At 40.5% G+C, this 461,373-nt stretch carries 382 protein-coding genes, 13 tRNA genes, 1 rRNA gene, 7 pseudogenes, 1 riboswitch and 1 other annotated feature (1 of these 405 only partly in view); of the genes and pseudogenes, 86 read left to right on the top strand and 317 right to left on the bottom strand.

Annotation, left to right across the window (positions count from 1 at the left end; all coding sequences use genetic code 11):
- From O0550_RS02010 to O0550_RS02000, 3 genes are all read right to left on the bottom strand, one after another.
- Positions 1-1,097: the 5' portion of a nucleotide sugar dehydrogenase gene (locus O0550_RS02010; protein ID WP_258425543.1), read on the bottom strand. It extends 202 nt beyond the left edge of the window; 1,097 of the gene's 1,299 nt are visible here — the first part of the coding sequence; it begins with the start codon at positions 1,095-1,097; its stop codon lies beyond the left edge, outside the window.
- Positions 1,098-1,392: 295 nt separating this feature from the next.
- Positions 1,393-1,803, bottom strand: coding sequence for a DUF350 domain-containing protein (locus O0550_RS02005; protein ID WP_003335008.1), 411 nt, complete (start codon positions 1,801-1,803; stop codon positions 1,393-1,395).
- Between the two features lie 18 nt (positions 1,804-1,821).
- Positions 1,822-4,179: an endonuclease MutS2 gene (locus O0550_RS02000; protein ID WP_258425542.1), complete on the bottom strand. Its 2,358-nt coding sequence runs from the start codon at positions 4,177-4,179 to the stop codon at positions 1,822-1,824.
- A gap of 203 nt (positions 4,180-4,382) precedes the next feature.
- On the opposite strand from O0550_RS02000, the gene O0550_RS01995 reads away from it, so the two are divergent.
- Positions 4,383-4,736 carry a phage holin family protein gene (locus O0550_RS01995; protein WP_003335011.1) on the top strand — a complete coding sequence of 118 codons (354 nt, stop codon included), beginning with the start codon at positions 4,383-4,385 and terminating at the stop codon, positions 4,734-4,736.
- 167 nt (positions 4,737-4,903) lie between these two features.
- Here the strand turns inward: O0550_RS01995 and zapA are convergent, their stop codons facing one another.
- The 5 genes from zapA to O0550_RS01970 all read right to left on the bottom strand — a co-directional run bounded on the left by zapA (position 4,904) and on the right by O0550_RS01970 (position 10,722).
- Positions 4,904-5,194 (bottom strand): cell division protein ZapA, encoded by a 291-nt coding sequence (gene zapA, locus O0550_RS01990; RefSeq protein WP_003335012.1) that lies wholly within the window; start codon positions 5,192-5,194, stop codon positions 4,904-4,906.
- 95 nt (positions 5,195-5,289) lie between these two features.
- Positions 5,290-7,731: a phenylalanine--tRNA ligase subunit beta gene (gene pheT / locus O0550_RS01985; protein WP_101667606.1), complete on the bottom strand. Its 2,442-nt coding sequence runs from the start codon at positions 7,729-7,731 to the stop codon at positions 5,290-5,292.
- 33 nt (positions 7,732-7,764) lie between these two features.
- Entirely contained in the window at positions 7,765-8,799 is a 1,035-nt protein-coding gene (gene pheS / locus O0550_RS01980) for a phenylalanine--tRNA ligase subunit alpha (protein WP_003335014.1), read from the bottom strand.
- 437 nt (positions 8,800-9,236) lie between these two features.
- Positions 9,237-10,064, bottom strand: a complete 828-nt coding sequence (locus O0550_RS01975) for a TrmH family RNA methyltransferase (protein WP_096886534.1) — start codon at positions 10,062-10,064, stop codon at positions 9,237-9,239.
- A gap of 4 nt (positions 10,065-10,068) precedes the next feature.
- Positions 10,069-10,722, bottom strand: a complete 654-nt coding sequence (locus tag O0550_RS01970; RefSeq protein ID WP_003335016.1) for a potassium channel family protein — start codon at positions 10,720-10,722, stop codon at positions 10,069-10,071.
- Positions 10,723-10,858: 136 nt separating this feature from the next.
- Between O0550_RS01970 and sspI the strand changes: the two genes are divergently transcribed.
- Positions 10,859-11,095 (top strand): small acid-soluble spore protein SspI, encoded by a 237-nt coding sequence (gene sspI, locus O0550_RS01965; RefSeq protein WP_003335017.1) that lies wholly within the window; start codon positions 10,859-10,861, stop codon positions 11,093-11,095.
- Between the two features lie 136 nt (positions 11,096-11,231).
- Here the strand turns inward: sspI and O0550_RS01960 are convergent, their stop codons facing one another.
- From O0550_RS01960 to O0550_RS01935, 6 genes are all read right to left on the bottom strand, one after another.
- Positions 11,232-12,314: a M42 family metallopeptidase gene (locus O0550_RS01960; RefSeq protein WP_096886535.1), complete on the bottom strand. Its 1,083-nt coding sequence runs from the start codon at positions 12,312-12,314 to the stop codon at positions 11,232-11,234.
- A gap of 32 nt (positions 12,315-12,346) precedes the next feature.
- Positions 12,347-12,727, bottom strand: a complete 381-nt coding sequence (locus O0550_RS01955; protein ID WP_258425541.1) for a DUF1294 domain-containing protein — start codon at positions 12,725-12,727, stop codon at positions 12,347-12,349.
- Positions 12,724-13,350, bottom strand: coding sequence for a DedA family protein (locus tag O0550_RS01950; RefSeq protein WP_003335021.1), 627 nt, complete (start codon positions 13,348-13,350; stop codon positions 12,724-12,726). Before O0550_RS01950 ends, O0550_RS01955 begins: the two co-directional genes overlap by 4 nt.
- Before the next feature lie 230 nt (positions 13,351-13,580).
- Positions 13,581-15,356 (bottom strand): B12-binding domain-containing radical SAM protein, encoded by a 1,776-nt coding sequence (locus tag O0550_RS01945; protein WP_258425540.1) that lies wholly within the window; start codon positions 15,354-15,356, stop codon positions 13,581-13,583.
- Positions 15,357-15,389: 33 nt separating this feature from the next.
- A complete protein-coding gene (locus O0550_RS01940) occupies positions 15,390-15,902 on the bottom strand; it encodes a MogA/MoaB family molybdenum cofactor biosynthesis protein (RefSeq protein WP_003338945.1) in 513 nt (170 codons plus the stop codon).
- A gap of 241 nt (positions 15,903-16,143) precedes the next feature.
- A complete protein-coding gene (locus O0550_RS01935; protein ID WP_258425539.1) occupies positions 16,144-16,845 on the bottom strand; it encodes a pirin family protein in 702 nt (233 codons plus the stop codon).
- Between the two features lie 263 nt (positions 16,846-17,108).
- On the opposite strand from O0550_RS01935, the gene O0550_RS01930 reads away from it, so the two are divergent.
- Positions 17,109-17,480, top strand: a complete 372-nt coding sequence (locus O0550_RS01930; protein ID WP_003338947.1) for a hypothetical protein — start codon at positions 17,109-17,111, stop codon at positions 17,478-17,480.
- Positions 17,481-17,762: 282 nt separating this feature from the next.
- Positions 17,763-19,109, top strand: coding sequence for a TrkH family potassium uptake protein (locus tag O0550_RS01925; RefSeq protein WP_003338948.1), 1,347 nt, complete (start codon positions 17,763-17,765; stop codon positions 19,107-19,109).
- Positions 19,110-19,171: 62 nt separating this feature from the next.
- Here the strand turns inward: O0550_RS01925 and leuB are convergent, their stop codons facing one another.
- From leuB to O0550_RS01890, 7 genes are all read right to left on the bottom strand, one after another.
- Positions 19,172-20,269 (bottom strand): 3-isopropylmalate dehydrogenase, encoded by a 1,098-nt coding sequence (gene leuB / locus O0550_RS01920; RefSeq protein WP_258425538.1) that lies wholly within the window; start codon positions 20,267-20,269, stop codon positions 19,172-19,174.
- A 110-nt stretch (positions 20,270-20,379) separates the two neighbouring features.
- Entirely contained in the window at positions 20,380-21,915 is a 1,536-nt protein-coding gene (locus O0550_RS01915) for a 2-isopropylmalate synthase (RefSeq protein WP_022584106.1), read from the bottom strand.
- 79 nt (positions 21,916-21,994) lie between these two features.
- Positions 21,995-23,017 carry a ketol-acid reductoisomerase gene (gene ilvC / locus O0550_RS01910; RefSeq protein ID WP_258425537.1) on the bottom strand — a complete coding sequence of 341 codons (1,023 nt, stop codon included), beginning with the start codon at positions 23,015-23,017 and terminating at the stop codon, positions 21,995-21,997.
- A gap of 75 nt (positions 23,018-23,092) precedes the next feature.
- Positions 23,093-23,593 (bottom strand): acetolactate synthase small subunit, encoded by a 501-nt coding sequence (gene ilvN / locus O0550_RS01905; protein ID WP_003335032.1) that lies wholly within the window; start codon positions 23,591-23,593, stop codon positions 23,093-23,095.
- Position 23,594: 1 nt separating this feature from the next.
- Positions 23,595-25,319: a biosynthetic-type acetolactate synthase large subunit gene (ilvB, locus tag O0550_RS01900; protein WP_258425536.1), complete on the bottom strand. Its 1,725-nt coding sequence runs from the start codon at positions 25,317-25,319 to the stop codon at positions 23,595-23,597.
- An 853-nt stretch (positions 25,320-26,172) separates the two neighbouring features.
- On the bottom strand, positions 26,173-27,345 hold the full coding sequence (gene sat, locus O0550_RS01895) for a sulfate adenylyltransferase (protein WP_242401294.1): 1,173 nt from the start codon (positions 27,343-27,345) through the stop codon (positions 26,173-26,175).
- A gap of 54 nt (positions 27,346-27,399) precedes the next feature.
- A complete protein-coding gene (locus O0550_RS01890) occupies positions 27,400-28,092 on the bottom strand; it encodes a phosphoadenylyl-sulfate reductase (RefSeq protein WP_258425535.1) in 693 nt (230 codons plus the stop codon).
- Between the two features lie 297 nt (positions 28,093-28,389).
- Between O0550_RS01890 and O0550_RS01885 the strand changes: the two genes are divergently transcribed.
- A complete protein-coding gene (locus O0550_RS01885) occupies positions 28,390-30,015 on the top strand; it encodes a nitrite/sulfite reductase (protein WP_258425534.1) in 1,626 nt (541 codons plus the stop codon).
- A gap of 91 nt (positions 30,016-30,106) precedes the next feature.
- Positions 30,107-30,313: a DUF3906 family protein gene (locus O0550_RS01880; protein ID WP_003335037.1), complete on the top strand. Its 207-nt coding sequence runs from the start codon at positions 30,107-30,109 to the stop codon at positions 30,311-30,313.
- Positions 30,314-30,472: 159 nt separating this feature from the next.
- Here O0550_RS01880 and O0550_RS01875 read toward each other — a convergent pair whose 3' ends face one another.
- The 8 genes from O0550_RS01875 to O0550_RS01840 form a co-directional block, all read right to left on the bottom strand.
- A complete protein-coding gene (locus tag O0550_RS01875) occupies positions 30,473-31,639 on the bottom strand; it encodes an aminotransferase class I/II-fold pyridoxal phosphate-dependent enzyme (RefSeq protein WP_003338959.1) in 1,167 nt (388 codons plus the stop codon).
- Positions 31,636-32,799: a PLP-dependent transferase gene (locus O0550_RS01870; protein WP_003335039.1), complete on the bottom strand. Its 1,164-nt coding sequence runs from the start codon at positions 32,797-32,799 to the stop codon at positions 31,636-31,638. The genes O0550_RS01875 and O0550_RS01870 overlap by 4 nt, the downstream gene beginning before the upstream one ends.
- A gap of 97 nt (positions 32,800-32,896) precedes the next feature.
- A riboswitch (SAM riboswitch) is annotated at positions 32,897-33,005 on the bottom strand.
- A gap of 129 nt (positions 33,006-33,134) precedes the next feature.
- Positions 33,135-33,494 (bottom strand): 50S ribosomal protein L20, encoded by a 360-nt coding sequence (gene rplT / locus O0550_RS01865; RefSeq protein ID WP_003335040.1) that lies wholly within the window; start codon positions 33,492-33,494, stop codon positions 33,135-33,137.
- 101 nt (positions 33,495-33,595) lie between these two features.
- Positions 33,596-33,793, bottom strand: a complete 198-nt coding sequence (gene rpmI, locus O0550_RS01860) for a 50S ribosomal protein L35 (protein WP_003335042.1) — start codon at positions 33,791-33,793, stop codon at positions 33,596-33,598.
- Between the two features lie 24 nt (positions 33,794-33,817).
- Positions 33,818-34,327, bottom strand: a complete 510-nt coding sequence (gene infC / locus O0550_RS01855; RefSeq protein WP_003335043.1) for a translation initiation factor IF-3 — start codon at positions 34,325-34,327, stop codon at positions 33,818-33,820.
- Positions 34,328-34,672: 345 nt separating this feature from the next.
- Positions 34,673-36,586 (bottom strand): threonine--tRNA ligase, encoded by a 1,914-nt coding sequence (thrS, locus tag O0550_RS01850; protein ID WP_022584098.1) that lies wholly within the window; start codon positions 36,584-36,586, stop codon positions 34,673-34,675.
- A 79-nt stretch (positions 36,587-36,665) separates the two neighbouring features.
- Positions 36,666-36,909, bottom strand: a binding site (T-box leader).
- 10 nt (positions 36,910-36,919) lie between these two features.
- Positions 36,920-37,837, bottom strand: a complete 918-nt coding sequence (gene ytxC, locus O0550_RS01845; RefSeq protein ID WP_096886547.1) for a putative sporulation protein YtxC — start codon at positions 37,835-37,837, stop codon at positions 36,920-36,922.
- 183 nt (positions 37,838-38,020) lie between these two features.
- The gene (locus O0550_RS01840) at positions 38,021-39,073 is read right to left on the bottom strand and encodes an FAD:protein FMN transferase (RefSeq protein WP_258425533.1); all 1,053 of its coding nucleotides are present in this window, start codon (positions 39,071-39,073) and stop codon (positions 38,021-38,023) included.
- Between the two features lie 254 nt (positions 39,074-39,327).
- On the opposite strand from O0550_RS01840, the gene O0550_RS01835 reads away from it, so the two are divergent.
- From O0550_RS01835 to O0550_RS01770, 14 genes and pseudogenes are all read left to right on the top strand, one after another.
- Positions 39,328-39,714, top strand: a complete 387-nt coding sequence (locus O0550_RS01835; RefSeq protein WP_003335047.1) for a NusG domain II-containing protein — start codon at positions 39,328-39,330, stop codon at positions 39,712-39,714.
- Positions 39,698-40,264 (top strand): Gx transporter family protein, encoded by a 567-nt coding sequence (locus tag O0550_RS01830; protein ID WP_003338964.1) that lies wholly within the window; start codon positions 39,698-39,700, stop codon positions 40,262-40,264. The genes O0550_RS01835 and O0550_RS01830 overlap by 17 nt, the downstream gene beginning before the upstream one ends.
- Positions 40,265-40,286: 22 nt before the next feature.
- Positions 40,287-41,132 carry an ATP-binding cassette domain-containing protein gene (locus tag O0550_RS01825; protein ID WP_258425532.1) on the top strand — a complete coding sequence of 282 codons (846 nt, stop codon included), beginning with the start codon at positions 40,287-40,289 and terminating at the stop codon, positions 41,130-41,132.
- Positions 41,108-42,007: an ATP-binding cassette domain-containing protein gene (locus tag O0550_RS01820; protein WP_258425531.1), complete on the top strand. Its 900-nt coding sequence runs from the start codon at positions 41,108-41,110 to the stop codon at positions 42,005-42,007. The genes O0550_RS01825 and O0550_RS01820 overlap by 25 nt, the downstream gene beginning before the upstream one ends.
- The gene (locus O0550_RS01815) at positions 42,001-42,831 is read left to right on the top strand and encodes an energy-coupling factor transporter transmembrane component T family protein (RefSeq protein ID WP_163246582.1); all 831 of its coding nucleotides are present in this window, start codon (positions 42,001-42,003) and stop codon (positions 42,829-42,831) included. Before O0550_RS01820 ends, O0550_RS01815 begins: the two co-directional genes overlap by 7 nt.
- Positions 42,815-44,749, top strand: a complete 1,935-nt coding sequence (locus O0550_RS01810; protein WP_258425530.1) for a peptidase U32 family protein — start codon at positions 42,815-42,817, stop codon at positions 44,747-44,749. Before O0550_RS01815 ends, O0550_RS01810 begins: the two co-directional genes overlap by 17 nt.
- A 27-nt stretch (positions 44,750-44,776) precedes the next feature.
- Positions 44,777-46,054, top strand: coding sequence for an aspartate aminotransferase family protein (locus O0550_RS01805; RefSeq protein WP_258425529.1), 1,278 nt, complete (start codon positions 44,777-44,779; stop codon positions 46,052-46,054).
- Positions 46,055-46,081: 27 nt separating this feature from the next.
- Positions 46,082-47,536 carry a menaquinone biosynthesis decarboxylase gene (locus O0550_RS01800; protein ID WP_258425528.1) on the top strand — a complete coding sequence of 485 codons (1,455 nt, stop codon included), beginning with the start codon at positions 46,082-46,084 and terminating at the stop codon, positions 47,534-47,536.
- Positions 47,511-48,383 (top strand): UbiA-like polyprenyltransferase, encoded by an 873-nt coding sequence (locus tag O0550_RS01795; protein ID WP_003335056.1) that lies wholly within the window; start codon positions 47,511-47,513, stop codon positions 48,381-48,383. The genes O0550_RS01800 and O0550_RS01795 overlap by 26 nt, the downstream gene beginning before the upstream one ends.
- 519 nt (positions 48,384-48,902) lie before the next feature.
- On the top strand, positions 48,903-50,177 hold the full coding sequence (locus O0550_RS01790; RefSeq protein ID WP_258425527.1) for a helix-turn-helix domain-containing protein: 1,275 nt from the start codon (positions 48,903-48,905) through the stop codon (positions 50,175-50,177).
- Between the two features lie 19 nt (positions 50,178-50,196).
- Positions 50,197-50,334 carry a hypothetical protein gene (locus tag O0550_RS01785; protein WP_163246577.1) on the top strand — a complete coding sequence of 46 codons (138 nt, stop codon included), beginning with the start codon at positions 50,197-50,199 and terminating at the stop codon, positions 50,332-50,334.
- A gap of 300 nt (positions 50,335-50,634) precedes the next feature.
- Positions 50,635-50,802, top strand: coding sequence for an aspartyl-phosphate phosphatase Spo0E family protein (locus tag O0550_RS01780; protein ID WP_064016137.1), 168 nt, complete (start codon positions 50,635-50,637; stop codon positions 50,800-50,802).
- Positions 50,803-51,075: 273 nt separating this feature from the next.
- A complete protein-coding gene (locus O0550_RS01775; protein ID WP_163246576.1) occupies positions 51,076-51,888 on the top strand; it encodes a hypothetical protein in 813 nt (270 codons plus the stop codon).
- A gap of 542 nt (positions 51,889-52,430) precedes the next feature.
- Positions 52,431-52,697: pseudogene (locus O0550_RS01770) on the top strand (transposase); the annotation flags it as partial.
- A gap of 529 nt (positions 52,698-53,226) precedes the next feature.
- Here O0550_RS01770 and O0550_RS01765 read toward each other — a convergent pair.
- From O0550_RS01765 to O0550_RS01740, 6 genes are all read right to left on the bottom strand, one after another.
- Positions 53,227-54,207, bottom strand: a complete 981-nt coding sequence (locus O0550_RS01765; protein WP_258425526.1) for a polyprenyl synthetase family protein — start codon at positions 54,205-54,207, stop codon at positions 53,227-53,229.
- Entirely contained in the window at positions 54,194-54,631 is a 438-nt protein-coding gene (locus O0550_RS01760) for a hypothetical protein (protein ID WP_258425525.1), read from the bottom strand. Before O0550_RS01760 ends, O0550_RS01765 begins: the two co-directional genes overlap by 14 nt.
- 131 nt (positions 54,632-54,762) lie before the next feature.
- Positions 54,763-56,643, bottom strand: a complete 1,881-nt coding sequence (locus O0550_RS01755) for an FAD-dependent oxidoreductase (RefSeq protein WP_181747179.1) — start codon at positions 56,641-56,643, stop codon at positions 54,763-54,765.
- Between the two features lie 80 nt (positions 56,644-56,723).
- Positions 56,724-57,596 carry an FMN-binding protein gene (locus O0550_RS01750; protein WP_003335066.1) on the bottom strand — a complete coding sequence of 291 codons (873 nt, stop codon included), beginning with the start codon at positions 57,594-57,596 and terminating at the stop codon, positions 56,724-56,726.
- 363 nt (positions 57,597-57,959) lie between these two features.
- Positions 57,960-59,066 (bottom strand): cyclic dehypoxanthinyl futalosine synthase, encoded by a 1,107-nt coding sequence (gene mqnC / locus O0550_RS01745; RefSeq protein WP_003338978.1) that lies wholly within the window; start codon positions 59,064-59,066, stop codon positions 57,960-57,962.
- Positions 59,067-59,148: 82 nt separating this feature from the next.
- Positions 59,149-59,367: a hypothetical protein gene (locus O0550_RS01740; RefSeq protein ID WP_003335068.1), complete on the bottom strand. Its 219-nt coding sequence runs from the start codon at positions 59,365-59,367 to the stop codon at positions 59,149-59,151.
- 252 nt (positions 59,368-59,619) lie between these two features.
- Here O0550_RS01740 and O0550_RS01735 point away from each other — a divergent pair, with 252 nt between their 5' ends.
- Entirely contained in the window at positions 59,620-60,195 is a 576-nt protein-coding gene (locus O0550_RS01735) for a YqaA family protein (protein ID WP_003335069.1), read from the top strand.
- Between the two features lie 185 nt (positions 60,196-60,380).
- Here O0550_RS01735 and ald read toward each other — a convergent pair whose 3' ends face one another.
- Positions 60,381-61,505, bottom strand: coding sequence for an alanine dehydrogenase (gene ald, locus O0550_RS01730; RefSeq protein ID WP_003335070.1), 1,125 nt, complete (start codon positions 61,503-61,505; stop codon positions 60,381-60,383).
- A 258-nt stretch (positions 61,506-61,763) separates the two neighbouring features.
- The gene (locus O0550_RS01725) at positions 61,764-63,173 is read right to left on the bottom strand and encodes an amino acid permease (RefSeq protein ID WP_258425524.1); all 1,410 of its coding nucleotides are present in this window, start codon (positions 63,171-63,173) and stop codon (positions 61,764-61,766) included.
- 185 nt (positions 63,174-63,358) lie between these two features.
- Here O0550_RS01725 and O0550_RS01720 point away from each other — a divergent pair, with 185 nt between their 5' ends.
- The gene (locus O0550_RS01720) at positions 63,359-63,781 is read left to right on the top strand and encodes a cell wall hydrolase (RefSeq protein ID WP_003335073.1); all 423 of its coding nucleotides are present in this window, start codon (positions 63,359-63,361) and stop codon (positions 63,779-63,781) included.
- 18 nt (positions 63,782-63,799) lie between these two features.
- Positions 63,800-64,282 (top strand): spore coat protein GerQ, encoded by a 483-nt coding sequence (gerQ, locus tag O0550_RS01715; protein ID WP_003335074.1) that lies wholly within the window; start codon positions 63,800-63,802, stop codon positions 64,280-64,282.
- Positions 64,283-64,441: 159 nt separating this feature from the next.
- Here the strand turns inward: gerQ and O0550_RS01710 are convergent, their stop codons facing one another.
- From O0550_RS01710 to O0550_RS01585, 26 genes are all read right to left on the bottom strand, one after another.
- Complete coding sequence (locus O0550_RS01710) at positions 64,442-64,900, bottom strand: DUF420 domain-containing protein (RefSeq protein WP_003335075.1); 459 nt, start codon at positions 64,898-64,900, stop codon at positions 64,442-64,444.
- A 31-nt stretch (positions 64,901-64,931) separates the two neighbouring features.
- Positions 64,932-65,837 carry a cytochrome c oxidase assembly protein gene (locus tag O0550_RS01705; RefSeq protein ID WP_003338981.1) on the bottom strand — a complete coding sequence of 302 codons (906 nt, stop codon included), beginning with the start codon at positions 65,835-65,837 and terminating at the stop codon, positions 64,932-64,934.
- Positions 65,838-66,155: 318 nt separating this feature from the next.
- Entirely contained in the window at positions 66,156-66,470 is a 315-nt protein-coding gene (locus O0550_RS01700) for a cytochrome C oxidase subunit IV family protein (RefSeq protein WP_003338982.1), read from the bottom strand.
- 1 nt (position 66,471) lies between these two features.
- Positions 66,472-67,098: a cytochrome (ubi)quinol oxidase subunit III gene (locus tag O0550_RS01695; protein WP_003335079.1), complete on the bottom strand. Its 627-nt coding sequence runs from the start codon at positions 67,096-67,098 to the stop codon at positions 66,472-66,474.
- Positions 67,098-68,945 carry a cytochrome c oxidase subunit I gene (gene ctaD / locus O0550_RS01690; protein ID WP_003335080.1) on the bottom strand — a complete coding sequence of 616 codons (1,848 nt, stop codon included), beginning with the start codon at positions 68,943-68,945 and terminating at the stop codon, positions 67,098-67,100. Before ctaD ends, O0550_RS01695 begins: the two co-directional genes overlap by 1 nt.
- A 36-nt stretch (positions 68,946-68,981) precedes the next feature.
- Positions 68,982-70,001: a cytochrome c oxidase subunit II gene (coxB, locus tag O0550_RS01685; RefSeq protein WP_003335081.1), complete on the bottom strand. Its 1,020-nt coding sequence runs from the start codon at positions 69,999-70,001 to the stop codon at positions 68,982-68,984.
- Between the two features lie 561 nt (positions 70,002-70,562).
- The gene (locus O0550_RS01680; RefSeq protein ID WP_258425523.1) at positions 70,563-71,090 is read right to left on the bottom strand and encodes an ACT domain-containing protein; all 528 of its coding nucleotides are present in this window, start codon (positions 71,088-71,090) and stop codon (positions 70,563-70,565) included.
- Positions 71,091-71,182: 92 nt separating this feature from the next.
- Positions 71,183-71,512: a hypothetical protein gene (locus O0550_RS01675; protein ID WP_258418972.1), complete on the bottom strand. Its 330-nt coding sequence runs from the start codon at positions 71,510-71,512 to the stop codon at positions 71,183-71,185.
- 166 nt (positions 71,513-71,678) lie between these two features.
- Positions 71,679-72,143: a DUF1284 domain-containing protein gene (locus O0550_RS01670; RefSeq protein ID WP_258425522.1), complete on the bottom strand. Its 465-nt coding sequence runs from the start codon at positions 72,141-72,143 to the stop codon at positions 71,679-71,681.
- Between the two features lie 271 nt (positions 72,144-72,414).
- Positions 72,415-73,839 carry an aldehyde dehydrogenase family protein gene (locus O0550_RS01665; protein ID WP_163246566.1) on the bottom strand — a complete coding sequence of 475 codons (1,425 nt, stop codon included), beginning with the start codon at positions 73,837-73,839 and terminating at the stop codon, positions 72,415-72,417.
- Between the two features lies 1 nt (position 73,840).
- On the bottom strand, positions 73,841-75,205 hold the full coding sequence (gene gabT, locus O0550_RS01660; RefSeq protein ID WP_258425521.1) for a 4-aminobutyrate--2-oxoglutarate transaminase: 1,365 nt from the start codon (positions 75,203-75,205) through the stop codon (positions 73,841-73,843).
- Between the two features lie 171 nt (positions 75,206-75,376).
- Positions 75,377-76,792, bottom strand: a complete 1,416-nt coding sequence (locus O0550_RS01655) for a sigma-54 interaction domain-containing protein (RefSeq protein WP_258425520.1) — start codon at positions 76,790-76,792, stop codon at positions 75,377-75,379.
- 42 nt (positions 76,793-76,834) lie between these two features.
- Positions 76,835-78,313, bottom strand: coding sequence for an aminoacyl-histidine dipeptidase (locus O0550_RS01650; RefSeq protein WP_258425519.1), 1,479 nt, complete (start codon positions 78,311-78,313; stop codon positions 76,835-76,837).
- A gap of 116 nt (positions 78,314-78,429) precedes the next feature.
- Positions 78,430-80,229 carry a M3 family oligoendopeptidase gene (locus O0550_RS01645; RefSeq protein ID WP_258425518.1) on the bottom strand — a complete coding sequence of 600 codons (1,800 nt, stop codon included), beginning with the start codon at positions 80,227-80,229 and terminating at the stop codon, positions 78,430-78,432.
- A 235-nt stretch (positions 80,230-80,464) separates the two neighbouring features.
- Positions 80,465-81,709, bottom strand: coding sequence for an MFS transporter (locus O0550_RS01640; protein WP_096886566.1), 1,245 nt, complete (start codon positions 81,707-81,709; stop codon positions 80,465-80,467).
- Positions 81,710-81,720: 11 nt separating this feature from the next.
- Positions 81,721-83,085 carry an ATP-grasp domain-containing protein gene (locus tag O0550_RS01635; protein WP_121473565.1) on the bottom strand — a complete coding sequence of 455 codons (1,365 nt, stop codon included), beginning with the start codon at positions 83,083-83,085 and terminating at the stop codon, positions 81,721-81,723.
- Positions 83,082-84,218: a KamA family radical SAM protein gene (locus O0550_RS01630; RefSeq protein ID WP_258425517.1), complete on the bottom strand. Its 1,137-nt coding sequence runs from the start codon at positions 84,216-84,218 to the stop codon at positions 83,082-83,084. The genes O0550_RS01635 and O0550_RS01630 overlap by 4 nt, the downstream gene beginning before the upstream one ends.
- Positions 84,219-84,355: 137 nt before the next feature.
- Entirely contained in the window at positions 84,356-85,504 is a 1,149-nt protein-coding gene (locus O0550_RS01625; protein ID WP_258425516.1) for a mannitol-1-phosphate 5-dehydrogenase, read from the bottom strand.
- Between the two features lies 1 nt (position 85,505).
- Positions 85,506-85,928 carry a PTS mannitol transporter subunit IIA gene (locus tag O0550_RS01620; RefSeq protein ID WP_003335097.1) on the bottom strand — a complete coding sequence of 141 codons (423 nt, stop codon included), beginning with the start codon at positions 85,926-85,928 and terminating at the stop codon, positions 85,506-85,508.
- Positions 85,925-88,093 (bottom strand): BglG family transcription antiterminator, encoded by a 2,169-nt coding sequence (locus O0550_RS01615; protein ID WP_258425515.1) that lies wholly within the window; start codon positions 88,091-88,093, stop codon positions 85,925-85,927. The genes O0550_RS01620 and O0550_RS01615 overlap by 4 nt, the downstream gene beginning before the upstream one ends.
- Before the next feature lie 34 nt (positions 88,094-88,127).
- Complete coding sequence (locus O0550_RS01610; RefSeq protein ID WP_003335099.1) at positions 88,128-89,597, bottom strand: PTS mannitol transporter subunit IIBC; 1,470 nt, start codon at positions 89,595-89,597, stop codon at positions 88,128-88,130.
- Positions 89,598-90,075: 478 nt separating this feature from the next.
- Entirely contained in the window at positions 90,076-90,816 is a 741-nt protein-coding gene (gene pflA, locus O0550_RS01605) for a pyruvate formate-lyase-activating protein (RefSeq protein ID WP_003335101.1), read from the bottom strand.
- Between the two features lie 141 nt (positions 90,817-90,957).
- The gene (gene pflB / locus O0550_RS01600; RefSeq protein WP_003339000.1) at positions 90,958-93,222 is read right to left on the bottom strand and encodes a formate C-acetyltransferase; all 2,265 of its coding nucleotides are present in this window, start codon (positions 93,220-93,222) and stop codon (positions 90,958-90,960) included.
- 362 nt (positions 93,223-93,584) lie between these two features.
- A complete protein-coding gene (nirD, locus tag O0550_RS01595) occupies positions 93,585-93,911 on the bottom strand; it encodes a nitrite reductase small subunit NirD (RefSeq protein ID WP_096886568.1) in 327 nt (108 codons plus the stop codon).
- Positions 93,912-93,959: 48 nt separating this feature from the next.
- Positions 93,960-96,395, bottom strand: a complete 2,436-nt coding sequence (gene nirB / locus O0550_RS01590) for a nitrite reductase large subunit NirB (RefSeq protein ID WP_258425514.1) — start codon at positions 96,393-96,395, stop codon at positions 93,960-93,962.
- Between the two features lie 268 nt (positions 96,396-96,663).
- Positions 96,664-97,446, bottom strand: coding sequence for a Cof-type HAD-IIB family hydrolase (locus O0550_RS01585; protein ID WP_003339003.1), 783 nt, complete (start codon positions 97,444-97,446; stop codon positions 96,664-96,666).
- Positions 97,447-97,589: 143 nt separating this feature from the next.
- Between O0550_RS01585 and yunB the strand changes: the two genes are divergently transcribed.
- Entirely contained in the window at positions 97,590-98,294 is a 705-nt protein-coding gene (gene yunB, locus O0550_RS01580) for a sporulation protein YunB (protein ID WP_003335106.1), read from the top strand.
- Positions 98,295-98,312: 18 nt separating this feature from the next.
- Here yunB and O0550_RS01575 read toward each other — a convergent pair whose 3' ends face one another.
- Positions 98,313-98,876: a DUF402 domain-containing protein gene (locus tag O0550_RS01575; RefSeq protein WP_101667572.1), complete on the bottom strand. Its 564-nt coding sequence runs from the start codon at positions 98,874-98,876 to the stop codon at positions 98,313-98,315.
- Between the two features lie 359 nt (positions 98,877-99,235).
- Here O0550_RS01575 and O0550_RS01570 point away from each other — a divergent pair, with 359 nt between their 5' ends.
- The 7 genes from O0550_RS01570 (at position 99,236) to O0550_RS01540 (ending at position 109,064) form a co-directional block, all read left to right on the top strand.
- Entirely contained in the window at positions 99,236-101,017 is a 1,782-nt protein-coding gene (locus O0550_RS01570; RefSeq protein WP_258425513.1) for a flavocytochrome c, read from the top strand.
- A 501-nt stretch (positions 101,018-101,518) separates the two neighbouring features.
- Positions 101,519-102,529: a FecCD family ABC transporter permease gene (locus O0550_RS01565; protein ID WP_258425512.1), complete on the top strand. Its 1,011-nt coding sequence runs from the start codon at positions 101,519-101,521 to the stop codon at positions 102,527-102,529.
- Positions 102,522-103,580 carry a FecCD family ABC transporter permease gene (locus tag O0550_RS01560; protein ID WP_003335111.1) on the top strand — a complete coding sequence of 353 codons (1,059 nt, stop codon included), beginning with the start codon at positions 102,522-102,524 and terminating at the stop codon, positions 103,578-103,580. Before O0550_RS01565 ends, O0550_RS01560 begins: the two co-directional genes overlap by 8 nt.
- A 129-nt stretch (positions 103,581-103,709) precedes the next feature.
- Complete coding sequence (locus tag O0550_RS01555) at positions 103,710-104,696, top strand: ABC transporter substrate-binding protein (protein WP_003339009.1); 987 nt, start codon at positions 103,710-103,712, stop codon at positions 104,694-104,696.
- Positions 104,697-105,061: 365 nt separating this feature from the next.
- On the top strand, positions 105,062-106,654 hold the full coding sequence (locus tag O0550_RS01550) for a spore germination protein (protein ID WP_258425511.1): 1,593 nt from the start codon (positions 105,062-105,064) through the stop codon (positions 106,652-106,654).
- Positions 106,655-106,675: 21 nt separating this feature from the next.
- Entirely contained in the window at positions 106,676-107,788 is a 1,113-nt protein-coding gene (locus tag O0550_RS01545) for a GerAB/ArcD/ProY family transporter (protein ID WP_258425510.1), read from the top strand.
- Positions 107,763-109,064, top strand: coding sequence for a Ger(x)C family spore germination protein (locus O0550_RS01540; protein WP_258425509.1), 1,302 nt, complete (start codon positions 107,763-107,765; stop codon positions 109,062-109,064). Before O0550_RS01545 ends, O0550_RS01540 begins: the two co-directional genes overlap by 26 nt.
- Before the next feature lie 88 nt (positions 109,065-109,152).
- Here O0550_RS01540 and O0550_RS01535 read toward each other — a convergent pair.
- The 4 genes and pseudogenes from O0550_RS01535 to O0550_RS01520 form a co-directional block, all read right to left on the bottom strand.
- Positions 109,153-110,022, bottom strand: a pseudogene (locus O0550_RS01535) (IS3 family transposase); the annotation flags it as partial.
- 710 nt (positions 110,023-110,732) lie between these two features.
- Positions 110,733-111,554: an arylamine N-acetyltransferase family protein gene (locus O0550_RS01530; protein ID WP_003339015.1), complete on the bottom strand. Its 822-nt coding sequence runs from the start codon at positions 111,552-111,554 to the stop codon at positions 110,733-110,735.
- Positions 111,555-112,017: 463 nt separating this feature from the next.
- Positions 112,018-112,383 (bottom strand): hypothetical protein, encoded by a 366-nt coding sequence (locus O0550_RS01525; RefSeq protein ID WP_096886578.1) that lies wholly within the window; start codon positions 112,381-112,383, stop codon positions 112,018-112,020.
- Between the two features lie 834 nt (positions 112,384-113,217).
- Positions 113,218-113,670 (bottom strand): hypothetical protein, encoded by a 453-nt coding sequence (locus O0550_RS01520; RefSeq protein WP_003339017.1) that lies wholly within the window; start codon positions 113,668-113,670, stop codon positions 113,218-113,220.
- A gap of 128 nt (positions 113,671-113,798) precedes the next feature.
- On the opposite strand from O0550_RS01520, the pseudogene O0550_RS24620 reads away from it, so the two are divergent.
- A pseudogene (locus O0550_RS24620) lies at positions 113,799-114,610 on the top strand (DUF4158 domain-containing protein); the annotation flags it as partial.
- Positions 114,611-114,762: 152 nt separating this feature from the next.
- Here O0550_RS24620 and O0550_RS01510 read toward each other — a convergent pair.
- The 4 genes from O0550_RS01510 to O0550_RS01495 form a co-directional block, all read right to left on the bottom strand.
- Positions 114,763-115,257 carry a hypothetical protein gene (locus O0550_RS01510; protein WP_258425508.1) on the bottom strand — a complete coding sequence of 165 codons (495 nt, stop codon included), beginning with the start codon at positions 115,255-115,257 and terminating at the stop codon, positions 114,763-114,765.
- Between the two features lie 135 nt (positions 115,258-115,392).
- Entirely contained in the window at positions 115,393-115,548 is a 156-nt protein-coding gene (locus tag O0550_RS01505) for a hypothetical protein (protein WP_258425507.1), read from the bottom strand.
- 173 nt (positions 115,549-115,721) lie between these two features.
- Positions 115,722-115,883 carry a hypothetical protein gene (locus O0550_RS01500; protein WP_258425506.1) on the bottom strand — a complete coding sequence of 54 codons (162 nt, stop codon included), beginning with the start codon at positions 115,881-115,883 and terminating at the stop codon, positions 115,722-115,724.
- Positions 115,884-116,562: 679 nt separating this feature from the next.
- On the bottom strand, positions 116,563-116,745 hold the full coding sequence (locus tag O0550_RS01495; RefSeq protein WP_258425505.1) for a hypothetical protein: 183 nt from the start codon (positions 116,743-116,745) through the stop codon (positions 116,563-116,565).
- A gap of 1,462 nt (positions 116,746-118,207) precedes the next feature.
- Here O0550_RS01495 and O0550_RS01490 point away from each other — a divergent pair.
- Positions 118,208-118,738, top strand: a complete 531-nt coding sequence (locus tag O0550_RS01490; protein ID WP_258425504.1) for a glucosaminidase domain-containing protein — start codon at positions 118,208-118,210, stop codon at positions 118,736-118,738.
- Positions 118,739-118,793: 55 nt separating this feature from the next.
- On the opposite strand, the gene O0550_RS01485 is transcribed toward O0550_RS01490, so the two are convergent.
- Positions 118,794-120,218, bottom strand: coding sequence for an IS1182 family transposase (locus O0550_RS01485; protein ID WP_258425503.1), 1,425 nt, complete (start codon positions 120,216-120,218; stop codon positions 118,794-118,796).
- A 114-nt stretch (positions 120,219-120,332) separates the two neighbouring features.
- Positions 120,333-120,884, bottom strand: a complete 552-nt coding sequence (locus O0550_RS01480; RefSeq protein ID WP_258425502.1) for a hypothetical protein — start codon at positions 120,882-120,884, stop codon at positions 120,333-120,335.
- Between the two features lie 476 nt (positions 120,885-121,360).
- Here O0550_RS01480 and O0550_RS01475 point away from each other — a divergent pair, with 476 nt between their 5' ends.
- Entirely contained in the window at positions 121,361-122,203 is an 843-nt protein-coding gene (locus tag O0550_RS01475; protein ID WP_003339033.1) for a leucine-rich repeat domain-containing protein, read from the top strand.
- A 33-nt stretch (positions 122,204-122,236) separates the two neighbouring features.
- Here the strand turns inward: O0550_RS01475 and O0550_RS01470 are convergent, their stop codons facing one another.
- The 7 genes from O0550_RS01470 to O0550_RS01440 form a co-directional block, all read right to left on the bottom strand.
- Positions 122,237-122,773, bottom strand: a complete 537-nt coding sequence (locus O0550_RS01470; protein WP_163246541.1) for a C39 family peptidase — start codon at positions 122,771-122,773, stop codon at positions 122,237-122,239.
- Between the two features lie 340 nt (positions 122,774-123,113).
- Positions 123,114-123,284, bottom strand: coding sequence for a hypothetical protein (locus tag O0550_RS01465; RefSeq protein ID WP_003339036.1), 171 nt, complete (start codon positions 123,282-123,284; stop codon positions 123,114-123,116).
- Between the two features lies 1 nt (position 123,285).
- Positions 123,286-123,522, bottom strand: coding sequence for a helix-turn-helix domain-containing protein (locus tag O0550_RS01460; RefSeq protein WP_050816460.1), 237 nt, complete (start codon positions 123,520-123,522; stop codon positions 123,286-123,288).
- Positions 123,468-123,815, bottom strand: a complete 348-nt coding sequence (locus O0550_RS01455; protein WP_258425501.1) for an RNA polymerase sigma factor — start codon at positions 123,813-123,815, stop codon at positions 123,468-123,470. The genes O0550_RS01460 and O0550_RS01455 overlap by 55 nt, the downstream gene beginning before the upstream one ends.
- An 866-nt stretch (positions 123,816-124,681) precedes the next feature.
- Entirely contained in the window at positions 124,682-125,647 is a 966-nt protein-coding gene (locus O0550_RS01450; protein ID WP_258425500.1) for an ABC transporter substrate-binding protein, read from the bottom strand.
- Position 125,648: 1 nt separating this feature from the next.
- The gene (locus O0550_RS01445; protein ID WP_003339040.1) at positions 125,649-125,783 is read right to left on the bottom strand and encodes a hypothetical protein; all 135 of its coding nucleotides are present in this window, start codon (positions 125,781-125,783) and stop codon (positions 125,649-125,651) included.
- A 490-nt stretch (positions 125,784-126,273) separates the two neighbouring features.
- Positions 126,274-126,612 carry a hypothetical protein gene (locus O0550_RS01440; RefSeq protein ID WP_258425499.1) on the bottom strand — a complete coding sequence of 113 codons (339 nt, stop codon included), beginning with the start codon at positions 126,610-126,612 and terminating at the stop codon, positions 126,274-126,276.
- A 258-nt stretch (positions 126,613-126,870) separates the two neighbouring features.
- Here O0550_RS01440 and O0550_RS01435 point away from each other — a divergent pair, with 258 nt between their 5' ends.
- On the top strand, positions 126,871-127,731 hold the full coding sequence (locus O0550_RS01435; protein WP_258425498.1) for a DUF2087 domain-containing protein: 861 nt from the start codon (positions 126,871-126,873) through the stop codon (positions 127,729-127,731).
- 84 nt (positions 127,732-127,815) lie between these two features.
- Here O0550_RS01435 and O0550_RS01430 read toward each other — a convergent pair whose 3' ends face one another.
- On the bottom strand, positions 127,816-128,763 hold the full coding sequence (locus tag O0550_RS01430) for a nucleoside hydrolase (RefSeq protein ID WP_258425497.1): 948 nt from the start codon (positions 128,761-128,763) through the stop codon (positions 127,816-127,818).
- 3 nt (positions 128,764-128,766) lie between these two features.
- A complete protein-coding gene (locus O0550_RS01425; protein WP_258425496.1) occupies positions 128,767-129,738 on the bottom strand; it encodes a nucleoside hydrolase in 972 nt (323 codons plus the stop codon).
- A gap of 240 nt (positions 129,739-129,978) precedes the next feature.
- Between O0550_RS01425 and O0550_RS01420 the strand changes: the two genes are divergently transcribed.
- Together O0550_RS01420 and O0550_RS01415 are read left to right on the top strand one after the other, a co-directional pair.
- Positions 129,979-130,560 (top strand): biotin transporter BioY, encoded by a 582-nt coding sequence (locus tag O0550_RS01420; RefSeq protein ID WP_003335137.1) that lies wholly within the window; start codon positions 129,979-129,981, stop codon positions 130,558-130,560.
- A gap of 544 nt (positions 130,561-131,104) precedes the next feature.
- The gene (locus O0550_RS01415) at positions 131,105-131,752 is read left to right on the top strand and encodes a tetratricopeptide repeat protein (RefSeq protein ID WP_258425495.1); all 648 of its coding nucleotides are present in this window, start codon (positions 131,105-131,107) and stop codon (positions 131,750-131,752) included.
- A 158-nt stretch (positions 131,753-131,910) separates the two neighbouring features.
- Here the strand turns inward: O0550_RS01415 and O0550_RS01410 are convergent, their stop codons facing one another.
- Positions 131,911-134,205 carry a thiamine pyrophosphate-dependent enzyme gene (locus O0550_RS01410; protein WP_181747217.1) on the bottom strand — a complete coding sequence of 765 codons (2,295 nt, stop codon included), beginning with the start codon at positions 134,203-134,205 and terminating at the stop codon, positions 131,911-131,913.
- Between the two features lie 17 nt (positions 134,206-134,222).
- On the bottom strand, positions 134,223-135,242 hold the full coding sequence (locus tag O0550_RS01405) for a 2-oxoacid:acceptor oxidoreductase family protein (RefSeq protein ID WP_258425494.1): 1,020 nt from the start codon (positions 135,240-135,242) through the stop codon (positions 134,223-134,225).
- A gap of 312 nt (positions 135,243-135,554) precedes the next feature.
- Between O0550_RS01405 and O0550_RS01400 the strand changes: the two genes are divergently transcribed.
- Positions 135,555-136,664, top strand: a complete 1,110-nt coding sequence (locus O0550_RS01400; protein WP_258425493.1) for an acyltransferase — start codon at positions 135,555-135,557, stop codon at positions 136,662-136,664.
- An 86-nt stretch (positions 136,665-136,750) separates the two neighbouring features.
- Here the strand turns inward: O0550_RS01400 and O0550_RS01395 are convergent, their stop codons facing one another.
- From O0550_RS01395 to O0550_RS01385, 3 genes are all read right to left on the bottom strand, one after another.
- Positions 136,751-137,287: a hypothetical protein gene (locus O0550_RS01395; protein WP_003335141.1), complete on the bottom strand. Its 537-nt coding sequence runs from the start codon at positions 137,285-137,287 to the stop codon at positions 136,751-136,753.
- 105 nt (positions 137,288-137,392) lie between these two features.
- Positions 137,393-138,838 carry a cardiolipin synthase gene (cls, locus tag O0550_RS01390; protein ID WP_003339051.1) on the bottom strand — a complete coding sequence of 482 codons (1,446 nt, stop codon included), beginning with the start codon at positions 138,836-138,838 and terminating at the stop codon, positions 137,393-137,395.
- Positions 138,839-139,716: 878 nt separating this feature from the next.
- On the bottom strand, positions 139,717-140,583 hold the full coding sequence (locus tag O0550_RS01385; protein ID WP_003339052.1) for a LysR family transcriptional regulator: 867 nt from the start codon (positions 140,581-140,583) through the stop codon (positions 139,717-139,719).
- Between the two features lie 143 nt (positions 140,584-140,726).
- Here O0550_RS01385 and O0550_RS01380 point away from each other — a divergent pair, with 143 nt between their 5' ends.
- Positions 140,727-141,683 (top strand): DMT family transporter, encoded by a 957-nt coding sequence (locus tag O0550_RS01380; RefSeq protein ID WP_258425492.1) that lies wholly within the window; start codon positions 140,727-140,729, stop codon positions 141,681-141,683.
- Between the two features lie 94 nt (positions 141,684-141,777).
- Here the strand turns inward: O0550_RS01380 and O0550_RS01375 are convergent, their stop codons facing one another.
- On the bottom strand, positions 141,778-142,719 hold the full coding sequence (locus O0550_RS01375; RefSeq protein ID WP_258425491.1) for an alpha/beta fold hydrolase: 942 nt from the start codon (positions 142,717-142,719) through the stop codon (positions 141,778-141,780).
- Positions 142,720-142,874: 155 nt separating this feature from the next.
- Here O0550_RS01375 and O0550_RS01370 point away from each other — a divergent pair, with 155 nt between their 5' ends.
- Positions 142,875-143,258, top strand: a complete 384-nt coding sequence (locus O0550_RS01370) for a hypothetical protein (RefSeq protein WP_003339056.1) — start codon at positions 142,875-142,877, stop codon at positions 143,256-143,258.
- A gap of 53 nt (positions 143,259-143,311) precedes the next feature.
- Here O0550_RS01370 and O0550_RS01365 read toward each other — a convergent pair whose 3' ends face one another.
- The 4 genes from O0550_RS01365 to O0550_RS01350 form a co-directional block, all read right to left on the bottom strand.
- Positions 143,312-144,073: a hypothetical protein gene (locus tag O0550_RS01365; protein WP_022584519.1), complete on the bottom strand. Its 762-nt coding sequence runs from the start codon at positions 144,071-144,073 to the stop codon at positions 143,312-143,314.
- A gap of 132 nt (positions 144,074-144,205) precedes the next feature.
- Positions 144,206-144,409, bottom strand: a complete 204-nt coding sequence (locus tag O0550_RS01360; RefSeq protein ID WP_003339057.1) for an aspartyl-phosphate phosphatase Spo0E family protein — start codon at positions 144,407-144,409, stop codon at positions 144,206-144,208.
- Positions 144,410-144,586: 177 nt separating this feature from the next.
- Positions 144,587-144,808 carry a hypothetical protein gene (locus O0550_RS01355; RefSeq protein WP_003335151.1) on the bottom strand — a complete coding sequence of 74 codons (222 nt, stop codon included), beginning with the start codon at positions 144,806-144,808 and terminating at the stop codon, positions 144,587-144,589.
- The gene (locus O0550_RS01350) at positions 144,805-146,124 is read right to left on the bottom strand and encodes a helix-turn-helix domain-containing protein (RefSeq protein ID WP_003335152.1); all 1,320 of its coding nucleotides are present in this window, start codon (positions 146,122-146,124) and stop codon (positions 144,805-144,807) included. Before O0550_RS01350 ends, O0550_RS01355 begins: the two co-directional genes overlap by 4 nt.
- Before the next feature lie 215 nt (positions 146,125-146,339).
- On the opposite strand from O0550_RS01350, the gene O0550_RS01345 reads away from it, so the two are divergent.
- Positions 146,340-146,594: a YciI family protein gene (locus tag O0550_RS01345; protein ID WP_003335153.1), complete on the top strand. Its 255-nt coding sequence runs from the start codon at positions 146,340-146,342 to the stop codon at positions 146,592-146,594.
- A 186-nt stretch (positions 146,595-146,780) separates the two neighbouring features.
- On the opposite strand, the gene O0550_RS01340 is transcribed toward O0550_RS01345, so the two are convergent.
- Positions 146,781-147,260, bottom strand: a complete 480-nt coding sequence (locus O0550_RS01340) for a MarR family winged helix-turn-helix transcriptional regulator (protein ID WP_003335155.1) — start codon at positions 147,258-147,260, stop codon at positions 146,781-146,783.
- Positions 147,261-147,463: 203 nt separating this feature from the next.
- Here O0550_RS01340 and O0550_RS01335 point away from each other — a divergent pair, with 203 nt between their 5' ends.
- A complete protein-coding gene (locus tag O0550_RS01335; RefSeq protein WP_276564883.1) occupies positions 147,464-148,918 on the top strand; it encodes an NADP-dependent glyceraldehyde-3-phosphate dehydrogenase in 1,455 nt (484 codons plus the stop codon).
- Positions 148,919-149,033: 115 nt separating this feature from the next.
- Here O0550_RS01335 and O0550_RS01330 read toward each other — a convergent pair whose 3' ends face one another.
- From O0550_RS01330 to O0550_RS01285, 10 genes are all read right to left on the bottom strand, one after another.
- On the bottom strand, positions 149,034-149,864 hold the full coding sequence (locus tag O0550_RS01330; RefSeq protein ID WP_003339060.1) for an aldo/keto reductase: 831 nt from the start codon (positions 149,862-149,864) through the stop codon (positions 149,034-149,036).
- A gap of 214 nt (positions 149,865-150,078) precedes the next feature.
- Positions 150,079-150,675: a hypothetical protein gene (locus tag O0550_RS01325; RefSeq protein ID WP_003335158.1), complete on the bottom strand. Its 597-nt coding sequence runs from the start codon at positions 150,673-150,675 to the stop codon at positions 150,079-150,081.
- A 588-nt stretch (positions 150,676-151,263) separates the two neighbouring features.
- On the bottom strand, positions 151,264-151,503 hold the full coding sequence (locus tag O0550_RS01320; protein WP_003339062.1) for a hypothetical protein: 240 nt from the start codon (positions 151,501-151,503) through the stop codon (positions 151,264-151,266).
- A 258-nt stretch (positions 151,504-151,761) separates the two neighbouring features.
- The gene (locus O0550_RS01315; RefSeq protein ID WP_003339064.1) at positions 151,762-152,361 is read right to left on the bottom strand and encodes an undecaprenyl-diphosphatase; all 600 of its coding nucleotides are present in this window, start codon (positions 152,359-152,361) and stop codon (positions 151,762-151,764) included.
- A 56-nt stretch (positions 152,362-152,417) separates the two neighbouring features.
- Positions 152,418-153,152: an ABC transporter permease gene (locus O0550_RS01310; protein ID WP_003335162.1), complete on the bottom strand. Its 735-nt coding sequence runs from the start codon at positions 153,150-153,152 to the stop codon at positions 152,418-152,420.
- Positions 153,145-154,065 carry an ABC transporter ATP-binding protein gene (locus O0550_RS01305; protein WP_258425490.1) on the bottom strand — a complete coding sequence of 307 codons (921 nt, stop codon included), beginning with the start codon at positions 154,063-154,065 and terminating at the stop codon, positions 153,145-153,147. The genes O0550_RS01310 and O0550_RS01305 overlap by 8 nt, the downstream gene beginning before the upstream one ends.
- An 89-nt stretch (positions 154,066-154,154) precedes the next feature.
- Positions 154,155-155,195 carry a sensor histidine kinase gene (locus tag O0550_RS01300; RefSeq protein WP_258425489.1) on the bottom strand — a complete coding sequence of 347 codons (1,041 nt, stop codon included), beginning with the start codon at positions 155,193-155,195 and terminating at the stop codon, positions 154,155-154,157.
- The gene (locus tag O0550_RS01295) at positions 155,185-155,898 is read right to left on the bottom strand and encodes a response regulator transcription factor (RefSeq protein WP_101667551.1); all 714 of its coding nucleotides are present in this window, start codon (positions 155,896-155,898) and stop codon (positions 155,185-155,187) included. Before O0550_RS01295 ends, O0550_RS01300 begins: the two co-directional genes overlap by 11 nt.
- Positions 155,899-156,057: 159 nt before the next feature.
- Entirely contained in the window at positions 156,058-156,195 is a 138-nt protein-coding gene (locus O0550_RS01290; protein ID WP_003339069.1) for a hypothetical protein, read from the bottom strand.
- A gap of 18 nt (positions 156,196-156,213) precedes the next feature.
- Positions 156,214-157,494, bottom strand: coding sequence for a helix-turn-helix domain-containing protein (locus O0550_RS01285; protein ID WP_258425488.1), 1,281 nt, complete (start codon positions 157,492-157,494; stop codon positions 156,214-156,216).
- Positions 157,495-158,138: 644 nt separating this feature from the next.
- Here O0550_RS01285 and O0550_RS01280 point away from each other — a divergent pair.
- Complete coding sequence (locus O0550_RS01280) at positions 158,139-158,348, top strand: sigma factor (protein ID WP_258425487.1); 210 nt, start codon at positions 158,139-158,141, stop codon at positions 158,346-158,348.
- Between the two features lie 125 nt (positions 158,349-158,473).
- On the opposite strand, the gene O0550_RS01275 is transcribed toward O0550_RS01280, so the two are convergent.
- From O0550_RS01275 to O0550_RS01260, 4 genes are all read right to left on the bottom strand, one after another.
- A complete protein-coding gene (locus tag O0550_RS01275) occupies positions 158,474-159,646 on the bottom strand; it encodes a hypothetical protein (RefSeq protein WP_258425486.1) in 1,173 nt (390 codons plus the stop codon).
- Between the two features lie 224 nt (positions 159,647-159,870).
- Positions 159,871-160,896 (bottom strand): acyltransferase family protein, encoded by a 1,026-nt coding sequence (locus O0550_RS01270; protein WP_396125598.1) that lies wholly within the window; start codon positions 160,894-160,896, stop codon positions 159,871-159,873.
- A gap of 187 nt (positions 160,897-161,083) precedes the next feature.
- Complete coding sequence (locus O0550_RS01265) at positions 161,084-162,313, bottom strand: cation:proton antiporter (protein WP_003339076.1); 1,230 nt, start codon at positions 162,311-162,313, stop codon at positions 161,084-161,086.
- A gap of 7 nt (positions 162,314-162,320) precedes the next feature.
- On the bottom strand, positions 162,321-162,818 hold the full coding sequence (locus O0550_RS01260; protein ID WP_003335176.1) for a cation:proton antiporter regulatory subunit: 498 nt from the start codon (positions 162,816-162,818) through the stop codon (positions 162,321-162,323).
- A 315-nt stretch (positions 162,819-163,133) separates the two neighbouring features.
- On the opposite strand from O0550_RS01260, the gene O0550_RS01255 reads away from it, so the two are divergent.
- Positions 163,134-165,152, top strand: a complete 2,019-nt coding sequence (locus O0550_RS01255; protein ID WP_242401297.1) for a methyl-accepting chemotaxis protein — start codon at positions 163,134-163,136, stop codon at positions 165,150-165,152.
- Between the two features lie 209 nt (positions 165,153-165,361).
- Positions 165,362-165,700, top strand: coding sequence for a TM2 domain-containing protein (locus O0550_RS01250; RefSeq protein WP_035317854.1), 339 nt, complete (start codon positions 165,362-165,364; stop codon positions 165,698-165,700).
- 140 nt (positions 165,701-165,840) lie between these two features.
- Here O0550_RS01250 and O0550_RS01245 read toward each other — a convergent pair whose 3' ends face one another.
- The gene (locus O0550_RS01245; protein ID WP_258425485.1) at positions 165,841-167,190 is read right to left on the bottom strand and encodes a methyl-accepting chemotaxis protein; all 1,350 of its coding nucleotides are present in this window, start codon (positions 167,188-167,190) and stop codon (positions 165,841-165,843) included.
- A 297-nt stretch (positions 167,191-167,487) separates the two neighbouring features.
- On the opposite strand from O0550_RS01245, the gene O0550_RS01240 reads away from it, so the two are divergent.
- Positions 167,488-167,563 (top strand) — tRNA-Ala (locus tag O0550_RS01240).
- 406 nt (positions 167,564-167,969) lie between these two features.
- On the opposite strand, the gene O0550_RS01235 is transcribed toward O0550_RS01240, so the two are convergent.
- A complete protein-coding gene (locus O0550_RS01235) occupies positions 167,970-168,626 on the bottom strand; it encodes a DJ-1/PfpI family protein (protein WP_258425484.1) in 657 nt (218 codons plus the stop codon).
- Positions 168,627-168,980: 354 nt separating this feature from the next.
- On the opposite strand from O0550_RS01235, the gene O0550_RS01230 reads away from it, so the two are divergent.
- Positions 168,981-169,703: a copper amine oxidase N-terminal domain-containing protein gene (locus tag O0550_RS01230; RefSeq protein WP_003339082.1), complete on the top strand. Its 723-nt coding sequence runs from the start codon at positions 168,981-168,983 to the stop codon at positions 169,701-169,703.
- 177 nt (positions 169,704-169,880) lie between these two features.
- On the opposite strand, the gene O0550_RS01225 is transcribed toward O0550_RS01230, so the two are convergent.
- Complete coding sequence (locus tag O0550_RS01225; protein WP_101667542.1) at positions 169,881-170,432, bottom strand: GNAT family N-acetyltransferase; 552 nt, start codon at positions 170,430-170,432, stop codon at positions 169,881-169,883.
- Positions 170,433-170,739: 307 nt separating this feature from the next.
- On the bottom strand, positions 170,740-172,758 hold the full coding sequence (locus O0550_RS01220; RefSeq protein ID WP_258425483.1) for a serine hydrolase domain-containing protein: 2,019 nt from the start codon (positions 172,756-172,758) through the stop codon (positions 170,740-170,742).
- A gap of 820 nt (positions 172,759-173,578) precedes the next feature.
- Here O0550_RS01220 and O0550_RS01215 point away from each other — a divergent pair.
- Positions 173,579-173,929 (top strand): BLB8/JUQZ-1 family protein, encoded by a 351-nt coding sequence (locus O0550_RS01215; protein ID WP_258425482.1) that lies wholly within the window; start codon positions 173,579-173,581, stop codon positions 173,927-173,929.
- Positions 173,930-174,081: 152 nt separating this feature from the next.
- Here the strand turns inward: O0550_RS01215 and O0550_RS01210 are convergent, their stop codons facing one another.
- From O0550_RS01210 to O0550_RS01195, 4 genes are all read right to left on the bottom strand, one after another.
- On the bottom strand, positions 174,082-174,477 hold the full coding sequence (locus tag O0550_RS01210; protein WP_181747248.1) for a hypothetical protein: 396 nt from the start codon (positions 174,475-174,477) through the stop codon (positions 174,082-174,084).
- 41 nt (positions 174,478-174,518) lie between these two features.
- Entirely contained in the window at positions 174,519-174,713 is a 195-nt protein-coding gene (locus O0550_RS01205; RefSeq protein WP_003339088.1) for a helix-turn-helix transcriptional regulator, read from the bottom strand.
- 258 nt (positions 174,714-174,971) lie between these two features.
- The gene (locus O0550_RS01200) at positions 174,972-176,009 is read right to left on the bottom strand and encodes a methyltransferase (RefSeq protein WP_258425481.1); all 1,038 of its coding nucleotides are present in this window, start codon (positions 176,007-176,009) and stop codon (positions 174,972-174,974) included.
- 207 nt (positions 176,010-176,216) lie between these two features.
- Complete coding sequence (locus O0550_RS01195) at positions 176,217-177,239, bottom strand: aminoglycoside adenylyltransferase domain-containing protein (RefSeq protein WP_138976919.1); 1,023 nt, start codon at positions 177,237-177,239, stop codon at positions 176,217-176,219.
- Between the two features lie 42 nt (positions 177,240-177,281).
- Here O0550_RS01195 and O0550_RS01190 point away from each other — a divergent pair, with 42 nt between their 5' ends.
- Entirely contained in the window at positions 177,282-177,908 is a 627-nt protein-coding gene (locus O0550_RS01190) for a YdcF family protein (protein ID WP_236867730.1), read from the top strand.
- 490 nt (positions 177,909-178,398) lie between these two features.
- Positions 178,399-179,118, top strand: coding sequence for a thioesterase II family protein (locus O0550_RS01185; RefSeq protein WP_003339093.1), 720 nt, complete (start codon positions 178,399-178,401; stop codon positions 179,116-179,118).
- A gap of 116 nt (positions 179,119-179,234) precedes the next feature.
- Here O0550_RS01185 and O0550_RS01180 read toward each other — a convergent pair whose 3' ends face one another.
- From O0550_RS01180 to treP, 13 genes are all read right to left on the bottom strand, one after another.
- Positions 179,235-184,478, bottom strand: coding sequence for an SDR family NAD(P)-dependent oxidoreductase (locus tag O0550_RS01180; protein ID WP_258425480.1), 5,244 nt, complete (start codon positions 184,476-184,478; stop codon positions 179,235-179,237).
- Between the two features lie 87 nt (positions 184,479-184,565).
- Complete coding sequence (locus O0550_RS01175) at positions 184,566-185,579, bottom strand: aldo/keto reductase (RefSeq protein WP_096886609.1); 1,014 nt, start codon at positions 185,577-185,579, stop codon at positions 184,566-184,568.
- Positions 185,580-185,713: 134 nt separating this feature from the next.
- Entirely contained in the window at positions 185,714-187,195 is a 1,482-nt protein-coding gene (locus tag O0550_RS01170; RefSeq protein ID WP_258425479.1) for a hypothetical protein, read from the bottom strand.
- A 19-nt stretch (positions 187,196-187,214) separates the two neighbouring features.
- On the bottom strand, positions 187,215-187,937 hold the full coding sequence (locus O0550_RS01165; protein WP_003335199.1) for an ABC transporter ATP-binding protein: 723 nt from the start codon (positions 187,935-187,937) through the stop codon (positions 187,215-187,217).
- Positions 187,938-187,997: 60 nt separating this feature from the next.
- Positions 187,998-195,473, bottom strand: a complete 7,476-nt coding sequence (locus tag O0550_RS01160; protein ID WP_258425478.1) for a non-ribosomal peptide synthetase — start codon at positions 195,471-195,473, stop codon at positions 187,998-188,000.
- A 27-nt stretch (positions 195,474-195,500) separates the two neighbouring features.
- Positions 195,501-203,081, bottom strand: coding sequence for a non-ribosomal peptide synthetase (locus tag O0550_RS01155; RefSeq protein WP_258425477.1), 7,581 nt, complete (start codon positions 203,079-203,081; stop codon positions 195,501-195,503).
- A 29-nt stretch (positions 203,082-203,110) separates the two neighbouring features.
- Positions 203,111-210,745, bottom strand: coding sequence for a non-ribosomal peptide synthetase (locus tag O0550_RS01150; protein WP_258425476.1), 7,635 nt, complete (start codon positions 210,743-210,745; stop codon positions 203,111-203,113).
- A gap of 29 nt (positions 210,746-210,774) precedes the next feature.
- Complete coding sequence (locus O0550_RS01145) at positions 210,775-224,628, bottom strand: non-ribosomal peptide synthetase (RefSeq protein WP_258425475.1); 13,854 nt, start codon at positions 224,626-224,628, stop codon at positions 210,775-210,777.
- A 28-nt stretch (positions 224,629-224,656) separates the two neighbouring features.
- Complete coding sequence (locus tag O0550_RS01140; protein WP_258425474.1) at positions 224,657-232,249, bottom strand: non-ribosomal peptide synthetase; 7,593 nt, start codon at positions 232,247-232,249, stop codon at positions 224,657-224,659.
- 2 nt (positions 232,250-232,251) lie between these two features.
- Positions 232,252-234,177, bottom strand: a complete 1,926-nt coding sequence (locus O0550_RS01135; RefSeq protein ID WP_258425473.1) for a non-ribosomal peptide synthetase — start codon at positions 234,175-234,177, stop codon at positions 232,252-232,254.
- Between the two features lie 688 nt (positions 234,178-234,865).
- Positions 234,866-237,064, bottom strand: a complete 2,199-nt coding sequence (locus O0550_RS01130) for a DNA topoisomerase III (protein ID WP_258425472.1) — start codon at positions 237,062-237,064, stop codon at positions 234,866-234,868.
- A gap of 175 nt (positions 237,065-237,239) precedes the next feature.
- Positions 237,240-238,919 (bottom strand): alpha,alpha-phosphotrehalase, encoded by a 1,680-nt coding sequence (gene treC, locus O0550_RS01125; protein WP_258425471.1) that lies wholly within the window; start codon positions 238,917-238,919, stop codon positions 237,240-237,242.
- A gap of 75 nt (positions 238,920-238,994) precedes the next feature.
- Positions 238,995-240,437, bottom strand: a complete 1,443-nt coding sequence (treP, locus tag O0550_RS01120) for a PTS system trehalose-specific EIIBC component (protein ID WP_258425470.1) — start codon at positions 240,435-240,437, stop codon at positions 238,995-238,997.
- 414 nt (positions 240,438-240,851) lie between these two features.
- Between treP and O0550_RS01115 the strand changes: the two are divergent.
- Positions 240,852-241,266: pseudogene (locus O0550_RS01115) on the top strand (bleomycin resistance protein).
- 85 nt (positions 241,267-241,351) lie between these two features.
- Here O0550_RS01115 and treR read toward each other — a convergent pair.
- The 10 genes and pseudogenes from treR to nrdR all read right to left on the bottom strand — a co-directional run bounded on the left by treR (position 241,352) and on the right by nrdR (position 254,437).
- Positions 241,352-242,062: a trehalose operon repressor gene (gene treR / locus O0550_RS01110; protein WP_003335211.1), complete on the bottom strand. Its 711-nt coding sequence runs from the start codon at positions 242,060-242,062 to the stop codon at positions 241,352-241,354.
- A gap of 400 nt (positions 242,063-242,462) precedes the next feature.
- On the bottom strand, positions 242,463-243,932 hold the full coding sequence (locus tag O0550_RS01105; protein WP_035317857.1) for a lytic polysaccharide monooxygenase: 1,470 nt from the start codon (positions 243,930-243,932) through the stop codon (positions 242,463-242,465).
- Between the two features lie 357 nt (positions 243,933-244,289).
- A pseudogene (locus O0550_RS01100) lies at positions 244,290-244,979 on the bottom strand (lytic polysaccharide monooxygenase); the annotation flags it as partial.
- Positions 244,980-245,591: 612 nt separating this feature from the next.
- Complete coding sequence (locus tag O0550_RS01095; protein WP_258425469.1) at positions 245,592-247,205, bottom strand: helix-turn-helix domain-containing protein; 1,614 nt, start codon at positions 247,203-247,205, stop codon at positions 245,592-245,594.
- A 105-nt stretch (positions 247,206-247,310) separates the two neighbouring features.
- Positions 247,311-248,330 carry an ABC transporter substrate-binding protein gene (locus O0550_RS01090; protein WP_258425468.1) on the bottom strand — a complete coding sequence of 340 codons (1,020 nt, stop codon included), beginning with the start codon at positions 248,328-248,330 and terminating at the stop codon, positions 247,311-247,313.
- A 309-nt stretch (positions 248,331-248,639) separates the two neighbouring features.
- Positions 248,640-249,593: an L-threonine 3-dehydrogenase gene (locus O0550_RS01085; RefSeq protein ID WP_101667523.1), complete on the bottom strand. Its 954-nt coding sequence runs from the start codon at positions 249,591-249,593 to the stop codon at positions 248,640-248,642.
- A gap of 45 nt (positions 249,594-249,638) precedes the next feature.
- Complete coding sequence (locus tag O0550_RS01080) at positions 249,639-250,829, bottom strand: glycine C-acetyltransferase (protein ID WP_258425467.1); 1,191 nt, start codon at positions 250,827-250,829, stop codon at positions 249,639-249,641.
- A 571-nt stretch (positions 250,830-251,400) separates the two neighbouring features.
- The gene (gene dnaI / locus O0550_RS01075; protein WP_003339117.1) at positions 251,401-252,342 is read right to left on the bottom strand and encodes a primosomal protein DnaI; all 942 of its coding nucleotides are present in this window, start codon (positions 252,340-252,342) and stop codon (positions 251,401-251,403) included.
- Positions 252,343-253,848, bottom strand: coding sequence for a DnaD domain protein (locus O0550_RS01070; protein WP_258425466.1), 1,506 nt, complete (start codon positions 253,846-253,848; stop codon positions 252,343-252,345). It lies immediately after the preceding gene.
- Positions 253,849-253,948: 100 nt separating this feature from the next.
- Positions 253,949-254,437, bottom strand: a complete 489-nt coding sequence (gene nrdR, locus O0550_RS01065; RefSeq protein WP_003335222.1) for a transcriptional regulator NrdR — start codon at positions 254,435-254,437, stop codon at positions 253,949-253,951.
- A 219-nt stretch (positions 254,438-254,656) separates the two neighbouring features.
- Between nrdR and O0550_RS01060 the strand changes: the two genes are divergently transcribed.
- Positions 254,657-255,790, top strand: coding sequence for an HD-GYP domain-containing protein (locus O0550_RS01060; protein WP_003335223.1), 1,134 nt, complete (start codon positions 254,657-254,659; stop codon positions 255,788-255,790).
- Positions 255,791-255,868: 78 nt separating this feature from the next.
- Here O0550_RS01060 and O0550_RS01055 read toward each other — a convergent pair whose 3' ends face one another.
- Together O0550_RS01055 and O0550_RS01050 are read right to left on the bottom strand one after the other, a co-directional pair.
- Positions 255,869-258,115, bottom strand: a complete 2,247-nt coding sequence (locus O0550_RS01055; RefSeq protein WP_258425465.1) for a YcdB/YcdC domain-containing protein — start codon at positions 258,113-258,115, stop codon at positions 255,869-255,871.
- A gap of 226 nt (positions 258,116-258,341) precedes the next feature.
- The gene (locus O0550_RS01050; protein ID WP_003335225.1) at positions 258,342-259,385 is read right to left on the bottom strand and encodes a glyceraldehyde-3-phosphate dehydrogenase; all 1,044 of its coding nucleotides are present in this window, start codon (positions 259,383-259,385) and stop codon (positions 258,342-258,344) included.
- Positions 259,386-259,655: 270 nt separating this feature from the next.
- Here O0550_RS01050 and O0550_RS01045 point away from each other — a divergent pair, with 270 nt between their 5' ends.
- Together O0550_RS01045 and O0550_RS01040 are read left to right on the top strand one after the other, a co-directional pair.
- On the top strand, positions 259,656-260,351 hold the full coding sequence (locus O0550_RS01045; protein ID WP_258425464.1) for a helix-turn-helix domain-containing protein: 696 nt from the start codon (positions 259,656-259,658) through the stop codon (positions 260,349-260,351).
- 3 nt (positions 260,352-260,354) lie between these two features.
- Complete coding sequence (locus O0550_RS01040; RefSeq protein ID WP_258425463.1) at positions 260,355-260,546, top strand: hypothetical protein; 192 nt, start codon at positions 260,355-260,357, stop codon at positions 260,544-260,546.
- A gap of 87 nt (positions 260,547-260,633) precedes the next feature.
- On the opposite strand, the gene O0550_RS01035 is transcribed toward O0550_RS01040, so the two are convergent.
- From O0550_RS01035 to polA, 4 genes are read right to left on the bottom strand one after another with little or no spacing between them, the layout of a single operon-like run.
- Positions 260,634-261,209, bottom strand: coding sequence for a lytic transglycosylase domain-containing protein (locus O0550_RS01035; protein WP_003339122.1), 576 nt, complete (start codon positions 261,207-261,209; stop codon positions 260,634-260,636).
- The gene (gene coaE, locus O0550_RS01030; RefSeq protein ID WP_003335228.1) at positions 261,206-261,808 is read right to left on the bottom strand and encodes a dephospho-CoA kinase; all 603 of its coding nucleotides are present in this window, start codon (positions 261,806-261,808) and stop codon (positions 261,206-261,208) included. Before coaE ends, O0550_RS01035 begins: the two co-directional genes overlap by 4 nt.
- Positions 261,809-261,835: 27 nt before the next feature.
- Positions 261,836-262,660 (bottom strand): DNA-formamidopyrimidine glycosylase, encoded by an 825-nt coding sequence (mutM, locus tag O0550_RS01025; protein WP_096886629.1) that lies wholly within the window; start codon positions 262,658-262,660, stop codon positions 261,836-261,838.
- A 12-nt stretch (positions 262,661-262,672) separates the two neighbouring features.
- Positions 262,673-265,366 carry a DNA polymerase I gene (gene polA, locus O0550_RS01020; protein WP_258425462.1) on the bottom strand — a complete coding sequence of 898 codons (2,694 nt, stop codon included), beginning with the start codon at positions 265,364-265,366 and terminating at the stop codon, positions 262,673-262,675.
- 251 nt (positions 265,367-265,617) lie between these two features.
- On the opposite strand from polA, the gene O0550_RS01015 reads away from it, so the two are divergent.
- Positions 265,618-266,526: a DMT family transporter gene (locus O0550_RS01015; protein ID WP_003339125.1), complete on the top strand. Its 909-nt coding sequence runs from the start codon at positions 265,618-265,620 to the stop codon at positions 266,524-266,526.
- Positions 266,513-266,638, top strand: coding sequence for a hypothetical protein (locus O0550_RS01010; protein ID WP_003339126.1), 126 nt, complete (start codon positions 266,513-266,515; stop codon positions 266,636-266,638). The genes O0550_RS01015 and O0550_RS01010 overlap by 14 nt, the downstream gene beginning before the upstream one ends.
- A 48-nt stretch (positions 266,639-266,686) precedes the next feature.
- Here the strand turns inward: O0550_RS01010 and O0550_RS01005 are convergent, their stop codons facing one another.
- From O0550_RS01005 to citZ, 7 genes are all read right to left on the bottom strand, one after another.
- On the bottom strand, positions 266,687-267,553 hold the full coding sequence (locus O0550_RS01005) for a YitT family protein (RefSeq protein ID WP_003339127.1): 867 nt from the start codon (positions 267,551-267,553) through the stop codon (positions 266,687-266,689).
- 151 nt (positions 267,554-267,704) lie between these two features.
- Positions 267,705-268,649 (bottom strand): VanW family protein, encoded by a 945-nt coding sequence (locus O0550_RS01000; RefSeq protein ID WP_003339129.1) that lies wholly within the window; start codon positions 268,647-268,649, stop codon positions 267,705-267,707.
- Between the two features lie 157 nt (positions 268,650-268,806).
- Positions 268,807-270,585 carry a two-component system histidine kinase PnpS gene (pnpS, locus tag O0550_RS00995; protein ID WP_181747294.1) on the bottom strand — a complete coding sequence of 593 codons (1,779 nt, stop codon included), beginning with the start codon at positions 270,583-270,585 and terminating at the stop codon, positions 268,807-268,809.
- Between the two features lie 15 nt (positions 270,586-270,600).
- Positions 270,601-271,299 carry a response regulator transcription factor gene (locus O0550_RS00990; RefSeq protein WP_003339131.1) on the bottom strand — a complete coding sequence of 233 codons (699 nt, stop codon included), beginning with the start codon at positions 271,297-271,299 and terminating at the stop codon, positions 270,601-270,603.
- Between the two features lie 239 nt (positions 271,300-271,538).
- Complete coding sequence (gene mdh, locus O0550_RS00985) at positions 271,539-272,477, bottom strand: malate dehydrogenase (RefSeq protein WP_003335236.1); 939 nt, start codon at positions 272,475-272,477, stop codon at positions 271,539-271,541.
- Positions 272,478-272,505: 28 nt separating this feature from the next.
- Positions 272,506-273,789 carry an NADP-dependent isocitrate dehydrogenase gene (gene icd, locus O0550_RS00980; RefSeq protein ID WP_003335237.1) on the bottom strand — a complete coding sequence of 428 codons (1,284 nt, stop codon included), beginning with the start codon at positions 273,787-273,789 and terminating at the stop codon, positions 272,506-272,508.
- A gap of 126 nt (positions 273,790-273,915) precedes the next feature.
- Positions 273,916-275,028 (bottom strand): citrate synthase, encoded by a 1,113-nt coding sequence (citZ, locus tag O0550_RS00975; RefSeq protein ID WP_003335238.1) that lies wholly within the window; start codon positions 275,026-275,028, stop codon positions 273,916-273,918.
- A 336-nt stretch (positions 275,029-275,364) separates the two neighbouring features.
- On the opposite strand from citZ, the gene ytvI reads away from it, so the two are divergent.
- Positions 275,365-276,519 (top strand): sporulation integral membrane protein YtvI, encoded by a 1,155-nt coding sequence (ytvI, locus tag O0550_RS00970; RefSeq protein WP_003335239.1) that lies wholly within the window; start codon positions 275,365-275,367, stop codon positions 276,517-276,519.
- Between the two features lie 206 nt (positions 276,520-276,725).
- On the opposite strand, the gene O0550_RS00965 is transcribed toward ytvI, so the two are convergent.
- The 10 genes from O0550_RS00965 to O0550_RS00920 form a co-directional block, all read right to left on the bottom strand.
- A complete protein-coding gene (locus O0550_RS00965) occupies positions 276,726-277,130 on the bottom strand; it encodes an FxsA family protein (RefSeq protein ID WP_258425461.1) in 405 nt (134 codons plus the stop codon).
- A 40-nt stretch (positions 277,131-277,170) separates the two neighbouring features.
- Positions 277,171-277,611, bottom strand: coding sequence for an acyl-CoA thioesterase (locus O0550_RS00960; protein WP_035317867.1), 441 nt, complete (start codon positions 277,609-277,611; stop codon positions 277,171-277,173).
- A 105-nt stretch (positions 277,612-277,716) separates the two neighbouring features.
- On the bottom strand, positions 277,717-279,471 hold the full coding sequence (pyk, locus tag O0550_RS00955) for a pyruvate kinase (protein ID WP_003335242.1): 1,755 nt from the start codon (positions 279,469-279,471) through the stop codon (positions 277,717-277,719).
- A 113-nt stretch (positions 279,472-279,584) separates the two neighbouring features.
- Complete coding sequence (gene pfkA, locus O0550_RS00950) at positions 279,585-280,544, bottom strand: 6-phosphofructokinase (RefSeq protein ID WP_003335243.1); 960 nt, start codon at positions 280,542-280,544, stop codon at positions 279,585-279,587.
- Positions 280,545-280,935: 391 nt separating this feature from the next.
- Entirely contained in the window at positions 280,936-281,895 is a 960-nt protein-coding gene (accA, locus tag O0550_RS00945) for an acetyl-CoA carboxylase carboxyl transferase subunit alpha (protein ID WP_003339135.1), read from the bottom strand.
- The gene (accD, locus tag O0550_RS00940; protein ID WP_003335245.1) at positions 281,895-282,779 is read right to left on the bottom strand and encodes an acetyl-CoA carboxylase, carboxyltransferase subunit beta; all 885 of its coding nucleotides are present in this window, start codon (positions 282,777-282,779) and stop codon (positions 281,895-281,897) included. The genes accA and accD overlap by 1 nt, the downstream gene beginning before the upstream one ends.
- A 20-nt stretch (positions 282,780-282,799) precedes the next feature.
- Entirely contained in the window at positions 282,800-282,982 is a 183-nt protein-coding gene (locus O0550_RS00935) for a hypothetical protein (RefSeq protein ID WP_003335246.1), read from the bottom strand.
- Between the two features lie 73 nt (positions 282,983-283,055).
- Positions 283,056-283,727 (bottom strand): FadR/GntR family transcriptional regulator, encoded by a 672-nt coding sequence (locus O0550_RS00930; RefSeq protein WP_003335247.1) that lies wholly within the window; start codon positions 283,725-283,727, stop codon positions 283,056-283,058.
- Between the two features lie 73 nt (positions 283,728-283,800).
- Positions 283,801-285,039 (bottom strand): NADP-dependent malic enzyme, encoded by a 1,239-nt coding sequence (ystJ, locus tag O0550_RS00925; protein WP_035317871.1) that lies wholly within the window; start codon positions 285,037-285,039, stop codon positions 283,801-283,803.
- 147 nt (positions 285,040-285,186) lie between these two features.
- Positions 285,187-288,651 (bottom strand): DNA polymerase III subunit alpha, encoded by a 3,465-nt coding sequence (locus tag O0550_RS00920; protein ID WP_258425460.1) that lies wholly within the window; start codon positions 288,649-288,651, stop codon positions 285,187-285,189.
- Between the two features lie 185 nt (positions 288,652-288,836).
- Between O0550_RS00920 and O0550_RS00915 the strand changes: the two genes are divergently transcribed.
- Together O0550_RS00915 and O0550_RS00910 are read left to right on the top strand one after the other, a co-directional pair.
- Complete coding sequence (locus O0550_RS00915) at positions 288,837-289,148, top strand: YtpI family protein (protein ID WP_035317946.1); 312 nt, start codon at positions 288,837-288,839, stop codon at positions 289,146-289,148.
- Positions 289,149-289,457: 309 nt separating this feature from the next.
- Positions 289,458-289,832: a helix-turn-helix domain-containing protein gene (locus O0550_RS00910; protein WP_003339140.1), complete on the top strand. Its 375-nt coding sequence runs from the start codon at positions 289,458-289,460 to the stop codon at positions 289,830-289,832.
- Between the two features lie 144 nt (positions 289,833-289,976).
- Here O0550_RS00910 and O0550_RS00905 read toward each other — a convergent pair whose 3' ends face one another.
- From O0550_RS00905 to mscL, 3 genes are all read right to left on the bottom strand, one after another.
- Entirely contained in the window at positions 289,977-291,287 is a 1,311-nt protein-coding gene (locus tag O0550_RS00905) for a DRTGG domain-containing protein (protein WP_003335253.1), read from the bottom strand.
- A gap of 286 nt (positions 291,288-291,573) precedes the next feature.
- Entirely contained in the window at positions 291,574-291,915 is a 342-nt protein-coding gene (locus tag O0550_RS00900) for a YlbF/YmcA family competence regulator (protein ID WP_003339141.1), read from the bottom strand.
- Between the two features lie 98 nt (positions 291,916-292,013).
- Positions 292,014-292,475, bottom strand: coding sequence for a large conductance mechanosensitive channel protein MscL (gene mscL / locus O0550_RS00895; protein WP_003335255.1), 462 nt, complete (start codon positions 292,473-292,475; stop codon positions 292,014-292,016).
- Between the two features lie 548 nt (positions 292,476-293,023).
- Between mscL and nhaC the strand changes: the two genes are divergently transcribed.
- On the top strand, positions 293,024-294,439 hold the full coding sequence (gene nhaC, locus O0550_RS00890; protein ID WP_003335257.1) for a Na+/H+ antiporter NhaC: 1,416 nt from the start codon (positions 293,024-293,026) through the stop codon (positions 294,437-294,439).
- Between the two features lie 294 nt (positions 294,440-294,733).
- Here the strand turns inward: nhaC and O0550_RS00885 are convergent, their stop codons facing one another.
- Positions 294,734-295,891, bottom strand: coding sequence for a DUF445 domain-containing protein (locus tag O0550_RS00885; RefSeq protein ID WP_258425459.1), 1,158 nt, complete (start codon positions 295,889-295,891; stop codon positions 294,734-294,736).
- Positions 295,892-295,971: 80 nt separating this feature from the next.
- Here O0550_RS00885 and O0550_RS00880 point away from each other — a divergent pair, with 80 nt between their 5' ends.
- The 7 genes from O0550_RS00880 to O0550_RS00850 all read left to right on the top strand — a co-directional run bounded on the left by O0550_RS00880 (position 295,972) and on the right by O0550_RS00850 (position 304,828).
- Positions 295,972-297,393 carry a YheC/YheD family endospore coat-associated protein gene (locus O0550_RS00880; RefSeq protein WP_258425458.1) on the top strand — a complete coding sequence of 474 codons (1,422 nt, stop codon included), beginning with the start codon at positions 295,972-295,974 and terminating at the stop codon, positions 297,391-297,393.
- A 19-nt stretch (positions 297,394-297,412) separates the two neighbouring features.
- The gene (locus O0550_RS00875) at positions 297,413-298,513 is read left to right on the top strand and encodes a YheC/YheD family endospore coat-associated protein (protein WP_003339146.1); all 1,101 of its coding nucleotides are present in this window, start codon (positions 297,413-297,415) and stop codon (positions 298,511-298,513) included.
- A gap of 6 nt (positions 298,514-298,519) precedes the next feature.
- The gene (locus tag O0550_RS00870; RefSeq protein WP_003339147.1) at positions 298,520-299,893 is read left to right on the top strand and encodes a YheC/YheD family endospore coat-associated protein; all 1,374 of its coding nucleotides are present in this window, start codon (positions 298,520-298,522) and stop codon (positions 299,891-299,893) included.
- A 28-nt stretch (positions 299,894-299,921) separates the two neighbouring features.
- Positions 299,922-301,205 (top strand): YheC/YheD family endospore coat-associated protein, encoded by a 1,284-nt coding sequence (locus O0550_RS00865; RefSeq protein WP_003339148.1) that lies wholly within the window; start codon positions 299,922-299,924, stop codon positions 301,203-301,205.
- Between the two features lie 336 nt (positions 301,206-301,541).
- A complete protein-coding gene (locus O0550_RS00860) occupies positions 301,542-303,056 on the top strand; it encodes a potassium/proton antiporter (RefSeq protein ID WP_258425457.1) in 1,515 nt (504 codons plus the stop codon).
- Positions 303,057-303,261: 205 nt separating this feature from the next.
- On the top strand, positions 303,262-304,287 hold the full coding sequence (locus O0550_RS00855; RefSeq protein WP_258425456.1) for a hypothetical protein: 1,026 nt from the start codon (positions 303,262-303,264) through the stop codon (positions 304,285-304,287).
- 79 nt (positions 304,288-304,366) lie between these two features.
- On the top strand, positions 304,367-304,828 hold the full coding sequence (locus O0550_RS00850) for a hypothetical protein (protein WP_003335267.1): 462 nt from the start codon (positions 304,367-304,369) through the stop codon (positions 304,826-304,828).
- A gap of 26 nt (positions 304,829-304,854) precedes the next feature.
- Here O0550_RS00850 and O0550_RS00845 read toward each other — a convergent pair whose 3' ends face one another.
- The 10 genes from O0550_RS00845 to trhA all read right to left on the bottom strand — a co-directional run bounded on the left by O0550_RS00845 (position 304,855) and on the right by trhA (position 314,548).
- The gene (locus O0550_RS00845; protein ID WP_068792742.1) at positions 304,855-305,226 is read right to left on the bottom strand and encodes a hypothetical protein; all 372 of its coding nucleotides are present in this window, start codon (positions 305,224-305,226) and stop codon (positions 304,855-304,857) included.
- Positions 305,223-305,777: a hypothetical protein gene (locus O0550_RS00840; RefSeq protein WP_003335269.1), complete on the bottom strand. Its 555-nt coding sequence runs from the start codon at positions 305,775-305,777 to the stop codon at positions 305,223-305,225. Before O0550_RS00840 ends, O0550_RS00845 begins: the two co-directional genes overlap by 4 nt.
- Before the next feature lie 12 nt (positions 305,778-305,789).
- Positions 305,790-306,116 (bottom strand): hypothetical protein, encoded by a 327-nt coding sequence (locus O0550_RS00835; RefSeq protein WP_003339154.1) that lies wholly within the window; start codon positions 306,114-306,116, stop codon positions 305,790-305,792.
- 136 nt (positions 306,117-306,252) lie between these two features.
- The gene (locus tag O0550_RS00830) at positions 306,253-307,305 is read right to left on the bottom strand and encodes a YeiH family protein (RefSeq protein ID WP_003339155.1); all 1,053 of its coding nucleotides are present in this window, start codon (positions 307,303-307,305) and stop codon (positions 306,253-306,255) included.
- A gap of 199 nt (positions 307,306-307,504) precedes the next feature.
- Positions 307,505-308,998, bottom strand: coding sequence for a sensor histidine kinase (locus O0550_RS00825; RefSeq protein ID WP_181747312.1), 1,494 nt, complete (start codon positions 308,996-308,998; stop codon positions 307,505-307,507).
- Positions 308,979-309,683: a response regulator transcription factor gene (locus O0550_RS00820; protein ID WP_003335274.1), complete on the bottom strand. Its 705-nt coding sequence runs from the start codon at positions 309,681-309,683 to the stop codon at positions 308,979-308,981. The genes O0550_RS00825 and O0550_RS00820 overlap by 20 nt, the downstream gene beginning before the upstream one ends.
- A 66-nt stretch (positions 309,684-309,749) precedes the next feature.
- Complete coding sequence (locus O0550_RS00815; RefSeq protein ID WP_003339157.1) at positions 309,750-310,355, bottom strand: class I SAM-dependent methyltransferase; 606 nt, start codon at positions 310,353-310,355, stop codon at positions 309,750-309,752.
- A 108-nt stretch (positions 310,356-310,463) separates the two neighbouring features.
- Positions 310,464-311,615, bottom strand: coding sequence for a TolC family protein (locus O0550_RS00810; protein ID WP_258425455.1), 1,152 nt, complete (start codon positions 311,613-311,615; stop codon positions 310,464-310,466).
- 366 nt (positions 311,616-311,981) lie between these two features.
- Positions 311,982-313,502, bottom strand: coding sequence for a degradosome RNA helicase CshA (gene cshA / locus O0550_RS00805; protein WP_003339161.1), 1,521 nt, complete (start codon positions 313,500-313,502; stop codon positions 311,982-311,984).
- A 395-nt stretch (positions 313,503-313,897) separates the two neighbouring features.
- Positions 313,898-314,548: a PAQR family membrane homeostasis protein TrhA gene (gene trhA, locus O0550_RS00800; protein WP_003335279.1), complete on the bottom strand. Its 651-nt coding sequence runs from the start codon at positions 314,546-314,548 to the stop codon at positions 313,898-313,900.
- Between the two features lie 218 nt (positions 314,549-314,766).
- On the opposite strand from trhA, the gene O0550_RS00795 reads away from it, so the two are divergent.
- On the top strand, positions 314,767-315,144 hold the full coding sequence (locus O0550_RS00795) for a DUF423 domain-containing protein (protein ID WP_035317873.1): 378 nt from the start codon (positions 314,767-314,769) through the stop codon (positions 315,142-315,144).
- Between the two features lie 58 nt (positions 315,145-315,202).
- A complete protein-coding gene (locus O0550_RS00790; protein WP_003339164.1) occupies positions 315,203-315,490 on the top strand; it encodes an ArsR/SmtB family transcription factor in 288 nt (95 codons plus the stop codon).
- A 128-nt stretch (positions 315,491-315,618) separates the two neighbouring features.
- Here O0550_RS00790 and O0550_RS00785 read toward each other — a convergent pair whose 3' ends face one another.
- The 15 genes from O0550_RS00785 to O0550_RS00715 form a co-directional block, all read right to left on the bottom strand.
- The gene (locus tag O0550_RS00785) at positions 315,619-318,399 is read right to left on the bottom strand and encodes an S-layer homology domain-containing protein (protein ID WP_258425454.1); all 2,781 of its coding nucleotides are present in this window, start codon (positions 318,397-318,399) and stop codon (positions 315,619-315,621) included.
- Between the two features lie 202 nt (positions 318,400-318,601).
- Positions 318,602-319,450, bottom strand: coding sequence for a sugar phosphate isomerase/epimerase family protein (locus tag O0550_RS00780; protein WP_096886649.1), 849 nt, complete (start codon positions 319,448-319,450; stop codon positions 318,602-318,604).
- A 5-nt stretch (positions 319,451-319,455) separates the two neighbouring features.
- Positions 319,456-320,439: a DUF6005 family protein gene (locus O0550_RS00775; protein WP_258425453.1), complete on the bottom strand. Its 984-nt coding sequence runs from the start codon at positions 320,437-320,439 to the stop codon at positions 319,456-319,458.
- Positions 320,440-320,484: 45 nt separating this feature from the next.
- Entirely contained in the window at positions 320,485-320,769 is a 285-nt protein-coding gene (gene asbD / locus O0550_RS00770) for a petrobactin biosynthesis protein AsbD (RefSeq protein WP_101667503.1), read from the bottom strand.
- Complete coding sequence (locus tag O0550_RS00765) at positions 320,759-322,009, bottom strand: AMP-binding protein (protein ID WP_258425452.1); 1,251 nt, start codon at positions 322,007-322,009, stop codon at positions 320,759-320,761. Before O0550_RS00765 ends, asbD begins: the two co-directional genes overlap by 11 nt.
- Positions 322,003-323,862 carry an IucA/IucC family protein gene (locus O0550_RS00760; RefSeq protein WP_258425451.1) on the bottom strand — a complete coding sequence of 620 codons (1,860 nt, stop codon included), beginning with the start codon at positions 323,860-323,862 and terminating at the stop codon, positions 322,003-322,005. Before O0550_RS00760 ends, O0550_RS00765 begins: the two co-directional genes overlap by 7 nt.
- Positions 323,863-323,902: 40 nt before the next feature.
- Positions 323,903-325,702 (bottom strand): IucA/IucC family protein, encoded by a 1,800-nt coding sequence (locus O0550_RS00755; RefSeq protein WP_258425450.1) that lies wholly within the window; start codon positions 325,700-325,702, stop codon positions 323,903-323,905.
- 238 nt (positions 325,703-325,940) lie between these two features.
- Positions 325,941-327,668, bottom strand: coding sequence for a phosphoenolpyruvate--protein phosphotransferase (gene ptsP / locus O0550_RS00750; protein WP_068792732.1), 1,728 nt, complete (start codon positions 327,666-327,668; stop codon positions 325,941-325,943).
- Positions 327,669-327,685: 17 nt separating this feature from the next.
- Positions 327,686-327,946 carry an HPr family phosphocarrier protein gene (locus O0550_RS00745; protein WP_003335290.1) on the bottom strand — a complete coding sequence of 87 codons (261 nt, stop codon included), beginning with the start codon at positions 327,944-327,946 and terminating at the stop codon, positions 327,686-327,688.
- A 31-nt stretch (positions 327,947-327,977) separates the two neighbouring features.
- Complete coding sequence (locus O0550_RS00740; protein ID WP_258425449.1) at positions 327,978-329,858, bottom strand: PTS fructose transporter subunit IIABC; 1,881 nt, start codon at positions 329,856-329,858, stop codon at positions 327,978-327,980.
- 17 nt (positions 329,859-329,875) lie between these two features.
- A complete protein-coding gene (gene pfkB / locus O0550_RS00735) occupies positions 329,876-330,787 on the bottom strand; it encodes a 1-phosphofructokinase (RefSeq protein ID WP_258425448.1) in 912 nt (303 codons plus the stop codon).
- Positions 330,784-331,539, bottom strand: coding sequence for a DeoR/GlpR family DNA-binding transcription regulator (locus O0550_RS00730; RefSeq protein ID WP_003339174.1), 756 nt, complete (start codon positions 331,537-331,539; stop codon positions 330,784-330,786). Before O0550_RS00730 ends, pfkB begins: the two co-directional genes overlap by 4 nt.
- 514 nt (positions 331,540-332,053) lie before the next feature.
- A complete protein-coding gene (ulaA, locus tag O0550_RS00725; RefSeq protein ID WP_035317887.1) occupies positions 332,054-333,316 on the bottom strand; it encodes a PTS ascorbate transporter subunit IIC in 1,263 nt (420 codons plus the stop codon).
- Between the two features lie 62 nt (positions 333,317-333,378).
- Entirely contained in the window at positions 333,379-333,645 is a 267-nt protein-coding gene (locus tag O0550_RS00720) for a PTS sugar transporter subunit IIB (RefSeq protein WP_003339177.1), read from the bottom strand.
- A gap of 44 nt (positions 333,646-333,689) precedes the next feature.
- Positions 333,690-334,130 carry a PTS sugar transporter subunit IIA gene (locus O0550_RS00715; RefSeq protein ID WP_003335298.1) on the bottom strand — a complete coding sequence of 147 codons (441 nt, stop codon included), beginning with the start codon at positions 334,128-334,130 and terminating at the stop codon, positions 333,690-333,692.
- 402 nt (positions 334,131-334,532) lie between these two features.
- Here O0550_RS00715 and O0550_RS00710 point away from each other — a divergent pair, with 402 nt between their 5' ends.
- On the top strand, positions 334,533-337,106 hold the full coding sequence (locus tag O0550_RS00710) for a glycosyl hydrolase family 18 protein (RefSeq protein ID WP_258425447.1): 2,574 nt from the start codon (positions 334,533-334,535) through the stop codon (positions 337,104-337,106).
- 389 nt (positions 337,107-337,495) lie between these two features.
- Here the strand turns inward: O0550_RS00710 and O0550_RS00705 are convergent, their stop codons facing one another.
- Both O0550_RS00705 and O0550_RS00700 read right to left on the bottom strand, forming a co-directional pair.
- On the bottom strand, positions 337,496-338,554 hold the full coding sequence (locus O0550_RS00705; protein ID WP_035317891.1) for a hypothetical protein: 1,059 nt from the start codon (positions 338,552-338,554) through the stop codon (positions 337,496-337,498).
- A 423-nt stretch (positions 338,555-338,977) separates the two neighbouring features.
- The gene (locus tag O0550_RS00700) at positions 338,978-339,637 is read right to left on the bottom strand and encodes a DJ-1/PfpI family protein (RefSeq protein WP_068792727.1); all 660 of its coding nucleotides are present in this window, start codon (positions 339,635-339,637) and stop codon (positions 338,978-338,980) included.
- Positions 339,638-339,786: 149 nt separating this feature from the next.
- On the opposite strand from O0550_RS00700, the gene O0550_RS00695 reads away from it, so the two are divergent.
- Entirely contained in the window at positions 339,787-340,683 is an 897-nt protein-coding gene (locus O0550_RS00695) for a LysR family transcriptional regulator (RefSeq protein ID WP_258425446.1), read from the top strand.
- Positions 340,684-340,823: 140 nt separating this feature from the next.
- Here O0550_RS00695 and O0550_RS00690 read toward each other — a convergent pair whose 3' ends face one another.
- The 13 genes from O0550_RS00690 to O0550_RS00630 form a co-directional block, all read right to left on the bottom strand.
- The gene (locus tag O0550_RS00690) at positions 340,824-341,369 is read right to left on the bottom strand and encodes a GNAT family N-acetyltransferase (RefSeq protein WP_258425445.1); all 546 of its coding nucleotides are present in this window, start codon (positions 341,367-341,369) and stop codon (positions 340,824-340,826) included.
- A gap of 142 nt (positions 341,370-341,511) precedes the next feature.
- The gene (locus tag O0550_RS00685) at positions 341,512-341,991 is read right to left on the bottom strand and encodes a DMT family transporter (protein WP_035317893.1); all 480 of its coding nucleotides are present in this window, start codon (positions 341,989-341,991) and stop codon (positions 341,512-341,514) included.
- Positions 341,992-342,028: 37 nt separating this feature from the next.
- Positions 342,029-342,727: a Crp/Fnr family transcriptional regulator gene (locus tag O0550_RS00680; protein WP_258425444.1), complete on the bottom strand. Its 699-nt coding sequence runs from the start codon at positions 342,725-342,727 to the stop codon at positions 342,029-342,031.
- Positions 342,728-342,780: 53 nt separating this feature from the next.
- A complete protein-coding gene (locus O0550_RS00675) occupies positions 342,781-343,206 on the bottom strand; it encodes a DMT family transporter (protein WP_003339187.1) in 426 nt (141 codons plus the stop codon).
- 257 nt (positions 343,207-343,463) lie between these two features.
- Positions 343,464-344,825 carry an FAD-binding oxidoreductase gene (locus O0550_RS00670; RefSeq protein WP_035317896.1) on the bottom strand — a complete coding sequence of 454 codons (1,362 nt, stop codon included), beginning with the start codon at positions 344,823-344,825 and terminating at the stop codon, positions 343,464-343,466.
- 149 nt (positions 344,826-344,974) lie between these two features.
- A complete protein-coding gene (locus tag O0550_RS00665; RefSeq protein WP_035317899.1) occupies positions 344,975-346,030 on the bottom strand; it encodes an HD-GYP domain-containing protein in 1,056 nt (351 codons plus the stop codon).
- A 303-nt stretch (positions 346,031-346,333) separates the two neighbouring features.
- Positions 346,334-347,782: a BglG family transcription antiterminator gene (locus tag O0550_RS00660; protein WP_258425443.1), complete on the bottom strand. Its 1,449-nt coding sequence runs from the start codon at positions 347,780-347,782 to the stop codon at positions 346,334-346,336.
- A 282-nt stretch (positions 347,783-348,064) separates the two neighbouring features.
- Positions 348,065-349,276: an ABC transporter permease gene (locus O0550_RS00655; RefSeq protein WP_068792719.1), complete on the bottom strand. Its 1,212-nt coding sequence runs from the start codon at positions 349,274-349,276 to the stop codon at positions 348,065-348,067.
- A complete protein-coding gene (locus tag O0550_RS00650) occupies positions 349,273-350,037 on the bottom strand; it encodes an ABC transporter ATP-binding protein (protein WP_258425442.1) in 765 nt (254 codons plus the stop codon). Before O0550_RS00650 ends, O0550_RS00655 begins: the two co-directional genes overlap by 4 nt.
- Entirely contained in the window at positions 349,997-351,526 is a 1,530-nt protein-coding gene (locus O0550_RS00645) for an efflux RND transporter periplasmic adaptor subunit (protein ID WP_258425441.1), read from the bottom strand. Before O0550_RS00645 ends, O0550_RS00650 begins: the two co-directional genes overlap by 41 nt.
- A 320-nt stretch (positions 351,527-351,846) precedes the next feature.
- Complete coding sequence (locus tag O0550_RS00640) at positions 351,847-353,253, bottom strand: HAMP domain-containing sensor histidine kinase (RefSeq protein ID WP_258425594.1); 1,407 nt, start codon at positions 353,251-353,253, stop codon at positions 351,847-351,849.
- Complete coding sequence (locus O0550_RS00635) at positions 353,243-353,929, bottom strand: response regulator transcription factor (RefSeq protein ID WP_003335315.1); 687 nt, start codon at positions 353,927-353,929, stop codon at positions 353,243-353,245. The genes O0550_RS00640 and O0550_RS00635 overlap by 11 nt, the downstream gene beginning before the upstream one ends.
- A 333-nt stretch (positions 353,930-354,262) precedes the next feature.
- On the bottom strand, positions 354,263-355,342 hold the full coding sequence (locus tag O0550_RS00630) for a hypothetical protein (protein ID WP_258425440.1): 1,080 nt from the start codon (positions 355,340-355,342) through the stop codon (positions 354,263-354,265).
- Positions 355,343-355,660: 318 nt separating this feature from the next.
- Between O0550_RS00630 and O0550_RS00625 the strand changes: the two genes are divergently transcribed.
- Positions 355,661-356,008, top strand: a complete 348-nt coding sequence (locus O0550_RS00625) for a YxeA family protein (protein ID WP_242401299.1) — start codon at positions 355,661-355,663, stop codon at positions 356,006-356,008.
- A gap of 88 nt (positions 356,009-356,096) precedes the next feature.
- Here O0550_RS00625 and O0550_RS00620 read toward each other — a convergent pair whose 3' ends face one another.
- The 9 genes from O0550_RS00620 to O0550_RS00580 all read right to left on the bottom strand — a co-directional run bounded on the left by O0550_RS00620 (position 356,097) and on the right by O0550_RS00580 (position 366,399).
- Entirely contained in the window at positions 356,097-357,098 is a 1,002-nt protein-coding gene (locus O0550_RS00620; protein WP_003335318.1) for a 2-hydroxyacid dehydrogenase, read from the bottom strand.
- Between the two features lie 62 nt (positions 357,099-357,160).
- A complete protein-coding gene (locus tag O0550_RS00615) occupies positions 357,161-358,216 on the bottom strand; it encodes an AEC family transporter (RefSeq protein WP_003339198.1) in 1,056 nt (351 codons plus the stop codon).
- Between the two features lie 248 nt (positions 358,217-358,464).
- Positions 358,465-359,178 (bottom strand): response regulator, encoded by a 714-nt coding sequence (locus O0550_RS00610; protein WP_003339199.1) that lies wholly within the window; start codon positions 359,176-359,178, stop codon positions 358,465-358,467.
- Entirely contained in the window at positions 359,171-360,787 is a 1,617-nt protein-coding gene (gene dcuS / locus O0550_RS00605; RefSeq protein WP_003335321.1) for a DcuS/MalK family sensor histidine kinase, read from the bottom strand. Before dcuS ends, O0550_RS00610 begins: the two co-directional genes overlap by 8 nt.
- A 309-nt stretch (positions 360,788-361,096) precedes the next feature.
- Complete coding sequence (locus O0550_RS00600) at positions 361,097-362,521, bottom strand: SpoVR family protein (protein WP_258425439.1); 1,425 nt, start codon at positions 362,519-362,521, stop codon at positions 361,097-361,099.
- 170 nt (positions 362,522-362,691) lie between these two features.
- The gene (gene sbnB / locus O0550_RS00595) at positions 362,692-363,711 is read right to left on the bottom strand and encodes a 2,3-diaminopropionate biosynthesis protein SbnB (RefSeq protein ID WP_163246890.1); all 1,020 of its coding nucleotides are present in this window, start codon (positions 363,709-363,711) and stop codon (positions 362,692-362,694) included.
- A gap of 27 nt (positions 363,712-363,738) precedes the next feature.
- Positions 363,739-364,725 carry a 2,3-diaminopropionate biosynthesis protein SbnA gene (gene sbnA / locus O0550_RS00590; protein WP_258425438.1) on the bottom strand — a complete coding sequence of 329 codons (987 nt, stop codon included), beginning with the start codon at positions 364,723-364,725 and terminating at the stop codon, positions 363,739-363,741.
- On the bottom strand, positions 364,722-365,603 hold the full coding sequence (locus tag O0550_RS00585) for a formyltransferase family protein (RefSeq protein ID WP_258425437.1): 882 nt from the start codon (positions 365,601-365,603) through the stop codon (positions 364,722-364,724). The genes sbnA and O0550_RS00585 overlap by 4 nt, the downstream gene beginning before the upstream one ends.
- A gap of 34 nt (positions 365,604-365,637) precedes the next feature.
- Positions 365,638-366,399 carry a ParB N-terminal domain-containing protein gene (locus tag O0550_RS00580; protein WP_022583749.1) on the bottom strand — a complete coding sequence of 254 codons (762 nt, stop codon included), beginning with the start codon at positions 366,397-366,399 and terminating at the stop codon, positions 365,638-365,640.
- A 202-nt stretch (positions 366,400-366,601) separates the two neighbouring features.
- Between O0550_RS00580 and O0550_RS00575 the strand changes: the two genes are divergently transcribed.
- Positions 366,602-367,534, top strand: coding sequence for a DMT family transporter (locus O0550_RS00575; RefSeq protein WP_258425593.1), 933 nt, complete (start codon positions 366,602-366,604; stop codon positions 367,532-367,534).
- Between the two features lie 196 nt (positions 367,535-367,730).
- Here O0550_RS00575 and O0550_RS00570 read toward each other — a convergent pair whose 3' ends face one another.
- Positions 367,731-367,859 (bottom strand): hypothetical protein, encoded by a 129-nt coding sequence (locus tag O0550_RS00570; protein WP_003335328.1) that lies wholly within the window; start codon positions 367,857-367,859, stop codon positions 367,731-367,733.
- Between the two features lie 190 nt (positions 367,860-368,049).
- Here O0550_RS00570 and O0550_RS00565 point away from each other — a divergent pair, with 190 nt between their 5' ends.
- Positions 368,050-368,571 (top strand): type 1 glutamine amidotransferase domain-containing protein, encoded by a 522-nt coding sequence (locus O0550_RS00565; RefSeq protein WP_003335329.1) that lies wholly within the window; start codon positions 368,050-368,052, stop codon positions 368,569-368,571.
- 178 nt (positions 368,572-368,749) lie between these two features.
- Here the strand turns inward: O0550_RS00565 and O0550_RS00560 are convergent, their stop codons facing one another.
- The 11 genes from O0550_RS00560 to O0550_RS00510 form a co-directional block, all read right to left on the bottom strand.
- Positions 368,750-370,384 carry a putative polysaccharide biosynthesis protein gene (locus O0550_RS00560; RefSeq protein ID WP_258425436.1) on the bottom strand — a complete coding sequence of 545 codons (1,635 nt, stop codon included), beginning with the start codon at positions 370,382-370,384 and terminating at the stop codon, positions 368,750-368,752.
- Between the two features lie 114 nt (positions 370,385-370,498).
- Positions 370,499-371,869, bottom strand: a complete 1,371-nt coding sequence (locus tag O0550_RS00555) for a YjiH family protein (protein WP_163246365.1) — start codon at positions 371,867-371,869, stop codon at positions 370,499-370,501.
- A 100-nt stretch (positions 371,870-371,969) separates the two neighbouring features.
- Complete coding sequence (locus O0550_RS00550) at positions 371,970-372,779, bottom strand: alpha/beta fold hydrolase (protein WP_003335332.1); 810 nt, start codon at positions 372,777-372,779, stop codon at positions 371,970-371,972.
- 181 nt (positions 372,780-372,960) lie between these two features.
- On the bottom strand, positions 372,961-374,655 hold the full coding sequence (locus tag O0550_RS00545) for a M4 family metallopeptidase (RefSeq protein ID WP_258425435.1): 1,695 nt from the start codon (positions 374,653-374,655) through the stop codon (positions 372,961-372,963).
- Positions 374,656-374,950: 295 nt separating this feature from the next.
- The gene (locus O0550_RS00540; RefSeq protein ID WP_258425434.1) at positions 374,951-376,804 is read right to left on the bottom strand and encodes a bifunctional metallophosphatase/5'-nucleotidase; all 1,854 of its coding nucleotides are present in this window, start codon (positions 376,802-376,804) and stop codon (positions 374,951-374,953) included.
- A 108-nt stretch (positions 376,805-376,912) separates the two neighbouring features.
- On the bottom strand, positions 376,913-377,272 hold the full coding sequence (locus O0550_RS00535) for a YhjD family protein (RefSeq protein WP_003335335.1): 360 nt from the start codon (positions 377,270-377,272) through the stop codon (positions 376,913-376,915).
- A gap of 191 nt (positions 377,273-377,463) precedes the next feature.
- A complete protein-coding gene (locus tag O0550_RS00530) occupies positions 377,464-378,159 on the bottom strand; it encodes a hypothetical protein (protein WP_003339210.1) in 696 nt (231 codons plus the stop codon).
- 253 nt (positions 378,160-378,412) lie between these two features.
- Complete coding sequence (locus tag O0550_RS00525) at positions 378,413-380,245, bottom strand: putative bifunctional diguanylate cyclase/phosphodiesterase (RefSeq protein WP_003339211.1); 1,833 nt, start codon at positions 380,243-380,245, stop codon at positions 378,413-378,415.
- A gap of 214 nt (positions 380,246-380,459) precedes the next feature.
- A complete protein-coding gene (locus O0550_RS00520) occupies positions 380,460-381,167 on the bottom strand; it encodes a hypothetical protein (protein WP_258425433.1) in 708 nt (235 codons plus the stop codon).
- 108 nt (positions 381,168-381,275) lie between these two features.
- Entirely contained in the window at positions 381,276-381,893 is a 618-nt protein-coding gene (locus O0550_RS00515; RefSeq protein ID WP_258425432.1) for a TolB-like translocation protein, read from the bottom strand.
- A 253-nt stretch (positions 381,894-382,146) separates the two neighbouring features.
- Positions 382,147-385,743 (bottom strand): CheR family methyltransferase, encoded by a 3,597-nt coding sequence (locus O0550_RS00510; protein WP_258425431.1) that lies wholly within the window; start codon positions 385,741-385,743, stop codon positions 382,147-382,149.
- Between the two features lie 575 nt (positions 385,744-386,318).
- Between O0550_RS00510 and O0550_RS00505 the strand changes: the two genes are divergently transcribed.
- Both O0550_RS00505 and O0550_RS00500 read left to right on the top strand, forming a co-directional pair.
- Positions 386,319-387,806, top strand: coding sequence for a hypothetical protein (locus O0550_RS00505; RefSeq protein WP_258425430.1), 1,488 nt, complete (start codon positions 386,319-386,321; stop codon positions 387,804-387,806).
- A 239-nt stretch (positions 387,807-388,045) separates the two neighbouring features.
- Positions 388,046-390,055 carry a serine hydrolase domain-containing protein gene (locus O0550_RS00500; RefSeq protein ID WP_258425429.1) on the top strand — a complete coding sequence of 670 codons (2,010 nt, stop codon included), beginning with the start codon at positions 388,046-388,048 and terminating at the stop codon, positions 390,053-390,055.
- Between the two features lie 123 nt (positions 390,056-390,178).
- Here the strand turns inward: O0550_RS00500 and O0550_RS00495 are convergent, their stop codons facing one another.
- Positions 390,179-391,030 (bottom strand): alpha/beta fold hydrolase, encoded by an 852-nt coding sequence (locus tag O0550_RS00495; RefSeq protein WP_258425428.1) that lies wholly within the window; start codon positions 391,028-391,030, stop codon positions 390,179-390,181.
- Positions 391,031-391,511: 481 nt separating this feature from the next.
- Complete coding sequence (locus O0550_RS00490) at positions 391,512-391,871, bottom strand: DUF1036 domain-containing protein (RefSeq protein WP_050816465.1); 360 nt, start codon at positions 391,869-391,871, stop codon at positions 391,512-391,514.
- A 477-nt stretch (positions 391,872-392,348) separates the two neighbouring features.
- Between O0550_RS00490 and O0550_RS00485 the strand changes: the two genes are divergently transcribed.
- Complete coding sequence (locus O0550_RS00485; protein WP_003335347.1) at positions 392,349-392,735, top strand: YmaF family protein; 387 nt, start codon at positions 392,349-392,351, stop codon at positions 392,733-392,735.
- Positions 392,736-392,844: 109 nt separating this feature from the next.
- Here the strand turns inward: O0550_RS00485 and O0550_RS00480 are convergent, their stop codons facing one another.
- Positions 392,845-393,678: a DUF2935 domain-containing protein gene (locus O0550_RS00480; protein WP_258425427.1), complete on the bottom strand. Its 834-nt coding sequence runs from the start codon at positions 393,676-393,678 to the stop codon at positions 392,845-392,847.
- Positions 393,679-394,502: 824 nt separating this feature from the next.
- On the opposite strand from O0550_RS00480, the gene O0550_RS00475 reads away from it, so the two are divergent.
- Positions 394,503-394,916: a hypothetical protein gene (locus O0550_RS00475; protein WP_003339220.1), complete on the top strand. Its 414-nt coding sequence runs from the start codon at positions 394,503-394,505 to the stop codon at positions 394,914-394,916.
- A gap of 299 nt (positions 394,917-395,215) precedes the next feature.
- Here the strand turns inward: O0550_RS00475 and yhbH are convergent, their stop codons facing one another.
- From yhbH to O0550_RS00460, 3 genes and pseudogenes are all read right to left on the bottom strand, one after another.
- Positions 395,216-396,376, bottom strand: a complete 1,161-nt coding sequence (yhbH, locus tag O0550_RS00470) for a sporulation protein YhbH (protein WP_003335350.1) — start codon at positions 396,374-396,376, stop codon at positions 395,216-395,218.
- 11 nt (positions 396,377-396,387) lie between these two features.
- A pseudogene (locus O0550_RS00465) lies at positions 396,388-397,872 on the bottom strand (PrkA family serine protein kinase); the annotation flags it as partial.
- A gap of 159 nt (positions 397,873-398,031) precedes the next feature.
- Positions 398,032-398,370: a YolD-like family protein gene (locus O0550_RS00460; protein WP_258425425.1), complete on the bottom strand. Its 339-nt coding sequence runs from the start codon at positions 398,368-398,370 to the stop codon at positions 398,032-398,034.
- Positions 398,371-398,569: 199 nt separating this feature from the next.
- On the opposite strand from O0550_RS00460, the gene O0550_RS00455 reads away from it, so the two are divergent.
- Positions 398,570-398,965 carry a hypothetical protein gene (locus tag O0550_RS00455; protein WP_258425424.1) on the top strand — a complete coding sequence of 132 codons (396 nt, stop codon included), beginning with the start codon at positions 398,570-398,572 and terminating at the stop codon, positions 398,963-398,965.
- A 230-nt stretch (positions 398,966-399,195) separates the two neighbouring features.
- Here O0550_RS00455 and O0550_RS00450 read toward each other — a convergent pair whose 3' ends face one another.
- The 36 genes from O0550_RS00450 to O0550_RS00275 all read right to left on the bottom strand — a co-directional run bounded on the left by O0550_RS00450 (position 399,196) and on the right by O0550_RS00275 (position 426,983).
- Entirely contained in the window at positions 399,196-399,825 is a 630-nt protein-coding gene (locus O0550_RS00450; protein WP_258425423.1) for a glycoside hydrolase family 73 protein, read from the bottom strand.
- Positions 399,822-400,064: a hypothetical protein gene (locus O0550_RS00445; RefSeq protein WP_258417681.1), complete on the bottom strand. Its 243-nt coding sequence runs from the start codon at positions 400,062-400,064 to the stop codon at positions 399,822-399,824. The genes O0550_RS00450 and O0550_RS00445 overlap by 4 nt, the downstream gene beginning before the upstream one ends.
- A gap of 3 nt (positions 400,065-400,067) precedes the next feature.
- Positions 400,068-400,334, bottom strand: a complete 267-nt coding sequence (locus O0550_RS00440) for a BhlA/UviB family holin-like peptide (RefSeq protein ID WP_258425422.1) — start codon at positions 400,332-400,334, stop codon at positions 400,068-400,070.
- Between the two features lie 97 nt (positions 400,335-400,431).
- Positions 400,432-400,563, bottom strand: coding sequence for a CD1375 family protein (locus tag O0550_RS00435; RefSeq protein WP_258425421.1), 132 nt, complete (start codon positions 400,561-400,563; stop codon positions 400,432-400,434).
- A 55-nt stretch (positions 400,564-400,618) separates the two neighbouring features.
- The gene (locus O0550_RS00430; RefSeq protein ID WP_258425420.1) at positions 400,619-401,374 is read right to left on the bottom strand and encodes a hypothetical protein; all 756 of its coding nucleotides are present in this window, start codon (positions 401,372-401,374) and stop codon (positions 400,619-400,621) included.
- 14 nt (positions 401,375-401,388) lie between these two features.
- Complete coding sequence (locus O0550_RS00425; RefSeq protein WP_258425419.1) at positions 401,389-401,907, bottom strand: hypothetical protein; 519 nt, start codon at positions 401,905-401,907, stop codon at positions 401,389-401,391.
- Positions 401,908-401,918: 11 nt separating this feature from the next.
- Complete coding sequence (locus tag O0550_RS00420; protein ID WP_258425418.1) at positions 401,919-402,752, bottom strand: hypothetical protein; 834 nt, start codon at positions 402,750-402,752, stop codon at positions 401,919-401,921.
- A gap of 15 nt (positions 402,753-402,767) precedes the next feature.
- The gene (locus O0550_RS00415) at positions 402,768-403,430 is read right to left on the bottom strand and encodes a DUF2612 domain-containing protein (RefSeq protein WP_258425417.1); all 663 of its coding nucleotides are present in this window, start codon (positions 403,428-403,430) and stop codon (positions 402,768-402,770) included.
- A 14-nt stretch (positions 403,431-403,444) separates the two neighbouring features.
- On the bottom strand, positions 403,445-404,635 hold the full coding sequence (locus tag O0550_RS00410) for a baseplate J/gp47 family protein (RefSeq protein WP_268900742.1): 1,191 nt from the start codon (positions 404,633-404,635) through the stop codon (positions 403,445-403,447).
- Between the two features lie 8 nt (positions 404,636-404,643).
- Complete coding sequence (locus tag O0550_RS00405; RefSeq protein WP_258425415.1) at positions 404,644-404,997, bottom strand: contractile injection system sheath initiator; 354 nt, start codon at positions 404,995-404,997, stop codon at positions 404,644-404,646.
- Positions 404,994-405,593, bottom strand: coding sequence for a Gp138 family membrane-puncturing spike protein (locus tag O0550_RS00400; protein ID WP_258425414.1), 600 nt, complete (start codon positions 405,591-405,593; stop codon positions 404,994-404,996). The genes O0550_RS00405 and O0550_RS00400 overlap by 4 nt, the downstream gene beginning before the upstream one ends.
- A gap of 4 nt (positions 405,594-405,597) precedes the next feature.
- On the bottom strand, positions 405,598-407,076 hold the full coding sequence (locus O0550_RS00395) for a phage protein (protein ID WP_258425413.1): 1,479 nt from the start codon (positions 407,074-407,076) through the stop codon (positions 405,598-405,600).
- Between the two features lie 74 nt (positions 407,077-407,150).
- Positions 407,151-407,825, bottom strand: a complete 675-nt coding sequence (locus O0550_RS00390; RefSeq protein ID WP_258425412.1) for a hypothetical protein — start codon at positions 407,823-407,825, stop codon at positions 407,151-407,153.
- Between the two features lie 157 nt (positions 407,826-407,982).
- Positions 407,983-408,324: a phage baseplate plug family protein gene (locus O0550_RS24615; RefSeq protein WP_258425411.1), complete on the bottom strand. Its 342-nt coding sequence runs from the start codon at positions 408,322-408,324 to the stop codon at positions 407,983-407,985.
- Between the two features lie 4 nt (positions 408,325-408,328).
- Positions 408,329-408,901: a phage baseplate protein gene (locus tag O0550_RS00380; RefSeq protein WP_258425410.1), complete on the bottom strand. Its 573-nt coding sequence runs from the start codon at positions 408,899-408,901 to the stop codon at positions 408,329-408,331.
- Between the two features lie 11 nt (positions 408,902-408,912).
- Positions 408,913-410,775, bottom strand: a complete 1,863-nt coding sequence (locus O0550_RS00375) for a hypothetical protein (RefSeq protein ID WP_258425409.1) — start codon at positions 410,773-410,775, stop codon at positions 408,913-408,915.
- Complete coding sequence (locus tag O0550_RS00370) at positions 410,772-410,951, bottom strand: hypothetical protein (protein ID WP_258425408.1); 180 nt, start codon at positions 410,949-410,951, stop codon at positions 410,772-410,774. The genes O0550_RS00375 and O0550_RS00370 overlap by 4 nt, the downstream gene beginning before the upstream one ends.
- 5 nt (positions 410,952-410,956) lie before the next feature.
- On the bottom strand, positions 410,957-411,433 hold the full coding sequence (locus tag O0550_RS00365; protein ID WP_258425407.1) for a phage tail assembly chaperone: 477 nt from the start codon (positions 411,431-411,433) through the stop codon (positions 410,957-410,959).
- 63 nt (positions 411,434-411,496) lie between these two features.
- On the bottom strand, positions 411,497-411,934 hold the full coding sequence (locus tag O0550_RS00360; RefSeq protein WP_258425406.1) for a tail tube family protein: 438 nt from the start codon (positions 411,932-411,934) through the stop codon (positions 411,497-411,499).
- 17 nt (positions 411,935-411,951) lie between these two features.
- Positions 411,952-413,052, bottom strand: coding sequence for a DUF3383 domain-containing protein (locus O0550_RS00355; protein WP_258425405.1), 1,101 nt, complete (start codon positions 413,050-413,052; stop codon positions 411,952-411,954).
- 18 nt (positions 413,053-413,070) lie between these two features.
- Positions 413,071-413,610 (bottom strand): pyridoxamine 5'-phosphate oxidase family protein, encoded by a 540-nt coding sequence (locus O0550_RS00350; RefSeq protein ID WP_258425404.1) that lies wholly within the window; start codon positions 413,608-413,610, stop codon positions 413,071-413,073.
- Positions 413,611-413,961, bottom strand: coding sequence for a hypothetical protein (locus O0550_RS00345; RefSeq protein WP_258425403.1), 351 nt, complete (start codon positions 413,959-413,961; stop codon positions 413,611-413,613).
- 7 nt (positions 413,962-413,968) lie between these two features.
- Entirely contained in the window at positions 413,969-414,547 is a 579-nt protein-coding gene (locus tag O0550_RS00340) for a phage virion morphogenesis protein (RefSeq protein ID WP_258425402.1), read from the bottom strand.
- A gap of 14 nt (positions 414,548-414,561) precedes the next feature.
- Complete coding sequence (locus O0550_RS00335) at positions 414,562-415,059, bottom strand: DUF4054 domain-containing protein (RefSeq protein WP_258425401.1); 498 nt, start codon at positions 415,057-415,059, stop codon at positions 414,562-414,564.
- A gap of 15 nt (positions 415,060-415,074) precedes the next feature.
- Complete coding sequence (locus O0550_RS00330; RefSeq protein WP_258425400.1) at positions 415,075-415,335, bottom strand: hypothetical protein; 261 nt, start codon at positions 415,333-415,335, stop codon at positions 415,075-415,077.
- A gap of 13 nt (positions 415,336-415,348) precedes the next feature.
- Positions 415,349-416,365 carry a DUF2184 domain-containing protein gene (locus O0550_RS00325; RefSeq protein WP_258425399.1) on the bottom strand — a complete coding sequence of 339 codons (1,017 nt, stop codon included), beginning with the start codon at positions 416,363-416,365 and terminating at the stop codon, positions 415,349-415,351.
- A 20-nt stretch (positions 416,366-416,385) separates the two neighbouring features.
- Positions 416,386-416,901 carry a structural cement protein Gp24 gene (locus O0550_RS00320; protein WP_258425398.1) on the bottom strand — a complete coding sequence of 172 codons (516 nt, stop codon included), beginning with the start codon at positions 416,899-416,901 and terminating at the stop codon, positions 416,386-416,388.
- A 28-nt stretch (positions 416,902-416,929) separates the two neighbouring features.
- Positions 416,930-418,222, bottom strand: coding sequence for a DUF2213 domain-containing protein (locus tag O0550_RS00315; RefSeq protein ID WP_258425397.1), 1,293 nt, complete (start codon positions 418,220-418,222; stop codon positions 416,930-416,932).
- 44 nt (positions 418,223-418,266) lie between these two features.
- On the bottom strand, positions 418,267-419,007 hold the full coding sequence (locus O0550_RS00310) for a phage head morphogenesis protein (protein ID WP_258425396.1): 741 nt from the start codon (positions 419,005-419,007) through the stop codon (positions 418,267-418,269).
- On the bottom strand, positions 418,973-420,535 hold the full coding sequence (locus O0550_RS00305; protein WP_258425395.1) for a phage portal protein: 1,563 nt from the start codon (positions 420,533-420,535) through the stop codon (positions 418,973-418,975). The genes O0550_RS00310 and O0550_RS00305 overlap by 35 nt, the downstream gene beginning before the upstream one ends.
- 16 nt (positions 420,536-420,551) lie before the next feature.
- On the bottom strand, positions 420,552-421,820 hold the full coding sequence (locus O0550_RS00300; protein WP_258425394.1) for a PBSX family phage terminase large subunit: 1,269 nt from the start codon (positions 421,818-421,820) through the stop codon (positions 420,552-420,554).
- Positions 421,820-422,632 carry a phage terminase small subunit-related protein gene (locus O0550_RS00295; protein WP_258425393.1) on the bottom strand — a complete coding sequence of 271 codons (813 nt, stop codon included), beginning with the start codon at positions 422,630-422,632 and terminating at the stop codon, positions 421,820-421,822. The genes O0550_RS00300 and O0550_RS00295 overlap by 1 nt, the downstream gene beginning before the upstream one ends.
- A 235-nt stretch (positions 422,633-422,867) precedes the next feature.
- Complete coding sequence (locus tag O0550_RS00290) at positions 422,868-424,205, bottom strand: hypothetical protein (protein WP_258425392.1); 1,338 nt, start codon at positions 424,203-424,205, stop codon at positions 422,868-422,870.
- 347 nt (positions 424,206-424,552) lie between these two features.
- Complete coding sequence (locus O0550_RS00285; protein ID WP_258425391.1) at positions 424,553-425,206, bottom strand: hypothetical protein; 654 nt, start codon at positions 425,204-425,206, stop codon at positions 424,553-424,555.
- Positions 425,207-425,353: 147 nt separating this feature from the next.
- Positions 425,354-425,965, bottom strand: coding sequence for a hypothetical protein (locus O0550_RS00280; RefSeq protein ID WP_258425390.1), 612 nt, complete (start codon positions 425,963-425,965; stop codon positions 425,354-425,356).
- 205 nt (positions 425,966-426,170) lie between these two features.
- Positions 426,171-426,983: an HNH endonuclease gene (locus O0550_RS00275; protein ID WP_258425389.1), complete on the bottom strand. Its 813-nt coding sequence runs from the start codon at positions 426,981-426,983 to the stop codon at positions 426,171-426,173.
- Between the two features lie 172 nt (positions 426,984-427,155).
- Here O0550_RS00275 and O0550_RS00270 point away from each other — a divergent pair, with 172 nt between their 5' ends.
- Positions 427,156-427,752 carry a hypothetical protein gene (locus tag O0550_RS00270; RefSeq protein ID WP_258425388.1) on the top strand — a complete coding sequence of 199 codons (597 nt, stop codon included), beginning with the start codon at positions 427,156-427,158 and terminating at the stop codon, positions 427,750-427,752.
- 31 nt (positions 427,753-427,783) lie between these two features.
- Here the strand turns inward: O0550_RS00270 and O0550_RS00265 are convergent, their stop codons facing one another.
- The 20 genes from O0550_RS00265 to O0550_RS00170 all read right to left on the bottom strand — a co-directional run bounded on the left by O0550_RS00265 (position 427,784) and on the right by O0550_RS00170 (position 439,565).
- Positions 427,784-428,509, bottom strand: a complete 726-nt coding sequence (locus O0550_RS00265; protein WP_258425387.1) for a hypothetical protein — start codon at positions 428,507-428,509, stop codon at positions 427,784-427,786.
- Between the two features lie 474 nt (positions 428,510-428,983).
- On the bottom strand, positions 428,984-429,373 hold the full coding sequence (locus O0550_RS00260; RefSeq protein WP_258425386.1) for an ArpU family phage packaging/lysis transcriptional regulator: 390 nt from the start codon (positions 429,371-429,373) through the stop codon (positions 428,984-428,986).
- A gap of 87 nt (positions 429,374-429,460) precedes the next feature.
- Positions 429,461-429,652 (bottom strand): hypothetical protein, encoded by a 192-nt coding sequence (locus tag O0550_RS00255; RefSeq protein ID WP_258425385.1) that lies wholly within the window; start codon positions 429,650-429,652, stop codon positions 429,461-429,463.
- 1,083 nt (positions 429,653-430,735) lie between these two features.
- Entirely contained in the window at positions 430,736-431,041 is a 306-nt protein-coding gene (locus O0550_RS00250) for a hypothetical protein (RefSeq protein WP_258425384.1), read from the bottom strand.
- Positions 431,042-431,711: 670 nt separating this feature from the next.
- The gene (locus tag O0550_RS00245; protein ID WP_258425383.1) at positions 431,712-431,921 is read right to left on the bottom strand and encodes a hypothetical protein; all 210 of its coding nucleotides are present in this window, start codon (positions 431,919-431,921) and stop codon (positions 431,712-431,714) included.
- Positions 431,922-431,930: 9 nt separating this feature from the next.
- The gene (locus O0550_RS00240; protein WP_258425382.1) at positions 431,931-432,842 is read right to left on the bottom strand and encodes a phosphoadenosine phosphosulfate reductase domain-containing protein; all 912 of its coding nucleotides are present in this window, start codon (positions 432,840-432,842) and stop codon (positions 431,931-431,933) included.
- A gap of 79 nt (positions 432,843-432,921) precedes the next feature.
- Positions 432,922-433,446, bottom strand: a complete 525-nt coding sequence (locus tag O0550_RS00235; protein WP_258425381.1) for a dUTP diphosphatase — start codon at positions 433,444-433,446, stop codon at positions 432,922-432,924.
- Positions 433,447-433,594: 148 nt separating this feature from the next.
- Positions 433,595-434,296: a Rha family transcriptional regulator gene (locus O0550_RS00230; RefSeq protein WP_258425380.1), complete on the bottom strand. Its 702-nt coding sequence runs from the start codon at positions 434,294-434,296 to the stop codon at positions 433,595-433,597.
- On the bottom strand, positions 434,293-435,315 hold the full coding sequence (locus tag O0550_RS24470; RefSeq protein WP_258425379.1) for a DnaD domain protein: 1,023 nt from the start codon (positions 435,313-435,315) through the stop codon (positions 434,293-434,295). Before O0550_RS24470 ends, O0550_RS00230 begins: the two co-directional genes overlap by 4 nt.
- 14 nt (positions 435,316-435,329) lie before the next feature.
- The gene (locus O0550_RS00220) at positions 435,330-435,680 is read right to left on the bottom strand and encodes an HNH endonuclease (RefSeq protein ID WP_258425378.1); all 351 of its coding nucleotides are present in this window, start codon (positions 435,678-435,680) and stop codon (positions 435,330-435,332) included.
- Between the two features lie 13 nt (positions 435,681-435,693).
- A complete protein-coding gene (locus tag O0550_RS00215) occupies positions 435,694-436,101 on the bottom strand; it encodes a single-stranded DNA-binding protein (RefSeq protein ID WP_258425377.1) in 408 nt (135 codons plus the stop codon).
- Positions 436,094-436,744, bottom strand: coding sequence for an ERF family protein (locus O0550_RS00210; protein WP_258425376.1), 651 nt, complete (start codon positions 436,742-436,744; stop codon positions 436,094-436,096). Before O0550_RS00210 ends, O0550_RS00215 begins: the two co-directional genes overlap by 8 nt.
- Positions 436,741-437,319 (bottom strand): host-nuclease inhibitor Gam family protein, encoded by a 579-nt coding sequence (locus O0550_RS00205; protein ID WP_258425375.1) that lies wholly within the window; start codon positions 437,317-437,319, stop codon positions 436,741-436,743. Before O0550_RS00205 ends, O0550_RS00210 begins: the two co-directional genes overlap by 4 nt.
- A gap of 51 nt (positions 437,320-437,370) precedes the next feature.
- Complete coding sequence (locus O0550_RS00200) at positions 437,371-437,589, bottom strand: hypothetical protein (RefSeq protein ID WP_258425374.1); 219 nt, start codon at positions 437,587-437,589, stop codon at positions 437,371-437,373.
- 21 nt (positions 437,590-437,610) lie between these two features.
- Positions 437,611-437,892, bottom strand: a complete 282-nt coding sequence (locus O0550_RS00195; RefSeq protein WP_258425373.1) for a hypothetical protein — start codon at positions 437,890-437,892, stop codon at positions 437,611-437,613.
- A 47-nt stretch (positions 437,893-437,939) separates the two neighbouring features.
- Positions 437,940-438,113 carry a hypothetical protein gene (locus tag O0550_RS00190; protein WP_163246390.1) on the bottom strand — a complete coding sequence of 58 codons (174 nt, stop codon included), beginning with the start codon at positions 438,111-438,113 and terminating at the stop codon, positions 437,940-437,942.
- Complete coding sequence (locus tag O0550_RS00185) at positions 438,103-438,315, bottom strand: hypothetical protein (RefSeq protein ID WP_396125577.1); 213 nt, start codon at positions 438,313-438,315, stop codon at positions 438,103-438,105. The genes O0550_RS00190 and O0550_RS00185 overlap by 11 nt, the downstream gene beginning before the upstream one ends.
- A gap of 13 nt (positions 438,316-438,328) precedes the next feature.
- On the bottom strand, positions 438,329-438,928 hold the full coding sequence (locus O0550_RS00180; RefSeq protein WP_258425372.1) for a helix-turn-helix domain-containing protein: 600 nt from the start codon (positions 438,926-438,928) through the stop codon (positions 438,329-438,331).
- 123 nt (positions 438,929-439,051) lie between these two features.
- A complete protein-coding gene (locus O0550_RS00175) occupies positions 439,052-439,207 on the bottom strand; it encodes a hypothetical protein (RefSeq protein WP_197245840.1) in 156 nt (51 codons plus the stop codon).
- Positions 439,208-439,343: 136 nt separating this feature from the next.
- Positions 439,344-439,565, bottom strand: coding sequence for a helix-turn-helix transcriptional regulator (locus O0550_RS00170; RefSeq protein WP_197245839.1), 222 nt, complete (start codon positions 439,563-439,565; stop codon positions 439,344-439,346).
- 165 nt (positions 439,566-439,730) lie between these two features.
- Between O0550_RS00170 and O0550_RS00165 the strand changes: the two genes are divergently transcribed.
- Complete coding sequence (locus tag O0550_RS00165; protein ID WP_197245838.1) at positions 439,731-440,105, top strand: helix-turn-helix domain-containing protein; 375 nt, start codon at positions 439,731-439,733, stop codon at positions 440,103-440,105.
- A 370-nt stretch (positions 440,106-440,475) separates the two neighbouring features.
- On the opposite strand, the gene lmuB is transcribed toward O0550_RS00165, so the two are convergent.
- The 4 genes from lmuB to O0550_RS00150 form a co-directional block, all read right to left on the bottom strand.
- On the bottom strand, positions 440,476-442,170 hold the full coding sequence (gene lmuB, locus O0550_RS00160; protein WP_197245837.1) for a Lamassu anti-phage system protein LmuB: 1,695 nt from the start codon (positions 442,168-442,170) through the stop codon (positions 440,476-440,478).
- 4 nt (positions 442,171-442,174) lie between these two features.
- The gene (locus tag O0550_RS00155; protein ID WP_258425371.1) at positions 442,175-443,245 is read right to left on the bottom strand and encodes a DUF4297 domain-containing protein; all 1,071 of its coding nucleotides are present in this window, start codon (positions 443,243-443,245) and stop codon (positions 442,175-442,177) included.
- Positions 443,246-443,560: 315 nt separating this feature from the next.
- Positions 443,561-443,926, bottom strand: coding sequence for a LytTR family transcriptional regulator DNA-binding domain-containing protein (locus O0550_RS24610; RefSeq protein ID WP_396125576.1), 366 nt, complete (start codon positions 443,924-443,926; stop codon positions 443,561-443,563).
- A 135-nt stretch (positions 443,927-444,061) separates the two neighbouring features.
- Positions 444,062-444,577: an accessory gene regulator B family protein gene (locus tag O0550_RS00150; RefSeq protein WP_258425370.1), complete on the bottom strand. Its 516-nt coding sequence runs from the start codon at positions 444,575-444,577 to the stop codon at positions 444,062-444,064.
- Between the two features lie 1,106 nt (positions 444,578-445,683).
- On the opposite strand from O0550_RS00150, the gene O0550_RS00145 reads away from it, so the two are divergent.
- Together O0550_RS00145 and O0550_RS00140 are read left to right on the top strand one after the other, a co-directional pair.
- The gene (locus O0550_RS00145; protein WP_258425369.1) at positions 445,684-446,130 is read left to right on the top strand and encodes a DUF6978 family protein; all 447 of its coding nucleotides are present in this window, start codon (positions 445,684-445,686) and stop codon (positions 446,128-446,130) included.
- Positions 446,127-446,897 (top strand): DUF1829 domain-containing protein, encoded by a 771-nt coding sequence (locus O0550_RS00140; protein WP_258425368.1) that lies wholly within the window; start codon positions 446,127-446,129, stop codon positions 446,895-446,897. The genes O0550_RS00145 and O0550_RS00140 overlap by 4 nt, the downstream gene beginning before the upstream one ends.
- A gap of 322 nt (positions 446,898-447,219) precedes the next feature.
- Here the strand turns inward: O0550_RS00140 and O0550_RS00135 are convergent, their stop codons facing one another.
- A complete protein-coding gene (locus O0550_RS00135; protein WP_373408753.1) occupies positions 447,220-447,303 on the bottom strand; it encodes a putative holin-like toxin in 84 nt (27 codons plus the stop codon).
- Positions 447,304-447,709: 406 nt separating this feature from the next.
- Here O0550_RS00135 and O0550_RS00130 point away from each other — a divergent pair, with 406 nt between their 5' ends.
- Positions 447,710-448,171 (top strand): VanZ family protein, encoded by a 462-nt coding sequence (locus O0550_RS00130; protein ID WP_258425367.1) that lies wholly within the window; start codon positions 447,710-447,712, stop codon positions 448,169-448,171.
- Between the two features lie 21 nt (positions 448,172-448,192).
- On the opposite strand, the gene O0550_RS00125 is transcribed toward O0550_RS00130, so the two are convergent.
- Together O0550_RS00125 and O0550_RS00120 are read right to left on the bottom strand one after the other, a co-directional pair.
- On the bottom strand, positions 448,193-448,786 hold the full coding sequence (locus O0550_RS00125; RefSeq protein WP_157452809.1) for a hypothetical protein: 594 nt from the start codon (positions 448,784-448,786) through the stop codon (positions 448,193-448,195).
- 523 nt (positions 448,787-449,309) lie between these two features.
- Complete coding sequence (locus O0550_RS00120; RefSeq protein ID WP_161555160.1) at positions 449,310-449,402, bottom strand: putative holin-like toxin; 93 nt, start codon at positions 449,400-449,402, stop codon at positions 449,310-449,312.
- Positions 449,403-449,557: 155 nt separating this feature from the next.
- Between O0550_RS00120 and O0550_RS00115 the strand changes: the two genes are divergently transcribed.
- Positions 449,558-451,018, top strand: a complete 1,461-nt coding sequence (locus O0550_RS00115) for a recombinase family protein (RefSeq protein WP_309304364.1) — start codon at positions 449,558-449,560, stop codon at positions 451,016-451,018.
- Between the two features lie 23 nt (positions 451,019-451,041).
- Here the strand turns inward: O0550_RS00115 and O0550_RS00110 are convergent.
- From O0550_RS00110 to rnhA, 7 genes and pseudogenes are all read right to left on the bottom strand, one after another.
- Positions 451,042-451,479: pseudogene (locus tag O0550_RS00110) on the bottom strand (protein prkA); the annotation flags it as partial.
- 1,100 nt (positions 451,480-452,579) lie between these two features.
- Positions 452,580-453,311, bottom strand: coding sequence for an HAD family hydrolase (locus tag O0550_RS00105; RefSeq protein WP_258425365.1), 732 nt, complete (start codon positions 453,309-453,311; stop codon positions 452,580-452,582).
- Positions 453,312-453,370: 59 nt separating this feature from the next.
- Positions 453,371-453,844, bottom strand: coding sequence for a tRNA (cytidine(34)-2'-O)-methyltransferase (locus O0550_RS00100; protein WP_003335381.1), 474 nt, complete (start codon positions 453,842-453,844; stop codon positions 453,371-453,373).
- Between the two features lie 252 nt (positions 453,845-454,096).
- Positions 454,097-455,128 (bottom strand): amidase domain-containing protein, encoded by a 1,032-nt coding sequence (locus tag O0550_RS00095; protein ID WP_003335382.1) that lies wholly within the window; start codon positions 455,126-455,128, stop codon positions 454,097-454,099.
- Positions 455,129-455,302: 174 nt separating this feature from the next.
- The gene (locus tag O0550_RS00090; protein WP_003335383.1) at positions 455,303-455,824 is read right to left on the bottom strand and encodes a methylated-DNA--[protein]-cysteine S-methyltransferase; all 522 of its coding nucleotides are present in this window, start codon (positions 455,822-455,824) and stop codon (positions 455,303-455,305) included.
- 59 nt (positions 455,825-455,883) lie between these two features.
- Positions 455,884-457,065 carry a tRNA epoxyqueuosine(34) reductase QueG gene (queG, locus tag O0550_RS00085; RefSeq protein WP_258425364.1) on the bottom strand — a complete coding sequence of 394 codons (1,182 nt, stop codon included), beginning with the start codon at positions 457,063-457,065 and terminating at the stop codon, positions 455,884-455,886.
- Complete coding sequence (gene rnhA, locus O0550_RS00080) at positions 457,062-457,496, bottom strand: ribonuclease HI (protein ID WP_258425363.1); 435 nt, start codon at positions 457,494-457,496, stop codon at positions 457,062-457,064. Before rnhA ends, queG begins: the two co-directional genes overlap by 4 nt.
- A gap of 289 nt (positions 457,497-457,785) precedes the next feature.
- On the opposite strand from rnhA, the gene O0550_RS00075 reads away from it, so the two are divergent.
- Positions 457,786-458,460 (top strand): B3/B4 domain-containing protein, encoded by a 675-nt coding sequence (locus O0550_RS00075; RefSeq protein WP_258425362.1) that lies wholly within the window; start codon positions 457,786-457,788, stop codon positions 458,458-458,460.
- A gap of 19 nt (positions 458,461-458,479) precedes the next feature.
- Here O0550_RS00075 and O0550_RS00070 read toward each other — a convergent pair whose 3' ends face one another.
- The 14 genes from O0550_RS00070 to O0550_RS00005 form a co-directional block, all read right to left on the bottom strand.
- Positions 458,480-459,817: a purine/pyrimidine permease gene (locus tag O0550_RS00070; protein WP_163246349.1), complete on the bottom strand. Its 1,338-nt coding sequence runs from the start codon at positions 459,815-459,817 to the stop codon at positions 458,480-458,482.
- Positions 459,818-459,958: 141 nt separating this feature from the next.
- Positions 459,959-460,041: transfer RNA gene (locus O0550_RS00065), tRNA-Leu, on the bottom strand.
- 114 nt (positions 460,042-460,155) lie between these two features.
- Positions 460,156-460,229, bottom strand: a tRNA-Cys gene (locus O0550_RS00060).
- 5 nt (positions 460,230-460,234) lie between these two features.
- Positions 460,235-460,310 (bottom strand) — tRNA-Gly (locus O0550_RS00055).
- A gap of 8 nt (positions 460,311-460,318) precedes the next feature.
- Positions 460,319-460,394: transfer RNA gene (locus tag O0550_RS00050), tRNA-His, on the bottom strand.
- Positions 460,395-460,410: 16 nt separating this feature from the next.
- Positions 460,411-460,484: transfer RNA gene (locus O0550_RS00045), tRNA-Trp, on the bottom strand.
- A gap of 12 nt (positions 460,485-460,496) precedes the next feature.
- A tRNA-Phe gene (locus tag O0550_RS00040) sits at positions 460,497-460,569 on the bottom strand.
- 30 nt (positions 460,570-460,599) lie between these two features.
- Positions 460,600-460,676: transfer RNA gene (locus O0550_RS00035), tRNA-Asp, on the bottom strand.
- Between the two features lie 6 nt (positions 460,677-460,682).
- Positions 460,683-460,759: transfer RNA gene (locus O0550_RS00030), tRNA-Met, on the bottom strand.
- Between the two features lie 17 nt (positions 460,760-460,776).
- Positions 460,777-460,852, bottom strand: a tRNA-Val gene (locus O0550_RS00025).
- 7 nt (positions 460,853-460,859) lie between these two features.
- Positions 460,860-460,936, bottom strand: a tRNA-Glu gene (locus O0550_RS00020).
- Positions 460,937-460,942: 6 nt separating this feature from the next.
- A tRNA-Ser gene (locus tag O0550_RS00015) sits at positions 460,943-461,035 on the bottom strand.
- A 3-nt stretch (positions 461,036-461,038) separates the two neighbouring features.
- Positions 461,039-461,113 (bottom strand) — tRNA-Asn (locus O0550_RS00010).
- A 57-nt stretch (positions 461,114-461,170) separates the two neighbouring features.
- Positions 461,171-461,373: ribosomal RNA gene (locus tag O0550_RS00005) — 23S ribosomal RNA — on the bottom strand; the annotation flags it as partial.

The following is a 461,373-nucleotide window of genomic DNA, read 5'->3' as shown; positions in this document are numbered from 1 at the left end:
GTATGGACAGCAGGATCGTAAGAGGTAACCTCTACCCCTTTCGCTAGCAATAGCTCAATAAAATCATGCACAGGACTAATGCGATCATCATTGGAAAAATCCTTCATAGCTAAGCCAAACACAGCTACCTTACTGTCAGCCAAACGTTTACCAACAGATTGTAGTGATTGCTCCAGCATGTCAACCAGCACAGACGGAATGCCATCGTTAATTTTACGTGCAGTAGTCAAAAGCGGTAGGTCAACATGCAGCTCCTTTGCTTTTGGAGCCAAATAATAAAGGGCATTCGGCAAACAGTAACCACCTACACCAGGACCTGGCGTTAATAAATTGACGCGAGTATGGGTATTAGCAACCTTAATTAATTCAAAAACATCAATATCTGCTGCTTCCGCAAATCTTGCAAACTCTTGAACCATCGCAATATTAACGTCACGCTGAATGTTCTCAATAACCTTGGAGGCTTCTACTACACGAATATCTGTAACAGTAATCTCTGTCTCACTAATAAAGGAAAGCAATTCTTTACCTTTGGCAGCACTCGCTTCATTAATACCGCCTAATGCTAGAGGCATATGGATAAACTCCTCAAAAGCCCGTCCTTCTGCAATACGTTCGGAGCAATAGCTAAGATAGAACTCCTCGCCTGCCTTCATGCCGCTTGCTTCTTCAAGTATTGGCTTCACCACTTCTTCCGTTGTTCCAGGAATCACAGTACTGCGAATCATGACATGATCGCCCTTTTTGAGTTGGCTTCCTAATGTTTGAGCAGCACTTTTTAAATATTGCAACTCAGGATCGCCATTTTTAACCGGGATACCTACTGTTACGATATAGTGGTCAACCTGTTGTTGTGCTTCCTCATAGGAAGTGGTGGCATGAAAACGACCTGCCTCCACCTGTTCTTGTAAAATTTCTGGCAATGTCTTGCCTTTATATGCTTCCAGATGGTGAGATTTTCCTTCGTTTGTTTCCTTTACAAGCTGTTTGGAAACATCGATTCCGACTACCTTTGCACCTTTCATCGCGTAGGTTAGCGCAAGTGGCAAACCTACAAAACCAAGGCCTACAACCGCGACACGAATAGGATGTGTCATAATAATCTCCTCTTTCCTTTGTTTCTCCACGTATATATGCTACGTATGTAGTAACTACGATAGATAGTAAATTCCTAACCCCAGAAAAACAAGGCCGCAAATAAACAACACTTTGTACAGTTTATCCAAATTGCTGCCCCCTCACTATGAGAGATTCTTTCTACCCTTCTCAAAGCCATATTATACCCTGCCTAACGTAAAAAGGACAGCCATTCACAAAAATTGCCGTCCTGATCACGCTTTGAATTAATTTCATGAATTCTTACATGTAAAGTCTTACCAGCAAGAATTATACCTACACCACCAAGCTAGCTCCGATGATGTATGAAAAACCGATGGATAGAAACATGGAAATCAGCCCGATTGCGCGGTTATCTCGCTCGATTTCATGATCGATTTTTAGACTTGGCGTCATGAATTCAAAGATAAAGTAGGCAAGTAACATCAATAAAAATCCGTAGCTAGCATGTAAAAGGGATGCCCCTAGCTTCTCATGCTGCTGAATAGAAAACCGGAAAATATTAGCAATCCCAAATATCTTCCCACCTGTTGCCATAGCTACAGCAAGATTTCCCTTTTTTAATTCGATCCAGACCCGATACTTTGTAACCAATTCAAAAATAGAGATAAACAGGATCATTGCAAGACCTGTCACAGCAAAATAGGTAGCTGTGGCCAGATACGTATTTTGAAATAAGATCGCCATAAAAGGCTCTCCTCCCCGCTATTTCAATTCTACAATGGTAGCGCCCACGCCGCCTTCACCTTGGCCACCTAAGCGGAACGATTTCACACTGCGATGACGGCGCAAAAATTCATGAACACCTTTGCGCAAAACTCCTGTACCATTCCCATGAATAATGGATACCTTGTGGAAACCTGATAATACCGCATCATCCAGATAACGATCTATTTCTTGAATACTATCCTCTACATTGTAACCGCGTAGATCCAGATCTAATTTAACGCTATTAGCTTCTCTCTTAATGGTCGTGTACTGTACCGGTTTCTTCGGCTGTACTGATTCCTTCACCACATGCATATCGTCTTTTTTGACTTTCATTTTAATGATGCCAAGCTGAACTAAATATTCAGTGCTAGATACCTTATCCAAAACGGTTCCCTTTTGTCCAAAGCTATCTACCATCACCTCGTCACCAATCTTGATTTGAGTGGCGCGAACTGCTTTGGCTGGTTTTTTCACCTTTTCTTTTTCCAGCTCCAGCACTGCATTTCCTAACCGCTTTTTAGCATCAATGAGACGGTGTTCTTTAAAATCAACGCCTTCTTTGCGCATCTGACGCAACTCACGAATAATTACTTCCGCTTCCTCACTGGCTAGTTGCACGGCGACACGCGCTTCTTCCTCCGCTTTTTCTAGCAAGCGATTTTTTGCCTCAGCGAATTGACGACGCTCCTCTTCTAATTGCTGACGTAACTCTTCTGCTTGCTTGCGAATATTTTCAGCGTCTTCACGTTCTTTTTCTGCCGTTTTCTTATTGGATTCCAGAGAGGCAATCATTTTCTCAACCTGATTTTCCTCTTTAGACACAGAGCGGCGAGCTTTATCGATGATTTGCTCATTTAGACCAAGACGTGATGCAATCGCAAATGCATTCGAACGCCCAGGAACCCCAACCAGTAATCGGTAGGTTGGACGTAGCGTCTGTACATCGAACTCTACACTGGCATTCACTACCTCTGGAGTATCATATGCATAGGCTTTTAACTCACTATAATGCGTTGTAGCTACTAGCCTAGCCCCTTTGGCTAACACATGATCCAAAATGGACATTGCAAGCGCTGCGCCCTCTGTAGGGTCTGTTCCTGCTCCTAATTCGTCAAACAGCACAAGGCTTTTTTCATCCATTTGATCTAATATGCGGATGATGTTAGTTAAATGACTAGAAAATGTAGATAAACTCTGCTCAATGGACTGCTCATCGCCTATGTCTGCAAAAATAGATGAGAAGACTGCCATCTCGGTTTCTTCTTGTGCTGGTATATGAAGACCTGCCATTGTCATTAAGGACAATAAGCCCAATGTTTTGATGGATACAGTCTTACCCCCAGTATTGGGACCTGTGACTACAATACCTGTATACCCTTTACCCAATTCTACATCTAGAGGAACGACTACCTTTGGATCAATCAGCGGATGACGTCCCTTTTTAAGCAAAATATAGCCTTCTTCATTTAAATTTGGACTAATGGCTTTCATGCTGTATGCTAACTGCGCCTTTGCAAAAATAAAATCAAGCTCAGCTAACACGGAAAGATTCTCCAATAACATCTCCACATGATCTGCTACTAGTACGGTTAACGTATAAAGAATGCGTTCCACTTCATGTTCTTCTTTTAATCTAGCCTCGCGCAGCTTGTTGTTCATCGACACAATCACTTCAGGTTCAATGAATAATGTAGCCCCTGATGCAGATTGATCGTGTACAATACCGCCAAAATGTGAACGATACTCCTGTTTAACTGGAATAACAAAACGATCTCCGCGTATGGTTACAATATTTTCCATCAGCATTTTTTGTGTAGATGAGGAACGAGTCATTTGGTCAAGTTTTTCGCGAATCCGTGCTTCAGAGCTTCTAATCTCCTGACGAATCTGACGCAATTCAAGACTGGCGCTATCGACTACTTCACCGTTATCATCAATACAGCGTTTTATTTCCGTTTCTAGGTCCCGAAGGCCCTCAATTCTATCTACCAGGCTTTGCAAAATGGATAGCTCATGCTCCTCGGAAATATCAGTAATAAACTGTTTAAGACGACGTCCCGCATGCAAAGTAGTAGCAATATCAAGAAGTTCCAGAGGTGCTAAGATCGAGTTCAACCGAGCACGCTGGATTGGCCCACGGATATTGCGAATACCACCCAAAGGCACGCTTCCTTTAACACGTAATACCGTGCTTGCTTCCTCTGTTTGTCTTTGTGCATGACGAACAGCATCTATATGATTAAAAGGCTCAAGTGACTCAGCCAGTTCTCGTCCGAGCTCTGATGTGGTTTTCTCCATCAGCATGGCGATGATTTTGTTAAATTCCAGCGTTCGTAAAATCCTTCGCTCCACGTATGCTGCCCCCTTCTTATCTAATCATTTTATTATACCATGTCGTGCTATTAAATTTACAAAAAACCATTTCATGAAAAATCCAATTCTATTTGGATAGGTTGCCCATTGAAATAATTACATGCTATTTGTTGTACATACTTTATTTCCTAGTAAGCCAAAATGAAAACGTACACCTATCCTACTACAAGGAGGACTCGTTAATGAGTTTTATGCGTCACGTTATTCGCTTTATCGTTGCTGCAATTGTTCTGATGTTCGTCGGCTTCCTGGTACCGGGCTTTGCCGTAAACGGTTTCTGGACTGCCTTGCTTGCAGCAGTTGTTATTGCCCTTATTGGTTGGGGTGTCGAAAGCATTTTTGGTGATAAAATCTCTCCCTATAATCGTGGGATTGTCGGTTTCATCGTAAGTGCTATCGTCATTTACCTAACACAATTTTTGGTACCGGGTTTCCGCGTTACTGTGCTTGGCGCCTTGCTTGCTGCTTTAGTCATCGGTATTATTGACTTGTTTATCCCAATTAAAAATAAGATGGATATGCGCAACGGTGACTAATGAAGCCTACTGTAAAGCAATGCCTGCTTGGAAAACAACACATACTCGCATGTTTAGCAAAAGAGACTGCCCATGGCGGTCTTTTTGCATGCTGATGCTCATCTCGCCTGCGGTATATGAAAGGGCTGTTGAGAAATTATCTCAACAGCCCTGTAACTTCATACGGTCTATGTTGTATGTTTATCATTTGAAGGCATTTTACTGGCATCTTCCTGGAGCAGTCTGAGCAACTCCTCATACTCCTGTCGCAACCGGAAATATTCGTCAGCAATGTTTACTGAGCTTAATACAGCAATTTTAGCCGTATCTAGCCGAAAGTTCCCCTGTGCGATTTCTTTCATTTTATCGTCAACATATCTGGCTACCATCCGCATGTGGCTACTACTAGCCTTCCCGCTCAGGCGATACTGCTGACCATAGATTTCGACTGATAAACGATTTTTCCCATCTTCCTGCACGGAGTCTTCCTCCTTGAATAGCCCGACTATACGCTCATTACTACTAGGTTACTGAAAATGACTGTATTCGTCAAGGAATTTGATGGAGGTATTTACTAGGAACGTAATTCTGCTCCTACCTTGGTCAATGCTTCAATCACTTTTCCGGTGATCTCTTGCACTTCTTCATCCTGCAAGGTTCTCTCTGAATGGCGATACACAATAGAGTAAGCTACACTCTTTTTGTCAGAAGCGATACGCTCTCCTGTATAAATATCAAACAAGGTAACTGACTCAAGCAATTCCCCTGACTCTTCACGAATGATTGCTTCTAATTGTGCTACCGGCAAGCTACGTTCTACCACTAACGCTAAATCACGAGTAATAGCAGGGAATTTCGGAAGTGGTTTGTAATCAGTAAGATCTGCCGCGAAGCTGAACAGTTTTTGTAAATCAAATTGGAATACATAAGTTTCATCCAAATCATGATCCTTCTCTGTCTTAGGATGAAGCTGTCCCATATAACCGATCACTTCACCTTCAACGATGACATCGGCTGTACGTCCAGGATGCATTCCTTTGCGATTTTTATTCGCGGAATATGTTACAGCAAGAGGTTTTACTCCTAAACGGCTAAACAAGGATTCAACCAGCCCTTTCACCGTGTAAAAATCAACAGGAGCTTTTACACCCATCCAATTTACTGGCATCCACTGACCTGTTACAAGGCCACCCAGATACAAACGTTGCTCAGGTTGTTCTGTTAATTGTTCTTGTTCGGATAAGAAGACATGGCCTAATTCAAAGAAAGCTAAATCTTGGTTTTGTCTATTCTTGTTATACGTAGCCGTTTCTACAAGGCTTGCTAGCAAATTGGTACGTAATACGCTATGCTCTTCACTAATTGGCATAGCTAGTGGCACAGGGTGTAGATTACGTTCGTCTTGCAATCCGCTAAATTGTGCCAGTTTATCAGGATGCAATAATGCATAAGAAATTGTCTCAGACAGTCCAGCACCAATTAAGTGATGACGTGTAATGCGACGTAATTGCTGTTCTTTGGTTAACCCGCCTTGGATTGATTCTCCAGTTGGCAATGTTACCGGAATTTGATCATATCCATAAAGGCGTGCAACTTCTTCAATTAAGTCCTCAGGTAGCGTAATGTCGCCACGGCGAGTAGGAACCGTTACAGTGAATAATGTTTCCTCTGCTTGCTCTGTCTGGTCAAATGTAAACTGTAAACGAGTAAAGATTTCTGCCACTTGTTCTTTTGCAATACTTGTACCTAGATGTTGATTAATTTTTGCAAGGGAGACAGAAACCACAGCAGGTTGGTTTACCGTGATGGTTTGTTTAGCTACCCCTTTCGATACCTTGGCATGGGCTAGCTTTTGAATTAAGTGTGCAGCGCGATCGGATGCAACAGAAACACGTGATTGATCCACGCCCTTCTCCCAACGAACACAGCCTTCTGTACGCAGATTCAGCATTTTAGATGTACGGCGGATAGAAGCTGGCGTGTAGTAAGCTGATTCCAAAATAATCTCCTTCGTATTGTCGACGATCTCGGAGTTCGCTCCTCCCATTACGCCGGCGATACTCAAGCCTTTTTCTTTGTCAGCAATAACTAATGCTTCTGGATCAAGAGTACGTTTTTGATCATCTAGCGTGGTTAGCTTTTCATTTTCTTGTGCCAAGCGAACAATAATTTGTTGATCGGATACTTCTTTGGCATCGAACGCATGCAATGGCTGTCCGTATTCTAATAATACGTAGTTGGTAATATCCACTACATTATTGATTGGACGAGTCCCTGCTGCCATCAGACGATTCTTCATCCATTGTGGTGCGCTTGTAATCACTGCGTCAGTGAAGTGTCTACCTACAAATTCATAGCATTGCTCGCTAGCTTCAATTGCAACCGTAACAGGATTTGCTTCTCCATCCTCTGTTACTGATGTATCTGGCAATATAACCTCACGTCCATAAAGCGCTGCTACCTCGTAAGCAACTCCTAGCATGCTTAAACAGTCAGAGCGATTCGGGGTCAAGCCCAATTCCAACACGTAATCATTCAATCCTAAATACTCAATCGCATCTGCACCCAGCTCAGCATCTTCTGGTAAAACGAGAATACCTTCCTGTTGGTCCTTCGGAAGCAATTTATCGTTTAATCCTAGTTCTTTTGCTGAGCAAATCATCCCTTGGGATTCCACACCGCGAAGCTTAGATTTTTTAATTTTAAAGTTCTCAGGTAACACTGCACCGATCATCGCTACTGGAACTTTTTGTCCTTGTGCCACATTTTGTGCCCCACAGACAATTTGTAATAGCTCCTCTTGACCTACATCTACCTTTAGAACGCTTAGACGGTCTGCATCAGGATGCTTTTCACGTTCCTGAACATAACCGATAACAACACCTGTTACACCTTTATTAAGGGATTCAACACCCTCAACCTCAATTCCACTGCGAGTCATTTTTTCCGCTAATTCCTGCGGTGTTATATCTGTTAGATCGACATATTCTTTTAACCATTGATATGATACTTTCATTGCTTACATAATCCCCTTTCTTTGGCGAACCGACTAGGAACGGTTAAATTGACGTAGGAAACGCACATCATTTGTATAGAAATTACGAATATCCTCAATACCATACTTCAGCATTGCAATGCGCTCTACTCCCATACCAAATGCAAAACCGCTAACTTCCTGCGGATTATAGCCTGCCATTTCAAGAACGCGAGGATGAACCATTCCAGCACCCAAAATCTCAATCCATCCCGTTTGTTTACAAATACGGCAACCCTCTCCATGACAGATTACGCACTGAATATCTACCTCAACGCTTGGCTCTGTGAATGGGAAAAAGCTAGGACGAAGACGAATTTGCTGGTCTTCTCCAAACATTTGCTTAGCAAATGTGAGCAAGGTTCCTTTCAAATCACTCATGCTGATGTCTTTTCCAACCACAAGTCCCTCAATTTGAGTAAATTGGTGGGAATGTGTCGCGTCATCATCATCGCGGCGATACACTTTTCCAGGGCAAATGATTTTAAGTGGCGTTTTTCCTTCTTTTTTTAGCATGGTACGAGCCTGTACAGGCGAAGTATGCGTACGCAATAACAGCTCTTCTGTGATGTAGAAGGAATCCTGCATATCGCGTGCTGGATGTCCTTTTGGCAAATTGAGCATTTCAAAGTTGAAATGATCCAGCTCCACTTCAGGTCCCTCTGCTACTTCATAGCCTAGTCCAATAAAGATGTCTTCCAATTCTTCAATAATACGGGACAAAGGATGCATAGTTCCTGTCGGTACAGGACGACCTGGCAGTGTCACATCAATGGTTTGCTTATTTAGCTTCGCTTCCAGTACACGTGCTTCAAATTCCTGCTGTTTGGAAAGAATCGCTTCTTCAATCACTTGACGAACTTCATTCACTAGCTGGCCAATTTTTGGTCGCTCTTCAGCAGACAATCCACCCATACCACGTAAGATTTCTGTTAATTCGCCTTTTTTACCTAAGTATTTAACACGAAGATCCTGAAGCTCCTGTCCCTCGCCCACTTGCTTCAATAAAGCAAGTGCATTTTCTTTTAACTGTTGTAAACGCGTTTGCACAACAATCTCTCCTTTGTTTACAAATAAAAATACAACAAAAAAACTTCCTCCCTAAAAAAAGGGACGAAGTTTAATTTCCGCGGTACCACCCTAGTTAGACATCTCATTATGTCTCACCTTCGAATCCGTAACGTGGATAAACCGGTTCCTCCTACTTGAAAATTCGATTGTTACTTTGATCGTAGCCAGTTAAACCACAAGCATTTGATCACAGTTTTTCAATCTTGAGTTCAGAGGTCTGCTCATGAGGGAATTCCATAGAGATCACGTAAAAGTGCTTCCAGTCGCTTTTATACGGCACCTTTTCCCTGAACACGTCATCTGTTCTATGTACTAGTCTCAATCCTAGCATTTATGACAATTATTTTAGAATTTGCGATTAATTATACCTCACAATGGGGGTCACTTGCAAAAGAAAACCAGATAATACCCAAAAATTAGTCGCAACCACAATCTGCTTTACGTTGACGTACCGCCTCATATAACATTACACCGGTGGCAACAGCGGCATTTAACGATTCTGTACGTCCATAGATTGGAATGTGAATCAGCTCGTCTGCTTGGGAAAGCACGGAATCAGACACGCCTCGTGCTTCATTCCCAATCACTATGGCAACTTTTCCGCTATATACCGGCTCGTCATACTCTCGGCTTTGTTGTCCAAGAGCTGTTACGAGTATACGTCCGCCTGCCATTTTTATTTCCTCCGATACAGCTTTTACATCACAAGTGAATACAGGCATACGGAAGAACGAGCCCATCGTTGAACGCAATACCTTACCATTATAAAGGTCGACACTGCCTCGTCCCATTAAAACAGCATCTACACCAGCCGCCTCTGCTGTCCGCATAATCGTGCCAACGTTACCAGGGTCTTGTAATTCATCAAGAATAAGTATGAGAAAATCATATTTTCCTATTTTTTTCCATTCTGTATCCCAATCATTAGACCGCATTTTCACTTCTGCTACGATTCCTTGCGGTGTCTTCGTTTCAGATAATTTACTCAACACGACATCCGTTGTAGATATGCATTTGACAGGGTCAGAGAATGCTTCAAGCGCTCTCATCACTGTAGCAGGCAAACCTTTGCCCTCGTCAAATAAGAGCGTCACCACTTCCATATTTGACAATAGAGCTTCCTCCACCAAATGCTCTCCTTCTATGAGGAAACGCCCTGCCGCTTCTCGACCTTTTTTAGTTTGCAATTCCTTCAATCGCTTTACGAAAGGATTTTGCAAGGATTGTATATGTTCTACTTTCATGTATTTATGCCTTCTCCTCGAATTCTTTCAAATCCATATTATGACCAATAACCACCAATACATCGTCATGCTGCAAAACAATGTCTGGACCCGGGGAAATGTTAAACGATTGATTACTCTTAATAGCAATAACGTTTACCCCATACTTGGCACGAACGTCAATGTCGCGTAGAGACTGTCCAACCATCGAATGAGATACGACGACCTCAGCCACGCTATAATCTTCAGCAAGCTCGATAAAATCCAGTACATTAGCTGATATTAAATTATGAGCCACACGTATTCCCATATCACGCTCAGGGAAAACCACTCGATCAGCTCCGACCTTATATAGAACCTGCCCATGACGCTCGTTTTGGGCTTTTGCTACAATTTTTTTAACGCCCATTTCTTTTAGAATCAGTACAGTCAAGATACTGGCTTGAATATCAGCGCCAATGGATACAACGACAACGTCAAAGTTACGAATCCCAATTTCTCGCAATGCCATTTCATCAGTAGAATCGGCAGCAACCGAATGTGTTACATTTTGGATATTTTCATTAATACGCTCTTCGTCTTCATCGATTCCCATCACTTCATAACCCATTTCGTATAAAGCATGAGCCACACTGGAACCAAAGCGTCCCATTCCGATAACGGCAAATTGTTTTGACATGATTCAACCTCCCATTTGTCCTACTAGATTATAACATAGCGCTGAAACAGTACAAAAGGAATGTAAATGTAGCGTTCAACGAATACTAATAAAAGAGATCATCTATATTTTTGATGTAAAAAGGAGTGTTATACAGGTGAATATTAATGCGTTAAATCTTCGTCAAGCTATCATGTATAAAATGCAAGGTTCCAGCCCTGCATCCGTAGAAGAAACAATCAATGATGCGATTCAAAGTCGTATGGAAAAAACCTTACCAGGACTTGGCGTATTATTTGAGGTGCTATGGCAAAACAGCGGTTCCGATCTGCAACAACAAATGGTCACTACCATTTCCGAGCATATTCCAGCGAATACAGACTCTCCTGTATAAAGTAAGAACTTAACGCTACTTTGCTACTTCTTTTTTACCAAAAGACAATGGGGACTTGCAAGTTAAGTTACCGTTGTCTTTTTTGCATAGAAAAAAGTGAGCCTTGGTTTACAACCAAAGCCCACCTTGTTTTTACTTATTCAAAAGAAGTCAATTCGGCTACTTTTTCTTTATCTAAGCGCTTCACCAAAGCAACCAATAATTTTACCAGATTCTCATAATCATCATAATGAAGCACAGAAGCATGACTATGGATGTAACGCGTTGCTACAGAAAGCGCAATGGATGGTACCCCACTACCCGTAAGAGTAAACGCCGCCGCGTCTGTAGCCCCACCTGGAATAGAAGTTAATTGATACGGTATATTTTCCATTTCAGCCGTCTCAATAACAAAATCACGTAATTTTTGCGGTGCAATCATGCGAGCGTCATATAGCCCAATTTCAACCCCGGCACCTGCTTTGGATGGTGCATCATTTTTGCTGACGCCTGGCGTATCACCAGCGATCCCCACATCTACTGCAATACCAATATCCGGTTTTACCAAATTAGCTACGGTGAAAGCTCCGCGAGTACCAACTTCCTCCATTACAGTTCCTGCTGCATACAAGGTATTAGGGTGTTCCACACCTTGAAGCCCCTTCATTAAGTCAATAGCAGCAGCACAACCCATGCGATTATCCCATGCTTTCGCCATTAGCATTTTTGGATTTTTTAATACGGTAAATGGACACACCGGAATAATCGGATCACCCAAACGAACCCCGAATTCCTCTGCTTCTTTTATACTGGAAGCTCCAATATCCACAAACATATCTTTGATTTCAACCATTTTACGGCGCTTTTCCATTGGCATAACATGAGGCGGAATAGAGCCAATTACTCCATCTAGGAAGCCATCCTTGGTTTGAATATGTACGCGCTGTGCCAGCATAACTTGCGGCCACCATCCACCCAGCGGTTGAAATTTCAGAAAACCTTCATCTGTAATCCGCGTTACCATAAAGCCAACTTCGTCCAAATGTCCCGCGATTAGCACTTTAGGCCCGTTAGCATCGCCTGTTTTTTTAGCGATTAGGCTCCCTAAATTATCATAAGTAATTTCATCTGCGTACGGTTCTATGTATGATTTCATAACCTGACGAGCTTCTTGTTCAAAACCGGGTACACCATGAGCCTCTGTTAGATCACGTAGCATTTGTTCAGTCTTTTGATCCATATCTTTCATTCCTTTCTGCGTTGCGTGTTGTATCATACGAAATATGGTATCACATAATACCACATCACATACAAAACCCCACCATTCCATAATAAACAAAGTGGTATCAGAACACAAAAAGACGGATGCTTAGTTTTATGACGCCATAAGAGCATCCCTAAACCTACGCCCACAGCACCTCCAAGCGCAGCTAGCAAAAAAAACGTAGCCTCGGGTATTCTCCAAGAGTTATGCTTGCGAGCAAGACGTTTGTCCCATCCCATTGCACACAGCGCATAAAGATTGATGAATCCAATCGCTATTGAAATAAGCAGAAGCTGATGTAATACAACTCCAATTAACAGCATAACCAATGTTACTAGAAAAATACTATTTCTCTGGCGCTTATGAGCCTGTAATTTTTTCGGGATCACTTTTGATCCCCCTCTGGTGTTTTATTCGAACGTTTTTTAAAGCAGCAAAAGCGATAAAGAATCAAGCCTATAATTAGGGCTAGTATCACCCACAATGTGATAAAACCATAATGACGGCTCACAGCGATAATATGATCGACATGGTTACCAAAAAAATAACCTAAAAAATAGAACGCCAACGCCCAAATCAGACCAGTGGAGTAGGAATATAGCGCATATTTACGAAAAGTCATACCTCCGACTGCAACAACATATGGCACTAAATGACGTACAACTGGCAGCAAATAGCTGATAAACAGTGAAAACGTACCATATTTTTGAATGAGTGCGGTCGATCGATCTATATAAGGTCCAAATTTCTTTTTCTTAGCTAACCGAGTAAGTATAGGTGGACCTACCCAACGTCCTAAAAAAAAGCCGATAGACAGACCCGAAACCACTCCCAAATAGCCAGCAAAAAAGGCATAGTACGGATTCAAGTAACCCAGAGCAGCCACTAGTCCACCTGTTGCTACTACCAGTTCATCAGGAACAGGCAAACCCACAATGCCCAGCCACAGGAGGAAAAAGATGGCCAGATATCCATATTGTTCAATAAAATGAAGTAACACATCCACACTCATGTCCAAAGAAGCTCCCCTTTTGTCTTATCTGAGATCCAAACGTCTTTATCGTTGGTATTACGATTTACTTATCATTTTCGTTACATTCCTCATCGAATTCGCAGGAAAAGTTTAGGCAATAAAGGTTTTCGTCATGTGTAAGAACTACTTTGGGCATGGTGCAAAAATAGCAGTGTGGATCGCGTACCTAGGTCACTTTATACTACTGTCTGTTTCCTTCCGGGTACTGTCTAGGCAACTGTTTGGGGTACCGGTACACAGACGAATGTATTGGAAGCCCCTTCCACAAATGGATAATACATCACCAAAACAAAATTACCTTCAACCATTTCACCCGTTTTTATATAGTGTTCTACATTAAATGAGACATGCGCTACTGTAGTATGTTTCGCATATTCCTTTTCTGTTTCAGCGTGTAGGGCAAAATCTGCACGTAAATCTTTACGTTTACTTGCTACATTTTGATAAATCGCTTGTAATTCTGATTTGTTGATCGTATCTTCCCACCAGATTTTACGCGGCCGATATTTCTGACTTAATAAGTAATCAAACTTTAACATACTTAATGAATGACTTGTTTGATTAGGAGCTTTCCTTTCAAGAAAACGTTGGAGACGAATAAACAAATCTTCTAGCTGGTGCCCAAAGCGTCCCCAGCCTTGCTCTTCCCAATAATCGCCAAACTCTTGAAAGAAATCAAATGGCGTCGCAAAATGATGAGCAATAATCCATTCAAACGCCTTGTCCATTCTATGAGCATTCCAATATTTCTCTAAAATATCTTCCGTACGCTTAATGCGCTGCATGTCATGAAAGGAAAGTACGTTATTCCCAAGGATTTCATAGGGTGACTGATCCATAAATATATACCCATGTTCTGCAGCACGAGCCCTCACACCTGTACCTCGTAGCATTTTTAAAAAGCCTAATTGCAACTCTTCCGGACGCAAAGCAAATACTTCATTAAACGTCTTGCGGAAGGATGCATAATCTTCCTCTGGTAATCCCGCGATTAAGTCTAAGTGCTGATCAATTTTACCAGATTCTTTGATTTTCAGCACGGTATAACTTAATTTTTCAAAATTTTGTCGGCGCTGTACAAGACGATTGGTTTCGTCATTTGTTGATTGAACCCCAATTTCAAAGCGGAAAATACCTGGCGGCGCATTCTCAGCTAAAAAGTCCACTACATCTGGCTTCAAGATGTCGGCTGTTATCTCAAATTGAAAAATGGTTCCATTATGGTTATCAATTAAAAATTGAAAGATCTCCATAGCATACTGCTTATTAATATTAAATGTCCGATCCACAAATTTAATGGTTTTCACTCCATGATCTATTAAACGCTTCAAATCGCGCTTCACCCGATCTAGATCAAAATAGCGAACTCCATTTTCAATGGAGGACAAACAGTACTGACAGCGAAAAGGGCAACCGCGAGATGCTTCAAAATAAACGACACGGTTATTTAATTCATCTAAATCCTCTTCATAAGGAGATGGTAAATGGTTTAAATCCTTCGTTTGTATACGTTGCATCGAAAAACGGACACGTTCCCCATCCCGATAAGCAATACCTGGTACTTCTTTTAATAGCGGAGCGTCACCGGTTTGTTTTGCCCGGTCATAAGCCTGACATAATTCCAGAAATGTCTCTTCACCCTCACCCATTACAATTACATCAATGGCAGGATAATTTTTCATCCATTCGTCTGTATCGTACGAGACTTCTGGACCTCCTAATATAATCGGCACATTTGGACAAATCTTTTTTACATTATTAATTACGTCCAGCGTCTCACGAATATTCCAGATATAACAGGAAAAAGCAATGATATCAGGCTGACGCTTATGAATATCCCCAACAATATTAATCAAAACATCATTAATGGTGTATTCGACCAGTTCGATATTTGGATAATGAGGCTTTGCATAGCTACGCAAATACCGTAAAGCCAAAGAAGAATGAATATATTTGGCGTTAAGGGTTGCAAGTAAAATTTTCATTAGATATGGTCACTCCTTTTTCTACGCCCTTCATTATACTGTTCTGCGCAATTCTCTGACAACATGTCCTAATTCGGGCAGGATTAATTTGACCATTGCTAGTTTAACCGCTCCTGTGGAACCTGGTGTGGAAAAAATCGCTTTTCCCTTATAGGTGCCCGCTATCGCTCTAGATAGTATGGATGCGGAACCAATATCCTCGGTATAACTTAGCATGCGGAAAATCTCGCCAAACCCGGGCATCTCTTTATCAAGCAATCCTTTTACCGACTCATATGTATGATCACGAGGAGCAATACCAGTTCCTCCGTTAAGCAAAATTACATCTACCTCTGGGTGCTCTATACCTTGCTCAATTACAGCCTGTATCTGCGCTGGTTCATCTTTTACAATATAATAAAGAAGAGTGGTATGACCCGCTTCTTCCAAAAGATTTTTCATTAGTTTTCCACTTTTATCTGTTTCTTCGTCCCTTGTATCAGATACGGTGACAACCATTACCCCCACACTTTTAGGTGCAGTTGCTTTATGTTCGGTTGTGCTCATTTCATTATTCCTCCTCGGATACCTCTTTTTCAAAACGCTACAGTTCCATTGTACTCGATCATAAGCCAGATTATAGAGACAAGCAACGAAAAAACTAGATTGTAATTCCTATCATACCCTTCTTTTTCCAAGCGCAAAAGCCCGACACTTCTGTGGCACTCTAGACCACAAAGTTCGGGCTAATGGATGATAACTTACTTACATATCTCTTGCCTTGTATTCATACATAAATGAAAAGCACTTATGGCAAATCAATCAGCATAAAATAGGAGTCTTGTCCTGCTACTAGCTCCAGCTTATCCAAATCGGTAATTCGCGCTGAATCACGTCGTTCTAATACTTGTCCGTTGACCTCTACTTGTCCCTCCATGATAAATAGGAACGTTCGTCTATTCGTCTGCTGTGAGAACAAGATGTTCTTGCCTGCTTCTAAACGAGACAAATAAATAGTCATATCTTGATGGATATGTGCAACACGATGCTCTTGTTGATTAGCCGATACGACAGGCAATAAGGCATTTAGCATCGCCTTTTGATCATAAGCAAACTGTTCGTATGACGGCGTTAAGCCATACTCCTTCGGTTCAAACCATAATTGAAGCAGCTTCGCTTCCTCCGTAGTGGAGCCATTATACTCAGAGTGCAAAATACCTGTACCAGCAGACATACGTTGAATTTCGCCCGGCTTAAGCTCCTCTTCATTTCCTGTACTGTCTTTATGGCGCAGAACACCTTCTAGCATGATCGTAACAATCTCCATCTCCTTGTGCGGATGTGTTCCAAAACCATATCCAGCTTGGATGGTATCGTCATTTAGCACTCTCATGGGACCAAAGTTCATATTGTCTGGATCATAATATTCTGCAAAGGAAAAACTAAATTGTGTTTTCAACCAGCCATGATTCGCTTGGAAACGAGAATCTGATGGAAAAATTTTTATCATAGTAGCTCACCTCATAGCTTTAGTTTGTGGGTATTGTAACGATATATTCTTGTTTCCATCGTATCAAAGTAACTAACTTTTGTAAAGTAACTAATTATTTATTGAAAACAAAATGAATCGAGTCCTTTTTTGAAACTTATATCTTCTACCTCCGTATACAGAATAAATCGAAGTTTTATGTCGATTATTTTTTCATGCAAAAACACTACTTCCTATTCATATAGATCAAGGAAAATATCGAGAAAAGGAGGCATCCCATCCTTATGGCTTTATTACTAAAAATACTTTTACCTATTGGTTGCTTCTTTCTTTGTTGGTATTTTATGAGTCGTTTATTTCATCCCTTACGTGCATTTAGGCAAGCTAGACGAAAAGGTACGTTTCATTTATTAGATACGCCAAGTAATATCAGACAAAATCTGCTTTTAACGTATAAAAAGGCGGTATATGAAGGGGAAAAATACTCAGAACCAGGTAAACCCTCCCATGTAAACTGGATCGTGTTAACCTTAACCAAGCCTACTACGGAAGAACTATTGTCTTTAGACTATGAGCTAATGGAAAGCCGTTTACATGAGCATTATCCTCAAGCCCAAATACAATGGCCACCTTGCACGAAAAGGAACTCTCTTTAGGCCTTGATTGGGCCTTTTTTTATTTTGAGCTGTTTGTAGAGCACAATTACCGCTCTCCTTCTTCATGTTTATTGATCTTTTACTACTTATGCCGGACTCTTTTTTTAACGTTACATTTATTGGAATTTCGGTACTTTTTCTTATTGATGAACAATTGATTTTCTGCTACGCTTGTGAGCAGTTTCCACTACAAACCAAAGTAAGACCTTACTTTTAATGGTTATACTATCAATAACGACGTATTTCCTTAAAAGGTAATGTCAGGCAAAGGAAGAGGTTGCGATGTTAGTAAAATTAATTAAAAAATTTCATTTAAGCCCACCCAAGGTGCTCGTCTTAGGCTTTGCGCTTATCATTGCAATTGGTGCCATCTTATTAACTCTTCCTATTGCAACGAACGACGGCCATGGGCTTTCTTTGATCAACGCCGTGTTTACCTCTACGTCTGCTACCTGCGTAACAGGACTAGTAGTAACAGATACTGGAACAACTTTTACACTGTTTGGGCAACTAGTGATTTTAGCACTCATTCAAGTAGGCGGTTTAGGATTCATGACTCTTGCTACTTTTTTTGCTCTTCTTATGGGGAAAAAAATATCCTTACAACAGCGTCTCTTGTTGCAGGAGTCTCTTAACCAGATTTCTATCGAGGGGGTAGTCAGGCTTGCCAAGATGCTTCTGATCTTTACAGGCTTGATCGAATTGACAGGGGGAATTTTGCTTACACTACGCTTTGCCTTTGATATGCCGTTTGCGAAAGCTTTGTATTACGGTATGTTTCATTCCATATCTAACTTTAACAATGCCGGATTCGATCTCATGGGCGAATTCAGTAGCTTAACCAAGTATGTGAGTGATCCCATCGTTAATATAACAGTTTGTTTGCTGATTATTTTAGGCGGGATTGGATTTATTGTGATGGCAGAAGTATATGGGTATCGAGATACGAAACGATTATCATTACATACAAAGGTTGTTCTAACTACCACAGCCATTTTGATTATTCTAGGTACGCTAGCCATTTTTATCCTAGAGTTTACGAATCCCAAAACGCTACAGCCATTGTCTCCTGTTGGTAAGTTTTTTGGAGCGCTCTATCAATCTGTTACGGCTAGAACGGCTGGCTCTAATACGATAAGCATTGGCGATATGCATCAGTCGAGTTTGTTCTTTATGATTGTGTTAATGTTTATCGGGGCTTCACCTGGATCTACAGGTGGCGGTATTAAAACTACCACCTTTGCCACCCTATTAGGAGCAGTATGGGCACAAATAAAAGGGAGAGAAGATGTTATTTTCTACCGTCAACGTATTCTGCCGCATATGATTTATAAATCCCTAACCGTAACGATGACGGCCTTATTTATCGTAATTATAGTAAGTATGATTTTGACGATTACTGAGCCAGGCAAGGATTTTTTAATGATTCTCTTTGAGAGTGTCTCTGCCTTTGCAACGGTTGGTTTATCAATGGGACTTACCCCTGATTTATCTGATATCGGAAAAATTGTCATCTCCTTGACCATGTTTGCTGGACGTGTAGGACCGTTAACTATCGCCTTTGCATTAGCCCAGCGAAATCGAAAGGAATACTTCCGCTATCCAAAAGGAAAAATTATGATCGGGTAATGCGAAAAACACAAAAAGACCACTCAGAAAAACTTGTTTTCTGTAGTGGTCTTTTTTCCATTTTATTTAGCAATTGCTGCCTTCCTTAGTTCAGCAACAACCAACTGCCCCATTTCTATCGTACTAAGCGCTTCTGCTTTATTGGCTGCCAGATCACCTGTACGATGACCTGCTTCCAATACAGACCATACCGCTTGCTCGACTCGGTCTGCGGCTTCATCTAAATGCAATGAGTAACGCAGTAGCATCGCTACAGACAAGATCGTAGCTAGCGGATTAGCAATGCCCTTCCCTGCTATATCGGGTGCTGACCCATGTACTGGCTCATACAAGCCAAAGCTACCTGAAGCAAGGCTCGCAGAAGCCAGCATGCCGATAGAGCCAGTCAGCATGGCAGCCTCATCACTTAAAATGTCCCCAAACATATTCTCCGTTACAATCACATCAAATTGCTTTGGTGCACGCACTAGCTGCATGGCGCAAGAGTCAACCAGCATATGTGAAAGTTCTACATCAGGGTAATCGGTAGCAACCTGATCAGCCACCTTTCGCCATAGACGTGAGCTTTCCAATACATTTGCTTTATCCACGGAGACAAGCTTCTTTTGCCGTTTTCGAGCGATGTCAAAAGCGGTTCGTATGATGCGCTCCACTTCTTCCTCACGGTATAGTAACAAGTCCTCTGCTGTATCCTGACCATCCTCTCCGATATAGCGCTTCTTGTCACCGAAGTAGATGCCACCTGTTAATTCACGTACAACGATTAAATCAACGCCTGCCACTACTTCTGGTTTTAAAGAGGATGCTTCTAAGAGACTTTCATGCATGGTTGCAGGCCGCAAATTAGCAAACAGACCTAAGGCTTTGCGAATCCCCAGAAGACCTGTTTCCGGGCGTAAGTGGCCCGGATTCTGGTCCCATTTTGGGCCACCAACTGCACCAAGCAATACAGCATCCGCCTCTTTACATATGCGGATTGTCTCCTCAGGTAACGGTGTTCCTTCTTCATCAATCGCACAACCGCCGATTTTTCCATAAGTAAACTGAAAGCAGTGACCTGTTTGCTCAGCAACTACTTCTAATACTTTAACCGCTTCGGCAACAATTTCAGCCCCAATTCCATCCCCTGGAAGAACGGCCACATTAAAGGTTTTTGTCATATCTCGATCTCTCTCTTTCGCTTCTTAACTAACTGGTACTCCCGGTCATTTGCAATTCTCTCTCTATTTCCTCAATCCGAATCATTGGACTTTTGGCTGTAAACTGGTCATTAGACTGGTTGTGCGTCAAGTACCTCTCCGCGTGCCCGAATCAGCTTGTTAATTGCCCGCACATAGGCAATCGCACTCGCTTCCATAACATCGGTACTTAGCCCTCTTCCTTGAGAAATTTCATCTCCTTGCTGCAGACGAACATACACTTCTCCTAGAGCATCTTTCCCGTGTGTAACCGAGATAATCTTATAATCAATTAATGTGACATCTTCACCGATCGCTCTATCGATAGCTTTGTAAATGGAATCGACCGAACCATTGCCACAAGCAGCTTCTTCATAAGTCTCACCATCTGTGCGAATGATGCGTACGCTGGCTGTGGGGGTGCTTTGATTGCCATAGGAAAGCTGAATGGAATCAAGCTGATACATTTCTTCACTATCAGCCATTTTCGCATCAATTAATGCCAAAATATCGTCGTCACTAACTTCTTTCTTTTTATCACATAGCACTTTAAATGCCTGGAAAGCCGTATCAATCTGCTCCGTCTCCAAATGATAGCCAAGCTCTGCAAGCTTATCCTTAAAGGCATGTCGCCCTGAATGCTTGCCTAGTACCAATAGATTAGACTTGTACCCTACTGTTTCTGGACGGATAATTTCGTAGGTTTCCGAATTTTTTAATACGCCATCTTGATGGATACCCGATTCGTGTGCGTACGCGTTTGCACCTACAATGGCCTTGTTACCAGGCACAATCATCCCCGTTAGACGGCTGACCAATTGGCTGGTACGGGCAATTTCTTTCAACTGCCATTTTGTTTCTACCTGATAGAAGCTCTTTCTTGTTTCCAGTGCCATCACAACTTCTTCTAGCGACGTATTACCTGCTCGCTCACCGATTCCATTGATTGTACCTTCCACTTGCGTTACTCCTGCTTCAATCGCGGCCAAGCTATTCGCAACAGCCATTCCTAAATCATCATGACAATGACAGCTTAGCTTAATACTCGCCGTTTCAGGGACACGAATAATCATTTCGCGAAAAATGTTTCCGTATTCCTGCGGTGTTAAATAGCCCACTGTGTCAGGCAGATTAATAACATTGGCTCCAGCCGCAATAGCAGCCCTCACTACCTCTGCCAAATAAGGAAGCTCCGTACGACCAGCATCTTCAGCGGAAAACTGTACGTTAGATACGTACTTTTTCGCATGCTTGATTGCTGCTACCGCTCGTTCAATCACTTGTTCCTTTGACATGTTTAATTTATGCTCGCGATGAATTGGAGACGTAGCGAGAAAAACATGAATGCACGGATTTTGAGCATCACGTAGCGCCTCGTAGGCCTTATCAATATCACCTGATACAGATCTGGCTAGGCTGACAACTGTTGCATTTTTTACTCGTTTAGCGACTTCAGCAACCGACCGAAGATCACCGGGGGAGGCAGCGGCAAAGCCAGCCTCCATTCGAGAAACACCCAAACGTTCGAGTTGGAGAGCAATCTCCACCTTTTCATTCATGCTCAAATTCACTCCTGGAGATTGTTCTCCATCACGCAATGTGGTATCAAAAATCTCGATAGTACGCATTACACTTCCTCCTCCCAGCTCTCCATTTTGTTTATAACTCAATAAATATATTGAGTGCTTTTTGACGTAATCAGATATCTTAGGCTTTTACTGGAGCTTGCTCCTCTTTCTTTTCTTTTTGAATCCAAGCCATCATATTGCGTAATTTTTCACCCACTTGCTCAATGCCATGCTCACATTCTAGGCGGCGACGAGCATTGAAGCCTGGGCGGTTCGCTTGATTTTCGAGAATCCAATTACGTGCGAATGTTCCATCTTGGATTTCTGCAAGGACTTTTTTCATCTCTTGACGTGTTTCATCTGTTACGATGCGACGCCCTGTGCTATAGTCACCATACTCTGCTGTATCACTGATGGAGTAGCGCATACGAGCTAAGCCACCTTCATACATCAAATCAACGATCAGCTTCAATTCATGCAAACACTCGAAGTAAGCGATTTCCGGCTGATAGCCTGCATCTACTAGCGTATCAAATCCTGCTTTTACTAGCTCAGATACGCCACCGCACAATACAGCCTGCTCACCAAACAGATCTGTTTCTGTCTCTTCACGGAACGTGGTTTCAATAACCCCTGCCTTGGTGCTGCCAATTCCGCTTGCATAAGCAAGAGCTGTTTCTAATGCTTTTCCGCTATGATCCTGATGAATAGCTACCAAGCTAGGTACACCAAAGCCTTCTACATATACACGGCGAACAAGGTGACCAGGACTCTTAGGTGCGACCATAATGACATCTACATTGTCAGGCGCTACAATTTGACCGAAATGAATATTGAATCCGTGTGAGAAAGAAAGGGTCGCTCCTGCTTTTAAATTCGGTTGAATCTCTTCTTTGTAGACACGGCCCTGATGCTCATCCGGAAGTAGAATTTGAATAACATCTGCCTGACTGGTAGCCTCTGCTACTGTGTACACTTCAAAACCATCGTTTTCAGCTTGTTTCCAGGATTTCCCCGGGCGTAGACCAATGATTACTCGATATCCGCTATCACGTAGGTTTTGGGCTTGTGCATGACCCTGACTACCGTACCCAACGATCGCGATAGTTTTTCCGTATAGAGCAGCTTGATTAGCATCTTGTTCATAATAGATTTTCATCATAAGTAAATTCCTCCTAGTTTTTGGGTTGTTTTTATTTGTAAATTTTAAAAATTCAATTTCTATTAAATTAACTGATTAAACTTGCATTAATTCCAGACTTAGACCGCGAGCCATTGCTACGCTTCCTGTGCGTGTTAATTCTTCAATTCCATAAGGAGATAGCAAAGCTAGCAGAGCATCGATTTTCTCACTATCACCAGTTGCCTGAATAATAATGGATGTAGGTCCGATATCGACAATGGAGGCTCGAAACGGTTCTACAATCCCAGTGAGCTCCGTCCGCTGACCAGCTTCGGCATGAACTCGAATTAAAGCAATTTCTCTTGCTACCATCGGGTCCTTACTCAGATGGGTTACCGAGATAACATCAATAAGCTTACACAATTGTTTCATCAATTGATCAAGCTGATGCTCATCACCGTTTGTTGTAATAATCATTCGGGACAAACCTGCTTCTTCTGTTGAGCCTACCGTAATACTGTCGATATTAAAATTGCGTTGGCCAAACAGTATGGCTACTCGAGTCAGAACACCGGGATGGTCGTTTACCAAAAGGGCTAATGTATGTCGCTGCATGTTACTCATCCCCCAGCATCATTTGATCTAGCGTGCATCCCGCTGCCACCATTGGGTACACGTTTTCTCCAGCTGCTACTCTAAAATCAATTACTACAGGTCCATTGAATTCCAATGCTTCCTTCCAGACAGACCGAGCTTCTGCTGAGGTAGTAGCTCGCATTCCTCTGATACCATAGGCTTCTGCTAATTTCACAAAATCAGGGCTACATGTTAAATCAATCGAACTATAGCGCTGATCGTAGAATATCTCTTGCCATTGTCGCACCATGCCTAGACATTGATTATTTATGATAACCACTTTGACAGGAAGCTTGTGTTGGGCTAAAATCGCTAGCTCCTGATTGGTCATCTGGAATCCCCCATCTCCTACGATGCTGATTACAGTACGGCCAGGATAAGCAATCTGTGCCCCAATCGCTGCTGGAAAACCAAAGCCCATCGTGCCAAGACCACCAGATGAAATAAATGAGCGCGGATTTTTGACCTTGTAATATTGGGCACTCCACATCTGATGCTGCCCAACATCCGTTGTCACAATTGCTTCACCATTTGTTGTTTCATAAAGCATTTCGATTACTTCCTGCGGTTTAAGCTGACCATCTTTTTTATAGCTGTACGGGTGCGCCTTCTGCCATCCATGCAATTGTTTCAGCCATGCACTGGTTTGGAGCGGTTTAGCTAGTAATAATGCTTTTTCTAACGTACTTTTGATGTCTCCTGCTACACAGACTGCTGTTTTAACATTTTTGCCTAATTCTGCCGGATCGATATCCACATGGACAATTGTGGCGTTTGGTGCGAATTCCTTCGTGCGCCCCATCGTAATGCGATCATCAAAACGTGCTCCTAAACCAATCACACAGTCTGCATTAATTAAAGCTTGATTAGCCGTATAATTCCCGTGCATGCCCGGCATACCAAGTGATAATTCATGTGTTCCAGGAAAGTTTCCTAGTCCCATAAATGTGCTGATAACAGGGATGCGGGTCAGTTCTGCAAAAGCAAGTAATTCCTGATGAGCATTAGCAGCTAAAATACCCCCTCCAGCTAAAATGACTGGGCGTGTAGACTTATTGATCGCTGTAATAAATTGCTCCATCTCATCGTCTGAGGGTATCAAAGTAGGTGAATAGCCGCGAACGCTAACACTTTCAAGCGGGCGGAACGGTGCTACGCTATTGCAAACATCCTTGGGAATATCAATCAGCACCGGACCTGGACGACCTGTCGTTGCAATATAAAAGGCCTCTTTTATGATGCGCGGAATATCGCGGATATCACGAATAAAATAGTTATGCTTGGTAATCGGCATGGTAATTCCTGTAATGTTTGCTTCCTGAAAAGCGTCTGTTCCAATCATGTTTTGGGCAACGTTTCCGGTAATACAGACGAGCGGTACGGAGTCCATTTGTGCTGTGGCAATGCCTGTGACTAAATTGGTAGCCCCTGGCCCTGATGTAGCCATTACTACCCCCGCCTTTCCACTCGCTCTTGCGTATCCATCGGCTGCGTGAATAGCCCCTTGCTCGTGCCTTGCCAAAATATGCTTTAAACGGCTGCCATAGAGTGAGTCGTAAATTGGCAGAACGGCTCCTCCAGGATAACCAAAAATATGCTCAACACCTTCTAGCAATAGGCAACGCAACAGGGTTTCTGCCCCTGTCAGTTCTTCGCCAAATCTCATTTCAGGTAACATCCGCGTCTGTTCTGCGGTCTCGATCATCTTCTCTCCTCCCTATCCCTTTTAGCAAGTAAAAGTCTTTTTTTGCATAAAAAAATCCCATCACCCCGACATACGAAAGATGTCTGATTGGGGCGAAGGGATTCGCGGTACCACCCAAATTTGCTGATTCCTCGCGGAAGATCAGCCTTGGACAGGTCAGTGATAACTCTGACTGTCAGCGCGATAACGGGCGCTAAGCGGTTACACCTACTAGACCTAAATCGTTCAGCTAACAGCTCAGAGGCGAGCAATTCATTACGTTCCTATCCGGTTCTCAGCATCCCGGACTCTCTGTGAAAGAATGAGTAACCAATCATGTCCTCATCAAAGCCATCGAAATATTCTCTCAAATCTAAATAATTCAGTTTAAAGTGTCATGTGAATTGTCTGAAAATAATTGTTATGACTGATTATAGCCAGCCCCAAAATATGTGTCAATCAAATCAAATTCTTTTTATTAAACTTTTTCCCGAACGATTGCTCACTAGAATTGATCAGGCTCTTATGGATCATAACTGAAAGCGTATACAATATTTTTTGTTTACATACCTGTTTTTTTAAAAAGAATTTTCTTTGAAGCATTTGTCCCACACGAATATTCCTTAAAAGTAGAACTAAACAAATTACTAACATTCAAAACGATACAAATACATAATGTTCGTTATTTTCTCAATACCTACTCATTCACAGTCGACCTAGTTATCTGCTGTTTTATTCCCCATACGCCCTATGTATCCAAATGCATAAAAAAAACGCAGAGAAGCTATCATTTCTCTGCGTATGTCTATTTTTCACTGTATTTATCCACTTTTCCCTCTCAATTCGTATTCCTCTACTTCTGTGTGTTCACAGTTTATCCTTGCATTTTTTCTCGTTCGCGAAGACCTTGTATTAACACCTGCGCTACTTCTGGACGTGAAAATTCTGGTGGAGGAGTAATGCCATTTCGGAGTAATTCCCGTACTTTAGTCCCTGATAATGCAACGTGATGCGCTTTGTCATGCGGGCATGTTTTCGTCGTAGCCATTCCTTGGCATGCTTGGCAGAAAAAGCTATGCTCAAAAAACAAGAGCGTTATTCCCAGCTCCTCAGGGGTAAATTCTGAAAAAATATGTTGTGCATCATATGTGCCATAATAGTCGCCAACACCTGCATGATCTCGTCCCACGATAAAATGCGTGCATCCATAATTCTTTCTTACTAGGGCATGAAAGACAGCTTCCCTTGGCCCGGCATAACGCATTGCCGCTGGAAAGGCTCCCAAAAAAACACGATTTTTCGGATAGTACGTTTCTAGTAAAACAAAATAGCTCTTCATTCTTACAGAGGCAGGTATATCATCCGATTTTGTTTGACCTACCAGCGGATTTAAAAATAACCCATCCACAATTTCTAAAGCCGCCTTCTGAATATATTCATGTGCACGATGTACTGGATTTCTTGTTTGAAAGCCTACGATACTTTTCCAACCAAGCCTTCTAAAAAAATCTCTCGTTTCACTTGGGGTATAATAATAATTGGCAAACAGCTCTGGTTGTGGACGTTGAATTACCTGTATACTCCCACCTACGTAAAAAGCAGGGCGTTGATATAGCTTAGCTACTCCAGGGTGGGCTAGATCAGTCGTTTTATATACTTGAAGGGCTTCTCTCTTTTTGTCCGGCAGGTAGACATCCCGAACCGTAAGGACAGCATAATTCTTACCATCCTGTCCGCGTAACACCAGCTTCTCACCAACAGCTAAATCGCTAAACTCTTCAGGTACTGCCAATGTGATCGGTACCGACCAAACCGTTCCATCAGGTAAGCGCATGTGCTCTACCACTGAATCATACTCTTCTTCTGTTAGAAAACCCTTTAGCGGAGAAAAGGCTCCAATCCCTATACAATCAATATCAGACAAAGTCCATTCATCCACAGTAACGAAACGATAGGGAAGTAAGCGTTCGTTATTCTCTTCTACGAATACAGGAGATAACAAACGATTTACCAGAGTCCCACCATGAGCTAGATAGTGTTCTGCCACGATTATTCTCATTCCTTTCTAAACATTCCTCACTGTCGTCTTTATGCAGGGAATTTATTTGTGTAAACCACACTCTGTTTTTTCAAAACCTGACCAACGTCCGGCACGGGAATCTTCCCCGGGGAGCACCACGCGGGTACAGACTGAACAACCGATGCTCGGATAATTTTGATCGTGTAGCGGATTGTAAATAACATCATGCTTGCGGATATACGTCCATACATCCTCACTCGTCCATGCTGCTAGCGGATTGCATTTTAGCAGACCAAATTTCTCGTCCCACTCTATCTTTTTGCTGTTGGCACGGGTTGGAGCCTGATCGCGGCGAATCCCTGTAATCCAAGCCTCATAGTTGCTTAAAATACGTTTTAGCGGCTCTACCTTGCGAATGTTACAACAGGCTGTAGGATTTCTTTTCCACAGCTCATCTCCATACTGGATACGCTGTTCTTCTAGGGTCAGTAACGGTGACACCCTAATAAAAGAGGTGGCATAATGCTTCTCAAGTCGATCACGCGTTTCATATGTCTCTTTAAAATGTTTATTTGTATCCAGATAAAACACAGGCGTTTTTGGCGCAATTTTTTGCAACATATCAATTAGCACCACATCCTCGGCCCCGAAGCTAGATGCAAGTACAATGCCGGCACCATAGTTTTGCGTTGCCCAAGTCAATAATTCCTCTGCTTTTGCATGCTCGAACCGATTGGCCAACGATCCAATCTCGGGTAAGGTCAATTTGTTCATTGCTCTATCTCTCCTCCTCAGCTATCACCTACTCATCTTATGTAGCACGTTCCCCTGGGGATACTTGCCTACTGAGATTGCTCAGACACTCACCAAAGAATAGATAAGCTCCTGAGACTTAAAACCAAGTTGAAAAGTAGGATTTAGAAGCTTTTGCCCTACATGATAGTCATTTCTTTTTGTTGTGTCAATTCAAACTATTTCGTTTTTTATCGTTGACCTCGTTGTTTCCAGCGGTTATACTCAGTTCAAAGTATTCCGACAAAATCAATATGAATTAAGGGAGGATCATTGAAAATGAGCAATCAACAATCTCGCCCTTGGGAAGCAGATAAGAGCAAATTAAATGCGTTTGAACTAACCAAATTAGAACGAGACGGCTTGGATATTATCGAGAAGATTCGACAACTAGGTTCAAAGGGCTACCAAGCGTTCTCCGCTGACGATCTTGCCTTTTTTAAATGGGCAGGAATCTATGAGCAAAAACCTAAAGGCAACGGTTTTTTTATGATGAGAGTCCGAATTCCAGGAGGGATTTTACGAGCAGATCAAGCAAGAGCTCTCGCAGAGATCAGTCGGGAATACGGGCGAAATCTAGTAGATATCACGACCCGACAGGCGGTGCAGTTTCATTGGCTGACAACACCTGATCTCCCTGATATATTTGATCGCTTAGAGCATGTAGGATTATTCTCTTATGAGGCTTGCGGAGATGTTCCGCGTACAATTGTCGGAAATCCACTCTCAGGTATTGACCCTCACGAACTCATGGATACCGAACCCCTAGTACAACAACTGGAAGAGCATTTTTTATTAAATCCTGAATTCTCAAACCTCCCACGCAAATATAAATTATCCATTTCAGCAAATATCTATAATACCGGCCATGCAGAGATAAATGATCTCGCCTTTACGCCAGCCTCTAAAATCATACATGGTCAGGAACAGATTGGCTTTCATGTCTGGGTAGGCGGCGGTTTGTCAGCTAAGCCTTATCTAGCAAAGCAGCTCCCTATCTTTGTTTTGCCCACAGAGGTTGTAAAGGTGGCAGATGCTGTGACGCGTATTTTTCGAGATTATGGTTATCGCGAAAAGAGACATCAGGCTCGTCTTAAATTTTTAATGGCAGATTGGGGTCCTGAAAAATTTACTGAGAAATTACTCGAATTGACTGGGCCATTAGAAGAGCGTGGAGACGATCGGACAGTTGGCTGGAATGCAGGCTACTTTACTGGTGTCCATAAACAAAAACAGCCCGGCTTACATTATGTGGGACTATTATTGCCTGTAGGACGACTCACTGCTGAGGATTTAGCTGAGCTGGCCGATTTAGCCGATCGTTATGGAAACGGCTCGATACGGACTACCAATTCCCAAAATATCATCCTGTCAAACATTCCCGATGAACATCTGGATTCCTTGCTTGCAGAAGCCTTACTCACTCGTTATTCCCCGACGCCACGAACATTTATTGGGCACGCTGTTTCCTGTACGGGCAATGAATTTTGCAATCTGGCAATCGTTGAGACAAAAGCGCGGATGGCTTCTATCGCTCACTGGCTAGATGAACATGTGGAAATCGATACCCCCATAAGAATCCACATGATCGGATGCCCTAATTCGTGTGGTCAGCAACAGATAGCCGATATTGGACTACAGGGTTCTTTGGTTAAAACGGCAGAAGGCACAGTGGACGCCTATGATTTTTTCGTCGGAGGCAGCCTTGGTCCAGATGCCCAATTTAACAGCCGTTTAAAAGGACGCGTTGTCGCTGATCGAGTAGCTCCTGTTATCGCTCAGCTAGTGGAATTGTTTAAAACCAACCGTGAATCGGGAGAAAAGTTTCACCAGTTCGCTCGTAGGTTCGGAGTCGCTAACATTCAGGAGCATTTTACACAGATTATTGCTAGTGTGAATGTGTAGAGAATACTGGTTTGATTAGCTAGAGTCATCTAATGCGGGTGTTGTTAGAACCCTCATTTGAGCTCAGCAAGTATGAAAAGAGGGGACTATCATGTATCTATATCATGTCGAGATTGTAACAACTGAGGAAAAAAATCTGGTAGCTGCCGTTATTGCGGAAACGGAGGAAGCAGCCTTTCACACCGCTCATGCTCTTACAAAGCGCCAATTCCACCCAACTCCCACTATCAAAACTAGTACCTTACTTGAAAAAAAGTATATAGAAAAAGGGAAAGGATACGTGTTTGCTATTTCCTAGCACAAAAAGAAATCCAGCTACATCTGATAGTAGGTCAGAGAGAGGCTGGATTTCTTTTTGCTTTCATTGCTTTTTTTCATACATGATTTACCCTATTTTTAGTAAACAGAATGGTTATTTACTCCAATAAATCCGAAATTTTTACTACGTTTACTCATCCTACACATTCACCTGCTCCTCTATGCTCTCCCCCGCCTTCAAGCCACGCTCTAGGTCTGCCAATACATCCGTTACATCCTCTACACCAAGCGATAGCCTTACTAATCCATCTGTAATGCCACGCTTTTCTCGCTCCACTTTCGGCATCGCCGCATGTGACATCTGCGCTGGATAGGATAAAATACTTTCCACTCCGCCAAGGCTAACTCCTACGAGAGCATATTGCACATTTTCAAATAAAGCCTTCACCCGCGCTCGACTTCCCAGGTCAAACGAAAGCACAGCCCCGTGTCCATTTGCTTGGCTCTCTTGAATTTTGTGGCCAGCATGAGTCAGCAAACCCGTATAGTAGACATGTTTGACCAAAGGATGCTCTGCTAAATGGTCTGCTACAATGGCAGCATTTCGGGTTGAAATATCCAAACGTGCCTTTAAGGTTTTTAAGCCCCGCATCACTAGCCAGCTATCCTGCACGCCAAGAATGGCGCCAAATCCATTTTGAATCGCATATAATTTTTGTCCTAGCTCCTTTGTTTTTGTCACTGCCAGACCTGCAACCACATCACTGTGACCACCGATAAACTTGGTCGCACTATGCAACACAATATCAGCTCCTAACTCCAGCGGTCGCTGGTAGTAGGGAGTCAAGAAAGTATTGTCCACGATCGTCAAAAGCCCGTGTCGTTTAGCAATTGCAATCACCCCACGCAAATCAGTCACCTTTAATGTCGGATTGGAGGGTGTTTCTAAAAATATGGCCCTCGTATTTGGTTGAATCGCTGCCTCCACGAAAGACAGTTGAGTTGTATCCACGAAGGTCACTCCAATTTGCATCCGTTCAAGCACGGTTGTTAAAAAGCGAAACGTCCCACCATAGACATCCTCGGCCACTACCAAGTGATCGCCACTTGAAAATAAAAGAAATACGCTGGAAATGGCAGCCATTCCAGATGAAAAAGCAAAACCCCGTTCTCCCCCCTCTAACGCGGCAATCGTTTCTTCTAACGCCTGCCGCGTAGGGTTCCCTGATCTTGCATAATCGTAGGTACCAGGCTGATCAATATCTTGTTGATGAAAAGTAGAGGCTTGGTAGATTGGGATGCTTGAAGCTCCCGTTACACGATCTATTCCACACGCACCATGAAGGATTTTGGTTGCAAAGTTCATCGGATACACTCCTCTATTTGTAAACATTTATCCAAAGCAAAGGTTAGGTCAGCGATCAAATCTTTTGGATGTTCAACTCCTACTGATAGACGCAACAATCGGTTGCAGACTCCTACATGCTCCCGTACTTCTACTGGTATATCGGCATGTGTCTGTGTTGCAGGATAGGTGCATAAGGATTCTACACCGCCTAGGCTTTCTGCAAATGAAATCACTCGTAATTGCTCTAAAAAGATAGCGACCATCGATTGTTCCTTAATGCGAAAGGAAACCATTCCACTGTAGCCACTTGCTTGTTTCGTCTGACTATCATATCCCGGATGAGTAGGTAATCCAGGGTAAAAGACTTCTGCCACCGCTGGGTGAGTTTGCAAAAATGCAGCCACAGCAAAAGCATTTGATTGATGACGCTCCATGCGTAATGCCAATGTTTTTAATCCACGTATCACCAACCAGCAATCCTGCGGGCCAAGCACTGCTCCTATAGAATTATGCAAGAAACCGATCTTTTCGGTCAGATCAGCACCCTTCGTCACGATCAAGCCAGATAGCACATCATTATGTCCAGCTAAATACTTCGTAGCACTATGAAAGACGATATCTGCTCCTAACTCCAACGGTCGCTGATAATAGGGGGTCATAAATGTATTGTCAACAATGGATAGCAATTGATAGCGTTTGGCAATATCAATCATGCATTTCAAATCTGTAATTTGCATAAGGGGATTGGTAGGGGTTTCGATGAACAAAGCGCGTGTTTGACTAGTAATAGCAGCCTCCACTAGCTCTGGCTGACACATATCAACATACGTGCAGGTTATACCGTATCGTTTCATGATTTGCTCGAATAATCGATATGTCCCGCCATATAGATCAAGCGAAACAACCAAATGGTCGCCGTAGGAGAATAAGCCTACTATTGTTTGTATCGCTGCCATTCCGGAAGAGCAGGCAAAGCCACCGTCTCCTCCCTCTAGATTAGCGATTGCTTCCTCAAGTACCGCTCGCGTCGGATTAGCCGTCCGCGTATAATCAAAACCTGTGCTTTCCCCCAATGCTGGATGTCGGTAAGCTGTTGCATGATAGATCGGAAAGCTAAGCGATCCTGTTGTTTTGTCTTTCCCTACCCCGATTTGTGCCAAACGTGTGTCAATATGCATCCTGTTCCACTCCTCTATCTCGCCTTATTTCCAAACAAAAAAGCCCTCTTTCGATGAAAGAAGGCTTTGGCTACGCAAAGAAATCCGTAAGCAAACCTTCTCATCTTTCAGAACAAAATTGTCCTGCAGGAATTAGCACCATCTTGCAATAAACAAGTGGTTGCCGGGCATCAACGGGCCAGTCCCTCCGCCTCTCTGGATAAGAAGTCATGCTATTCAATTTGTGTTGATTCTAAAATTATCAGACACTTTAAACGATGTCAAGTGGTTTTCTTTCGCATCAATCAAAAAAGGCTGCCGAATAAATTCGACAGCCTTTTTCTAAAAGAACGGTATTACGCGTTCAATTTGCTTTTAGCAACTGCTGCAATGTCGTTGAAAGCTGCTTTATCGTTAACAGCTAGATCAGCCAACATTTTGCGGTTTACTTCAACACCAGCTAGTTTCAAACCGTGCATTAAACGGCTGTAAGAAAGACCATTCATGCGAGCTTGTGCATTGATACGAGTGATCCACAATTTGCGGAAGTCACGTTTTTTCTGACGACGGTCACGATAAGCGTACATCAGGGACTTCATTACTTGTGCATTAGCGGATTTAAACAGACGGTGTTTAGAACCAAAGTAACCTTTGGCTAATTTCAAGATTTTCTTATGACGACGACGTGTCACAATGCCACCTTTTACTCTTGGCATAATCAATTCCTCCTGATCTGTAGCATGGCGGTCTCTCTATAGACGCTTATGGGGCTCATGCTAGAAAATTTTTCGTTGCGGAAAATGAGCAGAAATGAATCTTACAAGTAAGTGATCATTTGCTCAATGCGTTTTTGGTCTCCTTTAGAAACCATTCCACCTTTGCGAAGATGACGCTTCGCTTTAGTGCTCTTGTTAGCAAACAAATGGCTCGTGTAAGCAGAATCACGTTTCAAACGACCGCTACCAGTCTTTTTGAAGCGTTTTGCTGCTCCACTGTGAGTTTTCATTTTAGGCATTGGGAAATCCTCCTGTCTCGTATCCTATTTTTCCGATTTCGGAGTTGGAGCTAAGATCATAATCATGCTACGACCTTCAATTTTTGGTTTGCGTTCAACCGTTGCTACTTGTTCACAAGCGGCTGCTACACGTTCCAGCACCTGTTGTCCGATTTCAGAGTGGGTAATTTCACGACCGCGGAAACGAATCGTACATTTCACTTTGTGTTCTTCACCCAGAAACTTTAGCACATTGCGAAGTTTCGTTTGGAAATCGTGCTCCTCAATGTTAGAGGAAAAACGAACTTCCTTCAGCTCAACAATTTTTTGATTCTTGCGAGCTTCTTTCTCCTTTTTCGATTGCTCATACTTGAACTTACCAAAGTCCATGATACGGCAAACGGGAGGTTTTGCTGTAGGAGCTACGTTTACAAGATCTAAATCAGATTCTTGTGCAATACGTAATGCTTCTCTCAGTGGTACTACACCTAGTTGGTCACCGTTAGCACCAATTAAGCGTACTTCTCGAGCACGAATCGCCTCATTTACCAACATTTGATCCTTGCTAATGATTTGCCACCTCCATAGTCTTTCGAGAGCAAAAACGGATAATAGAAAAGCTGTTCTTGCATAGTTGAAAGCTTTTCATAAGCATGTGGCGATCAATCATCATCAACCGCCACATACATAAAAATGCGGACGCTATAGCGCCCGCATTTAATCTCACCTTTAGCAAAACAACGAATCAATCGGAGGCTTTGCATACGTTAGACCCGTCAACTGTCCAGCTAGACGTCGATTCAGGTGAGAAGCTGGGCGCTTCTGCTTCAATCTCGAAATGTGAAGTTATCACACCCAGTAATTTTACATAACAATTAGGTGTTTGTCAAGCTTTGAACCTTATTTTCTCTCTAAAATCTCGTTTTGAAGATGAGCCAACACCTCAGCAACTGGCTTGCTGCCTAGATCGCCTTCTCCACGTTTGCGTACGGATAAAGCTCCCTCTTCCATCTCTTTTTCCCCGATAACCAGCATGTACGGGATTTTTTGCATTTGAGCTTCACGGATTTTGTAACCAATTTTTTCATTGCGAGAATCCAGTTCAACACGAATACCTGCTTGGAGCAATTGCTTGCGCACTTCCTCTGCATAAGGAACATGCACTTCGTTAATTGTCATCAAACGCGCTTGGATTGGTGCAAGCCAAGTTGGGAACGCTCCGCCATAGTGCTCCACTAGAATACCGATAAAGCGGTCTAGTGAACCATACATAGCACGGTGCAGGACAACTGGACGATGCTTTTCATTATCTTGACCAATGTAGCTTAGGTCGAATTTCTCAGGTAATTGGAAGTCTAGCTGAATTGTTCCGCATTGGTGACTGCGTTTCAGAGCATCTGTAATTTGGAAGTCAATTTTAGGACCATAGAATGCTCCATCGCCTTCATTGATTTCGTATTCCATTCCTAGCTCATCCAATACGTTTTTCAGAGAGTTCTCTGCAATTTCCCATAGCTCATCAGAACCCATGGAATCCTCTGGACGAGTAGATAGCTCTACACTGTATTTAAAGCCAAATACGCTGTAGATTCTATCAATAAGTTGGATCATGCCTTTGATTTCTGCTTCGATTTGATCAGGACGCACGAATACGTGTGCATCATCCTGACAGAACGTACGAACACGCAGCATACCATTTAGTGCCCCAGAGAACTCATGACGGTGTACCTGCCCAAATTCGGAATAACGAATCGGTAGATCGCGATAAGAATGCATCTCGTTTTTATAAATCAGCATGTGCCCTGGACAGTTCATCGGTTTAAGGGCAAACGTTGTATTGTCTACTTCAGAGAAATACATATTCTCATGGTAGTGATCCCAGTGACCAGATTGCTCCCATAAGCGTTGGTTCATCATGAATGGTGTACGAACTTCCTCGTATAAAGCTAAGTCCTGCAAACGACGTGAGAATTGCTCTAGCTCGTTGCGGATCGTCATACCATTTGGCAGATAGAAAGGCATACCTGGTGCTTCTTCAGAGAACATGTACAAGCTTAGTTCTTTTCCCAATTTACGATGATCACGTTTCTTCGCTTCTTCTAAGAAGTGCAAGTGTTCATCTAGTTCTGCCTTTTTCGGGAACGCTGTACCGTATACGCGTTGTAATACTTGGTTATCCGAGTTGCCACGCCAGTAAGCTCCTGCTACACTCATCAATTTGAACGCTTTGATTACACCAGTGGAAGGCAAATGCGGTCCACGGCATAGGTCAAAAAATTCACCCTGATGATACATTGTAATGACGGAACCCTCTGGTAAATCACGAATCAATTCTAGCTTCAAATGATCATTTAATTCGCCAAAAATGCGTAATGCTTCTTCACGACTTACTTCTTTACGCTCGATCTTCAAGTTTTCCTTGATGATCTTGTTCATTTCAGCTTCCAATTTGATTAAATCCTCAGGAGCTAAGCTAACAGGGATATCCATGTCGTAGTAAAAACCGTCTTCAATAACAGGACCAATCCCCAATTTCACATCGTTTCCAAATACACGCTTTACTGCCTGAGCTAGCAAATGGGCTGTACTGTGGCGGTATACCTCTAGGCCATCCTTTGTATCTAGCGTCACGATTTCCACGTTTGTATCTTCATGAATAGGTGTTGTTACATCTACAACTTTTCCATTTACTTTGCCTGCTATCGCTTTTTTCTTCAAGCTGGTGCTAATGGACCCTGCAATATCTTCAATTGTTACGCCCGCTTCGTATTCACGAATAGAGCCGTCTGGCAGAGTTACTTTTACTTGCGCCATTTTCATAACTTCCCTTCCGTATGTGTATCTTTTACCCGAGTCATCTCAGGCTTGAAAAAATAAAAAAACGCTCAATCCCAAAAGGGACGAGCGCTATTTCTCGTGGTACCACCCTAGTTCAGATTTATCCTCTAAAGTATGGATAAATCCCTCTACGTAAACGATAACGGCTTTTACACCGGCTAACCGATACTAGGCTAAATGCCGTTCCCAGTTGCTACTCGAAGGTGGTAAATCATTGTTCGCTGCGTGGTGAGCTTTCAGCCGGGGCTCTCCTCTCTATAACGCTAAAACAAGATTCTTGTCCTTCTCACTGTATTTGACTCTTATTACTTATGTATTATAGTGACTGGAGAATTGGAAGTCAAGATTTCCAGGAGTCGTTAAACAATGAGCACAACTCACACACGCTAATACACGATCTCCAAATACAGCCCGCATCGTTTGCATCAAAACGTTGCTATCTTCCACCCCGTGTATAACGATCTTTTCCGGTGCAAGCGCAATTAATGCACTCATGATATGATCCTCTTGTCGATCCGGTCTGAACCCTAAAATGGTATCTAATTGGCTTAGGTCTATTTTAGTATCGTCTTGATCGTACATAATGAATTCTTGCGTTTCCCGCAGCACAACATGAACGAGCGGATAACGATGCTCCTGTTTCGATACAAAAAAGCGCAGTAATTCGACAAACTCCTGATATTCCTTATCCTGCTGATATTGCTGCAATCCCATTTCAAAGGCCTTGTCCAACAGGATACGATAATTTTTCAAGCGGAATTTCACAAAACCTTCCAAATATAGGTACTGTTCTTCATCCAGATAGCGGAATACCTGTTCGTAAATGGCCGCCTTGCGCGTAGATCGGTTCATATTTTCCCGTACTTCGTCTAACTCATGGAATACAAATTGAATATAAGGATAAATTTCGTCAAACTTATGAATAAACGCTCCTTTTGCTTTTCGTTTTAAAAAGGTGCGCAACAATTCTACTTCTATAACCTGCACAGTCCATTCAGTAACCAGTAAAGCAACAAAGGAAGCCATATATTCCAGGGTCTCACAGGTATACTCTTCCCGTGACCAACTCACAAAACGAAACTGCGTATGACATCCATGCTCCTCTACTCGACATTCAATGCGAACAGGGGATGTATCTATTTTCTCCTGCATGCTCTGGAGAATATGGCAGAACCTCTCAATGTAATGTTGGTTTGTTGTTTGTAGGAATACGGATACTGTTTGCACGTGGTTCACCCCCCACCCGTTTATACAATCAGTATATGCCCAAGCCTTGGCGATATACTTTTAAACCATTGGAAAAACCATCAAACGAACGCTACGTTCATCTGACGGTTTTATCGAGTAAAAAGGGTGCTAGCAAACTGCAAATATTTTATTTTTGTGACTCATGAAAATCTCAGTCTTTATTTAATTAGCCATTTTATACTGTTCATTTGTCAATTCCCAATTGCCTTTTAATCCGCTGGTAATGTAGACATTTTTGTCTTTTGTAATAAAAATCGCCTCGACATGGGGCAAGCTTTCCATAAATGACATGCCTTTTTCAAGCCCTAATGCAAAACCGGTCGTTGACAATGCGTCTGCATCGGCAGATTCATTCGTGATAACGCTAACGCTAAACAAATGATTGTCCACAGGAAATCCTGTAGCTGGATTTAATATATGGTGATAATGCTTACCATTTTCTTCAAAATAACGTTCATAAATTCCTGAGGTAACCACTGTCTTATTGATAACCTTCAATTTTCCTAATTGATTTCCACGGTTGCGATCAGGATCTTGAATCCCAATCACCCAATCCTTTCCATCCGGTTTCTTTCCCAATGCTAATATATTTCCACCTAAATCAATAATGGCACTGTTAAAGCCTTTTTCTGTTAAATAGGCAGCAATTTGGTCAGCAGCATATCCTTTGCCTATTCCACCTAGATCAATCGCCATGCCCGGCTGTTTTAAAAACACCGTTCTTTTCGCATCATCTAAGACGATTTGACGATAATCAATCACCTGTAATGCCTCTTTAAGCTTCTCCTCGGAAGGTACCTTAGCATTATCCTGCCCAATATTCCATAAACTCACTAATGGCCCGATCGCTGGATCAAACTTTCCTTCTGATAGCTCTGCAAATTTCACGGCTTTCTTGATGACTCCATACGTCTCCTCAGATACAGGAACTGCTTGTTTTCCCGCTTGTTCATTGATTCGATAAACCTCACTGCCTTGCAAGGTGCGGCTTAAATGGAATTCGATTTCTTTCATGCGGGCTTCCAGTTCCTTAAAATGCTTGTCTGTCACTTGGTCATCATATACACGTACAGTCACAATCGTGTCATAAATAAAAAAGCTTTCAGAATGTGGTTGGATTGCATTTTTCACAATTTCTTCATCAGGTTTAGAGGCACAGCCATTTACGATGAGACTGAATAGTAAAAAAAACAGAAGCGCAAATTTGGGTTTCATGTTGCCAGTCCTCCGCTGTCTTTTCCCGTTTCGAGCCAAAAGTAAGGTCATTACGGGAGTTTTACCCGCTCTTATCCAAAGAATCACTCTTGTAAACGTAGACTTTCGGACAAAAGTGAACGTGGCGCATTATACCACTAGGATAATATTTTGGAAAGGAAGAGTATCACACCTCCATATTTTAGATCGTGTATAATACGTATTGACACCGCATGTTTAGAAAATGAGAAAAAATGATAACAGGAGACAAAAACATGAAACGAGCGGATTTTATTTTAATTGGCATTGTGCTCGTCGTGGCCCTGGCTTTTCTTGTGCCTCGTTCGTTTGGTACAGATTCAAGTGAAAAAATGCACAATGTCCATAAAGTAGCAAAGATTACCGTAAATAACCAATTATACAAAACCATTGAACTTACCAAAGAAGAACAAACCATTAAGGTTGATACCGAGCACGGCCAAAATATCCTGAAGATACATGATTATGGCATAGAAATGGTTGATGCTGATTGTGATGATAAGGTTTGCCTATCCTTCGGGTTTATCACTGATCCTAGTCAAACCATCGTTTGCTTGCCTCATCGCGTATTGGTGGAAATCGTTTCAGATGAAGGAGCTGACGTAGATGGCCTTGCCAAATAATTCTTCACAGGTAAATACCCAATCACAGGCATTAAAAAAAGCAGTGATTATCGCCATCTTCGCTGCAGTATCTGTGGTGCTTGGATTGATCGAATCAACCCTCCCCATTAACTTACAGTTGCCCGGGGCCAAGCTTGGACTAGCTAACATCATGGTACTTTCCTGCCTGTATTTTTTATCTGGTAAGGACGCCTTTACCCTGATCATCTTAAAAACACTGTTAACAGCCATGATTTTAGGTACGTTCTCCAGTTTTTTATTTAGTTTTTTTGGTGCTGTATTTAGCTTCATCGTTATGTTCGGATTAATGAAGCTAACCGGAAAATCCTTTAGCCTGATCGGGATTAGTATTCTAGGTGGGGTGGCACATAATATTGGGCAGTTAACTGCGGCTGTACTTATTTTTCAGACAAGCAAAATATTTTATTATCTGCCAGCCTTACTCATCACAGGAATTCTTACCGGAGTATTTATTGGTATTGCTGTCCGTTATTTAATTCGTTCTTTATCCAAGATGGCTTTATTTCAGCCTTACGTTCCAGTCGACTAAGAATCAGTACATCCGAAAGCAGGTGAAGGCGTTGTCCCAGCAACCATTGATTCAGCTTGAATCGGTTTCGTTTCAATTTCCAAATCAGCCTCCGCTTCTCACAGATATTTCTTTGCAAATCAAGCACGGGGAACGCGTCGCCATCGTAGGGCATAACGGGTGTGGAAAGTCCACTTTAGTTAAATTGCTGAATGGTCTGCTTCGACATACGGGAGGAGAAATTAGTGTGGGAGGGCAAGCTTTATCGGATGACAGCTTGCCGAGTATTCGCCGGCAGATTGGTATGGTCTTTCAAAATCCTGAAAATCAATTTGTTGGAACAACAGTTGCTGATGATATTCTGTTTGGTCTAGAAAATATGTGCTTGGAACGCTCTGTTATGCACGATAGATTAACCCACTACGCTGAAAAATTACATATTACGCCTTTTTTACATAAACATCCAGATGAGCTATCTGGTGGACAAAAACAACGAGTGGCGATCGCCTCCATACTTGTCATGCAGCCCGGGATCATCATTTTTGACGAGGCTACCTCAATGCTTGATGAAACAGCAAAAAACCAGATCGGAAAACTAATCGATGAATTACATTTGGAAGGCGCTTACACAAGCTTGTCCATCACCCATGATGCAGAAGAAATCTTAGCGGCTGATCGAGTAATAGCTCTATCTGGTGGGAGATTACTGGCTGACACTACACCCCTTGAATTATTTTCCCAACCAGATTGGATTGCTGCTTGCCATCTCGATTTGCCTTTTACTTTGGCAGTAAGTCAGTTGATTCATGATTTACATCCAGAAATACCTGTTCATTCAGACGAACAAGCTTTGATGGAGGACTTATGGCGATTCACTTTCATGAAGTAACCTACTCGTATCAACTTGGAAATTTGTTTCAGGAAACTGCTTTGGACAATATCGATGTAGGATTTCCTAGCGGCTCGTTTATAGCCATTATCGGGCCTAGCGGCTGTGGAAAATCAACTTTATTACAGCATATGAATGGCATTTTATTACCCACGAAGGGGGACGTTCACATTCTTGATCATGTAATTACCCCGCACCGTTCGAAAAAAGGGATTCGCCAACTTCGGCAACGCGTTGGACTTATTTTTCAATTTCCAGAGCATCAAATGTTTGCTGATTCAGTAGAGAAGGAAATTGTGTTTGGTCCCAAAAACTACGGGGCCTCCCCCTCACAAGCAAGAGCATTAGCAGTTCAGGCTCTACATCAAGTGAATTTAGATACAGAGCTTTTAGATAAGAATCCGTTTCAATTAAGCAGTGGTCAAATGCGTAAAGTCGCTATTGCCTCTATACTCGCTATGAACCCGGACATCCTTGTATTAGATGAGCCAACCGCTACCTTGGATTGTAAAAGTCGGCATGAGCTTCTACAGCTTTTGCATCATCTATGTAAACAGGAGCACAAGACCGTTATCATGGTAACTCATCGATTGGAGGAAGTTCTATCTTACTGCGACCGGGTGGTCATTATGCAGGAGGGCAAAGTTGCCTTTCAAGGTGAGACACATGAGTTACGTGAGCAAACAGATATTTTGGCCATACTAGGGATTACGATTCCTGCTCAGCTTCGTTTTCAGCACGCTTTTCGCCAAAGATTTCCCGAACTCCCGTTGCCTACAGATCAATCTGTACAGGGCTGGGCTAGGTATCTTGGAGAACGTAAGATACATCTTCGGGAAGATATGAAACAACAAGCGGGTGATCCATCATGTTAAACAAAGTGATGTTTGGACGCTACATTGACACAAATAGCTGGCTTCATCGCTTAGACCCGCGTTCCAAGCTACTCGGGATGTTTCTGTTTGTTCTTTTAATTATGATGACTAATTCCTTACTTGCATGCATAGCTGTTTTTCTATTCGCTATAGGCATTATGGCAAGTAGTCGAATACCTTTTGGCTTTTTCGTAAAAGCTGTCAAACCGTTACGGTTTCTCATTTTATTCTTATTTTTGTTCCAGCTTTTCTTTATAAAGGAAGGGCGCTTTTTGCTATCCATCGGCCCATTTTCTTTTTATGCGGAAGGAGTACGCCTTGCCTGTATGACAGCTTGGCGCATGATCTTATTACTCGCATTCACCTCTTTATTAACCTTTACAACCAAACCTTTATCGTTAGCAAAAGGAGTGGAAGGAATTTTACAGCCATTTCGTTTTACTGGCATCTCACCTGAAAAACTAGGGTTAATGATCAGCATTTCTCTGCGCTTTATCCCAACCATTTTTGAAGAAACACAGAAAATCATGAAAGCTCAGGCTTCCCGTGGTGCCGATGTAGCCGACTTGCCTTGGCGCGAAAAAGGCAAAATGCTCTTATCGCTGTTGGTACCTGTTACCGTAAGCTCATTTCGCCGAGCAGAAGACCTGGTCTATTCGATGGAAGCTCGCGGGTATGTGCTAGGCGCTCCTCGAATCCCGTATGAAATGTTGAAGTGGAAGCGCCAAGATTCAATCTTTTTAGGTTTGTTGCTGGCAATAAATATCCTTGTAGGATTCATTTTAAATGATTGTGGAGGTCTTACCTATGGCTCGTTATTTTAATGGCAAAGAAATTGAATTATTAGCACCTGCTGGAACATTTGAGATTTTTACAACAATTGTAGAAACCAATTGTGATGCGATCTATTGCGGCGGACCCGTCCTTAATATGCGAATGATGCGTAAAGGCTATAACCTGACTCATGAGGAATTGGAGCGAGCTATCCAAATCGCCCATGAAAAGGGTAAGCGTGTTTATATTACGGTAAATAATTTATTTGACGAGGCTGATCTGGAAGAAGCGAAAACATATCTACGCTTTCTCGACAGCATTCGCCCAGATGCTCTCATTGTTCAGGATATGGCCATTTTCCCATTAATTCAGGAACAAGAGCTAACAGTACCTCTCCACTCCTCTGTCATGATGAACGTACACAATTTAGAAATGATCAAAGCCTTACAAACATTGGGTGTAACACGTATCGTTGCATCCCGTGAAATGGATTTGCAAACAGCTAAACAGCTACAAGCCTTGACCAAAATGGAATTTGAATACTTTGTGCATGGTGACATGTGTACGGTTCATGGTGCGAACTGCTTATTCAGCTCGATGCTATTTGGTAACAGCAGTAACCGTGGACGGTGTATGAAGCCTTGCCGGTGGGACTACCGCGTGAAGAAGGATGGCTATGTCTTCCCAACAGAATATCCGCTAGCAGCTAAGGATATGTACATGTACGAGCATATACCAGAGTTAATTGAAGCTGGAATTACTTCATTTAAAATGGAAGGTCGCATGCGAGACGCGGAATTTCTAGTTACGCTAATCAACAGCTACGGCGATGCTATTGACCGTTACATCCAAGATCCAATCGGGTTTGATCGTTGCAAAGATAAACAAAGCTTATTTGAAAATCGTAAACGGGACTTTAGTACAGGATATGCCTTTGGTACGCCTGGACTTGATTACATTAATCGACGCTACGAGGGTACGGGTAAATTTTATAGCACGGGAAAAGTCTTTAGTACACCAACAGAAGAACGCGAAATTCGTGATCAACGCATAGAAGCACTACAAAACGCTTTCCAAGAATATCAGTACCGATCATCCTCTGCAAAAGCAAAGGGAGAATTATGTGTTCGTGTAAACAATCAGGAGCAGGCGGAAATGGCGATCGCTGAGGGAGTGGAGCACATCTATTTAGCTGGAGATGTTTTCTTGCCTGATCTGCCATTTACGAAAGAACAGATAAAACACCTTGTAGCTATAAAAGGCAACAGCAAGATTTACTTGGGTATGCCACGCATGATGTTTGGTCTGCAATTTGATCAATACAATCATTTCTTATCTACATTAGATGTAGAAATAGACGGGTTGGTAGCTACGAATATTGGAGCTATGTATACATGTAAACCATATCATCTGCCAATGATTGGAGACTTATCACTTAACCTGTATAACCATAAAGCAATTGAGCTTTATCAACAATTCGGATTGACACGTGCATTCGCTTCCATTGAGCTGAAGCAGAAAAACCTAGCCGAGCTCATTTTGCATTCACCATTGCCTGTTGAAGTATTAGTGCATGGCACTCCTGTTGTGATGTATCTAGAGCACGATCTATATGCAAATACCCGTGTGCTGGAGCCAATTGCCCAAGAGGATAACAAACATGTGGATAACAAATATCTCGTTTTATTAACAGATAAAGGCGAAAATCCTGTGTATTGCGATCAGTTTGGACGAAATCATTTGACCACAGCAAAGGAGCTTTGTCTCCTGCCCCTAGTAAAAGACTTACTGGCTGTTGGTGTTAGTCATTTCCGTATTGAGGGCGCTAGCTATACGACTGAGCAATTACAAAGCATTATCCGTATGTATCGGGAGGCTTTACATCAGCCACAACGATCTATGCAGATCTACGAAAGAGCAATTCCTGTCCATGCAGGATATACGCTTGGCACCCTATCCTTTGACTAAACCATTTATAAAAAGGAGCAAAAAGATATGACTACGTACCTAGGGCCATCTGGCATTTTAGATAAGCGCAAAGAATATTTCTATCCGTGCACCGCTCATTTCTATGAAAGACCCCCTCAGCTAGTACGAGGTGACATGCAATATTTATACGACAGCACCGGCAAAGCGTATACAGACTTTTTCTCCGGGGTGTCCGTAGTCGCATGCGGCCATTGCAATCCGGCAATTACGGCAGCAACGATCAAGCAACTGGAAACATTACAGCATACATGCACCATCTATTTAACGGAACCAAATGTAGCGCTGGCTGAAAAAATGGCAAGCATCCTGCCTGGAAATATGAAGCGAACCTTCTTTGTAAACAGTGGTTCGGAAGCAAATGAGGCTGCTTTAACACTCGCTCGTCTCGCTACTGGCAAAAAGGAATTTATGGCATTGGAATCTGGCTTACATGGCCGGACATTCTTAACCATGAGCGTAACTGGAATTCCCATGTGGCGTTCTGACAACTATTTAGAGGAAGGAGTCAGTTTTATTCCTCGCCCTTATGATCCTAATCTGAATGAACAAGAAGCAGTAGAACGCTCTCTATCAGCTCTGCGGAAGGTGCTGGAGGAAAAAGGAGATCGCATCGCTGCCATGATTGTAGAACCCATGCAAGGCAATGGCGGTATTGTTCCTGCCCCGCTCTCCTACTTCACAGAGGTAAAGAAGCTATTGGAGAAGCATCATGTCCTGTTGATCGCAGATGAAATACAAACTGGGTTTGGCCGTACAGGCAAAATGTTCGCCATTGATCATTACGGCATTGTTCCAGATATCTTAACTATGGCAAAAGCGTTAGGGAATGGCGTGCCAATTGCCGCTTTTGCCACAACTGACGAAATTGCGGCTCATTATAACCGCCCTTCTGCTTCTACGCTTGGAGGTAATCCCGTTTCGTCTATGACGGCTCTCGCTGTCCTCTCCTATATTGAGAATGAACAACTAATAGCTCGTGCAGAACAGCTCGGTAAGCAGTTAAAAGAAGGGTTGCTTTTCATTCAGACAGCTTATCGAGCAGCTATTACGGATGTCCGTGGTCTTGGCCTGATGATCGGTATGGAGCTTTATGCCAATGAACCTGAGAAAGCAGCTCCTCTTGTTGATTCCATTTTAGAGGAAATGAAAGATCGTGGCTTTATCATTGGAAAGAATGGTGTAAATCGCAACGTAATCGCCTTCCAGCCTCCCCTAGTCATCACTGAACAAGATATTACAAACATGCTGGAGGCATTAGCAGACACCCTCAAACGATTACTCTAATATCTAAACTTACTGGAGGAGCATACTGTGGCATACGATAATTTACGCGCGTTTATAAAAGACCTACAGGATCAGGGGGAGCTTCACACGATTGACACTCAAGTCGATAGTTATTTAGAAATTACGGAGATTACTGATCGTATTTCCAAACAGTATGGCAAGGCTTTATTGTTCACCAACGTAAAAAATTCTCCGTACCCAGTGTTAATTAACAGTATGGGGACGGATAAACGCATGAGCATGGCTTTAGGCGTGCAGGATTATGATCAGGTTGCAGAAGAAATGCAAAATTTTATGGATTTGGCTAATTACAAGGGGTTATGGAATCAGCTCAAAATGGCCCCTGACCTATACAAGCTATCCAAAATTTTTCCTAAAAAAGTAGCATCTGCTCCTTGCCAGGAGGTAATAGAGGAACCTGACCTGACACAGCTTCCCGTTCTTCATTGTTGGCCAAAGGACGCAGGTCGATTCGTTACACTACCATTGGTAATTACGAAGGACCCTGAAACAGGACAACAAAACATGGGGATGTACCGTCTTCAGGTTTATGATAAAAACACGACAGGTATGCATTGGCATTTACACAAGGACGGCAAGGAAATCTATGAAAAATATCGCAGATTAGGGTATAAACGCATGCCTGTATCAGTCGCCCTTGGTGGTGACCCGGCATTAATCTACTCGGCTACCGCTCCTTTACCAAAGATGATTGATGAAATGCTATTTGCTGGTTATCTGCGCAAGAAACCGATCGAGGTTGTGAAATGCATAACAAATGAGCTATATGTTCCTGCTGAAGCCGAATTTATTTTGGAAGGCTATGTGGAATTAGATGAAAGGCGCTTGGAAGGCCCTTTTGGTGATCACACGGGCTACTATTCACTAGCAGACATGTATCCAGTCTTTCATGTGGAGAAGGTGACACGCCGTACCTCGCCAATCTACCCCACAACAATTGTGGGTCAACCACCTATGGAGGATTGCTATATAGGAAAAGCTACAGAGCGTGTATTTTTGCCATTAATGAAATTGATGCTACCAGAAATCGTGGATATGCATTTACCATTTGAGGGAGTGTTTCATAACTGCGCTATTGTTTCAATCAAAAAAGCATTCCCGAAACATGCTCAAAAAGTCATGTATGGCTTGTGGGGCATGGGACAGATGATGTACACCAAAATGATTATCATAGTAGATGAAAATATAGACCCTCACGATGTTTCCAAAGTAATGTGGAAAGTGTTTAACAATATCGATCCTAAAAGAGACCTTGTCATAACAGAGGGCCCTCTGGATGCTCTCGATCACTCTTCCCCAACCGCTTACTATGGTCACCGCCTTGGTATCGATGCTACTAAGAAATGGCCAAGTGAAGGTCATACCCGCGAATGGCCCGATGATATAGAGATGTCTGACGAAGTGAAGAGAATGGTCGATGCGAAATGGAGGGAGTATGGTTTTGAAAACGATCCTTCATAAAACCCGCATGTTCGGAGAGCTTGTTATGTTCTCCCACACATTGTTCTCGCTCCCCTTTGCCATCATTGCAATGGTATGGGCAGCCGAGGGACTGGCCCCCGCTCAGGTATTGATTTGGTCATTGGTGGCATTGGTAGCGGCGCGAAATGGAGCTAATGCCTTTAACCGTCTCGTGGATCAAGAATTTGATGGCAAAAACCCACGCACAAGCCATCGCCATCTGCCACAACGCTTGTTACACGAAAAAGAAGTGATCACTTTTATTCTCATAAACTATGCAGTCTTTATTTTTGCTTCTTCTATGTTAAATCCGTTGTGTCTGCTATTGTCGCCCGTAGCCATTTTATTGATCTCTTCTTATTCTTACACGAAACGCTTTACGTGGCTGAGCCACTTATATTTAGGCTTTACCATCGCGTCTGCTCCCATTGGGGCTTGGTTTGCAGTAACCGGTGAGATTGCATTTGTCCCATTTGTACTGGGGACCATCGTGATGCTATGGATTGCTGGCTTTGACATCATTTACGCTACGCAGGATATTGAATTTGACCGCAAGGAAGGGCTATGGTCTATCCCAAGCTATTTCGGGCTGCAAACAGCACTGTGGATCGCACGAGGCCTACATTTCATCATGATTCTATTGCTGTTATTCCTATTTTTCTATCAAAATTTGGGCTTTGTTTATCTAGTGGGCTTAACAATCTCGACCGTACTGCTTTTAACCGAGCATAAAATAATCAAACCTGCTAATCGAAGCCTCATGAAAGTGGCCTCCTATAAACTGAATCAAGTAATTAGTATGGTTATTTTGATCTGCACCTTAGTTGATTTTTACATGATGAGCTAATTTATCGAAAACTCTCAGGGGGATTGCGGTGCTCTTTTTAGATGTCAAGGTAGGAAAGGGTACTACTTAATGACCTCCAGAGAGTTTTTGATCTTCTCCTCTACCTCCCCTATTGATCTTTCCGAATGAAGACCTACGAAAAAAATTCAAAGTAGTGATGGATGGTCGGGAATTGATTGAGAAGGAATGGAAACAGTTAGTTGCGAAATAATACGGTTTCTTTAATTAAAAAGATATTAACCTTAGAAATATATTACGAAAGAAGAAAAACTTATAAATTGAAGCACCATAAGCGCTATACAATGAACATATAAAACACCTTGCACCCTATTATGAACTGACAAGGAAAAACACCTCCCTGAATCGTAAATAACAATTTGGCGGAGGTATTTTATTTTTTGAAAGATATTCTCAGAGAACCATTACATAATTTTATTCATATTTACATAATTATACAATTAAGTTAGAATGTTAAGAAATATCATGCTTTATTAAATTCAGGAAGGGGAATAGCTTAACATGGCTGAAAGTTTAACTTTCACAACACTGGGGGAACTGATAAAAGGAAAAAGAACAGAATTAGGTGTAAGCCTATCGGAATTAGGAAGAGTGTCAGGAGTAAGTAAAGGAGTTATTTCCAAAATAGAAACGGGAGAAACAAGACGCCCGGAGCTAAAGACTTTAAAATCACTTTCAGAAGCTTTGGAAATTCCTTACGAAGAGATTATGGATCGCTATATTGATATAGAACATCGGATAGATATTCTAGGTGAATTGCTTTTTGAATCGATTGAACTTTCTAACAACCCATTGATTACTAAGGTATCACAACAGATCATGGAGTCCCCTAACGAGGATACATATATAATATTACAACATCTCTATGATCTTAGTAGTACTGTAGCTGACAATGAGGCAAAGTTAACTATATACGATGTCATTATAAAGTACGCAAGATTACATGGTGTACCTAAGTATATAGCAAAGGGTTTATTACAAAAATACTTCATAGAAAGTCAAAACCTAAAAAAGAAAGAAGAGTCGTTTAAAAGCGGTGAAGAGATTCTATATTACACAGATTTCTTAGACCAAGAGGAGAAAATCAATTTTTACTATCTAATGGCTTTTGATGCACATGGTATAGGAAAATATGAGCAATGTATTAAGCTAGGTAAAATGGGACATGCCGAAGATACAACTGATAATGAGGTAAAAGAGCGTGTAGCTTTAGCAATTTGTAATGCTTATTCCAGAATGGGCAACTATACTGCTTTGGAGGAACATCTTAATAGGTATGCTGAACTAAACTTTGACTTTGTTATAAAACGTATTAAATATTATCGTGCGATAATCCTGTCAAATACTGGTCAAGAATTCGAAGCAATTCCCTTGCTAAAAGAATGTGTTGAGGAAGCAGAAGATAATCACCGATTACATCGAGTAAATGATTTATTAGAGGTTCTTCTTAAAGTTAACGACTTGTACACTGCTCAACAGATTCTTGATAAAGAGGAAAAAAATACATTTGTTAAGCTTTTCACAGCTTACAAGATTTCAGAATTAGGTAAATACTATAGATTAAAGGGAACATTTCTTGTTAGAAACGGTTTATTTAATCAAGGTATGGAATCATATTTAAAAGCTATGGATTTCTACAGTAAAATTAATGACCGTAGCGGTATAATGAAATGTTCTGAAAAAGTTTACGCTCATCATAATGAGCAAAGTAAAGTAATGGAATTAGGACTTCTGAAAAGATTACAAGAAGTATATAATGTGGTAAATAAAGGTTAAACAAAGGAGGGAGAAGAAGTTGAAAAAATATCTGACCATAATTGCAACTGTTTCTTTTGTAATTTGCTCTCTTTTTACTGTAGCAAGCTTCTTGGATTTCGAGAAATACGGAGAACAGCAAAGTGCAAAAACATTCCATGATGATCCACAAGGTTAATAGTAAAGGACCACAATAAACCGATTTTATTTAAAGGACGCCAATATTTATCGCGTTCTTTTTATTTTGTAATATTTTGTCATAATTTGCAGAACGTCCTACATTTTTTTGAACTACAGAAATTTATAGGACATATGGTAATTTAATACACAGGAGGAAGAAAGGAGGTATTAAAATTAGTTTGCTTATTAATTCAAAAGGGACGTTCCCTAGTCGGCATACTAACTGGAACGCCCCTCATCACAAATAACAAAAATTGTTATTCGGATTAATTGTATCACTCAAATAAAGGAATGTGAAATGGAAAATACCCAATCGAAAGATGATTTGCAGAAGCTTATAGAAATCCTCCGCCAAGAATTGGCACAGTTGTATTTGAAAAAAGGTTCATTTTTAAACCCAACCGTAATACAAATGAGCCAACAACTAGATGAGTACATCGTTATCTTTCAAAAGCTTAGACACTAGTTGGTCGATATGAATAAGCTGTACGGAAAACCTTTTAGAATAACTATAGCCGTGTTTTAGCTATTCAGAAAAAATAGCTAGAGTATTTTCTATTCATATGAGATCAATCTTATCAACTGAAATAGAAAGAGCCAGCAAGAATATTACGAAAACAAGAATTACAACAACTATGGGTCTGAACGCAGACTTGAACTGGTAGTTGAAACTAGGAGAACGATAAGAAAATGTTAGATAGTAAATATCACTATTAAATTACAAGTTGGAGGTACTAAAATGAAGAAAAAAATTGTATCCTTAGCTGTAGTCTTTATGACGATGATATCTTCAATCGGCTTTGCAGCACAAAGCAAAGAACATTCAGATTGGGGAGAAGACTCCTCCTTAAATGAACAAGAAATACAGAAATTGATATATGATGTTGGAATGGAAGAAAGTGAGATTAATGATTATCCGGTCCAAGTTCTTCACCAACTAATTCAAAATGATGCTAAGAAAATAGCAACTAATTATAAAGTCGTCAAAGAAGAGGCAATACAAGGTCTATCTGGTGAAGATATAGATGGTGGTACTTTGGAGTTAAGAGGAACTGCCTTCGAGGAAAAAAGTGATAAGAAAGGGAAAAAGAAGTTTTATTTATATGGAAAGTATGAATGGACAGATAGTCCACGTTGGGGATTAACAGACGGAATAAGTATTGGGTATCCAGTAAGTAATAAATGGACTTTACCGATGTCAGCAAATGGGAAAGTTAAAGATTTTGCACTTCGCTATTGTCATAAGCCAGAAAACGTAGATAAAAAATGGAAATGTTCCAAAAGTTACAAACCAAAAGATTGGGATCCGGGTGTAGGCGTTGGTGGAGAAATAGATTTAGAAGCAATGCCAAGTAACAACCTTCACAAAGGATATATTGGTCAATATGTATACACAGACGAAAGGAATTCAGGGTCAACAAATATTAAATTTCAATACGGCCACCAAACTTGGGGTGGGAATGTAGAATTTGCTATATTTCCAGCTGGACTTTCAATTAAACCGCAATCAGTAAGTGAGGTAATTGATTTCGGTATTGAATTTGATTATTAATTAATTCCTCGTATTTTCGAAAGAAACCTTAAATCAATAATATTAGTTTGAACATTATAACTTTTTCACCTTCTTGAATCTCTTCCAAGATATTTTTCGAGGGTAGACAGAGATATTGCTACCCTCCTAACCTTCAAGACAAGTCCTCTTTTTGAAAGGGGACTTTCTCGTCTATCTAATCCTATTAGTTGACGATGAGGATAACCTATATTAGGAGGTATTTATGAAATACTATTATTTATCTTTGTTATTGATATTTGCTTTTACGTTTTTGTTTAATTTTTTTGAAGTAATAAAATCATTATTGGAAAAAAACATGTCTCGTTATAAGACTTGTCGGATACTATCACTTATTAGTTTCTTATTGTTTATTACAATTTATATCTTAGCCTACAAAAAATAAAATATGTACCCCATGAACTTATGTAATAGTTTTGATTAATTGGGCTACTAGTCATCTTTTGTGGTAGTCCAATATCACTCCTCAGTCATCATTGTTTATTAATAAACACTCTATATTAGATGCAGAATCCCATTACTAACTGTCAGTTGTTTCATTAAAGGAGCCTTGTCCCTTCTGATCATTTAGTTCGTAAAATTGATTTTATATATGAACTTGTAAAAGACAAATACTCGAAAGATAATGGGAGACCGAGTGTCGCCCCTGTTGTGCTAATAAAGATCGTATTTATTCCATATTTATTTGAATAGGCTCTATGGGTCAGACAATCAAAGAACTGAAGACAAGTCTTACTTATCGATGGTTTATCGGTTATGACTTCAGTCAGCCGATCCCTCATTTGGCAAGCATATTACTATGGTGCTGATATCAAGTTTAGGGATCAAAATCCAACTGCTGCTATAGGTGGATACGCTCCTTATGATACGGATGAGTTAAGTCGTATCTTGAAACAAGGCTCTTGGTAGAAAAAAAGAGACCGCAATAGGTTATATGCGGTCTCTTTTTCCTCATATGAAATTAGTGCTAATTAAAAAGGAAAGAAGGAATACCAAAGATGGTTATTTTTAAAAAAGTTTGGTTTTGGCTGGGAATTTTAAGTATTATAGTCTGTTTACACGATTTTTATGGAAATGACCAAAAACATATATTATTAATTGGATTGAACCCTCTTCTAGATTATATGGTCTATAAGGAATCATTTCGTGATTGGATAATAAATGATAATCAAATTGAAGGAAAAATTTTATTGGGAGGGTATGTTATACATTTTGTATCATACATCCTACTTGGAATCATCATTGATCTGTTATTTTTCTTTAATAAACAAAAGAAATAAATTGGTATACAACACGAAGAAAATACTAGTCTTGTAGCTATCACATCTTCCGTTTCCCAAAATACGCAATCAGCACACTCAAATCCTTATGTGCCACAAACTCAGTTAACTCCTCGACAATTCTCATCGCATTTTGCAAATACTGATCTGCTAGTTGGTCTGCTCTTTCTAAAATGTCGCTGTCACGAATCAGCTTGACCACATTTTGAATTTCTCTCGGTGTGGAGCGCTCATGGAGCTGGCGTACACACTTGCTCAAGCACTCGTCCTGCAACGCATACATAACTGGTAACGTAATATTGCCATTAGCTAAATCGCTGCCTGCTGGCTTTCCTAGCGCTTCTGATGTCTCTGTAAAATCTAACACATCATCGCGAATCTGAAAGGCCATACCTAAATCATCACCGAATTGCGCCAATTTAGCTGTTACTTCTGGGGTTGCATGTCCCAGCTTTGCTCCAATCTCTAGACAGGTTGCCATCAACACGGCTGTTTTATTGCGCGTTTTGCTTAAATAGGCATCCATGGATAAATCAAAATTAAATCGGTTTGCCATCTGTTGATATTCGCCTAAACAAAGTCGCGAGGTTAAGAGACCAGTAATCTCTTCCCGATACGGGTGTCTATCATCCTCCATTTTGCTCAATAGCTCAGCTACTCGCGTCATCATATAATTAGCCGTATGAATTGCTGTGGGGATGTCAGTAAGCACATGCAATGTTGGTTTTCCACGTCTCGTATCCGCTTGATCAATCACATCGTCGTGGATTAGTGAAGCTACATGGATAAATTCTGTCACAGCTGCCATCTGCAATACTTTTTGTGGGTCTGCCATTCTGCCAAAACGGCTACCGACCATTACCATCATGGGGCGTAATCGTTTCCCCCCTGCTAAAATCATACGACTTATATTGCCAGCGATGGATGAAAGCATGGGCAAACTCATATCCGTCCGAACTATGCGCAGCATCTCTTTATCAATCATGTCTAGATTAATGTGCAATTGGTCAGCTAACTTCATAAGTCACCTGCTGCTCTGTTTTTGTCAGGAATTTTTCTATGCGTTGAAAGAGAATACGTTCTATTGATTTACCTTGGATCAAACGGATTTGAATTTGCTTTAGAATAGGAGCCAAAAAATTCACGAAATCCTTTTCTCCATGCTTACATGCATATTCATAATAAAAGCTTTGCAGATAATCACCATCTAAAATATCCTTTGTCAAACAAGGATTGTCGAATGTCAGCTTTTTATGCTTGCGAAAAGCAGACTGCAACAGGACATAGCACCCAAATATATGCTCTTTGCGTGCAGATGAAAGCTCAAATGAATCAAGCAGATGTCCCATCTCCTCCATCAGCCGCCTATCCACTTCAAGCGTGATGCCAGCTTGTGGTGACATTTGCTTTTCTAGCTTCTGCAATGATTCCCGAATTCCATTCATCTCTCTCATCCCCTACTCACGCTTTTCTTTTTCGTATCCCTCTATCTAATGGGTCTATATGTGGAAAGAAGGGGAATGTACAATTCACAGCACATTCCCCCATTCCATGATATAGCTATCTTGTTATACAATTAGTCTACGTATAAATACCAACGTTTGACGAACGGGATTTTTTTCCACACTTTTTTTAGTTGCGGTAATACATAGTAGTCCAGACCTAATGTGCTTCCAGAACCACCAATGAGGGCAATACCTCCTCCAAGGTACCAAAGCATCTCATACGGAGCCATTCCGGAAGACCAAATCATTAAACCCATACAGACTGTAGCTATGGAAGATATAGCTGTGAATAAACCGATGATCAACAATACGCCAAATATTACTTCAGCGAAGACCATCATCGTTTGGAACACAGAGGCTAATGCTGTATAACTTCCATCTGCATTGTAGAAGAACATATCCATTGAGCCTTTTACCATACTGTCAATAAACCCAGGTACGGGGAGTGCCTGTACCGCTTCTTTCGCTGTAGCGACTGCTGAAGCAGCCGAAGAAGTATCTACCGTTTGGGCCACATCCTGTACGGCTTGTGAGGCTGACGTAATTCCGTCAACCGCTTTTGGAGATGGCGGTATTAAGAAGATGTTAGTAGGGTCCTTTAGCACTTTGTTCATTTTCGCTAAGCCCTCTGACAACCACATGGCGCCGACCAAAACACGTAAAGGTACTAACCAGAAGTTAGGGGATCGTTTACTAAAATGCCCGCCTAAGAAACTGCGTCTATTATTAACATGGAAAATTTCATGCATGAGATAAGACCAAACTTTATTAAAACCACAAATTTGAACCAGATATACCATGTTGATAAAGTGCTTAACAAACATTGCCATGAAGCCGCTCATCAAGAACATTTTTCCTGGCACTCCTACACTAGCTACACCATAGCGGCTACCGATACATACCATACAGCCATGGAATGTAGGCTTGTAGGACTTGTGTGTACCACCTTTCACATCTACATAGATGTTATGGGCAACGATTGGAGCTGAATGCTCAGCATTCTCTACCATTTGGGGTACAGGGCGCTCTTCACCTTCTGGAATAAAGAAAATGTTGTCCCCTACGACATACACATTGTTATGCTCAGGGCTCTGTAGCTTATCATTAACCACGATACGCTTGCGACCCTTTTGTTCTAATTCGACCTTTTCCAATAGGTCAGAGCCTTCGACACCTGCTGTCCAGACAACTGTTTTAGAGCGAAGCAATCCTCTCTCGCCCAACTCAACTCCATCTGGAGAAACACCCGTAATTTTACTGTTTGTAATAATGTTAACGTTTAGCTTATGTAAATGTCGCTCTGCCTTCTGAATGAGCTTGTCTGGCAAAATGGGTAAGATTTTTGGTGCCATATCAGCAACGTGTAGTTGTACTTCAGATGGCTCTATGGCGTAGGTTTTGCATAATTCATCTCGGAATTCCGCCAATTCCCCCACCATCTCAATGCCAGTAAAACCAGCACCTACTACCACAAAGCTCAACATATCCTGACGCTTTTGCTTATTCGTTTCTTTTGAAGCGTTAATAAACATACTGCGAATTTGCTCGCGTAGGTGAACAGCATCCTCGAAGGACCAAAGGGAAAACGCATTCTCCTCTGCACCAGGGATTCCAAAGAAGGATGGCTTACAGCCTGTCCCCATTACTAGGTAATCATATTCGTAGGTGCTATTCTCGGACACTAATTTTTTGCTAGCAAAGTCGATCGTGGAAATTTCATCAAGCACCACATCAACCTTCCGTTTTGCAAAAATCTTTTTCAGGTCAACTTTTATGGAGTCCTCTTCAACACGATTAGCCGCTACTTCATGTAATTCCGTTAGAAGAGTGTGGAATGGCTTTCGGTCTATTAATGTAATCTGGACGTCGGTATCTTTTTTAAATTTGCTTGCCAGCTTTTTCGCTGTCAGGACACCACCGTAACCTCCGCCTAGTACAATTATTTTTTTCATAGCATGTCCTCTCATTTCCATAGATAATTACCCGTTGACGATTTTCACCAGCAATGGTAATCCCCCTATGCATAATTGCCTTATTTTTTCGCGTCTTTTAGAGCCTCTTCAGCTAATTTCACGAAATCGTTTACTTTAATAGATACACCTGAAACCGCATCTGTTTTGCCTTCATTATTTACTGTAATTGCTGCTGGGTCTTGTTTTTCAATTAGAGCCTGTTCTACTTTTGCTGCTTGCTCATGCCACTCAGCCTGTGCTTTTGCTTTTTCCTTCATGCCATACTTGCCTTCTTTAGACTGGGTTTTCTTGTCTGCTTCACCTTTTTCGTTGATTGCATTCCAGTTCGCAGCAACAATTTTACCATTTAGCACAGTAAAGTCCGCTGTATATTTCCAATCTTTTTCGAATTCTGGCTGTTCCGCATGGTATGCACCGTCTTTATAAGGACCTGGTTGTTGTGGACCTGCCGCTAATGCTTCCGTTACCAAAGCAGTAAAGTCATTTATCTTAATCGATACACCTGAAACGGCATCAGTTTTTCCCTCGTTATCCACTGTAATTGCTGCTGGATCTTGTTTTTCTATCAAGAATTTTTCTACTTTTTCGGCTTGTTCATGCCACTCAGCTTGAGCTTTTGCTTTTTCCTTCATGCCATATTTGCCATCTTTAGATACTGTTTTTTTATCTGGTCCCGCATCTTTACTGATCCCAGTCCAGTTCACATTGGTAATTTTTCCATCCTTTACATCCAGTACAACCGCATAGTTCCAATCCGCATCAGCATTTTTTTGTTGAGCGTAATACACGCCATCCGCCATTTTTTTATCCGTTGCATTAGCCGGGGCGGCTGTTTCTGTTTTCTTGTCAGGAGCAGGTTGTGTAGCAGCACCGCATCCTGCTAGCATAGAAACTGCTAATACACTTGCCATCATCAGTGAAAGTTTTTTCATTTTCTTTCTCCTCCCTTTTTCTCCACACGCATGTGAAAAATTACACAAATATCATTACGCCATCATTCTAACATTCCTAACTAAATAATCAAGACCTTTTATTTCCATTTTTATGTTAAATTAGGCTAAAAAACAGGTCTTTTTTTGACAATCTGGAGAACGATTTTGTTTATTCTAATCTACGAAATAAATGAATGAAAAATATGAATATTCCCAGCATGAAAACGCTTTAAAAACGTCATACAAACTTCATATACAAAAAAACCCGTCCTATAAAAAGACGAGTTTTTTCTATCATTTTGTATCAATTCAGCTGACGATTACCTATCAATAAGCCAGCTTTCATTCGGTTCTCTACACTCATTAATTTTGCATAACAAAATCCGTCTCTGCCCATTCGCTCTCTTGAAACACGCGTAGAGTTTCATAGGCGGTATTGCGTTGAGCAGGAATTTTTCCCGCTTCACGGATTAACTCTAGGATTTTGTTTGTATTTACCTTGTAAGCACATTTCGCTGCTGATACAACATTCTCTTCCATCATAGTCGAGCCAAAATCATTAGCTCCATAAGACAAGGACAGTTTACCGATCTCAGGTCCCATTGTTACCCAGGAGGATTGAAAGTTAGGTATGTTATCCAGCATCAAACGGCTGATCGCCAATGTTTTTAGATACTCTTCTGGAGTGTTTTTCGTAGCTTTCATGTTGGTATTATCAGGCTGGAAGGTCCAGACAATAAAAGCCTTAAATCCATTTGTCTCATCCTGAGCATCACGAATGCGCAGCAAAGATAACACTCGTTCTTCCATTTCTTCACCAAAACCGATAACCATCGTAGCCGTTCCAGGCAGACCTGCTCGGTGGGCTGCTTTTTGGATATCCACCCACTGCTCCCAGGTTCCTTTTAAACGCGAAATCTTTTTACGTGTCCGATTGTCCAGAATTTCTCCGCCTGCTCCTGGCAAAGAATCTAAACCAGCTTCTTTTAGCTGTCTTAGGGCCTCTTCAACTGATACATTGGAGACCTCAGCCATTTTAGCTACCTCGGCTGTAGATAAAGAGTGCATCGTAATGGTAGGGAAGCGCTGTTTAATCTCGCGTAGCAAATCCGTAAAATAGGATAGTTTTAAATCAGGATTCGTACCACCCTGCATTAATATTTCTGTTCCGCCAACATCAACTGTTTCTTGAATCTTTTCGAAAATTGTTTCTTTTGGAAGAACATAGCCTTCCTTCGAGCCAGGCGGGCGATAAAAGGCGCAAAAACGGCAATAGGTATCACAGACATTGGAATAGTTGATATTCCGTCCGATGACAAAGGTCGTGATCGGTTCAGGATGCCACTTTTGCATGATCTGATTCGCTGCATGACCTATTTTCTCAATTTCATCAGAAGCAAAAAGGGCTAAACCATCCTCTAATTGAAGTCGCTCGCCACGAAGAGCTTTGTCCAATATATGATCAATCAAGAGGAATTCCTCCTATCCTGTGCATATTCCACCTTTCATCCTATCATAAAATTAAATTCCTGCCTACGCTAGAAGTATAGTGCTATTCGTAGCCAATCTCTTCGTAAACTTCCGGTTCCCAATAAATGACACAGTTTGCTAGAGGTAAATTAATTTCACGTGCACCATTCGGCTGACCATTGAAGCGAATGATTTCCGTTACGGAGACACGATCCCCTCGTACTACAATTTCTCCTTTAAGCTCTTGACGCTTTCCATCTGGCGAATAGAAAATTATGACTCCAGAACCAATATCTTTCATATGCAATCCCTCGGAATTCTCAAAATTTTTATCTTAATAGTAGTAGAGAAGTTTGAGAACGTCAACTATCTGTGTAGATTGAGAAAAAACTGAATCCTTTTTGCCCAAGTGTGCGTATAACCTTGTAGCATGCTATAATATTGGTCGAACTTGTCATATCCCAGACTGGACGACCATACATCTAAATAAGTACGAATTTTGTTCGATCCTTGACTACAAGAAAAATCGACTTTATACATAAAGGAGACTATGATGCTTGACCAAATCAATGAAATCTTTCAGCAATACGGAGCGTGGGGATTATTTACACTCTCCTTTCTAGATTCAATCATCTTGCCGTTTCCCCCATTCTTTTTACAGATTGCAATGAGTCTATTGGAGCCTTCACTTGCTATTGAATATGCTCTCTTTGCTTTCATCGGCTCTTTACTGGGGGCACCATGCGGCTTTATTCTCGGTAAACTGTTTGGTAAACCGCTGATGGACAAAATCGTTCCAGAAAAATGGATCAGTCTCGCTACAGAACAAATGACTAAAAACGGTGATGCTGCCATTATCATTGGCTCATTTACACCTATTCCTTTTAAGGTATTTACCATCCTATCTGGTGTACTCGGCTTCTCCTTCAAAAAACTAATGGTTTATGCTGTTATTGGTCGGGGTTTTAAATTTTTTCTAATCGGTTTAATCTTCCATTTATATGGAAAGCAAGCAAAATTGTTAATTGATGAGTATATGGATGTTTCTCTTTTAATTGTAGCTGTTCTACTTGCCGTAGGCTGGCTGATCTTTATGCAAATAAGAAAGCGACGTGCTGCTAAAAAGTAAATGTTTGAATCGCTATCCTGGCCCTTGAGGCTCCTACATTCAAAGTAGAGTCCTTTGGTCGAGATGACTTTTTGTTCAGCGATGATTGTAAAATACGAAACTCTCAAACGATAAGAATCACACCAAAAAGGGCTATCCATCTTCTACGATGTACGATAGCCCTTTTTATATCAACTCTATGATTTTTAGCTTTGCTGCTCTAGCAATTCCTTCGCATCTACAGACTCATAGCCCAATGCTTGTGCAACAGCCTGATATGTTACATGTCCATTCAATGTATTTATACCTTTTAGTAATGCAGGGTTTTCTAAGCATGCCTTTTGATAGCCTTTATTGGCGATTTGCACCGCATATGGAACCGTCACGTTTGTCAAAGCAAACGTAGATGTGCGTGGAACAGCGCCAGGCATATTAGCCACCGCATAATGCACTACACCATGTTTTTCATACGTTGGGTTATCATGAGTAGTGATACGATCGGTTGTTTCAAAAATACCGCCTTGGTCAATCGCAATATCTACTAGAACCGAGCCTGGTTGCATGGATTTAACCATTTCCTCTGAAACCAATTTTGGTGCTTTTGCTCCTGGAATAAGAACAGCCCCAATCACTAGATCAGATTCCTGTACGGCATGTGCAATATTAAATGGATTGGACATCAGGGTTTTTACGCTATGTCCAAAAATATCTTCTATTTGACGCAAGCGATCAGGATTTAGGTCGATAATGGTAACATCAGCACCTAAACCTACTGCCATTTTCGCCGCATTAGTACCGGCTACTCCTCCGCCAACAATGGTTACTTTGCCACGTTGGACCCCTGGCACACCGCCGAGGAGAATACCTTTACCGCCTTCCTGTTTTTCTAGGAACTGAGCGCCGATTTGGGTAGACATGCGCCCTGCAACCTCTGACATAGGAGTTAACAACGGAAGTGAGCCATTGCTCAGTTGAACGGTTTCATAAGCGATCCCTATAACTTTATTATCAACTAACGCTTTCGTTAATTCTGGTTCTGGAGCTAAATGTAAGTATGTGAACAGAATAAGTCCTTCACGGAAATATTGATATTCGGAAGGCAATGGTTCCTTAACTTTCATAACCATGTCCATTCCCCAAGCTTCTTGTGCAGTCTGGACGATTTTAGCCCCAGCTGCTACAAACTGTTCATCAGTAAATCCAGAGCCAAACCCTGCGGATGTTTCGATGAAGATTTCATGTCCATTCTTCACCAAATTCATTGCTCCTGCTGGTGTCATAGCTACTCGATTTTCATTGTTTTTAATTTCCTTTGGAATACCGATGCGCATGTTTCGACCTCCTCAGTAAGTTAAACATAAATACTTTCAAACAGTTCTGATGATTAATTCAAAAGTAGAAGCTTTATCCACGCATTGATTGTATCATGTACGAACCGAAAATGAAAGCGCTTACAAAAAATCTATAAATTCACATTCTCCTAAGTTATTTGATAGTTTTGAAGTATATAAAAAGAACAAGTCACCAGCTATCCCCTACTGGTGACTTGTTCTTATCTTTACATGAAAATATGATTTTTACCTATCAAATTACCTTTTTTTCTTAGATCCGTCCGAAGAACCCACGCTCTCTAGCAAACTATGTTTCTTAGAGTAGACAAAATAGACAACCGTTCCGATGGCCACCCAGATTGCAAAATACATCCAGGTTGCTCCTGGAAGATTAATCATGAGGAACGCACAGAATACCATTGTTAAGATAGGAATGAACGGAACTAATGGAACCTTAAAGCCACGCTCCAAATTTGGATGCGTTTTACGAAGTACGATAACGGATAATGCAACCATAGCAAACGTGAGTAACGCACCGATATTTGCTAAATTAGATAGTTCCTTAATTTCTACAAATCCTGCAATTCCACCACTGAGTAATCCTGTTAACCATGTAGAAAATACAGGTGTATCTGTTTTATTAACACTAGAGAAGCGTTTTGGAAGTAGCCCATCGCGACTCATCGCAAAGATTACACGAGTGCCAGCAAATACATAAGCAAAAATAACAGCCATAATACCAATAACGGCTCCTACAGCAACGATTCCCGCTACCGTATCCTGACCTACAAGCTCCAGGACATACGCCATTGCTTCAGGTACATCTAAGTTCTTATAAGAAGTGATGCCTGTCATGATAAGACACACAATAACATAAAGGATCGTACAAACAACAAGTGATGAGATAATTCCTACTGGCAAAGCCTTTTGCGGGTTTTTACATTCCTCTGCAGAGGTTGATACTGCATCAAAGCCTAGGAACGCAAAGAATACCGCTGCTGCTCCAGCAAAAACTCCTTCAACGCCATACGGCAAGAATGGGTTCCAATTTTCTGGCTTAACATAAAATACACCTACAGCGATAAACAGTAAGATCACCAGTAGCTTTACTAATACCATGAAGTTGTTAAACTTCTTACTTTCTTTTGTTCCACGAGATAATACAAAAGTGATTAGTAAGACAATGATAACAGCCGGTAGATTAATAATTCCGCCACTCATCGGCGTACTGACCAACTGTTCAGGCAAACCCCAGCCAAAACCAGTCAGCAGATTATTAAAATAAGCAGACCATCCAACAGCAACTGCTGAAGTGGTAAGAAAATAAACAGATAATAATGTCCATCCCATCAGATGCGCTACAAATTCACCTAGTGTTGCATACGTATAGGTGTAAGCGCTTCCAGAAACCGGGATGGTCGAAGCAAATTCTGAGTAGCAAAAGGCAGCAAAACCACAAACAAGTGCAGCAATCATAAACGAAAGAATAACAGCAGGACCAGCATCTCTAGCTGCTACAATACCTGTAAGTACCATAACACCAGTTCCTAGCACTGCCCCAATGCCTAGTAAAGAAAGATCAAAGGATGTTAGTGTTTTGTTTAATGATTTGTTTTGACCTTGTTGCAATAAGTCAGTAACTGATTTTTTTCTCAAAAGATTGCTCATATTGCCCCCCCCTTGATTGATAACTGTTTCCTTCACATAAGTATCCTACCACACAATATTCATTTTGTTCTATTTATAGATTTTTCTTAAAAATTCAAAAAAACTCGTTTTTTTATACTGTACAATCACCTATCGAAGAAAACACTTATATATTGAAAGAGGAGAGATAAAGGGGAGGTGAATGAATGGCTGTTATTAAGTACAACACCAGTGATCTTAACATGCTAGCTAGGCTGCTTCGAGCAGAAGCTGAAGGAGAAGGACCTCTTGGAATGTTAATGGTTGGAAATGTTTCTGTTAACCGTGTCCTTGCCAACTGCTTAGATTTTAAAAACATACGAACCATCCCTCAAATGGTATATCAAAGTCCCGGCGGATATGAATCTGTTCAAAAACCGTATTTCTATCAAATGGCTAGAGAATCAGAGAAACGTTTGGCCAAACGCGTAATTAATGGAGAAAGGACACATCCTGCAAGCAACGGACTTTGGTTCTTTCGCCCGGTAGGTAGCTGCCCTCCCACTTGGTTCAACCAGAGAAACACAGGACGATTTAAGGCACATTGTTTCTTTGCACCAACCGTTCAGGATTGCCCTAGAGTTTATTAAAGAGGAGAGAAAAACCAGATGTATTATAATACTTATGCTCAGCAAGAATTCGAGCCCACTTCTTATTATCCACAATGCTATATGTATCCATGTTACCCTACTCCACAACAGCAGACACCATCCGCACAAATGGGTCCTACACAGGTAAGCCCTAACCTACAAATCCAGCAACAGCCCCAGCAACTCGTGCCTCCTAATGCAAATGGGAGCTTTATACCCGGTGGTCCCCTTCCAGTAGTCGAAGAATCATACGTAGAAAATATTTTACGTCTCAATCGAGGAAAAGTCGGTACCTTCTATATGACCTATGAAAATAACAGCGAATGGAATGCAAAAATTTTCCGCGGAGTCATCGAAACTGCTGGTCGAGATCATATCATCCTTAGTGATCCGCAAACCGGTATGCGTTATTTGCTTCTGATGCTAAACCTAAATTATGTTACCTTTGATGAAGAAATTAACTACATTCCACCAGTAAATCCATTTGCTCGTACACGTTAGTCCTTAGTCATTACCAAGAGAGACAACTCGTCCATGTACAAATAATCTGGTTCCCTATTATGAGTAGTGGAACAATATAAGCAACAAGCCTCCACGTATACTTGAAAGTAAATCTGGAGGCTTGTTGCTTGCTTTTTGAATGCGTATGTTATTCTTTACTTAGAAGCCCAAAATGGTTCGGAATAAGCTTGATGTCTCTCCACCTGGATAAATGATAAACAACAAAAAGTAGACAGCTATACCGGTAATCGCTGTACCGAACCAGATAATAGAAGTAACTGGCCCCCACTTGCGATGCTTAGCAAATTGCTTGGTAAAACCTAAATATAACGTTACCAATCCAAAAACGGCTGCTGTTGTAGCCAAGGTGATATGGAATATCAAAAAGATTTGGTAGTATAAGCGCAATTCATCCGGTCCGCCGAAATTCATATTTCCCACGAAAATCGTTCGAGACATATAAATAATGAAAAATGCTAGGGCAAACACGGATGCAACAATCATTGTTTTTTTATGGGCCTCAAATTTTCGTTTGGCTACTTGAACCCAACCGATTGCTACAAGGATTGCACTGATGGCAATAAAACTTGTACTAAGTGCAGGCAACAACGTTAGCACTCGATCACTTCCTCTTATTCTTTTTTAAAATTTATACTCGCCCACTAGTGGGAACGATAGTGAGTTCTTTTCGCTGTTCCATGGGTTCAAAGGATTCAAGCGGATCGATTTCATCAATACCCGTTGTCGGATTTTCCTCACGGTACCATTTAGAAAACACATGCCATAGCCCAACTCCATATGCTGTTTCCTGTACCATCTTCATCACAACACCACCCAATTGCTGATCATCGAGTATCGGTAGGATGGCAAACAATTGCGGTCCATAGCTATAAGATTCATAGACCAATTGGGAAGCAAATATGATTAACGCACAGGCTGGTGTCATAAGCACACCTGCTGCAAAGATATACCCCATTAGCTTGACGTTTTTAATCCGTTGTAACTCTGGAACTGGACAGATAATATGCCACCATATCATGAAGGCTGTAAATAATAACAGGAGCTTATAAGCAATATGAACTCCATGGTACTGCATCACGAAATCAAGTACAAGCGGAATATGATAAACAGAGAAAAATAAATTAAACATAAATAAAGATATCAACGGTTTTGTTAGACGATCAAACCATCTTCTTACAAAAACCGGTTGTAGAACTGCTCTTATAAACCACACTGGCAGGCCCAGCACAAAAAGTGGTGGGAAAATCATTACTAACAATGATTGCTGGGTCATATGCAAGGTAAACGACACATGCCCGTAAAAATAGAGCGGACTTCCCATCGCTACATATAAGGTAAGAAGAGCGATCATAAACGTAATCTGCTTTCCTACTGAAACAGGCTCTGCATTACTAAACCGTTTACGCCATGGGCCAATTAACATAAAATATGCCACACCAAGCAAGACAACAAAAGCTAAAAATTCAGGATTCCATAACTCCGCAAACTTCGGTTGATAACCATGCAAAAGTAAATGCTGTTCATGGGTACCCATCCATATCCCCCTCTCATGCGGAAGGTTTCTATTTTCTGATAAGTGGAAACATACATGTATATTATACTGAACCGATCTCGGACAAGCTAGCAACCAACTTGCTTTTTAGTAGGTTAGAATGGAAATGCATTCTCCCTGTTCACTTGTTTGCCATAATTTCTACAAAAGCACTAAAACAAACCAATTACTCAGTCTGGTTACTAGCAGAACAAGCTATTCTTTACGAAAAAAGCGAGCTACTCAAGTAGCCCGCTTTTAACAGGATCGGGGCTAAGTCTTCACCTTTGTAGAATCAAAGTTGGACCTTCTCCCTTACCTTTATACCCAATACAGCGCCATGACAACGCATGTTACCATGATAAACGCCCCAGTGAAAATTGCCACCACTGGAAATAGATGGCCTTTATCCTTTAAGTGCATCCACACGTATAATTGCACTAATGCCTGCACGGTACCTAACAGGATAATATAAGGATAAACGAAACCTTTTTTATCTGGCATGTAGATAACCGCCGCAAACGCTAATGCTGTTAATACAATGGACAAAATAAATGAAACGATATGTGGCTTCATGCTAGTGTTATGGGCATGGGAATGTTTTGAAGGTTGAGATGAATGATTGTGTTGATTCATCTTATGCTCCTCCTTGTCCAGACATGATACCCATTAGGTACACGACTGTGAAAATGAATACCCACACTACGTCAACGAAGTGCCAGTACAAGCTTGCAATATAGAACTTCGGTGCAGTAACCACTGTCAGACCCTTTTTCATAGCAGAAACCATCAGGGTTGCTATCCATGTAACCCCGAACAATACATGCGCTCCATGGAATCCGACTAACGTGTAGAAAGCGGAACCATATGCACTACTAGTCATTGTATGACCTTCATGGTAATAGTGATAGAACTCATAAATTTCTAGCCCTAAGAACGCAAATCCTAGTACAACGGTTACAGCAAACCAGAACATCATCATTTTGAAGTTATGACGGTGCATTCCGATGATGGCAAATACACTTGTTAAAGAACTGGTCAAAAGTAAAATTGTCGCCATAGCAACCAGTTCAACTTTAAAGATTTCATGCGGAGCTGGTCCTGATACATATTGATCTCTAAGAGCCAAATACGTGGCAAATAGAGAACCGAACAATACCATTTCTCCACCTAGGAAAAGCCAGAAGCCTAGTATTTTATTTCTGCCTTCAAGGGTTGCCTTTTCAGGCTCAGCAGGTAGAACACCATGATCCGTGTGTTGCATTACAGCCTACCCCCTTTTTCTGTTTCCTTAATCTCGTCTACTTCGATATGGAAACCATGGTCATCCTTAATGGAACGGGCAAACATGCAAAGGAAAAACAGCCCCAATCCTACGAAGACCAGCACATATTTGTGATAGATAAAACCAAATCCTGCAATAAACATCCCTACAGACATCAGGAATGGTAAAACAGATGGAGACGGCATATGAATCGGGCCAAGCGGTTCAGCCGGAGTCATTGCTTTGTTGCCTGCCATTTTCTCAACCCAGAAAGCATCAAGACCACGCACGCGAGGTGTTTGAGCAAAGTTATACTCAGGTGCTGGAGAAGGAATTGACCACTCAAGCGTACGACCATCCCATGGATCTGCCACAGCCTTTTTACCTTTTGCATTCGTGTAAATCACGTTAACAATAAACAACACGGTACCGACAGTCATAATGATGGCACCTACAGTGGAAATCAAGTTTCCTAATTCCAGCTGTTGACCTGGTAAGAAGGTGTATACACGACGCGGCATACCCATCAATCCAAGGAAATGCTGAGGGAAGAATGTTAAATGGAAACCAATAAAGAATAGCCAGAAGTTCCATTTACCAATTGCTTCATTTAGTAATTTACCAAACATTTTTGGCCACCAGTAGTAGAAGGCTGCAAACAGCCCAAGCACCATACCACCAACAAGAACATAGTGGAAGTGAGCTACTACAAAGTAAGAGTCCTGATATTGATAGTCTGCTGGTGCTACAGAAAGCATAACCCCGGTCATACCGCCGATGGTAAATGTCGGTATAAAGCCTGTAGCGAACAGATTGGCTGTGGTAAAGCGAATTTGACCGCCCCACAGAGTGAATAGCCAGTTAAAGATTTTAATACCGGTAGGAACGGCAATCAGCATCGTCGCAATCGAGAAGAGCGAGTTAGCTACCGGACCCAAACCTACTGTAAACATATGGTGAACCCATACCATGAAGCCTAAGAAACCGATAACCATGGTCGCAAAAACCATAGCGGAATATCCAAACAGACGTTTTTTCGCAAAGGTACTGATAACATCAGAGATCATACCAAATGCTGGAAGTATTAGGATGTAAACCTCTGGGTGACCAAAGATCCAGAACAAGTGCTGCCATAACAGTACGTTACCGCCGCCAGCTACTTCAAAGAACTGTGCTCCGAAAATTCGGTCAAACATCAATAGAACTAAACCTACAGTGATCGCAGGGAACGCGAACAAGATTAATGCAGAAGTAATAAATGCTGTCCAAGTAAACATCGGCATACGCATAAAGGTCATCCCTGGTGCGCGCATGTTAATGATTGTAACCAGGAAGTTAATCCCCCCGATTAATGTTCCCAAACCAGCTATCTGCAAACCTAGTACATAGAAGCTTACCCCAGCGGTCTGACTGTATGTGTTTGAAGATAATGGCACATACGCCGTCCAACCTACATCAGGTGCACCGCCCATGAACCAACTTACGTTAAGCAACAACCCACCAAAGAAGAACAGCCAGAAGCCTAGTGAGTTTACAAATGGAAATGCTACGTCACGCGCACCGATTTGTAGCGGTACGATTGCGTTCATGACAGCAAAAATCAATGGCATGGCAGCTAGGAAGATCATAGTGGTACCATGCATCGTTAGCAATTCATTAAACGTGGAGCCAATGAACATTTTACTATTTGGATACATGAGCTGAATACGCATCAGCAATGCTTCAAGTCCACCAAGCAAGAAAAAGAATCCACCGGCTAATAGGTACAGAACGCCGATTTTTTTATGGTCCACGGTTGTGATCCAATCCCACAAGCCCGTATTTCTTGGACGAACATGTTGAGCCACGGTTTTGCCCCCTCTTTTAGATTCAAAATTCAGCTATTATTGACGTTTCAAGCTGGACAGGTATTCAACAAGAGCATCCACCTGATCATCATTTAACTTCAGGTTAGGCATCAAGTTACCAGGCTTCACTGATTCTGGGTCCTTCAACCATTCAGCAACGTGTTGCTTGTCGTTAGGCAACACACCTGCTACAGTTTGGCGATTACCAAAATTAGTTAAGTCTGGACCAATTTTACCACCATTGCCATCAACAGCATGGCAGGAAATACAGCTTTGTTTAAAGACTTCTTCCCCTTGCGTTGCAACAGCTTTATTTTCAGCAGGTGCATTTTCACCTTTTGTCATTTGTACTACCCATTTATCAAACTCTTCTTGTGATACAACCTTTACTTTGAAATCCATCAAAGCATGAGACGGACCACAGAGCTCGGCACATCGTCCTTGGAAGGTTCCTTCAACTGGACTTTCTAGCCACATATGGTTGGTCATACCTGGGTTTGTATCTTTTTTACCGCCTAGTGCTGGTACCCAGAAAGAGTGAATTACATCAGAAGCCTCTAAAGAAAGGTACGCTTTTTTGTTGACAGGGATGTATAATTCCTGAGCAGTGTTAATTTTTAAATCTGGATATTCAAACTCCCACCAGAATTGGTGTCCTGTTACCTTGACTTGAAGAGCATCCTTGTCGTTTGAATAATCCTTTGCCAATGTAAATGTTGTCGAAACCATCGGAATCGCAAGAACAATCAAAAGAATGAAAGGGATAACCGTCCAAATAATTTCTAACTTGTGGTTTCCTTCGATTTGTTCTGGAATACTGTTATCGCCCTTACGTTTACGGTATCGGATCAATACATAGGTAAAGATAACGACAACCACAGTGAAGACGCCTAACATGATGGTAACACTAAGCTTAATCAAGTCATATTGCATGCCTGCTACAGTCCCTTTAGGCTGCAGTGCAGACAGATAAGGGTCGCCACATCCAGTTAGTAAAAGCGCTACCATTACTAACATAGGAAGCAGGCGCCCGACTTGCTGCAATCGTCTCATCATTGCGATCTAGCCTCACTTTCTCTCCTTTTTACCTTTAATAGACTTACTAATAGTAATCACACTAAGTCTACTAATGCAATCATGTTTGTTATCTAGAATGTGCTCCGTATATTTACCACTAGAGGCAATAGTTATTATGTAAATTTGGTAAAAAGAACAAATCATGATAACAAATCTTTCTTCTTACTAAATGAAAATTTTTACAAACTGCGTTATCTGTTCCATTATAGCCCCCTTCTCATTCATATGTAGCGTCGTTTTGCCGCAATTGTAAATAAACAATAAATTGAGGCTAGACTGACAAAAGCTAATTTTAAAAACAGATACATCTATTGTAAACAATTTCCGGCTGTTTTAGGAAAAGAGCGATAAGAATTCACAAATTGTTCATACAAATGTAACTCTTTTGACTCTGGTGACTCTTTCCTTTGTGATTTTTTTCATTGATCACAAAATAATCATATCATGTTTTGCAAGCGCTATCAAAGAGCGGAAAACCCATGTTTTCCGCTCTAGTTTCCTTTTTCTCCATTTTTCATGCTTTTTTGTTTTGCCTTGAAGTTACTGCAATGAAATCGCTTTCGTAACATTAGACAACGTTTCAATCTGTTCAATTGCTTCGGCTGGTATCTCCTCATCCGTTAGTGAAACCAGTAACGCCAGCTTTCCCTTTTGTTCACGAGAGACGTTCAATTTTGAAATGTTAATTTCATGCTGCGCCAAAATACGTGAAACATCGTGAATAACGCCAGGGTAATCATGATGGTACACCAATAACCCATGAGTCTCTGCTGTTATACGGCACGCGTATACATTCATCTCACTTATAAAGGTTTCTCTATAATCCTTGGAGAACACATACTTGTTGTCTCCCACGATAAGCTGGGCAACATGACTGGCGTATTCCCCTGTACTATTTTCTATTTTTATTTGCATATCTGGATTTAATTCGTGCAATCCGGCAAGTAACAAAGTAACAATTTGCTCTCGGTCATCTGCGGTCATGATGGTAAGTGTTACTTGTTCCATGTTGGACTCAAAACGCTCCACTAATTTAGCCAATGAGCGTAGCCCTGAGTAGTCTGTCATACTGTTTCCCCTCTCGTCTGTCAATGTATCATATATATATACATCGTCCGAGGATAATTAGCAATGCCTACAGAAGGGAAAACTCTACTTTTTTACATATTTGTACTTCCACTGCGATCTTCACCATGTATGCCAATACTCTCTAATCTCCTACGAGTGTCTGAGCTACCTAAGTGGTAAATAAGCTGATAAATCTGATCAAGAGCCTCATCATATTCCTCAGGTTCGCCGCCTAGGTCTTCGTCGTAGGCCATTTCAAATAACTCCTGAAGCTGTCTAATCTCGCCTGGTGTAGCTAATACTTCATAATCAAAAGACGTATCTGTAGGATTGTCGATAATATCTCCCTTTACAGAATGAGGGTGAATGGATAAATAATATGGTCTTTTATCAGGAGCTGGTGTTGTTGACAAGTAAGACATCTCCTTTCTTTACCTGCTTTTTTCTTTCTTTATGCCCTGCTCTCTCCTTTTCCATACCTTTCCAACACATATCCTGACTAAAAAATGTTCGATGGACTAAGACTAAAAGATTTGTAAAAATCTAGCTACTGCTGCGATAAAGTGATCTACTCCCTGCTCTACACCATCAAATGGCATCTATCTCCATGTATTTGTTTTCCTTTAGCAACGCAATTCCTTTTTTGCAAACCCCGTAAGATAACCAAGAGCAGCCTGCACAAATCCGATCTAAGTCGGCAGGCTCCACCCTGTTTTTTGTCCGCTCAATCAATTCAGACTTGCGGTATATATGTCCAGATATCAGACCCAGTTGTTCAAGAGCAGCCAAATCCATTGCTTGCACATGCTCTTCTGAGGTTGGGTCAGCTACACAAATCCCTTCTCCTTTATTCGGACAATATTGACAGGTATCATCTAAAGCATGAACCACTCGAATAGGGAAGTCGTCTTGATGATCCCTAATTCTTTCAACAATCTCCTTCATTTTGACCGCAAAGGCCGGGCTATAACCCATTCCCCTAAACCCATGTACACACAATAAATGATGTCCGCGTAATGTAATACTATTTTTGGCATCTCTATCTGTTACCACCCAACCACCTCCCGTGTCATTTCGACTATAGCATGTAATCCCCCAAAGCCCCACCTAAAAACGAATAAAAAAATACCCTATCCAAGCAAACTGCTCGAACAGGGTAAAGATTTGGATTGGGTAGTAAGTGAACTTTGTCTATGAAAAAAACAATATGGACAAAGATCCTTGCATTCATAATACCATCTTTTCTTATTTTTGAACAAATGTAATTATTTCTTCATAGGGATATTTATTCCCTGCTTTCTGACCCCTTCCAATTTTATCCTAATTATAACTTGATACTGATTAGCTTTAATTCAGTCATTTCTTCAACAGCATATTTAATGCCCTCACGACCAAAACCACTTTCCTTAACACCACCATACGGCATGTTATCTACACGGAATGTTGGAAAATCATTAATCATAACGCCACCGACCTCAAGCTCTTCGGCCGCTTTCATCGCTGCATGAATATTATTTGTATAAATACCTGCCTGTAGGCCATAACGAGAATCATTAACCATTGCAATTGCTTCATCTAATGTTGAAAATGGGGTTATCATTACTAGTGGTCCAAACACTTCTTGGCAAGATACCTTTGCATGAGTAGGCACATCGGTTAGGATCGTTGGTGCATACAAACGCTCAGCCAGTCTTTTCCCACCTGTCACCACGTTAGCACCTAAGCCCTGAGCCTGACTAACCCATTCCTCCATTCGATCAATCTCTTTTGGAGCTATTAAGGAGGACAGATCCGTTGCCTCGTCAAGCGGATCTCCCACTACCATCTTCTCTGCGGCTAGCTTCATCTTTTCCACAAAATCTGCAAATTTGCTCTCATGTACAAATATCCGTTGTACAGAAATACAAACCTGTCCTGCAAATGTGAATGCACCAAATGTACAACGATCAATCAGCTCTTGGGTCAGCTCTACATCATCATTGATAATTAGTGCCGCATTGGAGCCTAATTCTAAAGTAACGCGTTTTAATCCCGCTTTTCCCTTTAGAGAGATTCCAACCTCTGGGCTGCCAGTAAAGGTAATAGCCGCAATACGCGGGTCTGTAACAAGTGCCTCTCCAACTACGCTTCCTTTCCCTGGCAACACATTAAGTGCCCCTGCTGGTAAACCTGCTTCTTCAAAAATCTCAGCCAATACCAAGGAGGCGAGTGGAGTTTGCCCGGCAGGTTTTAAAACGACTGTATTACCGGCAGCAATAGCTGGGCCTACTTTATGTGCTACGAGATTATATGGGAAATTAAATGGAGTAATTGCCCCTACAACCCCGATTGGCTTGCGTACAGTAAAAGCAAGTCGGCCTTCTCCGCCAGGAGCGGCATCTAACGGAACGGTTTCACCGTGAATACTCCGGGCTTCTGACGCAGCAAATTTATAGGTTTGAATGGTACGGGCTAGTTCTGCTCGACCAGTCTTCAATGGTTTAGCCGCTTCTAATGCTAGGAGTCGAGCTAATTCTTCCTTGCGATTTTCCATAATCGCCGCTGCTTTTTCCAGAATGGTAGCTCTTTGGTGGGCAGGCATTTTCGCCATAATCGCAGTTGCCTGCTTTGCCGCCTCAATCGCTTCCTCTACATCATCTCGATCAGCCTGACCAATCTGTGCAATGACTTCTTTCGAAAATGGTGATGTAAGTGCTTGGTATTCCTTTGCTTCCTTCCAAGTACCGTTGATATATAAATGCTTCTTCATGTTATTTTACCTCCGTCGCTACTGTTGATTGATACATGCTGACTAAAAGACGGTTCATTATGCTTAGACCTTCTTGCAATTGCTCATCAGTAATAACAAGTGGTGTCAAAAAGCGTAGCACATTCCCATGTACACCTGCTGATAGCACAATGACACCTTGTTCACATAAGGCTTTTGTATAAATAGCCGTAAATTCTTTCATCGGCTGCTTGGTCGAAGGATGAATAAGTTCAATGGCACACATTGCCCCTAACCCGCGAACTTCTGCGATAATCGGCACCTCTTGTTGTAAGGCAGTAAAATTCTCCATGATTTGTTCACCAATCTGGCGAGCTCGTTCTACTAGATTTTCTTTTTCTATCTTCTCAATAACAGCTAGGGCGGCTGCGCATCCAAGCGGACTTCCTCCATAGGTTCCGCCAATTTCTCCAGGCGCAGGTGCGTCCATAATTTCCGCACGTCCGAGAACCGCACTGATGGGTAAACCAGCGGCAAGAGACTTAGACATAGTAATCAAATCCGGCTCAATACCAAAATGCGTGGAGGCAAACATCTCACCGGTGCGCCCAAAGCCTGTTTGTACCTCATCGGCAATAAATAAAATGTTATGCTTGCGGCAGATGTTATATATGCCTTGCACGAATCTTTGATGTGGAACTATAAAGCCACCTTCGCCTTGTACCGGCTCCATAATTACTGCAGCCAATTCTTCCGGGGCTACTTCTGTGTACAGGAAATCCTCAAATTGTCCAACACAGAACTCAGCATACTCCTCTTCTGTCATACCAACTGGACGATGTAGGGGATAGGGAAACATCGCTTTATAGGTAGCTGGTGCGAACGGCCCCATTTGGAATTTGTATGGCTTCACTTTACTGGTAAGAGACATGCCAAGCAATGTTCGCCCATGAAATCCGCGTGTAAATGAAACGATACCTGATCTGCCTGTATATTTACGAGCAATTTTTACGGCATTCTCAACTGCCTCTGCCCCACTGTTCAATAAAATTGTTTTTTTCTCAAAAGAGCCTGGAGTGATTTCTGCCAATTTTTCAGCAAGAGTAAGATAGGGCTCATACATCGCTACATGAAAGCATGTATGAATGTATTTATCTAACTGGGCTTTGATGGCTTCAACGACTTCCTCCGGGCGGTGCCCTACATTCAATGTTCCAATTGCGCCTGCAAAATCAAGCAACACGTTACCATCTACATCATGAACCAGTGCCCCATCTGCCTTTTCTACAAAAATAGGTGAATTATTACCTACACCTTTGGGTACATAGGTCTTTCGCTTCTCAATCAGCTCCATTGATTTTGGTCCTGGAATGCTGGTGTTTATGGATACGCATCTAGTAGTTGCCATGTTATACTCCCCCTTCATATTTTGGCTACGCTTTTATATATTTGCTACTCAGCCAATTTTCTACTATTTTATCACTAGCAATTATCGTGCCAAAGTATTGAAGCGGAGAAAATAACATGACCATACAAAACACTCTATTTAGAAATCAGATTTTTATTCATTTATAAATAATTATTCATTTTTGAATCGTTTTATCTGATACTTTTTTACCTTCCTCACTACAGAAGGCTGACTGATTCCTAACATCTGTGCCATTTCTACCGTTGTCTGGCAAATGTTAGCTGCCTGTTCTAGCATACTTTTCTCTAATCTCTCCACAGCTTCTTTCAGGGGAACAGTTGGAGGTAAGGAATGTTCACCTGAGAGAATTGCAGGAAGACGTAACGAACTGATTTCAGCTGGTAGATGTTCGGCTGTTAGCGTATCCTCGTCAGCAATGACCACCATTCTTTCTAAAACATTCTCAAGCTCTCGAACATTACCCGGCCAATCATATTTTAGGAGTACTTGTGTCGCTTGAGAGGAAAGTCGCTTTTGTAGTCCGTACCGATCATTTAAAGAACGTAAGGTCCATTTCAAATGGGCAGCGATATCTTCCTTTCGCTCACGTAAAGGTGGTATTCGTAGCGGAATCACATGTAAGCGAAAGTACAGGTCTTGGCGGAACGTCCCATTCCTGACCATTTCCTCCAAATCTCGATTCGTAGCCGCAATTAGGCGAAAATCCACCTCTCGATAGGTAGTGCTTCCGATACGCTGTAGCCGCTTTTCCTGAATGACTTTTAACAGCTTGGCTTGTAAGGACAAGGGTAGCTCTCCCAATTCATCTAGGAATAGGGTTCCCTGATTAGCCCGTTCGATTATCCCCATCTTCCCGGCTTTAGCAGCTCCCGTAAAAGAACCTGCCTCATAACCAAATAGCTCAGACTCTAATAGTCCATCGGGTATTGACCCGCAATTAATTTCCACCAATTCTCCGTGTGAACGACGGCTTCGCTGATGTATTTCCCGGGCGATAACGTTTTTCCCCACGCCTGATTCCCCTAAAATAAGAACCGTTGAATCTACCCCCGCTACTTTTTCTACTAAACGATAAATTTCTTTCATAGCTGGGCTAACTGCTACAACTTGATCGGAACCACTATTTTTCTCACGCAGTTCCTCAATCTCATTTTCGAATTGCTTCAATTGCTGTGTTAGATTCTCATAGCGGCGTTTTAATTCAAGAATTTCAGTCAAATCATGTGAAAAACTAACTACACCTTCCAATTCATCAGGCGTTTTCCAAATGGGAAAGGCAGACACCATCAGCTTTTGCTTATAAATCGTCTCCTGCATCATTGTCTGGGCTTCCCCTGATTCCAGAACCAAACGAGTAGCGGACGGAGAAAAAATTTTAGCTTCCTCCAATTCCCTTACATTTCGTCCAAGTAATTCCTGTTGCTTTTTACCATAAATAGCTTCGCACGTAGGCCCAACTAGCCGAACTACACCTTCTCCATCGGTAATAAGTAGATGCTCATGCGAATAGTGGACGATCTGTTCTAAAATACGCCCCATCCATTTGTCCGTGTCTGCCTTGTCCATCTTTATCCTCCGTAAATCTTTTCCTCCATCATAACACGCTTGCTATGCAGCGAAACGCTCGTCCTCTTTCATTGCAGCCAGAATCGCTACTAGATATTCCCAAATGCGAGTCACTGAATCAATTTCAACATGCTCTTGTGGGGTATGTGCTCCATAAATATTTGGCCCAAAAGAGATCATATCTAGGTTGGGATTTTTCTCTGCAAATACACCGCATTCTAAGCCAGCATGAACCGCCGTAATTTCTGGTTTTTGACCATTCATCTTTTCATATACCTGCTCACAAATCTCCCGAATCACAGAATCCGGGCGGTATGCCCACTCTGGGTAATCGGAATCAGTGATAAGCTCAGAGCCTGTTAAGGAGGCGAGCATTTCCAGCTGTTTCACAATAGCTCCCTTTAAGCTAGCCACAGAGCTTCTTACCTCATTTTCCAAATAAATGTAAGTGTCATCTGTTCGTATAACACCTAAATTCGTGGAGCTTTCTACGAGTCCTTCGATTTCTTGGCTAATGCTTTGAGCTCCATTTAGTGTGAGCATCAGAGAGGCAAGTACATGTTCAAATGTCCGGGTAGAAAATACACGCTTTTCTTTCCCTTGTACTTCTGTGAGTTTGACACAAACCTCAGGATCACTTGCCCGTAATTCTGTAACAAATCGTTCTTGGAAATCGCTCACTAGCTGCTTTGCTTTTTCTATTTCTTCCTTTTTTATATACAAAATGGCCTCTGCCTCTCGGGGAATCGCATTGGTTTTCATTCCACCTTGCACATGCTGGAGCTGATAAGGAATCACTTGCTGAAGACCATGCAGCACACGACCTAGCAGTTTATTAGCATTGCCGCGTCCCTTATGAATCTCAGCCCCTGAATGTCCTCCTTGTAATCCATGTACAGACAATCGAAATGCGGTACTTTGGTCATCGGCGTCAGCCCATTCTATTTCAAGTCGTTGTCTCGCCGTGACACCACCTGCACAGCTTACCAGCAAACGTCCTTCTTCTTCCGAATCAATATTAAGCAGAATGGAGCCCTTTAATTGATTAAAATCAAAATGCATAGCCCCACCCATTGATGACTCCTCCTCGGTGGTTATAAGTGCTTCCAGGGCAGGATGCATGAGAGTCGTATCAGCTAGCAGAGCAAGCATGTAAGCTACGGCTATACCGTTATCTGCACCTAATGTGGTCTCCGTAGCATATAGCATATTGTCCACTACCCGTAGCTGAATGGGATCTGTTAGAAAATTATGTACGGTTCCTTGATTTTTTTCACAAACCATATCCATATGCCCTTGTAAAATAATGGTGGGCAATGCCTCATAACCTGCGGAAGCTGGCTTGCGAATCACTACATTTAATTCCTCATCCCGTGTAGCATCTAATCCATGCTGTGCCGCAAAATCTAATAGATAGGTACTGATTGCTTGTTCATTGCCTGATCCCCTTGGAATTTTTGATATTTCTGCAAAATAATGAAATACGGGATGCTGTAAAACTTCCTCAAGTGTTTTAGCCATATGTAGTCCCTCGCTTCTAAATTAGTAGATTAGATGATTGCTTTAGATGCAGGAAAAAGCCCTCTTATATGAGAGCTTTTCCCTTTTCTTCCTGCTTGTTACGTTAGATAGAATTTTTACGCTTTTTTCTCTGTAAGCGTCATAAATTCATCAATGTTTGCCAAAGCAGCATCTACAGCACTTTGCCAGAAATCTGGTTGTGTCAAATCTACATGTAGATGAGCCTTCGCCAGATCTTCTACTGTCATGCGACCTGTGTCTTTTAAGAAGTCAATATACTTTTCCTCAAAGGAAGCCCCTTCTTTTTGTGCCTGCGCAAACAAACCAGCACTTAACATGTATCCGAATGTGTATGGGAAGTTATAGAACGGAACATCACTAATATAGAAGTGAAGCTTAGCGGACCAGAAGTTAGGGAAGTATTCGTCTAAAGCTCCCGCAAATGCGAACTTCTGCGCTTCTTCCATTAGTTGATTCATTTCTTCCGCACTTAGCATTCCATTCTTGCGTTGTTCGTAGAATTTCTTCTCAAATGTAAAGCGAGTAAAGATATCCATAAAGAAGGAAACGGCATCACCAAGCTTATCATCGATCATGGAAATACGTTCTGCATCAGATTTGGCATTTTTTAAGGCAGCATCCTTCACGATTAATTCTGCAAAGGTGGAAGCTGTTTCGGCAACGTTCATGGCATAATCCTTCGCCAGCTCAGGCAAATCCTTCATTACATACGTGTGATAGGAATGTCCCAATTCATGAGCTAGTGTAGAGGTGCTAGACATACTACCGTCAAACGTCATGAAAATACGCGTTTCTTTGCTGGACTGTAAATCGGTGCAGAAGCCACCAGGTCGCTTACCAGGACGATCCTCAGCTTCAATCCAATGTTTTTCAAAAGCCATTGTTGCGAATTCAGCCATTTTTGGACTAAATTTCTCAAACTGCTCTGTAATGAATTGGGCTGCTTCATCATAGCTCATTTTGCTGGTACTGCTAGGCAATGGTGCCGTCCAATCGTAGAAAGACAGAGAATCGATGCCAAGTAATTCCTTTTTCCGTTTTAAATAAGGAACGAGGCGCTCACGATTCTTCTCTACAACCTCCCACATGACATTCAGCGTCTTCTCACTCATACGGCAAATCTCGACCGGCTCTTTCAAAAAGTCATCCCATTTACGCTCTTTATATAAGGCTAAACGGAAACCGCTTAAATGATTCAATGCTTTTGCGCATAGGTCTTCATTTTCAGACCAAGCTTGTTTCCAATTGGCAAACATCTGCTTGCGAACTGTAGGATCAGTATCAGATAGCAGGTTAAAGGCTTGCCCAACTGATAAATTCTCAATTTTCCCATCTTTCTCACTTGGGATATGCATGCGTCCAACGATCACGTCATATAACTGCGACCATGCATGATACCCATCTACTGCTAAGTTTCCTGCCAAAATCTCTTGCTCAGTAGGAAGCTTAGCTGCCCCTAATTGACGGCGCTCATCTAGAATAAAAGCAATTGGTTTCATACTATCTAACGCTAGGAATTGCTTCCAAAGCTCCTCAGGCACTTCTAAAATGTACTGATCAAACAATGTTCCTGTTTCTTGATTTGCCGCTCCTAATTGTGTTACACGATCACGTAGGAAATGAGCTTTTCCATCATGTACATTCTGTGCCTCAAGGCAGGAGACGAATGAGCTTGCCTGCATCCAATCAGAGCGTACTTGTTCAAAACGTGCTACAATCGCTTCTAATTTTTTTAGCTGCTCTAGCGATGTAGGAGCTTCTAACGCTTTTAAATCAGCCGTTAAAGAAGACGTTTGTTCCTTTAATTTATCCAAGAATGTAGCAAATTCCTTTGAGTCGCTTCCTCCAGGAAAGATGCTATCTAAGTCCCATACGGGTTTAAGATTTTGTAGCATGTAATATCCTCCTTTGTCTTGGCAAAACTCGCCTGTTATGTATAAGTCTTAGCTCTCATTGTACCTGTTTCCTGCTAGAATGGTATGCTTTTTTTACCGAAAAAAATTTTTTGATTGTAAACGATAACGCAAAACTAGGTAAAGGTTAAAAGCAAGGTGTCGGAGTGTATAACCTGACGCCTCGATACAAAAGGCACCGCTACATTTGGCGGTGCCAAGCTGATCTCTTCTTTTCTTATGAAGTGAGTTCAGTTGGTGCTTTCCATTTCCGATAGAAATAGATCGTGAATATCAGCGCCATGACCATAGGTACACCATGTAGGATACCTACTACCCATATCGGCAGCATGATTTCAAATAAAGGGGAACAAATTAGCATTCCAAACGCAAATCCAATTGTTTGCAATGTGGAGGATACTCCAAAAACACGACCGCGCTTATCATCTGATACCTGCTGTAGGCGTGAGTTATAGCAAATGGCCGATATACCATCAGATACTCCCGCTAGGAAAGCACAGATAAGCAGGAGATACGTTGTAGAGAATGCAAACAGTAAAATAAAGAAGAACGACATTAAAATCGTCGAGATGCCAAATGCTTTTTCAGTAAATACTTCCTTAGCATTTTTAGAATGCTTACTCATAAAACGAGAACCGACAAGATTCCCAATTGCCCAGATTCCCCATATAAAGCCCATAATCATAGAGGGATTTTCCGGCTTAATCATAGACGAATAAATCGGTATTCCTACATTATGCGCTGCGGAACCAAACGTATCAAATAATCGAATCGTCATTAAAGATAATAAAACAGGAATTACACGTAAATACCGATAAATAAACGAAAACTCTGAAAAAAATGAAGCCTTTTGATCTGATTGGGTTCGTGTTTCATTCGTTTTAATGGGGAGGCTAATTAGGTTCACAGCCGAAAGCAAATAAGTCAGGGAGTCAAGCAAGAAAATATTTTGATAGCTTAACAGATTAATGAGAATCCCACTTGATAGCATCCCGACAACCATGGCAATGGCTTGCCACGACTGTAATAAAGCATTGGCTCTTACTCTATTTTCTGGTGACACAAGCATAGGAATACTGGATTGCATGGATACGTTAAACATCGAGCTAAACATTCCCATACCAAAGATCACAAAATACAGCATATAAAAATGATATTCCTGTGGTGTAATAAATAGAGAAAAGAGAAGACAAAACCTTGCAACGTCACTAATAATCATTAGCTTTTTACGGTTAAATTTATCTGCTAGCATACCAGAATAAAAACCTGCTAAAAAGCTTCCCAATAAACGAACAGCCATAAATAATCCCATGTAAACAGCACTGCCCGTTAATAGGTACACATACAGATTTAGCGCAATCATATCTAAATAACTGCCTATATCTGAAATGGTTCTTCCAGCAATCAACTGGTAAATGTACCGCATTTTATTATTCTGTCCTGCTGGAATTGTTGTTGTCATGTTCTTTCCTCCTACACCTTAACCAATTTCTCGATTTCAAACGTGACTAGCTCGCACGCCTTTTCATAGACTTGTTCAATATGTTCATAGCTTTCTCCACGCATCCAGCACATAACGAGAAATACTTCTTCCTCGTCCCCTCTTATCTCTGCTCCTATTGGATAGACTTGTGTTACTCTTAATACCCCAGGAATTTTTTCAAGCTCCTCTAGTCCGTTTACCGCTCGAAGAATCCCGCTCTCCTTTGGATATAAAGTAAACATGGCATGAGGAGTTTGTTCTTGGTTTGGTAGAGTCGGTAATTCAAAGGTTCCTAAAACAATTCCCAATTGGGCTTTTACAGAATCAAATCCAAGCATTGTTTCTAAGCTATCCTTAACACACATACCACCTATACGCGGATTGATTTCTAATACCTGTGGGCCTAATTTTTCGTCATAGCGTAATTCAACATGGGACAACGAATTCTTTAAGCCAACAGCGCGAACGGCTTCCACTGCATAATTCTTGAGCTCCTCAATTTCCTTCTCCGTAAAGCGAAGAGGGGGAACGACCAGAAGATGCTCATAGAACACCTGCTTTTCTTCTGTGACTTTTAGCTTATCATGCACAAGTAGAGGAATGATTTCCTTCTCTGTGATCACCATCTCTACACTAGCTTCCCGACCATTCATATATTTTTCCACTAGCATGCAACCCATCGGATTAAAATCAATAAGCTTCCCATCCTTCGTCGCATAGGTGTGACAGGATGCATAAAGATTGGAATAATTACAGTCAGGTAGCTTTTGCAGGGCGTATGTAAAATTATCCCTTACCTCTTGTTGATTGTGGGATTTGAGAATTAAATGCGAAGCAACTCCGTTAATCGGCTTTAAAATCACCGGATAGCCAATCCGTTCCGCATGGGCGACTGCTGAATCCACATCGACAGCTAGTCCATAATCAACCGTTAGCACTCCTGCATGTCTTAGTGCGTCACGCATAAGGTATTTGTTATTTGTACGATACAACGCATCTGAGTCCTGAGATGGTAATCCTCTTTTTTCTGCTATCTTAGCGACATCAGCCCCTAATAAACCAGCGCTTGAAAATAACCCAAGAATACTAAGTACAGCAGAAATTTTATATGTTTCCTCAAGCATGGACATCTTTTTTTCTAATTCCTCATAGCCAAAATCAGTAGTCTCCATTATTTCGGCAAATAAAGCAGGAATGTCGTTTTCTGCTTCTAATTGAGCGATTTTCGTTCTTTCATGCTCTGTGAGAGGGCGAGTAATGATTGCACACTGGTATCCCATTTTCGTAACATGAACAGCGCGATTAATGGTAGGAACTACCGAGAGATTTTCAATAAATACGATTAATTCTTTCATATCAATGCCTCCATTGGATTATCATCCCCGTCAAGATAATGAGACACAATGTATCCGTTTTCATTTATTTCATGAAGAGGTGGTAGCATCGTGTTATCAGAGAAATGTAAGAAATCAGCCGCTTTATATGGTGTAGTGGAACGAATATACCGTTGACCATCAATCTCTACATAATCGAGCTCGGAATTCGTACCGACTCTATGCTTTCCAATAGGGGTTACATAAACATAATGCGGAGCAATGCTTCCAGAGAAAGCGGATAGTTCACGTATAATATCAATTCCCTTTTGGACTGATGTACGGAAATGCTTAGCGCCGACTACAGCCATACAGTGGAACAGATAATAAGGCACAATCCCATTACAGAGAAACAGCTCTATTAATTCTCGCATCGTTTTGGTATTATCATTAATATCTTTCATCAAAACGATTTGTCCTCTTATCGTAATACCTCGGGAAATGATCTTTTGCGCAGCGCGAATAACTTCTGGAGTAAGTTCATCTGGGTGATTTAGTGATAAGCCAATGGAAAGGTTCCTGGATAAACGTGGATTTTCATAGTTAATTTCATTAAATTCTGATAACATCTCTGCTGTTTCATCCGTGATGTTTTCGGGAGCAAATAGAATATTTCTGGTGCCTACCCGAATGTTTCGTACATGATCAATTTCCTTGATTTGCTGTAGAACCTTATGCAGTAATGTTACATCGAGAAACGGGTCTCCGCCGGTAATTAATACCGTTTTAATCCGATCATCATTGCTTATATAGTTAATCGCATCTGCAATATTTTCATCTGACATCCGCTTGGCTTCTCCCGCTAACGTACGGGTTTTCTTAAAACAGTATCTACAATAGGCAGAACATTCAAAATAGGGAGTTAATACTGCTCGATCCTCGTATATTCTTTCAAGTCCGTATATTCCTTTATTATTTTTACCCTCTTCAAAAGGCTTTTCTGTGCCATATTCTAATGCTTCATAGGGACTTGGTACAAATTGCTTGGCTACACCCTGAGATTGCTTCACAATCTTTGCTAGAGAAGGACTAATTTTGGAACGGAATTTTTGCATTACCTGCTTCTGCATCTCTCTTGCTCTTTCAGAAACGATTGTTTCCGTCATTCTTGACATTTTGTTACCTCCCTTAATATAATTTGATTTTTCCATTTAAACCTTATATTTAATTTACATTTTTGTCAATAATAGGTTTCTTGCTCGTTCATAAGAAAAAAGATCGGGGAATTCCCGATCCTTCTAGAAAAAATTTATTATGATTTTTGAAGTATCTCATGTTTTTCCAAAATCCATTCTATCAACGGGCTCTCTTCTGGCAACTCACAATATTTCATGATCGTTTCCTTCAAGCCTTGCTGTCTAATACTATTTTGCAGCTCGACTGCTTCTGAATCTTGTTTGTAGTCAAACGAAAGAGCCGCTGCTATTCCCAAGCAAAGTGCCTTGGGCTCCATTTGATAAAACAATGCTTGACGAGCTGGATTAATAAAACGATCGTTACAGCCCAACTTACGAATTGGCGAACGCGCAATACGTGTCACTTCATCTTGTAGGTGTTTATTTTCGAAGCGACGAAGGATTTTACTAATATAGGCAGCATGCTCTGTTGCCTGAAAACCATATTTTTTCTGCAACACGTTACCCGTTTCTTGCAATGCTTCTTCTGTTAATTGGCGAATCTGTGGATCTTTCATCGCTTCTTCTATATAGGAATAACCTTTTAAATAGCCAAGATAAGCCGCTGTAGCATGTCCTGTGTTAACCGTGTATAGTTTCCGCTCAATATAGGGTTCTAGATTATCTACATACATAATATCAGAATATTCAGGTAATTTACCTTTTGCCTGTGATTGATCGATGACCCATTCGAAATAAGCTTCCACCATCACCATTAGCTGGTCATCATTCTTTTGCATCGGAACAATTCGGTCTACAGCAGAATCTGGAAACCCAAATTGTTGATCCGCTCGTGCCTGCTCTGATTCATGTAAGTGACTATACACGTATTGCTTGAGTAAAGTGCTTCCACCGATCGCATTTTCACAAGCAATGATGTTAAGTGGCTCGCTGGTTTGATTCATGCGTTCCTTCATCCCCAAGGCAATTGATTGAGAAATGTATGGGAGAATATGAGGCCCAACCGCTGTCGTGACGAGATCGGCAGTAGCAATGGCTTGAACTACTGCCTGTTCGTCTGCTCCATGTAGGGCACTTACATGTTGAACCGTGAATTCTTGTGTTTCTTCTTCAGCGATCTGTACGGTATAAGATTTACGTTGGTTTATTTCCTTAACAAGCTCCTCATTAACATCTACAAAGCATACCTCAAACCCTGCCTGTTCTAGTAACAGTCCAATGAAGCCTCGTCCAATGTTACCTGCTCCAAAGTGAATGGCACGCATCCTACATACCTCCCTTGATGATATCCATGATCTCTTCATCGGTAGTAGCATGAACCAATTTCTCTACATTTTCTTCCTCGGATACCACAATCGCTAAATCAGACAAGATATCCAGATGCTCATCACCTACACCTGCAATACCGATCAATAAACGCGCTTTATTCCCTTCCCCAAAATCTACTCCATCTGGAAGCTGTACAATTGAAATTCCTGTACTTTTAATCAATGTCTTTGCCTCATTCGTACCATGAGGAATTGCCACACCATTGCCAAGATAAGTGGTTAACAGCTCTTCACGCTCTTGCATTTTAGTAATATAGTCCGCTTCAACATGACCTGCTTGCACTAATAGTTTACCTGCTAGCTCAATTGCTTCTTGTTTGTTGTTCGCTTTTTGATTTCTAGCAATTACGATGTTTGTCATAGGTGATTTCCTCTCTCTTTAACTTTTCTGAAACAAAACTGTTTCAATTTTTCTATAAAGTAGGTTTTAATCTCGATAGGCTGCTTGTTTTCTATTACATTCATTGTCTCTTCTTCAATTAATAAAGAGCTGATTTCACTCAGAATTTCTGTTCCTTCACTCCGCATTTCTTGTGGACTCACCAAAATTAGTAATTTAGTAACACTCATCTCTTCTCCATCCATCGACCGGCGAATGATCGGTTCTTGTAAATATCCAATGGAAAAGGAGGGTTGTACGATTTCCGCACTTTTTACATGATAGAGAACCTGCGTGGTACCTGGTATACCAAGACCGCTTTTCTCCTCGCGTTCTAGTAATTTACGAACAACCTTTCGATAGTCACGCATGATCCCAATATCCTCTAATTGTTCACATATCGTTTCCAGCGTTTCGATAATATCCTGGCTCTGGTTATTTAGTTGGACATCATACCAGCCCTTGCAAATAGTTAGCGTATACCTAAAGTAAGACTCGCCTGCCTCCATATGATCCAGAATTTTTTCTATCGTTTGCGGTTGATTAGGCTTAGCATCATTCAAAGGTTCTATTGGTACCTGACTGAGGAAATTCCGAATACTAACAATTTCTTCACGTGATAATAACGGGCTTACTGTAATGTACGGCTTCTGCTCAAATGGGACAGGAATCGTTGAGATAATTAGGTCATACTTTGTAAAAGCAATTTGATGTACCTCAAAGATAGAAGCATGTTTAAAAACTTCTATTTCTGGAATTTCTGCTTCAATCCGGTCTGCCAGCATACGAGAAGATCCGATCCCGCTTGAACAAACGATTAGTGCCCTGTATTTGGTACGTGTTCTCTTTAACCGCTCCATTGAGGAACCAAAATGGAGAACCAGATAAGCAATCTCCTCCTCTGGAACCTGTACAGGGGGAAATGCTTCCTTGACTGTTTCCGCTATCACTTTGAATACTTGCTCATAATCTCGTTTAATTTTATGGAGCAACGGATTTCGAATGTGCATGCCTCGCCTCATTCGATTCATTGCCGGCTCCAAATGAGTTAAGAGTCCTGATAACAATGAGCGATCTTCATAAAAATTGACCCCTAATCTTCTTCCGGCACCCTCCATTAGCTTCTGTGCTACGGCGGTTACTTCTACATTATTGATCTCTAATAGATCATGCTGACTCATTCGTAGCTTAGAGCCTTGGAGATGCATGGTGATGTAAGCAATTTCTGCTTCAGGAAATGGAATGGTAAAGGTACCTGCTAATTCATTAATGATTTGCTTAGCAACTTTATATTCGGCTTGCCTTTTCAAATCTTCAAAGTAATGCTGATCAATCTCGATATGCTCGCCTTTCATGAGTCGTTCAATCATGAGGGACAAATGAACTACTAAAGCAATATAGGAGCTATCAGCTAATGGATAAGGCAAATCATTCCGTACACGCTGTAGTGTATTTTCCACAGCAATCAATCTGTCTCGTTGAATCAGACCTAATAACTGCTCGGAAGCACTGTTTACCCTTTGAGCCGTTTTTTGCTGGATATTCTCTTTTAATAATCCAATGAGTTGTGTTTCATCTAAGTTTTCGGAGAGTAGGGACATCATGGCTTTTCTCTTTGCTGCCTCCGTCCCCTTCAACTCAATGCCGTATCCTCTGCGACGTACCAAATGTAACTGCAAACCTCTAACCCACTCTTCCAATTGATCTAAATCGTGACTAATAGTAGGAACCGCCACCTTCAGATTATGTGCCAGCAAAAATAGCTTGATGGGTTCGTTGGCCGCTAGCAGGGTACACAAAATAATATTGCGTCGCTCCTCAGGGCTAAACTCCCTTTGGGTCACTTGAAATGCCTCTTGATGTTGCTCTGGATTAGATACATGCTTGGAGGAATGCTGTATAGCCCTCTCCAGTGCTCGTTCTAATCGCTCTTTATCTTGTTCCGCTCCTTGGAGAATCAAGCCAACCCCCGACCGTTTCATTAGGTGAAGTCCGTACTGCTCCATCAGCGGTTCTATCTCAGGTAATTCACGGTGTACAGTGCGTGTGCTCGTATGGATTTCATCAGCTATTTTAGCAATCGTAATCCCGTTGTTCTCCCGTAGTAGTATCATGATCATCTGTTGTTGTCTCGCTGAAATTTGCACATGTACACCGCCTTTCTCATGGATTTCCTATCGATTACTTACTTAGATAGGTGGTTAACTCATCATATTTAGGACTGCTTAGGAAATTATCTACCGAGATATGATGCGCTTGGGGTACCGTTTGTTTAGCACGTTCGGTCAAAGATTTATGTGTAACAACAATGTCTACATTCTTTGGTAAATCATTTATTGCTTTATTTGTTACTTCTACATCAATGCCTGCCTTTTGGAACTTCTTGCGTAAAATAGAAGCACCCATAGCACTTGAACCCATTCCAGCATCACAAGCAAAAATTACTTTTTTCACCTGTTCCTTTGCAGGTAAAGCATTGCTAGTGGCAACTTGGTCTGCCTGATTTTTTACGTTAGCGCTTACAACAGCGCTTTCTTCTTTGTTGTTTTTCATTGCTTTCATTTGTGCAGTTGCTTTGTCTAGTCCATCCTCTTCATCTGATGCAGCCGAAGCTTTTAAGAATACAGATGCAAGTAGGAAAGAAACGATCGTACTAATGACTACCCCGGCTAATACTGGGAATAATCCACCTTTCGGCGCCATAGCAGCTATCGCAAAGATACTACCCGGAGATGCAGTCGCTACTAAACCGGCACCTAACAATTTGAAAACAAATACCCCACTGATGCCACCGCCAATTGCTGCTAGAATTAGCTTTGGCTTCATCAAAATATAAGGGAAATAAATTTCGTGAATCCCGCCTAGGAAGTGAATAATTGCTGCACCCGGAGCGGATTGCTTTGCTGCACCACGCCCTACCAGCCAATAAGCTAGCAGGATTCCAAATCCCGGACCTGGGTTTGCTTCAAGCAAGAAGAATATCGACTTACCGGTTTCTGCCGCTTCTTTTAATCCAATAGGGCCTAAGATTCCATGATTGATTGCATTATTTAAAAATAAAACCTTTGCCGGTTCAATGAAGATACTAACTAGCGGTAAAAGCCCCAGATCAACAATAGCTTGAACGCCTGCCGCTAAAGCATTTGTAAGAGCAGAAACAACAGGACCTACACCTGTGTAGGCAATAATGGCCAAAATCGCTCCAAGAATCCCCGCTGAGAAGTTGTTCACCAGCATCTCGAAACCTGCCCTGATCTTCCCTTCAAATAACCCGTCCACCTTTTTCATAGCGTATCCGCCAAGTGGACCCATGACCATCGCGCCAAGGAACATCGGAATTTCTGCACCAACGATAATGCCCATTGTAGCTATCGCACCGAGTACGCCACCGCGTACATCATAGATCATTTTACCGCCCGTGTAGCCAATCAGTAACGGCAGAAGATAGGTGATCATAGGGCCTACCATTTTACCCAATTCTTCATTAGGAATCCAGCCGGTCGGTATAAACAGAGCAGTGATCAGTCCCCAAGCAATGAAGGCACCGATATTTGGCATGACCATCCCACTTAGAAAACGTCCAAATTTTTGAACCTTTACTCGTAGACCTGTATCTTGAGACTGCTGCGCTGCTACAGATGTCTGATTCATAATCATACTCCTTTCAAACACAAGCTCCATATGAGTAACAATAATGTCTTGTTCATGACTTAATACTAGAATGGTCTCGTTTCTTATTCAATAAAATGAAAATCTAGTTCCGTCATGAAGAATGTTGACAAAAGTTAAATTAATAGCGGAAAAAGGCTTTGTTATAAGGCATTTCCAATCTCCTTATTTGGCACTTTATGTAGATAGGAAAACATGAATCTCTTTTTCGAATATGTGACTGAAGAGGATTAGGAGCAATGTAAGCAGCTACTCAAGTGATTTGGACTAATCAAGCAACAGTAAAAAAGCTTGACCATAAAAAAGGCCAAACCATTTCTTATCTATATCCAAATTCCATTCCTTTCTATCGTAAAAAGGAATGAGAAATAAAAAGATTGCACGCCGAATTATTTGTCACAATAAAATAGCCAAACCCTCCTGAATCCAAAGTGGAGAGTTTGGCTTTATCAACTATCTATTATTTAATGACTTGAAGCTGATTGGTTCTGCCTTTCTCAATTAATTCATAGGCACGTTTAACTTCTTCCTCTGAGGGAGAGCGCTGTCCTTTTAATGGATACGCTTTGCCTAGCTCCTCCCATTTATATATACCCATTTCATGGTAAGGTAGAATTTCTACTTTTTCCACACCTTGTAGGGAGCCGATAAATTCCCCCATTTCAAGCAAATGACTAGCCGAATCCGTAATACCTGGGATCAACACGTGTCGAATCCACATTTTTTTGCCGCGATCAGATAAAAACTTGGCAAATGCTAATGTCCGATCATTTGGTTGGCTGGTAAGCCAGATATGCTTTTCACGATTCATCTGTTTTAGATCAAGAAGGACCAAATCGGTCACTTCCAGTAATTTATCCGCCTTAGCTGTGTCACAGAAGCCTGAGGAATCTAGCGTAGTGTGAAGACCCCATTTTTCTTTAACAGCAGTAAAAACCTCCGTTACAAAAGGAGCTTGTAAGGTCGGCTCTCCACCTGTGACTGTCAGACCACCACCAGAGTTACGATAGTAATTCAGGTAGGGTTCAATTTCAGCCAAGACCTCGTCTACCGTCATCTCTGTTCCACCGCTTGTATCCCATGTATCTGCATTATGGCAAAATTTGCATTTTAAAGCACAGCCTTGCAAAAATAAGACAAATCGAATACCTGGACCGTCTACAGTACCAAATGTTTCAAGGGAGTGAATTCGACCTTTCATGTTGATCAATCCTTTCTACACAACAGCAAGAGAAGGAAAGCTGTTCTAAGTTAGTGTGTTATGCTCCGTCACTTTCCTTCCCTTGCTGTTGTCCGAAGCAGCCAGCTAGCTGCCTCGGAAACAGTCGGGATACATGTAAGCCTAGATTTTGCCATGGAAAGTACGGTTGATAACATCTAATTGCTGTTCACGAGTCAATTTGATGAAGTTAACCGCATAACCGGATACACGAATTGTTAATTGTGGATATTCTTCTGGGCGTTCCATCGCATCCAGCAATTGTTCACGGTCAAATACGTTTACATTTAGGTGATGTCCGCCATCTGGTGTCATGTAACCGTCCATCATCGCAACCATATTAGTAACGCGAGATTCTAGGTCTTTACCCAACGCTTTTGGCACGATTGAGAATGTATTAGAAATACCATCCAAGCTATGCTCATAAGGAAGTTTAGCTACGGAAGACAAGGATGCTAAAGCACCTTTTTTATCGCGTCCATGCATTGGGTTCGCACCCGGTGCAAATGGTTCACCAGCTTGACGTCCATCTGGAGTCGTACCTGTCTTTTTACCATAAACTACGTTGGAGGTGATTGTAAGTACTGACATTGTTGGCAACGCATTACGGTAGGCTTTATGCTTACGAATTTTGTTCATGAAGCGCTCCATGATATCAATTGCGATGGAGTCAACACGATCATCGTTATTACCATATTGAGGATATTCGCCTTCTGTTTCGAAATCGACCGCAATACCTTGTTCATTACGAATCGGTTTTACTTTCGCATACTTGATAGCAGATAAGGAGTCTGCTACTACGGATAAACCAGCGATACCGCAAGCCATCGTACGAAGGATTTCACGATCGTGCAATGCCATTTCAATACGCTCATAAGAGTATTTATCATGCATATAATGAATTACGTTTAATGTATTCATGTATAGCTTAGCGAGCCATTCCATAACATTGTCGAACTTCGCCATGACTTCATCAAAGTCAAGCACTTCGGAAGTAATAGGAGCGAATTGAGGTCCTACCTGTGTGCCTGATTTCTCATCCACACCACCATTAATTGTATAAAGCAGTGCTTTTGCAAGGTTAGCACGTGCGCCAAAGAATTGCATTTGCTTACCAATTCTCATAGCGGATACGCAGCAGGCGATACCATAATCGTCACCAAAGTATGGACGCATCAAATCGTCGTTTTCGTATTGGATAGAGCTTGTTTCAATGGATACTTTTGAGCAGAACTTTTTGAAGTTCTCAGGAAGATCTTTAGACCAAAGAACAGTCAAGTTTGGCTCTGGAGCCGGACCAAGATTATAAAGTGTATGCAAGAAACGGAAAGAGTTTTTCGTTGTACGAGTTTTACCACTTAACGACATCCCAGCGATGGATTCAGTTACCCAAGTTGGGTCGCCGGAGAATAACTCATTGTAATCAGGAGTACGCAAGAATTTAACAATGCGCAGCTTCATGACGAAATGATCAACTAATTCCTGTGCCGCTTCTTCTGTCAATGTACCCTCAGCAAGATCACGCTCAATGTAAGCATCTAAGAATGAGGAAACACGTCCTAAGCTCATTGCGGCTCCATTTTGTTCTTTAATTGCAGCTAGGTAGGAAAAGTATAGCCATTGGAATGCTTCATGTGCGTTCTTAGCAGGCACAGAGATATCAAATCCATGTTCTTTTGCCATCAATTTTAGTTCTTGAAGGGAGCGAATTTGTTCGGCGATTTCTTCCCGTAAACGAATAACATCTTCTGTTAAAGCATCTACTTCTAATTGTTGGAGGTCGCCTTTTTTCTCAGCGATTAGGCGATCAACACCATATAAAGCTACGCGACGGTAGTCACCAATGATGCGGCCGCGACCGTAAGCATCTGGAAGACCTGTGATAATACCTGCACGACGAGCCTTTTTCATTTCTTCTGTATAGGCATCGAATACACCTTGGTTATGGGTTTTGCGAATATCGGTAAACAACTTAATGATTGATTCTGGCACTTCAAAGCCATACGCTTTGCAAGCATCAATCATCATGCGGATTCCACCGAAAGGCTGAAGAGAGCGCTTGAATGGTTCGTCTGTTTGTAAGCCTACAACCTTTTCTTTATCCTTATCCAAATAACCTGGTTTATGGGATGTAATAGTAGAAGGAGTGTTAACATCTACGTCAAGAACCCCACCATTTTCACGTTCTTTTTTTGTTAAGTCAGAGATGATGTCCCATAGTGCTTTTGTATTAGCGGTAGCACCAGCCAAAAATTTATCATCGCCATGGTAAGGAGTGATGTTTTCTTCAATGAAGTCACGAGTATCAATCGTTTTCATCCATTTCCCTGGCTTAAAGCCTCTCCATGCGTGTTCAAATGTTTGCAGGTCTTTCTCTTGAATCGCCATCTTACATACCTCCTCAAGTATTGGCTCGTTGTTCTGTACTCGGCAGCACAACTCTTTACATGAGGTGTCTCTGCCTGTAACGAAGGCCATCTATATGATTAAAAAAGCTATTGAAGGATTTAATGCGTAAAAGAGCTTGTTTCGATTCTGAACAACTGCTCTTTACAGTTTCATCATACAAGAGAGATTGCGCCTCGGTGTGTGAAAAAGATCACATATGCACCTATTTTGTGATATGGTTCACAAATTTGTTTCATTTCATTCATAAAACTGTTTTAACACTAAAAACCGTTGATATATAACACATTTTGGATCATAAAAAAAGAAAAATGATACAGGTTATATACCTGTATCATCAATTTTCACCTGCACTCCATATTAATCGAAACAATATCATCTATTACCTGTAATGGATAGGTTTTGACCTGTCCTGTGTCAGGCGCCTGAACCTGACCGCTTTCTAAGCAAATCTTCCAATCATAGAGAGGATCGTAAACATATTTGCCAGAAACGATCCCTTCTGATAAAGGTCCTCCTCGATACGGACTTTTATCTTCAAGCGCATACATACTCCCATCCGATAATCGAAAGACGCAGACTTGCTCCTCTCCGATCTGTACCACTCTCCCCAGTTGAACAGGGAACTCTTCCACTCGTCCAATCGTTATTGTTTTAGTGAAATCTCCCATGCTGTTTTCCCCCTTTTTTCATGACATTGGTCCATTATCATTTCTGTACTATGACAGGCTTTCCACCTTAATTGGTTCAAACAACTTTGTTCTGGTTTCTTGATCCTGTAGTACTTTTTGCCACGGGTCTTGGACTTGGGCAAGTGCTAATTCGATACGAGCAAATAGCTGCTGACGGTTCTCTACATCCTCGACCACATTTTGATGGATCATTTCTAATCCCATTCGCTCGACCCATTCAGAAGTACGTTCTAAATACTTGCCTGTTTCACGATAGTATTGGATGACTGCTCCGCAAATCTCAATTAATTCTTCATCGTTTTTTACTTTGCACAATAAATCAGCGACACGTGCTTTAATACCTCCATTACCGCCAACATAGATTTCCCATCCGCCATCGTTACCGACAATCCCGATATCCTTTGTGCAGGACTCGGCACAGTTACGCGGACAACCGTTTACCGCCATTTTAAATTTAGCTGGCATATCGAGACGCTCGAATTTTTTCTCCAACGCAATACCCATCCCAATCGAATCAACAGTCCCAAATCGACAGAAACGAGAACCAACGCAGGTTTTCACTGTGCGCAAGGCTTTGGCATAGGCATAACCAGACGGCATATCAAGCTCTGCCCAGACTTTTGGTAGGTCCTCCTTCTGTACACCCACTAGGTCGATTCGCTGTCCACCTGTCATTTTGACCATTTTCACATCATATTTCACAGCAACATCAGCAATCTTTTTCAAATCCTCCGCTGTCGTTACTCCGCCGTACATACGTGGTACTACCGTATAGGTACCGTCTTTATTAATGTTAGCGTTCAAACGTTCATTTACAAAGCGAGAAGCTTTTTCGTCCTGATACGTTGTCGGATGAATCATCCCTAAGTAATAGTTCAATGCAGGACGGCATTTGGAGCAGCCTTCTGGGTTTTTCCATGCTAATACATACATTACTTCTTTAATCGTAGTAAGACCCATCTCTTGTATCTGAGCTACGATTTCATCACGGCTTAACGTAGTACATCCACAAATCCCCTGTTTATTCGCATTGATATCAAAATGATCTCCTAGCACATACTGCAACACTTGTTCCACCATTGGCTTACATCCCCCGCAGGACCGTGCTGCACCTGTGCAGGCTTTTATTTCATCTACCGTTGAGCAGCCTTGTTCCTTTATCGCTGTCACAATACTGCCTTTTGTGACACCGTTACAGCCGCAGATGATCTCTTCATCAGACATCTCAGCTACTAAAGCTGCTTGATTTCCTCCACCACAACAAGCTCCTCCGCCCATTATGGAAGCGTACACCTCGTCCGTCATTTCTGTCTGGGTGTTGACCAGCTTTTGTAAGCGAGCAGACTCACTAACATCGCCGAATAGGATTCCGCCGACAATTTTGTTGTCTCGAATCAGAATCTTCTTATAGATTTTCTTCCAATCATCCTGCATACGTACGATGGTCATATCCGCTTGATCCTGAAATTCGCCCGCTGAAAATACGTCAACTCCAGAAATTTTTAATTTAGTAGATACAACGGAGCCTTCATAGCCCTTCGTCTCTATATCACATAAATGCTTGGCTAATATAGCACCCTGTTCAAATAAAGGAGCTACCAAACCGTAGCAAAGTCCGCGATGCTGGGTACATTCCCCAACCGCATACACATCTGGTGCAGATGTTTGTAGCAAGTCATTTACAACAATCCCTCGTGCTACCTCCATATTACTTGCTTTGGCCACGCTGGTATTCGGTACGATTCCCACTGCCATTACAACAAAATCGACCTCCAATACGCTTCCATCTGCAAAACGCAGTCCCGTGACACGCTCATCTCCAAGTAGCTCTACCGTTTGTTTTTCCATTGCAAATCGGATTCCCTGACGCTCTAGTTCTTCTTTTAGCATGTTTGCTGCTATGTCATCCAGTTGCCGTTCCATCAAAACATTGCCTAAATGCACGACCGTTGCTTCCATCCCCAAATGAACCAAGCCCTTAGCTGCTTCCAAGCCCAACAGACCGCCACCAATCACGGCAGCTTTTTTACAGGTCTTAGCAGCTTCCATCATCTGATTGCAATCCTGAATGTCTCTAAAGCCAATTACTCCTTGTTTGTCCGCACCAGGTATAGGTAAAACAAATGGTTGAGAGCCAGTAGCGATAATAGCTTTATCGTAAGAAAATACCGATCCATTATCCGTGTACACCTTTTTCGCTTCGGTATCAATGTGAGTCACTGCTGTACCTGTTTGTAGATCAATCTGATTATCTTTATACCAGCTATGGTCATTTAACACGATGTCATCAATCGTTTTACTGCCTTCCAGCACATATGAAAGCATAATGCGATTGTAGTTGTGATGCGGTTCGTTTCCTATGATTGTGATATGATACATCCCTTTGTTGTGCTTTAAGATTTGTTCAATAACATTGACGCCAGCCATACCATTTCCAATTAATACGAGACGTTGCTGCTTCATAGACAATCCTCCCAAAATCTTCTATAATTGTTTGTGAAATAATGCACAAAAAGAACTCTACGTGATTCTATATTCGTTGCATAATCTATTTTCACTTCATGTAAAGCACTGATATACCAAGGATTTTACTGCTTCTTTTATCTGTGTACAGACCGAGTATAGTATAGAAAAAGACCAGCAGATGTGTGGAAAATCACAGGTAAAATGACAATTTGTCTAGCGAATTATATAAAGCCGATCGTCCCAAATAAAGACGGTCGGCTTTCCTCTATAACAAGATGTTCAATTCCTTTAAAGCATGGCTAATACCGCCCTCATCTACGTGCTTCGTCACGTAGTTTGCATGTGGAAATACGTCAGGATGCGCATTCCCCATCGCTACTCCCATTCCTACAAATTGAATCATCTCAATGTCATTCTTGCCATCACCAAAGGCTATCGCTTCTGATCGATCTACTGTAAGGTGCTGTAGCAAGGCTTCAATGCCTTTTGCCTTAGAGCCATCCTTTGGCATCACATCCAAGGACACATCATGCCAACGGAAAAAGCGCACGTTTTGAAGCGCATCGTCTTGCTCGTAGACCCCTTCTTCCCCTTCAGCACAATGAAGCCAGCATTGGTAAATCGGCTTGTTGCGGAATACCTCTGCATCCATGCCGGGTGGGTCAAATAGAATAGAAGAAACAGCACGATTCACCATCTCATTTCCCTCATGTGTCGCATAAAAGGAGTCGTCACTCAAATACACAAGTGCATGATTACGTGCCATCACAAGCTGGTACAGTTTCTCAATACTATGAACATCAATAGGAGTAGAATAGACCACTTCTCCTTTGTGCTCTACATAAGCGCCATTAAAGCACACCAGTGTCTCAATTCCTAAATCCTCTGCGAGCTTTCGAACATGAAACGGTGAACGCCCCGTAGCAATAACCGTATGAATCCCGCTATCCCGAAGCTGACGGAGTGCTTTTCGAGTATCCTCTGGAATCTGCTTCTGCTCATTTAACAACGTGCCATCCATATCAAAAAAGATAACCTTATAGGGCATGCGCTTCTCTCCTTTTTCTGACTTACTGCTCATTATAAACGAAATATTCCTACTACATAAGTGAGGTTCTTTGCATGAACCCTTGGCAAGCTGTCATGTTTCTCCCTATTTGTAACATATAGTCTACAGATGGGGTGATCTAGATGGCTATTCGCATGAGACGCCGGCGCATTCGGACGTCAAAAAAGAAAATTTTTTTTATTGCCTTCATTGTCTTTCTTGCAATCATCATCCAGAGTATCGTCTTTCTAGAGCAAAAAATTAAACCTACTTTATTAGTGATCGCCAAGCAGAAATCTGAACAAATTGCCAAAGAGGCCATCGCAGACGCGGTGACCAAAAAGATCGCTCAAATTGATATGAATACAGCCGAAGTTCTAGACATTGAGAAGGATAGCGATAATAAAATACGCGCTATTAATTTTAATTTTCAAGGATATTCAAAAATCATGGGGGAAGCCAATCAACGCATTAAAAACAGATTAAAAGAGTTTGAAAGTGAAAAAATTGAAGCTCGTGTACCTCTTGGATTAGCCTCAGGAAGCTCCTTCTTGTCCGATACGGGGCCTAAATTACCGATCACCTTCAGCCCTGTTGGTTCTGCAAAAACATGGCTTGACCCTAAGCTATCCGAAGCTGGGATTAACATGGTTATGGTAACAATCTATCTGCAAGTAGAAGTTCGCTTACAAGTGATCATACCTTTTGCAACTGATCAAACCATTGTCACAACCTCCATTCCCATTACCAACTCTCTTGTCGTGGGAGAAGTGCCAGACTATCTGTACAACAATCCGCTAGGCAAGCCAGAGGTTCCTAGAATGCAGGTCGAGCCACCAGCTAAATAATACAGAAGGAATCCTCCTTTATTGGGAGGATTCTTTTACCTTCAGGACGATATCTCGCCATTTTGTAGCATGCGTTAGCACCAGCTTTGGTAGGATACATGTATCATTTGCTACCTCTGTGACCAGCCGTTCCATTTCCACTACGGCCAAATCACGCTCCCACTCACTAATCGTGTTGTTTTGGAACGCTTCCTCCAGTTCATCCTCATCCAAAACTTCAGTACTCCCAGAAGGCATCATCGCTAAATCTAGATACAGATCATCATACCAAGGAACAGCATTTTCCCCTATAGCATGCCTAAGAACAATATCAAAATAGAAGTAGACTACCTTACCAGTCTGATCTATCATCGCAGTCATAACATAATGCCGCCCCGCAGGAAAGCATTGTATCCAAACGTATCCATCATCCGCGATACAAATGTCTTGTCCGTTACACGTTACCCAGTATGGTTCCTCCATTTTTGTGAGGACGAGACCAGTAATGCTGCCGTCAAAGTACTCTCCACGTTGGGCCAATGGTATAAAGTGCTTGTCTATCACTGTTGTCCACCCTGTCACATCTGCATATTTCCGTTTCATGAATACGTCTCCTTTATCACCTGTAGCATCATCGTCTCTTCTCATTGTAACAGATGGAAGTTTAGTTGGAATTTTAAGACTTATGGTACAATTCTTCATCGTAAAATTTCGTCAACATAACTTCACAGATTAAACACAATGCTTAAAACACTTGGTATGAAAGCGCTTTAGAAGTACATCGTACATGTACGGGATGGCACTATACGTAATTTGTGATTTTTTTCACTTAAGCTTTTATGAATGGTTATTACAATCATGGTGAACGACCACGAGTATGCTTGCAATCATGCATTTCTGCTTTAGATTTTTTCCTACTCTCCCTTCTCATTACTATACATATATCCAAGGAGGTTTTCGTCTTGAAGGGTTTATCAAGGATTTTTCTGCTTTTCTTAAGTATGGCAATCATAGTAGCTATGGCTGGATGTAGCGGTCAAGGCACCACCCCTGCAAAAGGTGATTCTGTGAAAGCTACCGGTCAAGCTGATGGTAAACATGGCCCAATCAAGGTTGAGGTAACAATAACAAACAACGAGCTTTCAGACATTAAAGTCCTCGAACAAAAAGAAAATGAAGTATTATCCGAGCCCGTATACAAGAAATTGCGAGACCAAATCATTGCAAAAAATAGCACAGAGGTAGATGCAATAAGTGGTTCTACTCTTACAAGTCAAGGCTATATCAATGCTGTAAAGGACGCCGTTGGTAAAGCTGGACTAACCTTAACTGCTAAAGGTTCAGATACATTGGCAACAGTCAAAGAGGAGGCTGTTCAAAATTACGATGTAGTCGTCATTGGCGCAGGTGGTGCAGGCTTCGCGGCTGCTATGGAGGCGAAAAAAGCAGGGGCCTCTGTAGTCCTGCTGGAAAAAATGCCATCCATCGGTGGTAACACATTGATTTCCGGCGCAGAAATGAATGCTGCTAACAACTGGGTACAGGCAAAAAAAGGCATAAAAGATAGCAAGGAATCCCACTACCAAGACACCTTAAAAGGCGGAGACAACGTGGGGGATCCTGCTATGGTGCGTGTGTTGACAGATAATGCAACAAGCGCAGCAGAATGGCTGAGAGATGAAATAAAGGTGGAGTTTTTACCAGATCACCTATTCCAATTCGGCGGTCACTCTGTGCCTCGTGCCCTCATCCCTAAAGGGCACACTGGTGCAGAAGTAGTCACAAAACTAAAAGCAAAAGCGGATCAGCTGCAAATTCCTGTAAAAACGGAAACAAAAGCGGAAGAGTTATTGAAAAATAGCGAAGGCCGTGTCGTTGGCGTTAAAGCAAAAACGGCTACTGGTCAAGAAATTACCTTTAACGCAAATAAGGGTGTTATTGTTGCAACTGGTGGATTCGGTTCCAACGTAGAAATGCGTAAGAAATACAACCCAGTTTTAGATGAAAGCTACATGTCTACCGATACTCCTGGTACAACTGGCGACGGTATCGTGATGAGCGAAAAAATCGGGGCAGCTATCACAAATATGGAGAGTATTCAAACATACCCAATCTGTAATCCTAAGACAGGTGTTATTTCTCTGGTAGCGGATACGCGTTTTGATGGAGCTCTTTTAGTGAACCAAAGTGGTAAACGCTTTGTAGAGGAATTAGAGCGCCGCGATGTGATTTCGAAAGCGATTCTTGCTCAGGAGGGTAAATATGCCTATCAGGTCTGGAATCAAGCTGTAGGTGATATTGGTAAAACAGTAGACGTGCATAAAGATGAATATGACATGCTTGTAAAAGAAGGCTTATTAGTGAAAGCTGATACGTTGGAAGAGGCAGCAAAGCATTTTAACATCCCAATAACAGAGCTTCAAAAAACAATTGACCGTGTCAATGGATTTGCTAAGAATGGTAAAGACCTAGATTTTCATCATCGTGGAAAATTAATCGAAATGACACAAGGCCCTTGGTATATTGAAAAAGCGGTTCCTTCCGTGCATCATACCATGGGTGGATTAGTCATTGACCCTGAGACTCACGTACTGGATACCAACGGAAAAGCAATTGCTGGTCTTTACGCAGCCGGAGAAGTAACCGGCGTGATTCACGGGAAAAATCGTCTAGGTGGTAACGCAATCGCAGACATTTTCGTGTTTGGCCGCATTGCCGGACAGAACGCGGCTGCACAAAAATAATGCAGATTGATTCGCGAATAACATGAGAAACTACGAGCTACCGGAGAATGTTCGGTAGCTTTTTTATACCTTATGAGCCTCTAGGAGAACCCTTTCTACAGGATTATCTTTTTGCTTGTATGCTTGATTTCTGTGAGGTTTTCCATTCCATGTGTGGATAATTACTTTCATAAGAACGCTTTTGACAGGTGTATTGCATCTGTAAAAACTCTTCCTGCTGTTGCTTTGTCCAGCCCCATTCAGCTATCTCTTACTCACGTGTACTAGCATATATCTGAAATAAAAATCCATCATCTGCCTCACTTGTTACCTTGCAAGTAAAAATCATGACACTCACCTCCCGTACACAATAATGCCTTCATGAGCAATTCTTCGACGGCTATCTCATAGAAAAAAGTTTATCCGCATATAATTGATAACGATTTTCATTGACATTATATTCTGATTTTTTTACAATCAAAATGCCAATATGTAATATTTTTCTAGAGAGGGGTCTCTGTCATGTCTTGTTTATTGCAGAGCCGCCGAGCCAAAGTCTGGGCATTATTGACCGGTATCTTGTTGCTGTTAGTCTCTATGCTGATGAGTATCTTGTTCGGCTATCATATGTTTACCTTCCACATGTTGCTCGATATGCTATACCAATTTGATGGTTCAAAGGAACATCTCCTTCTTAGAGATGTTCGATTACCCGCAGCTTTTATTGCAGCCAGTGTAGGGGCTAGTCTAGCCATTGCTGGCGTTTTAATGCAAAATCTAACCAAAAATCCGTTAGCCTCACCTTCTTTATTCGGTATTAATGCTGGTGCAGTACTGTTTATCGTGCTCACTCTATTTTTCTTTGACTTGGATTTAACCCTTACACAGATGGTCTGGATCGCTTTTGTTGGAGCTGGTGTGACTGCCGTGCTGGTTCTGATTCTAGGTACGATGGGCAAGGATGGTTTTTTACCTATCAAAGTAACATTAGCAGGAGCGGCTGCTTCAGTATTTGCTTCCTCATTTACCTCAGGAATTATGCTCATAAATAATGAATCGTTAAATCAAGCCTTATTTTGGCTAGTAGGCTCTGTCACTGGACGAAAAATGGAGCATCTTACCACAGTCTTACCTTATATGGTGATCGGTTGGATTATTGCTCTGTGTCTGTCTCACGCGCTCAATTTAATGGCAATGGGTGATGATATGGCAAAAGGCTTGGGCTTACATACTGCTTTTGCTAAGCTTCTCATCATTCTAGTGGTCATTTTATTAGCAGGTGGCTCTGTTTCCTTAGCTGGTCCAATTGCTTTTGTGGGACTGATTATCCCTCATATCTGCCGCTATATTGTTGGAGTTGATCATAAATGGCTGATTCCATTTAGCGGGCTAATCGGGGCTATTTTATTGGTTTCAGCCGATACTGCCTCTCGATTCTTATTGATGCCAAAAGAGGTTCCCGTTGGCGTAGCCACAGCATTATTAGGCGTCCCATTCCTTATTTATATCGCTAGAAGGAGTAGCTATGAGTAAACCATCTCTTGTGCCTAAATTTATAACCATTCGGAGTAACAAACCAGCCCTCTCCGCTCAGCTTTCTATTCGTGATTTACTTGTATTAGTTATCCTATTTTTGGTACTGATTGTCTGCACACTACTAAGCATTGCCTTTGGCACGACTCGAATTCCTATACCAGATATCCTAGCCACGTTTGTAGGTGGAGATGTAACCAATCGAATCGTCATTTTGGAATTGCGAATGCCAAGAACATTAATGGCTATTTTGATTGGGGCCGCTCTAGGCGTGGCCGGTGCTATTACGCAAGGAGTCTTCCGCAACCCTCTCGCCTCACCCGATTTATTAGGTGTGACAGGAGGAGGCTCAGTGGCAGCCGTAGCCTTTATGACATTTAGCAATGGACAAGCTAGCATCCATTGGCTACCGCTTCTTGCTATTGGCGGCGCCTTTGCAACAGCCTTCATCAACTATTCGTTTGCTTGGAGAGGTGGCGTTTCGCCTTATCGACTTGTATTGATCGGTATTGGAATTTCTACGGCCATGTCCGCTTTAACCACTTTTTTATTAATAAGTGGCCCAGCACATTTAGCTTCTCAGATTCTTGGCTGGTTGACTGGTACCATTTACGGCACATCCATGAAGCATGTCATAGCTATTTTGCCCTGGATCATCTTTTTTGTACCACTCGCTTGGCTACTAGCTCGCAGATTGAACGTGCTGACGCTAGGTGATGGAATCGCAACCGGATTGGGTAATCCTGTGCAGATAACCCGTTTTTTGCTCATTCTTATCAGTGTAGCACTCGCTGGGGCCGCTGTAGGTCTAGCCGGAAATATATCATTTATTGGACTTACTGCACCTCATATTGCTCGGCGCTTAGTCAGTTCGCTTTATGGAGTGTTAATACCAGCCTCTGCTCTATTAGGTGCCATTATTTTGGTGCTAGCTGATCTTGCAGGCAGAATGCTATTCTCTCCTGCCGATATACCTGCTGGAGTCTTTACCGCAATCATTGGGGCACCATTCTTTCTCTATCTACTCTATCGCGGACACGGAAAAAAGTAAGTATATACAATTTATTCTGGAAATTATGTTGACATGTACCATTTATTGTATATAAAATATACTTGATAATGATTATTGTTATCATTTAATTATTTCCAAATTTAAAACAATGAAGGGGAGAATCAATTCATGGTCCAAAAAAAATGGTTTCAGATTCCCGCATTGATGCTACTTTGCATGGTGTTTTCTCTTCTTGTAGCCGGTTGTGGCGGCACAACCAACACTGCAACATCAGCTCCTGCAAAAGCAGAATCAGCAACAGCATCAGGTGATTCTTACACCATAGAACACGCGATGGGCAAAACAGAGATAAAAGGGACCCCGCAACGAGTCGTTATTTTAACCAATGAAGGCACAGAAGCACTTTTAGAACTTGGAGTAAAACCAGTAGGTGCTGTTAATTCAGGTGTTGGCGATGGCTGGTATCCACATATTAAAAGCGAAATGGATGGAGTAACCGAGCTAGGCTATGAATCTCAGCCAAACATTGAGCTAATTGCATCCTTAAAGCCTGATTTAATCATTGGAAACAAGGGCCGTCAGGAGAAAATCTACGATCAATTGAAAAGCATTGCACCTACTGTATTCTCTGACGATTTAGCAGGTCAATGGAAAGAAAACTTCAAGTTATACGCAAAAGCTTTACATAAAGAAGAAGAGGGTAAAAAATCCATGGCTGCTTATGATAAGCACGTGGAAGAGATTAAAGCAAAACTGGGCGATAAAGCTAATATAAAAGTATCCATTGTACGTTTCTTGCCAAATGCAGTACGTATTTATCAAAAAGACACGTTCGCTGGCGTAATGCTCAAGGATTTAGGTGTTGCCCGTCCGGCATCGCAAGATAAAGATAACTTTATGGAAGTCGTTACGAAAGAACGTATTAATGATTTAGACGGCGATGTCATGTTCTTCTTTAACGCAGATTATGATGAGAAAAAAGGCGGAACCAAGAACCAACAAGAATGGATGAACGATCCACTCTTCCAAAGCCTTAATGTAGCGAAGAAAAATACAGCTTTCCAAGTAAACGAAATTATTTGGAACACGTCTGGTGGTATCAAAGCTGCTAATAAAATGCTAGATGAGTTTTTAGGCTTCGTTGAAAAATTGTAGGTTCCATGCGTAAGTAAGCATTTAAAAAGCAAGGAACATATCAAAACTGGGTGAATCCCTGTTGCTCCTAACTAGGAGGACAGTGGAGACACCTTTTTTTATTTATGAAGCTATCGTCATCAAACCGTATAACCGTATATATGACAACCGTACATAGGGTTTTACTGCATCCCGGTTTTCTGATAAGTGGAGCCTATCTAGGAGTATATAAGCGGTCTGGGCACCTTGTCGATTTACATTAAAAGAGGGACTTCCAAGCCAGCCTGCATGTTTTACCTATAAAATACAAATACTTCCTATTGACTACCAGAAAGCTAGGTATCTGACTACTCTTTGGTTTATTACTGCGATACAAGGGGTTAATTATGTCCACTTTTTTTCAGCGCGCAAAACAGATACGACAGAAGCATTTGTCTGCCAAAAACAATTCAAAAGAAAGTGCTCCCTTTTCATCGGATTTATCGCGATCTCTTTGTCAATTACAAGATGTTTTTGGAAAAAGCTTCGATGTCTCCATACGCGAAATCTACCTGAATCAAATACAAAAAAAAGCGGCGATTCTCTATGTAGAGGGAATTATTGATAAACAACAATGGAAGGAGTTTTTATCCCCTTTTACCTCCAATCTAAAAAAGGTAAAGGACCAATCCGCTCAGACAAATGCAGAAGCGACGACAGCTCCTTCCATCGAGCAACTCGTTACTACACTTGCCGTTTGTCGGAAAGTAAAAACGTATGCACGGCCCTCTGATTGTGTAGAGGATATTCTTCGTGGGTATACGGCACTATTAATCGACTCATATGATTGTGCTTTTCTACTGGATACAGCCTATTTTCCCTCACGTTCCATGGAAGAACCGGTCACAGAATCAGTTATTCGGGGACCCAGGATTGGCTTTGTAGAAACCATCGCTGATAACGTTGCCCTATTGCGCCATCGTATACGAAATCCTAAATTAACCTTCCTTTCCCAAGAAATTGGGGAGGTTGCTCCTAAAAAAGTAGTAATCTCCTATATAGAAGGAATTGCAAACCCTGCTTTAGTAGATGAGGTAATACGTCGTGTGAGCAACACTATGATTGATGATCTACAAGAATCCAGCTATATCGAGCATTTGATTGAAGATGATCCTTGGTCGCCGTTTCCATTGATTCAAAGCACGGAACGACCCGATCGTGTGGAGGCTGCTTTATTAGAAGGAAGAGTATCCATTTTAATCGATGGAACACCTTTTACCTTAATTGCTCCCGTTACCTATCCCATGCTGCTGCAATCTCCTGATGACTACTATCAGCTTTGGTATATCGGGTCGATCCTGCGATTTTTACGATTTATTTGTGTGCTAATCTCGTTGTTTCTTCCCTCTCTCTATGTATCACTGGTCTCTTATCATCAAGGGTTGATTCCCATGCGGCTCGCTTTTACGATTGCTGGAACACGAGAAGGTGTACCTTTTCCAACTATCATTGAAGCATTAATCATGGAAATTACTATCGAAATTCTGCGTGAAGCGGGCTTACGCCTCCCTAAACCTTTAGGGCAAACGATTGGAATTGTTGGTGGTTTAGTTATCGGACAATCGGCTGTAGAAGCAGGGATTGTAAGTCCGATTATGGTCGTGGTGGTGGCTCTTACTGCTATCTCATCATTTACTATTCCTCAATATGAAGCAGGGGTTGTCATTCGTTTTTTACGTTTTGGAATGATGCTATCTGCTGCCTTTCTAGGTTTGTATGGGGTCATTTTGTTCTTTATTATTATTACCTCTCATTTGGTAAAGCTCAAGTGCTTCGGTGTCGATTATCTAGCACCTTTAACACCGATCATGACCAAGGATTGGAAAGATTTTATTTTGCGCCTGCCTCAGAAATTGTTAGTGAGGCGCCCTCAAATTTTTCAACCGCTTGATACGAAAAGAATAAAGAAAAAACCTCGGGACAATTCTACAAGGAACTAAACAAAGGAGGTACGAGAAAGAATGTCACTTAATTTCCAGCCTAAATTCTCTGGTCTTGATGTGTCCTCTTTTATTGCATCTATGGTCATTGGAGTATCTATTCTGACTCTACCACGTGTGGCTGTTGAAGCGGTAGGAACAGCGGATGTCTGGATTGATGCACTGGCTGGGGGAATTTTAGCAATGATAGCTGGCTATTTTTGCGCCAAATTAAGCCAACAGTACCCCTCGTATCACTTTTATAGAATAACGCAAATTATCGCAGGAAAATGGGTAAGCTCACTGATAATCCTAATCTACTCCGTCTTTTATTTTTTCTTATGCGTCTATGAAGCGCGGGTACAAGCTGAGGTTATTCGTCATTTTTTGTTAGACCAGACGCCTATTCATGTGACGATCATCTGTTTTTTACTGGCAGGGTTATATTTAGTACTCGGAGGTGCACACCCTATTGTGCGTCTGTTCCTTCTCTTTTTTCCTGTCACGATCCTTATTTTATTTTCTATAACCTTCCTTAATTATCAAAGCTTCCATATTGATAATTTATTGCCAGTTCTACATCACGGCTGGATGCCTTTGCTCCAAGGCTTGCCAGCCACTTCCCCCTCCTACATGGGTTTCGAGGCCATTATGTTTTTGACCTATATGATGAAATCTCCAGCGGATTCCTCGAAAAGTGTAGTCATTGGTCTTGGCTTTGCCACCCTGATCTATACTACAATTACCCTGATGGTAGTAGGAACCCTGACTGCACATGAGGTGAAAACGCTGACTTGGCCCACGATGGAGTTCGTCAAGCAGATCGAATTTCCCGGGGCCTTCTTTGAACACTATGAATTGTTTTTTATGGTCATCTGGGTATTTAGTATTTTTACTACTTTTGTCTTTTGCTTTTATTTGGTAAGTCTAGGTTTAAGTCTGCTTGTACCGATACGGCTACCTTTGCTACAAGTATTGTTGACCCCGCTTATGTATGCATTCGCCATGGTACCGGAAAATTTAGACCAAGCATTTTCTATAGGCACCCAGCTTGGCTACGCTTCAGTAATAACATCTGGTGTCATTCCGATTTTATTATTAACCCTGTCAAAATGGAGGAAACCTGCCAATGCCCAACAAGAAAAACAAACATAATTGGGTGGCATGTGTGCTCACACTCTCTCTAACCCTATTGATATCGGGGTGTTGGGATCGCCAGGAAATTGAAGATTTAGGTATGGTCATTGGAATTGGAATTGATTCTCCCCAGAAGGAAAACCATTCTGAATCACAGCAAAATCAAGAGGAGGACGAGGCTGGTTCATCTGATGATGGCTCTGAATCCTCACAGCAGAAAGATGATTCTAGCCCAGAAACAAAAGTCAAACAAAAAGTCTCCGTTCTCTTAACTCATCAAAATGTGTTGCCTAAGGTTCTGGTTGGCACTGCTAAAGTAACCGGTACCCAGAAGCAAGCTTATTATAATATTTCAGGTGAAGGGAACTCGTTCTTTGAAATAATCCGTAATTTTGCTACCAAAAGCTCCCGACCCCCGTTTTTTCTGCATGTCAAAACGATGGTGATTGGGGAAGCTATCGCTAAAAAATTAAGCCTGAACAAAATGCTAGAGTACTTTTTGCGCGACACAGAATTACGCAGAACTGTACTAGTTGTGGTAGCCAAAGGTCGAGCTATTGAAATACTGAATAAAAAACCACTTAATGAAGCGCTTCCTGCAATCGAAATCCTTAGTATTATAGATAATGTTAGAAAGAGCTTAGATATCGCCACCCCTGCTTCACTTGGGCATATTTCAGAGAATATGACAATGAAAAATAGCTTTATGATTCCTCGCATAGAGCCATTAAACAAGACCATAAAGATATCAGGGGCTGCTCTTATTAAAGGTGACACAGGAAAAATGATCGGATGGTTAGGCGATAAAGAGGTACGCGGTGCCAATCTGCTCATTGGAAGTGGAAAATCGAAATGGGAAAAGCACGCAGGTCTGATTAAAACGAGTATGCCTCCAAATAACAACATGATTATCTATGAAATTCGTACCGTGTCAAGTAAGATAACGCCCAAAGTCCAAAATGGAAAAGTCTCATTTTCTGTACAGATAAATCTGAATGGACGGATTGGCGAGGATTGGTCTCAAACGGAAAATAGCTTTAAGGACAGCTATCTTCAGAAGGCTGGAGAAGCTTTTGAGAAAAAAGTCAAGGAATTAACGAGAAACACGCTTAACAAGCTCCAAAAAAAATGGAAAATAGATGTTTTGGGATTTCACAAGGCCCTATCTGTCCACTATCCAGATGTGTGGGAAAAAATGAAACAGAATTGGGATGATGAATTCAGCAAAATTCCTATTGATGTTCAAGTAAAAGTGCATGTTAGAGAATTTGGGTTAAAAGGCTCAAAACATTAATAGCCTAGACTACATGATAAAAAAACAAAACCCACAGGGTCACGTGGTCAAGCCCCCGTTTTGTAGACAGTAAGAAAAGCCCCGGCCGTTAGGCCGCTAACTGACGCCTAAATTCACTAGGCGTCAGTTTATTTAACTTCAGTTGAAGACGTTCTTCGTTGTAAAAATAAATGTAATTTTCAATTCTCCTTTGAGCATCTTGAAGATCTCGTATATCATAGGGATATAGGGCTTCGGTTTTCAAATGAGAAAAGAAGCTTTCTATCGAGGCATTGTCTAGGCAATTGCCCCGTCGGGACATGCTGATTTGGGCGCCAACCGTAGGCAGCATGTCGTGGTATGCATGGGACGTGTACTGGGAACCTTGGTCGCTGTGAACAATCAAACCAGTCACGTCTTTTTGCATTTCGAATGCTTTCCTAAAAGTCTCTAGAACAAGCTCATTGTCATTTCGAGTACTGATATGATAAGCGATAATCTCATGCGTACATAAATCTTTGATTGCAGAAAGGTAGATACGTTCTTCACCGATGCGATATTGGGTAACGTCAGTTACCCATTTTTGATTAGGCTCTTGAGCGGTAAAATCACGTTTGAGTAAATTATCTGCAATACGTCCATCCGATACTTTTGCTTGATGGGCAGTCATATAGGAACGTTTACGGCGAATGATGGATTTGAGTCCCAGATTTTGCATGATGCGTAATACTTTCTTATGATTAACCCTACAACCAAATTGGCGTAACAGTTCGGCCTGAATTCGGCGATATCCATATATTCCTTTTCTTTGTTCATAGATCGTTCTGATCCGTTTTTTCATCGATTTATCCCTATAAAAGTTTCTAGTATAGAGGTACTTGTAATAGCCACTTCTCGAAACTCCTAACACCTTACAAACCTGAGTAATTGGATATATTGTAGACAAACTCTCCACAATTCGATATTTCTTCCCTCTTCTTCCACGTTGAGCTGATAGAACCTTCGCTTTGCCTTCTGACTCGTCTTTGACTTAACAAATTTCGGCCACCCGTTGTATACGGATTGATAACCTTAACAATCTCATCGGAGTAGCAAACGGCGTTCTTCGAGGATCTCGCCTGTTTCATGATCTACATATCTCTCGTTCATGTCATTTTGCCTCACTACTTCTTTTTAATCACAGGTCCATTTTCCCCTTAGTGGGGTCCCGGTAGTAAAACGCGGAAAACATGCGCTAAGTAAAATTCGACATGAAAAAATCCAATTTTCCTACTCTAAGGAAGTTCGGCTTTGTCATGGTCTCAATGCTTTTATATTTGTCTTCTTGCTTATATCGAAAGAGTATTCTCCAAGAAAATTGATATGTTCCCAGCCCAATGGTGATATATGCTACATTAACTCTTCCTTAAATAGTCCTTTTCTCTTTACTACTGTAGTTGCTTCTGTTAAATAGGAGGCTGTGGAGAAAGTTTTCTCCACAGCCTGGAAAAAGCACTCTTTCGAGTGGTTTTTTGTGATACTGCATAAGAAGTTCTGTTTTCCACTCTCAAAACATATTGCCAATAAAGTATACCAACAGCTTCAATTGGAATTATTTAACAATATGAATAAAATGCAATTTTATTTCAACAAATTTGGCTTTAAAGTGGTAGAGAAATTTTATATGAGTTGATTTAAGCTAGCCACTTTCTAAAGTTTTATCGAGGTATTTATTCGGAATACTTCTGTAAGAATCTGATGATACTCTTCTTCATTTATGGTTCGTTTTCTTTTTTGGCCTTTTTTGGTTTCTGTAAAACTTCGTTTAGTAAGTGAAATATGCCCACCTTCAATTAATTTACTGATAATACACCCTTTGTTAAATGGAGATTCTGGGTGCTCTACAATAATATTTTGTATGACATTTACTTTATTTGTATCTATTTCATCTAATGTAAATGCATATCCAGTGCGCCATGTATTTGTAGGTTCAGAATCAAGGAATTGGGCGCTCTCCCCATTTTCTCCTTTTTTCATTTCTAGTAGGTAGGTTCCTTTTTCAGTATTTTGTTTACGAATACGGTATTTTCCTGTTTGAGATGAGATGACTTCCCCGCTAAATGGGACTGGATATAAAGGAAGATGTGAGGCAAACCCCCCGTCTATAATGTATTTCTGATTATTATAGTTTAAAATAATAATCACATGCCCATCATCAGGTTTCCACTTACCACTCCCTAAATCGTAGACCGTACCAGATACTCGATAGACATCAAATCCACAATCAATTAAAAAATAATATAATAAGGAATTAAGCTCGTAACATAGTCCTCCGCAATGGGTTAATAGTAATTTTTCTTGGACATTTTCTCTAGAAATTTTTCGGATATTCTTGTCCATAACGTCTAAATTTTCATAGGGTAGTACATATCCCATTTGCAAAAGAATTCCATGTAAATCTTCAAAGGTTACATCTTCTTTTGGAGATATCTGTAACCGGGAGAAAAAATTTTTTTGTAATTCGGTTAACATTGTATACCACCTTTCCATTTATAGGTAAATAATCCATTAATTATATGTTACACCTTTAAAATATATAATCAAGTAGGGGTAACATCAGTATTTTGCGCTTTTACATCGTTAAGGATAAGAAGTCTTGTGTATCAAGTTTCCCCAGTTTGTCCCCATAGAGTAAACCCTATTGATACAAGAGTGAAATCTTGAGAACAAAGACTTCATAATGTCTCATATAACTTGTCTCAAATATCTTAACGTTGTTAAAACAGTATATTTATATCGAGGGATAGGCTTATCGTTGTAAATCCGCATTTTCCTGACGCTATCCCTTTAACGTATAGTTGGTTTTGCCCATCATTCGGGTTCCGAAGTCCGTCGGCTGTGGTAGTTTCCTACCAGAAGCCCAACGATGGGCAAAATAAAAAGACGCTTAGTTAAGCGCCTTGAAATTTTTTATATCCTTGAGCTACTGACTGAATTAGATATTTTCCCTTATACGTTTCCGAATATCTGATGCAACATTTGAAGGGTCATCTATCTCAAAAATCACATACTTATACTTCTCATGCCCTTCCAACTCAATTATTAACAGAGGTTCTCTTCTCTCATAGGAGAGAAAGTACCACTCATCTGCGTATTTAAAACTCCCCTCAAAAATATTAAGTGCTGAAAGGGAGGTTCCAGGCATCCGAAGCATCCATTTTGGAGCATCGAAGTAGTCAACATATACACTTTTAATTGTACTATAGGGCATTTTAAGATTGAACTTTACTGCGAAAAATCCAGTCGCTCCTGTTAATTTTAAAATTACACCTTCATCATCAAATAGTACTTCTCGGGCCATACTTTACCCTCCAGTGCTTGTTGTTTATCCGTTGCGTATTTCGGTGGTCCGGGTTATACTTCCCGGACATTGGGCTTAGAATAAGAAAAAACGCTAAGCTAGTCATCTCTGAAGGCTTAGCATATATTTTCGTTAAAATGTTGGCGGGTCCCCTATTATTGCACCAGCAATTAGAAATAGTGGTCATCCAAATTCCATAGCATAAGATAATATTTGTACCATACCATCTTTGGGGATTAAATTTAATTCTATCATCGTACACCTCCTAAAAATAACCTTTTCTAGTAATACGTTATATTAATCTGGAGGTTTCACAATCTACTACTAACGTTGACATTCGACTTAAACCACTTTTTTGTACAATGTTTTAGTTGTTACAAATAACATGAAACTATTGATTAATAAACCTACTAAGTTTACATAGAAAAGGTTTGTTCTTGTTAAATTGTACAAATCCATTAAATCAAGGAAAATAAGTAGGGCATTATAAGTGCTACTGTTTTTTGTTTATTTTTATATGTATTCAACCTAAAATTAGTTATTTATTAAATGTACGGGGATACCACCAACAATCTTACCTTTAGTAATTTGTACCATATCGGTTAAGGATACATTTGTTTTGAATAGGAGTTGTTGGAAGTCAAATGTTCTCTATATGGATAATATAATTTAAAAGGAGAAAACTCAGTATCCACACATCAATGGGAATTTCCTTAGAAACGGTTCTTGGGATAGTATCAGGAAACTCCGAAATGTTAGCGGTACCCCTATCATCAATTGTTGATTTATAATAATTTGTAATAGTGACCTTTGACAATCTAGTAATGATTAACATCACCATTCATAATAAGAAATTCCATCTTTAACAATTGGTTTTAAAATATATCCAGACTCTTCTATGACAATTTCTCCATTTCCTGAAGTTGCCCCTCCAAAGACGCCTTTCAAAATTAATCTTCCATTATTACTTAACGTACCTGCCAGTTTGGCATTTTTTTCAATTATTATTGTACTTTCTGGTTGTAAAGAAGTTGTACCTTCAATACTTCCCTCTACAATAACTAAAGCTCTTGAATCTACCGTAACAGATCCCTGCTGCTTCCCGATAATTTTTGCCTTCGCCCCATTTTGGATATCCAAGGTACCATTTAGGGTACCCCTCAAAACAAACTCCCCACTTTCTACACGTACTGTACCTGTATGTTTCCCATCTAAAATATAATTTCCAGTAATTACAAGTGGGGATACATATTGTCCATCAACAAAATCGTCTAGATATTCCCTCAATTGTCTCCCTCCTTCAAATAGACTTAATGACAGGGTAGCTGCTCTAGACCGCAAAGTATTGTTTTCATCCTCTAATCAATAGATTACACTCAAATTAGTAATTGCTTTAGATTAGGGGAAGAGGATTTATGAAACAAAATTGGGATGAAGATGAGCTACTGGAATTTTACCAATTGAAAGAAAACTGATTAGTAATAAAACAGGGGCAAGTCGTTTAGGATTTGCAGTATTATTAAAGTACTTTCAACAAGAGACAAGATTTCCGTCCAAGAAACAAGATATTCCCAAAGTCATGGCTGAATATATAGCGCATCAATTGAAAATATCCGCAGATCTTTTTGAAGAATATTGTTTGGGAGCAGAGGAAAGAAATTTTACTTATCATCGAAAGCAAATTAGGGAATTTTTCGGCTTTAGAGAACTTACGGCAAAGGACAATGATCTTTTGACAGATTGGTTAACCGAACAAGTTCACTTTACACACGAAACAGACTATTTAAAAGGTCAGGCATACAGTCTGTTTCGTAAGTGGAAAGTCGAGCCTCCTTCAAATGAAAGTTTAAAGCGTTCTGGAATCTTATGCTGATGAGGTATCACAAGAAGATTTTAAAGAAGAGTTTCATAAGGAAAAGGAATCAGATATTTTAACTTTTCGTCAACTTTTATCTTCTCCCAGCAAACCAAGTGTAAACACCATGGAAATGGAAGTTAAAAAATTGTTAGCGATTCGGCATCTACACATTCCTTCAAGATTATTTCATCATTTGACTCCGAAATTAGTAAAGAAATATCGACTTCGTGCAGCTACTAGACAGTGACAGAATTGTGTACACACCCTGCACTCATTCGCTACACCCTTCTTTCCATTTTATTTTCGCATCGTCATGAAGAAGTTATTGATTATTTAGCTGATTTATTGGACGAAATTACGCTTAAATTTAGACCCTAGTGACAACATATTTTCGTTATATAAATCAACTTTTTCAGGTGTAAAAATTAAGTTGTTTAATTTTTGGTACAATGAATCAAGCACACGCAGTGGTAGCTTCTCCCCATACCCACAATTGCCCCTGATAGTTGAACAACAACAATTTATTTTATATACTCAATTAACTTTGCAGGGACTGTTTCAAAAATTAAAATTTCTGGTTCCTTATATGGCTTGTAATTTAAGTATTCTTCGATGGTCAACATACTTTCCCAATATTGACTTACTAAATCTTCTCTTGAAGGTAGTCCCTCCGTAAAGTATCCTCCGCCAGTCTCCTCTTCCATATATTCATCTTCTATATAGGCGAACAAATCACTTGATATATCTTGATTGAAAACTAATATCTTGTCGCTAAAAGTAGGAAATCTAAGATAGGGCTTGGTTGGTGGAACCAACTCTGCACCAAAAGCAATTTTAAAATCAATCCATTTTGGTGAATTTATCGATTTGAAACGGTCTGTAATTTCAGGATATAAATCACCACCATTTGTGTACAGCCTCGTTACTGTTCTAATATTTAGCCCTTCATTTAAAGCGTTTTGTGGATTTATATGTATATCGCTATCTTGTTCTATTACTGTATGGTATAAATACAAAATTATCGCTCCTCGACTTATATTTCCAGCATTTTCTTCCTCAACTTTACTGCCCTTAAATTGAGAAACGTATAAAGAAAGAGGATAGCTCTCATCAACTCCGTTATCGCGCTCGTATTAATTGAATAATACAACTTAATCGGTTAACTCTAATTGTTGTTTAATAAATTCAAATAAATTGTCAGCTTCTTTTTCGCTTTTTTCTTGACCTTGATACCATAACAACTGGGCATTCGCCATTGTCCAGTTGGGTTGTATCCAAACAATAAGTCCAATCAGCTCCAGGCTCAAAAAATACAACATAGCCGTCTGGTATATCGTACTCTTTCTAATCCATTGTGTTGTCTAAACTTATGAACATCGTTTAAACCAATTCCATCAATATCTAAACCTTCAAAACTAACTTAACTATACTGCTTTAATAGCCACTTATAACTATCAGGTAAAGTCACATTCCTAAAATGCTACCAGTCAGGCTCAGCCACCGCAGGAGTACCTACAGCTCCAATAGAACTAGCTTGTCCTTTTGATGCATAAGTTACCTCTGGTCCTATCGTGATCATACTTGTTGTCAAGAGCGACACGGTTACCATAAAAATGGCTCTGTTCCATGTTTGTTTCTTCATTCTTACACCTCTTTTTTATTAGTTACAGGTGTTTAACTCTATCATAATGACGAACTCTAGATGAAATGGTTACCATTCATCCGACACTCTTTTCTGAATTTTTTTAGAAAACGAATGCTACCATAATACAAAATTTAGAATCATTATAATTTTCAAAATTTATTGTTTAGAAAATCACAAGTAACAGGTTAAGTTTCGAAAATACTTTAGGAATTGGAACTGTAAGAGATTTGATGCTTTCTTTGAGCGACATTGTACTGAGTCCTTCAGGAGCCATTTGATCGATTTTCTCATGGATATTTTAAGTAGCAAGGATTTTGTATTCTCTTTTTAGAGTGGGTCGTAAAGAAATAATTATTAGATGAAATGTTACTTGAAACATGGTTACAATGCGATAATGATCTTACAAAATATTGTATGCGGAACAGACAGAAGATGGATAGAAAAGCATAGTAATCTATAAATCTAATGAATTAATTCCTCTAGCGATGTCTATTTTAAAGGATTTATGAATTGATGGCATCACATTCCTATTTTCTATTTCCAAAAGACGTTCATTGGAACTCCTATTTGTGTGAAGAACGCTTGTCTGCACTTCATCCGTTCTTCGTTGGTCAGAATACATGGTATATACGGCTTTTGATGCGTTCTCCATACTCATTTTATTTCTCAAAAAATCCTACATCGTTCGTAACGCTATCAGATCACGCTCACGGTAGGCACGCCTGTCATGTTCATCGCGAAGGATGCAGTAACCCTCCGCCTCTAAACGTAATGACCATTTTCGTAAAGCACTTACTGATATATCTAATAATTCAGCTACATCATTTGCCCAATAAGTCCGTTCAAAGCCATTATCCATATCGTTCTCACCTCGCTGTACTAGCTTCTAGCGAGAATGAATAAATCTTTTTTATAATCTTACCAGCAGATTAATTAAACCTACTGGTAAGTGCCTAATGGCAGAGTAAGAAGGCTCACGCTTTATATGCTATGTCACATTTTTTTGTTCGTTTTTTTGTAAGAAAACAGTACGTGCAGCTGACGGATTCCTGGATTTTTTTCTTTAAAAAACCGAATAATTTTTTGACCTGATTTATTGGCTAACATTTTAAAACCGAACATAGTAGAAAAACAGAGCTAGAGCGAGATCCGGACTCAACTTTTACAAGTTCTTTAGACTTAAAAACATTATCAAACAAAAATTGGGTATATCTGGTATTATTTTTAATATTCAAGCTAAAAGGAGAGATAATTATATGTCTAATATTGCAATGATAACATTAAGAATTATACTTTACGAAACTATGATTTATTTATTTAATATGTTCATTTCAAGTAATATGATAGCAAATGGACTCGGTTTATTAGTTGCTGGATTTATTTTAGAACCTATATTTTTAAAAATAAGCAGATGAATTTACGCTAGTAACCTCCTTACCTAACCTATAATTAGAAGTAAATCTATTACGGATGTAAAAGTGCCACAGACAATACGGGAACCCAAAGTTTTCTTATAAATATTAACTTCTCCTTTTTTGTAAATTGTTTAATTATTGATTTTGTTACATAATTAAGGAAAATCACACGATTATTGAAGGTTAGTATATATGGGAGGAATTGGTCCAACTTATTTCCTTTTAGGCCTTGTAGTTCTAGTATTAGTGTTTCTAATAACAAGACTGATCTTAAAAAACAGAAATAAAAAATAGGTATCCTAAGGAGTGATTCAATAAGAATTGCCTTATTATCGCTACTGGCTCTGGATTTCAGTTCTAGATGACGTTAAAACCATTGACACCATTACTTTTGTTTTTTGATCTTTCTTGCATACTCACTGTTTGATGGAAGTCTTCCCATATTAGTCACATATAAAGAACCCAGTTGGCCAAACCAAATAAGCATTTCCCTATTTTTACAGGAAGGCTTATTTGTGATGACTTACAAAAAATTCGCGCTCCTGTATATATTTTGCGGAAGCATAGGTACTTTCTAGTTTGGAGTTTCAATCCACACTCCCGTTTAAGGAGTGATTGGCAAGACGACTTGGTAACAAGTTTCAATCCACGCTCTTATAAAATGAACAATATAAAAAAGCTTGTTTTGAAACAAAATTGATCAGAAAGGATCTTGGAGGTATATGGCTCCATAGAAAATTTGGAAAATAGAGGCGTTTATACATAATACTTATTTTCAAACATAGTTTTTCAAAAAAATTTCGTAACGAGGGTGCTAAACCTCTCTTTTTTTTACCTAGTAGATGAAAGCGACAATGACCGGTCAAAAAGTCGTCTTATCTAATGGGTTAAAAGGAGAGATTATTTATGGCATTGAAATCAATTCCAACTAAATCAGTTAAAGTCGACGGTGTGCGCGATACTTATGTTGACTTGAATCCAAATACAAATGCAAATGATAAAGTGCAAGCTTTCGTTGATGCTTTCAGACGAGTAGCTCAAGACGCTAGCGATGATTGTTATGGTTTACCAGTTGAAGTGATTCTTGCTATGTGGGGAGGAGAGTCAGAATGGGCTTCTAAAAAGTTGCAACGAGATAACCAAAATTGTTCAAATATGAAGTATGTAAGTAATTCTAATCCTCCTGGAAATTATGGAAAAGGAGATAAAGGATGGGCTTATTATATTGGTCGTAGTACTCATGCAAAATCCTTTGGGAAGTTCTTTCAAAACAATGCACGTTATTCTAAGTTGATCGATTATCTGAAAAATACAGACCAACCTAATTCAAAAAAATGTATTCGATTCATTTCAGATGCTGGATATGGGGGTGGCGATCAATACTATGATGAAGTAATAGACTATCTTGATACACTACGTAGACGAAGTAATATATAAAAAAAGAAAAGAAGCACCAAGAGGTGCTTCCTTTCAGACTGTGGACAAACTCTTCTTATGCTACTGATATAAGAAGAGTTTGTTTTATTTTTTGTTGGTAAAAAGTCAGTAATTGAAGAAGCTTACGCTTCCCCTTTTCTGGATTCCAGAGCCAAGTAGCGAGCTTTTTTAAATTCATAGAAGCAAAAACAAGCATCACCTGCATGGTCACTTTTTTAATCCCCCGTAAAGTGGTCCATCTCAAGCCATGCTTTTCCTTTAAATCTGCAAATACTCGTTCAATCGTTTCTTTTCTTCTTGAATAAATTTCTTTATTTTTTGGCGTATGTCTTAGATGATCAGCTTCTTCTATGTATTCCGTCCATATATGACGACTGATTTTTTTCACTGAATCCTTGCTATTTGTACATTGGTTCCGAAAGGAACAATCTTTGCAGATTGATGGATTCGATCTGTACATTCGATACCCCTCACGGGTTGTTGTCTCATAAGATAATATTTCATTTGCAGGACAAACATAGCAATCATAATATTCATCATAAGCATATTCGTATCTCTTAAAGAATCCATCCTTTGTACGTGGTCGCGTATATGGCATTACAGGACGTATACCAGACGTAATGAGGGTTTTAGCAATATAAGGAGTTTTATAGCCTGCATCTACTGCTACTACATACGGTTTTCCTACTTGATGAATAGCTTGACTTAAAACATCCTGGAACATTTGGCTGTCGTGAACATTAGCAGCTGTTACTTTTGCACTTAAGATCAATCCGTTCTTATCGCTTGCGGCATGGAAAGAGTATGCAAATAATCTTTCTTTTTCATCCTTAATAAACCAACCACTATCAGGATCAGTAGTGCTCAACTTCACTTCCTTCTTTATAGACTCAGACTTTTTTGGCAAGGGCTTCTTTCCGTGTTCAATCCTATCCTGATTTAATTCTTCTGTTAAGTAAGATAAATATTTTTTAGGCTCTTGTTCAACTATGGTCTTTCTGTATTTCTTCTTATTTGCATTAGCCTTTACGTGAGTAGAATCAATAAACATAACAGAAGGATTAACAAATCGATGTTTAAGAGCTTCTCCAAGAATATGTGAGAAAATAGTTTCAAAGAAATCTGTATCTTGAAAACGACGAGCATAATTTTTACCGAAGGTAGAGAAATGAGGGATTGGTTGAGAGAAGTCATAACCGATAAACCACCGATAAGCAACATTAGTCTCCAGTTCTTTGATTGTCTGACGCATAGATTTTATTCCAAATAAATATTGAATAAATACGATCTTTATTAGTACAACAGGATCGACACTCGGTCTCCCATTATCTTGCGAGTATTTGTCTTTTACAAGGTCGTATATAAAAGTAAAATCAATTGCCTTTTCAATTTTACGAACTAAATGATTAGAAGGGACAAGTTCATCTAACGAAACAACGGACAGTTGGTAACGGGCTTCTGAATCTTGTCTTTTTAACAAGAAACTCACTCCTTTCCACTATATTCATACATTCAACAAAAAAGCGTGCAGACCTCCATACCTTTCGGTATTTTGTCTACACGCTGAAAGGAAGCACCAAGCGGTGCTTCCTTTTTAAAGTCCCTTGTGTAGGGATACATATAAATCAATTTCTTTTTTTAGCCAGTTACCATAGTTCTTTACTATATAAACCTCCCATTCAACCAGTTTATTTGGGTTTTGTACACCAACAAAAACATCGTTTGGATACTGTTGATCAATATAAAGTACAATATCTTTTCTAGGAAATGCATTTACCCCCTCTTCTGGAATAAAGGGAGTCTGTATAAGTCTAATATACGTATAGTCGTTCTGACTGGTTCCTTCTTCTTGTCTTTCTTGAAGGAATCCTAATTCTTGTTCTTTTTTCACTACTATATTCTCATCACTTTTTCGATAGGTTAGGCGAAATAAATCCATAGCATTTACTAAAATCCCCATATTTTTCGAGGGTTTTGTGAACTCAAAAATGTCATGTCCTCTTTGTATAACAAGTTTTTCAATGGTAGATTTATCTGTTTGTTTTTCCTCAGACCGTGCCCCTCCCTGATGTATCTCACCTTGAGTAGGAACTGTACATCCACTTAACATTCCAATCAATACAAACGAGAGAAAAATTTTTTTCATTTACGTAACACCTTCCCAATCAAAGTTCGATTCATCCCATTTCTTTGACGAGCAAACACCAATAAAAGTTTCATTTTTTGAAATAAAAGGAAATCAATTCCTCTTTTTTCTAATAAACATCAAATATCAGTTTGGTAAGCGCGCTGAAAGCAAATACCTGAAGAATTTCGAATGAAAAACCGAATGATTTTTGTCCAGGTTGTTGGCCAGCCAACTTGCCAAAAGACAGAAGGACAAGCACAAGAGTGCTTGGCAGATGGAAATGGATAAAAAAAGTGGATTACGTAATCCATTTTTATGGCAGAGTCTATCGTTATTATGAGTGCTGATCCTATTGTAGAGAAGTACTTAAATTGGATTTACAAAAAAAATCAAATTTGGTATTATATTGGGTGGTAACAGGTAATCTTTGGTAATTTTAATTTAATTTATTTTAATGATTTGTTCATGCAGAGGAACTAAAAGGAGAGAGGGATATGATGATAAAATATTTCGGTTTATTGCTAGCCTTTAGTGTCTTAACAGGCTGCCAGTCTAATATAAAGGGGATAGATCAGTCAACGACAGGGCAATATCAAACGGAGAATCTACCCTCTTTTGTTATAAAGGCTATAAGTCATTCGCTTAATAAACCAATAGAGGAGGTAAAAAAAGAGGACTATTCAAAGGTTGAAGAACTTTACTTAAGGGTATCAGACCTCCCCCCAGAACTACAAGATAAGCAGATTGATTTATCTTTTCTCTCTAACATTCCAAAACTTAAATCGTTATCCATAAATAAAATAAATGCGAAAGACTATCTATTTTTGAGTGATTTAAAAGAGCTCGAATCTCTTTCCATCACCGGTTTTAAAGTAAACCAGCTACCTGTTTTATCTCCAAAGCTAAATAACCTTACCTTAGAAGAAGGGGACTTATCTGATTTGAGCATCATTAAACATCTTGAATTACTACAGTATCTAACTGTCCGACATAACAAGATCAAGGATATTTCTCCTATACAATCACTACGTAACCTCATTTTCTTAGATGTTTCCAATAACCCACTTCATACAATTGATCCAGTAAAAGAGTTTTCCCATTTGGAACGATTACAACTTATGAATACAACCGTAACGGATATTACTATATTAAGTTCTCTATCAAAGCTTAGATTCTTAGATATTCGAGATACCAATGTAGAATCTGTCAAATCATTATCTGGACTTACAGAACTGACGATTCTGCTAGCAAATCCTAAAAAACTAAAAGATATAAATGTTCTGAATAAAAAAGTAAAGGTAGCAGAAGATGCAAATTACATTAACGATGGAGTATAAAAGAAAAGGCCCCATTAAACCGGGGCCTTCAGATTAATCCAAATAATAGTTAAAATATTCAACTTTACCACGCTTATCAATGACATCCTGAAGGGTAGTATGTTTTTTATAACCAGGATCATTAACTAAAAACATATCAGCATCAATCTCAGTATAATAAGGCTCCCCATCTGTATCAACTGATAAGGTTCCTCTGAATCCAGTAACAACAACTGTATGACCAGGAACACGCACCATAACAGGTACTCTATCAGTTACAACAAGATCAAAAATATCAGCCTTTATACTGTTAAAACTTCCAGATTTTTTACCCTTATATTTATGCTTATAACTTGTTGCAGCAGCGCTCCAATTAAAATCACAATCGTTTCTTGATTTTTTTAATTTCTCTAATAGAGAATAAGGATCTACATCATCACCAAAACTATCAAAAATCATGGCTACTGAAGTAATAATGCACCCTTCATCTGCCATCGTCTGACCGCATGAAGTATACTCTTTTCCCCATGGTTTTTCAGCTTGTTTCCAATCCGTTATTCCAAGATCCCTATTAAATGTTTTTCTTGCCATTTTATTTTCCTCCAACCTTGAATTGTATTTGATAGCGACTTATTTTGACCGGCAATTCATCGCTTTCACTTATCTAGGAAAAAATAGAAGCAAAATAGCAACCAAAGTGCTCATATTTTTTTATAGAGTACAAAAACGAGTAAAGGAAGCTCTCAAACCTACGATTAAATAGGTCTATCGCTTCCTTCAGCATTATTATTTTATACGTCTTGATAGTGCGTGTTGCCCTTTTAATACACCAATTAATAGTATAGAACTCCCGATCAATATAACTTCTATCATACCTTTGGAAAGCCTCCTTCCAGTCCTCATTTCCAATAACTCCCTTTTTATCGTGTGTTTATTTGGGAATTCGATCTGTAGAATTTTTTTCTTCTACATTATTTTCTTTATCAGCCTTTATCTTTAAGTCTAATATGTTTTTGATACGTATTTGTAGATCCAAATGATTAAATGTGACTACAAGAGCTAGAAAGCAAACAACTGATGATAAAACAGATATCAAATCCATTCTATGTACTCCCGGGCCAAATATCGCCTTGGCGAATAGCTTCTATCATGGCTACTTTCATTTCCTGAATACTATCCTCCCTTGACATTTTAATAAAACACGCTAGATATTCCATGTCCGGTTCAAGGAATTCAATGATTTCTATTAAAGCCTGGTTATCACCAGATTGGGCACGTTTTAGCATTATGCAGAATGAGTCATTTTCTGTGCCAGTAGCCGTAAATATTTTATCTTCCATTTATTTACTCCTTGTCTTGTGATGTTTAATTTTTTAGCTACTTCCTCTTCAGTCATTCCGTCAATTACGGTACTCTTGATGATAAAGCGTGCCTTTTCAGGGAGCTGACTAAGTAACTGCTGTACATAAAGTTGAGAGGCTACGGTTCCCATCGTATCTTCGCCAAATTGTGGTTCAATCATTGTGGTTTCACGAATATAACGCTTTCTAGAGTTGTATTGTAAGCGCCAAGCAATTCGTCTAAGCATCTTTTTACAATGTTCCTTCATGAGTTCGTCGGACAAAAGTACCACCTACCAATAAAAGTTTTTCAAGCAAAAGTAGGAACCTAAGGTTTGTTACATTTTTTCAAGTAGAATCGGCAAATTTCTTACCGGAATTATGACCAAAATACTATTTTAAAAGTTGATTTGAGGTTCCTATTTACAAGGAGAAAAAAATCAGCAAAAAGCAACCGAATATTTTATATTTATGTAAAAATTTAGATAGATTAAAGTCAAAATTGTCAGATAATACTTGGCGCTTGTTTTACGAGACACGTATAAAGGAATTAGAATTAAAATGTTTGACTTGGATTAAGAGAAATTTCGAAAACGATTACAGTAAAGGTAAAGATATACTAGGACGATAATCAAGTGAGTGCGACACTAAAGGTATAATAACGAGTAAAAGAAAAAGCGCGAAAGCCCGATTATCGCGCTATCAGGTTTCTACTACATACTTATAAGGAAAAATATCATAATCAAAAGTCCCCCTTCTTTCTACTCATTTATAAATTTACTAAACGTATCATTGTTTTATATTTTTTCATCAAAATGAAACCAACCAAAAAAATATTACCAAAAACACTTTTTGATAAATAAAACATCAAAAACTCGCACTCTCTTTATTTAGAAAGTGCTAGTTCTATATCAATTTCCCACTGTAAGATTGTATACAATCACTGTACTAGCCTGTTTAACTACTTCTTTGTTAATCACATAGGTTTACATAGACACAAAATAAGCCTTTCCCTATATTTACAGGAAGGCTTATTTGTGATGACTTACAAAAAATTCGCGCTCCTATGTAAGGAGCGATAAACAGTTATTTGGGCCACCAGTCCCAATTATGGTGTTTCAATCCACACTCCAGTGGTTTGAGCGGCGTCTTGCTTCTCTTATGGCAGTAGCGATGCTGCAATCTCGTCGACAATCCGGTTGATCGCCAGCGGACCGTAATAGACGATCCACGTCGTCGTATTGACCGTATACACTTGTTTGTTCTGCACAGGCTTCAAGCTTTTCCAAACCGCTGTCTGCGCAAACTCCTCGGTCAACTGCTGATACTGGTTGTCCGTCAACACAAACAGATGGTCTGCGTTCAATTCCGGCATCACTTCCAGATTGATCATCGCACTCGTATTTTTATCATCGAGAACCATCACCGGCGCCTTCAGCCCCAAATCCTGATACAAAATCTGCGACGTCCGGTGCGCTGTCGTATGAATCCGGATCTGTTTGTCACGCGGACGAATCATTGCTACCGTCTCGTCTCCCATTTTTTTGGCCAGATCGGCCTTCAAGGAAGCGACCTTCTTGTTGTAGTCGTTGATCACCTGTTCGGCTTTTTTTTCCTTGTGAAGCAATTGACCCAATGTCACGATTGTTTTTTGCCAGTCCTCGTTGCGCTCAAACATCAACGTTGGCGCGATTTTGTCCAAAGCGTCGTAAATCTCGTTCTGGAACTCGGTGCAAATGATGACGTCCGGATTGAGCGCCAATACCGCCTCCAAGTTGACCCCGCTGCTCGAGCCGATCTGCGTGACATCGCCAATTTTGTCTACCAAATAAGCGGGGAACGGCGTTGCTTCATTCGTCGCAACCGCGCTGCCTGCCACACGTTGACCAAGTGCTGTCAACTGGTCGAGATATTGGGTATCCAGTACAACGATGCGCTCCGGCGCTTTCTCAAATACACGCTCCCCCTTCATATGCGTGATCGTGCGGGCTTGTTCCGTTGCCTGCTTGTCTGCTCCTTCTTGTTGTGTTCCGCCCTCTGCTGCGGGCTTGCCGCAGGCGCTCAAAACGACGACCACTAGCATAATCAGGAGCATGGCGCTCCACCGTTTCTGTGTTTGCCGCATGTTAGCATGTCCTCTCCTCGGAAGCTTGCAAAACCGCTTCGGTTGCATTGTGATATTGATAATTATTATCACTAAGATCATACGAGAAAACTTGCTGCCATGCAATCCCCTTTTTCACACGATAAAAATCTGACATATTTTCATTCCCTCTATTAACATTTGCACCTTAATTCAGTGCTATCCCCTCCAAGAATAATTCGTCATGTATCCTTGTCGAATCCTTTGACGAGTAATTGGAAGCCTTGACGAGAAAGAGCCCCGCTATCATGTTACTAGCAGAGTTATTTTTGTCCATGTCCCCATTGGCCAATTTCATAAGTAAGATTATCATTTCTGATTTTGATTTTAGATAATAAAAAAAGATGTAGCATCCGCTACACCCTTGCATAAAGATTCTATGGTAAATGGTATTATTTATTTTAAATCTTTTGTTTTACATGTAAATACAAATCCTAATCCACCCCAGGTATTTCTTACCTCTAGAATGCCTCCAGCTTCTTTACAATCTTGTGTTTGCACTTCCGCAAACTTGTAGTTTCTAGCATGTAGAAAGCTCAAAAAAACAAAGCAACCAATAACTGAGATTATAATCAACAGAGGGTAGATCATTTTTTTCTTCTTATTGATTATTGTGGAATTTTGCATTTGACTTCAAATCCAATACCAGGAAAAGTATTTTTTACTTCGGGAACTCGCCCTGCATCTTTACAATCTTCAGCACGTCGTTCGGCCATTTCAGAATTTCTTTCATGAACGGTATAGACTGTATAAATGGTAGCTCCTGCTGTTACTATCGCTGCAATAGCCCAGATTACAGGAAGAATACCTTTTTGATCTTTCGTAATATTGATCGGTATAGCTCCATGATCTGCTGCTGAAATGGTTGCAGGACTTAATACTAGGGAAGAAGATAAAATCGATAGTGACAAGATGACTGAAAGGAAGATGGAATTACGTTTAAACATTTTTAAATCCTCCTAACACTGACAAGCAAGATACTACCTTGGTTTTAGATACGTTGCAACAACTTCCACCACTGGAGCAATGCATGTTGCATAGTGATCAAGGGTCAGTCCCATCGGATAACCTTGGGGCTTTTTCCAATGTCTACTTTAAGGGGTGCACTTCAACGACCTTTGTGGGTTTTTATACGTCAATCTTGACTAAAATCAAACGAGATATTAATATGTCTATAAATAATTAAACGATTGGGGTTTTCATCTATGGATATTTTAGCTGACTTGTTTTGGAAATCATCTATGGAAGAAATAAAAAATGGCTATGTTTACAATGAAAAACAAGAGATCTTTACATGTCTAGTTTGTGGTCAGACCTATGAAGAAGGCATTATTTATCCAATTGATGACAATTGGTATGAAGCAAAAAAAGCCATGAAGCACCATATTCATGACGCTCATACCTCAATGTTTCACTTTCTTCTATCACTGGATAAAAAGGTGACTGGTTTAACCGACGTACAGCGTCAGCTCCTTGCCCAGTTTTATGAAGGACAAACCGATGCCCAAATTGTCCAAAATAGCACAGGCCGAAGCAATTCCACTATCCGTAATCATCGTTTTATGTTAAGGGAGAAGGAAAAGCAGGCCAAGATTTTTCTCGCCATCATGGAATTGCTAGGAGAAGCGAACCAGTCTCTCCCAAAATCAAACACTGGCTCTGCTTCTTCAGTCGAAACCGCTTCACCCAAGAAAAAAATCCGTGAACCGAAAAGCCCTTTTCTAGCTGTTCCACCTACTGTTCGATTTCAAGACGAGCGTTTTGCTATGACGGAAGAAGAATATCAAGAAATCTTACGGACGTACTTTCCTAATGGATTGGATGGAAGGATAAAGGAATTTCCACTTAAAGAAAAGCGCAAAGCAGCAATTTTGCATCATATCGTAGGTCGTTTTAAGCGCAATACACTCTATACTGAAAAAGAGGTAAACGCCATACTTACAACCGTCTACGAAGATTACGCCATCTTACGCCGCTATCTAATTGAATATGGCTATATGGATCGCAAGGCAGATGGCAGCTCGTACTGGCTCATTCCATTTACACCGCAACCGCCAGCAGAGTAACAGCAGTAGGAGCAGATCCTACTGCCTGCTCCTACTGCTGATTAAATAAGATTTGATTCGCATCCCTCCTCCAGACCTATCTTCCTAGATGTTGTTTTTCGTTATCACCTGCTGGAGGAAATGGGAAACAAAGCGATTAACATCTACTTGTAAGCATACTTCCATATTTGGCGATTGCTTTGGAGGATTTCGTCTGTCACCGATGGTTCTGCCGATAGAGGCCGAGCCTTCCGTGTCCACCTGTACGTACATTGGCGATGCTTGAACAAAGGACGGATCAATAACCACCCCTACTGCTAGTGGATCGTGTAAAGCGCATCCTCCGAGGTAGGGGTTAATTTTAGCATAGGCATCCATATAGAATTCGCTACAAGATGCTAAGAATTTGCCTACTGGCGTGCCCGACTCTCTCCACATTTGTGTATGTTCCTTCGTCAGCAGGGTTTGCATAGTAACATCCAGCCCGACTAAGGTAATCGGTATACCTGATTGAAACACAAGCTCTGCCGCCTCTGGGTCCGTATAAATATTTGCTTCCGCTACCGGAGTTACATTTCCGGGAACTGTAACTGCTCCCCCCATAATGACAACTCTCTTTACGAGTGAAACAATCTCAGGGTCCTTCATAATTGCCAAGGCCAAATTGGTTTGGCTAGCAACAGTAATAAGCGTTACTTGCTTCGGGTATTTACGAACTTGCTCAATGATAAAGTCAGCAGCATGCTGGTCGATTGCCGTAGCTTTTGGCTGGGGTAAATAGGTATTCCCTATACCGTCCTCTCCATGTATATGCGTAGCATTCGCCTTTAAAGGAGAACGTAGCAATGGTTTCCCTGCTCCTTTTGCCACAGGGATATCTGTCGTTCCTAGAATCTCAAGCACTTTTAGCGTATTTTCTGTCGTGATATCCACAACGTGATTTCCAAAGCTAGTGGTTAGGCCTAGAACGTGTAAAGCAGGCGATTGTATCGCATACGCAAGCGCAAGCGCGTCGTCAATTCCTGTATCAACGTCTAAAATAACGTATTTCATCGATTAATTCCTCCCGCTCGCATCCATCGTTAAGGTAGTAATCCAATGCTGTATGAAACGCTCACTGTCTGCCTCTACACCCGTAAGCACTTTTCGTCCAACGCTCGCTGTTTGTCGTAAATCGGCGATAAGGGCTCCGCGTGAAACCTCCCCCTTACATTCCACTTGAACAAAAGTCTCTTCGGTACGACTTAAGGTACTATCTAATGCCACACCAACCGCTAACGGGCCTTGCATCGCAATTGAGGGCTGGCACTGCTCGGCAGCCTCACATTTCTCAAATTGAAAACGTACCATCTCTTCTATCAAGGAAAGTACGCGTTCTGTGTGTTCTGTTTTTTTGTGGAGTAATTGATCTAGGTGTCTAGCTGTAATCAGTGTTGGCTGAGTTATATCTAAGCCAATGATCGTAATAGGCAAATCGGCTTCTAACACAAATAAGGCAGCTTCGGGATCTCCCCAGAAATTGAATTCTGCGGCCGCTGTTACATTCCCAGCTACACGAATTGCACCACCTGCAATGATCACCTGCTTTATTCTTTTTCCAAGAGAAGGGTCCTTGGCAACCGCATTTGCTAGATTTGTGAGGCGCCCCATCGTGACAATAATTAGCTCATTTTCGCATTCTTTCGCTTTCGAAAGGATAAAATCACTAGCTGACATTTCCAAGCCCGTTTGCTTGGGCTCAGGTAAATTAGCATGCCCCAGCCCATTCGTACCGTCATTTTGCTCATAGACAATCTCTTTACGAATTAATGGCTTACCGGCTCCTTTTATCACAGGCACCTCGTATCCTGCTTGTCCGGCTTCGATTATCTGTAAAGTATTATAAGTGGCTTGGTCCAAGCTAACCTGTCCTGCCCCAGTAATAATGCCTTCCACACGAGCCTCTTTCGATTGCAACGCATATAAAATAGCAAGTGCGTCATCAATGCCGGTATCTACATCTAGTAACAACCGTTTTTGGTCTGCCATCGTCCCACTCCTGTCGTTAGAAAAAAGCTAGTTTTTCATGATCATAAACCCTCATTATCTTTCAAGTGTACCATATTTTTTACCCTACCATGCCAAGCCAGACATCTTACATTCTGGCTTTCTCAAATTTCCAAACTCTTCCTTTTATCGCATCCCATTATTTACAGCGAAATATTCTTTTGATACAATTTTAGTAAACTCAGATATACTATTTGTTTACATTAAGAATCGAGGTGCTTCATGCAACATCGCAACGAAAACTTACGAACTTATATGGTCATTGCTATTTTTACTGCGATTACTGCAGTATTTGCACAGATTACAATTCCATTGCCAACCGTACCCATTACTGGCCAAACTCTAGCTGTAGGCTTAGTGGCAACAGTACTTGGAAGTCGCTATGGTACTGTATCTATGGTACTCTATGCCTTGCTAGGAGCAATTGGCGTACCAGTGTTTGCAGGCTTCTCTGGTGGTCCACAAGTATTGATCGGCCCTACCGGAGGCTTTATCTTTGGCTTTATTGCTACTGCCTTTATAATGGGCTACCTTTTGGAAAAAACAAAATATACCTTCCCTATGGCATTGATTGCGAACCTACTTGGGATGGTAGTCACCTTCCTCTTCGGTGTAGTCCAACTGAAGCTAGTCCTGAATCTAAGCTGGGCTGGTGCAATGGCCGCAGGGGTTACTCCCTTCATCGCTGGTGGGATTATTAAAGCAGTGCTGGCTGCTTACGTAGGTATTATTCTGCGGAAACGTTTAATTTCGATTGGGATGTTAAAAGGAAATCATTCCATAGATCATGTGTCTAGCAATTAGTTACTGAAAAAAGATTACAGCAGCAATAGCAAACGGCAAGAATACAAACAAGGCTACCTGATATTTTTAGAGGTTGCCTTGTTTTTTCTTTAATGACTTGGATATTTTTTTCAAACAAATAATTCTCCTCGTGCTTTTGGATTACTTCCGTGTCTCTTCTAATCAACTCTGATAAAGCCAAAGGGTATATTCACCTTTTTTACATCAAAAGGTAAGCGCGTACGAATCAATGCTTTCCTAGCATCTTTAGCATTTTGTATATTTATATAGAGTAATCATCCCAAGTATTGTAATCGAATCTATTTAGCATCTAAATCACTCTCCCAGTTCCTAGAAGCTTTTTTATAAATAGAAACTCCCCTCCTTCTTGCCCCATGAGTCATGTGCCTAGGACCCATATATACTAAAGCTTATAAGTAAGAAGCATGAAGCTGATATTCAAGTATTTGCTTCTAGAAGATAAGGACTAGGCCTGGATGGTTTTCAGGGTTCTCTACACGAAAAATGGGAAACAGTATGAAATTCCCCTAGAAAAGGAGATATTATGGAAAAGAAAGAACTGTTCAAGAAGATATTAGATTTATCACCAGCTCATGATATAGAACAAATTGAATCTTTTATAGATAGCTATCTTCAACTTCATCCCACTGACATTGACATATTGATTCGTGGTGCTGTCTTAGTTTTAAGTCCCCCTGTTGCTGATGTATACAAAAGCTTAGATTATTTAGAAAAAGCGGTAACCATCGACCCTACTAATTATAAAGCTTGGTTTATCCTTTCCCATATTCATGAAACAAGACTGGGAGGTATTGACATCAGGGTCATCGACCATCTTTCTACGTTACATCCAAAGGAAAAAGAAATCCAATCAATCATTGAATTAATAAAAGGATGGTATTATTGTAAAATTGATGACCTAAACCATTGTAAAATCCATTTACAGAAATCAATTGATTTAGCACCTAACTTCGTTTTTAATCGTATAGAATTAGGAAAGCTTCTATTAGACCTAGGGTATAAAACAGAAAGTAAGCATCAATTTAAGATAGCTCTTCAAAACGTTGTTAACATATACCGTATAGAGGAACCCATTACAGATCTAACTGATTATGATGAATTTATTAATGAGAACATCAAAGGCATATACCTTACAGAAGTAGTGGTTGCTGGTTATAAAAAATATCTGTAAAAACCTTACGAAGTACATATTAGAAATGAATGAACACATGTAAATTTAGAACAAGAAATAGCTACTATATTATCTTTCTATTCTCAAAAAAATCGTATAAAAACCCATCTCAGGCTACAACCAGAGATGGGTTTTTTCCAGATAATTCAATTTGGTTTTTATAAAAAAGGACTCTCGTGCTTCGCTTTCAGCATATTCCAGCGACGTTCGATCTCCGTTTCAAATTCCTTGAGTAAGGATTCATTCTCAGGGCGCAGCAGGTGTCTCGTTTTCCCTAACAATTGAAGCCATTCTGTCACTGGTACACGTTTGTTTTTCTCTTCGGGATTAAACGTGATCTTAGTAATGCCCTTCTCTACTTCATATAGCGGGAAGAAGCAGGTAGTAACGGCCGTTTCCACGATAGATTTCCCCTTATCCTCTGGAGCTTTCCAGTTGAGAGGACAGCTAATTAAGATTTTGCCGTAAACCGTACCGACATGCTGTGCATACCATTGTGCTTTTGCCGCCTTTTTAATTAAATCCTGTGGAAAAGCCTCTGTTCCTGTAAAAACATAAGGAATGTTGGTTGCCGCCATGATTTGTACCGTATCTTTATGGTGGAACGCCTTCCCTTGTCGCCCTTCTCCAAGATTGGAGGTAGATGTCATATGCCCCATTGGCGTGGAGTACGACATTTGCGATCCTGTATTCATGTAGCCTTCGTTATCATATTCCAAGATGATTAGCTTATGATTGCGTAATGCTGTACCAATTGCAGGTCCCATTCCAATGTCCATACCACCGTCACCGGAAATCATGATGAAGGTTACGTTGCTCTGATCTACCTCAATTTCCCCTCGGCGTATGCGTTCCCAGAACATCTCCACGACACCTGAGAGTGTGGCAGAACCATTTTGGAATAGGTTATGAATATAATTAACCTTATGAGCAGAATATGGATAACCTGTCGTTACAACCATCGCACAGCCTGTATGGAAGAGAACGACAATGTCACCCTCAATTCCTTTAAAGAACATTTCTAATCCAGAAAAAATTCCACAGCCTGGGCAGGCACCGTGTCCTGGGGCGATACGCTTCGCTTTTTTGGTCAGCATGCGCATTGGTGGTACTTTTACTTTCAAGTCACCGCTCTCTTCATCTTGAGTAACTGTAATAAAGCCACTGGTTTGCTCTTTCGTCAATGGTTCAAGCACGCGTGTTGGACGAGCTTGTTCATCTCCAGGAGTAATGCCATGGTAGTCAAAAGAAGCTACTTTTTCTCCCTGTAATTTTTGTAAGCATAGTGTAAAGAAGGCTTCTGCATCTGAAGCATAAAAGTCTTTACCTCCCAAGCCATAAATCCGCGTTAGGATAGTCGTATCAGCCTTAGCATCCAGCATAGCGGCTTTAATTTCATGACTTATATTCCCGCCATGTGCTCCATAGGAATCCGCCCGCTCCCCTACTAGCACCACTTTTACATGACGCAATGCTTCCTGCACGGCTTTTTTCGGAAAAGGACGGATGATATTTGGAGATACCACACCTGCTTTGATTCCTTTTTCCCGTAAGCTATCTACTACATCGCGGGCGGTATCAGACGCGGAGTTTAGCAAAAACAAAGCTACCTCTGCATCTTCCATTCTATATTCATCCAGCAAGTCATAGCGTCTGCCCGTTAGCTCCTCAAACTCCTTAGCCACATCAAGGAACACCTGCTCCGCCTCGTACATGGCTTGTGACTGCTGGTATTTGTTATTGATATAATCAGGATCGTTCATATATGGACCGATGGTAGTCGGGTTTTTCACATCAGTGGAGTCAACATAGACCGTATTTTCCCCGACAAACTGGGAAACATCGTCTCGATTTGTAAAATACTGCACGCGCCGCTTCTGGTGTGAGGTAAAAAAGCCGTCCGAGGCTACAATTACGGGTAAACGAACATCTTGATGCTCGGCTACACGTAGAGCAAATAGATTCATATCATAAACGGCTTGCGGGTCCTTGGCTAAGAGAATCGGCCAGCCTGTATTAAGTGCATAGTATAAATCAGAGTGATCTCCCCGTATATCCAATGGTCCTGACACTGCTCGTGTTACTAGATTTAAGACCATCGGGAAACGGGTACCGGATTGAACGGGCAACTGCTCCAGCATATACAGTAATCCATTTGCTGAAGTGGCATTGAATACGCGTCCGCCTGCCGTAGAAGCACCATAGCAAATCCCAGCCGATCCATGCTCACCATCTGCTGGTATCATGACGATATCATGCTCTCCATTTGCTTTCATCTCATCTAGATATTCAGCAATTTCTGTTGACGGAGTAATCGGAAAATACCCCATTACATGATAATTGATCTGAGCTGCTGCTTTCGCTGCCATTTCATTACCCGACCTGAAATCAACAGTCTCCGCTACACAGGCTGTGGTTTTTTTTTCTGGTGACGTTGTTGTATTTACACTCATGTCCCTAGCTCCTCCCTTTACGCTCTTACCATTGCAAATGAATGTTTAACGGCATGCTCACGTGCATATTGTTCTTCTTCTCGTTCACGAGTAAGCGATCCAGTTGGACAAACCTCCACGCACTTCATACAGCCCTTACAATATTGATAATCGATACCACGTAAAAACTGCTGAGCACGACCGCGTTTATCTTCCCCCTCTTCCCATACAAAACAGAAATCGGGACAGTGCATTTCACAGGCTGCACAGTGAATACATATCTCTTCGTTAAAATGCGGTAGATAGCCTTGACGAGAGGTACTCAGATCCTTTAACACCGAGTTACCTGGATTTGTAATCACGCCCCCGATCGGCTGTGTTAGATAGCCAAGCACCGTCCCCGTGCTTCTTTGAATAGAGGATTTTCCTTCTTCCATATTTGTTGCCGCAAATGTTGTGAGAGTCCCTTCCGCATACCCTGCATCAAATGTGCGTAGATTAGACTCAACTAGCTTAGGATACTTGGTTTCGAATGTTTCACGAATAATCTGTCTGACAGACTCTGGACGTAGAAAATCTACAACTCGGCATAAGGCGCCCATCATCGCTGTATTAATACGTGTTTTTTCACGCAGAGAAATCCCTAAAGCGTCTACACATAGAATGGTTCCCGCGAGTAGCCCTGTTCGTTCTTTGATTTCTTCAGGCGTTTTCGTCGTATTCACGATCAGAATACCGTCTGATCCTAGGCCAGCCGTACAATTCTGTGTTGATAGCATTGCTTCATGAAATACACCCACTACATGCGGCTCGTCGATAGGGGAAGTGGCACGTAATTTTGTTTCAGGATTGGCAAAACGGACGAAAGCTTTTACGGGGGACCCTTTTTTCTCTGACCCGTAGGAAGAAAAGTTGGAGCCATTCAGCCCCAGATGAATAACGCCAGCTTCTGCGAGCATTTTACCAGCTAAATTTGCCCCTAATCCCCCGATTGATTCTAAACGAATTTCGTATAAGCCTAACTCATTCATCTTTGTCAGCCTTGTTTGTGCATTCAATTTTTACACCCTCCCATTATCCCTATGTAACATCCCTATATCATTACCTTGTCTTACCTGATCTAATGCCGGTTTAGAAATTGTGTTAGTCAATACTGTTTTTTATCTTTCTATCTTTCGTCATTTTAAGTTGTATTGCTAAGAAATATTGTGAAAAACATCACACAGAAAAAAGTTATGCTCCCTTTCCTTTTACATCTAGGAATTAATCCGACTTTTCCAGCTTCTATTTCCATTAGGTAGATATTGAATTGTAATAGGGAAGTTATGTAAAATAGAAAAGTATGACATTTATGAAAGAGGAAAACTATTGTGGAGAATCGTTTAAGAGAATACGATTTTATTCGAGTCTTGTGCGTGCTGGGCGTCATTGCCATCCATGTGACATCGCATTTTGTTACTCGAACTGATTTCGCTTTTATTTGGAATCAATTATCACGCTTTGCTGTCCCCATGTTCATGCTTTTATCAGGATTCTTTCTTTTTTATCAGGATCGCAAGCTTCAGCTTCACCAACGACCATCCATGAAAAAGCGTATAAAAAGACTGATTATTCCTTACCTCTTATGGACAATCATCTATGCGCTGTATACCCAAAGTGGGTTGCTTCATAATCAGAATTATGTCATGTGGATCGATTATTTATTCAAATCATTATGGCAAGGAAAAGGCTATGTCCATCTGTACTTCATGTTAATTGTCTTTCAATTTTATTTGTTGTATCCATGGCTGCGCTCCTGGTATTATCGCTCACCTAACAGCATGCTAATCGTTAGCTTTATCCTGACAGTAGGCATACAATCGCTGATTTACCTCTCGCAGCATGATAAGGTTGGGTTTCTCCTGCCAAAATTATGGTGGTCCTATAGCATTCCTATCCCAGTCTGGATTTTCTTTTTCACGGCCGGCATGTTTTTAGCCCAATGCAGAGAACACTGGGAAAACTGGCTCAAAGGGAAAACCTTATGGCTGCTTCTGGCTTGGGTCCTTACATTTGGCCTGGTTGTGATGGATACAATATGGTCGCGTACCTATACCCTATCTATTAAGCCTAGCATCATTTTGTACTGCTTCATTTGCTTTTTCCTTTTTTATCATATGGGACGTTTGTTTTATCAGAAAAAAAATCCGCTTCACTCTATCTTCAATTGGATTTCAGAGCAATCCTTTTTGATCTTTCTGTTGCATCCCTTGTTGCTATCCTACTTATCCTCATTAGCTGTGACAAATAAGCTTGAGTTTATGTGGAAAGGGAACCTTGGGATTGTAAATCAGTATTTGATTACGGTCATAGTCACTTTGCTAATTACCTATCTCTTGTCCCGCTTTTCTTGGATACATCTTTTGGGCGGAGTTCCTTCCAAAAGGCGAGCGAAAGGCATAGCGGCAAATGTAACTCATACACCCAACCAAACAACCTAAATGTAAACATCGCTTTCGATACAAAAAAGATGCTTGAAATAACTTCCTGAGTCATTTCCAAGCATCTTTTTATTTTCCTCTTACCATCATGGATTATGAATTGCATTGTATTCCTCAATCAGCGGATTTGCATCATAATCCCGAGCTATTTTCCATTGCTCGCCCTCTTTTACCAAATCCATCTGTCCATTCGTTGTTATGACTTTATTCTGCTTACCGTCAGCATAAGCTAATTCCAGCTCCATGTTATAATGGTAGGTTATTTTGTCCATTTCCTCGGCGGCTTTCTCCATAGTCAGCTTCTTGAGCTTGATGTTAGCTTGCCTCCCTCTGGCCACCTCATAGCTAAGCAATTGTTCACGGTTCTTTACATGCGATTCAAAGGCTTTTTCAGTTAGATAGGGTTTGACCGCATCGTTCATTGCTGCAAGCTCAGTCACATTCATCTTTTGTACATCTTTTTCAGTCTTGAAATCCCCAACCTCATACTGTGCCTTCTTAAAATTCATAGCGATTTCCAAGGCCTGCTGCTCCATTGTGGAAGTCGAACTAGGGGTTGAACAGCCTTGAACGAGCAAAAACATCATCATTACAAGCATACCTGTAATTCTGAAACGCCCCATTAACATCACCTCCTATGCCTATATTTTATCAATTCCAGATTATTTTTTCCAATTTTATACACAGGGCGTGTCCCCTTTAATCAGGTGACACGCCCATATATTAGCCTATAAAATAGGAGATAATAACCGTGCAATCGACTCCTGAAAACGGAGTAGACGTGGACGGTTGTTGTATTCTTCTAGCGTCAGCTCCGTGCAATGAGAAATATCCTGTAAAAAGATTTCCTCCAGTTTTCTTGAAGTTTGACTGTCGTAAATAATTGCGTTCACTTCAAAGTTTAGCTTGAGACTGCGAATATCTAAGTTAGCTGTACCGACAGTTGCTAAACTGCCGTCCACCATCATTGTTTTTGCATGCAAAAATCCCTTTTCATAAAGATAACAACGCGCTCCTGCCCCTAATAACTCACCTATGTATGAAGAAGATGCCCACTGAACCAATCGATTATCTGAGCGTTTCGGAATCATAATCCTTACATCAATACCCGAAAGTACAGCGATCTTCAAATCGTTTAATAAGCTTTCATCTGGTACAAAATACGGTGTTTGCAGGTATAGACTCTTTTTCGCAGAATGAATCATTTTTAAATAATTGTATTGAATACGCTGATATCTGGAAGTAGGGCCACTTGTGACTACTTGTAGGGCAACCTGTCCAGACCCCCTCCATCTCGGAAAATGCTCCTCTGTGTAAAGAATGTTTTGACCTGATGCCAGATTCCAGTCAAGCAAAAAAGTGATTTGTAGCGACGAGACTGCCAATCCCTCTATTCGAAGGTGCGTGTCGCGCCAATCGCCTAGCACTTGATCTAGGCCAAGATACTCATTCCCTACATTAAAACCACCAACAAAGCCAATTTTACCATCCACAACGGCGATTTTTCGGTGATTACGATAATTCAAACGGAAATTAAGATAAGGAATAGGGGAAGAGAAAAAGACCGCCACTTCGCCCCCTGCCTGCTTTAATTCATCAAAAAAATTCTTTTTGATGCCAAGCGAGCCAATATCATCATATAATACTCGGACTTTTACTCCTTGTTTTGCTTTTTTTACAAGGAGATCAACTAATCGACCTCCTAGCGCATCCTGACGAAAGATATAGTACTGCAAATGAATGTGATCTGTCGCCTGCTCAAAGCTGGCAAATAAAGCTTCAAACTTTTCCTTCCCGCTTGTGTATATCTCTACTTCATTGTCTTGAGTAAGTAACGTCTTATTGGTAGTCACATTCATATAGACGAAATCACGATAAGTCTCCACCGAGGCATCCTGATAAACAAGCTTATCCTGCTGAAGCTTCTGTTTTTGCCATCTGACCATATCATTAAGGGTTTTATTTTCCCGCTGATTGATCCGATACAATTTACGCCCACTTAAATTGCGTCCCAAAATCACGTATATGAAAAAGCCTAAACCAGGAATAAAAAATAGAACCAAAATCCAAGCCCAGGTAGCCGTAGCATTGCGTCGCTCCAAAAAGATGAGTGCCATCGCTAGGAAAATGTTAATGACAGATAAACCGAGATAAATTTGGCTGATGGGCCCCATGTATAGTTAACACCCCGCTGACTCTTACATTCCTTTATGTTCTACCTCATATAAGGGTTTATGTATGATTTCTATTTTATCATGTCCTTCCTTTTCCAGCATGTATGGAAAAAAGAAGCGCCCATTCATGAGCGCCTCTCACAACCTTCTAGCAGACAATTTTACAACGACGTCTTCTTCTGTGGTGTCTATGGTGTCTACGGTGATGTCTATGGTGTCTACGATGATGTCTGTGGTGTCTTCTGTGTCTTCTACGTCTTCTTCTCAAGTCGCGAAGAGCGCGTCTTAGGAATCGTTTTGCGCGACGGATATTTCTTCTCGCTCTCCGAACATCTCTGTTACTGACACATCTACGTCTGCGTCTTCTTCGTCTGTGACATGATGACATAACTTGATCACCTCTACTTGTAGTTTTGGGGAACGATGGAGAAGATAATAATCTCCTAGACACTTCCAAAACTTAAACAATATCCCCACTAACATACAATGCAAAAGGTATGAGCTTCGATACAGACAGATATGCTGAGTCAAAGGCCTAAATTTATTTCTACCCAGTTATCTTTCAACTGTGCTTCTTAACAACGAAATTAGGCCTAGTCGAAAGCATAGATTTATTAGCTAGATGAATGAACATGCATCCGTTTATATATGGAAAAAATCAAATTTCTACTAGAAATATCAAATTGTGGTTTAAACCTTAAAATAACCTTAATAACATAAAGCTATTCTTAATTATTACGTTTTTTTATTGTTTTTATCTGATTTCCTTATATAATTTGCCATAGGTTGCAATTCTGTCAAAATAAAATTTTGCATTTCTTCTCACAAATAACGTTCGCCATACGTTATTTTTTTTTATGCAGGGAGATTAGGGAGATTTATTCCCGATGTTGTTCATGAAACTGATCAATTTGCTGTAAAAAACAGCGCATGGTATTTGTCAGAAAGGAGTCTTTTCTGCGGATGAATACTGTTGTTACCTGATTATATCCCTCAGGTAATGTAAAATGACGGATGTTTCCTTCCGAATGTAATCGCAACACTGTTGATTTTGGTACAAGTGAAACGCCAAGCCCTGACTCTACTACTGCTAAGATCGTTTCCAACGTGCCAAACTCCATTATTTTGGTAGGCGTGATCCCCTGTGTTGATAACCACTGAGTCAATCTCGCCCGATACCCGCAGCCTGATCGGAATACGAGGAGCGGCCTGCTTTTACATTCCTCTAATGTAAGAATGCCTTTTCCAGCCACTAACACAAGCTCTTCCTCCATGACATGCTCCTGTACAATATCTGGATGCTGTATAGGTCCACTTACAAAAGCCCCGTCTAACTGATATTGCAGTACATCACTTACTAGATGCTGCGTAACTCCTGACACTAAAGATAAATCGACCCGCGGGAACTTTTTGTGATAAGACGACAAGATGATAGGCAGCGCCGAAACGGTTTCAACCGAGCCAATCAGCAATGGTCCAGATGGGTCCTCGCTGGTTTGAAAGGATTGCTGCATTTCTTCCATTAACGCCAGCATTTTTTGGGTATAGCCTAGCAGCTTACGCCCGTCTTCATTTATCGTCACGCCTCGACGGTGTCGATGAAACAGCGATGTTCCTAGTTCCTTTTCTAGCTGCTGAATCCGAGCCGTTACGTTTGATTGAACATAATTTAAGCGTTTGGCGGCCTGGCTCACACTACCTTCCTCGGCTACTATTTGAAAAATACGCAGATCGCTTATTTCCATTCTCTCTTCCTCTTTCTACACGTTACATTTGATATCAATTATAGTGATAGCTAATATCAATTTCAATCATTTTACATGATAGTGTTTTCGACATATGATGTTCAACGTAAGATTTTTTAGAGAGAGAAAGGTAGAGAGAGAAAATGAAGACAGACAACATCATGAGGGGAGCCTTCCTTTGCTTAGTAGCAAGTGTAGCTTGGGGAGCTATGTTTCCAGTTGCAGAAAGTGCATTTGAATTTATTGATCCATTTTATTTCTCTGTTATTCGCTATTCTGTTGTTTCCCTCATTTTACTTGGTTTATTAGTCTGGAAAGAGGGTTTAAAAGCCTTACGTTTGGAAGGTCGTGGATGGTCCTTGTGGTTTTTTGGGACAATGGCTTTCACCGGCTACAATCTATTAGTATTTTGGGGACAAAATCAATTAGGGACCTCAGGGGTCATTCTGGCCTCCGTCATGGAAGCATTGATGCCAATGCTGTCTGTGTTGGTTCTATGGATGTATAAATCAAATAAACCAAAACCGTTTACGATTGGTTGCATCGCAGTAGCTTTAGTAGGGGTATTTATGGTAATTACAAAAGGAGATGTAAAAGCCTTTTTAGTTGGTGGAAGCAGTATTTTCGCTGTTTTCCTTATCTTCATCGGAGTGCTAGGATGGGTAATCTACACAATTGGAGGCAATCACTTTACTACCTGGTCCGTTTTACGCTATTCCACATTAAGCTGCGTTCTGGGCACCTTCACTTCGGTAGTAGTGGTTCTATCTCTAACTGGATTACATTTTATACATGTGCCTACTATGAGCTCAATCCTAGCTGCTAGCAATGAATTTGCTTTTATGATTATTGTTGCTGGTGTGGTTGCTTTGATTAGTTGGAACGCTGGAATTAAGCTGTTATCACCAATTAACGGAACCTTATTTATCAACTTTGTACCTGTTACCACCTTTATCATTTCCGTTATGCAAGGCTATAACATGACTATTTATGATGTAGGTGGCACAATGCTAATCATTATAGCCTTAGTATGTAACAACATGTATCAACGTAAGCAAGCAAAAGAGCTAGTGCCTACACGCGCATCTGTAGTAAAATAAATCGAAAAAAATTCCCCTCGAATGCTTTGCTAAGACGGCAAAAGACAATCGAGGGGATTTGTGTATAGCCAAAAAGGAATAACCTAGTAACTGTTTAACCACGAGTACGCTCCACCTGTTTATTGAGCCATTCTAAGCAATCCTGCATGACTTCCTTTCGATTTATGTCATTTAACAGCTCATGTCTACCTTCTTGGTATAATTTATAAGACATTTGCTGCAATTGTAGCTCCTCATACCTTTCTACAAGCTTGCGAACTCCTTTGCCTCGCATTCCTACTGGGTCCTGATCACCTGCAATGATGAAGACAGGCAGGTCTTTCGGTATTTGTTGCAGATATGGCTTTTGTTGAATCTCGCGTAGCATTTTAAAAAAGTCGCGATAAAAGCTGGTAGTCGATACCCCGCCACAGTAAGGATCGTCAATAAATTTATCCACTTCAATCGGATCTCTGCTCAGCCAATCAAACTGTGTACGCGGTGACTGAATATGACGATTAAAGCTACCAAAGGCTAAGGAATCGATCCATCTACTGCGGTATTGATCCCCACGCATAGCTGTAATGAGATGGGTAACCCCTAATCCCGCAAGTAATTCTACTCCGCGACTGCCATTACTGCCTGATAAAATAATTCCGTCTATCAACTGTGAAAATTCATACATATATTTTTGGCCTAAGAATGAACCCATACTGTGAGCAAACAAAAACAAGGGCTGATTCGGTTGTTCATCATGAATGATCTGACTAAGCTGAGCCATATTATTGACCATCCATACAAATCCATCGTGTCCCACATAGCCCAATTTCTCGATACTACCTGCTGTTTTACCATGTCCGCGATGATCATTTGCATACACCACATAGCCTGCATCTGTTAAAAATCTAGCAAAACGTTCATATCGTTTGGCTGTTTCTGTCATGCCATGAGCAATTTGCACGACTCCCTTCACTTCTTCCTGATTGTCAGGAGACCAATGATAAACGAAAAGAGTAAAGCCCTGTTTATCCGTAAAGGTAAAGGTCCTTGATCTCATAACTGATCTTCCTTCCTGTATCTGCCTCACTACAAGTAGTGTATCAGGTTTTTAGGATAAGCGAAATTAAATAAGGTGAAGGCAATAAGCTGTTATGATCGGCTAATATTTTGACCATACTGAAAAGCAAAACGATGAAAAAGGAGCACTCCGCCATGGCACATTTTCAATTTGTCTGGGATGATCCGCTTGTGAAGACCCATCCACAAATCTGGCAGGGAAATCGCTACCAAATTACTATCGAGCCTTACGAGGACCACTCCTATTTATCATTGTGGGAAAACGGACAAATCGTTCGTTGGATCGATCCGTCAGGGCCTGCTTTTCATTATCAATCATTACATTTTCTCCCCTTTTCATCACAAGTGTTAGCCTGGGGGGAACAAACGGTTACCAAAGGTGTAAAGCCCTGCCTTCATTGTCGTAGATACCACTTATTAGACTCCCTAGCAGCAAGAAAAATGCATCCTTATCCCCCGCTATGTCGCAACTGTCGCTGTGCATCTCTTATAACCAAATCCTACTCTACTTATCATTAGCCTTGTCTATAAAGCAGAAAAAGAGAGGAGACAATTGTCCTCTCTTTTTGATGTTACTTTGTTCCCTCATGCTGAAGTCCATTCTTATCTTTCCATTTTTTATTCAATATCTTTTCGATCTTGCCGCTAACCTTGAGCTTTATTTCATCTGCCTTTTCCTGAGAAAGATGTCCATCCTCTACAGCTTTCTCAATACGCTCCATATATGCTTTTTGTAATAGAGCTGCCACTGCCTGCGTAGAAACTCCTTGGCTTTGGGCAATCTCATTTAGAGATTTTCCGCTTATCCAAGTTAATTTCAATTGCTCCCTATCCATTTTTAGCAACGTAAGAAGCTCCTGATTCTCCCACGGTGCTAGCTTTCCTCTCCTGATATGCTTTCTCTTTTCATCACGAAAGGTACCTTCTACAAGGCGAGTCGCTCTTTTCGTAGCATGTTCTTTTACTTTTTCAGCACGTTCCTTCGTCATGCGGCCATTCTTTACTGCTTCATCGAGCTTGGCCATGTGTTGCATTTTAAGTAGTTGGATCACCTTTGCTTTATCGACACCGCGACTATTAGCTATGTCAGCCAAACTTTTTCCTTTGTTTAATTCAGTAAGCAATTGTTCTCTAGATAGGTGTAATAGGGATTGCAGTGCAGAGTTATCTATGAAGTGATTTCGATGCATGATCTCAGTAGGAAGGGGGACAGGGGCAGCTACAGAATAAATCGTACTAGATGGTAGCATTTCTTGCGTTGCATCAGCAGAGCTTGTGCTAAAAAGGAACGCAGTAGCAGTAAATATCAAACCCCAGGAAGCTTTATATAGCATAAACAAAAACATCCTCTCTAAGAATCAGTAATGGTCTTTAAAACAATCCCATCATCTGGGTTCTTAGTTAGGAATGTGGAATTATCAGCAAAAATATACGATATGTCAGCTTTGATTTTTTCATGGACAGGATCAACAGTGCTCTCTCTCTTCCATTTGTCTACTCTTCTTATACTGCTGAAAGCGTTGACTTTGTAGTTGGAGCACGTATTCATCCAGTTCCTTGCTTAAAGCCACAACCGTTGGATGAGAAAAACTACCTTTCTCTTGAACTAGAACAACCAGTTGTTGTTGCAATGTGATGACCATGTCTTTGATGGGAGGGGCATGCTTCAATATTCCGCTCACCTTATCTCACAAACCTTTCTCCAGCAATTTAAAATTTTATATAATGATAAAGTAACGTGATAAGTTACAGGTGTTTTCCATTTTTTTATCACTTTTTCTTAAAATAGAAGAAAAAGAGCTGCCACCCAATGTCATGAGCGACAGCAACACCTACTTTCCATTTTTCTATTTTGGTCTAGCTCCGTTATCACAAATTCTACCCTGATCTGTGCCATGATTATCTTTTTCAGTGCTATTCTCAGTACAGTTGTTATCTTTCTCTTTATCGTTGTTTCCAAGTCCTGTACCGCTGCTGTAATCAATCGGTTTAGCGCCATTGTCTGCTAGTGCCGCTGTTGGGGCTGTAAACGCCATTACTAATCCAATAACGATTAACACTTTTTTCATGCGAATTCACCCTCCTTCCATTCTTTTAACAAATTCCAATAGAGACGCTGTTGTTCTTGAGTTGCATGAATTCTATGTGTTTCAAACATATAAAGCAACTCCCCTAGTTCTTGTTGCTTCTGAAGAGAGAGTGCTTTATTTATTGCTTTTAACAATTGATCGATACCCTCTTTATACAAAGCTAGTTCGAAATACATTTGAGAGGCAACCTGAAAAAGATTAAAACGATATTTATTAATTAATATATTTTCCTCAGGGGCTAAACGCTTGGCAAACATCTCAAAAATATGACGGGCTAACAGTGCTCGATTAGCATCTAATAGCTTCCTGATGACAATCGACAGACCTGATTCTCGCTGATCCTGCTGAGATAGCCAGCTTACATAGGTCAGAAGGTTGTCCAAATCACCTGAGGTAATTTCGATCATCATGCGATTCCCGTATCCGACATTCTGAAACGGTTTATACTTAGAATACAGATCGGTTAGACGCATAGCCTCCTGATAATCCTCTGTTTCCTTTAGCGCAAAGCTTTTAATCATCAGACAGTGATTATAAATGTCAATATTCTGACCCTTTGCCAGCTTCTCTAAGATATCAGCATAATGCAATACCTTTTCCCAATCGCTAGCAATATAAAAATACATCATTACTCGATCATAGGCTTTGATTTTTTCCTGTAGCGGCAATCGATTAATGACAGATAGTAGCATTACTAATTTTTCATAAGATTCTTTTACATCAAAGCGCATAATATAAAAGATTCGAAAATAGCAAATGGCTAATTGCTCCGAATGATAGTCAGCCTCATTGTTTACATAATAATTATAGAGAAAAAGAGCTTGCTGATACTCTGATTCCTTATAAGTGGGAACTCCAGGATATTTTAACTCTGCTTGTTCAAAAATAGAATCCGCAATCGTATAAATCACATCGAGCTTTTTATTATCCTGCTCCAACAGCATTTCCAATAGCTGAAACGCTATATCATACTTCCCAACCTCTAGGCAACGCCTTAGAAACTTTTCGTATTTGTCCTTAATAAATACCAAATGGACACTTTTGAGCCGCTGTTCGATGCACTCTCCAAAAAACAGATGATAAAAAGCCCCTTCTTCCAATTCAAACACTACGGTCAATTTATCTAAGCTCTCCAGCGTAAACGAATGGTTACCATTAATGGCCTTGGTAAATCCGCTTCTTTCAATGGAAATCAGCTGGGCTGTTTCCGCTTGCGTCAATCTTTTTTGTTTCATATGCTTGCGGATCGTATCGCGTAATTCCTCACGCGTCCATTCCAGTTCGGAACGAAACACTGTTCATCCCCCCCAGCTCTCTTTTCCTCCAACATAAATCTACTAACCTAGCCTTAATTTTACAATATTTTACATGGTTTTGCTACCTTTTTTGATACATCAAACCTGTTTCAAAGCTTTCTTTGTACATATAAAAATGAAGCCATTAACATCGCAAACCCTGCTGAATTTTGATACAATAAAAAGAAAACCTGTTAGCTAAAGGAGATTTCAAAATGGCTCACTTCGCTGCAATTTTACATATGAAAAATCCAGAGAAAAATCAAGAATTTCGCCCTCATCATCTTGAATATCTCGAAAAGCTAAAAGCAGAAGGCAAAATCTTCGCGAAAGGGCCTTTTGCCGATGGTTCAGGCGGGATGGTAATCTATATTGCTGATACGTTAGAGGAGGCTACACAAATAGCTGAATCTGATCCTTATGTAGTAGAAGGTGTACGCCGTCTGGAATTGCATCAATGGAATATATAGGAAAATCTACAAAGAAAAAAACCGCTCAGCAGTCGTTTGAGCGGTTTTTGTGTATGTCCATAGGTAACAAAAAAACAAATATACATGTAAATCGGGATTCTTTTATTTATTAACGGGTTACTTTTAGACCGCTTACATCTTTTTAAAGGTCATCTAGCTTTTTTGGCAATCTTGTTTTCCTGCCGCTTACTCTTTGTCAGCCTCAATACAGCAGTAGGTTTTGTTTTTATTTAATTCATGGATACGTTCTAGCATCGCTTGCATCTGCTCTAGTAACGGTCCAAATTCCTCCATAGAGATCGCCGTACTTTCCACTAAGGCATTTTTAATCCCATTCGCTCTGCTTTGAAGCTGTTTCCCCTTCTCTGTAATTGTAATATTGACGGTTCGCTCATCAGTGGTAGAGCGCTCCCTTTTCACTAGCTCCATGGCTTCCAGTCTTTTTAGCATCGGTGTCAACGTACCTGAATCCAAATAAAGGAGCTGCCCTAGCTGCTTCACCGTACAGGAATGCTCGTCCCATAAAATTAAAAGCACTAAATATTGTGGATAGGTAAGTCCCATTTCTTCTAAATGCGGGCGATACAACCGACAAATCTCACGAGAACAGGCATAAATCGAAAAACATAGCTGTTGATCTAGCGCTAGCATTTTCTTGTTATTCATGATTTGTCTCCCCTCTTTTTACACTTCCAATTCAATTGTACACAATTTAGTTTTTGACAAATTAATCTTATGTCAAATATAATGAACGTGTCAATTCATTAACAAACAATTGACCGCGTTACTAAAGTGGTTCAATTTGTACATTAACACATTTTTGGTATCAACGTACCAAAATATTCAATACATCATGGAGGGTACAGACTATGACTACAAAAGCAGCACCTGCACATATGCAATTACCTTACTATATCAACGGTGAGTGGAGAAAAAGCTCCTCTAACGAAACTGTTAAAATATATTCCCCGTATAAAGACGGAGTCGTTGGCGAGGTACAAGCTATCACTCGCGAAGAAGTAGACGAAGCCATCAAGTTAGCGGCTGAAGCACAAAAAGCCTGGGCTGAATTAAGCATTCGTGAACGTGCTACCTATCTCTATAGATGGATTGACGAGCTTTTGGCTATGAAGGACGAAATTGCTGATATCATGATGCAAGAGGTGGGTAAAACCTTTGCTGATGCCCAGAAGGAAGTGGAACGCTCTGCGGATCTCATTCGCTACAACATTGAAGAAGCTATTCATATGTACAACGAAAGCATGAGTGGTGAAAACTTTCCTGGTGGTTCAAAACAAAAAATCGCTATTGTTGAACGTGTTCCACTTGGTGTCGTTTTGGCTATTTCGCCATTCAACTACCCGGTTAACCTGTCTTCAGCTAAAATTGCACCAGCATTGATGATGGGTAATGCAGTAATCTTCAAGCCTGCAACACAAGGAGCTTTGAGTGGTATCAAAATGATTGAAGCCCTACACAAAGCAGGAATTCCGAAAAACATTGTAAACGTAGTAACCGGACGCGGCTCTGTGATTGGTGATTATTTGGTTGAGCATAAAGGAATCAACATGATTACCTTTACAGGCGGAACAGCTACTGGTTATCACATCGCAAGCAAAGCAAAAATGGTACCACTTGTGATGGAGCTTGGCGGTAAAGATCCTGCTATCGTGCTTCCAGACGCTGATTTAAAATTAGCAACGGGTCAAATTATCTCGGGCGCCTACTCTTATTCCGGTCAACGCTGCACCGCCATCAAACGCGTGCTAGTTCAGGATAAAGTAGCTGATCAGCTAACGGATATGCTAGCAGCAGAAGTAGCAAAGCTATCGATCGGTTCTCCGGAAGACAAAGCAACTGTCGTGCCTGTAATCGACACGAAATCTGCTGATTACATTCAAGGTCTCATTGATGACGCGATCGAAAAAGGTGCTAAAGTTTTGACTGGCAACAAGCGTGAAGGCAATTTGATTCATCCAACCCTGCTAGCAGACGTAACGCTTGATATGCGTGTAGCCTGGGAAGAGCCATTCGGTCCTGTTCTGCCAATCATCCGAATTAAAGACGCAGAAGAAGCGATTGAGATTGCAAACAAATCCGAGTTTGGACTTCAAGCAAGTGTCTTTACGAATGATATTAACAAAGCATTCCATCTGGCGAAAAAGCTAGAAACAGGCTCCGTGCAAATTAATGGACGTACAGAACGCGGTCCAGACCACTTCCCATTCATTGGAGTAAAAGGTTCTGGTGTAGGTGTACAGGGTGTTCCAAAAAGCCTGCAATCCATGACACGTGATAAAGTTACGGTCTTGAACTTACAATAATATCCGCTGCGTTTTTACAATCTAGTTTTCATTAGACGCATACAAAAAAACGCCTCTTTTTGATGAGACATGCTCATCATAAGAGGCGTTTTTTACTTACTTGATATTAATTCCATCAGACTAAAAAGAATTCATCTGGGTTGGGACCAAAACGTTGATTTTGATTCAGATCATTGATTCTGCCCATATCTTCATCTGACAATGCAAAGTCAAACAAAGCTGCATTCTCCATAATACGATGCTCTTTAACCGACTTTGGAATAATAACTACACCATTTTGCAAATGCCAGCGAAGCACGATCTGAGCTGGTGTTTTTTCGTATTTTTGTGCCAATTTAGCCAAAACAGGATGATCTAAATTTCCTTGCATCAATGGGCTCCAAGCTTCGACCTGAATGTTGTTCTGTTTGCAATATGTAAGCAGTTCCTTCTGGCTCAGGAGCGGATGCAATTCGATTTGGTTGACCATCGGCTTCACTTCTGCCGTTTTCATCAATTCTTCCAAATGATGCTTGTGGAAATTGCAGACACCTATTGCCCGTACCTTTCCATCCTTGTATAGCTTCTCCAATGCCTTCCATGTATCTACATATTTGTCTGTACCCGGCCAATGGATTAAATACAAGTCAAGATAGTCCAGGCCAAGCTTTTTCAAGCTTTCATCAAAAGCAGCTAGCGTCGTATCGTAGCCCTGATCGCTATTCCATACCTTAGTAGTTATAAATAATTCTTCACGGGGAACTCCAGCTTCAGCAATTGCTTGGCCAACCCCTTCTTCATTCTTGTAGATCATAGCAGTATCAATACTTCTATATCCGTGCTGAATTGCTGTTTTCACTGCGTGAACAACCTGAGCTCCATCATCTACTCTCCATACACCAAGACCAATCCAAGGCATTTTCACTCCGTTTTGGAGTACTGTACAATCTGCGAGATGTTTTATCACTGCTGTTCCCCTCCTCAGCTTTTTAAAAGTGCTGTATGTAACAGCAACAGTTTCATTGTAGCATGTAGAGAATCCATTTATCACCTATTGTGTGTGTTACCTTCTATATTTTCATACATCGAAACGTGTTTAGCATAATTGCATAGCAAAAAAAGAACCCATTTATCATGTAAACGGGTTCTTGCAAGTTGTTTTATTCGTCAAAACGTATCTATTATTTAGAAATTAGTTTGGTTAATTCTGTTGTCTCCGTTAGACGAATAGGTTTGTCGGTATAGGTTTTACCATCTTCGCTATAGTACATTCTGTCACTATCGTTTCCAGAGAAGACAAAGATATCGCTCTTAGAAGTAACCTTAACCGTAGTATTTACTTTCTTGTCGCCTTGTTTTTCTTTGGCCACAATTTCATGCTCTACTGGCTTATCATATACATATTCAATCGCTAGACCTAATTTGGTTGCTTTCTCAATGCTTAGCTCTGTTTCCTGAGTAGGAACGATTTCTCCCACGATACCTACACGTTTGTTTGTCAATTCAACAATTTTTTTGAAATCCGCATCTGTAGATTTTAAAGTCTTTTTGTTACCGTATTTATATACGTTAATTTGACTAGGTTCAGGTAAGCCTTTACTGTCCTTTATTGGCTCCCCTTTAAAATCATTATTAGCTTTTGTTTCCGCTGGTGCCGGTGCTGGTGCCCCTTCTGGGTTTACTTTAGTAGGTTGAGCTTTTTCTCCTGAGTTATTGGAGCAAGCTGTAAGCATAGCACATGCTAGTAGGACAAGCAGGGTCCCCTTCATTTTTTTCATCTTCCTCATCACCTTTCTTTGGACTGCAACTTCTATAAAGAAAGCTGCTGAATGAAACATGCCTTCTATTTTAACATTATTAGCCTGTAATGTGTAACCATCCAAAAACTGCCTTCCTGATTATGTAATAAAGCATTTTCTAGTTTTCTGGGTTTCCGATTCCATTTATTTGATTTACCACCAAAACCCCCCTTTGAATCTGAAAGATATATTCTCTAATGACAGCAACAGGATGATTCGAAGACAATCGAATCATCCTTCCATAAAAAAAATGACCCCAATGGAGAGGGGATCATTCGTGATGCTTTTGTAAATAAAGATTAATTAGGAACAATGAACAAATTTGCGGGAACTGGCACAATGGTTTTTAGTAGATGTCCGTTTTGTCCAGGCAATGCTAGGCGGCCACTACTCCCTATTAAATTGTTACCGTTGCTTTCGGACAACAACCTGACCTGTACCGGTTTTATCACATACATCCATTGTATGAATTTTCGTGTTTTATCTTTTCAGGCTTGTCTTGCCTTGTAGCAACTAGGATCACCATGTAGCATTTAGATGTAGACTTACCTCATGCTCTTTATTTGTTTAAAAATATGCCCACATACTCCCCACAACGTCTTTACCTTTTTTAGGAAATTCCGTGCTACTCTGTTGCTTTGGAGCTTGTCTGTCCCTTACACTAAGATAAGAGAGCGTTTTTTGTTTAAAACGAAGAGATGTTCCTTGGCTTTGGTCGGCGGAAGGGACCTCTCTTTTTTCATGCTCTTTTGATTTCTGGGAAGTTTTATTCCCATCTGTAGGTTCATCTGCCCATACGAGTGCCATCTTGAAATCCTCCATTCTGTCTTGTGAGTTTCGCATTCCGTTAATTTTTACATACATGCTACACAATACTTCCTGTGGTAAATAAGATATTTTCTATTTTATCTTTTTATTCTAAAGAATGTTCCGCCAAGAATATATCAATTGAAAATGTTGAAACGTATGACAAATTGTGCCATTATTCGACAAAGCGACATAATTTTCAGTAAACTGTCTCCATTCCCATAAAAAAACCGCAGGATTAGCTCCGCGGTTTTTTGCTTAAAAATTCTTGGATTTGTTTTTGGCCGGCAAGAATTGTTGTTCTATCTTTTCATAAAGTGCAAGTAACCGTTGTATAAAAGCAAGCCTTGGTACAGCCCAATACACAAACAAGGCCGAGACGATGCCTAATAATGCCCCTGTTATGACATCAACTGGATAATGAACACCTACCCAAACACGAGAGAGTCCTACAAATACAGCGAGGACAAGCCATAGCCAGCCTTCTTTTTTACGCATAAGCCAAAAAGAAGCACAGATGGAAAAGAACAAAATCGAATGATCACTTGGAAACGAATTATCGATCGCATGTTCAACGAGCTGATTGACATCCTGAAGTACCGCAAATGGCTGATAATGCGAATAGAACAGTCCCGCTAATTTTCCAAGTATTTCGGCAAAGATGAAGGTAATCAACGCTTGAATGACCATCATTCGATTTCTATGATCGCGAGTAAACCAATAGACGAGTAAACCCAATCCTAAAAAATACACCATATATTCTGCAATAAAAACCACACCTGGATTTAAAACAGCATACTGTTTCCCTACATCATTAATGGCTCGAAAAACATCAATGTTTAACTCAGAAACGCTCATTTTTGTTATTCCCCCTATTTAAAATAGCAATAATAGCACAACAAGAGAGACGATAATCAATGAACATCCACCTTGTTAACATACACCGTGGTTATAATGAATCCAAGAATCGATGTAAGCAAAATAGATAAATAGGAGTATACGGGAGCATATTCAGCAACAAACCGATTAATAGCCACTGCATGTACCGCTGAATAAGGAAACAATACCCGATATTCTGAATTTGCAAGTGCGACGTTTGCCATCGTGATAACGGCAGTAAATATAATGGTAGGAACATAATTTTTAAACAGAAAGGTTACAAGCATAGTTGGCGTTGACAACAGAAACAGTAGAAATCCACCCATGATATATTGGGAAAAGGATTGTATTAATAAAGCGGTACTTAAACCTTCAAACTGTCCAATACATCCTAAAATCAAAGTCAGTCCCCAAGTCATTATTGTTAATAGTAAAATCCAAATCAACAGTAAAACTAATTTACTTAGAATAAAGCTAGTTCTCGATACGGGGATGGTTAGCAGGTTTTTTAATGTATCTTCCACATACTCCCGATTAAAAAGGTAAGCAGTAATCACTCCATACAGAAGTGTTCCTATGAGCAGAAGTGTATACAAATTCGTATTGTAAAAGGCTTCTTGAAATTCAACAGATGCATGAGGATTTTTCATTTTCATATTTAAAAATCCGATAAATACCATAATCGGAGCTGAAGCCGCTCCTATCATGCTGACAAAAAACATTTTCGCTCTCTTAAGCTTTAGAAGTTCAACATAAAGCAAATTACCCAATAGTCCCACCTCCAATTAACTTCGTGAAGTAATCCTCTAGCTTATCTTCGCTCATCGTTATCTTACTTACTTCAATACCATTCTCTACAAACAATCTGTTCATCTTCCCCTGTTGGCCAAAGTGTGAATACACCCTGATAATTCCGTCTTCGTGCACCCGGTAATCAGATATTTGAAGCTGATCCTCCATCAGCATAGCTGCTTTATTATCGTTAGATACCTGGAACTCAAGGTATTTCCGATTTCTAACTCTAAGCTCTTCAAAGGAGATTTCCTCAAGGAGTCTCCCCTCATGAATAATTCCAATCTGATCTGCCAGTTGTTCTATTTCTGATAAAATATGACTAGAAATCAGAATCGTTATGTTTCTTTCTTGGGCTAGAGATTTAATCAGTCTTCGTATCTCTTTAATGCCAATCGGGTCTAAACCATTGGTTGGTTCATCTAATAGTAACAGCTCAGGATGATGCAGAATGGCTCTAGCAATCCCTAAACGTTGCTTCATTCCCAATGAGTATTTACCGACCAGCTTTTTCGTCTCATGTTGAAGTCCAACGATCTCTAAGGCTTCCTCTATTGCATTTTTCTTATGAACACCCATTAGCTTTGCATTAATAAACAGATTTTCTCTAGCTGTTAAGTTTTCATAGAATCCTGAGGACTCCACAATAGAACCTATTCTTCTTAAAATCTCTTTCTTTTTTTTCAGTAAATTCTCTCCGAATATTTCAATCGTCCCCCGAGTGGGTTTTATTAAGCCTAACAGCATACGAATGGTAGTCGTCTTTCCTGCACCATTCTGACCGAGAAAACCATAAATCTGTCCCTGCCTTACATTCATCTCAAGGTTATTTACAACGATCTGCGTACCATATGCCTTTGTTACATCCGTGGTTTTAATGATTACACTCATGTTGTCCCCCTGCTATTAAACGATTATCACTAGTATTCATAGTTTCATGATAAGCAGACGAATTTAATTGCCTCTTAATTCGTTCTTAATTAATTCTTAAATTCCATTCCATGCTGCTTTTGCTTGGGAATAGAAAAGCCAAAGGTCGTTTTTATTTCCGGCTCACTCTCGACCCATATCTTTCCTGAATGCTTTTCTACAAGGCTCTTAGCTATAGCCAAACCTAGTCCACTACCCCCATGTAATGAGTTTCTCGCGCGATCTGTACGATACATCCTATCAAATACATGAGGTACGTCTTCCCTAGAAATCCCCGGACCCTTGTCCCATATAGACAATTGGTACTCTTTGTCGGTCTCAGTCAATTCAATGCCTAGCACTTTCCCCTTTTTCCCATACTGCACAGCATTTTTGATCATATTATTCATAATTCGGAACAGACTCAGACGATCAGCCACGATCAGGCATTTCTCTTCAGGAATGCAGACCTTCAGCTCCATCTGATATGTTTTTAGCTCAGGCAAAAATTCAATTAATGATTCCCTAACCATTTCAGCAAAGTCGAGCAATTCTAGCTGTAAAGGGATTTCATCCGCATCTAATTTCGCCATATGGAACATTTCATCAATTACATGTTTCAAACCGCTCGATTTTTTTGAAATGATCTCCAGATATTCTCGTCTCTCCTTGTCTGAAGTTGCCACATTATCCTTTAGAGCATCAACATATCCAATCATAGAAGTAAGAGGAGTACGAATATCATGCGAAATACTAGATAAAAGACTTCTTCTGGCTGCTTTTGATTTTATCGCCTGAACTTGAACTTTTTCTAGCTGGTCAATTAATTCGTTCATGCAAAAGATCATTTCATTAAATAAGTAATCCTCATTAGCCAATAATCTTGTCTGGAAATTTCCATGAGTCGCACGTCTTAGCTCCTCAATCATCCTCTTTACTTTCGCCAGGAATTCGAGCCTTATGACAATAAGAAGTCCTGTTATCACAAATAAAACAGTAAATAACCCTCCTCTCAGGAAGCCTTCAGTCAGTCCCTTTACATCTATAAATAGGAAGCATGTCATGATGATGAGCTGAAGGAGAAGAAGGAAGGTTATTTTGTCATATCTCATTTTTTTCACCTACAAACTTATAGCCAATTCCCCAAACGGTCTGAATATACTTTGGTTCGGATGGATTCGCTTCTATTTTCATTCTCAGTTTTCGAATATGTACCATAACCGTATTGTCATCTTCTACGTATTCACTATTCCAAACCTGACGAAAGAGCTGTGTCTTCGTAAAAACCTGTTCAGGATGGGAAGCAAAAAATTTCAGTAGTTCAAATTCCTTGGCTGTTAAGCTTATCATTTCTCCAGCTAAATGTACGGTATATTTTTTAAGATCAATTGTAATGCCTTTAAACGTTAGTAATGTGTTTTCATGAGAACGATCATCGCTCCCTAGTATTAGAAATCTTCTCATAATAGCCTTAACTCTGGCCACCACTTCATTTATACTAAAGGGCTTGGTAATATAATCATCTGCCCCCATACTCAGACCCAAAATTTTATCAATCTCATGATCCTTAGCAGTGAGCATTAGAATCGGAATGTTCGTTTTATTTCGAAGCCTTCTGCATACCTCGATCCCATCAATCTTTGGCATCATTACATCTAAGATCAGGAGGTTATATTTCTTTTTTTCAAACATCTGAAGAGCTTCTTCTCCATTTACTGCCACATCAACCTGATATAACTCTCTTTCCAAATATTTGCGTAGTAAATCTCTAATTTCTTTTTCATCATCGACAATAAGAACCCGAATCTCTTCCATATTTTCACCCGCTTCTTTTCTCTTCTACGCATTATACCATCTCCGCAGGCAAAGACCTTACTTTCGAGAGGACGAGAAATACTGCGTGATGACATGATTTTTTGGCCAAAAAAAAAGAGCGCCTCATTGCGATAGCGCTCTTATCGAAAATTCATAATATTAATGACCAGGATCAACTACAGTTGGAATAACTTTAAAAGCAGTTATGTTTGAGCCCGTTGTTTTGTGTAAAGGAACCACATTCATCGCTACTAATAAAGTTAAGGATAATACCGTTGCAGCAACCGTCTTTTTCACTCCATTTTCCTCCTCTAGTTACCATTTTTTTCTTACAGCCCCATTATACACTTCATTTAATCTTTTTACATATTCAATATCTACTGACATTAAATTTTTTGCAAAATATTCAAAAATATGTTTCATACACTCTGTTAATTCCTGATAGGCATTCACTTTTTTAAATGTACCTAAACTCAACAAATAGCTTTCTTTTCCTTGCTCAGGAAATCCGCTTTCCATCATATAATTCCCTTTGAATTGGTAGAATGTTCCGATCGAAATATGCTGATAGGGAGTTTGAGGATGATGAAGCATACATTCCTCTTCTTTGGTCAGCAATTCTGCAATAGAAATCATGTCGCTCGTTTGAAAATATGCATCAAATAATTCATTCGCCACATGTATTTTAAGGTCCTTGCTAACCTCAGCTAGACAATCCTTTAACATGGGAATCGCTACATCAAATTGCTTCGTTTTTGCTTTCACAATAGCACGAGTAATTTTCGTAGCATCCGGGACAAAATGATACGGGTATTGCTCGAAAACATCCAAATGATGCTCTACTTCATCATAATTTTCTAAAAATAACAGAGAGTTAATCATAGCTAAGTGGGCTCTCGCCTTTAATTCTGTTCCCGGGGTTCCTTCTTTCAGGCCCAACTTACATAACTCGATGCACTCAGCAAATTTCTTCGTGTTATGAGCATGCAATGTCATTCTAAAATAAAAAGTTATTTTCTCTTCATCAGATAAAAAATCCACATAATATAATGATTCTTCTCCTACTCTAAACGATTCTTCCAAACGTTTCAAATCTTCTCTCTCAATTAAGTATTTTTGATATAATCCTTTTGCAATATACATGGGTACTCCATGGCCTCTGGCATAAGTAATAATGATATTATAGAGGGTTAACCGAATGTCTGTATTCATGTTCTTATTCGCAAGCTGGTATAAATGTTCTAATAGTGTATATGTATCCTCCTGAGGAGACTCAAGAAGTTTATTCGCCACTTTTGTGAGTAAGGAAAGGTTGGAAATTTCAATGGATTCTGATAAAAATACATCCAGCACACTCACTCGTTGTTCCATTTCAATACAACATTCAATGATCTCCTCGCAAGGGATTTCTAAAACATCTGCGATTGGTTTTAAGGTTCGTAACTCTGGACGCTTCGTCTCACCACTTTCTATTTTGGAAATAACCCCCTTACTAACCCCAGTCACTCTGGATACCTCTGATAAACTGATGCCTAGCTCTGTTCTTTTTGCTCTTATCAGCTCCCCGATTGTTTGGGTAGTTTTACTGTCGACCATATGAATCCCCTTCCTATATTAATAGAACGTAGCATTTTTTATTAATTTTAACCCTTCTGTATATTTCTGTAAATAACAATAAAAAATAATGGATTGATTAATGGTATTTTATTATGCTCAAAAGATTTTTACCTGATAGATTCCATTCCTATGAATTGAAGTTTAGAATTGATCACGATTCACTAGTTATAATTCAGCAGGATTTTTGGGGTAATACATGCGCGCTAACGGAATGTCCTGAAGCACGAAAAGGCTGCCGATAGTCCCCCGCCGACAGCCTTTCATTTCAGCACAAGCTAGTACATATTACGTAGGGTACATTCACTCTACTTTGACTGCTAAAAGATATGTTCTATGTATATTCAAAACAAATCACCGCTTTCCAAATCCCGATCGTTCTGGAAACACACACTGTAAATGAATCGAACAAATAGGCAGAAAATGTTTGCGGTGTTGTTCTATCTCGTCATAAAATACGTCTTCATACGCTGGAAAAACCTTAAAAAACGCTTGAGAAATTTTTATTTGATAACGCCGCTCCCTTTTCAAAGTTTGTTTCTCTAGCCGTATATGTACATAAACACGAAACATTTCATTTATTATAAATTCACTAGAAACCACTAGCAATATTCTGTCTTAACAAATTGTTTACAAATGCGATTCAAGATTTAATTCACCAATATGGGGAAAGCGTCTTCCCTCTAGTTTGTATGATTGTCAAAAACCATGCACTGGCAGAGGATATTACCCAGGAGGTATTTATCAAGGCTTATCGCAGTGTCGAGAGCTTTCGTGGCGAGCTTCCCTGTTCCGAAAAAAGCCTCCTATCAAATGAATGTATTTCGCCGCTTTGAAGAAGAACATACATATAGCGGCTCTATCCCCATCATACCGTAATGACAAAAATAACAGACCAAAGGCCAGATATTCCATTACTGGGGACCTCTGGCTTTTGGTTCATTTTGTATAAGCTAGTCCTTTAATTCTGCTTTTGCTTTAGCTCTGGAAGCAGCTTATACACTTGATATAAAATTTCTGTTCTCACCTTAACTAATTCAGAATATGCATACAACGATTTCATTTTCGCGAACTTCTGCTGGCTTTCTGATGTCGTTTCATTTTGGCTAAAATCATGTAGTGTAAACATGGTAAAGGTCTCTGCCCAGTCCTCTACCACGTTGGTGATGGCATATTCGGATACAAATTCCTGATGATAGCTATCGTAGAAGACCCGTTTAGCTGATGCATCGGTCTCTACATTTGTCTGTTCCCATTCTTTTTCATACATCGACCAGAATTGTTGATAAAATTTATTTAGATAGGAATCCTTTTTCGTGCAGCCTTCTTTCACATGTAGGCTGTCACACTTTACGTTATTTTCTGGCTGACTCTGACTCGCCCGCGCTTTTGGTTTATCATGTTCTATGTAACTTTGCATCTGATCCTCTCCTAGCGAGATCAGATGGGCAGTCTCATGGATCAGTTCTTTAACTAGCTGTGGATCAGCTTTATGGAAATCTAGCGCATCCATCGCCAATCTCCATTTATTCGAACCATCCTCTGATTGAATTAGATTCGCAAGGATATGCTGTTTCCCATCTGTCATCACCGTGAATTCTGTAAGCTGTTTTCGTTGCTCCTTAGGAATTAACGCCTTATAGAAGTTCCACATCTCATGATGCAGCCGAGTATCTTTTTGCCATTTTTCAAGCTCCTCACGCTTTAGATCAGTTGCAAAAGAGTTGCTCCTCCATTTTTGGGTATCCAGCTTTTGCTGATACGGCTCTACTAATTCATCTTGTGCATTAATCTTGTATTTCATCAGCACTTGTGTTTCAATAGCATTTTGTCTTTTTGCGTCGATGGATAAGCCTTTCTCGTTGGCTTTCGACTCAGCGTTTTTATCCTTCTCATACTCTTCCATCGAAAGTAACTCGGGTATGTTTACACTGATTTCCTGAACCAGTCTATTGCCTAGCTCTATGCAATCTTGCTCATCAGTACAAATGTTTTGTATGTCTGTTTTATTCATCGATTCTAGCTGTTTGGGTTCAGAGTAGGCTTGTTGGGCTTGCTGTTCCACAGACTGACAGCCCAGCAATAATAGGAGCAAGAACGCGGACAGACAAGCTGCCACTTCTTTTTTATTCATGAAAACCTCCATGTATTTGTCTTAGATGATAGCCCGCCTATCACAAGCAGAATGCACGTAGATACAAATCTGCTAAGAAGAAGGGAAACAAAAATCACTTATCTATTATAAACGTTACGAATGAAACAAAAAAGAGACGATGAATTACTGGTTGAATATCAGAGCCAAACGTCGGCAAATAAAAAATGGCTGATGCATCCTGAACACATGCATCAACCATTTTTTTACATCGAGCCTTCTATTTGTCTAATCTTCCGCCGTTTATGTGTCTCCATCAGGTTCATCATTTTAGACAAAAGCATGGAAATTCCAAAGGTGATGCAATAAATAATGACTAAATAAACTAGCGTATACCACGTGCTTTCAAAAATCCAAGCAATATCACCTAGATAACCTATCAGTGTCTTATTTACTATAATCGTAACAGCCGAGTGTGTCAGGTATATGAAGAAGGTCAGACCTTTACGAAAGGTCAAAGGAATATACTCTGCCCAATCGAATAGAAAAAGTAAGCCAGTAAGCAACGTAACAAGTGTCGCTAATACAAACCGCATATGAACAGCCACGTAGGTTGTTTCAGATAGAACAAACAATATGGCACTAAATAAGGAGATTCCAGCAAAGCCTACCAGAATAGGCTGATTATTCTTCATGAAGAGAATGATTTCTTCCCTGTACCAATATATGATATGTCCTAAATAAAACGTGAAAATCCAGGTCGGGAAAGCATGCCGTGTACTCAGTCCAAGCCAAGGCTGGTGTAGGTAATTAATATACACATATTGAAATATCATAAACACCCAGATCAGCACAAGAATATTCTTTTTGTTAATAATATTCCTAAAAATGTAAGCGAATACATAATATTGGCACAGCATGAAGATAAAATAAAGCTGTCCGCCTGTTTTACCAAGTATGATATTTAGAAACTCAGTTCCTTGTGAAGGGAGCTGTTCCGTTAATAAATAGTGATACAAAACACCAAATAAAAGGAACGGGATAAAAATATAAGTAATTTTTCCCGAAAAAAAGCTCCAGCCACTCCCCTTTAATCGTTCTAGGGATCTTGCAGTAAAAAATCCAGTAATAATTGCTAAAAATACAGTTCCATAACGGCTGATTTGATTTAAAGCAATAACCCAGAATGGATCAGTATAGTTGAGCACTAATGCGGTATAATGCCCAGCAAATACTAGAAATGATGAGAGCAACTGTAGTATAAACAACGATTTGACGATTCTCGAATCCATATACATATTAGTCTCCGATTTCTGTTTTTGTATTTGTTTTACTCTTTGTTTTTATCATTCTATCAAATAAACGTGGAATTTCTGTGGAAAACCAATAAAAAAAAGAACTTAGTCCAATATGTACTGAACTAAGCCCCATTATTTAGCCTTCTCTATACTTTAAGCCGAAGCCTGTATTCTCTTCTCGTTATGAGTTTTCAATCTTCTTCTCTGCCTTTTTTGCTGTTTTTTGACTCCAGCCAAAAATCTTGTTCATAAACTGATACACATACTTAGATTCTTTGGTGAGTAAAGGTCCCAGTATAGCAAGAATCAACACGTATAAGGCAGAAAACGGTTTTAAAATAGGCATTAGCCCGCCTGCAATACCAAGATTCGCTACAATAATAGTAAACTCACCGCGAGCCATTATCGTAAGTCCAATATTACTAGATGCCTTATGAGACAGTCCAGAGCGTCTACCTGCAATCATACCGGCAACGTAATTACTCACTACGGTTAAAATAACAACACCTAACGCAAGCCAAATGGCACCGCCTAGTGTTAATGGATCAATACTGAGCCCAAAGCTAAAGAAAAATATGGCTCCAAAAAAATCACGGAATGGAATAACGAGTTTTTCAATGCGTTTGCTGTGCTCTGTCTCTGATAATGCTAAGCCGAATAATAAGGCGCCGATTGCTTCTGCTACGTGAATGGTTTCAGAAAAACCAGCAACAAAGAATAAAGCTGCAAACACCACAATGATAAAAATTTCATCTGAAGCAATATTAAGTAGTTTATTTAAGATAGGGGTTCCCTTACGCGCAATTACAAAAAACAATAGCATATATCCGATTGAAATGAGGACAGATAGAATGCTTCCTCCAATCGATGTCGCCCCACCTAGCAACAATCCTGACATAATAGAAAGGAATACCGCGAGGAAAATATCGTCAAAGAGAATTATTCCGAGGATAAGTTCTGTCTCTGAGTTTCCCGTCCGCCGCAAATCTACTAAGATTTTGGCTACAATCGCACTGGAAGACACTGACACAAAACCAGCAATAATTAATGTTTCTAGCATTGGGAACCCTGTTATAAAACCATAGAGAAGCCCCAATACAAAGTTAAGAGCTACATATATGGTTCCACTAACGGCTATAGATTTCCCTGATTTGATGAGCTTACCGACTGAGAATTCCAGCCCAAGATAAAACAGTAAAAACAAAACGCCAATCCTACCCATAAAATCAATGATTCCCTGGGATTCAATAAAGGTAAAATCAAAAATCCCAATCGTAGGAGCATGTGGCCCTACTATCATTCCCAAAACAATTAAAAATGGAATAATCGAGAATTTTAATCTTCCCGCCAGCAATGCTGCAATCGCTACCAACAAAAGTGCCGTTCCGACCTCAAATACCAAATGATCCATCTATATTTTAGTCCCCCTCGTTCGATAATAATTCACGAATCGCCGCCTTTAAATGAGTTCTTTCCCCACTTAGGACTAACGTATCTCCAGCTTCTATAATCGCCTCAGGTCCCGGATTCAGAACTTTTTTCAAATTCTTTTTCAGAATAGCAATCACAGTCACACTGTACTTATTGCGAATATCCACCTCCAGAATCGACCGATTAACCGCTAAAGCATTTGGTGATACCTTAAACCATTCAATTACTAAATCATGAAATGCCATTTCTACTGTCTCAAGCGCTTTTGGCTTATAAACGACTCCTCCTAGAATCTCAGCCACTTTTCTAGCTTCGGCATCGTTAAAAATAACACTAGAAATACTCTCGTCGTGATCATCTGCATCGAATTGATAAATCTCTCTTCGACCATCATCGTGGATAACGATAACCACTTTTTCATTATTTCTTGTAATCATTTCGAATTTTCGACCGATGCCAGGTAGTTCAATTTCACGAATATCCATTGCTGTAATGCCCTCCTCGCTACATAAAAAATAATGTAGAATCTGTAATCAGTTTACCCTTTTTATTACGAAACATTACTATTGATCATTTCTTGGGCTGATTACTTTTTTGGTATACGAATCAAGCCCGAAAAAGTTTCATAATTCCTATAGGTTTACTTATTTATAAATAAAAGCACTTAAATAGCTTGCGTATTTTTTTATTTTTGCTATTTTACACATCTGTAACAAATTGTCCATAAATTTTTTAATGTTAAAGTACGAAAATGTAAAGACACTGCTTGTTTTAACAAGTGTAAAAATGGAGGGATTATTTTGAAATTGAAAGGAATCTTTCAGTTTAAATCGATTAAAGGGCAGCTATTATTTATGATTTGTGGCTTGCTGATCATTACCTGCTTAGGACTTACAAGCCTTTCTTTTTTTGAAGCGCAAAAGCAAATGGTCACAAGTGCAGAGGAAATGCTTTTGCCTCTTGCCCAACAAGCAGCGGGAAATTATCAGGCTCAATTGACAGATGACATAACATTTGTAGAAAGTTTAGCAGCTAGAGAAGCAGTTAAAAAATATCAAACAGATTCAGCAACAATTAAAAAGAATCTTGATACCCTAGTAAAAGAGCATGGTGCAATAGATTGGGGTATTGCAGACGCTACAGGTAAGACCGTGATTGGTAGTACTGAAGGGAAAGATGTTAGTAAAAAGGTCTATTTCCAAAAAGCATTAACCGGAGCTTCAAATACATCAGACGTATTTATCGCCAGCCAAACGAAAGAACCTATTATCGTGTTTGCTGCACCTATCCGTACGGGAAATCAGATCATTGGTGTTGTATACGTCGTTCAATCTGCTGATGAATTGGTAAAGTTTTTGTCTACGCTTAGTTTCAGTGAAACAGGACAAGGCTTTGTTGTAGATAAAACCGGAACGATTGTCGTCACTGATGATATTCCAAAAATGAAAGAACAAGAAAACTTGATTGTGATGTCTCAGACCGATGACAGCTTTAAAGAACTCGCTACCATTTTGTCCGATTTGATTACGGGAAATGCTGGTTCTGGCTCTTATCATTATCAAGGAATAAAAAAATATGTTGGATACGCCCCGATCCCTCTTACAGGCGGTGGAATTGTGATCTATATCAATTCCGATGATCTACTTAGCGGCATTACTAGCATGCGAAATTATTTAATGGTAATTTCTTGTTTATTCTTGTTAGCTTCTATTGGTGTTGCCTATTGGTATGCTTATACGCTAAGTCGTTCCATCCACTCCTTTAAAGACATTCTAGGAAGAATGGCACAAGGCGAGCTAAACACGTCAATCGATGACAAGCTACTCAAGCGTAAAGACGAGTTTGGTGAGCTGTCTCACATGCTACAAAATATGAAAAACTCCTTTAGTAATTTAATTGGTGTTGTACAAAAGCAATCGACGGAAATCGATCAATCTTCTCAGAGCCTAAGTAACGTTTCCAATGAAATGAGCACTGCTACGGAAAGTGTATCAATCTCCATTCAAGATGTAGCAACGGGTGTTACTTCCCAAACAGAAGATTTGATTGAGATCGGTGAGACTCTCAGCTCGTATGGTACACAATTAGATGAGATGGTGCGTGCGATCGAAGAAGTAGACACTAACGGAAAAAATATTCATACGTTAGCAAATGAAAGTAACGAAAACCTGAATCAGCTCATCACATCGGTCGATGAGGTTAATCTGGTTTTCCAGGATTTCATCAATAATATTGTCACAGCCAACGATAACCTAAAGGATGTTCATCATATCACTACTGTCATTAATCAAATTGCTGAACAAACAAATCTATTAGCATTAAACGCAGCTATTGAAGCAGCAAGAGCAGGGGAATCTGGCAGAGGCTTCGCTGTTGTGGCCGATGAAGTACGTAAACTAGCAGAGCAATCCCGCCAGTCTTCTCAAATGATCGCAGACATGATTAGCGCGGTATCTGCCGATTCAGATCAAATGCTTATGAATGCAACATCAATGAAAGAAGCTATCTCCGGGCAAAAATCAGAAATGGACACAGCCACTGCCTCTTTCCGTAACATCATGGCAGAAATTGACGTCATTAATCCTAAACTGGAGGAACTTAGCTTATCTGCACAGCACATGCAGCAGCAAAAAGAAGATATTATCTCGAAAGTGGAATCCAGCTCCAGTATCTCGCAGGAAGTCGCTGCCTCCTCAGAGGAAATTGCGGCTACGTCCGAGCAAGCCTCCGCTTCTGCTCAGGAAGTACATGCTACCGCTAGTACGTTGGCTAACATGACGAAGCAGTTGCAGGAAGAACTGAAGCGATTTAAAGTTTAATTTGTAATGGAAACACCATTCCTTATGTATTTTGTGGTTCATTTTGCGATTTTGAATATTTTTAGACATCCACCACAAACAAGCAAATTTATTCATCCTCCCTCATAGAATAGATGCATATGCCCAAAGAATTTGACAGCCACGAGCTGTCTATTCTTTTTGATGTTATAAAAGCTTGGGTATGTGCTCATTCTGTCGGGAGGAATGTCATGGATAATTTGACTGCAAGGCGAAACTTAACTACCAATCAACAACTTATGGTAAACGCAGAATTTGAAAAACGAAAAAAATCAAAACTGATTACCTATCTTCTGTGGATTTTTTTAGGCATCTTCGGAGGTCATCGATTTTATAGCGGTGACAATGGAATTGCTATTGGTATGCTCGTTGTTTGTGTCATCAGTTGGTTTCTTATGTTTATTCCAATTACTGTTTGGGCCATTATTGATGTTTTTCTCATCGGAAAACGCATTGATAAGCTTAATGAACAGTTGGAAACAACGATTATTCAAAAGGTAAAAATGATTAACATTGTAACAACTACATAAGGTTGTGCAGGCACTGTATAGGAAATGAAGGCAATTAATCAGGTTTAGTGATAATAAAAAGCTCTCTGGACGTTTAATTCGGCCTAGAGAGCTTTTTTGAATATAGAGATTTATAATAGGAAAATATGGCGTTTGTGCTGTTACATCATTTTCTCAATAAATTGTACAACTTCACTAGAAGCCCGCTCTAGCTCTGCTTGATAAGCTTTAGCTCGATGTTTATCGCCATTCTGAAGTGCGACAGCAATCTCTTTTGCTAAGCGATGAACATTGTGATGCGCTTTCTCAAAACCAGGCTGTAATGCTTTTGGAACACGATCTTGCTCTAGCTTATACCAACGCCCTAATCGACATGCCGTATGATCTATCACTTCATGAGGATTTAATACCTCAAATCCATAAATCGCATTGTATACCTTCCACACCCACCAAAGATGATCTTGAATGACGACCTGCTTTAATAAATCAGGATGGTCATGCCAATCATGTTGCTTCCCATACTCCTCAATGTTGTATAGCCTATTCTGATTTATTTTTTGCGAAAGCGCATTCACTTCTATTCCCATATTTCGCAAGGATTCACTAGATTCTGAAATCTGTTCCACGATATTATGTATATGCTCGTCAATTTCGCGAGTAGCTGCGGCTTGTTCCTCCGTAATGGATGCGATATTACTGGTCTGTGTCTCAATGCTGCGCATCTCCTCAATCATATGCCGCAAAGAAACCTCCGCCTCCGTAGCCTGATGAGCCCCTACTGCCACCTGCTGTTGTGTTGCTTGCACCTGTTCACGCATTGTCAGAGATGTTTTCATGACCTCTTCCATATGAGTAGAAATATCCGCCAGAGCACGCTTCGTCTCCTCAGCCAGCTTTCTCACTTCCTGCGCAACGACAGCAAAGCCTCGCCCGTGCTCACCCGATCTTGCTGCCTCAATCGAAGCATTCAGCGCTAGTAAATGGGTTTGGTTAGAAATACTCTGAATGGTATCGACAATTTTATGTGTTGAGATAATACCCTGTTGCAAGCTGTCGAAGGTATTATTCATAGAACAAACGGAATTTTCTACCTCACGAAAGATAGCCAGCGATTCACTGATACTCTTGCCACTTTGATATGCCTTGTTTGTTGTCTCTTCGGTAAACTGCGCCATTTTGCTTGTACTTTCGGCTACGTCCACTACCGAACAAGCTAATTCCTCGGAGGATTTACTCACGTGAATGGCCCGCTTCGTTGTCTCTTGTAGCTCGTCTAAAAGCTTGCCGCTTTGACTTAGCTTCATATTTTGTTCGTAGAGACCAATACTTGTAAGCAAGTGATTATGTGTATCAGCTTCTATCAATGAATGTGTACGGGAAACAGAATTCATATTGGTAGATGCTATAGCTGGTGAAGTGCCTGAAGAAAAGCGGGTTTTCGTCTGCTTCTTATCTACTTCTGATGATTCATGTGCTGGTGATGGTTTTTTTTTATTCCAAATTGTAAACAAGGTAACTCCTCCTTAGGCTTGTTGGGCTTGGGCATGATCGATATTCGATCGTATAACTGGGTAACTCGTTTAAGTGTTTTCTGGATTGGAAATCGGAATTACTGGTCGATTGTAGCAAATAAGTTAGTAAGAGGTATATTTCCGTTCCTTTCCAGTTGTCATCAATGTTATCGGAATATTTTAGTCTTATATTTATAATATGTACATGTTTGAATGATAAATGGCAAAATTTTAAGTTTTTTTGTTGCATAAGAAGAAGACACTATGCTATACTTTTTCCATAAGTTCACTAAATGTGGGCCCTTAGCTCAGCTGGGAGAGCGCTACACTGGCAGTGTAGAGGTCGTCGGTTCGATCCCGATAGGGTCCACCATCATTTTTTATCATAGCCAAGATTAATCCAGATTCTTATCCTTGGTAATCGCTAAGTTCAGAGGAGAACAATCGGATCATTTAGCTGCTTACACACTTTTATAAAACGTTTCTTTTCGGTGTTAGTTCACTCTTCACTCACCCGTGAATATACCGAAAAGGAGCGTTTTTGTTTTGGCAGTAAGGGACTTACTCCTATTGCCCCCAGTTAGGCCAAAAAAGCATCATCCTTTCTATGAGTATAAAGAAAGAATGATGCTTTTTTTGTATGTAGATATCTGTTTTCATGATAATGACGATAAGCTGGAGCTACATCGATACCACTTAACATTGGTATACTTTTCACAGTAACTGGTTGAGGGCAAACTCATTAAGCTCAGCTAGATTACTTACGTCTTATATGTGTTTTATAATTCAGGCTCTTTATTTTCAAGCTTTTGAAGCATCGCTCGTAATTGTTCTACCATGGAAGCTGGAGCTTTCTTTAGTGATCCAGTATCAAACGGAGGCATAGGATCGTATTCCATAAGCAGTTGGATTGATTTGCTCATCTCTTCTCCTGATTCCCATGCTACTAGCTGAAGGGCCATGTCGATACCGGAGGAAACACCGGCCGCTGTAACGATTTTGTCCTGACGAACCACTCTCTCATCAGTTGGGATAGCACCAAGGGACTGAAGTAAATCTAAGCAACTCCAATGACTGGTTGCCTTCAATCCCTTTAGCAAACCTGCCGCACTCAAAATCAGAGAACCGGTACACACCGATGTGGTCCACTTCGTCGTCTTATGTATTTTCCGAATCCAATTCAATGTGTCTTCGTCATTCATCAAAGACTTATAGTTAGGAGGGCAACAACCAGGGACGACAAGAATATCAGCAGATGTAACCTCAGAAAAACTAAAATCCGCATGCAAATACCCCATTTTAGAATCAAGCTTGATTAAACCCTTATCTTTGGCGACAAACTTCACTTCGTTGCTCTTTACACTAGCAAATACTTCATACGGCCCTATTGCATCTAGCGCAGTAATCCCATTGTAAAGCATAATTGCGACTTTCATGATATCTCTCCTCCAAACATAATGATTTATCAACTCAAAACCATTGTACTATACCCCTCTATAGTATATTCGTGTCAGTTTTGTGAAGAGCACATTTCCACGTTGGGGCTTCTTTTGTTGCTGATTACTCAATCCCGACTACATCATTGTCATAAATTCCCTAAAAAACATTTTGTTTTGACATCTGCATGACTTCTTTCTTTTGTAAAATGACAAGGGTTAGCCAAGGAGTTGAGGTTCTAAATTGTTAGAACCGGAAAGAATTTCAGCATTTTTCTATTCTTACAACAGACAAACTTCTTGCTTTGGTACAAAATTCAGCACTAGAAAGAACGATTACTTGGAGGGATCTTGATGTTTAAAAAGAAGGCAATTCTCGTATTATCCTCTGCTCTATTAATTGGGGCACTACCTGCGACAACTGATGCAGCTGTTATGAAAAAAACGGTACAAGCTACGTATAATAATGTAAAGGTAAAACATAACGGCTATGAGGTTTCAACTCCAACCGAACCATTTATTGTGAATGGCACAACTTACATTCCAATTCGTATGATGGCAGATGTGTTCAACAAAAACGTTGATTGGGATCAAGCAACCTACACAGTATCTGTAACAGACCGTGAAGACCCAACCTTCTCTTCATTGAAATCTCAATTGGCTACCAAAGACGCTAAAATTGCTGATTTGGAAAGAGAATTACGGGATGCTCAAGATGAATTGGATAAAAGCAAAAAGAGTAGCAAAAGCGACGATTTAGACGATCTTGAATATGATATCCAGAAAAAATACGCTGACTGGGAAGATATTGACTGGGATATTACCCTATACGGTGATGAAGATGATATCGAAATCACGATTGAGTTCGATAGGGACGAGGACGGAGACCTGTACGATGATCTAGATGAGGATGATTTAAAGGATTTTGTAACAAAGATTTGTAAAATGGTATGGAAAGATTCTACCTTTGAAGATGCAGACATTACAGGTACCATTACTGATACCGATGAAGATGAAGATTTGTATGATTTCAAAGGAAAAGCATCCACTGGTAAGATTACGCTTACGGAAAACTAATAAAGCTAACATGAGAAAGGGCGACCTATTAGGATCGCCCTTTCTCATGTTAATTTCTACTTCCCATTATAATTCCCATTTATGTAACAGCAAGGTACTTCCCTTTCTGGTTACGTAAAGGGGATCTTACTCATTATTCAGGATACCAACTATATGCTCTATCTCAAGAGAAATTCTTTATTCCTTTTCAAGATACTCTTTTTTCAGTAACGAAAACATGTGTAAATCAACATACTTTCCTTTTGATTTTTGGTGTTCTCGTAGCAGTCCTTCGTGAACAAAGGAGAGCTTATTTAGAACCATCTTTGAATTGACATTCTCTGGTTCAACCTTTGCCTCAATTCGATTAAGCTTATGGACATCAAATCCATAGCGAACCAGCGCCTCTAGGCCTTCTCTAGCATAGCCCTTCTTCCAAAATGGTCTCCCCAAATCAAATCCAATCTCAGCTCGATTATCTTCTCGATCTATATAATTAAACCCGCAAGTTCCAATGACTTGGTTTGTTTCCTTTACTACAATGGAATAACGATATGCTTTCCCTTCCTTCCCTAAATCAAGGAGGAGTTGTATCATTTCTTTAGCTTGATCAACCTGTGTAAAGGAAGAGATGTTCATATGCTTTGTTACTTCCTCATCTGACCAATAGCGATATAAAACCTCTGCATCTTCAAGCGTCATTTCCCTTACTAGCAATCTGTCTGTTACAATGATTACTTCTGTTTTCATGGTCTTACCTCCAATGTTTTATACGTTGAGTAAGAAAAGACCATCAGCTACCTGGCATAACTCATTCCCTTCATAAGAAAAATATAAAGCTACAGACATTATTACGTATTTCTTCTTTTATAACAAGATATTTTTCTAAATAATCCCAGCTTACTTCCTGAACTTTCTCATAACCTGACTACAAATAAAACTCCACAGAGAATCCTTCTGTTCTCTGTGGAGTCATGTGTATCCTCTGCTCCTTAGACATACAGTCCTTCTTAGGCGTCAAACCTTGCAAAGGTAGCAGAGCTGCATTTCTCCTTTCCTATTCGCTCGAAACAAAGCGTTGTGCAAATAAGCTGATCAGTGCAGCCGCCTCCTGACGAAGCATTGGCTGCTTGGATTTATAATCGATTTCTCCTCGACTATTTGGTTTAACCTCTGGACCGTACAAGCCCTTTGAGACTACATAGTTAACTCCATCCATAGCCCAGGAATCTGTTTTGCCGCTTAAAGACACTTTTGCAGAAGGAGGTACCTGTTTTTTATTGGCCACCCGCCAAACGAGTATTGCCGCCTCTTCTCGGGTAATCGGTCTATTTGGCTCAATTCGTTGATGATTTGGGTTTTCTACGAGCCCGTAATCTAGAGCGCTTTGAATTTCCCCAGCGTATTCATTACCAGGTAAATCCTTAAACATTGGCGGTTTTTTAGAAGGCGGAACTCCTATAACGCGTAGTAATTGAGCAATAAATTCTCCCCGAGTAATCGGCTTTTCCGGGTGAAACTTATTGTCGGGAGTTTCAACTAGATACCCAAGCTGCTTAGCATCGTAAATATATTTGGCAAATTCGTGGTCTTTAGCGACATCACTATATGGTTTTGGCTCCGGTCTCTTTTGCGCCCAGCTATCCACCTTATTGTAATAAAAATAGTCAACTGAGCCATTCGGATTTGCTTTAAACGCAGCTTTCATTCCTTGCTCATCTTCAAACAAAAACGGGTCCTTTTGCCGAAACTTATGATTACCTAAAGGGTCTTTAACCATCAGTTGTCCATCATCTAATACATTGACTCGAAACACCCAATACGGGGAACGTAAATCCTGATAAACGCCGACAAAGCGTTGCAGCCCTTTTTTGGTGGTTTGTACATCTACCTTATCTTCTACTGGTTTCGGATAGTAATGATCCATAAACGCTTTGAACAGCTCTTCACGAAAATTCGCCCCATCTCCATTAAAAACAACAAATCCCCCCACCTTCTTTTCGGGTAAAAGCCACATCCAAGAATGGTATCCAGGCAAATCCCCGCCCTTGCCTATCACAGCTTGTTGATTGTAATGGTTTTGGAAAAATGTTTCGAATCCGTATGCGCCATTTTGAATTTTGGGGTGGAGATTATGGCGAACCTGATGCATGGTTTTTGCCGTTTTTTTCTGCAAAATCTGTTTACCTGCAAGCTTACCACCATTAAGATGAGCGATCATGAACTTCGCCATGTCACCTGCAGTCGATAGCATACTCCCGTCTGGTGCATCTGTAGGAATCGAGCCATATTCAGGAATTGGTTTTTTTGCGCCATCATATGGAGTAGCCAGATTAGCATGTATATCGGGTCTCATGATAAAACTACTGCTATTCATGCCTAGAGGTTTAAAAATATGATTTTCCACATACTGATGAAATGGTACACCGGTCATGCTCTGTACAATGTATCCTAGCAAGACGAAAGCATAATTGTCATACCGAAACACCTCTCCAGGATTGGATACAATGCTTGGAGCATTCTGTTTAACAAATTCATCCAATGGATAATACTTGTTGGGTGATTCTGTATCCATAGAAGGAAGATCGGTATACTCAAAGCCAGTCATATGTGACATTAAATGATCCAAGGTGAGCTTTTTGCCTGTTTTATTGTTGAGATTGAAATCCTTCAGGTACTCCTGAATGTCCTTATTTAGGTCTAGCTTATTTTGTTCGACGAGCTGCATAGCTGCTGTGGACGTGAAGATTTTAGAAATCGAAGCGATACGAAATACAGTAGAGTCTGGATCAACAGGCCGCTTTTTCTCCAGATCAGCATATCCATAGCCTTTCTTGAACAATACTTGGTCATCCTTCACGACAACAAAAGCAGCACCGGTGAGCTTTTCTTTGATTTTGGGACGGTTGAAAAATTGATCAGCAAACTTCTCTACTTCTTTTGCATTCGTGGGCCCAGTCGGGTTTACTTTCGTCTCCGCTGCATAAATCATCGGTGTAGCAATCAGTGAAAAAATAAGCAGGGTCAGACCTAGTAGCTTACATATTTTTAACCGAAGCATTTCATGGATAGGCATAGATACTCTCCTTTTGGTTTTATTTTCACGTACATGCCGTTTCGTCCGACATTCCATTCGTTCTGAGTTCGTCTAGAAGATCACAAGATCACTCCTTTTGTAAGAACTGACATGCGTTATCCTTTTGTGAGCTGTGAGATTTCTATCACGAAGCTACAAAAATAGCTGTCGTAACCAATAAAGCTTATTCCCGTTCGTTGTATGCTGATTAGAGTCATAAAAATGTGTTTTATTCTACATCACTGTGGCTTTAGTGAGGTGATGGCATAGGCTTTTTCTTGCCTATCCTACGGGGTATAAGTCGAGGTAAACATTAGGTTGTGCTCCCTGCTCTGTATTATTAATCTGTTCGAATGCCAGTGAATCACTTTTCCTTTATCGCGAGCACATTATCAAGAAACACTCATGGCAATTCGAGGCGAGGGGTCATTTCCCGAGAGGAAGCGAGGGCCTCATCCTCATGCTTAAGAGGGAGGGCTTCGCAATCAAACGAATCCTTTTATACAAATCAAAAATTCCTCCATCTGTTCTCAGGCTACAGGTCAAGGATTTGCGAAGAAGCTATGGTAAAAGGTAAAAAATCTATTCCTTAGTTTGCTAAAAGAGTAAAAGGCATATGCGTAGTAGCTTGCCACTCTCCAATAGACATCAGAAAATCCTTATAGAAGCTTTTCATACTTCTTGGTCGTAAACAAAAAGCTAGTATAAAAAGTAATCGGATTAGAGAGCTTTCTGATTTTTATGGATTTAATTTACATAATTTGATTTTAAAGGTAACATAGTTGTTGTAATATTCAAAAATGTAAGGAGGGCTTCCTTGATGAAAAAAGCTGTCTCAACATTATTTGCTTTCTCTTTAGCTCTTGGGATCACAGTAACACCATTTTTACCAGCATCAAGTGCAATGGCTACACCAGCCAAACACTCTAGTAACGTCTCAGCATCAATTCGCACCTCTAATGAAACATGGAATCTTGGCTCACATATCAGAATAAGCACGAAGGATGGCTGGTCGCAAAAAGTATTTCAAAGCCGTGAGGTTATCAAGGTTGAATACGATAGCACGACACAGTTTAATAAATTTACCGCAGTTCAGCCTGGCAATGCGTCCATTTATGTCTACAAAAACGGGATGTTGAATTATATCCGAAATATAACTGTGCCCTACTAATCAGGATTAGATACAGGACTGCATACAAAAAATCTCTCTGATCGATTAGAGAGATTTTTGGGTTCTAATATAAAATTTAATCTGAAGATATTCACACATTGGTATTTTACTACCTGCCAATCTTTTCATGATAAATCCACGCTGCAGGATCGTTAGCGAAATCGTCTAGAGACGATAAATTCAACTGCCGGTAAAATAACGGTTGATGCACAAAGCACCAGGAACAAAGACATATTTTTTATGGGCTGATGAGAATGGAACGGAGCTTCCTCGCATAGGAAAACAATAAGAATTACGATCATCAGAGCAAAATAACTAATCTTGGCACTTTTACATGTGATTAACTGACCTAGCTCATCCCGTTGCTCTTCTGCTGAATTCCATGAAATTGTATTGAAAAAAAACATCAAAATAATGGGGATACTAATCAGGTCACTGAATCCTAACTGCTGACCCTGCATATATTTAAAAAGGTTATAGCCTACGATAGCAAGCACTGCGATCCCCGAAATAATTCCCCCAATAAGTCTTTTATTTCCAATTGACATCTGACGCACTCCTCATCCTTCATTGCTAGTCTTATGACTTTTCATTTTTTAAACAAAAAAATGGTATCAACACTACCGCCCAATACATAAGAAAGCTGGAAAGCAAGAACCAGACTGGGATCGTATTTGTTATTTTCAATTGCATTTATCGTCTGCCTTGAAACATTGCATGCTTTGGCTAAATCATCCTGGGACAGCCCAAGCGCTTTCCGATATTCCTTTATCTTATTCTCCATGAAATCCCCTCTCAAAAATGTAAAACACATTTGACATCATCTTACTAAGAAAGGAATGTAAATGTCAAATATATTTTACAAAACACTTTCCCCCTGCCTGCCCCCTCTCAATCATAGGATCAATCCAAGTTCACTACAAAAAAAATGCCTGAAAGCGAAAATTCCTTCGCTTCAGACAGCAGTATCAGCCCTTCAGCTCTTACCTAAAAACATAGGGGCGTTTTATTCCTATATTTTTTCCATGCAAGATAAAATACTCTACTTTGGATAAATCTCCAGTAAAGAAATGCTCATCGGCAGTTTAATCGCCCTGTGAATAAACAATCCGCTTGCCTCGCATAATTGGGAGTATTCTTCCTGCGTCCGTTCCTTTCCTCCCAGTAGAAGTAGCATTTGTAAATCAAGGAATTTCGCCAAATCTTTTGTGTCTCCTTCTTCAATGACGGAATCAATCACTAAGAGTTTACTGCTATCCCCCATTGCTTCTCTACATTGCGTAAGAATTTCAATCACTTTCTCATCATTCCAATTGTGTAGGATATGCTTGAGAATATATAAATCTCCGCCTTTTGTAATCTCTTTGAAAAAATCACCTACTACAAATTCGCATCGATCAGATACTTGTGCCTTATTTAGGTTAGCTAAAGCGAGTTCACGCGCATAAGGCTGATCAAATATGATCCCTTTACTATCCGATGCTTCCTTTAAAATCGCTGTAAGTAATTGTCCATGATTACCTGCCACATCTATGATTTGACGATAAGAGGAAAAATCGTAATTGGCTAGGATTTGTTTAATCTGTCGTTGTGTATTATGAGACATCGCTAGATTAAAGATATCTCCAGCTTTTTTATTCTCTGATTGATTTAAATATTCATAAAAGGATTGCTTGAAGGTTTTCTCGAAGGATGATTCGCCTGTTTTTACACTCGTCAGTAATTCCGGTAATAGGTTCCACATTGGTTGTCCACCTAACATCAATGCCATGGAATGTAGTGAACCCTCCACATCACTTCTTAACCATTCAGCCATTGGCGTCAACTCAAAGATTCCCTTTTCGCTTTCTTTGAAAATATCCATGCTAGTTAAGGAGCGTAGTAGACGATAAAGAGCTGATTCATCTGTCTGTGTTACTTGAGCGAGTTCACCGATACTTTTTGCCCCATCCTTGAGATGATCAGCAAGGTGTAAATCTGCGGCTACATAGATCGCTTGAAACATGAAAGGCATAAATAGTTTCTCAAGAAGAGCTACATGTGCCGGCATTTCGGCTGTATCCTTTTCCTTTAAAAACATGAACAAGCACCTCCCATTATTTAGATGAAACATTCATAATTATAACTCTATTGTCATTAAATGTATATTCGTAAAACAAAAAAAGACGCACAAAAAATGTGAATAGTAGCTTCTCCATGCAAAATCCACGTTACATGTTTTTTTACATAAAGACGTTACGTTCATCATCTATGTTACGTCTTACTATTTGTGAGAGATTAATTACCTTTAATCCAATGCAAGCTTCTTTACAATCGAAACAAACTCTAGCAGCTTATCCTTTGGAGCGAGATCCGTACCGGTTTTTGCCACCCTAACTGCATCTGGTCGTTTTTCCCATACACGTAGCGCTCTCTTGATGATGACCTTTCCGAGAGCTGGCAACTGAGACAATACCGATTCAGCAGCGGCTTGCTTACTCACAACTTCACCGGTGCGCATCGTATATAGAATCCGGCACAGCGTTAGTACCGCAAAAACCTGGTCATGTAGACCTCGATTAAAATAATGCTCCCTATTTATTTCAAAATACAGTAGGTTCCCAATCATGTTATTCGCTAACTCCGAGGCTGAAACCTCTGGTATTATTTCAGTTGTAGCTGGTCCTAGCAAAGGGATTCCATGATTACGTAATAATAGTAATGTAATGGCGTTCCAATCTCGGGGCGATTTGACTAAATAAGCCCCCTCAAAACACTGGGCGCATTCGCAGCGATTATGTAATGGTAGCCGATGTGCCGCGAGGAAATTTCCTTCTAGCTTAGCGAGAATTGGATATATAGCCATCTGATCGAAAAATAGCTTTTCGATCAGCCACATATCCACCTCTTGTAAATCGCCATCTGTAACACAGAGGAAATCAATATCACTCTCGCCAGGAACATACGCATCTAACGCAATAGAACCATATAGATAAAAGCCGATGAGCTGTGATCCAAGGAGATTTTGCAGCCCATTCAGAAAGCTTTGAAGAGGGCGCTCAATTTCGTTTGGCAGCTTTTGTACTCTTTTAGAAGAGTGAGACGCAGCAAGCCGATCATCAGAATGGCAAGGATCAAACGAATGGTTAGCGTTTCGATAGGCCGCTGAAGATAAAAATCCTTTTCTTTTGTTTCCACGTATCAATTTATCAAAACCGACATTCGTAGGCGCAGAAGAAGCATATACATCATCTGGTGCCGACTGATCGGATAAATCTTGAAGTACGCTTGTGGTTACATATGCAGTTTTACTAGGTTTTGACCAAGTCATTTCCATCATCCTATAATTCTATTGAATAGTGAGGCGAGTAAATTGTTACTGTTCCTAAAAAAAGGGATGCTACGCGTGGGAGTCCCTATTTTTGTATTGGCCATCCTATGGTTTAGCTTCATCTTTTATAGAATGGCTCAAGTAGAACGTTCCGCTGTGCCACTGCCTGCCGATGTTGCGATTGTGCTTGGCGCCGCTGTCCATGGTGATCAGCCCAGTCCCGCCTTGGCAGAACGTTTAGAAAAAGCATTCGAGCTTTATCAGCAAAAATACATAAAATCCATTATTGTTTCTGGCGGACTTGGAAAAGGGAAAGAGCATAGCGAAGCTGATGTTATGAGTACTTATCTTATAAAGAAAGGGGTCCCTGCCTCCAGCATCTACCTAGAAAACAAGGCTGTAAATACGCTAGAAAACCTCAGCTTCAGCCAGAAAATCATGCAGGAAAATGGCTATCACACAGCATTGATCGTAAGCCATAATTATCATTTAATGCGTGCTATGGAAATGGCCAATGTATTAGCAATGGATGCATACCCGGTTGGAACCGACTCAGCAAGCATCTATATCCCTTACTATCGTGTAAAGGAAGGCTTTGCGTATACCAAATGGATCTATCATAAGCTTTTGGTACTGCCTGCCCAAGAAAAGGCGAAGGGAAATAAATAGTTTCCCTCTCTTTCATTTTCGGTCAGATGTTTTAAAAATAACAGAGACTGAATTCCCATGAATTCATGCAAAAATATCTATATATTGCTAGATGATTTTTCATATTCTTTTAGAATACCGTACTTTTTTTACATTAGCCGCTATTTTTTTCACTAAAAGTGTATTTCACCTAGTTCTTTACTCATATTACCTATCGATTTAACTAAAAAGTCATAGTCTTTTTGGATTATGTATCTGATATCCCTTCCATTGCAGAACTAATCCGTACTTTTTTAAAAATGTATTCGCATTTGATGCTTCCAATTGGCATACATTTCTTACCGGCATTTTCACTTTTGTTCCCTCCGCTTCTGATTGCATCATATTTTAGGGCACAAAAATGAGCAAAAAAGTAAAAAATACCCTTCATTTATTGTATAATGTAAAAATACTGACTTATCAAAACATATATCCTGCAACTAGTACTGGTAGGAAAACAAGGAGGTTACAAGTGTCAACCAAAATGAAATTATTTTGTATCCCTTATGCCGGGGGATCTGCTAGCGTATACACCAGTTGGAAAAAAGCTTTTCTCCCAAATATAGAGCTAATTCCTATTGAGCTTGCCGGGAAAGGAAGTCGGTTTAACCAGCCTCTGTACGAAAATATAGAGCAAGCGGTGTCCGATATTTTGTCGTTCTTACAGAGTAAATTAGATTCCAGCCCGTATGCATTGTTTGGTCATAGCATGGGGGCCTTGCTCGTTTTTGAAGTGCTTCATGCTTTAAAAGAGCAAAATGCTCCTATGCCAATCGCCACTTTTTTCTCTGGAAAAAATCCTCCCCATATCGCACCCACAACGAATCGCCATAAGCTTGAAGGCAAAGCGTTTTGGGAGGAAGTTAGATCAATGGGCGGGACTCCAGCCGAACTGATGACAAGCACAGAGTTAATGGACATCTTCACGCCTATTCTTAAACGAGATTTTAAATTAGTAGAAACGTATGCACCTAATCTGAATAGAGAGCTTATTACCACACCTGTTACGGTTCTCTATGGGACAAAGGATGACACCGTATCTGTAGATAAAATGACAGAATGGAGTAGACATACAAGTGAAGATATCAGCTTTGCCACCTTTGACGGCGGGCATTTCTTCATTCAGGAGCACGAGCAGGCTGTGATCAGCCTAGTTAATCAAACCTTGCTGTCAACTATGCTCAAGGTATAAATGATACGTTAGCTACCTCATCTTACCTATAAAAAAGGCATTTCCTACCCGATCTGGAGGAAATGCCTTTTTACCGTTATAGAAGCAGACATTGTTGAGCGTTTTTTCTTTCTGGATTATCCTGTGTGTACCTTATCGTTGGTGATCACTTGAATAAAATTCAGGTAATGTCCTAACAAGGTTTTCATTGCTTCTTCTTCAAATAAGTCGGTATTGAATTCCAGCTTAAGTCGCAATTGGTGCTCCTCTTCATAAACATGTAAGCTTAGATCGTACTTAGAGGTTTTATTGGAAACAATGTCCAAGTAGGTTTTTATTTGTTCATTTTGATAGAGATGCTGTACCGCATTTTGCATTGTGAAGACGATTTGGAACAAAGGCGCCATATCCGCAGTATGCCTTACTTGTAACTCACGTAAAACGGTTTCTAGTGGGACATTCTGATTATCATGCGCTTCTAACGCCATTCCTCTTACCTTATCAAGTAATTGGTCAAAAGTGAGCTCTTCCTTGAAATCAAAGGATAGTGTCACCGTATTGGCTAGATAGCCGATAATCTTTTCTGTTTGCGGCATGTTCCGATTCGCTAAAACCGTCCCAAGGCGGAAGGTATCCTGCCCGGAATAACGGAATAATAGCGCCGCAAAAGTAGAAAGTAAAAACATATACGGTGTAGATTTCATATGTTTACTTGCTTCCATGATGTTTTGTGTTAACTCCTGGGTCACAAGCTGTTCAATGGTCATCCCTTGATAGCTTTGAATAGCTGGGCGTGAGAGTTGAATAGGCAGGGTTAATGGTGCTGTTTCGGTTGCCAAGTTCTCTTTCCAATAATATAGTTGATCAGCATATTCTGGGTTCTCTTTTGTCAGCCATTCCTTTTGGTCTAGCAGATAATTTGTATAGGTATAATCTAGCTCTTTCCTATCAATCACACCGTTTTCTTGTATTTCCTTATAAAAACGTAATAGCTCTTTGGTAAATACATGTATTGACCAGCCGTCTGAAATAATATGATGCATGCTTCCCAATAGGATGTGTACATTGTCGCCAACATGAATAAGGGTAAATCTTGACAGAGACTCCTGCATCATTTGAAAAGGAGTGTTTGCTTCCGTATCAATCAAGGCTGCCAGTTTCTGTTCTTTTTGTTCCAAAGGATAGGAGGATAAATCGATAATCGGTATCCCCACTACATAGGTATCGTGGATAAATAGCTTTGGATCATCCTCGATCATTCTGATTTCGGAACGTAGTGCTTCCTGTGATTGAATAACCGCCTGTATGCTTTTTAATAAAGCTTGTCTATTCACATTTTCCTCAAAGGTAAGAGTGAAGGTGATGTTATAAAAAGGACTGTCAGGACGCGTTTGATATAAGTACCATTGCCCTCTTTGCGATGGAGATAAGTCGATGATCTTTTCCCTCTTTTTAGCTGGCTCATAGATTCGCATAACGTTGGACTTGGTCCCAGCTACATTTCCCATGCGATGGATTAATCCCTTAATTGTAGGGTTTTCAAAAAATACCTTTAGAGGAATGGCTACACCAAAACGTGACTGTACAGAGGAGAGTAATTGCGTTGCCTTTAGTGAGCTTCCTCCCAAATCAAAGAAACTATCAAAAGCCTGAAGCTGGTCGACCTGTAGGATTTCAGACCATAGCTGCTTGATTTCCTCTTCCACTCTTCGGTTATTACTTACAAGGTGATCCTCAGCCTGATCTGAGTGGAGCTGATCGACCTGTCTAAAAATAACCTTTGTGGAATGGCCCTTTTCATCAATGGTGTGTAATCTGATGGTGTTGTACATTTCAGATAAGGAGAATTGATTATGGGTAGTGGAGAAATAAACCGTCGTTACTAGTTCCTTTTCTACCACCTCAGAACATAGCGTTGCAATTTCGGAAACCCCTTTATTCAGCCCGATATACAGCATGTTATGTTCAAGCATCAAGCCTACTTCAAATGAAAAGATTCCTTTTTGTGCAGAGATCGGTTGATGTCCTTTTCTTATCAATAAATCTTTCATATCTGTAAATTGTTGCCCTAAACCGATATCATTCCATAAGCTCCATGCAAAGCACTGTACGCCATCACGTTTTTGTGCTACATAATCCGTAAATGTCTCCACAAACATATTGGCGGAAGTATAGGCTCCCACTCCATAGCCTGATAACAAGCCACTGGAGGAAGAAGAGGTAACCAAAATAGCTTCAGGGTATTTTTCAACCAATTTGCCTAATAGATAGGTTCCAGCTACTTTAGATTCATACATATGTTCCAGTGATTCAATAGATTCTTCCAATAATGGTTTTTCATAATAGACGCCAGCTAAATGAATAATGCCATCCACTTTTTCCGCATTCATACCTAACATTGATTCATGAATTGCCTCTTCCAATACTGTTACATCTGATAAATCCGTGCTTTTATAGATGATTTGATTTTCTCTAGTAGTCAGCTTCTCTAATTCGCGAAGTGCTCGATAGCGCTCACTCTGTGTACCAGTATTCTTGTCAGTTGCACCTGGAAGCGCAGTCTTTCCGAGTAGTAGAATATTTGCATCTAACTTTTGAATCAAATAGTGAGCAATTTGCTTGCCGACCCCGCCAAGACCACCTGTAACGACATAAAATCCTTTTTCCACCAGCGGCAATGGTTTTTTGTTAGCTTCTTGAAGATTTACCTGTTGCAGTTTTGGGACAAATCGTTTGCCCTTTGAATAAATAACCACGCTTTCCTCGTCCGGCAGCCCCTGCTCTGCTTGTAACGCTTGCAATGGATGAAAAGGAGGATGGTTGGTGTCTATATCTACAAATTTAGCGATTGTATTAGGAAATTCATGCTTCATTGTCTTAATGATTCCTGGAATTGTTGCTTTCTCGTAAGCTGAATGTTCAGGATTTTCTAACGAGAATACATTGGAAGAAACGAATGTCAACGTTTTTGGCATACCTACTTCTTTATGTAAAGCTTGTAACAAGAAAATAAGGCTAAAGCTACCTAAAAATTGACTTTCTTTTAGATAGGACAGCTCTTTTTTTGCTTCATCCAAGTCCTCCTGATATGTCCATAGATGTAGAACATGATGAATGGTTACTGATTCTTTTTTTAGTTCCTCACATAGTAACTGATAATCCTTTTGCTCATGCTGGTTTATTTCGTAGTGGAATTCTCCTCGCTTTTTAAAGCTTTCTCCCTGATCCACTATAATCATCGTACTAGAACCATTCTGAGACAAGGTTGACCATTGATCTCCCAGCCCTAATTTATCGCGGAAAATAAGATACGTTTCTTGCGGAAGCGGGGAGGCTAGTACAGAAATAGGGCGTTCCTCCCACTTTCTTGCATACATCCATTCTGGAAAGGTTTGATGCGGGTCCTCATTTTGTGTCTCTATTTGCTTTATAATCTCATCAAATTCCCCAGCATATAGTCTCTCCGTGAATTTATTTCGCTGAATTTTTCCAGATTCCGTTTTCGAAAAGGTTTCCTTCTTAATCGGAATGATGTGTTTCGGTGTTATACCTAAATTCCTACTTACTGTTCGTCTAATTTCTGTAATGATAAAACCTAGGAATCTTTCATCTATATCATTTATAGGAGTAAAAAAGATCGCTAGCTCCTCAACGCTTTTGGAGGTATCAATAAACGCCGCGGCGGCTACGAACGTAGATTGAACCCCGTAAACACTTTCTACTAATGATTCAATTTCGTAATTATAATAATTTTTGCCGTTCATAATAATGATATCTTTTTGACGACCTGTAACGGTTAATCGACCTTCATTGAGGAATCCTAGGTCCCCTGTGAAAAACCAGCCATCTCCAATAAAGGCCTCCTGATTGGCCTCTTGATTTTGATAATAGCCTGCCATGATTGTAGGGCCTGTGACTTGCACGCGGCCAATATGATTTTCATGTAGCAACTGGTTATTATCATCAACAATTCGAACACTTACACCCGGGATTGGTCCTCCTACCTCTGTAAAGCAAATATGTTCTTTTTCCATATCATCTACAAATCGAAGTAGGGTTTCAAATGAAATCTTATCTACATAATGAACGCCGGATTGAGGCTTACTGCGGAACGTTTTGGAAAATACAATACCGGAAGAGGTTTCAGACATTCCAAAAGAGGGGTACATGCAATCGTCACGGAGTTGATGTTTACGCAATATGAATAAAAATCGCTTAGCTGTCTTAGCAACAATTGCTTCTCCACCATTTAAGATATGTTTGACACTGGATAAATCCCAGCTACCTTCTTCAATAGCCTTTTCTTGGTCATTTACCAGAGAAAAGGCGAAATTAGGAGCCCATGTTAAGGTAGCCTTATACTTGTCCATCCAATGCAACCAATTCAGCGGCTGAGAAATAAATGAATCTACTCGTGGTAATATCTGTTGGCAGGCTAAATAAACACCTAAAATATGATACATGACCAATCCGCCAACATGCTCTAATGGCATCCAGCATAAAAGAACCTCTTCGCTGTCAAATTGGTTAAATTGTGCTGTGGCCATTGATCGAGCCACCAGACTGGCATTTCTATGCTGCACGCATTTAGGTAAACCAGTACTACCCGATGTTAACAAATACAGGACGAAATCTTCCTCTTGATACGCATAAAATTCTTGTTCCTCATCATTATTCATTAACTGCTCAGCCGTGCTGATAACAAACTCTTCTGTTTCCCAAACTGCCGATAACTTGTTAACTTCCTCCAGCAAATCTTCATCCGTTATGATGACTGGCTTATCTAGCATGTTCCAGATATTGTATAGCTTCATCGTATCAGCATTCTTTTCTGCATACGAGGTAGACGTAGCAATCGGTACAGTAATAAACCCACCTAATACGCAAGCCCAAAACATAGGAACATAGTTTTGATTTTTTTGAAATTGAAAAATAACCCGATCTTGAGGCTTGATCCCCATGTTCCGCAGTCCCTTTAATAGGCGCTTAGCTTGCTCAAATAACTGTCGATAGCTCGTTTCAATTTCATCTCCGTTATCCAAAACATAGATGATTCCCTTATCCTCCAGCTTAGCAGCATTGAGTAATACATCAATTAACGTAGTAGGACTGCTAGCCGTTCTCTTTAATTCATCCCCATGACTAATTGCTAAGGGAAGGGAGCTTTCAATCCGTTCGCTCTGCCGCAGCAGCTCTGATTTTGGTGTATCTACTTTTACCCTGTCCGTTTTCATCATGGTTGGGATTAAATCTTTTGCATGCAATATTCGGTTGCCTATATTTTTTTCTTCCTGTACCACACGAACTTCATCGATATATTCTAGGCCTTTGAGACTCTTCTCCATATCCAAAACGATCTGAGATTGCTTTTGTATACTCATTGTCTCCTCCTGCTCTATGTTCGTATCATGAAAATTCTATACAGAAATACCTTAGTCCATGAAGAAGAACTAAGGTATTTTCTTTTTTTACAGAACTCCCATCTCCTGCCACTCTTCCTTAGTAGGTGGCCCCAATGTCGGATCATGGAATGGATCATGCAGAGATTCTTTTATGATTTGATCAATTTGCTCTACATCTTGTGCTGAAAGAGACCATCCCATTACTCCAGATACCTCGTCTAATTGAGAGGGCTTCCTTGCCCCCCAAAGAGATATGCTTACTCCAGGGTGATCTAACGTCCAACGTACAGCCAGTTGTGCCATTGTTTTTCCTTTTTCTTGAGCTATTTCTTTTAAACGATCCACTGCTTGTAGATACTGGTCAAAATATTCTGGCGCAAATAATGGATATCCATGGCGTAAATCGTCTTCAGCAAATGTGGAGTCTTTCGTGAATTTTCCTGTCAACAGGCCTTGGGCCAATGTTCCCCACGTAATAGTGTTAATATGATTCTTATCGCAATAAAGGAAGGTATCCTTATGTTCTGTTTGAAGCAGATTAAGTCTGTTTTGGCTACTGTGAAGCGGAGCTACTTTTTGCCACTGTTCTATTTGTTCAATGGAAAGATTACTTACCCCAATCGCTCTAATTTTGCCTTCCTTATGAAGCTGAGCAAAAATTTCTGCTGTTTCTTCAAGCGGTAAGCCCGGATCAGGCCAATGAAGCTGGTATAAATCAATATAGTCTACTTGCAAACGGCGTAGGCTATCTTCGAACTCTTGAAGAATACGCTCTTTAGAGGAATTGCACCAGTATACGCCTTCTTCTCCTACCCATTCTACGCCAGCCTTGGTGGCGATATGAATTTTGTCTCTTTGACCATATTGCTTAATAGCTTTACCGCATATTTCTTCTGATAAACCAAATCCATAAATGGGAGCTGTATCTAACGTATTTATCCCGATATCGAAAGCACGATGGATCGCTTGAATGGCATCTTTTTCATTGGTACCTCCCCAAGCCCAACCGCCAATGGCCCAGGTTCCTAATCCAATACGGGAGCACTTTAACTCAGATGAACCTAATTGTACATAATCCATAAAACGACCTCCGCTATCATATTTTTCACTCTTGACAGATAAGTAGACAAATGAAGTAGAACACAACTTATTTTAATATTTACATTTTTGACCTTGAAAGTCAATTTATGACACAAAATTACATTATTCTCTTTTTATCTCGCGCTATAACGAACTCCAACCAAACTCAATAGCAAGGTAAGCAGTACGATTGTTGCTAGAATGGGAATGCCAATATTGATCCAAAATAACCAAAGACATACGCCTAGATAAATCAATCCCATAATAGACGATACGATGGCAATTGGCTTTTTCGGGGATTGCTTAAGCATTTCCTCTTCTTCCGAGCCTTCTTTAAGATTAACTCCACCTCTCCCCTTCTTATCAAGGGAAGCTATACTTAATTGAACGATTATGGAGCCAAAGGTAAAGCCAAGAATAAGGAATCCACCTAGTAGCCACTCCATGAAAGAGAATTGCAGGACAATGGCTAGAATGAGATGACCTATAATCGCTGGGGCTACCACCAAGAGCGAAGCTGTCATTGTTTTTGCCCAGAAAATCGTACTTCCCTTTACAGCCGCTACATAATAAAGAATGTAGTTTTGTTCTTCAAATTGGTAGAGAGCTGATACAATCTCACCAAAAACGAGTGCTGTAAGCAGGGAAACGAACAACAGGACATAATAGGCTTGGTTCGCTTCCGTTAAAAAGGAACTGGCCACGCCCGACTTCGCTACCACTGCTCCAGTAATAATAGCAATCACCCAAAACCAGAAGCGGATTTTTGTGATGGGGTTTCTTATTAATAGCGTTATGTCTTTAAAAACGATGGCATCATGAGCGTTTTTGACCAAATTCGATAGATTTTCCTGTGTTTCTGGTCTGGTCCTATCTTGCGACTCCGCATGGTTCAGCCAGCTTTCGTAATAAAACCTTCCAATTTGTTCAGAGAATAGAAACAACGCTCCAAGACCGACCGCGAAAATGCACAAAACATATACCATAAAACGCTCTAAGCTTTGCCAAGCTTCTGGAGAAATTGTTTCAACCTCAATCAATGCCCAAACCAATAGGCCAATTAAAGCAACATAGGCAAGTGAGGAGATACCTACGAATGTTTTGACAATAATAGGGAAAAACCGCATAGTCAGAACCATTAAAAATCGGCTTAAGATGTCTGTTAACCAAATCATCAATAGAGAAACGACTAGGAATAACAAAACATACAGAACTCTTTCCATGGCGGAATAGCCAATCGTTAATGGAATAGCAATCATAATGGATGACCACGTGTACAGAGGTAGACTTGAAGTAGATTGCCCAAGGATCATCCGAAACGGAGAAACTCCCGATACATAAAACAATGTCAGTAATCGATCAGCGTACATTTGTTGTGTCAACGTATTCATGCCACGAAGCAACCCGACAAAAATACATTCCCCTATGAGAAGCATCAATCTAGCACTGAGACTGGCATGTAAGAGAAGCTGCCCAAAATTCTCCGAAAAGTACATGGCAATAGCAATGGTTCCCAAGCCCACATAAATGATCCATTTAGAAGGACTATGGATAAAAAAGCGATTAAAGAAGGGTCTTGTGTAAAAGAAACTAATCCATTTCGTTTGTGCCCACATACAATTCTGTCACCTCCTACTACTCGATAGCGGATAAAAAGATATCTTCCAATCGACCTTCTTCATTGCCTGCCACATGGCGCAATTCTTCCATGCTTCCCGTTACTTTGATTTTTCCTTTATGCAGGATGGAAATGGTATCGGCTAATTCTTCAACAATGTCCAAAATATGGGTCGTAATAAAAACAGTACCACCCTCTTCTTTGGCAAAATGTCGAATATAATTTTTCACTTCACGGGTCGCCTTTGGGTCCAATCCATTCGTAACTTCGTCTAATAGCAAGATTTTAGGGCGATGAATCAATGCGCAAGCAATCGAAACCTTTCGTTTCATTCCTAATGAGTATTCTTTAATAAGCTGGTCTGCTTTATCTGCCAGCTCAAAATGTTCTAACAACGTGTCAACACGTTTATTCAGATCTTCGTCACTATCATAAAGAGCCCCCACAAAGCGTACCATTTCTCTGGCTGTCAATCCTTCATGAAGAAGTGGAACGTCTGGAGCATAGCCCGCAATTCTTCTTGCCTCACGATCCTGCCAAATATTGCGCCCTAGAAATAGAACCTCTCCCTCTGAAGGGTTCAATTGGCCCGTCATCATTTTAATTGTGGTTGTCTTTCCCGCCCCATTGCTACCTAAAAACGCATAAATATGTCCTTGAGGTACTTCTATATTTAGATGATCAACAGCATAGACCTCATTATACTTTTTCGTAAGGTTTTTTAGTTCAATGACTGCCATGGGTTCCCTCTCCTTCCTTTAGCTATTCATTTAGGTTGAGAACCAGTCGCTAGCATAGCGCTAACGACTAGTTCCTATCTTTTCAGCAACAGTATGATTAGGAGTAACAAACCCAACTTTGATCATATGCATAGCCAGCTTGCGCAAATACTCATCATCAGGAACAGGATAAGTAAACGAGGTATCCTCTAATAGCTGCATTGTCCTACTTGAATCGACTGCAACATTAAATTGTTCAGCACGCTCTACATCATCCAACATCGTGGTCAGAATCCCAGCCAAAAATAGCTTTTCATTACCCTGAGACATCATTACATCTAGTTCACGTGTAACATCTTCTCGACTTTGTACCCGTCTAGAAAAGCCAAGCCCTTCAAATACACGATACATATCATCGTATGTTACCAAGTGCGGATTCTGTAAATGGAAGACTCTTTCCTCAATTCCTTTGCTCTTGATGATGTGTATAATAGCTTGTGCACATATATCAATAGGGGTTAAATCAACCATACCCTGCATAATTTCCTGATCAAAACCTCCAAGCTCAAGGAAGGCTTTCGATAGGAGATAAAACATATTTTCATTGATATTTTCCTGGAACCATCCATCCTGAAAGCGTCCTGTTAAATTGCCAACCCGGTAGATACGTGCATCGAGTCCGTTTTCCATTCCGCCAACAAGTACGGCTTCGGCTTCAAATTTACTTCTCAGATATACATTTGACTCATAGTTTTGACCAACATAAAAGTCCTTCTCGGTAAATTCTACAAGCTCTGTTGCTTCTTCAACGGTGGTTCCCGAAACGCTCAGGGTTGAAACATAGTGCATTGGTAATTTATTGTTCAAGCAAAAGGTAACTACTTGCTGAGTTCCATGTACATTTGCTCTTTCAAACTCTTCATAGTGCCCGTAGTGCTTCACCAATGCAGCCGTATGAATGACAGTGTCAACGACAGCTCCTAGCGACTCGTAATGTTTTGCCTCTAATCCAAAGTTGTCTTGCGTAATATCACCGTGAATGATTTGGATACGGGTAAACCACTCATCAATTTGGGAGCTACTGTACTGTGAGGTAAAGTAAAAATCAATTTTTTTGCGTAGTCGTTGCATAGCAGCCTCATCATTTTCTGCACGAATGACGCAAAGAATTGTCGCTTCTGTTTTCTGTAGCAGCTCATGTAGCAAATGAATACCTAAGAAGCCAGTGGAGCCGAGCAATAAAACATGCTCCATCTCTTTTTGTCTATCGTGGACGGGTACTACCGGGATTGATTTCTTCCCACCCTTTTTAAAGACTGAGCCACTGCCAGACAGATTTTGATTTTCCTGCATATCAGATGCCTTGCTTGCTATTTCCTCAAGGTTCTTGCAATTATAGAAGTCTTTCATTTCAAGCTTCCAGTTACATGTATGGACCTTAGCAAGGATTCTTAGAATCGTTAGGGAATGTCCACCTAGCTCAAAAAGATTATCGGTAATACTTATTTCACTAGCTTCTAGTCCCAGAACCTCAGCAACAATTTCAACTAACTGTTTTTCAGTTTCATTGCGTGGAGCGACAATTTCTCTAGTCAGTTGCAAGCTGCCCTCTGGTTCTGGCAATGCTCGTTTGTCGACTTTACCATTGGAGGTAAGTGGAAGTTTGTCTAAGCCAATAAAATAAGAAGGCACCATGTGTTCTGGCAAAGCATCTCTTACATGCTTGCGCAATTCTTGGACATTCCATTGGCCATGGGCAACAATATAAGCGCACAGGTATGAGCTGCCTTGCTCATTTCGCTTGGCTAGCAGAACCGTTTCACTGATCGCAGGATGCTCCAATATCCTTGTTTCAATTTCACTAAGCTCAATGCGATGTCCGCGAATTTTCACTTGTTCATCCTTGCGTCCTACATATTCAAGAACCCCATCCGGTAACCAACGAGCTAAGTCCCCTGTGCGGTACATTCTTTCACCAGGTCTAAATGGATTTTCAACAAATCGCTCCATCGTCAACTCTGGTAGATTAAGGTAACCGCGTGCCAATCCTTCACCGCTTACGCACAGCTCTCCAATGACACCAATTGGCTGTAGCTTGTCATCAGCGCTTAAAATGTGGACCGTGGTATTATGTAGCGGTCGACCAATCGGTATAATCCCCCATTCCTTTATGCGCTCATCCACAGTGTAGGTTGTAGCAAAAACGGTTGTTTCTGTGGGACCATATCCATTCACCAATCGTCTATTTCCGAGGAAATCCAATGCCTTTTCCACATGCTTAAAGGAAGCCTTTTCTCCTCCAAATGCGATCTTGCGCATGTTTTGGAAACTGCTTACATCCAGTTCCACTAATGCATTAAACAATGAGGTAGTCATAAACGATACAGTGATCTGCTGTTCGCGTATCAATGTAACCAAGTCTGTTGGATTCAAGATCACTTCTTTTGGTACCAGTACCAGCGTTGCTCCGTGTAATAACGAGCTGAATATATCAAAGGTAGAGCCGTCAAAAGCATAATTAGATAACTGCAAAAGACGATCCTCAGTCGTTATCTCAATATATCCGTTATTACATACCGTTTTGATAATATTTCGATGAGTAGTCAGGTTCCCCTTTGGTTTACCTGTAGAGCCAGATGTGTACATGACATAAGCCAAGTCTTGCGGCTGATTGATCAATTCTATGTTAGCTACTTGTTCATCTCGACTTATCTCATCCTCTATTATCAAAACCTCTCCCTGATAACCTGCTGGAACCATGTCTCTGTGTTGTACCAACAATAGGTGAGTTTGACTATCTTCAAGCATGTATTGAATTCTTTCAGTTGGATAGGTCGGATCGATTGGCAGATAGCCCCCACCTGCTTTTATAATTCCAAAAATACCTACAATCATCGACAGCGATCGATCCGTAATAAGCCCTATTACCTGATTGGGTTGAACGCCTTCTCTTCTTAATACGTGAGCTAATTGGTTAAATTTCACATTTAATTGTTCGTAGGTAAACTGTTGCTCTCCACATATAAGCGCGATTTGATCAGGGTTTTTGTCCACCTGCTCTTCAAATAATTCTTGAATTGTTTTTTCTCGTGGATAGTCGACTTTTGTCAGATTAAAGTCTTCCAGTAACATTTTTCTTTCGGCATCTGCTACTAACTCCAGATGGCCAATGCGCGCTTCCGGTTGCTCAACAATTTGGGCTAGCAGTTGTTCAAAATGACTTGCCATGCGTTTAATGGTTTCTCGCTTAAAGCATTTGGTGCTGTATTCGATTGTTACATAAAGGGACTCTCCTTCTGCTATTAACCAGCTAAGAGCGAATTTTGCATTCTTTTGTCCCGTTTCATAAGGAAAAATCTCTAGATTATTCATTTGGAACTCAGATATTTCCATATTTTGCAAAGAGAACAAGGTATCAAATAGCGGATGACGGCTCATATCTCGTTCTAAATCGAGTTTTTCAATCAACTCTTCAAATGGATATTCTGCGTTCGCGTATGCTTGGAATACGGTCTCTTTTACCTGTTTTAAATAGGAGAGGAAGGATTGATCTGCCTTTGGCTTACCGCGCAAAGCTAATGTATTGACAAACATACCTATCATGTTTTCCAAATCAGCATGAGAACGTCCAGCAATTGGAGAACCTACAATGATATCCTCCTGCCCGGTATATCTGGCTAAGAATACCTGATAAGCAGCGAGAAGCGTCATATATAACGTCGTGCCTTGGCTAGAGCAGATCTGTTTGACCTTCGCTAAAAGATCAGCATTTATTTCAAACGACCATTCATCTCCGTCAAATTGCTGTATAGCAGGTCGTGGAAAATCTGTTGGCAATTCTAAGGTAGGCAGCTCTCCAGAAAAATGATGTAACCAATATTTTTCCTGCTCTTTTAATCTAGCTCGCTGCTCGTCTGATTGTTGCCATACGGCGTAATCCTTGTATTGAATAGAGAGCGCTGGCAATGCTTCTCCCTGATAGAGTGTCATGAATTCCTGTAGGAACAGGTTCATTGATACTCCATCTGAAATAATATGATGCATGTCCAAGCTCAAAAGATGATGCTGTGGATTCAAGCAAATTAAACGAGCTCTGAAAAGCGGAGCCTCACTTAAATGGAACGGTCTGATAAATTCCTTCAGTTTTACTTCTATCTCTGACTCCTGAGCTTCTATTACTTCTAAATCCCATGAAATATCTTTATTCACTTTTTGAACAAGATTTTCATCAATCATATGAAAGGATGTTCGCAGACTTTCATGTCGTAGAACCAGAATCTGTAACGCTTCTCTCAGCTTGTCCAGATGTAGCTTTCCTTTTAGCTCAAACGTAAACGGCATGTTATAGCTCGTCGTTTCACTATCTCTCATTTGCTGTACAACATACATTCTTCTTTGGGCAAAAGAAACAGGATAATAAGACTGCTCCTCCGCTGGCTGAATCGCTGTGTAAGCAGAGCCGTTCATCTGATCTATGTAAGCAGATAGATCTTTAACCGTTGGACGAGCAAACATCTCATTTAACTGCACATCCACACCTAGCTCCTTGTGCATACGAGACACAAGCATCATCGCCTTCAGCGAATGTCCCCCTAATTCAAAGAAGTGATCTTTAGTACCAATACGCTCAAGTCCTAAAATCTCTTGGAACAGTAGAACTAGCTTTTCCTCTGTCTCTGTTGCAGGTGCCACATATTCGTTCATTCTTTGCCTATCAGGCACTGGTAACGCTCGCTTATCTACCTTTCCGTTTGCCGTAAGCGGCATTTTTTCCACTTCCATCATGTAAGCTGGAATCATATATTCGGGCAATGTTTCGATTAAATGCTCACGTAATGAAGATACGCTCCAAGCCCCAGTCGCCACCACATAAGCGCATAGATAGGTATAACCTTGCTCGTCATTTCGAGCCACGACGAGCGCCTCACTAATGGAAGGATGCTCAAGAAGCTTTGTTTCGATCTCACCTAACTCAATTCTGTATCCTCGAATCTTGACTTGCTCGTCAATCCTTCCCAGATATTCGATGCTACCATCGATTCTCCAACGAACTAAGTCCCCTGTGCGATACATTCTCTCTCCAGGTACAAAAGGATTATCAACAAAGCGTTCTACGGTGAGTTCAGGCTGATTGAGGTAGCCTCTAGCAAGCCCTGCACCACTGACGCACAGCTCGCCAGGTATTCCGATCGGCTGAAGATGTCTGTTCTGATCTAAAATATAAACGCTGTGATTGGTGATCGGCTTTCCAATAGGGAAAACATCCTGCTCAGGATGCAGTTGGCCGCTCGTCGTAACTACTGTATTTTCGGTTGGACCGTAGTTGTTTATGATTTGATACGTTGTCTTTTTAACCTTTTGAGCTCGGTCACCGCCAATGAGTAACACACGTAATGTACTGCTTGTAAGCTCCATAAATTGTTCGGCTAATTGAGTAGGCAAGAAGCTAATGGTGATCGCATTCTTTTCAAAGTATTCATGCAGAGCATAAATATCTCCACGTCTCGATTCCTCTAACACATGAAGCATCGCTCCCTGTATAAGCGGAGGGAAGGTCTCCCACACCGACGCATCGAATCCAAATCCCGCCAATTTCGTGCATTGATCAGTCATGGTTACGCCAAATGCCTCGTTATGCCACATAACTAAATTAACCAGGGCTTGATGCTCAACCATAACTCCCTTCGGCAGTCCTGTTGAGCCTGAGGTATAAATCATGTATGCTAGATCATTTGCACTCGTTGCAAGCGGCAGATCGGTCGTACTCTCCTTCGCCCAGCTCTCTTCTGTTAACCATAAGACACTTCCCTTAAAGTCCTGTGGCATATTCAAATGAGGCTGGATAAGTAGTTGCTCCGCTTTGCTATCTTGTAGCATATGAGCGATTCTTTTTTCTGGGTAGGATGGGTCAATAGGAAGATAGGCCGCACCTGCCTTTAAAGTCCCAATCACCCCAACCAGCATCTCTAGGGAGTGCTCTGCCATGATCGCAACGATCTCGTTAGGTCTTACCTCCCGTTTTCTTAGCACCCATGCCAATTGATTTGCCTTTTCATTTAACTCGCGATAGGTGAAGGACTCCCCTTTAAAAACGACCGCGATCTGCTCTGGTGTCCGTGATACCTGCTCCTCAAATAGCTGATGAATGGTTTTATCCATTGGAAAATCTGACTTGGCTGGAGTGGAATAGCGTAATAGTTGCTTCTTCTCTTCCTTAGAAACAATAGCTATCTCATTTATTTGAATATCTAGGTTATGAATGATAGACCCGGCAATCTGTTGCAGGTGATGAAAGATATTTTCAATAAAGCTTCTATGATAAAGATGTTGATTATAAGAGATTTTTACTAGTAACTCTGTATCAAGCTGAACTTGCACACTAAAATCAAAGTTGGTCTTTTCATGATCGTCTATGACGTTCACAACTTTCAATTCTTCTGAATCGGACTCGCTCGAATCTACGAAGCTGTCCGAGGCAATCGGGAAATTTTCAAATGCCACAATATGATGGATAAGTGCATGATTCGATCCGGTAACCGCTTGAATATCAGCCAATGTTAGATAATTATATTTTTCAGAGTTGACAGATGCCTCCTGAACCTGGATCAGCAATTCCTTGAAGGTTTGCTTGTCCAATGTACGAATGCGAACAGGAATGGTATTAATAAAAATTCCAACTATTTTTTCCACATCAGGAATCTCTGGTGATCTTCCTGAAATAACCGATCCAAATATAGCTTCCTGCGAGTTATTATACTTTTGGAGCAGGATGCCCCACATTGTTTGAAACAAGGTACTTATTGTTACTTGGCAAGCTTTTGCTACCTGCACCAGTTCCTCCGTCAGCTTTTTATCAAAGTGGAAGGTTACCTTATCAATGGAGCATACTTCCTTCTCTCCCTTAGCGTTTTGCTTAGGGATAACAGATGCCCCCTCGAAATCTTGTAGATATTCACCCCAATAGGCTTTTCCTTCCTCTTCATCCTGTTCTTCAAGCCAACGAATATATCTGCTATACGGAATCGATTTCTCAGCAGGGATAGGTTGATTTGCTACGAAGCATTGATAAAAATAGAACAGCTCCTGGTACAAAATCCCTGTGCACCATCCATCAATGATAATATGGTGGCTACTGATCACTAATTCGTATTGGTTAGAGGCGACTTTTAATAAAGATAACCGCATGAGGATGTCCCGGGAGAGGTCAAAGCCCTCGTCCCGGTCCCTCTGTTTTGCTACACGAAGAGCCTTTGCTTTATCCGACTCGCTCTTCATAGAGAAATCCTCATAATGAATGTTTGCTGTTCTCTCCTTTAACACAACCTGCATCGGCTCTTTTAATTTCTGATATAAAAAGATCGTACGCAGAACATCATACTTGCGAATCAGCTCGTTAAAACTTTTCTCAAGGGATTCGACACATATGTCACCTTCTATTTGAAAAGTTGTCTGATCAAAATAGGCAAGGTTTTCTTTGTCTTTTAATGTATGAAATAACATGCCACGTTGCATCGGGGATAAACTATAAATGTCTTTGACGTCTGAGGTATTAATCAAGTTAATCTTCTCCTCCTCAGGATACCTTTATAGATTTTTAAGTGTTGCAAACACGTCGTCTAAGTCCTCTAAAGAAAGCTTCTTCGTACTAAAATCACTAGGTGTTCGCTCTGTCTGCTCTCGTTGAACACAATGATCGAGGACTGCTTTTAAATTGCTCTTATAACGATCTGCCAGACGTTGAATTGTCTCCTGTTCGTAACGTTGCGGATTATAATCAAAAGTAACAAGCAACGTATTATTCATTACAAGGCAAGTCATATTAAGCGAGCCCGGATTTGCGTTCATTGGGCTTATCTGGTCTCCTGTATTGATAAGGACTCCATTATCCGTCTCAGACTGACTAGCGGAATCTTCTCCCATCTGACCTAGGTAGTTGAAGCTTATGTGATGAGAACTTAATTGGCTCTGGCTTACATCAAAATGAGACATGTGTTGTAAGATCCCAAAACCAATACCATTATTCGGTACATTGCGCAGCGTTTCTTTTACATGTTTAATCACGCTGGAAAGTTGATGGTTCTCTACTTCAAACAGAACTGGATAAATTGTAGTAAACCAGCCAATTGTACGGCTCAAATCAATGCCTTCGACGATCGTCTCACGGCCATGACCTTCCAAATTCACTATGATATCGCTTTGCTTCGTCCACTCATTTATGCTAAGAACCAACGCTGCCAGCAATAAATCATCCGCTTTTGTCTTATAAGCATGGTGAGCATCCGTAAGCAGGTCTTGGGTTTCATTTATATCAAAGGTAAGCTGTACTTCTTTTGTATCTCCAAAAAGGAATGTATCGCTTGATTCCTTATCCGCAGGCAGCTCTCTTACCGATTTATTCAACAACCCTTTCCAGTAGCTTGCCTCGTCTTGTAGCTTTTTGCTGCGAGCATACCCCTCCAGTTGTACAGCCCACGCCTTAAAGGAAGTGGTTTTCGCCGGCAGCTCACCCTTTTGCTCATAAAGCGTCTGGAAATCCTCCAGCAGGATGCGCCATGAGACACCATCAATTAAGAGATGATGTACGACAATCAGAAGATAATCGCCATATGCCGTATGGTATAAGCCAAGCTTTACAAGAGGGCCTGTTGTCAAATCAAAGCTTGCTTGGAGTTGATTCGCTTCTTGTTCGATGCGCATTTGCCAGTCTCTTTCCTTGGTTACATCCACCTCATGCAGGGTAAAAAACTCTCCCTCGATACCTTGATTTTCTTGAATGATCTTCTCTCTAAACTGGTACTTCATTCTTAAGGCATCATGGTGTCTAACAATGGTTGTAAATGCTTGTTCTATTCGTTGACGATCCCAGCCTTGTTCATTTGGCAGAAGCATAGATTGATTAAAGTGGTGTGGATGCACAAAGGGTTGTTCAAAGAACCAGGATTGAATCGGTGTAAGCGGCACTTCGCCTTCAATTGAATCTTGTTCAATCAAAGCACCTCTTTGTTCAAGGTAAGGAGCCAGCATGGAAATCGTTGGATTTTTAAAAATATGTCTACTATCCAATTTCCGATTATATTTGCTAAGTCTAGCTACGATTTGCAATGCCTTAATGGAGTCTCCGCCTCGTTCAAAGAAGTTGTCCTCTACCCCAATCGGTTTGATCTGGAGGACTTCTTCCCATACCTGAACCAGTATTTCCTCGTCCTGAGAAGAAGGGGCAACGATTTCATGGCCTGTTTGTGCTGAAATGAATTCGGAAGGGTCAGGTAATGCTTGTTTATTTACCTTTCCGTTTCCTGTCAATGGAATATGATCTACTTTAATAAAGTAAGCAGGAATCATAAACTCAGGTAGAGCTTTAGCCAAATGATGGCGCAAATCGTTGACCTTCACTTCTTTATCCTCGATGAAATAGGCGCATAGTGTCGTTGCTCCATGTGTATCGACTATTGATACAACAACAGCTTCTGTAATCGAAGGATGCGTAAGTAATTGGCTGGTAACCTCCCCAAGCTCGACCCGATTTCCACGTACTTTAACCTGATCATCCATACGACCGACATATTCGATATTGCCATCAGGCAACCAGCGAGCTACGTCTCCTGTTTTATACATACGCTCACCAGGTGCAAAGGGGTTGTTTACAAATTTTTCTTGTGTCAGCTCTGGACGATTCAAGTACCCACGGCTTAATCCAGCCCCTGCTATGCAAAGCTCACCTGGAACCCCGATTGGTTGTAGCTGTTGATTTTCATTGATGATATAGGCCTTTTGATTAGGGAACGGTTTACCAATCGTGATACGCTTGTCCTTTGCTGTAACCACACCAAAGGTACTGCAAACAGTTGATTCTGTAGGGCCGTATCCGTTTATAAAGGTGCGGTTTTGCCCCCAAGTTTGTACAATGTCAAATGTGCAAGCTTCTCCGACACTAACTATGCACTCTAAAGCTGGCAGTTCCCTATAAGGAACGGATCTTAATAAAGATGGCGGCAATGCTACTGTTGTTATTTGATTCTCAAGTAAGTAGGGAACTAAATTGGTTAATAGCTCCTCTTTCTCTTCTATATATAAAGTTGATCCAGTTAAAAGAGCTGGAAAGATCTCTGCTACCGAGGCATCAAAGCTACTAGAGGCAAATTGAAGGACTCTGCTTCCTACTCCCATTTTATAGGGGTGAGAAATATGAATCAGATTATGTAATGAACGATGCTCGATCATTACTCCCTTGGACTTTCCAGTAGAGCCTGATGTGTAAATAATATAGGCCAAATCTGCAGGCTGATTCATACTAGATAAATCCGTAGCATCCTCATGATAAATATCAGCTTGATCAACGAAGAGAACTTCCCCCGAATATCCTGTAGGTATTTGGATTTCTTTTTGAGTTAACAGCATTGCAGTCTGGCTATCCTCTAGCATGTGTTCAATCCGATCAAGCGGGTACGTTGGATCAATTGGCAGATATGCTCCTCCTGCCTTTAATACGGCTAGGATACTAATGATCAGCTCATGTGAACGATTAATCATGACCGCAATTATTTGATCACGCCCGACCCCATGCTCTCTTAATGTACGAGCCATCTGATTTGATCTTTGGTTAAGCTCACGATAGGTTAACTCCTGACCTTTATATACAAGTGCCACTGCATCAGGTGTCTTCATAGCCTGTTCTTCAAATCTGTTTTGGATTGCCTGATCGTAGGTTATTTTTGTTGGTTGATGATTGAATTCCTCTAAGATTTGGATTCTCTCATCTTCTGTCGTCAACTGAATATCAGCTAAACGAATTTGAGGATTTTCCATAATCTGCTCGATGATATGTTCAAAGTGTCCGATCATTCGCTGAATCGTATTGCGCTCAAACAGGCTTGTGCTATACTCCACGCCAATTTCTAGACCGTCTGCTTCAAATACCATCCAGCTCATATCAAACTTGGAGTTAGTCCAGTCAATATCCAATGCTTCTATACCCCAATCGGGTAGCTCCACGTGGGATATCTCCAGATTTTGTACACCAAACATTGTGTCAAATAGCGGATGTCTGCTTGTATCCCTTTGAACCTTTACTTTTTCAATTACATCTTCAAACGGATACTCCTGATGACCATAGACCTCTAGCATTTTATTTTTCACATTTGCTAAAAACTCTTCGAAGGTTTGCTCAGACTCCAACTGATTTCGGATTGCCAGCGTATTTACAAACATACCGACAGTGGACATGACATCTGGATGCGGTCGGTCCGAAACAGGCGTACCAACAATAATGTCGCGCTGATTCGTGTATTTGTGCAGAAGAACGTTATATGTCGCAAGCAGTACCATATATAGCGTTACTTCGTGATTTTTCATGAAGGCTTTTACGCTTTCATGGAGATCACCACGTAGGCTTTGGCTTACATATTCTCCTTCCAATCGGCGAATTGGGGGACGTGAATAATCAGTAGGTAGCTCCAATACCGGCAACTCTCCAGAAAATTGCTGCAACCAGAAATTTTCGCTTTCTTTCAAACGATCCTGCTGGGACAATTGCCACACAGCGTAATCTTTATAGTGTACCTTCACTTCAGGTAGCGCTTGCCCTTGATACAACTGGATAAGCTCCTGGAACAAGATCGTGGTCGAAACACCGTCTCCTACAATATGGTGTACATCCATCATAAGAATGTGCTCATCTTTATGAATCGTAAGAAGACTGGCTCGGAACAAAGGAGCTGTACTGATGTCAAACGGTTGGACAAACGAATCCTTTAATCTTGAAACATCATTGGCGCTGACGGTTTTCATGTCCATTTTCCATGAAACCTGTTCGTGAACCTTTTGAACTAGCTGCTCCTCGATCATATGAAAGGAGGTTCGTAATGATTCGTGCCGATCCATTAATGTTTGGAATACCTTCTCTAATTTCTCTGCATCTACCGAGCCCTTCATTTTATAGAAAGACGGCATATTATAGCTCGTGCCTTGAGCCTTATCTTCCAATGATTGAATGACATACATCCTTTTTTGTGCAGAAGAGACAGGGTAGTATTCTTGTTTGGCTGCGGGTTGAATTCCGACGTATTCTTCTTCATCCCGACCGTCGATAAAACGCGCCATCTCTTTTACTGTCGTATGCTTAAAAATCTCACGCAAAGGCAGATCAATCTTTAATTCCTTATAAATATTGGAAGCAAGCATCATTGCCTTGATAGAGTGACCACCTAGCTCAAAGAAGTTATCCTCTATCCCTACTCGCTCCATTCCCAGCACCTTTTGCCAAATCTGTACAAGAATCTCCTCTGTTGGGTTCGTTGGAGCTACATATTCGGTTTGCAGCTCTACTTCTTTTTCTGGTTCTGGCAAGGCTTTCTTGTCTATCTTGCCGTTTACTGTGACTGGAATCTTATCGACTTTTATAAAAAACGATGGAATCATATAGTCTGGTAACGTTTGACTTAATTCCTTACGTAGGGCTGAAACCTTTAAATCGTTGTCCGTCACCAAATATGCGCATAGGTATACCTGCTTTTGTTCTCCTGAACGAGCTAGAACCACAGCTTGCTTTACAGATGGGGCTTGGTTTAGCCGAGCTTCAATTTCTCCAAGCTCAATCCTAAATCCACGAATTTTTACTTGGCCATCCATACGGCCTAAAAATTCGATTGTTCCATCCGGCAACCATCTAGCTAAGTCTCCCGTTTTATACATTCTCCCGTTTGGTACATAAGGATCGTTCACGAACTTTTCATCTGTAAGCTCAGGTCTATGTAAATATCCGCGAGCTACGCCTTCTCCACCTACGCATAATTCCCCGGGAACACCGATTGGCTGAATATGACCGTATTGATCCAAAATATACGCTCGCTTATTAACGGTTGGCGTACCAATCGAAGGCTTATCCGTCATCTCTACACAATTACCAATCGAAGCATCAACCGTCGTTTCTGTCGGACCATATGCATTTAAAAATGTTCGGTTTGCTCCCCAAATCCTTACTAAATCGGCCGGTAATTCTTCCCCGCCAGTACTGATTGTTTTGAGCTTAGGCAGTTTTGCATATGGTAATTCTTTTAGGACGCTTGGTGGAATAAACGGAATAGTCGTAATGCCAGCTTCGTCTAACCACTCCATAAAGGCGTGTCCGGATAGCAATTGCTCTTTTTTTACAAGATGCAAGGTAGCTCCCGTTAATAGGCTGTGGAAGATATCACCCACCGAAGCATCAAAGCTTAAAGAGGCAAACTGCAAAACCTGGCTTCCCTGTGCGATTCCATAGATTCCTGCTGACAAATGCAAATTATGAACAGCACGATGATCAATCATGACACCCTTAGGCTGACCAGTAGAACCGGACGTGTAGATAATATAAGCTAAGTCGCTGGATTGATTTACAATCTCTACATCTGAAGACCGCTCGTGATACACCGTATCTTCCTCAAGATACAGGACATGCCCTTGATAGATGGAAGGAATTTCGCTCTGTTTCGTGGTTAACAGCCAATTGGTTCCACTGTCTTCCAGCATATATTGGATTCGGTCGAGCGGATATTCCGGATCAATTGGTACGTATGCACCGCCTGCTTTTATAACGGCTAGCACACCAACGATCATTTCTAATGAGCGCTGCATCATAATTCCAACGAGTTCTTCTTGCTGCAAGCCCTTCATTCTTAGTGTCCAAGCTAATTGATTTACTCGCTGATTTAGCTCCTGATAGGTCAATTGTTGATCTTCAAATCGAAGTGCAATTGCTTCTGGAGTTCGTTTCACCTGGTCTTCAAACAGTTCAGGGAGCGTTTTTTCTGTTACAAAATCAACTATCTCCCCTTGGAAATCGTGCAAGATTTGATAGCGTTCCTCTTCTGTGATCATTGCTATTTCTTCCAAGCGCGCATCCGGATTCTTGATTACAGCTAGAGCTAGTTGCTTCATATGCTGGAACAGTCTTTTTACATTTTCGCTTGAGTACACGTCATCGTTGAATTGGAAGGCAATATCAAGCTGATCCTCATTAGGCCGAATCATCACGTTTAGGTCATAGCTTGTTTTCTCATAGGTTTTTATACTATCCATCGTAAATTCTTCTTCCTCAAAAGAACCTTCACTTATCGGATAGTTTTCAAAAACTAAGATGTGATCTAGCAATTGACCAGAAAATCCTGCATCGGTTTGAATATCTGCCAAGGATACAAACTCATACTGTTTAGACAATAGCGTAGATTCGTGAACTCTTTTTAATAAATGGCTAAAAGTATCATTCGTTTGTTTTTGAATACGAATAGGGACAGTGTTGATAAACAAGCCAACCATGTTTTCTACGCCATGGATTTCAGAGGGGCGGCCAGATACGACCGCACCAAACACAACATCATCCTTATTGTTATACTTTTGCAACAGCATGCCCCAAATTGTTTGAAAAAGCGTATTTACTGTCACTGAATAATGACGAGCAAGCTGAGTAAGTCCTTCCGTTATGTCCTTATCCAGTGTAAAGGCGCATTCCTGTACCTCGTTGTTGTGACTCGTATGCTTCGTATCGAGACGAATGATACCTGTTAATTCCTCATAGCCCTCTAAGTAATTTTTCCAGTAATCCCTCGCCTTTGTTACATTCTGCTTCTCAAGCCAACGGATATACTCGCTATAGGCAGGAACGCTCTCAACGGTAATCGGTATATTTTGACGATGCTGCTGATACATTCTGAACAAATCCTGTAACACAATGCCCATGCACCAGCCGTCCATTAAAATATGATGGAAGCTCCAAATTAAATGATAGGACTCAGCACCAGCCTTCAAAATAGCAAAACGCATGAGAATGTCCTTCGAGAGTTCAAATCCCTTCTCCCGATCCTGATTTTTAAACTCTTCAACATATTCACTCACGGCTTTAGAATCTAGGTGGGAGATATCTTCAAAATGCACACTTGTTTTTCTTTCTTTTAAAACCATTTGCATGGGCTGGGTCATATTTTTATACAGAAAAACGGTTCGTAGCACATCATATTTGTTTATGAGATGCTGAAAGCTTGCTTCGAAGCTATCTACATATAGTTGTCCCTTAATCGTAAAGTGTAATTGCTCAAAATAAGCCGTGCTTTCTTCTTTTAAATGCTGAAATAACATGCCTTTTTGTAGCGGAGATAATGTATAGATGTCTTTAATATTTGCTTTACTTAACATATAAAGCCTCCTAATGACATAACCAAAGTTTATTCATCTAGTAACTCAAATACTGATTCTAAATCCTCCATCGAAAGCTCTTTGGTGGAAAAATCACTCGGGGTTAATTCTGTTTCTGTCTGCTGAACACAATGATTAATAATCTCCAACAAGTGATATTGATAACGTTGAATCAGCTTTTCCATAGTAGAATCATGATAAGCTTGGCTATCATAAGATATTTGAATGGACAACTGATTTTCCACTACAATTCCACTCACATTTATCGGGAACAAGCCTTGATTCATCTGACTAATCTGTTGACCGGAAGACAATGGGGACAATTGATACTCCTCTTCCTGTCCAGATTGATCCATTTGCCCAAGGTAATTGAAGCTAATCTCTGGATTTATCGCATGGGAGCCTAGATCCAGCTCTGTACTTCCTTGATTCGATAGGTATCTAACAATCCCATAGCCAATCCCTTTATTCGGTATTTGTCGCAGCTCTTCTTTTACTTGCTTAACCGCATTTGCAATCCCTTGCTTCTGCAAATCAAATACCACTGGATACATGGACGTAAACCAACCAACTGTACGGTTAATGTCAATGTCCACCCCAATATCCTCGCGTCCGTGGCCTTCTAGTGTAATTCCGATTGAATTGGTTTGTGCCCATTCCTGAATAGTTAGAGCTAATGCTGTCAACAAAAGATCGTTAATCTGTGTGTTGTAGGCGTTATGGGCATCCGTTAATAGTTTATTCGTTTGCTCTTTTGTCAATTGGATAGCGACCTCTTGTATATCCTTGAGTAGATACGGGGCACCTACTTTTGAATCTCTTGGCAATGCAGGTAGCTCTTTTGCAATCATGCTTTGCCAGTATTTCAGCTCTGATTGAATTTCTTCACTAGTAGCGTACTCTAGCAGGCTCTTGGCCCATTTTTGGTAGGAGTCTGTTTTGCTCGTAAATGCAATCGGCTCTCCCTGCAAATCTTGTTGATAGCCATTCATGAAATCCTCCGTAATGATTCGCCATGAAACGGCATCGACCACTAAGTGATGAATTGCTATCAAAAGATGATCCCCCTCAGATGTCTGAAAGAGTCCCAGTTGAACCAATGGACCGTCCTGCAAGTTCATTGCGGATTGTAGACGATTAGCTGCTTGCTCGATCAGCTCTGGCACATTCGCCTGTTGTCTAAAGTCAAAAATGCTTAGCTCAAACAACTTGCCTTCTACTCCGCGATTGATCTGAATCGTTTTGCCATTTTCCTGCTGATAAGCCATTCGCAAGGCATCATGGTGTTCTGCAATTTTTTGGAACACCCTTTGTACAACGTGCTGATCCCACCCTTCCTTTCGATAAAACATCATGGACTGATTCCAATGATGTGGAATACCGAAGGATTGCTGGAAAAACCATTCCTGTATAGGGGTTAGCTCTACCTTTCCTTGAACAATTCCTTGCTCAGCTTTACTGTCCTTGGTTTTGATGTATGGAATAACCTGAGCAATCGTTTGTGCCTGGAATAAATCCTTAACTTCCAATTTTAATTGCTTCGTATTTAATCTTGCTGCAATCTGAATAGCCTTGATCGAATCCCCACCCAGTTTAAAGAAGTTATCATGGATTCCCACTTGGGAAACTCCTAGCACTTCTGTCCATAGTTCCGCCAGCGTTTCTTCTAACGTGGTGGTTGGGGCAACGTAATCGATCTCTGATTGCTTGGACAAATCCGGTAGTGGGAGTGCTTTTTTATCTACTTTCCCATTCGATGTAATTGGGAACTCTGTCATTTCCGTAAAAAAGGCCGGAATCATAAAATGAGGTAGCTTTTTGCCTAGATATTGACGAAGCTCGGCTACATCAAAAGATTTTTTCGGTACAACATAAGCACATAGATATGTCTGATTCTGATCGTCTTGTCTTGCGAGCACTACTGTCTCCTGAATTGCTTCATGCTCCAAAATAGCGGATTCGATCTCACCTAATTCAACCCGGTATCCTCTGATCTTAATTTGATCATCCAATCTACCTAGATACTCAATATTTCCATCTGGTAACCAGCGGGCAATATCTCCGGTTTTGTACATGCGTTCGCCAGGGACAAACGGATTAGCTACAAAACGCTCACTCGTTAACTCTGGACGATGCAGATAGCCGCGTGCTAGGCTGTCGCCGCTAACACATAGTTCACCTGGAATCCCTACTGGCTGTAATTGATTCTCTTTATTCAGGATAAATACCTGATTATTAGCAATTGGACGCCCTATCGGGATTTTTTTATCCTCAGGACTAACTATATAGCTGGTGGTTACAACCGTGTTCTCAGTAGGCCCATAGTTATTTACAATCTGATACTTCTTCTGCTGAACGGCTTGCTGGGCTTTATCACCGCCGATAAGCAACCAGCGTAAGACAGTATGATCCGTATGATCCGTATGATCTGTCAGCATAAACTGTTCAGCAAATTGCGTAGGTAAAAAGCTGATCGTAATTCCTTGATCTGTTACGTACTGATTCAGTTTTTCTACATCGTATCTTGTCTCTTGATCGATGACGTAAATCGTTGCACCAGCTATTAAGTAAGGGAAGACCTCCCATACAGATGCATCAAATCCAACCCCTGCGTATTTGGTGCTTCGATCATCCTTTGTGATGCCAAAATAATGAACGTGCCAAGCTGAAAGATTCATCAACGATCTATGCTCCACCATGACACCTTTTGGTTGCCCAGTGGAACCCGATGTATAAATGACATAGGCTAGATCGGTTACTTTGTTATTCATAGGTACGTCTTTCAGCTCTTCGGCAGACAACTGCTTGCTATCAATTTCCAAGATTTCCCCAGCAAATTGTGTCTGTACCTGTTCATGACCTCTCACTAACAGAACCTTCGATTGACTATCCTCCAAAATATAGGCAATTCGTTCCGCCGGATAAGTTGGGTCAATTGGTAGATAAGCCCCTCCTGCTTTTAGAACAGCTAGAATTCCTACAAAAAACTCGATGGAAGGCTCAATCATAACAGCCACAAGTTGCTCGTTTGTTATGCCTTTTTGTTTTAAGAGGGTAGCCAGATGGTTGGCTTTGGCGTTTAATTCTTTGTATGTTACTTGCTCTTCACCAAATACTATCGCCTTTTGATCAGGCATATTTTGCACTTGCTCCTCAAAGAGCTGATGAACTGTTTTATTTACTGGATAATCCGATTGAGTCAAATTAAATACCGATAAAATCTGATGTTTTTCATCCTCCGTCGCTACTTCTAAGTCAGCAATCAAACGTTCAGGAGCATCCCCGATCTGTTTTAGTAAATGGGTGAATCGTTTTCCTAATCGCTCAATCGTTTCTGGCTTAAATAGCGAGGTACTATACTCAATGGTGACATACAAATTTTCCGCTTCCGCCATCATCCATGTCAGGTCGAATTTTGCATTTTTCCATGTTAAATCCCGCGGCTGAAAGGAGAGATCCATGATATTGATTTCAGACATTTCCATATTCTGCAAAGCAAACATGGTATCAAACAGTGGATGACGACTTAAATCTCTTTCTAAATCAAGCTTTTCAAGTAATTCCTCAAACGGATATTCTGCATTGTCATAGGCGTGCAATACCTGCTCCTTAACCTCGGACAGATATGTACTAAAGGTTTGAGTTGATTTTGGCTGCCCTCTGAAGGCTAACGTGTTCACGAACATACCAACAATCTTTTCTACATCCGCATGAGGTCGACCAGCAATAGGAGAACCCACAATAACGTCCTCTTGCCCCGTATATTTTGACAATAATACTTGGTAGGCGGCCAGCAATGTCATATACAAGGTTGTACCCTGCGAGGAGGACAGTTTCTTTACTTTGTTTATGATCTCGGCACTAATTTCAAATGACCATATATCCCCTTCTGACTGCTGCATAGATGGACGAGTGTAATCGGTAGGCATTTCCAGTACAGGTAACTCTCCCGAAAATTGGTTAAGCCAATACTGCTCCTGTTCTCGTAAACGATTAACCTGGGCTTCTGCCTGCTGCCAAACAGCATAATCCTTGTATTGAATTCTAAGAGAAGGGAGCTCCTTGCCCTGATAGATTTGCATCAGGTCTTGGAATAATACATTGGTTGATACCCCATCTGAAATAATATGGTGCATATCAAGCATCAGTAGATGTCGATCAGCTTCCATTCGTACGAGTCCCGCTCTAAATAAAGAAGCGTCACTTAAATCAAACGGCTGGATAAAACCATCAATGATTTGCGGAAGGTCCTCGTCTTTTGCTTCCATCACCATTAAATCCCATTCCACGTCAGGATGGATCTTCTGCATTAATACCTCATCAACCATGTGAAAGGACGTTCTCAACGATTCATGTCTTATGACCAGTTTCTTTAATGCTTTTTGTAACCCTACTACATCGAGGGCTCCTCCTATTTCAAGCAAAAAAGGCATATTGTAGCTGGTTGTATTACTGCTACCGATTTGCTCTACTACATACATTCGGCGCTGTGCAGAAGAAACCGGATAAAATTCCTGTTTTGCCGCCGGTTCAATCGCTATATAATCCGACACTTCTGTGTTTGTAAGAAATGCGGCCAATTCTTTTACTGAAGGTCGAGCAAACACGTCCTTGAGCGGTACTTCTATATCTAATTCCTTGTGCATTCTTGAAACCAGCATCATCGCTTTTAACGAATGTCCGCCCAGCTCGAAGAAATTATCCTGCGTACCGACTTGTTCAACACTTAGGATTTCTTGAAATAATTGAACCAGCTTTTCCTCTGTTTCGGTCTCAGGAGCAATATAAGAGCTTACTTGTTGAACATCTGGCTCTGGCAATGCACGCTTGTCTGCCTTGCCATTTGAAGTGAGCGGCATTTTATCTATCTCGATAAAATAAGATGGCACCATAGAATCCGGCAATGTTTCTTTAATATGCTTGCGAAGCTCTGCGACTGACCAGGCACCATTTGTCACTAGATAGGCACATAGGAAGGAATGCCCCTGCTCATCCTGCTTTGCCAGCAAAACAGTCTCGCTAATAGCAGGATGCTCTAGTAATCTAGCTTCAATTTCACCTAATTCGATCCGATGTCCCCGAATCTTAACTTGTTCATCTATTCTACCTACGTACTCAATGCTTCCATCCGGTAACCAACGCGCTAAATCCCCTGTGCGATACATTCTCTCTCCCTGCACAAAAGGATTTTCAACGAAACGATCAGCAGTCAGCTCTGGAAGATTGAGATACCCGCGGGCAAGCCCTTCCCCGCTCACACATAGCTCGCCTAATGCACCTATCGGCTGTAATTGATTGTCTGCTCCTAAAATAAACACCTTCGTATTGTTCAACGGGCGACCTATCGGCATAATCCCCGTCTCCTTGATCGTATGGTCCACCGTATAGGTAGTGGCAAAAACAGTAGTTTCTGTTGGTCCATACCCATTGACCAAACGTCCAGCTCCCAAATAATCCAGCGCTTTTTCTACGTGCTTGATCGAAGCCTTTTCTCCTCCAAACACCACCTTACGCATGTGTTTGAGACTAGTCACATCCAGCTCAACCAGAGTGTTAAATAGAGATGTTGTCATAAAGGACACGGTAATATGCTGGTCTTGAATGACCGATGCCAAATCAGTCGGATTCATCAGTACATGCGTTGGTACTAAAATAAGAGAAGCTCCGTTTAACAATGCGCTGTATATATCAAAGGTAGATCCATCAAACGCGTAATTGGACAACTGGAGAAGACGATCATTTGGCGTAATCTCCATGTAACCATTGTTCATGATGGTCTTGACGATATTTTGATGGGTTGTCAGATTTCCCTTTGGTTTACCTGTTGAACCTGAGGTATACATGACATAGGCAAGGTCATGTGCTTGGTTGACCAAATCTAAATTATCTGTATTCTCATCCATCCAGCTATCTTCTGTTAACAGTAGTACCTCACCCTGATAATTAGCTGGGATCATTTCAGCTTTTTGCACCAATAGCAAATGGGTACGACTATCTGCTAGCATGTATTGAATGCGTTCACTCGGATAAGATGGATCGATAGGCATATAAGCGCCACCAGCTTTAAAGATCGCTAGAATGGCTATGATCATCTCTAAGGAACGATCCGTAAGTAACCCTATCACCTGATCAGGTAAAACCCCTTGTTTGCGTAAACCGCGGGCCATTTGATTCGCCTTTTCGTTCAGCTCGCGGTATGTTAGTTGAGCCTCGCCAAATACGAGTGCCACTTGATCAGGGTTCTTGTCAACCTGCTCTTGAAACAGCTCATGAATCGTTTTTTCTCTTGGGTACTTTGCATCCGTACGATTAAAAATGGTTAAAAGCTTATCCTTTTCCAAATCAGATACAAACTCGGTAGCTGGGTCAAAGATATCTTGCTGCTCAATAACCAAAGAGACCAGCTTTTTCATATTCAGCTCTAAAAGATTGAGGTACTCTTTTGAATAAACACTTTCGTTATACATAAACTTAAAGATTAATTCCTTGCCAGGAATGACTAGCACGGTCAGATCATAGTGCGTCTGCTCAAAAGTGTGGGCATCCTTCACGGCAAATCCGAGAACGTTTTCTTGATTAAATGTTTCTTGATCCATTGGGAAATTTTCAAACGCTAAAATATGATCAAGCAATTGATGCGTATAAGCTGCGCTCGCCTGAATATCGGCTAAAGAAAGATATCCGTATTTTTCTGCCTCCAGCGCTGTTTGCTGTACGTTTTTCAGCACTTCCCCAAACGTTTTTCCTGCTTCTTTTTTAATACGAATAGGAATGGTATTACTAAATAGCCCCACCATTTGTTCAACATTGGGCACCTCGGCGGGGCGTCCGGAGACAACCACACCGTAGGCCGCGTCATTCGTGTTATTGTATTTTTGCAATAACGCTCCCCAAATTGTTTGCACAACAGTATTTAAGGTCACCTGATACTTTTGAGCCGTTTGCGTTAGTTTTTGTGTAGCTTCCTCTCCCAAGGAGAAAATGAATTCCTCTTGCATGTAGGGATGATTGCCTGACCTTAGACGCGGGATTCCCGTAAGGTTTTCAAACCCCTGTAGATACTCCTTCCAAAATGCCAATGCTTGTTGGTCATCTTGTTTCTTTAACCAGCGTATATATTCGCTATATTGAGGGGCCACCTCTGGAAGTAAGGCCTGTCCTGACAAGCGACGTTGGTACATTTGAAATAAATCCTGAAAAACGATACCCGTACACCAGCCATCCATCAGGATATGATGATGACTCCACAGTAATTCATACCGATTGGCGGCTGTTTGAAACAATGTAAAACGTAGCAGGATATCCCGGGAAAGGTCGAAGCCTCTTTCCCGGTCTTTTTTTCTATATTCCTCAATGAATTTCCGTTGCTCTTCTTCATTGATTTGAGTAAGGTCCTCAATCTGTAAATCTATTTTTCGTTCACTAAGCACAACCTGAACAGGGTCTACTTTTTTATAGCGGAACACACTTCGGAACATGTCGTATTTTTGTACGAGTCCCTGAATACTTTCAGCCAAATAGGTTGGGTTAACAACCCCCTCCAGCAAAAGGGTAACCTGCTCGAAATAGGCATCGCTTTGCGGGTCTTTCATGGAATGAAATAGCATACCCTTTTGCAACGGAGAAAGTGAATAGATATCTTTGATCTTGTCTTTTTTTTGCACGATGTGTGGCACCACCTATCTCATTGCGATTACAGATCATCTATGTCTTCAAACAAATCATCTAATAGATCGTCAAGCTGTTCTTGGCTTAATTCCTTTTCTGTAAAATCAGTAGGTGTAAATTCTACGGTATCCTTTTCCAAGCAATGCTTACTAATTAGAAGTAAATGGTGCTTGAAGCGCTCCATCAAAATTTCAACAATCGCTCGATCAACGGCTGCAGGAGCAAATCGGCAATTTACATGCAACTGGTTATTCGAGACCGCTCCATTAAACTCCAGCAGGTGCGTGTCATAATATTGCGGGCTGATCGGCTGACCAGTAGGAATCCCAGCAGATTCGCTCTCCTCCTCTTGTTGATCAAATACTCCCAGATAGTTAAAGCTGATCTCTGGACGAAGCGAGAAGGTTATCTCCTGTTTGTTCGCATCGCTTGTCAGATGCTTGAGTATGCCGTAGCCCATGCCTTTATTAGGTACTCGGCGCAGGGTTTCTTTTACCGATTTAATGATGAGAGGCAATTCGTCATTTTCTAAATCAATCACGACTGGGAACAGTGAGGTAAACCATCCAATAGTGCGGTTGACATCTACCCCTTCACCTATTTCCTCACGACCATGACCCTCTAAGTGGATAGCCACTCGATTCTCTTTTGTCCATTCCTTACTTGCTAATCCTAATGCAGCAAGCAACAGATCATTAATCTCCGTTCGATAAGCTCGATGTACACGAGTAAGAAGATTTTGGGTTTCTTCTTCTGTTAGACTCATCGTGGCATATTCGCTGTCCTTCACATAATATCTACCGTCATTGTTTCCTTTTTTAGGAAGAGGGGCGATCGATATTTCTTCCATCTGCTTCCAATATGAAATCTCATGTAAAAGAGCATGACTATTTGCATATTTATTCAAGCGCTCACTCCATGTTTTAAAGGAGGTCGTTTTTTCAGGAAGTACAATTGCTTGACCTTGAATGACTTGCTGATAAGCATTATGAAAATCCTCAAGCAATATACGCCAAGAGACGCCGTCAATCACTAGGTGATGGATCACGATCAGTAAATAATCCCCAGCCTTGGTGGTAAATAAGCCAAGTCGTACCAGAGGTCCCTTTTCTAAATCAAAGCTCGCTTGCAATTGAGTAGCGATTTGCTCAATTTTCGTTGCCTGCGTATCAGTTGGTTCTTGGGTAAAATCGAACACCTGCAATGTGAACGCCTTGTCCTCAAGTCCCCTGTTGATCTGAGTCACCTTGCCCTCGGTATGCGGATACACCATTCGCAGGGCATCGTGATGCTCCGTTATTTTTTCAAATACCTGCTCGATCGCATCTTGGTTCCAGCCATTCGAGCTGTACAGTAACGAATCCTGATTAAAATGCTGCGGCTGTTCCTGATTTTCTTCAAAGAATGCTTTTTGAATTGGCGTGAGCATAACTTCGCCTTCAACAGTTCCTTGTTCAAGTAATGCCTGACTGGTTTGCATCCATGGAGCAAGCTCTGCAATCGTTGGGTGCTTAAACAGATGGCTGATTTCCAGCTTGCGGTGGTAACGACGCAATCTTGCTGTGATTTGAATTGCTTTGATGGAGTCACCGCCCAGCTCAAAGAAGTTATCGTAAATACCGATCCGCTCGACACGTAACACCTCTTGCCAAAGCTCAACAAGGATTTTTTGGCTTTCGGTAGTAGCCTCTACGTACTCCACTCCCGTTTGTATTTGTCCATCAGGCTCTGGTAAAGCTTTTTTATTCACCTTCCCGCTTGGTGTCAAAGGAAACTCCTCAAGCTCGATAAAATAAGCAGGAATCATATAATCGGGTAGTGTTTTTCCTAGATGTTTGCGCAGTTCTGCTACCGTCCATTCATCTGCTACTACCAGATAAGCACACAGATAAGCTTGACCTTGTTCATCTTCACGCACCAGCACAACCGCCTCTATTACCTGCTCATGCTCAAGAAGCCGCGTCTCAATTTCACCCAATTCAATTCGGTGTCCACGAATTTTCACCTGATCATCAATACGTCCTAAAAACTCAATATTTCCATCCGGAAGCCAACGTACTAAGTCCCCCGTCTTATACATTCTTTCGCCTTGGGCAAATGGATTATCCACAAATTTCTCTCTAGTTAATTCAGGGCGGTTCCAATATCCAGGAGCAATCCCTACTCCACCGATGCATAACTCACCCGGTACCCCAATTGGCTGAAGTTGATAATTTGGATTAATAATGTAGGCTTTTTTATTCAACACAGGCTTACCAATATGTGGCTTATCCTCTGGCGTACATAAGCCAATCGTTGCATCTACTGTTGTTTCAGTCGGACCATATGCATTTAAGAAGATTCGCTCAGTTCCCCATAGTCTGACTAAATCTACAGGTAATGCTTCCCCACCTGTACTGATATATTTCAATGCTGGTAAATCTTCATACGGCAATGCACGCAATGCAGAAGGCGAGATAAACGGAATAGAAGTTATTTCATTTACTCGTAACCATTCAACAAACTCAACGCCAGCCATGAGCAGATTGCGATCCATCAGATAGAGAGTGGCTCCATTTGTAAGGGTATGGAAAACCTCTCCTACGGAAGCGTCAAAGCTAAAGGAGGCAAACTGTAGAACGCGACTATTCGCAAAGATTCCATAGGTTTGGGCCATTAAGCATAGGTTACATACTGCCTGATGATCAATCATTACCCCTTTTGGTTGACCTGTAGAACCTGAGGTATAGATCATATACGCCAAATCTTGAGCTGTATTGACGATCCCCACATTCGTATCAGCCGCTTGGTACCACTGCATCTGCTCAATTAATATCCGATCACCTGTGAATTCTGAGGGGACCTCATGCTTTTGCTGGAACAATAATAGTGATGCATGGCTGTCTTCAAGAATATACAGCTTTCGATCTAGAGGGTAATCAGGATCAATTGGAACATAAGCTCCTCCTGCTTTGAGAATTCCCATCATTCCAATAACGGTTTCTATAGAACGATCCGCCATGATTGCAACAAATTGATTTCTCTGTATCCCTTTATCGATTAAGCAACGTGCCAATCTATTTGCACGTTCATTAAGCTCACGATACGTGATGGATTGATCCTGATAGACAACAGCTATCTGTTCTGGTGTACGCTCCACTTGTTGCTCGAATAGGCTATGAATGGTTTGGTTATCAGGGTAATTGGCCCTAGTATCATTAAATTGCGTTAAAATCTGTTCAATTTCTGGCAGAGTAGCAATTTTGATTTCAGCCAAACGAATGGCTGGATGCTCAATAATTTGTTGTAAAACATAGGTGAAATGTTGAGCCATTCTGCTAATGGTTTCTTTTGTATACAGGCTTGTACTGTATTCAATAGCTACCTTGAGTGTTTCTTCCTCAAGCATTGTCCAATCCATGTCAAACTTGGCATTTTTCCATTCAAAATCAAATGGCTTGAAGGTCAAGCCTGCCAAATCAATATCAGTCATCTCCATGTTTTGCAAAGTAAACATCGTATCGAAGAGTGGATGGCGACTCATATCTCGTTGTAAATCGAGCTTCTCTACCAATTTCTCAAATGGATACTCTGCATTGGCATAAGCTTGTAAAACCTGTTCCTTAACTTGTGCCAGATAGGAAATAAACGTCTGCTCTCCTACAGGCTGTCCACGTAAAGCTAGCGTGTTGACGAACATACCGACGATGCTCTCTACATCCGCATGAGGGCGTCCGGCAATTGGAGAACCGACAATAATATCATCTTGACCGGTATACTTAGCCAGCAACACCTGATAAGCCGCCAATAAAGTCATATATAGAGTAGAACCCTGACTCACTGATAATTTTTTCAACTGGCTGAGAATGTCAGCATCAATCTCAAAGGTCCATACATCTCCTTCGAACTGCTGGACTGCAGGACGCGGGAAATCTGTCGGCATTTCCAAGACAGAAGCTTCTCCAGCAAATTGATATAGCCAATAGCTTTCCTGATCTTGTAAGCGAGTCACTTGGGCATCAGCTTGTTGCCACACAGCGTAGTCCTTGTACTGTATCGGAAGAGGAGGCAGGTCCTTTCCTTGATAGAGCTGCGTTATATCCTGGAACAATACATTGGTAGAAACTCCGTCTGAGATGATATGGTGCATATCTAGCATGAAAAGGAATCTCTCAGGGCTAATCCGCACGATGCCTGCACGGAACAATGGAGCCTGGCTAAGATCAAACGGACGTATAAATCCTGCTGTGATGCTTGCAAGGTCTCCTTCCGTTCCATCCATGATCTCTAAATCCCAGGCCACCTCTTCATGCACCTGCTGCATCAGCTCTTCGTCAACCATATGAAAGGAGGTTCGCAGCGACTCGTGTCTTTCGACCAATTTCTCAAGTGCTAGATGAAGCTTATCAATTTCTAAAGCTCCCTCCACTTCAAGGAAAAGCGGCATATTGTAGCTGGTTGTTTGGACATTTCCTAAATGCTGCACCACGTACATCCGTCTCTGCGCGGAGGATACCGGATAGAATTCCTGCCTTGGAGCAGGCTCAATCTCGGAGTGGCCTGATCGATCAAGAAGGTCGATCGTTGCTGCCAATTCCTTGACAGTAGGCTGGGCGAATACCTCTTTCAAAGGCACCTCGATGCCCAGTTCTTTATTCATTCGTAAAACGAGCATCATCGCTTTTAGCGAATGACCACCCAACTCAAAGAACATGTCCTGTGTACCAACTCTCTCGACACCCAAAATCTCTTGGAATAACGCTGCTACTTTTGCTTCTGTCTCCGTTTCTGGGGCCACATATACACTGGTCATTTGTCCTTCCGGCTCTGGTAAAGCGCGTTTGTTCACCTTCCCATTAGAAGTGAACGGTATCTGCTCTAGTTCTACAAAATAAGTAGGCACCATGTATTCTGGCAAAGCCTCGCTTAGATGCTTACGTAGTTCCGCAACCGTCCATACCCCATTTGCAACGATGTAAGCACATAGGTACGAATGCCCTTGCTCATCTTGCTTTGCTAGTAAAACCGCTGCGCTTATAGCAGGATGCTCCAATAATCTTGTCTCTATTTCTCCCAGCTCAATTCGGTAACCGCGTACCTTAACCTGCTCATCCATCCGTCCTAAATACTCCATGCTTCCATCCGGCAACCAACGGGCTAAATCACCGGTACGATACATTCTATCTCCTGACACGAAAGGATTTTCCACAAAGCGCTCTGCTGTCAGCTCTGGACGATTTAAATAGCCCCGTGCAATTGCTGCGCCGCCAACGCACAATTCCCCTGGTACTCCAACCGGCTGAAGCTGATTATTCTCATTTAAGACATAGACACTCGTATTGTTTAACGGACGTCCAATCGGTACGATTCCCATTTCCTTGATACTAGAATCCACCGTGTATGTGGTAGCGAAAACGGTTGTTTCTGTAGGGCCGTATCCATTTACTAAACGGCCTTCTCCGAGATAATCCAGTGCCTTTTCTACATGCTTGTATGAAGCCTTTTCCCCGCCAAATACAACCTTGCGCATGGATTTCATACTAGTCACGTCAAGCTCCACTAGCGTATGGAACAGGGACGTGGTCATAAACGAAACCGTAATATCCTGCTCGCGGACGATCTTCGCCAGCTCCATTGGATTTAACATGACCTCTTTTGGCACCAGTACAAGAGTCGCTCCATTTAATAGCGCGCTGTAGATATCGAAGGTAGAGCCATCAAAAGCGTAGTTAGATAGCTGTAATAGACGGTCTGTTGGCGCGATCTCGATATAGCCATTGTTGATGATGGTGGTCAAAATGTTTTGGTGCGTTGTCAGGTTGCCCTTTGGTTTACCAGTAGAACCTGAGGTATACATGACATATGCCAAATCCTGTGTTTTATTGATCAGCTCCAAATTCGATGAATCTTCATGCATCCAGCACTCTTCCGCTAGGAGTAATACCTCCCCCTGATAGCTAGCAGGGATCATTTCTGTTTTTTGCACCAATAACAACTTAGTCCGGCTGTCCTCTAGCATGTGCTCAATACGATCGATTGGATAGGAAGGATCAATTGGCATATAAGCTCCGCCTGCTTTTAGGATGGCGAAAATCCCTATCATCATCTCAATGGAACGATCGGTGATTAATCCAACCGCTTGATCCGGCTGCACACCTTTCTTTCGGAGTACCCGGGCTAATTGATTTACTTTTGCATGGAACTCACTGTATGTGAGCTGCTTGTCTTTAAACACAAGTGCCGGCCGATCTGAAAAACGCTGTACTTGTTGTTCGAATAGATGGCAGATGGATAAATCCTGTAAATCATCAGTAGCAGTGTCGTTAAAGACCGTCAGTATTTGCTGTTTTTCTTCGTCTGTTGTGAGTTCTAAATCTCTGAGTAAGCAATCCGGATGCTTAGCCACTTGTTCTACTAAATAAGTGAAATGCTTTTCTAGCCTTTGAATGGTTTCATGTTTAAACAGGCTGGTGCTGTACTCAACCGAAATCAATAGATTATTTTGTTCGGCTATCATCCAGGTCATATCAAATTTTGCATTTTTCCAGTTTAAATCACGCGAATGAAGCTTTAGACCAGAAATATTTATATCGGACATATCCATGTTTTGTAAGACAAACATCGTATCAAACAATGGATGACGACTCATATCTCTTTGTAAATGCAGCTTCTCTACCAACTCTTCAAATGGATAATCAGCGTTGGCATAAGCTTGTAGTACGTTTTCTTTCACTTCTGATAAGTAAGAGATGAAAGATTGCTCTTCTTTTGGTTGACCGCGTAGGGCTAGTGTATTAACAAACATCCCCACAATGCTCTCTGTGTCTGCATGAGGTCTTCCTGCAATCGGAGTTCCGACAATGATGTCATCTTGACGGGTATACTTGGCTAACAGGATTTGATAAATCGCCAACAGAGTCATATACAACGTAGTGCCTTGCTTAGCTGACAATTGCTTTATGCTGTCCAATACTTTGGCATCAATTTCAAATGACCAGGAATCTCCATCGAACTGCTGTATGGCTGGTCGCGGATAATCAGTTACCATTTCCAAAATTGGTAGGTCACCAGAGAATTGGTTTAACCAATACCTTTCCTGCTCCTGAAAACGGACAACCTGAGCCATGCCTTGTTGCCACACCGCAAAATCCTTGTATTGAATCTTGAGAGGACTCAGCTCTATCCCTTGATACAACTGCGTTATATCCTGAAACAATACATTCATCGATACCCCATCTGAGATGATATGATGCATATCCAGCATCAATAAATGTCGCTTCGGATTGATTTGAATGAGTCCCGCACGGAATAGTGGCGCCTTGGCAAGATCAAAAGGACGCATAAAGGAATCGGTCAGCTGTTGAACTTCTTCCTCTACGGCATGAATCATTTCCATCTCCCATGCGACTTCTGCATGTACCTTTTGCATCAGTTCAGCCTCAACCATATGGAAGGAGGTTCGCAATGACTCATGACGCTCAATTAGTTGTTTCAAAGCTAGAGATAGCTTTTCTACCTCAAGAGCACCCTCCATTTCTAAATAGAACGGCATATTGTAGCCTGTTGTTTCTACATCCCTCATTTGTTGAACCACATACATTCGTCGCTGCGCATTAGATACTGGATAATATTCTTGCTCCATGGCCGGTTGGATTTCGCTGTAATCCGACTGTTCAGCCTGTCTGATATAGGCTGCTAATTCTTTAACGGTTTGTCTGGCGAATACTTCTTTTAACGGAACCTCTATTTCTAATTCCTTGTGTATTCTTGAAACCAGCATCATTGCTTTTAGGGAATGACCACCCAATTCAAAGAATGTATCCTGCGTTCCCACTCGGTCTACAGCTAAGATCTCTTGGAAAAACTGAACTAGCTTCTCCTCTGTCTCATTTACTGCCGCCACATACTCATTGGTAATCACTCGATCTGGTTCAGGCAATGCACGCTTGTCTACCTTGCCATTGGAAGTAAGAGGTAGCTTTTCAAGCTCAACGAAATAGGATGGTACCATGTACTCTGGCAGAGCCTCCAGTAGATGTTGACGTACCTGAGCCACCGTCCATTGATCCGTGCTTACAATATAAGCGCACAGATAGGAATGACCTTGTTCATCACGTTTTGCGACAAGTACTGCTTCACTGATAGCAGGGTACTCCAGGAGACTTTTTTCAATTTCGCCCAGTTCAATTCGATGTCCGCGAATCTTCACTTGTTCATCCATTCGTCCGATGTACTCAATGTTGCCATCTGGTAAGAATCTAGCCATGTCTCCCGTCCGATACATTCTATCTCCGACAAGAAACGGGTTATCCACAAAGCGCTCTGCTGTCAGCTCTGGACGATTTAAATAGCCACGTGCAATTCCTGCTCCGCCAACGCACAATTCCCCTGGTACTCCAATCGGCTGTGGTTGATTATTCTCATTCAAAATATAGACACTCGTATTGTTTAACGGACGGCCAATCGGTACGATTCCCGTTTCCTTGATACTAGAATCCACCGTGTATGTGGTAGCAAAAACGGTTGTTTCTGTAGGGCCGTATCCATTTACTAAACGGCCTTCTCCGAGATAATCCAGAGCCTTTTCTACATGCTTGTATGAAGCCTTTTCCCCACCAAATACAACCTTGCGTATGGATTTCATACTAGTCACGTCAAGCTCCACTAGCGTATGGAACAGGGACGTGGTCATAAACGAAACCGTAATATCCTGCTCGCGGACGATCCTCGCCAGCTCCATTGGATTTAACATGACCTCTTTTGGCACCAGTACAAGAGTCGCTCCATTTAATAGCGCGCTGTAGATATCGAAGGTAGAGCCATCAAAGGCGTAGTTCGATAGCTGTAATAGACGGTCTGCTGGTACAATCTCGATAAATCCATTGTTGATGATGGTTCTCAAAATATTTTGGTGAGTCGTCAGATTGCCCTTTGGCTTACCAGTAGACCCTGAGGTATACATCACATACGCCAAATCCTGGGCATCATTAATCAACTCTAAGTTGGACGCTTCCTCCTGTATCCAGCACTCTTCTACTAGAAGCAATACTTTGCCCTGATACCCCTCTGGAATCATAGCAGCTTCCTGCACAATCAAAAGCTGTGCCTGACTATCCTCTAGCATGTAGGTAATCCGTTCTACTGGATAAGAAGGATCTATTGGCAAATAGGCTCCGCCAGCTTTTAAGATTGCCAAAATTCCTATCATCATTTCAATGGAACGATCAGTGATTAATCCAACCGCTTGATCCGGCTGTACCCCATGCTTTCTTAATACGCGAGCAAATTGATTTGCTTTTGCATTCAACTGTCCGTAAGTAATTTCCTTATCTTTAAATAACAACGCTATCTGATCAGGGTTTTCCTCTACCTTCTGCTCAAACTGCTGGTGAATCGTTTTATCACTCGGATAATCAGCTTCTGTTTTATTAAACTCCTCCAAAAGCTGGTACACTTCTTCTTCCGTTGCCAATTCCATATCTGTAAGGCTCAAGTCAGGATTTTCCGCCACTTGATTTAGCAAATGGGCAAAATGCTTCGCCATCCGCTCGATTGTTTCTTGCTTAAATAAGCGGGTACTATATTCAACTGAAAAATGTAAGGATTCTTTCTCTACAGCCGCCCATGTAAGATCAAATTTTGAATGCTTCCATTCCATGTCCTTCGTTACGATTGAAAGACCTTGTATCGCAACCTCGGTAATATCCATGTTTTGCATGACAAAGATTGTGTCAAATAAAGGCTGGCGACTTAGATCGCGACTTGGATTTACCTTATCAACCAGCTCTTCAAATGGATAATCTGCATTGGATTGAGCTTGAAGAACCAGTTGTTTAATCGTAGAGAGAAACTCGCGGAATGTCTGAGTTCCCTCTGATTTGGTGCGGATAGCCAGCGTGTTAACAAACATCCCGACAATCGATTGCAAATCAGCATTTGTCCGGCCTGCTATCGGGGAACCTATCACAATATCGTTTTGCGAGGAATACTTGGAAAGCAAGACATGATAAGCCGCCAGCAATATCATGTAAGCCGTACAGCCCTCTTTAACAATGAGCTGTTGTAATTCCTGCCATACTTGTTGATTTAATGTAAAGTCCAATACGTCACCATCAAACTGCTGCATCGCTGGACGTGGAAAATCAGTAGGAAGCTCTAGTACAGGCACACTCTCTGAAAATTGTTTCAGCCAGTATTCCTCTTGTTCTTGCAGACGAGCAAGCTGAGCCTCTCCTTGTTGCCAGACGGCGAAATCCTTGTATTGAATTCGCAGGGCAGGCAGCTCTCGTCCACGATATAATTGCGTAAAATCTTGAAAGAGTATGTTAGTAGATACGCCATCTGAGATAATGTGATGCGTATCTAGCAGCAGCAAATGACGCTCAGAATTAACACGAATTAATCCTGCTCTAAACAATGGAGCTTGACCGAGATCAAAAGGACGAATGAAGGATTTTGTCAAAGCATAAACCTCTTCCTCAGACGCTTCCATCTCCTCCATTTCCCATGTCACATCATCATGCACCTTTTGCAGCAAGGTCTCGTCAATCATATGGAAAGACGTTCTCATTGATTCATGACGCTCTATCAATTTCTTCAGAGTTTGTCTCACATTTTCCCTATCAAGAGCCCCTTCTATTTCTAGCAAAATCGGCATATTGTAGCTGGTTGTATTCGTATCTCTAATTTGCTGCACTACAAACATTCGTCTTTGGGCAAAGGAGACTGGATAATACTCTTGTTTGGCAGTTGGCTCAATCATGCTGTAGGCAGAGCGATCCATCTTATGAATATACGCCGCTAATTCTTTGATGGTAGGACGTGTAAATATCTCCTTTAACGGGACTTCAATGCCCATTTCTTTATGAATCTGTAAAACGAGCATCATGGCCTTAAGGGAGTGACCACCAAGCTCGAAAAATGTATCCTGCGTGCCAACTCGCTCAACACCCAAAATCTCTTGGAAAAATTGAACCAGCTTCTCCTCTGTTTCGTTCTCTGGAGCAACGTAAGCACTGCCCATTTTTCTGTCTGGTTCAGGCAACGCTCGCTTATCTACCTTCCCGTTTGCCGTAAGCGGTAGTTTCTCAATCTCGATAAAGTAGGAAGGCACCATGTATTCTGGCAAGGATTCCATCAAGTGTTGACGCAGCTCTGTAACAGTCCAAAATGCCTGACCTACTATATACGCACACAGGTAGGAATGACCTTGCTCATCTCGTTTTGCTAAAAGCACTGTCTCGCTGATAGCTGGGTGCTGTAAAAGAACCTTTTCGATTTCGCCCAGTTCAATCCGGTGACCACGAATCTTTACCTGTTCATCCATCCGCCCGATGTATTCAATGTTGCCGTCGGGTAAAAAGCGGGCTAAATCTCCAGTACAATACATTCGTTCACCCGAGACAAACGGATTATCCACGAAATGTTTCTTTGTCAGCTCTGGACGGTTAAGATAACCACATGCTACCCCCTCACCGCCAATGCATAGCTCACCGACTACTCCTATTGGCTGAGGCTGTCCATCTGTATTTACAATGTAGGCTTTCGTGTTATTAATCGGTCTTCCGATAGGAACAGATGCCCTCGTCAGCATGGAGTGATCTACAGAGTAATAGGTAGCATACACGGTAGTTTCCGTTGGTCCATACACATTGATAACCCGGTGCTCGCCTAAATAATCAAGGGTTTTCAGGACATGCTTAACCGAAGCAAGCTCTCCTCCGAACAACACCTTTCGTACCGATTGAAAGCACGTTATATCCAAATCCACCAGTGTATTAAACAGAGCAGTCGTCATGAAGGAAACCGTCACTTGCTCCTTCTTAATAAGACGTGCCAGCTCATTCATATTGAGTACAGCCTCTTTTGTTACTAAAAGTAATGTAGCTCCATGCAATAATGCCCCATAGATTTCAAAGGTAGAGCCGTCAAAGGCATAATTGGAGAGCTGCGACAAGCAATCTCCTGGCGTAATCTCAACATAACCGTTATGAATGACGGTCTTCATAATATTTTGATGTGTTGTCAAAATGCCCTTAGGCTCTCCTGTAGAACCAGAGGTATACATCACATATGCTAAAGCCTGTGCTTGCGTAATATGAGCCGGATTAGATGTTTCCTCATGCATCCAGCTCTCTTGGGTTAAGAACAATACCTCTCCCTGATAATCGGCTGGTATCATTTCTTGTTTTTGCACCAATAATAGCTTCGTTTGATTATCCTGTAGCATATATTGAATGCGTTCAGCCGGATAAGAAGGATCAATTGGCATATAAGCTCCGCCTGCTTTAAAAATCGCCAAAATGCCTATGATCATTTCTGGGGAGCGTTCGGTGATGATGCCGATTACATCATTAGGCTGTACACCTTGCTTTCTTAACACGTATGCCAACTGATTTGCTTTCGCATTTACCTCACCGTAAGTCAGCTTCTCTTCTTTAAACACAAGTGCGATCTGATTCGGATTTTTATCTACTTGTTCTTCAAATAGCTGATGGATGGTCTTCTCTCTTGGATAATCTACATAGGTATTGTTAAAACCATAGAGAATCTGATCTTTTTTATCTTTTGTTAAAATATCGATTTCCTTTACAGGGATGCTAGGATCAGCAGCCACTATGTCAGCCACAGTAACAAAATGATCAATTACATTTGCTATGTATTCCGATGTATAAAGCTTGGAATTATATAAAATTTTAATGGAAGATTCATCACCAATCTGCGCCTGCACACTTAGATCATAATTGGTTTGCTCGTGATGATCTGTGGCGAATGCGAGCGAGAATCCAAGCTCTTTTTTATCTGCAAGCTGATTAAAGCTGTCCATATCGATATAAAAATTTTCAAACGCAATAATATGATTGATAAAATCGCCAGATTCTGGATGAATATCTGCCAACGAAAGATAATCATATGATTCTGAAGCCAAGGCCATTTCCTGTACTTTGGCTACTAGCGTGTCAAATCGCTCTTGTTGATCAGCTTTGATTCGCACAGGAATTGTATTGATAAATAGCCCAACCATTTTTTCAACATCAGGAATCTCTGCCGGTCTCCCCGAGACAACTGATCCAAATACTACGTCATCCGTATTATTATATTTCTGTAATAATATCCCCCAAATCGTTTGGAAGACGGTATTGACTGTAACCTGGTAGGTTTTAGCTATGGCAATCAATCGGTCGGCAGTTTCTTGATTTAATTTCACGATGCATTGTCCGTGAGTATATTCTTCGTGATTCGCCCGTACTAATTGCTGTGGAACACCTGTTACTTTGTCGTATCCCTCTAATAGCTGTTGATAAAAATCCTTTGCTTCCTGATGATCCTGTTTTTCTAGCCATTGAATATGCTTACTGTAAGGTGTCACATGCTCGTATGGAACAGGGGTATGATTCACGATTCCTTTATACATACGTAAGAAATCAGTAAGGATAATGCCAAGGCACCAACCATCCATAATGATATGGTGATTACTCATTATTAACTGATACTGCTCCTGATCAAGCTTAAATAATGACATTCGGATGAGGAGGTCCCGGGAGAGGTCAAACCCCTTCTCCCGATCCCTCATTTTAAACTGCTTAATGTAATTCACTTTTTCTTCTGGCTCCAGATGAGAAATATCTTCAAAATAAATAGTGGAGCTTCTTTCCTTTAATACCATTTGTACAGGTTCTTTTACTTTTTTGTAGCGAAAAACAGTTCGTAAAATATCATGCTTTTTGATTAATTGGGTAAAGGCTTCTTCCAAATATTCAAGCTCTACCTTGCCTTCCAAAGTAAAGATCAGTTGATCAAAATAGGCATGATTTTCTTTATCTTTTAAGGAATGAAATAAGATCCCTTTTTGCATAGGAGATAAGCGATACAAATTTTGCACATTACTTCTGCTAAACATATCTAAATCACTCCATATTTTTGCCTAGTTATTTGTATACCTCTTCTTCCAGGTCATCAAAAATATCATCTAGTTCTTCCATGGTGAGATCATTGATATCAAAGTCGCTTGGTGTATGCTCTACTCCTTCTTTCGCCCGGCAATGATTGATAATCTCAAGCAAGTAGGATTTGAAGTTTTGAACAAGGGTTGCGATTGTCTCTGGATAGTACGCACGCGAGTTATAACTAAAGTGCATTTGCAGTCTGTCAGCTTCTATACTTCCATTGATATCTAGGGACAGCTCACTGGTATTTGCCGGGCTAATCAGATCACCCATTAAAGAGGAGTTCCCCTCTTCCTTATCTGTAAATTGGCCTAGATAGTTAAAACTGATTTCTGGCTTAAGCTTGAACGTCTCTTTGGCCAAATATTTAAGAATCCCATAGCCAAACCCTTTGTTAGGTACACGACGCAACGTTTCCTTTACTTGTTTAATGGCAAACGAAATGTCTGTTTTCGTCAGATGAATAGCAACCGGATACTCTGATGTAAACCACCCAACTGTACGGGAGATATCTACGTTATCTAGAATTTCTTCACGTCCATGCCCCTCCATACTAACTAGCAACTGCTCTTTATTGGTCCATTCCTTCAAAGCTAAAGCCAGTGCCGTGAGCAGCAGATCATTTATTTCCGTCTGGTACGCCTTATGAGCCTCTGTTACTAGCTGTTGGGTTTCCTCAGTTGATAAAGACATCGCTACAGTTAAAAATTCCTCATAGGTTGTCTTATTTGAGGTTGCGGCTTCTATATCTTTGTGTAAGGTATAGTCCGTGATAGCTTCATCTAAATGGCGCCAATAGGAAAGCTCATGTTCTAGCTCCTTGCTTTGGGCGTACTCTTGGAGCTTTTGAGACCATGCTTGGAACGAGGTCGTTTTTAATGGCAGAGAGTCGTTTCCGTTATATAAATGATAGAAGTCTTCTAGTAGGATACGCCAAGACACCCCATCTACCACTAAGTGATGAATGGCAATTAACAAATAAGCTCCTTCATTAGCACGGAACAATCCGATCTGCACTAAAGGTCCTTCTACGATATCCATACTTGCCTGCATCCGATTCGCCGCTGCTTTCCAGTTCGACTGATCTTCTCCATCTTGTCTTGCATCAATGATTTCGAAATGATAGTTCGAGCCTTCCAATCCCCGGTTACGCTGTACAACCCCTTGTTCGTCGAGGCTATATACGATTCGCAGTGCATCATGGTGCTGGGTTAGCATCTCAAAAGCTTTGTCTACTTTCTGCTCATCCCAGCCCTCCGCATTAAAGAGGAGAACCGATTGATTGTAATGGTTGACCTGCGGGAATGATTGGGTAAAGAACCAATGCTGGATCGGTGTAAGCGGAATATTTCCTTCTACTACTCCTTGATCGATCTCCTGAACGATCTGTTGTACAAGCAGACTTAGCTCAGCAATCGTTGGGTTCTTAAACAATTCCCGCATTTTAACCTTGAGATTATGCTTATTAAGTCGAGCTGAAATTTGGATGGCTTTAATTGAATCTCCACCTAATTCAAAGAAATTGTCGTGAATTCCTATATTTTCAACACCAAGCACGTCAGTCCAAATCTGAGATAAAATGGATTGAATAGGGTTAGTAGGGGCTACATAATCCTGCCCTCTCTGCATTTGCTTTTCTGGTTTTGGTAATGCTTTTTTATTAACTTTTCCATTAGGTGTTAGCGGTAGCTCGTGCAGCTCCACAAAATACGAAGGTATCATATATTCCGGTAAAGAAGCCTTCAAATACTTACGTAAGTCAGCCGCATTCCATGATCCTTCTGCAATCAAATAGCTGCATAAATATGTAGCCTCTGACTCATCAGAACGTGGAATCACAATGGCTTCTTTAATGGATGGATGCTCTAGCAATCTTGTTTCAATCTCTCCTAGTTCAATACGGTGGCCTCTAATTTTTACTTGATCGTCTAATCTTCCGAAGTACTCAATTGTTCCATCAGGTAGCCATCTGACTAAGTCTCCGGAGCGGTACATTCTTTCACCCGGGGCAAACGGATTGGAAACGAATTTTTCTTGGGTTAGATCAGGTCTGTTTAGATAGCCAAGTGCAACCCCTTCCCCGCCAATGCAAAGCTCGCCAGGAACACCAATCGGCTGTAATTGATTATTGCTGTTTACTACATACACCTTTTTATTCGTAACGGGTCTTCCGATATGCGGTTTCCCTTCTGGTGTACATACACCGACAGTGGCATCTACAGTTGTTTCCGTCGGGCCATATGCATTTAGGAAGACACGATTTTCTCCCCACGCTTTAACAAGGTCAGCCGGCAATGTCTCCCCACCCGTACTTATATATGCGAGATCAGGTAAATCCTCATAAGGAAGCATCCGCAGAGCCGACGGTGAAATAAATGGGATCGAGCTAATCCTATTTTTCTTTAGCCATGCCACGAATTCATTACCGGATAAAAGCAAATCCTTTTCGACCAAATACAGGCATGCTCCGTTTAATAATGTATAAAAAATCTCGCCCACAGATGAATCAAAACTAAAGGATGCAAACTGTAGAATACGACTCGAAGGATAGATACCAAAGGTTTCAGCTGTAAGCTGCATATTGATCACGCATCGATGATTAATCAATACTCCTTTTGGTTTTCCGGTTGATCCAGATGTATAAATGATATAAGCCAAGTCGGATGAGTTATTCACCTTAGGAATATTTTCTATATCCATCTCTAGCAATTCTGGAGTATCAATAGCGATGACTTTACCTTCAAAGGAAGCTGGTGCAGTTTGGTCACTTTGCTTTAAGAGAATCTTCGCTTTGCTGTCAGATAACATGTAATCGATACGGTCCTCAGGATAATCAGGATCAATAGGTAGGTAGGCTCCACCCGCCTTCAAAATACCTAGCATACTAATGATCATCTCAAACGATCGATCCACCATTAAACCGATAAAATCATTTGCGGAAATCCCATTGCCACGTAATAAATGCGCAACTTGGTTAGCACGTTGATTTAATTCCTGATAGGTCATTTGCTTGTCTTTAAAGACTAAGGCAATGCTGTGCGGGGCTTTTTCTGCCCATTCTTCAAATTGCTCCTGAATCGTTTTTTCGCTGTCAAAGGATTTATCCGATTGATTAAACTCAATCAAAATTTGTTGTTTTTCTGCCTCGGTCAGCAGTTCAATCTCAGAAATAGACAGGTCTGGCTGATCAAGGATTTGCTCCAAAATATGCTCAAAATGCTTAGCCATGCGCTCAATGGTCGCCCGATCGAACAAGCTCGTGCTATATTCAACCAAAACCTCCAATGATTCACCTTCCACCACTGTCCAATCCAAGTCAAATTTTGCCTTCTTCCAATCAAATAAGCGTGGGCAGAAACGTAAATCATCGAACTGTACAGCAGATGGTAATTTCTCTACGGAGAACATCACATCGAATAAAGGATTACGGCTTACATCCCGCTGAACTAGCGTTTTTTCAACCAGCTCCTCAAATGGATAGTCTGGATTTTGATAAGCACCTAGCACTGTTTCTTTGACCTCAGAGAGATACGCTAAGAAGGAATACTCTACTTTTGGAGCTGTTCTGATGGCCAGCGTGTTTACAAACATCCCAAATACTCTGTCTAAATCTGCGTGTGGACGTCCAGCAATCGGTGTACCTACAATGAGGTCCTCTTGACTTGTATATTTCGTCAATAGAATGTTATAGACCGTCAGCAGTACGGTGTATAACGTCGTTTTTTCCTTAATCGCTAATTTTCTCAGCTTCTCTGTTAGACCAGCAGATAACTCGTGTGTGAATAATGCTCCAGCAAACTGTTTATCAACCGGGCGCTGGTAATCCGTAGGCAATTCCAGAACAGGAATTTCCCCTTGGAATTGACCTAACCAATAATCCTCTTGCTGTTGCAAACGCTTCTGTTGTTCTTCCGAATGCTGCCAAACGGCATAATCCTTATATTGTATTTTGAGAGATGGCAATTCCTCGCCCTGATACAGCTTGGTAAGCTCATCAAAAAATATCTGGTATGAAAATCCATCCGAAATAATATGATGCATATCTAATAACAATACATGCCGACTAGCATTGACACGAATCAGCTTAGCTCTAAATAAAGGAGCTTGACTCAAATCAAATTTGCGGAGGAATTGGAACATTTTTCCATCAATTTCTTGCTCTGAAGCGACAACTGACTCTAGATCAATGTCTAAATCCCACAATACATCTGCGTGTATCTTTTGCATCAATACTTCATTGATCATGTGAAATGATGTCCGCAACGACTCGTGCCTTGCGACAAGACTCTTTACTGTTTGTTGTAGCTTTTCTACTTGAAGAGGCCCTGTGATTTCCATCATAAATGGCATGTGATAACTGCTAGTGGCTTCCCCATCCTCCCATTGCTGGGCGATATACATCCGTTTTTGAGCGGCAGTAACTGGATAGTATGGTTTCTCTTCTGCTGCTTCAATTTCAATATAGTTTGCTTCTTCTGACCCAGTCAGATAGGCAGCCAATTCCTTCACGGTCGGACGACTGAATACTTCCTTCAACGGTATCTTTATTCCAAAATCCTTATGAATTCGTGAAACCAAAAGCATTGCTTTTAAGGAATGACCACCTAATTCATAAAAGCTATCTTGAGTACCAACACGCTCTACATCCATCACTTCCTGGAATAGCTGAACCAATTTTTCTTCCGTCTCATTCTCCGGGATGGTATATGCGTGTAAAGCCTGAGATTCCGGTTCGGGCAATGCTCGCTTATCTACCTTTCCATTTGAAGTAAGCGGTAGGCTATCCAGCTCGATAAAATAAGAAGGAACCATATATTCTGGCAAGGTTTCCATCAGATAATTCCGTAATTCCGTTACAGGGCAGAAGTTGTCTGTAACAAGATACGCACCTAAAAAAGAATGGCCATTTGCATCCTGTTTAGCCACCAGCACTGTTTCTCGAATCGAAGGATGCTCAAGCAGTTTTGCCTCAATCTCCCCTAGCTCGATACGATGTCCACGAATCTTGACTTGTTCATCAATCCGCCCCATGTATTCCATGACACCTTCAGGCAGCCAACGAACCAGGTCACCTGTACGGTACATTCTCTCACCTGGTTTAAGTGGATTATCAATAAATTTGTCTGCCGTTAAGTCAGGACGATTCAGATATCCAGGCGAAATGCATTCTCCTGCTACACATAACTCCCCTGGTACTCCAAGTGGTTGTAATTGATCATCTAATCCAAAAACATATACCGAAGTGTTGCTCAAAGGACGTCCGATCGGGACACTTCCCAGCTTTTTAATCGTGTTATCGACTGTATAGGTAGTAGCGAACACCGTTGTTTCTGTCGGACCATATCCATTTACTAGGCGCCCCTCACCCAGATAATCCAATGCTTTTTCTACATGCTTACATGAAGCCTTTTCCCCGCCAAATAAAACCTTACGTGTATGTTGGAAGCTGGTTACATCAAGATCAACCAACGTATTGAATAGAGAGGTTGTCAGTAAAGCTACCGTGATATTGCTATCTTTGATGACTGCTAACAGATCGGTCGTATTCATGAGTGTTTGCTTGGGAACTAGCACGAGGGTAGCTCCGTTTAGCAAAGCACTGTATATATCAAAGGTAGAACCATCAAAAGCATAATTAGACATTTGCAATATTCGATCTGTTGAAAAAATATCAAGATAGCCATTGTTGATTATGGTAGTCATAATGTTTCGATGAGTAATCAGGATACCTTTTGGCTTTCCTGTAGTCCCAGATGTATACATGATATTGGCAACATCCTGCGGCTGATTGACTAATTCTAGGTTCTCTGTATTCTCATCTGCCCAAAGTTCCTCTGTGAGGATAAGTACTTCACCCTGATAATTGGCTGGAATCATTTCCGCTTTTTGCACAAGTAAGAGATAGGATCGACTATCTTCGAGCATATATTGGATACGCTCCGCAGGATACGTAGGGTCAATAGGCATATAGGCTCCGCCGGCTTTTAATATCCCAAGAATGCCTATTATCATCTCTAGTGAACGCTCTGCCATTAGACCCACTACCTGAGTTGGCAGCGTATTATGCTTCTGTAAAACACGTGCCAATTGATTGGCTTTAGCGTTCAATTCCCTATAGGTAAGCTGCTTATCCTCATATTCCAGCGCTACCTGATCTTCATTTTTGGCTGCTTGCTCCTCAAACCGTTTATGCAATGTCTGCTTGTCTGGATAATCAACTGACGTTTGATTCCATTCCTCTAGCAGCAAGTGGCTTTCCTTTTCATCAAGATTGGCTTGTTTATCTATTTTTTCATCTATGTGAAGAGCAATCTTTTCTAAAATTCGTTGATAATAGTTAATTAGTTTTATGGTATCTTCTTCTGGCAGTGCAGATACAACCCGAACAAAATAGTCATCCATTGTGGTCGAAACAGAAAAGTCAAACATGGTGTTTGTTTTTTCATATCCATCTAACCAAAACTTTACTTTATGATCCTTTATCCCTTTAAATACATGGAAGTCGACAAAGTTAAAAAGACAGTCAAAAACTGGATTACGCTCGCTTCCCGTATCGCCAATTACTTCAATAATCTTAGCAAAGGATAGCCTTCCATAAGTTTTAATCTCAACAAGCTTTTGCTGTGTCTGCTCTAATAGCTCTCTGTAGCTCATATCTTTCTTTATAATGGCGCGGAATGGAACTGAGTTAAGAAAACATCCCAACACCTTTTCAGCATCTTCTATAATTGGTCGGTTGTTCTCAATCAATCCCACAGTCAGGTCTCTCTCATAAGAAATCATATGCATCATAGAAAGAAAGGCTGTTAGGCATACGGTCTTTAGTGGAATGTGATGAGCTTGTGCAATTTCTCTGCATTTATTTATAATGTCAGGGTCTAGCTTCTCAACAACGGTAACGTGAACACCGCCATTTTCATCCACTTTTACTGGGAGCTGTAGCCGTTTGTAATCTTTTAATTCTTCTTTCCAATATTCACGCAGCTCATTTTGCTCAGATAATAGCATCTGATCAATCACATAATCCTTATAGGTCGTGTTCAAATGCTCCAAAGTGCAAGTTTTGTGCTTTAATTTGAAATAAACATCAATTAATTCCGTAATAAAAGATGCAACACTCCATCCATCCAAAATAGCATGATGAAAGATCCAGACTAAAGCAACTTGGCTTGCATTCAGTTTAAAAACGCTCATTCTCCATAGAGGAGCGGTTGTTACATCAAAAGGGGATTGACGATCCTGCGCCAAATACTGATGGATATACTCTTTTTGTTTTTCTCCCAGATGCGTAATGTCTGTCTCATCAATTCGAACAGAAACCTCCTGGTGCACTACTTGAACTGGAGTGGAAAATTCCTCAATATGAAAGCTGGTTTTTAAGATGTCGTGCTTATCAACCATCATTCTCATCGCTTGCTCTAGTACATGAACATCAAATGAATCATCATCTACTTGATAAACAAATTGATCATGGTATACAGCTTCGTGTACATGTTTTAACGAATGGTAGACCATCCCTAGCTGTATATCGCTCATTGGAAATAGGTCTTTAGCGTTGCTTAGCTTATCCGACATGACTATTTCTCACTTCCCAAAATTTTCTCTTTTAAACGGTCCAATTCCTGAAGTTTCAACAGTTTTTGATTGCTAGATTGCTTGCCTTGTTCACCGATTTGCTGTCCCATTCCTCTAATGGTTCCATGCTTATACAAATCTCCAATTTGGAAACTTATCTGAAACTCTTTATTTATAGCATGCAATAGCTTAATCGCTTTGATGGAATCGCCACCTAGAGCAAAATAATTATCGTCTATGCTGATCGGTTGCATTCCAATATTTTCTTCCCATATGTGGACTAATTGCTTTTCTGTAGGTGTTTGTGGAGCTACATAAGCTTCTGTAGGGCTTTCTTGAAGTGATGGTTCTATTTTACGAAGTGATTCTTTATCAATTTTTCCATTTGGCGTAACAGGCATTTGCGACACAAAAATGAAATGAGCCGGAATCATATAAGAGGGTAATGTTGTAGTAAGTTGATTACGAAGATCTGCTGCTGCCAAATCTTCCGTAGATGTTAAATAGGCATGTAATTGTGGTTGTGCATCTTTATCATTTGTAACTAAAACTACTGCTTCTTTAATCCCTTTTTGCTTCAATAGCTCGGCTTCTATTTCTCCGAGTTCAATGCGATAGCCTCTGATTTTTACCTGATGGTCAATCCTGCCTAAGTATTCTAGCTCTCCTTCAGGTAGCCATCTAGCTAGGTCTCCTGTGCGATACATTCTTTCTTCAGAGACAAACGGGTTATCCATAAACCGTTCTTCCGTCAATTCAGGTTTGTTTAAATAACCGCGGGCTACTCCCTTGCCGCTCACATACAGTTCACCTTTCACTCCAATTGGAGCTAGGTTTCTCTTGGAATCTAAAACATAGGTTCTAAGCGTTGGGATAGGCTTTCCGATATTGCTAACTGTGCTGTCCATATCATGTAATTGAAACTCCTTATAAGTCACATGAACAGTTGTTTCTGTAATACCGTACATATTAATCAAGGCTGTATTTGGATATTTTTGTTTCCATGCCTTCAACTGTGATGGCGTCAACGCTTCTCCACCAAAAATGATTTTACGAATCGATAGATTGCTGTCTGAGTGCTGCATCTCTTCAGACGAGAGCTGATAAAAAGCTGTAGGGGTTTGATTTAAAATCGTAACCTTTTGCTCCTGAAGTAAATTTCGGAAGGCCTGAGGATCTCTAGCTATCTCAAAAGAGACGAGAACGATTTTTCCTCCATACAGTAAAGCCCCATACATCTCCCAAACAGAGAAGTCAAAACAGAACGAATGGAAAACGGTCCAGACATCATCACTAGTAAAATCAAATAGGTTTCTGTCATTAAATAGCAAGCGAATGACATTTCGATGTTCAATCATAACCCCTTTTGGTTTACCAGTAGAACCTGATGTATAGATAATATAGGCCAAATCTTCAGGCTTATTTACATGCTCTAGATCAGATGTCTCTTCGTTTAAAAGGGAGCTATCGTGCAAGAGGATCAGCTCTGCATTACAGCCTTCCGGAACCATCTCTCTATGTTCTGCTAAGACAATTTTGGTCTGGCTATCATTGATCATATAAAGAATACGTTCTGTAGGGTATGTAGGATCAATAGGCATATAAGCAGCCCCAGCCTTTAATACGCCGAGAATGGAAATAAGCATGTCCATGTTGCGATCTGCTAGAATTCCAACGATCTCATCTGGAGCAACTCCATGCTTCCGTAAGCTATGTGCTACTTGATTGGCTCGTTCATTCATTTCTTTATACGTCATACTTTGTTCATTAAAAATTACCGCAGTTTGATTCGGTCTTTCTTGGACTTGCTTTTCAAACAGCCCATGAATGGTCATCTCCTGAGGAAAATTAGCGTCCGTATCATTGAATTGATTCAATAACTTATGCTTTTCTGTTTCACCCAAAAAATTTAATGTAGATAAATCCATCAGGACCACCTCTTTGTCTTTTAAAATAAAAAAACGAAAAATTTCGAATCATATGTAGCTGATCTTCCTTCTAACAGGTAACGATTTGCTCACATCATCGCTAACATTTATGCTAGTAAATATGCGACAAATAATTGCATTATAATACATAAAATTACAGGTTTATTTTTCAATACTACCAATAATGGACATTTTCTTCAATATTTTTCTATCACATTTTATTATTATGTTTTTATTATGTAAAAATAATGATTTTGTTTTCTGTGAATTAGTAACAATGTTATTTACCGATCAAATTATTGTTATTTTTTCGATTCGTTACTGTTTTTTATTAGACTAAAAAAAGAAGGCGTTATCAAATCGTAAAAATAGCCGTAAAAGCTCGTATCTATAGTCTTCTTGTATAGTAAACAGCGTTCTCGATTCTGTATTTACCAAGATATAAAAACATTTACATTTTATGGAATATAACAATCTCATTTTTGCTTTCATTTATGGATAAAGTAAATAGATGCACTTCTTTCAAAATCTCTTAACATAAAAATAATAAATTCTAAAATTTTCTTCAGATTTTGTTAATTCCTTTTTTCCATATAGAAAAGAGAAGCTAAAATAGACGCCCTTTCTCTTAGCTAATAAAGAGAGCGGGCGCCTTATTTTCGAGCCTATCTTTTCTATATAAAATGACTTACTGATCTAGCTTAAAATTCTTTAATGCCTCCATCAAGGCTGGATTACCTAAGCTTTCTTGATCTCGTTGCTGATTTTTCATATACTGTGCTACATCTCGTTTCGAAACATTTGTCTGTTTCTCCTTGCTACGTCTGTCGTTAAACGTCGATAGTTTTTCACGATGTCCGCATTTGCATACGAATATCTTTCCTTCTCCTTCCCCACGCATCTCCATCTTCTTTCGACATTGTGGGCATCTGGCATTTGTAACCTTGGATACGGCCTTACGGTGACCGCACTCACGATCCTGACAAACTAACATTTTTCCTTTTTTCCCATTTACTTCAAGCATCAACTTTCCACAATCCGGGCATTTGGAGCGAGTCAGATTGTCATGCCGAAATTTTTGCTCACTAAATTTGATCTGTTGAACGATTTGCTCTGCATACTTCTTCATTTCCTGTATGAAGCTGTTTTTAGCCAGACTTCCTTTCGAGATCGCTCCAAGCTTCACTTCCCATTCAGCAGTAAGAGCCGGTGAGCGAAGTCCTTCTGGTACAAGCTCAAGTAATTGCTTTCCTTTAGAAGTAATATGAATATGCTTGCCGCGCTTTTCAATGAGGAAGCTATTAAATAATTTTTCAATAATATCGGCGCGAGTAGCAACAGTTCCTAATCCACCTGTCTCACCTAATGTTTTAGCTAGCTGCTTATCAACCTGTCCCATATAACGGACAGGATTCTCCATAGCTGAAAGGAGTGTAGCCTCCGTAAATGGCTCTGGAGGTTTTGTTTCCCCTTTTGTAAAAGAAACGGTTTGTACAGATAGTTGCTCACCTTGTACAAGCTTTGGTAAAAGCTGTTCTTTTAATCCATCTCCTTGATCCTCTTCATCAAAGTGGTTATCATAAATTTCCTTCCAGCCCTGATGCGTTATCGTCTTCCCTTTTGCTAGAAATTCCTCGTTGCCAATTCGGGCACGAATACTAATTTGTTCATATTCAAAAGGCGGATATAGCACAGCCAGAAAGCGTTTAACCACAAGGTCATAAATTTTACGTTCCCTATCGCTAAGCTTATTCATCATTACAGATTGCTCAGTTGGAATAATCGCATGGTGATCAGATACCTTGCTATTATCCACTACATGTTTACCAGCTCGAATCGGTTGCTTTAACAGCTTAGCTGCAAACGGAGTGTATGGCTTAACAGATATCGCTCTCAATCGATCAGGTAATGTTTCGACAATATCTGATGTCAAATAGCGAGAATCTGTCCGCGGGTATGTGAGTACCTTATGTGTTTCGTACAGCCCTTGCATAATGGAGAGGGTTTCCTTTGCCGAAAAACCAAAACGCTTATTCGCATCACGTTGTAGCTCAGTTAGATCGTATAAAGCTGGGGCGAAGCTTTTCTTGTCAGCCTTCTTGATATCAATAATTTCTGCTTGCTTGTTTTTACTGCTTTCGACAATTTTCTCAGCCTTCTCCTTGGTAAATGTCTTCATATCTTTGGTTTGCTGATCCTGCCACGTAAGCTTTAATCCATTACCTGTGATCACTTGAACACCATAATAGGGGCGAGGAACGAACCTTTGAATCTCCTCCTCACGTTTGGCAATCATTGCCACTGTAGGAGTTTGTACACGTCCGCAGGAGAGCTGGGCATTATGCTTCGTTGTAAGAGCACGAGTGGCATTGATCCCGACAAACCAGTCAGCTTCAGCGCGAGCTACAGCAGAAGCATAGAGATTCTCGTATTCCTTGCCATCTCGCAGCTTTCTGAAGCCATCACTGATTGCTTTATCAGTCACAGAGGAAATCCATAGTCGTTTAATAGGCTTTTTCACATGTGCCTTTTCTAAAATCCATCGCGCCACCAGCTCACCTTCACGACCAGCATCAGTAGCAATAATCACTTCTGAAATATCCTGACGCGCTAATAATTTTTTTACAATCTGATATTGCTTGGAGCTCTGTCTGATGACAGTTAATTGCAGGCGAGACGGCAACAGCGGTAAATCCTCCAGCTTCCAAGCTTTATATGTCTCTCCATAGGCTTCAGGATCAGCCAACGTAACCAGATGGCCAAATGCCCAGGTTACTACATATTTGTCGCCTTCAAGGTACCCATTTCCCTGTTTGGTACATTTCAAGACTCTGGCGATATCTTTACCCACTGAGGGTTTCTCTGCTAAAACAATCTTTTTACCCATGTTGTCATCCTCTCAAAACCGGATTCTATCGGTTGAACATGACGATCTTATTATGTCAACCACTCTCCTTCTTATGATACCGCTGTATGGCTGTGAGTACAAATAGAAACAAAAAAACAAAATGCCCATTTCCCGATCCGAAGCTGGGAGGTGGGCATTCTGTTTTTCTAAGCTGTTATTTTATTACAATAGCAAGCGACTCATATGGACGCAATGTAAATTTGTCCAATGTTGCCGGCACATCAGGATAGTTGGTCAGAATAACCTCCATATGTGCTTTTTGAGCTATTTCCTTCGGCAGTACAAATTCTGTTGGCTCTGCGTAAAAATTATTAACTACGACTAGCGACTCAGCACCATATTGGCGTACATAGGCATAAATCTGAGGATGCTCTGGATACAGCATTGTAAAATCGCCGTATGCAATAACATCATGCTTTTTGCGTAACTGGATCAATTTTTGATAGTGATACCAGATGGAATCCTGATCTTCTTGCGCTCGCTGCGCATTGATAGATGGATAATTATTAGCTACATGAATCCAAGGAGTACCTGCCGTGAATCCGCCGTTAGGAGCGTCCATCCATTGCATTGGTGTACGTGAATTATCTCTGGATTTTTGTTTGATCGCCTTCATAATCTCCTGCTCAGAGATGCCTGTCTCCTGAAGCAAATGGTAGGCATTAATCGTTTCTACATCACGGTATTCCTCAATACGAGAAAAACCAGGATCAGTCATACCAAACTCTTCCCCCTGATAAATATAGGGAGTACCTTGCATAAAATGAAGAGCCGTACCCAGCATTTTTGCAGATTCCTTATGATACTTCTGATCATCTCCAAAGCGAGTAACTACACGCGGTTGATCGTGATTGCACCAGAACAAAGCATTCCAGCCTTCACCTGCTTGCATTCCAACCTGCCATTCATTGAGAATGCTCTTTAATTTTCCAAAATCAAACTCACCTGCAGCCCACTTTTGTCCGCTCGGATAGTCGACCTTCAAATGATGAAAATTAAAGACCATGCTTAGCTCTTTTTCGTCTGGATTGGTATAGCGAATACAATTATCAATCGTTGTAGACGACATCTCTCCTACAGTTAAGATCTGAGGATAATGAGAAAACACCTGCTCATTCATTTCTTTTAAATATTCATGGATGCGCGGACCATCCGTATAAAAACGTCGTCCATCCTCCATTGGGCTTTGTAGCGTATCGTTTTGGAAGCTCTGATCCTTGGAAATTACATTAATAACATCTAAGCGGAAACCATCCACGCCTTTTTTCAGCCAAAAATGCATCATATCATAAATTTCGCGTCGTAACGTCGGGTTCTCCCAGTTCAAATCAGCTTGCGTTACATCATACAAATGCAAGTAATATTGCCCTGTTTGCTCATCCCATTCCCAAGCGTTTCCACCAAATTTAGACTGCCAGTTCGTAGGTGGATTGCCATCCACACCATCTTTCCAAATGTAATAGTCGCGATACGGATTATCTTTGGAAGACCTTGCTTGTTTAAACCATTCATGCTCAATTGATGTATGGTTCACAACGATATCCATAATCAGCTTTATATTGCGCTGATGAGCCTCATGCAACAAATCCTCAAAGGACTCCATAGTTCCGTACTCCGGATTGATCGTATAGTAATCACTGATATCGTAGCCATTATCTTTTTGAGGGGACGCATAAATAGGAGTTAACCAGATTACATCCACACCTAATTGCTTTAAATAATCTAATTGGCGAGTGATTCCTGCCAAATCTCCGATACCGTTTCCTGTTGTATCAAGAAAGCTTTTCGGATAAATCTGATACACGACTGCTTTCTTCCACCATGTTTTCTGCATTGCTTACACCACCATTTTTTGTAAAGACTTAATCTAGTTGTATGTGCATGACTTACGCGTCATAAATGTTAGTTGTTATGCTACAGACTTTGTCTCTTGCTCTTCTGCCTTTTTGCTACGCATTTTGCCAAAGATAATAGTAAGGACAAAAGGTATAACTAAAGCGATTGCCATTCCGACAAAGAACGGTAACCAATTTTGTGGGAAGATGGACAAGAAGCCCGGTAAACCACCCACACCAATCGAAGCGGCTTTCACCTTATTTATTGTAATAAATATAGCACCGAGTGCAGATCCAATCATTGCGGCATAAAATGGATAACGCATCCGTAGATTTACCCCGAACATAGCTGGTTCTGTAATTCCTAAGAAAGCAGAAATCGCTGATGTAAGTGATAAGCCCTTGCCTTTTTCATCGCGAATCAAAAACATCGTAGCTAATGAAGCAGAGCCTTGAGCAATATTAGAAAGCACTAAAATCGGCCATAAGAAGGTTCCGCCTACACTTGCAATCAATTGTAAATCTACTGCTAGGAAGGTATGATGCATACCAGTTACAACCAGCAAGGCATAGAAACCACCATAAATGAAACCGCCAACCGCTGCAAAATTATCAAAAATACTTACAAAGGCATTCGTAATAAAAGTTCCGACTGAGAAGGTTAATGGCCCAATCACGACAAATGATAGGAAACCTGTCACTAACAATGTTACTGGAGCTACTAATAATAGCTTGAAAGCGTCTGGTACACGCTTATTCATGAATTGTTCTATCTTCGCTAAACAAAACGCTGAAACCAGAACAGGTAACACTTGACCTTGATACCCAATTTTTTCAACACTTAGTCCAAATAAATTCCAGTATGGCACTGTACCTTTAGCAACTGCATCTCCATATCCCCAAGCATTTAATAAATCAGGGTGGATCAGCATTAACCCAAGTACCATTCCAAGAAGCTCACTGCCGCCAAAACGTTTAGCAGCAGACCAACCGATTAAGGCAGGCAAGAACACGAAGGATGTATTGGCAATAAGATTAATGATATCTGCTAGGTCCTTCCATTGACCATATACCTGAATAAGCGATTGGTCTGGGAAAAATATCCCTTTCCCTGTCAAAACATTATTTATCCCCATTAGCAAACCAGCGGTCACAATTGCTGGTAGAATTGGGATGAAAATATCAGCTAATGTTTTAATTGCTCGTTGTAGCGGATTTAATTTTTTTTCCGTAGCATCCTTTAGCTCCTGCTTGGAAGCCTTTTCTAAACTAGTAAGCTCTAATAAATGAGCATAAGCCTTTTCAACAAGACCAGGACCAATTACAACCTGAAACTGTCCATTCGCTGAAAAGGAGCCTTTTACTAGATCATTATTATCTAGCTCTTCCTTCTGGACCTTCTCCTCATCCAGCAAAGCAAGGCGTAAGCGCGTTACACAATGTGAAGCGGTTACAATATTGTCCTTACCGCCTAGCGCTTCAACGATCTCCTCCACGGACTTTTTGCTAACACTCATAGATGTACCTCCCCTTGGAATCGCTTTCATCCTTATTTGTTGATCTTAGTATAACTTGTATAGACAAGTTTGTAAACACTTGTTTATACAAGTTATACTAGACAAATTATTCTAAAGTACCGAGCGGAAATGCCCATCCCTGCATTATCAAGACAACACTACATCTAGCATGCAGACTCAAAAACACCCTGCTCCGCTTTAACCCGCTAAAAAACCAGCTACTGATCAGGCACTAAAAATCTCATGATATCTACTGACTGATACTGCTTTGAAAGTGATACTAAAGCGTTCTCTTTTTTATTTTTAAAAAAATAGAATTAACGATGTAAATTCGCGAAATCTATAAATCTTACAATCGGGATTGTTCGAAAAGAAGCCATATGCAGCATATGAATAGGAAGTTTACTCCTATGAATGAGGGAAGGCATTCCCGCATTGCCTATAACAGATATGAGGAAAAGCGAGGATTTTTATCGTGATAAACTTGGTTTTACCGTCATTTATCACGAAGGAGGATTCATTATTATGAAATATCATCATGTTGAGATTCAGCTTTGGATAGCCAGTGATGAGAGCTGGCGTAATCGAAATGATCTCGCTGATTGTTTCGGGTGCAGAATCGTTTTTTGCAGGTACAGCCAGCTGCCGAATCAGAGTGGAAAATATTGATGAGCTTTATCAGCGTATTCAACCGCTGGATATCCTGCATTCCAAGGGTCAGTTAAAAGAGCAGCCGTGGGGTGATCGTGATTTCAGCGTACTAGACCCGGACAATAACCTCATTACGTTGTTTGAACCCTTAAACATCAATAAGCAAAGGAAGTCATAGCCTATGTTTTATATAACAGGGCTGCCCAATAGAGGCATGAATTGTTCCTACATTATCTAGCTACTGCTTCACGTAAACGATTATTTCATCGCCTACGTGCAAAATCAGTAAACACAAATCGATCTGGACGATGTCGCGACTCTGTATACTCAAATATCGTACCGTCATATAAATGCACATAGTTGCGAACGACCACAACAAATCCAAATGCTTTCATATCCAGATACTCTCGATCTTTTCCTGTTGCTTGCTCTACTTGAATTACTCTTTGCGCAAACCCAATTTTTAATTCCAAATCATTCTCTATATAATCGTAAATAGATTTTTCAGCGATTTCAGGAGTCAAGCCTGCACACTTTTCTTTGCTAAAATAGTTGATATCCAATATGACCCTTTCTCCATCCAGCTTTCTTACCCGATATAAATGATAAACGTCTATACCATTTGGAAGATGAGTTTTTTGTTCCAGTTTTTTATCAATAACCAGCTCTGTAAAAAATGGCACCGTTGTCGAAAAGACCACTCCGCTATTTTCGTTAGCTTCTTTAAAGCTAACTAATCCACCAAAGGAAAAGCTAATTGTATTTTGATCTAATACAAAGACGCCCTTCCCATGCATGCTGTTCACAAGCCCTTCTTCTGCCAGCATATCTAAAGCACGGCGAATCGTGCCCCTACTAGTCTCAAACTTTTTACAAAAATCATTTTCAGAAGGTAATTTTTCCCCTGGTGGATACACTCCTTCAATAATTCCCTGTCTAATCTCTTCATAAATAGCAAGATATCTTCTGTTCATTATCCGTTCCTCCGTGTATCAATAGCCCTATCAATGCTTTATCTGTCTATATTCTCTATACCATACTACCAGAAGTTGTTAGGGATGAAAAAGAAATGGACGTAAATGAAAAAATCGGCTACTGAAAATGATCTTTGTTTCTAAGATGATAGATATTTTTCAAGAATAGAAAAATATCTGTATTTTCTTTATAATGTACAAACCAGAAAGAAAAGCAGAGGGCTAACTATGTCGACATCTAAATGAAAAGTGGGGATTATTGGGGAAAGTGCAGATCAAGGAACCCGTGTAAGCATTCTCCCCTAGTAAGCCTTAGCTTAGTAAATAAAAAAAGGGACCATTCAAAAATGCTGCTGAATGGTCCCTTTTTTCTAATCCTATCTGTTACTGCTCCGGTTACTTACTGTACAAGTGTCCATACGGATGATGTACTAGGCTCTTCACCTTTTGTCCACCATTTTGCTTGGTAGGTTTTACCCTCGTAGGATACTTTTGCTCCACCTTGGTAGGCTTTGTCGCTGTTCCATTTTTGTATAGCATCGCCCACCTGCTTCCATACATCAGTGCTGTCGGGACGGTCGCCGCGAGTCCACCATTGAGCCTCATATTCTACGCCCTCATATATCACTCGATCACCAGTATTATAAACGTTGTCTTTATTCCATGTGTCACCGGTGTTCCCAGTCTGCTCTTTTTCGGTACGCACTGTTACTTTTTGTGAGAAATCAGATTTATTACCTGCATGGTCAACAGCTACTACCATATAAGAATAGGTTGTGTCAGCCTTCAAATCTTTGTCTGTAAAGCTTGTTTCTGTAGTCGTCCCTACTTGTCGGCCATCACGGTACACTTCATAGGCGTGAATCCCATGGGGAGCTGTGGAAGCTGTCCAACTCAACTCAATTGTAGATGTAGTTTTGGCTGAAGATACTAGATTACCTGGTGCAGTTGGCAATTCTACTTGTTCGTCTTCTTTACTAGTTCTAACTGTGAATGGCTTGGACATTTCAGATTTATTTCCAGCGAAATCAATGGATCGAACCGTATATGTGTAAGCCGTATCGAGCGTCAATTCCTTATCTTCAAAATATGCCTGGCTAGTCTTACCTGCTAGACTACCATTGCGATATACTTCATATTCTTTGATACCTTCAGAGGCTGTCGATGCTGACCAGCGCAATTCAATACTTGTTGTTGTCTGTCCTGGAGAAGTCAGGTTACTAGGAATTGTCGGCAATTGTACCTCTGGTTCTGTTGGGTTACCATCGTTTTTCAAATTAACGTCGATTGCTTGATAAAAAGCATTCCCTGTGTCAGCGATTTCCCACACACCAAGGATGATATGGTAGCCACTGCGATCGGTCGGAACATTAACAACATGAGACACTGATTTAGGGGGAACCTTGCCACCATCGTTAAATGTAGCAATGAGTTCAAGATCGTTGCGTCCTAATGGCTTGTTGGGATTCCAATCTTTTTTCGTTATATAATATTTCCAGTCACCTGTAGAATGTGGAGCGGTTAAATACCACGTAAAAGTATTTTTTCCACCTTCCATGTCCACTTTTTTCCATCTACTATCGGTTTGGACAAAGAGTTCCTTATATTTTCCTGCTCCTGTAATCTCCCCATCTTTAGGTCCAGATTGTGGGAAATTACCTACTCCCTCTACACTTTGCGGTTCATATTGAATTTGACCGCAACCAACGTTTTGTCCTTGCTTACAAAGTAAAGCCCTGCTCGTAGGTGATTCAATGTAACCATGTGCTGACGCGCTGCCTGCAAATACCATCGTACCAGCCATAGCGGCCAGCGTTATTCCAAAAGCTATAGAGCTTTTCCCAAAAACTGTTTTCCATTGCAAAGTCATTCTGTCTACCTCCTAGTATGTGATTTTCTAGGTTATACGAAATACTTTGTAACATTTGTTATTTTATTAAAATTGGTAGCAGATTAGATAGATTCTTTACGACTGAATTATCACATTACAATAGTCATATTTTTAAATCTACTAATTTTTAAAAGTAAAAGATTTGATTATGATAAAATCCAGTAAAATGATGGAAACGGCGATCCTTTCCTGTATGTATTTTCTATGTAACTTTTTTTAGGATGAAAGAACTAGATTTATGTTATTATTACATTATTTTTTCTGCATAGGTTTTTTGACTCAAAAAAGCCGAATAATAGGCGTTTTAGTGACACCTATTATTCGGTCTATAATGAATCAGTATAGCGCCCGTTGATCACCAGCAAACCAGTGGGCACGCGGCAGAATACTTCCCTGTTTCATTTGTTGTATCGTAGAAAAGATAGGACTTACCTTTTCCATTTGAGGAGCTTGTGGTGCTATAGCAGTCTTGCTTACATCGATCGAGACTTGCTCAGTAGCAGCGCTTTTGACCAGATTAACGTCTATCACTTGATAAAAAGCATTCGTGGTATCCGCAATCTCCCACACAGCCAGAATAAGATGATAACCACTGTGATCAGTTGGTACATTGCAGGTATGAGTCACCGTTGTACCTGGTCTGTTTCCACCATCGTAATAGTAGCAAAACGGAACTACGTCTAAGTCGGAGCGAGCAAGTGGTTTATTGGGATTCCAGCCATTTTTCGTAATGTAATACTTCCACTCCCTTGTGCTATGCGATGCTGTCAATCTCCACTTAAACGTATTTTCCCCACTATGCATCGTTACTTTTTTCCAACGATCAGCGGTTTGTGTATACAGCTCGGGATAGCGCCCTGCCCCTGTGATTTGTCCATCCGGTGGGCCAGACTGTGGAAAGGACCCTTCTCCTTCTACACTCTGAGGCTCATACTGAATGGGACCACAATTCATGTTTTTGCCTTGTTTACACATATAAGCCCGACTTGTAGGTGATTCCACATAGCCGTGAGCTGATACACGTTCAGCAATAAACATAGCCCCTGCTATCATTACTACTAGCAGTCCAAAAGCAACACATACCTTGATTGCCATCTTGCTCATGACGCACTGTTCTGTCATTTAATGACCTCCCATGATGTGGTAAAGCAAAGTTCTGACAAGACCGCCATACTCACCTCCATTTATAACATTAGTAATATTATAAAAATGGGAGCCATTATTTAGAACTTATTAAACTGTTTTTTTACAGTTCAGATGCTTTTTTTGCTATATAGTAAACTACAATTGGCTAATTATTCTGGTAACCGGGATTTCCTGGTGTTTTCGAATCCTTCGCTTTTGAGAAAAGACAATGTGCAAGAGCTCCTCTGATAGGAAGCGACACCGGCTCTTCTGTGCTGCTTCCAACGGCTGATATTGCTCCACGATTTGCTGCATGAATAGATATGCCTGGTACGGAAGGAATTCAGTCATCCAGCCACTTTGCGGCAGATTATCATGATTCTTACTATATCGTATATGTTCTTCCGTATACTCGACTAGCTGATAATACTCAAAGCCGACTTGATAAACCAGAGGAGCAATATCTCCCTTATACTGAACTGTAATTGTCTCATTCGGTCAATCTGTTTAGAATTAGTGAGCAAGCACCCTCATCACATCATCAATCTTCCTGCTATTAGCGATAACCCCATGACTCATCCATGTCATAAAATCTACCTCATACACACAGTTTTTCTGAACAGCCGGAATGGATTGCCAAATCGGATGAGATAGCTGCCTTTTTTCTGCGCCTTCACCTTCGTCATGCCATTTATCAAATGTATAGAATAGATGATCTACATCCAACTCAGAAAGGGCTTCCCATGACAAGCATCTTCGCTTAGACTCTCCTTTCACTTGGCTTACGAATGGATGTGGTTTCATTTCTAAATCTCGATATAGTACAGGCCCTGTGTAACGATAATCCACGCTGATATAATGGGCGGATACCCGCAGGAAAGCAAAGGTTTTCCCTTTTACAGAACGTGCCAACGCTTCCTTAGCCTTTGCTACCTTATTCTCGTATTGCTTGATTAACTGCTCAGCCATATTCGTTCGCCCTAGCATATCAGCTACTGTACGCAGGGTCGAACGCCAATCATCAACAGGGTGCGAAATGACACTTGTACGTGCAATCTGCCTGCATTGATCATAGATACCTGCTAAGCTTTGAACCCCTTCTCTCACCATAATAAAATCTGGTTTATAATAGGATAGCTGATGAATGTCCTGTGTCAGAACATCATGCGTCGGAATATGCTGTAGCCCAAGATAATCAAGCTTTCCCCATCCCCCATGCGACCACTGTACAATCGGAGTTACCCCTAATGCCAGTAAATAATCCTCTAAAAACAAGGAGACGATGCGAAGATCACTACGCAAATTATCCCGGTATTGTCCCGGGGCTACACCAACCATTTGTTTAAACCGACGATTAAAATAAAATTCATTGTTGAATCCAACCTGCTCTGCTATTTCATGAATTCGATCGTCTGTTTTACTGAGCAATTGTTTAGCTCTGTCTATTCGTAATGTATTTACAAAATCAAGGGGAATCTGTCCTGTCATTTCTTTGAAAATACGCGTATATTTATAACGAGCGACGTTAGCATCAGCCGCCAATTGATCTACTGTCATTGGTTCATAGTAATGCTTCCTCACATAGTCAATAGAGCGCTCCACTGCACGGCGTATGTCCACATGACTCTGAGAAGCATTTTGTTGAAACACGAAGCGGAGCAATTCCTCAAATCGTACGTGATTAGAAAACCGTTCCATATCATCGGCATCGTTGCGATGACAATATATCGCTTCTACCAAATCAAGGCATTTAGAAAAAGGAGAGCAAACTACAGCACCCAGAAAAGGAAGTGAATCATTTTTACCCTCATCTACCAGTGTCACTTTAGAAGCTGTAGGTTGAATGGACAGCTTATTGAAAGTTAACTGATACAAGCATAATGAGTCATCTACCGCTTGGATGAATAGAGATTCCCCAGGTCCAATCATAAAGCAATTCTCCCGCTCCATATGAAAGCAATCCTCTTCTATTTGGAGCCTTCCCTTTCCATCAATCACCACAATTAAGCTATAGTCGCTTGTCTCATTATCATGCTGGTGATGTCCAGCAGGGAGCGTGTCATATTGGATATCTACTAAGAGAAATACGGTGCTTGGACTACTAATCAAGCTTGCTACCTGGTTCATCATACCACTCCATTGATAATAATTCTCATTCAAAATATTATAAAACAAAAAAGAAAGTTCTTCAACATAAGCTGAAGCCCTCTCTTCTTTTAGACAGATAACCTGCTATTTCGTTTTAGCAGAAAAGAATTTCAATAAATCATCAATCTTCATCGTATTCGCTTTAATTGAGCCTGATTGCCAGTGTGTTCTTTCTAATTGATAAACATTCCCCTTCTTAACCGCAGGGAGAGCCTTCCATAATGGATCCTCTAGTAATGCAAGTGCCTGTTTATTCTCTTGTGATGTCCATGTCCCATTAGATGGGAATATAATGATATGATCAGCATGAAACTCTGGAATTTTTTCTAGTGACATAATCTCGTGAGTTTCAATCGTTTTCACAGGCTCATACGGCTCCAACCCTAAATCTTCATAAATCATTCTTGTATAGGAGTTTTTGAGGCCAAAAAGAGCTAATGATGGCTTTTCACCAACATTTAAACGAATAACCGCTACGGTCTGTCTACCTATTGATGAATTCAGTTTTTCTTTGGCATCGGCCACTTTTGTCTGGTACGCTTGCAATACACTCTCAGCCTTTTCGGGCATCCCTATTATATCTGCTACTCTTTTTAACGTTTCTACAGCATTTTTATTAATAGAATCAGGTACCCGATAAGTAGGAGCTACCTTGGAATATGCTTCATATTTCGTTGCATCTACTCCACCATCAACAATAATTAAATCAGGATTAGCTGCAAGTAAAGCTTCTATGCTGCCCGTTACATCAAATGTTGGTACATTTAGGCCCAGATAATCCTGCTTACCCCATGCTGGATGATACCACTGTACGATTGGTGTAACTCCTAATGCAACTAATGGGTCTTCTAAATAAATAGCGGCTATTCGCTTCGGATGTACCGGAATCTCGACCTCCCCAAATTCATCCTTAACCACACGTGTTTGTGATTGCTTAGCGGTTTGCGTATCTTTGGCCTGATTCTCACCTTGCTGTCCATTCTCCACGCTCTTTTGAGTCTGTGTGTCTACCTGCTGCGATTGTTTTCCGCACCCAGCAACAAGGCACATCACGACAAGCAATACAGCCATCCCAGCAATCATGTTCCAACGTGACCTTAGCATAATTATTCCCCTCTCCTACACAATTACGATTTGCCGAAAAACTTATATTTGATAACGATTATCGTTATTGCTTTTATCCAAACAAATTGTAATGGATGCCCTATGCTTTTTACAATGCACGTTCTCGATTATTTTTTATACAAACACTTGTGAATTTCCCTTATCGGTTTAACAAACGATTTTTCCTTTTTTACATAAAAACAGCAGAGGAAATTACTCCCCTGCTGTTTTTATTCACATCATTTATAAACTGTAAGCACACTACACGACTGTATAGCTGCTCTATCATGACTATTCTTTGCTTTCGCTTTAGATCCCAGCTCCCACTTGCAATTTATCCCGAAGCTTGGCAAGCATATCTGTTGTCATTTTTTCCAAGTCATATTCTGCTTGAAAACCCCACTCCGCTTTAGCGGCTGTGGCATCAATTGAGTTTGGCCAACTGTCTGCGATTCCTTGTCTGATTGGGTCTACTTGGTAGTCCATTTCAAATGTCGGAATATGCTTCTTGATTTCCCGTGCAATTTGCTCTGGCTCAAAGCTCATCGCTGTCACGTTAAAGGCGTTACGGTGTTGTAATTTAGATGCATCTGCTTCCATCAAATTGATGATAGCGTTAAGCGCATCTGGCATATACATCATATCCATGTACGTACCTTTTTGGATGTATGAGGTATAACGACCATTTTTAATTGCCTCGTAATATATTTCCACTGCATAGTCGGTTGTTCCCCCACCTGGAGGCGTTACGTAGGAAATCAGCCCTGGAAAACGTACACCGCGCGTATCTACTCCAAATTTTTGATAGTAGTAATCACACAATAATTCCCCAGAAACCTTATTTACCCCATACATGGTAACAGGACGTTGAATTGTATCCTGAGGTGTATTATCTTTTGGTGTTGTTGGTCCGAATGCACCAATTGAACTTGGCGTAAAAAATTGACAATTAAGTTCTCTTGCTACTTCAAGTGCATTTACCAACCCGCCCATATTTAAATTCCAAGCGAGCAATGGCTTTGCTTCCGCTGTCGCAGACAACAGAGCTGCCAAATGCATAATGGTATCCACTTTGTACTTTGCAGCAATATCGTGCATAGCCTTTGCATCTGTTACATCTAAAATTTCAAACGGTCCCTCTTGCCCCTCGCCCTGACGAATATCAGTGGCAATTACGGATTCTGTTCCGTATACACTTCGTAGCTTCGTGACCAATTCGGAGCCAATTTGTCCAAGCGCTCCTGTTACCATTATTCTTTTCATGTGGGTTGACCCCTTTCTTCCTGTTGTTCCTTTTGATCAGTAGGGTTAAATAATTCCCATTTCTTTTCCTACTTTTTTGTAGGTGGCCAACGCTTGATCTAGCATCTCTTTTGTATGCGCCGCAGTTGGCATATTGCGGACACGTCCGGTTCCTTTAGCAACCGTTGGGAATACAATAGCTTTTGCATAAACGCCTTCTTCATACAATCGCTTACTAAATTCCTGTGTTTTGATTTCATCACCAATAATGCAAGGTGTGATTGGAGTTTCACTGTCTCCGATATTAAAGCCAAGCTCCTTCAAGCCCTTCTTCAGGTAATTCCCATTCTCCCAAAGGCGATCATGTAATTCGGTGCTTTCTGTCAAAATATTGATGGCTTTGGTAATAGCTCCTACATCTCCTGGTGTAAGTGCAGTGGAGAATAAGAATGGTCTGCTGCGTACTTTAAGCCAATCAATCAATTCCTGTTTACCAGCTACATAGCCACCTACTACTCCAATCGCTTTGGACAGCGTTCCGATCTGGAAGTCTACTTTGTCAGATAAGCCAAAATGCTTCACTGTCCCTGCTCCCTTACCGAGAACACCTGAGCCATGTGCATCATCTACATATGTGATTAAATCGAATTCCTCAGCAATCTCTACAATTTCTGGTAGCTTGGCAATGTCTCCGTCCATCGAGAAAACACCATCTGTAATTACCATGATTTTATTGTACAGGCCGGACTCTCTCGCCTCTTTTGCTTTTTGACGAAGATCATCCATGTCAGAGTGGTTCACACGGATGATTTTAGCTTTAGATAGACGGCAGCCGTCAATAATGGATGCATGGTTTAATTCATCCGATAGAATTGCATCATTTTTATCCATCACAGCAGAAATTGCAGCCATATTACAATTAAAACCAGACTGATAAGCAATAGCCGCCTCGGTATGTTTAAATTCCGCTAGTGTTTTTTCTAATGTAATATGGATATCCAGTGTCCCGTTAATGGTACGAACGGCCCCTGCCCCAACACCATAATTTTCGATCGCTTGGTATGCTGCATCTTTCAAGCGCTGATCTGTTGCCAAACCTAGATAGTTGTTGGAAGAAAGGTTAACCAGGTTTTTGCCTTTAATGGTAATCACAGGCCCATTGGCACTCTCCAAAGGATCAATAACGTTATAAAGGCCTTTGCTTTTAAGCTCCGCTAAATTTTCTTGTAAAAACTCCTGCAATCCTCTGCTGGACATCCTTTATCCCTCCATAGGTATCTTGGTTTTTTATCTTTTCATAAATGAGATACTATCATTACATGTTGGTAAGGGAGACGGAATGATTCACTCCCTCCAGAGAAAACAAAAGTCCTCTCCGTATGTACATAACAATGTTGTATCAGCCGCAAAATCATCTTCCTATTCTAGTTTTAAAAGTACCACATGTGCCTCATAATGTCCACACAACAAACACAACATTTTTCAATATCATCTGTTAATTCATAGTAATCAGTCACTAAAAACCCTTTGATAACAAGCTTTCAACTTATAAATATTTTATCTGAATAATCAAGCAACCATCTTACCATGTTTTTCTAGGAAGAACATCTGTCTTTTTTTGTATATTGCCATCAAGGTTCCCTATATGCTTTGGATGTCTTTTTCAAAAGGACACTCTCAGTAAAACAGCAAGGCTACCGACTACGCTACTATTTCCAAAAAAACTACCCCTGATCGGCAAAAAACCCAAGTAAAGGACTCACTTGCTTGTCCAATACTTGGGTGATCGGTCAAACGAAATGCTGATATACACATACCTCTATACAGGCTATCTTTTTCGACGATTGATTCCTTCAATCACTACTTCTTCTACATAATGACGAATTCTTTCTAAAATCCGGCGTGCCTTCGTTACTTCGATACGTGAGCCATTACTCATGGCAAAATGCTCTTCCAATTCCTCAAGAGAATAGTTTGAAGCAAATAAAGTTGGCAGATGATTGTTAATTCGCTGATTTAAAATAACTCCAATCACTTCATCCCGAATCCATGGAGTGACATTCTCCGCCCCTAGATCATCTAAGATCAAAACAGGAATCTCCTTTAATAGCTCCAGTTTACCTACATAGGATTGATCGGAGAGGGATTCTTTCAATTCTCGAATGAAATCTGGAACGTATACCATTAAGGAAGAAATGTTATTCTCCGATAGTTCACGTGCGACAGCAGCCATCAGATAGCTCTTGCCAACCCCAAAGCCTCCGTGAACATATAGCCCTCGTGCAGCCTGCTTCTTGTTGTCTCTCATTTCTCGGCAGAAACGCATCGCCAGACGAATCGCTTCTTTATTGGAATCATCCATATCCATATGATGAAAGCTAGCTTGAAGTGTTTCTTCAGACACATAGTAGCTTCGCATCATTTTACGAGTACGCTGTGTTTCTTCATATGATAATTGCTTATCACAGGGGCTTAGTGCGGATACAATATGCTTGTTTTGCACCTGTAGCTTATTCGTATGTCCCTTTACTAAATTAGGACATTCTGACAGTCCGGGGCAATTCTCACAATAATAGTGCTCCTTCACCGATTCATACACTGCCGAAAGGGAGCGAAACAAATCCTCCCTAGTTAATTCAGGATGCTTCTGTAGAAAGGCTTTTAGATAGAGAGACGAGCGCATCATTTTATCCAATTGTTCATCCGGACTTAAAATATGCCGTGGAGTTCGCTTAGCTAACTCCTCCATGAATTGACGCAAAGGTTCCATCTAATGTTCGCCTCCCTTCATCGGCTGTCGTAGTGATTCGTATAATTCTTTAAGCTCTGGATCATCCATAATGGTTTTTTTCACTTGCTTTACGCGTTTTTTTCGATCAGTATCAACTGCCTCTGCTTCCTCACGATCGAGCTGTCGCTGTACAGCAGCAGGCAGCTTATCCTGTAGCAATGCTCGTGAATTACTGCGCCGGCCCCTGTTAGAGGATAATCCACCTTTTTTGGAAGCTGCTAGAGATTGAGCCGTCTGATTCTCCATAGCCTGATTCTTAGCTTCTGCCCGTTCCAAAATAACCCTCACTGCTTCCTCTACGGTAGAAATGGCTTTGGCTTTCCAGCTATCTCGAATCGTTTCCACGTAAGCTTTTGGCAATTCCATTTTCGTTTCACGCATGGCATATAAGAGCAAAGCATTTACTACCTCTGACGGCATTGAATCTGTGAAAACCAAGCTCTCTGCCCGTTCTAAAAACGCACGTGAAATTCTACCTCCCACCGCTTGCTCTAAAATAATCAGCGGTGAAAGCTCTCGACAGATTCGTAGAAAAACCTCCGTTCCAGGAGCTGGTATTTTCCCAGGACCGAGATGCTCCAAATAGGCATCGGCTAAAGAACGGCGTTCACGCGTTAGCTGGTTATTTACATATCGCTCGCGTATTCGTTTACGCAATAGTTCTGTGCTAAGAGTCCCTTGAGAATCATAAAGATTCCAATCCCGCAGCTCTTGGCTTAATAAATAGCTATCCACTTGATAAAAAGCGAGCAACTGATAAAAAAACGGAATGCTTTCCTGCGTTACTACCTTAGAGGCTTGTACATGACTAGGGAGGCTAGCTCGCAAAAAGGATAAATCCAATTGTTTGTCTGGCTCCGCTTCATAATGATTAGCTAGGGAGGCTGTAGGATGTTTTTCTTGCATGTGAGCAAAAAATCGATCCGTTTCCGATCCAGGGCGAATTTCCAGCTCAGAAGCTGACAAATTATGATATACCTCATAGAAGCGCTTGGTTACATCTTCTTCATACGGATACTCCTCCGCCAGATTCCCCCATAGCTGATCAGCATAGGTACGGCGCAACTGCTCGTATTTGACTTTGCCTACTTGATTTAACAGCATAACGGGAAGAATATCTTCCTGAAAAAATTGAGCCGGAGTTAGCGGTGGCAAGACAATATACTCATAAAAAAAGTCATGTTCGCGATTCTCACGACGACGGACCTTTAATAAATCCATCGCTTCTAAACGTTCTCTGGCTTGCAGTAAGCGATCCAACGGCAAGGATGTCATCATCATTAGACTCCGGTGCGTTCCTTCGCTTGCTGCTCCACTCTTTTCATCCACCTCGTGCATTAATAATTGATACAACGAATAGGATGACACCCCCAGCAAGGGCAAATAAAGATGGGTTATGAATCCCATCTCCATCATACTCAGCGGCCTTATGAATCTCACTAAATAGCGATCGTTGGGCGCAAGTTCGTTCCACATGACACGCATCGACCAAAATCCTTCCTTACGTTCATAGTTTCTCTATTATATCATTTCTTCTGTCATGTTACGTAGGAGAGGTTTGGAAGCTTAGAGAAAAAAATGCTTCTTATTCTGATTTATTCACTTTAGGCGGCTGATTCCGCGCTTGTTCTAAAAGCTCTTCCAATTCTCGCATAAATACATTAATATCTTTAAACTGACGATAAACCGAGGCAAAACGAACATAAGCTACCTCATCCACATGGTACAGGCGCTCCATGACCATTTCCCCTACCTCTTTGCTAGGGACCTCAGCCTTCCCTTGACTACGTAGTTCTCGTTCAATTTCATTTACAATATTCTCTAATATCTCCAGTGTCACAGGACGCTTTTCACAAGCACGAATCAACCCACGTAAAATTTTATCGCGGCTGTACTCTTCTCTTGTTCCGTCCTTTTTAATAATTAATAGTGGTGTTTCTTCCACCATTTCAAATGTAGTGAATCTTCTGCCGCAGTCCTCGCACTCTCGACGGCGTCTGATTGATTTGTTGTTATTAAATGGGCGGGAATCCAATACCCTTGTCCCATTAAATTCACAAAATGGGCAACGCATTAGCCATCATCTCCAAAATGATTACTCAGTTAGATCAACATCATTCCAAAAAAGAAAGACTTGATTTTATTCAATAAATTTGCGTGTAAATTATTGAAGTTTTTCTTTAGAGTCCCATATCCAGTAAGGTTAGTCAAGGAAAAACCGAATATCCTATTCCCATTTGTCCATAATTTTTTTAAAATGAGATAGTATCTAACAGCAAGGGAGGGTTCTTGCATGCGCCTAGTCTCATTGCGACATGTTCAACCTGGAATGAATTTGGGAAGGACCGTTTTTACAGATGATGGGAAAGTCCTGCTTGGGGCAGGTATGGAGCTAAGTGAAAGATTGGTAAGTGGTCTACAACGCATGGGAATTGATTCCGTCTACATTGATGACCCACACACATCAGATATTGAGGTAGAGGATGTTATACGTCCAGAGACAAGGCAAGATGCTTTGGAAGTCATACATAAAACCGTGCAACAACTACGGAATACGAATAAAGTTGCTCGTAGGGTCTCTGTCAAAGACATGGGCATGCATTTCCAGCAGGTCTTTCATAAGATTTTAAATGATCTATCTGGAGCAAAGGATATCATGATTCATCTAGCTAACATCTCCTCTCACTCGGGAGCAATGTATCATCACGCCGTTAACGTCGCTGTCATGGCTACAGCCGTTGGGATGTCGCTTGGCTACAACACGACGCAATTACGTGATTTGGGAATCGGGGCACTGTTACACGACATTGGAAAAACAGCGCTACCAAAAGAATTGCTTGAAAAAACCGAGCGTTGGAACGAGGCTGAAATGGAGCAGGCCAAAGAGCATACACGCCTTGGCTTTGATATCATTCGGAAACAACACGATATTTCATTATTATCTGCTCACGTAGCTTTCCAGCATCATGAACGAATGGATGGAAGCGGTTATCCGCAACAGCTACAAGGGGACAAATTCCATGAGTATGCGCAAATCGTAGCTATTTGTGATGTGTATGATTCTCTAACTACCCCAAGACGTTGGAGAAAACGCTATATGCCACAGGATGCGCTTGAATACCTGCTTGGATCAGGCGGCTATTTGTTCCATCATCATTTAGTAGATGCCTTTCGTAAGCATATCGCTGTCTTTCCACTTGGGAGCGGAGTCGTACTCAATAATGGAGAAAGCGGCGTAGTCTGTAAGGTAGATCCAGAATGCTGTCATCGTCCAACGATACGCATTTTGCGAGACGGGCGTGGCAATGACCTGCTTACCCCGTACGAAGTTAATTTGAAATATAATTTAAAACTATTTATTACTCAATTTGAAGACGAAACATTATTTACTTTTATGGAATCTAAGCATATTGCACCGGACTTGTAATCATCTAGTTAATTTCATTTACAACCAGCAAAACTCCCTCTTACAAAATGCTGAGAGGGAGTTTTGCTTTGCCTCGATTTATTCGTGTCTGTATTGCTGATAAAATTGGTTAATCAGCTCTGCCGCTTCTGCACGTGTTACATTTTTATTCGGCTCTACCTTCGTCCCCTTCGGTGCGCTCAGATAACCTAAAGCATGCGCTAGCGTATAAGCAGGTACTTGTTCTGCTGTTACATCTGGATAAGGGGATTGAAAGATATCAGACTTGGATAGTAACGCTCCAAATTGTAATGTCTGCATAAACATTTGTATCGCTTCATAACGTGTAATGGCACGATCAGGCTCAAAGCGGGCTGTAGATGGTATGATTTTTAATTGAGAGGCCTGAGAAATGGCAGCATAATACGGATGATTTGTAGGTACATCTGAGTACGTATAAGGCTTCTCATCATTTTCATCGTCATAGGATCGATAATCGTGACTCAGCTCGTTTGATACGCTAATCATCAATCCTACAAATTGAGCCCTAGATATCTCCTTATCTGGCTCTAACTTTCCATCCTCTAGGAGGAACAGCCCTCTATTTAGCATATTGCCTAGGGCTTCTTCACTTTTGTGTCCCTCAATATCAGTAGCGGATTCAGCATTACTAAATCCCCATGGGTCTAATAATTCACCAGTAGCCGCGTTTACAGATTTCTCATTCCCTACATAACGATAGACAAGCTGTATTGGAATCTCTTGAGAAGACTCCTTTACAGACTCATCTGCCCCTAGCATATAGAAAGGAGCTTTATAATAAGTAAGCATTACTTTTTTCTCTTTTATCTCCTTTTCTATCGCTTCTTTCTTTGATACCTGAATTTTTTCGAAAACATCATTACTTCGCAAAGGGGAGCCATTTTCCCTTTGATAGAGCCAAACATCAGTGACTTCATTAGTAAATTTATTTACTTCTACCTCGATGTCTAGGTCATCAATGGGAGTATCTTTATATAAGTATCCAAATGTAAAAATGTAAGATTGCCCCTTATCACCTCTAATGTAAGGGTCGTCTCCTGTTTTAAGATACAACTGCCCCGTATGATCAGGGTAAAGGCTTTTGATCATTTCTATTGCTACCTTTTCCGCATCTTTCTTATCAATCGCTTTTTTCCCTTTCGTATTTTCCGATGCTTCGTTGTTATGTTTTGAAAAGGCAAGGAATTGGCCCTTGTCATTTATCTTAATTCTTATTTCTTCTTCATTGGATGGAGAGCTTTGATTCGTTGAAATAAATCGAAATGACCAATCCAATGTTTTGATACCTGAAGCGTCAGCACTGGAGCCTGTCCCACCTGATCCATTATAAACCCAGCCTTTAGCTAGCTTTTCAGCCCATTTCTTTGCAATTTGTTCTGCCTGGTCTTTACCGATTTTTTCAGGCGCTTGATTTTTTGTAAATGTAATTTTATCGCCTAATGGGATGATTTTATTGCTAGTTTCCGCTTTGCGACCATTTGGACTGATCGCCTCTCCACTATTTGCATCCAAAAACTTTGCACTATTATTGCCATATATATAAACAGGAGTATACGTTACATCCCCGCTGTTCCTCTTCTTATACCTATCTGATCTCATGTATCGTACCTGTGGATCTAGTAGTCCCTTTAGTGTTTTCTCCGCTTGTTCTAGGGAAATGGCCGCCTTAGGAGAGGGAATTTTTCCGTCATCCCACGTAAGATGATAGGACGTAATTTCACCATCAGCATCAACCTTAATCGTTACTCCATTTTCAAGGAATGGAATTTCGTCAGACATACGAGTATGGACAAATGTATAATGATTGTTATTCGTCAATGGGACAAATTCATTTGCTTTACTCAAAGAATCTTTTTTTGATTTAGCTACCTTTTCAATAAAAGCCCATGCCGTTTTTTCCGCTTCTTTCTCACTAACCGCCTTTTTCACCGTTTTATTGTTGCGTGTATATTTATAGAAATCAATCAATTCTCCTGTTTGAGCATTAACTGATGCATGAATATATTTGTTGCTTTTTTTATCACTTGTCTCCCAGCTTATCGACCAGTATGGAGAGCCTGTTCTCTCGTCATCTATTTCTAATCGGGAATTTCTTAGTTTGTAATCCGCAGGAATGGTAATCCATTGCCGTACACGCTCTTCCACTTCTTTTTGTGTTAATAGCTTATCATAAGCTCCCTTCTTCTCCTGTGCATACAATACAGAAGCGCTTCCTGACATCTCAAATGGAGCTACTAACATACCAGCCGCCAGCACACATCCGCTACCTACAGCTATCCACTTACGCAATGATAACCTGTTCATCTCATTCCTCCTCTTCTTGTACACTGCCTTTCCCATCATATTAATTATAGCAATATTTTACATGAAACTAGATAAACGAATGATATAAAATCCATTACTGGAATGATTATGCAAGATTTTTGGGTTACAAAATAAAAAAGCCGATTTCAGCACTTATGAAATCAGCTTTTTTTATAAATTCAAATAACAATTATTTTTCAGAATTAAAATGCCAAATGAAGCCAATTTATCCGTGTGTACTGCCTGTTAAAATCCGTTTCGATTGATTTACATGCTCTGACACATGCTTTACCAAATCAAGAACACGGCAGGAATATCCCCATTCATTATCGTACCAAGCAATGACCTTTACATGCTTATCACTCATCACCATAGTGGACAGACCATCCACGATTGAGGAATTTTCATTACCATTAAAGTCAGTAGAAACAAGAGGTGCATCCGTATAGCCTAAATAGCCTTTTAAAGCCCCTTCGCTTGCTTCGCGCAGCACCCGATTGACCTCTTGTGCAGTGACATTTTTAGAGATTTGTACAACCAAATCGACCACAGAAACATTTGGAGTAGGTACACGTAAAGCAAAACCATTCAGTTTGCCATTTAATTCTGGCAATACTTTACCTACCGCTCTGGCTGCTCCTGTTGTCGTTGGAATAATCGATTGGCCACAAGCACGCGCGCGGCGTAAATCCTTATGGGGATTATCCAGATTAACCTGATCGTTCGTGTAGGAATGAATCGTAGTCATAAGCCCGGATTGAATCTGAAAAGCTTCATGCAGCACCTTAGCTACAGGCGCAAGACAATTGGTCGTGCAAGAAGCATTCGAAACAACATGGTGATGCTCATGATCGTATTGATCATCATTGACACCCATAACAATGGTCGCGTCCTCTTCTTTACCAGGTGCAGTAATAACTACTTTTTTAGCACCGCTTTTTATATGCTTCTCGGCACCACTACGATCTGTGAACTTCCCAGTCGCTTCCACAACCACTTCAACCCCAAGCTTCCCCCATGGTAGGTTCAAAGGATCGCGATCGGATAGCACCTGTGTGTTTTTTCCATTAATTACAATGCAATTGCCATCTACAGTAACGTCATGGGCTAAGGTCCCATGAACGGAATCATATTTTAATAAATGAGCTAGGGTTTCAGGAGGATAGCTAGCGTTAATAGCCACAACCTCGATGGATGGATCTTGGATCGCTTTGCGAAATACCATGCGCCCAATACGTCCAAACCCATTTATCCCGATTTTAATTGTCATTTTATGTTGACCCTCCCTGAAATAAGTTACTCTAATCACTATTAATAATATATTAAGTATGTCATATTTGACAATGTGTTTTACTTAAAAACAGCAAATTTGGGCAGTTTGCTACATGATCTGCCCAAGCAGTAATAATTAGATTTTCCAAAAAGAATGATGCCCGTGATCAGGCAAAGCAATATCCAGAGATTTGATCAAAAGACCGCTGCTATGTTTTGGTAAGCTTTACATATCAAACAGAAAACTTGGAGGGGAGAAGCTTTCCAGATGAATGAACAAGAACTGGCAATCATTCAATCTCTTCACTGTATAGAGGAACAATTATTTGATGAAATCACTGTTTCCGATTTGGCTCGACAAGCTGGGTATTCAGTCGCTCATTTTCATGCTTTATTTCTTAAACACGTAGGATTTCCCCCCTACGAGTACATAAAAAAACGCCGTTTAGCAAAGGCAGTCTCTCTGCTTTGTTCCTCTACTCTAGGCATTTTAGATATTGCAGTTACACTAGGCTTTGAATCACAGGAATCATTTACTCGCGCCTTCAAAAAGGAATACCTTATGCCACCTGCCATCTATCGCCGCTATATGCAAACACTTTTATTCAAACAGGAGGAGCTTTCTATGAATTCAATCTCTACCGATCTAAAACCCACAGGCTGGATGCTACAAGGTACCAATCCTGGAGCCTATGAGATGGGGGTGGACTCTAATAGCATTCACCACGGTACATGTTCTGGCTATCTTCGTTCGAAACAACCTCATCCAGAAGGATTTGGCACGATGATGCAGATGTTTCAGGCACACAAATACCTAGGTAAGCGCATGCAATTAACAGGATTTATTCAAACAAAGTCAGTGACAGGCTCGGCAGGCTTTTGGATGAGAGTGGATGGAAGTGAGGAAGAGATATTACAGTTTGATAATATGAGCAATCGTCCTATTCAAGGGACCACGGAATGAAATATGTATCGCATCGTATTGGATGTCCCTGCTCATAGTGAAGCGATTGCATTTGGCGCATTCCTACAGGGCGGTGGTCAGATTTGGGTGGATAGTCTTCGTTTTGAGGAAGTAGATGTAAAAACACCAGTAACGCACCTAGAGACCTCTCCTGAATTGCCTGAGGAGCCTATTAATCTACTGTTTGAGGAATAAGAGGATTCGTTTTAGCAAAAAGTTGTTTCGCTAGATTCTTTTTTTCACTAGCTGATAATGTGTAAAAAGCTCCCTGACAGATTACCATCAGGGAGCAAGATTAGGAAAGCTATTTTCGTATACCTCTTTATAACGATCTTCGTAATATAAAACACGTTGGACATAATGACGGGTCTCCCCAAACGGGATATCGGAGATCGTTTCACGAGTCCCTTCCCATTGCTTATTATGCAACCAATTTTTCACATTTCCTTGTCCTGCATTATAAGCAGCCAATGCAAGTACTTCATTCCCTTTAAACATTTGTAACAAATAAGCTAGATACCAGGTACCTAAATTAATGTTAGTTGCGGGATGTTCCAAATCAGCAGGATACAGCATCTCTAGCTTCCCTTGAGACTGTATCCATTCTGCTGTGTTTGGCATCAATTGCATTAAGCCGACTGCTCCTTTTTTCGAAACCAAATCTGGCTTAAATTTAGATTCGGACCGAATGACAGCAAGCACAAGGTATGGATTTACTTCGTATTTCTTACTCACTAACCGAATTTGTTCCTCATATTTGATCGGGTACATTAGTTTCCAAACAAAGGAGGAGTTTAGCAGCAGATAGATGATAATCAAAACGGAAAACAAGAGAATAGCAGAGCGTAGCGTTTTCATGGGATTATCTCCGCAAGCAAGCTAGTTACCAAATCATCCACCTGCTTCTGAGTGTCTGAGCGGCTACCTTGGTTATCGATTACATAATTAGCTAATTTACGCTTTTCTTCAATATTCATTTGGGCTCGCAAACGCTTTTTCGCCTGCTCCTCATCAAATTCATCCCGCTCCATTAACCGTATAAACTGTACGGATTCTGGTACGTAAACAACCACAACTCTGTCTACCATATAGGTAAGCTTGCTTTCATACAATAACGGGATGTCCATAAAGACAAGCCGTTCCCCGCGTTCCTGAGCTAGAGTAGCTTGCAGACGCATTTCCTTGCGTACTTCTGGATGAACGATTTCATTTAAAACCATTCGTTTTTCTCTATCACTAAAGATCATTTCCCCTAGCACTGCACGATTTAAGGCACCTGTCTCATCCAATACACTCGTACCAAAGTACTTGACAATCCCATTGTAGGCCGGTTTGCCCACCTCTACCACTTCTCGGGCAATAAGATCCGCGTCGATAACGGTGACTCCCCGTTCACGCAGCATGGCTGCAACAGTACTTTTTCCGCTCGCAATTCCTCCTGTTAGACCCAAAATCACGCTATCTCCTCCTTCCCGATTAGCGGTCTATTTTTGACAGGATGGGCAAAAGTGCGTTCCGCGTCCTCCTACAACAATTTTCACAATCTCTGTGGAGCAGCTTGGACACAGTTCTCCTTTTTTCCCGTACACCTTTAATACTTGTTGGAACATCCCCATTTCACCTTGTCCATTTACATAGGATTTAATAGAGCTTCCTCCAGCATCAATCGCTTCTTGTAGGGTCTGTACAATACTTGTATGCAAAATCTCTATTTGCTGATTCGTCAATGTATTAGCTACCCGTTCTGGATGTATATTTGCTCGGAAAAGAGCCTCGTCCACATAGATATTCCCCAAGCCCACCATAAATTCCTGATTTAATAGCAAGGGTTTGATTTTAGTGGTCTTACGCTGTAACATGCTGGAGAGCAAGGCAGGTGTAAAGGCTTCGTCTAAAGGCTCTGGTCCCAGCTTTTTAAGTGGCTCCACCTCTTGTTCCTTACCTAATGGAATCACGTCCATCGTTCCAAATTGACGCACATCCCGATAGCGAAGCTCCGTTCCATCCGTGAAATGAAAAATCACATGCGTATGCTTTTCTATCTCTTCAGAGGATTGATAAACTCCATATCTTCCTTCCATACGCAAATGTGAAATTAATACATCCTGATCGAGGATAAATTTAATAAATTTTGCTCGCCGTTCAACAGCATGAATGGTTTGTCCAACCAAAATGGATTTAAATTGTTCCACATCGGCAGGCCGGCGAATAATCCGTGGCAACAATACGCTTACCCGTTCAATCTTCTTGTTCAGCACTAGTGTTCTCAGCGTCCGAACAACGGTTTCTACCTCTGGTAGTTCTGGCATTAGATGTCCCTCCTACTTGGCGTCATACCAGGTTTCCCCATAATTTACATCTACTTTAAGTGGAACGTCCAGTTTAAGTGCGTTCTCCATCACGTTAGCTACCAGCTTTTGCATCGTTTCTAATTCATCCTCTGGAACCTCAAACACCAATTCATCGTGTACCTGAAGAAGCATGCGGCTTTTTAGCTGATTCCTAACGAGGGCCTCTTGCATCTGGATCATCGCTAATTTAATAATATCGGCAGCCGTTCCTTGAATAGGAGTGTTCATAGCAGTACGCTCTGCAAAAGAACGTAGATTAAAGTTTCTACTTGCAATATCTGGTAGATAACGACGGCGGTGCAACAGTGTCGTCACATAGCCATCCTTCTTTGCCTGATGCTTAATCTCTTCCATGTAATTCTGAACACCTGAAAATACATCAAAATAGCGTGCTATAAATTCAGCCGCTTTCTTACGCGGTATATTTAAATTCTGAGATAAACCAAAATCGCTGATTCCGTAGACAATTCCAAAATTAACAGCCTTCGCTTGACGGCGCATATTGGAAGTTACCTCGTCTTCGCTTACTCCGAATACGTCCATCGCTGTGCGTGTATGAATGTCCATATTATTTACGAAGGCGTCAATTAGGTTGGGGTCCTTCGAAATATGCGCTAATATTCTCAGCTCGATCTGCGAGTAATCAGCAGCAAGGATATAGCAGTTGTCATTTGTCGGCACAAATGCTTTCCTGATTTTACGCCCCTCTTCCAAACGGATCGGGATGTTTTGTAGATTCGGCTCCGTGCTGCTAAGCCGTCCAGTAGCAGTTGTGGCTTGGTTAAAGCGTGTATGCACCCTGCCTGTTTTGCCATGAATCTCTTTTAAAAGGCCTTCAATATAAGTAGAACGTAGCTTACCTAATTGACGGTACGTAAGAATATCTATCACGATCGGATATTTTTGCGCCAGCTTCTCTAGCACATCTGCGCTGGTAGAATAGCCTGTCTTCGTTTTCTTCTCAGGCGGAATTCCCATGCGTTCAAACAGAATCTCCCCTAATTGCTTCGGAGAATTTATGTTAAACGTAGTACCTGCCTGCTCATAAATTTTCTCAGTTAACGCCTCTAATTGCTTGTCCAGCTCCTCGCCCATCTGATGAAGCTGCTCCTGATTAATCAGAACACCTATCTCTTCCATATCGGCAAGCACGAGACTAAGTGGCTGCTCAATCTTTGTGTAAAGCTCTGTTAATTGGTTAGCCGTAAGCTCTTCTTTGGCTTGAAGAACACTCTGCCACAAAGCCTGCGCCTTACGCGCTACGTGTTCACTAATGAGCTCCATCGACGGTAGGCTTCGCTTTGCCCCTTTGCCATAGATATCCTCATCAGACGCTACCTTGACAGACGAGAATTTGGCAGTCGCATCCGATAGGGTAGGGTTGCTCTCACTAGCATTAATCAAATAGGATGCAAGGAATAAGTCAAAATCAATTCCCTTTACGTCCATTTCATGCCAGCAAAGTCCAACCGTTTCACGTTTGCCATCAAAGACCCATTTTTGTTTAGAAGCATCCTGTAGCCAATCCGTAAAGGCTGTCCAGCTTTTAGCCGTTTCATAAGGAATGAATAAAGCTTGTTCTTCTGTAGCTAAGCCAAATCCAAGAATTGGCGCATAATGATAGTTCTCTCCATCCATCTCTACCACCAAGCTCATGGGAGATGTCAATAGAGGCTCATAATCGGCCAATTTACCTTCTTCGACAACGGTATAAGTAAAAGGCTTGTCTGGTAACGAAGTGTTCGCTGAAGAGCCTTCAGACGCTTCTACACTACCCTGACCATAGCTATCTGCAATGCTATTACCACCCTTTACCTTAGATAGTAATGATTTAAATTCCATTTTTTTAAAGAACTCAATTAGCTTATCAGGCTCGTATCCTGTGAATTGAGAATCAGCAATACTGATATCCACTGGTATATCACGCATAATGGTTGCAAGCGATTTACTCATTTTTGCTTGCTCCACATTGTTGCGTAGATTTTCCTGTAGCTTTTTGCCAGACACCTGCTCGATATTAGCTAGCACCTCTTCAACGGAACTGAATTGGTGCAATAATTTAAGTGCAGTTTTCTCCCCTACCCCTGGAACACCTGGAATATTGTCGGAGCTATCTCCCATTAACCCTTTCAGGTCAATGATCTGTTCAGGCTTTAAGCCATATTTTTCAAAGATTTCCTCTGTCGAATACAGCTCGATTTCACTAATCCCTTTTCGCGTAATTGCTGTAGATACATACGGGGACACTAATTGCAGCATATCTTTATCCCCGGTGATTACGGTCGTTTTGATCTGTTCTGCTTCAGCTCGTAATGTTAACGTTCCGATGATATCATCAGCTTCATAGCCTTCTAATTCAAATCTTTTTATCGAAAACGCGTCTAATAGCTCGCGAATTAATGGAAATTGCTCGGATAACTCTGAGGGCGTCTTAGCGCGTCCTCCCTTGTACTCTGTATATTCAGAGTGGCGAAATACCACTTTACCTGCATCAAAAGCAACTAGAATATGAGTCGGTTTCATTTCATCTATTACTTTTAGCAGCATGGTCGTAAAACCAAGTACTGCATTCGTGTGAAGTCCTTGTGAGGTGGACAGTAGCGGCAACGCATAAAAGGCACGGTTAGCGATACTATTCCCATCAATCAGCACAAAATGGCTCATGTGCGTCCGACCCCTTTCTGTTAATTCATTACCTTTCATCTTACCACAGGTAGACCTAAAAGAAAAAAGGAAACTGGGCAATCGCTTACCCACGAAGAGTCCGTTTCATATCAGCGTTTCATCACGGTTGTGAGTTGGACTTTCCTCTTGTAAAATAAGGGCAGACTACATATGGTCCGACCAGTGATTCTAGCTGGTTTTTTCATTTTTTCAATAACGATAACTGTTGTGACTGAGAGGATATTACAATCATGGAGAGACCCATCATACCGCCTTATTTTGCCTTATTTTTAGCTGTTTTAGCCATTTCAACATCTGCTATCTTTGTTAAGCTATCATCGGCGCCAGCACCAGTCATAGCCACCTATCGTCTGTTATTTTCCGTTATATTGACCATACCCTTTTTGTTTATTAACAAAGGTACTTGGCGTGAAATCGTTCAATTTAGCAGAAAGCAATGGCTATTAAGTATTCTATCTGGAGGCTTTCTAGCCGCTCATTTCCTGCTCTGGTTTGAATCACTTCATTATACTTCCATTGCAAGCTCTACGGTGCTTGTAACGCTTCAGCCTCTATTTGCCTTTGTCGGCGGCTATTTTCTCTTTAAGGAACGCCTGAGTAAATTAGCCATGGCTGGTGGTATTTTTGCGATCATGGGTAGCTTTGTAATTGGTTGGGGAGATTTTCGTGTAGGAGGAATGGCTCTATACGGAGATTTACTAGCCTTGCTTGCAGCCTTTGTTGTGACGTTATACTGGTTAATTGGACAGTATCTTCGTCGGGGGATATCATCGACAGCCTATAGCTTCGTTGTCTATCTTATCAGTTCTGTCTTTTTGCTTGGACATAGTTTATTTTATGGTCATGCACTGACAGGATATCCGCTCGCGGACTGGGGATGGTTTATCTGTTTAGCTTTCTTCCCTACTTTACTTGGCCATTCTATTTTGAATTGGGTTATTAAATGGCTAAATACTACTACGGTTTCCGTAGGGATTCTTTTTGAACCGATTGGCACCTGCATTCTTGCTTATTTGATTTTTGGGGATATCGTTACGTTGCCACAATGGATGGGCGGCTTCATCATTCTGTTCGGCATTTTCCTTTTTATCCGCTTTAACAGGCCAAAGGAGGAACTGAATCAAAATGAAACGACGTAGTTTTTTTAAAGGAATGGGTGAATATATAGCTAACCTTCCCAGATGGGGAAAAGTAATTTGGACAATCGTGCTTGGTTATATGGTCGCCCGCGTGATTCATTTCTTATGGTAGGAATATTAAAAATCCCTTGCTTTTGACAAGGGATTTTTGTTTTTTCGTCTAATGAATATCTTTTTTGGCAAAATTACCACCAGAAACATCAGAAACATGCTCAATGGCGATGAACGCACTGTCGTCAATCTCGTGTATAATAGCACGGAGCTTAGCCACTTCCAAGCGCGTAACAACACAATAGATCATTTGTGTTTCTTCCTTGCTGTATCCACCGCGTGCGTAGACATAAGTTGTACTACGTCCCAAACGTGCGTTAATTGCCTCAGAAATCTCTTCGTATTCTTTCGAAATAATCGTTACTGATTTAGATTCATTTAAGCCCTCTACGACAATATCAATCAATTTAAAGGCTATATAATAAGTAAAAATCGAATACATAGCAGAATCCCATTCAAAGACAAAGCCAGCCATGATAAAAATAAAGAAATTGATAAACATGATAAGCTGCCCAACAGGAACTCTAGTTTTTCTAGATAGCAGGATCGCAACGATTTCTGTTCCATCTAATGTACCCCCAAAACGGATAACTAGACCTACACCCACCCCAAGAATGACACCACCAAACAAAACGGCGAGCATTTTTTCATTCGTAAATGCGGGTACATGATGGAGCATAGAAGTCGTTAACGACATGATTGCGATTCCGTACAAAGTAGAAATAGCAAAGGTTTTACCGATTTGCTTAAAGCCAACAATCAAAAACGGTAAGTTGAAGAAGAAGAGAAATAATCCCAATGGTAAATTGGTAATGGAGGACATCATAATGGAGATACCAGCAATTCCTCCGTCAATCACTTTATTAGGAACAAGGAACAGCTCCAGTGATACAGCCATCATAATGGCTCCAATGGTAATAAAAATAAACTTTAGTAAAAACGAAGATAGGGTCGTTTTTTTGTGTTGCTTAGCCATATGTTTTCATCGCACTCCCTCTTTCTTGTGGATCGTCTCTAGTAGAAACCTAGTAATAATGATAGAAATATTTATAGTTGATTGCAACTTTTTTCATTTATTTCTTATACTTTGGTTATAATTTCTACCTTTTACGAGAGTACAAATTCCCTTAGTGTAATGGCAATTTTGGCTGTGATTTACTACTTTCATTGTCTAATGGCTGGTCAGTTTCTTCCGGCAATCGCTTACGAACGGTAGGTACCTCACGCGGATCGAAATCTAAATCTGAGAAGGAAAATATCCGAACAGCCACCATGCCATTAAAAGCTCTTGCTCGAATCAGGATTGGGTATGCATAACGATTTTGAAACCGAAAATCAGGACCATACCAGCTAACCGTCGCGTCTCTGCCTGGAGGTACATAAGCAACATTACGGCTATGGGCATAACGCTGTATAATTTTTAAACCCGATTTGTCCACAGCATTATATAAAGTAGAAGAAACCTGACAAATTCCCCCGCCAATTCCTTCCGATAATTCCCCGCGAACAATTACTGGAGCAGGTAAATATCCCCTTTTTGTCGTTCTTTCTCCTACTGTTTGATTAAAAGAAAACGTTTCTCCAGGAAACAACACCACATTGTCGATGGATTTGCTAGAGAGGGCAATATTACTAGCTCGATTCTTATTGCGAGGATTATAGTAAGTAACATAAGCACCAATCTGTTTTTGTGAAACATCTTTCAATAATGAAGCATCTACCTTAGGTAAAACGGTAAGCGTAGGAATTTGCAAGTGAGTTTGTTGATTGGTATAAAAATAAGAAATAAATGATTCCATAAAGGCTTGACGATTTAAACGTTGACCATTTTTTTCTGGGATGATTTTCTCACGTTCATCCCATTTAGCATTCATTGGAGAACGATATACCTGCCTCTCAAGCCTTGACATGTACGCTTCCAGTTTCGAAACATCCAGGATAGGAATATGTGTAAATGGAAGAGTAAATGCTTTTCGGTCTATTGAGACGACATCCTGGTTCATTTTTTGAACAACTGGTACATTTCCTTGTAATTGTAAAACCAGCATCAAGCCTGCCATCAGACTAATCACAGAATCCTTCACCTCCCTTTTGTAGTATGAACAAGAGGTGATTATTTCACTCGATGACTAATGCTTAGGAAATCTTTTTTCGCACAGGAAATCTTTACAGTAAAAATAGAGTGCTACAGCTCTAATGGCGGTTTGGCACTCTATTTCATTCCATCAACTATGAGATTGGATTGTCCAAGGGTAAGGTAACCGAAAACACAGAGCCGACACCCTCCGTACTTCTTACAGTAATTGATCCATGTAAAGACTCACATATGTGCTTCACAATAGCTAAGCCTAACCCAGTCCCACCAGAATCTCGTGATCGAGCCTTATCAACACGATAGAACCGCTCAAAAATCCGTCCAAGATCATCCTCTGGAATCCCTATGCCCGTATCTGCCACATCCAGGTAAAGATAATCCTCATCCCGTCTTAATTCAATCGTGATGTTCCCGCCCTCTGGTGTATAAGCTATCGCATTTGCCAGCAGGTTAAGCAAAATCTGCTGCAAGCAATCCTTATCAGCTCGTAGCATAATTCCTTGATCGGCAGGCAAAATGAGCTTAAGCTCTTTTCGTTGCAGTTGTTCCCGAAGCAAGACTGCTGTTTCTTCTATGAGCCGGTGCATCTCTACCTCAGTGTAAGTCAGCGTTATTCGTTTCTGCTCAATTTTAGATAAATCTAAAATATCACTAATTAATCTAAAAAGACGTTCACTCTCGTCATAAATAATTTGCAAAAAGTGCCTGCTAATCTCTTCATCCTTAAGTGCCCCGTCTAATAAGGTTTCCGTAAAGCCTTTAATAGAGGTAATAGGTGTGCGTAGCTCATGGGAAACATTCGCAACGAAATCACTGCGCATCTTTTCTAATCGGCGGATATCTGTAATGTCATTTAACACTGCCAGAACACCTTTAATTTCACCACGGTAGTTCACATAAGGAGAAAAATCAGCATAGATCATCCGCTCTGCTGGATAAAAAATATGAATTTCATCCCGCTTGCGTTCCCCCGTGCGCATAACATCATCAATATGCTTACTAAAGCCATAATTATGACCTGCTTCAAAATGTAATTTCCCTACTAATTCAGAACTGGATATGTTCAGCATTTTTTCAACCGCATTATTTATAAGCTCAATTCGCCCATTCTCGGCGATTAAAATCACGCCACTAGGCATCGTTGCCAGCACTCCTGTTAAGCGTTGCTGATTCTCCGATATTTGATACATCTGTTGTTCCAAACTAGACGCCATAAAATTAATCGCTGTTGCTAATTGACCTAGTTCATCGCGAGGCTTAATTTTGACGCGACTCTCGTACTGACGCTGCGTAATATTTCTTGCTACCCGAATAATCTCTTCAATTGGCTTTGTAATACCATGAGAGATGCGTGAACTGACAATGCTACCGATAATCAAAGTAATTACAAGTCCCATGACCAAACTAAACCACATCTGATGGACAGATTGAGTAATGGTCTGCATGGACATAGCGGAACGAACCGCCCCAACGACTTGTCCTGTTTTATTATCCTTCAGTGGCACAGCCACATAAATCATCTGCTGATGAAGAGTATCACTTTCCCGATGAGCGATTCCTACCTGCCCCCTGAGGGCCGCTTCGATCTCTGGCCGATGAGCATGATTTTTCAGTTTTTGGTCTACACCTGAGGTATCAGCCATTACGACTCCCAAAGGATCAACAACAGTAATACGCACCTCCATAGATTCAGTAAAGTGCTGAATTTGGGCTTCCAAACGCTCCTGCTGAGTTAATATTTTTGGATCAATGATTGTTTCAGAGATAAATAAGGCTTCTTTTCTTAAAAGATCATATTGCATCTGTAGATAAGAGCGTTCCATAACTTTCCCAATAAATATCCCGATCACAATAAGAACAAGCGAAATTAAGCTTAGTATTGTAAAGGTAAGCTTCAGGCGAAATCGATTCACTGTACCCTCCCTGACCTAGCCTTCTAATTTATAGCCGAGACCACGCACCGTTTTAATATAACGTGGGTTTTTGGTGTCCTGCTCCAATTTTTCTCGCAAATGGCTGACATGCACATCTACAATTCGAGAATCACCTACAAAATCATAATTCCATACTGCATTAAGCAATTGGTCACGTGTTAAAACACGCCCAACATTACTTGCAAGGTATTGAAGCAACTCAAATTCTTTCGGAGTCAGCTCTACCTTCTCATCCCGGAGGAAGACCTCATATTTTTCTGGATAGATCACGATTTCTCCAAATGAGTACTGACGCTCCTCTTCTTTTTCCTGATCTGGTTCTGGCTTAGCATTAAAACGGCGCAAAATAGCTTTGACTCGTGCGACAACTTCTCTAGGGCTAAAGGGCTTTGTGATATAATCATCTGCTCCCAATTCGAGTCCTAAAATTTTGTCCAGCTCATCCTCTTTTGCCGTCAAGATAAGGATAGGAGTATTGATTCGTTCCTGACGAAGTGTTTTGCAGACATCTAGACCATCCATATATGGAAGCATTAGGTCTAAGATGATAAAATCTGGCTTCTCTTCACGCGCCATTGTTAACGCCTGTTTGCCGTCAAAAGCGGTAATTACCTCATAGCCCGCCTTTTCCAAATTAAATTGAATCAATTTAGAAATAGATACCTCATCTTCTACTACCAAAATCTTCGTCACTTATGCTTCCCCCTACATGTAATTCTCAACTTATCTCTTCTATAGTATTGCCTTTATGCATTGTATTCTAGGCTTGTAATCTCAGTCTGACAGATGACATTTAGCGGTGCAAGTAATTTTCTTGTAAAGATTTGGTTTTCTTCCTGTAAGGATTGATGGATGGCCTAGTGGTGGGATAGATAGCGGTTACAAACAAAAAGGAGAGCAATGATGGCTCTCCTTTTTAGTCATACTTTTTTCTATTGAAGAACTTTCATGACATTGCGAACAGCGTCAGCGGATTTTTCCAAAGCTGCTTTTTCGTCTTCTGTCAATTCTAGTTCATAGACTTTTTCGATACCATCTTTACCAAGCAGGGTTGGTACACCTAGGTATAGATCTTGGTAACCATATTCGCCTTGCAATAAAGCGATTGATGGAAGAATGCGTTTTTTGTCTTTTAGGATCGCTTCTGCCATTTGAACAATAGAAGCAGCCGGTGCATAGTAAGCGGAACCATTGCCTAACAAGCTAACAATTTCACCGCCACCTTTACGGGTGCGTTCTACGATTGCATCAAGACGATCTTTTGGAATTAATGTTTCTAGTGGAATACCACCAGCATAGGAATAACGAACAAGTGGAACCATGTCATCACCGTGTCCACCTAGTACGAAGCCTGTTACGTCTTCTACAGATACGTTCAATTCTTCAGCAACGAATGTACGGAAACGAGCTGTATCTAGGACACCTGATTGACCAATAACACGCTCTTTAGGGAAACCAGATGCTTTGTAGAATGTGTAAGTCATTGCATCAACTGGGTTAGACAATATGATAACAGTTGAGTTTGGAGCATAGATTTTTACGTTTTCTGCTACTGATTTCATGATACCAGCATTGGTATTTACCAAGTCATCACGGGACATACCAGGTTTACGAGCGATACCAGCAGTAATGATAACCATATCAGCACCTTGGACATCCGCATAGTTAGCAGTACCTGTGATTTTTGAATCAAAGCCTAGTACAGGGGAAGATTCCATCATGTCTAATGCTTTTCCTTTTGTAGGATTCTCTAATTGAGGGATATCAACAAGAACAACATCACCCAATTCCTTTTGAGCTAGGATAAAAGCTGTTGTTGCACCTGTGAAACCACTACCGATGACTGCGATTTTTTTGCGTTGAAAAGACATGTAATAGACCTCCTCAAGTTTTCGATTCCTAAAGATTTTTGATTAAGGCATCTGCAAATTCAGATGTTTTCAGTTCTTTTGCACCATCCATCAGACGGGCAAAATCATACGTAACTTCTTTAGATGAAATTGTTTTTTCCATTGCTGCTATCAACAGATCAGCTGCTTCATTCCAACCTAAATGACGAAGCATCATTTCACCAGACAGGATTACAGAAGATGGGTTTACTTTATCAAGACCAGCATATTTTGGAGCTGTACCATGGGTTGCTTCAAAAATAGCATGACCAGTCAAATAGTTGATGTTGGCACCAGGGGCGATACCAATACCTCCAACTTGTGCAGCCAGTGCGTCGGAAATGTAGTCACCATTTAGATTCAATGTAGCTACTACATCATATTCTGCTGGACGAGTCAAGATTTGTTGCAAGAAAGCGTCTGCAATCACATCTTTTACGATTAGCTTGCCTGCTGCTTCTGCTTCTTTTTGGGCTTGATCGGCATCTTTTCCTTCCGCTTTTAAACGGTCGTACTGTGCCCATGTAAATACTTTATCACCATATTCTGCTTCAGCAACTTCATAACCCCAGTTTTTAAATGCGCCTTCGGTAAATTTCATAATATTACCTTTGTGAACAAGGGTTAGAGATTTACGGTTGTTTTCTAAAGCATACTCAATTGCAGCGCGAACTAAACGTTCTGTACCATCTTTGGAAACAGGCTTAATACCGATACCAGAAGATTCTGGGAAGCGAATTTTCTTTACGCCCATTTCGCTTTGTAAGAATTGAATAACTTTTTTAACTTCATCGGACCCCTCAGCCCATTCGACACCAGCATAGATGTCTTCAGTATTTTCACGGAAGATCACCATGTCAGTAAGTTCTGGGTGTTTAACAGGAGATGGTACTCCATCGAAGTATTGAACAGGGCGTACGCAAGCATACAGATCAAGCTCTTGACGCAATGCCACGTTGATAGATCGAATTCCACCTCCAACTGGAGTTGTTAAAGGTCCTTTAATTGCGATCAGATATTCACGAATTGCTGTTAATGTATCTTCAGGCAGCCACTCACCATATTGATTAAATGCTTTTTCACCAGCAAATACTTCAAACCACGCGATTTTTTTCTCGCCTTTATATGCTTTTTCTACGACTGCATCTAAAACGCGAACAGATGCATTCCAAATATCAGGTCCAGTTCCGTCCCCTTCAATAAAAGGAATGATTGGATTGTTAGGTACAACCATTTTGCCATTATCTACGGTGATTTTTTCTCCATGTGTTGGTGCAGAAAGATTTTTAAACAAAGGAACCCCTCCATGTTTTTATAATCTGATCTCTTTTTATAATACATGAAAATCCTGCCAAAGGACATGCCTAGAACCACCAAATCTCACACGATTGGCAGTTCCAGAATTTTCATTGCAAGTGAACTATCTTTGATCAATCGGTTTAAAATGTTGATTTACTGGCCCAATATAGTCTGCACGCGGGCGAATTAAGCGATTGTTTTCATATTGCTCCATGATGTGAGCCGTCCAGCCAGACATACGGCTGATCGCAAAAATAGGAGTAAATAAGTCAATAGCTAAACCAAGTGATACGTAAACCGAAGCAGAATAGAAGTCTACGTTAGGCTTTAATCCTTTTTCACCTGTAACCATCTCTTCAATCTTCACTGACATTTCGTACAATTCTGTTTTGCCTTGTTGTTCAGTTAATTCTTTAGACATATGACGCAACCATTTTGCACGCGGATCGCCATCTTTATAAACACGATGACCAAAGCCCATGATTTTTTCCTTATTGTCCAAAGCCTGACGAATATAAGGAACGACTCTGTCTACAGATCCGATTTTTTCTAGCATCGTGGCAACAGCTTCATTAGCTCCTCCATGTAATGGGCCTTTCAAGGTTCCAATTGCTGATACCACACCAGAATAAATGTCTGTTAGAGTAGCAACGGTCACGCGTGCTGAAAATGTAGAAGCATTAAATTCATGGTCGGCATGTAAAATTAATGCTGTATCAAATGCTTTTACTGCCGTATCAGATGGTTCTTCTCCGCTTAGCATGTACAGGAAATTTTTAGCAATGGAGTACTCCTCTCTAGGTGCAATTGGTTCCAATCCCTTACGAAGACGGTCATATGCCGCAACGATAGTGGGCGTCTGAGCGGTTAGTCGGATCGACTTGCGATAATTTGCTTCCTTTGACATTTCCTGTGCCTCTTTGTCGTAGAGCGCTAGCGAAGAGACAGCTGTGCGCAATGCCGCCATAGAGTGAACGCCTTCGGGAAAATTACGAATGCTTTCAATAAGCTCTTGAGGGATTTGGGCGTTTGCTCCTAATTCCTTCTGGAAGGCTTCCAGCTGATCGCGCTTCGGTAGGGCTCCATGCCAAAGTAGATATACCACTTCTTCAAAGGTAGCGTTTTCAGCTAATTCATCAACATTAATACCTCTATAGCACAACACGCCATCAATGATTGAACAGACTGCCGATTGAGCAGCAACAACACCTTCTAAACCTTTAGTAGCTGTCATATGCGTCTCTCCTTTTCTGTATAGGTTTAAATGCTATTTTTCTTGATAAATCTTCTCCCCCTATTCTTTTGCGAAAAAATCGAAAAAAAAGAATTTTCTTTTTGCATAAAGTAAAAGGCAGGAAAGTAAGACATAAGATATATAACGGGTAAACTAGAAAAGAAAGAGTAAACAACAAAACATGATTTCGACACCAATTATAAAAGATATTGACGATTTTGTGAATGATAAAAATTCAAACAGTTATACTTTAGGCTCAAAATGTCTTAAAACTTGCGTAAAATGTACCTCTTCCTGCATAATAATACGTGACAGAAAAAGTGAAAGTTTAATGAATTGATAGATCAGGAGGGAACTACACTGACCCCGGAAACTTGGCTAACGCGCCTTTTTCAAGGCATTCGTTTTTTATGGGTGATTCTTTGCATCGTGGCCTTGTATTTTGCAGTCATCAAGATCACTCCTCTTATTTACCCATTTATTATCTCTTTAATCATTGCGATTATTGTAAACCGCCCAGTCACTAATTTAACGGAACGGCTTCGATTTCCCCGTTGGCTGTCCGTAACAGTAGTTTTGCTGCTTTTGCTACTTATTGTCACTGGGGTCATTACATTGGTGATCAATACGACCGTAAATGAAATCGGAAATTTGGTCAAGTTACTCCCTAGACTTTCCGTAGAGTTTACTGGATATATCCAAAATTTTCTAGCGCATGATTTTATCGCTAATTTATATCATCGGTTCCAGTTTTTCTATACACAACTGGATTTAAACTCTCAGACTACGATTGATTCTAACGTAAAAGAAGCACTGCACACGATTAGCAATAGCTTTCAAACTATTATCGTGGGAGCTTTATCTGGCATCAATGCCTTCCTTTTATCACTGCCAAGCTTAGGTACGGTATTTGTCATCTCCTTGTTAGGTGCATTTTTCTTGAGTAAGGATTTTTACCTGTGGAAATCACGCATGCACAAGATTTTACCCACTGGTGTTAATCATCGAATGGATCAAATCGTCTTAGACTTGCGTTCCGCATTGGTAGGGTTTTTAAAAGCGCAGCTTACTCTTATTTCAATTACCGCAGCCATTGTCATTATTGGGCTTTTGCTTTTGCGTGTGGAGTATGCAATTACGATAGGGTTATTAACCGGTCTGGTCGATTTGCTACCATATTTGGGCACAGGTACAGTCTTTGTACCTTGGATCATTTTCTTGTTCTTTAAGGGGCAATATGGGCTTGTAGTAGGTCTTTCTGTCTTGTATGGCATCGTTGTGATCTTCCGTCAGATTATCGAGCCAAAGATTGTTGCTGAAAGTGTAGGACTAGACCCCTTACTCACATTGGTAGCCCTATTTGCGGGATTAGAATTGTTCGGTGTGCTAGGTTTGATTATTGGACCGGTTAGCTTAGTGATTATCAACGCTTTAGTTAAGGCGAAAATCTTTGAAGATTTATGGATGTATATCGTAAAGGGGAAATTGTAACTAGCGTAATGCGTAATACGATTGTATTACTGCTTCCCTGAGTTAAAGGCGCTACAGCATTTGGACTTGGCGCCTTTTTCATATGTTTAACGGCACAAGAAGTAGCCTCCTAACATTTCAGATACTCTTGGTTATCCCACCCACACACTAACTCCTATTCAACAAAAAAGAGGCCCGCTCCCATCAGGTCGCTTGCCCCTCTTTTCTTATCTTCTAAAATGAATAAACTTGATCATTTTCCCAGAAGCAATCATCGACATAATCCATGCTTTTAAGAAATAGCGTAATATCATTCTCGTATATGGTATTAAAAAGATAATACCAATGATATCAGTGAAAAATCCAGGAAACACAAGTAAAAAACCGCCAAATAGGATAAACAAGCCATCCAACAATGCGTCAGTCGGCATTTGTCCTCGCGATAGCTGTAGCTGTAATAATTTTAAGGTCTGCGTTCCCTGATTTTTAGCAAGATAGGCCCCTACCACTGATGTTAAAATGACCAACAGGATCGTCCAAAGTCCTCCAATCACTTTTCCTACTGCAATAACTCCCCAAATTTCCAAAATCGGTATGATTAAAAAAAGCACAAACAACATTCGTAACCACATGGGCATATCACTTCCTCTGCCGGTTAATCAAACCAATTCTTTATCCGAGATATTTTTCATGTTCAGCTTGTAAACAGGAATACAGCTCTGGAATCACTTTAGGAAGACGGATTGGTTTTATTTGTGGATTCGTAAAAACATGCTCTGTCTTCCCTGACACTAATAATTTATTGTCATTGACCCGATAAATCTCATAACCAAAGTTCATACGGATGGGCGTTATATGCTCAATAAACGTGCGGATTTCAATCTCATCATCATAGCGTGCTGGTGAATGAAAAGATAAGGTTGCGTTGGTTACTGGCAATAGTACGCCCTTCTCCTCTACCCCTTTATATGATATTCCAGCTACTTCTCTAATATATTCAGTTCGTCCAAGTTCAAACCATGTTAGATAGTTTGCATGATATACAATTTGCATTTGATCTGTTTCGCTGTAGCGAACCCGAAGCTGATAGGTATGATAAAAAGCTGGATTCATTTCATTATAGCCTCCTAACTTCGTAAAGCCTTCTCTCATATAGTAGCACAAAAAGGACCATCGAATAATCTCGATAGTCCTTTTCTTTCTAGAAACAAACGCCTCTTATAGTACAGGAGCCATACCAGTAAAGATTTTACCACGTTCTGAATCAACAGTTACTTCCATACCATCCTTAAAGATAGCAGTAGCATTGTTTACACCGATTACAACAGGTGTATTTAGGTTCAAGCCGACAATAGCTGCATGAGAAGTAAGTCCGCCTTCTTCAGTGATAACTGCTGCCGCACGTTCAAATGCAGGAATCATATCAGAATCAGTACCAAGGCATACCAAGATGGAGCCTTCTTGTACTTTGCTCATTGCCTCTTCTGCTGTGCGAGCAACGACAACATTACCAGTCACTACTGCTTGCCCGATCCCTTGTCCTTTAGCAAGTACATCGCCAATTACATGGATTTTCAATAGGTTGGTTGTACCTGTTTCACGAACCGGAACACCTGCTGTAATTACAACCAAATCACCGTGTTTAACCATACCTGTTGTCAAAGCTTCACGTACAGCGATGTCAAACATTTCATCTGTTGTTTCTGCTTGTTTCGTTACAACTGGGTACACTCCATACATTAAGGAAAGACGGCGAGCAACACCTTGATGTGGAGTTACTGCGATAATTGGTGCTTTTGGACGGTATTTAGAAACAAGACGAGCTGTATGTCCACTTTCTGTAGAGGAGATAACTGCTGCTGCATTTAGATCAAGAGCAGATTTTACTACGGCTTGAGAAATTGCGTCTGTTACTGTTACACGGTTGCAAGTTGCATGAGCCTTCATTACTTCACGATAGTTCAAGCTTTGCTCTGCACGTAGAGCGATGCTGTTCATGGTTTGAACCGATTCTACTGGATATTTACCTGCTGCTGTTTCACCAGAAAGCATGATAGCGTCTGTGCCATCATAAATCGCGTTCGCTACGTCACTTGCTTCTGCACGAGTTGGACGTGGGTTGCGTTGCATAGAATCCAGCATTTGTGTTGCTGTAATAACTGGTTTGCCTAGCAGGTTACATTTTTGGATCATCATTTTTTGGCAAACAGGAACTTCCTCAACAGGAATTTCTACACCAAGGTCTCCACGAGCTACCATTAAACCATCGGATACTGCCAAGATTTCATCGATGTTGTCAACACCCTCTTGGTTTTCAATCTTGGAGATGATGTCAATTTTTGCGCCATGCTTATCTAGGATTTCACGGATTTCCAATACGTCTGAGCCCTTGCGCACAAAGGAAGCCGCGATAAAGTCAACGCCTTGCTCGATACCAAACTTGATATCTGCAGCGTCCTTCTCAGTGATGCCTGGCAGGTTAATAGAAACTCCAGGAACGTTTACACCTTTTTTACTTTTTAGTGTACCGCCGTTTTTGATTACACAAACGATTTCAGTACCTTCAATTTTTGTAACTTCCAAGCCGATTAGACCATCATCGATTAGAATTTGGCTACCTACTTCTACATCGTTAGGAAGGTCAGGATATGTGATTGATACACGCTCAGCTGTTCCAGCCATCTCTTGAGTTGTTAAAGTGAAGGTGTTGCCCTCTACTAGCTCTACAGCGTCTACAGACATGTTTCCTGTACGGATTTCAGGTCCTTTCGTATCTAGTAGGATCGCTACCAATTTACCTGTTTCTTTTGCTGCCTGACGAATATTTCTAATACGAGCGCCATGCTCTTCAAAATCACCGTGAGAAAAGTTTAAACGGGCTACATTCATACCCGCGCTAATTAGTTTTTTTAGTGTTTCCACCGATTCGGATGCTGGTCCAATAGTACATACGATTTTTGCCTTGCGTAACAAAATAATCCCTCCAAAAATTGCTTAGTAATTCTTGTTTTACAAAAGAACAGGGCGTTCGAACTAGATGCATGAGAACGCCACTGAAATTGTTATGCTTCTTGAAAAGTTACCAATTAAATGGATAGAGAACGCGCTAATTGGTAAATTGACAAGTCTAGTTGATGTTTTTGATCAAGCGCTTCATCAATATCAACGTCTACGATGGTATTGTTCTTAATTCCAACCATGCGATCCGCTTTGCCCTCAAGCAGCAAATCTACAGCAGCTGCACCTAAACGACTTGCTAGCATACGGTCGAAAGCAGTTGGAGAACCACCACGTTGAATATGTCCTAGAACAGTGACACGAGTCTCCCAGCCTGTTTCTGCCTTGATGACATCTGCGAACTGAGAAGCTTGGCCTACCCCTTCTGCCACAATAATGATGGAATGCTTTTTACCGCGGCGATGTCCTGAACGTAGTCGCTCCAGAATATCCTTCATATCCGTATCTGCTTCAGGGATGATGATGGATTCTGCTCCAGCAGCTAAACCAGCCCACAGAGCCAAGTCACCTGCATCGCGCCCCATAACCTCAACAATGTACGTACGCTCATGTGAAGTAGCTGTATCGCGGATTTTGTCAATGCATTCTACTACAGTGTTTAATGCTGTGTCAAAGCCAATTGTAAAGTCAGTGCATGGAATGTCATTATCAATAGTACCCGGAACACCAATTGTTGGGAAGCCAAGCTGCGTTAGTTTTTGCGCACCGCGGAACGAACCGTCACCGCCGATAACAATTAGACCTTCAATTCCGTGTTTCTTTAATTGCTCAACCGCTTTTGCTCGTCCTTCTTCCGTTCTGAACTCGTCGCTACGAGCTGTGAAAAGCATTGTACCACCACGATGAATAATGTCACCTACAGAACCAAGTGTTAATTCCTTGATGTTACCGCTAATAAGACCATTATATCCATTGTAAACTCCAAAAATTTGAACGCCCTTGTAAATAGCTCGACGTACCGCAGCACGGACAGCCGCGTTCATACCTGGAGCATCGCCACCACTAGTTAAAACAGCAATTTTTTTCATCGTACTCACCTCTTCATTTTCTCCTTTCCTTAGGATGGCTCTCTGCATCATTTTCTATTGGTAACGAAAATGAGAAACCTGGGGAAAATTTTGTTAACAAAATCCTGCTAACAGTCTATAGACACCAAATTCATACAATCGAAACCACAAATATTTACCCAATAATTAGGGAAACAGGATGGTGTTATACCAATCCGGTAAATTGGTCACGCAGTATGTATAAATGGCGTATATTGATAGGCTGTTATACAACAAACTTCCGGTTTTAGCCACTCCATTTTGGAATTTGTGACATACTTTTTGTTAGTTTTTCTTTTTTTGCCAAGATCGTCTTCCGAATACTGATTCTAACAGATTTTGAGCGTCTAAAAAAGCAAAAAACTCCCCTTTTTTATGAAAGGGAAGTAAATGTGCCAATTTGTTTAAATTTGTTATAACGATGCTGTACTAATTCTTTAGGGGACAGTTTTTCCAGCTCAGCTAAACCATTAAGCAACGACTGCTTAATAAAACCTGCTTGTTGGATTAAATCACGATGTGCCCCACCAAATGGTTCTGGAATGATTTGATCAATGATACCTAATTCTAATAAATCTGGGGCAGAAATTTTCATGGTTTCGGCTGCCCGCATAGCGAGACTAGAATCTTTCCATAAAAGAGCCGCAGCTCCCTCTGGAGAGATAACCGAATAAACGGAGTTCTCAAGCATATAGATATGGTTACCGACACTAATGCCTAAAGCTCCTCCACTACCACCTTCTCCGATGACCACACAAATAATAGGCACCGTGAAATTAGCCATCTCAAGTAAATTTCGAGCAATCGCTTCGCTCTGTCCGCGCTCCTCTGCTGCTTTACCTGGATAAGCCCCTTGCGTATTAATAAATGTAATGATCGGTCGACCAAATTTCTCGGCCTGCTTCATTAACCGCAACGCTTTACGATAACCCTCTGGATGAGCCATACCAAAATTACGGCTAATATTTTCTTTGGTATCTTTCCCCTTTTGATGACCGATAACAGTGACAGGTCGGCCTTCTAGGCGTGCAATACCACCAACAATCGCCAAATCATCTCCGTAGGAACGATCCCCATGTAATTCCATAAAATCAGTAAAGATATGCTTGATATAATCAAACGTAGTGGGACGCTCTGGATGACGAGAAATCTGCACGCGTTGCCACGGGGTTAAATTCCCGTAGATTTGCTCGGCCAAATCCTTCGCTTTTTCCTCCAGACGCTTTACTTCATCTGTAAAATCAATCCCTTTTTCTTCTGTAAACTTACGTAGTTCTTTAATTTTATCGTGCAGCTCTACTAATGGTTTTTCAAATGAGAGATCTGTTGCCATTATTCTCCCTCCCTATGTGTGTGCAAAGCGACCAATGTACCTAAAGTATCTCGCATATCTTTGCGATGCACTACCATATCAAGCTGCCCATGCTTTAATAGAAACTCCGCAGTTTGAAAATCCTTAGGAAGCTCCTGACGAATCGTTTGTTCAATGATACGACGACCAGCAAACCCAATCTGAGCACCTGGTTCGGCAATATTAATATCACCAAGCGAGGCAAAGCTGGCAGATACACCACCGGTAGTCGGATGAGTTAATACGGAGATAAACAATAAGCGTTCATTTTCCATTTGAGCCAATGCAGCGCTGGTTTTTGCCATCTGCATCAAGCTGATCATTCCTTCCTGCATACGTGCCCCACCAGAAGCAGAGAACAGGATAAATGGCAGCTTACGCTCAATAGCGCGTTCAATTGCTCGTGTAATTTTTTCACCAACAACTGCGCCCATGCTTCCCATCCGAAAGCGCGAGTCCATGACACCTAACACAACAGGCATTCCCTGAAGCAGACCCTCACCCGTAATAACCGCTTCGTTCAAATTTGTTTTGGAACGATCTTGTTCTAATTTATCTTCATACCCCGGAAAATTAAGAGGGTTATCTGAAATTAAATTAGCATCAAATTCTTCCGTAAAGCTACCATTATCCAGTAGCGATTGTACGCGCTCTGGAGAAGATAAAGGAAAATGATGCTGACAGCCTTTGCAGACTCTTAAATTCTTCTCCAAATCCTTGGAATAATGAATTGTTCCACAATGGGAACATTTATGCATAAGACCTTCTGGAACCTCTTTGGGTTCAACAGTCGGGACTTCCTGCGTCATTGACACGCTTGGTACAGTCGCAAATTTGCGCTTTTTCCCAAAAAGATCTTTGAGCACACTATCACCTCACATTTGTTTCAGTGAAGAACCGTGCCGAGAACCTCTTGCACTTCGGACAGTTCGCCCTCTGGCACCAGTATCTCATATTGCTTGGATACTTTAGCCTCACGAACCTTCACCAGAAATCCTTCACTTGTTAAACGGTGTTGAATACGTTCGGCAATCTTGGCGCTAGGAGCGATGTAGATGACGGTCCACATGATAATCCTCCTTACTGCTGTAAATCTGACAATCTGTGCCTCATCATATCACAGCCCCTACAGCCCCTGCAATTTATAACATGCTGTTGTCAAGATGTACCTTCATATATTCCATCGCCTTTACTGCGTTACCTTCGCGTATTGCCTCCATAACCTGCACATGTTCCTGATGAGCAATACGCGCTCTTCCTTCACGTGCTATTGAGTCTTTGCGAATCCCACCACTATATTCCACGAGCGGAGCCCATATCCGGTGTAAGACAGAATTGCGGCTCGATCTGCATATGACCCGATGAAATAAGTAATCTTCCTCCCAAGGAATCTCTCCTCGCTCCAACTTATCCCAAGCAGAATCCAAAATCCGCTCCATTTCCTCAAAGTGCCTAGTCCCTGCTCTGGTGCACGCAAGACGTACAGCATCCAGTTCTAGGATCTTACGCATTTCTACGAGATCTTTTTTGGTTTTTGCATCACGTAGAATATAAGAGCCTAATAAATCGATCAACCGGTTATGCCGATAATGCTTTAAAAAAGTGCCTTCCCCACGTCTTGTCTCTATTAGACCCAACAGCTCTAAAGCTCGTAGCGCCTCACGTACAGAGGAACGCCCAACACTTAATCGCTCGGAAAGCTCTCGCTCTGAGGGGAGCTTATCCCCAGGACGTAAATTCTCTTCTGCAATGATTTCGTTCAATTGCATGAGAATTCCTTCATACACTTTCCGATTGGTGGAGGAGTCTGTCATCGTACTCCACTCCTTCGGCTAAAAATCAGGAGAAGGCGATTGCTATCGCCTTCTCTTATACGGCTACTTCCTATTATTGATCTGAGAAAGCAGAAAGTTTTACGGTTTTAGCTTTTATTTCTTCTAAATCGACATGAATCCGAGCTACACCGCTATCCATCGCAGCTTTAGCAACCGCGGCTGCTACATTCGCAGCAACACGAGGATCAAACGGAGCTGGGATAACAAAATCAGCGTGTAGCTGATCTCCCTCGATTAGATCAGCGATAGCATGTACCGCCGCTACTTTCATTTCTTCATTGATTTGAGTCGCTCTTGTATCCAGCGCACCGCGGAAAATGCCTGGGAATGCTAGTACATTATTAACCTGATTCGGGAAATCGGAGCGCCCTGTTCCTACTACTGCCGCTCCTGCCTTTTTAGCTTCATCCGGCATAATCTCAGGTGTAGGATTAGCCATTGCAAAAATAATCGCATCACGATTCATAGATGTAACCATCTCAGGGGTAACAGCTCCTGCTGCGGAAACACCAATGAATACGTCAGCCCCAACCATTGCATCTGCTAGCTCGCCTTCGATTTTGTCACGGTTCGTTAGTAAAGCAATTTCTTCTTTCACTGGATTCATACCAAATTGGCGGCCTTCATACACAATTCCTTTTGTATCACACATAATTACTTCTTTTACACCCATGCTAAGTAAAAGTTTAATAATTGCAATACCAGCGGCTCCAGCACCGTTGGCAACTACACGGATATCTTCTATTTTTTTATTCACTAATTTTAAAGCATTGATGAGACCCGCAGCAGTTACAATGGCTGTTCCGTGCTGGTCATCGTGGAAAATTGGAATGTTAGTTTCTTTTTTCAGACGTTCCTCGATTTCAAAACATGCAGGTGCTGCGATATCTTCTAGGTTTACGCCTCCAAAAGTTGGCTCTAGAAGCTTTACTGTTTCAATAATCTTCTCTTTGTCCGTTGTATTTAAGCAGATCGGGAATGCATCTACTCCAGCAAACGATTTAAATAATACGGCTTTTCCTTCCATAACAGGCATTGCAGCTTCTGGACCGATATTACCAAGTCCTAGCACGGCCGTTCCGTCACTAACTACAGCTACCAAATTACCTTTCATGGTATATTCGTACACTTTGCTAGGATCATTAAAAATCTCTTTGCAAGGTTCGGCTACACCAGGCGAGTATGCTAGGCTTAAATCATGTGCATCGCGCACTGGCACCTTCGTAACTGCTTCTAGCTTTCCTTGATGTACTCTGTGAAGTTCAAGAGCTTCTTCTCTTAAATTCGACACCTAAATCACTCCATTCCCGCCTGAGTAAATTACCCATATTGTTGTATGTCGAAGTGGTCAGACCACTCAAACGCCGTTACTGTTCATTATATCAAATCATTTCCAACTGTAAACCTGCTATAAAGTGCAAAAAAGGGAGGACTTCGTTCATCCTCCCCCGTTTATGGGCAATTCTTTCTGAATTACACACTCATCTCCCACTATTTCTTTCATTTTCTCCAGTATTTCGATATTTGCTTCCACTCGATATTCGTTTGGTAGGCGTAATATTTGTTTTTTCTGCTCATAATAAAGCAGAACTGGGGTCATTCCACTGTGCTTGGTAAACAACTCTTTTAACCGAACCAGGGTATCGCCTCTTTCATGCTCTGGAGAGATTTTAATAAATAATACGCTTTCCATCTGTGGCTTAGGCAATGCTTTTCCGTCCCAGATCCTGTTAGCGATCAATTTAGGCGTATCTCCCTGACGATCTATACGTCCTTCAATCACAACAATCGCCTCTTTATATAAAAAGGTTTGGGCCGTTTGAAATATTTTCGGAAAAACAACTACCTCTACTTGAGCCGTTTTATCCTCTACCTGTAGAAATGCCATCGGGTCGCCTTTTTTTGTTTGAATTCGCTTAGCCTCTGTTATCATCCCTACAATTTTTACTACATGCTGATGCGGTAGGTCATCCATATCAGGGATCATGGTTACTTCTTTATGCTGTGTTAAATAAGAATAGGGATCGAGTGGATGACCGGACAGATAGACACCTAATAGCTCTTTTTCCTCTTTTAAGCTCTGTATATGCGAGAAGGGCGGAACCTCTGGATATTCTATCTGCTCTGGTTCTGGTTGATTCCCTTTATCGTCTGAGCCGGCTTCACTTGTAAATGCAAACAAATTTAACTGAGCAGCTTCTTTGTCTTTTCGACGTGTACCACCCTTCTCCATGGCTTCATCAAGCATCAATAAAAGCTGAGCTCTATGACCTGGCAATGAATCCAGTGCCCCGCAAATAATCAAAGACTCAATCACACGGCGGTTAACCAATCGACTGTCGACTCTTGAACAAAAATCAACCAGATCTGAAAACGGAGCTTTTATCCGTTCTTTAACAATTGACTCGATTGCACCATATCCTACATTCTTGACAGCAGCCAGTCCGAAGCGAATCGCCTGCTTATCTGGCTCAACACTAAATAATGCTTCACTTGCATTTACGCAAGGAGGAAGCACCGTTAGGCGCAAGCGCTTTGCTTCTTCTACATACTCCGCGATCCTCCCTTGGCTGCCAATTGACATGGATAGTAATGAGGCCATAAAAGCTAGTGAATGATTCGCTTTTAAATACGCCATTTGATAGGCAATAATCGCATACGCTACTGAATGGGCTTTATTAAACCCGTAGTCGGCAAATTTAACAATCAAATCATAAACCTCATTGGCAAGCTGCTCCTCATATCCTTGGGCAATGCTGCCTGCCACAAATTTCTCACGTTGTTCCATCAATAGCTCACGTTTCTTTTTCCCTACGGCCCGCCGTAAAATATCAGCCTCACCTAGAGTAAAGCCTGCCATTTTAGAAGAAATTTGCATGATTTGCTCCTGATAAATAATAAAGCCGTGCGTCTCTTGCAAAATGGCTTCTAAATCGGGATGAGCATAGTGTACGGGAGTTTTCCCATGCTTGGCTTTAATATAATCTGGAATAATCTCCATTGGCCCTGGACGATATAAAGCAAGAACAGCCACGATATCACCAAGACAGGTCGGTTTTAAATCTCGAAGTACATTACGGATGCCCGCTGATTCTAGCTGAAACACACCTGTTGTATCACCGCGTGTTAGCATTGCAAAGCTTTTTGCATCCTCCATTGGCAATGAGTCTAATGACAAAGGGATGCCCTGACGGTTCATTTCCTTTAACGTTTCCTGAATAATAGTCAGATTGCGTAGACCTAAAAAATCCATCTTTAGCAAGCCGACCTGTTCTAGAATATCCATTGGGAACTGAGTAAGTAATAGCCCCTCACTTCCCTCTTGCAGGGGTACGTATTCTGTTAAGGGTTCACGTGAAATCACTACCCCAGCCGCATGCGTAGAAGCATGGCGCGGCAATCCTTCCAATCCCCGGCCTAGCCGGATTAGCTTGGCTACGTCTCGATTCTCCTCCGTTAAACGCTCTAAGTCAGGATTAAGCTTGAAGGCCTTATCAAAGGTCATAGATGGAGATTGTGGAATCATTTTCGCTACGCGATCTACCAAAGCAAGTGATAAGCCTAGGGCTCGGCCAACATCACGCACAGCCGCCCGTGCAGCAAGTGTACCAAAGGTAATAATCTGCGCCACCCGATCATGACCGTATCTGTCTGCTACATAATGAATAACCTCGTCACGCCGCTCCACTGCAAAGTCAATATCAATATCAGGCATCGTAATGCGCTCTGGATTGAGAAAGCGTTCAAACAACAGATCGTGAGCAAGCGGATCTACATTGGTAATGGAGAGCGCGTAGGCGACCAAGCTGCCTGCCGCTGATCCTCGCCCCGGACCGGTTGCTATTTTTTGCTCATGAGCATATTTCATAAAATCCCAAACGATTAAAAAATAATCGGTAAAGCCTGTCCCGGTTATGACAGATAGTTCATAATCTAGGCGCTCCTGCACCTCGGCATGTAGAGAACCGTAACGCTTGACACAGCCTTCTTCACATATTTGTCGTAAATATTGCTCCGCCTCTACTCCCTCTGGCAACGGAAACCGTGGCAAAATGTGCTGGTCTAACTGAATTTCCACCTGACAGCGTTCCGCTATACGAAGGGTGTTTTGTAGTCCCTCTTTCGCGTAGACAAACAGACCAGCCATCTCTTCTGCCGATTTAAGATAATATTCCTCCGTCTCGTAGCGAGATCGGTTAGTATCTGTAATGGTTGCACCTTGGCCGATAGCCAGCAGCACGTCATGTAGCTCTGCTTCCTGCTTTTCCACATAATGCACGTTATTTGTGACTACTAGCGGAATGTGTGTCGCCTCATGCAATCTCAATATACGTTGATTTAGGCGACGCTCTTTTTCAGTCCCATGATCCTGAAGCTCCAGATAAAAGCGCTGTGGGCCAAAAACATCAGCATACCAGCTAGCGGCTTGTCTTGCTGCCTCTATATCGCCTTCTAATAAAAGCTGGTTAATCTCTCCTTCTGTACAACCACTTAGCGCAATCAGGCCGTTTGCATATCGCTTCAGCCTTTCTCGATTGATTCGCGGCAGTATTTGATACCCCTCTGTATGAGCAATTGTAGATAACTGAATTAAATTTTTATAGCCTTGCTCATTTTCGGCAAGTAATGTCAAATGATAAGGGGCCTTGGTTTGTCGTGTCACCCGATCACGCAAATCTCCATCAATTAGATAAATTTCCATGCCAATAATAGGTTTAATTCCTTTCTCAAGACATGCTTTATAAAAAGGAATGACTCCGTATAGATTCGCATGGTCTGTAATTGCTAAGGCCGGCATCTTAAGCTCAGCAGCCTTTTGTACCAATTGATCAATCCGTGCGGCTCCATCTAATAAACTAAATTCGCTATGCACATGTAAATGAACGAAGGATGCTGTCATCATCTTGCTCCTTCCCTACTGATCTTCGTATATTTCTATTATACCCGAAGGAGCAATTGAGGCGAACCTTTATTCGTGTAACAGAAGGAGAGGACTTGCAAGAACATACGAATTTTTCCGTCAATAAGTATGCTATAATACAGATGTCATGATTTGTTAATTGAAAAAGGAAGGGTAGGTGTTGCATGATGTGGTTTGCTATTTATTTTACCGGCATGATTGCCTCCCTCATCATGGGAGTCTACTATAGCATTAACGCTCGTCGTCGTGGTCTTCATCCATTGCAATCCCGTATGACACTTGGAAAAATGAATATCTCCTTAGGTTGCCTGCTCATCTTATTTGGTCTCAATCAATTTTCCTTTCAGGACTTAGATGGAATTCGGATTGGGGTTGCTTTTGTAATGCTGTTAGTAGGTATTATTAATCTCGTGCTTGGTACAAAACACTATATCCGCAACAAACAAGAATGGTTACGAGTAGCGGAAACACTAAAATAAAATGATCTATAAAGTAACGAAAAACTGCCATCCCTTCAAAACGGAAGAAGGATGGCAGTTTTTTACTATTGTGATAACGAAAATAAATGGGTTATCATATATTGATCTTTACAAATAATATACTTATCATAAATATAAAGATCAGGTATCTCTTTTTCTCATAACACAATATAATGAAGAATGTTTGAAAATTTTTTGGACAGATGTAACAGGAGGTTTGATTTACTCGTCATATAATGAGTAATAAATTCAGGTCTGTTCATGAGTGTGTAAGCAAGCATGCGAGAATTTTGTTTAGGAGCAATTTGTATGGAAAGAATTGGGTTCGTTATGAAAGAAGCACGGATTTCAAAAGGGATTAGCCTTACAGATATTCATCAGAAAACAAATATCCCGTTGTCTTATTTGGAGGCAATCGAACAAGAGGAATTTTCTAAAATTCCTCATCAAGTGTATGTCCAAGGATTTGTGAAAAGTTACGCTAGCGTTTTAAAACTAGATGTCTCAGCTTATATGGACCAGCTACCAAAGCCGGAGCCTTCCGCTCCGCCCAACTATATTACGCATCAACGGAAATGGAAACTAGGTAGTTTTTTCTTTTCCGGCACAGGTTTTTGTCAATTGCTTGTCGTGATCTTTATGTTATTCATCGCTGGTGTAACCTATATGGGTTTTCGTATGTAAGAAGTTGTTGGTAAGTGCTCAGATGATTTGTAAAGTCCGATCGTTCTTACTACTCTCAATTTAAAAAATTTCACGTTTCCACAGCGCAAAAACCGGAGCAGGAAATCCATTCCTCGCTCCGGTTTTATCATTTTATCATCTGCATTATCTTTCCAAAACCTGCGCTGTAACCATTGCTTTTCCAACCATTTGATCGCGGTGGAACACTTCTACCTCCACCTTGCCAAAGCGGCGGCTCACATCTAGCAAACGCGGTTTTATCTTTAATTGACTTTCGATCTGAACTGGCTTTAAGAAATAAACGGTAATGTTCTCCGGCACCATATCACCACGTCGATGTCGGCGCAATTCATTACAGGCTACTTCTGTCATGACAGTCGTCAATACGCCACTTGCAATCGTTCCCAAATGATTGGTCATCTGAGGAGTTACTTCACCAATGTAGGTGACTTCATCCCGATCCTTTTCTTCTCGGAACTGACTCATGATCATATTTGGAAAGGTTTCGCTTAATTGTGGTTGCTTCTGCATGTATTGCAACGCTTTCAGAACTTCCTGACGTGTAATGACTCCCAGCAGCTTTTTGAAATTATCCACAACCGGCAACAATTCGATTCCTTCCCATGCCATCAAATGAGCGGCGGAAGCGACAGAGACCCTTGGTGACGTCGTAATTGGGCTGCGTGTCATCACTTTATCCACAGTAACATCATCTTCATTACCGATGATATCCTTAGATGTCAGGATACCAACTAGCCGGCGAAACTCATCGACTACAGCAAAGCGTGTCTCTTTATATTTTTCTGTGTACAAATGCCACTTCTTCACTTGATCTGTAGGCAATAAAACGGGAACCTCATCTAATGGTTTTACTATATCCTCTACCATGACAATCTCTTTTTTGATAAGACGGTCATAAATAGCACGATTTAATAAAGAAGCCACACTGAATGTATCGTACGTAGTAGAAATAATCGGTAATTCCAACTCATCTGCTAGCGCTTTAACTTCCTCACTTGTATCAAATCCACCGGTAACTAATACAGCCGCACCATTTTGTAAAGAAAGACGATGGGCCTGCTCTCGGTTTCCAACAATTAACAAGCTACCCGGTTGGATATATTTGACCATGTTTTCTAGCTTCATGGCACCTATCAAAAATTTATGTAAAGTCTTGTGTAAACCCTCTTTACCACCCAACACACTGCCATCCACAATATTTACTACCTCGGCAAAAGTTAAACGATCAAAGTTTTCCTTATTCTTTTTCTCAATCCGGACAGTTCCTACCCGTTCAATGGTACTAACATACCCTTGTACCTCCGCCTCTTTGATCGCGCGGTAAGCCGTTCCTTCGCTTACTTCGAGATCCTTGGCGATCTGTCGGACAGAGATCTTAGTTCCGATGGGAAGGCGATCAATATGTTGTATGATTTGTTCGTGCTTTGTTGCCAAGTTAGCCACCTGCCCTTTGTTTACCGTTTTTACAAATGAAGGATATTATATCGTTATCATACGAATCATGTATGTACTTCATTAACTTAAAAAGGCTCCTTGCAACAATTTTACCCCATGCCTAGACAAAAAAAAAGGGTGTAACGGCGCCCGTTACACCAAATCACGTATATAATTTAAGGGGGTTTTCATCATGTTTTTATCTTATCCCCTTAATATTACAGGAATGTTACAAACGAATTACAAATGCATTTCATTTCATTCGTTCTTTGTTTACAAACAAAAATTAATTTTCAATACCGTACAGAACCTGTAGAGGCTCAGCTATGATGCGATTAACATCTTCCATAATCTGTCCAAGAACGCGCTCTGCTTCTAGCACCTTACGGATTTCTTGATGAAGCTGAACTGTTTCATACAATTTTTGGATTTGCTCCATATCTGCTTGACCTACTTCTTGTCCGCTCATTTGCTTCATCTGCAATTCAAACTGTTTTTGACGAAAATCAGCTAGCATGCGACTAGCCTCTGGGTCTGCACTCACGCTTTGTTGAGCTGCTAGAAATGCTTTGTACTCGTCGCTATCTTTAATGGCACGTGCCAATTCATGTGCTTTATCGTAGTTCACAGTATTCCCTCACTTTTATATTAGGATGTATTGTAAGTAGTGTAACAGATTTGCTTTTAAACTGACAATCTTTGGTTACTTATCTTCTCCTCTAGCTATTAGGCTGAAGGATGAGCATCCACTAATTGAGAGGTACATGCCGGGCAACGCTTAGCCTGTAAAGGAATGCTAGAAATGCAATATGGACACTCCTTGGTCGTAACTGCTTCTTCTTGCTTGATTTCTTCCTTTTTCTTACGTAGTTTATTTAACTGTCTAATCACAATAAAAATACTAAAGGCTACAATGAGAAAATCCAAAACAGAATTCAGGAACAAACCGTAGTTTAGTGTTGCTCCACCTGCTTTTTTTGCCTCTGCTATCGTATTATAATGAGTTCCAGACAAGTTTATAAACAAATTAGAAAAGTCGATACGTCCTAAGAGTAAGCCAACCAATGGCATAATTAAATCATTAACTAGAGAAGTAACAATTTTCCCAAAAGCTCCTCCTATTACAACACCGATCGCCAAATCTACGACGTTGCCCTTCATCGCGAATTCACGAAATTCTTTCCACATATTCATCACCTTTCTTCTGCATTATACATTGTAGTATTATGACCAAAACCAAAGGATGAGACAACTATCAAACTCTCGATTTCCTCCATTCTTTCATTATAAACAAGAGAACGATTCAAAAAAACTCTTCATTCAACCATAAAGGGAGTGTTAAGAAATCTTCTTTTTAACCGATGTTATTTGTTTCTCATAACAAAATTGTAATTCATCAAATCCATATAGGTAGTTTAAAAACGGATTAACTGTTTGGCTATAATTGCCCCAGAGCCTGTTCCTATTGGCCGTGGTTCAGAGGACGATTTTCATTTTCCCAATTCATTGCTCCTAATTCCTGTTTGCTGTTTTGCCCCACTAGTCGTAAGAAAATAAAAAAAGGTTACACTCCTTTTTACGTACAGAAAACAAAATTTTTTTTAGCCTCATTGTAAACTTATCGTTTTTCATGTAAACTGATATTATAAATAATTAGCTTTAGTGCTTGAAAGCGTATAAGCGTTAAAGTAATACTAAACAAATTTTACCATTAACAGAAAAAGGAGGTCACTCAGATGCAGCATCAACCATCATCTAATTGGACAAAGATTTCAGATTCACTCGCTCTTATTCTCATTTTATTGGTGGTGATTGGTTATCTAGTGCTCAATCTGCAGGCCCCTCCGCAAATCGCTATCTTATTGTGCATCATGATCTCCGTCGCCTTTGGGTTTTGTAAAAGAATACCGTGGAAGGTAATGGATAAAGGAATTCGAGAAGGAATTATTTCTGGTATTCCTTCTATAGTAATTTTTTTGCTGATCGGGGTATTAATTGCGGTTTGGATTGCCTGCGGAACGATTCCAACCATGATTTTATACGGATTCTCTCTTATTTCCGCTGACTACTTTCTGATCACCGTTTTTGTTATGTGCGCGCTCGTTGGCACTAGTATTGGAAGTGCCTTTACGACAGTAGCTACTATCGGTGTTGCCTTTCTTGGTATGGGCAAAATGCTGGGAATTGATTTGGCATTGATTTCAGGGGCTATTATTTCTGGAGCATTCTTCGGAGATAAAATGTCGCCATTATCAGATACAACCAATCTGGCTCCCGGGGTCGCAAAAGTAGATTTATTCGAACACATTCGTCATTTGATGTGGACCACTATTCCTGCTTTTATCATTTCTTTAGTGCTCTACTTTTACTTGGGGAGCTCTGTTACAAGTCAGGTTCCACTAAATTTCGAAACCATCCGTAAGGGCTTGGAAATGAGTTCATTTATTCACTGGAGTACATTCCTGCCACCATTGCTTTTATTTTTTATGGCTTACAAACGGATTCCAGCTATTCCTGCTCTATTTGTAGGAATTGTATCCTCCTTACTATTGATTTTAATTACTCAACCGAATCAATCATTGGTTTCTTTATTAACCATCATGCAAAATGGCTTTGTTTCAACAACTGGACAAGCTGAAGTGGATTCTCTTCTATCACGCGGGGGTCTTCAAAGTATGCTATCGTCCGTCGCACTGATTTTATTAGCCTTAGGTTTAGGCGGAATCTTATATGAAATCGGTGTGATTTCGAATCTGGTTTCCTGTATTCAGCGGTTTGTAAAAACTCGCGGACGACTGATTTTGTCTACTGCCATGTCAAGCCTTAGTATTAATGTGCTGGTTGGGGAGCAATATCTGTCCATTATTTTGCCAGGAAGAGCCTTTCTACCAAGCTTTGAAAAGCTAGGGCTAGCCCGTAAAAATTTGTCGCGTGTGCTAGAGGATGCCGGGACAGTTGTTAATCCACTGGTTCCTTGGAGCGTATGCGGGGTATTCTTGACGGGAGTGCTAGGAGTCGGGACTCTGGAATATCTGCCTTATGCCTTCTTCTGTCTACTATGTCCAATTATTACTGTCATTCTGGGCTTTACGGGAATTGGAGTTCCAAATGAAGTATCTGTCCCCAAGATACAGGAACAATCAAAAGTGTAAATAATGGAATATACTATCAGAGTAATAGCGGTTTGTCATTCATGTGGCAAATCGCTTTTGTTTTAAACATTAGCAGGTATCTCTACTTTAACGAAAGAAAAAATGAATGCTTTTTCAACCATTTCACTGCATGCTCCTCAGCACTTAAGAAGCTTGGGAAAACTCCGGGTAAGGATAGGTTTTGGAAATAGGGGACAGATGGAGAGGCCCAACCAATGTTTTCTTCCTTTCATTAGGAAAAGCTCTCCTCTTCATCTCTTGTCCCCTTCTTACAATTTTTTATTTTTACTTGTTTTATGTTAAAAAGTTAAGTAAGCCTTGCACAAGTCCGATAATTGCTCCCAGTACAAAACCTAGTACTGTAATCATGCGGAATTCCCTTCCCGAAATGCCGATGATCATTTCCTCTAGTCGCTCTAATGGAAATCCCTCTACTTGTTTCGTAACAATTTCCTTAATCTGAAGAGAATCGAACAGTCTATCTACGTTTTCCTCTAATCTCCCTGTAAACCACTGGGCAACTCTTGGTAACCAGTATGTAGATATTTGTTCCTCGAATGTAAGAAGGACTTCTCCCACACGCTTGTCCAATAACTCAATTCCCACTTCTTCACCTTTAGCGAACAGCTTCTCTTTCCACTTACTCAATTCTTCTTGGCTTATCATCCCCAGAAAATCACTTATTGGACGCTCCAATTGCTTATTCATTTCTACCTGAAGTGTCGATTTTAATTTACCGATAAGCTGTGGATTGCTTAGGATTGATTCCAAGTGGGGCATAATCTTGGCGACCAGCTTCTCGTCCCCTAAGAACATCCCCACTAAACCGCCCAACATGCCTCCGCTTCCCCCTACAAGTTGACGAATCAAGGCTTGAACCTGAGCTTGACCTTCTGGCGCATGCAGATAGTCCTTTAATCGGCTAATTAGCATGTCCCCAAATTGATCTACAAGTAGCTCCACTTTATTCAGGATTTCTGGCGAAAGCAATGACTCTACCGTCTTATCCTCTACGCCTTTTAGCCAATTTGTCACACGCTCATCGTAGACCGAATACACGTTTTTTCTTATTTGCGGAGCTAGCCTATCTCCATCTACTAATGCATTTGGCATAGCTTTGTCGATTAGCTCACGAAAGGTTACATCGCTAGCTATCCATTTTTGCAGGAGTCCCTCAGTTATGTGTATAAGCTTTTGTTCGACTCCTGCTGCTCGTAATCCCTGTCTAACCCCTTCCTTAGTCAGCAGGTGATTTTCTACCAATTTCCCCATTTCAATTGAGATTTGCTTATGCCGCCTTGGGATAAGACCTGGGGTAAAAGGAACTCGAAATCCGCCTATTTTTATCTCACGATGGGGGCGAAACAGCATACGGATAGCCAGATCATTCGTAATGCCACCAATAGCTGAGCCAATACCTACATTGAGAAGTAATGTTATCCAAGCATTCATGTTTCTACTCCTATCTGGAACCAATTATTTTTAGAACTCATAAGATAGACTAACCTAACGCCTATGGAAAGGGGATCATCATGTCATATGTTCGCACTATCATTCAGGCATCTATACCCATAGAAGAGCGGTCTGATCTACAGCTTCCCCTTCATATCATGAAGAGTTTAGACATTCCCTCAGACATCTTTATCACCGTTTGCTTTGGTGTATCAAAAGCACAAGCAAAGGTTTCAGGAGTAGATCAGGATACCTGTGTCACGATGTGTCCTTCCCTTGTTCGTGCTCTCCATATTCCTACCGGGACCAAATTTCTCATGAGTTATGATTCACAACAGCAAACGCTTTATTTCGGCCCCTATTTGGGGATTTTGCTCACCAGCTATCAACAGGATCATAAACAAGAGCCTTTTGGTTCCCTCTCTTCGTTTATTAATGAAGTGGTTGATACGTTCAAACAGAAAGGTGGCTTCGCTTGTATCTTTTCCATAGATGACGTTGATTGGGAGAATAAAACGGTTTCCGCATTCGTTAGGCAAAAAAACATCTGGAAAAAAACCACACTCCCACTCCCCCATTCAATCTATAATCGGCTATCTTCTCGACAACGAGAGCAGAGTGAAAAGGTAGTGGATTTTGTGGAACGCTGTAAAATTTTGAGGATCCCCTTTTTTAATGAGCGTTTCTTAAACAAATGGCAGGTTCATAAAGCTCTTCGCAATGATGTAGCCGTCTCCACTTATTTGCCCAAAACCATGTTATTTGGCCCAAACGGTGAACTATCAACCATGCTACAAACCCACCGTATCGTCTACGCCAAACCTGCTAATGGTAGTTTGGGAAGGGGTATTTTTCGCCTGATAAAAGCAAATGGTGAATATGGTGTTCGATTTGTATCAAAAGAAAAGGTCATCTCCTTAAGGCAAAAAAGTCTGTACTCTTTACAAAAATTCCTACGAAAGCGTTCTAAAGGAAAATCTTATGTTCTACAACAAGGCTTGCACCTTATTGGCATCGACTCCAATCCAACCGATTTTCGTGTTTTGGTACAAAAGAACAATCGAGGCATTTGGGCAACCACCTCCATCGTTGCTCGAACAGGTCAAAATTCGATTGTATCAAATGTAGCCCGTGGTGGTAGTATTATGTCTGCTAAACAGGCCCTACGAGTATGCGGTCCATGGAAACGTAATAAAAGGCCATCTATTCACAAGCTCAAAAGGGTCGCTCTGCTCATCGCTGAACGGTTAGAATACGCTTTACAAGGAGAATTCGCAGAGTTTGGTATTGATCTAGGTATTGATACTAACGGAAATGTCTGGCTGTTAGAGGTTAACAGCAAACCCTCCAAAAGCATTACCAGCTTACGTTTACGCGACAATGAAACTTCTCCCCGACAAGCAAGACCGTCCGTTCGACATTTAGTAAGCTACACCGCTTTTTTAAATGGCTTTACCCAACCAATCTTTCAAACAACACCTCAGAAAAAGAAGAATAGATAAGACAGCGTAGGTGATCAAAATGAGAAAACAAGAAAAAACATTAGGAATTATGGCCATTTTCAAAGGATCGCCAAACCAGCCAACCTTCCGGGAAAAGTCTTATTATACCACTTTAACACGTATTGGAAGCAAGCTAGGTATACGCATAGTCGTCTTTTCTCCTCGTCAGGTTGATTTTATCTCACGTACCATAGTAGGCTTTGAACTTATTGAACATACTTGGAAGCGCATAGAAATTCCCTTTCCACAATTAATCTATGATAGGTATTTTATGGGACCCCACATCGCTAAATATAGACCGATTATTGAACGACTGCAAAATGATCCTAAAATTACCTTCTTAGGTCGCGGATTATCGGGAAAATGGCAAGTGCATAACATCCTTATGAAATCAAAGGATTTACAAAAATGGTTACCGCAAACAAAGCTCTTTAGCCCTACTCTTCTTGAAACAAATCTGGCTGAACAAGGGGCTGTCATTATAAAACCCATGGCCGGAACCCATGGAAGCGGAGTAATTCGTATCTGCTCTGTAAAAAAAGGGTATGAACTTATGGGTAGAACGAGGGATAATAAACCCTTTACACGTACCTTAACAACTAAAAAAAATCTTCTCTCCTATATTAAAAAGGTAACGAAGGGGCGTAAGTACATCTTGCAACCTTATTTGAAGCTACACACCTCAGATGGATTCCCCTTTGACATACGTATTTTAGTCCAGAAAAACGGGAGGGGTAAATGGACAACAACCGGCAAGGCCGTACGAGTAGGGAAGAAAGAAAGCATTACCTCTAATCTGCACGGAGGGGGAATCGCCGTACCATTAGAAGATTTCCTAATTAAACATTATCCACATGACTTATGTCATCAAATCATAGAAGAAGTGGGTAGGCTTGCTCAACTCCTTCCCCCTTTTTTAGAAAAACATCATGGTCGCTTGGTAGAGCTGGGAATAGATGTAGGGGTCGATACGCAAGGGCATGTATGGATTATTGAAGTAAATTCACGACCAGGCCGGACGGTATTCCGCCAAATTGAAGATGGGAATGCCAGACTACATTCGGTCGCACAGCCAGTAAAATACGCTGAATATCTCTTGAATGAGCGTATAGGAGGTTAGGAGTACATGGAAACCATCTCAGTACGGTTACGATTTCTTACCTACTCCCGTATCAAAGGCATCGTGCTCCCTTCCCATCTATGCCGGGACTGGGGATTTAAGAATCGACAACGAGTTGCTATCTCGCACGGGCAAATAACGGTACATGGAATCATTATTGAAGAAAAAAAACAAAAAACCGGTAATCAAGTAAAAGTAACATCACCACTAAAAGAAGCTTTAGCCATCCCTCATCCCGGTATGATCCATTTAAAACACGAAGATGGAACAATTCGGGTTGGTCCCTCCATTGGTATAGTCACCACAGGAATACGCGATGGAGGTAGAGCCCCGATTGGCCCTAGATCAAGCTTTTTTCAAAAATTATTGTCAGCTCAGAAAGGAAAAGGGGTTTATTACTTTATCTTTTCACCCAATGATGTAGATTGGTCATCAAATCGAGTATATGGCTGGTTCTTGCGCTCTACAAATAAGGGGCAGTACGTATGGAAAAGATTTTGGACTGCCATGCCAGACGTGTTGTATGATCGCGTTCCCTCTCGTGCAGCGGAACGCCAAGAGTCTGTCAAGGACTTTAAATTTCGTGTAGCCAATGAACAGTATGTCCCTATGTTTAATATTGGATTTTTTGATAAATGGGGTGTTCACCAACGCTTGTATCCCATGCCGGAAATAAATGAATTCATTCCAGAAACCCAGGTAGCTCCTACACTCTCCATGTTAAAAAGCATGCTTGAAAGATACTCTATGGTTTATTTAAAACCAAAAGATGGAAGTCTGGGCTATGGGATTCTAAAAATAAAGCAGATTCCAAAAGGATATCAGCTCTCTTACCATAGCGGAGCAGGTAATGTCACCCGACGCTTTCAAAAATTAACTAAGTTGTACCAGCATGTGTTTCAAACGCGCCGTGCAAGTAACTACCTGATTCAGCAGGGCATTGATTTATGCACTTATTCAGGTCGTCCACTCGATTTCCGTGTTCACTTGCACAAAAACGTGGAAAATAGTTGGGTCGTATCCTGTCTAGCTGCCAAAGTAGCCGGTGTTGGAAGTGTCACTACCCATGTTCGAACTGGAGGAATGGTTATCCCAGGTAAAGAACTGCTGGAAACCCTATTCCCAGATCAGCATCACACGTTAGAAAAGCGTGTTCGTGAAGCTTCTATTCGTTTAGCAAATGCAATTGAGTTTGCTTACGGTACGAATCTAGGTGAACTCGGTCTAGATATAGGCATCGACAAAAAAGGGAATATATGGATGTTCGAGGCTAACTCCAAACCAGGACGCTCCATTTTTAAACATTCACGCCTAAAACAAGCTGATGAAATGTCGCGTAGTTTACTCGTTGATTACGGTCGCTATTTAGCTAATTTTTAACACGGGCTGAAGGAAGGAGGAGTTTCTAATGTCCCACTGGCAAGCCGGTTGGCTGACCATACTCCCCTCAGGACAATGGTATGTAGAGGGTATCCACTTTCCCATCCCGCTTACTTCCACAAATCATATTACTGTGCCATTGGGTCCCCTCCATGTTGAGCAAACATTAAACCTAGGATTGGCTCCTACTGTAACAGGTCGCTATCGTACCCGCATCAGATGGAGCATGTTTAACAATATGCTGCAAATTGCTCCTCTTATTGGCATTCTTACTTCTGGCAAAGGCGAGGCATTTAAAGGGAATAGGGAAAACTTTCAGGAGATAAGCAAAACAGGACAAAAGCTAGGAGCACTCGTATTCGTATTTACACCAGATGGTATAGACTGGGAAACTTATAAAATACGAGGTTATCTCTATGATAAACGTAATGGATTCTGGCAAAGCTTTGAAACTCCCTTTCCTCATGTTATCTATAATCGGGTTCCAACACGTACAGTAGAGGAAAAAGAGCATATGCAAGAAACTCTCAAGCGCATCTCACAACTGAAGAACGTGACATTGTTCAACCGTCAATTCTTCGATAAGGAAAGCTTATTTGCCACCCTACAAGCCAAAAAGGAAGTCGCTCCTTTCTTGCCCGATACTTACAAATTAGATTCTTTTGAGCGACTGAAGTCCTTTGCTAGAAAACATGATGTTCTTTATCTAAAGCCTATACGTGGAAAAGCTGGGCGAGGAATCATGCGTCTTGAAAAACACGATACGGCCTGGCTTTTACGCCGTGTTCATCAACAAAAATCCTTATGTAGAACATTTGACACGCTAGATGAACTCTGGACATATCTGTGGCCGATTCTTCAGCGGAAACCCTACATCGTTCAGCAGGGGATTATGCTTGCTACTTATAATGATCGCCCATTTGATGTGCGTGTCCTTACTCAAAAAAATGGTAAGGGACTTTGGGATATAACGGGGATAGGAATTCGACAAGCAGGGGCCCGAAGCATTACCACTCACGTCCCACGCGGGGGTGCTATTCTTTCACCTGATAAAGTCCTTCCCCAAATTTTTGGAGAAGAATGGTCCATTTTCATTCTACAGAACATCAGGAAAACTGTACTTGTAATAGCTAAAGCTCTTCAGCAGAATATGAGAGATCTTGCTGAGATGTCTATGGATTTAGGAATAACAACTGATGGTGATATCTGGTTTTTTGAAGCAAATTCTAAACCAGAAAAATTCGATGAACCAGATATCCGCCGTGCTTCACTGCGCAACATTATTTTTTATTCACAGCACATGTGCAAGTGAGAAGAGCCTTACTTTTATTCAGCCCTTCCTAATAGGAAGGGTATTTTTCTATGCTCACTCCACTACCATTATAATAATGAAATTATTCTTTTATAAACATTTACGATTTTCATTAAAAATAGGTCCATATGTTGCGTTTACATAGAATAAAACAACGAATTTAAACGTATAAACGTACTTTTTTGTGAGATTTATTACAAAAAAAGCATAAAAATGCACCTGAAATATTGCATCTCCCTCAGTTTCGTGTACATTTAAAAGAAAGAGCTATCGGGTAACAAATATCACAGAATTGATTTCTTACTTTTTATTTTATCTAAAGGAGTTGGTGTATGGTTGATTTTCACAACGGATAATATCATTTTGCTCCTTGCTGTTCTCTTGGTTACTGGCGTTGTTACAGCCAAATTTTCTTCACGCATCGGTCTTCCTTCCCTTGTTTTTTTCGTTGGGGTTGGAATGATCCTGAGTAAATTCATTTATTATGATAATGCCTCGTTAACACAACTCTTCGGTATTCTCGCCCTTATCATTATTTTGTTCGATGGTGGCATGCAGACGAAATGGACTGACATTCGCGCTGTGGCCAAACCCTCTCTCTCCTTAGCAACTATAGGTGTTGTTCTCACCACTTTTCTTATTGGTGCATGTGCCAAATTTATTTTAGGCTTGTCTTGGAATGAAGGCTTATTATTTGGAGCAATTGTTGGTTCTACAGATGCCGCTGCTGTTTTTGCCGTATTAGGTAATAAAAATATAAAAAAGCGGCTGACTTCTGTACTGGAAGCAGAATCAGGCACAAACGATCCGATGGCGATGTTTTTGACCATTGCCCTGATAGAATTCATGCAACATCCAGAAGTGAATGTTTTAACAATGATATTAGAATTCTTATGGGAGATGGGGTTAGGTCTAGTAATGGGTTATTTATTAGGCAAAATCTCCACTATGCTTATTAAAAGCATTAATCTGGACTCATCCGGACTCTATCCGGTATTGTCTATCGCGCTGGCAGTTCTAGCCTACGGTGCCACATCCATATTGGGCGGAAGTGGCTTACTCGCTGTCTATGTGATGGCTGTCTTTGTAGGAAATGTTGACATTCCCTATCGGCACTCCATTCTGCGCTTTAACGAAGCTTTTGCCTGGATGATGCAAATCCTAATGTTTATCCTGTTAGGTTTGCTGGTTTTTCCATCAGATTTGTTGGAAGTGATTTGGCAAGGTATTGCCCTTTCCTTTCTACTCATGTTTGTAGCACGACCGATCGGAGTTTATGTAAGTACACTTGGTATGAGCTTCTCAACTAAAGAACGAGCCTTTATCGCTTGGTCAGGCTTACGTGGTGCTGTCCCAATCGTATTAGCTACTTATCCCTTGATTGCTGGACTAGAGAATGCTCAGCTAATCTTTAATGTGGTCTTTTTCGTTGTCTTAACCTCTGCTCTTATTCAAGGAGCGACTATTTCGCCGTTTGCCAACTGGTTTGGCTTTTCTAAAGGGGAAAAGACAGTAGCTCCCTATAGCATGGAACTGGTTTCGCTTGCAAAAACCAACGCTGAAATGATTGAAGTTCACATTCGGGAAAACAGCAATGTCGTGGGTACCAATCTGCTTGATCTTCAATTGTCTGACCAGGCACTAGTAAACGCGATTATCAGAGGGAAAAAATTGCTGATACCAAAGGGAGATACCATTTTACAAGCAGGTGATATCTTGTACGTGCTTGGGCCGAAAGCAGAGCAGAAGAGGATTAAGCAATTATTTTCGGAAGAGCGTTCTAATCGAGAAGAGGAGCATGTTCAAAAGGAAGAAGAGCACATGAAAATTCCTAGAACGAATGAAACGTGAAATAGAAACTAGCTGAAAAGGCACATTGCTAAATAGAATAGAATTGAATTTATTTACAAATCACATCTATTGCTTACAAACAGGGAGTCTCATCAATCCTACTGATGCCGTTCCCTGTTTTTTTATAAGTAAAAACGAAATTTTTTTCCTTTGCATGCATTGAGTTTCCTTTGTTGGTAAAAACTGAGGGTAGGAGGTGGTCAACATGACCTACAATCAAAATTATCATACTTCTGCTTACAACCAAATGTCTGGACCTGCAAGCGCGATCTTCAATCCGAATTTCGCTGGTACAAATGTGCAGGAGGTAAAAGCTTTGAACAATAGCTTTTATCCAACAACCCAAGCCTTTAGCCAAGTACCAAGCCCATCTTATGGGACACAAAGTGGTTTTGGAACTGCTAACAGTGTTTTCAACCCCGGTTTTGCTGGTACAAATGTTCAGGAGGTTCGAGCTCTGAATGCAGGTCAGTCTGCTCCGGCTTTGGCACATCAAGCTTACGGACAAGTCCCTTCTTATGGTAATCAACATTATGCAACACAAGGTGGATTCACTGGTGCAAATAGCATATTCCAGCCTGGTTTTGCTGGCACAAACGTTCAAGAAGTACGAGCTCAAAACGCAGGTCAGCCTACACCAGGTGTTGCAAGCCTAACAAATCTAGCTTACGGACAAAACCAAAACTATGCGGTACAAGGCGGATTTACTAATGCAAACAGCGTGTACCAACCTGGTTTTGCTGGTACAAATGTCCAAGAGGTACGCCATTTAAACGCTGGCCAAGCAGGAACTGCTTTATCTCAAGGTATGAACAGTAACATTAACAGTGTGTATACTCCAGGCTTTGCAGGTACAAATGCAAATGAGGTACACGCTCTGAACGCCGGCTATTCTATGCCTACTGTAGCTCAACAGCCGTACCAAGCTCACATCCCGCAAACTCAATCATATCAATTCCAAGCTCCTTCATACAGCAATCCAGTGAGCTATGCTGGGGCTAACAGTGTATTCCAGCCTGGTTTTGCTGGAACTAATGTGCAAGAGGTTAGATCGTTAAATGCAGGATTAGCAACACCAGCTTTTTCTCAACAAGCTCAACAAAGCTATCAAAACTATAGTTCTCCTGCTTCAAGCATTTTTCAAAGTGGCTTCGCAGGAACCAATCCTCAAGAAGTAAAAGCTCAAAACATTGGTGGATACGGTACATTACACTCTTATAGCGGCATGTAATCCTTCCCCTATTGCCTAGCCGTAAACAAAAGACCGCTCTTCACAGGCGGTCTTTTTTATTCTTAAGAGGAGGCTGAATATGAAGCCGTATGGCGACTTTCGCAAGCTGTATAAATCTCTTAGGCGCTATGATTCACAACAGATTGCTGTTCAACGCAGTGAGGATCTGTTAGAAATTGAAGAAATCTGGCACTTTTATGAGACACTCACCGTTCATGAATTGCGCATTCTTTGTGCTGCTATTAAAAAAACAGAAGCTCAGCTTGGCTACATACCGTTTTGTTTTTCTACCGTTCCCATCGTTTTCATCATTTTTTCCAGCAAACTTACACATTACATTGCAAATAGCATCCCTTTGCTCTCTATGCTAATTGTTGGTTTTGTCACGTTATTAGTCTTTTTGATTTTCCGGCATTTCCGCAACAAATCATATAATGCTCTACACTTATACATTGTGGAGAGCTTATTACAAGTGAAATCGAAAAGCAAGAACTCTGAAGACGAGCACTGCTGTCCGCTTACAGCTTCTCCATTGCTATAGAGATGGGGCAATGCTTCCCTCTCCTTTTAGAGAGGGTTCGTCGTCTTCAAGATCACATAATTGCCAGTCCACATGTTACTCGTTATCACCTGTTTTTGGCCATTACGTTCAAAGAAATACCCTGCTCCTTGCTTCTCAACAAATTGATATCCCTTTTGAGCCATTTGCTGTTTTACCCTTTCTGCCGCCTCCTTTTGTGTTCCTTCCATCATATAATACACGTAACCCTCTTCTTTACCGATGTTAACTAGCTGTTCAGGATGTTCCTTTACCATAGCCATCGCTTGTTCAACCGGCATTGAGGCAATAGGCAACGGAGGATAGGGTAAATGAATAATCCACAGATAAACAACCAAAAAACCTATCAGGACACAGCCGACTTTCCCACTTATTTTCATACGCTACCTCTTTTCTCCATAATCGCACGATAAAGCTCATTTAGTGTATGTAGACTAGTCGTATCAACAGTAAACAATCGTCCATCAAACCAGTAGCTATCGTTTGCAAGCTGACTCAAATCTCCCTCGGTGTGTTCCATTTGGGCACTAACACACGCTTCAGTGTCATCTACACAATGTCGTACAGCAAGATGCCGTTCTATATCATCTGAAAAGCGTTGCTTCAATCGACAGAACACAGAGCCATTCGGGTGGGTACATAACCGATGGAGCGCTAAATCAATTTGCAACCAGCACGTCACATAAAAGTGAAACTCTAGAAATAAAGTAGTAAGCGCTTTTCGAACCAACTCCTCTGCTTCTAATTCATCATTGTTTTTTGTTTCTATACAAGCCTCCCAATCAAATACAGCTTGACGCAGCTCTTCTTTGGCTAGCTCAATGACCGGATAATGACTAACAGCCCCGCGATAAAATTTTTGAACAATCTGAAATAACAAAGCAGGGGGCCGCGGAGGTAGATTTCCGTATCGGCTATTTGTATCACGCATACATTCATCCCCTTATTCGATGGCCGTTCCTTGTTTTTTCAAGCGATCAATGATCTCGTCAGCCCATTCTTTAAATACACGAAGAGCTGATTCAATATCGTTATATACTTCCTTTTGCAAACAGGTATAATTAGGGAAATCCGTAATTTGATTCTTTTGAACACGGACCCCTTCCGGTACAAGCTGAATCTCTAAAAATATTGGCACATTCTCGTCTACACCATACGTATTTTCAACATATTCATAGGTACGAACCCACTCAAGAACCCTGATTTCATTTGGCTTTAAATGAATGGCTTGCGTTATCGACATAATCGTTTCATTTCCATAGTAATGCATACCTTGTACTCCCCTTTTCAAGCTTCCGCTATTTGAAGCATACAGCAAACTACTCCTGTTCACAAGCTTGTAACATATGTACGTCTTTCGAGATAAAAAAACCTCCACTCCCAATAGGAATGGAGGCAGTATTTTATTAAGCTAAATGAAATGCATAGGTCATTGCAAAACCAAATAGGGAAAGCAACACCGATCCAACTAAGCCGGCTGCAAACGATTTTAATCCCATCCGCTTAAAAGCAACTAGATTTACGTTTAACCCTAAACCGGCCATCGCCATCGCAATTAATAGATAAGCGATGCTAACGATTTGTGTAGCTATTTCCTGAGGAATAATACCTAGTGAGTTAACAGCACTCATCGCCAAAAATCCAAAGATAAACCATGGAATAGGTAGTGACCTCCAAGAAAACCGTTTATTGATTTCCCCAGTCATCTTTTGTTCCAAACGACTGCTCCATATTCCTATGCCAATGGCGATCGGAACAAGAAGAGCAACCCGAGTTAATTTGACGATGACAGCAATATCTACAGCATTATTTCCACCAGGTGCCGCTGCGGCAATTACGTGCGCTATCTCATGTAGGGTCGCACCCGAAAAAACACCATAACCATTAGGTGTAAAACCAAGAAAAGGATAGAGAAGCGTATATAAAAGTGTGAAAATAGTGCCCAAAATAGCTACAGTAGCCGCTCCAATTGCTGTTTCTTCATCGTTAGCTTTGATTTGTGGTGCAATTGCCACAACCGCTGCCGCACCACAGATAGCCGTTCCACATGCCGTTAGAATGCCTAACTTTTTCTCTACCTGGAACCAACGTGTAAAAAGATAAACAACACTCAATCCAAAAATAATGGCTAATGCCGCCATAGCAAACACTTTGGGACCAGCATATAAAATATCCATCAAATTTAATCGCATCCCAAGTAAAATAATGCCAAATCGAAGCAATTTTTTGCTAGAAAAATTTGTACCCGCAATCGTTTGCTGCGGAATACCAGCCACAGCACGCCAGATAATACCGATCAGGATTGCAATTACCAATTGTCCCATTATGCTTAAGAAAGGAAATTGAGCCAAATACCTAGCCGCTAAAGCAATTATGAGAGTAATTACTACTCCCATGATAAAACCAACGGTCTGCCTCTCTTGTTTGACAAGCTCTTTGGTTTCTGTTTTACTTTCCATTGTATCTCTCCATTCTGTCTATCAAGGAACTTCCCCTACCATGCTTTCACTATAAGTTCTTTTGATTGACAAGTGAAATACAGATATACAATGCTTATCATTAGAAAAACTTATCATAGGAAATAAATCACGTACAGCAAAAAACGCATGCTCCTCTTTTAAAGAGAATGACATGCGTTTTGCAAGTATGATAGGGTTTTTACTGCGGCAATTCCACGTAAAAAAGGATCATGTTGTCATGCGATTCAGCCCAAATTTTCCCGCAATGCAATTCAACGATGCTTTTAGCAATGGCTAAGCCCAATCCAGAACCTTCCTTTACCATGCTTCGTGATTCATCAACCTTATAGAAACGTTCAAATAAACGCTCTAATTCCTGAGGAGTCAGTTTGGGACTTTTATTCCCAATCGAGATACGAATAGAACTTTCCCGTTGCTCTGCATTTATTAAAATTTCCCCTGGTTTATCACTATATTTAATGGCATTTATTAACAAATTATCAAACACACGCACTATTTTATCTGCATCTACATGTACGAATAGATGATCTACAGCATAGTTTTTTCGAAAGGACAAGCCTTCTTCCTCTGCTTGCGGTACAAGCTCCTCCATTAACTGCTCCAACATTTCTAATATATCAACTCGCTGCATTTGCATTCCTACACCGTTAGTAGAGAGCTTCGTATAATCAAATAAGTCTTCAATTAAGCGCTTTAATTGTTCCGACTTATTTACAGCAATTCCAGCATACTCCTCCAATTGCCCCTCACTATGATAACGCCTATCCTGAATCAACCGTAAATAGCCCATAATAGAAGTAAGCGGAGTGCGTAAATCATGTGAAACGTTGGTAATTAGCTCATGCTTGGTTCGCTCCGCCTTGCGTTCTTCCTCTCTAGTATGATGCAATTGCATAGCCATAACATTAATATTCTGGGCCAACTGTCCTAATTCATCTTTACTGTTAACCGGTACACGGATATCCAGATTCCCCAGTGCCATTTCTTGAATGCCTTGAGAAATGCTTTGAATCTGATACATTTTTCGCTTTGTAAGATAGTAAAAGGAAAAAATAAATACACCAAAACCAATCAGTCCAGGTAACTGACTATAGCCTGTTCGATAGATGATAGATGGTTCTGGCATACCTCGTACTATTAGATATAGCTTTTTCTCACCCACATCCACAGGATAAAAGGACACGAATTCTTTCGCCTCATTCTGATAATCCTGGCGATAGATACGCACATCCATTGCATTTTGGATAACAGAATGAATATCGATCGTAGCCTCAGAGGTTTGTTTACTCTTATATAAAACCTTTCCTTGTTCATCAGCCAATAAAATACGATACTTCCCGCTATCCGAACGGTCATCAATTATTTCTTGCAAATCAAATTGATAGGAAGGATTTAGTTGTTTATTTTCATTTTCTGTTCGAAGGGTGCTTATCAAATTACGCGCATGATTATCAATATTTTCCATACCTTGCGTATAATCAATATATGCCTGTTGCGTTCGCATATAGGGGTTAAGGACATTCGCCACAAAAAATCCAGCCAGTACACATAGCCCAAAAGCCGCAATCAATTGAATACGTAAACTTGATTTTCCCTGAGCAATCATTTTTTTCGCAAGCTTATAACACGCATAAAACGTATATGGTATTAGCTTAAATGGATTCCATCTCAACTTTATAACCTACTCCCCAAACGGTTTTGATATAGCGAGGTTTTCGTGGGTTTTGCTCAATTTTCTCCCTGATTTTACGTATATGTACCATAACCGTATTATCAGATTGATAAAAAGGCTCGTTCCAGATTCGTTCGTAGATTTTTTCAGCGCTAAATACAATTCCTTTATGGCGAGCCAATAGTTCTAAAATGGCAAATTCCCGTGGAGTTAGTTTGACTTCTCGCCCATCTACCTTCACCTCATGCGTGGAGACATTGATCGTTAAGTCATCAACTACCAGTTCATCAGTCTTCACTTCTGAAAAACCGCTTAACCGCATGTAACGTCTTAACTGCGACTTTACCCGTGCCAAAAGTTCCATCGGGTTAAACGGCTTTGTCATATAATCGTCTGCTCCAGTAGCTAACCCAATAATCTTATCCATATCCTCCGCTTTGGCGGACAGCATGATGATCGGGACATTTTGCTTTTCCCTGATCCTCATGCAGGCAGCCAATCCATCCAGTCTGGGCATCATAATGTCTAAAATAATGACGTGTACCTGATTTTCCTCTAAGATTTTTAACCCTTCTACTCCATCAGCCGCTTTCAAAACCTGAAAGCCCTCGTTACTTAGATATATATCAATCAAATCACGTATTTCTTTCTCATCATCAATGATTAATATTGTTTCTTTCATCATCGAAGCTCCTCCCGTGAAGAATTAGCACCGCAAGTTCATTCTACTTCTTTCTCATCAGATTGTCCGTTACTTACGACACCGATAGACAAATGCAGGAGGGATGTTCAAGGGCTCAAAAGAGATAGATACCTCACGAAAGGTCTCTTTCAGTTGTTTTCTCATTTGTAAGGAATATTGGAATGCGATGAAAGCACCGCCTGGTTTTAACGATTGCATAACCTCCGCAACAATCCGTTCCCGTAATTCCTGCGGAAAGTTCATAAACGGCAATCCGCTAATGATGACATCTACCTGTTCTACACCGGCTTGCTTCAAGTCTTTTGACAAACACTGAGCATCGCAATGATGGTGAAATGAAGGAAATCTTTCTTGTAAATCAGCTCGAAGTTTTACGTCTTGTTCATATACAAACACGTTTGTATTGGGTGAAATTTTTTGCTTCAGTTTTTGTGTAAAGACACCTGTTCCTGCGCCTAGTTCAACCACTGATGTAACTTCCGCCCAGTCGATTCCTTCCAGCATTCTGCTAGATAAACGTGCAGAGCTTGGGGTCACACTCCCTACCTCGCGAGGAGATTTAACAAATGTAGTAAAGAACCGAACTTTATCTCTAACGTAACGTTGCATAGCTAGACAAGTGGTCGTTTCTACAGCGCTTTTATTCGCTTTCATTTATGCTCTTCCTTTCTTGTCTGATCCTTTGTCCTATTTTATAAGACGGATCTTAACAAGAAAGGGTACAAGTTCTTAAAAAAAACTTAAAATTTATACGTTTCTTTATTAAGAAACAGATCTTCCCATCGAGTTTTTGTAGTTGAGATAAGCTAACTGATAATTGTGCAGAGCTGTTTCATATTCGTTTTCTCTCTTTGCTAGCTCCTCCTCAGCAGTCATAACATCCAAGTTTGTTGCAAGACCATTTTCATAGCGTAATTGTGTTAAACGATAATTCTCTTTGGAAGCTTCTCTTGCTTTATCAAGTGCCTCTAGACCTTGTTTAGAGGAGGTTAGAGCTTCATAGTTTCGAGTCACCTCTAACAAAATATCGTTTTTGATTTGCTCCTTGTTCATTTCTGCTGTTTCCAATTCATTTTTGGCAAGCTGTCCTTGGAAGGAGGACAAGATTGAATATTTTTCTATCGTATCTACACTCTTTTTGGCCGCGTTGACTTCTTCTTCACTTTTCAGAATTTCAGCACGTTGAACAACAGCCAAACGCTTGGCTTCTTCCAATGAAATGATCTCTTTGTCGCGGATATCTCCTTCAGGTATAGAGAGCTCCCATTCTTTCGTCAAGTCTTCTGCTAAAAATTGATTTAATGAAAGGGTAGATAGATGGACCTGATTGCGAGCTACTTCATGATTAGCTTTTGCTTGGGCTAATCCTGTTTCAGCCTGCAAAACATCATTTTTAGCTTTTATTCCTGCTTTAAATAAGGCGTTTGCCATATCTACCTGCTTTTGGGCACGAGTTAAGCTTTGCTCCTGTAGCTGCAAATCTTGCTTGGCATGCCATAGCTCATAAAAAGCTTTCTCTGCACCTAGCTTGGTCTTATCTTCCATGGCCTGTAGCATATATTTGTGGATATTTCGCGCCGCTTCCGCTTTGGCTGTTTGCACATATTTCTGCTGAGCCTCGCCAAGCGAAGAAATATTTGATTCCTTCATCTTTACAGAATTATATATGGCTTGATTAGCATTAATATCAGCCGTATCAAGTTCCAGGCGGAATTTCTTGAGATCAATATTTTGTTCCAAGGCCAACTCGCCAGCTTTTTTGGGAGTTAGCTCATGCTTGTTTTCTTCTTCACTTGCTTGAGAATGTACAGTCTTCTCCTCAGTCGCTTGAGCCATTAGCGGATAGCTTATAAACAGCAATGAACCTATCATCACCATTAATAGGCGGGTCTTTTTTGTATAGGAAACACTCATTACTTATTGGTTCCTCCTTTATAATCCTTGGTGCTTTTGCCTATTCATAAACTTATAAGCAAATACCAATATTCTTTGCTTATTATCCACCTGTATTATGTAACCTTTCAATCAGTAAATGTTTCATTTCCTGCCAACCTAAATCCAGAAATCCCAGCTTATAGCATGATTGTTATTGAAAAATAGCTTACTTGTTAAACTTCCTTTTCTTTTCCTCTGTCTTTTGATAAGTTAAAAGCATATTCTGAAAAATCCACCTTTACTGGCATGCAAAAAAGACGTGTAGATTGCCCTTTCTCCTGTCGGATTCGGACAATCATACACGTCTTGTAGATATAGATTAGCTATTTACAGTTGAACCAACAACTATACGCGAGGCTTTCTACCTTCAGATGATGGTTTGCTAGATGTTCTGCCGCTGCTGCGACGACGGTCATCACCGCTACGACGACCACCTTCTGAACGTCCTCCACGATAGTTGCCACCGCCGCTACGACGATCGCCATAACCACCACGGCGTGGACCACCACCGCGCTTATCATCGCCAAATGGACGGCGCTTTTTAGAACGAAGAGGTGCTTCTTCTGTTAAACGAACTGGAGTTACATCTGGCTCTTTTGTCAGCATTTTTAAAGCGGCTGCCACCAATGTAACGGAATCAGTTTCTTGAAGCAGAGTTTCTGCCAAGCCATGGTAATCACGGTAGTTTTCTTCCCCGATTACAGTCAACAGTTTCTCAACTGTAATGCGCTGTGCACCTTCAATAGCTTCCGTTAATGTTGGTACAGGACGACGACTCATTTTACGTTTTGTAACGTGTTCAATCATGCGCAAGTGATCTATCTCGCGAGATGTTACAAATGTAGTCGCAACCCCTGTCTTACCTGCACGACCTGTACGGCCAATACGGTGAACATAGCTCTCAGGGTCTTGTGGAATATCAAAGTTATACACGTGTGTAACACCGCTAATATCCAAACCGCGAGCAGCTACATCTGTTGCTACTAGAATGTCGATAGTACCTTCTTTAAATTGACGAAGAACGCTGTCACGCTTCGCTTGTGTCAAGTCACCATGGATACCTTCTGCAGAATAGCCACGCTTGTTCAAGGCCTCGCTTAATTCATCAACGCGACGCTTTGTACGACCAAACACGATAGCTAATTCTGGGGACTGAATATCTAATAAGCGAGTCATTACATCAAACTTCAATTTTTCCTGAACTTCCATGTATACTTGCTCAATGTTTGGAACCGTTACTTCTTTTGCTTTCACGGTAATTTTTTCTGGGTTTTTAAGGTAGCGCTGTGCCAAAGATTCGATTTGGCGTGGCATTGTTGCTGAGAACAACAACGTTTGACGCTCGTCTGGAATTTGCTCTAGAATGCTTTCGATTTCTTCAATGAAACCCATGTTTAGCATTTCATCAGCTTCATCCAATACCAAGGTTTGAATGTTTTGTAGTCGAATTGTACGACGGTTAATGTGGTCAATTAGACGTCCAGGAGTTGCTACGATAACGTGAGGGTTCTTTTTCAATGCGCGTATTTGACGCATGATATCCTGTCCACCATAGATTGGCAAGGTTTTAATACCTGTGTATTGACCTAGTTTGATCAATTCCTCAGATACCTGTACTGCAAGCTCACGAGTTGGAGCCAATACAATCCCTTGAATGTGGTTAGAGGAGGTATCAATTTTTTCAATCATTGGGATACCGAATGCTACGGTTTTCCCTGTTCCTGTTTGAGCCTGACCAATCAGGTCTCTTCCTGTTAATGCAACTGGAATCGTTAAAGCTTGGATTGGAGTCGCTTCTTCAAAACCCATGTTACTGATGGATCGAAGTACGGATGGACTCAATCCTAGTTCATTAAATGTAGCCAAATTTTTTCAATCTCCTTTATTTACGGATGAAATCCTTCATGCTTTATACACAATAAGTGCCGGAAAACGTAACATTTATAGTTTGCCACTTTATCGTGTATATAAGCCTCTAATATTTTATTTGCTTCTGATAAACCTATCAGTGGAATGATCGTCTGTAAGCACTCGTTTTTCACAAAAAAAAGCATTAAGCAGAATTCACACTTAATGCCTGCACATTCTCGTGTTTTATAAAAAAATGGCATTCATAAGGATGGAGCATCAAGTCCATCGCCATTGGTTACTCGCGAATTTCCCACGGATATAGGCGTTTCATCGCAACGTAATAACAATATCATGTCTTTTGATGAAAAGCAACTAATTACAACCAACGGAATCCCTTAAGAAACGCTTGATTAGATGGGCAAAATATACTTTACTACCATGATAAAATGGAGCGTGGTTCCTGCCATCACGAACAGATGAAATATCTCATGAAACCCAAACCGATTCGGGAAAAAATCAAATATCTTGGTTGCATAAATGATGGCCCCTATCGTATACATGACGCCACCAATAATAATGAGAGCGATTGCTCCAATCGGTAAATGATGGATTAATTGAACGAACGGAACGGCCGCAATCCAGCCTAGCGTCACATAAAAAGCTGTGGACACATAGCGAGGTGCATGAATATAAAAAATTTTCAGGAACATTCCGATTAACGCTAACACCCACACAGCAGCTAGCATACTCCATTTCCAGCCACCCGATAAACCATAGTAAAACACGGGCGTATACGAGCCTGCAATGAGGAAATAAATAGCAATGTGATCAAATTTCTTGAGCATCATTTCTTTTGCTGGCGTTGTTCTCACCCAATGATATAAGGAGCTTGCACCGTATAACAAGATGATGCTAACACCAAAAATGGTTAATGTGATCAGCTTGGAAACATTGTGACGGGACAAAACGATCAAAAACACAAGACCAACAATGCCAGCCAGGAACGTAATAAAATGCGTCCATGTATTCACTGGCTCTTTCATTTTCCAAAAACGCTTCATCTTACCTCTCTCCCTTCCTTACATATCGGACTTGCTTCATAATAAGCCCTATTGTATCACTCCATAACCATAACGAATAGAAATACTTTCATTTTTAACAAAACATTCATCTTGATTAATAAGATACTTCTTGCGATGTGCTTGCATTGATGTGGTTTTCCTTGCTATTGATGTACAATATTTGTAAATCAACGTTATTAGAGAAAGGAAGACGAAATATGGCTCAAACCTTTATGATACTAGGCGGCATAGGTGGTTTTTTATCTGTGGCGCTAGGAGCATTTGCAGCTCATGGCTTAAAAGGAAAGCTAAGCGATAACATGCTAGCCAATTTTCAAACCGGTGCACAATATCAAATGTATCATGCTTTCGCTTTAGTGATGACAGCCGTTTTGCTTAAAGTTTTAGGGACAAGTACACTGCTTACTGCTGCTGGATGGTTGTTTCTTGTGGGAATCGTTCTATTTTCAGGAAGCTTATACGCATTGAGTTTATCAGGCGTTCGTAAGCTAGGTGCTATCACCCCACTTGGTGGGCTGGCTTTTCTAGCAGGATGGGCTTGCCTATTTATTTATGGGATTACTTGGTCAGCATGATTGTTTTTTGATAAATAAAAAACTTGCAGATAATACCTATTTTTTGTATTATTTTTCCATGTATAATAATTTAGTTAAAGATAAACAGCGAATCAAAATTTTAAAAGCATTGGCGGATGAAACACGACTGCAGATCATTCGGGTTCTTTTCCAAAAAGAACAAGAGGCAAAGTGCGGGGAGGTAGGTGAACTTTGTCACATGTCAAAATCTAATGCCTCTTATCATTTTCGAACCTTACGAGAAGCTGGACTCATCCATATGCGAAATGAAGGTCAGTCTAAATTTTTGCGTATCAATCAAGAAACCTTTGAAAAATATTTACCCACATTCCTCGAAACCTTATAGAGTAAAAACATTATTGTCCATGCCACGCTAACTAACAAGAAAAAATATCGGCATACACGATAAAAAAAGCATACGAACCGGGCCATTTGATTCACTCCGATTCGTATGCTTGTCTCTATCCTTTTGCTCTACAATAGGTTAAGTTTTCCCATCATTCGTTTGATCATTACTGCACAATGGGCTCTGGTTGCATTTGCCTGTGGTTGTAAGTATCCAGATCTGACACCCTGGATGAGTCCAGCATAATAAGCCTCTGCTATATCTCGTTTTCCCCATGAAAGCCGGCCTAGATCATGAAATGCAGCATTAAATGTAGCTTGTTGACCGGTAGTAATCTTAACACGAAGTCCCCGTTTTTCGATCATGCGTTTCATAATAACTGCCATTTCCTGACGAGTAATTGTTTTATTTGGTTCAAACAAGCGATTTTGATAGCCAACAACATAACCTCGGCTCCTTGCTGTCTCAACAGCACCAGCATACCATGCGGAAGAAGAAACATCGTTAAAGCGTGACCCGCTTCCTTCTTGTTCTCCAAGCGCTCTTATTACCATCGCCACAAATTCAGCACGGGTAATTGGTTGTTCTGGTACAAATTGATTAGTAGACTGTCCATAGATTATGAGTCTGTTGGCTAACCATTCCACATCATAACGTGCCCAGTGTCCGTACATATCTCGAAATGTCTTTGTAAAGGCTGCGAGTGCAAAGGTCCCACTCAAACGCTTATCCCGTACTTTGACTCTAGTATCACCACGTACATATTCAAAATCAGCTGGTACATAAGTGAAACGATTCTTTTTTTCATCATAGTGGAGCAAGACCTTCGTGCTTGTATCTATTCTCCCATCTATGGTGAAAGTATAGCTATCTTTTTTATCAAAATGCATGACTCTTGAGATTACCCTGCCGCCCTCCTTTTCAACAGCTCTTATCATTTCACGTTGCCACTCTTTTTGATTCTCTTTGTCTTTACGAGAATCCGCTCTGGAATCAGAATCATCCTCGACGATTACTTTAACTCTATCCTCTTTATCTTTGTCATCAGTAACAACGTAGACATAGGTAGTTCCTTCTCGCTTTCCTTTTATTTCGGCTTTACCCTTCCCTCGGTCTTTTACAGTCGCAATCCGTTTGTTTTTACTTTTCCATTCGATGTTTTGATTAGACGCATCCTTAGGAGAAATAACGGCTCGAACCGTAACGGTATCACCTTTATCCAATCTAATTCTTGATTTATTGATTCGAATACTCTTAATCTTCACCTCTTTACTAAATACATCTCGCGGTACTTTTGCCGCGAAAACAGTTGGCTTATTTAGCTTTAGCGCTTCCACAATAACTGCCGCCGTATCCATGTTTGAAATTGGATTTTGATTGTTGCCCTGCTTTATGCTCGGTCCGGATGCTACCCATGTGAGGCTGTTAAACCTGCTCGACGAAGTGGGGGAATCAAAATCAGTGCCTTCATCCGTTACTAATAGAATTAAGGATTTATTTTTTTGCTTCTGTTTCTCTAGCGCTTTTAGTATAAGTCCTAAGTCCTGATCAACCCTTCGCACAGCGTCTACATACTGTGCCGAATAATAGCCATTTTGATTTGCCGCTAGCTTTGGACCTTGTAATTGTACAAACGTTAATCTATTTTTATTGTCTTGATGTAAAATGTACGATGCCGCTTGCTTGGCTACTTCTGCATCAGCTAGATCTTGACTACCAGCGTTCATGGTAATTTGGCTGACCTTTGCTAACTCTTCCTCCAAAATCCCTCGCCGTATATCTGCGTTAGCTGTAAAAACCCCGATATGAGCTCCCGGTCTTTCCTCGTGTAACCACCGAATTACAGAAGCATGTGGGCTATATGCTGTACGTAAATTCGTATCTACATTGCTACTAGTAATACCATGTTCCTTAGGGGGGACGCCAAGTAAAATGCTTGCCCAGTTCTCCGCGCTTTTTTGTTCAGCTACAGGCCTGGCGGTGTACGTATAAGACCCATTTTTAATCAAGCTATCAATATTTGGAGTAGCAATCTTCTTGTTAGCGTTACCAAGACCGCTGATACCAATCAACATGACATGTTCATACGAGGGTACATGTTTATACTGATCAAGCTGCTGTTGCACCACTTTTTTATCGCGACTATCAATCCTTCCATCTCCATTGACATCAGCGCTTTTGATTTTTTCCCAGGCAGGATCATTCTTATCTTTACCCATGTGTTTTTGGACATACGCTACATCCTCAGAGGTTAGCAGCCCATCTTGATTGACATCGGTATTCGCAAATACTTGCACTTCGCCAATATAGGCAGGGGAGGCTTTATCTATAAAAACATAAAAACGGGCCTTACCAGGAGAGTTTCCTTGGATTCGCAGTCGGTTATCAGCTTGTTTCGTGATAATGGCTACGTTTGCATTATCGCTTTTTACTGTAAAATCTAGCTCTGTAGTAGGAGCTACCAAAGTCACATCAACACAGTGATCTACGTGAATGCTAAGCCTTTCAGGTGTCAGGGAAAACTGTGATAAGAGCTTTTTTGCTTCTTTCAAGGAGATTGCATCAGTTGTGGAAGCATTACTCTTTGCGGGGAGTGATGGGGGTGTTGGTAAGGGCAAAGATGGTTTCTTAGATGGTTCCTTACGTGGTTCCTTGAATTTTACCTCAGATTCAGTGGGTTCCTTTTGGGATAAGACATCTGGTTTTTGTTGCCCTGCCTTTGACTTTGTGTTTGGTTCGTTAAATGGTTCTGGTTCTTGTTTTGTGCTCATGTGACTAATATCTTTGACTTCGGCGACCGGTACCATCGCCTGTGCCTTAGATGATGCCCCTACGTCTGTGTGTACGGTGGATAAAAATAGCACGAAGGCAGATCCAGCAGAAATCCATTTAAAAACGCTGTTAAACATGGTATCCTCCTTTTACTTTGTTGTTTCATCACATTTCATTAGAGATAGCGATACAACAGTATTTAACCTCAAAGGTTCTTAACCATGTTATGCGTTTACTGAAACAGATTATGCTTTTTCAAGTTTTATCCATACAAAAAGATAGCCGGAATAGCTATCTTTTTGTATGATGCGACTAACTATTTTGAATGTATATGACCTTCTATAAAAGGCTTAATGACTGAGCCGGTACCTGCTGGCGCAACCATCTCATCTCTTCACGTAAAACCTTAGCTGGGTTAGGACCAAACCATTCGATTGAAGCAAAATATTCTGTCTTCGCAATTACCTCAAGAATAGAGCTATAGTCTACTGCTCCGTATGCTAATGGAACAATCCCTTCCCTACTTCCACTCGGCGAGTAAACATTATTTGGCTGAAAGACTCCCAGATACTCCGTTGAAACAATATTTTTCAGATGATAATGGCGCACCCAAGGCTGTAGCTTTTCAAAGCTGTCTATCGGATCGGCACCAGATTCCCAGATATGCAAAAAGTCAAGGTTGATAGCAACCGCTGGATGGTTAATTTCCTCTAAGAGAGTCAGCGTAGAAGCGAGGTTATCCGTCAAGGTGTTGGGATGCGTCTCTAAGAGCAGTTCCATCCCATTTTCTCTACATAGCTCGCATAGCTCGCGCAGATACTTTACATATAATGTCCGTTCGCTTGCCGATACCTCAGCGCTTGCCTTTTGCCCAGCAAACGTCCGAATGCGATTGACCCCTAACCACTTTGCTAGGGAAATTAATCGTTTCCCTTTATCCAGTGTTTTGGAGAACGGTTGATGAGAAGATATATCTAAATAGTCGCTTAGCATCGATACCTGCATGTCATGATTTGTTAAAATACGAAGCTGTTCTTCGGCTTTTTCTCGATCTCCATCATACAGGTGCTGAGCATGAATCCCCCATAATTCAATACCATCAAAATCATGTCGCCTAGCAAAATCAACCATATCGGCAAAAGAGATTAGCTGATGGCGAAAAGAAATTGTACATAATGAAAATTTCATCAACCCTACCTCCATTCCTCTTCATTAAGAGTCACTGCTGCCCTATCCATCAATGTCCATTGTACAAACTGTCTCTCTAGCTCTTCTTTAATTTGCAGTTCAATCGCATCGGCTTCCTCTAGCGCCTCAATGATCGGAGGTAGAAGTGCTAGATTTTTCGTCATAGACATTTTTACCGCTAGATATTGCGCCGTAGTGAATGCTTGGACAACATCTTCAATCTGGTATGCTAATCGTAAAAATTCATCACGGGAATATTGGAGATAATCTTTAAAAAACATAAATGCATACTCGTAACTATATTTTCGAATCGCAATCACTTTCACCTGTTTCACAGCCGGTAATAGCATATCGAGGGTATATCCATTTCTCTCCTCTGCCATATCCGTGATCAGTTCTTTCAAACTACTTGTAAATTCATTATGATTTCGTTGAAAGGTGGTATGAAAATATTGCTCCGTTTTTTCATATGAGGGTGCTACGATATCCCTAGCATCAAATAAATAGCCGCCTCCGAATGGATTTTGCAGGAATGCTTCTATAACTGTTGCCTTTTTAACATTTCCTTCCCAGCGAAAATCTGGGTCAAACATAAACCATTCGTCTTCCTTCTCTGTCTTAGCGATCATCAGAAAATGAGGGAACGGTTTTAAGGCGAATTTATTATCGCGTTCAGGAATAAGCGACATATCTATCTGTACAAGCACAAACTGATGCTCGTTACGCGAATCAAGAAGCTCCAAAAAGGTTTGCAAATTACTTTCTTTATCTTTATCAGAATCGTACCATTCCTGTACGTTAGCATGAAAAAGGTGTTCAAATCCATTTATAATTGGTTCATGATTGTCTGTGTAGTAGGTTAGAACTCCGTCTTCCTTTTTAACAAAATCAGCATCCCAAACCCCAAAATAATAAGGGCGGTAATCCACATGGGTATAACGTTTGATCACTTCACAAAAGCAACTAATTAAGCAATGAACCTTAACCATGAAATCCCCCTGAGCTGTACGTATTGGTACAAAATCGTTAAAAATCTATTTCGCAGTAGTAGATAACGCATTAGAATCAACTGGCTGTAGCTGCTCAATAAAATCAAGCAACGATCCTACAGTAAGAAAAGTACGCGGGTCCAATTCTTTTGCTGGAACCATCAACTTCATCTCTTCCTCAATATAAACAATCAATTGAAGAAGCATGATTGAATCTATGAATAAATCCTCCTGTAATCGCATGGATTCATCTAGGCTGACGACATGCTTCAATTTTAGCTTCTTCGTAACGATTTCCTTCACTTGTTCCATTCTTTCCTCACGCTTCATGAACAGCTTCCTCCATTTCTAACAAGCGACGACTTACTTTACCATTCGGTGTTTTCGGAATCCTTTGTACACATCTAATTTCAAAAGGAACCTTGTAAGCTGGCAACCTCGGTAAGCACCATTCTCGAATGCTAGAAGGAGTGATACTCTCATCAGCCACAACCATCGTCTTGACTACCTCACCCATTACAGGATGCTGGCCTCTATAAACAACAGCCTCTTTAACACCGCTGAGCTTCAAAATCGTTTCCTCTACTTCCATAGGAAACACTTTTAATCCTGATACATTAATTACATCATCCATTCGGGCAACAAATTGAATTTGCCCTGCTTGCCAATACCCCAAATCCTGTGTATAGATCGTCTTATGATGGAGCGTAGCCGTAATCTCCGCTGGATTCTCCAATTCCATTCCTGCTGTAAGCGTCACATGTGAAAGGGGCTTCCCCAGATCAACATGAGAGGTCATCTGTTCACTGATACTTATACACCCGGACTCTGAGCAGCCATACTGTTGCATCATCGTATCAGTCATCCCCTGTAGCCTTGTAAACAATTGCTCCGGCATTGGAGCTCCAGAGACCATGATTCGATGAAAGCGAACGGCTTCATTGGTAAAGCTAGATAAGACGTGGAATAACAACGGCACTCCGTAAACGATGTGCTTTGGCGTCCTTTTAATAACCTCCCAAGCAAATTTGGGATTCTTATGAGTAACCACCAATGGCTTACTTCCTCGTTCCAAAGTAGCCAATACCCCGCAAATTAAGCCATAGGAATGGGTAACTGGCGCCATTACAATCGGGATTAATTCCTCGTATGCACCAAACACCTGATTATATGCCGACATTTCTACTCTGATTTCCTGCCAGCTACGCCTTACCAGCTTTGGTTGACCAGTCGTTCCTGAGCTGTATTGATAAACAGAAGGTTCCTGCTCTATCGCCCCTTCTTGCGGAACCAACACAAAGTTTTCGGGAACATGGTAGATAAGCCCGTAGCATTGGCCATCCACTGCCATTTGATAAGCTGTTTTCTCTGGCGTTTCTCCATGAATGAGCAGGACAGAACCACCATGATCACGTAAATAAAGGACAAGACTAATAATGTCTAAAGCATCGGACAAACATAAAGCGTATCGTTTTCCCTCTGGTTTTTGAAAATGAGGCATTCCTGAATAGCTTAGCAATCGAGAATCAAATTGATTTAAACCGATTTCATTGTCATTGATGATTAACATGGCTTATCACCTCCTACAGGAGTAGATCGCAAGCTTTCTCTAGCTTGATACAGGGCATTAGGCACCTGATGTACATGCATCACATTATCAGGATACAGACGTCGCTTAGTTAATTGCTCAGCCAGGATGCTTGGGACAAATAATTCAAAAAGCTCAAATCGTTCCTTGAGCTCAGGAAAACGATTTTGGTATTGCTCAATCATTTGAGCTAGAAGCATCCAGAATCTACTTTCAGCAAAATCATAATGTTCAGCCAACAAAAGCGCCAATTGACCTAAATTAATTAAGAATAGCGTTTCTAACGTCAAGTCTCGTACAAGCGAGGGATCGTCCATGTGAAACATGACATTAGGTTCAACCGTTGCATAAAATTCATGTACCTTGGCAAAATCAGGACATGCTTCCGGGTCGTTTAGATATGGCTTGCAGTAAATCAAGTCCTCATGAAAATCCTTTAATGCAACTCGAACTGGAACCCCGTTTCGATGGATCAGTATCATGTTTTGAGCGTGAGATTCCAGTGCAATTCCATGCTTGATTAGCAAATGAACAACTGGAAGCACACTTTTTTCAACCAATTGTCTCAGCCAATTCTCTATACCATGCTCTCGAATCCACGGATCAATAAACGGGACTCCATCTAACTCTTTGGCAGATAAAGCATTAAAGGGCACAGCTTCTTCATCAGGTTCCAAGTATTGATGTAAACTTTCTCTCCACATGCAACCGATCACACCAAACGTCACCATTTCAACCAAATCGGCTGGAGGGGGTGGATCATAGCAAACAGTCGCAAATTCCCCAAGCATAACTAGCTTCATCTCGTCTTTTAAAAATGGATCGGAATCTCGCATTCCCTTTAACCAACGAGAAATGAGCGGTGCACTAGCAAGTGAATGAGGGGTTAAGTGGCGAGCTGCGGACGTATTGACTACATTTATCGCCAGCTTCACATAAGGCTTAATTGGATTACTGCTGTTGGTAAAGGTTCGAATTGATTGCTGAGGCCGATAGCGATCGTTGGAGAACCCCAGCTCCACAATTCTTTTGGCATGCAAATCAGCCTGGAAAGCAGGAACGATATGTTTGCGCCACTGCCATGGATGCACTGGTACCATATCATACTCCTCAGGGTCGCATCCTTGTTGAACGAAAACCGAACGAAAAGCTTCTCTCTTCTCTGCTCCTACTTCATCTAAAAAAAACTGTTGAGTCTCCATATCCTCATCTATTTTTACATGGGCATACTGTTTATGTATGCCTAGCCATAATAGCTGCACTTCCTGTTTAAACTCTGGTCCATATGCATAATGGTCAAGGTAATCGAATCCTAGGCGGGATTTGTAGCTAGGATGATAGGGATGACCGTCCATCAGGTCCCCTTCCAGCTCGTCGTAGCCTTTTCCTCTTAACCACACTTTTCGTTCTGATCGACTGTACTGAGCTAATGTGTCTTTCAGTAGGGTTTGCTCCAACTCCTGAGCAAACGAGGCTAGCTTTTGCTCATTCACGTCTCTTTTACGGAATATTTCCATTAAAAAACGCGTAATCGACTCTGCCTCCTGCTCTGTCTTACCCACAACACGCATCAGCGGTTTAGATGGTAAAAGCCGAATCATTCCAAATGTAAAAGTCCGTCGCGCCCAGAATCGGTAAGCTACTGGTTGGTCGTGTTCATCCCATCCTGAGATAGTGATAGGTGTAAATGTCTCTTCTAGCTGTGTTTCAGGAGTTAAAATTCCTTCATAGATCATAGATTCGATGCATTGACGAAACACTCTTCTTCGCACCTTTATGTATTGTTCGGAGCGAATGGCTTGTCCAATGTTCACATCGCAGTCAGTTACTTGCATGACCAAAGCCTCCATTATCAACAAGTCATTTTTCATTTGGTTAACGTAGTGCCAGTTGGTTTACAGCTTCAAGCTCTATCTGACGCTCCCTTGCTTTTGCAAGCGGATTATCGATCTTAACAAAAATAGCAGAATTGCTCTCTTCACTTTCTAGTTCATCTACATCATGAAAACGAGTAAGTAGATTCGCCTTGCAAGCAAGCTTTTCAGAAGTCAGCAGGCTATGTAAAAATTGAGATGGTTCTCGATTTAATGGCAAAAATTCTTGTAACACACTACGCATCTCGTCTAATAACTGCTGTTCATCTATTAATCCCGCAGACCCAAAGCCGTTAATAAGCCCAAACATATGATTGAAAATTAAATAATAACGCAATCGCTCGTCCACTAAGCTGTCTTCGGTGACATTCTTGCTCATTTCACCAAGATTGGGAAAATTTCGTGATAACAATTCCTTCATTGACTGACAGTAATAATATCCTTGATTATCCCTGTAGTAAAATTGACTAGGGTACCCGTCTTGAAGCTTGACGATACTATTCTGCTGATGAGCTTCTAAGCCAATTCCCCACTTCAGATAAAGCCATACCATTGGCTTGAGTGAAATCTCAAGATAACGGCGGAACCACTCAAGACTTACCTCTGAAGGCGTCCGTCCCTCCTGTTTCGCAAGCTGTAAAATAATAACAGCCAGTCTACTCTTTTGTCCCGGTAATGGGTCTTGAATGAGAGCAGCGAGCACGGTAGCATTTTCAGCCGCACTACCCTGGAAGGGATTATGACGAAGGATAACCTCAAATCCTGATTCGTCCTGCTCGTCCAGCTTGAGTGTGATATAAGCTGGATCGTGTATAAAAGCAAACCCCGGAAATTGTTTGCTCATCTCCTCTTCAAATATATCCAGTACCTTTTTTGCTTCCACACCGCTTTCTAGCTCTGCTCGTTTGTTAACACGTAAGGAATTAGTCACCTTAACAGGGATAGAAAGCTTTATCATAAAGCTCTTATCCGGATGGTAAACCGTTCGCAATGAAGAAGTAGCTTGATAACATTCACCTAGAAGACCTAGATTATGCAACAGCCCACACTTGATGTACTTTTGAACAGAGTGCTGATCCAGCATCCATTCTGCCTGTAGAGGATGCAGAGGGATAAGTGAGTAATCTTCATTTTTTGCATATTGCCTAATCCCATCTTGCTCTAGCACTTCCTGCCCCAGCTCTGCTTTGATAATCTCAGTAGCAGACTGCTTAAGTCCTGATCCTTCTAAGACTAAGGAGTGATGTGCTGCAAAATAATGTAGAGGAAAAGCTCCTTTTTGTTCTGGCGAAAAAACAGCCTGCTTTGTATCAGGAATGCCTTGCCGACTCTTTGGTGTAGGATGGAAAAGGTGTCCAAAGAGTAAAGCTTGCTCAGCCGTAATGAAATCCATTTCAAAGCCATATAGCTCTTCTCTGTCGTCATAGCGAGCCGCTAAGTATCTCTCCATATTTTGGCAGCTTTGAATAACTCGCAATACCAGTTCGTCTGGTACTGCCTTCGTTCCATGCTGTAACGACAATTCCTTAACCAATAATACGGTCATCGTGACATAATCAGCTTCAACTGCTGGAGCCTCTTCTCTACTTTGATAAAAGGCTGGATAGTCAAATTGATGCCTTCCTGTCGGAGATTGATAGCTGGCCTTGACGTATAAATCCATTTTCTGAGACACCAACGGCACATGAAGATATTTCTCTCCATTTGTCGTCACCCATCTACCGTTTCCTGTTTCCCGGAGATAGCAGTTCAGAAAGCTTTGCATAGCTGCGTGTTCGGCAATATCTTTAACATGCTTCATATTGCAACTCCTTTTGCTTGCTACGCTTTTTTTACCAAAAAAGTAGATATTTAGATTTTTTAATAAAAATTGATAGTGCTCACCTATAAATGTAAACGATTATCATTATCAATACAAGAGAAAAAAGGCAGATTTTGCATTTTTTCTGTAAAATCTCTACAAAAGTTAAAATATCCTAATTTGATATAAAAAAAACAGACCATTGAGAGTTATCTCAACAGCCTGCTTCATGTTTACCTTATAACTTGTCCAATACATTAACCTTGATATAGTTACGAATTTCTTCGCCGCTTTCTAGGCTAAGTACATGCTCAGCTACTGCTTGAAGTTCTGCATAGCTTAGTTGTTTTAGCATATGACGTGCACGCAATACAGTAGGTGCGCTCATGCTAAATTCATCAAGTCCAAAGCCAAGAAGGATTGGCAATGCATACTCTTCCCCTGCCATCTCTCCGCACATACCAGCCCACTTGCCTTCTTTATGAGCCGCATCAATCACGTTTTTAATCAAACGTAATACCGCAGGGTTAAACGGATCATACAGATAAGAAATTTGTTGGTTCATACGGTCGCATGCCATGGTGTATTGAATTAAATCATTTGTACCAATACTGAAGAAGTCAGCTTCTTTTGCCAATTGATCAGCAATGACAGCCGCTGCAGGAATTTCAATCATCATTCCCACTTCTATCTCCTCGTTAAAGGCAATACCTTTATCGCGAAGCTCTGCTTTCACTTCTTCTAAAATTGCGTTTGCTTGACGCAGCTCTTTTAACGTAGCGATCATTGGATACATAATTTTAATGTTACCAAATGCGCTTGCTCGTAAAAGGGCACGCAATTGCGTTTTAAACAAGTCCACTTGATCTAAGCAAATGCGGATCGCACGGTAGCCTAGGAACGGATTCATTTCATGTGGCAATTGCAAGTATGGAAGCTCTTTATCTCCACCGATATCCAACGTACGAATAACTACAGGACGGTTGTTGTCCATCGTAAGTGCTACGGCTTTATATGATTCAAATTGTTCTTCCTCAGTCGGGAAGTTATCACGGCCCATGTACAAGAATTCTGTACGGAACAAACCAATACCTTCAGCGCCCGCTTTATCAGCTACTTCAGCGTCATGAGGATTTCCGATGTTCGCAACTAATTCAACATGATGACCGTCTTTAGATACAGATGGCTCATTAATTAATTGTGCCCAAGCGGCTTTTTGTGCTTCGTACTCTTCTAATTTTTTCTGGTACGTAGCAATGAGCTCTTGTTCAGGGTTTACGTATACGTCACCTGTCTCACCGTCAACAATCAACATATCGCCGGTTTTAACTTTCTCAGTGATATCGTTAAGACCGGTAATCGCAGGGATTTCCATCGTGCGTGCCATAATCGCAGAGTGAGAAGTCCGACCACCAATATTGGTTACAAACGCTTTCACTTTGCTCTTATCAAGTTGTGCGGTATCGGATGGTGTCAGGTCATGAACAACCAAAATTACTGGTTCTTTGGAGTCACCAACCAAAGTGTCTTCCACACCTAGCAAGTTCTTTAGAATTCGTTGACTTACATCACGTAGGTCTGCCGCACGCTCGCGCATATATTCGTTGTCCATGCTCTCAAACATGCCAACAAACATGTCGCGAACATCTTCTAAAGCTGCTTCAGCGTTCACTTTATCATTCTCGATGTTACCTTCCATTGCTCCAACGAATTCTGGATCTTCCAGGAACAGTTGGTGAGCCTCGAAGATTTTTGCTTCTGCTTCCCCAATGTCGCGAAGCGCTTTTTGCTTAATCGCTTCTAATTGGGAGTTGGTTTTATTCAAAGCCTCTTTCAAACGCGCCACTTCAGCAGGCACTTGATCCGCTGCAAGCGTTTTACGTGTATAAGAGAGGGTTTCTTCTACCTTTACCAAAGCTCGACCAAGAGCGATCCCTTGGGCTGCTGCAATACCTTTACAAAGCAAGACGGATCATCTCCTAACTATTCTTTTGCACTTTCTAGGATCGCGCCCAATTCCTCTAAGGCTTGAGCTTCGTTATCGCCACTTACTTCAAGCACGATTTCATCGCCTTTTTTCGCTGCAAGTGTCATAACACCCATGATGCTTTTGCCGTTAATTTTTTTAGTGCCTTTAATTAAATTTACATCGCAAGAGAAAGAAGTTGCTTTTTGTACGAACATTGTAGCCGGGCGAGCATGCAAGCCAGCAGGGTTTTGAATTACGCAAGTTTTTGTTAACATGGAATATTTCTCCTTTTTCTCGTTAAATTAGTTATTCATGAACTTCTTTTTTTAGTATATTGATCATCAAGGCAGTAATCAATGTCCCTACCAAAATTGACACAATATACATCCCAACATTACCTACAACTGGAAGAACAAACATTCCCCCATGAGGAGCTGGTAGTGTACATCCAAAGAACATCGACAAGCCACCTGCTACAGCGGAGCCTAGAACTGTTGCTGGAATTATGCGTGTTGGGTCTGCTGCTGCAAACGGAATTGCACCCTCCGTGATGAAGGAAGCTCCTAAAATATATGCGGTTTTACCTGCTTCTCTTTCCTGTGCAGTAAATTTCTTTTTAAACAAAGTCGTTGCCAATGCAATTCCTAGCGGGGGTGTCATGCCGGCCGCCATAATTGCTGCGTGCGGGCCATAGTTTCCTGCTGCAATCATAGCGATACCGAATGTAAACGCCGCTTTATTCACAGGACCGCCCATATCAACAGCCATCATAGCACCAACTACAATACCAAGAATGACAGCATTCCCTTGTCCCATATTACTTAACCAATCAGTTAACCAGTTATTAAGCGCTGCGACCGGTTGTGAAATAACACCAAGCATCACTAGACCTGTAAGCAAGATACCAAACAACGGGTACAACAGAGTTGGTTTAATACCTTCAAGAGACTGTGGTAAACCAGAGAATGCTTTTTTCAATCCTACCACCAAATAGCCGGCAAGGAAACCTGCAATTAATCCACCTAAAAATCCAGAGCCTGTTTCCGCGGCTAGCCATCCACCAACTAAACCAGGGGCTAAACCTGGTCGATCAGCAATACTCATGGCAATATAACCCGCTAAGACAGGAATCATCAGTTTGAAAGCGGAACCACCACCGATGTCACTCAACAGCTTGGCAATCGGGTTAAAAGTGGGGTCATCCGGATTGGCTGCATTTATCCCAAACATAAAGCTAATAGCGATGATGATACCTCCACCAACCACCAATGGCAGCATGTTGGATACACCGCTCATTAAATGCTTGTAAAAACCTGATCTGCCTGACTTATCTTCAGAGGAATCTGCAGAAGACGTTGACGTGCTACCTTGGTAGACGGGGCCATCTTGATTTACTGCTCGTGTAATCAAGTCCTCTGCCTTACGAATTCCATCAGCTACCGGCACCTCAATCACTACCTTGCCCTTAAACCTGTCCATTTCGACCTGTTTGTCAGCAGCAACGATTACCGCATCTGCCTGTTCAATCTCTTCTGATGTCAATTTATTCTTTGCACCACCGGAACCATTTGTCTCTACCCGGATGGCTATGCCCATTTCTTCTGCCTTCTTTTTCAAGGCATCGGCTGCCATATAAGTATGAGCGATTCCTGTTGGACAAGCTGTCACAGCGACAACTTTTACTCGTCCTGTTTCACCTGGTAAAACAGAGGGCTCCTCTACATTATGACTTTCCTTTTCTTTTCTCGCAATCATTTTTAATAATTCTTCCTTGCTCGTAGCCAGAGTCAATTCATTTCGGAAGGACTCGTCCATGAGCATTTCAGACAGATGTGCCAAGGTTTCTAAGTGCGCCTGGTTAGCATCGGCAGTAGCTGCAATCATAAAAAATAAATGCGATTTTTGTCCGTCCAATGCATCGTAATCTATTCCTTCATGGGAGTAGCCAAACGCAATACTTGGTTTTTTTACCGCCTCAGTTTTGGCATGCGGAATGGCAATTCCTTCACCAATTCCTGTTGAAGCATGGGCCTCACGGGCTAAGATTGCTTCTCTCATTCCATCTTTATCGTTCAGGCAATCTGCTTGATCCAATTGGTCAATCAATTCTTGAATGACCTCTGCCTTGGAGGTTGCAGATAGTTGCATAACAATAGTATCTGCTCGCAGCATGTCTAAGATACGCATTTCTTGTCCCCCTGGTTCTATATTTTTGCCACTCGGATGGTTGGCAAGTATTTCGCGATAGTCGTTGGTGTACAAAAACCTTCGGACAAAGCTGTTGCAGTACCACAAGCAATCGCAAACTGAAAAGCTTCTGCCTCTTGCATCTGCTCGCATGTAGCGTATAAAAAGCCTGCAACCACCGAATCCCCTGCTCCAATCGAATTAACTGGCTTACTCTCAGGAAATTCGGCAACGTAAGCGCCTTCTTGGTTTACAAAGACTGCTCCTTTACCTGCCAATGAAACAATGACATTCTCAACTCCCTGATCAATTATGCGCTTAGCATACTGATAGGCTTCCATTGGTGTGGCGATGGTTACTCCAAACAATTCGCCTAGCTCATGATGGTTGGGTTTAATAAAAAATGGTTTTTTGGTTATACCGCCTTTTAAAGCATCTCCGCTAGCATCTAGTGCAATTTGCAAACCTTTCTTTGCAAGAACGTCCATCATTATTTCGTAGGTGTCACTTTTTAAGCTTTTAGGCACGCTTCCTGCTAGCACTAAATAATCATCTTTGTGCAAACTTTGGATTTGGTCCATCAATTGTGCAAACGCTGCTTCTGGAATCTCTGGGGAAACACCACTGATATCTGTTTCTGTCTCCGCTTTCATCTTGACGTTAATTCGTGAATCTCCCTCTACTTTGATAAACGAAGTGGATATATCAAGCGCTTCCATCTCTTGAGCAATAAATTCACCTGTAAATCCACCAATAAATCCGAGGGCCACCGATTCTTTTCCTACATTCTTTAATACCTTGGAGACATTAATTCCTTTGCCTCCAGCCATCTTGATTTCTTTTGTTGCTCCGGTAATTCTTCCTACTTGCAAGCTTGGCAACCAGATGTGATAGTCTATCGAAGGATTAAGACTTACCGTATAAATCATAATTTCACCACTTTGCATCTTGTTAGTTTTCTTACTTTCTCTGCTTCTGTCGGATTTATGCGATCATCTGTAATAATCATCGCTTCACTGATATCCGCTACTTTAGCAAACGTCACCTCTCCATACTTTTGTGAATCACACAGCACATACTTCTCATCTGAATAAGAAAGCGCCAATTGCTTAATATAGGCCTCCTCTGGATCAGGAGTAGTAAAGCCATGTGTCAGATCAAAGGCATTCATACCAAGGAAGCATTTATCAAAGCGATATTGCCCCATTCCAGTGGCAGCCCCTCTCCCAATCACGGCCATCGTACCTGCTTTTAGCTCTCCGCCGATTAGAATAACCTTGCAATCATATTGGCGGGCAGTCAGGGCAATATTAAGACCGTTCGTAACAATTACGATTTGTTTAGCTGTGATGTGGTGAATCATCTGTTCCGTTGTCGTACCTGCATCTACATAAATGGAATCCTTATCCTTGATGAGAGAAGCAGCATAAGCAGCAATCGCTACTTTTTCTTGTTCACTTTTCTTTACCTTTTCTAGCACAGTCGGTTCTTCAAGTTTGCGATGTAAGATGGATGCTCCACCATGAACGCGCTTTAAATAACGCTTTTCCTCTAATTCGCTTAAATCTCGACGAATTGTGGATTCAGATGCATTCGTGGTATTTACCAGTTCATGAACAGTAACGACTTCTTTTTCTTTGAGTAAAGCCAAAATGAGCTGATGACGTTCTGGAGTTAACATTCTATTGTCGCTCCTTTAGTAAAAATCACACAATTGATCGTTTGTGATTAATACTCGATCGTTTTTAATTGTTTATGATTGTTTTTGATTATATACATAATTCTTCTACAAATCAACGGTAAGCTCTTACAAATCTCGTCCATTTCTTGACAGCTACTTTTTTCTTGCACAAACCCGTACTGACTTCTATTTTTCATTTGCAAAAAGAACGATGTTTTTGCACAATTTGCAGGTCCATTTTATAGCCTTTGCACAGTTTCCTATTATAATAGGAAGAAACTCGGTTTTTTTGATCAAAAAAATCGCTTTCGTCATCCGTGAATAAAGCGATTTCTCTCCCTTTGCACTCTTTCATTTATGCCCGTATTTTACTCAGATTTTGCAAACTTCATCCAAAAAATACCTTCCTCTAATCAATATACATTTTATATGTAGGATTTTGGGCTTTCCCCGATGAAAAAGGCTAGTTTCACCTAAAGCGAAACTAGCCTTCCTTATTTGTTTACTATTTTATCTATTGAAACAAGGTAATCATTTTTCCAAGAATAATCCCTACAATTCCAAAGTCAGCGTCGCCGAATGTAGAACCCTCAAAGCCTAGACCACCTAGTACAGGTAATAATAGGGCTGGCAAGAGAGAGATCAATAGTCCATTTACAAAAGCACCGATGATCGCACCTCGTCGTCCACCTGTAGCATTTCCATAAACACCGGCCGCAGCACCTGTGAAGAAGTGACCAACAACACCAGGTACAATAACCTTGAGCCCAATCACTGGCAGGATAAACATGGCGATTAAGCCTGCCACAAAACTAGATAGGAAACCAATAATCACAGCGTTTGGTGCAAATGGGAAAATAGTTGGGCAATCGAGAGCTGGTTTTGCATTTGGTACAATTTTATCTGCAATCCCTTTAAAAGCAGGAATAATTTCTGCAATCAGCATACGTACACCAGCAAGCACGATATACACACCGGCTGCAAAAGTGATTGCTTGAATAAAGGAATATACAATGAAGTTTTGACCATTAGATAGCTGGTTCTCGATAAAGCTTTGTCCAGCAAATGGTGCAATAATCAAATACAAGAGTGCCATCGTCAAAGAGATAGAAATCGAGGTATCACGCAGGAAGCCAAGAGATTTTGGAACTTTAATATCCTCGGTGGATTTTGCTTTATTACCAAACTTTGCCCCAATAAAGCCCGCTGTTAGATATCCAAATGATCCGAAATGACCCATGGCGAAATCGTCCGAACCAGTTACTTTACGCGTATATGGTTGCGTCATTGCTGGAGATAAAACCATTAAAGCTCCCAATAAAACTGATCCAATAATAACTAACGGTACACCTGTAAAACCACCTGTGGATAATACTGCGGATAACAGACAAGCCATGAACAGCGTATGATGCCCCGTTAAGAAAATATATTTAAACGGAGTGAAACGGGCAAACAAAATATTTGCTACCATACCAAAGAACATGATCATCGCTGTTTCTTTCCCAAATGTTTGTTGGGCAATGGCTACAATCGCCTCGTTATTGGGAATAACCCCGTTAATATGAAAGGCTTCTGTGAATATTTTGCTAAAGGCATCCAAAGAGCCAATTAAAATACTAGCTCCACCACCTAGAATAATAAAACCCATAGTGGTTTTCAAAGTGCCTGCAATGATATCAGCTATATTTTTCTTTTGGAGCAACAAACCGAATAAAGCGAAGAGTCCGACCAAGATTGCAGGTGTTCCTAAAATATCATTCATCAGAAAGTCTAGCATGGACAATCCCTCCACTTTTCTTTTTCATGGTGCCATAAAGAGGAATCCAAACACTTCTAGCTTTAGAAGTGTTTTTTCAGGACTTCACGAATTTCGTTCTGATCCAGAATGTTGGTTAGGCCTTCAACAACACGTGAACCATCTTCAAGATTACCCACGATATCTTTAGAGCCTAGATACAGATCAGCTCTCTCTGTTTTACTAGAAGCCAAGTCGGTATGGGATACCTCCGCTTCAACGCCTAGCTCTCCTAAGATTTTTTTCACGTTCATTTCCACAATGAAGCTACTTCCTAGACCGTTTCCACATACAACTAAAATCTTTTTCATACTTAATTCCTCCTCAAATGTCATTGTTAGATTTACTGATTGTTTTAAACCTGAATAAGCTGAAGAATCTCTTCAATAGAATCTGTTGTTAACAGGATTTGTAAAGAATTTGGATCAGATAATACTTCTGTCAATTGAGATAGTGCACCTAAATGGGAGTCATTATCCGTAGCTGCGAGCACAAAGAGCAATCTTACCCGATGCTCTGCTTTTTCTGAAAAGGAGACTGGTTTATGACATTTCAGAAAGCTCATGCCTACTCTGTTGACGCCGTTCTCAGGGCGTGAATGAGGAATAGCAATGTCTGGCGCAATCACTACATATGGCCCCAGCTCCTTCACATTATGGATCATAGCCTGAATATAGGAGTCTTGAATGCTCCCATCATCTAGTAACGGTTGAGCAGCTAGACGTATCGCATCCTCCCAAGTAGGAACCTCCTCAATAACTTGAATGCGGTCTCTGGTTAATAGTTCACGTAGCATGGTGATCCTTTAACCTCCTTCCCCATGTTCCAGTGCTTCTTAGTGCTTCATCCTTATTGGAACCACTTTTGCACCTAACTAACAAAATTAATGTTAGCGCTTTCTATAGATATTTTATAATTATATCAATCACTTTATGGCTTTATTATATCGCCTAGCTGTTGAAAGTTTTAGTCCAAATGTTCGTTATACATTTGTGCAAGAATTAGACTGAAATTGTACAAATCATTGCACGAAACTATACCCAGGTCTTTCCTCCCTTCTTTTTGCAAACTGTTTCATTTCACGAAATTACACTTTTCATTTATTTCAGACTATTGTATATTTAAACGAACCAATCTAATATAACAACAATGATATGAACTGACCTAAGTAAAAAATGAAAGTTAGGAGATGAGAAAGATGTATCAACACATTCCTACTGCTCATTCAGTCAGAAAATTCAATTTCTTGTTGTTAGCCTTCGTTCTTTTTGCAAGTATTTTCCCGGCTATTCTACCAGCTAGCGTTTCTGCTTCGCCGATCTGCTCAGCTGTCTGGGATAGTAAAACAATTTACACCAGTGGACAACAAGCTTCCTACAAGGGTCATGAATGGACAGCAAAATGGTGGACACAGAGTGAAGAGCCAGGTACCAGTGATGTGTGGCAGGATCTTGGCGTTTGCTCTACTAATCCCACTAATCCACCTGATCCTTCTAATACTCCTCCTACGGTACCTACCAATCTAGCTGTAACAGCAAAAACCTCCACAAGTGTTTCTCTCACATGGGCTGCTTCTACCGATGATAAGCAAGTGATAGGCTATACGGTTTATTATAACGATAATTTGCAAGCGGTTACAAAAACCAATGCTACGATCACCAATCTGACTCCCAATACCACTTACACATTTACAGTAAAAGCAAAAGACAATCAAGGCTTGGAGTCTGAGGCTAGTCAACCGTTAAAAGTCACTACAGATACAGACACTTTACCACCTGAGCCAGCCACCCCTTGCCGTCCAGCAGGTCTATATGATTCTGGCGTAAAAAACATTCCTTATTGCCAAGCATATGATCAGGATGGACGTGAAAAGCTAGCCAATGATTCTAAACGACGAATAATTGGCTACTTTACAAGCTGGAGAACGGGGAAAAATGGACAATCCAAATATTTAGTCACCGATATTCCGTGGAAAAACCTAACACATATCAACTACGCTTTTGCTCATGTTGACAGTAATAACCGCGTATCTGTTGGTTCCCCCACTGATCCAACCAATCCAGCGCTAGGCTTAACTTGGCCAGAGTATCCCGATGCCCTAATGGACCCATCCCTGCCATATAAAGGACACTTCAATCTGCTAACACAGTGGAAGAAAAAAAATCCTGGTGTAAAAACCCTTGTTTCCGTTGGAGGATGGGCTGAATCAGGAGGATATATTGATGAGAATGGAAAGCGAATTGCTTCTGGAGGCTTTTACACGATGACGACTAATGCAGATGGCTCCGTCAATCAAGCGGCAATTGACACATTCGCTACCTCTGCTGTTGATTTTTTACGCAAATATAATTTTGAAGGAATCGACATCGACTACGAATACCCAACTACAATGAATCAAGCCGGTAATCCATTAGATTGGCAATTTTCCACTCCCCGATTAAAAGGACTAATGGAAGGCTATAACGCCTTGTTAAAAACCTTGCGAGTCAAGCTGGATCAAGCATCTGCTGAGGACGAAAAATATTACATGCTAACCATAGCCTCACCTTCTTCTGCCTATTTGTTGCGTGGAATGGAGTCTTTCCAAGCTTTGAAGTATCTCGACTATGTGAATGTGATGTCCTATGATCTTCACGGGGCTTGGAATGAATTCGTTGGTCCTAATGCTGCATTATTTGATGATGGCAAGGATGGAGAGTTAATTAAATACAACATTTATAACACGCCTCAATATGGCGGCATTGGCTACCTCAATACAGATTGGGCTTACCATTACATGCGTGGGATGATGCAGGCAGGACGAATCAATATCGGAGTTCCCTATTATACTCGTGGCTTTCAAAATGTTGTAGGAGGAACAGATGGGCTATGGGGAAAAGCTGTAGGTAAAAATTGCCCAACTGGACTAACCGCTTGCGGGGATGGCGCCACAGGTATTGATAACATCTGGCATGATAAAGATGAGAATGGCAAAGAGGAAGGGGCAGGCTCAAATCCAATGTGGCATGCCAAAAATCTCGAAAAAGGCATTGCTGGCTCCTATTTGAAGGATCATGGGATTGTAAATCCAGTGTTGACTGGTACCTATAAGCGTAACTATGATTCTACTCTTGTTGCCCCATGGCTTTGGAATGCTGAGAAGAGGGTTTTTCTATCTACTGAGGATGAACAATCTATCGGCACCAAAGCAGATTATGTTATAAAAAATGGAATTGGCGGCATTATGATTTGGGAATTGGCAGGTGACTACGACTGGTACAAGGATCGCAATGACGGTAAAGGAGAATACTACATGGGTTCTACTTTAACCAAATTGATGCATAGTAAATTTTTAGCAGCAACCCCATATGATGCTTCAAATAGTAAAACCCCGCTACCAGCCGATAAACTAGCCCTAAAAATAGAAGTCACTGGATTTCAACTAGGAGATCAAAATTATCCAATCAATCCTACGCTAAAAATAACCAATAACAGTAATCTAACTATCACAGGCGGCTCCGTCATTGAGTTCGATGTTCCTACTTCTACCTCAGCCCAATTTAGTAGCTATGGCGGGGATAGTGTTAAACTAATCTCTGCTGGTCATACGGGGCCAAACGTCGGTGGATTAAAGGGTGATTTTCACCGTGTGGCAGTCACCATTCCTACTTGGAAATCAGTAGCGCCTGGACAAAGCATAGATATGAGCATCGTTTATTACGTGCCTATTAGCGGTCCTACAAATTATACCATTACAATTGACGGCGAAAAATATGCGGTTACTGATAAGTAAGGACCTGGGTGCTTTGGCTGATATGACTGCGTTTGGAAATGAAGAAGTTTGATTTAAGCTTAGTCTGAATTGGCGTCCATAAAACAAACAGCCGGTATCCCTGTATGGATTACCGGCATTTTTTTATTCCTAACTGCTATTTTTGCTAACAAGCCATAAAATCTTTCCTTATGAAAGGTAGAGAAAACCGAGCTACAAGCATTTCCCAGCATTGCCTTATTGCGCTGTTGGGACATTGCTTTATGATTCTTTTAACTGTACTCAGGCTCCATTTTTCCTCTAACAACTTCCATTAAGCTTCATTGGATGTTTCAAAGGATGTTTCAAAGGATGTTTCAAAATTTCCTTTTCATCTCAGAAGGAAAATTATAGTCTTTCCACCTAGTGGGCTAGTTTTTCTCTATAATTGGATATATCTCAATGATCCCTTGAAAGGTAGTCATATAAGGTTTTTTTAATTGATCAAGGGCAAGCACATCAGCCAAGATTTCTTCATTCCTGTTAGCAAAAACAAATAAAAATTGACGTTGTTCGTTTTTATAGATGTCAGATAATATCTGATCTTCTATATTAATGGAGGTAGCTTGATTTTTAGTTACAGGAACATTTTTTGCAAGTAGGCTTGTATTCCCAAATTCATCTGCCCAAATTATATCGAGCTTTGTATCATATGGTAATGGCTTTACTTGTAACCCTTTCACTTTCTTTGTAGTGTATAGCTTATTATTCCTATTCATGTATTTCGGTTCAGCGAACTTATCCCCCATCCAGGATAACGTAGGGAGTAAAGAAATATTTTGCGTGTCATAATTTTCAGGTAAAGAGAATTCTTGTTTAGCAATTATCTCTTTCGTTATTTGAGTATCCATTCCATTTGAGACAAAAAATCGCACTAAGCCAAGATTTCCACCGTTATATCTTTCTAATTGATTAGAAATAGTTATTGGAAAAATAGTTAATTCCTTATCGCCTGTTGTTGAAAATGGAATCGATACAGGTAGCTTTACTGTGGTATTGCTCTTTACCGTTACTTCAATTCCAATTTTTTTATCATAACCATCAATATTAATTGGTATGTTTATGTTCCCCTGATAAGCAAGTAGCCTGTATCTAATATCTTTTTTTGAATTATTATCAAGAATAAATGTACCTGTTATTACATTAGATGAATGTATATCAAGAAACGTATATTTTTCATCCTGTACCTTCATTTGACTTTTCCATCTTTCATCTGGAACAAACCCCGTTGCAGAAGTAAAAGAAGCGGATTCAACAGGGCTATTATGTAGTAATGTATGTTCACTTTTGGAAAATTTTTCACCCTGAATAACCAAAATATCATCTTGTTTATATTTAACATGTAAATACTCTTCATTTGAGCAAGCTGTAAGCATCAAATTTAACATTAACACTAACGATAGGAGCATCCAATAATTTTTTATTTTCATTCGTACAGAATACCTCCCATTTCAAAAAGTTATTTAACTTACATAGAAGTTTTTCTAAACGTCACCAACCATTATTAGTGGTACTTTCTAGCGCTTAGAATATTATATTATCACTCATTTTCAATTAAATTCCCCCTCTTATTGTCAAAAAATATAAGCCACCCCGCTTTTTAGCTTGGTGGCTTCATATTGTAAACTTGATATTACTTTGACTTCTTCTTAAATTGTACTACTGCTACATCCTACCTTAGAATGTTTCATATTTAGGACTCCGAATAACCTTTTCATGCTCTGATAAAACATTTGAAGCATCATTCTTCTGATATAGTAACTATTGGTTTTCATCCAAAGCAAAAGCATTACTTATAGATGATTCGAATAGACTGGCAATAAAATGTACCTCTCTACTCCAAACGAATTACCCTAACACTCAAAATATTCAATATCATCCTTGTAGTTGTCATATGCTGCTTTATACTCCATAACGCGAGCTACTTCAGAAATAAAGGTTTCATCATAGCCTGCTCTTCTTAACAAATGAAAGCCCATTTCCATGCCAGAAGCAATCCCACCTGCGGTTATCATTCTGCCAGTATCAACTATACGAGCACGACTGATTTTGCAAGCTGGTGCAATTTCAGCTAATCGATCGATTGGTACCTTGCCCATGTCCGTAGCCTCCAAATGATCTGGCTCTTTACGATTTGTTGCAGGGATACCATCCAGAAGCCCCATTCTGCCGTAAATCCATGAGCCTGTACATACACTTGTAAGCAGAGTTGTTTCAGGAAGAGATCGAATGTATTGGTGTAGTCGCTTATTATTCGTTTCCTGTCGGGTACCAAAGCCACCAGGAATTAAAAAGGCATCCAAATCAGGCATGTCATTGAAGCTGTAGTTGGGGTGTACAGTTAATCCCGCTTGAGTTTGAATTGGTTTCATCGCGTCTGCTACAAGAAAAACATCCAATTCAGGGTCAAATCTTCGCGCTACCGAAAATACGCCGTAGGGAGCTGCGTAATCAATAACCTCTGCGTCTTTAAAAATGTACACGCCTAATCTAAATCCTTGTTTTTTGTTCATGTTTTGTTTCCTCCTTTTGGATCAGTCTGCTTTTGAAATAGTACTTTCTTCTGTACGAGAGTTACTATATCATTGAATTACCGATTTTACTTATGAATGTTTACGATACGATCCATTTCGATTCCCGATATCATGGAGGTAGATATACAATGATTGAATTACTGGAAGGGAAGTTCTTTCAGACATTTATTGCAGTAATAGAAGAAAAGAGCTTTAGTCGAGCCGCAGAGAAATTAGGCTATGTTCAATCTACTGTAACTAGTCATATTCAGTTATTGGAGCAAGCCTGCAATCAAAAATTGTTTCATCGATTATCCAGAGGTGTAAAACCTACTGAAGCGGGTGTTAGACTTGCTACATTTGCGTATCAATTTATACATTTAGGTATGTCCTTAGAGCATGCAATGAACGAATTGGATCAGCCGCAGGGAACGATACATATTCGTATGCAGGAATCCTTTTTCTTAACACGTATGTCCTCCTTTATCCAACAATTTATGAATCAATATCCACGGATAAAAGTAAGACTAGAAGCGGGATTTCAGCCGGATATTCTGAAGAGGGTTTTAGATCACGCTGTAGATTTTGGCATTGTTCCGCAAAATCCCAATCGCAATGATCTGATTTTCCACCCACTTTTAGAGGAAAAGCTTGTTTTTATTGCCTCGGATGCCTTGGCGCAAAGAGTTGAATCTAGTGGATTGGATATGTTACACGATGAAATCGTAATAAGCTTTGGAACCAGTTGCCTATACCACACTCAAGCTAGTAGGATTTTGCAGGAGGCAGGAATTGAAGGAAATAGTGCATTAGAGTTTCCAAGCATAGAAATGATTAAGCAAGCTGTGAAATGTGGCATTGGCTTTGCATTACTTCCAGAAATATGCGTAAAAAAAGAACTAGAAGAAAAAGAGTTCCAAACGCTACCACTATGCCCGCCCATTTACTCAACACACGGGCTTATTGTCCATAAAGATAGAGAGCTACATTTTCCTGCTAAATTATTTAAGTCCCAAGTCGTTGAGCATTTTTCGATAGAACGGTAGGCCGTCTAACGTAAGTATGATACAAAGATATACAAATGAGGGGATAAAAAATAGAGTGCCTCCAGTAGCTCCGACTGGTTATGCACTCTATTACGACTAAACTGAAGTGAATTAGTATACCTAGCAATTTTAGCTTGTTCTTATTCATGGCATCTCCCCATGATAATGGTGTTATAATATTTACCGTCAGACAGGATTTTGTCTTTTTTTAGTATGCCTTCTATTTCAAAGCCAAGCTTTCTATAAAGGGCAATGGCTTTCTCATTCGTTTCTAAAACATTCAATGTAATTTTTTTAATATCATTCGAGTCAGCCCAAGCAATAGATTCTTTTAACAGATTTTTGCCTATGGCAAATCCCCAAAACTCCTTTAAAACGCACACACCAAATTCTATTTTATGTGAGAATCTTTTCAACTGATTTCCTTCGCATCTGGAAAACCCGACTATCTGATCATGAACGACCGCAACTAAAAATAAGTTTCTTTTATTTTCAGTATCTGCTTTAATTAATTGTTCAAAACCTAATGGATCAATGAACGCCTCCCCTTTTTCTCTGTCTAAATTTTCAGTCTCCCCATCTATCTGTAATCTAAGCTTAGACAAAGCTTTCGCATCTGTTTTGGTTGCAGATCGAATCGTATAGCTTAGCCCTTTTATATCAAATTCTTGTTTGTTAATGATCATGATATGCTCCATTCGTATTCGATATGGTAAATATTTATAATCTTAGTCTATCATATGTCACCATACTTGCGAATAATCAGCTATCCACAACCTTCTTACTATTATTATTTAAGCGTTTGGTGCCGCTAAAATATAAAACCACTTATCTGACAGAATGCTGTGAATCACCCGCCACCTGCTTCTCACATCCATTTCCTAATTTAAATAGAATAACACCACAAACGATAACGAGTACGCCTATTAACTGCCTAAAAGTAAAAGGAACCTTATCCAGTCCAAACCAGCCTAGCGAGTCCCACAATAAAGCAAACCCAAGCTGTGATGTTACAACGATAGAGATGGCATACGTAGGACCAAGCAGTCTTATTCCCTGCACCAGACAGATTACCACCCCTACTCCGATCAAACCGCTAAACCAATACCAGGTCTTCATATTTTGTAATGTAAATATGTGCTTCCCTTCAAAGATGAAACCCATCGTTAGCGAAGCCACAAAACCCATTCCTAATACTAATGTAGTCGTTGTCCAAGAGCCAACATGCTCATTTACCTTACCATTGAAAATATTTTGTAAGCCAACTAGCGAGCCTGCGATCAAAGCCAATACTATCCCTAGAATCATTGCATTTTCTCCCTTTACTGATGTTATCCCTGCTTAACTACTCGTAAATATTATGACTGGTCAGCGCACTTAATCCAGCTCTGTCCTTCACAAGAATAAAACCTTTGTTTCGCTCTATTAGCCCCTCTGTACAGAATTGGCGAATTACCCGATTTAGATGCCTATAGCTGGTTCCAATTAAGTTCGCTACATCCCTTAGACTGACTGTGCTTAGTTGCCCTTTAAAGAGAGAATTAGACTCGTCATAGGAGACAGACAATAGATAACTTGCCAACCGCACTTCCACGGGATACATCAGATTGAAGCTTAAAGAATTAGATTTAATATAAAATTTTCGAGTAATGATCTCCAGTAAAAATTGGAGAAACGGTGCGTAATCTCTTCCGTATTTTTTCAGCCAACGATGGTGAACACCAATCAAATGGACAGGCGATACTGCCTCAACCGTATTGAGAATATCAGTACCACGTACGTATTCGATATCCCCAATCGCCTCAAGAGGTGTCTTAAAAGAAAGGATCAGTGTTCTCCCCTCCATCGAGGTAGTATAGATCTTAACCTTTCCCTTAACAAGAAGGTACAAATACTGTGCAGATTCTCCTTGGGAGCAGATAATCTCTCCCTGCTTAAAGCTGTACAGTGCCAAATGAGGTAGTACCTGTTCATTAAATACGGATTCTATTTGATGAGCATGTAGATAATGATTCAATTGCTCACGATCTGAGATTTCCTTCATTACTCGTTTTACCCCCAGTCTATCATCTGTCGCATACTAAAATATTTATACGATCAAAATCTTAGTATCACCACACCAGCTATCATCATTGCTATGCCGATGAACTGTGGCAGTCTCATCTTCTGTTTCAACACGCCGAACCATCCATTACTATCAATGATAAAGGTCAGGCTCAACTGAGCAATCAGCAGTGTAGATATCGCAAGGGTAACACCGATCTGTTGGATAGCGGTGATATTACTAAAAATGATGAACGCCCCTAAAGCACCGCCAGTCAAATATAACGGCTTTACTTGCCTAACCCTTTGCCAATTTCCATCTCTGACGAACATCAGAATAAGCAAAGCTAGAACAAATCCAGTTAATTGGGTGATAGTCGCCGTTTGCCAAGTTCCAATATCTCGACTTATCCTAGAATTCGCTACTCCTTGCAAGGTAATACAAGCCCCGCCTAAAAACGCGAATAAGCTCCCTCTCATTTTCTCTCTCCCCCAATCCGATTCTCTATTATTAAATGATAATCCGTATTTTTTGGGAAGGACATATGTCCCTCACAGCTTGCGGTTATTGCTCATTGGAGGGAGGATTCCATCTAGGGCTTATAGCTGTGGTAGCTCTTCACAGCAAAAAAATAGGACTCCTCTCAAAGAAAATCGAGATGAGTCCTTGACGTATTCGAACGATAAACAGCACATGCCACCAGAGGTTCCTACCAGTATCACTTCGTAGTTGGTTGCTAGCTGAAAATTTTTCCTGGATTTAATATTCCTTTAGGATCAAAGGCTTTTTTTACAGCTAACATGGCATGAAATGCTTCGCCATGCTCTGTTTGCTGATATTTTCGTTTCCCCAGCCCTACACCGTGCTCTCCGGTACATGTACCACCGCGTGCTAAGGCATATTCAACTATACGGGTATTTGCCGCTTCTGCACGGGCAAGCTCTTCGGAATCAAGTGGATTTAATAAGAGTAGCGTATGGTAATTACCATCACCAATATGTCCAACCACTCCGCCCTCAAAATTTAATTCTTGCACGACTTGTTGTGCATTACGTACTGCACCAGCCAGTTCGGATAACGGCACACATACATCCGTCGTCATAACACGCTTTCCCGGTACGGAATGAGCAAAAGCATAGTACAAATGATGCCTAGCCTCCCATAATTGCGCCCGGGCCTTTGAATCTATCTCCTGCTGAAAATGCAGGCAGCCTTTCTCTAACGCTAATTCTCTAGCAAATTGTGCATCCTGCATCAATCCTGCTGTATTTCCATGGAACTCAAGAAATAGGGTGGGTGTCACTTCGTATGAGGTATTTTTATGGCGATTCATTTTTTGAATGGATAATTCGTCTACCAGCTCCATTTTAGCAACAGGAATTCCTACAGAAAGAATAGTCACCGCTGTCTGAACAGCACTTTCCACATCAGGAAATGTAGCTCGAACGGCCATCATTTCCTCAGGAATACCGTACACGCGTAAGGTCAGCTCAGTAAATACACCCAATGTCCCTTCCGAACCAACGAACAGACCATTTAGATGGTATCCAGATGATGATTTGGCTGCTAAACCACCGGTATGAATAATGCTTCCATCAGCTAATACGACTTCTAGGTCACGCACCTGATCACGCATAACACCATATCGGACAGCAGTAGTACCACTAGCATTTGTCGCGGCCATTCCACCAAGCGTAGCATCTGCCCCTGGATCAACAGAAAAGAACAAGCCGTATTTTTTCAGTTCTTTATTTACTTGGGTCCTAGTTATTCCTGGTTGGACACGTATCAACAAATCATCTGGCCGGATCTCCAGAATTCGATTCATTCGTTGAAAATCTAAGGATATTCCTTTCTTCACAGGAATCACATGTCCTTCTAAACTGCTTCCGCTACCAAATGGAACCACAGGTAGCTCACGGTCGTTAGCAAAAGCAAGCAGACGTGATACATCCTCCCTGGATTCAGGAAACACCACTACATCAGGTAAAACAGGGGTGTGATAAGATTCATCTTTGCTATGTAGCTCTAAAACACTCTCACTTATAGAAACCTGATCATCTCGAAATAACTGCCGTAAATCATTTAGGTCATTCATTTGAATTCCTCCTAAATTGCTTTTGACAAGTAGCACCAGATGTTAGTTCTATTATAAGAGAGGAAGGAATGTTTCAGATATAAATTTCGAAACATTCCTTCCTATAGACAGTTCATTACATGGATTTATGTAGTTTTCTTATTCCATTCTTATCCGATCGCTTTGCAATCGGAAATCACCAAATTCAATTCGCTCGACAAATCTATTTCAAATGAAGGTAATGAAACATGTGCTTTATTTTCTAAAAGACGAACAATAGGTCGTGAAGGCATACCCGGATTATTTTTGACAACGACACCTGAATAGCCTGAGCTTAACGTTACAAACATGCCCACAGGATATAAATAGATGGAATTACGGAACGCTTGCAATACCTTCTGGCAAAATTGGGTGCCTGAGCCTGCAAATAAAAATTCCATGGCATCGTGCGGTAGCATCGGCTTTCGATATACACGCTGGCTCGTTAAAGCTTCGAAGACGTCACACACTCCAATGATTTTCGCAAATAAATGAATATCTTTTTCCTGCAAGTTACGTGGATACCCATTTCCATCCATACGTTCGTGATGCTGATAAGCACATTGTGCAACGATCTCTGGAATTGCTGGCAGTCGTCTCAACAAAGCAAATCCTTTGCTTGCATGCGTCTTCATTATGTCATATTCTTCATTCGTTAGTGAATCCGGCTTCTGAATGATCTGAGTTGGGATCATCAATTTCCCTACATCATGTAAAAGCGCCCCTAACCCTAAATCTGTGATTTGCTGCTTATTCAAGCCCATTCTCAATCCAACTAATACACTATAAATCATTACATGAAAGGAATGGACAAATATGCTTTTATCAAAAACACAAATCCTTCCTAGTAAATCCATGATCATTGAGTTATTCTTGCATGTATAAATTAAATCTGCCAGCATATCCTGAGCGCTGGAGCCCATTTGTTCTCCTGCGATAGCTTTAGAGTAGGAATTATCCAATGTGGTATGCACAAAATCTATGGCTTCCTTCCTTGCTTGTCCAGATATAACATCCTTAGCAGGAGTATCCGCTATATTTTTATGTTGAACATGGATGGAATTGTGTCCAAACAAACTTTGAGTGAAAGTTCCTCCATTGCCCGCCGAAATCGAGCGATTGCTACTATAAATATCGCTTGAAAGCCTCATACCAGAACCACTGTGATTTTGAGAAAGTAACTGCATGTATATTTATAAATCCTCCCTAAAAGCTGACATTGCATAAGACTTTATACCTAAGTCGTAATACATATATTACATATGAATTGATTTTCCTATCAAGTGCATTAATTACCGTTACTAAAGGTAATTTTTTTCTTCCTTGATCATGTCATCTCTCACTATTCATTTTGATGATGCCTTTCCTGTATGCAAGGCCATCCATTTTTATGCGTTTTAACGCTCTACTCATGGACTCTCACAGAAAAAAAGACGTTCTCTCTCATTATGATTGAAAGAGTAAACGTCTTTTTCACATTCACAGGTATATTATTTATCGTCGTTAATAAATTGCTGAAGGGTATGAAGGTTACGTTGAGATAAAATGGATTGAACACGAATAACCGGAATGGATTGTATATCAATAGGAATAGTCGTAATGACTATATCTATACCTAGCGTTTTGATTTGTTCCTCTGTTATATCATACAAATACTGATCTAATATTTGTAATTTCTCGCCAAACCTTTCTCTTAAAATAGCCTCCATATATCGTTTCCAGCTTGTCCCATCACCAGATATAATAAGAGCCTTTTTAGATCTAGGCTTAAATGAAATCATAGCTTCTACTTGCATGGTGACATTAGCAATTTCATCATCAATGATATGATCTGCCATCCCGTATTTTTTTGCCCATTCATTATATATTTCTTGCACCTGTAAAAACGTTTTACGGTGCTTTTCTCTAATATATTTGGTAATAGATTTTTCCTTTACTTTTATCGTAGAGAAATACTTTAGGGTATACATGGTTCGCTTAAAGTAATCGATTAAGGTAAAAACAAATTCCTCATCATGAATCAATGGCTTGTTGATTTTATTTTCAAGCATATGAATGAAATCTTTCATATATATGAATACTTGTATTTTTCCTTCATGAAAATATTGAAGTGCTTCCCTTTTTACTTTGCCGACATCCTTATACACATGCTTAGAAGCCTTAATAACAATCGTCATAATGATTTTGTCCTCTGTTGTTAAAGAGATATTATACTCCGAGGTTAACTGATCGAGTATCGTGGATATTGTATGGTAATAAGGTGTCTCAATATTATAGTGAGAAATGGGATTGCCTAAATTGATTTGATAGCCTTGTTTTTTTCTTTTTAATACAATCGCTACAAAATAGGAGAGCTTGTGCCTATCGTATACATCAAAAGTAATGCCTAATCTCTCTTCAATCTCGTCTAAGTACCGCATGCATACTTCCTCGTATTCTGTAAACGGCCATTCTTTATTGGTATAAGAGCTAGTATATAGTTCAAAAAACATCATGATGATTTGAAGTTCATTCCCCACAATTTGGAGGGGATTTCTTTGAAGCTGTAATTTATAGGTCTTTAAATGTTTCCCTACCCTTCTTAGAACGTTTTGAAGAGAAGGTCCTTGGATAAATAAATGTTCGGCTAATTGGGAAATGCTTTTACAATTTCCTTCAAGTAATTGCTGAAATACTTGAAAAGTAAACGAATCTCTTACAAATAAAGATATCACTTCATTTACAGAGGAGCTTTCCGGTAAAAATAATTGGACTCCCTTCCCTTTTATAGAACTAATCTCCCAGCCAGGCGGCAAAAAATCCTTCAATATGGAAATTTCCTTGGCAACAGTCTTATATGAGCAACCTATTTTTTCTGATAACTCCTGAACTTTAAACCATCTATTTTCTCCACCGAGGAGCTTCATAATTTGAATTTGGCGATATCTTTCTTTTCTCATGTCCATCTATCCCTAAAGGGACTCCTTTCTTATGGTAAAAATAGCTTTTACCAATCATGCAAATATACTCTCTCATCTTTGGCGGTACATAGTAACTTCATACTACTTAATACAGAATAAATGAGAAAAGGTTTCACTTATATCTAACTAAATCATTATATAGGAAAAAGCCCTTTACTCCTGTTGGCAAAACCAGGAATAAAAGGCTTTTCCTATCTTCACATTAACATAAATGATAAATCTTCTTTTTTACGCTTCAATTATAGTAGAACACATGTATTTCTATTCATATCGCAATGCATCAATTGGCTTCATCTCTGCAGCCTTTTTTGCAGGATACACGCCAAATACCACACCTACCAATAAGGATGATAAAAAGGCATACAGCATGGGAGTTATTGTAATGGCAATCTCCACTCCTCCCAGCTTGTTCACGACCCAAGCCGCTCCAACTCCCAGCACAATCCCAATGAACCCACCCAAGATACTCAGCGTAACTGATTCAATCAAAAATTGTTGCATAATCGCCGTCTTAGTTGCTCCAATGGCCTTGCGAATCCCAATCTCACGAGTACGCTCTGTTACGGAGACCAGCATGATGTTCATAATACCGATGCCGCCTACCACTAAAGAAATCGCAGCAATTCCCGATAGCAATGTTGTCATTACGCTGGTTACGCTTTGCGCTGTTTCCAAAATATCTGATTGAGAGCTTATGGTAAAATCATTTTCTTGGCTAGGCATTAGCTTATGCTGAGATCGCAAGGTTTGTTGAATATCAAACTGAGCCTGAAGCATTTCATCTGCTGATGTTGCCGAGGCATAAATCGTGCGAATGCTGCTTTGTCCTAGACGCTCCATCGCCGTAGTAATTGGAATCATTACCTTATCATCGTTATTAGTCATGCCGGAGCTTCCTTGGCTTTTTAAAATACCAACCACTGTAAATGGAATACGATTAATTTCAATCGTTTTGCCAATAGGACTTTCATTGGAGTTAGCAAAGAGATTGGTAACGATCTCTGGACCAATAACCGCCACATTTGCCTGCTCGCTTACCTCAAAGCTAGTAAAAAATCGTCCCTCTTGCAAGCTAACGTTTCGTACCTGTGGAAAAGCTTCCGTCGTGCCCTCCAAACTGGATAAATAGTTACTATTCTGATACACCAATTGAGCGCGGGTGCTAACCGCGGGGGTAACATCTGCTATCGAATCCTTTTGTTGAAGGGCTGCTGCATCCTCTAGACTAAGTGAAAGCGAGCCTGCCCCCAAGCTAATGCCACCTTGCCTTGCTTGCCCTGCCGAGATAATCAACAGATTACTCCCTAACCCGTTAATTTGATTGGCTACACTAGCTTTTGCTCCTTCTCCAATCGCTACCATTGCGATCACAGCAGATACACCGATCATAATACCTAGCATGGTTAGAAAAGACCTAAGCTTATTAGCTGTGACACTCCGCAGTGATACGCGCATAGCTTCCCAATAATTCATAACACCACTTCCTCGGAATTCACTATTCTTCGCTCTTGAATTACCTCATTAGCTACGATCTGTCCGTCACGGAAATGGATGACCCGCTTAGCATATTCAGCAATATCTGGTTCGTGAGTGACTAGAATAACCGTTTTCCCTTCATTATTTAATTGTTGAAAAATTCCCATGATCTCTTGACTTGTTTTCGTATCAAGGGCACCTGTAGGCTCATCCGCCAAAATAATCACAGGTTCATTAACTAAGGCACGCGCAATAGAAACACGTTGCTGCTGCCCACCTGATAACTCATTTGGTTTGTTATATAACCGATTGCCAAGTCCGACTCTATGTAGGGAATCAATAGCTCGCTGTCGTCTTTGTTTAGCATCTACACCTGCATATAAAAGTGGAAGCTCCACATTTTCTACTGCGGGTGTACGCGGAATCAGATTAAAATTTTGAAAAACAAAACCTATTTTTTGGTTCCGAATTTTAGCTAGGTCTTCATCCTCTGCCTCCGAAACAGGATAGCCATCGAGATAAAAGGTTCCACTTGAAGGCAGATCCAAGCAACCAATCATGTTCATCATAGTAGATTTACCTGATCCTGAAGGCCCCATAATGGCTACAAAATCCCCTTCTTCAATGCTAAGATTTACTCCTCGCAGGGCATGTATTTCTTGATCTCCAATCACATACTTCTTTTTCACATCTGCAATCCGAATTACAGCTCTAGCATTATCTAGCTCTTGCCCCACCTTGGAAACCAGCTCCGCCACTTGGCATACCTCCTCCCATTACAGGCATACCACCCATACCTGACGACATTGGCCCCTGACCCATTTGACGAATATTCGAGGAGCTGTTAGCTACCTGCATAGTTAAAAGGATTTGATCTCCTTCCTCAAGTCCAGACGTAATTTCAACGCGATCTGAGCCTATTAGTCCAGTCGTTACTTCCTTAAATTGGAAACCTGATACAGTTTGCCCTTTGTCACGCGATTTGCCTTTTGAATCGGCTTGTGTTTCCGTATCTGTACTAGCACCATCTTTTCCTTTTACCAAAACTCCAGTTTTCCCGCCTTGTTCGCGCAAAGCAGTAATTGGAACATATAGCACATTCTTTTGTGCCCCTGCATGAATTGTTGTCTGGAGCGTCATGCCTGGCTTTAACAATCCTTCTTTATTTTCGACAGTAAGAAGTACTTTATAGGTTGTCACACCTGATTCTGTACTCCCTTCTGGGTATACTGTTTCTACTTTTCCTTGAAATTTTTTATTATTGTAGGTTCCAATCGTAAAAGTAGCTTCCATCCCCTGCTTGATTTTACCGATATCGTTCTGACTAATCTGGGCCATTACTCCCAACTGTTCAGAATTCGAGTTGTCCATCATCAAAAAGGGAGAGCTTGCCGCTTCTCCTACCTGCCCGTTCACCTGTAAAATAACACCATCCATTGGTGCTTTTAAGGTTAGCTTTTCTAAATTCTGCTGTTGTTGTTGCAGTTGTACCTCAGCTTGAGTAACTGATGCTTTTGCGGCTTGTAAGGAAGACTCTTGGACTGGAGCCTTAGCTTGATTAAATTGAGCTAGCGCAGAATCGTAGGCAGCCTGTGCTTGGGCAACATTATTATTACTTTGGTCTACTGTCTGACTGTGCTGCATGTTGGCAGTTTTGTATTCAGCTTCTGCCTGATTCAAACTATTTTGCGCCTGATCTAATTCACTTTTGGAAATAGCGCCGGCTTCGTATAATTTTTTTTGCGTCTCCAGATTCTTTTGAGCCTCTTGTAAGCCATCGCTCGCTTTCTCTTGTTGGATCAGGGCCTTTTGATTGTCATAATTTTTCTTAGCAGATTCTAATGCCGCTTTTGCTTTTGTTACATTTGACTGTAGTACTACAATTTCATTTTCATCCTTTGCCTGCATTTTTTCCGCTAAACCTGCCTTAGCTGATAAGAGGTTAGCTTCTGCAATCTTTATTTGCATCAAAGCATCGGATTGATCCATTGTAGCCAGTACCTGCCCTGCTTTAACAGTATCACCTATTTTAACGTTGATTGCTGTTACGGACTGATCACCACTCGGAAAGTTAACTGTCACCTGCTGTGCAGCTTGTACGGTTCCTGAAGCAGTAATTACCTCCGACACATCCCCTCGCTGGACTTGGATTGTCTGCATAATCGAAGCTGCACGTGAAGGAGATAGCAGCTTACTATAGGCAAAAACACCCGTTCCACACAGTAAGGCTATCGCTACTGCTCCCATGATGACCCTTCTTTTCCTTTTTCCCATTCTACTTAAAAATGATGTCCTCGTTGTGCTTCCAAGCATTGAGATTTCCCCCAAAAAATCGTTTATTTTGTAAACCGCATTCGTGATGAACTAACTATAAGTTCGCTGTATGTCAGCTAGATGTCTGTCTTGTGGGAAACTTGGTGAAAAATGGGGGTAAAAGAAAGGAAGCCTTTACAAGATAGCAAAAGGACTATTAAAAAAGTTGCCCACAGCTACCTTTGAAATCAGTAATTGTGGACAACTTCTATAGAATGTTTTTATTTATCTGTGGATAATCTTTTTGATGTTCCTCATTTGGTTAATGACAACGTAAAAATGGTCTTTTCCTGAACACTCTCTATCAATTCAAGATCGCCACCCAGTGCCTTTGCCATCATTTTACTAAAGGGTAATCCTAATCCAAGCCCTCTAACCTTGTGCTTCTTCTCTTCTCCGCGATAAAATCGCTCAAAAATATATTCCTTTTCTGTTTCTGGAATGCCGACACCATTATCTTGAACACAAATTTGAAGAACGTCATCTTGCTGTAATAGAGTTACCTGTATCATTGCGTTTAATCCTGTTGCTTGTTTTGCGTTATTTAATAGGTTATATAAAATTTGCTGTATACGTAGCGGGTCGGTGTCAATCCATACTTCTTGTTCAGGAATATCCGTCTGTAGGACAAGCGTATTCTCATCTTGTCCAATCAACCATTGATGCGTAATTTCCTGCACCAGATGATTCATATTCTGTGGTTGTTTGTTAACTTTAATATCTCCTACTGCAAATGAGTTAAAATCTAATAAATCTTCCACCATTTTTTGTAAGCGCACAATTTCTTTGGAGCAAATCTCCAGAAACTCTTTGGCTACCTCACCGGTCACCACATCATCTTTAACCGCTTGTAACAGCCCACTGATAGAGGTAACGGGTGTTTTCAGCTCATGGGTAACTCCAGCCAATAGCTCCGTTCGCATCAATTCTAACTGCCGTAGTCGATCAGCCATATCTTTAAACGAATGAATTAGTTCATAGATTTCCTTTTCCTTGATATCCTTCTTCAGTTCAATATCATAGTGTCCCGTCACAATCTGTTTAGCAGCATCCGCTACTTCCTTCACGGGTTCCGATAATTTTTTTGTTAGATAATAAATCACGATCCAGCCTAATAGTCCAAGACTTGTTAGCATAATGCATAATTGTTGCAACGTCTCTATGCTGCGATCCATCTCTTTTTTCGGCGAGAAGAGAAATACCCACCCCAGTGTTTGACCATTCTCCTCTATCTTCTGGGTAAGAAAAATGGCAGTATCTCCTGAGCGCGTCTGTATTTCTTGCACGACCTGATCTTCTTCCCAATCTGGAGAGATTCGGCGGAGGATATCGTCAACAAATCGATTTGATTTTCCAAAGATAATCTGCTTGTGTGCATCTAATATCATAACCATGGGCTTAAATCCACCCATGAAGCGTTGGCGATTCTCTACTAATCGTGGCAGGAAAGCAGGTATCAAAATCGTCGCCCTGTCTGCTGATACAATTTGTTCCGACAACTCCACAGCCATGTATCTCATGACATCTAGCCTTTTTTGCGTTTCATTGTAGCTTATCCACATGCTAGAGAAAAGTCCAATGACAACAAGACCAACGCATAAGGTTAATACATAACGAGTTGTCCAATAGGTTAATAACGTTTTCCGCTCTTTATTTTTCATTGACACAGAACTGATACCCCAATCCTCGTAGTGTACGAATTTCTCCTTCATCGGTTGGCCAATTTTGCAGGGTTCTACGGATACGCTTCACTGCAAGATCGACAGCACGATCACTGCCCTCATAGTCCATCCCCCAAACCTGCTCGATTAATTGCTCTCTAGTAAAGGTCTGATTGGGATGCTGTGCTAAAAATAAAAACAGAGAAAGATCACGTGGCGTAAAAGTAAGATCAATACCGTGCAAGGTGACAGAATGGGCTCGATAATCTACTTTTAAACTTCCAAAAATTCGAGTTTGGCAGTCACCCATGACCAGTAAGGAGCGGCGTAAAACGGCATTGACACGTGCTACGACCTCCTCACCAATAAAAGGCTTGGTAATATAATCGTCTGCCCCCTGATTTAGCCCATTTATCTTTTGATCCAGTTGACCCAACGCTGTCAGCATGATGACAGGACAGCTGCTTTTGGTACGAATATGCTCTAAAACCTTCCATCCACTCTGCCCTGGTAGCATGACGTCCAATAAAACCAGGGAAGGTGCCACACGCTCAAATGTATGTATCGCTTCTTCACCATCAAAGGCAAGCTCTACCTGATATCCCGCTTTTTCTAAATATACCTGTAGAACCCGAGAGATCGGTACTTCATCTTCTACGATTACAATTGTTTGCATAAGTTGCTCCCTTCCAGAATATAAGGCTAGGGCTTTATCAAAAGAATACGAAAAACATCCCGAAAGGAAAAGAGGGTATGTTTTGGCAATTCATACATAAAAAACTACACACAGGCATGGCCTTCCTGTAAATTCAGGAAAGCCATGCCAATCATCACGCATTATATCGAAAGTGGGAGGGTACTATAAACATGAGGATACTACTTTTTGCCGCATTCTTACTACTACTTTGCCGGATACTACTGCCGTTTTTTAGCTTGCCTTTATACTCACTAGCAGCTTACTAATTGCCGTAATAGTAGCCACTAGCTTTTTTACTACTTTCTATTTCAATTACTCATCCTTTGCTTCAGACTCTGCCTCTGCTTTTGGATTTTTCTTGTTTTGCATTTTTTCTAACCACTCTTGTAGTAGTTTGTTTACGGTATCAGCATCATCTGCATCAGCGGCTGCTTTGATCTGTTCCATGATATTCTCTTTTCCTTCATGACCAAAACGCTTGATACCTAGTTTTTCCATCTCTTCTTTTGCTTGTTCTTTCGTTAATGTTCCAGCTTTTACTTGCTCTTGGATTTCATCTAGTTTTTGCTTGGTTTCATCGTCAAGTTTGATGTCTTTATAGATCACATTCTTGACACCCAGTTTTTCCATCTCTTCTTTTGCTTGCTCTTTCGTTAATGTTCCAGCCTTTACTTGCTCTTGAATTTCATCTAGTTTTTGCTTGGTTTCATCGTCAAGTTTGATGTCTTTATAGATCACATTCTTGACACCCAGTTTTTCCATCTCTTCTTTTGCTTGCTCTTCCGTTAATGTTCCAGCTTTTACTTGCTCTTGAATTTCATCCAGTTTCTTTTTCATTTCTTCGTCAAACTTGATGATTTTATGAACAGGCTGCTTGATGCCTAGCTCTTCCATTTCCTCTTTTGCTTGTTCTTCCGTTAATGTTCCAGCTTTTACTTGTTCCTGAATTTCATCCAGTTTCTTTTTTGTTTCCTCATCTAAGTTATTAAATTTGATCATCTTAACCTTATTAAAGCCTTTCAGTCCAAGCTTTTCCATCTCTTCCTTGGCTTGCTCTTGCGTTAATGAGCCATCCTTTACCTGTTCACGAATTTCATCTAGCTTTTTCTTCGTTTCTTCATCCATTTGAGGAAGTTTTTCTTTCATTTTTTCCTGCTGATCAAACAGCTTTTGGAAATCGTCAGCTAGATCAGGATTGTATTTATTAATGATCTTCATTAATTCCTCCTGATTGGCTTGTCTATCCTCTAGAGAAAAATGTCCTCGTTTTTGAAAGGTTTGTTCTCCTTTTGTTGTCTCTACATTTGAAGTAGTTGCCGCAAAAGCAGCAGTTGGTGCAAACACTGCAAGAGCTAATGCTCCGATCATCCATTTCGACGCTTTTTTATTCATTCGAATCAAACTCCTTCATAGTTGATTTGCAAGAAGAACTTCTTACAAGTATCAATTTACTAAGGGAGTATGTCAGGTGAATGTCCACCTTAAGGAAAAGTTGTGGGAAACCTGAGGCTGGCTGTTCCATTTTAAGCTGTCAAAAAAGTTGACAATTAAATGAATATTTCGTATGTTTTGTATAACTTTCGTGATTGTACGCTGAATATCCTATTTGGTAAGCTAGTCACCACTTAGCTAGCGCTTGAAGCAGAAGACTTTTTTGCAGAAATGTTGTATATAAAGGGATTTCATCATATCGATAACGATAGAAAGGGTGTGTTTGTATTGAAAAAGAATCTAGGCCTTATCATTCTGTTACTAGGAAGTATGGCTTTGGTGGGCTGTGAACGGGATCAATACAATGTGTTAGGTCATGAAACAGAATTTTACGCTGCCATGTTAAGTGAAGGTAAAGACTTAACCGACAAAGGCAAGGAATATACTCTCCCTACCTATGATAAAGATGGCAATAAGAAAATCCTAACTTACATCGCAGATTCTAAAATACCTGAGGGCTCTTTAGTTAAATTCACAATCAATCAGCAAGGTGACGTGATAACACTTGATAACGTAGCTATTAAGGACATTCCCGAACCGGCTCAGAAACAACTGCATATTCAATAGAACAAATCAGTCAAATCAAAACAGCCACCTTTCTCTAACCAGATGAAAGGTGGCTGTTTACCAAAGAAACTATTCCTTTGCCAAATTGTTAAGCTACTTCGTTATCACATCTTCCCTGAGTAAGGAAGCTATATAGGTTTTCATAAGAGATTTCTACCATGTTGGTAAGCGCTTCGTCTGTGTAAGAACCGATATGCGGTGTTACCAGTACACGAGGGAACATGTTGATTAGTTTTTCAATTGTTTCATTAGGCAAAGCCTGATCCTTCAAGTTTTTGAAGAAGAAAGTAGATTCATTTTCAAATACGTCTGTACCAAACCCAGCTAGTTTATTTGTTTCTAAAGCTCGTAGAATTGCTTCGTTGTCTTGCAACTCACCGCGAGAAGTGTTGATTAGCACAGCTTGATCTTTCATTTTCGCAAGGAACTCATCGTTGATCATTTTGTAGTTCTGATCCTTGAAGAACGGAACATGTACAGATACCAAGTCAGATTTTGCTAATACTTCATCTAAAGGTAGGTAATCTACAATGATTTTAGCCGCTTCATTTTCAAACACATCGTATGCTACTACATGAGCTCCCAAACCTTTGAATAATTTAGCAGTTGTTAACCCGATTTTACCGGTACCTAGGATACCTACTGTACAATTGCGAATCTCCTTACTAAACATAGAAGCATCAACTGTGAAGTCTTTGTCTTTTGTTTTATTAGCTGTATAAGAAGCATTGCGCATCAGCATCATGCCAAGTGTAAGTGCTAATTCAGAAATCGCATTTGGAGAATAAGCTGGTACGCGAGCAGCTTTCATACCGCAATCCTTCACCGCTTGTAGGTCAATATGGTTAAACCCTACTGTTCTAGTCAGTAAATATTTTACTCCGTAGCTAGCTAATTTTTCGATATTCGTGCGAGTCGCCTTACAATTACCGCGAACCATAACCGCATCTGCACCCTTAGCCATCTCAACATTCGTATCATTCATTAAATCTGTTACTAGTGTTAAATTATAATTAAATTTGTTTAGTTTTTTAAAGAATTCAACCTCTACATCTCGTACACCATAGCAAACTAGATTAACAGTTTTCATTTGAAATCCTCCCTCTCTGTTGTGAACCTATTTATAAGCTTCTCTGTATTTCGTTATTTCTTTTATACAAACAGTCCCATAGATTTAATCATTTCTAGGACGACAATCCATAAAGGCATTGCTAGGACACCAAGTATTGTGGATAACAAGGAGCAGTTAGATGTTAATACTGCCTCTTTATCAAAGCTGATGGCATAAGCTGCTGCCACTGTTGCTGTTGGTGTAGCCATCATGATTACTACTGTTGCTAGAGCTACGTGAGATACTGGCAATAAACCAGTCACTGTTAGCACAGTCAAGATCACAATATTAATAATTGGAACAATAACTACTTTGTTTAAGCTGTAGTACCAAGCATCTTTAACTCGTACAGCATCTTTTAAAGAAATCTCAGCTAGAGTAGCACCGATAGACAACCAAGCAAGTGGAGAAGCTAATTTAGCTAGATAATCCATTGGTTTGAATAGCCACAAAGCTGTTTTATCAATGCGCAGGAATGCGTAACTTACTTCTTTTCCATCTGCCATCATGTGAACCTGTGGAATGTAATTTTGGAACATCCAGATAAACAATCCTGCAAAGGTAGCTACTACGATTGGATTTAAGAACATTGTCTTGATGTTTTTCGCTTCCATTTTTAAACCAGACATTTTGATATAGCCGTAAGAGTAAAGGAAAATTCGATATCCAATGTTAAAGATAGAAGCGTACATAACACCAACTGCACCATACATAACTTGTACAATTGGAATTCCGAAGAAAGTAGTAGAACCAAAGATCGTTAGAACACGTAATACATCTTGTTTATCACCTGCATATTTAGCAAACAGTGGTTTAGAAACAATAATGAGTACGATGTAGACCAAGATTCCCCAAATCAGAAGGTTAATCCCTTGTTTCAAGGATTCAGTATCAATGTCAGTCATAAAGGCCGTAAATGCTAGTGCTGGAAGAGCTACAGATAAGATAACGTTGCTTAGAATCTTAGCTGTTTGCTTTGATAAAACTTCTTTCTTACGTAAAAAGAATCCTAAGAAAATAATGAAGACAGAAGAACTAATGGCACTAACAATTTTGCTATCTGTTAATGTGCTAATAAAAATTTCCCCGATGTTCATCGAGCACTCCCCCTTGTATCGAAAATGTGAATACTTTCACATTATGGTTCAAAAAAATAAGTGAGTTATTTGTTTTACCCTTGTGAATCAATTCACATTCTTTATGGTTCTATCATAATCCTACTTTTCTATTCTGCCTACCTTATATAACTTATTAAATCGATTATGTAACTAATGTAACTGGATAGACAGAATGTCCGATTTCATAAATAAAAAAAGCGACCAGTCAAATGCTAGTCGCCTTTTTCTTACATATATTGTTTAATGCGCTCACTGCTATCCTCAACTGTACGGTGTTTACACACAGGCCGTCCTACGGTACCGTACATAATTTCAGCCTTCAATACTCCGATTTCACTTAAAAAATTTAAGTATTTCCGCATGGATACACGTGAAATCCCTACCTCGTGCGCCATTTCTTCCGTGGAGAATGCTTGTCCTTTTCTCTCGGTAATATGATCCCAAATCAATTGCAATGTCGTGCGCGTTAATCCTTTGGGAAGGTCCAATAAAATTTGGGTATGATCTTTATCCTTTGCTAACAAAAATTTATCCAAATCGGTTTGACTTAATTTTTTTTGGCGTTTCATCACACTAGCTTTCTCTTTGTAATCTTGAAGCGCCTCCTGAAAGCGTTCAAATTCGAACGGCTTAATTAAATAATCAACAGCACCGAATTGCAGCGCCTTATTAATGCTTTTCGTATCGCATGCTGCCGTGATCATAATGACATCAATACTTCTTTCTCTTTGACGTATTTGTGTAAGAAAGTCAAACCCACTTTTTCCAGGCAAAAACACATCAAGGAGAACGAGATCAACCTCTATCTCATCAATAATCTCTAAAGCCTTCTTAACATCATTGGCCACTGCCTGAACGGTGAAGCCTTCTACCATCTCTAGATATCTTTTATTAAATTCCGCTACCATTGGGTCATCCTCTACGATTAGCACCTTAATCATCATACTCATCCTTCATTTTGTAAGGCAGGGCTATTACAAAGCTTGTTCCTTTGCCCTCAACAGAATGGATAGCAATCTCACCTTTCCACTTATCCACATGCTGAGTAACAAAATACAGCCCCAATCCTCTATTTTCTCCTTTAGTCGAAAAACCCTTCACAAAGATTTCTCGTCTAAATGTTGGTGGAATTCCCTGTCCGCTATCGGTTAGTTCAATTAAAATCTGCTCTTCTGTTTGTTCAATCTTCAGCTCTACTTTTTTAACCTCTGCTTGTATAGAGGCTTCCATAGCATTATTAATCAGATTTCCAACTATGGTAATGAGAGAATGAATCAGCTCCGAATCCTCCGTCTCCGCTAAATAGCTCTCTTCATTTAAAATCAGCTCTACATCATCTTCTCTAGCATCGCTAATTTTCCCTAATAAAAATCCAGCGAACACTGAGCTCTTAATCCTTCTCACAATAAATCCAATTTCTTTTTGGTGCTGAATGGAAATTTGTTTAATATATTCATTGAGCTGGTCATAATAGCCCATGTGTATCATGCCTTGAATGACATGCAATTTATTTTTAAATTCGTGCGATTTGGCCCGAAGTGCATCAGCATAGAGCTGGATTCCTGTAATTTGTTCTACCAGTTGTTGTATTTCTGTTTTATCTCGGAACGTAGCCACAACCCCTACTACCTGATCATCAACCACTACTGGTACACAGTTAATCACAAGAGAGATTCCATTGATGCTGTAATGCTCATCTAACTGTGCCTTGCCCGTACGCAGAGTTTCCTCCAATATCCACATGTGGTCACTAGCGCACTTTCCTACGATTTCTTCAGAGCTGTCCGCTAGCTGTAATAATCGGCGGGCCTCCGAATTGACCAAGGTAATAATTCCTTCCCGATCCACGGCTATAACGCCTTCACGTACGGATTGAAGCATCGCGTTTTGTTCTTCTAACACTTTCGCAATAGCAAAGGGTTCTAGTCCAAACAGAATTTTTTTAATATGTCTGGCTAGCAGCAACGCTCCAATAATACCAATTACAATCCCGAGTATCATACTTAGATAAATCACCGATCGGCTCTGCTTAACTGCCTTTCCTACATCATCTAATGCGATTCCGACAGTCACAACGCCAATCTGTTTTCCATTGTAATCATATACAGGTGTAAATACTCGTAAAGCCTCCCCTAGCACTCCTACTGCGATAGAAATGTATTCCTTACCAGATAATGAAGCGTTCGCATCTTCTCGATCCAAAAAGGATTGTCCTACTCTGGAAGGAATCGGGTGGGATTTTCTAATTAAATTCATATCAAGCACGACCACAAAGCTCACATTCGTCAAATCTTTAATCCGATTAGAGAAGGTCTGTATTTCGGCTTGATCTCGCTTGCCTGTTAACCCCTCAATAACAATCACCGAATTAGCTACAATTCGCCCAATATCGGTCACCTTCTCAGACAAGCTATCCTTGGTCTGGCTAGCAATATCCCTGCTAATCAGCACATTTGTAACCAATAGAGAACTAATAACGACAATTCCAATAAGCAAGATAATTTTTGTGTGTAAGCTAAGCTGTAACTTCCTTTTGCCAGGTTTGTTCATGAACAGGCTAAGCTCCTTCTGCTCGAGATGTCTAGTTTCCTTTAGGTAGGCTAAGGTGCTATATCCCCTGAGTCGCTATGCTTCTTATGCAACTAACAGATTACTCCTTAGTTTTTTACGCCATTTTAGCTATTATACTAAACTTCACAGATATGTAATATTGTTATTCAAAAAAGGTTAGCAATTTGTCAGTAATAGAGAGGATTTTGTGAATAGTCCAAGCAAACAAAAAACATCCCGTATCATCCATGCAGATGATTCGAGATGTACATACCCTGATCTGTTTTAACCGAACAGATTAGCTATATTCTATAAAAATTTTCGTTGGACCTTTTTCCCATCATAGCTAAAAGCCACAGCCCGATCATCCAATGTAGTCTCAATGTGTACGTTTTTGCCCCATAATGTATAAACATACGGTAGGGTTTTCTCAATATATTTCACATCTAGCTCTAATCCCTCGTATAGATGCTTGATATACAATTCTCCGCTGCGCAGGTAGTCACCATCTTGGACGATCAAGTAGGGGAATCCACCATTTACACGGGAAAGTACCAATTGATCACGCACCAGCTCCCATTGCTTCTGTGTGATCATCCAGTCGCTCCCCTGCTTTCCAAAAGTATACATATCCAATCGCCTTACAAGATCCTCTGTAAGATAGTTACGGATAAAAGAAATATCTCCCTCTAATTCGCGCACCTCAAAGATTTTTTCCATTCCCTGATTTGGTTTGCGACCGAAACGCTCCTGTTCTTCTTTCGTAGGATTATTATAACGCATTTCAATATCTTCAAACATTTTTAAGCCTAAATGATACGGATTAATACTAGTCGTAGATGGCTGTATGACCGAGGAATGCAGCTTAGCAAACTCAATTGTTTCCGCTTCCGTTAAGTCCATTTCGCGAAGAATCCGGCAATGCCAAAAGGAAGCCCAGCCTTCATTCATAATCTTCGTTTCCATCTGTGGCCAAAAATATAACATTTCATCACGTATAATGGTCATGATATCACGCTGCCATGGTGCCAAATATGGGCTATATTCCTGAATAAACCAGAGTAAATCTTTCTCCGGCTGCTCGGGAAATCGTTGATGCTGATTAGATGTAGTATCTGTTATCGGAGCATCTTGATCAAGCTTCCACAAATCATCATAAGGTGAGCTAGGCTTATAAGTCTTAGGAGTATCTGTCTTTTCCGCATATAACGTTGTTCTTTCTTTTTTGGGCTGAATCAGTCTTGGATCAATATGCTCTTGAATCCCAATGCAAGCGTCCAATAAGTCCTCCACTTTCTCTTTCCCATAGGCAATTTCGTACTCCCGGATACGATCAGCACTAGCTGCCATGCTTTCTACCATATTTCGATTCGTATTACTAAAACGTACATTATTCTTGAAGAAATCGCAGTGAGCCAGTACATGTGCCACAATTAATTTATTTTGGATCAAGCTATTTCCGTCTAATAAAAAGGCATAGCATGGATTAGAGTTGATCACTAACTCATAAATTTTACTAAGGTTTAAGTCGTATTGAAGTTTCATTTTGAAGAAGTTTTTACCAAATGACCAATGCGAATATCTAGTTGGCATGCCATAGGCCCCAAACGTATAAATAATCTCCGCAGGACATATCTCATACCGCATAGGATAAAAATCTAAGCCAAACCCTTTAGCAATTTCTGTTATTTCATCAATTGCATATTCCAGTTGACGTTGTTCCTCCTGGTTCATCCACAATCCCTCCTTTTCACCTCTACATCATGTATATGTAAAACGTGGAAAAGAAATAAGGTAAATAAAAAAAGCACATGGTTTGGCTATTAGTGCCAAACCATGTGCTTTTTTATCGCTACAAAATCATTTTTTATCGTATAGCCTACTGCTTGCTTATTTACTTCCCTTTAATACAAGCTCAATACTGTACCTACTCCTTCTTGTCGTGCTTTTCTATAAATTTCATAAGCGCACGAGATATCTTCTATAGCCATCCCCATCGGATTTAAAATAATAATCTCATCATCGGTTTCTCGGCCGGCTTTTTTATTGGTGATAATATCTCCTAGTTCTGCATGAAGCATTTCCTTTGAAAATTTGCCTTCTAATACTAACTGATTAATAATTTTTTTCTCACGATTGGATTGATCCCAGTCATCGACCACCACTTTATCCGCCCGTAAAAAAGCCTCCTTCTCTACGTCCATAATAGAAATGTTACTGACAAATGTTCCTTTCTTGATCCAGTCTGCTTTAATATACGGCTGGTCTGTGACGGTGCACGTGACGAGAACTTCTGCATTCTCTACTGCACTTTGAGCTGAGTGATGAATCTGAAATACAACATGACTAAAGCGCTGCTGCATCTCCTTGCCAAACATTTTAGCCTTTTGTAAATCTAAATCAAACAAGTGAACATTCTTAATCTGGTCAAACTGCTCTAACAAAGAATTTATTTGCATCTTAGCAATTAATCCACAACCTATAACGGATAAATGCTGGAAGTCTTTTTTAGCCAAGTATTCAGTGGCTACTACTGTTACTGCCGCCGTTCTCATAGCACTGATAACACTGCCTTCTAAAATAGCGATGGGGAAGTTTGTTTCAGGATCATTTAAAATAATCAAAGCGCTTGCTCTTTCCAAATTCTTTTTCGTAGGATTGGAAAATTTACTTCCGATCCACTTGATGCCCGAGATGGCAGGCTCCCCCAAGTAGGCCGGCATAGCTATGATTCTATCAGCGATATGCTCATCTTTTTTATTAGTTTTGAGATACGGTTTTAGGGGCTGACTGAAATTCTTTTCTGAGTGTAGGCTAAGAGCTTGTTTTATAGCCTGTACGTATATTTGCGACTTATAGCCACCTACGTCGATAATATCTTGCTTGTTCAGATAAATTAATTCCGGCTTAGTTTCCACTAACATCATAACCACTCCTTTATCGCTGTCGCTTTATTTAATCGAAACAGATTTATAAATAGAGGTAGGCAGTGTAATGTCATGTTGACTCATCCATTCATCTGAAAAAATGGTGCTATAGTATCTATCTCCCCTATCTGGCAAAATGGCTAATACTCTTTGTCCTTCAGCTAAATCATCGAGTAAACGCAGGGCTGCACAAACGGCTGCCCCTGATGATCCTCCTACGAGTAATCCTTCCTGTAGTACCAATTGCCTTGTGATATAGAACGCATCTGCATCATTTACATAGCTTACATCATCATACAAGCTCTTATCTAAATTCCCTGGAACAATAGCATTGCCAATCCCCAGCAACCTTCGTGGGCCTGGTTGCCCGCCAAAGATAACCGATCCTACAGCGTCTACAGCTAAAATTTTCACAGAGGGGCTTAATTTTTTCATTTCTGCTGCCACCCCTGTAATTAATCCTGCTGTGCCAACCGGGCAAACAATCCAATCCAGTGTATCCTGAAAATCACTGTGAATTTCACGGGCTAATGACTCCATATACGCTCTAGGATTCTCTGGATTGTTGTATTGATTGGGCCAATAAGCCCCCTCTATCGTTCTTTCTAATAATTGAGCCGTGGCCAACCGTGTTTTTAAATAGTTTCCATGCTCATCTGCCTTTTCTACCATATGAACCTGTGCCCCAAATGCTTTAATCAGGTTTAAATTAACCTTGCTAATTTTAGGGTCTACTACACATATCATTTTATAGCCCTTCATCTTCGCTACCATAGCTAATCCTATAGCCAGATTGCCTGATGAGGATTCAACAATTGTTCCATTGGGCTTTAGTTGCCCGTTTTTTTCAGCAAACTCAATTATGCGCTTGGCAACCCTATCTTTTGAGCTTCCCCCAGGATTAAAGCCTTCTAATTTTACAAATAATTCACTATTTTCACTCCGAACTAAATGCTTAAGCTTCACCACTGGCGTATTACCTATTAATTCTAAAGCATTTTCATAAATCATGTTCTTGCCTCCCATGCTTTTTTAAATGACATTTGAGACTTTTTCATTGATAGAAATTGCTCTTGGGCTACCTTCTTTTTATCCTCATCAAAATTTTTACTTAAAAAATTTTCTCCCAAATTATTTTTATCGCTTTTAACCCCTACATATTGCAAATCAGGATTTTCAAATTCTGCCCCCGCCTGATTGACTAAAAGCTCAAAAGCTAATCGATAGGAGGTAGCTTTCACTTCCCAAATGGATTCATAACGAAATGGGTCCTTTATTCTTACCGCTCTGATAATTGGCCCTGTATCGATTCCGTTATCTACATAATGAATGGATGCTCCAGCGGCTCTTTGAAAGTCATTCTGGTTACCTTTCACAGCCATATTTTCGATGGCATACATTCCTCTCGCATACGGAAGAACTGCTGAATGAGCATTAATAATGTTTCCTTCTGTATACTCAATCCACCAGGGTTTTAAAATCTGATCCAAGAAAATATATACCGTAAGATCATATTCCTTGGTCAAACTGCTGATAAATGCTTCCATGTCAGGGTGATTCAAATTGGGTCCGCTGTAATAAATATGCCCAACGACATCAGCAGGATAGGAGGGGATTCCATATAATGAAATCATACTTTTTTCTGCTTCACTGATGGTTCCGTATAGCGAAAGAAGTTCACTGTATTCATTCTCTGTAAGTTGCTTTTTACCAGAGAAGGTACGGTGGAATTGCACCTTTTGTTCACTGTTACCCTGATTATCTCTGATAACAATGCCCTTGAATGAAGTCGTATCTTTAAAGCTTTCATACCAATCTCTGATTAAATATACAGCGTGAAAACTTCCCTCTGTCAGTAACAGATGAGCTTTAGCCTTTTTCAGCTCCATCTAAAGTCTCCTCCTCTTTTTTACCTTTCCCAGCCTAAATTTCACACAAAAAAACCGGATCAGTATAAAGCCTAATAGAAGCTCTCCATAATGCCAGTAATTCAAGCCAATCCTCTTCTACGTAATCTTCTCGAATCAAAAAACTAAGCGGGATGTTCAAATTCAAAATTCGCCCGCAAGTAAGGGTAAATTTTGTTACACCTGCTGGTAAAAGAAGGCCTTCATCAACTATATTTTTAATCTGATCAATATGAAAAGCAGGATATTGAAATACAATGCCTCGGTCAACAGGCAATTGCTCTGCTGTTATACGATCAAAGTTATATTTACTAGAATAGGAATTAACAATCTCCTTCCAAATCGTAATTCTCTTTTTTACATCCATGTAAAAATCTGCGGGAGTGTATACATAGTGTTTCTCATTCCTAACGAAAAGTGTCGCGATCGGCTCTACAGCATATTTTTCCTTCCGCCATAATAAATCGGGGTTCTGTAGCAATTCCTCGATAAGATTCTCAGCATCTACAAGATGATGAGCCCAGGCATCTATGGAAAGAAACTCTAAATCCACCACTTGTATCACAATTCGTTTGCAATTTAATCTTTGTAAAGATAATGTGCGATGAGCTCCATCCAGAATCAAATATTTGTCATGTTCAAGTTGCAAAGCAATAGGAGGATTTTTTACCTTTTGCTCATTTTTAATTCTGCTGCAAAGTTTTTTTAGCCTCTCTACTTCGTATTCTTCATGTAAAAATACTTGATTAATTGGTACTACTCGTAGCTCAGATAACACATTATTTCCTCCTCTACAGCTAAATGAGAATGATCAGTTACCTATTGATACGAAACATACCCATAAAAATTTTAAAATATTTATAATCTTTTTAACCCATTTCATTTTAACATCACTCATGATATATTTCATTATATATTTGCAGTTTATGGATATTTTGTAAAAAGGAGGTATCATCTTGAAAGTAGTAGCTGAGAATCGTATGAAAGGAATGATAATGGCAATTATAGGTGCTGGTTTATGGGGGGTATCAGGTACCGTTGCTCAACAGCTTTTCCAACAGCTAAACATTTCTACAGAATGGCTCGTTACCGTCCGACTATTGATTTCAGGTATTATCCTGCTGCTCCTTTCATCGTGCAGTCCCAATAGAGATCAAATATTTGGTATATGGAAGCATAAAAGCGAATCAATCAAAATACTTTTGTTCGGGATATTAGGCATGTTAGGAGTTCAGTACACCTATTTTGCCTCGATTAACGTGGGAAATGCGGCTGTAGCAACCTTATTACAGTACTTAGCGCCTATCTTTATCACTCTCTATCTTATTATAAAATGTAAAAATATTCCAACAAAAATTGATGCTGTTGCTATTTTTTTAGCCTTATTAGGAACCTTTTTATTGCTCACCAATGGATCAACCGATAATTTAACAGTGCCCATGTCGGCGATTATTTGGGGCGTTTTATCTGGCTTATCCTTAGCATTCTATACCCTTTATTCAAAGGGCTTATTGCAAAAATGGGCTTCTTCCATAGTAGTTGGCTGGGGTATGATTATCGGTGGAATTGGTTTAATCTTATTACACTTTATCTCCACGAAAGAAATGATAGATCTAACACGCATTGATAATTTAACATTAGAAGCTTTTTTATTAATAGGATTTGTTGTTATTTTTGGTACATTAATTGCTTTTTATCTCTATCTGGAGAGCATCAGATATATTACTCCAAAAGAAACCAGCTTACTAGGGTGTACAGAGCCGCTGGCAGCTATTATTACGTCCGTTTTATTTTTACAAGTTCCATTTGGATTCTTCCAATCTGTAGGGACCTTATCTGTTCTGATCATGGTTTTCCTGTTAAGCCAAAAACCCTCTTCTTCAGAAAAACCATCTACTATAATTGAAGGCTAAAAAACACTGCTCCTCTATGAAAATAGTTTAGATTGAACCCAAGGTTATGCCCAGTTATTCACAAACATAAACAGCACATCTCCTCACAATACGTGAGGAATATGTGCTGTTTGATTGTAAGAATCCATTAAATGAATAGAGAATCACATTTTATTTAATCCCAGAAAAATCCATTCGAAAACTGAAAAATATTTACTTATTGCTCAGGATGTTTCTTTTTTTGTTCTTCCCTTCTCTGGTCACTTGTTATGATAAAAAAAGCTCCAACTACAAAAATCACACATCCAAGTAAAACCACATCCACAATAAATTCTGTGTAAAGCATCCTGTCATCCTTTCTTTTGTCACAAGCTACCGCTCCCCTTCTCTTGATTTATACGACTTGTTTAAACAGATTAGAACGAGAGTTATTCTTGATAAGAAGCATGTCTAGAGCACATTAAAACGAGTCGTAGCCATCAGAAACGGTTACAATAGAAAAAGAACATGATTTAGGAAATACAAGGAGGGCAATCATGCGCTTACAGGGTAAACAAGTAGTATGTTATGTGGAAGATGAATTTGAAGACTTAGAACTATGGTATCCCGTTTATCGATTACGTGAAGAAGGGGCTACTGTTCACTTAGTAGGACCAGAAGCGAATAAAAAATATATAGGTAAATACGGTGTTCCTTGCACCTCTGATAAATCAATCTCCGAGGTGAAGGCATCAGACTACGATGCTGTACTCGTGCCAGGAGGCTGGGCACCAGATAAATTGCGTCGTTATCCAGAGATCATTTCCTTCATTCAGCAAATGGATCAGGCCAAAAAGCCAATAGGTCACATTTGCCATGCAGGATGGGTATTAATCTCAGCCAAAATTCTCAAGGGTGTAACAACTACTTCTACTCCAGGGATTAAGGATGATATTGAAAATGCCGGGGCCATTTGGGTTGACGAAGAGGTAGTTGTGGATGGACACATCGTAGGGTCTCGTCGTCCGCCAGACCTACCTGCTTATGCCAAAGCGTTTGCTGATCTATTAGCAAAATAGCGGGTAGTCCTATCTATAACATCTACGAAAACGTATAAGCGGAAATAGGATGTGATTCCTATCTCCGCTTTTTTTGAAGGGCTATGGGAAGCTTCCTCTCCAAGTGCCCACAAAAAAACCAGCAAGGAACGGGTCCTATGCTGGTTTTTTATTCATCTAGTTTTTTGCTAATTCCTACTTATTTCTCTAGCAATCTCATCTTCTGCAACAACGCTAAAATCTTACCCGACTTAGGCAAAAATTGAATATCATCTTTTGTAATTCCGCCAAATTTAATCAGTGAAATTCCATAGACAAGAACTCCTAATCCTACAGAAGCAAGAGATACGAACGTATATAACAAACGTCCCTTCCCAATTACAGTAGGTAATACCGCCATAAGTCCAAAGGCAACAACAGCTACAATGATTCCCATCATCAGCACAGCCAGCACCGATCGACCATATTTCTGCTTATCCTGCTGAGTCACCTGTGTTAATCTTCCAATAGCGCGCAGGTTTAAAACCGTTGAGACTAAATAAGCAAGCACCGTGCCGATCGCTGCCCCTGCAACGCCCAGAAGAGGCAATAGAATCAAGTTAGCTACAAATTTTACAAGTACCCCAATTAATAAGTACTTAGGTGGCAAATTTACCTTTCCCATCCCTTGCAGGATACCTGAAGACACGATACCAAGCGTCGAGAAAAGAATAGCAAAAGCATTGACGGCAAGTGCCAGCGTTCCGTTTTCATCGCCAAAAAGCATAATATTAATTGGTTTTGCTAAGATAGCCAAGCCTATTGTAGCAGCCGCTCCTAAGAGAAAAGTCAGCCGAATTGCTGTTTGTGTGCGATAGTGGATAAGATCATCCTGTTTTCGAACAATGGCTTCACTGATTGATGGAACAATAGCAAGTGATAGAGATGTAGCAAAGAATGTTCCAAACTGCAATAATGGCTGAGAGCGATCAAAGGCACCTTTTAATAGGATAGCCGTCTCGTTATCCATTCCGGTGTACACCAGCATATTAATTATTGTAAAGCTATCGGCAAGCGGTATTAACGGTAATACCAGTGAAGCTAAACAGATTGGGATCGCATACATGATAATCCGTTTAAAAACCGCTCCGTCTGATAAGCTTTCCGCCTGATCTCCTGCTTGATTTGGGAGAGCTAGTATGGCACGTTTTTGTTTTCGATAGAAATAGCCTAATACCAACAGAGCAATAATGGCGCCTGGGGTTGCTGCAAACACGGCAATTGTACCGGCCAAATAAGGATCATCATAGAGCTTCATCACAATATAAGCTCCCACAATGATAATAATGACGCGGAAGAATTGCTCTGTCACCTGAGATACGGCCGTTGGTAGCATGTTTTGGTGACCTTGGAAATACCCGCGTGTATTAGCTATTAGTGGCACCAATACCAATGAAACTGAAATAGCTCGTAGCGGATTGGTCAAATTAGGGTCGCCGATCAAATTCGCAATCATTGGCGCGGTGATAAAGGTTAGTAAAAAGAAAACAACCCCTAAAATCCCCAAAGTAAGTGATGAAATCCGAAAAATTTGTTGCACACTCTTGCTATCTCCTACTGCATAACGATCTGCAATCATTTTGGAGATGGCTAGAGGGAAGCCCGCTGTAGCCAAGGCAATTAGAGTGGTGTAGAGCGGATACACGGTACCGTACACATGCATACCGATATCCCCTGTAATATTTTGATAAGGAATTTTATAGGCAGCACCTAAAACCTTTGAAATTAACCCTGCAATCGCCAGAATCGCTGCTGCCTTTATAAAATGATTGGCTCCTTTGGCCGTATTGTTCATATGCTTTATCCTTTCTATCTAAATAGCAAGTCTATTGGGTATTATATCAAATTCTCAACAAGGAGCAGTAAAAAAGCGATGATTCTTATGGAACCATCGCTAACTTATCATAATTTAAAACAACATATGTGCTATACCAGCAATAATCGGTAATGTAATTAAGGTCCGTAATAGGAAAATCAGGAGAAGATCTTTGAGCGTAACAGGCAATCTGGAACCTAGTAATAGACCACCTACCTCAGACATATAGATCAGTTGAGTAACTGAAATACAAGCAATCACAAATCTAGTCAGCTCACTAGAAATACCACTGGCAAGTACCGTTGGCAGGAACATATCGGCAAAACCAGCAACTAATGTCTGCGAAGCTGCTTGCGCTTCAGGTATTTGCAATAACTCTAGCAACGGAGTAAATGGCAAGCCTAGCCATGCGAAAATAGGGGTTTGATCCGCAATGATCAGCGCAATGGTTCCGACAGCCATAATGATTGGTGTAACACCGAGCCACAAATCCAATACATTCTGTGAGCCTTCTCTTAAAAAAGCAAAGAAGCTGTTATTTTGTTCAGCTCGCTTTACTGCTAGTCTCAATCCCTTTCGCACTAACGATTGTTCTTGTTCCTCATCCTCTTTATGCGGTACTACACCTTCATGATACGTATCGGCTTTACGAGACAATGGCGGTATGCGAGGCATAATAATAGCCGCAACGAGTCCTGCAAAAGTAACGGTCAGATAAAACGGTACAAACATATGCGCAAGATTTACTTGAGATAACACAACAAAGCAAAACGTAATCGATACCGCCGAAAATGTTGTACTAATAACGGCAGCCTCACGTTTTGTATAAAATCCTTGCTCATATTGCTTGCTAGTCAGCAATACTCCGATTGTCCCATCCCCAAGCCAGGAAGTAATGCAATTGACAGAGGATCGTCCGGGTAGCTTGAATAAAGGTCGCATTACTTTTAAACATAACGTACCACAAAATTCTAATAGCCCAAAATTCATTAAGAGAGGCATGAATAGGCCAGCGAATAAAAACACGGTAACTAGTAACGGCAATAATTTGTATAAAAGCATACCACCAGTGCTTTCAGACCAAATCCATTCTGGGCCTATTTGAAATAATGTGCAAATAGCCAAAAGCATACCGACCACTCGCATCACGAGCCAAAATGGAGAAACTCGGCATAAGGTCGTCCAAAAAGAGGTTTTAGTAGTCAAAGCCGCTGGACGAAATAGCTTGGCCCACAAGCTCAAAAGCGCAGTCGTACTAATAAAAATGGTTACTAGCTGTGGTAAAATAAACGCAAATTGCTCCTGTAATAATTGGGATAATAATGCTATTGGAATCGTAACCTGTCCATCAATAGAAATCGGGGTAATAAATAATAACACCCCGATGATAGAAGGTAGTAAAAAGCGCATAAGCTGCTTACATGTAGTTATATGAACATAAGTCTCTTTTTTAACTGTCTGCATGGCTCTCCTCAAAAGTTTGTCATATTGCATACAAACAAATAATTATTCAACGATATACATCTTAATACATTCGCTCACGCTACTCAACCTATAAAAAATGTTAGGACTCTAAAAAAGTCAAAAATCTTTGTTGAAAAAGAGCTAATTCCTCATAAAATATCCCGTGTCCGCTCTGCTCAAATGGAAACAATTGCGATCCGTATATCCCTTGATGCATCACCAAAGCAAATTCATACGGGCATACCTGATCATGCTTTCCATGAAAAATTCCCGTTGGTACATGTATCTTGTCTAAGTCAGAACGTAAATCCTCATCTCGTAACGACATAGCTGTCATAGCTGTAGCATGGTTAGAAGCTGCCATACCCAGCCCCCAAAACCATAAACGAAGCTCGTCACTAACGGGCTGGTAGAAAAATATGTTTCCAAAATCTCGCATCATAGCCGGCCGATCCGTGTACGTTTTATAAATTAATTCGTCTACTTGCCGTTTGGTCATTCCATAGGGATAATTTTTTCGTTGTACAAAAGATGGCGCTGCTGCTGCTAACAAAGCCAGCTTTCCCACCTGGTACCCTTTATGTCGAGCCATATAGCGAATGGAAATTGCTCCCCCCATCGAATGTCCAACCAATGTAACGTTTTCCAAACACAGCGCATCCATTATGACGCGAATATCATCTGCTAGTCGATCGTAACAGTATCCTTGCCAAGGCCGATCCGAATCGCCAAACCCACGCAAATCTATCCCTACACAACGGTATCCATAGTTTGGTAGCCAGGTGGTTTGATACTCATACATCTGATGATTAACTGGCCATCCATGAATAAATACCACTGTTTTGTCGCCCTCTGGATACAAATCCTCTGCGTAAATATGCACACCTTCTTCTACCTCTATGCAAGCCATACCGTTCCCTCCCTTTTGTTGTATCATTCATTTGTATGTCATGTTTAAAGCGTTAAGAAGAAGGACAGCTTTGTTCCCTCAAAAACTTTTCATTAGCTCGTCACATTCAAAAAACCTCGACCAGAAATTCTCCGGTCGAGGTTTTTTGAATCTGTCGTTTCTAAAGAATGGAAATAATAGCTTAGTTGATACCAACCGCTTTGTAAGCATCTTTTACTGCTTGTACTTCAGCGGAATCAGCACCGTATAAATCTGTTGCTGCATTGATTGCTGCTTGACGCATTTGAGCAAAGTTAGAGGTTGACGTTAGATAAACCGTTAATGCACGATAGTAAATTTTTTCAGTTGCTTCGCGTCCTACTCCTTCAACCGTGACTCCATAATGAGTGCCACCTTCAGAAATCAGGTAGGCTGCTTTGTTATTGATACCGCTATTGGTATGAACGCCACCATTATCTTTAGTGCCTGTATATTTTTTGCTCATATGGTCAGGGTGATTATATTTAGCTGGGTCAGAGAGTGAGCGCAGTGCATCCCCAGGAATATCAGGAGTGTAAATATCTTCACCGATTTCCCAATCATCACGATCTACCATTGCACCAAAAATGTCCGAAATAGATTCATTCAATGCACCTGACTCATTTCTATAAATCAAGCCTGCTGTTCTTTCTGTTACAGCATGAGTTAATTCATGAGCAATTACGTCAAGGCCGCCCGATAAACTGATGAATTTTTTGCCGTCTCCATCGCCATACACCATCTCAGCACCATCCCAGAAGGCATTGTTATAGTCCGTAGAATAATGAACAATAGAATTAAGCTTGGCACCAGCATTATCAAAGCTATCACGATTAAATGTGTTTTTATAGTAGTCGTACACTTTGCCCGCATAAGCATGTGCATCAACTGCGGCTGGATCGTCGAATTTGTTATTTGTACTTGTTACTGGGTACATATAAGTGGTGCCATTACGCGCTGTATACGTTTCGACTCCTTTACCGCGAGTAGTGTCCTTCAAAGAATAGGTCCCGTTAGCATATGTGGTTGGGAATGTTTTCGTATCACCTAAAACCCCTTTACCTGTGCCTAATTCTTTTGGATCGGCTGAACCAGTATCATCTGCTTGTCCATCCAAGGATCGAACATCAACAGTTGAATCTACAGCTTCTCCTACTTTGATATTAGACTTATGCGCCTTTGTCACATGCTCCATAATGTTATATTTGTCTAAGACTTTTCCATTATGAGCATCGATTGCATAGAACCAACGGCCTGGTTCTGGTTCAAGGAAGGTAACCTCTGTTATATAGGCCAAAGAAACCTTATTCTCCTGAGGATAGATATATAAATCTGCCTCTGGGTCAACGCTAAATTCCGATACTTCCCCTACCTCCTTCTTCAAATCTTTTTTGATAGCTTTAATCGCATCATTTTCTTTTAATTTAGGCTTTGTTTTTACTTTTTTCAGAGACTCTGTAGGAACTACTTGTCCAAAGAAGGAGGTTACATCCCCGTCTTCATTTAGATGCACAGTCTGATCTGAGCCGTACACTGGAACCCCTTTATATACCTCACGTAGACGGTAATGAGTTGTGTCAGTGTCTGTATCCTCTATTTCGTTTAGCAATTCAAACTGATTCTCTACCTCGCCTTGTACTTTAAGTACATCACTCTTGTCGGATAAATATTTCCAAACAATCTCTTGCTTTTTGACTTTCTTAGGTGCTTTCCATGTCTCACTCATGTAAGAAGGAGTTTCCCAGTCGCTATTATACATAACATTACTTTTTGCGAATGCTGGAAGTCCGCCTCCCAATAAGCTTGACCCTAACAAAATAGTAGCAATAATACTAGATGAGACCTGATGTTTTTTCAAAATAATTCCTCCATTCCCAATAAGATTTTCAAGTACATCCTCATTTTTAAATATTTCGAAAATATTGTCAACTTATTTTTTTACATTTTCCATCATTTTTTTATTTTGTTCTTTATAAATAGACATAAATTAACAGTATAAATAATAATCTATAAATGTGATGAATAATTCGAAAATAGGCAAACCTAGTCACATTGGATAAAAATAACTATTACTAGATTTCATGAACATCAAAAAAAGCAACTCTCCAGTCTGATGACCGGAAAGTTGCCCCTTTTACTATCTTTTCACTTTACTATTTTACTTCAACGACGCGACCTTCAACTTTAGGTGCAATCACTTTGCGCTCTTTGAATGCATCCTCCATGATGCTGTAAAGAGTGAAGCCTGTATCAAATGCTGGTTTTTTCAGTGTTGAGTACCCGTCGCCGCCAGTTGCAATGAAATCATTTGTTGCGATACGATATGTTTTCTTCAAATCGATTGGGTTACCTGCTACCTTAACTTCCACAAGGCGTTGACCTGCAGGTTTTGTCGGATTGTAGGAGAAGGACATACCGCTGATGTGTGGGAAACGACCTGCACCTTTCTCTACTTCACTTACACCTACTTCCATTGCTTTAACGATCTCATCCCCCGTTGCCTCGATAATGACGAGTGTGTTCGGGAACGGTAGCAATGTGTACAAATCTTTCTTAGTGATATCACCCGCTGGTAATTGGGTACGGATTCCTCCACCGTTTGTAATGGCGATATCCGCTTCATGTCCTTTGATGGACTGTGTTTTTTCACGCATTACATCTGCAATTAAGTTACCGATGTTTGTTTCTTGTTTACGAACCAATTCACGATCGCCATCAAGAGGTACTTCAGCTTTTGCAATTACCACTTTCATAGCGTTATCTACTTTATTTACTACGTCTTTTACCAGTTTCTCTACTTCTGGATCAGGTTTTACATTTTTATCATATTCAACTAAGCCACCGCTGAAGCCTACGAGCTTGTTCTTGTAGTAGAACAGATCAGCACGACCTAATGATTTACCGTATTCCCAGTCCTGAACGATGTAGGTGCCATTTACTCTTTCAGGTTGTCGTAATGGTGTATGAGAGTGGCCACCTACGATAAGGTCAATACCATCAACTGCTTTTGCTACTTCACGGTCGACATCAATACCTATATGGGAAACTACAACAACATGATCTACTTCCTTCTTCAACTCAGGTACCATTTTCTTGGCAACTTCTACTGGTGATTTGAAGGTTAATCCCTTTACATTGTCAGGATGAGTCAGGATTGGCGTATCTTCAGCTACAAAGCCAAGGAAAGCAAATTTTTTGCCATTAATTTCCGTTTTGTATACCGGAACTAAAAGATTAGTGCCATCCTCTTTAACTACATTGGCATTAATGACTGGGTATTTCAATTGATCACGCAATTTCAACAGTTGCTCATAGCCAAAGTCAAATTCATGGTTACCAGCTGCCATCGTATTATAATTTAAGTGATTAAGGATCGGAAGAACAGACTCACCTTTAAACTGGTTTACAAAGATTGTCCCTTGGAATGTATCACCAGCATCTAGCAATAAGAAGTTTTTGTTTTCTTCACGCCATTCCTTAATTAGGGTAGACATTTTGGCATACCCAAACTCTTTTCCGCTTTCATTCTCGTCGATGTGACCATGTACGTCATTTGTATGAGCAATCGTTACATGAGTTGTAATGGCATCACCTACTGCTTGTAGGAAATCGCCGCGAGTAAGCGTAGCTTTTTTGTCTACTTTCAAGTCATAGCCTAGTTTTTTAGCAATTGCGATCGCTTTGTCAGAAGAAACGTTTACTGCTGGTGTTTTTACTTCTGCTGCCGTTAATGCACCTTGTTTTTCCAACCATTGCAAAGCAGGAGTAGCCCAATGTGCTTTACCTTGCGCAGCTCCCAAGGTAACACCTTTTACTTTTGTCATGGTTACTGCTACTTCCGCCAATGTAATATTTCTGTCCAAAGACAAATCAGAGATAATCTTCTGTTCCTTCATCCAATTTGCATGTGTAACTGGTTGAAGAGGTGCCGCAAAAGCGCTTGTTGCGAATAAAGAAGAAGCTAGTAAGCCTGTTAAGAGGGAATATCCAGTAATACTTTTTTTCATGTATTGAGTCTCCTCCCAAAAATAAATATAATGTCGTAGCTATTATACCAAGTTTTTTTGCTTTCCCCTATCTTTTTGTCGCAAAATTGGTAATGTAAGCGGGTATATTCAGAGTTTTTCCGTACGTTTATGTAAAGACTCAATCATATCTTCCATTTTTTCTTGAATCTGTCTTTTTATTCGTGCGAAGGGAATTCTCATTAAACGATTTTCTCCCCTATGCTTCCATAGTACAAATGTCTCCCCGCGGTCCTCCTCTATGGCAAGCATTCTTACATCTATTTTTCGTAGGTCTTTCGCAACGGCCTTTTCCATCCCATAAGCTACTTCGCAAAGGAAGGAGAGCAAATGCCCATACGCCATCCCAAGCTTTAAAGAAGAATTGATTAGCAGCTCTGTATCTCGTTTTAAATACTTTCCTGCCTCTTTCCATATAACATAAGCAAAAATTTGTTCTTGAATTTCCATTTATTATCACCTATTATTAAATGAGATCATATGTTCTTATATTATGAAGGATAGAGGTATTTTCATGCAACAAAAAACCAATACGATTGAAATCCACAGGCCTCAATTGTACTGGTCATATATCCATCTTTTGTTCTCTCTTATATCGGGTTGGCATATGGAAGTTTAGTCCCGGCTATGGTTTATTGCAATTATTCCTTTACCATGATCGTTTTCAACATAGCCCAGATTTTCGGAAGAATAACAGTATTTTCTGTTTCGTTAGGAGCAAATACCGTAAATCTGAACCATCTGCTATCTATTTTTGTAACGATAATTTCTTTATGATCGTTTTTCGTATCCACCCCGAGATGAAGGGCTGTTTTTTGCAAAAAAGGATCTGTTTCCTGCTCTTTTTTCAGATTCCGTACATTTCCTAAATCACTTAATTCAACTTCCATTAGCTTCTTTTGTGTAGCTAGATCTACCTTATCCGGCATTTGCTCAATCCGGACAGCATACCGGTCATTCTTCTCATAGAAGAGCATATCCTTCCCCGGCTCTTCGCCAGTGGCTGTAAAGTCAGGTAAATAATAAAGGAAATATCCTAAGTGACTTTCAAAAAGCTGCGCCTGCTCACTCACTTTTTTACCATCTATCGTGTAAGTCAATTCTCTGGTTTGAGCTGGCGGTTGGCCCTTGCTACTAGCTGGATTGTTAGGTTGAGGTATCTGTTTCGTATGATCTTTGTTTTCTTCCAAGACAGTAGCTGTCGCTCCTGAGTTGACTATTTGGCCTGATTTTTCAGAGTCAGGAGTAGCTTGAACACCATTCCCACAACCTGCCAATAATATTGCAATGATAGGTAAGACGATTATTCGTTTGCGCAGTCGATTATTACATACCATATTACACTCCCCCTTGTTCGGAAATCATCATTCGCCTAATTGCTAAGCTAGGCAAAATGGTTTCGTTCCAATCAAAAGCTGTACTGCCTCTCTACTACTATATGAATTAAGGGGGTAGAGTATTCATAGTTTTATGAAAAAGTTGAGAGAATAGGGCTACATTTTCTTTACTAGCATAAAAGAAAAAGACCGAGCAAGTTGCCTATTGCCCAGTCTTTGTCCTGTTTTCAGCTATTTTAAAACTCAAGGAGGGTTATCTTTCATTCATTTTATTTAATAGCACCAGATTTTGACGTAGTAAGGCTTTCACTTTGTCAGAAGAAACAGGCTCCTGAAACAGATAGCCCTGATATTCATCACAGCGGTGCTTGCTTAAATAATCTAGTTCTTCCTGAGTTTCGACTCCTTTGGCCAATACTGTCCAATTGAGGTTTTGAGCTAGTGCAATCACAGATAAAACCACGGCCTGATTTTTATCCTCATACGGCAGCTCATAGATAAAGCGGCGATCAATATTAATTCGGTCAATTGGCAAATGAATCAACTGTTGCAAACTATGCAAATCACTGCCAAATTGCTCAAGGCATACTTGTACACCTAGCTCCTTTACCTGATGTACAAGCTCATATCCTCGCTTGTTATTTAATAGCATACTCTCAGTCAGCTCAAGCTCTAAATATTCTGCCTGTAATCCTGTTTCTTTTAAAATGGCAGCAATCATATCAATAAAGTCATGCTTCCAAATTTGACTATTCGCCAGATTAATCGAAATTCGTACGGGAGGATATCCCTGCTGTTGCCATTCTACTGTCTGTTTACAAGCAGTACGTAATACCCATTCACCAATAGGGATAATCAATCCTGTCTGTTCTGCTAACGGTAGAAACTCATCAGGCACAATCAAGCCTTTCATCGGATGTTCCCACCGTATCAAAGCTTCCATCGCTACAATTCGTTGTGTCTCAATAGAAACCTTTGGCTGATAATATAACCGTAGCTCATGATTTTTCATCGCTCGTTGTAATTCGCTGGCTACATGTAATCGTTCAAAATCTATATCATTCATTATGGGAGAAAAAAGTTTATAATGGCTGCCATTTCGGCTTTTTGCGTGGAACATTGCAGTATCTGCTTGTTTGATAAGAGCTTGTAAATCTTGACCATCGTCTGGATAATGGGCAATCCCAATACTCGCTGTTACATGCACTTCATGACCTTTAATCAAGCAAGGCTGTTCAATGGCTTGAATAATTTTATCTGAGATAAGGAAAAGTTCATCTTGCATAATACTAGGTAATAATAAAATAAATCCATCTCCGTCTAACCGCGATACTGTATCACACTCACGTACACAGGATTTTAGACGGTTCGCTACCGTAATCAACGCTAAATCACCAAATTGATGACCTAAAGAATGATTGATTCCTTGAAGGCTATTTATATCTAAAAACAGTATAGCTAGTTTCTCAAGTGGTTTTGGACTTCTCGCCGTTTGCAGCGCTTCTTGAAATTTAATTTCTAGCAAACGTCGATTAGGTAAGTCGGTGAGGATATCGTAATATGCCATATGGTAAAGCTGTTCCTCCACCTTTTTTTGATCAGTATAATCACGTATCATCAGAATGCCTCCTAGAACACGTTTTCTCCTGATCAACGGCAGGAATGTTATATTCACGTGTAAAAAACGATGGCTATTTTCAACTAAAGTAACATTAGCATTCAGGGTTTCACCTTGGAACAATCGATGTAAATACTTTCGTATAGCGGGTATTTCTTTTTGGCCTACATAGTCCATAAATGTTCTGCTTGAACATCCAGCTCCTGTAGAATCTTCACCGATCAAATTTCTCCAGGCAGGATTCACTTCTAAGATCTCTCTATTCGTGTTAAGAAGCAGGCAAGCATCACTATTTGTTTCCCAAAACATTTGGCTACGATTCGCTTTTTTCCAAATACTTCTTTTCTCGATGTCTAAATTCCCCTGTTTGCGTAACAGTACGACGGTCCCTACAATAAGCAGGGTTACCCCCATCCCGACAAAAAAAGAGAGGATGAGCGAATTCATCATTTCTGAAACGTCGTTCATTGCAACTTCTCCTTCTGTCGTAACCTTCATTTTTTCTCCATCCATCCTGCTTTCCACAATACCCCATCTTCTCTCAATATAAAAGGGTCGGAGTGACTATGATTTAAAAATGTTACTAGGCTTTTCCCCTTCTTTGTGACTAGTACCGTTCCCTCTGGTTTAAGCATAAAAAAGCCTGAAGCAATGCCTCAGGTTGTCAAGATCATTTGCTTTGCTAAGCCTCCCTTTTCCAAGCAATCTGTATCCAGCTTGGTAGGTATCTTCCGTAATAGCCACTGGAAACTGTTACGCCTTTAAGAAGCTCATGTTCTTTTCCCGTACTGAGATCTTTTACAAATAGCGAACCGTTAACATGAGTTTGCAAACGAACATATGCTACCTGACGACCTGTTGGTGCCAAAGAATAGGAACTGTCCGCTGTTGCTGATGAGCCAGCCGTAATAGCTTTAGCCTGATCTGCCTGATCTAGTTGCCAGATTCGTTGACCTGGTACTAAGGGAAGATTCTCCATTTGGGTTGGCCACGGTGCTTCCTGTCCACGTAAAAATAGAAGTGGAGCATCTGCTTTTGAGCCAAACGCGGGCAAGGAATCCACTTTATCCGTTTGACCTTTGCTATACACCTGTTTATTTAGCGTCTCCCATATTCCTAATTTTTTCTCATAGGTAGCCATACGATCGACTCCATTTATAAAGGCAAGCTTAGTACTATCTTTGGACCAGGTCAGCCACTCTGGATAAGCTAAACCCACACCTATTTGAAAGGTTTTTTGTGAGTGAATTTGTAACACTTTAATGGGGACTCCATCTGCTGATAACGAAGCAGAATTAGGTTTTTCAAAATAGGCAAGATAGGCACCGTTCGGCGACCACACTAATCCAGTAGCATCACGGGCATAGATTCCTTCAACAGTAGATGTCATTTGGCTGTATAGGGTTCGTGAAGTACCATCTAAGAAAACCTGATTAATATGTAGATTTTCAGTTTTCGTTGGTGGAAAGGATACGGCAAGACTTTTTCCATCGGGATACTAGGAGTAATCAGATACCTCATTTACGTCATTCTGCTGAAAAATGCTCTGTACCCTCTCTACCCCCTTTGGAGTAATCCGAGCAACTATTCCTTCTTCCTTTGAATTTTCTCTTGTCTGATAAGCCAGCATATTTTCTGTAGGCGACCATTTAGGAGTACCTGTAATTTCTCTTTGATCTACCTGATATTTCTTGCTGCCATCTGCCTTCGAAATCCATAAATACCACGGACCTGAATAGCTCTTTGGATCGGGACTTTGTAAATATGCAATCCACTCTTTATTAGCTGACCAATCGACAATCTGCACCTTGCCATTTGTCGCTATAGGGATCGGTTGGCTATCCTGCTTGGATGCATCCCACAACAAGACCGTATGTTCATTTTGCAAGGCTACATAAAAAGGAAAGGTTTGCGTAGACACTCTGGTAGGAATCTCTACATCAGATGTTTGTTGATCAGATATTTGCTTGTTTGAGGATTGTGTTGTTTCTTTGTTTGCAAATACGCTTGATTGAAATCCGCTTGCTTCTGCGGTAACTCCTCCTAGGCTAACACTTGCCAGTAGTAAGTAGCCTGCAAGCAACAAAACCCTTGTGCATGTTCCTCTTTTCTGCAAGCTGTTTTCTCCTTTCATTATTATTTTTTTAAAAAATCATTCTTTCTCATTTGTACCATTATTTTACTTTACATTCATAATTTATTATCCTACATTTAAGTTCTGGATTTTTCAACCAACATTTTCCACATTTTTTCGGTTAGTCACTTTCCACTCACAAATAATCAAACAGATGCAGTCAATGATGAATGTACATCCCCCCTTTTTTGGAGATTATGGCGATTAAAAAGAGGGGCTGCACTGAGCTTTATTTTTATATCGAAACGGTTGGCAAAATAATTCGGACTGTCGTTCCCTTACCTAGTTCGCTTTCAATCTGTATTTCTCCATTATGATTTTCAATAATTTTGTAGCTAACCATTAAGCCTAGTCCAGTTCCTTTTTCTTTGGTAGTAAAGAATGGCTCGCCAACTCTTGCTAGTTTATCCTGAGGAATTCCCTTTCCTTGATCTGTAATCTCTATAGCAATTTTTCCTGATGCCTTTCTACTAACATGCACGTCAACACTGCCACCAGTCGGCATGGACTCAATGGCGTTTTTTAACACGTTAATTAATACTTGCTTTAGCTGATTTTCCACACAATGAATCTTTGGTAAAGGCGTTGGAATTACCGGGATAATATCTACTTGGTTCATCAAGGCATGTGTTTCGATTAGCATTAATACATCATTGAGAATAATTCCAATATCCTCTGTCTGAAAGCTAAGGGCATGTGGTTTGGATAATAACAGCAATTCCGTAATAATCAATTCAATGCGATCAAACTCGCCCATCATAATCTGAAAATACTTCTCATTCCCCTGCCCATCTGCCATCATTAATTGTATGAAGCCCTTTAGCGCTGTTAATGGATTGCGAATCTCATGAGCAATCCCAGCAGCCAGTTGGCCAACGGCAGATAGCATTTCGGATTTACGTAACAACTCTTCCGCTTTTTTCTGTTGGGTAATATCCTCACTAATTTTAAGGAAATGAATGATTTCCCCTTCTTCATTTTTAATGGGCAAGAATGCTGTTCGTTCCCAAAAGGCCTCATCATTCTTGCGTTTGCTTTGTAATTCACCATACCAATTTCTCCCCTTGGTTAGGGTCTGGATTATTTCTTCTTGAATGTTCTCCTCATAATCCTCATGATTTTCAATAAGATTAAGCTTTTGACCGATCACTTCTTCTCCTGTGTAGCCTGTCTTTGCGGTAAAAGATGGGTTAATATACTGAATTTCACCGTCAAGGCCTGTAATAATAATGCTATTGGGGATTTGATGAATCGCATAGGAGAGCTTCTGTAGCTCTTTGTTGGCCATTTTTAATTCCGTAATATCTACAAACGTAATGACTACACCCTTAATAACATTATCCTGTGTCCGATAGGGCAAAATCTCCATGCTATACCATTGACCATGTGAGCTTTGAATCTCTTTTTCCAACGGCATTACGCTATGTAAGACGTGCTCAGCATCTTCTACCAAATTGTTATACTTCAATTGATGTGTTATATGACTAATCGGACGATTGATATCCATGTCCATTAGATTAATAAGGGTGGTTACTGCTGGTGTAAATCGGCGTACGCACATATTTCTGTCCAAAAATATCGTCCCGATTTTCGTGCTGAGCAGAAAATTATCTATGTCATTATTTAAATCAAGCAGTTCTTGTATTTTGGCTTGATGTTCAGCGTTAACGGTAATTAATTCTTCGTTAATAGATTGGAGTTCTTCATTAGTGGATTGGAGTTCCTCATTTGCAGCAATTAATTCTTCATTGGTAGATTGTAGCTCTTCATTCGAGGTTTCTAGTTCTTCGATCGTTGCCTGTAGACTTTCCTGCGCATATTGTAGTTCTAGCTCCAGCTCGCGAATTCGTTGTGTGGTCGTACTTTGAGCATGAAAACTCTGCTGCGCATCTTCCGGATATTTATCAGGTTTTGCTTCATCTTTAAAGGTAATCATCATATATTGCCCGTTATATTTATGGGGAGCAAAATTGGTAATGCTAAGTGTTATGAATTCAGAAAGGTCAGCCCCCTCTTTTACTTTTACATTGGTAAAGGTAATCTCTTTATTTTCCTTCCTGACTTTATGCATCGCTGAGCCAATTGCTACTGATAAGGATGGCGAAACTAGCTTAAAAATATTTAGTGTAATTTTGCCGCGTGGTAAGGCTAGATACTTATTAACAGGACCTGAAGTATGAACGATATCATAGTTTCGATCAACAATCACACATGCTGGCAAATATTCCTCTATGATCGTAGCATATATATCGTCTAGCTTATTCGTTCCCGAAATCATTTCTCTTTCCCCTATTTTCACCGGGCTGGACTGTAGAACTGGACGTCCGCTTTCTTTATCAATACGGATCGTATGATTGGGAGTGTTTTGATTCGATTTCCGAATGGTGAAAATATTCCATTTACGATTGAGAGGAACATATAGATTCGCTAGCTTTCCGATACTTTCACTTGGTCCTAAAAATAAATATCCCTTAGGATGCAAAGAAAAATGAAACAAGCTCAGTACCCTTTTTTGCACATCTGGTTGAAAATAAATCAACATGTTTCGGCATGTGATAAAATCCATATTGACAAAAGGTGGGTCTTTTATAATATTATGTGGGGCAAAAACGATCATTCTCCGGATATTTTTAATGATGTGATAGGCGTCACCCTGTTTCTCAAAATACCGATCTAACAAATCTTTCGAAATATCCTTCTCAATGGAGGCGGGGTAAACACCCTGAGCAGCGTAGTTTATTGCTTCTTTGTCTAAATCGGTAGCAAAGATTCGAACATCAAGTGTAATTTCTTTTTTACATAAATATTCATCAAACAACATAGCAAGTGAATAGGCCTCTTCTCCCGTGGAGCATCCCGCTACCCAAATACGCACATGCTGCTCACCATTTGCTTGTTTATTTTCGATTATTTTGGGGATTACATTTGCTTTTACGATGTTAAACGCTTCTTGATCTCGAAAGAAATGGGTGACATTAATCAGCATATCTTTTTGTAAGGCTCCCTGCTCCTCTTGTGTTTCTTCTAAATACTGAAGGTACTCTTCTAAGGATTGCTTGTTATTTATTTTCATTCGCCGTTCAATCCGCCGGGTGATACCATCACGTTTATACCCAGTAAAGTCGACTCCGTTATCCCTTGTAAGCAGGGTGAGTATGTCTTTCACTCGATCCTTTGCAATATTTTTCTCCTCTTCTCTTTCATCAAGGACATAACGTTTTACGTACTGTACTAGATACTCTCCTAATTGAAAAGGAGCACAGATAAAATCTACTATTCCCGTAGAGAGCGCACTTCTTGGCATACCATCAAACTTGGCCGATTCGCCATCCTGTACCATAACCATTCCTCCATATTCATGGATAGCCTTTATTCCATTGGAACCATCTGTCCCGGTTCCCGAAAGAATGATGGCGATAGCACGTTGCTTTTTCTCAGTGGCCAAGGATTCCAAAAAGGCATCTATAGGTAAATGAATCCCGGACACTTCAGGATACGTAGTTAAAGAAAAATGACCATTGATAAGTTGAATATAGTTCTTAGGCGGATTTAAATAGATGAAGTTGGGCTCGATTTTCATACCATCGGTCACTTGCTTTATCCTAAGGGATGTGTGTTTTTCCAACAATTCAGCCATAAAGCTTTTATAATGTGGTGATAAATGTTGGACAATAACAAATGCCATGTTTGAAGCCTCTGGTAAATGATCAAAGAATTCCTGTAACGCCTCTAGTCCCCCAGCAGATGCACCAATCCCTACTACTGCAAATTCTTCTGTATTCTGCTTGTTCGTTTCATTTCTTTGGATAGAATCTTCTTCTCGATTGGACATCTAAAATCACCTTTCCTTGCAAAAATACTGTGACAAGCGTTTTTCCGGCGACTATTACCTAATGAATAGATGGAGAAAAGCGCAGTCGAGCCTAAAAACGAGGGAGACACTTCCAAAGTTTTTTCATAAAAATTACCAAAATACACTACTACAAGTTTAGCAGAACATCTAAAAACATAATATATTGTTTTCAAATTATGACATGCGAAATACCCTTCCTATCTACGAGAAGGAAGGACCAATTGTTCAAAAATTAGTAATGAAATTTTGTATATGATCTATTGACTATACCCAAATATTACCATATACTACATAAACAAACACTAATTTACTGTATATTTGTAATGTTTGTTATATATTATCTAAGAAAGGGGAATTACTCACAAAAAAGTAGTCAAAAGTAACATTTTATCCTGCTATGTAAAGAACTAAAAGCTGTCACTTTCTTTTATTGATCTATAACCTAAAATAGTTTGCAAGAAATCGTACACTGCTAGATAGGGATACCTACTTAGAGTGCTCTTCATTATGGAATTGATTCCTAATCTATCGAAAAATAAAAAGGAGGTCATTTCGTGCAATACCGCCAACTATTCGAAAAATATCAAGAGATTCGTTCTCTTACTCAAGATTATCAAGCATGGATGAATTCCTCGATTGGTGGAGACCTATGGATTGATGGCTTGCAAGTTTTTTTGACGATAGAGCCTGCTGATTTTGAGTCTGCCTATAAACAATTTGTTGAAAATTATACATACGATTCACATTCTTTTATGCGATGTTTAACTTCCCTACATCAATTCACTGTTGGTTGTGCTAAAGAAAGTGAATTTGAGTTATACAAAGCACTCGCTTTGGGGATGACCTGGCTCTCTTTCTATCCTCATTATCAGAGTGATTTTTTTAATCTTTCTGGTCGTATTACCAATCATTCGATTGCTTTACTACTAAGCCCTACCTATCAGGCTATGTGGATTACCGGTTACAACGAAGGACTTACTCTGTACATTGCAGACAAAGCCAACTCCCATCTCTCTCTTTTCCGACCTGAGAATGATCTAATTTATCAGAATCATCAATATTTTCTCCAAATGAACTACGTCAATTTTCCTTATCAAAGTTATTTTCATGAAATGGCTCACATTCTGTTTTGTTATAACCTTTACACGCACGTCTTAGCTAATGAAAATGAAAGAAATAACTATCTTTCCTACGTGGAAGAGGGGATTGTTACTCTTGAAAAAAAGGTACTTTCCGAATTAATTGCTGTAAGAGATAACCTACATGTGATTCATGATGGATTTAATGGTTCCAGCTCCCCCGAATTCAGAGAATATAACCTTAGTGTTATACGTGGAGATGTTTCTTCGATATCCGCTAGCTCTCTAAAATGGTTCACAAAGGCTTACATGCAAGTAGGAACAGAAAATAATGACACACCAAATAACGCAAACTCTACTAACCAACTACTAGTATCTAGTCATCCGCTTACAGAAGAAAAAACATTTTCTATGATACCTCCTTGCCTACCGCATATAGAAAATAACAAGCAGCACTGTCGATGGACAATTCGAAATGGGGCATATAATCATATTCCAGCCTATCGAGAAGTCATTGAATTAATGGCACCAGATTTGAATGATTTTGCAAAAGTACAAGAAGCTCTGCATCCAAGCACATATACTGCCTCACAGATATCCAAAGACTTACCAGAGCCAGATTCAGACCAGCGGGAACAGAAAAAGCAATTATGGCGTTGGCGAGAAGCATATGCTCGTTTGGCTGAAATTCGCGGGTATATTGAAATGGAAGCCCCCCTCACAGATGCGATACCAGACATTCAACGTCGATTACTGATCGTGGCGAAACGAAATGCTCATTATTTGAATACGTATTCCACAAAGGATAAATTATCGAAAAACCATACAAGTGAAATCATGTCTGTAGAAAATATGCGTAAAGAAATTCGCATTATTCTGTGTGGATTACGCCATACAGCTACTCGGGAATTGCTGTTATCCATGTTCGACGAGCCATTTATGCATGTGCTAGAAACAAGCTGATATTTTTAGTAAAACGATAATTATTTATGTGAAAGGACTTTTTCTCTTCCTAGCGAAAAAGTCCTTTCACATGCTGTTGGTAACTCATGTACGTACTGTTCCTATTTTCTGTTTTTATCTAAAAGGGCGAGCCCATCAGGCAAGACTTCCATTATGATTCCAATATTAGGGAGTGATCGCACTTGTAGGCGAGTTGAATTTTATATGCATCTAACAAAACTGATTGAATGGAGAGATGTATGATGGTTAAACAGCAAAGCAGGAAATACGGTATATTCATGTTTGTAGTAATCCTGACCATATCCATTCTTTTTCCTACACCTTCTATCTATAGTTCACCTGTAAAAGAACCTCTCTTGGGCCCAACAGACTCTAAAGAAGTAGAAGATTTTGCAGATCAGTTCTTTAATCAATCACATATTAAAAATCAGTTGGCGGGAGCTGTTTTTGTTATCGTCCGAGATGGCAGAATATTGCTGAATAAAGGGTACGGTTATTCTGATGTAGAAAAAAAAATAGCTGTCAATCCAAACCATACTATTTTCCCGCTAGCTTCTATTTCTAAAGTTTTTACATCTACAGGAATTATGCAGTTAGTCGAACAAGGAAAGCTCGATTTAGATGAGGATATACAAACCTATCTTGAGGACATAACGCTAAACAATAAAACCACTGACAAACTAACAATGAAGCACCTATTAACCAACACAGCAGGCTTCGATTTTACAGATAAGCTGGAATCCATCCATCACCATAGTATCCCGCGGATCTCGTTGGATAAATACGTGAAAGAGAATATGCCTAGTATTGTCCGTAAACCAGGAGAAGCATTCCGCTACGATAACTTTGGCTTTAGTCTTCAAGGATACATTCTGGAGAAGTTGTCCGGTAAATCCTTCAACCAATACATGACTGAGAATATTTTTACCCCTTTGAAAATGGAAAATAGCAGCTTCTTACTTACACCGCAATTAAAAGCTAATTTAGCAACTGGATATACTTCTAGCAATCAACCATTTCCTGTTTTTCTATCCAATCCGATTGAACAGCCTGAAGGAGGAATGGTTTCAACTGGGCATGACATGGCCCAGTTTATGATGGCTCATCTCAATAAGGGTTCGTTTGACGGTAGAACAATCCTGAAACAGGGTACAGCTCAAAATATGCATACCATTCACTATTCCGTTCATCCCAAGGTTCCAAATATGGCATACGGCTTTGAAACATACTACCATTCCAGTCACAATAATCAATTTGTTATAGGCAAAGGTGGAGATATACCCGGGTTCCATTCTTGGATGTGGCTGTTGCCAGAGCATAAGGTTGGTGGGTTTATTATTTTCAATAAAGATAAGGAGTTTCGCGAGGAGTTATTTAAAGCTTTCATGAATCACTATTACCCTATACCTAAGAAAGAACAGACCTATATGACATCCTCCCCTCAACAATTGAAACGCTTTGAGGGTACCTATCGGGATTTGCGGATAAATCCTTGGATCACTAAAATTACAGTAACCTCACAGGGACAGCTACTAGCAGAAGATCCAATGGGGAAAAATATTCTTCGCCAGATCGATCCAATGCTGTTCAAGGACGAAAAAGGCACCTTTTTAGCCTTTAAGGAATCCGCTGATGGCAGCATAGGCTATTTGCAATATCGTAATATGGTCAGTATGGCTCAAAAAATTTCTCCCTCTAAGCATTTTACCGATGTTCCTCAGTCACACCCATATGCCGCATATATTAATGGCGTTCAAGACCTTGGAGTGCTCCGAGGAGATTCGAATCATGCCTTCCGTCCTTTAGCACCCATTACAAGAGCCGAATTTGTAGGTGATTTAGTACGGCTTATTGGGGTTCGTGCCTCTACTAATCCCGTGTCATTTATAGACTCTAAAAAGAGTCCATACGTAAAAGAAATTCAGGCTCTTGTAGAAGCAGATGCGTTAAAAGGAACCTCTCCTACTAAATTTGAACCCAATCGTCCTATTACAAGGCAGGAAGCGGCCGTTATTGTATTTGAGGTGTCCAAATCATTACTGAATGCTCAACCTGTTAAGGTTAACCTTAAAGGCGCCATTGATCCTTGGGCCACTCAAGCCGTTCAATATGTAGTATTTCATGGTCTATACGGACCTGAGGTTATTTCCTCCAAAGGCTTGATTGACTATAAGGCTAAGGAACCTCTACTGCGCCAAGAAGCAGCTGCCTTCCTGTATAACTATGCACGGCATATTTTCAAAAAATAAGTAATCTCTATATGAGTATGGAATAAACATAAAGTTTGATTGTATTGATTGGTGTAAGGTTATCAAAAAGGGCCGTTTCCTTGAAAGCAAAGAAACGGCCTTTTGGAAAAAGAACCAAGGAACCTACTTGTCCTCATTCATCCACTCCATTAAGGTTTTAGCAAATAGCTCTGGTTCTTCAAACATAGGATTATGTCCACTATGCTCAAAAATCACTTTCTTCACGTTCCTATATGTGTCATCAAGTGAGTCCCATAGTGAAACGGGAGAAACCAGATAATCATATCTCCCTAAACCAATGAATACTGGTTTTTTGAAATCCGCCAACGATTGGATTAAATTACGTTTTCCAAACTCTTCTCCCCACAGATGATCCATAATTGGCATATTGGTATATACATTCTCCCACATATAAGCTGCATCAAATGTATAATCGTAAAAACTCTGAGCCCCCATGCGAATGCACATATGGACAAATCGTCTTTCAGGATCTTTTTGGATGTCACTTTCTAAAAACGCGATATCTGCTTCAAACTGCCGCTTTCTCTTTAGGCTGGCAGTTTGATAAAAAAATGAGGTGCTTTGCTGCTGTCTTTCTTGACTATTTGTAGGTGCTGAATTAAGTAAGACAACTTTCCGAACAGCCTCTGGATATTTTTGGGCATATGCTAAAGCCATAAAGGCATGTCCTGAATGTCCCAGTATAATAAAATCCTGCAATTCGAGTGCCTGTCTTACCCTTTCTGTATCATCTAAAATTTTATCTAATTTATAATCTTCTGGTTCTAAAGCACGCGGTGGCTTACCAAAGCCTCTATGGTCTAAAAAAATAAATTGAAATGTTTCAAATAAATTTTCTGAGAATAAACGAGGATAATATATGCTGCTCCCTATCACCAGTACTGGCTTTCCAAACCCTTTTATACAATAGTTTAATGTGAATCCATCACTGGTTATACTTTTAAATTGGTTCATCTGAATAGCTCCCTTTTTTTGTTAAGAAGAGCTATTAAAACTCAAGCTCTCCTTTCAATCACTCCCTTTCCTGCTTCTAATCCCCTTATATTTTCCATTGAACGCTCTAACAATTTACATCACCTCAATCAATGGTGTTGCTTCGATAGTAAAACATTTGGGATACAAAAACATAATATCCCTATCTAGGAAGTGTAGCATATTAAAATACCCAAGAATAGGTACTTGGATAAGAGCGATTCTTCACTTACATACAACTGTTGCACGCAAAAAAGCTCTCTCTGGATGTGTCTAGAAGAGAGCCGTATTGAATTACTTTCTTTCTGGTCTACTACATTTTTATTAGGTCACCGACATTCCCCTTATTAATCTGTGATACGTATAATGGAAAGGTGTGCTACGGTTGGAGAGAAAGGCAGGAATGGATTGTAAATCACGCCAAGATTATAAGTTGTTCCACTAGCGCTTTGTCCCTCTCTTTTTATTGTAGGTTGATTGTATAGTCTAAAATGGGCGGAATTTGATTAGGGACCTGTAATTTCTTAAGCCCCAGATTTCTGCTGTCGGTACTGCCTGTGTCCCAGCACCACTCGAAAGCTCTCGAAGGGATTGGGGTAACAAATTCGCCCGACCACGTACGTCCGAGACCACTTGTATCCTCAGCGTAGTAAAAGAATTTTCTACCGTTGGCCCACCCGCTCCAAACCTGCACCGTGTTCCCCGGAGCCACCTTATACCAGCCCTTCTTTAACCACTTGTTGCTCCCCTCACAATTGGGAGCCGAGTAGGCATAAACAATCTGCAAGCCTACGTTAGTCCTGTTGCGGAAATGAAGCCCCATCGTCGATCACTCCTCGCCCGTTATTGTTAGGCTGTACGTCATACGCGGAGAGTAAGGGGAAGTTTGTTGTCCATGTTGTCCATATTGACCAATTCACCCTCCCCCCAACTTCTTAAAAGAATAGAAAAATGAAGATGGATTATCGCATGGAGACTGTCCGTTCATGCGTTATACAAAGTGTATTACTCCTGTTATCCATCATTTTTCCTGTTATTATATTTGACTATAGAAATTTTAGTTGATTGTCCATCTACAAATAAGGTGAATACCTAGCATAATAGTCGCAGTACTCAGGTCTACTCCCATGGATTAATCAAGAACCTATAACTTACTTAATCAGCCCATGAATAGTAAAAAATGATTGCTAATCCCTTAATTAAACACTACCAGGTCAAATATCCTGAAATGGTACTTATGCCCATGTCAATTTCCAGCCCCCTTCATACAGTGTAATAAACTAGGAGAAGGGGGTTTAAAATGACAAAAATACCTGTTGCAGGTTTTCTATTTCAATCAAATGACTCCTCCGCAGAACATTCGCATGGATTATATATCACTTCTTGGAATGGTATGCCTGTACACCGACATCCGTTTTCGGGAACTACTTCATTTAATGATGGTCATGATCATCAATACGTTGGGGTAACTGAACCAGCCCCGACAGGTGTTCCCCACGTTCATCGCTATTATACGATTACTTCATTTAATGATGGTCATTCTCATATAATTGAAGGCACAACCGGCCCTGCAATCGAACTGCAGCGTGGAGGACATATTCATTACTTTGAAGGGTATACAACAGTAAACGGAAGACACCCTCACACCCATCATTACAAAGGAGCAACAGAAAATGAAATTCCTTAAACAGGAAAACATGTTTGGCGAAACATCACATTGAATATCATCTGGGAACAAACAAAAAAGCTCACATGATTTGTGAGCTAAAATACATAACTTTAACTTTTTATCTTGACTAACAATCGGATACAGAGCTGTTTCTTTTTTGTTTACTCCGTTTTGTTGCCCCTTCTAATACCACTTCAAATGCATCTAAAATTTCAAGAAAATGTGATGCCTCTCTAAAAACATGATCGGCAAGAAGAGGAGGGATAATGCTCTTAATACGACAAGCTTCGATTAGATCGCGAGCCGTTTTTTTGAAATCACGGAGTTGACGGACAGACACTCTATTCTGATCAACAAACTGCGATAGTAACGGAACAGTTTGAGATTGGGGACTCATGGAATCTAAATCAATGGCTTGGTATAGAAGTTGATCGAAGTCATGACTAAAATCATTTGCTTGTTCAACCAATTTCCTTTCAGAAGGATCAAGTAAGTGATTAATAAATTTAGCATGATCAGCCATAATCCTAAGAAAGAAGACATTTTCATTAATAATAGCATCTGGCAAAGGATCTAGGGTTCCAGTGTTTAGTTGTTCCAAACGTTTCGCAAAATAAGCAGCTTCCCGGCTAACATGATCCACTAATAACGGAAAATTATTACCTCCAATTTGACAGGAAATGATCAAACCTAATACCCTTCTTTTGAAAGCCCAAATTTGATTAACACAGGGAAGAATTTGAGCATTGAACTGACCTATATATTGAGGGTCGGTATCTTCTGGTAAGGCAAGGGCCTTGGCTTCTATTTCCTCAAATATATGGTAAAAATAATCAGCTTCATTGATTAATTGGGTATCGTCACAATTAAAACCTAGCTTCAAAAAAAGCGAATGTTCCTTCATTATCCTAGACCAAAAACGAACTTCCTCAAGTGATCTAATTACAAATGCATCCGCCATCCAATGAGTCCTCCCCAACATATGTATTTCTATAAGTTTATGCAAGAAGCATGTCTCAAATGTCTGTTGCTCACATTAATTATGGATAGTCGATTAAATTACTTACTGCCACACTGTAAAATTTACTTTACATCTGCTTGTTTATTACGTTTTTACTGAACACCTCTATCATAAATTAGTAGTGTTTAAATATTTAAAGCATAATTTTATTAGAAATAGGCCTGTCAGTTACTTAGACAGGTCTATTTGGCATCCACTAACATCCCAGAGTGACTAACCTTTACCTTTCAAGCTTTTAGAATTTACTTTTTCCAATTACTCTAAAGACATTAAACTAGTGTACAAGAACTTTATATGTTCTAACATGAGTAGCATTTGTATCATATTCACGTAATACGCCATTTGCGGAATCCTTTATAGCACCTAAGTACCATTCTCCATCTTTTTTATACACCCAAAGCCCCTGCCCATCCACTCTATAATGGCCTACACCATATAGAATATAATCGTTTAATTTCATCCTTATTAATATCTAATCTAAGTTCAATCAAGCCTTCTTGAGATTTTGTTACTTTTACAGTATTAATCTTTGTAGCTGCAAAGGCAGGAACTGCACTCCATCAACCTATTTACCCTTGCAAGAATTAAATCATTTATCAATGGAAGACTATAGCAACAAACAGTTCCATTGTTTATTTATAGCGCTGGGGTAACTTGCTGTCTCACTAAAGTTGACGAAAAAAATCAAAATATCGTGGACAAATTCAGAATATTTTTATAATATAAAATTGTAAATTAAATACATATTAAGGAGTGAATTGGTAATGAAAAAATTAGTTAGCATTGCTTCAGTACTTGCTTTACTAGTATCGGCTACCCCCGCAATCGCAATGGAAATTCAATCTGAAAATACCGCTGTAGCAGTAGCTTCTATTATTAGTGACAGCCGAACTTTAGAACCAGAGGAGAAATATGAGACATCTACTTTTAGAGCCTCCAGTAATACCTTGACTCTTACCGTAGATCAGTCATCCGACGGTTCTACCACTCATATTAAATATACCCTCTGGGATGATACTGGAAATCAGGTTGGTAAGGTATTTAATGTGAGAAAAAATGGAACTGCCTCAACTACATGGGATGTAAAAAAGGGAAAAAAATATACTTTAGAGATGCTCAATCGTAGTACACATAATGGTATTTTCATAGAAGCCACGACTGACTTTTCTATAGAATAGGTACAGAGAGAAAAGAGACCTTCCTTCTATGATGGAAAAGTCTCTTTTTTTGTCCCAAATGATAGTGATATGCTCTAGCAAAAGGAATGCTTATTTGCAAAATTTATTTCATTTTCGCAACTACTAAGTTAATTTAATCGTCAATTTATCAAATTTAGCCACAGGGTTGCATCAAGCAATGTAATCAGTGATTATATATCACAAAAAATCCCCTTCTGGTGGATTATCTCTGTTCCCTTAACAATAAGGATATACAGCATAATTAACCACAGGGGATTTTATTAAAAATTTTATTTTTTCTAGTAGGCCTCTATTTCTTTTTTACCAAAAAACTGTTTCAGAGCCTTGTAAACCTCACCTTTTTCCCGAATAATCGAGTACATGAATTTCGGATCTTTAATATGACGATATGCGGACATGAGAGTACTGTGACGATTATACTGATTTACCTCACCATATCCAAACATATTCGATCTTTCCATTAATTCCTTTACCAATTTTACGCAGCGTTCATTATCTGAGGTGAGGTTATCCCCATCTGAAAAGTGAAACGGATAAATGTTATATTGGCTTACAGGATATCGTTCATCAATAATTTCCAAGGCTTTCCGATAGGCCGACGAGCAGATAGTTCCACCGCTTTCTCCTTTAGAAAAGAACGCATCCTCTGTCACTTCTTTCGCTTCCGTATGATGTGCAATAAAAGCAATCTCCACCTTTTCATACTTGGTTCGCAAAAAGCGAAGCATCCAAAAGAAAAAGCTACGAGCTACATATTTTTCGAAAACTCCCATAGAACCGCTCGTATCCATCATCGCTATAATTACAGCATTGGAATGAGGCTTCACAATCTCTTCCCAGGTTTTAAAGCGCAAATCTTCCATCGAAATTCCTAGTTCCAGATCAGTATACCCAGCTAATGCATTCCGACGAATGGCAGACAGTAAGGTACGTTTTTTATCAATATTCCCCATCAAACCTTTTTTCCGAACATCGTTAAATTGAATATCTTCTATGGTAATTTTCTGTTCAGCTTTTGTTTGAAGGTTGGGTAACTCTAACTCAGAAAACAGCATCTCCTGCAATTCTTCAACTGTAATCTCAGCTTCATAATAATCATCACCAGGTTGATCCCCGGCTCCTTGCCCCTGACCAGCACTAGCATCAGCCGAGTCACCGTCTTTAGCTATAACATCTCCTACCTTGGAGTCACCCCTACCTTGGCCTGTATGCTGTCCTTTATTAAAATTGTAACGAAAGCGATACTCATCCAGCGATCTGATTGGTATTTTAATAATGTCTCGACCATTCGACATTATGATATTTTCTTCGCTTACTAAATCAGACAGGTTTCTCTTGATCGCCTCCTTTACCTTTTCCTGATGTCTGCTCTGGTCCTGATGACCTTTTCTATGCAGAGACCAGTCTTCTTTGGAGACGATAAACGAGGAATCGTTCATCAAGCTCCCCCCTATCGATTCAGCAAACTACCTACGTAACGCAGCAGTTCATTTGCTGAAATTGGCGTATATCCGTGTTCTTCTACTAAGCGACGTGTTACCTCATTGATTTTTTTCAATTGGTGCTCATCTGGCGTTTTTGTGGAGGTTGTTATTTTGACCACATCTTTTAAATCTGCAAATAATTTTTTCTCAATTGCTTCACGTAGACGATCATGTGTGTTGTAGTCAAACCGCTTTCCTTTACGCGCAAAAGCTGATATCCGAATAAGAATCTCTTCACGAAATGCACGCTTGGCATTTTCAGAAATACCGATTTGCTCTTCAATAGATCTCATGAGGCGCTCATCCGCTTCCAATTCCTCACCTGTTACTGGATCACGCAATCGGTTAGAATTGCAATACGCCTCAACATTATCCAAGTAATTATCCATCATCGTTTTCGCTGATTCCTCATAGCTGTATACAAATGCCTTCTGGACTTCTTTTTTTGCAATTTCATCATACTCTTTACGCGCAATTGAGATGAAATTTAAATAACGCTCTCGCTGTTCCTTACTGATGGAAGCATGCTGATCGAGTCCTTCTTTTAACGCCCGCAAAATATCCAAAGCATTTATAGATTCCGTATCACGGCGTATGAGTGCACTGGAAATCCTATTAATGACATAACGAGGATCAATCCCAAACATTCCTTCATCTGTATACTCATTCCGTAAATCCTCGATATCTGATCCTTTGAAACCCTCAACGGATTCTCCATTGTACAAACGCAATTTTTTTAAAAGATCGGCACCTTGTTTTTTGGACTCTTTTAAACGAGTTAAAATGGAAAAAATGGCCGCTGTATATAACGCATGTGGAGCAATATGAACATGACCTAAATCAGATTGTTTAATTAATTTATCATAAATTTTCTCTTCTTCTTTCACGCGAAGATTATACGGTACTGGCATAACAATCATTCGAGACTGTAATGCTTCATTCTTTTTATTTCCGATAAAGGATTTGTATTCCGTTTCGTTTGTGTGAGCAATTATCAGCTCATCTGCTGAAATCAGAGCAAATCTACCCGCTTTGAAATTCCCTTCTTGAGTTAGCGATAATAAATGCCACAGGAATTTTTCATCGCATTTCAGCATCTCTTGGAATTCCATGATACCACGGTTCGCTTTGTTTAATTCACCATCAAACCGATAGGCACGAGGATCAGATTCAGAACCATACTTCGTAATCGTAGAAAAATCGATAGTCCCCGTTAGATCGGCAATATCCTGCGATTTTGGATCAGACGGGCTAAAGGTACCAATCCCCACTCTTTTCGACTCCGAAAAGAAAATCCGTGTTACGGGGAAATCTTCTATTCGGCCACCGTACTCTGTTTCCAATCGCATTCTGTTGAAAGGAGTTAGCTCTCCTTCAATCTTCACACCAAATTCTTGCTCAAATTCAGGACGTAGTTCATGCGGAACCATGTGGAGGGGTTCCCCGTGCATACCATAAGTAACCCATTAAAAACGCCAATAATATTTAAATATATGTAAACTCTACAGATACCCTTCAAAAATTCTGCCCCGTCAGGCTATCAATGACGGGGCATTACTATGTCTCTGATTTCAAAGGAAGCAAATTCTGTGTGGTTGTAAGACATGCTACTAGGCTTCTATATTGACTACATTCTCAACAGGTATCCACCAAAAATCCTCATCGTTCTTTAACTTGATTTGTTTATACGTTGAGTCAAACTTCTCTACCCATCCCCAAGCTGATTCAATTACTCCTCTATCCTCTTTTGTTTCTTTCCACCAACTAATAGTTAAAGCATAGTCATACTGACGTGAGTCAGATATCCTGTAGCAAAACTCGGCCAGCTCATCCTCTTCAATGATCGGTTTCTCGATCAGCTTCTTATCCTCATGATACTGACGTAACATTTCTGCATGTTCTGGCAAGATGAATTTCGTTACAAGCGGATCAAGGATTTTACTAGCCATCAAAACATCTCCTTAAACAGAACGTTCGTTCTTATTTTATTTGATGATGAGGAGATTATGCAATGGGTAAAATTACATGTTCAATAAATCTGGTAACCAATAAAAATAGATTTTGACAAATGTATTATATTTACATTTATTTCAATATTATGGTATTGTGTGGAGGTAATAGCCTAACCATTTGAGGAGAGTGATTATTTTGAGAAAAGCTTTAGTTGCTTTAGGAGTGCTTGCAATGGTTACAGCCGCAGTACCAGCATCAGCTTCAACTCAAATCTCTGACCCTAAGGAAATTTCAGCAAATGGCACTGTACAGTTTGGAAAGACGGTTACGCATAACGTTGCTGGATATTCTAGTTCCAGTACAGATTTGTTATTACTTGATACGCATGACAACCATCGAATTGGCATTTATGCTTCCAGTCACGATATTGTTAATCTTATTGATTTAAAGTTCCATGTTAATGGGGAAGACAAGGGATATGTTCGGCCTGGATGGAATTATGTTGATGTTAGGGGAAGCTATGCAACCATTGAATATTTTAGTAAATCGACTTTAACTAAATCCTTCAATGTTACGTACTATAAACAATAAGCATATAGTTTTTTGAAGGTTTCACTAAGGTTATAAAATAGGTTCCCAACAGTTTAAATTTTACTTCTCTGTTGGGAACCTTTTATTATTCACATCCTAAAAATCCCTTTCAGTTTCACAATTTTAATTATTTCTGTACATGGTTAACACTTGATAGCCCTCATTTTTTAGTCCAATTCCGTTACAAAAATCTCATATAAATCATCTTGGTTGCTGACATATTTCGTCAACTATTTTTTATTCTGTGGTTCCTGTCCACTTGCAATCCTTAGTTCATCTGCCAATTGTCCAATACGTTTTTTTCTATCTGTGTCATTCCATTCATTTGCTGTATGCCATGCTGCCTGTAAGTAAACATCTATAATTTCGTTCGCTACCTCTGGTTTCATCGTTATTTCCTCCTTGTCATATTTAGCTAAATCGTACTTTTCAATCAATCCAATTAGCTTATCTGGATAACCCGGATCAGTGGCATAACCGCCTTTGTGAATAGCATGGCAAGCAGTTTTATAATCAGCACCTAGCACGCCATGATAGCGTCTAGGCTTGTCTCTTGTGCCGTTTAAGATTAGTTTGGAATGATCTGCAATAGACTCTCCCCAATTATTGTAAGCTCTGAAATTAGCTGTGATAGTTGTCCATTGACCGTTGTAATTCTCCTTGGTGGGCATAGCGCAAACACCTGTTGGCCCTGTTCCTTTGATGCCAAAGAGGTTGTTTCCTCGCTTGGTTAGCCCACTCTCTCCCCAAGCTGATTCCAGGATCGCCTGAGCTATTGTAAGGGATGCAGGTATCTTAGTTTTCTTCATGTCTGCTACAGCACTAGGTGCTATCTTATCTATAAAATCTTGTGGTTTCATTGCTTGTTCCCTCCGTTGTCTGTTTTTGCATAGCTGTAGGCTCCCGAAGCCGTTAATCCAACGACCACCGCTGATAGTAGATTGGTTTTTACTTCTCCGTTTGGAAGAAATACGAAAAGGGCCGAAAAAGCCATGGCAACAATTGGGGCCAATTTATTCGGGACCCCAAACCCTTTAGCCACACCAGTAAGCGCCGCGACAATTGCGGCTAATGTCGCAATATCAGTGGTCATCTCCATTCCTTAGCCCACCTTTTCTTTTAGTTCTTGAATGTCATTCTCTAGCCCGCTTAAACTTCGTTCGATTTGTTGCAATGTAGATGTATTACGCTCCAAATGAGTAACCATCCGTTCATTGTGCTCCATGAGTTTAGCCTCACGCTCTTGAGCCTGTTTCACTAGTTGGGTCTCGCGATCCCTTCCCTCTTTTTTGGTGGAAAATAACAACCATACAAACAAAGCAGCAAACGGCCCTTGTTGTAGCAATGCGTTCATTACGCTCTCTTCCATGCTTTCCCTCTCCTTATCACCCCCCTTTGGGGCACAAGTAAAAAAGGTAGCCTAACAGCTCCCCATGAAAAAACGCCTCTTCGATTGGAAAAGGCGTTTATAGCGCTAATTCTGGCACTCCTAGCACTTCGAGTTGACGCTTTACTTCTGGCTTAATTCGAGGTGGTACTTGAGAAAATTCTTTGTCTCCTTCGATAATTAACGTTGCATATATCACCACAATAGCCATATGATCACCTCCCCTCAATAGAGATAAAATTCATAATAAAAACGCCTCAATAAGCTTATTTATTTGCTTCATCGGCGTCTTGGAGTTTACTTATTTGTTCGTACAAATCAGTGATGGCAAGCATACTCGTTTTTGTCTTTTCTTCATTACTTACCCCTTGCTCAAAGGCTTCTGTTACTGCGCTCATCGTTGTTAAGTTTTGTTGCTGCATTTTCTGTGTCTGGATTTCTAACATCTGTACCCTTTGCTCTATTGCTTTCGGTTCATATGCAAGGAGAATGACGCTAATTCTTTCCTTAATAACACCACTTGAAGCAATGAGATGAAATGGAACGTCCTCCTCTAAAGTTGCTGGATGAACAGTTAGTATGTTTTCTTTGATGCTCACGTTATCAGGGGCTGCTTCTATTTCAAATTTTATCTTTTTGTTCGGAATTTCTTTTTTATATTGGTCATAAAGGACAGCCGCATACGTTACCGTTTGCAACGTTTCACTTTTCTCAATAAAACGTGGCCCGACTACTTCTAGTCTAATAGGTTGGCTTTTCGGTTCTATTAGTTTTTGGCCTATCAACTCACATTGAACTGGATCGTTATCCATCTCCCTTTCTACTCTTTGAGAGTGGATCTCCACTGTGTCTTTGACAGCAATCCATGCCAAGTCTATGATTTCCTTTTGTGTTTTGGAAGCAGCTTGTTCAGAACTAATCATGTGTTCTGTTATAAACTCTTTACCGTTACTTGTAACTGTTCTAAAGGCAACTACATAATCCATTCCATCCATACGATAATCATGTATATATACCTGCACGAAATAAGACCTCCTTAACTTTCTTTCCATACCCCGTTTTCTTTAATCAAGATTCTATCAATACTTTTCCATGTCCCGTTGATGTTTACCCAACCTTCTGTACATTCTTTCCATGAGCCGCCTATGTTTACTTTTATATTTGGAAAAGCAGGCCCTATCTTGACATACCAATAGTTTCCTTGCGGGCCATTTTCGGGGTACGTCCCATCTTCTGCAACTACATCCCCAATATATGAACCTTTTTCATAATAAGAAATGTATGATGTCGTCCTGTCCTGATGGATAATTTTTTCTGTATACCAATATTGGAAAAAAAGAGTTTTATCAGTATTGATCACATATACTTGACCATACTGTCCTGGTTTTAAGATTATAAAATCTCCGGTTCCTCTAAAATGTCCGTTCGATGGATCAAACGCAAAACTTTTATATCCCGCCAAATCGCCGACTGATTCATATCTATATCCAAATTGAAGAGGATCATATTTATAGACAGGGGAAGAGTAGTATTTTTTGTATAGAAATTTCGCCATACCTAAACCTCCTATGCCTTGTACTTAATCCAAATATCACCGTTGTCCCCACCTGTGGGATCGTTCGTGGAGAGAATAATGTTACGCACCTGTTTTGTTGTATAACTGGTATTGTTTTGGGCTGTTAGAGGACCTGTCATTGTTCCACCAGTTCGGGGTACTGAGGCATTTTTGGCATTTGTTTCAGCTGTATTCGCTTTAGCCTGTGCCCCTGCAGGTGTTTCAGCTCCAATCTGCGCCGCTGTTACCTTGTGTGGGTTGGAGAAGTTGTTCAAGTGCGCTCTAAAATTACTGCTAGTTTCCGCAACTTTTTCGTCCACATATTGCTTAGGCGAGGCCTGCAAAGCTTGAGTAGGATTGCCGGACAAAATCAGCGGACCTGTCATAGTCCCTCCAGCTAACGGGACAAACAACGTATCAGGAATGTTTGCCACGACTTGACTAGCGGTTCCTACAGCCACATTCAACTGAAACTCTCGCGAGAACGGACCTGACGAAAAAGGTGGGATATAATCACCTTTAGTACCTGCATTTGTGTAGGCATACATGATTTCTCCCAAGTCTGGGTCGTTTGCAAATATTCCAATCTCACAAGAGTACGTTGTTTGCGTAATATTGTTATTTTGGAACACAGCCTTTATGTGGGCCGTGCTTCCCGTCCTGGAAAAAGAATTGATTGGTACATAATCAATTGGCTGTACCAGGTCAGTCAAAATAGATTGATCACCGGCATAAGAACCTGAACCGATCCTCATACGTGTATAGGTGATTGCACCTCCGGTCTGTGACTTGGCATATAGCTCTTTACCTCGTTGCGTAATAGTCATCGCTGGGTAGATTGCCATTCAAATTCCTCCTTCTTAGAGTGCCTCTGAACTAATTGTTATCTTATCTTTATTTGTTACAAGTAACCCTTGATAGTCCATTCGATTTGCTTGCGATAACCACCAATCTTCAGGCATTTCTGATTGAATGGTTACTACTTCCGTACCTGACACACACATACCAATGTAATCCATCCGGTCAAGTTCGGACTCCCAAGCTATGTTCAATCGAACACCCGTCGGCTTTGGGATAATGTATCCTACAGTAACCAATAAAATGCTCTCTATCCCCAATTCCCCGCGAATGCTCGCTTTCATAGTCATGTCTTGGTTATCGTATAGTTTCAATCGTGCGTCAGGGAAAAGATCGTCCCATAACTCGTAAATTTGCGGTATGGTCCCGTCCCATTGGTTTTGTGCTATCTTAGCCTTTAATGCCACTCGATATATGGAATCACCCATGATCGGAGAAGTACCATCAGCCAATTGAAAAGGCAGGTACCGTGACCTGCCCACCAAATCCCCCACAGTATTCAACTGTACCCCTACCGCTTTTTCTAGGCTGAAAGCATCTGGAATACTATTAGCTACCGTTACGGCTGCATCACCTTTTTCCAGCACGACTGTTAACCAACGCATATACCTATCTTTGTTCCAATGCTGCGATGTGATCAAATCAAGGTACTGCTTAATTGCCATCTTTACTCACCTTCTTACGCTACAACATTTACGGTGACATTTGCTTGCGATCCACGTACCGCTTCAAAAAACAGCAGGGAGATATCTGCCGTAGTTTGCTGTTCACCTAAGCGCGCAGCCGTTAAGCTAGTAATAGAGAAGGACGGACTCGTTAAAACTCTATTCGCCTGTAAAGCCGCACCCCATAAGCTTGATAAAACAAGGCTACTATTGCCCAGTGCCACACTATTAATAAAGTCTGAAATATAGCTAGCGATATCATCTGCAGTTTGAGTAGTAAAACCATTCAGTTTCTTAACCTGTACGACAACAGCTATATCAACATAGGATGGTCGATAAAAACGAATAGGGGTCGTCTCTCCAAAACGGTCTTCTACAATCATGGTTGTTGTCCCGTTCGTATAGCATCCCGGTGTCTTTCGGTTAAAAATAGTCTGAGCAATGTCCGCGTCATCCCCACCCTCCACAACTGCAGTTATCGAATGTGGAGGATGCCCTAGTTCGTTTGTCATGCTTGTGTCATTTTCATATACTTCAGACCTCGTGACACCACTTACTGCTGCTATACCACCTTTTATTCCTTCCAGTACTGTTCGACTAGGATTTGCCGTACTAATTGCTTGACGGGACCTTAATTGTGGATCGGATTCAGTATATTTCCCTGGAACGGCTGCTTCTGGATTAGTTACACCCGTCCACCCCAGCGTCGGAGTAACAATACCTGTAATCGTATTAGCCTCAGCTTGAATCGGGCCTATTATCTGGCAAGTTGCAATTGTAGAATATGTTCCGTCTTTACCTATCGCTACCGAAGATGGCAAAGACCAGTTATGCCCTGTTGCATCTGAAACAATTCCTTTTGAGATAATTGCTCCAGGTGTACCGGTTAGAATGACTGACGCTTTTGAATACGTATCTTTTAAGCGTTTGATGCCGTTTACTCCTACCACTACATCTAATCCGGCTCCTACCGCAGTAGCTGGCCCTCGGCTGTTGTAAACAGCCTGACATGTCAGATAGGAATCATAGAGCATGCTGGCAAAAACAGAGATGAGCTGGTAATCCTGACTGTCGTTTCCTAGATATATGTCTTGACCAAAAATCTGTTTCGCTTGACTGATTAACTCATCACGAATGTCAGCATAGAAAGGCATATGATAACCTGTTTCATCGATGTACGGTGCAAAGTAGGCCATTCGTTCCATCCACCTCCTTAAAAGGTAAAATCATAAGATATAGGAATTGATTCTCCAAAAGTCGTTTCAACGTTACACTGAAAAGAATAGATACGATTGTCAAAGGCGCTTTGAAATTCAGTAATTTGTGATACGTGAGGTGTTTCGATAATCCTTGCTTGTACAAGAAGATCCACCGCCTGCAAATTATCTGGATGCCCCCTTGTATCAAGGATGTTTTGGAAAAGTGGGAGCCCATCGTCAAGTTGCTCCCACCATTCCTCCATGAGGAGTTTTAATCGCGTATAGATCGCTTGTCCCACAGCAGCCGCATTAGTTAGAAACGGTCTGCCCATGCTGTAGTCACCGCCAACCATTTCTCTGTATCTCATGTGTCCACTCTCCCTCCCCCTTCTATCCACTCGTCATATCTTTCATGTGTGGTGATATTTACACCGTTTACCCGTACACTAGGGGAAACAAGATCAATAACACCGGGTTTCATACGAATGAACTGGCTCCTGTCCTCATCACGCAACTCAACGTGGTTCTGAGAAAAGTCTTTCAGTTTTCTTGGCTGTGACCACAGACCAGGAATACATATTGCATCAGACAAATCATGCCGTCGTTTTTCTAGCTGATTCTGAAGCTTTCCAAGCGTAAACCATGCGTCAATGCACATGTCAGAAAAGACAATTAAACACTCGTCATCCTCTTTAATCGGAAAGGTAAGTACATATCCTCCGCCCCGTGGAAAAACAATGGGAACATCCAATAAAGGCTCAATCTTTGTCCAGACGTATTGCAAATCTTCTTGTTGTACATGCTCTCGTAATGCAATTTGAACCTCTGCTGTCTGCGTCTCATGATCGAATTTTTTGATAATACCAGGAACGCTAACCCTCATCGTGCTGAAAATCTTATCGACCAAAGTATTGTAAAATTCGATTTCATTTTGCTTTACACGTTCATTAACGCTAACCCCCACACAATCACCTCCAAGGATTTGAACTAGTAGATACCATTAACCCCGGCATGACCCCGCCAGCTTGTGATACACAGTCGCACTCTGTATACCATGCGTCGCCCTGTGTATCTCCGTAAAAGCGCATACCAATGATGCGATAAATGCCAGCCGAATCTAACCCTCGTGGTATCTGACCAAATTGGTACGTCTGCTCTTGGATCAGGCTGTTGTTAATTCGGACAAGAGAATTTATTTTCAATCGTGAGTTAAGTAAACATTTAAAATTAACTCCGAAATCATTCTGCATTGGTGTTCCGATCAATCCTGAGTCAGGAGACAAGTCAACAATCTCGTTTGATGGATAATCCTGAGCTGTAATAACATTTACTTTTCCGTCTTCGAGATAAAACGTCGCTGAGTTCGATTGGGCAAGCTGTCTGAGGTAATCTTTCGCCATCCCAAAAAATACTTTTCCACGTGTGAGCTGCGCTGACTGCAAATTGCCTGAGATTGTTCCAAGTTTTGCAGGGATTTTGGCTCTTCCTGTAATGGCATTGATTTGTGTACGGGCAGTCTGTCCCTTGGCAACGGAAAAAGTAACATACCCCGAATTTAGAAACCTATCACCGTCTATGGAATTTAGTGTTAGTTTGTATGACACCCCGTCTTCTTTCCCTCGGATGGCTTGTACGACATCACCACGAAAAATTAAGCCGTACTGTTCCCCCTCATAGCCAGCTTCTACAATTACGGTATCCCCTTCATTGATAATTTGGTTTTCCGTTTCTGCATTTAAGTTGTAAATAGTCACAGTTGAAAAGTTCGGCTGTGGTGTGAGTGTTTTACGAATATCAAACATACATCGCAACTGCGAGACGTCCAGAGCAGCTCCCTTCTTACTTGAAACCATCACTCGGTATCGCCGTCCATATAAGACATTTCCGTTTTTTTGGCTGTTTGCAACTATACCGTAATTCGTAGTAGGGAGGACAATATCGTTAATTTGGTTTGCTGTTGATGTATTACCTCCAAATCCGCCTGATGAGTTGGTATCTGGCGCAAAAGAGGACGTTCCAGGCCATGTATTTGGTACGCCTCCTCCTACGTACTTCTGGTAAATCTTCAGCCGTCGTTCATAGTCCGATTTTGGTATTTTATCCCCTACATAATATTTAGAAAACCAATAAAAATCCCCTTTTGCTCCTTTCCATGTCTTACCGATCACACGGACGGCTGCTGCAGTAGCTAATGCATCATTGCTTAGTACAAGTTTTGTTTGTTCTTGAAGCGTAGATGGCCATTCTACCTGAAAACGGTTCGCTGCATATCGAAAAGAGTCAGTGTGCCACTTCGGCCATACTTGACCAGGTCCTAAGGCATTGCCGCTGTCTCCCGTTTTGTTGGTGAAGTTTGTTTCTGCCTCTAATGTCGCTAATACTATATTGACGTCCACGCCCTGTAACTGCGCCTCATAAATGGCAAGGTTCTTAATATTATCTGCCATGACGATCACATCCTCTGGTTGGACTAAAAAGAAAAACGCCCCTAAAAGGAGCGCTCTCATTATTACTATAAGGTTCATTGTTTTACAATTTTAATGTCCGTATGATCTTTCCCATCATACATTCTTAACTTTACATCTTCCATAGAAGTGATTATAGAAACATGAAATAATACATCTACATGGACTTCTTCACCAGACTTGATTTTTTTATTGTTGATTATATTACCTGATGAGGTATCTATAATACACTCAGGTTCTAAGACGAGTACATTAAGTTCTTTTCCTGGCAATAGTACGTTAGGAACTAATGAGAAACTCTCTCTGCTAATTTCTTGTGTTTGTTTATCAAGATTCACCACAACTACCGGCACAACCCACGCTTTCATATTTTTTGAACCATATTCGTTGTTTACTTTAATAGAACCATCATTTCGAACAGTATCATTGATCTCAGCATACATTCTAAATGTAAAACCATAATCAATAAGTTTAGGGTTTATTTTCATGAAGACTGCTTTGTTGTTTTTCATGTAGTTTCTTAGATCGTCTATTGTTTTGACAATACCTTTAGATTGTAAGTATTGTGTTAGTTCAGCAGTACTTTTGATATTAGCTGGTAGTTTGTTCTCTATCTTTGTAGCTTTATTTACAGTATTAGGGGAAGGTACGTTTGCTGCATATACTCCACTTGAGGCTGTAAGAACTGAAAAAATTAAAGCAACAAGCAAGAAAGACAATTTGCTTTTCATTCGCACATCACCAACTTTACATTTATGTACACCTCTAAACCTCCTTTGAAAGTTATCAATCTATAATATCATGAAGTAGAAGTTGTTTTTGTCGAATATTGATGAATAACAATCCAATTCCATTTAGGCGCTCCAGCTAATGAGAAGGAGCGCCTTTCTACGTGAGATTATCACTCCACACTACTAAGTGATCTCTACCTAATGAGTCAAATGTCGGCATTGAATGTTCCTTGCTTACAGAAACGATCACTGCACTCCCAATTCCTAGATAATCGTAAGGCCCTAATAGATTTGCGACCGGATATTCACTAGGTAATAGTGGAAGAGCGTCAACAAGAAGTTTCCCAGTTTCATGATCAGTGATCGACATGAACCAGTATCCCCCAGGAGAGTTGTAAGTTAATGCGAAATCCAGTGTAATGTTTTCTGACCCAATAGGAAGGGTACAGGAAAAATCCTGATTCCGCCCAGGTACGATTGGTAATATTACGGTTGACAAATAATCACCGCCCAAACAGCTTGTCCATACCTTGGACAATGACGCTTTTATTCTTGTCGATAGGTTCCTTTTTACCCTGCTTAGCTCGATCAGTTACAGCTGGCTTACTACTAATCTTTACCGTGCGTACTTGCCCTACGATGATTTCACGCATAGTTACCGTGCAACGAAGTCCTGATAGTGTAGTAAAATCGTCAGGAGCTGTAAGTTCTTCGATCAACATGTTTTGATACAGCCCTAACCTTGTATGGACTTGCAAAGGTACGCGAAGAGCCTGTAGCTCCTGTAACACCTTGAACGCATGAACAGATCGGCTCCAACTTCCCGTAAATTGCCCAGGTATTAGGCCTTCCGCTACGTCAGACATACCTACTTCCATTGTCAGTTCCTTTGGCTGGAGATAAGCATGATCAGTTAAAGCGGCTCCTGTCTGTACTGGATGTTGGGTGATGTTCAATCGACTAGTATGAGTAGAACGTAAAATAGCATCGAAGAACCAGCCTCCAATGTTGGTTTTTAAGTATACAAGCGAGGCAATCGGCTGAGAAGTAAGGTCCTGTACCGGACTTATAGGCACAGTTTCACCTCCTAGAATGGGTTACGAACGTTGCGAAAATTATTATTCCATTGATTGTTGACTTCTTGAGCAGCTAGTTTTGGTTCTGTGCTATTGATATTGAAAATTGGTCTGTTCTCGTTTCTGATTATCGTCTGGTTTGATGTTGAGTTCGCTGTATATAAGTAACCATTTGCATACGCCCCTGTAGACATCCCTTGGTAATATTGCATTATGTCAGGATTCATTGTTGCTACTAGGAGATTAAATCCCGATTTCAAATCTTGGCTAAATGCTCGCATTCCCTTTACCATTTCGGAGTCATTCAAAGCCTTTTTAAATGATGGTTCAAGGTTTTTAGGTAAGTTATTTACACTCGACTCCAACTTAGCATCTTGAGCGGATGGCATTTGACTCTTTAAATCTCGAAGCGCATCTGCTGGTTTCAATCTCCTTAACCTAATAGGCCTATCCTCAGGCTGATCTTCGCCAAGGAGTTCTTTATCCGCTTCCTCTTGTAGCTTGTCATCCCCCGTAAAAAACGCTCTGGCTGATTTCAGAGAATAAGTTACTGTTTTTATCGAGTCATTTATTTTGTCGAGAATGTACTTCAAAGTGTTCTCTAAAAAATCGCCAAGCCATTGAAACATTTCTTTGGTTTCTTTTAACCCGTATATTTTGTCAACGAATTTCGAGACAGCTAAGTAACTTTCTGAAATTTCTTTGGCCAGTTTTAAGAAAGACTCTTCAAGACCAGATAGCTTTCCTTCCTTATTCAAATCCTCGAAAACCCCTGCAATCCATGAGCTGAAATCTTTTATAGTTTTCTTAGCAGTTGAAAAGTTTTCTTCTATACCTTGTTTGAAGTTTCTTAACGACCCATTTTCTTCAAACTTGTTGTACAGCCGAACAAGCCAATCCCATGTTTTCTTTACGCCTGCCTCCGCTTTACGCATGCCAGAGTCAAAATCATTCCAAAATTGTTTGATTACGCCGTTATCTTTAAGCAATTTATAGATGTCTTGAAGCTTTTTCCAAAATGGACTGAAGGCACTTTCTCCGCCTTCAAGATAGGTGTAAAAATCGTCGAGAAGCAACAGAATAGCTGTCAAAATACTAAATATGACGCCAAATGGACCCGTCCGCAAAATAACAGACAGTGCTAACAATGCAGCACCTATTATTTTTAGATTGCGAGGTATATGCTCCCCCAACTTAGAGAACATCTTGAAAACATCTCGGCCGCCTTTGTAGAAAGCGATACCTAACCTTGCAATCCAGCTTAAAAACTGTGCGATATTCTTCGTCCATTTCGGCATGCTTTTCGTAATCGAATTATTAAACGATTGCATTCCTTTTCTGATATTCAGGATGGGGTCTTCTAGGTATTTGAACAGATAAAATCCAATCCATTGTAGTGCATAAGTTGACTCCAGCCTCAATCTCTGAAACTCAAACTGAACGGAACGAATCGTTTTCATCTGATTTTGAAATTCGGGAGGGGGCTTCATTTCGTTGATCGTTGAACGCAATTGTTTGTAGTCATTCAACAGTTCTGGACTAAGGTAAAGGTCTTCAATCGTAACACCCATAACCTTTAGAGTGCTATTAAGCTCCTCGGCTGCATCTTTAGAAATCCACATTTTGCGGGCAAACTTCTCATTTTCTAAATCTGCTTTTGCCAGACTGCCCAGAAAGTTGGCGATGCCGGCGTTTGCGGCAGCTAAAGTGCCAACTACAGCAGTTCCCGCCAGCCCAAAGCCTTTGACAGTTGATCCAACAAAACTTTTAATACCCTTTTCAGCGACTTGAATTATTTCCGTTGCTTCATCGAAAGAACCTTTGTCAACTGACATTCCTAATGAAACTAAATACTCTTTGATAACATCGATCAACCTAGCATCCCCCCTTCCTGTAATCTGGCAGCCTCTTGTGCCCTTCGTGTGTTTTCTGCCTTAACTTCCATGATTTCATGAGCGTCTAGCAAATCATCGATGTCGAACACGTCCTCTACAACATCTCGATGTGTCCAAAGTCCACCAAGAACAGGGACAAAAAGAAACTCATCCACATTGATTAGTCTTGCTTGGACGAAACCAATCCCTTCACTAGACCCCCGAGGCCACTCCCTTGAAAAAAACTTGTCAGGTTAAAGGTCAGTGCATGTACTGTAAGTGCCATAACTGTTACCGTGTCATCTTCAAGGTCTTCTACCCCGAATGCTCCATTTGCCTGCAATACAGGTGCAAGCCCTACCGGTAGCAACTCATAGCAAACGCTCAAAGCTTTCTCTTGTATATAGTCAAAATCTTTTTCCGAAAGGTTATTCAGTTGCTCCAAAACTCCTTTAATATCGATGTCATCCATGTCTTCCATGTTGATGTTGTCATCTACTGATTTTGCTTTCAGATTGGCCTTAATACCCGCAAACATTGGAGCTAAGATGGCCGTAAGCTTGATAATCATGAACGATCCAACTTTTGCAGGAAACTTCCGAACACGGAACTTCCGACCGTTGATTTCTACGTCTTTATACTTCACTGGTGGTTGCATGTACGCTCCTCCTCATATAAAAAAGAGCCCTTCTAGGCTCCTTTCCTGGTTATTGGTGAATGTTTATGCTACGGTTTGGTCAATATCTGCCGCCATTAGTACCCATGAAACTTGTTGACCTTGTGCTTGATAAGGCTTGTCTGGAAGTTTCTGAAAAGATACCCCAACGGACCTAATCAAGTCCTGCATTGTGGATGTACGGATTGTTATTTTTATACCTGCCCACTCTGAAGCGGGAGCTTGTTCTAGATAGTTGTATAGCTTCAAGAGCCATTTGTTTAAATCGGAGGTTTGTTGTACAGAAATCGTATGACTGCCGTTTCTCCCTTTAATTTTCGAAATCATAATCGTGCCGTCAGCAGCAACGTCGTGGGTCGTCCGTTCTGTTGCCATCGCTGTTGAGATGCTTCCTAATCCCGTACCAGTCGCCACATATTGACCGACAGATGCGTGCGAAATAACCATCGCTACGTCATCAAAGCTATACGTCGTATATGCCATCTACTCTTTCTCCTTTCCTAGCGATTAACCGTTACATTGATGACAACATGCTCAATTGCTCCTGCCATCTTAACTGGTACATAGATCGGCGGAGCTTTTCGTGCATCTCGTTCGTCCTGTGTTTGATCTGCAATCCTTTCAGCCAGTACCATGTATCCTTTCGACAGCGTATCCCCTTGATTCAAAGTGAGGACAGGACCTGCTTTCCACACTCCCGGGGCAATCGCTCCTCGTGTTACAGATTTGTCACACTGCTCAGAAATGGCACTAATCAGCAGCGCCATACCATCTTCTGTTTGTGGTATTTTTCCAGTACCTACTAGCGCATTGGTTGCTCCGATTTGAATTTCCGCTTGAAGCATATCCAAATTTAAGACCTCGTCAAAATGCACACCGCTTGCCATTTTTCCTTGTACAAGCAATTTATACTTAGCTCCATAGGCTGTATACACATTTCCATTCAAAGCAAGTATTTTCTGTACTTCTGTAGTGGAAAGAGGTTCTGGTGAGACTCCGACTTCAGTTTTATAAGCTAAGGTGTAAGCTGAATTTGCTCCACCGGTGTTAGCACCCATTGCATACCCCATCGCGGCGGCCGCTGCATGTGGCGTTGTACTGTATTGCCCCCATGTACGTTTATAAGCTTTGTTTTTCAACGTTTCCATGATGTTTCCGGTTGTCCCTGCTTTTACTGCTTCATCAGCGGTTGTGTAGAAGTACACAGACTCTGGTTTCATGGCTTCCACTTCTGATGCTACCGCCTCGATTTCTTTGGAAGTAGCATCTACTACGTAGCAGGCATACCAATCATTGTTTGCTGCACGGCATGCTTTAATTGCTTCGGCTACTGTTTCTGTATCGTCCCAGCGTCCAACTACTAATTTGGATGGACTAGGAGATTGACTATAGTAAAGTTTGGCTGCTGCATATTCTGGGTCTGAATCTTTCCAGCCGTCATCACTCATATCAGGCAAACTTGAATAAATTTTTATACGGTCTGAAGCAGAGATGGACTTTGATTTTCCCACAATCAAACCGATATTAAACGTTCCTGCACTCTGCGCCATGGGTGATACTATGACATTCACTTTTACGATATCATCAAGAGACTGAGCCAAGAAAAACACCTACCTTTCTTACCTATTTGGTATAACCTGCACATCTGCAGATTGAATGTATTTGACTGTAGAACTGCGCACCACTTTTTCATTAAACCTAGCTGTTAATGTAGAGCGTTCCCACCATTGCCCACTGAATAATTCGGGCAACCGTAAGGGAGCAGGCACATTCGTGACTAAATGCAATGGAGAAAACAGTAATGGACTTCTGTACAGACCTGTGCGTACCTTATCCGCGTCGTCGAAACTACTTGGTCCGTAGAATGTCCATGACACTTGGATAACACGGGTATAGCTCGATACGTGATCCGCTGTTGTCTCACTAGTCCTAGCGTAGCTTGTCTCTATTTGTTCCGTATATGGATCACTAGCAAACGAAACTAGAATAAATCCGACATTCTCGTCACGCTTCCAAGCTGGAGTTCCGTCTGTCGAGTACCCAATACGAATTCGTTTTTGACTTTCTTTCTTCTCAGGATTAAGTCCGAGGTTCTTAATTGTGCAGTTCCAAAAAATGTCCTCTATCTCAGCTAGTGAGAGAACTGTATCTATTGCCATTTAATCACCTGCCATCCTTTGACCGACTGCTTTGTAATAGCCATAATCGCCATAAGGAAATACTTGCTTTACTCTGTACAACTCTTTGCGCCATTCTATCTGGTCAGATGTACCTTGCTCACGGGTTGTAAACAGTTCTTGGATAGAGTAGAAACACATCAATCCTGTTACACGGTCACCCTCCGGTAGCTGTTCCAGCGTTTTAGCATCCGCAACGGTTACAATACCAGTCATGTTTATTGGTATTTCCGATGGTACTGACCGTCCACCAGCCCAGGTATTTGACTTGCGATGAACGACAAATGACTGAGCAAAATCGGGATCAGTAATCACTTCGCTAACATTGATCATGTAGGATTCATCCTTTCACTACATAGGTGATTGCCTTGCGGAGCTCCCCAGTATTGATGAGCGGCTTGTCGCTTCCTTTTCTCGCTTCTGTAATGGGAGAGTTAGGAGCCCAACCGTTTTCGGGATTAGTAAACCATCCTCGGACAAAGTTTTGTCCCATTAAGCCAACTTTGTGCAACTCTGGTTCAGTGTCTCCACCCTCTAAAGCAATCTCTGATACCTTCCGTAATTGGTTTGCTAAGGCTTCCTTGTTATGCTCAATGGCTGGTTCAATGACTGGACGTGGAGGCGAACTCCAAAGGGGTGACCCATGAGTTTGTATCCACATTTGATAAGCTTTGTTGTATGACATCTCTCCACTTTCCACTTTAGGGTTCATTTCATCGCACATAGCCTTTTGTCGAACACCGTGGGTATGAACATACAGCAGTTGCGCATTTGTGATGGGTTGTCCTGGTTCCTCTGATCGTTCACCCCCTTCTGGTATGCCGACATATACCTGTTTTTGAGCTAGTGCTCCTACTATCTTTTTGAGCTCGTCCGTTTTGTCTATTACCGTCATAACTTTGGCTAAAGCACTAAACAAACGACATCACCTCTCTAATAGATATACATGCCGCCTTTTCCAACTAAACGTCCAATGGTTGCAAGCTGTTGGCCATAAATCGTAAGCTTCCAAGCAGCCCATCCGTCTAGGTCCTGAGCAATCACAGAGTAGTCCGTACTTACGGACACATCACCAGCCGACTTAGAGGTAGCTAACCCCCGTGTTTGTCCTGCTTTTAAGACACCCGCTGCACCGCTGCTTGGATCTGCTGTACCTTGTAGATACAGAGTGCAGAAGTGAGCAACAAACCATCCCATGGCAACGGTCCAGTAGGAATGCCATCTTGCTTGTTTGATGCACTCATTTGCAAGATCAATATACATTTGTATGATCGTTTGTGGTATTACATAGTTTCCGTCCGCATTTGCTCCAAACTGCGGATAAACTGCGATGAAGTCCTCGAAAGTAAAAATGGGATTGCTCCCAGTCCTGATGTTAGAAGCAACCCCTATAATTCCTGGTGCACTCATTCTGCCACCTGACATTGACATATGCGCTCACCTTCTTTATTTTTGTTGACCATCCTCTTCAATCGCCTCAGCTTTTTTAGCCGCATCCTTCTTTGCTTTACCTCCTGTTTCTGCTGTTTTTTCATCCTTCTTATTTTCCACCACTGTTACATCTTCGTTTTTACTGGCAAGTTTGAACATCAAGGATTTGGGCACCCAATTCGGAACATCTGTAAAGCTTTGCGGCTGAACCACCACAGCAGGTTCTTGCCCTGCTGGGTGATCAAATTGAAACGACTTTTTCGAGAAAATACGCATATCAAATGCCTCCTTAAATGCCATCGCCGTAACGAGCGCATTGGGTGTATAAGAATTTGACCTGACCGATTTGAGCAGTATAGGCAGTCAAGTAGGCCATCTGGGTTACTTCCGTTTGAGTCATAACACGACTGAGCGGTACTGTTAGATCAAAGTTTACTCGATCCTCATCATTTACATAGGCTACCATCCTGTCTGTGCCACCTGTACCCGCTTCAGAGCACCAACGTGACGGGGCAATGGTAAGATCAATCCCTTGGTTTTTGCCAATGTTGTTATCAAGTAAAAATTGCAGGATAGAGATGTTTCCAGCCTCGCTTACTTTCGTACCGACAAGGTACGCATATTGCTGTGGTGGGATAAGGATATGGTTTGCCATACCTGTTAAATCGTACTCAGACGCCGCCCAAGTATCTGTAATGATTGCGTTAATGTCTGCAAGGATTTCATCCGGTGTTTTTTTATTCCATTTGGTTTGCCCAGATTCACCAGCGGCGACAGCAGACGCCGTAATGTCAGGGCTGTTGACAAGACCATATACGCCTGCACTTGGCACACCTGTGTATACAATGTTGTCGATAGACTTGTTATAGTTCAAACGAATCCCCTTATCCAAAATGTCATCTAGGCTTCGACCAATATTTTGTAGTTTTTGCTGATCGATAAACGGAACCTTCAAGATATTTGCAAAGTTGAACACCTTGTAAATGTCTTTGGTTGTGTTTGCCTGCATGACTGGAATATCGTTGGTTTCGCCTCCGATAATACCGTCTTCATTTCCACCTGTAGTAGCGTAGTCAATAAATTGGTTTGACGTAAAATCAACCCATCCACCGCCAGTCTTAGATACGATATCACGCATCCAAGTTACACTGCTTAACGGCTCTAAAAGTCGTGGGTCACGCTTCTCAAGTTCCCCGATTAGAAACGCCATACCAGAGCCGATTGCTGCATCGTTCATCATCATAGATGGCCCAAGTCCATCGATAGTGTGCACTTTTCTTGCCAAAGGTGCTTTAGGTGCTGTCATGGTATATTTGTCCCCCTTACTTACGGATTGATCCGTGAAAGAATTGTGATTTCAGCGACCTTGTTCGGGTCAATCTTACCTGTTTTCCATTTAACTCCTGTGATCTTTACTGTGTTCGCTCCGTCCTCAGCGGCTTCGAATCCTCCGATCATACCATTTGGGACTGCCGGGTTTGCTTTGATACGAACAAACACATCTCCGCCGGCAGACGGCTTTCCTACATTGCAGATAACTGTTACAGAACCACGTTCGAGAACATCGCATGGCTGTCCCGGTCTGTAAAAACCTTGATCTTCAAAGTAGTCCGTACTTTGCTTGACTTCGCGCACCGCCACGCCTGCAAATTCTTCTGCTGTGCTATCTGCACCAAATTTGGAATAGGTATTGTCATTATTCAACACAACAGCCTCTCCAAACTTAATATCTTCCTTATCAGTCAATCTAACTAGACGATTTGTGATAATAGCATCCGCACTTCGTGAGACACTTCCGGCATACCCTAGATTAAGAGATTTTCCAATTACGCCACCTGGCATTGATCATCCATCCTTTCATTCGGCTCTATTACGAGCGATCCTTATAGTGGGGATTGTATTTCTTAGCGATCTCAAGCCCAAGCTGTGAGTAGTCAGGCTTAGGCTTGCTGTCAACAGCTATCTTTCTCCGGCCTTTATTAATGGTTGCGTAAGCATTTTTGGCTGGTTTTCTCTTGATACTAGCTATTGCAGCATCGGTAGCCCGCTTTCTCTCAGCAGGATCGGGAATAGCCGCAATAATAGGTTTGATTGCTTTTAAAGCCTCAATCTTATAAGCATTGTCTCCCGTTAAAGCGCTTTGTGGTCGGTCTTCTGGATCAGAAACAGGACCATCCTCATCCATGTGCTCAACAGGGATGGTGTGGCTTTCCTCTTCATCATCTGCCACCTCATGTTCATCGGAATCTTCAAGTTCAGCAATAGCATTGTCAATTAGGCTCTCTGGCTTAGGCTCTTCATCTTTTGCTTGTGTGAGCTGCATAACCATATCTGCAAGTTTGGCTACTTGTTCAGTTAGGGCTTGAAAGGCAGGATCTTGATTGTCAGTAGCTGTCTCTTTTTTTGTTTCATCAGGATCGTTGTCCTCTGATTCCCTTTCCTCGACAAGTGCGTCCACCGCTTCCTTGATCTCTTCCGGCTCAGCATCGGTAGCAAATTGTTTCAAGCCGATTGCAGCCAGTAAGTCAGTGACACGTGACTTTGTTTTGTTGGGTAACGTAATTTTTTTTGCCATACTTGTATCTCCTTTCGGTTTCGGCTTGATATTCTCAAGCGTTTGGGATTTTGAATCTTGTATCGCAACGCGATCACCAGCTCTTCCGCTCTTCACAACAGCGACATGGTTTCCGCAAATTTGCCTTTGTTGATAGGTTCCGTCTTCCATTTCCTCATACGTGCAATCGTAGCCACATGAAACCTCTCGTTTACCGTCCTGAATCTCGTTTATGAGTGATTGATCATAGACGACCAAGTCGGCAAGCAAAAAATCACTGTTTTCGCCAGCGCCTCGTCGGACGTTCTGTACGACTCCTTTTGTGTACTGGGTCGCGTTATCTGGCGTAACAGATTTATTAGGATGCTCATCTGTCAGGACTTTGCCTTCGAAACTAGCGATAGCCCCCGGACTAAAGACGTCATCAGGACTTCGGTACACCTTCACAATCTTTCCCTTTTGGTCATCCGCTCCAATTTCCTCCCCCAGATATTCATACCAACCTGTCCTTGCTATCGGAACGTTGTGACAGATAAGGAATCCCTCTGGTGTGGCCGTCATGTTCGGGCTAAAGCGCGAACCGTAATACGCTCTTCTAATTGTTCTCACCCCCTCTCAGGCAATAAAAAAGAAGCCTACTGTTTGGGCTTCGCTTAAGCAATCTTTTCAAATTGTTTGCGTGTCATACGCTGAATACGTCCACCGTAGTACACCTTTATCGGCCAACTAATTAGATTCAAGTCAATCACAGGTTCGGCATAACAACGGCAATTAAAAATCTCGCCAGCATGATAATGTCCAAATGTCCATGTCTCACCGTCCAGCTTTTCAGGGCTAGGCGGATCATTCCACTTAACAATCACGCCATCCATAAGTCTATGAGACCCACGAACACGGGAATCCTCACTAGTACGCCAGATGTACCAGTCAACTCCTACAAACTCACAGCGTGCTTGAGTCAACGCTGTTGAGGTTTTGCTTACTTCTGTACGAGCTATAAGGTTCGCCTTTGCCTTTGATTCCTCTGGAAAGAACTCCTTGATTTGCAGAGCTATTTCGCTTGACCTAGTACCTTTCATAGCCTCTCGTAAAACGTGTTCATTTACCTGTTTTGCTATGTCGATAGGTAGTGACTTGATTATTTCAGCATTACGTTCTGCTTGTTGTCGTACAGCTGCTCCGATAGGCCCCCGCATTTCCTTTTGCAGAGCCTGATATATGAGCCGCCCTTTGCTATTAGTCTTTGCAGCTTGCCGCCACGTTCGCCCTGCGTCGCTATATAAGTGCGTAACCATTTTCATAGCTTCGACTTCGGCATATTCCAAAAACAGAGGATTATACGTGAAATCCTTAATTCTATTAGCTATTTCTGAGGCGTCTTCTAAATCGGTCAAGGACTCTCCTAAACTTTTCAAAGCCACTTGTATCGCCTTGCGGTAAGCCTGTTCTATACGGCGTTTGGGTGTCCAAAGCGCACTTACCTTTGCCATAGTCTAAATCACCGCCAAATCCCAACTCACCTTGATGAGTGCTATCGTCAGCATTTTCAATATCCTTATCAGTGATGTTGGTGAACATGCCCGTTGTCTCACTCATCTGCTTTAGTTCCTTCAGTGCGGTTCTCTGATCTATAATTCCCGCTTGAAAGACATTGATAATAGATGTAGTCTTTTTGTCTACAAGGTCAGCGACATCTTTATCGTTTGGTGTTCTGATTGGATCAAATGTGTAGTCAATATCATCAGGTATGGCACCAAATTCCGACATGCACATGACCGGCAATATCTTATCGAGAATCGGTCCTAAGATAGATTCTTGTTGTTGCTGAACAACTTCATAGTAGTTTTGCATGTCGCTTTCCCCGGTAGCATTCATTCCAGCGGGAGCACGACCAAACAGCTTTGTAACAGGTATCTGGCACGCACCTGCGACATCTAGCATGAAGCTCTCATAGATGTCATTCAGACCAGAGAAAGTATATTGATGGGTCTCAAACGAATCATCTTTGTTGATCAAGTGCAACCCCATATTACTCATCAGCCAGTTTTGGGCCTGAAGAGTGTTATAAACATCGGATTTCATGCTTTCGTCCCCAATTGCAAGCAATTCGCCCATATCTCCCATCTTAATGACACGAAGATTTGCTAGGAAGATCAATTGCGCTATGTTCCAGCTGGTGTTATCCCGTTTTTTCAACTCGTCAAAGACAACCTCAACCTCAGATGCGCCCCAGTACACCTCGGCAAGCTTCTCCCAATATGGTAACTCTCGTCCAATAAAGCGGACAATGCGACTGTGATGCACATTCATAGTTTGTCCACCGTCAATAGTCACTTGATAGGATTCCGGTAGACCAAACTCTGTGTCATCAATATCTTCCACCAATTCTGGACTCGGATATACCCCAGACCAGCGATCTAGGATCATGAGGCCCTTGAACGAACCAGGCATGATCGTATCAAAATCCAGCGGTTGATGCAGGATGTCATCGTGTCCCTCAATCATGATCAAGCCAACAGCCCCACCGTACAGCCTCCCCCATTTCAACCCTGTTAGTATCTTTTGTCTGACTCGGCGAACACGCCACAGCTTATCAATCCTTCTGATCTCGTCGGGAGGAAGTTGGGTCGTAATCGTGATCCAGTTTCGCGTCATGTCTTCTGGGATTGTATCGATGATCTTCCGTATGATCCAGTGTTCTCTGTAAAGGGTGTTCATGAGCTGGTAATTCTGAGTAAGCCTGGTCAGCGTGTAGTCAGTACCTTCCATGAGATTAGGCGTTCCGCTACCTAGACGGGCAAGCACATTGGAAAAAGCATCCGTTGTCAGCCCTCGTGGCATCTTAGGTTCGGGTTTCTTCTGTTTCTGTATTGCAGGGGGTTGTCTTGCATCCCTTGTAGCTTTTCTCTTACGTCTGCTCATATGCGTTCCTCCTTTCCTATCCTAGTAAGCGTCTAGGCTTGATGATTGTTTTAACGAAATACCTGATAGCGTCCATACAGTGATCGGCACGCTTTAATGGCTGCTCGATACCTCGTAACGATACCTTTTCATCCCATACATAGCCATTGATTTCTTCCAAAAAGTTTCTACATCTCGTCCGATGTACACGTATTTTTCGTTTTGCAATCATGGTAGATGTCACTCGAATGCCTTCCAATACCTCGTTATCCGCATCTTTGATCCGTAAGCCGCGATTACGCAACGTTGTCTTGAAACTGGCTGCGGATGGGTCAAGGATAATGGCCCGTGGGTATTCATCGCCAATAAACTTTTCAAGATCATTGGCATATTCGGAATTTTCCTTTTGTCGACCACTATCACGACCATTGTAGTAATACTCGTCAACAATCCAAACCGTATCCCCATCGTCCCAGCAATCAAGGAATACTGTTGCGTTTTTTGTTCCCACATCAATTGTGATGTACCGCTGTGCTAGGCTTTTGAATCCTGGAATAAGGTCATCATCAGAAAAGGTGTTTAGCTTCTCATCCCACATGTCGTATATGGCACCTTCCGCCTGAACCCACAAGCCGAGAATCATTCGCTTATACCAGAGCCCTACGTACGTATTTCTGATGTTCTTCTTATAGGTCTCGTCCAAAGCGAAGTTATCGTCCAACACAAAATGCCAAGTTTTAAAGCCCTTGTCCGCAGCCTTTTCGATGAAATCTTTTTTTACGTAGTGGTACGGTGAATCTGGGTTCGTCGTCCAAATGGCTCGTGCTCCAGTTAGTGACATCCGGTTAATTGCTTGTTTGACTACCGATTCAGGATAGAGTGTGACTTCATCCGCATACCACCCTGCGACAGTCATACCACGAATACGACCTTCTGCCCTCTCGTCATGGGAACCAACACAGTAACAAATCTTATAGATGTATTTTTGTTTAGATTCGTCTGGATAGGCAGGGTTTTCGAATTTCAAGGTAAGCCGTGCGCCACCCTTTGCACTTTTTACATACCGAGCTCTTTTCTTGCCTAAGATGCGCTCGATATCCTCAATTACGTTACGGTAAAGGGTATCACTGGTGCTCCCTGTCATAAGAAATTTGCGGTGCGGAGAGTTCTTAATGAAGTCAATCCAAGCAACGATAGAGGCTATGGTTTTCCCAGATCGGACTGACCCTTCAAGAATATTGATAAACGCATCCGCGTTACAGATGACATCAAGTTGCTTGCGGCTGAAAGGTTTGAACTCAAACATTAATCATCACCTGCCAATAACCTCCTGCTTTCCTCAATCGCTTTGGAAAGTGATTCAAGCCCGTCGCCATCGTCATCGCCATCCTCGTCAATGATCAACTTGTGTTTCATTTCAACAGCTCGGAGCTTCTTGTCAGTTACTCGTGTTAGAGCTTCCTGTAAGTTAAGAATATCCTCAATTACTCGATATTCCGTTTCTTCGATCTTAGTGGTAGCCAATTCATTTCGAGTAAGTATAACCGTTTTGGGTTTTCCAGACTTTTCATCGTGTACTTGCACAGGTTCCTTTATGTTGACTCTCTCTTGAAGGACACGACGTTGCTTTTCTGTTAGCCCTTTTTCTAACTTGGCAATCTTCATCATGATTTCTCGTTCTCGCCAAGCATACAACGTGATTGATTGATTTATCTGCTCTAAAGGGTCCAGATTGACTCTCTCTACTATTTCTTGTTGTTCTGGTGTAAGAGCGTCCATCCAAAGAGTTTGATACTCTCCCGTCTTTACTGCGTTAGTGTTTCGAGATGGAGCGCCACCACCAGTATTACCCTTAGCGTTCTTATTCCCCTTTGGTGGACCATGCCCCGCACCATTCTTATTGCCTTTGGGCGCTCCCTTTCTTTTGGTAACGTTACTATTGCCATTGGTAACGTTACCATTGAGTTTTTCATCCCATTTGTCTTGATTCTTCCACTTACGTATCTGAGAATCACTTACACCAAGCTGCTCGGCAATCTGCTTTAACAGTATGGTTCCGTTGCTTTCCAAGTATATTTTTTCTGCTAGTTTACGATTGGGACTACGTGCTCGTGCCATTACATATCACCCACCCCCATTTACTTGTGTTTGTTTTTATATTTCATCCATTGAAGTTGGTTTTGGCCAATAGAAAAACCGCCTTATCACATAGAAGCGGTTTTTTTGAATCTTCATTTATTGACCTATCAATCCGGTTAATGTAATAATGTCCCTCATTGATTTAAATAATACTCTGTTAAACCGCAAAGTTAAAGCTAGCGAATGATATTGGGAAACCCGAATTCTCAAGACTCTACTCCCAATTTAGATCAGGATCAGGATCAGGTGATTTGGGTAGAACTTCTCCAAGGAAACCGATAATCTGTGCGCCTGAGACCTCAATTCCGTTACCTGTTTCCGTAAAATTAAATGTTTGATTTGCATCGTCGGTTGCATAGTTCCCACGGAGACTGAAAGGACCGAATCCAACAGACCCGGAGACGGATAACTTCTCCCGAACAGCAGTACTGATTGCACTAGTCATGTCCATTGTAATTTTTAGGTTGCGTGCTAGAATCAAGTCTGTGGCGTAAATTGGCATAAGACCCTGTGGCGGTCTACCGCCGTCCGAAATTAGATCGGGTGATACCCCAGGAGCCCATTTCCAGCCCCGATTTTTAAAAATAAGGGGATCCCACCAAGGACGGATTAGCGGAAGTTGGATCATTTCAAACTCAATCTCTAAGTTACTTGTTTCACATTGACTCCTCTCGTGGTTCTCTGACCACGTAGTCTCAGCCCCAAAACTAAACAAACCAAAGTCGAGCCCCGCTCCGCCACCAAAGCTCGTTGATGATTGGGAGGCGTAGAAATTGATTTCACCATGTTTGAGAGTGTATTTGGGCCATGACACTGTTGGATCAAGGATGTCTTCTGGAATGTATCTTGTTGGCCAATAATCAGTATTTGTACTGCGATCATGCTTTTTAGTTTCGTTAAAAACCGTTCCCAAATGATTAAAATATTGCTGGGGGCCGCGACCGGTTAAACTAGCAATTGTGGCTCTGGCCTCCTGGACTTGACCGCGATGTCCACCTGCACCCCACTCTTCGAAAGCATCATTGACAGCTTGGACGAGTCCATCTAGTTTAAGTCGCCACTCTTCTCTCTCTTCTGGCGTTGGTGCTGATCCCGCTTTTAACGCCGCCTGAGCGTAAGCATCATGAGCTGCCTGATAATCAGTCTTATATTTATAATACGCCTTATGTGCCGGAGTGTAAGAGCCATCTGGCTGATAAAGAAAATCTCGTGCCTGTTGGAGCCTGGTTTGCTCTTCAGGTGAGAGGTCCGAAAATGGTAAGGCATGGCTGCTCATTACTCGATCATAGACACTCCAGGTAATGTTACCCGAAGTGCGATACCTGCCACTCGAGGGTAGGGCAACGTTTACAAGGCGTGAAAAATTGAAAATTGCCTGGTCGGTTGTATCAAAAATATTGTTTGTTGCTGGTATGCCGGCAGAAGGAAAAGAAACAAATGTAACGTCTCTCTCATTTACATTAGGCATTCCGTTGGGCGCAGGTTCAGTCAGAACTTTGGTAACAAATGACATGATAGCCGTCATCGCGTCTCCGTTTTGAACATTCGGCATTGATGTTTCCTACCTTTCATAGAAATTAGTACTTCATCCCTTATTATGTTAATTCACTCAAAGAAATAAACATTCTTTTCATTTGGAAAATATATCCTATTCAATCAAAGCGGATGACGATCAACAACAGAAACCTCTAATTCGCTTCGCCCCTACTCGTTCACCAAAATTTTATAGCGCTGGTGGTCTCCTACTAGATGCCCTGTATGCGGATTATATGGAGCTGGGTTAATTTTATGAATTGGTAACAAACGGATATCCAATGTATTTCCTCCTTAATGTAAAAGAAAAAAGCACCTAGAGAGGTGCTTGCTTGAATTAAAATTTTTATTTATGTGTTTCTTGTCCTAATTTTCCCCTTTAGTAATTACGTTTAGCATGATGAATAGAATAGTCATTATTAACAAACCGAATGATATTATTTGTGTAATAGTTATCGCACTCTCAATAAGAACAGGTTTTAGGACAGTTTTTTCATCAGTGAAAAAACTGTATATTAATATAGAAAATGATGCTATGACAGAAACAATTACACTAGTTAATACGGATGCTTTGTTTTTATAGTTTCTATTTTCTAATCTCGTTGTATTGCTTTCTTCATATGTCTTTTCAGCAATGTACTTATTTACCTCAATTTCTAAACTAAGGATTTTTTCACAATAATTAATTTTATTATCATACGACAAGAAATTCGAATCCATTATTTCTTTAATAAGATCATCAAATATCATAGGAAGAGAGTCAACATCATTAATTTTAACATTATGAATTCGTGCAGTGGACCTATGCATAGATAAGAGCATTTGAGGAGATGGCAAATTTCCCTCAGGGATACACATTTTTATAGAGTTAAATAACTCTCTATTAACTGTATTAACCTTTATTAAATAATTTTTCTTTTCTCTAATTCTTTTGTAGAAATCTGTAACAAAAAAAACTACTAAACCAGTTAATATACTTATCGTCCAGTTATTATTTAAAAAGTCATTAATAAATTCCATTTATATCCCCCTGTAAGATAATAACAATATAATTATCTCACAAAGTTTGGAAATCACATATAATAAATTCCTTATTTTTTAGATCCCTATCCTTATTAGTATATATTTTATCTCTCTACAAATAGTGGAATTTCATATAACAAGATTTCACTTTTTCACTGTATCGTGTAAAACCTCCTCCACAATAGCTTGTAATAATAAAGATTTTTTTGTATTTCTACCATCAGCAAGATGAAATATATAAATAATTAACACTAACAAGCCTATTAGTAATACCATATTTTCTAAAGTTAAATTTACCAATTGATCTAAGATATATTTTACAGATTGTATTTCTATTTGATGTTCCCTTACTTTACTTTCTTCCACCTTTGTAATAATAAGATTTGAATAATTGTTAAATACTGGGCTGATTGTGGATCCAAAAATTACTGAAAACAACATTACTATTACGGAAGCTACAACACTAAAAGTGACAGTGGTAAATTGATTGGTATGATTGTTTTTAGAGCTTTCTTTCTTTACTATCAAACTCAGTTTTTTTAATTCTTCTTCTTTCAAATTCAATTCCTTTAAGTAATGTAAAGCATTGTCATAGTTATCTCCATGAATGCATCCATAAAATCCACTCTTCCCTAGGTTTACTTTTAAATTCCTATGAACTTCGTGTAATTCCCCTCTAAGATACCTTCTTTCACTTAATTTTTGAAAGCAAATAATAATTAATAAAACTACTAATGTAATGTATGCCAAAATCATAGAATCCCTCTAATCTTAACAAGATTATGCACCTAAATTTTACAAATAAAAAACCCATTCCACAAGGAATAGGCTTATATTTATATAAAATAATCAAATCCTAACTTATATCTTTATCATTAAGAATATAAATACTATATAAATGTAATACTCCTTTGATTTCTGAAGACACAATGTTCTAATTAAGTTATATTGTCTAGAATAATTAATTTGAAATTTTTTGTTTTAAAAACCTTACATCTTCTTCAAGATCAAGAATGTGCATTTTCCTATGACAATTCGGGCAAAGTGCAACTGTGTTCTCTATTGAATCTGCCCCATATCTAGAAAGCCATTGTATATGATGAGTTTCCAGATAAGGCTCATCATTTTTATCTTTGAAAGGTGCTTCTTTTTCACAAAGTTGGCAAATACCTTTTGCTCTCCTTTTCGCATATTCGGTAACATAAGGATCTCTTTCATAAGTAATTGATGTGACATTTCTTTTACCTGATTTTCTTCCTGATATCTTAGCCCTTTTATAAAGTTCATCATCACTTAATCTTCTTATTCTTTTTTCTTGCCTCTTTTTGTTAACATTTAAAGTCTCAAATGATAAAGGAGTAATGTTTCCTAATACTTTCAACGGAAAAACCCATACATTTCTTTCGTTGTTTTCTTCATCTAATTGTTTTTCTTGATATGATGCTCCTTCAAGACGTACAGGACCAACGAATCGGTATTCATTTTTATTAAATACCTCAAACAAATAGATACTAATATTAGAGGTGATACTTTCGTTTAATGTTTTATTTTGCATAAACATCAAACTCTGGTCTCCTATCCTCCCCATCCCAACATAATGTAATATGTTGTCTTCCCATCTATCCTCATATAATGATTTTGTATGATCAGATATAAGTACTAAAGTATTCGTAGTATTTGATTTTCTCATTCCTCCTTGGGTGCCACATTTAAAAATATTGGCTAACTCTTGATTACTAATCGTTTCTCCATGGTTCAATCCTGGTGAAAACATATGTATCCCTCCAGAAGCAATATATATTTTAATCATACAAAAAATATTGCTTAGAAATAAGGGATATTGCTCACCTACTGAATTTTTTCTATATTCCAGTGATAAATAAAGATATTTACCTTTCATCATGTTATACTTGTAAAAATTGGTATATATGGAGGTTGAGTACTATATGAAAGTAAGATCAGTCGGGTTATTTACACTTATTCTTTTAGGTGTTCTTCAATTCTATGCAGCTTCTCCATCTATAGAAGAACCTACCGTTGGAACAGGTGCACCTCCAGAATATTTATCCATACAAGATTTAGATAATGTTACGTTTAAAGACGACAACAGCAAAACAAGGACCATAAAAATACCAATCAAATCTATACCAGAATTTAATAAAATTTACTCAGAGCTAGATAATGATGAACAAAAAAAATTAGAATTAAGTGCTACCTCTGGAGTTATTTTGTCAGAAGATAGTAATCAGGCATTTCTACTATTAAATTACTCTTGTGGTACTAAACTTTGTAAGACCCTTTTAATCAAAAAAGATAAAAACGAAATTACTACGCTTCCTCTACACAAGGAATCTGAGATATATGTAAAACATCAATTCTCACCTAACAAAAAAACACTAGGCTTACTATTTATTTCTGATATTCTTGATGACAATAGCTACGAGTACACTGTCTATGTTATAGATTTACCCTCATTTAAAAAAACTAAGACAATCTCTCCTTTAAAACAAAGTCCTGACATGAGTAACCTTTTACAAAACTAATACGGAATGGGGGCTTTTTAGCCCCCGTTCTTTAAAAATATGAATAATACGATAAAATCCCATAGCCAAAATCAGTAATATCGTAGTACTTGCCTAGATAATTTCCTACACCCTCTTTAATTGTGGCACGGCGCAAGTGTTGATGAGCTCGTTCAGGAATGTAATCTAGTATAATACTCAACCTGTCCTCGTCTGGTAGTTCACGCCCTTCGGCCTTTCGGTATTTATCCTCACTCTCACGAATTTTGTATTGAATCTCTCTTACATCTGGAAAATCCCATGTTTGTACAATGTGATCAAAAATAAAAGCTAATCCTTGAGTAGTTTTAATACCAAATTTCTCACAAAACAACTCAGCACGGTTAAAATAGGGTTGTGCAGCATCTTGTTGATACCCTTGGTTTTTTCTACTCTGTCCCATTTCTTGAAATGGCTTTTTCCACTCTTCTAAAATTGCTCCACGTGGAGAAATACTCTCAGCCCAACGTACTTGATTTGGAGCAGAATACTTAAAAATTACATCGCTAAGAATGTCTCCTTTTTCTTTCCCAAAGATACTATAAAATTCTTTATTCTCAAATTTAATGTATTTTTCCAAGATGGGTTGAAGAGTTCTCTTACCAAAATTAAATTGAAGGATCCCGAAAGATAATCCCATTCCATCTGCTCTACCAGCAATATTTGAATAACCATCGTGCCCTTCAAAAAATCCTGTATTATTTAATAGATGACGTTGCAAAGTACTTTCAATTCCCATAAACTACACATCCTCTTCATGTAATTGGCAGTAAAAAAGCCCACCATACAGGGAGTGAGTTAGTTATGAACTCACCTAAATAAGTTCCCTGTGTGCTAGGCATAAAAAAGCTACCCGATTTTTCGAGTAACCCATTTATATAGCGCGGTCCACAAACTCCGAGAGGGGCCAAGCTTGTCCAACCGCTTTGGTTAAACAAATCTATCAATTCCCCGCTTACAACCGTCGCAGACCAGCGCGTTCAGACTCCGAATGCCCCCTCTCGTTTGGCAAGCATTCATCATCATCTATAAATTGCTTCGAGTACGTCGTTGATAAGGGATAGGCGCTTCTCCCAAGGACACGTGTTCGTGTTCTTAATACAAGAGTACCGATTTCGCCTTTTAAAAACGTCCAGCATTTTATCCCTATTTTTATCCATGTTTTTGTCCTACTTTTTGTCGGGTTTTTGTCGGGAAAATAAAAAAACGGCACTCAAATGATACCGAGTGCCGTTGCAATTTGAGAGATTGCTTCTCCCTTTTTGATATAGTATTGATCCTTTGTTAACCCTAAATCTAGGTAAACATTTATGTCATTTACTCTTGTTGGGCTGAGGTATTTTTCCTCAATGATTTTCCGTTCTATTTCGTCCAACGAATACTGCAAAGCTCGTTCTATTTGTTGCGCCTTCAGGTTGTTTGCCATCTCAGTTGGATTAAGACGCGGAAACAGTTGTACAATCCCATTTTCGGCTTGCTCTTGTTTATTCTGTACAGCAACCCGTAAAGCTTTGTATTTTTTTAGCTCTTTAGCAACCACTCTTCTAACTGCTTTCTCATCTACAGGTGGAAACATAGCTAGTTGCTCGTGCATTGTGTTCATCAATCATTCCCCCTCACCATCTGCTCATGGTATACTTTAGTTGCCTAGACTAAATCCACGGCTCCCTGATGAGGGGGCTTTTTTTATTTACTCATAAGCACTGATAAATTCATTTAGCGCATCCCTTACCTTCTTAGCATCTTCTACAATTAGGTGAGGGGTATCATTTTTACCGTTTCTTTTCATCCTCGGCTTGTACGGTCTTTGTATCCAGATAGCAGTCAGGTACAATATGCTTCCCAAGACAGAAAGTAGTTTATCGTGTTGCTCATCCGTCATCTCATGTTGGTACATCCTCTTACTTCTTGTCTCCAGAAGATAGGTTAAATACCAGTCTTAACCGTTCCGACACTGTAAGTATCTTTTCCGAAAGCCCTGACCCATTGCTTAGTCACATTTGGCCCGTTAAGATCGATTGAATGTTTCCACTCGGTTCGATCACTTGTCTTTGTCCCCCTAGCCATCCAGCAGAGAACCATAAATCACCAGGCCTTCTTCACTTCGTCTATGAATTGGTCATCCTATATCTTCTGATGACGCAAAATATTATTCTTCTCTGACGTAGGCTGTTCATTTTATCCTATATGCTAGTTCCTCTGACCGGTGGCAAATGGCACGGAACAAGTTAACGACGTTTCCGTCAATTTCATTGACTATCTCATCCTTAGAGGGCGGTTTGTTGAAAAAGGTGGTTCTACTACCGAATTGTGTTTCTAAATAGATACTGTGTTCAGTAAGATAGAGATGCTCCAGTTTGCCATTGACCACTTTGCCTCTAGATAATGTAATATCCGTGGTACTTTCGCCGCTCCCCCTCTCTTAACAAATCGTGTGAAAAGGATAGGGAATGTTTTACGTTTACGCGACAAATATCATATTTGTTGGAAAAATCAATAATTAACTTCTGATAAAGTAGTTAGATAGTGATAGGTCATGCCAAGGTCACCCTGCCCCATCACTATCTGAACGAAATTTGACTTAAGTTTCAAGAGATCAAAATCGGGGTTTAGTGTAGTATTGGAACAAAAATGGGAATAGAAAATACACTTCAAAAACAAATCCTTTCAATTATCTTCTAAGCCCTAAGGGATGATACTTAGGAAATGATTTATATTATTCAGTAGAGCAACAAATACCACACCCACCAGGCCAGCAACACGCATGACACGATTGAGATGGATCTTCTTGAGTTGCATATTCATCTATATTTTCGACTAAATATTCAGCTGGATATTGTTGATCTTGAAACTGCATATTACACTAGACGAGTATTCAAAAAAATAGACGCAATAACAGCCTTCAGGAAGGTGGACCGCCGCCCGCACGTAATGGAGGTCAAAACAATCTCCTCTGCCATATCCGTCAGACAAAAATTGTGACGACCTTTGCAACAGCCTCTCCGGCTGCCACAGTCTTAATCACTTGGTCAAGAAATACTTGGAAATCAGGATTGACACGCGCTGACCAGTGATACGACCATCCCCGTTCCAGATCACTCCAGCCTTGGCGGAGCGCAGGAAGTATCTGTGACTCTCCCCAGTCATCGTCCCGTGATCCGGACTCAAAGGTCCCATGAAGGCGTCCTTTATGAGCAAACACGTAGATATCACCAACAGAGCTCTTAACGGCCCAAGCAAACGAATAGGTATAGCTGATGGCCCCCGACACATGAAAGTGTCCGCTAAAGTTGTACGCTCCATTCTGGTGGAGGGTCAGACTCGCGTGTCCGCCCACCGCAACGCCGGACTTGAATCTAATGGGTCCAGTGTCCCAAGGACCGAGCCGCCTCTGCGCCACGGGTTGAAATCCGGGATAAAGTGAATACTGTACTAAGCGTCCATTGATTTTACTAAATTCTTTTGATCCCCTTATTTTCAAGAAAAACCCACCTTTCATCACGATATGTTTCCAAAATATGCCATTAGTTTTTACGTTGTATAGACATCTGTTACATCAGTTAAAAAGTCGGGTTAAAAAAAGACTCAGAAAGCTCTCTCGAGCGTAGACAACGTAAGGGTTTTACCTGACTCCGCCTCTTTTACTTTGTGATTTTTCATAGACTGTGATTGCTTTGATTGTATATTTTTCGCATTTTCTTTTTTTGTCCCAGCTCCTCGCACTACAATGGCAACAAGAAGTGATATATCATGCAAAAATCGTTTTATCATATCGTGCCGTGTAGCCGATCTGCTAGGCTAATTCGAAAGTTTCGACTACACAGTATCCCTTTTGAAGTTGAAGCTATCCGAAACAGCGAAAACGTTTGGTTTTTGTTTCCTGATCTACCTGTGAAGCAGTATCATGTCGTGCATTTGGTGTTTGGAAGGGCTGGTGAATCTTATCCGGTCAACCACTCTTCATCATCTTCATAGAAATCAAAAGGCGTACAACGTGAATCATCTCGAATATAAGTAGTCCATTTGTTACCACATTTGCATTCCATATGAGCTACTATCGACCAAGGGCATTGACGCAGAAGATCAATTCGTCTGACCTCCCGACCTTGTTCACCACAATCGAGACAATTAAATTCATGGAACTTTCTCATGATGTCACCTTATTCGCAAAGCCCGTAGGCACTAGAGCAATCCGGAACGTTATCGAACTCTATCGCTTTTATCAAATCGTATTGTTTGCCTCCATAGGCTGTTTTTGACCACTCAATAACTTCATCAATATTGTTTCCATTCCCATTTGCTGTGGAGAAAAAAGTAGAAATCCCATGTTTAGAAGCTTTGGCGACGATCCGTTCCCATTCCGCCACACGTGCAATTTCCTTTGGAAAACGACGAGCGATCTCGAACAGCTCCCCTTTATTGCAATTAATGCATGGCATGCATCCAACCCGACTCATTCCCAATTTGTAAAGGGGATTTGGGTCGATGTTATGTTTCTTATGAATCGAGAATACGTCTTCAACCGTCCAATGCAGTAACGGCCTGTAGACTTCAAACCCTTCACTGGTAGATTCTCGTTCTGATAGTTTTGCTCGTTCTGGACTTTCTTGAGCACGTACACCTTGCCAGCTACATATATCGTTTCCCTCTGCTAAGATTGGAAGATAAACTTGCTGCTCAATTGGTTCAATCTTTAGAAATTGAGTGCAAAATCTTGCTTTTGTAGAGAGAAACCGTCCTTTCCAAAGGCATAGATCGAGAAAAGGAATTCCTGTTGGATTTAATGTTTTTAAAACCTGTTGAATTATTTCTTCGGATATTCCTTCATCACGCCATTTGGTAACTACCGTTATACGTTTTCTTGCAATTCGCTCTGTAAAATCTACCCGAACACGCTTAATCGGTCCCAGTTTATTTTCAAGATAATCCAGATACTCATAGGTCTTTTCATGCTCATGTCCTGTGTCAGCAAAGACTGGTAATACTTCTACGCCTTGTTCCCTCGCATATAACCACATAGCTGTGCTGTCTTTTCCTCCGGAGACAGATAGGACATTAATTGTTTTAGCCATCAATCCCCACTCGCTTTCTCCGCCCACTCTCGTAACGTTTGTCCCTCATCAACTTCAACCCACGTAAAGCCGTAGCTCATCAATATCCGCTCTCCTGACGTTGAATGTTGATTTGCCGTTTCTTATTGTAAGCCTCCGTAATATCATTCCCGGTGAATCCGAGCATGTAGATTAGTGCTATAAAGTCTGAAATGGCATCGAAGAAATCCCAGCTATCCATGTTTGTTGATATCTTGTCAAAGATGCTGTTAAACTGAACAGTGACATTAGTTCTTCCTTGAACTCTCTGAACGTTACAATCCCGTTTCTCCGGTATCCCTAGATATATCCCCACGGATAGGAAGAAATGAAGGGTATCGGCTGCCTCTTCAAGCGCCCTATCTCGATTCATAGGTTTATCAGACCAGTGCTTAAAGCACTTTACTTCATTAGCAAACTCAGATAGCTCAACTCTTAAAGCAAGGATTGTGTTATCCCATAGGTCTTGATCTTCCAATCCTTTTTTCTTGATGATGTAATCATTTAGTAGGCGCTGCCTTTCGAAAAGTGGTTCCAGATCAATATTGTTCTCCTTAAATGGTTTAAAATCAGTATCATTTAACATCAGTGTCCATCTCCTCACGAATGACTTGTTTCTGCCAATCTAGTTGCTCTTTGTTCAATATTTCTTTAACTATTTGATTGTCCTGTGTATCCATCAATCCTCACTCCCCGATTTTTTTATTTTCCAAAGGTCTACGCCATTGTTAGTTTTAAGAAACCTTACGTGGCATCCAAGCATCAACATAACGTAAAACTTGCTCTAACTCCTTACGACGTACATCCTTGTAACTCGATACTCCCCAACGATCTTTTATCTCTCGATGCAGTTGTCGAAATAATTCACTTCTGCGTTCTTGATCTATTTCCAGCTCGTACACTTTTCGAGCAATTGCTTTTTGTAAATTACGCTGTTGACCACTATCCAACGTAATTTGCCTTTCTACCTTATACTCTAGTTCACTGAGTTTTTGACCGTGTGTTTGTGTAATGCTTTTAACCTCTTCCATTTCCTCAGCCATTTCCACTGTGAGTTTGAGAGATTGAATAATAGCTTGTCGATCATTCAAAGGAACCACTTTGTTTTGATTTAATTTTTCTTTCATCTGTTTGAATTGTTCTAAGAAGCGAATTTTCATTTTCATTGCTTCTGGCGTTACATAGCTCATGGCAACTAGAGCAAAAGCATCTTCTGTTAGATTGTATTTAGGGTACATTTGCTTGTTTTGAGGGTGTGTGTAATGGGTCTCCTCAAAGTTGAGGGTACCCCATTCCCCCTCACCAGCTTCACTTAACTTTTCAATCTGATTTCGAATATCACGCATTACATTATCGTGGGATTTTCTAAAGACCTCTGCGATTTTTAGACTATCTGTGAACACCTGATTGTTTTGAATAAAGACTAGTTGATTCATGCTTGATTCCTCCTTGGTTGTCTTAGTGATTCGTATAATTCTTTCAGCTCGGGATCATCCATGATCGTTTGCTTTTGTGTAACGCGTGTTGGTTGTTCCTGTTGCTCTTGATCTATCTGGCGTTGAACAGCAGCTGGGTATTTGTCTTGCAGAACTGGTCTATTGCCATATCCTTTTTTGCCTGATACAACTTGCAAATGGTTAACCCTCTCTGCTTTGGAGCGCTCATGATCTTGCTTATTTAGTTCAGCTTGTTCTGCTGTTTTAATGCCTCTTGATGGGAATTTATTAATAATGCCCTTGCAATAGTTCCAATCCTTGCCTTTCTCTGCTGCTTCTCTCATGGCCCAAGCAATAGCTGACATCTCTATTCCGTCATCGAGGTAACTATGTAAGAGTTCCGTCATGATGAAAGTTGGCTCGAAAACGAAATATTTTTTGTATTGATCAATCACACTGTTAAAAACATACAAATCCCTACCGCCTACCTCCACCACTTCCCCTAAGGGGGATATAGGGGGTATTGTTTGTTCTTGTTCTTTTTTTTCTTCTTGTTCTTCTTGTTCTTCTTCTTTTTCTTCTTCTTTTTCTTCTTCTTTTTCTTCTCCCAAGTCTATAGATAGGGTATCCATAGGGTATCCATATTCCTTACACAATGTATCGAAAGCCCTTATAAATTCTTGAGTTTTTACTGCATTCAGCTCTTTCATAATGCAAGCTTTGACTTTTGGGCTTTTGATAGAATTATGCTTTAACCAGTTCAGCAGCATGATTTCCTTTGTTTGATCAGAGTAAGCAATCTTGCCATATTCCACGAAACGTTTAAGCAATTTCTCAACTGTTTCACGGTTGTAACCTGTCTCCATTTCAATAACTCGCTTAGGTAGTTCGTATATTCCGCATTGCGTCGTTTTGCTGTTTGTCATGAGGTAAATGTAGAAGTATTTCTCTTCTGGTGTTAGGTCTAAAACAAAGGCATCTTGCCAAAAACTTGTTTGTACTTGCCTATAAGTTGCCACTTACTTCCCCCTCCTTAAGATGCTCCTCCCCGGTAATACGGGATTAATACTTTCTGCTGGTATTCTTCGAATGCTTTCCGACCTGACTTGGTACTATGCGCTTTCCAGTGGCATGTACCTGTTTGAGTTACAGGACCACATGCTAAGGCAACGTTATAAGCTTCTCCTGTACCTCCTGCACTTCTGAATATGATGTGGTGGGCTTCTAACCACTGATTACTTCCGCATAACACACATTGCCCATTATCTCGTGCTACTACTTCCGCATAGACCTGGGGAGTAATTCTCCCCTGATCTACCCGTTTTTTGGTTCTATGTTTGTTACCTAGCTTTGGTACGGCTCTTACTTCATCAAACATTCCCATATTTATCACCATCCTAGAAAGGTAAGTCATCATCTGTAATATTGATTGTTTTGTTACCAGAGAAAGAGGCATTAAATGATTGCCCATTGCTCTGCTGAGCTTGTCCATCTTTATAACTTAGGAACTCAGTACTTTCCGCTACCACCTCGGTAACATAGACCTTTCTTCCCTCCTTGTTGTCATAGGTTCTCGTTTGCAAACGACCTTCTACAGCGCATTTCTTTCCTTTAGCAAGGTATTGAGCACATAGGTCTGCTAATTGTCTCCACGCTACAATATTAATGTAGTCAACTTCTTTTCCGGCTCCCGAATAAGGCCGATTGATTGCTAGAGTGAAAGTAGTTACGGCAACGTCATTCGGGGTATAGCGCAACTCAGGGTCCTTTGTTAAGTTACCGATAAGGATTACTCTGTTAAGCACTCTTAGTTGCCCCTCTTTCCTTTATTTTTCTTGTAAGGTAAGCCTCCATTTGGTTATCGTTATATCCTTTTTCTGTCTGATTCTGGTACCAAGCATCAAAGTCATCTAACGAGTACCCCAGAAGTTGCCACTTAGCTTTTAATACAGCTTCCTTGCTATTTCTTACATTTGGTGTTGCTTTTTGTTTTGTAGGCTCTGTTTCTTCATTACTTTTATCTGCTTCTGAGTCGTTTTCAGGATCGTCACCAGTTGGAATCATAAATACTTTCATAAGAGCATATTTTTGAGCACCTGTTATAGCTTTATAGGTGGCTTTATCACCTGCATCTTGGCCTTCACCGACCATATGAAAGATTAACTCCTCATCAGAATCACCGTCATAAAACTTAAACTCCATTTGAACAGTCGCGATATATTCGGTTTTACCCTTGCCATTTACATGTTCACGAATGCTATGTGCTGTCATATTTGGAACCAAAATGATATTTTGATCCGCAAGAACCTCCCTAACTTTTTCAGCTACATCTGCCTCGGTGGCATAATTATAGTCATGAAATTTGTTATAGCCTCTCTTCTGAATGTACTTAACATTTTGCATAACCTTAGCTAGCTTCTTGACCAGAGAACGAGGTTGTTCACTCATTCGTTAGTCACCTCTATTTTTAAAGCCTCTGGTTGCTCAACGACCTTGATCCCTTCGATAAAATTCCCTGTACTAGGATCAACTACTCTACCATCTTCATGTATTTGCAAATGTTTCTTTAAAGGGGCTTTATCCAATTCGTACTTCGTTCTAATAAATTCTTCTAACCCTGCTGACTGAATCGATTCGATAGCTACCTTCTCATCAATGTAGTCCCATTTAGGTAGTTGTTTACGAAAGCTCACTTTTCCATAAGGTGTGGAAGCTTTCCATTTAGGATCATTAGTCCTTTGTTCCCTTGCATATTCCTCTATAAGTTGAGTGAAGAATAAACGACTGTCCTCAATGGTTTTCGTTTCTCTGTTCAACCAATCAATCACGCGCATTTTTTCTTTGTTAGCCAAACTCTGCTTCGCCATTATCTCTGCATCTAATGCAGCAATCTTCCGCAAGACCCAGTTAAGAGAATCAAGATCATGCACACGAAAACGTTGTTTTGCCTCTTCTTCTGATAATTCAAAGCGTATATCCTCAATTTCATTTAGTTCATATGTTTGCAAGGCTGATAAATTCATTTTCAATTCCTCCTAAGATTTAAGTTTTATTGCGTTGATTAAATGTACCGATTATCCTCTTGCTTGAATGGGAGATAATCCATTTAAGAAATCCCTAAGCTTTACAATTTCATCCCAATCTTGCAGAGTAACAGCTTGATGTCCTTTCCAACCTAGTCCCTCAACATATTCAGGGGTTTGTTCTATGTGTAAAGTGCCATCCATTTTATAGGTTGCTACTCGATCGAAAATTCCGCCAATTAATTCGTTTGTTACAATATCTTTGTTCATATGCTTGTCCAACCTCCGCATCTAAATGTATTTAAAATACTTGTCTTCTTTGTTGAGTAAAGAAATGTATTCCCTTCGACCTTCTTCCGTGGCAAGCCAATTATCAATTTTCTTCGTTCCGTTAAAGCGTTGTGTAATCCCTTTATTCTTGAAAAAAGAAAACGAGAATTTTGATATACCTCTGCGTTCTTGTCCATCCTCAGTATCGTAATAATGATTGATTTCGTAATATTTAAAACCGCAATAGTTCACAATGCATCCAATAGCTATTCGTTTAATTTTTATTACTTTAGGTTCAAACAACTTGTCCAACCTCCGATTATTTGGTATTGTTGAGGTACATTTTTTTCTTACGAGGCCGTCTGTTTGCCGCAGGCGGTTTTTTCATGCTCTCTAATCGTTTTTTCTAACTCACGAGTAATCTCTTTATAAATTTCATAGGCAACTGTGTCTCCATCTGTTTTAGCTGTGACCATTAATCTCTGATAAAACAAGAATCTTCGTTTAGCAGTCTCAATACTCACCTTTTTCCTCCTTATTTAGGATTTGTTTAGCTTGCTCATGCTGACGTGCTATCCTGATATCTGATACCTTCTTAGCTATGATTTCCTTCTTCTTGGCATCAACTGTATCTCCATTTCTGAGACTAATCTTAGAAAGATCAAGAATTCCATTTATGATGTGATACAACTCCTCTTCATCGAGACCGTCCAGCATTTCTTTCACTGCTCTTCCTCCTCTAAAGCGCCATAATTGTTTTTAAATCCTCTACCTTAGGCATTGCTACATATTCCCGAAATGCCTCGTTATTCCACATAGAACCAACCTCTCCCATGTTTGCTCTTCCAGAACGTTGTAAGGAATAAAATAACGTCTTAACAGCAGGTATTAAGTCGATAAGTTGCTTTTGATGATTCTGCATGGACATGCTCATGGGTCTAACCCCTTTAAGCTCCATTCTTTTCAACTTTGGTTCCTCTTTCTCTAAAGCTCCAATAGCTTTTTCTGCCTCTATCAATTGCTTTTTTAGGTTTAAAATCGCATCTGATACATCTTGATTTAAAACTGGATCAACTGGGGCAAGAGAAAATGGATCAAGTCGATACATGTGCGTTAACATATCCCATCCTTCATACCATCCTGTTATCTCGCACCATTTGGCAGCTAATTTTATAGAGGGTTCGTCGTATCCACATTCAATATTGCTTACCCTTTTTTGAGCGATTCCGAGGGCTATTCCCAATGCAACCTGGGTCCTAACACTAGGTTGCATGCTATTTATTCGAAAATGTTTAAGGTAAAGACCTATCTGTTGACGGGCGTATCCTATGTTCGCCATTTGTTCTCACTCCTATTGGATATAATTGTCATGTATGATTAAATCGTGTTCATCTTTCATCATGCTCTCCCTCGGCTGCTTACCGGGGGAATTTTTGAAAGCTTGTCCACCTTAGAATCCGCGCTACTGCGCGGAAATAACCAAATGATTGTCAGTATTTTCTTGCTGTTCTGCCTGCTTTAATCGCATCAATTTTTCTTTTTTTATCAGTTCAATTACTTCCGGCATAATTGCATCAAAAAAGCGTTTTGTTTGTTCATGATTTAGCATGATCTTCATATACAACAACACCTCTTTTGTTTTTTAGATGTATATGAGTTGGAGAGTTTGTCCTATCCGTTGGTGTTTGAGTGTTCATTGGATGTGATTACGATAGGTCGGTTCTCTTTGTATTTTTTTGAAGCCTTAACTGCTTTCAAGCTAGTTTTTGTTCTCTTTCGTCACATTTACTTTCAAAAAAAATAGTCCAATCTAATCCAAAATACCTTGCAATCTTTTTAGCGGTCTTTATACCCAATGCATTACCATTTTCAGCTTTAGTGTATGTAGAACGATTAATTCCAACAAACTTAGCTACTTGTTCTTGCGTTAATCCTTTACTCTTTCTAAGGTTAATCAGCCACTGCCTAGTTTTCATATCCACCCTCCTTCTCTATGAATCTTATTTTTGTTCTGTATAATCACATTATATTGTTCCTTTTCATCACAGTCAATAGTTTTTGTTCTTTATCAGCACAAATCTTTCTTTGTGATTTTTTGTCACATATAATTATTAGTAATTAATAAATACGGAGGAAAACAAATGGCTCTAGGGGAACGATTAAAAGCATCACGAAAAGCGAAGAAACTGACTCAAGCTGATCTTTCTAAACTAGTTGGAATTAACCGCTCAACATACGCGAAATACGAAATTGGAATCAATGAGCCTGATAATGACACCCTCCAAAAACTTGCCGACTTCTTTGGGGTATCAATTGATTACCTTCTCGGAAGGATCAATGATCCTAGCAGAACTTTAAATCAAGATGTCCGTCTTTTTGTTGATAGTTTGGAACTAACCGATGAAGAAATATTGAAAAAAATAAACCTTATAAACATAGACGGAAAACCTTTAACAAAAGAAGAAGCTTTAGAGTTTATAGCTTTTGTTAGAGCAAAAAGAATGATTAACAAATAATAATTCCCTCCTATTCAGATGACGCGGAGGGAATTTCTTTTTCAAGTTCAAGTTGTTTTAAAATATCTTCGATCCTTACATTAACTTTTTCATAAACCACTTCTATTCCATTCTCCTCTGTCACTATATCACCCTCCGAATCTTGTATATTTTTCATTTTTTATGTTACATTTGCCTCTTTTATAAAAATGGTATCATCTAAAAACGGAAATTTTTGTCGAATTTTGCGTTTTTTAGGTATCAATAGACCCCTAGGTCAATTTATCTTTACTTTTTATTTAAAAGAAGATATAATTAAAAAATTTGCAATTTACCCTAACAAAAAATAAAAACCACCTTATTAAGGTGGTTTCAAGTTCCTTTTACATTCTTAGCTGTTTGCTTCAAAATATATGGAGATATAGTAATCAATTATTATTTTATTCCGTTGATAATCCTCAGCAGATAATAAACTGTAAATTTCATTATTTAAAGTAATTATGTTAAATTTATCAGTATTTCCAACATAGAAACTTTCAAAGTCAATTGTTGCCAAAATAATTTGGTTTGATATTTGGGCTTCTTTTGTTAACAATTTCAAAATCAATTCACTATTTGAAATACTTTGTTCTCCTCCTTTAGGAGAATCAATAACAAGTGGATATTTCAATCCATCCGGTTTGTATTCCTCCACTAACTTTATAAATGAATACACTCTAGATAAATTAAGTCGAACTTGACCACTGCCAGACGCTTTTACATTTTTTCCTATATTATAGTTTTTAGGCAACTCATTCTCATCTGAATTAAATCTCTTTAAATTTAAACTCAAAATATCCCTGTAACGCTTATTTGCTTTATCTATCTCATCCTGCCATTTTTTTAACTTCCCTATAACTTTCTTTAATTTCTCCGAATTAATTTCTATTTCACTTACATTTTTTTTAAGTTCTATGCTTAATTGCTTTTGAGTTTCTTGTAAACCTTTGAATTTTAATATATCTTCAAAAGTATTATCTGAATCAATTTTTTCTTTTTCAATAGCTTTCAAAGCAAATTCATAATCCTGAAATTCCTTTTGTACTTTCTTTATTTGTTTTAGTATTTTTTCCTTGATATCTATCATTTCTAATTTTGAAGCTTCTAAATCTGCAATTTTATAATTAATTTTTAATATATCTTTAGTTTGTAATTCAAAATGCTCAAAACAATGCGGACACTCTACATCAAATTGATGTTTTATATGTTCCTTTACTTTATCACTCTGTTTCAAAGCATTATTTAAATTACCAATAACATTTTCAATTTTATGCAATTCCTCTTGATATTCTATAATTTTTCTTCGAATATTATTTAAATCATATGAATACTTTTTGTATTTACTAAGTATCTCTCTTTTTTGAATTTGTAAAGCTGTCGTATCCATTTCCAAATTAATAGCTGTTATATTTTCTCTTATGTAAGTAAGTAAACCCAATATTTCTTTATTTCTAGTTTTCAAGCTATCCAACAAAAAATCTAGCTCTTTTTTTTCTTTTAACCTTAGTCCGTATTCTACATCAAGAATACCTAAATGATAATAATATAATGAATCTCTACTCTTTTTATCGAATTGTCCCAAATTATCAAAGGACTTTAATTCCGAAGTCCAACCATGGTCCTGATCAATATAATAGGGAATATAATGAAAAACAGGAGGAGCTATTACATATCTTTTTTGTTTGTCTTCTAAAAAAATGCTGAACCCAAATATATCACCTAGCTCACATGACAATTCAGTCGAACTTGATGTCTTTAAAATACCTTTATTATCCTTTATTACAACAATATCACCATGTCTAATAAAAACATATTCTTTGCCATTCACTTCTATTTCTAGAATGTGAATTTTAGTTTTTAAATTTAATCTTTCAGCAAAAAATACCACTGCCCCCAATGTATAATAAATGGATTTCATTATAGTTGATTTGCCTATTTGATTTCCTTTACTCGTAACAATATTAATTCTATCCTTAAAAATTACACTTTTTGATTTTTTATCAATTACATCAAAAATGAATAACTTATTAATCAATACCCTATTCATGGTTTTATCCTTCCTTCAAGTATAATTCGATATTTTGCATATATAGAACTTCTTTTTCTTCTTCTGAAAAGCCAATATTTATTTGAGCATCGAATACATCTTTTAAAATTGTAACCATCTCAATTCTAGTAAGCCGATCATTCTTATCAATTTCTGTTCTAATATGTTGACAGATTGTTTCATTTATATCTTGTAAGATGTTGGGGGAATTATTACATTTTTCTTTAACACTTGCCATCGCTCTCCTATATATACTTTCTTCTTTTAAACTTAAAGTTGGTTTATCTTTATATTTGTTACAAATATCATCATAACTTAAAACATCAGCATTTATTTTTTTTGAGTTCTCTAATAATGATGCGAATTCGTCTCTTGAGTAACTTTTTCTTCTTATTACATTAGCTATTTCATCCTGTAAACTGAATTCGTAATTTTGTTTTGTTGTAAGAATATCTTCCAGGGTGGTATAAAGTGCAGTAGCAGCTTTTATGCTAATATTTATTTCCTCGTCCATTAGTAAAGAATTTAATCTAGTTTGACTAATTTCTTTATGATTATGAAAAGACATGTCTATTAATGAATATATAAACTTAGGTGATAATCCTTTTTTTGCAAAAGATGGGCTAGTAGACATATTTGTTTCAATTAAAGTTTTAATCTCTTCATCTAAATCATTAAATAAAATTTGTTCAGCATTAACTCTCTTCTTTTTAAATTTTAACGGATTATTAGTTATTAAATATATCTCTTTTACATCTTCATCTATTTTTTCAATATGATCATATAGCTTCAAAAATACGTCACTACCTATCAAAGCTCTTAATTCAAAGTTCCCTACAGTAGCATCTCTAGTTTTTAATTGGTACGTTACAATATTTGGTTTTTCAATTGACGTTTTAAATATAGCAATATCATCTATACAATCCATAACAACGGTAAAATCTTCAGTTTTAAATAGCTCAAAAATTTTCCACATAGCAAAACTAACTTGCATGGCAAATCTGTTAGAAGACCTTGATCCTGTATTTTCACGTGCTTTATATTTTCTTAAGCTAGGATAAGAACTTATATTCATTAGACAATCCTCCTTTAACCCCCCAAAAATAATTCTTCGAGCAAGTAACCAGATTATGCTAATTACCATAATATATCATTTTTTGTTTTTTTTATAGAAAAAGTTATATTTTTTAAATATCACTTAACTAGTTTTACAAATCTTACGAATATTCCTTAGAGTAATTAGATGATGAATGTAACACCTTTTTTAAAACCCAAATATTGTTTGAATCTCTAAAATTTTTCTCAGAACTTTTCGAGAAAAGGATAAAATATAGATAAAAGCCCTCTTTTTATAAGGAGGACTTTTCATGTCAATATGAAACCACCTTATTCAGATTGGTTTCTTTGGTAAATCTGTGAGGAATTTCTTGTACTTATATCGCGATACTGTTGTATGCATTCCGTTTGGAAAGTGAACACTAATCCCATACGGACTAGCATCTACACTTTCTATATTTTTAAGATTTGTAACATTTGTTGAGTCTAAGTTTGTAAATCCATATTTTTCAAGACAAATGAACATGCCTTCCAACGAGTTCACAGATAAAAATAAACCTTTTTTCGTATGGTACGCAATAGTTGTGTCATTATACCGATCAACGAAATTAAAATCATCTATTGAGAGTTCTACATACGCTGATCTATCACTTCTGTTACCTGACGGCGTTATACCGAAAAACTTTGGCGAATCTCCCATAACTCTACTCTTACTTTCTTAATTCTTTAGGTACAACTGGGCTCCCGATTGTAACTTTAGCAAGCTTCGTATAAACCTTACCCAAAGTACCTAATCCCTTTGAAATTGTTTTTGCGATCTGTTTATTCATTGTCCTCACCTCCTTTTAGGGATTAAAAGCATTGATTGTGCAAAAAAAGATAAGGCCACAATATGTGACGAAATAAAAAAGTTGAATAACACTAGAATTAGCGAAACTCCCTTTAATAAAAACTCTCTTCTTTTTGGAATTAATTCTCCCTCAAAACTACTATTCGGCGCGAAAAATAATACTAGAATTACATTTAATATATTAATTACATTTATATAATCAAACAATGGAATATGAGGAATAACTGTTATGATAGCCGTTGTCAGTACAAAGCAAGTAGTTAAGGATGCTGCATGATACCCCTTTGAAAAAATACGGAGCACTACAAAACATATCAGCGCTACGATTGTATCCAGAAATGAACTCGTGAAAACACCAATCAGTAAAGAAAAAAATAATACTAGTAAATAATTAATTGTAGTAGACAATGAATAAGATAAAACATTTACACTTTCTTTTTTTTTATCAGGATTTGCATTATAAATTTTAACTGCAAGAAAATAGGATAGTTTTTCAATCATTGGTCATTTCCTTTTTCTCTAATAACTTAATCAGGATAATTAAATAGATAATAAAAACAGGAATTAACCAAGTTGGATTCCCATTGAATGTAAGCATCCAATTTGTTACACATAAAATTGTTGTTGACGATAGAAACACTGTTATCATTATTCGAAATCTTAGAGGTGTTATTTTAGTCTTTATGTGGACATCATGTGGAGGTACCATAATAAATGAAAATCCATGATTGTACCTGTAAATTAACCAGGCTATAAAAAAAATAATTAGATGAGTCGAGAGTTGTATTAAGTAAGTACCCCAGTTTGTAAGTGCTTGTCCGTCTGCCAATGAGACTATACCTGTCAAAAGTAAAACTAAATAAGTACTGTATTGCACAATGTTAAAGCATAAATACCCTACTGTTGGTACTACAATACTGTCAAATAACTTTACCTTTAACATATATCTAAAAAATAAAATAAGTATCGTATATTGAAACCAACCGTCAACACTTGGAATATTAAATACTACCCTATTTAGGTAGGATACCAATGAAGCTGTAATTGATATTATCAGGAACTCCTTTTTGTATATCAGTGGGAAGCGAAATACTTTGAACGACAGCACCAGTATCGCCAATATATCAATACTACCTAAAATTATGTATAAGAGAGTATCCATTTGTATTACCTCGATATATCGTCATTGTAATGAAGTTAAGTTATAAAATAGCTTTAATAATTTTTCTCCTTCAGTATCTTTTTTCACTTCAATTAACATTTTACCCTTCCAAATACTTTCAATCCACCTAAATATTCATTAATTTTATATCAATCAAACGATATATGCTGTATCTAAATTCCTATAATATGGTATTATTAGGAAAGTAGTTTGTTTCAACCTGAAACTTTTATACATTAAACCCTCTCCAAAACCAGTCTTATGTACTGGGAAACGGACAAAGGGTTATTTTTACGCCTATGGAAAGTATGTAAGTTTACGGAATTAGTAGGGGAAGAATTTAGTGATTTATACCTACATCTCCATTAACCTATATACATTTCTATTGTTTTCAGATAAATCTTTAATTTCTTAGATATAAATTTAAACTAGGGAGGAATGTTGGTTGCTAACTCAACAACAGGCTGATAATTTACTTCAAGCTGCTAAAACTTTAATAAACTGTACCCATATAAACTTTCCAAAACCAGGCGATAGTTTAACTCTAGAAGCCGAAACCTCAACTGGAAATGATTCATTTTTATTAGATATAAATAGAAAAGGAAAAATAAGTCTAAGTAAATGTACTCTTCAAAATAGACATATGAGAACAATTATTTTACTTAGAGTTGATTTGGTGGGTCCCCCACACACAAATCCTGATTTACAAGAAATACCTTGTCCACATATACATATCTATCGTGAAGATTATATGGACAAATGGGCATACCCACTTCCAGAAATTATGCCTACCAATATTTCTGATCTTGGACAGGTATTACTTGACTTCTTAAAGTATAATAATATTACTAATGTACCTCTAATAACTTATCAAGGAGGTGGACTTGTATGATGGAACTAGGTATCCAACTTAAAAATAATTACTTAAATTGGCTTAGAGAAAAAATTATTTTAAACGATCTCGGTAGTGCTATTGAAATAACAACCCCATTGCTTGATCGGCATAATGACCACTTACAAATATTTGTAATACCTCAAGGGAATGAATTTAAAATAACTGATGATGGTTATATAATAAATGATTTATTAATGTCTGGGTGCGATATAGGCTCTTCGAAAAAAAGACGTGAAATCCTTCAAACTATCCTTAACGGTTATGGGGTTTCAAGATCGTCTGACGATGAATTATTTGTTATAAGTAAAATAGAAGATTTTCCTCAAAAAAAGCATATGTTACTACAAGCTATGATTTCAGTTAATGATATGTTTGTGACTTCTAAACCAACCATTCAAAGTTTATTTTACGAGGATGTAGAAAACCTTCTTGATGAGCATGATATAAGGTATACTGATAACGTCAATTTTACAGGTAAGAGTAGTTACATCCATAAATTTGATTTTGTCGTTCCCAAATCAAAGAAATCCCCGGAACGCATAATTCAAACAATGAATTCTCCAACAAAAGATCGAACCCAATCATTACTGTTTGCTTGGAGTGATACTAGAGAAACCAGAAAGAACGATTCTACTCTGTATGCTTTCTTGAATGATTCTGACAAATCAGTAAGTGGTGAAATAGTTGGAGCCCTCGAAAGCTATGATATTAAACCTGTACTTTGGTCCGAGAGAGAAAAATACATTGATGAACTATCTGCTTAATACAAATTAGGCATAGTACTCAATGTATTTTTAAACGCCAAAAAAGAACATACGTTCCTGCAAAAAACTTTATGAACATTAATTGATTAATAGTAATCATAGCTAAGAGTAGGAAAATAATAAAGAACTTTCTAACTCCTACAATATTCCGCTGTTTATAAACACCTATAATATGGTATTATAAGAGTACAAGCTTGCATATAATAAAAAAGACCGCAGGTGTTGGTAGCACCTACGGTCATACAATAGACCTATCCCTTCAAAGGGGTGGCTCATTTATTCTGTCAGAAGTAACCGCTGGAGTTGGGAATCTCAAGGGCGGTTACTTCTTTTTATGGAAGGACAGTATTAACACGACCAAAGTTGCAAAAGAGATCATCAGAGTCAATGCTTGAAATACCGTCATAGCTTCACCCCCTTCCTTTTGGAATAGGAGTGAGCCTACCACCCTTGAGAGAGCCGATTCTATTGTACTTAGCTATTATAGCATGAAATTTTTTCCTATTGTCTTATTATTTGTACTGTTTATCTGTTGCCTTAATATGGTATTATAATACAAGCAACATATAATAAAAAAGACCGCAGGTGAGTAAGGTAATTAGAGTCGATTGCAACATAAAAAACGCACCTTTTTGGATGCGCTTTTTTTATTTCTAGGAGGTTTCCCCTCTGTATCATAGATTTATCTAAATATGATACGTTATAATAAAACTATTCCCTCTAATTGGAATTGCGCTTGTTTTTTGGTATACTTTCCCTGATATGTAAGATTTGTTTTTTAATTAATTACGTTAAGGAGGCATTCTATTACGATGATTAAAAAGAATACAATCTTGTATAACACGTTTTTCTTTTTCCTGCCCCTTTATCTACTGTATATTTATCTAAACACTGAGCGTTTGCATAGCGATTACTTTGGAATAAGATTGATTCCGTTTGAAAAAATCATAGATTTCTTTACACACTTTGAATATTTTAATCGCTATGAATTACTAGGGAAGATTTTGCTTTACATTCCTATTGGGATTCTTATACCTCTGTTATTCAGTTCTATAAACAATATGCTAAGAACTTTTTTGTTTACCCTAATCCTTAGCTTTTTAATAAATTCAGTTAAAATAATAACTCAAGCTGGCTTCTTTGAAATCGACGATATCATCCTGAATGTAATAGGTGGTATGATTGGATTCGTACTTGTTAAGGGCTGGTTTTCATTTATTGCAATTTTGTTTAAACCTAAAGAACCTCAAAAAGAAAGCCGACTGCAACTTTAAGCAGCCGGCTTTTTCCTTAATTTATTTTCGAGCAACGATTACAATCTGGCCTTCTGCTCTAGTACCATCGTTACCTTTACTTAATAAGAAATAGTATTTACCTGGTCCTATATTTACAAATTTATCGGAATCAGATCCATTTAATTTCATTTTTACTTTCCCAATATAACTCTCGAAAATTCCATTCACCCGATAAAGCTCCATAGTAAAGTAAGGTAAATCGGTATCTGGTGTTTCTACATCAGTATAAATATATATACTGTTATAATCAGATTCTAAAACAAACTTATCTGTAGCAACATCTCCTTTTTTTAATTTAAAATCAAAATTATAGTCCATTTGCCAGAATGCTGTAGCAACTTCCTCTAAAAGTGCTTTGCCTGAACTAGCAAATTCAGCAATTTTATCTTCTACTACTTCACCTGCTCTTTCCTTTGCCTCTCTAGCTTTTTCTAATTCTTCTTCTGTAGCAATATGAGTTGACAAACGAATACTATTTTCGCTTATTTCTAGCTCGCTTCTTGTTTTCTCTTCAGATGCAAAGCTGACTGTCGGGATAGTTAAAAGTGATGCTAAGCAAGAAAAAGCAACGATACTTTTAAAGACCTTTTTCAAAATAAGCAACCCCTTGAAATAGAATATTTTTTCAAATGAATTATATTCAATCAATACAATATTTGTAAACATTTTGACAATATACAGCAATTTTTTAATGATTTGACATTCATTACTTCTTAATACAAAACAAAAGAAATGTACCTTTTAAGCAACTACAATATATTACAATTACTACAAATGCCTTTATATAGGGGATCAAAACATGAAGAGTTTTTTCAGACCAAGCATTATCGTTTTTCTCATATTTTTTCAATTGGGTATATATTATTGTGCCAAGTGAAAAAAGCAGCTTATTGTCTCCATTTCTTGCGGTTCTAGTATGTTCTACTTTAATTAGCTTGTTCGTAGAATGATACTGTTTACTCATTCCCTTAATGTGGTATTATAAGAATACAAGCAACATATAATAAAAAAACCGCAGGTGCGGGAACACCTACGGTTTGTACAATAGTTATCCCTCAATGGGATGGCTCAAGTCACGAAGTAAGATCGTCAAGCTTTCTACGGCTTAATGGCGATCTTACTTTTTTGTCATTTTGACAAATAGACCAATTAAAGCAATGATAAATGTTCCAAATGCAAACATTACCATAAGTGCTTCGTATACGGACATGAGCATCACCCCCTTGCTACTGTGACATGGGGATGAGCCAAGATCGCCATTGAGAGAGCCGATTCTATTGTACCTAGCCATTATAGCATGAAAATTTTTCCTTTTACCGATAAATTTGCATTTTTTACTATTAGTCATAAACTGATAATATAAATTTGAATAGCAAATCGAAAGGAGATAGTCATTTGAGAGTTGGCGTATATCGTCGAGTTTCTACAGAAATGCAACGCGATGACGGAGTATCACTCCAGACACAAGATGAACGACTTAAAGCGTTCATACAGAGCCAAGGCTGGACACTAGTGGCAAATTATGCGGACGAAGGTTATTCTGCTAAAAACATGGATAGACCAGCTCTAAAACGTCTTATAGAAGATATTAAGAACCAAAAAATAGATGTTGTCTTGGTCTATAAATTGGATCGTTTTGTTCGTTCAGTTTCTGACTTACATTACCTCCTACAGGTCATGGATAAGTATGACGTCAAGTTTAAAAGCTGCACAGAAGTATTTGATACTACAAGTGCTACCGGAAGAATGTTTATTACTATAATCGCTACTTTAGCTCAATGGGAAAGGGAAACTATTGCAGAGCGCGTATTCGATAACATGTTACATCGAAGCGAGCAAGGGAAACGAAATGGTGGCCCTGCCCCCTATGGATATAAACTTGAAGATGGCATCTTAACAATTGATGAAAATGAGGCAGTATGGGTACGTTATATGTTTCAAAAGTATAAGACTAATGGGGCACAAAATATTGCAAAGGACCTCAATGGTCGAGGAATTCGTACAGGAAAAGGTGAGGTTTGGAGCGACTATACAGTGCGCTACATTCTGAGGAATCCAATATATGCGGGTTATGTACGCTGGAATAACAGGAGCGCAGCAAAAGGTAAAAATGCTGAAACAGTAATTGCGAAGTACGAACAAGAAAACTTTGATCCTTTGATATCGAAAGATGAGTGGGATGAGATACAAGAGTTGATGAAGGAACGTAGTTTTATGGCTTTCAGGTCCGATAATCACTACCCTTTTTCAAGTGTGGCAAAGTGCGAAAAATGCGGACAAGCTTTTACTGGAGGGTTTAAGAAAAAGAGAAGTGGTGGAATACATCGTTTCTACAAATGTTCTGGCCGATTTCGCACAGGTATATGCAACATACCTGCTATCGCGGAACAATCAATTGAAAAAGCTTTCTTAGAAACAATGTATTTTTCTACATACGAGTACCTTACAAAGGAACCGGAAATAGACAAGGAACAAATAAAAAATGAACTTGTCCATATCGAAGGGAAAAAGGAACGTATAAAAGAATTATACGTGGATGGAGACATCGCAAAAGGGGATTATAGGAATAAAATTGCAGAGTTGCAGGAAAGAGAAAATGATCTTTTGTTACAGCTAGAAACTGAGGATGTTAGAGCTGATGAGGAAGAAATAAGAATGTGGATTAGTAGCGTTAAGGACAATTGGAACACTCTTTCGGACGAATCTAAAAAGGCAGCCGTGCATGCCATTTTCCGCAGCATCACGATAAGAATGGTTGAACCTCCAAAGTCAGGAAAATATCCAAAACCTCCTGTGGTGGAGATAGTGAATTTTGAATTAAGATAATTTGTTGTTTAATGGGTTACTTGTAGGTGGTTCGGTTCTTCTTGCATAGGGCATCCTTCTAGCGCATAAATTGCACCTTCATCTGTGCGGGAATACTCCTCCAAACCACGCTTCAGCATCGTTACGATTGTTGATTTCCCCCCGCTGACCGGGCCCATTAGCAACAGAATTCTTTTTCTTACGTCCAATCTTCTTGCTGCAGAATGGAAGTATTCCTCCACCAGTCGCTCAACACTACGATCTAAACCATAGATTTCACGTCCGAAAAATTTGTAACTCCTGCTACCATCTTCATTTTCTTCAATCCCATGGCTTTTAATCATGTTGTAGACACGTGAATGAGCCGTCTGAGCAATCTGTGGATGTTTGCGGACAAGCTCAAGATATTCAGCAAACGTGCCTTTCCACGTTAACTTTTCTTCACGGGCCCGGTGCTCTGCAATTCTTTGTAAAATATCCATGCAAGTCACTCCTCCCTAAACCAGCCAATAACTGTAGATTAATTTTTACAAATATATGTCCCGATATTTTTTAGCATTCTTGAGAAACCCCAAAATATCAGGCGAAAATTAGGTTCTCTCCTATGAGTATGCAGATATGCCCATCATGTTTCACTCAAGTAGTTAGAAGTTTTCATAAAAGATGAAACAATTCTGTCAAGTCATGCAATAGGCAAAAAAGTCAGTCTACGTTATAATGGATGTACTACAGTAAAGAAAGGAGCTCTACTCTATGGGTACGTTTATTGTTGGTGGAGTATTCGTCGTCTTTCTATTCTTCATCTTGACGGCTGGATATAACGAAGATAAGACCTGGAATATGTAAAGTAGAAGTTCGTACGATTCTGTGGCTGTATTCGTTTTTAGGCATTAATACGCTTCTAAATACTTATACTTTTCAAGATATTTTAACGCTTTGATAACCAGACGAGGCACATTTCCTGTGAGCTTGGGCTGGTTATTTTTAATAGGTAAACAAAAAAAATCTGAATCGATATGTTCCTAGCCAGTTCCTTTGTAGTTGGACTTATCGCTATTATAACGGTAGGGCACAGCTAAATGAAAAAATACTGATCAAAACAAGGCAATAATGGTTTGCCCAAAATACTCGGTGGTTTTGTTACACTGCAATGCCCATCTAAAATTATCGGGGGTAATCCGGAGATTTCGGACGTGGTTAAAGTCGGTGAGAAATCTGGACGCGATGTAAGTAAATATAAGAAGGAACTTATTGAACTCTCTAGCTTGCTTAACAATATTAGGAGACTCATATCATTCTAAAGAAGACAGCCCTTCGTGTGAAAGCCATAAAAATTTATAACGGTCAAATTAATAATCAGCGTATTGCTGGTCAAGAAGTAACATCCGCCCTATTACGCCAAGAAAGATTTTATCATTATTTCAGAAAATAGATTAAATGAAGTTCGAGCGCTATGAAAGAATTTTTCATAAAAAAAGCTGCCTTTTTTGGGCAGCTTAATTTTTCTGTTAATCGCTTGTTCTTTGTTTTTTTTCTTTGTCTATTCATTCCCAGTCTTATTCATACTTCCACTAATAATTGTCTAAGCTTTAGCAAAAACACCCTGACGATTTATAATTGCTTGATATAATTCCTCAATCGTCCCTCGTTGGTCTACCTGATAGGTAGGCTCCCCACGATCCTCCATGTAATTGGTCACCAAAAATGTTTTTACACCCAATTGACTTGCTACCATGTCTTCCTGCATATGATTTCCTACCATGATGCAATCTTCTGGTGCTACTTGTAGACGCTCACATACTTCACGATAATACTCCAGATTAGGTTTTGTGAAATGAGATGTCTCATACACCGTTACCCATTCAAAATCTTCGGGTGTTAATTCAAGCCATGCCAATCTCCCGTATATAGCTTCTTTTGGAAAAACAGGGTTTGTAGTAACAGCAATACGATAACCTGCCTCTTTCGCTGCTTCCACTAATTTTTTCCCCCATGGTGATGGATTGGTGTAGTGTGATAAATTGGGAAATAGCTCCACATAAAATTTTTCAAAGATAGGCCATACATCTTCTTTCTTCGTGCCACTCTTTTTAACGAAATTCTCAATGAATATCTGTTCGTTTGTTTTATCTGCTTCCTTATTAATAATCATTGCTTTTGTTGAATCCCATAGCCAACTAATCAATTGCTTTGATTCAAAGGCATCCCCTACAAACTTAGCTAACTCTTTTAGATAGTTCTCCACGAATTGATCAGTATGCATCTCTAATAATGTTCCATCTAGGTCAAAAAAAACGGTAGTTGCCTGTGACATAACTTCCTCCCTTTGAATACCCTACCTTATATTTATCTACAGAAAAACAACAAGCTAGTTTAATCCAATCCTGGAAAGCCAATCTGCCGTAGCCCTTCAAAAGTAACAATGGCTGCACAATTAGATAAATTCATAGATCTGGTTGCGCCTCCCATAGGAATACGAACAATTTGACTAGGATCGTATCTGTCCATAATTTCTTGTGGAATGCCACTAGTTTCTTTACCCAAGATAATAAAATCGCCAGGTTGAAAAGCGATATCGCTATAAGACCTTGTCCCATTTGTCTCTACAAAGAAAAAACGATCTGTTTTATGCTCATGAACTTGGGCGAAATGATCAAAATTATCGTAGTAGCTGATATTTACTGCATGCCAATAATCCAATCCCGCTCGTTTCAGAGCCTTGTCGTCAGTTGAAAAGCCAAGTGGACGTATAAGATGCAAATGAACACCAGTAGCTGCGCAAGTTCTGGCAATATTCCCTGTATTGGCTGGAATTAATGGTTCATGTAGTACGATGTGTAAAGACATAGACGCTATCTCTCCTCTAACAAACTCATTATCATCTTATCGTAAAAAAGATAATTCCGATATGCTTGAAAAAAGCTTTTAGAAAGAAAACCCTAAAGAACAGCTTCCCCCCAATTCAAAAGAAGCAAACTACTCTTTAGGGTTCTTGACCATTCTTAGTGATTTTGTAAGTACCAAATTATTTGATAAAAAAGCACTTTTTTAGGTTTTTCTTATCTGAACCTTTGCTGTAACAACATACAAAGTAATGTTTTAATTATCGATGGCCATCACATGAAAGAAGCGATACTTAATAGCAGGTGTATAAGCTGTAGAATCTAAATACTCCCAATAGCGATACTGCGCATTAAACGTGTGCGCATTCACTAACGGAAATCCCTGCTCATCCTTTGCTACGACAATTGTATTATGATCCCATCTCCCATCCCCAGTAAAATCATAACAAATGATATCGCCGAGTTCCAATTCCTGCGGAGATTCCCTTTGTTGAGCATAAAAAGGAGCCCCTCCTTTTGCCAACAATGATTCTAGACTATTTGCAATGGCCCAACTAAAACTCCATCCCTCTTTCCGATGACGATACCACCATCCTTTGGCCCTACTATTAGTAAATATCATAGGAATTCCACCTGCATGCAAGCATTGAGAAATAAAGTTGGTACAATCATCCTGAAAATAAGGATATGCCGGGTTAGGAGTTTCCCAATACGTATTTGCATAAGCAACAGCAGCTTCCCGATTATAACGATAGGATAGAACAACAGGATGGATTTTTGAATTCACTACATCATTAGGCAAACTATTATGTGAGGAACTACCCTGCTCTTGATTATTGTTCATGGAATTTGCCAAATCAGAATCATTGCCATGAAATAACGGCATTGGCATCCCCCACACCTGTTCGAATTTCCACAGGCTTCCGTCATCAGAGATTAATTTTATCTGTTCGTTGGTCTGTATTTCATAAAACTCAAGAGGGGCAGATGGAGTCGGTCTGTAATAAATTCTCCTATGGAGAAGTCCTGATACTATAACATTTGAAGAGCACGCTGCCTCATAAATAGGTGTTAGCTTTGTATGAACCGCATGCAATGACCAGCTTTCGGGATCGTATTGTCCATTCCTCCATTGAAGCCAAGCTTCCTGCCAATACCTAATCGCTTTCTTTGTTTCTTCCGTAAGTTTCATTTGTTGGGGCAAAATAGAAAAATTCAGGCTTAGAAGTGCCTTATCTATTTCTTCGAGATATTGGTTTACCTCAGTTCTCCAAGCTTCTCCCACCATATTACGTATGCTCCCTTCCATTTCGGGATGTACGCTTCCGATCAAGCATTTTCAACGTATAGCATTCTTAATCGGGCAACTAGCATCTATTGCTAATTATATGGTTAAGAGCCTTGACCCATGAGTATGCAATCCTCACAGCATTCAGCTAGTAAACCTATAACATTGTTTCTGTTATTTATCAATCGGTAATACCCCTTCTAAAGAAAGTAATTGTTCCTTAATGGATAGCCCTCCACCATAGCCGACCAAAGATCCATCCGCTCCAATTACTCGATGGCATGGAACAAGTAACGAGACCGGATTTTTGTTGTTAGCCCCTCCTACTGCTCTTACTGCCTTATCTGAACCAATAAAACAAGCAATTTCTTTATATGAGCGTGTCTCACCGTAAGGAATCGTAAGTAATGCATTCCAAACCTTTTTCTGAAACACTGTTCCATGCAAGTCTATAGGGAAAGTAAAGGTTTTACGTTTTCCTTGGAAATAATCCCGCAATTGTTGGTGGAGCTCATGGTGTTTTTCTGGTGTAGGACGATCTGCTAAGGTATATTGCCATTTTTTTGCCCAGCTTTGGACGGCAAGCATGCTTTCCTCATCTTGTCCAAATTGGATATAACAAACACCAATTTGATTCGTAACTAAAATCAATCCCCCAATAGGTGCATCCATATAAGAGTAATACAATACATTCATCCTTACTCTCTCCTTTATATTTAGCATTGTTATGTGCTAGATATTACGGAAGCAACCTTCTAGGTATTATTGTTCGCTGTCACGTTTTTTCCTTCTAGCTTTTTTAATGCTTTTTGTATCTCTTGCAAAACAGACTCATCTTGTTCCTTGAGATTGGCTAGTTCCAATGCTTTCACTACTAACTCTCCACCAATTCGTCCTAATGCCCACGCAGAGGTTCCTCGGATAACGGGACGTAAATCTTTATTCAAAAGCTCGATTAGATCTGGAATTGCTGACTTATCTCTAAAATGTGCTAAACCCAAAATGGCATTTCTTTGTATAGGCTTTTTACCGCGCCAAGCTGCTGCTGATTTTCCAAACCTTGCTTTAAATTCCTTATTTCCAATTGTAAGTAGGGGCTTTAGCAAAGGTTTAACTAGCTCTGGATCTGGTAAAGTTTCTGGGTGATGTGTAAAGTTCATCCCTTTATTTTTAGGGCATACCGTCTGACAGGTATCACAACCATATAATCTATTGCCTATTTTTTCACGGAATTCCTCTGGTATTTCGTCCTTCACTTGAGTAAGAAACGCTACACATCTCTGTGAATTTAGTTGCCCACCTTGAACTAAGGCCTGCGTTGGGCAAGTATCCAAACAAAGCGTACAGTCTCCACACTGATCCTCTATTGGCTGATCGGATGGTAACGGTAGGTTCGTGATCATCTCGCCTAGATAGACATAAGAACCGAATTCTGGGGTAATAATGGAACAATTTTTCCCTACCCATCCTATTCCCGCTCTTTCAGCTACAGCTCGATCAGACAGGACACCTGTATCTACCATAGATTCTAAACGTACTTCTGATTCCAATGTTTGAATAAAATCGGCAAGTTGGTTCAATTTATCACGTAGAATGTGATGATAATCTCCCCCCCATGCAGAGCGGGCTAAAATTCCTCTATACGCCTCAGGTTCTGATTTGGGAAAATTGGTCATCTTGGAGGGATAGGCAATAGCAATAGCGATGATCGAACGTGCCCCCTCAAGAGTAAGCTCAGGATACACCCGCTTATCAATGTCCTTCTCTTCAAAACCTGACTCATATCCTTTTTCACGATGCACGATCAGTCTGTCTTTTAATTCTAAAAAGGGATCTGCTGAGGTAAATCCTATTTTATCAATGCCTATTTCTGCTGCATAGCGTTGAATGGTTTCTTTTATTTGTTGCCAATATGCTGTGTCTAGAGATGGCTTCACCGGTGTTTAATCGCTCCTGTGGCCAATTCGTCGCAACGATTATTCCATTCATTGTCAGCATGGCCCTTTACTTTTACATAGCTAACCTGATGAGTTTCCATGAGTGACAGAAGCTCTTTCCATAGCTCCTGATTCTCCACAGGTTGGTTTTTGCTATTTTTCCATCCTCGCTGCACCCAGCCCACATGCCACCGCTGTTGAAAACAGTTTACAACATAGGCACTATCGCTATATATCGTAACCTTGCAGGGCTCCTTAAGAACCTTTAAAGCTTCGATAACAGCCTGCAATTCCATTCGATTATTTGTCGTTTGCTCAGCTGATCCGGACATCTCTTTTTTATGTTCACCATAAAACAGAACCGCTCCCCAGCCACCTGGACCAGGATTACCCGAGCATGCTCCGTCCGTATAAATTGTTACTTCCTTCATCGTCGTTCCGTTCCCTCCTTGGTTTCTATTTCTATTGTATAAAAGGACAGAGCCCTCTACAAAAATATTTCACTGAAATCTCTTCCCTCATGTTACGTGATCTGTTACGTAAAAACAAATGATTTCCCCTTTATTCCCATGTTTGTTATTGGCTTTTCCATGATCTGATTAAACATGCTGTATGTCGTTTGAACATGTACTAAAAAGCTTATAGTGCTGACGGAATTTTATATATTTCTAAAGAGTGATATACTATTTTATAATTTTGTATTTGAAAGGAGCATTTTTCATGTACATAAACATTGATTCTAATCTGTTAGAGAAGCTTCCTGATTTTTCTTTGGGAATGATTCATTATTCGGGAATGTCCCTCTCTAGCTCTCCCAAAATGCTAATGGGTCGCATGAATTATTTTATTGAATCTCTGCGTATAGAGCATTCTCTTGAAAGCATGAAGAATATCCCTAATCTAAGCTACTGGCGTGCAGGGTTTAAAGCATTAGGTATCGATCCTAGTCGATACCGCCCTTCTTCTGAGGCGTTACTGCGCCGAATTCTACAAGGAAACCCCTTTCATTGGGTAAATTCCGCAGTCGATGTAAATAACTTTTTATCAATTACGCATTTTCTTCCTTTTGGTTTATATGATGTTCACAAGCTACAACTTCCAATACGTTGTCAATTAGGTACAGAAAATGATGTTTATTCAGCTCTAAATGGACGTGACGTTACTATGAACGGAAAAATAATCTTAGCTGATGAGAATGGAGCATTTGGTAGCCCTATTGTTGATTCTCTCCGAACCAGTGTAACAACTGACAGCACAGAGCTCATACAGATCATCTTTATTCCACCAAATATTTCACCAAACGAACAGGAAAAAATAATTGGTTCCTCAGCTAGAATGATGATCGAGATCAATGGCGGTGACATTGTTGAATCCGCCATTATTTCAACAAAGTAAATCAAAAAAGACGAATTGCCTAGGAAGCAGATTCGTCTTTTTTTGTCTCTACAGTTTGTACCGCACGATTAGGGTAAATAACATGTTCTAATAACAAAACTAATAGCACACCCACTAGGAGTCCATTACTACATAAGAAACTCAGCATAGGATGCAGAGTTCGCCACGCATCAGGAGCAACAAACATGATACCTAATCCCAATAATAAAGAACAACCTACCACAATAATCGTTCGTTCATTAAAAGGAATTCTTTTAAAATCTCGTAAACCAAATCCTAGGATTTGGGCATACGCAACAAACATAGCTGCATAGGCAACTGGTGTTGGCAAGGTTGCTAGTATATTAGAAATAGAAGGAAGAAGCCCAATTATCATCATGAAAGACATAGCTAAAATAAAGGGTAATCTAGATGCAATCCTTGTCGTTTGTATAAACGCCGCAGCAAGTGTGAGTGGTATCATTCCTACAACCCCTGCCAATCCAGATATTAGATGGGACACACCGGTAAATACTCCACCTTTATCAAAGTGTCTCTTTTCCGCCTTTTCTTCCGTTGTTTCACCAATTACTGCAATGCTAGTTATTAAATTAGTTAAAAGAATTAGAGTTGTAAGTACACATGTTATTACAATCCCTAGATCCCAATGAAACGGTCCCCAGAAAAACAACCGGGGTAAAGCTATCAAACTCGATGATTCTCTAATAGGATCTGTCCAGCCCATTAAAGCATATGTTCCCCAACCTGCTAACATTCCGATTAATACTGCAAAGCTAGCAACAGCTTTTATTTTTTGACATAGTAACACAATCATAATAATAACAATAGAGGCTAAGGCAATACTAGGAAGTACAGTAGTTGAACCATGATACCCTACTCCTAGCATCCCTTTAATAAAATTACTAGCTAGTGATATTGCTAGTAAAATCATATAGGTCCCGGTTACAGCAGGGGTAAAAAGCTTCTGCAATTTACTTATAGACTTGGTGAAGCCTAAAATTAAAAAGATTAAACCCGAGATGACCATCCCAACCTGGAAGGATTGTCCTATTTCCATTGGGGCTAAGCCCATTGTAACACCTATTTGGCCTAACATAAGAAAAATACTCCACCATAACCCTGCAGGTGCCTCCATCATAGGATATCTATGACCAATCCAACCCTGGATTAGGGAGGCTAATCCAATATAAAACAAAGTCTGTTGAATAAATAAAGCTGTTTGGGCTTCGCTTAAACCATAAGCTTCACCAATGACAATAGGCACTGCAATGCTACACGAAAGAGTTACAATAAACCACTGCACAGCTGCTGGTATTGTTACCTTCCAAGGTGGTGTACTATGTAAGCCGTACTTCACACCGTCTTCCCCCTTACCATCTTCCTATCAAATGACTCTGAATTTATTTTCGAACCAAAATAACCTGCGCTGTAAGCAGTAATATAGTAATAAAAGCAAAAATGCTTTCTTCTCTATTGAAGAAAGCATTTCCTTTACGTATGGTGCCGGTAGAGGGACTTGAACCCCCACGGTTTCCCTCACGATTTTGAGTCGCGCGCGTCTGCCAATTCCGCCATACCGGCATGTTCAATTTCAAATAACCATCTCAATTTATTGCTCTATAAATCTATCATATTTTTCTATAAAAATCAACATATATTATCAATACTTGTAGAAAAATATCAAATCGTTTGAAATGGAGGAGGTACCCGGATTTGAACCGGGGATGAGGGTTTTGCAGACCCGTGCCTTACCACTTGGCTATACCTCCATATATGGAGCGGACGACGGGTCTCGAACCCGCGACCTTCGCCTTGGCAAGGCGACGCTCTACCAATTGAGCTACGTCCGCATAAAAAATGGGGCGATCGATGGGAATCGAACCCACGAGTGTCGGAGCCACAATCCGATGCGTTAACCACTTCGCCACGACCGCCATATTAACATTATAGTGGCAGGGGCAGTAGGAATCGAACCCACGCCAAAAGTTTTGGAGACTTTTGTTCTACCATTAAACTATGCCCCTACATAATAAAGGTGGCTCGGGACGGAATCGAACCGCCGACACGAGGATTTTCAGTCCTCTGCTCTACCGACTGAGCTACCGAGCCAAACATACTTGCCATACTCTTAATCAGAAATGGCGGAGCTGACGGGACTCGAACCCGCGACCTCCGGTGTGACAGACCGGCGTGAACTCCAACTTCACCACAGCTCCATAATTTGGTTGCGGGGACAGGATTTGAACCTGCGACCTTCGGGTTATGAGCCCGACGAGCTACCGAGCTGCTCCACCCCGCGACAATAAAATATTAAAATGGTGGAGGATGACGGGATCGAACCGCCGACCCTCTGCTTGTAAGGCAGATGCTCTCCCAGCTGAGCTAATCCTCCAGATAAATGGTGACCCGTAGGGGATTCGAACCCCTGTATGACAGCGTGAAAGGCTGCTGTGTTAAACCGCTTCACCAACGGGCCAAATTATGGCGGATGGAGTGGGATTTGAACCCACGAGACGAGTTGTCCCCGCCTACACGATTTCCAATCGTGCTCCTTCGGCCTCTCGGACATCCATCCATATGGCTCCTCAGGACGGACTCGAACCGCCAGCCTACCGGTTAACAGCCGGTTGCTCCACCATTGAGCTACTGAGGAACAATGTGAAAGAATTGTTCTTTCAAAACTAGATAATGAAGTCAGCATAAAGGCAATGTGGATAAGTCCTCGACCGATTAGTATTCGTCAGCTCCATGCATTACTGCACTTCCACACCGAACCTATCAACCTCATCGTCTATAAGGGGTCTTACTAGCTTGCGCTATGGGAAGTCTCATCTTGAAGGGGGCTTCACGCTTAGATGCTTTCAGCGCTTATCCCGTCCGCACATAGCTACCCAGCTGTGCCACTGGCGTGAC

Source organism: Brevibacillus halotolerans (assembly GCF_026891775.1).
In the GTDB taxonomy this organism is placed as follows: Bacteria; Bacillota; Bacilli; order Brevibacillales; family Brevibacillaceae; genus Brevibacillus_B; species Brevibacillus_B halotolerans.
Note: the sequence above shows the minus strand (reverse complement) of the source record. Positions and strands in the feature narration are given on the sequence as shown.

What these genes read in the sequence shown, in the direction of transcription:
- O0550_RS02005 (WP_003335008.1), bottom strand. Translation starts at nt 1,803, where the DNA reads ATGGCGATCTTATTTCAAAATACGTATCTGGCCACAGCTACCTATTTT.
- O0550_RS01995 (WP_003335011.1), top strand. Translation starts at nt 4,383, where the DNA reads ATGAGTTTTATGCGTCACGTTATTCGCTTTATCGTTGCTGCAATTGTT.
- pheT (WP_101667606.1), bottom strand. Translation starts at nt 7,731, where the DNA reads ATGAAAGTATCATATCAATGGTTAAAAGAATATGTCGATCTAACAGAT.
- O0550_RS01975 (WP_096886534.1), bottom strand. Translation starts at nt 10,064, where the DNA reads ATGAAAGTAGAACATATACAATCCTTGCAAAATCCTTTCGTAAAGCGA.
- O0550_RS01970 (WP_003335016.1), bottom strand. Translation starts at nt 10,722, where the DNA reads ATGTCAAAACAATTTGCCGTTATCGGAATGGGACGCTTTGGTTCCAGT.
- O0550_RS01960 (WP_096886535.1), bottom strand. Translation starts at nt 12,314, where the DNA reads ATGGATCAAAAGACTGAACAAATGCTACGTGATCTAACAGAGGCTCAT.
- O0550_RS01950 (WP_003335021.1), bottom strand. Translation starts at nt 13,350, where the DNA reads ATGAGTGTGGATGTGTTACTTCATTTTATTGAACAATATGGATATCTG.
- O0550_RS01945 (WP_258425540.1), bottom strand. Translation starts at nt 15,356, where the DNA reads ATGAAAATTTTACTTGCAACCCTTAACGCCAAATATATTCATTCTTCT.
- O0550_RS01940 (WP_003338945.1), bottom strand. Translation starts at nt 15,902, where the DNA reads ATGAGCACAACCGAACATAAAGCAACTGCACCTAAAAGTGTGGGGGTA.
- O0550_RS01935 (WP_258425539.1), bottom strand. Translation starts at nt 16,845, where the DNA reads ATGATAAAAATTTTTCCATCAGATTCTCGTTTCCAAGCGAATCATGGC.
- O0550_RS01930 (WP_003338947.1), top strand. Translation starts at nt 17,109, where the DNA reads ATGGCTTTATTACTAAAAATACTTTTACCTATTGGTTGCTTCTTTCTT.
- O0550_RS01925 (WP_003338948.1), top strand. Translation starts at nt 17,763, where the DNA reads ATGTTAGTAAAATTAATTAAAAAATTTCATTTAAGCCCACCCAAGGTG.
- leuB (WP_258425538.1), bottom strand. Translation starts at nt 20,269, where the DNA reads ATGACAAAAACCTTTAATGTGGCCGTTCTTCCAGGGGATGGAATTGGG.
- O0550_RS01915 (WP_022584106.1), bottom strand. Translation starts at nt 21,915, where the DNA reads ATGCGTACTATCGAGATTTTTGATACCACATTGCGTGATGGAGAACAA.
- ilvC (WP_258425537.1), bottom strand. Translation starts at nt 23,017, where the DNA reads ATGATGAAAATCTATTATGAACAAGATGCTAATCAAGCTGCTCTATAC.
- ilvN (WP_003335032.1), bottom strand. Translation starts at nt 23,593, where the DNA reads ATGCAGCGACATACATTAGCCCTTTTGGTAAACGACCATCCCGGTGTT.
- ilvB (WP_258425536.1), bottom strand. Translation starts at nt 25,319, where the DNA reads ATGATCGAGACCGCAGAACAGACGCGGATGTTACCTGAAATGAGATTT.
- O0550_RS01890 (WP_258425535.1), bottom strand. Translation starts at nt 28,092, where the DNA reads ATGAACAAATTGACCTTACCCGAGATTGGATCGTTGGCCAATCGGTTC.
- O0550_RS01885 (WP_258425534.1), top strand. Translation starts at nt 28,390, where the DNA reads ATGAGCAATCAACAATCTCGCCCTTGGGAAGCAGATAAGAGCAAATTA.
- O0550_RS01880 (WP_003335037.1), top strand. Translation starts at nt 30,107, where the DNA reads ATGTATCTATATCATGTCGAGATTGTAACAACTGAGGAAAAAAATCTG.
- O0550_RS01875 (WP_003338959.1), bottom strand. Translation starts at nt 31,639, where the DNA reads ATGAACTTTGCAACCAAAATCCTTCATGGTGCGTGTGGAATAGATCGT.
- O0550_RS01870 (WP_003335039.1), bottom strand. Translation starts at nt 32,799, where the DNA reads ATGCATATTGACACACGTTTGGCACAAATCGGGGTAGGGAAAGACAAA.
- rplT (WP_003335040.1), bottom strand. Translation starts at nt 33,494, where the DNA reads ATGCCAAGAGTAAAAGGTGGCATTGTGACACGTCGTCGTCATAAGAAA.
- rpmI (WP_003335042.1), bottom strand. Translation starts at nt 33,793, where the DNA reads ATGCCTAAAATGAAAACTCACAGTGGAGCAGCAAAACGCTTCAAAAAG.
- infC (WP_003335043.1), bottom strand. Translation starts at nt 34,327, where the DNA reads ATGTTGGTAAATGAGGCGATTCGTGCTCGAGAAGTACGCTTAATTGGT.
- thrS (WP_022584098.1), bottom strand. Translation starts at nt 36,586, where the DNA reads ATGGCGCAAGTAAAAGTAACTCTGCCAGACGGCTCTATTCGTGAATAC.
- O0550_RS01840 (WP_258425533.1), bottom strand. Translation starts at nt 39,073, where the DNA reads ATGAAACCCAAATTTGCGCTTCTGTTTTTTTTACTATTCAGTCTCATC.
- O0550_RS01835 (WP_003335047.1), top strand. Translation starts at nt 39,328, where the DNA reads ATGAAACGAGCGGATTTTATTTTAATTGGCATTGTGCTCGTCGTGGCC.
- O0550_RS01830 (WP_003338964.1), top strand. Translation starts at nt 39,698, where the DNA reads ATGGCCTTGCCAAATAATTCTTCACAGGTAAATACCCAATCACAGGCA.
- O0550_RS01820 (WP_258425531.1), top strand. Translation starts at nt 41,108, where the DNA reads ATGGCGATTCACTTTCATGAAGTAACCTACTCGTATCAACTTGGAAAT.
- O0550_RS01815 (WP_163246582.1), top strand. Translation starts at nt 42,001, where the DNA reads ATGTTAAACAAAGTGATGTTTGGACGCTACATTGACACAAATAGCTGG.
- O0550_RS01810 (WP_258425530.1), top strand. Translation starts at nt 42,815, where the DNA reads ATGGCTCGTTATTTTAATGGCAAAGAAATTGAATTATTAGCACCTGCT.
- O0550_RS01805 (WP_258425529.1), top strand. Translation starts at nt 44,777, where the DNA reads ATGACTACGTACCTAGGGCCATCTGGCATTTTAGATAAGCGCAAAGAA.
- O0550_RS01795 (WP_003335056.1), top strand. Translation starts at nt 47,511, where the DNA reads ATGGTTTTGAAAACGATCCTTCATAAAACCCGCATGTTCGGAGAGCTT.
- O0550_RS01790 (WP_258425527.1), top strand. Translation starts at nt 48,903, where the DNA reads ATGGCTGAAAGTTTAACTTTCACAACACTGGGGGAACTGATAAAAGGA.
- O0550_RS01780 (WP_064016137.1), top strand. Translation starts at nt 50,635, where the DNA reads ATGGAAAATACCCAATCGAAAGATGATTTGCAGAAGCTTATAGAAATC.
- O0550_RS01775 (WP_163246576.1), top strand. Translation starts at nt 51,076, where the DNA reads ATGAAGAAAAAAATTGTATCCTTAGCTGTAGTCTTTATGACGATGATA.
- O0550_RS01765 (WP_258425526.1), bottom strand. Translation starts at nt 54,207, where the DNA reads ATGAAGTTAGCTGACCAATTGCACATTAATCTAGACATGATTGATAAA.
- O0550_RS01760 (WP_258425525.1), bottom strand. Translation starts at nt 54,631, where the DNA reads ATGAATGGAATTCGGGAATCATTGCAGAAGCTAGAAAAGCAAATGTCA.
- O0550_RS01755 (WP_181747179.1), bottom strand. Translation starts at nt 56,643, where the DNA reads ATGAAAAAAATAATTGTACTAGGCGGAGGTTACGGTGGTGTCCTGACA.
- O0550_RS01750 (WP_003335066.1), bottom strand. Translation starts at nt 57,596, where the DNA reads ATGAAAAAACTTTCACTGATGATGGCAAGTGTATTAGCAGTTTCTATG.
- O0550_RS01740 (WP_003335068.1), bottom strand. Translation starts at nt 59,367, where the DNA reads ATGAAAGATATTGGTTCTGGAGTCATAATTTTCTATTCGCCAGATGGA.
- O0550_RS01735 (WP_003335069.1), top strand. Translation starts at nt 59,620, where the DNA reads ATGCTTGACCAAATCAATGAAATCTTTCAGCAATACGGAGCGTGGGGA.
- ald (WP_003335070.1), bottom strand. Translation starts at nt 61,505, where the DNA reads ATGCGCATCGGTATTCCAAAGGAAATTAAAAACAATGAAAATCGAGTA.
- O0550_RS01725 (WP_258425524.1), bottom strand. Translation starts at nt 63,173, where the DNA reads ATGAGCAATCTTTTGAGAAAAAAATCAGTTACTGACTTATTGCAACAA.
- O0550_RS01720 (WP_003335073.1), top strand. Translation starts at nt 63,359, where the DNA reads ATGGCTGTTATTAAGTACAACACCAGTGATCTTAACATGCTAGCTAGG.
- gerQ (WP_003335074.1), top strand. Translation starts at nt 63,800, where the DNA reads ATGTATTATAATACTTATGCTCAGCAAGAATTCGAGCCCACTTCTTAT.
- O0550_RS01705 (WP_003338981.1), bottom strand. Translation starts at nt 65,837, where the DNA reads ATGGGTACCCATGAACAGCATTTACTTTTGCATGGTTATCAACCGAAG.
- O0550_RS01700 (WP_003338982.1), bottom strand. Translation starts at nt 66,470, where the DNA reads ATGAATCAACACAATCATTCATCTCAACCTTCAAAACATTCCCATGCC.
- O0550_RS01695 (WP_003335079.1), bottom strand. Translation starts at nt 67,098, where the DNA reads ATGCAACACACGGATCATGGTGTTCTACCTGCTGAGCCTGAAAAGGCA.
- coxB (WP_003335081.1), bottom strand. Translation starts at nt 70,001, where the DNA reads ATGATGAGACGATTGCAGCAAGTCGGGCGCCTGCTTCCTATGTTAGTA.
- O0550_RS01680 (WP_258425523.1), bottom strand. Translation starts at nt 71,090, where the DNA reads ATGACAGACTACTCAGGGCTACGCTCATTGGCTAAATTAGTGGAGCGT.
- O0550_RS01675 (WP_258418972.1), bottom strand. Translation starts at nt 71,512, where the DNA reads ATGTCTTACTTGTCAACAACACCAGCTCCTGATAAAAGACCATATTAT.
- O0550_RS01665 (WP_163246566.1), bottom strand. Translation starts at nt 73,839, where the DNA reads ATGAAGAAGCATTTATATATCAACGGTACTTGGAAGGAAGCAAAGGAA.
- gabT (WP_258425521.1), bottom strand. Translation starts at nt 75,205, where the DNA reads ATGGCAACTACTAGATGCGTATCCATAAACACCAGCATTCCAGGACCA.
- O0550_RS01655 (WP_258425520.1), bottom strand. Translation starts at nt 76,792, where the DNA reads ATGGACAAGGCAGACACGGACAAATGGATGGGGCGTATTTTAGAACAG.
- O0550_RS01650 (WP_258425519.1), bottom strand. Translation starts at nt 78,313, where the DNA reads ATGGCTAAAACACTTGAGGAAGTTTTACAGCATCCCGTATTTCATTAT.
- O0550_RS01645 (WP_258425518.1), bottom strand. Translation starts at nt 80,229, where the DNA reads ATGCTACAAAATCTTAAACCCGTATGGGACTTAGATAGCATCTTTCCT.
- O0550_RS01640 (WP_096886566.1), bottom strand. Translation starts at nt 81,709, where the DNA reads ATGACAACAACAATTCCAGCAGGACAGAATAATAAAATGCGGTACATT.
- O0550_RS01635 (WP_121473565.1), bottom strand. Translation starts at nt 83,085, where the DNA reads ATGAAAGAATTAATCGTATTTATTGAAAATCTCTCGGTAGTTCCTACC.
- O0550_RS01630 (WP_258425517.1), bottom strand. Translation starts at nt 84,218, where the DNA reads ATGTCAAGAATGACGGAAACAATCGTTTCTGAAAGAGCAAGAGAGATG.
- O0550_RS01625 (WP_258425516.1), bottom strand. Translation starts at nt 85,504, where the DNA reads ATGCGTGCCATTCACTTTGGAGCAGGTAACATTGGACGAGGCTTCATT.
- O0550_RS01620 (WP_003335097.1), bottom strand. Translation starts at nt 85,928, where the DNA reads ATGACAAACATCGTAATTGCTAGAAATCAAAAAGCGAACAACAAACAA.
- O0550_RS01610 (WP_003335099.1), bottom strand. Translation starts at nt 89,597, where the DNA reads ATGAATCAGACATCTGTAGCAGCGCAGCAGTCTCAAGATACAGGTCTA.
- pflA (WP_003335101.1), bottom strand. Translation starts at nt 90,816, where the DNA reads ATGAAAGGTCGAATTCACTCCCTTGAAACATTTGGTACTGTAGACGGT.
- pflB (WP_003339000.1), bottom strand. Translation starts at nt 93,222, where the DNA reads ATGGCGATTCAAGAGAAAGACCTGCAAACATTTGAACACGCATGGAGA.
- nirD (WP_096886568.1), bottom strand. Translation starts at nt 93,911, where the DNA reads ATGGGAGATTTCACTAAAACAATAACGATTGGACGAGTGGAAGAGTTC.
- nirB (WP_258425514.1), bottom strand. Translation starts at nt 96,395, where the DNA reads ATGAAGCAGCAACGTCTCGTATTAATTGGAAATGGTATGGCTGGCGTC.
- O0550_RS01585 (WP_003339003.1), bottom strand. Translation starts at nt 97,446, where the DNA reads ATGCCCTATAAGGTTATCTTTTTTGATATGGATGGCACGTTGTTAAAT.
- yunB (WP_003335106.1), top strand. Translation starts at nt 97,590, where the DNA reads ATGGCTATTCGCATGAGACGCCGGCGCATTCGGACGTCAAAAAAGAAA.
- O0550_RS01575 (WP_101667572.1), bottom strand. Translation starts at nt 98,876, where the DNA reads ATGAAACGGAAATATGCAGATGTGACAGGGTGGACAACAGTGATAGAC.
- O0550_RS01565 (WP_258425512.1), top strand. Translation starts at nt 101,519, where the DNA reads ATGTCTTGTTTATTGCAGAGCCGCCGAGCCAAAGTCTGGGCATTATTG.
- O0550_RS01560 (WP_003335111.1), top strand. Translation starts at nt 102,522, where the DNA reads ATGAGTAAACCATCTCTTGTGCCTAAATTTATAACCATTCGGAGTAAC.
- O0550_RS01555 (WP_003339009.1), top strand. Translation starts at nt 103,710, where the DNA reads ATGGTCCAAAAAAAATGGTTTCAGATTCCCGCATTGATGCTACTTTGC.
- O0550_RS01550 (WP_258425511.1), top strand. Translation starts at nt 105,062, where the DNA reads ATGTCCACTTTTTTTCAGCGCGCAAAACAGATACGACAGAAGCATTTG.
- O0550_RS01545 (WP_258425510.1), top strand. Translation starts at nt 106,676, where the DNA reads ATGTCACTTAATTTCCAGCCTAAATTCTCTGGTCTTGATGTGTCCTCT.
- O0550_RS01540 (WP_258425509.1), top strand. Translation starts at nt 107,763, where the DNA reads ATGCCCAACAAGAAAAACAAACATAATTGGGTGGCATGTGTGCTCACA.
- O0550_RS01530 (WP_003339015.1), bottom strand. Translation starts at nt 111,554, where the DNA reads ATGTTAACCGAATTACAAAAAAATTTTTTCTCCCGGTTACAGATATCT.
- O0550_RS01525 (WP_096886578.1), bottom strand. Translation starts at nt 112,383, where the DNA reads ATGGCCCGAGAAGTACTATTTGATGATGAAGGTGTAATTTTAAAATTA.
- O0550_RS01500 (WP_258425506.1), bottom strand. Translation starts at nt 115,883, where the DNA reads ATGAAGAAACAAACATGGAACAGAGCCATTTTTATGGTAACCGTGTCG.
- O0550_RS01495 (WP_258425505.1), bottom strand. Translation starts at nt 116,745, where the DNA reads ATGGATAATGGCTTTGAACGGACTTATTGGGCAAATGATGTAGCTGAA.
- O0550_RS01490 (WP_258425504.1), top strand. Translation starts at nt 118,208, where the DNA reads ATGGCATTGAAATCAATTCCAACTAAATCAGTTAAAGTCGACGGTGTG.
- O0550_RS01480 (WP_258425502.1), bottom strand. Translation starts at nt 120,884, where the DNA reads ATGAAAAAAATTTTTCTCTCGTTTGTATTGATTGGAATGTTAAGTGGA.
- O0550_RS01475 (WP_003339033.1), top strand. Translation starts at nt 121,361, where the DNA reads ATGATGATAAAATATTTCGGTTTATTGCTAGCCTTTAGTGTCTTAACA.
- O0550_RS01470 (WP_163246541.1), bottom strand. Translation starts at nt 122,773, where the DNA reads ATGGCAAGAAAAACATTTAATAGGGATCTTGGAATAACGGATTGGAAA.
- O0550_RS01465 (WP_003339036.1), bottom strand. Translation starts at nt 123,284, where the DNA reads ATGGATTTGATATCTGTTTTATCATCAGTTGTTTGCTTTCTAGCTCTT.
- O0550_RS01460 (WP_050816460.1), bottom strand. Translation starts at nt 123,522, where the DNA reads ATGGAAGATAAAATATTTACGGCTACTGGCACAGAAAATGACTCATTC.
- O0550_RS01450 (WP_258425500.1), bottom strand. Translation starts at nt 125,647, where the DNA reads ATGCGGCAAACACAGAAACGGTGGAGCGCCATGCTCCTGATTATGCTA.
- O0550_RS01445 (WP_003339040.1), bottom strand. Translation starts at nt 125,783, where the DNA reads ATGTCAGATTTTTATCGTGTGAAAAAGGGGATTGCATGGCAGCAAGTT.
- O0550_RS01440 (WP_258425499.1), bottom strand. Translation starts at nt 126,612, where the DNA reads ATGTTTAAACGTAATTCCATCTTCCTTTCAGTCATCTTGTCACTATCG.
- O0550_RS01435 (WP_258425498.1), top strand. Translation starts at nt 126,871, where the DNA reads ATGGATATTTTAGCTGACTTGTTTTGGAAATCATCTATGGAAGAAATA.
- O0550_RS01430 (WP_258425497.1), bottom strand. Translation starts at nt 128,763, where the DNA reads ATGAAATACGTTATTTTAGACGTTGATACAGGAATTGACGACGCGCTT.
- O0550_RS01425 (WP_258425496.1), bottom strand. Translation starts at nt 129,738, where the DNA reads ATGGCAGACCAAAAACGGTTGTTACTAGATGTAGATACCGGCATTGAT.
- O0550_RS01420 (WP_003335137.1), top strand. Translation starts at nt 129,979, where the DNA reads ATGCAACATCGCAACGAAAACTTACGAACTTATATGGTCATTGCTATT.
- O0550_RS01415 (WP_258425495.1), top strand. Translation starts at nt 131,105, where the DNA reads ATGGAAAAGAAAGAACTGTTCAAGAAGATATTAGATTTATCACCAGCT.
- O0550_RS01410 (WP_181747217.1), bottom strand. Translation starts at nt 134,205, where the DNA reads ATGAGTGTAAATACAACAACGTCACCAGAAAAAAAAACCACAGCCTGT.
- O0550_RS01395 (WP_003335141.1), bottom strand. Translation starts at nt 137,287, where the DNA reads ATGGGGCGTTTCAGAATTACAGGTATGCTTGTAATGATGATGTTTTTG.
- cls (WP_003339051.1), bottom strand. Translation starts at nt 138,838, where the DNA reads ATGGGGCCCATCAGCCAAATTTATCTCGGTTTATCTGTCATTAACATT.
- O0550_RS01385 (WP_003339052.1), bottom strand. Translation starts at nt 140,583, where the DNA reads ATGGAAATAAGCGATCTGCGTATTTTTCAAATAGTAGCCGAGGAAGGT.
- O0550_RS01380 (WP_258425492.1), top strand. Translation starts at nt 140,727, where the DNA reads ATGAAGACAGACAACATCATGAGGGGAGCCTTCCTTTGCTTAGTAGCA.
- O0550_RS01375 (WP_258425491.1), bottom strand. Translation starts at nt 142,719, where the DNA reads ATGAGATCAAGGACCTTTACCTTTACGGATAAACAGGGCTTTACTCTT.
- O0550_RS01370 (WP_003339056.1), top strand. Translation starts at nt 142,875, where the DNA reads ATGGCACATTTTCAATTTGTCTGGGATGATCCGCTTGTGAAGACCCAT.
- O0550_RS01365 (WP_022584519.1), bottom strand. Translation starts at nt 144,073, where the DNA reads ATGCTATATAAAGCTTCCTGGGGTTTGATATTTACTGCTACTGCGTTC.
- O0550_RS01355 (WP_003335151.1), bottom strand. Translation starts at nt 144,808, where the DNA reads ATGAAAAAAGTGTTAATCGTTATTGGATTAGTAATGGCGTTTACAGCC.
- O0550_RS01345 (WP_003335153.1), top strand. Translation starts at nt 146,340, where the DNA reads ATGGCTCACTTCGCTGCAATTTTACATATGAAAAATCCAGAGAAAAAT.
- O0550_RS01340 (WP_003335155.1), bottom strand. Translation starts at nt 147,260, where the DNA reads ATGAATAACAAGAAAATGCTAGCGCTAGATCAACAGCTATGTTTTTCG.
- O0550_RS01335 (WP_276564883.1), top strand. Translation starts at nt 147,464, where the DNA reads ATGACTACAAAAGCAGCACCTGCACATATGCAATTACCTTACTATATC.
- O0550_RS01325 (WP_003335158.1), bottom strand. Translation starts at nt 150,675, where the DNA reads ATGAAAAAAATGAAGGGGACCCTGCTTGTCCTACTAGCATGTGCTATG.
- O0550_RS01320 (WP_003339062.1), bottom strand. Translation starts at nt 151,503, where the DNA reads ATGGCACTCGTATGGGCAGATGAACCTACAGATGGGAATAAAACTTCC.
- O0550_RS01315 (WP_003339064.1), bottom strand. Translation starts at nt 152,361, where the DNA reads ATGAGCGTTTCTGAGTTAAACATTGATGTTTTTCGAGCCATTAATGAT.
- O0550_RS01305 (WP_258425490.1), bottom strand. Translation starts at nt 154,065, where the DNA reads ATGAGTGTAATCATTAAAACCACGGATGTAACAAAGGCATATGGTACG.
- O0550_RS01300 (WP_258425489.1), bottom strand. Translation starts at nt 155,195, where the DNA reads ATGAGATATGACAAAATAACCTTCCTTCTTCTCCTTCAGCTCATCATC.
- O0550_RS01295 (WP_101667551.1), bottom strand. Translation starts at nt 155,898, where the DNA reads ATGGAAGAGATTCGGGTTCTTATTGTCGATGATGAAAAAGAAATTAGA.
- O0550_RS01285 (WP_258425488.1), bottom strand. Translation starts at nt 157,494, where the DNA reads ATGGTCGACAGTAAAACTACCCAAACAATCGGGGAGCTGATAAGAGCA.
- O0550_RS01275 (WP_258425486.1), bottom strand. Translation starts at nt 159,646, where the DNA reads ATGAATAAAAAAGAAGTGGCAGCTTGTCTGTCCGCGTTCTTGCTCCTA.
- O0550_RS01270 (WP_396125598.1), bottom strand. Translation starts at nt 160,896, where the DNA reads ATGGATTCGAGAATCGTCAAATCGTTGTTTATACTACAGTTGCTCTCA.
- O0550_RS01265 (WP_003339076.1), bottom strand. Translation starts at nt 162,313, where the DNA reads ATGGATCATTTGGTATTTGAGGTCGGAACGGCACTTTTGTTGGTAGCG.
- O0550_RS01260 (WP_003335176.1), bottom strand. Translation starts at nt 162,818, where the DNA reads ATGGATATTCGTGAAATTGAACTACCTGGCATCGGTCGAAAATTCGAA.
- O0550_RS01250 (WP_035317854.1), top strand. Translation starts at nt 165,362, where the DNA reads ATGGATAATTTGACTGCAAGGCGAAACTTAACTACCAATCAACAACTT.
- O0550_RS01235 (WP_258425484.1), bottom strand. Translation starts at nt 168,626, where the DNA reads ATGAAAGTCGCAATTATGCTTTACAATGGGATTACTGCGCTAGATGCA.
- O0550_RS01230 (WP_003339082.1), top strand. Translation starts at nt 168,981, where the DNA reads ATGTTTAAAAAGAAGGCAATTCTCGTATTATCCTCTGCTCTATTAATT.
- O0550_RS01225 (WP_101667542.1), bottom strand. Translation starts at nt 170,432, where the DNA reads ATGAAAACAGAAGTAATCATTGTAACAGACAGATTGCTAGTAAGGGAA.
- O0550_RS01220 (WP_258425483.1), bottom strand. Translation starts at nt 172,758, where the DNA reads ATGCCTATCCATGAAATGCTTCGGTTAAAAATATGTAAGCTACTAGGT.
- O0550_RS01215 (WP_258425482.1), top strand. Translation starts at nt 173,579, where the DNA reads ATGAAAAAAGCTGTCTCAACATTATTTGCTTTCTCTTTAGCTCTTGGG.
- O0550_RS01210 (WP_181747248.1), bottom strand. Translation starts at nt 174,477, where the DNA reads ATGTCAATTGGAAATAAAAGACTTATTGGGGGAATTATTTCGGGGATC.
- O0550_RS01205 (WP_003339088.1), bottom strand. Translation starts at nt 174,713, where the DNA reads ATGGAGAATAAGATAAAGGAATATCGGAAAGCGCTTGGGCTGTCCCAG.
- O0550_RS01200 (WP_258425481.1), bottom strand. Translation starts at nt 176,009, where the DNA reads ATGTTTTTAAAGGAAAAGGATACAGCCGAAATGCCGGCACATGTAGCT.
- O0550_RS01195 (WP_138976919.1), bottom strand. Translation starts at nt 177,239, where the DNA reads ATGACTTGGTCAAAACCTAGTAAAACTGCATATGTAACCACAAGCGTA.
- O0550_RS01180 (WP_258425480.1), bottom strand. Translation starts at nt 184,478, where the DNA reads ATGAGTATACAAAAGCAATCTCAGATCGTTTTGGATATGGAGAAGAGT.
- O0550_RS01175 (WP_096886609.1), bottom strand. Translation starts at nt 185,579, where the DNA reads ATGGATTATGTACAATTAGGTTCATCTGAGTTAAAGTGCTCCCGTATT.
- O0550_RS01170 (WP_258425479.1), bottom strand. Translation starts at nt 187,195, where the DNA reads ATGTGGGCACAAACGAAATGGATTAGTTTCTTTTACACAAGACCCTTC.
- O0550_RS01165 (WP_003335199.1), bottom strand. Translation starts at nt 187,937, where the DNA reads ATGGCAGTCATTGAACTAAAAAACCTTACGAAAAAGTATAATGAGGTC.
- O0550_RS01155 (WP_258425477.1), bottom strand. Translation starts at nt 203,081, where the DNA reads ATGTTAAGTAAAGCAAATATTAAAGACATCTATACATTATCTCCGCTA.
- O0550_RS01145 (WP_258425475.1), bottom strand. Translation starts at nt 224,628, where the DNA reads ATGTTTAGCAGAAGTAATGTGCAAAATTTGTATCGCTTATCTCCTATG.
- O0550_RS01140 (WP_258425474.1), bottom strand. Translation starts at nt 232,249, where the DNA reads ATGTCGGATAAGCTAAGCAACGCTAAAGACCTATTTCCAATGAGCGAT.
- O0550_RS01135 (WP_258425473.1), bottom strand. Translation starts at nt 234,177, where the DNA reads ATGGATTTATCTACATTAAATTTTTTGGGTGAAACAGAAAAGCATAAG.
- O0550_RS01130 (WP_258425472.1), bottom strand. Translation starts at nt 237,064, where the DNA reads ATGGGTAAAAAGATTGTTTTAGCAGAGAAACCCTCAGTGGGTAAAGAT.
- treC (WP_258425471.1), bottom strand. Translation starts at nt 238,919, where the DNA reads ATGCAGAAAACATGGTGGAAGAAAGCAGTCGTGTATCAGATTTATCCG.
- treP (WP_258425470.1), bottom strand. Translation starts at nt 240,437, where the DNA reads ATGAGTGTTAGCAAAAAGTCCGTGGAGGAGATCGTTGAAGCGCTAGGC.
- treR (WP_003335211.1), bottom strand. Translation starts at nt 242,062, where the DNA reads ATGAACAGAAGATATCTTGCTATTTATGAAGAGATTAGACAGGGAATT.
- O0550_RS01105 (WP_035317857.1), bottom strand. Translation starts at nt 243,932, where the DNA reads ATGACTTTGCAATGGAAAACAGTTTTTGGGAAAAGCTCTATAGCTTTT.
- O0550_RS01095 (WP_258425469.1), bottom strand. Translation starts at nt 247,205, where the DNA reads ATGAACCAGGTAGCAAGCTTGATTAGTAGTCCAAGCACCGTATTTCTC.
- O0550_RS01090 (WP_258425468.1), bottom strand. Translation starts at nt 248,330, where the DNA reads ATGCTAAGGTCACGTTGGAACATGATTGCTGGGATGGCTGTATTGCTT.
- O0550_RS01085 (WP_101667523.1), bottom strand. Translation starts at nt 249,593, where the DNA reads ATGAAAAGAATAATGGTAACAGGAGCGCTTGGACAAATTGGCTCCGAA.
- O0550_RS01080 (WP_258425467.1), bottom strand. Translation starts at nt 250,829, where the DNA reads ATGTCCAGCAGAGGATTGCAGGAGTTTTTACAAGAAAATTTAGCGGAG.
- dnaI (WP_003339117.1), bottom strand. Translation starts at nt 252,342, where the DNA reads ATGGAACCTTTGCGTCAATTCATGGAGGAGTTAGCTAAGCGAACTCCA.
- O0550_RS01070 (WP_258425466.1), bottom strand. Translation starts at nt 253,848, where the DNA reads ATGCGTGTCATGTGGAACGAACTTGCGCCCAACGATCGCTATTTAGTG.
- nrdR (WP_003335222.1), bottom strand. Translation starts at nt 254,437, where the DNA reads ATGCGTTGCCCATTTTGTGAATTTAATGGGACAAGGGTATTGGATTCC.
- O0550_RS01060 (WP_003335223.1), top strand. Translation starts at nt 254,657, where the DNA reads ATGCGCCTAGTCTCATTGCGACATGTTCAACCTGGAATGAATTTGGGA.
- O0550_RS01055 (WP_258425465.1), bottom strand. Translation starts at nt 258,115, where the DNA reads ATGAACAGGTTATCATTGCGTAAGTGGATAGCTGTAGGTAGCGGATGT.
- O0550_RS01050 (WP_003335225.1), bottom strand. Translation starts at nt 259,385, where the DNA reads ATGACAATTAAAATCGGGATAAATGGGTTTGGACGTATTGGGCGCATG.
- O0550_RS01045 (WP_258425464.1), top strand. Translation starts at nt 259,656, where the DNA reads ATGAATGAACAAGAACTGGCAATCATTCAATCTCTTCACTGTATAGAG.
- O0550_RS01040 (WP_258425463.1), top strand. Translation starts at nt 260,355, where the DNA reads ATGTATCGCATCGTATTGGATGTCCCTGCTCATAGTGAAGCGATTGCA.
- O0550_RS01035 (WP_003339122.1), bottom strand. Translation starts at nt 261,209, where the DNA reads ATGAAAACGCTACGCTCTGCTATTCTCTTGTTTTCCGTTTTGATTATC.
- mutM (WP_096886629.1), bottom strand. Translation starts at nt 262,660, where the DNA reads ATGCCAGAACTACCAGAGGTAGAAACCGTTGTTCGGACGCTGAGAACA.
- polA (WP_258425462.1), bottom strand. Translation starts at nt 265,366, where the DNA reads ATGAGCCATTTTGTGCTGATTGATGGGAATAGTATCGCTAACCGTGCC.
- O0550_RS01015 (WP_003339125.1), top strand. Translation starts at nt 265,618, where the DNA reads ATGGAGAGACCCATCATACCGCCTTATTTTGCCTTATTTTTAGCTGTT.
- O0550_RS01010 (WP_003339126.1), top strand. Translation starts at nt 266,513, where the DNA reads ATGAAACGACGTAGTTTTTTTAAAGGAATGGGTGAATATATAGCTAAC.
- O0550_RS01005 (WP_003339127.1), bottom strand. Translation starts at nt 267,553, where the DNA reads ATGGCTAAGCAACACAAAAAAACGACCCTATCTTCGTTTTTACTAAAG.
- mdh (WP_003335236.1), bottom strand. Translation starts at nt 272,477, where the DNA reads ATGTCTTTTCAACGCAAAAAAATCGCAGTCATCGGTAGTGGTTTCACA.
- citZ (WP_003335238.1), bottom strand. Translation starts at nt 275,028, where the DNA reads ATGACAGCTACTAAAGGTTTAGAAGGTGTTGTTGCTGCTCAATCGGCA.
- O0550_RS00965 (WP_258425461.1), bottom strand. Translation starts at nt 277,130, where the DNA reads ATGTGGTTACGAATGTTGTTTGTGCTTTTTTTAATCATACCGATTTTG.
- O0550_RS00960 (WP_035317867.1), bottom strand. Translation starts at nt 277,611, where the DNA reads ATGAATCCAGCTTTTTATCATACCTATCAGCTTCGGGTTCGCTACAGC.
- pfkA (WP_003335243.1), bottom strand. Translation starts at nt 280,544, where the DNA reads ATGAAAAAAATTGCTGTTTTAACTAGTGGTGGCGATGCTCCAGGTATG.
- accA (WP_003339135.1), bottom strand. Translation starts at nt 281,895, where the DNA reads ATGGCAACAGATCTCTCATTTGAAAAACCATTAGTAGAGCTGCACGAT.
- O0550_RS00935 (WP_003335246.1), bottom strand. Translation starts at nt 282,982, where the DNA reads ATGTGGACCGTCATCTACATCGCTCCTAGCGCCAAGATTGCCGAACGT.
- O0550_RS00930 (WP_003335247.1), bottom strand. Translation starts at nt 283,727, where the DNA reads ATGACAGACTCCTCCACCAATCGGAAAGTGTATGAAGGAATTCTCATG.
- O0550_RS00920 (WP_258425460.1), bottom strand. Translation starts at nt 288,651, where the DNA reads ATGATGACAGCATCCTTCGTTCATTTACATGTGCATAGCGAATTTAGT.
- O0550_RS00915 (WP_035317946.1), top strand. Translation starts at nt 288,837, where the DNA reads ATGTGGTTTGCTATTTATTTTACCGGCATGATTGCCTCCCTCATCATG.
- O0550_RS00910 (WP_003339140.1), top strand. Translation starts at nt 289,458, where the DNA reads ATGGAAAGAATTGGGTTCGTTATGAAAGAAGCACGGATTTCAAAAGGG.
- mscL (WP_003335255.1), bottom strand. Translation starts at nt 292,475, where the DNA reads ATGTGGAAAGAATTTCGTGAATTCGCGATGAAGGGCAACGTCGTAGAT.
- nhaC (WP_003335257.1), top strand. Translation starts at nt 293,024, where the DNA reads ATGCAGCATCAACCATCATCTAATTGGACAAAGATTTCAGATTCACTC.
- O0550_RS00885 (WP_258425459.1), bottom strand. Translation starts at nt 295,891, where the DNA reads ATGAATGCTTGGATAACATTACTTCTCAATGTAGGTATTGGCTCAGCT.
- O0550_RS00880 (WP_258425458.1), top strand. Translation starts at nt 295,972, where the DNA reads ATGTCATATGTTCGCACTATCATTCAGGCATCTATACCCATAGAAGAG.
- O0550_RS00875 (WP_003339146.1), top strand. Translation starts at nt 297,413, where the DNA reads ATGAGAAAACAAGAAAAAACATTAGGAATTATGGCCATTTTCAAAGGA.
- O0550_RS00870 (WP_003339147.1), top strand. Translation starts at nt 298,520, where the DNA reads ATGGAAACCATCTCAGTACGGTTACGATTTCTTACCTACTCCCGTATC.
- O0550_RS00865 (WP_003339148.1), top strand. Translation starts at nt 299,922, where the DNA reads ATGTCCCACTGGCAAGCCGGTTGGCTGACCATACTCCCCTCAGGACAA.
- O0550_RS00855 (WP_258425456.1), top strand. Translation starts at nt 303,262, where the DNA reads ATGACCTACAATCAAAATTATCATACTTCTGCTTACAACCAAATGTCT.
- O0550_RS00850 (WP_003335267.1), top strand. Translation starts at nt 304,367, where the DNA reads ATGAAGCCGTATGGCGACTTTCGCAAGCTGTATAAATCTCTTAGGCGC.
- O0550_RS00845 (WP_068792742.1), bottom strand. Translation starts at nt 305,226, where the DNA reads ATGAAAATAAGTGGGAAAGTCGGCTGTGTCCTGATAGGTTTTTTGGTT.
- O0550_RS00840 (WP_003335269.1), bottom strand. Translation starts at nt 305,777, where the DNA reads ATGCGTGATACAAATAGCCGATACGGAAATCTACCTCCGCGGCCCCCT.
- O0550_RS00835 (WP_003339154.1), bottom strand. Translation starts at nt 306,116, where the DNA reads ATGCATTACTATGGAAATGAAACGATTATGTCGATAACGCAAGCCATT.
- O0550_RS00830 (WP_003339155.1), bottom strand. Translation starts at nt 307,305, where the DNA reads ATGGAAAGTAAAACAGAAACCAAAGAGCTTGTCAAACAAGAGAGGCAG.
- O0550_RS00820 (WP_003335274.1), bottom strand. Translation starts at nt 309,683, where the DNA reads ATGATGAAAGAAACAATATTAATCATTGATGATGAGAAAGAAATACGT.
- O0550_RS00815 (WP_003339157.1), bottom strand. Translation starts at nt 310,355, where the DNA reads ATGAAAGCGAATAAAAGCGCTGTAGAAACGACCACTTGTCTAGCTATG.
- O0550_RS00810 (WP_258425455.1), bottom strand. Translation starts at nt 311,615, where the DNA reads ATGAGTGTTTCCTATACAAAAAAGACCCGCCTATTAATGGTGATGATA.
- trhA (WP_003335279.1), bottom strand. Translation starts at nt 314,548, where the DNA reads ATGAAGCGTTTTTGGAAAATGAAAGAGCCAGTGAATACATGGACGCAT.
- O0550_RS00795 (WP_035317873.1), top strand. Translation starts at nt 314,767, where the DNA reads ATGGCTCAAACCTTTATGATACTAGGCGGCATAGGTGGTTTTTTATCT.
- O0550_RS00790 (WP_003339164.1), top strand. Translation starts at nt 315,203, where the DNA reads ATGTATAATAATTTAGTTAAAGATAAACAGCGAATCAAAATTTTAAAA.
- O0550_RS00785 (WP_258425454.1), bottom strand. Translation starts at nt 318,399, where the DNA reads ATGTTTAACAGCGTTTTTAAATGGATTTCTGCTGGATCTGCCTTCGTG.
- O0550_RS00780 (WP_096886649.1), bottom strand. Translation starts at nt 319,450, where the DNA reads ATGAAATTTTCATTATGTACAATTTCTTTTCGCCATCAGCTAATCTCT.
- O0550_RS00775 (WP_258425453.1), bottom strand. Translation starts at nt 320,439, where the DNA reads ATGGTTAAGGTTCATTGCTTAATTAGTTGCTTTTGTGAAGTGATCAAA.
- asbD (WP_101667503.1), bottom strand. Translation starts at nt 320,769, where the DNA reads ATGAAGCGTGAGGAAAGAATGGAACAAGTGAAGGAAATCGTTACGAAG.
- O0550_RS00765 (WP_258425452.1), bottom strand. Translation starts at nt 322,009, where the DNA reads ATGTTAATCATCAATGACAATGAAATCGGTTTAAATCAATTTGATTCT.
- O0550_RS00760 (WP_258425451.1), bottom strand. Translation starts at nt 323,862, where the DNA reads ATGCAAGTAACTGACTGCGATGTGAACATTGGACAAGCCATTCGCTCC.
- O0550_RS00755 (WP_258425450.1), bottom strand. Translation starts at nt 325,702, where the DNA reads ATGAAGCATGTTAAAGATATTGCCGAACACGCAGCTATGCAAAGCTTT.
- O0550_RS00745 (WP_003335290.1), bottom strand. Translation starts at nt 327,946, where the DNA reads ATGTTAACAAAAACTTGCGTAATTCAAAACCCTGCTGGCTTGCATGCT.
- O0550_RS00740 (WP_258425449.1), bottom strand. Translation starts at nt 329,858, where the DNA reads ATGCGTATCTTAGACATGCTGCGAGCAGATACTATTGTTATGCAACTA.
- pfkB (WP_258425448.1), bottom strand. Translation starts at nt 330,787, where the DNA reads ATGATTTATACGGTAAGTCTTAATCCTTCGATAGACTATCACATCTGG.
- O0550_RS00730 (WP_003339174.1), bottom strand. Translation starts at nt 331,539, where the DNA reads ATGTTAACTCCAGAACGTCATCAGCTCATTTTGGCTTTACTCAAAGAA.
- ulaA (WP_035317887.1), bottom strand. Translation starts at nt 333,316, where the DNA reads ATGCTAGACTTTCTGATGAATGATATTTTAGGAACACCTGCAATCTTG.
- O0550_RS00720 (WP_003339177.1), bottom strand. Translation starts at nt 333,645, where the DNA reads ATGAAAAAGATTTTAGTTGTATGTGGAAACGGTCTAGGAAGTAGCTTC.
- O0550_RS00715 (WP_003335298.1), bottom strand. Translation starts at nt 334,130, where the DNA reads ATGCTACGTGAACTATTAACCAGAGACCGCATTCAAGTTATTGAGGAG.
- O0550_RS00710 (WP_258425447.1), top strand. Translation starts at nt 334,533, where the DNA reads ATGTATCAACACATTCCTACTGCTCATTCAGTCAGAAAATTCAATTTC.
- O0550_RS00705 (WP_035317891.1), bottom strand. Translation starts at nt 338,554, where the DNA reads ATGAAAATAAAAAATTATTGGATGCTCCTATCGTTAGTGTTAATGTTA.
- O0550_RS00700 (WP_068792727.1), bottom strand. Translation starts at nt 339,637, where the DNA reads ATGAACAAAAAACAAGGATTTAGATTAGGCGTGTACATTTTTAAAGAC.
- O0550_RS00695 (WP_258425446.1), top strand. Translation starts at nt 339,787, where the DNA reads ATGATTGAATTACTGGAAGGGAAGTTCTTTCAGACATTTATTGCAGTA.
- O0550_RS00690 (WP_258425445.1), bottom strand. Translation starts at nt 341,369, where the DNA reads ATGATCATTAACAAACAAGAATTTGATATAAAAGGGCTAAGCTATACG.
- O0550_RS00685 (WP_035317893.1), bottom strand. Translation starts at nt 341,991, where the DNA reads ATGATTCTAGGGATAGTATTGGCTTTGATCGCAGGCTCGCTAGTTGGC.
- O0550_RS00680 (WP_258425444.1), bottom strand. Translation starts at nt 342,727, where the DNA reads ATGAAGGAAATCTCAGATCGTGAGCAATTGAATCATTATCTACATGCT.
- O0550_RS00675 (WP_003339187.1), bottom strand. Translation starts at nt 343,206, where the DNA reads ATGAGAGGGAGCTTATTCGCGTTTTTAGGCGGGGCTTGTATTACCTTG.
- O0550_RS00670 (WP_035317896.1), bottom strand. Translation starts at nt 344,825, where the DNA reads ATGAATGACCTAAATGATTTACGGCAGTTATTTCGAGATGATCAGGTT.
- O0550_RS00665 (WP_035317899.1), bottom strand. Translation starts at nt 346,030, where the DNA reads ATGCAGTTACTTTCTCAAAATCACAGTGGTTCTGGTATGAGGCTTTCA.
- O0550_RS00660 (WP_258425443.1), bottom strand. Translation starts at nt 347,782, where the DNA reads ATGAGAAAAGAAAGATATCGCCAAATTCAAATTATGAAGCTCCTCGGT.
- O0550_RS00655 (WP_068792719.1), bottom strand. Translation starts at nt 349,276, where the DNA reads ATGAATTATTGGGAAGCTATGCGCGTATCACTGCGGAGTGTCACAGCT.
- O0550_RS00645 (WP_258425441.1), bottom strand. Translation starts at nt 351,526, where the DNA reads ATGGGAGCAGTAGCGATAGCCTTACTGTGTGGAACGGGTGTTTTTGCC.
- O0550_RS00640 (WP_258425594.1), bottom strand. Translation starts at nt 353,253, where the DNA reads ATGAAAAATAAAGAGCGGAAAACGTTATTAACCTATTGGACAACTCGT.
- O0550_RS00635 (WP_003335315.1), bottom strand. Translation starts at nt 353,929, where the DNA reads ATGCAAACAATTGTAATCGTAGAAGATGAAGTACCGATCTCTCGGGTT.
- O0550_RS00630 (WP_258425440.1), bottom strand. Translation starts at nt 355,342, where the DNA reads ATGAATAAAAAAGCGTCGAAATGGATGATCGGAGCATTAGCTCTTGCA.
- O0550_RS00620 (WP_003335318.1), bottom strand. Translation starts at nt 357,098, where the DNA reads ATGAAAACTGTTAATCTAGTTTGCTATGGTGTACGAGATGTAGAGGTT.
- O0550_RS00615 (WP_003339198.1), bottom strand. Translation starts at nt 358,216, where the DNA reads ATGAACATCGGGGAAATTTTTATTAGCACATTAACAGATAGCAAAATT.
- O0550_RS00610 (WP_003339199.1), bottom strand. Translation starts at nt 359,178, where the DNA reads ATGATTAAGGTGCTAATCGTAGAGGATGACCCAATGGTAGCGGAATTT.
- dcuS (WP_003335321.1), bottom strand. Translation starts at nt 360,787, where the DNA reads ATGAACAAACCTGGCAAAAGGAAGTTACAGCTTAGCTTACACACAAAA.
- O0550_RS00600 (WP_258425439.1), bottom strand. Translation starts at nt 362,521, where the DNA reads ATGAACCAGGAGGAACAACGTCAACTGGAATATGCAATTGATGAAATA.
- sbnB (WP_163246890.1), bottom strand. Translation starts at nt 363,711, where the DNA reads ATGTTAGTGGAAACTAAGCCGGAATTAATTTATCTGAACAAGCAAGAT.
- sbnA (WP_258425438.1), bottom strand. Translation starts at nt 364,725, where the DNA reads ATGATTTATGAAAATGCTTTAGAATTAATAGGTAATACGCCAGTGGTG.
- O0550_RS00585 (WP_258425437.1), bottom strand. Translation starts at nt 365,603, where the DNA reads ATGGAGCTGAAAAAGGCTAAAGCTCATCTGTTACTGACAGAGGGAAGT.
- O0550_RS00575 (WP_258425593.1), top strand. Translation starts at nt 366,602, where the DNA reads ATGAAAGGAATGATAATGGCAATTATAGGTGCTGGTTTATGGGGGGTA.
- O0550_RS00570 (WP_003335328.1), bottom strand. Translation starts at nt 367,859, where the DNA reads ATGCTTTACACAGAATTTATTGTGGATGTGGTTTTACTTGGATGTGTG.
- O0550_RS00565 (WP_003335329.1), top strand. Translation starts at nt 368,050, where the DNA reads ATGCGCTTACAGGGTAAACAAGTAGTATGTTATGTGGAAGATGAATTT.
- O0550_RS00560 (WP_258425436.1), bottom strand. Translation starts at nt 370,384, where the DNA reads ATGAACAATACGGCCAAAGGAGCCAATCATTTTATAAAGGCAGCAGCG.
- O0550_RS00555 (WP_163246365.1), bottom strand. Translation starts at nt 371,869, where the DNA reads ATGCAGACAGTTAAAAAAGAGACTTATGTTCATATAACTACATGTAAG.
- O0550_RS00550 (WP_003335332.1), bottom strand. Translation starts at nt 372,779, where the DNA reads ATGGCTTGCATAGAGGTAGAAGAAGGTGTGCATATTTACGCAGAGGAT.
- O0550_RS00540 (WP_258425434.1), bottom strand. Translation starts at nt 376,804, where the DNA reads ATGAAAAAAAGTATTACTGGATATTCCCTCTTAACAGGCTTACTAGCT.
- O0550_RS00535 (WP_003335335.1), bottom strand. Translation starts at nt 377,272, where the DNA reads ATGGAAATTCAAGAACAAATTTTTGCTTATGTTATATGGAAAGAGGCA.
- O0550_RS00530 (WP_003339210.1), bottom strand. Translation starts at nt 378,159, where the DNA reads ATGGTATGTAATAATCGACTGCGCAAACGAATAATCGTCTTACCTATC.
- O0550_RS00525 (WP_003339211.1), bottom strand. Translation starts at nt 380,245, where the DNA reads ATGAACGACGTTTCAGAAATGATGAATTCGCTCATCCTCTCTTTTTTT.
- O0550_RS00520 (WP_258425433.1), bottom strand. Translation starts at nt 381,167, where the DNA reads ATGACATCTACTGTTGAAGGAATCTATGCCCGTGATGCTACTGGATTA.
- O0550_RS00510 (WP_258425431.1), bottom strand. Translation starts at nt 385,743, where the DNA reads ATGTCCAATCGAGAAGAAGATTCTATCCAAAGAAATGAAACGAACAAG.
- O0550_RS00500 (WP_258425429.1), top strand. Translation starts at nt 388,046, where the DNA reads ATGATGGTTAAACAGCAAAGCAGGAAATACGGTATATTCATGTTTGTA.
- O0550_RS00495 (WP_258425428.1), bottom strand. Translation starts at nt 391,030, where the DNA reads ATGAACCAATTTAAAAGTATAACCAGTGATGGATTCACATTAAACTAT.
- O0550_RS00490 (WP_050816465.1), bottom strand. Translation starts at nt 391,871, where the DNA reads ATGGGGCTTCATTTCCGCAACAGGACTAACGTAGGCTTGCAGATTGTT.
- O0550_RS00485 (WP_003335347.1), top strand. Translation starts at nt 392,349, where the DNA reads ATGACAAAAATACCTGTTGCAGGTTTTCTATTTCAATCAAATGACTCC.
- O0550_RS00480 (WP_258425427.1), bottom strand. Translation starts at nt 393,678, where the DNA reads ATGGCGGATGCATTTGTAATTAGATCACTTGAGGAAGTTCGTTTTTGG.
- O0550_RS00475 (WP_003339220.1), top strand. Translation starts at nt 394,503, where the DNA reads ATGAAAAAATTAGTTAGCATTGCTTCAGTACTTGCTTTACTAGTATCG.
- yhbH (WP_003335350.1), bottom strand. Translation starts at nt 396,376, where the DNA reads ATGAACGATTCCTCGTTTATCGTCTCCAAAGAAGACTGGTCTCTGCAT.
- O0550_RS00460 (WP_258425425.1), bottom strand. Translation starts at nt 398,370, where the DNA reads ATGGCTAGTAAAATCCTTGATCCGCTTGTAACGAAATTCATCTTGCCA.
- O0550_RS00450 (WP_258425423.1), bottom strand. Translation starts at nt 399,825, where the DNA reads ATGAAACCACAAGATTTTATAGATAAGATAGCACCTAGTGCTGTAGCA.
- O0550_RS00445 (WP_258417681.1), bottom strand. Translation starts at nt 400,064, where the DNA reads ATGGAGATGACCACTGATATTGCGACATTAGCCGCAATTGTCGCGGCG.
- O0550_RS00440 (WP_258425422.1), bottom strand. Translation starts at nt 400,334, where the DNA reads ATGGAAGAGAGCGTAATGAACGCATTGCTACAACAAGGGCCGTTTGCT.
- O0550_RS00435 (WP_258425421.1), bottom strand. Translation starts at nt 400,563, where the DNA reads ATGGCTATTGTGGTGATATATGCAACGTTAATTATCGAAGGAGACAAA.
- O0550_RS00425 (WP_258425419.1), bottom strand. Translation starts at nt 401,907, where the DNA reads ATGGCGAAATTTCTATACAAAAAATACTACTCTTCCCCTGTCTATAAA.
- O0550_RS00420 (WP_258425418.1), bottom strand. Translation starts at nt 402,752, where the DNA reads ATGGCAATCTACCCAGCGATGACTATTACGCAACGAGGTAAAGAGCTA.
- O0550_RS00415 (WP_258425417.1), bottom strand. Translation starts at nt 403,430, where the DNA reads ATGGCAATTAAGCAGTACCTTGATTTGATCACATCGCAGCATTGGAAC.
- O0550_RS00410 (WP_268900742.1), bottom strand. Translation starts at nt 404,635, where the DNA reads ATGGAACGAATGGCCTACTTTGCACCGTACATCGATGAAACAGGTTAT.
- O0550_RS00405 (WP_258425415.1), bottom strand. Translation starts at nt 404,997, where the DNA reads ATGAGATACAGAGAAATGGTTGGCGGTGACTACAGCATGGGCAGACCG.
- O0550_RS00395 (WP_258425413.1), bottom strand. Translation starts at nt 407,076, where the DNA reads ATGGCAGATAATATTAAGAACCTTGCCATTTATGAGGCGCAGTTACAG.
- O0550_RS00390 (WP_258425412.1), bottom strand. Translation starts at nt 407,825, where the DNA reads ATGAAAAGCAAATTGTCTTTCTTGCTTGTTGCTTTAATTTTTTCAGTT.
- O0550_RS00365 (WP_258425407.1), bottom strand. Translation starts at nt 411,433, where the DNA reads ATGCAACCACCAGTGAAGTATAAAGACGTAGAAATCAACGGTCGGAAG.
- O0550_RS00360 (WP_258425406.1), bottom strand. Translation starts at nt 411,934, where the DNA reads ATGGCATATACGACGTATAGCTTTGATGACGTAGCGATGGTTATTTCG.
- O0550_RS00350 (WP_258425404.1), bottom strand. Translation starts at nt 413,610, where the DNA reads ATGGCAATAGATACAGTTCTCTCACTAGCTGAGATAGAGGACATTTTT.
- O0550_RS00345 (WP_258425403.1), bottom strand. Translation starts at nt 413,961, where the DNA reads ATGATCAATGTTAGCGAAGTGATTACTGATCCCGATTTTGCTCAGTCA.
- O0550_RS00335 (WP_258425401.1), bottom strand. Translation starts at nt 415,059, where the DNA reads ATGTCAATGTCAGGTGGCAGAATGAGTGCACCAGGAATTATAGGGGTT.
- O0550_RS00330 (WP_258425400.1), bottom strand. Translation starts at nt 415,335, where the DNA reads ATGCGTATTTTCTCGAAAAAGTCGTTTCAATTTGATCACCCAGCAGGG.
- O0550_RS00325 (WP_258425399.1), bottom strand. Translation starts at nt 416,365, where the DNA reads ATGACAGCACCTAAAGCACCTTTGGCAAGAAAAGTGCACACTATCGAT.
- O0550_RS00320 (WP_258425398.1), bottom strand. Translation starts at nt 416,901, where the DNA reads ATGCCAGGTGGCGTAATTGGAAAATCTCTTAATCTAGGGTATGCCGGA.
- O0550_RS00305 (WP_258425395.1), bottom strand. Translation starts at nt 420,535, where the DNA reads ATGAGCAGACGTAAGAGAAAAGCTACAAGGGATGCAAGACAACCCCCT.
- O0550_RS00300 (WP_258425394.1), bottom strand. Translation starts at nt 421,820, where the DNA reads ATGTTTGAGTTCAAACCTTTCAGCCGCAAGCAACTTGATGTCATCTGT.
- O0550_RS00295 (WP_258425393.1), bottom strand. Translation starts at nt 422,632, where the DNA reads ATGGCACGAGCACGTAGTCCCAATCGTAAACTAGCAGAAAAAATATAC.
- O0550_RS00290 (WP_258425392.1), bottom strand. Translation starts at nt 424,205, where the DNA reads ATGCCGAATGTTCAAAACGGAGACGCGATGACGGCTATCATGTCATTT.
- O0550_RS00285 (WP_258425391.1), bottom strand. Translation starts at nt 425,206, where the DNA reads ATGGAATTTATTAATGACTTTTTAAATAATAACTGGACGATAAGTATA.
- O0550_RS00280 (WP_258425390.1), bottom strand. Translation starts at nt 425,965, where the DNA reads ATGATTTTGGCATACATTACATTAGTAGTTTTATTAATTATTATTTGC.
- O0550_RS00275 (WP_258425389.1), bottom strand. Translation starts at nt 426,983, where the DNA reads ATGTTTTCACCAGGATTGAACCATGGAGAAACGATTAGTAATCAAGAG.
- O0550_RS00270 (WP_258425388.1), top strand. Translation starts at nt 427,156, where the DNA reads ATGAAAGTAAGATCAGTCGGGTTATTTACACTTATTCTTTTAGGTGTT.
- O0550_RS00265 (WP_258425387.1), bottom strand. Translation starts at nt 428,509, where the DNA reads ATGGGAATTGAAAGTACTTTGCAACGTCATCTATTAAATAATACAGGA.
- O0550_RS00260 (WP_258425386.1), bottom strand. Translation starts at nt 429,373, where the DNA reads ATGAACACAATGCACGAGCAACTAGCTATGTTTCCACCTGTAGATGAG.
- O0550_RS00255 (WP_258425385.1), bottom strand. Translation starts at nt 429,652, where the DNA reads ATGACGGATGAGCAACACGATAAACTACTTTCTGTCTTGGGAAGCATA.
- O0550_RS00245 (WP_258425383.1), bottom strand. Translation starts at nt 431,921, where the DNA reads ATGAGAAAGTTCCATGAATTTAATTGTCTCGATTGTGGTGAACAAGGT.
- O0550_RS00240 (WP_258425382.1), bottom strand. Translation starts at nt 432,842, where the DNA reads ATGGCTAAAACAATTAATGTCCTATCTGTCTCCGGAGGAAAAGACAGC.
- O0550_RS00235 (WP_258425381.1), bottom strand. Translation starts at nt 433,446, where the DNA reads ATGTTAAATGATACTGATTTTAAACCATTTAAGGAGAACAATATTGAT.
- O0550_RS00230 (WP_258425380.1), bottom strand. Translation starts at nt 434,296, where the DNA reads ATGAATCAACTAGTCTTTATTCAAAACAATCAGGTGTTCACAGATAGT.
- O0550_RS00220 (WP_258425378.1), bottom strand. Translation starts at nt 435,680, where the DNA reads ATGGGAATGTTTGATGAAGTAAGAGCCGTACCAAAGCTAGGTAACAAA.
- O0550_RS00210 (WP_258425376.1), bottom strand. Translation starts at nt 436,744, where the DNA reads ATGAGTGAACAACCTCGTTCTCTGGTCAAGAAGCTAGCTAAGGTTATG.
- O0550_RS00205 (WP_258425375.1), bottom strand. Translation starts at nt 437,319, where the DNA reads ATGAATTTATCAGCCTTGCAAACATATGAACTAAATGAAATTGAGGAT.
- O0550_RS00200 (WP_258425374.1), bottom strand. Translation starts at nt 437,589, where the DNA reads ATGAACAAAGATATTGTAACAAACGAATTAATTGGCGGAATTTTCGAT.
- O0550_RS00180 (WP_258425372.1), bottom strand. Translation starts at nt 438,928, where the DNA reads ATGGCGAACATAGGATACGCCCGTCAACAGATAGGTCTTTACCTTAAA.
- O0550_RS00175 (WP_197245840.1), bottom strand. Translation starts at nt 439,207, where the DNA reads ATGAAGATCATGCTAAATCATGAACAAACAAAACGCTTTTTTGATGCA.
- O0550_RS00170 (WP_197245839.1), bottom strand. Translation starts at nt 439,565, where the DNA reads ATGAAAACTAGGCAGTGGCTGATTAACCTTAGAAAGAGTAAAGGATTA.
- O0550_RS00165 (WP_197245838.1), top strand. Translation starts at nt 439,731, where the DNA reads ATGGCTCTAGGGGAACGATTAAAAGCATCACGAAAAGCGAAGAAACTG.
- lmuB (WP_197245837.1), bottom strand. Translation starts at nt 442,170, where the DNA reads ATGAATAGGGTATTGATTAATAAGTTATTCATTTTTGATGTAATTGAT.
- O0550_RS00155 (WP_258425371.1), bottom strand. Translation starts at nt 443,245, where the DNA reads ATGAATATAAGTTCTTATCCTAGCTTAAGAAAATATAAAGCACGTGAA.
- O0550_RS24610 (WP_396125576.1), bottom strand. Translation starts at nt 443,926, where the DNA reads ATGGGAGATTCGCCAAAGTTTTTCGGTATAACGCCGTCAGGTAACAGA.
- O0550_RS00150 (WP_258425370.1), bottom strand. Translation starts at nt 444,577, where the DNA reads ATGATTGAAAAACTATCCTATTTTCTTGCAGTTAAAATTTATAATGCA.
- O0550_RS00140 (WP_258425368.1), top strand. Translation starts at nt 446,127, where the DNA reads ATGATGGAACTAGGTATCCAACTTAAAAATAATTACTTAAATTGGCTT.
- O0550_RS00135 (WP_373408753.1), bottom strand. Translation starts at nt 447,303, where the DNA reads ATGACGGTATTTCAAGCATTGACTCTGATGATCTCTTTTGCAACTTTG.
- O0550_RS00130 (WP_258425367.1), top strand. Translation starts at nt 447,710, where the DNA reads ATGATTAAAAAGAATACAATCTTGTATAACACGTTTTTCTTTTTCCTG.
- O0550_RS00120 (WP_161555160.1), bottom strand. Translation starts at nt 449,402, where the DNA reads ATGTCCGTATACGAAGCACTTATGGTAATGTTTGCATTTGGAACATTT.
- O0550_RS00105 (WP_258425365.1), bottom strand. Translation starts at nt 453,311, where the DNA reads ATGTCACAGGCAACTACCGTTTTTTTTGACCTAGATGGAACATTATTA.
- O0550_RS00100 (WP_003335381.1), bottom strand. Translation starts at nt 453,844, where the DNA reads ATGTCTTTACACATCGTACTACATGAACCATTAATTCCAGCCAATACA.
- O0550_RS00095 (WP_003335382.1), bottom strand. Translation starts at nt 455,128, where the DNA reads ATGGTGGGAGAAGCTTGGAGAACTGAGGTAAACCAATATCTCGAAGAA.
- O0550_RS00090 (WP_003335383.1), bottom strand. Translation starts at nt 455,824, where the DNA reads ATGAATGTATTGTATTACTCTTATATGGATGCACCTATTGGGGGATTG.
- rnhA (WP_258425363.1), bottom strand. Translation starts at nt 457,496, where the DNA reads ATGAAGGAAGTAACAATTTATACGGACGGAGCATGCTCGGGTAATCCT.
- O0550_RS00075 (WP_258425362.1), top strand. Translation starts at nt 457,786, where the DNA reads ATGTACATAAACATTGATTCTAATCTGTTAGAGAAGCTTCCTGATTTT.